This is a genomic window from Arthrobacter sp. BI5 (assembly GCF_056680065.1).
Genome location: NZ_CM155264.1, coordinates 2,440,834 through 2,901,156, shown reverse-complemented (window position 1 = coordinate 2,901,156; position 460,323 = coordinate 2,440,834). Strand labels below are relative to the sequence as shown.

404 protein-coding genes, 7 tRNA genes, 1 other RNA gene, 4 pseudogenes and 3 riboswitches are annotated in these 460,323 nt (G+C 68.1%); of the genes and pseudogenes, 276 read left to right on the top strand and 140 right to left on the bottom strand.

Features of this window, described 5'->3' with window-relative positions; translation table 11 throughout:
* Positions 1-28: 28 nt before the first annotated feature.
* Positions 29-1,153, top strand: a complete 1,125-nt coding sequence (gene dapE, locus AC1MED_RS13300) for a succinyl-diaminopimelate desuccinylase (protein WP_479783738.1) — start codon at positions 29-31, stop codon at positions 1,151-1,153.
* Between the two features lie 102 nt (positions 1,154-1,255).
* Here dapE and AC1MED_RS13295 read toward each other — a convergent pair whose 3' ends face one another.
* The 4 genes from AC1MED_RS13295 to AC1MED_RS13280 all read right to left on the bottom strand — a co-directional run bounded on the left by AC1MED_RS13295 (position 1,256) and on the right by AC1MED_RS13280 (position 4,562).
* On the bottom strand, positions 1,256-2,092 hold the full coding sequence (locus tag AC1MED_RS13295; protein WP_346959607.1) for an amino acid ABC transporter permease: 837 nt from the start codon (positions 2,090-2,092) through the stop codon (positions 1,256-1,258).
* Positions 2,089-2,739 (bottom strand): amino acid ABC transporter permease, encoded by a 651-nt coding sequence (locus tag AC1MED_RS13290; RefSeq protein ID WP_479781149.1) that lies wholly within the window; start codon positions 2,737-2,739, stop codon positions 2,089-2,091. Before AC1MED_RS13290 ends, AC1MED_RS13295 begins: the two co-directional genes overlap by 4 nt.
* 98 nt (positions 2,740-2,837) lie before the next feature.
* The gene (locus tag AC1MED_RS13285; RefSeq protein WP_479783737.1) at positions 2,838-3,719 is read right to left on the bottom strand and encodes a glutamate ABC transporter substrate-binding protein; all 882 of its coding nucleotides are present in this window, start codon (positions 3,717-3,719) and stop codon (positions 2,838-2,840) included.
* Between the two features lie 87 nt (positions 3,720-3,806).
* On the bottom strand, positions 3,807-4,562 hold the full coding sequence (locus tag AC1MED_RS13280) for an amino acid ABC transporter ATP-binding protein (protein WP_346959604.1): 756 nt from the start codon (positions 4,560-4,562) through the stop codon (positions 3,807-3,809).
* Between the two features lie 155 nt (positions 4,563-4,717).
* Here AC1MED_RS13280 and AC1MED_RS13275 point away from each other — a divergent pair, with 155 nt between their 5' ends.
* The 4 genes from AC1MED_RS13275 to AC1MED_RS13260 all read left to right on the top strand — a co-directional run bounded on the left by AC1MED_RS13275 (position 4,718) and on the right by AC1MED_RS13260 (position 7,752).
* The gene (locus tag AC1MED_RS13275; RefSeq protein ID WP_479783736.1) at positions 4,718-5,617 is read left to right on the top strand and encodes an LOG family protein; all 900 of its coding nucleotides are present in this window, start codon (positions 4,718-4,720) and stop codon (positions 5,615-5,617) included.
* Between the two features lie 35 nt (positions 5,618-5,652).
* Entirely contained in the window at positions 5,653-6,063 is a 411-nt protein-coding gene (locus AC1MED_RS13270) for a DivIVA domain-containing protein (protein ID WP_479783735.1), read from the top strand.
* A gap of 20 nt (positions 6,064-6,083) precedes the next feature.
* Positions 6,084-7,361 (top strand): hypothetical protein, encoded by a 1,278-nt coding sequence (locus AC1MED_RS13265; protein WP_479786682.1) that lies wholly within the window; start codon positions 6,084-6,086, stop codon positions 7,359-7,361.
* Between the two features lie 223 nt (positions 7,362-7,584).
* Complete coding sequence (locus AC1MED_RS13260; RefSeq protein WP_079550332.1) at positions 7,585-7,752, top strand: DUF3117 domain-containing protein; 168 nt, start codon at positions 7,585-7,587, stop codon at positions 7,750-7,752.
* A 65-nt stretch (positions 7,753-7,817) separates the two neighbouring features.
* Here the strand turns inward: AC1MED_RS13260 and AC1MED_RS13255 are convergent, their stop codons facing one another.
* Positions 7,818-8,450: an O-methyltransferase gene (locus AC1MED_RS13255; RefSeq protein WP_346959601.1), complete on the bottom strand. Its 633-nt coding sequence runs from the start codon at positions 8,448-8,450 to the stop codon at positions 7,818-7,820.
* Between the two features lie 235 nt (positions 8,451-8,685).
* On the opposite strand from AC1MED_RS13255, the gene sigE reads away from it, so the two are divergent.
* The 3 genes from sigE (at position 8,686) to AC1MED_RS13240 (ending at position 10,946) form a co-directional block, all read left to right on the top strand.
* Entirely contained in the window at positions 8,686-9,321 is a 636-nt protein-coding gene (sigE, locus tag AC1MED_RS13250) for an RNA polymerase sigma factor SigE (protein WP_346959600.1), read from the top strand.
* A gap of 8 nt (positions 9,322-9,329) precedes the next feature.
* Complete coding sequence (locus tag AC1MED_RS13245) at positions 9,330-10,466, top strand: hypothetical protein (protein WP_346959599.1); 1,137 nt, start codon at positions 9,330-9,332, stop codon at positions 10,464-10,466.
* A 102-nt stretch (positions 10,467-10,568) separates the two neighbouring features.
* The gene (locus AC1MED_RS13240; protein WP_346959598.1) at positions 10,569-10,946 is read left to right on the top strand and encodes a twin-arginine translocase TatA/TatE family subunit; all 378 of its coding nucleotides are present in this window, start codon (positions 10,569-10,571) and stop codon (positions 10,944-10,946) included.
* Between the two features lie 51 nt (positions 10,947-10,997).
* On the opposite strand, the gene AC1MED_RS13235 is transcribed toward AC1MED_RS13240, so the two are convergent.
* From AC1MED_RS13235 to AC1MED_RS13225, 3 genes are read right to left on the bottom strand one after another with little or no spacing between them, the layout of a single operon-like run.
* Positions 10,998-12,149, bottom strand: a complete 1,152-nt coding sequence (locus tag AC1MED_RS13235) for an Mrp/NBP35 family ATP-binding protein (RefSeq protein WP_479783734.1) — start codon at positions 12,147-12,149, stop codon at positions 10,998-11,000.
* A 13-nt stretch (positions 12,150-12,162) separates the two neighbouring features.
* On the bottom strand, positions 12,163-12,900 hold the full coding sequence (locus AC1MED_RS13230) for a DUF1003 domain-containing protein (protein ID WP_346959596.1): 738 nt from the start codon (positions 12,898-12,900) through the stop codon (positions 12,163-12,165).
* Complete coding sequence (locus AC1MED_RS13225) at positions 12,881-14,164, bottom strand: magnesium transporter MgtE N-terminal domain-containing protein (RefSeq protein ID WP_346959595.1); 1,284 nt, start codon at positions 14,162-14,164, stop codon at positions 12,881-12,883. Before AC1MED_RS13225 ends, AC1MED_RS13230 begins: the two co-directional genes overlap by 20 nt.
* 77 nt (positions 14,165-14,241) lie before the next feature.
* On the opposite strand from AC1MED_RS13225, the gene AC1MED_RS13220 reads away from it, so the two are divergent.
* The gene (locus AC1MED_RS13220; RefSeq protein WP_479783733.1) at positions 14,242-15,183 is read left to right on the top strand and encodes a YflT domain-containing protein; all 942 of its coding nucleotides are present in this window, start codon (positions 14,242-14,244) and stop codon (positions 15,181-15,183) included.
* A gap of 110 nt (positions 15,184-15,293) precedes the next feature.
* Here the strand turns inward: AC1MED_RS13220 and AC1MED_RS13215 are convergent, their stop codons facing one another.
* Positions 15,294-16,877 (bottom strand): aminopeptidase P family protein, encoded by a 1,584-nt coding sequence (locus AC1MED_RS13215; RefSeq protein ID WP_346959593.1) that lies wholly within the window; start codon positions 16,875-16,877, stop codon positions 15,294-15,296.
* A gap of 71 nt (positions 16,878-16,948) precedes the next feature.
* On the opposite strand from AC1MED_RS13215, the gene AC1MED_RS13210 reads away from it, so the two are divergent.
* Positions 16,949-17,794, top strand: coding sequence for a PHP domain-containing protein (locus AC1MED_RS13210; RefSeq protein WP_479783732.1), 846 nt, complete (start codon positions 16,949-16,951; stop codon positions 17,792-17,794).
* Positions 17,795-17,802: 8 nt separating this feature from the next.
* The gene (locus AC1MED_RS13205) at positions 17,803-18,411 is read left to right on the top strand and encodes a MarC family protein (protein ID WP_479786680.1); all 609 of its coding nucleotides are present in this window, start codon (positions 17,803-17,805) and stop codon (positions 18,409-18,411) included.
* Positions 18,412-18,476: 65 nt separating this feature from the next.
* Here AC1MED_RS13205 and AC1MED_RS13200 read toward each other — a convergent pair whose 3' ends face one another.
* The 3 genes from AC1MED_RS13200 to AC1MED_RS13190 form a co-directional block, all read right to left on the bottom strand.
* A complete protein-coding gene (locus AC1MED_RS13200; protein ID WP_479783731.1) occupies positions 18,477-19,370 on the bottom strand; it encodes a DNA-methyltransferase in 894 nt (297 codons plus the stop codon).
* An 8-nt stretch (positions 19,371-19,378) separates the two neighbouring features.
* Positions 19,379-21,097: a DEAD/DEAH box helicase gene (locus tag AC1MED_RS13195; RefSeq protein ID WP_479783730.1), complete on the bottom strand. Its 1,719-nt coding sequence runs from the start codon at positions 21,095-21,097 to the stop codon at positions 19,379-19,381.
* Positions 21,098-21,407: 310 nt separating this feature from the next.
* On the bottom strand, positions 21,408-22,913 hold the full coding sequence (locus AC1MED_RS13190; RefSeq protein WP_479783729.1) for an RNB domain-containing ribonuclease: 1,506 nt from the start codon (positions 22,911-22,913) through the stop codon (positions 21,408-21,410).
* Between the two features lie 40 nt (positions 22,914-22,953).
* On the opposite strand from AC1MED_RS13190, the gene AC1MED_RS13185 reads away from it, so the two are divergent.
* The gene (locus AC1MED_RS13185; protein ID WP_479783728.1) at positions 22,954-23,625 is read left to right on the top strand and encodes a ferritin-like fold-containing protein; all 672 of its coding nucleotides are present in this window, start codon (positions 22,954-22,956) and stop codon (positions 23,623-23,625) included.
* A 34-nt stretch (positions 23,626-23,659) separates the two neighbouring features.
* Here AC1MED_RS13185 and thiE read toward each other — a convergent pair whose 3' ends face one another.
* Positions 23,660-24,400: a thiamine phosphate synthase gene (gene thiE, locus AC1MED_RS13180; protein ID WP_346959587.1), complete on the bottom strand. Its 741-nt coding sequence runs from the start codon at positions 24,398-24,400 to the stop codon at positions 23,660-23,662.
* A 26-nt stretch (positions 24,401-24,426) separates the two neighbouring features.
* Positions 24,427-24,547, top strand: a riboswitch (TPP riboswitch).
* Here thiE and thiO point away from each other — a divergent pair.
* The 5 genes from thiO (at position 24,539) to AC1MED_RS13155 (ending at position 28,697) form a co-directional block, all read left to right on the top strand.
* The gene (gene thiO / locus AC1MED_RS13175; RefSeq protein ID WP_479783727.1) at positions 24,539-25,855 is read left to right on the top strand and encodes a glycine oxidase ThiO; all 1,317 of its coding nucleotides are present in this window, start codon (positions 24,539-24,541) and stop codon (positions 25,853-25,855) included. Its footprint overlaps the riboswitch before it by 9 nt.
* Positions 25,852-26,088: a sulfur carrier protein ThiS gene (thiS, locus tag AC1MED_RS13170; RefSeq protein ID WP_479783726.1), complete on the top strand. Its 237-nt coding sequence runs from the start codon at positions 25,852-25,854 to the stop codon at positions 26,086-26,088. Before thiO ends, thiS begins: the two co-directional genes overlap by 4 nt.
* Positions 26,089-26,093: 5 nt before the next feature.
* On the top strand, positions 26,094-26,903 hold the full coding sequence (locus AC1MED_RS13165) for a thiazole synthase (RefSeq protein WP_479783725.1): 810 nt from the start codon (positions 26,094-26,096) through the stop codon (positions 26,901-26,903).
* Positions 26,904-27,034: 131 nt separating this feature from the next.
* Entirely contained in the window at positions 27,035-27,358 is a 324-nt protein-coding gene (locus tag AC1MED_RS13160) for a YciI family protein (RefSeq protein ID WP_346959631.1), read from the top strand.
* A 43-nt stretch (positions 27,359-27,401) separates the two neighbouring features.
* Positions 27,402-28,697 carry an RNA polymerase sigma factor gene (locus tag AC1MED_RS13155; protein ID WP_479783723.1) on the top strand — a complete coding sequence of 432 codons (1,296 nt, stop codon included), beginning with the start codon at positions 27,402-27,404 and terminating at the stop codon, positions 28,695-28,697.
* On the opposite strand, the gene AC1MED_RS13150 is transcribed toward AC1MED_RS13155, so the two are convergent.
* From AC1MED_RS13150 to AC1MED_RS13140, 3 genes are all read right to left on the bottom strand, one after another.
* Positions 28,698-29,000, bottom strand: a complete 303-nt coding sequence (locus tag AC1MED_RS13150; RefSeq protein ID WP_346959582.1) for a cytochrome c-type biogenesis protein — start codon at positions 28,998-29,000, stop codon at positions 28,698-28,700.
* A 55-nt stretch (positions 29,001-29,055) separates the two neighbouring features.
* Positions 29,056-29,280, bottom strand: a complete 225-nt coding sequence (locus AC1MED_RS13145; RefSeq protein WP_307035058.1) for a DUF3107 domain-containing protein — start codon at positions 29,278-29,280, stop codon at positions 29,056-29,058.
* 88 nt (positions 29,281-29,368) lie between these two features.
* Positions 29,369-30,115 carry a TetR/AcrR family transcriptional regulator gene (locus AC1MED_RS13140; protein ID WP_346959581.1) on the bottom strand — a complete coding sequence of 249 codons (747 nt, stop codon included), beginning with the start codon at positions 30,113-30,115 and terminating at the stop codon, positions 29,369-29,371.
* A 6-nt stretch (positions 30,116-30,121) separates the two neighbouring features.
* Here AC1MED_RS13140 and moeB point away from each other — a divergent pair, with 6 nt between their 5' ends.
* Positions 30,122-31,333 (top strand): molybdopterin-synthase adenylyltransferase MoeB, encoded by a 1,212-nt coding sequence (gene moeB, locus AC1MED_RS13135; RefSeq protein WP_479783720.1) that lies wholly within the window; start codon positions 30,122-30,124, stop codon positions 31,331-31,333.
* A gap of 11 nt (positions 31,334-31,344) precedes the next feature.
* Positions 31,345-32,352 (top strand): SDR family NAD(P)-dependent oxidoreductase, encoded by a 1,008-nt coding sequence (locus AC1MED_RS13130; RefSeq protein ID WP_479783718.1) that lies wholly within the window; start codon positions 31,345-31,347, stop codon positions 32,350-32,352.
* Between the two features lie 21 nt (positions 32,353-32,373).
* Here AC1MED_RS13130 and AC1MED_RS13125 read toward each other — a convergent pair whose 3' ends face one another.
* A complete protein-coding gene (locus tag AC1MED_RS13125) occupies positions 32,374-33,723 on the bottom strand; it encodes a glutamyl-tRNA reductase (RefSeq protein ID WP_346959578.1) in 1,350 nt (449 codons plus the stop codon).
* Positions 33,724-33,881: 158 nt separating this feature from the next.
* On the opposite strand from AC1MED_RS13125, the gene hemE reads away from it, so the two are divergent.
* From hemE to hemL, 10 genes are all read left to right on the top strand, one after another.
* The gene (hemE, locus tag AC1MED_RS13120) at positions 33,882-35,030 is read left to right on the top strand and encodes a uroporphyrinogen decarboxylase (RefSeq protein WP_479783717.1); all 1,149 of its coding nucleotides are present in this window, start codon (positions 33,882-33,884) and stop codon (positions 35,028-35,030) included.
* A gap of 7 nt (positions 35,031-35,037) precedes the next feature.
* Positions 35,038-36,528: a protoporphyrinogen oxidase gene (hemG, locus tag AC1MED_RS13115; protein ID WP_479783716.1), complete on the top strand. Its 1,491-nt coding sequence runs from the start codon at positions 35,038-35,040 to the stop codon at positions 36,526-36,528.
* A gap of 215 nt (positions 36,529-36,743) precedes the next feature.
* Entirely contained in the window at positions 36,744-37,439 is a 696-nt protein-coding gene (locus AC1MED_RS13110; RefSeq protein ID WP_479783715.1) for a hypothetical protein, read from the top strand.
* Positions 37,440-37,537: 98 nt separating this feature from the next.
* Complete coding sequence (gene hemQ, locus AC1MED_RS13105; RefSeq protein WP_479783714.1) at positions 37,538-38,254, top strand: hydrogen peroxide-dependent heme synthase; 717 nt, start codon at positions 37,538-37,540, stop codon at positions 38,252-38,254.
* Positions 38,251-39,540, top strand: coding sequence for a ferrochelatase (locus tag AC1MED_RS13100; protein ID WP_479783713.1), 1,290 nt, complete (start codon positions 38,251-38,253; stop codon positions 39,538-39,540). Before hemQ ends, AC1MED_RS13100 begins: the two co-directional genes overlap by 4 nt.
* Entirely contained in the window at positions 39,537-40,535 is a 999-nt protein-coding gene (gene hemC / locus AC1MED_RS13095) for a hydroxymethylbilane synthase (protein WP_346959572.1), read from the top strand. The genes AC1MED_RS13100 and hemC overlap by 4 nt, the downstream gene beginning before the upstream one ends.
* Before the next feature lie 20 nt (positions 40,536-40,555).
* Positions 40,556-41,473, top strand: a complete 918-nt coding sequence (locus AC1MED_RS13090; protein ID WP_479783712.1) for a uroporphyrinogen-III synthase — start codon at positions 40,556-40,558, stop codon at positions 41,471-41,473.
* Positions 41,470-42,453 (top strand): porphobilinogen synthase, encoded by a 984-nt coding sequence (hemB, locus tag AC1MED_RS13085; protein WP_346959570.1) that lies wholly within the window; start codon positions 41,470-41,472, stop codon positions 42,451-42,453. The genes AC1MED_RS13090 and hemB overlap by 4 nt, the downstream gene beginning before the upstream one ends.
* Positions 42,450-43,571: an LLM class flavin-dependent oxidoreductase gene (locus AC1MED_RS13080; protein WP_346959569.1), complete on the top strand. Its 1,122-nt coding sequence runs from the start codon at positions 42,450-42,452 to the stop codon at positions 43,569-43,571. The genes hemB and AC1MED_RS13080 overlap by 4 nt, the downstream gene beginning before the upstream one ends.
* A 23-nt stretch (positions 43,572-43,594) precedes the next feature.
* On the top strand, positions 43,595-44,926 hold the full coding sequence (gene hemL / locus AC1MED_RS13075; RefSeq protein WP_346959568.1) for a glutamate-1-semialdehyde 2,1-aminomutase: 1,332 nt from the start codon (positions 43,595-43,597) through the stop codon (positions 44,924-44,926).
* A gap of 116 nt (positions 44,927-45,042) precedes the next feature.
* Here the strand turns inward: hemL and AC1MED_RS13070 are convergent, their stop codons facing one another.
* The 4 genes from AC1MED_RS13070 to AC1MED_RS13055 all read right to left on the bottom strand — a co-directional run bounded on the left by AC1MED_RS13070 (position 45,043) and on the right by AC1MED_RS13055 (position 48,694).
* Positions 45,043-45,885, bottom strand: a complete 843-nt coding sequence (locus AC1MED_RS13070) for a MetQ/NlpA family ABC transporter substrate-binding protein (RefSeq protein ID WP_479783710.1) — start codon at positions 45,883-45,885, stop codon at positions 45,043-45,045.
* A gap of 103 nt (positions 45,886-45,988) precedes the next feature.
* Positions 45,989-46,660, bottom strand: coding sequence for a methionine ABC transporter permease (locus tag AC1MED_RS13065; RefSeq protein WP_479783708.1), 672 nt, complete (start codon positions 46,658-46,660; stop codon positions 45,989-45,991).
* A complete protein-coding gene (locus AC1MED_RS13060) occupies positions 46,660-47,685 on the bottom strand; it encodes a methionine ABC transporter ATP-binding protein (RefSeq protein ID WP_479783707.1) in 1,026 nt (341 codons plus the stop codon). Before AC1MED_RS13060 ends, AC1MED_RS13065 begins: the two co-directional genes overlap by 1 nt.
* Before the next feature lie 298 nt (positions 47,686-47,983).
* Positions 47,984-48,694: a 3'-5' exonuclease gene (locus tag AC1MED_RS13055; RefSeq protein ID WP_346959564.1), complete on the bottom strand. Its 711-nt coding sequence runs from the start codon at positions 48,692-48,694 to the stop codon at positions 47,984-47,986.
* Between the two features lie 95 nt (positions 48,695-48,789).
* Here AC1MED_RS13055 and AC1MED_RS13050 point away from each other — a divergent pair, with 95 nt between their 5' ends.
* The 3 genes from AC1MED_RS13050 (at position 48,790) to AC1MED_RS13040 (ending at position 56,122) form a co-directional block, all read left to right on the top strand.
* The gene (locus AC1MED_RS13050; RefSeq protein ID WP_479783705.1) at positions 48,790-49,206 is read left to right on the top strand and encodes an MGMT family protein; all 417 of its coding nucleotides are present in this window, start codon (positions 48,790-48,792) and stop codon (positions 49,204-49,206) included.
* Between the two features lie 47 nt (positions 49,207-49,253).
* Entirely contained in the window at positions 49,254-52,508 is a 3,255-nt protein-coding gene (locus AC1MED_RS13045) for an ATP-dependent helicase (RefSeq protein ID WP_479786677.1), read from the top strand.
* A gap of 104 nt (positions 52,509-52,612) precedes the next feature.
* Positions 52,613-56,122, top strand: a complete 3,510-nt coding sequence (locus tag AC1MED_RS13040; protein WP_479786675.1) for an ATP-dependent helicase — start codon at positions 52,613-52,615, stop codon at positions 56,120-56,122.
* Here the strand turns inward: AC1MED_RS13040 and AC1MED_RS13035 are convergent.
* Positions 56,119-57,462: a macrolide 2'-phosphotransferase gene (locus AC1MED_RS13035; RefSeq protein ID WP_479783703.1), complete on the bottom strand. Its 1,344-nt coding sequence runs from the start codon at positions 57,460-57,462 to the stop codon at positions 56,119-56,121. The two genes, AC1MED_RS13040 and AC1MED_RS13035, sit on opposite strands and share 4 nt — an antisense overlap.
* 167 nt (positions 57,463-57,629) lie before the next feature.
* Between AC1MED_RS13035 and nudC the strand changes: the two genes are divergently transcribed.
* The 3 genes from nudC to AC1MED_RS13020 all read left to right on the top strand — a co-directional run bounded on the left by nudC (position 57,630) and on the right by AC1MED_RS13020 (position 61,619).
* The gene (nudC, locus tag AC1MED_RS13030) at positions 57,630-58,727 is read left to right on the top strand and encodes an NAD(+) diphosphatase (RefSeq protein WP_479783701.1); all 1,098 of its coding nucleotides are present in this window, start codon (positions 57,630-57,632) and stop codon (positions 58,725-58,727) included.
* 145 nt (positions 58,728-58,872) lie between these two features.
* Positions 58,873-61,014 carry an ATP-dependent DNA helicase UvrD2 gene (locus AC1MED_RS13025; RefSeq protein WP_479786673.1) on the top strand — a complete coding sequence of 714 codons (2,142 nt, stop codon included), beginning with the start codon at positions 58,873-58,875 and terminating at the stop codon, positions 61,012-61,014.
* Positions 61,014-61,619, top strand: coding sequence for a M48 metallopeptidase family protein (locus AC1MED_RS13020; protein WP_479783699.1), 606 nt, complete (start codon positions 61,014-61,016; stop codon positions 61,617-61,619). The genes AC1MED_RS13025 and AC1MED_RS13020 overlap by 1 nt, the downstream gene beginning before the upstream one ends.
* A 95-nt stretch (positions 61,620-61,714) precedes the next feature.
* On the opposite strand, the gene AC1MED_RS13015 is transcribed toward AC1MED_RS13020, so the two are convergent.
* Complete coding sequence (locus AC1MED_RS13015) at positions 61,715-63,169, bottom strand: zinc-dependent metalloprotease (RefSeq protein WP_346959559.1); 1,455 nt, start codon at positions 63,167-63,169, stop codon at positions 61,715-61,717.
* 235 nt (positions 63,170-63,404) lie between these two features.
* Between AC1MED_RS13015 and AC1MED_RS13010 the strand changes: the two genes are divergently transcribed.
* The 3 genes from AC1MED_RS13010 (at position 63,405) to AC1MED_RS13000 (ending at position 67,906) form a co-directional block, all read left to right on the top strand.
* Complete coding sequence (locus AC1MED_RS13010) at positions 63,405-64,511, top strand: YlbL family protein (RefSeq protein ID WP_479783696.1); 1,107 nt, start codon at positions 63,405-63,407, stop codon at positions 64,509-64,511.
* Between the two features lie 127 nt (positions 64,512-64,638).
* Complete coding sequence (locus tag AC1MED_RS13005; protein ID WP_346959558.1) at positions 64,639-67,641, top strand: UPF0182 family membrane protein; 3,003 nt, start codon at positions 64,639-64,641, stop codon at positions 67,639-67,641.
* 191 nt (positions 67,642-67,832) lie between these two features.
* Positions 67,833-67,906, top strand: a tRNA-Met gene (locus tag AC1MED_RS13000).
* A gap of 71 nt (positions 67,907-67,977) precedes the next feature.
* Here the strand turns inward: AC1MED_RS13000 and AC1MED_RS12995 are convergent.
* Entirely contained in the window at positions 67,978-69,612 is a 1,635-nt protein-coding gene (locus AC1MED_RS12995; RefSeq protein ID WP_479783694.1) for an acyltransferase family protein, read from the bottom strand.
* Positions 69,613-69,846: 234 nt separating this feature from the next.
* Between AC1MED_RS12995 and AC1MED_RS12990 the strand changes: the two genes are divergently transcribed.
* Positions 69,847-69,923, top strand: a tRNA-Met gene (locus AC1MED_RS12990).
* Positions 69,924-69,974: 51 nt separating this feature from the next.
* On the opposite strand, the gene AC1MED_RS12985 is transcribed toward AC1MED_RS12990, so the two are convergent.
* From AC1MED_RS12985 to AC1MED_RS12975, 3 genes are all read right to left on the bottom strand, one after another.
* Positions 69,975-71,399 carry a cryptochrome/photolyase family protein gene (locus tag AC1MED_RS12985; protein WP_479783693.1) on the bottom strand — a complete coding sequence of 475 codons (1,425 nt, stop codon included), beginning with the start codon at positions 71,397-71,399 and terminating at the stop codon, positions 69,975-69,977.
* A gap of 82 nt (positions 71,400-71,481) precedes the next feature.
* On the bottom strand, positions 71,482-72,270 hold the full coding sequence (locus AC1MED_RS12980) for a PspA/IM30 family protein (RefSeq protein ID WP_346959555.1): 789 nt from the start codon (positions 72,268-72,270) through the stop codon (positions 71,482-71,484).
* A 115-nt stretch (positions 72,271-72,385) separates the two neighbouring features.
* Positions 72,386-74,416: a TPM domain-containing protein gene (locus AC1MED_RS12975; RefSeq protein WP_479783691.1), complete on the bottom strand. Its 2,031-nt coding sequence runs from the start codon at positions 74,414-74,416 to the stop codon at positions 72,386-72,388.
* Positions 74,417-74,722: 306 nt separating this feature from the next.
* On the opposite strand from AC1MED_RS12975, the gene AC1MED_RS12970 reads away from it, so the two are divergent.
* The 6 genes from AC1MED_RS12970 to AC1MED_RS12945 all read left to right on the top strand — a co-directional run bounded on the left by AC1MED_RS12970 (position 74,723) and on the right by AC1MED_RS12945 (position 81,248).
* Complete coding sequence (locus tag AC1MED_RS12970; protein ID WP_479783689.1) at positions 74,723-76,321, top strand: S1C family serine protease; 1,599 nt, start codon at positions 74,723-74,725, stop codon at positions 76,319-76,321.
* Positions 76,322-76,599: 278 nt separating this feature from the next.
* Positions 76,600-77,400 carry an electron transfer flavoprotein subunit beta/FixA family protein gene (locus AC1MED_RS12965; RefSeq protein ID WP_346959626.1) on the top strand — a complete coding sequence of 267 codons (801 nt, stop codon included), beginning with the start codon at positions 76,600-76,602 and terminating at the stop codon, positions 77,398-77,400.
* Positions 77,401-77,414: 14 nt separating this feature from the next.
* Positions 77,415-78,368, top strand: coding sequence for an electron transfer flavoprotein subunit alpha/FixB family protein (locus AC1MED_RS12960; protein WP_479783687.1), 954 nt, complete (start codon positions 77,415-77,417; stop codon positions 78,366-78,368).
* Between the two features lie 3 nt (positions 78,369-78,371).
* Positions 78,372-79,151 carry a PIG-L deacetylase family protein gene (locus AC1MED_RS12955; protein ID WP_346959551.1) on the top strand — a complete coding sequence of 260 codons (780 nt, stop codon included), beginning with the start codon at positions 78,372-78,374 and terminating at the stop codon, positions 79,149-79,151.
* Positions 79,152-79,223: 72 nt separating this feature from the next.
* Positions 79,224-79,757: a gluconokinase gene (locus AC1MED_RS12950; protein ID WP_479783685.1), complete on the top strand. Its 534-nt coding sequence runs from the start codon at positions 79,224-79,226 to the stop codon at positions 79,755-79,757.
* 96 nt (positions 79,758-79,853) lie between these two features.
* Positions 79,854-81,248 (top strand): GntT/GntP/DsdX family permease, encoded by a 1,395-nt coding sequence (locus AC1MED_RS12945; protein WP_479786671.1) that lies wholly within the window; start codon positions 79,854-79,856, stop codon positions 81,246-81,248.
* Between the two features lie 72 nt (positions 81,249-81,320).
* Here AC1MED_RS12945 and AC1MED_RS12940 read toward each other — a convergent pair whose 3' ends face one another.
* The 4 genes from AC1MED_RS12940 to AC1MED_RS12925 form a co-directional block, all read right to left on the bottom strand.
* Entirely contained in the window at positions 81,321-82,193 is an 873-nt protein-coding gene (locus AC1MED_RS12940) for an anti-sigma factor (protein WP_479786669.1), read from the bottom strand.
* Between the two features lie 10 nt (positions 82,194-82,203).
* Positions 82,204-82,809 (bottom strand): ECF RNA polymerase sigma factor SigK, encoded by a 606-nt coding sequence (sigK, locus tag AC1MED_RS12935; RefSeq protein ID WP_479783683.1) that lies wholly within the window; start codon positions 82,807-82,809, stop codon positions 82,204-82,206.
* A gap of 255 nt (positions 82,810-83,064) precedes the next feature.
* Complete coding sequence (locus AC1MED_RS12930) at positions 83,065-83,532, bottom strand: tRNA (cytidine(34)-2'-O)-methyltransferase (protein ID WP_346959548.1); 468 nt, start codon at positions 83,530-83,532, stop codon at positions 83,065-83,067.
* Positions 83,533-83,573: 41 nt separating this feature from the next.
* Positions 83,574-84,545, bottom strand: a complete 972-nt coding sequence (locus tag AC1MED_RS12925; RefSeq protein WP_479783680.1) for a J domain-containing protein — start codon at positions 84,543-84,545, stop codon at positions 83,574-83,576.
* A gap of 125 nt (positions 84,546-84,670) precedes the next feature.
* Here AC1MED_RS12925 and AC1MED_RS12920 point away from each other — a divergent pair, with 125 nt between their 5' ends.
* Positions 84,671-85,573 (top strand): diacylglycerol/lipid kinase family protein, encoded by a 903-nt coding sequence (locus AC1MED_RS12920; protein ID WP_479783678.1) that lies wholly within the window; start codon positions 84,671-84,673, stop codon positions 85,571-85,573.
* A gap of 17 nt (positions 85,574-85,590) precedes the next feature.
* Positions 85,591-86,334: a hypothetical protein gene (locus tag AC1MED_RS12915; protein WP_479783676.1), complete on the top strand. Its 744-nt coding sequence runs from the start codon at positions 85,591-85,593 to the stop codon at positions 86,332-86,334.
* 54 nt (positions 86,335-86,388) lie between these two features.
* Here the strand turns inward: AC1MED_RS12915 and AC1MED_RS12910 are convergent, their stop codons facing one another.
* Positions 86,389-86,802, bottom strand: coding sequence for a DoxX family membrane protein (locus tag AC1MED_RS12910; RefSeq protein ID WP_479783675.1), 414 nt, complete (start codon positions 86,800-86,802; stop codon positions 86,389-86,391).
* Between the two features lie 94 nt (positions 86,803-86,896).
* Here AC1MED_RS12910 and AC1MED_RS12905 point away from each other — a divergent pair, with 94 nt between their 5' ends.
* Positions 86,897-87,595: a helix-turn-helix transcriptional regulator gene (locus tag AC1MED_RS12905; protein ID WP_479783673.1), complete on the top strand. Its 699-nt coding sequence runs from the start codon at positions 86,897-86,899 to the stop codon at positions 87,593-87,595.
* Here AC1MED_RS12905 and AC1MED_RS12900 read toward each other — a convergent pair.
* Entirely contained in the window at positions 87,582-88,457 is an 876-nt protein-coding gene (locus AC1MED_RS12900) for a DMT family transporter (protein ID WP_346959542.1), read from the bottom strand. The genes AC1MED_RS12905 and AC1MED_RS12900 overlap by 14 nt on opposite strands.
* 115 nt (positions 88,458-88,572) lie before the next feature.
* Between AC1MED_RS12900 and AC1MED_RS12895 the strand changes: the two genes are divergently transcribed.
* Positions 88,573-89,802, top strand: a complete 1,230-nt coding sequence (locus AC1MED_RS12895) for a cysteine desulfurase family protein (protein ID WP_479783671.1) — start codon at positions 88,573-88,575, stop codon at positions 89,800-89,802.
* Here AC1MED_RS12895 and AC1MED_RS12890 read toward each other — a convergent pair.
* A complete protein-coding gene (locus tag AC1MED_RS12890; protein WP_479783669.1) occupies positions 89,799-91,049 on the bottom strand; it encodes an NAD(P)/FAD-dependent oxidoreductase in 1,251 nt (416 codons plus the stop codon). The two genes, AC1MED_RS12895 and AC1MED_RS12890, sit on opposite strands and share 4 nt — an antisense overlap.
* Positions 91,050-91,224: 175 nt before the next feature.
* On the opposite strand from AC1MED_RS12890, the gene mnmA reads away from it, so the two are divergent.
* The 7 genes from mnmA to AC1MED_RS12855 all read left to right on the top strand — a co-directional run bounded on the left by mnmA (position 91,225) and on the right by AC1MED_RS12855 (position 100,363).
* Positions 91,225-92,349: a tRNA 2-thiouridine(34) synthase MnmA gene (gene mnmA, locus AC1MED_RS12885; protein WP_479783667.1), complete on the top strand. Its 1,125-nt coding sequence runs from the start codon at positions 91,225-91,227 to the stop codon at positions 92,347-92,349.
* Between the two features lie 776 nt (positions 92,350-93,125).
* The gene (locus AC1MED_RS12880) at positions 93,126-94,760 is read left to right on the top strand and encodes an ABC transporter substrate-binding protein (protein ID WP_479783665.1); all 1,635 of its coding nucleotides are present in this window, start codon (positions 93,126-93,128) and stop codon (positions 94,758-94,760) included.
* Positions 94,761-94,892: 132 nt separating this feature from the next.
* Positions 94,893-95,984 (top strand): ABC transporter permease, encoded by a 1,092-nt coding sequence (locus tag AC1MED_RS12875; protein ID WP_346959726.1) that lies wholly within the window; start codon positions 94,893-94,895, stop codon positions 95,982-95,984.
* A gap of 1 nt (position 95,985) precedes the next feature.
* Positions 95,986-97,020, top strand: coding sequence for an ABC transporter permease (locus AC1MED_RS12870; protein WP_346959725.1), 1,035 nt, complete (start codon positions 95,986-95,988; stop codon positions 97,018-97,020).
* Entirely contained in the window at positions 97,017-98,732 is a 1,716-nt protein-coding gene (locus AC1MED_RS12865) for an ABC transporter ATP-binding protein (protein ID WP_346959724.1), read from the top strand. Before AC1MED_RS12870 ends, AC1MED_RS12865 begins: the two co-directional genes overlap by 4 nt.
* A gap of 152 nt (positions 98,733-98,884) precedes the next feature.
* Complete coding sequence (locus tag AC1MED_RS12860) at positions 98,885-99,322, top strand: chorismate mutase (protein WP_346959723.1); 438 nt, start codon at positions 98,885-98,887, stop codon at positions 99,320-99,322.
* 9 nt (positions 99,323-99,331) lie between these two features.
* On the top strand, positions 99,332-100,363 hold the full coding sequence (locus AC1MED_RS12855; protein WP_346959722.1) for a uroporphyrinogen decarboxylase/cobalamine-independent methonine synthase family protein: 1,032 nt from the start codon (positions 99,332-99,334) through the stop codon (positions 100,361-100,363).
* A gap of 3 nt (positions 100,364-100,366) precedes the next feature.
* On the opposite strand, the gene AC1MED_RS12850 is transcribed toward AC1MED_RS12855, so the two are convergent.
* From AC1MED_RS12850 to AC1MED_RS12825, 6 genes are read right to left on the bottom strand one after another with little or no spacing between them, the layout of a single operon-like run.
* The gene (locus tag AC1MED_RS12850; RefSeq protein ID WP_346959721.1) at positions 100,367-101,077 is read right to left on the bottom strand and encodes a DUF4166 domain-containing protein; all 711 of its coding nucleotides are present in this window, start codon (positions 101,075-101,077) and stop codon (positions 100,367-100,369) included.
* A 16-nt stretch (positions 101,078-101,093) separates the two neighbouring features.
* Positions 101,094-102,386 (bottom strand): DUF58 domain-containing protein, encoded by a 1,293-nt coding sequence (locus AC1MED_RS12845; protein WP_346959720.1) that lies wholly within the window; start codon positions 102,384-102,386, stop codon positions 101,094-101,096.
* A gap of 3 nt (positions 102,387-102,389) precedes the next feature.
* Entirely contained in the window at positions 102,390-103,406 is a 1,017-nt protein-coding gene (locus AC1MED_RS12840) for an AAA family ATPase (RefSeq protein WP_479783661.1), read from the bottom strand.
* Entirely contained in the window at positions 103,403-104,560 is a 1,158-nt protein-coding gene (locus AC1MED_RS12835) for a DUF4350 domain-containing protein (protein ID WP_479783659.1), read from the bottom strand. Before AC1MED_RS12835 ends, AC1MED_RS12840 begins: the two co-directional genes overlap by 4 nt.
* Entirely contained in the window at positions 104,557-105,270 is a 714-nt protein-coding gene (locus AC1MED_RS12830; protein ID WP_479783657.1) for a DUF4129 domain-containing protein, read from the bottom strand. Before AC1MED_RS12830 ends, AC1MED_RS12835 begins: the two co-directional genes overlap by 4 nt.
* Positions 105,267-106,316, bottom strand: a complete 1,050-nt coding sequence (locus AC1MED_RS12825) for a DUF7847 domain-containing protein (protein WP_479783655.1) — start codon at positions 106,314-106,316, stop codon at positions 105,267-105,269. The genes AC1MED_RS12830 and AC1MED_RS12825 overlap by 4 nt, the downstream gene beginning before the upstream one ends.
* 550 nt (positions 106,317-106,866) lie before the next feature.
* On the opposite strand from AC1MED_RS12825, the gene mtrA reads away from it, so the two are divergent.
* From mtrA to secA, 7 genes are all read left to right on the top strand, one after another.
* Positions 106,867-107,541, top strand: a complete 675-nt coding sequence (mtrA, locus tag AC1MED_RS12820; protein WP_346959715.1) for an MtrAB system response regulator MtrA — start codon at positions 106,867-106,869, stop codon at positions 107,539-107,541.
* Positions 107,513-109,372, top strand: a complete 1,860-nt coding sequence (mtrB, locus tag AC1MED_RS12815; protein ID WP_479783653.1) for an MtrAB system histidine kinase MtrB — start codon at positions 107,513-107,515, stop codon at positions 109,370-109,372. Before mtrA ends, mtrB begins: the two co-directional genes overlap by 29 nt.
* Positions 109,369-111,087 carry an LpqB family beta-propeller domain-containing protein gene (locus AC1MED_RS12810; protein WP_479783651.1) on the top strand — a complete coding sequence of 573 codons (1,719 nt, stop codon included), beginning with the start codon at positions 109,369-109,371 and terminating at the stop codon, positions 111,085-111,087. The genes mtrB and AC1MED_RS12810 overlap by 4 nt, the downstream gene beginning before the upstream one ends.
* A 68-nt stretch (positions 111,088-111,155) precedes the next feature.
* On the top strand, positions 111,156-112,127 hold the full coding sequence (locus AC1MED_RS12805; protein WP_479783650.1) for a ComF family protein: 972 nt from the start codon (positions 111,156-111,158) through the stop codon (positions 112,125-112,127).
* Positions 112,128-112,270: 143 nt separating this feature from the next.
* The gene (gene hpf, locus AC1MED_RS12800) at positions 112,271-112,990 is read left to right on the top strand and encodes a ribosome hibernation-promoting factor, HPF/YfiA family (protein WP_346959711.1); all 720 of its coding nucleotides are present in this window, start codon (positions 112,271-112,273) and stop codon (positions 112,988-112,990) included.
* 29 nt (positions 112,991-113,019) lie between these two features.
* Positions 113,020-114,276 carry a winged helix-turn-helix domain-containing protein gene (locus tag AC1MED_RS12795; protein ID WP_479783649.1) on the top strand — a complete coding sequence of 419 codons (1,257 nt, stop codon included), beginning with the start codon at positions 113,020-113,022 and terminating at the stop codon, positions 114,274-114,276.
* 84 nt (positions 114,277-114,360) lie between these two features.
* Positions 114,361-117,099 carry a preprotein translocase subunit SecA gene (gene secA / locus AC1MED_RS12790; protein ID WP_346959709.1) on the top strand — a complete coding sequence of 913 codons (2,739 nt, stop codon included), beginning with the start codon at positions 114,361-114,363 and terminating at the stop codon, positions 117,097-117,099.
* Between the two features lie 96 nt (positions 117,100-117,195).
* Here secA and AC1MED_RS12785 read toward each other — a convergent pair whose 3' ends face one another.
* Positions 117,196-117,669 (bottom strand): Rv3235 family protein, encoded by a 474-nt coding sequence (locus tag AC1MED_RS12785; protein ID WP_479783647.1) that lies wholly within the window; start codon positions 117,667-117,669, stop codon positions 117,196-117,198.
* A gap of 46 nt (positions 117,670-117,715) precedes the next feature.
* Positions 117,716-118,570, bottom strand: a complete 855-nt coding sequence (locus AC1MED_RS12780) for a LysM peptidoglycan-binding domain-containing protein (RefSeq protein WP_479783646.1) — start codon at positions 118,568-118,570, stop codon at positions 117,716-117,718.
* A 144-nt stretch (positions 118,571-118,714) separates the two neighbouring features.
* Here AC1MED_RS12780 and AC1MED_RS12775 point away from each other — a divergent pair, with 144 nt between their 5' ends.
* Positions 118,715-119,329: a hypothetical protein gene (locus AC1MED_RS12775; RefSeq protein WP_479783644.1), complete on the top strand. Its 615-nt coding sequence runs from the start codon at positions 118,715-118,717 to the stop codon at positions 119,327-119,329.
* 10 nt (positions 119,330-119,339) lie between these two features.
* Here AC1MED_RS12775 and AC1MED_RS12770 read toward each other — a convergent pair whose 3' ends face one another.
* Positions 119,340-119,555 (bottom strand): helix-turn-helix domain-containing protein, encoded by a 216-nt coding sequence (locus tag AC1MED_RS12770; RefSeq protein ID WP_346959705.1) that lies wholly within the window; start codon positions 119,553-119,555, stop codon positions 119,340-119,342.
* Between the two features lie 153 nt (positions 119,556-119,708).
* Here AC1MED_RS12770 and AC1MED_RS12765 point away from each other — a divergent pair, with 153 nt between their 5' ends.
* From AC1MED_RS12765 to AC1MED_RS12750, 4 genes are read left to right on the top strand one after another with little or no spacing between them, the layout of a single operon-like run.
* Complete coding sequence (locus tag AC1MED_RS12765; protein WP_479783643.1) at positions 119,709-120,350, top strand: CpaB family protein; 642 nt, start codon at positions 119,709-119,711, stop codon at positions 120,348-120,350.
* On the top strand, positions 120,350-121,738 hold the full coding sequence (locus tag AC1MED_RS12760; RefSeq protein ID WP_479783642.1) for a CpaE/TadZ family protein: 1,389 nt from the start codon (positions 120,350-120,352) through the stop codon (positions 121,736-121,738). The genes AC1MED_RS12765 and AC1MED_RS12760 overlap by 1 nt, the downstream gene beginning before the upstream one ends.
* 58 nt (positions 121,739-121,796) lie before the next feature.
* Positions 121,797-126,692 carry an NAD-glutamate dehydrogenase gene (locus AC1MED_RS12755; RefSeq protein WP_479783640.1) on the top strand — a complete coding sequence of 1,632 codons (4,896 nt, stop codon included), beginning with the start codon at positions 121,797-121,799 and terminating at the stop codon, positions 126,690-126,692.
* Between the two features lie 35 nt (positions 126,693-126,727).
* Complete coding sequence (locus tag AC1MED_RS12750) at positions 126,728-128,197, top strand: sensor histidine kinase (protein ID WP_479783639.1); 1,470 nt, start codon at positions 126,728-126,730, stop codon at positions 128,195-128,197.
* A gap of 122 nt (positions 128,198-128,319) precedes the next feature.
* Here the strand turns inward: AC1MED_RS12750 and AC1MED_RS12745 are convergent, their stop codons facing one another.
* Positions 128,320-128,568, bottom strand: coding sequence for a WhiB family transcriptional regulator (locus AC1MED_RS12745; RefSeq protein WP_003804966.1), 249 nt, complete (start codon positions 128,566-128,568; stop codon positions 128,320-128,322).
* A 239-nt stretch (positions 128,569-128,807) separates the two neighbouring features.
* Between AC1MED_RS12745 and AC1MED_RS12740 the strand changes: the two genes are divergently transcribed.
* Positions 128,808-129,290, top strand: coding sequence for a hypothetical protein (locus AC1MED_RS12740; RefSeq protein WP_479783637.1), 483 nt, complete (start codon positions 128,808-128,810; stop codon positions 129,288-129,290).
* On the opposite strand, the gene AC1MED_RS12735 is transcribed toward AC1MED_RS12740, so the two are convergent.
* A complete protein-coding gene (locus AC1MED_RS12735) occupies positions 129,273-133,304 on the bottom strand; it encodes an FHA domain-containing protein (protein ID WP_479783636.1) in 4,032 nt (1,343 codons plus the stop codon). The genes AC1MED_RS12740 and AC1MED_RS12735 overlap by 18 nt on opposite strands.
* A gap of 269 nt (positions 133,305-133,573) precedes the next feature.
* Between AC1MED_RS12735 and glf the strand changes: the two genes are divergently transcribed.
* The 9 genes from glf (at position 133,574) to AC1MED_RS12690 (ending at position 143,661) form a co-directional block, all read left to right on the top strand.
* Positions 133,574-134,761: a UDP-galactopyranose mutase gene (glf, locus tag AC1MED_RS12730; RefSeq protein ID WP_479783634.1), complete on the top strand. Its 1,188-nt coding sequence runs from the start codon at positions 133,574-133,576 to the stop codon at positions 134,759-134,761.
* A 119-nt stretch (positions 134,762-134,880) separates the two neighbouring features.
* Positions 134,881-136,779 (top strand): glycosyltransferase, encoded by a 1,899-nt coding sequence (locus tag AC1MED_RS12725; protein ID WP_346959729.1) that lies wholly within the window; start codon positions 134,881-134,883, stop codon positions 136,777-136,779.
* Entirely contained in the window at positions 136,776-137,654 is an 879-nt protein-coding gene (locus AC1MED_RS12720) for an ABC transporter permease (RefSeq protein ID WP_346959698.1), read from the top strand. Before AC1MED_RS12725 ends, AC1MED_RS12720 begins: the two co-directional genes overlap by 4 nt.
* Positions 137,654-138,379, top strand: coding sequence for an ABC transporter ATP-binding protein (locus AC1MED_RS12715; protein ID WP_479783632.1), 726 nt, complete (start codon positions 137,654-137,656; stop codon positions 138,377-138,379). The genes AC1MED_RS12720 and AC1MED_RS12715 overlap by 1 nt, the downstream gene beginning before the upstream one ends.
* A 102-nt stretch (positions 138,380-138,481) precedes the next feature.
* The gene (locus AC1MED_RS12710) at positions 138,482-139,771 is read left to right on the top strand and encodes a nucleotide sugar dehydrogenase (RefSeq protein ID WP_479783630.1); all 1,290 of its coding nucleotides are present in this window, start codon (positions 138,482-138,484) and stop codon (positions 139,769-139,771) included.
* A 48-nt stretch (positions 139,772-139,819) separates the two neighbouring features.
* Positions 139,820-140,416 carry an acyltransferase gene (locus AC1MED_RS12705; RefSeq protein ID WP_346959695.1) on the top strand — a complete coding sequence of 199 codons (597 nt, stop codon included), beginning with the start codon at positions 139,820-139,822 and terminating at the stop codon, positions 140,414-140,416.
* Positions 140,413-141,504 carry a DegT/DnrJ/EryC1/StrS family aminotransferase gene (locus AC1MED_RS12700; protein WP_346959694.1) on the top strand — a complete coding sequence of 364 codons (1,092 nt, stop codon included), beginning with the start codon at positions 140,413-140,415 and terminating at the stop codon, positions 141,502-141,504. The genes AC1MED_RS12705 and AC1MED_RS12700 overlap by 4 nt, the downstream gene beginning before the upstream one ends.
* A 1-nt stretch (position 141,505) precedes the next feature.
* Positions 141,506-142,501 carry a Gfo/Idh/MocA family oxidoreductase gene (locus AC1MED_RS12695; protein WP_346959693.1) on the top strand — a complete coding sequence of 332 codons (996 nt, stop codon included), beginning with the start codon at positions 141,506-141,508 and terminating at the stop codon, positions 142,499-142,501.
* On the top strand, positions 142,498-143,661 hold the full coding sequence (locus tag AC1MED_RS12690; RefSeq protein ID WP_479783628.1) for a glycosyltransferase: 1,164 nt from the start codon (positions 142,498-142,500) through the stop codon (positions 143,659-143,661). The genes AC1MED_RS12695 and AC1MED_RS12690 overlap by 4 nt, the downstream gene beginning before the upstream one ends.
* Before the next feature lie 61 nt (positions 143,662-143,722).
* Here AC1MED_RS12690 and wecB (AC1MED_RS12685) read toward each other — a convergent pair whose 3' ends face one another.
* The 3 genes from wecB (AC1MED_RS12685) to AC1MED_RS12675 form a co-directional block, all read right to left on the bottom strand.
* Positions 143,723-144,799: a non-hydrolyzing UDP-N-acetylglucosamine 2-epimerase gene (gene wecB, locus AC1MED_RS12685; RefSeq protein WP_479783626.1), complete on the bottom strand. Its 1,077-nt coding sequence runs from the start codon at positions 144,797-144,799 to the stop codon at positions 143,723-143,725.
* Positions 144,800-144,875: 76 nt separating this feature from the next.
* The gene (locus AC1MED_RS12680; protein WP_479783625.1) at positions 144,876-146,882 is read right to left on the bottom strand and encodes a DUF6541 family protein; all 2,007 of its coding nucleotides are present in this window, start codon (positions 146,880-146,882) and stop codon (positions 144,876-144,878) included.
* A 120-nt stretch (positions 146,883-147,002) separates the two neighbouring features.
* On the bottom strand, positions 147,003-148,181 hold the full coding sequence (locus AC1MED_RS12675) for a glycosyltransferase family A protein (protein ID WP_479783623.1): 1,179 nt from the start codon (positions 148,179-148,181) through the stop codon (positions 147,003-147,005).
* Between the two features lie 53 nt (positions 148,182-148,234).
* Between AC1MED_RS12675 and AC1MED_RS12670 the strand changes: the two genes are divergently transcribed.
* The 3 genes from AC1MED_RS12670 to AC1MED_RS12660 all read left to right on the top strand — a co-directional run bounded on the left by AC1MED_RS12670 (position 148,235) and on the right by AC1MED_RS12660 (position 151,561).
* Positions 148,235-149,341, top strand: a complete 1,107-nt coding sequence (locus AC1MED_RS12670; protein WP_479783622.1) for a glycosyltransferase — start codon at positions 148,235-148,237, stop codon at positions 149,339-149,341.
* Positions 149,342-149,415: 74 nt separating this feature from the next.
* Positions 149,416-150,537 (top strand): glycosyltransferase, encoded by a 1,122-nt coding sequence (locus AC1MED_RS12665; protein ID WP_479783620.1) that lies wholly within the window; start codon positions 149,416-149,418, stop codon positions 150,535-150,537.
* Between the two features lie 16 nt (positions 150,538-150,553).
* Complete coding sequence (locus tag AC1MED_RS12660; RefSeq protein ID WP_479783619.1) at positions 150,554-151,561, top strand: glycosyltransferase; 1,008 nt, start codon at positions 150,554-150,556, stop codon at positions 151,559-151,561.
* A 6-nt stretch (positions 151,562-151,567) separates the two neighbouring features.
* On the opposite strand, the gene AC1MED_RS12655 is transcribed toward AC1MED_RS12660, so the two are convergent.
* Complete coding sequence (locus tag AC1MED_RS12655) at positions 151,568-153,424, bottom strand: ABC transporter ATP-binding protein (RefSeq protein WP_479783617.1); 1,857 nt, start codon at positions 153,422-153,424, stop codon at positions 151,568-151,570.
* A 144-nt stretch (positions 153,425-153,568) separates the two neighbouring features.
* Between AC1MED_RS12655 and AC1MED_RS12650 the strand changes: the two genes are divergently transcribed.
* The 7 genes from AC1MED_RS12650 (at position 153,569) to AC1MED_RS12620 (ending at position 159,793) form a co-directional block, all read left to right on the top strand.
* Positions 153,569-154,537 (top strand): glycosyltransferase family protein, encoded by a 969-nt coding sequence (locus AC1MED_RS12650; RefSeq protein ID WP_479783615.1) that lies wholly within the window; start codon positions 153,569-153,571, stop codon positions 154,535-154,537.
* Complete coding sequence (locus AC1MED_RS12645) at positions 154,534-155,877, top strand: glycosyltransferase (RefSeq protein WP_479783614.1); 1,344 nt, start codon at positions 154,534-154,536, stop codon at positions 155,875-155,877. Before AC1MED_RS12650 ends, AC1MED_RS12645 begins: the two co-directional genes overlap by 4 nt.
* Positions 155,874-156,368 (top strand): hypothetical protein, encoded by a 495-nt coding sequence (locus tag AC1MED_RS12640; RefSeq protein ID WP_479783613.1) that lies wholly within the window; start codon positions 155,874-155,876, stop codon positions 156,366-156,368. The genes AC1MED_RS12645 and AC1MED_RS12640 overlap by 4 nt, the downstream gene beginning before the upstream one ends.
* A 41-nt stretch (positions 156,369-156,409) precedes the next feature.
* Positions 156,410-157,075, top strand: a complete 666-nt coding sequence (locus AC1MED_RS12635) for a glycosyltransferase family 2 protein (RefSeq protein ID WP_479783612.1) — start codon at positions 156,410-156,412, stop codon at positions 157,073-157,075.
* Positions 157,076-157,079: 4 nt separating this feature from the next.
* Positions 157,080-157,478, top strand: a complete 399-nt coding sequence (locus AC1MED_RS12630; RefSeq protein WP_479783611.1) for a DUF2304 family protein — start codon at positions 157,080-157,082, stop codon at positions 157,476-157,478.
* Positions 157,475-158,566, top strand: coding sequence for an acyltransferase (locus AC1MED_RS12625; protein WP_479783609.1), 1,092 nt, complete (start codon positions 157,475-157,477; stop codon positions 158,564-158,566). Before AC1MED_RS12630 ends, AC1MED_RS12625 begins: the two co-directional genes overlap by 4 nt.
* Before the next feature lie 81 nt (positions 158,567-158,647).
* On the top strand, positions 158,648-159,793 hold the full coding sequence (locus AC1MED_RS12620; RefSeq protein ID WP_479783608.1) for a glycosyltransferase family protein: 1,146 nt from the start codon (positions 158,648-158,650) through the stop codon (positions 159,791-159,793).
* A gap of 43 nt (positions 159,794-159,836) precedes the next feature.
* Here the strand turns inward: AC1MED_RS12620 and AC1MED_RS12615 are convergent, their stop codons facing one another.
* Positions 159,837-162,533: a GH25 family lysozyme gene (locus AC1MED_RS12615; RefSeq protein ID WP_479783606.1), complete on the bottom strand. Its 2,697-nt coding sequence runs from the start codon at positions 162,531-162,533 to the stop codon at positions 159,837-159,839.
* A 236-nt stretch (positions 162,534-162,769) separates the two neighbouring features.
* Here AC1MED_RS12615 and galE point away from each other — a divergent pair, with 236 nt between their 5' ends.
* The 14 genes from galE (at position 162,770) to ssrA (ending at position 174,196) form a co-directional block, all read left to right on the top strand.
* Entirely contained in the window at positions 162,770-163,813 is a 1,044-nt protein-coding gene (gene galE, locus AC1MED_RS12610) for a UDP-glucose 4-epimerase GalE (RefSeq protein ID WP_346959677.1), read from the top strand.
* A 151-nt stretch (positions 163,814-163,964) separates the two neighbouring features.
* Positions 163,965-165,188 carry a TadA family conjugal transfer-associated ATPase gene (locus tag AC1MED_RS12605; protein ID WP_479783605.1) on the top strand — a complete coding sequence of 408 codons (1,224 nt, stop codon included), beginning with the start codon at positions 163,965-163,967 and terminating at the stop codon, positions 165,186-165,188.
* On the top strand, positions 165,188-166,042 hold the full coding sequence (locus AC1MED_RS12600) for a type II secretion system F family protein (RefSeq protein WP_479783604.1): 855 nt from the start codon (positions 165,188-165,190) through the stop codon (positions 166,040-166,042). Before AC1MED_RS12605 ends, AC1MED_RS12600 begins: the two co-directional genes overlap by 1 nt.
* 8 nt (positions 166,043-166,050) lie before the next feature.
* Positions 166,051-166,980, top strand: a complete 930-nt coding sequence (locus AC1MED_RS12595; protein ID WP_479783602.1) for a type II secretion system F family protein — start codon at positions 166,051-166,053, stop codon at positions 166,978-166,980.
* Between the two features lie 75 nt (positions 166,981-167,055).
* Positions 167,056-167,316, top strand: coding sequence for a hypothetical protein (locus AC1MED_RS12590; RefSeq protein ID WP_479783600.1), 261 nt, complete (start codon positions 167,056-167,058; stop codon positions 167,314-167,316).
* A gap of 90 nt (positions 167,317-167,406) precedes the next feature.
* Positions 167,407-167,751, top strand: coding sequence for a TadE family protein (locus tag AC1MED_RS12585; protein WP_479786668.1), 345 nt, complete (start codon positions 167,407-167,409; stop codon positions 167,749-167,751).
* Positions 167,732-168,196, top strand: a complete 465-nt coding sequence (locus tag AC1MED_RS12580) for a hypothetical protein (protein WP_479783598.1) — start codon at positions 167,732-167,734, stop codon at positions 168,194-168,196. The genes AC1MED_RS12585 and AC1MED_RS12580 overlap by 20 nt, the downstream gene beginning before the upstream one ends.
* A 56-nt stretch (positions 168,197-168,252) precedes the next feature.
* Positions 168,253-168,663 (top strand): pilus assembly protein TadG-related protein, encoded by a 411-nt coding sequence (locus AC1MED_RS12575; protein WP_479783596.1) that lies wholly within the window; start codon positions 168,253-168,255, stop codon positions 168,661-168,663.
* 97 nt (positions 168,664-168,760) lie between these two features.
* A complete protein-coding gene (gene prfB, locus AC1MED_RS12570) occupies positions 168,761-169,876 on the top strand; it encodes a peptide chain release factor 2 (protein ID WP_346959670.1) in 1,116 nt (371 codons plus the stop codon).
* Positions 169,877-170,045: 169 nt separating this feature from the next.
* On the top strand, positions 170,046-170,843 hold the full coding sequence (gene ftsE / locus AC1MED_RS12565; RefSeq protein WP_479783594.1) for a cell division ATP-binding protein FtsE: 798 nt from the start codon (positions 170,046-170,048) through the stop codon (positions 170,841-170,843).
* Positions 170,840-171,754 carry a permease-like cell division protein FtsX gene (ftsX, locus tag AC1MED_RS12560; protein WP_346959668.1) on the top strand — a complete coding sequence of 305 codons (915 nt, stop codon included), beginning with the start codon at positions 170,840-170,842 and terminating at the stop codon, positions 171,752-171,754. Before ftsE ends, ftsX begins: the two co-directional genes overlap by 4 nt.
* Positions 171,755-171,779: 25 nt before the next feature.
* On the top strand, positions 171,780-173,186 hold the full coding sequence (locus tag AC1MED_RS12555) for a peptidoglycan DD-metalloendopeptidase family protein (RefSeq protein ID WP_479783592.1): 1,407 nt from the start codon (positions 171,780-171,782) through the stop codon (positions 173,184-173,186).
* A gap of 39 nt (positions 173,187-173,225) precedes the next feature.
* Positions 173,226-173,696, top strand: coding sequence for an SsrA-binding protein SmpB (smpB, locus tag AC1MED_RS12550; RefSeq protein ID WP_175321881.1), 471 nt, complete (start codon positions 173,226-173,228; stop codon positions 173,694-173,696).
* 131 nt (positions 173,697-173,827) lie between these two features.
* Positions 173,828-174,196: a transfer-messenger RNA gene (gene ssrA / locus AC1MED_RS12545) on the top strand.
* 117 nt (positions 174,197-174,313) lie between these two features.
* On the opposite strand, the gene AC1MED_RS12540 is transcribed toward ssrA, so the two are convergent.
* Positions 174,314-174,448: a hypothetical protein gene (locus tag AC1MED_RS12540; protein ID WP_261375082.1), complete on the bottom strand. Its 135-nt coding sequence runs from the start codon at positions 174,446-174,448 to the stop codon at positions 174,314-174,316.
* Between the two features lie 49 nt (positions 174,449-174,497).
* Positions 174,498-174,869: a hypothetical protein gene (locus tag AC1MED_RS12535; protein ID WP_346959666.1), complete on the bottom strand. Its 372-nt coding sequence runs from the start codon at positions 174,867-174,869 to the stop codon at positions 174,498-174,500.
* Positions 174,870-174,981: 112 nt separating this feature from the next.
* Between AC1MED_RS12535 and AC1MED_RS12530 the strand changes: the two genes are divergently transcribed.
* Complete coding sequence (locus AC1MED_RS12530; RefSeq protein WP_479783591.1) at positions 174,982-176,445, top strand: MFS transporter; 1,464 nt, start codon at positions 174,982-174,984, stop codon at positions 176,443-176,445.
* A 38-nt stretch (positions 176,446-176,483) separates the two neighbouring features.
* On the opposite strand, the gene AC1MED_RS12525 is transcribed toward AC1MED_RS12530, so the two are convergent.
* From AC1MED_RS12525 to AC1MED_RS12485, 9 genes are all read right to left on the bottom strand, one after another.
* Positions 176,484-177,362, bottom strand: a complete 879-nt coding sequence (locus AC1MED_RS12525; protein ID WP_479783590.1) for an aldo/keto reductase — start codon at positions 177,360-177,362, stop codon at positions 176,484-176,486.
* Positions 177,355-178,086 (bottom strand): metal-dependent transcriptional regulator, encoded by a 732-nt coding sequence (locus AC1MED_RS12520; protein ID WP_479783588.1) that lies wholly within the window; start codon positions 178,084-178,086, stop codon positions 177,355-177,357. The genes AC1MED_RS12525 and AC1MED_RS12520 overlap by 8 nt, the downstream gene beginning before the upstream one ends.
* A gap of 9 nt (positions 178,087-178,095) precedes the next feature.
* Positions 178,096-179,403 carry an Nramp family divalent metal transporter gene (locus tag AC1MED_RS12515; RefSeq protein WP_479783586.1) on the bottom strand — a complete coding sequence of 436 codons (1,308 nt, stop codon included), beginning with the start codon at positions 179,401-179,403 and terminating at the stop codon, positions 178,096-178,098.
* Between the two features lie 81 nt (positions 179,404-179,484).
* Entirely contained in the window at positions 179,485-180,243 is a 759-nt protein-coding gene (locus AC1MED_RS12510) for a class I SAM-dependent methyltransferase (protein WP_479783584.1), read from the bottom strand.
* A 70-nt stretch (positions 180,244-180,313) separates the two neighbouring features.
* On the bottom strand, positions 180,314-181,738 hold the full coding sequence (locus AC1MED_RS12505) for an aminotransferase class V-fold PLP-dependent enzyme (RefSeq protein ID WP_479783582.1): 1,425 nt from the start codon (positions 181,736-181,738) through the stop codon (positions 180,314-180,316).
* 34 nt (positions 181,739-181,772) lie between these two features.
* Positions 181,773-181,886: riboswitch (SAM riboswitch) on the bottom strand.
* An 88-nt stretch (positions 181,887-181,974) separates the two neighbouring features.
* Positions 181,975-182,787 carry a histidinol-phosphatase gene (gene hisN / locus AC1MED_RS12500; protein ID WP_346959659.1) on the bottom strand — a complete coding sequence of 271 codons (813 nt, stop codon included), beginning with the start codon at positions 182,785-182,787 and terminating at the stop codon, positions 181,975-181,977.
* A gap of 81 nt (positions 182,788-182,868) precedes the next feature.
* Positions 182,869-183,984 (bottom strand): ribosome small subunit-dependent GTPase A, encoded by a 1,116-nt coding sequence (rsgA, locus tag AC1MED_RS12495; RefSeq protein ID WP_479781009.1) that lies wholly within the window; start codon positions 183,982-183,984, stop codon positions 182,869-182,871.
* Entirely contained in the window at positions 183,968-185,365 is a 1,398-nt protein-coding gene (aroA, locus tag AC1MED_RS12490) for a 3-phosphoshikimate 1-carboxyvinyltransferase (RefSeq protein WP_479783580.1), read from the bottom strand. The genes rsgA and aroA overlap by 17 nt, the downstream gene beginning before the upstream one ends.
* A gap of 7 nt (positions 185,366-185,372) precedes the next feature.
* A complete protein-coding gene (locus AC1MED_RS12485) occupies positions 185,373-185,921 on the bottom strand; it encodes a DoxX family protein (protein ID WP_479783578.1) in 549 nt (182 codons plus the stop codon).
* Positions 185,922-186,225: 304 nt separating this feature from the next.
* On the opposite strand from AC1MED_RS12485, the gene AC1MED_RS12480 reads away from it, so the two are divergent.
* Positions 186,226-187,029 (top strand): sigma-70 family RNA polymerase sigma factor, encoded by an 804-nt coding sequence (locus AC1MED_RS12480; RefSeq protein WP_479783576.1) that lies wholly within the window; start codon positions 186,226-186,228, stop codon positions 187,027-187,029.
* Positions 187,026-187,292, top strand: a complete 267-nt coding sequence (gene rsrA, locus AC1MED_RS12475) for a mycothiol system anti-sigma-R factor (protein WP_479783574.1) — start codon at positions 187,026-187,028, stop codon at positions 187,290-187,292. The genes AC1MED_RS12480 and rsrA overlap by 4 nt, the downstream gene beginning before the upstream one ends.
* Before the next feature lie 126 nt (positions 187,293-187,418).
* Here rsrA and AC1MED_RS12470 read toward each other — a convergent pair whose 3' ends face one another.
* The 5 genes from AC1MED_RS12470 to AC1MED_RS12450 all read right to left on the bottom strand — a co-directional run bounded on the left by AC1MED_RS12470 (position 187,419) and on the right by AC1MED_RS12450 (position 193,676).
* The gene (locus tag AC1MED_RS12470; protein WP_369299106.1) at positions 187,419-187,493 is read right to left on the bottom strand and encodes a 50S ribosomal protein bL37; all 75 of its coding nucleotides are present in this window, start codon (positions 187,491-187,493) and stop codon (positions 187,419-187,421) included.
* A 96-nt stretch (positions 187,494-187,589) separates the two neighbouring features.
* On the bottom strand, positions 187,590-188,201 hold the full coding sequence (locus tag AC1MED_RS12465) for a PadR family transcriptional regulator (RefSeq protein WP_346959653.1): 612 nt from the start codon (positions 188,199-188,201) through the stop codon (positions 187,590-187,592).
* A complete protein-coding gene (locus AC1MED_RS12460) occupies positions 188,201-189,028 on the bottom strand; it encodes a DUF4097 family beta strand repeat-containing protein (RefSeq protein ID WP_479783571.1) in 828 nt (275 codons plus the stop codon). Before AC1MED_RS12460 ends, AC1MED_RS12465 begins: the two co-directional genes overlap by 1 nt.
* A gap of 120 nt (positions 189,029-189,148) precedes the next feature.
* Entirely contained in the window at positions 189,149-189,748 is a 600-nt protein-coding gene (locus AC1MED_RS12455; protein WP_479783569.1) for a GDSL-type esterase/lipase family protein, read from the bottom strand.
* A gap of 94 nt (positions 189,749-189,842) precedes the next feature.
* Entirely contained in the window at positions 189,843-193,676 is a 3,834-nt protein-coding gene (locus AC1MED_RS12450; protein WP_479783567.1) for a multifunctional oxoglutarate decarboxylase/oxoglutarate dehydrogenase thiamine pyrophosphate-binding subunit/dihydrolipoyllysine-residue succinyltransferase subunit, read from the bottom strand.
* 278 nt (positions 193,677-193,954) lie between these two features.
* Here AC1MED_RS12450 and AC1MED_RS12445 point away from each other — a divergent pair, with 278 nt between their 5' ends.
* From AC1MED_RS12445 to AC1MED_RS12410, 8 genes are all read left to right on the top strand, one after another.
* Complete coding sequence (locus tag AC1MED_RS12445; protein WP_479783565.1) at positions 193,955-195,427, top strand: GuaB1 family IMP dehydrogenase-related protein; 1,473 nt, start codon at positions 193,955-193,957, stop codon at positions 195,425-195,427.
* Positions 195,428-195,741: 314 nt separating this feature from the next.
* A complete protein-coding gene (locus AC1MED_RS12440) occupies positions 195,742-197,103 on the top strand; it encodes a hemolysin family protein (protein ID WP_479783563.1) in 1,362 nt (453 codons plus the stop codon).
* Positions 197,100-198,161, top strand: coding sequence for a hemolysin family protein (locus AC1MED_RS12435; RefSeq protein ID WP_479783561.1), 1,062 nt, complete (start codon positions 197,100-197,102; stop codon positions 198,159-198,161). The genes AC1MED_RS12440 and AC1MED_RS12435 overlap by 4 nt, the downstream gene beginning before the upstream one ends.
* A 105-nt stretch (positions 198,162-198,266) precedes the next feature.
* Positions 198,267-199,244: a metal ABC transporter solute-binding protein, Zn/Mn family gene (locus AC1MED_RS12430; RefSeq protein ID WP_479783559.1), complete on the top strand. Its 978-nt coding sequence runs from the start codon at positions 198,267-198,269 to the stop codon at positions 199,242-199,244.
* 61 nt (positions 199,245-199,305) lie between these two features.
* Positions 199,306-200,121: a metal ABC transporter ATP-binding protein gene (locus AC1MED_RS12425; protein ID WP_479783557.1), complete on the top strand. Its 816-nt coding sequence runs from the start codon at positions 199,306-199,308 to the stop codon at positions 200,119-200,121.
* Positions 200,122-201,009, top strand: a complete 888-nt coding sequence (locus tag AC1MED_RS12420) for a metal ABC transporter permease (protein ID WP_479783555.1) — start codon at positions 200,122-200,124, stop codon at positions 201,007-201,009.
* 80 nt (positions 201,010-201,089) lie between these two features.
* Entirely contained in the window at positions 201,090-202,040 is a 951-nt protein-coding gene (locus tag AC1MED_RS12415; RefSeq protein ID WP_479783553.1) for a hypothetical protein, read from the top strand.
* A 4-nt stretch (positions 202,041-202,044) separates the two neighbouring features.
* Positions 202,045-202,566 carry an N-acetyltransferase family protein gene (locus AC1MED_RS12410; RefSeq protein ID WP_479783551.1) on the top strand — a complete coding sequence of 174 codons (522 nt, stop codon included), beginning with the start codon at positions 202,045-202,047 and terminating at the stop codon, positions 202,564-202,566.
* On the opposite strand, the gene AC1MED_RS12405 is transcribed toward AC1MED_RS12410, so the two are convergent.
* The gene (locus AC1MED_RS12405) at positions 202,567-203,430 is read right to left on the bottom strand and encodes a hypothetical protein (RefSeq protein WP_479783549.1); all 864 of its coding nucleotides are present in this window, start codon (positions 203,428-203,430) and stop codon (positions 202,567-202,569) included.
* Between the two features lie 91 nt (positions 203,431-203,521).
* Complete coding sequence (locus AC1MED_RS12400) at positions 203,522-203,998, bottom strand: Fur family transcriptional regulator (protein WP_479783547.1); 477 nt, start codon at positions 203,996-203,998, stop codon at positions 203,522-203,524.
* Positions 203,999-204,105: 107 nt separating this feature from the next.
* Here AC1MED_RS12400 and AC1MED_RS12395 point away from each other — a divergent pair, with 107 nt between their 5' ends.
* Positions 204,106-204,762: an MBL fold metallo-hydrolase gene (locus tag AC1MED_RS12395; RefSeq protein ID WP_479783545.1), complete on the top strand. Its 657-nt coding sequence runs from the start codon at positions 204,106-204,108 to the stop codon at positions 204,760-204,762.
* Positions 204,763-204,775: 13 nt separating this feature from the next.
* On the opposite strand, the gene cds1 is transcribed toward AC1MED_RS12395, so the two are convergent.
* Positions 204,776-205,870 (bottom strand): L-cysteine desulfhydrase Cds1, encoded by a 1,095-nt coding sequence (gene cds1, locus AC1MED_RS12390; RefSeq protein ID WP_479783543.1) that lies wholly within the window; start codon positions 205,868-205,870, stop codon positions 204,776-204,778.
* 48 nt (positions 205,871-205,918) lie between these two features.
* Here cds1 and AC1MED_RS12385 point away from each other — a divergent pair, with 48 nt between their 5' ends.
* Positions 205,919-206,851: a sulfurtransferase gene (locus AC1MED_RS12385; RefSeq protein WP_479783541.1), complete on the top strand. Its 933-nt coding sequence runs from the start codon at positions 205,919-205,921 to the stop codon at positions 206,849-206,851.
* Here the strand turns inward: AC1MED_RS12385 and AC1MED_RS12380 are convergent.
* Positions 206,848-208,368, bottom strand: coding sequence for an HNH endonuclease (locus AC1MED_RS12380; RefSeq protein ID WP_479783539.1), 1,521 nt, complete (start codon positions 208,366-208,368; stop codon positions 206,848-206,850). The genes AC1MED_RS12385 and AC1MED_RS12380 overlap by 4 nt on opposite strands.
* An 80-nt stretch (positions 208,369-208,448) precedes the next feature.
* Here AC1MED_RS12380 and AC1MED_RS12375 point away from each other — a divergent pair, with 80 nt between their 5' ends.
* Positions 208,449-208,706 carry a hypothetical protein gene (locus AC1MED_RS12375; protein WP_479783537.1) on the top strand — a complete coding sequence of 86 codons (258 nt, stop codon included), beginning with the start codon at positions 208,449-208,451 and terminating at the stop codon, positions 208,704-208,706.
* A gap of 54 nt (positions 208,707-208,760) precedes the next feature.
* On the opposite strand, the gene AC1MED_RS12370 is transcribed toward AC1MED_RS12375, so the two are convergent.
* On the bottom strand, positions 208,761-209,192 hold the full coding sequence (locus AC1MED_RS12370) for a hypothetical protein (protein ID WP_479783535.1): 432 nt from the start codon (positions 209,190-209,192) through the stop codon (positions 208,761-208,763).
* Positions 209,193-209,341: 149 nt separating this feature from the next.
* Here AC1MED_RS12370 and AC1MED_RS12365 point away from each other — a divergent pair, with 149 nt between their 5' ends.
* On the top strand, positions 209,342-210,502 hold the full coding sequence (locus AC1MED_RS12365; RefSeq protein WP_479783533.1) for an NAD(P)-dependent alcohol dehydrogenase: 1,161 nt from the start codon (positions 209,342-209,344) through the stop codon (positions 210,500-210,502).
* Positions 210,499-210,927: an HIT family protein gene (locus AC1MED_RS12360; RefSeq protein ID WP_479783532.1), complete on the top strand. Its 429-nt coding sequence runs from the start codon at positions 210,499-210,501 to the stop codon at positions 210,925-210,927. The genes AC1MED_RS12365 and AC1MED_RS12360 overlap by 4 nt, the downstream gene beginning before the upstream one ends.
* Before the next feature lie 39 nt (positions 210,928-210,966).
* Here the strand turns inward: AC1MED_RS12360 and hrpA are convergent, their stop codons facing one another.
* Positions 210,967-215,013, bottom strand: coding sequence for an ATP-dependent RNA helicase HrpA (gene hrpA, locus AC1MED_RS12355; RefSeq protein ID WP_479783530.1), 4,047 nt, complete (start codon positions 215,011-215,013; stop codon positions 210,967-210,969).
* Positions 215,014-215,114: 101 nt separating this feature from the next.
* Between hrpA and AC1MED_RS12350 the strand changes: the two genes are divergently transcribed.
* Positions 215,115-215,780, top strand: a complete 666-nt coding sequence (locus tag AC1MED_RS12350; protein WP_479783528.1) for an SDR family NAD(P)-dependent oxidoreductase — start codon at positions 215,115-215,117, stop codon at positions 215,778-215,780.
* Positions 215,781-215,887: 107 nt separating this feature from the next.
* Here the strand turns inward: AC1MED_RS12350 and AC1MED_RS12345 are convergent, their stop codons facing one another.
* Positions 215,888-216,055 (bottom strand): hypothetical protein, encoded by a 168-nt coding sequence (locus tag AC1MED_RS12345; RefSeq protein WP_479783526.1) that lies wholly within the window; start codon positions 216,053-216,055, stop codon positions 215,888-215,890.
* An 81-nt stretch (positions 216,056-216,136) separates the two neighbouring features.
* Here AC1MED_RS12345 and AC1MED_RS12340 point away from each other — a divergent pair, with 81 nt between their 5' ends.
* Positions 216,137-217,102 (top strand): GlxA family transcriptional regulator, encoded by a 966-nt coding sequence (locus AC1MED_RS12340; RefSeq protein WP_346959148.1) that lies wholly within the window; start codon positions 216,137-216,139, stop codon positions 217,100-217,102.
* Between the two features lie 5 nt (positions 217,103-217,107).
* Here AC1MED_RS12340 and AC1MED_RS12335 read toward each other — a convergent pair whose 3' ends face one another.
* Both AC1MED_RS12335 and AC1MED_RS12330 read right to left on the bottom strand, forming a co-directional pair.
* A complete protein-coding gene (locus tag AC1MED_RS12335; RefSeq protein WP_346959149.1) occupies positions 217,108-217,425 on the bottom strand; it encodes a protealysin inhibitor emfourin in 318 nt (105 codons plus the stop codon).
* Between the two features lie 25 nt (positions 217,426-217,450).
* Positions 217,451-218,497: a M4 family metallopeptidase gene (locus AC1MED_RS12330; protein WP_479783524.1), complete on the bottom strand. Its 1,047-nt coding sequence runs from the start codon at positions 218,495-218,497 to the stop codon at positions 217,451-217,453.
* Between the two features lie 111 nt (positions 218,498-218,608).
* Here AC1MED_RS12330 and AC1MED_RS12325 point away from each other — a divergent pair, with 111 nt between their 5' ends.
* Positions 218,609-219,586, top strand: a complete 978-nt coding sequence (locus AC1MED_RS12325; protein ID WP_479783523.1) for a cation diffusion facilitator family transporter — start codon at positions 218,609-218,611, stop codon at positions 219,584-219,586.
* A 50-nt stretch (positions 219,587-219,636) separates the two neighbouring features.
* Here AC1MED_RS12325 and AC1MED_RS12320 read toward each other — a convergent pair.
* Positions 219,637-219,712 (bottom strand) — tRNA-Arg (locus AC1MED_RS12320).
* A gap of 171 nt (positions 219,713-219,883) precedes the next feature.
* Here AC1MED_RS12320 and argS point away from each other — a divergent pair.
* The 26 genes from argS to AC1MED_RS12190 all read left to right on the top strand — a co-directional run bounded on the left by argS (position 219,884) and on the right by AC1MED_RS12190 (position 249,020).
* A complete protein-coding gene (gene argS / locus AC1MED_RS12315) occupies positions 219,884-221,548 on the top strand; it encodes an arginine--tRNA ligase (protein WP_479783522.1) in 1,665 nt (554 codons plus the stop codon).
* A 5-nt stretch (positions 221,549-221,553) separates the two neighbouring features.
* Positions 221,554-223,047 carry a diaminopimelate decarboxylase gene (gene lysA / locus AC1MED_RS12310; protein ID WP_479783520.1) on the top strand — a complete coding sequence of 498 codons (1,494 nt, stop codon included), beginning with the start codon at positions 221,554-221,556 and terminating at the stop codon, positions 223,045-223,047.
* Positions 223,048-224,364 carry a homoserine dehydrogenase gene (locus tag AC1MED_RS12305; protein ID WP_479783518.1) on the top strand — a complete coding sequence of 439 codons (1,317 nt, stop codon included), beginning with the start codon at positions 223,048-223,050 and terminating at the stop codon, positions 224,362-224,364.
* Entirely contained in the window at positions 224,365-225,471 is a 1,107-nt protein-coding gene (gene thrC, locus AC1MED_RS12300) for a threonine synthase (protein ID WP_479780975.1), read from the top strand.
* Between the two features lie 2 nt (positions 225,472-225,473).
* Positions 225,474-226,460: a homoserine kinase gene (thrB, locus tag AC1MED_RS12295; protein ID WP_479783516.1), complete on the top strand. Its 987-nt coding sequence runs from the start codon at positions 225,474-225,476 to the stop codon at positions 226,458-226,460.
* A gap of 307 nt (positions 226,461-226,767) precedes the next feature.
* Complete coding sequence (gene rho / locus AC1MED_RS12290; RefSeq protein ID WP_479783514.1) at positions 226,768-228,852, top strand: transcription termination factor Rho; 2,085 nt, start codon at positions 226,768-226,770, stop codon at positions 228,850-228,852.
* A 233-nt stretch (positions 228,853-229,085) separates the two neighbouring features.
* Positions 229,086-230,159 carry a peptide chain release factor 1 gene (gene prfA / locus AC1MED_RS12285; RefSeq protein ID WP_346959158.1) on the top strand — a complete coding sequence of 358 codons (1,074 nt, stop codon included), beginning with the start codon at positions 229,086-229,088 and terminating at the stop codon, positions 230,157-230,159.
* Positions 230,160-230,193: 34 nt separating this feature from the next.
* A complete protein-coding gene (prmC, locus tag AC1MED_RS12280; RefSeq protein WP_479783512.1) occupies positions 230,194-231,090 on the top strand; it encodes a peptide chain release factor N(5)-glutamine methyltransferase in 897 nt (298 codons plus the stop codon).
* Complete coding sequence (locus AC1MED_RS12275) at positions 231,087-231,845, top strand: L-threonylcarbamoyladenylate synthase (RefSeq protein ID WP_479783510.1); 759 nt, start codon at positions 231,087-231,089, stop codon at positions 231,843-231,845. The genes prmC and AC1MED_RS12275 overlap by 4 nt, the downstream gene beginning before the upstream one ends.
* 1 nt (position 231,846) lies before the next feature.
* Complete coding sequence (locus AC1MED_RS12270) at positions 231,847-232,755, top strand: glycosyltransferase (RefSeq protein ID WP_479783509.1); 909 nt, start codon at positions 231,847-231,849, stop codon at positions 232,753-232,755.
* Positions 232,756-232,761: 6 nt separating this feature from the next.
* The gene (locus AC1MED_RS12265; protein ID WP_479783508.1) at positions 232,762-233,736 is read left to right on the top strand and encodes a glycosyltransferase; all 975 of its coding nucleotides are present in this window, start codon (positions 232,762-232,764) and stop codon (positions 233,734-233,736) included.
* 101 nt (positions 233,737-233,837) lie between these two features.
* On the top strand, positions 233,838-235,706 hold the full coding sequence (locus tag AC1MED_RS12260; protein WP_346959163.1) for a polysaccharide biosynthesis protein: 1,869 nt from the start codon (positions 233,838-233,840) through the stop codon (positions 235,704-235,706).
* Positions 235,703-236,728 (top strand): MraY family glycosyltransferase, encoded by a 1,026-nt coding sequence (locus AC1MED_RS12255; RefSeq protein ID WP_479783507.1) that lies wholly within the window; start codon positions 235,703-235,705, stop codon positions 236,726-236,728. The genes AC1MED_RS12260 and AC1MED_RS12255 overlap by 4 nt, the downstream gene beginning before the upstream one ends.
* A gap of 80 nt (positions 236,729-236,808) precedes the next feature.
* Positions 236,809-237,294, top strand: a complete 486-nt coding sequence (locus AC1MED_RS12250) for a hypothetical protein (protein WP_479783506.1) — start codon at positions 236,809-236,811, stop codon at positions 237,292-237,294.
* Positions 237,287-237,628, top strand: coding sequence for a hypothetical protein (locus AC1MED_RS12245; RefSeq protein ID WP_346959166.1), 342 nt, complete (start codon positions 237,287-237,289; stop codon positions 237,626-237,628). Before AC1MED_RS12250 ends, AC1MED_RS12245 begins: the two co-directional genes overlap by 8 nt.
* A gap of 91 nt (positions 237,629-237,719) precedes the next feature.
* Entirely contained in the window at positions 237,720-238,520 is an 801-nt protein-coding gene (gene atpB, locus AC1MED_RS12240; protein WP_346959167.1) for a F0F1 ATP synthase subunit A, read from the top strand.
* A 77-nt stretch (positions 238,521-238,597) separates the two neighbouring features.
* Positions 238,598-238,801, top strand: coding sequence for an ATP synthase F0 subunit C (gene atpE / locus AC1MED_RS12235; RefSeq protein WP_009356484.1), 204 nt, complete (start codon positions 238,598-238,600; stop codon positions 238,799-238,801).
* A gap of 54 nt (positions 238,802-238,855) precedes the next feature.
* The gene (locus AC1MED_RS12230) at positions 238,856-239,404 is read left to right on the top strand and encodes a F0F1 ATP synthase subunit B (protein WP_479780964.1); all 549 of its coding nucleotides are present in this window, start codon (positions 238,856-238,858) and stop codon (positions 239,402-239,404) included.
* The gene (locus tag AC1MED_RS12225) at positions 239,404-240,228 is read left to right on the top strand and encodes a F0F1 ATP synthase subunit delta (RefSeq protein ID WP_346959169.1); all 825 of its coding nucleotides are present in this window, start codon (positions 239,404-239,406) and stop codon (positions 240,226-240,228) included. Before AC1MED_RS12230 ends, AC1MED_RS12225 begins: the two co-directional genes overlap by 1 nt.
* Before the next feature lie 87 nt (positions 240,229-240,315).
* Positions 240,316-241,953 carry a F0F1 ATP synthase subunit alpha gene (atpA, locus tag AC1MED_RS12220; protein ID WP_346959313.1) on the top strand — a complete coding sequence of 546 codons (1,638 nt, stop codon included), beginning with the start codon at positions 240,316-240,318 and terminating at the stop codon, positions 241,951-241,953.
* Between the two features lie 76 nt (positions 241,954-242,029).
* A complete protein-coding gene (locus tag AC1MED_RS12215; protein WP_346959170.1) occupies positions 242,030-242,923 on the top strand; it encodes a F0F1 ATP synthase subunit gamma in 894 nt (297 codons plus the stop codon).
* Between the two features lie 82 nt (positions 242,924-243,005).
* A complete protein-coding gene (gene atpD / locus AC1MED_RS12210; RefSeq protein ID WP_138768903.1) occupies positions 243,006-244,460 on the top strand; it encodes a F0F1 ATP synthase subunit beta in 1,455 nt (484 codons plus the stop codon).
* A 1-nt stretch (position 244,461) separates the two neighbouring features.
* A complete protein-coding gene (locus tag AC1MED_RS12205; protein WP_104172348.1) occupies positions 244,462-244,746 on the top strand; it encodes a F0F1 ATP synthase subunit epsilon in 285 nt (94 codons plus the stop codon).
* A gap of 10 nt (positions 244,747-244,756) precedes the next feature.
* Positions 244,757-245,188, top strand: a complete 432-nt coding sequence (locus AC1MED_RS12200) for a DUF2550 domain-containing protein (RefSeq protein WP_346959171.1) — start codon at positions 244,757-244,759, stop codon at positions 245,186-245,188.
* Between the two features lie 5 nt (positions 245,189-245,193).
* The gene (locus tag AC1MED_RS12195) at positions 245,194-246,534 is read left to right on the top strand and encodes an alpha/beta hydrolase (RefSeq protein WP_479783504.1); all 1,341 of its coding nucleotides are present in this window, start codon (positions 245,194-245,196) and stop codon (positions 246,532-246,534) included.
* A complete protein-coding gene (locus AC1MED_RS12190; RefSeq protein ID WP_479783502.1) occupies positions 246,531-249,020 on the top strand; it encodes a bifunctional lysylphosphatidylglycerol flippase/synthetase MprF in 2,490 nt (829 codons plus the stop codon). The genes AC1MED_RS12195 and AC1MED_RS12190 overlap by 4 nt, the downstream gene beginning before the upstream one ends.
* A 151-nt stretch (positions 249,021-249,171) precedes the next feature.
* Here the strand turns inward: AC1MED_RS12190 and AC1MED_RS12185 are convergent, their stop codons facing one another.
* The 3 genes from AC1MED_RS12185 to nucS form a co-directional block, all read right to left on the bottom strand.
* Positions 249,172-249,375, bottom strand: coding sequence for a cold-shock protein (locus tag AC1MED_RS12185; RefSeq protein WP_011692441.1), 204 nt, complete (start codon positions 249,373-249,375; stop codon positions 249,172-249,174).
* A gap of 321 nt (positions 249,376-249,696) precedes the next feature.
* Positions 249,697-250,956 (bottom strand): N-acetylglucosamine-6-phosphate deacetylase, encoded by a 1,260-nt coding sequence (locus AC1MED_RS12180; protein WP_479783500.1) that lies wholly within the window; start codon positions 250,954-250,956, stop codon positions 249,697-249,699.
* A 34-nt stretch (positions 250,957-250,990) separates the two neighbouring features.
* Positions 250,991-251,686, bottom strand: coding sequence for an endonuclease NucS (gene nucS / locus AC1MED_RS12175; protein WP_479780957.1), 696 nt, complete (start codon positions 251,684-251,686; stop codon positions 250,991-250,993).
* Positions 251,687-251,787: 101 nt separating this feature from the next.
* Between nucS and AC1MED_RS12170 the strand changes: the two genes are divergently transcribed.
* Positions 251,788-252,162 (top strand): ATP/GTP-binding protein, encoded by a 375-nt coding sequence (locus AC1MED_RS12170; protein ID WP_346959176.1) that lies wholly within the window; start codon positions 251,788-251,790, stop codon positions 252,160-252,162.
* A gap of 59 nt (positions 252,163-252,221) precedes the next feature.
* On the top strand, positions 252,222-253,019 hold the full coding sequence (locus AC1MED_RS12165) for an alpha/beta hydrolase (protein WP_479783498.1): 798 nt from the start codon (positions 252,222-252,224) through the stop codon (positions 253,017-253,019).
* 86 nt (positions 253,020-253,105) lie between these two features.
* Here the strand turns inward: AC1MED_RS12165 and AC1MED_RS12160 are convergent, their stop codons facing one another.
* Positions 253,106-254,428: an AI-2E family transporter gene (locus AC1MED_RS12160; protein ID WP_479783496.1), complete on the bottom strand. Its 1,323-nt coding sequence runs from the start codon at positions 254,426-254,428 to the stop codon at positions 253,106-253,108.
* Positions 254,429-254,630: 202 nt separating this feature from the next.
* Between AC1MED_RS12160 and AC1MED_RS12155 the strand changes: the two genes are divergently transcribed.
* The 8 genes from AC1MED_RS12155 (at position 254,631) to AC1MED_RS12120 (ending at position 264,251) form a co-directional block, all read left to right on the top strand.
* Complete coding sequence (locus tag AC1MED_RS12155) at positions 254,631-256,481, top strand: hypothetical protein (RefSeq protein ID WP_479783494.1); 1,851 nt, start codon at positions 254,631-254,633, stop codon at positions 256,479-256,481.
* Positions 256,482-256,608: 127 nt separating this feature from the next.
* A complete protein-coding gene (locus AC1MED_RS12150; protein ID WP_479783492.1) occupies positions 256,609-257,610 on the top strand; it encodes a co-chaperone YbbN in 1,002 nt (333 codons plus the stop codon).
* A complete protein-coding gene (locus AC1MED_RS12145) occupies positions 257,610-258,710 on the top strand; it encodes an NADH:flavin oxidoreductase/NADH oxidase (protein ID WP_479783491.1) in 1,101 nt (366 codons plus the stop codon). The genes AC1MED_RS12150 and AC1MED_RS12145 overlap by 1 nt, the downstream gene beginning before the upstream one ends.
* A 36-nt stretch (positions 258,711-258,746) precedes the next feature.
* Positions 258,747-259,532, top strand: coding sequence for an ABC transporter ATP-binding protein (locus AC1MED_RS12140; RefSeq protein ID WP_346959181.1), 786 nt, complete (start codon positions 258,747-258,749; stop codon positions 259,530-259,532).
* The gene (locus tag AC1MED_RS12135) at positions 259,514-261,085 is read left to right on the top strand and encodes a transporter (RefSeq protein ID WP_479783489.1); all 1,572 of its coding nucleotides are present in this window, start codon (positions 259,514-259,516) and stop codon (positions 261,083-261,085) included. The genes AC1MED_RS12140 and AC1MED_RS12135 overlap by 19 nt, the downstream gene beginning before the upstream one ends.
* A gap of 52 nt (positions 261,086-261,137) precedes the next feature.
* A complete protein-coding gene (gene nagB, locus AC1MED_RS12130) occupies positions 261,138-261,920 on the top strand; it encodes a glucosamine-6-phosphate deaminase (protein WP_479783488.1) in 783 nt (260 codons plus the stop codon).
* Positions 261,921-261,958: 38 nt separating this feature from the next.
* Complete coding sequence (locus tag AC1MED_RS12125; RefSeq protein WP_441417371.1) at positions 261,959-262,270, top strand: DUF3039 domain-containing protein; 312 nt, start codon at positions 261,959-261,961, stop codon at positions 262,268-262,270.
* Positions 262,271-262,463: 193 nt separating this feature from the next.
* On the top strand, positions 262,464-264,251 hold the full coding sequence (locus tag AC1MED_RS12120; protein WP_479783486.1) for a DEAD/DEAH box helicase: 1,788 nt from the start codon (positions 262,464-262,466) through the stop codon (positions 264,249-264,251).
* A gap of 84 nt (positions 264,252-264,335) precedes the next feature.
* On the opposite strand, the gene AC1MED_RS12115 is transcribed toward AC1MED_RS12120, so the two are convergent.
* The 3 genes from AC1MED_RS12115 to AC1MED_RS12105 all read right to left on the bottom strand — a co-directional run bounded on the left by AC1MED_RS12115 (position 264,336) and on the right by AC1MED_RS12105 (position 266,739).
* Entirely contained in the window at positions 264,336-264,680 is a 345-nt protein-coding gene (locus AC1MED_RS12115; RefSeq protein WP_346959186.1) for a hypothetical protein, read from the bottom strand.
* 76 nt (positions 264,681-264,756) lie between these two features.
* Complete coding sequence (locus tag AC1MED_RS12110; RefSeq protein WP_479783484.1) at positions 264,757-265,410, bottom strand: isochorismatase family protein; 654 nt, start codon at positions 265,408-265,410, stop codon at positions 264,757-264,759.
* On the bottom strand, positions 265,411-266,739 hold the full coding sequence (locus AC1MED_RS12105; RefSeq protein WP_479783482.1) for a nicotinate phosphoribosyltransferase: 1,329 nt from the start codon (positions 266,737-266,739) through the stop codon (positions 265,411-265,413). It lies immediately after the preceding gene.
* Between the two features lie 37 nt (positions 266,740-266,776).
* Between AC1MED_RS12105 and clpS the strand changes: the two genes are divergently transcribed.
* The 6 genes from clpS (at position 266,777) to rdgB (ending at position 271,286) form a co-directional block, all read left to right on the top strand.
* Entirely contained in the window at positions 266,777-267,145 is a 369-nt protein-coding gene (clpS, locus tag AC1MED_RS12100) for an ATP-dependent Clp protease adapter ClpS (protein ID WP_346959189.1), read from the top strand.
* Complete coding sequence (locus AC1MED_RS12095) at positions 267,138-267,698, top strand: DUF2017 domain-containing protein (protein WP_346959190.1); 561 nt, start codon at positions 267,138-267,140, stop codon at positions 267,696-267,698. Before clpS ends, AC1MED_RS12095 begins: the two co-directional genes overlap by 8 nt.
* Positions 267,699-267,766: 68 nt before the next feature.
* Positions 267,767-268,849 carry a glutamate racemase gene (gene murI, locus AC1MED_RS12090; RefSeq protein WP_479783481.1) on the top strand — a complete coding sequence of 361 codons (1,083 nt, stop codon included), beginning with the start codon at positions 267,767-267,769 and terminating at the stop codon, positions 268,847-268,849.
* Positions 268,846-269,643, top strand: a complete 798-nt coding sequence (locus tag AC1MED_RS12085) for an MBL fold metallo-hydrolase (RefSeq protein WP_479783480.1) — start codon at positions 268,846-268,848, stop codon at positions 269,641-269,643. Before murI ends, AC1MED_RS12085 begins: the two co-directional genes overlap by 4 nt.
* 222 nt (positions 269,644-269,865) lie before the next feature.
* On the top strand, positions 269,866-270,624 hold the full coding sequence (gene rph / locus AC1MED_RS12080; protein WP_346959193.1) for a ribonuclease PH: 759 nt from the start codon (positions 269,866-269,868) through the stop codon (positions 270,622-270,624).
* A complete protein-coding gene (rdgB, locus tag AC1MED_RS12075) occupies positions 270,621-271,286 on the top strand; it encodes an RdgB/HAM1 family non-canonical purine NTP pyrophosphatase (RefSeq protein WP_479783479.1) in 666 nt (221 codons plus the stop codon). The genes rph and rdgB overlap by 4 nt, the downstream gene beginning before the upstream one ends.
* Before the next feature lie 92 nt (positions 271,287-271,378).
* On the opposite strand, the gene AC1MED_RS12070 is transcribed toward rdgB, so the two are convergent.
* Positions 271,379-272,146 carry a VTT domain-containing protein gene (locus AC1MED_RS12070; RefSeq protein WP_479786667.1) on the bottom strand — a complete coding sequence of 256 codons (768 nt, stop codon included), beginning with the start codon at positions 272,144-272,146 and terminating at the stop codon, positions 271,379-271,381.
* A gap of 68 nt (positions 272,147-272,214) precedes the next feature.
* Here AC1MED_RS12070 and AC1MED_RS12065 point away from each other — a divergent pair, with 68 nt between their 5' ends.
* Positions 272,215-273,255, top strand: coding sequence for a 3'-5' exonuclease (locus AC1MED_RS12065; protein ID WP_479783477.1), 1,041 nt, complete (start codon positions 272,215-272,217; stop codon positions 273,253-273,255).
* Between the two features lie 132 nt (positions 273,256-273,387).
* Positions 273,388-273,939 (top strand): DUF4395 domain-containing protein, encoded by a 552-nt coding sequence (locus AC1MED_RS12060; RefSeq protein ID WP_346959196.1) that lies wholly within the window; start codon positions 273,388-273,390, stop codon positions 273,937-273,939.
* On the opposite strand, the gene AC1MED_RS12055 is transcribed toward AC1MED_RS12060, so the two are convergent.
* Positions 273,926-275,080: an ADP-ribosylglycohydrolase family protein gene (locus tag AC1MED_RS12055; RefSeq protein WP_479783476.1), complete on the bottom strand. Its 1,155-nt coding sequence runs from the start codon at positions 275,078-275,080 to the stop codon at positions 273,926-273,928. The genes AC1MED_RS12060 and AC1MED_RS12055 overlap by 14 nt on opposite strands.
* Before the next feature lie 156 nt (positions 275,081-275,236).
* Between AC1MED_RS12055 and AC1MED_RS12050 the strand changes: the two genes are divergently transcribed.
* The 6 genes from AC1MED_RS12050 (at position 275,237) to AC1MED_RS12025 (ending at position 282,745) form a co-directional block, all read left to right on the top strand.
* Positions 275,237-275,593 carry a YidH family protein gene (locus AC1MED_RS12050; protein ID WP_479783475.1) on the top strand — a complete coding sequence of 119 codons (357 nt, stop codon included), beginning with the start codon at positions 275,237-275,239 and terminating at the stop codon, positions 275,591-275,593.
* Positions 275,590-275,928 carry a DUF202 domain-containing protein gene (locus AC1MED_RS12045; RefSeq protein WP_479783474.1) on the top strand — a complete coding sequence of 113 codons (339 nt, stop codon included), beginning with the start codon at positions 275,590-275,592 and terminating at the stop codon, positions 275,926-275,928. The genes AC1MED_RS12050 and AC1MED_RS12045 overlap by 4 nt, the downstream gene beginning before the upstream one ends.
* 85 nt (positions 275,929-276,013) lie before the next feature.
* Positions 276,014-276,979 (top strand): aquaporin, encoded by a 966-nt coding sequence (locus AC1MED_RS12040; RefSeq protein ID WP_479783473.1) that lies wholly within the window; start codon positions 276,014-276,016, stop codon positions 276,977-276,979.
* Positions 276,980-277,044: 65 nt separating this feature from the next.
* Entirely contained in the window at positions 277,045-278,250 is a 1,206-nt protein-coding gene (locus AC1MED_RS12035) for an exonuclease SbcCD subunit D (RefSeq protein ID WP_479783472.1), read from the top strand.
* The gene (locus AC1MED_RS12030; RefSeq protein ID WP_479783471.1) at positions 278,247-281,312 is read left to right on the top strand and encodes an AAA family ATPase; all 3,066 of its coding nucleotides are present in this window, start codon (positions 278,247-278,249) and stop codon (positions 281,310-281,312) included. Before AC1MED_RS12035 ends, AC1MED_RS12030 begins: the two co-directional genes overlap by 4 nt.
* 89 nt (positions 281,313-281,401) lie before the next feature.
* Positions 281,402-282,745, top strand: coding sequence for an MFS transporter (locus AC1MED_RS12025; RefSeq protein WP_479783470.1), 1,344 nt, complete (start codon positions 281,402-281,404; stop codon positions 282,743-282,745).
* A gap of 80 nt (positions 282,746-282,825) precedes the next feature.
* Here the strand turns inward: AC1MED_RS12025 and AC1MED_RS12020 are convergent, their stop codons facing one another.
* The gene (locus tag AC1MED_RS12020) at positions 282,826-283,542 is read right to left on the bottom strand and encodes an IclR family transcriptional regulator (RefSeq protein ID WP_479783469.1); all 717 of its coding nucleotides are present in this window, start codon (positions 283,540-283,542) and stop codon (positions 282,826-282,828) included.
* 318 nt (positions 283,543-283,860) lie between these two features.
* Here AC1MED_RS12020 and AC1MED_RS12015 point away from each other — a divergent pair, with 318 nt between their 5' ends.
* Complete coding sequence (locus tag AC1MED_RS12015; protein WP_479783468.1) at positions 283,861-285,195, top strand: MFS transporter; 1,335 nt, start codon at positions 283,861-283,863, stop codon at positions 285,193-285,195.
* A 112-nt stretch (positions 285,196-285,307) separates the two neighbouring features.
* On the opposite strand, the gene AC1MED_RS12010 is transcribed toward AC1MED_RS12015, so the two are convergent.
* From AC1MED_RS12010 to AC1MED_RS11990, 5 genes are all read right to left on the bottom strand, one after another.
* The gene (locus tag AC1MED_RS12010; RefSeq protein WP_346959206.1) at positions 285,308-286,135 is read right to left on the bottom strand and encodes an alpha/beta fold hydrolase; all 828 of its coding nucleotides are present in this window, start codon (positions 286,133-286,135) and stop codon (positions 285,308-285,310) included.
* 4 nt (positions 286,136-286,139) lie between these two features.
* The gene (locus AC1MED_RS12005; protein WP_056426240.1) at positions 286,140-286,469 is read right to left on the bottom strand and encodes a biotin/lipoyl-containing protein; all 330 of its coding nucleotides are present in this window, start codon (positions 286,467-286,469) and stop codon (positions 286,140-286,142) included.
* Positions 286,462-287,490 (bottom strand): alpha-ketoacid dehydrogenase subunit beta, encoded by a 1,029-nt coding sequence (locus AC1MED_RS12000; RefSeq protein WP_479786666.1) that lies wholly within the window; start codon positions 287,488-287,490, stop codon positions 286,462-286,464. The genes AC1MED_RS12005 and AC1MED_RS12000 overlap by 8 nt, the downstream gene beginning before the upstream one ends.
* 22 nt (positions 287,491-287,512) lie before the next feature.
* Complete coding sequence (locus tag AC1MED_RS11995) at positions 287,513-288,550, bottom strand: thiamine pyrophosphate-dependent enzyme (protein WP_479783467.1); 1,038 nt, start codon at positions 288,548-288,550, stop codon at positions 287,513-287,515.
* A 134-nt stretch (positions 288,551-288,684) separates the two neighbouring features.
* Entirely contained in the window at positions 288,685-290,058 is a 1,374-nt protein-coding gene (locus tag AC1MED_RS11990; protein ID WP_479783466.1) for an amino acid permease, read from the bottom strand.
* Between the two features lie 173 nt (positions 290,059-290,231).
* Here AC1MED_RS11990 and AC1MED_RS11985 point away from each other — a divergent pair, with 173 nt between their 5' ends.
* The 6 genes from AC1MED_RS11985 to AC1MED_RS11960 all read left to right on the top strand — a co-directional run bounded on the left by AC1MED_RS11985 (position 290,232) and on the right by AC1MED_RS11960 (position 296,861).
* Entirely contained in the window at positions 290,232-290,705 is a 474-nt protein-coding gene (locus AC1MED_RS11985) for an Lrp/AsnC family transcriptional regulator (RefSeq protein WP_346959209.1), read from the top strand.
* Positions 290,706-290,874: 169 nt separating this feature from the next.
* Positions 290,875-291,591: an NUDIX hydrolase gene (locus AC1MED_RS11980; protein WP_346959317.1), complete on the top strand. Its 717-nt coding sequence runs from the start codon at positions 290,875-290,877 to the stop codon at positions 291,589-291,591.
* Positions 291,588-292,898: a quinolinate synthase NadA gene (gene nadA / locus AC1MED_RS11975; protein WP_479783465.1), complete on the top strand. Its 1,311-nt coding sequence runs from the start codon at positions 291,588-291,590 to the stop codon at positions 292,896-292,898. The genes AC1MED_RS11980 and nadA overlap by 4 nt, the downstream gene beginning before the upstream one ends.
* Positions 292,895-294,772 (top strand): L-aspartate oxidase, encoded by a 1,878-nt coding sequence (locus AC1MED_RS11970; RefSeq protein WP_479783464.1) that lies wholly within the window; start codon positions 292,895-292,897, stop codon positions 294,770-294,772. The genes nadA and AC1MED_RS11970 overlap by 4 nt, the downstream gene beginning before the upstream one ends.
* On the top strand, positions 294,769-295,701 hold the full coding sequence (nadC, locus tag AC1MED_RS11965) for a carboxylating nicotinate-nucleotide diphosphorylase (RefSeq protein ID WP_479783463.1): 933 nt from the start codon (positions 294,769-294,771) through the stop codon (positions 295,699-295,701). The genes AC1MED_RS11970 and nadC overlap by 4 nt, the downstream gene beginning before the upstream one ends.
* Positions 295,702-295,709: 8 nt before the next feature.
* Positions 295,710-296,861, top strand: a complete 1,152-nt coding sequence (locus AC1MED_RS11960; protein WP_479783462.1) for a cysteine desulfurase family protein — start codon at positions 295,710-295,712, stop codon at positions 296,859-296,861.
* An 18-nt stretch (positions 296,862-296,879) separates the two neighbouring features.
* On the opposite strand, the gene AC1MED_RS11955 is transcribed toward AC1MED_RS11960, so the two are convergent.
* Both AC1MED_RS11955 and AC1MED_RS11950 read right to left on the bottom strand, forming a co-directional pair.
* Positions 296,880-297,434 (bottom strand): GtrA family protein, encoded by a 555-nt coding sequence (locus tag AC1MED_RS11955; protein WP_479783461.1) that lies wholly within the window; start codon positions 297,432-297,434, stop codon positions 296,880-296,882.
* A gap of 4 nt (positions 297,435-297,438) precedes the next feature.
* Positions 297,439-298,113: a DUF1684 domain-containing protein gene (locus AC1MED_RS11950; RefSeq protein WP_479780899.1), complete on the bottom strand. Its 675-nt coding sequence runs from the start codon at positions 298,111-298,113 to the stop codon at positions 297,439-297,441.
* Between the two features lie 127 nt (positions 298,114-298,240).
* Here AC1MED_RS11950 and AC1MED_RS11945 point away from each other — a divergent pair, with 127 nt between their 5' ends.
* Positions 298,241-299,062, top strand: coding sequence for a hypothetical protein (locus AC1MED_RS11945; RefSeq protein WP_479783460.1), 822 nt, complete (start codon positions 298,241-298,243; stop codon positions 299,060-299,062).
* An 86-nt stretch (positions 299,063-299,148) separates the two neighbouring features.
* Positions 299,149-299,955 carry a transglutaminase-like domain-containing protein gene (locus tag AC1MED_RS11940; protein ID WP_479783459.1) on the top strand — a complete coding sequence of 269 codons (807 nt, stop codon included), beginning with the start codon at positions 299,149-299,151 and terminating at the stop codon, positions 299,953-299,955.
* A 30-nt stretch (positions 299,956-299,985) separates the two neighbouring features.
* Here the strand turns inward: AC1MED_RS11940 and AC1MED_RS11935 are convergent, their stop codons facing one another.
* Both AC1MED_RS11935 and AC1MED_RS11930 read right to left on the bottom strand, forming a co-directional pair.
* Positions 299,986-300,498: a MarR family winged helix-turn-helix transcriptional regulator gene (locus AC1MED_RS11935; RefSeq protein WP_479783458.1), complete on the bottom strand. Its 513-nt coding sequence runs from the start codon at positions 300,496-300,498 to the stop codon at positions 299,986-299,988.
* On the bottom strand, positions 300,498-301,601 hold the full coding sequence (locus tag AC1MED_RS11930; RefSeq protein ID WP_479783457.1) for an LLM class flavin-dependent oxidoreductase: 1,104 nt from the start codon (positions 301,599-301,601) through the stop codon (positions 300,498-300,500). The genes AC1MED_RS11935 and AC1MED_RS11930 overlap by 1 nt, the downstream gene beginning before the upstream one ends.
* A gap of 255 nt (positions 301,602-301,856) precedes the next feature.
* Here AC1MED_RS11930 and AC1MED_RS11925 point away from each other — a divergent pair, with 255 nt between their 5' ends.
* The 5 genes from AC1MED_RS11925 (at position 301,857) to AC1MED_RS11905 (ending at position 304,516) form a co-directional block, all read left to right on the top strand.
* Positions 301,857-302,105: a hypothetical protein gene (locus AC1MED_RS11925; protein WP_479783456.1), complete on the top strand. Its 249-nt coding sequence runs from the start codon at positions 301,857-301,859 to the stop codon at positions 302,103-302,105.
* A 65-nt stretch (positions 302,106-302,170) separates the two neighbouring features.
* Positions 302,171-302,614: an esterase/lipase family protein gene (locus tag AC1MED_RS11920; protein ID WP_479783455.1), complete on the top strand. Its 444-nt coding sequence runs from the start codon at positions 302,171-302,173 to the stop codon at positions 302,612-302,614.
* Positions 302,605-302,955, top strand: coding sequence for an alpha/beta fold hydrolase (locus AC1MED_RS11915; RefSeq protein WP_479783454.1), 351 nt, complete (start codon positions 302,605-302,607; stop codon positions 302,953-302,955). The genes AC1MED_RS11920 and AC1MED_RS11915 overlap by 10 nt, the downstream gene beginning before the upstream one ends.
* A gap of 453 nt (positions 302,956-303,408) precedes the next feature.
* Positions 303,409-304,032 carry a hypothetical protein gene (locus AC1MED_RS11910; protein ID WP_346959222.1) on the top strand — a complete coding sequence of 208 codons (624 nt, stop codon included), beginning with the start codon at positions 303,409-303,411 and terminating at the stop codon, positions 304,030-304,032.
* A 103-nt stretch (positions 304,033-304,135) separates the two neighbouring features.
* The gene (locus AC1MED_RS11905; protein ID WP_479783453.1) at positions 304,136-304,516 is read left to right on the top strand and encodes a hypothetical protein; all 381 of its coding nucleotides are present in this window, start codon (positions 304,136-304,138) and stop codon (positions 304,514-304,516) included.
* A gap of 81 nt (positions 304,517-304,597) precedes the next feature.
* On the opposite strand, the gene AC1MED_RS11900 is transcribed toward AC1MED_RS11905, so the two are convergent.
* Positions 304,598-305,650, bottom strand: coding sequence for a S66 family peptidase (locus AC1MED_RS11900; RefSeq protein ID WP_479783452.1), 1,053 nt, complete (start codon positions 305,648-305,650; stop codon positions 304,598-304,600).
* A gap of 236 nt (positions 305,651-305,886) precedes the next feature.
* A complete protein-coding gene (locus AC1MED_RS11895) occupies positions 305,887-306,183 on the bottom strand; it encodes a hypothetical protein (protein ID WP_479786753.1) in 297 nt (98 codons plus the stop codon).
* On the opposite strand from AC1MED_RS11895, the gene AC1MED_RS11890 reads away from it, so the two are divergent.
* Complete coding sequence (locus AC1MED_RS11890) at positions 306,079-306,468, top strand: RNA polymerase sigma factor (RefSeq protein ID WP_479786664.1); 390 nt, start codon at positions 306,079-306,081, stop codon at positions 306,466-306,468. The genes AC1MED_RS11895 and AC1MED_RS11890 overlap by 105 nt on opposite strands.
* Positions 306,465-307,670 (top strand): LysM peptidoglycan-binding domain-containing protein, encoded by a 1,206-nt coding sequence (locus AC1MED_RS11885; protein WP_479783451.1) that lies wholly within the window; start codon positions 306,465-306,467, stop codon positions 307,668-307,670. Before AC1MED_RS11890 ends, AC1MED_RS11885 begins: the two co-directional genes overlap by 4 nt.
* A 55-nt stretch (positions 307,671-307,725) precedes the next feature.
* On the opposite strand, the gene AC1MED_RS11880 is transcribed toward AC1MED_RS11885, so the two are convergent.
* The 6 genes from AC1MED_RS11880 to bcp all read right to left on the bottom strand — a co-directional run bounded on the left by AC1MED_RS11880 (position 307,726) and on the right by bcp (position 316,231).
* Entirely contained in the window at positions 307,726-311,001 is a 3,276-nt protein-coding gene (locus AC1MED_RS11880) for an efflux RND transporter permease subunit (RefSeq protein ID WP_479783450.1), read from the bottom strand.
* A gap of 81 nt (positions 311,002-311,082) precedes the next feature.
* Positions 311,083-312,585, bottom strand: coding sequence for a malate:quinone oxidoreductase (locus tag AC1MED_RS11875; RefSeq protein ID WP_479783449.1), 1,503 nt, complete (start codon positions 312,583-312,585; stop codon positions 311,083-311,085).
* Positions 312,586-312,664: 79 nt separating this feature from the next.
* Positions 312,665-314,281 carry an ABC transporter substrate-binding protein gene (locus AC1MED_RS11870; protein WP_479786663.1) on the bottom strand — a complete coding sequence of 539 codons (1,617 nt, stop codon included), beginning with the start codon at positions 314,279-314,281 and terminating at the stop codon, positions 312,665-312,667.
* Between the two features lie 305 nt (positions 314,282-314,586).
* Positions 314,587-315,273 (bottom strand): fasciclin domain-containing protein, encoded by a 687-nt coding sequence (locus AC1MED_RS11865; protein WP_479783448.1) that lies wholly within the window; start codon positions 315,271-315,273, stop codon positions 314,587-314,589.
* Between the two features lie 289 nt (positions 315,274-315,562).
* Positions 315,563-315,644, bottom strand: a tRNA-Leu gene (locus AC1MED_RS11860).
* 113 nt (positions 315,645-315,757) lie between these two features.
* Positions 315,758-316,231, bottom strand: coding sequence for a thioredoxin-dependent thiol peroxidase (gene bcp / locus AC1MED_RS11855; RefSeq protein ID WP_479783447.1), 474 nt, complete (start codon positions 316,229-316,231; stop codon positions 315,758-315,760).
* A gap of 94 nt (positions 316,232-316,325) precedes the next feature.
* On the opposite strand from bcp, the gene AC1MED_RS11850 reads away from it, so the two are divergent.
* Together AC1MED_RS11850 and AC1MED_RS11845 are read left to right on the top strand one after the other, a co-directional pair.
* Entirely contained in the window at positions 316,326-316,799 is a 474-nt protein-coding gene (locus AC1MED_RS11850; RefSeq protein WP_346960866.1) for a MarR family winged helix-turn-helix transcriptional regulator, read from the top strand.
* 409 nt (positions 316,800-317,208) lie between these two features.
* Positions 317,209-317,343 carry a hypothetical protein gene (locus AC1MED_RS11845; RefSeq protein WP_346960852.1) on the top strand — a complete coding sequence of 45 codons (135 nt, stop codon included), beginning with the start codon at positions 317,209-317,211 and terminating at the stop codon, positions 317,341-317,343.
* Between the two features lie 285 nt (positions 317,344-317,628).
* Here AC1MED_RS11845 and AC1MED_RS11840 read toward each other — a convergent pair.
* The 3 genes from AC1MED_RS11840 to AC1MED_RS11830 form a co-directional block, all read right to left on the bottom strand.
* Positions 317,629-317,704: transfer RNA gene (locus AC1MED_RS11840), tRNA-Lys, on the bottom strand.
* A gap of 118 nt (positions 317,705-317,822) precedes the next feature.
* A complete protein-coding gene (locus AC1MED_RS11835; protein WP_479783446.1) occupies positions 317,823-319,001 on the bottom strand; it encodes a PQQ-dependent sugar dehydrogenase in 1,179 nt (392 codons plus the stop codon).
* Positions 319,002-319,003: 2 nt separating this feature from the next.
* Entirely contained in the window at positions 319,004-320,080 is a 1,077-nt protein-coding gene (locus AC1MED_RS11830; protein WP_479783445.1) for a sunset domain-containing protein, read from the bottom strand.
* A 106-nt stretch (positions 320,081-320,186) separates the two neighbouring features.
* Between AC1MED_RS11830 and AC1MED_RS11825 the strand changes: the two genes are divergently transcribed.
* From AC1MED_RS11825 to AC1MED_RS11745, 17 genes are all read left to right on the top strand, one after another.
* Positions 320,187-321,155 (top strand): LysR family transcriptional regulator, encoded by a 969-nt coding sequence (locus AC1MED_RS11825; RefSeq protein ID WP_479783444.1) that lies wholly within the window; start codon positions 320,187-320,189, stop codon positions 321,153-321,155.
* Positions 321,156-321,253: 98 nt separating this feature from the next.
* Positions 321,254-322,975 carry a dihydroxy-acid dehydratase gene (gene ilvD, locus AC1MED_RS11820; RefSeq protein ID WP_479783443.1) on the top strand — a complete coding sequence of 574 codons (1,722 nt, stop codon included), beginning with the start codon at positions 321,254-321,256 and terminating at the stop codon, positions 322,973-322,975.
* Between the two features lie 344 nt (positions 322,976-323,319).
* A complete protein-coding gene (locus AC1MED_RS11815) occupies positions 323,320-325,218 on the top strand; it encodes an acetolactate synthase large subunit (RefSeq protein WP_346960858.1) in 1,899 nt (632 codons plus the stop codon).
* 2 nt (positions 325,219-325,220) lie between these two features.
* The gene (ilvN, locus tag AC1MED_RS11810) at positions 325,221-325,733 is read left to right on the top strand and encodes an acetolactate synthase small subunit (RefSeq protein WP_138768975.1); all 513 of its coding nucleotides are present in this window, start codon (positions 325,221-325,223) and stop codon (positions 325,731-325,733) included.
* A gap of 86 nt (positions 325,734-325,819) precedes the next feature.
* Entirely contained in the window at positions 325,820-326,845 is a 1,026-nt protein-coding gene (ilvC, locus tag AC1MED_RS11805) for a ketol-acid reductoisomerase (protein WP_346960859.1), read from the top strand.
* A 144-nt stretch (positions 326,846-326,989) separates the two neighbouring features.
* Entirely contained in the window at positions 326,990-328,585 is a 1,596-nt protein-coding gene (serA, locus tag AC1MED_RS11800; RefSeq protein ID WP_346960860.1) for a phosphoglycerate dehydrogenase, read from the top strand.
* A 202-nt stretch (positions 328,586-328,787) separates the two neighbouring features.
* The gene (locus AC1MED_RS11795; RefSeq protein WP_479783442.1) at positions 328,788-331,577 is read left to right on the top strand and encodes an ABC transporter permease; all 2,790 of its coding nucleotides are present in this window, start codon (positions 328,788-328,790) and stop codon (positions 331,575-331,577) included.
* Positions 331,574-332,341, top strand: a complete 768-nt coding sequence (locus AC1MED_RS11790) for an ABC transporter ATP-binding protein (RefSeq protein WP_346960862.1) — start codon at positions 331,574-331,576, stop codon at positions 332,339-332,341. Before AC1MED_RS11795 ends, AC1MED_RS11790 begins: the two co-directional genes overlap by 4 nt.
* 9 nt (positions 332,342-332,350) lie before the next feature.
* Positions 332,351-333,910, top strand: a complete 1,560-nt coding sequence (gene metG, locus AC1MED_RS11785) for a methionine--tRNA ligase (RefSeq protein ID WP_479783441.1) — start codon at positions 332,351-332,353, stop codon at positions 333,908-333,910.
* A gap of 152 nt (positions 333,911-334,062) precedes the next feature.
* The gene (locus AC1MED_RS11780) at positions 334,063-335,115 is read left to right on the top strand and encodes a 3-isopropylmalate dehydrogenase (protein ID WP_479783440.1); all 1,053 of its coding nucleotides are present in this window, start codon (positions 334,063-334,065) and stop codon (positions 335,113-335,115) included.
* Positions 335,116-335,231: 116 nt separating this feature from the next.
* Positions 335,232-336,344, top strand: a complete 1,113-nt coding sequence (locus AC1MED_RS11775; protein ID WP_346960865.1) for a branched-chain amino acid aminotransferase — start codon at positions 335,232-335,234, stop codon at positions 336,342-336,344.
* A gap of 145 nt (positions 336,345-336,489) precedes the next feature.
* Positions 336,490-336,864 carry a DUF1304 family protein gene (locus tag AC1MED_RS11770; RefSeq protein WP_346960932.1) on the top strand — a complete coding sequence of 125 codons (375 nt, stop codon included), beginning with the start codon at positions 336,490-336,492 and terminating at the stop codon, positions 336,862-336,864.
* A 25-nt stretch (positions 336,865-336,889) separates the two neighbouring features.
* On the top strand, positions 336,890-337,681 hold the full coding sequence (locus tag AC1MED_RS11765) for an MBL fold metallo-hydrolase (RefSeq protein WP_479783439.1): 792 nt from the start codon (positions 336,890-336,892) through the stop codon (positions 337,679-337,681).
* 85 nt (positions 337,682-337,766) lie between these two features.
* On the top strand, positions 337,767-338,543 hold the full coding sequence (locus AC1MED_RS11760) for a fumarylacetoacetate hydrolase family protein (protein ID WP_346960934.1): 777 nt from the start codon (positions 337,767-337,769) through the stop codon (positions 338,541-338,543).
* Between the two features lie 18 nt (positions 338,544-338,561).
* Positions 338,562-338,795 carry a hypothetical protein gene (locus tag AC1MED_RS11755; protein ID WP_479783438.1) on the top strand — a complete coding sequence of 78 codons (234 nt, stop codon included), beginning with the start codon at positions 338,562-338,564 and terminating at the stop codon, positions 338,793-338,795.
* A 36-nt stretch (positions 338,796-338,831) separates the two neighbouring features.
* Positions 338,832-340,367 (top strand): glutamate--tRNA ligase, encoded by a 1,536-nt coding sequence (gltX, locus tag AC1MED_RS11750; RefSeq protein ID WP_479783437.1) that lies wholly within the window; start codon positions 338,832-338,834, stop codon positions 340,365-340,367.
* Positions 340,367-341,104 (top strand): HAD family hydrolase, encoded by a 738-nt coding sequence (locus AC1MED_RS11745; protein WP_479783436.1) that lies wholly within the window; start codon positions 340,367-340,369, stop codon positions 341,102-341,104. The genes gltX and AC1MED_RS11745 overlap by 1 nt, the downstream gene beginning before the upstream one ends.
* Before the next feature lie 11 nt (positions 341,105-341,115).
* Here AC1MED_RS11745 and AC1MED_RS11740 read toward each other — a convergent pair whose 3' ends face one another.
* Positions 341,116-342,606: a hypothetical protein gene (locus AC1MED_RS11740; protein WP_479783435.1), complete on the bottom strand. Its 1,491-nt coding sequence runs from the start codon at positions 342,604-342,606 to the stop codon at positions 341,116-341,118.
* 347 nt (positions 342,607-342,953) lie between these two features.
* Here AC1MED_RS11740 and AC1MED_RS11735 point away from each other — a divergent pair.
* The 4 genes from AC1MED_RS11735 to AC1MED_RS11720 all read left to right on the top strand — a co-directional run bounded on the left by AC1MED_RS11735 (position 342,954) and on the right by AC1MED_RS11720 (position 346,789).
* Positions 342,954-343,025 (top strand) — tRNA-Gln (locus AC1MED_RS11735).
* A gap of 137 nt (positions 343,026-343,162) precedes the next feature.
* A tRNA-Glu gene (locus tag AC1MED_RS11730) sits at positions 343,163-343,238 on the top strand.
* A 141-nt stretch (positions 343,239-343,379) separates the two neighbouring features.
* On the top strand, positions 343,380-345,176 hold the full coding sequence (locus tag AC1MED_RS11725) for a dynamin family protein (RefSeq protein WP_479783434.1): 1,797 nt from the start codon (positions 343,380-343,382) through the stop codon (positions 345,174-345,176).
* Positions 345,173-346,789: a GTPase gene (locus AC1MED_RS11720; protein ID WP_479783433.1), complete on the top strand. Its 1,617-nt coding sequence runs from the start codon at positions 345,173-345,175 to the stop codon at positions 346,787-346,789. The genes AC1MED_RS11725 and AC1MED_RS11720 overlap by 4 nt, the downstream gene beginning before the upstream one ends.
* Before the next feature lie 20 nt (positions 346,790-346,809).
* Here AC1MED_RS11720 and AC1MED_RS11715 read toward each other — a convergent pair whose 3' ends face one another.
* Positions 346,810-347,355, bottom strand: coding sequence for a DUF1697 domain-containing protein (locus AC1MED_RS11715; RefSeq protein ID WP_479783432.1), 546 nt, complete (start codon positions 347,353-347,355; stop codon positions 346,810-346,812).
* A 69-nt stretch (positions 347,356-347,424) separates the two neighbouring features.
* On the bottom strand, positions 347,425-348,144 hold the full coding sequence (locus AC1MED_RS11710) for an IclR family transcriptional regulator (protein ID WP_479783431.1): 720 nt from the start codon (positions 348,142-348,144) through the stop codon (positions 347,425-347,427).
* Positions 348,145-348,292: 148 nt separating this feature from the next.
* On the opposite strand from AC1MED_RS11710, the gene leuC reads away from it, so the two are divergent.
* Together leuC and leuD are read left to right on the top strand one after the other, a co-directional pair.
* Positions 348,293-349,747 carry a 3-isopropylmalate dehydratase large subunit gene (gene leuC, locus AC1MED_RS11705; RefSeq protein WP_479783430.1) on the top strand — a complete coding sequence of 485 codons (1,455 nt, stop codon included), beginning with the start codon at positions 348,293-348,295 and terminating at the stop codon, positions 349,745-349,747.
* Between the two features lie 65 nt (positions 349,748-349,812).
* Positions 349,813-350,415, top strand: a complete 603-nt coding sequence (gene leuD, locus AC1MED_RS11700) for a 3-isopropylmalate dehydratase small subunit (RefSeq protein WP_479783429.1) — start codon at positions 349,813-349,815, stop codon at positions 350,413-350,415.
* Between the two features lie 70 nt (positions 350,416-350,485).
* On the opposite strand, the gene AC1MED_RS11695 is transcribed toward leuD, so the two are convergent.
* From AC1MED_RS11695 to AC1MED_RS11685, 3 genes are all read right to left on the bottom strand, one after another.
* Positions 350,486-350,860 (bottom strand): VOC family protein, encoded by a 375-nt coding sequence (locus AC1MED_RS11695; protein WP_479783428.1) that lies wholly within the window; start codon positions 350,858-350,860, stop codon positions 350,486-350,488.
* A 181-nt stretch (positions 350,861-351,041) separates the two neighbouring features.
* Complete coding sequence (locus tag AC1MED_RS11690; RefSeq protein WP_479783427.1) at positions 351,042-352,886, bottom strand: hypothetical protein; 1,845 nt, start codon at positions 352,884-352,886, stop codon at positions 351,042-351,044.
* A gap of 248 nt (positions 352,887-353,134) precedes the next feature.
* Positions 353,135-354,601 carry an HNH endonuclease gene (locus AC1MED_RS11685; RefSeq protein WP_479786662.1) on the bottom strand — a complete coding sequence of 489 codons (1,467 nt, stop codon included), beginning with the start codon at positions 354,599-354,601 and terminating at the stop codon, positions 353,135-353,137.
* Between the two features lie 389 nt (positions 354,602-354,990).
* Between AC1MED_RS11685 and AC1MED_RS11680 the strand changes: the two genes are divergently transcribed.
* Complete coding sequence (locus tag AC1MED_RS11680; protein ID WP_479783426.1) at positions 354,991-355,500, top strand: TspO/MBR family protein; 510 nt, start codon at positions 354,991-354,993, stop codon at positions 355,498-355,500.
* Between the two features lie 42 nt (positions 355,501-355,542).
* On the opposite strand, the gene AC1MED_RS11675 is transcribed toward AC1MED_RS11680, so the two are convergent.
* Positions 355,543-355,947 (bottom strand): VOC family protein, encoded by a 405-nt coding sequence (locus AC1MED_RS11675; RefSeq protein ID WP_479783425.1) that lies wholly within the window; start codon positions 355,945-355,947, stop codon positions 355,543-355,545.
* 95 nt (positions 355,948-356,042) lie between these two features.
* A complete protein-coding gene (locus AC1MED_RS11670; RefSeq protein WP_479783424.1) occupies positions 356,043-357,668 on the bottom strand; it encodes a N,N-dimethylformamidase beta subunit family domain-containing protein in 1,626 nt (541 codons plus the stop codon).
* Between the two features lie 340 nt (positions 357,669-358,008).
* Between AC1MED_RS11670 and murA the strand changes: the two genes are divergently transcribed.
* The 4 genes from murA to AC1MED_RS11650 are packed head-to-tail and all read left to right on the top strand — an operon-like array spanning position 358,009 to position 362,348.
* A complete protein-coding gene (gene murA, locus AC1MED_RS11665) occupies positions 358,009-359,334 on the top strand; it encodes a UDP-N-acetylglucosamine 1-carboxyvinyltransferase (RefSeq protein ID WP_346960019.1) in 1,326 nt (441 codons plus the stop codon).
* 10 nt (positions 359,335-359,344) lie between these two features.
* A complete protein-coding gene (locus tag AC1MED_RS11660) occupies positions 359,345-360,142 on the top strand; it encodes a lysophospholipid acyltransferase family protein (RefSeq protein ID WP_479783423.1) in 798 nt (265 codons plus the stop codon).
* On the top strand, positions 360,139-361,200 hold the full coding sequence (locus AC1MED_RS11655) for an NAD(P)H-dependent glycerol-3-phosphate dehydrogenase (protein WP_479783422.1): 1,062 nt from the start codon (positions 360,139-360,141) through the stop codon (positions 361,198-361,200). Before AC1MED_RS11660 ends, AC1MED_RS11655 begins: the two co-directional genes overlap by 4 nt.
* 2 nt (positions 361,201-361,202) lie before the next feature.
* Complete coding sequence (locus AC1MED_RS11650; protein WP_479783421.1) at positions 361,203-362,348, top strand: D-alanine--D-alanine ligase family protein; 1,146 nt, start codon at positions 361,203-361,205, stop codon at positions 362,346-362,348.
* 29 nt (positions 362,349-362,377) lie between these two features.
* Here the strand turns inward: AC1MED_RS11650 and AC1MED_RS11645 are convergent, their stop codons facing one another.
* Positions 362,378-362,881, bottom strand: coding sequence for a DUF3515 family protein (locus AC1MED_RS11645; RefSeq protein ID WP_479783420.1), 504 nt, complete (start codon positions 362,879-362,881; stop codon positions 362,378-362,380).
* Positions 362,882-363,007: 126 nt separating this feature from the next.
* Here AC1MED_RS11645 and AC1MED_RS11640 point away from each other — a divergent pair, with 126 nt between their 5' ends.
* The 15 genes from AC1MED_RS11640 (at position 363,008) to AC1MED_RS11570 (ending at position 383,319) form a co-directional block, all read left to right on the top strand.
* Positions 363,008-364,048 carry an LCP family protein gene (locus tag AC1MED_RS11640; RefSeq protein ID WP_479783419.1) on the top strand — a complete coding sequence of 347 codons (1,041 nt, stop codon included), beginning with the start codon at positions 363,008-363,010 and terminating at the stop codon, positions 364,046-364,048.
* A gap of 134 nt (positions 364,049-364,182) precedes the next feature.
* A complete protein-coding gene (locus AC1MED_RS11635; protein ID WP_479783418.1) occupies positions 364,183-364,857 on the top strand; it encodes a hypothetical protein in 675 nt (224 codons plus the stop codon).
* Between the two features lies 1 nt (position 364,858).
* Positions 364,859-366,124, top strand: coding sequence for a glycosyltransferase family 4 protein (locus tag AC1MED_RS11630; RefSeq protein WP_479783417.1), 1,266 nt, complete (start codon positions 364,859-364,861; stop codon positions 366,122-366,124).
* Complete coding sequence (locus AC1MED_RS11625) at positions 366,121-367,854, top strand: glycosyltransferase family 4 protein (RefSeq protein ID WP_479783416.1); 1,734 nt, start codon at positions 366,121-366,123, stop codon at positions 367,852-367,854. Before AC1MED_RS11630 ends, AC1MED_RS11625 begins: the two co-directional genes overlap by 4 nt.
* On the top strand, positions 367,854-368,732 hold the full coding sequence (locus AC1MED_RS11620) for an ABC transporter permease (RefSeq protein ID WP_479783415.1): 879 nt from the start codon (positions 367,854-367,856) through the stop codon (positions 368,730-368,732). The genes AC1MED_RS11625 and AC1MED_RS11620 overlap by 1 nt, the downstream gene beginning before the upstream one ends.
* Positions 368,725-369,618: an ABC transporter ATP-binding protein gene (locus AC1MED_RS11615; protein ID WP_479783414.1), complete on the top strand. Its 894-nt coding sequence runs from the start codon at positions 368,725-368,727 to the stop codon at positions 369,616-369,618. Before AC1MED_RS11620 ends, AC1MED_RS11615 begins: the two co-directional genes overlap by 8 nt.
* 249 nt (positions 369,619-369,867) lie before the next feature.
* Positions 369,868-371,544 (top strand): glycosyltransferase family protein, encoded by a 1,677-nt coding sequence (locus tag AC1MED_RS11610; protein ID WP_479783413.1) that lies wholly within the window; start codon positions 369,868-369,870, stop codon positions 371,542-371,544.
* A gap of 7 nt (positions 371,545-371,551) precedes the next feature.
* Positions 371,552-372,862: a UDP-N-acetyl-D-mannosamine dehydrogenase gene (gene wecC, locus AC1MED_RS11605; protein WP_479783412.1), complete on the top strand. Its 1,311-nt coding sequence runs from the start codon at positions 371,552-371,554 to the stop codon at positions 372,860-372,862.
* A complete protein-coding gene (locus AC1MED_RS11600) occupies positions 372,855-373,691 on the top strand; it encodes a hypothetical protein (RefSeq protein WP_479783411.1) in 837 nt (278 codons plus the stop codon). Before wecC ends, AC1MED_RS11600 begins: the two co-directional genes overlap by 8 nt.
* Before the next feature lie 4 nt (positions 373,692-373,695).
* Positions 373,696-375,624, top strand: a complete 1,929-nt coding sequence (locus AC1MED_RS11595; protein ID WP_479783410.1) for a glycosyltransferase family 2 protein — start codon at positions 373,696-373,698, stop codon at positions 375,622-375,624.
* Entirely contained in the window at positions 375,621-377,873 is a 2,253-nt protein-coding gene (locus tag AC1MED_RS11590; RefSeq protein ID WP_479783409.1) for a glycosyltransferase family 2 protein, read from the top strand. Before AC1MED_RS11595 ends, AC1MED_RS11590 begins: the two co-directional genes overlap by 4 nt.
* 10 nt (positions 377,874-377,883) lie before the next feature.
* Positions 377,884-378,798, top strand: coding sequence for a hypothetical protein (locus tag AC1MED_RS11585; RefSeq protein WP_479783408.1), 915 nt, complete (start codon positions 377,884-377,886; stop codon positions 378,796-378,798).
* A gap of 408 nt (positions 378,799-379,206) precedes the next feature.
* On the top strand, positions 379,207-379,701 hold the full coding sequence (locus AC1MED_RS11580; protein WP_479783407.1) for a hypothetical protein: 495 nt from the start codon (positions 379,207-379,209) through the stop codon (positions 379,699-379,701).
* Between the two features lie 52 nt (positions 379,702-379,753).
* Positions 379,754-381,151 carry a glycosyltransferase family 2 protein gene (locus AC1MED_RS11575; protein WP_479783406.1) on the top strand — a complete coding sequence of 466 codons (1,398 nt, stop codon included), beginning with the start codon at positions 379,754-379,756 and terminating at the stop codon, positions 381,149-381,151.
* A complete protein-coding gene (locus AC1MED_RS11570) occupies positions 381,148-383,319 on the top strand; it encodes a glycosyltransferase family 2 protein (protein ID WP_479783405.1) in 2,172 nt (723 codons plus the stop codon). Before AC1MED_RS11575 ends, AC1MED_RS11570 begins: the two co-directional genes overlap by 4 nt.
* 731 nt (positions 383,320-384,050) lie before the next feature.
* Here AC1MED_RS11570 and AC1MED_RS11565 read toward each other — a convergent pair.
* Positions 384,051-385,059 (bottom strand): annotated as a pseudogene (locus AC1MED_RS11565) (IS481 family transposase).
* A 382-nt stretch (positions 385,060-385,441) separates the two neighbouring features.
* Here AC1MED_RS11565 and AC1MED_RS11560 point away from each other — a divergent pair.
* From AC1MED_RS11560 to AC1MED_RS11540, 5 genes and pseudogenes are all read left to right on the top strand, one after another.
* Positions 385,442-386,705 (top strand): annotated as a pseudogene (locus AC1MED_RS11560) (Mu transposase domain-containing protein).
* Positions 386,702-387,493: pseudogene (istB, locus tag AC1MED_RS11555) on the top strand (IS21-like element helper ATPase IstB); the annotation flags it as partial. The pseudogenes AC1MED_RS11560 and istB (AC1MED_RS11555), both read left to right, overlap by 4 nt.
* Before the next feature lie 174 nt (positions 387,494-387,667).
* On the top strand, positions 387,668-388,075 hold the full coding sequence (mscL, locus tag AC1MED_RS11550; RefSeq protein WP_066435231.1) for a large conductance mechanosensitive channel protein MscL: 408 nt from the start codon (positions 387,668-387,670) through the stop codon (positions 388,073-388,075).
* A gap of 195 nt (positions 388,076-388,270) precedes the next feature.
* Positions 388,271-388,492 (top strand): hypothetical protein, encoded by a 222-nt coding sequence (locus AC1MED_RS11545; RefSeq protein ID WP_479783404.1) that lies wholly within the window; start codon positions 388,271-388,273, stop codon positions 388,490-388,492.
* Between the two features lie 568 nt (positions 388,493-389,060).
* Positions 389,061-390,191 carry a CatB-related O-acetyltransferase gene (locus AC1MED_RS11540; protein WP_479783403.1) on the top strand — a complete coding sequence of 377 codons (1,131 nt, stop codon included), beginning with the start codon at positions 389,061-389,063 and terminating at the stop codon, positions 390,189-390,191.
* A 104-nt stretch (positions 390,192-390,295) separates the two neighbouring features.
* Here AC1MED_RS11540 and AC1MED_RS11535 read toward each other — a convergent pair whose 3' ends face one another.
* From AC1MED_RS11535 to AC1MED_RS11515, 5 genes and pseudogenes are all read right to left on the bottom strand, one after another.
* Positions 390,296-390,841, bottom strand: coding sequence for a transposase (locus tag AC1MED_RS11535; protein WP_479783402.1), 546 nt, complete (start codon positions 390,839-390,841; stop codon positions 390,296-390,298).
* 132 nt (positions 390,842-390,973) lie between these two features.
* Positions 390,974-391,174, bottom strand: a complete 201-nt coding sequence (locus AC1MED_RS11530) for a hypothetical protein (RefSeq protein ID WP_479783401.1) — start codon at positions 391,172-391,174, stop codon at positions 390,974-390,976.
* A 410-nt stretch (positions 391,175-391,584) separates the two neighbouring features.
* A pseudogene (gene istB, locus AC1MED_RS11525) lies at positions 391,585-392,353 on the bottom strand (IS21-like element helper ATPase IstB).
* Entirely contained in the window at positions 392,350-392,739 is a 390-nt protein-coding gene (locus AC1MED_RS11520) for a Mu transposase domain-containing protein (RefSeq protein WP_479783400.1), read from the bottom strand. Before AC1MED_RS11520 ends, istB (AC1MED_RS11525) begins: the two are co-directional and overlap by 4 nt.
* 77 nt (positions 392,740-392,816) lie before the next feature.
* Positions 392,817-393,572, bottom strand: coding sequence for a transposase (locus tag AC1MED_RS11515; protein WP_479783399.1), 756 nt, complete (start codon positions 393,570-393,572; stop codon positions 392,817-392,819).
* A 1-nt stretch (position 393,573) separates the two neighbouring features.
* Here AC1MED_RS11515 and AC1MED_RS11510 point away from each other — a divergent pair, with 1 nt between their 5' ends.
* The gene (locus AC1MED_RS11510) at positions 393,574-394,281 is read left to right on the top strand and encodes an ISL3 family transposase (RefSeq protein WP_479783398.1); all 708 of its coding nucleotides are present in this window, start codon (positions 393,574-393,576) and stop codon (positions 394,279-394,281) included.
* Positions 394,282-394,624: 343 nt separating this feature from the next.
* Here the strand turns inward: AC1MED_RS11510 and AC1MED_RS11505 are convergent, their stop codons facing one another.
* From AC1MED_RS11505 to AC1MED_RS11495, 3 genes are all read right to left on the bottom strand, one after another.
* A complete protein-coding gene (locus AC1MED_RS11505) occupies positions 394,625-395,590 on the bottom strand; it encodes a glycosyltransferase family 61 protein (RefSeq protein WP_479783397.1) in 966 nt (321 codons plus the stop codon).
* A gap of 290 nt (positions 395,591-395,880) precedes the next feature.
* Positions 395,881-396,780 (bottom strand): DUF6492 family protein, encoded by a 900-nt coding sequence (locus AC1MED_RS11500; protein ID WP_479783396.1) that lies wholly within the window; start codon positions 396,778-396,780, stop codon positions 395,881-395,883.
* 100 nt (positions 396,781-396,880) lie between these two features.
* Positions 396,881-399,988 (bottom strand): glycosyltransferase, encoded by a 3,108-nt coding sequence (locus AC1MED_RS11495; RefSeq protein WP_479783395.1) that lies wholly within the window; start codon positions 399,986-399,988, stop codon positions 396,881-396,883.
* Between the two features lie 930 nt (positions 399,989-400,918).
* On the opposite strand from AC1MED_RS11495, the gene AC1MED_RS11490 reads away from it, so the two are divergent.
* Positions 400,919-402,205, top strand: a complete 1,287-nt coding sequence (locus AC1MED_RS11490) for a UDP-glucose dehydrogenase family protein (RefSeq protein WP_479783394.1) — start codon at positions 400,919-400,921, stop codon at positions 402,203-402,205.
* Between the two features lie 103 nt (positions 402,206-402,308).
* Here the strand turns inward: AC1MED_RS11490 and AC1MED_RS11485 are convergent, their stop codons facing one another.
* On the bottom strand, positions 402,309-403,169 hold the full coding sequence (locus AC1MED_RS11485; RefSeq protein ID WP_479783393.1) for a glycosyl hydrolase: 861 nt from the start codon (positions 403,167-403,169) through the stop codon (positions 402,309-402,311).
* A 196-nt stretch (positions 403,170-403,365) separates the two neighbouring features.
* Positions 403,366-404,265: a glycosyl hydrolase gene (locus tag AC1MED_RS11480; protein WP_479783392.1), complete on the bottom strand. Its 900-nt coding sequence runs from the start codon at positions 404,263-404,265 to the stop codon at positions 403,366-403,368.
* A 284-nt stretch (positions 404,266-404,549) separates the two neighbouring features.
* Between AC1MED_RS11480 and AC1MED_RS11475 the strand changes: the two genes are divergently transcribed.
* Positions 404,550-405,545: an ATP-grasp fold amidoligase family protein gene (locus AC1MED_RS11475; RefSeq protein WP_479783391.1), complete on the top strand. Its 996-nt coding sequence runs from the start codon at positions 404,550-404,552 to the stop codon at positions 405,543-405,545.
* Between the two features lie 29 nt (positions 405,546-405,574).
* Here the strand turns inward: AC1MED_RS11475 and wecB (AC1MED_RS11470) are convergent, their stop codons facing one another.
* A complete protein-coding gene (wecB, locus tag AC1MED_RS11470; protein WP_479783390.1) occupies positions 405,575-406,720 on the bottom strand; it encodes a non-hydrolyzing UDP-N-acetylglucosamine 2-epimerase in 1,146 nt (381 codons plus the stop codon).
* Between the two features lie 518 nt (positions 406,721-407,238).
* On the bottom strand, positions 407,239-408,126 hold the full coding sequence (gene rfbA, locus AC1MED_RS11465; RefSeq protein WP_479783389.1) for a glucose-1-phosphate thymidylyltransferase RfbA: 888 nt from the start codon (positions 408,124-408,126) through the stop codon (positions 407,239-407,241).
* A gap of 67 nt (positions 408,127-408,193) precedes the next feature.
* On the opposite strand from rfbA, the gene rfbB reads away from it, so the two are divergent.
* Complete coding sequence (gene rfbB, locus AC1MED_RS11460; protein ID WP_479783388.1) at positions 408,194-409,192, top strand: dTDP-glucose 4,6-dehydratase; 999 nt, start codon at positions 408,194-408,196, stop codon at positions 409,190-409,192.
* A gap of 3 nt (positions 409,193-409,195) precedes the next feature.
* Entirely contained in the window at positions 409,196-410,608 is a 1,413-nt protein-coding gene (locus tag AC1MED_RS11455) for a sugar nucleotide-binding protein (RefSeq protein WP_479783387.1), read from the top strand.
* Between the two features lie 57 nt (positions 410,609-410,665).
* Here AC1MED_RS11455 and AC1MED_RS11450 read toward each other — a convergent pair whose 3' ends face one another.
* Complete coding sequence (locus AC1MED_RS11450) at positions 410,666-411,247, bottom strand: YdcF family protein (protein WP_479783386.1); 582 nt, start codon at positions 411,245-411,247, stop codon at positions 410,666-410,668.
* A 201-nt stretch (positions 411,248-411,448) separates the two neighbouring features.
* Here AC1MED_RS11450 and AC1MED_RS11445 point away from each other — a divergent pair, with 201 nt between their 5' ends.
* From AC1MED_RS11445 to rsmD, 4 genes are read left to right on the top strand one after another with little or no spacing between them, the layout of a single operon-like run.
* Positions 411,449-412,453 carry a thiamine-phosphate kinase gene (locus AC1MED_RS11445; RefSeq protein ID WP_479786660.1) on the top strand — a complete coding sequence of 335 codons (1,005 nt, stop codon included), beginning with the start codon at positions 411,449-411,451 and terminating at the stop codon, positions 412,451-412,453.
* Between the two features lie 22 nt (positions 412,454-412,475).
* The gene (locus AC1MED_RS11440; protein WP_479786658.1) at positions 412,476-413,555 is read left to right on the top strand and encodes a DAK2 domain-containing protein; all 1,080 of its coding nucleotides are present in this window, start codon (positions 412,476-412,478) and stop codon (positions 413,553-413,555) included.
* Complete coding sequence (locus tag AC1MED_RS11435) at positions 413,545-415,755, top strand: ATP-dependent DNA helicase RecG (RefSeq protein ID WP_346959985.1); 2,211 nt, start codon at positions 413,545-413,547, stop codon at positions 415,753-415,755. The genes AC1MED_RS11440 and AC1MED_RS11435 overlap by 11 nt, the downstream gene beginning before the upstream one ends.
* 60 nt (positions 415,756-415,815) lie before the next feature.
* Positions 415,816-416,457 carry a 16S rRNA (guanine(966)-N(2))-methyltransferase RsmD gene (gene rsmD, locus AC1MED_RS11430; protein WP_479783385.1) on the top strand — a complete coding sequence of 214 codons (642 nt, stop codon included), beginning with the start codon at positions 415,816-415,818 and terminating at the stop codon, positions 416,455-416,457.
* A gap of 67 nt (positions 416,458-416,524) precedes the next feature.
* Here the strand turns inward: rsmD and AC1MED_RS11425 are convergent, their stop codons facing one another.
* Positions 416,525-417,502, bottom strand: coding sequence for an ABC transporter substrate-binding protein (locus AC1MED_RS11425; protein WP_479783384.1), 978 nt, complete (start codon positions 417,500-417,502; stop codon positions 416,525-416,527).
* A gap of 213 nt (positions 417,503-417,715) precedes the next feature.
* Here AC1MED_RS11425 and AC1MED_RS11420 point away from each other — a divergent pair, with 213 nt between their 5' ends.
* Positions 417,716-418,207, top strand: coding sequence for a MarR family winged helix-turn-helix transcriptional regulator (locus AC1MED_RS11420; protein ID WP_479783383.1), 492 nt, complete (start codon positions 417,716-417,718; stop codon positions 418,205-418,207).
* An 8-nt stretch (positions 418,208-418,215) separates the two neighbouring features.
* On the opposite strand, the gene AC1MED_RS11415 is transcribed toward AC1MED_RS11420, so the two are convergent.
* The 3 genes from AC1MED_RS11415 to AC1MED_RS11405 are packed head-to-tail and all read right to left on the bottom strand — an operon-like array spanning position 418,216 to position 421,108.
* Positions 418,216-419,004 (bottom strand): spermidine synthase, encoded by a 789-nt coding sequence (locus tag AC1MED_RS11415; RefSeq protein WP_479783382.1) that lies wholly within the window; start codon positions 419,002-419,004, stop codon positions 418,216-418,218.
* Positions 419,001-420,209 carry an aminotransferase class I/II-fold pyridoxal phosphate-dependent enzyme gene (locus AC1MED_RS11410; RefSeq protein ID WP_479783381.1) on the bottom strand — a complete coding sequence of 403 codons (1,209 nt, stop codon included), beginning with the start codon at positions 420,207-420,209 and terminating at the stop codon, positions 419,001-419,003. The genes AC1MED_RS11415 and AC1MED_RS11410 overlap by 4 nt, the downstream gene beginning before the upstream one ends.
* The gene (locus AC1MED_RS11405; protein WP_479783380.1) at positions 420,206-421,108 is read right to left on the bottom strand and encodes an SDR family NAD(P)-dependent oxidoreductase; all 903 of its coding nucleotides are present in this window, start codon (positions 421,106-421,108) and stop codon (positions 420,206-420,208) included. Before AC1MED_RS11405 ends, AC1MED_RS11410 begins: the two co-directional genes overlap by 4 nt.
* Before the next feature lie 48 nt (positions 421,109-421,156).
* On the opposite strand from AC1MED_RS11405, the gene coaD reads away from it, so the two are divergent.
* The 5 genes from coaD (at position 421,157) to mutM (ending at position 424,371) form a co-directional block, all read left to right on the top strand.
* The gene (gene coaD, locus AC1MED_RS11400; RefSeq protein WP_346959978.1) at positions 421,157-421,657 is read left to right on the top strand and encodes a pantetheine-phosphate adenylyltransferase; all 501 of its coding nucleotides are present in this window, start codon (positions 421,157-421,159) and stop codon (positions 421,655-421,657) included.
* Positions 421,658-421,831: 174 nt separating this feature from the next.
* A complete protein-coding gene (locus AC1MED_RS11395; protein ID WP_346959977.1) occupies positions 421,832-422,356 on the top strand; it encodes a YceD family protein in 525 nt (174 codons plus the stop codon).
* 36 nt (positions 422,357-422,392) lie between these two features.
* Positions 422,393-422,596, top strand: a complete 204-nt coding sequence (rpmF, locus tag AC1MED_RS11390; RefSeq protein ID WP_056738282.1) for a 50S ribosomal protein L32 — start codon at positions 422,393-422,395, stop codon at positions 422,594-422,596.
* A gap of 21 nt (positions 422,597-422,617) precedes the next feature.
* Positions 422,618-423,403: a ribonuclease III gene (gene rnc, locus AC1MED_RS11385; RefSeq protein WP_479783379.1), complete on the top strand. Its 786-nt coding sequence runs from the start codon at positions 422,618-422,620 to the stop codon at positions 423,401-423,403.
* Between the two features lie 8 nt (positions 423,404-423,411).
* Positions 423,412-424,371, top strand: a complete 960-nt coding sequence (gene mutM / locus AC1MED_RS11380; RefSeq protein ID WP_479783378.1) for a bifunctional DNA-formamidopyrimidine glycosylase/DNA-(apurinic or apyrimidinic site) lyase — start codon at positions 423,412-423,414, stop codon at positions 424,369-424,371.
* Positions 424,372-424,376: 5 nt separating this feature from the next.
* Here mutM and AC1MED_RS11375 read toward each other — a convergent pair whose 3' ends face one another.
* Genes AC1MED_RS11375 through AC1MED_RS11365 form a run of 3 tightly spaced genes read right to left on the bottom strand, consistent with a single transcriptional unit; the run spans position 424,377 to position 429,033 of the window.
* Entirely contained in the window at positions 424,377-425,348 is a 972-nt protein-coding gene (locus tag AC1MED_RS11375) for an NAD-dependent epimerase/dehydratase family protein (protein ID WP_479783377.1), read from the bottom strand.
* Entirely contained in the window at positions 425,345-428,017 is a 2,673-nt protein-coding gene (locus AC1MED_RS11370) for an alpha/beta fold hydrolase (RefSeq protein WP_479783376.1), read from the bottom strand. The genes AC1MED_RS11375 and AC1MED_RS11370 overlap by 4 nt, the downstream gene beginning before the upstream one ends.
* Positions 428,011-429,033, bottom strand: a complete 1,023-nt coding sequence (locus AC1MED_RS11365; protein ID WP_479783375.1) for a 3-oxoacyl-ACP synthase III — start codon at positions 429,031-429,033, stop codon at positions 428,011-428,013. Before AC1MED_RS11365 ends, AC1MED_RS11370 begins: the two co-directional genes overlap by 7 nt.
* Positions 429,034-429,366: 333 nt before the next feature.
* Between AC1MED_RS11365 and smc the strand changes: the two genes are divergently transcribed.
* Positions 429,367-432,960, top strand: coding sequence for a chromosome segregation protein SMC (gene smc, locus AC1MED_RS11360; RefSeq protein ID WP_479783374.1), 3,594 nt, complete (start codon positions 429,367-429,369; stop codon positions 432,958-432,960).
* Between the two features lie 79 nt (positions 432,961-433,039).
* Complete coding sequence (gene ftsY / locus AC1MED_RS11355; RefSeq protein ID WP_479783373.1) at positions 433,040-434,248, top strand: signal recognition particle-docking protein FtsY; 1,209 nt, start codon at positions 433,040-433,042, stop codon at positions 434,246-434,248.
* 99 nt (positions 434,249-434,347) lie between these two features.
* Here ftsY and AC1MED_RS11350 read toward each other — a convergent pair whose 3' ends face one another.
* Together AC1MED_RS11350 and AC1MED_RS11345 are read right to left on the bottom strand one after the other, a co-directional pair.
* A complete protein-coding gene (locus tag AC1MED_RS11350) occupies positions 434,348-436,042 on the bottom strand; it encodes a hypothetical protein (protein ID WP_479783372.1) in 1,695 nt (564 codons plus the stop codon).
* A 76-nt stretch (positions 436,043-436,118) separates the two neighbouring features.
* Positions 436,119-437,369: an MFS transporter gene (locus AC1MED_RS11345; protein WP_479783371.1), complete on the bottom strand. Its 1,251-nt coding sequence runs from the start codon at positions 437,367-437,369 to the stop codon at positions 436,119-436,121.
* A 250-nt stretch (positions 437,370-437,619) separates the two neighbouring features.
* Between AC1MED_RS11345 and AC1MED_RS11340 the strand changes: the two genes are divergently transcribed.
* Positions 437,620-438,993, top strand: coding sequence for an ammonium transporter (locus tag AC1MED_RS11340; RefSeq protein ID WP_479783370.1), 1,374 nt, complete (start codon positions 437,620-437,622; stop codon positions 438,991-438,993).
* A complete protein-coding gene (locus AC1MED_RS11335; RefSeq protein WP_136322366.1) occupies positions 438,990-439,328 on the top strand; it encodes a P-II family nitrogen regulator in 339 nt (112 codons plus the stop codon). The genes AC1MED_RS11340 and AC1MED_RS11335 overlap by 4 nt, the downstream gene beginning before the upstream one ends.
* Before the next feature lie 125 nt (positions 439,329-439,453).
* Here AC1MED_RS11335 and AC1MED_RS11330 read toward each other — a convergent pair whose 3' ends face one another.
* Positions 439,454-440,842 carry a glucose-6-phosphate dehydrogenase gene (locus tag AC1MED_RS11330; RefSeq protein ID WP_479783369.1) on the bottom strand — a complete coding sequence of 463 codons (1,389 nt, stop codon included), beginning with the start codon at positions 440,840-440,842 and terminating at the stop codon, positions 439,454-439,456.
* A gap of 150 nt (positions 440,843-440,992) precedes the next feature.
* Between AC1MED_RS11330 and ffh the strand changes: the two genes are divergently transcribed.
* Both ffh and AC1MED_RS11320 read left to right on the top strand, forming a co-directional pair.
* Positions 440,993-442,579: a signal recognition particle protein gene (ffh, locus tag AC1MED_RS11325; protein ID WP_479783368.1), complete on the top strand. Its 1,587-nt coding sequence runs from the start codon at positions 440,993-440,995 to the stop codon at positions 442,577-442,579.
* Between the two features lie 152 nt (positions 442,580-442,731).
* The gene (locus AC1MED_RS11320) at positions 442,732-443,481 is read left to right on the top strand and encodes an alpha/beta fold hydrolase (protein WP_346959965.1); all 750 of its coding nucleotides are present in this window, start codon (positions 442,732-442,734) and stop codon (positions 443,479-443,481) included.
* 41 nt (positions 443,482-443,522) lie between these two features.
* Here the strand turns inward: AC1MED_RS11320 and thiC are convergent, their stop codons facing one another.
* Positions 443,523-445,379 (bottom strand): phosphomethylpyrimidine synthase ThiC, encoded by a 1,857-nt coding sequence (thiC, locus tag AC1MED_RS11315; protein ID WP_479783367.1) that lies wholly within the window; start codon positions 445,377-445,379, stop codon positions 443,523-443,525.
* Positions 445,348-445,455, bottom strand: a riboswitch (TPP riboswitch). It overlaps the preceding gene by 32 nt.
* A 68-nt stretch (positions 445,456-445,523) precedes the next feature.
* Between thiC and AC1MED_RS11310 the strand changes: the two genes are divergently transcribed.
* The 18 genes from AC1MED_RS11310 (at position 445,524) to AC1MED_RS11225 (ending at position 460,278) form a co-directional block, all read left to right on the top strand.
* Positions 445,524-446,024, top strand: a complete 501-nt coding sequence (locus AC1MED_RS11310) for a GNAT family N-acetyltransferase (protein ID WP_479783366.1) — start codon at positions 445,524-445,526, stop codon at positions 446,022-446,024.
* A 3-nt stretch (positions 446,025-446,027) separates the two neighbouring features.
* Positions 446,028-447,128 carry an amidohydrolase family protein gene (locus AC1MED_RS11305; RefSeq protein WP_479783365.1) on the top strand — a complete coding sequence of 367 codons (1,101 nt, stop codon included), beginning with the start codon at positions 446,028-446,030 and terminating at the stop codon, positions 447,126-447,128.
* An 81-nt stretch (positions 447,129-447,209) separates the two neighbouring features.
* Complete coding sequence (locus AC1MED_RS11300) at positions 447,210-448,085, top strand: VOC family protein (RefSeq protein WP_479783364.1); 876 nt, start codon at positions 447,210-447,212, stop codon at positions 448,083-448,085.
* A 591-nt stretch (positions 448,086-448,676) separates the two neighbouring features.
* Positions 448,677-449,114: a hypothetical protein gene (locus AC1MED_RS11295; protein WP_479783363.1), complete on the top strand. Its 438-nt coding sequence runs from the start codon at positions 448,677-448,679 to the stop codon at positions 449,112-449,114.
* 219 nt (positions 449,115-449,333) lie between these two features.
* Positions 449,334-449,756 (top strand): 30S ribosomal protein S16, encoded by a 423-nt coding sequence (rpsP, locus tag AC1MED_RS11290; RefSeq protein ID WP_138769023.1) that lies wholly within the window; start codon positions 449,334-449,336, stop codon positions 449,754-449,756.
* Between the two features lies 1 nt (position 449,757).
* Positions 449,758-450,000: an RNA-binding protein gene (locus tag AC1MED_RS11285; RefSeq protein ID WP_056426755.1), complete on the top strand. Its 243-nt coding sequence runs from the start codon at positions 449,758-449,760 to the stop codon at positions 449,998-450,000.
* Between the two features lie 119 nt (positions 450,001-450,119).
* A complete protein-coding gene (gene rimM / locus AC1MED_RS11280) occupies positions 450,120-450,746 on the top strand; it encodes a ribosome maturation factor RimM (RefSeq protein ID WP_479783362.1) in 627 nt (208 codons plus the stop codon).
* 1 nt (position 450,747) lies between these two features.
* Entirely contained in the window at positions 450,748-451,563 is an 816-nt protein-coding gene (gene trmD, locus AC1MED_RS11275; protein ID WP_346960770.1) for a tRNA (guanosine(37)-N1)-methyltransferase TrmD, read from the top strand.
* A 248-nt stretch (positions 451,564-451,811) separates the two neighbouring features.
* Positions 451,812-452,171, top strand: coding sequence for a 50S ribosomal protein L19 (gene rplS, locus AC1MED_RS11270; protein WP_146337296.1), 360 nt, complete (start codon positions 451,812-451,814; stop codon positions 452,169-452,171).
* Positions 452,172-452,272: 101 nt separating this feature from the next.
* On the top strand, positions 452,273-452,950 hold the full coding sequence (gene lepB, locus AC1MED_RS11265) for a signal peptidase I (protein WP_479783361.1): 678 nt from the start codon (positions 452,273-452,275) through the stop codon (positions 452,948-452,950).
* A 54-nt stretch (positions 452,951-453,004) separates the two neighbouring features.
* A complete protein-coding gene (gene lepB / locus AC1MED_RS11260) occupies positions 453,005-453,916 on the top strand; it encodes a signal peptidase I (RefSeq protein ID WP_479783360.1) in 912 nt (303 codons plus the stop codon).
* A 10-nt stretch (positions 453,917-453,926) separates the two neighbouring features.
* Positions 453,927-454,598 carry a ribonuclease HII gene (locus AC1MED_RS11255; protein ID WP_346960767.1) on the top strand — a complete coding sequence of 224 codons (672 nt, stop codon included), beginning with the start codon at positions 453,927-453,929 and terminating at the stop codon, positions 454,596-454,598.
* A gap of 75 nt (positions 454,599-454,673) precedes the next feature.
* Complete coding sequence (locus AC1MED_RS11250; RefSeq protein WP_056426737.1) at positions 454,674-455,000, top strand: DUF2469 domain-containing protein; 327 nt, start codon at positions 454,674-454,676, stop codon at positions 454,998-455,000.
* 83 nt (positions 455,001-455,083) lie between these two features.
* Positions 455,084-455,440 (top strand): YraN family protein, encoded by a 357-nt coding sequence (locus tag AC1MED_RS11245; protein ID WP_346960765.1) that lies wholly within the window; start codon positions 455,084-455,086, stop codon positions 455,438-455,440.
* Positions 455,441-456,988 carry a YifB family Mg chelatase-like AAA ATPase gene (locus AC1MED_RS11240; RefSeq protein ID WP_479783359.1) on the top strand — a complete coding sequence of 516 codons (1,548 nt, stop codon included), beginning with the start codon at positions 455,441-455,443 and terminating at the stop codon, positions 456,986-456,988.
* Between the two features lie 57 nt (positions 456,989-457,045).
* Positions 457,046-458,233: a DNA-processing protein DprA gene (gene dprA, locus AC1MED_RS11235; protein ID WP_479783358.1), complete on the top strand. Its 1,188-nt coding sequence runs from the start codon at positions 457,046-457,048 to the stop codon at positions 458,231-458,233.
* Between the two features lie 250 nt (positions 458,234-458,483).
* Positions 458,484-459,410, top strand: a complete 927-nt coding sequence (locus AC1MED_RS11230; protein ID WP_479783357.1) for a tyrosine recombinase XerC — start codon at positions 458,484-458,486, stop codon at positions 459,408-459,410.
* Between the two features lie 364 nt (positions 459,411-459,774).
* A complete protein-coding gene (locus tag AC1MED_RS11225; RefSeq protein WP_136322385.1) occupies positions 459,775-460,278 on the top strand; it encodes a DUF3145 domain-containing protein in 504 nt (167 codons plus the stop codon).
* The last annotated feature ends 45 nt before the right edge of the window (positions 460,279-460,323 follow it).

The following is a 460,323-nucleotide window of genomic DNA, read 5'->3' as shown; positions in this document are numbered from 1 at the left end:
ACGGGCGGCCGGCATATACAGTGGAACGGTGACTGAGCATACTGCCCCTGCCCGCCTGGACCTGCGCCAGGACGTTGCCCTGCTGACCGCGGACATCATCGACATTTTCAGCGTCTCCGGAGACGAACGCCGGCTGGCCGACGCCGTCGAACATGCCCTGCGTGCCATCCCGCAGCTCGAGCTGACCCGCGACAGCGACGCGATGATCGCCCGTACCAACCTGGGCCGGGCGGAGCGGGTCATCCTCGCCGGGCACCTGGACACCGTTCCGCTGCCCACCACCGAGGGCGCGCTGGGCACCGTCCCCTCCTACTGGCCCTCCGGGGCGCCGGGGGAGGGCATCCTGTACGGGCGCGGTGCCACCGACATGAAGGGCGGCGTCGCGGTGCAGCTCGCGCTCGCGGCAGGAATGTTCGACGGCGGCGCGGAGCCGGACAAGGACGTCACGTTCGTCTTTTATGACCACGAGGAAGTCGAGGGGGTCAAGAGCGGCCTCGGCCGGCTGGTTCGGAACCATGGCGGCCTGCTCGAGGGTGACTTCGCGATCCTGCTCGAACCCACGGACGGGACCGTCGAGGGCGGCTGCAACGGCACCATCCGCTTTGAGGCCACCACGGTCGGCGAGGCGGCCCACTCGGCGCGGGCCTGGATGGGCAGCAACGCGATCCATGCCGCGGCGCCGATCCTCGCCAGGCTGGCCGCCTACGAGCCCCGGACGGTCACCGTCGACGGCCTGGACTACCGGGAGAGCCTCAACGCCGTGCGGGTCAACGGCGGCACCGCCGGCAACGTCATCCCGGACCGCTGCGTCGTGGAGATCAACTACCGCTTCGCACCGGACAAGTCCATGGAACAGGCCGAGGAGCACGTCCGCGAACTGCTCGCCGGCTTCGAGCTGGTCCGCACCGACGGGGCGAACGGGGCCCGGCCCGGCCTGAACCACCCCGCCGCCGCCTCCTTCGTCGCCGCCGTCGGCGCGGAGCCGAAGCCGAAGTACGGCTGGACCGACGTCGCGCGTTTCAGCGAGCTCGGCGTCCCGGCCGTGAACTTCGGGCCGGGGGATGCACTGCTGGCGCACAAGGACGATGAGCACGTCGACGCCGACGCGGTCCGGGAGTGCCTGCGGGCGCTACGCAGCTGGCTGGGCGTGTAGTTCGCTGGAACCCCGCCGGCCCAGCAAACTACTAACGCAAGAGGTCCGGAACCCCGACGGGGTTCCGGACCTCTTGAGTTGGCGCGTGGTGTCCGCTGCGGCCTACTTGGCCGGGGCGGTTCCGGCGACCGGGACGTGGGCCATGCCGCCGGCGGCCTTCTTGGATCCGCGCCGCTCGATCCAGATCGCGAGGCGGGAGACCGCCAGGTTGATCGCGATGTAGATGGCCGCGGCCACGAAGAACACCGGGAAGAGGTACTGCGGACCCAGGAAGTCGGCCATGACCTGGACCGCCCGGAGGAGCTCGCCGTAGGCCACGATGTAACCGAGCGAGGTGTCCTTGAGGAGCACCACCAGCTGTGCCACGAGCGAAGGGAGCATCCGGCGGATGGCCTGCGGCAGTTCGATGGTCAGCCGCGACTGGAAGCTGGTCAGGCCGATCGCCAGGCCGGCCTCACGCTGCCCCTTGGGCAGCGACTGGATGCCGGCGCGGATGATTTCGGCGAAGATGGCCGAGTTGTACAGCACCAGGCCCGCCACGACGGCGATGAAGGAGCTCGTGGCAAAGACCAGCAGCACGAACAGCATCATCAGGACCACCGGCATGCCGCGCAGGAATTCCAGCACAATGCGGGTGGGAACCCGGATCCAGGCCACGTCGGAAATCCGCATCAGACACAGCAGCAGGCCCAGCGGGAAGGCGATCACGGCTGCCACCGCGGCGGCACTGAGCGTGGCCCCGATGCCGTTGGCGATCAGTGTCCAGACGTCGGCCTGGCCGAAGATGGCCCAACGCTGGCCCTCGAAGATGCCTTGCTGGGCGAGGGTCATGACGGCCAGGACCAGCAGGGCGCCGATCACCAGCACGCCGATGACCGAGCCGATCAGGGAAACGCGGCGGGCCTTGGGACCCGGGACGTCGTAGAGAACTGAGCTCATCGTGCGATCGCCACCTTTCGTTCAACCACGTTGGCCAGGTAGCCAAGCGGGACGGTAATCAGCAGGTAGAAGAACGCGACTCCGACGAGGACCCACATCACGGCATCGCCGTGGTCGTTGGCCAGCTGCTTGCCGTAGCCGAAGAGTTCCAGCACATAGAACGCGCCAGCCACGGAGGAGTTCTTCACCAGGGCGATGAGGATATTGATCAACGGCGGGATCACCGTCCGCAGGGCCTGCGGCAGGATGATCAGGGAGAGCACCTGGCCGAACTGCATGCCGATGCTGCGGGCGGCCTCGGCCTGGCCCACGGGGACGCTGTTGACGCCGGAGCGGACGGCTTCGGCGATGAAGGCCGAGGTGTAGGCGCTCAGGGCGATGATGGCCGCGATTTCGAACTGCTGGAACGTGACACCCAGGCGGGGCAGCACCACAGCGGCGAAGAAGAACGCGATGGTCAGCGGGGTGTTCCGGACAATCTCCACGTAGGCCATGCTGAAGCCGCGCAGGGCGGCGATGGGGGAGACCCGGGCAGCCGCGAGCAGGGTGCCGAAAACGAGGGCGATAATTCCCGAGACCACTGCCAGGAAGAGGGTTCTGAGAAAGCCGTCCCAGTACTGGGGCAGGCTTTCAATGATGACGTCCATAAGTTCCTTCAGCTGCGTTGAGGGGGTTCAAGCGTTACCAGGACAGTGGCGGCCGACGGGCCGCAGGAGCTGCGGGGCCGGCGGCCGCCACACCCGGATTAGTAGCGGTCGATCGTGGGGAGCTTCGGAGCCGTCTTGATGACAGCGCCGGCGGTTGCTTCCCAAGCCTTCTTGTAGGAACCGTCCTTGTCGAAAGCCTCCAGCTGGTCGTTGATCCAGGTGCGGAAGACCTTGTCGTCCTTCTTCAGGCCGATGCCGTACGGCTCCTTGGTGAAGGTCTCGTCGGAGGCCAGCTTGAAGGCGTCCGGCTCCTTGTTGACGAAGCCGGCCAGGATGACGTTGTCGGTGGTGATGGCTTCGACCTGCTTGTTGCGCAGCGGCTCAAGGCAGGCGGAGTAGGTGGCGGCCGGAACCAGAACGGCGGCGTACTTTTCCACGATGGTGGAGGCAGGGGTGGAACCAGTCACGGAGCAGACCTTCTTGCCCTTGACGTCCTCGGGCTTGGTGATCGAGGTGTTGTCCTTGTTCACCATGAGCGCCTGGCCGGCCTCGTAGTACGGGCCGGCGAAGTCGACTTCGGTTTTGCGCTTGTCGTTGATCGTGTAGGTGGCGACGATGAGGTCAACCTTGCCCTGCTTGATGAACTGCTCGCGGTTGGCGGAAACCGTCTCGACCCACTCGATCTTGTCGGCGGAGATGCCCAGCTTCGCGGCGAGCAGCTTGCCGATTTCAACGTCGAAGCCGACCGGCTTGCCGTCGAGGCCCTTCTGGCCGAAGAGCGGCTGGTCAAACTTGGTGCCGATGGTGATCTTGCCGGCGGAGGAAAGCTTTGCCATGGTGCTGTCGGCGGCGAAGCTCGGCTTCTCGGCTACGGGCGGGTTGGTAGTGGAGGAGCTGCCGCCGCACGCGCTCAGGCTCAGGGCCAGAGCTGCCGATGCGGCAACCAGAAGGGATTTCCTTCGGGTCAAAAATGCCATCATGACATTCCTTTCATTGGTCGGCTGCCTCACGGCAGCCTGGGTGCGAACTCTGCGGAAAATCGGGAACGGGCTTCGGGCCGGGAGGGCTCAGTGGGTCAGGAGCTTGGACAGGAAGTCCTTGGCCCGGTCGCTCTTCGGGTTGGTGAAGAACTCCTCGGGCGTCGCGTCCTCAACGATCTGGCCGTCCGCCATAAACACCACGCGGTCGGCTGCCTTGCGGGCGAAGCCCATCTCGTGGGTGACCACGATCATCGTCATGCCTTCCTTGGCCAGCTGGATCATGACGTCGAGGACCTCGTTGATCATTTCCGGGTCCAGCGCGGAGGTGGGCTCGTCGAAGAGCATCACCTTCGGCTTCATGGCCAGGGCCCGGGCGATCGCGACGCGCTGCTGCTGCCCGCCGGAGAGCTGGGCCGGCAGCTTCGGCGCCTGGTGTCCGACGCCGACGCGCTCCAGCAGAGCCATGGCGTCCTTGTCGGCCTCAGACTTGGACACACCCTTGACCTTGATCGGGCCGAGCGTGACGTTTTCCAGGATCGTCTTGTGCGCGAACAGGTTGAAGGACTGGAAGACCATCCCGACGTCGGCGCGCAGCTTGGCCAGCTCCTTGCCTTCCTCGGGAAGTTCCTTGCCGTCAATCCTGATGACGCCGTCATCGATGGTTTCCAACCGGTTGATGGCGCGGCAGAGCGTTGACTTGCCGGAGCCCGAGGGGCCGATGACAACAACGACCTCTCCCTTGCGGACGTTCAGATTGATGTCCTTGAGGACGTGCAACTGGCCGTAATGCTTGTTCACGGCATTCAGGGAGACGAGGGCATCGCCGGGCACTTGAGTAGTCATAAGAAGAATCTAGCGAACATTAGCGGAATATGACCGCAATCACTCGGAGTTGGTCCACATCGTGACCCAAGAGATATCCGCAGGTCAGGGTCCTGCCGCACGGTCCGCCGGGCCCGACGTGCCGGGGCGCCGGGGCTGCCGATCCGCGCTAGCCTATGGGCATGAGTACCGAGCCGCAGCCCACCGAAGAGCAGAACCCCGCGCCGAAGGCAGGTTCCGGGCGGCGGGACGCGCCGCCGGCCAACGGTATCCGGCACAAGGGGCCGCTGGAATTGCGCCGCAAGGCGGCCAGGGTCACGATGTCCGACCAGACACTGCTGGACACCAAGGGCCCCGGGCAGTTTGTGCACACCGACCCGTGGCGGGTACTGCGGATCCAGAGCGAATTTGTGGAAGGCTTCGGCGCCCTCGCCGACCTCGGCCCGGCGGTCAGCGTGTTCGGCTCGGCCCGGACCGTGCCCGGCAGCCTCAACTACGAGCTGGGCGTCGAGGTGGGCCGCAGGTTGGCCGAGGCGGGGCTGGCCGTGATCACCGGCGGCGGTCCCGGCTCCATGGAAGCGGCCAACAAGGGCGCGGTCCAGGGCAACGGCGTATCGGTGGGCCTCGGGATCGAGCTGCCCTTCGAGCAGGGCATGAACCAGTGGGTGGACCTGGGCATCAACTTCCGGTACTTCTTCGCGCGGAAGACCATGTTCGTGAAGTACGCGCAGGGCTTCATCGTGCTGCCCGGCGGCCTCGGCACCCTGGATGAGCTCTTCGAAGCCATGGTCCTGGTCCAGACCCGCAAGGTGACTTCGTTCCCGATCGTGCTGATCGGGACCGCCTTCTGGAGCCCAATGCTGGAATGGATTCAGACCACCCTGGTCGCCGAGGGCATGATGTCGGAGGAAGACCTCGACCTGGTGCAGGTGGTCGACGATCCGGCGCTCGCCGTCGAGCTCATCGTCGAAGGTGCCGCCCGCCACCGCAACCCGAACGGGAACAACCCCAGCACCGGGAACGGCAGCGGCGGCAACAACGGCGCCGGCACCGGCGGCAACGGCCCGCGGGGCTGAGCAGCCGGCGCGTCCCCGTCTGGCACCATGGAGCTGTGAGTTTCTTCCTGGTCTTCGTGGCGATCGTGCTGGCCGCCGTCGTCATCCTCGTCGGCACCGACCTGGCGCCGCGGATCTTCCGCCGCCGCGCCGGAGAGCAGCCCTTCAACGACGGCTTCGACGAGCCGGTGGCCTCGCTGCCGGCCGTGCTGTTGCCCGCTGATGCGGCACCCGCGGACGTCGAGAAGATCCGGTTCGCCGTCGGCGTGCGCGGCTACCGGATGGACCAGGTGGACCAGGTGCTCGACGAGCTCCGGGACCAGATCGCCCGGAAGGACCGCGAAATCGCCGGCCTCCGCACGGAACTGGAACCCGCCCAGCGGGAACCCGCCCAGCCGAAACCCGCCCAGCCGGAAGCCGCCCAGCCGGAAGCTAACCCTGCCCCGGCGCCGGACCTGGCCCCGTGAACGCAACGGCACAGGACGGCCTGAACTCCGCCGTGTGGAGCCGGATCACGGCCGCCGGCACCCAGGCTGCCCGCTGGCCGTGGTGGCTGCAGGTCGGCGGCCTCTACCTCGCCGCCCGCCTGGTCAGCTCCTGCATTTTCATGGCGGCAGCCCTGCATCAGGGCGTGAATCCCTGGTTTCCGGCAAAACCGGACTACTGGAACTTCATCAACATCTGGGACGCCCGCTGGTACGGCGAGGCGCTGCGGAACGGCTATCCCACCGAACTGCCAACCGACGACGCCGGCAACGTCCAGGAAAACGCCTGGGCCTTCTACCCGCTGTTTCCGCTGCTGGGCCGCTCACTGACCGGGCTGACCGGGATCGCCCCCGCAGCCTCGCTGACTGTCATCGCCATGCTCTCGGGCCTGGCGGCCTCCCTGGTGGTCTACCGTCTCTTCCGGCTCAAGGCCACCCATCGCACCGCGCTCTGGGGCGCGTTGTTCTTCAGCACCTTTCCGGTCGCGGCGGTGCTGCAGGTGCCGTACGCGGAGTCGCTGAACCTGCTACTGCTGGCCGGAGCCCTGCTGCTGGTGGTGCGCCGGCACTACCTCGGGGTCATTCCGGTGGTGCTCTTGATGTGCCTGTCCAGGCCCACGGGCGTGCCCTTCGCCGCGATGGCCGGCCTGCTGTTCCTGTACCGCGTGTACCCGCACCTCGTCGCGCGGTTCCGCGCCCGGCCCGCTGGCGATGTCCAACACGGCCAACTCGGCCACTACGGCACGCCGGCCGGTGGGCGGCACAGCCCCCGCGAACTGTGGTCCCTGGCCGGGCTGGCCGCGGCCAGCGGCCTCGGCGCGCTGTTGTGGCCCGCCATCGCCTGGGTGCTCACCGGCGACCTGCAGGCCTACACCAAGACCGAAACCGTGTGGCGCGGGCACGACCTGGTGCCGTTCAAGCCGTGGTTCGATACCGGCGTCCAGCTGTTCGGACCCGTCCTCGGACTGCTGGCGCCGTTCGTCTTCGTCGCCGTCTTCGTCCTGCTGATGATGTCGCGGCCGGTCGCTGCGCTGGGCACGGAACTGCGGCTGTGGTGCGTTTGTTACGTGGGCTATCTGCTGGTGTTCCTGCACCCCCAGACCAGCACCTTCCGGATGCTCCTGCCGCTGTTCCCGCTGGCCCTCAGCGCGGCCCTGGTTTCACGTTCCCGCGCCTACCGCGGCACGGTTATTATCATGTTTTTTCTGCTGCAGATTGTGTGGATTGTGTGGCTGTGGGCCTGGGCCCAGCTGCCCGGCGGAGGCGACTATCCGCCGTGACGCCGAACACCTTTCCGGACCGGAAATGCGGCATTCCTTAGGGCCGGGGAAAGTCCATCGATTAGCTACAAGCGCGTAATTACGGGATAATAGGGCCCAAGCAAGGAAAACTGAGTGTTGAGCCACGGCGGCTGCTCCATCGCCGCCGGGCGGCTTGTTTGACCAAGCGGACGCAGCCCGGCCGGGCTGGTAAGTCACGGGACTACTGGAGGGGATATTCCTCATGGCGGCTATGAAACCACGCACCGGCGACGGCCCTATGGAAGTGACCAAAGAGGGCCGCAGCCTGATCATGCGGGTTCCGCTCGAAGGCGGGGGACGGCTTGTGGTCGAACTCAACGCTGCAGAAGCGACAAACCTCAAGGAATGCCTGGTCGGCGTTACCGAATAGCTTCTTCGTCGCGCTCGAAGGGGCCCGCAGCCTGACGGCGGCGGGCCCCTTCGGTGCGTCCGGGGCTACTTCTTGACGGCCACCAGCAGCCCGTCGCCGGTGGGCAGCATGGCCGAGGCGAGACGGTCGTCGTCGCGGATCGACTTGCCGATCTGGCGCAGCACCACGGTGGTTGCGTCGCGGGCCGCGGGGTTGGAAACCCGGTCCTTGTCCAAGGCGTCGTTGACGATCAGCAGGCCGCCGGACTTGAGCAGCCGGATGGCCTGCTCGACGTAGCTTGGGTAGTTGGGCTTATCCGCATCGATGAACACAAGGTCGTAGGCGCCGTCCGTCAGGCGCGGCAGCACGTCGCCGGCGCGGCCCGAAATGGTGCGGGTGCGGTTGGCCGGGCTGCCGGCCTCCTGGAAGGACTCCCGGGCGGCGCGCAGGTGTTCAACGTCGACGTCGATCGTGGTGAGGACGGCCTGCGGGCCGAGGCCCCGCAGGATGCAGACGCCGGAGACGCCGGCGCCGGTGCCGATTTCCACCGCGGTCTGCGCCTTCGAGGCGGCGGCGAGGACCGTCAGCACGGCGCCGACGCCGGGCCCGATCGGGGTGACGCCCAGTTCGAAAGACCGTTCGCGCGCGTGCAACAGAACCTCGTCCTCGGCAGGCAGATCTTCTGCGTAGGACCAGCTCGTGGACTTATCGGCGCTCATGGGTATCGCTTTCCGGGCAGGAGGGGAGTGTTTCATACAGCGTACTGTGTTCGGCAGGCTCTTCGGCGTTCCGCCGTGGGCGGAAGAACAGGGGGCGTCAGGAAATTCCCAGCTTATTTTGAAATGATGGTTATCCGCTCATCCGCGTGGTGATCGGCGCCGAATCTAGGGGTGTAGGAGCTTGCAACAGCAAGTGCCATCCAGGCGTAAGCACCATCCGCGAGGGGAGTGGACAATGTCGGTTCTGGCAGCTGTCCCTGTAACTGATGAGTCCCAGCCCACGGCCGAGGCCGAGTGGGTCAGGCCGACGTGGGAAGAGGTGGTGACCAACCACTCCGCCAAGGTTTACCGCCTGGCGTACCGCCTCACCGGCAACAAGTACGACGCCGAGGACCTCACCCAGGAAGTCTTCGTCCGCGTCTTCCGCTCGCTGGAGAACTTCAAGCCCGGCACCCTCGACGGCTGGCTGCACCGCATCACGACCAACCTCTTCCTGGACCAGGCCCGGCGCAAGAGCCGGATCCGCTTCGACGCGCTGGCCGAAGACGCGGAATCGCGCATTCCCGGCCGCGAGCCCGGCCCGGAACAAAGCTTTGAATTCAACAATCTGGACCTGGACGTGCAGGCCGCCCTGGAGGAGTTGCCGCCGGATTTCCGCGCCGCGGTGGTCCTGTGCGACCTGGAAGGCTTGTCCTACGATGAGGTCGCCGTGGCGCTGGACGTCAAGCTCGGCACCGTCAGGTCCCGGATCCACCGCGGGCGGACGATGCTGCGCGAGAAGCTTGCGCACCGCGACCCTCGGCCGCAGCCGGCGTCGAAGCAGTCCCTGAAGCCGCGGCTCAAGATGCCGCGCATCGCCGGCCTCCTCTGAACCGGGCAATGGGTCAACTGAAGCACTTCCTGGGTGGCCTTGCGTGCGAATACTTCGGCCGCAGGCCGCGGCGCACCCGGCGCACGGCGCAGCCGGGCAGCAGGGGCCAGCAGCGGCACCGCAAACACCTTGAGCGGTGCAGTGCGTGCCGTGAGCGGCAGCAGCGCGAACGCCAATACCTCGAACGGCTCCGCGGTGCCGCTGTGCCCGCTGCCAGCGAGGACCTGACCGCCCGCCTGCTGGCCCGCACCGGTGCGCTGGCCGCCGGACAGGAGAACGCTGCGGCCGACGAGGGAACTCCTGCGCCGCAGCAGCCATCGGCGGCCCGGCAGCTGGGCCTGCCGCGCCGGACGGGGCCAACGCGGGTCTCCATCCGGATCGCCGGCGCAGTCGCTGCGAGCGGGGTCCTGGTAGGCGGCGCCGCCTACCTGCTGGGCGGTGAGACGGCCCTGCCCGCCGATGAAGCGTTCACCTCGGCGTTCGCCGCCCGGAACGACGCCGGCCCGGCACTGTCCGCCGAGAGCGTCGCCGGGGCCGCGTGGAAACTCAGCAGCGGACCCGACGTCGCGCCCGCCGGGTCCCTGACCGCCGGGCAGCTCGCCCAACTGCGTGCCCGCGGCTGGGCGTGCCCGGAACTGCGGGAGCTGGGCTACCACCTCGTGTGGGCCCGTGGCGGCGTCGCCGACGGCTCCGAGGTCCTGGAGCTTCGGCTCACCGACGGCCGGCACTTCGCCACGGTCCTGGAACAGCATGCCGGCGGCGCCGCGGACCGTCCCGGCACGGCGGCCGCCCGGCACGGTGCGGGTCAGCCGGCCGCTGCGCCGCCGGTCAACGTGCTGACCGGACACCCTGCCACCGAGGACGGCTTCGTCGCCGCGCCGCTGGACACGGCCGCAGCGGGCGGCTCGGCCCTGCCGGCCGGGGACCTCTGGGTCAACCGGCAGGGTCCCTTCCGGGCCATCTACCGGACCCCGGCAGCCACCTTCACGTACATCTCCGAACTCCCGGCAGAACAAGCTGACGACGGCGTGGGCGCCTTGGTGCACGCGCGCCCCGCCAAGGCCGCGGCACTGCCGGACACCGAGGCGGTGCCCGTCCGGCTGGAGCGCGGCCTGGAGCGCATTCTGGAGCTGCTCGCCCGATGATGCGACGCGCCCTCCCGCCCCGTGGTGGGGTCCGCCGGTCTGGCCGCAGCGGGGTCCTGGCCGAATCGTGTCGCACCGGAGTGAGAGGGTAATCTTCCTAGAGTGCTTGGAATCAACGGACCGGAGTTCATACTTCTGCTGATCATCGGCCTTTTGGTGATCGGCCCCAGCAGACTGCCCGAATACACCCAGAAGCTGGCCAACATCGTCAAGGAAGTCCGGCGGATGGCGTCCGGCGCCCGGGAGCAGATCAAGGAAGAAGTCGGCATCGACATCGACGATGTGGACTGGAAGAAATACGATCCCCGGCAGTACGACCCGCGGCGGATCATCAAGGAAGCGCTCCTGGAGGACGACTCCAAGCCCGTGAGTGCCGGGGCGCCCGCGGCGGTCGCCACCGCCGAGGAGCACCGCCCCGCCAGGGTCGTGGAACGGCTGCCCGAGGGTGAGGCCGCGCCGTTCGACTCCGAGGCCACCTAGGCGGGAAGTCGGGCCGCAGCGGGCCGGCCGCAGCGGGCCGGCCGGCGCGCGTCAGCGCGGCTGCAGGCCCAGCGACATGCCCTTGAGGCCGCGCGGGCGGGAAGCCAGCTTGCCGGCAATGCCCGCCAGGGCTTGCGCTGCCGGCGTTTCGGGGCGGCCCAGCACCAGCGGGACCCCGCTGTCACCGCCTTCGCGCAGCAGGATGTCGAGCGGGATCTGGCCCAGCAACGGCACCTCGGCGCCGACCGTGGCGGTGAGCCGTTCGGCGAGTACGGCGCCCCCGCCGCTGCCGAAGAGATCCATCCGGCCGCCGTCGGGCATTTCCAGATAGGACATGTTTTCCACCACGCCGGCCACCGACTGGCCGGTCTGGACCGCGATCGCCCCGGCCCGCTCGGCCACGTCGGCGGCCGCGGCCTGCGGAGTGGTGACCACCAGGATCTGCGCCTTGGGCAGCAGCTGGGCCACGGAGATGGCGATGTCGCCGGTGCCGGGCGGCAGATCGAGGAAGAGGGCGTCCAGGTCGCCGAAGTAGACGTCCGTGAGGAACTGCTCCAGGGCGCGGTGCAGCATCGGCCCGCGCCAGGCCACCGGCTGGTTGCCCGTGACGAACATGCCGATGGAAATGACTTTAACGCCGTAGGCCACCGGCGGCAGGATCATGTCATCCACCCGGGTGGGAGCCTGGCTGATGCCCATCAGCGCCGGAACCGAGAAACCGTACACATCGGCGTCGACGATGCCCACCCGGAGCCCCTGCGCCGCAAGAGCGCAGGCCAGGTTCACGGTCACCGAGGATTTTCCCACCCCGCCCTTGCCGCTCGCCACGGCATACACCTTGGTCAGGGAGCCCGGCGCATTGAACGGGATCCCGCGCGCACCGCCGGGGCCGCGCAGCCGCTCCTTGAGCGCATCGCGCTGTTCCTGGCTCATGACCTTGAGCTCGACGTCGACGGCGGTGACACCCGGCACGGCGGCCAGCGCGGACTCGCAGTCCGCGGTGATGGTGCCGCGCAGCGGGCAGCCGGCGATGGTCAGGAGTACGGCGATTCGTACCCGGCCGCCGTCGGAGACGTCCACCGACTCAACCATGCCCAGTTCGGTGATGGGGCGGCGCAGTTCCGGGTCGATCACGGTGGTCAGTGCCGCGTGCACGGCCTGTTCCAGGGCGGAGTCCGGGGCTGATCCGTGCGGGGTGCTCATTGCGGGGGGAGGCTCAGCTTTCGGGGAGGGTGCGTGGGGCGGGCGGTTCCGGGTTGTCCGGCCTGCCCTCGGTCCTGGCGTCGCTGCGGACGCGGGGGATCTGCTGGGTGCGGGGACTGCGCTGTTTATCGCGGCGGTCCTTGAGTTTTTCCCTGACCTTCTCGCGCGGGGACTCGTGGACGTCGGCGGACGGGTCGTGGCTGCGCAGTTCCTCCTGTGCCTCCAGCATGTCCTCAAGCAGGCTGCGCAGCTCGGCGCGGACGTAGTCGCGGGTGGCGACTTCGCGCAGGGCGATGCGCAGCGAGGCCAGCTCCCGGGTCAGGTACTCCGTGTCGGAGAGGTTCCGTTCGGCGCGCTGGCGGTCCTGCTGCAGCGAGACGCGGTCCCGGTCGTCCTGCCGGTTTTGCGCGAGCAGCAGCAGCGGGGCGGCGTAGGAAGCCTGCAGCGACAGCATCAGGGTCAACAGTGTGAAGCCGAGGGCCCGCGAGTCGAACTGCCACTCCAGCGGCGCGAAGGTGTTCCATCCCAGCCAGACGACCACGAACACCGTCATGTATACGAGGAACTGCGGTGTGCCCATAAAGCGGGCAAAGCCTTCCGTGGCGTGGCCGAACGCGTCCGGGTTGGGGGAGAATTTCGGCAGGATCCGCTGCCGGCCGCTCAGCGGGGTGTCGAGGCTGCCGGTGGTCCGTGCTCCCGGACGGACGTTGGAGTTCCGTTGCGTGCTGATATCAGCCAATGCGGCCTCCAAGCTTCCTTATCGGGGCGTCGTCCTCGTGGGCGCGCCAGTCATCGGGCAACAGATGATCAAGCACGTCATCAACAGTCACCGCCCCGACGAGCCGGCCGTCGTCGTTGACCACGGGAAGTGAGTTGAGGTTGTACGTGGCGAGGGCGCGCGCGACCTCGCTGATGTGGGCCTGGTCCGAGACGGGTTCGAGGTTCTTGTCCACGAGGTTGCCCAGCGGTTCCGGCGGCGGATAGCGCAGCAGCTGCTGGATGTGCACGACGCCGAGGAACCGCCCTGTCGGCGTTTCGAGCGGCGGCCGGGCGATGAAGATCGAGGAGGCCAGCGCGGGGGAGAGCTCCTCGCGCCGGACGTGGGCGAGGGCTTCGGCGACGGTCGCTTCCGGGGGCAGGATGACCGGGACAGGGGTCATCAGGCCGCCGGCGGTGTCCTCGTCGTATTCGAGCAGGCGGCGCACGTCCTCGGCGCCTTCGGGTTCCATCAGCTGCAGCAGTTCCTCGGCCTGCGCGCTGGGCAGTTCGGCGAGGAGGTCGGCGGCGTCGTCGGGGTCCATCTCCTCCAGCACGTCGGCAGCGCGCTCGACGTCGAGGGCGGAGAGGATTTCCACCTGGTCGCCCTCCGGCATTTCCTGCAGCACGTCGGCGAGGCGTTCGTCCTGGAGTTCGCTGGCCACCTCGAAGCGGCGCTTGTCGCTCATCTCCTGCAGCGCCTCGGCAAAGTCGGCGGGCTTGAGGTCCTCGTGGGTGGCCACGAACGCGGTGGCGGCCTGGGGCTCCGTGCGGGCACCCTGCTGGGCATCGGCCCAGTCGATGATCATGGTCTCGTTGCGCCGCAGCCGGCTCAGGGGCGAGAGCGAGTGGCCGCGGCGGACGAAGAGCTTGCTGACGAACCAGTCGCCGGAGCGGTGCCGGTCCATCGCGATGTCCTCGATGGTGGCGTCCCCGCTGCCGTCGGCGAGGGTCACGCGGCGGTCGAACATCTCGGCGACCACGAGCATTTCCGCGCCGCGCTGTTCGAAGCGGCGCAGGTTTACCAGCCCGGTGCAGATGATCTGGGTCTGGTCGATCGAGGTGATGCGGGTCATCGGCACAAACACCCGCTTCTTGCCGGGGACCTCGACGACGATGCCGACCACGTGCGGGGCGCCGCGGTTGCCGCGGGAGAGCACGACGACGTCGCGCAGCCGGCCCAGACGGTCGCCCAGAGGGTCGAAGACGTCCAGTCCAAGGAGGCGCGCGACAAATACCCGCGAAAGAGTTGTGCTCACACCTACAGGCTACCGAGTCCGCTCTCTTTTAGCTGAATTTGCAGGCGCTGCCCAGCTGGATGGGTGAGAATGGGCGTATGTCAAACATTTTTGGTGGTCCAAAGGCCGGCGCTCCCGGCGGGGCGGACGAGTCCCGCGCTGTTCCCAAGGGGGACACCGTCGGTTCCTACAACTCCTACCTGGACGCCCAGAAGGCGGTGGACTACCTGGCGGACCAGCAGTTTCCCGTGCAGCTGGTCTCGATCGTCGGCAACGAACTGAAGATGGTCGAGCGTGTCACCGGCCGGCTCACCTATCCCCGCGTGGCGCTCTCCGGCGCGCTGAGCGGCATGTGGTTCGGCCTGTTCGTGGGCGTTATGCTCTCCTTCTTCTCCGAGTCCGGCGGTTACTTCTCGATTGTGACCTCGGTGCTGATGGGGGCGGCGTTCTTTATGCTGTTCGGCATCGTCACCTACGCGATGCAGCGGGGGAAGCGTGACTTCACCTCCACCAGCCAGGTGGTGGCGACGAACTATGACGTGGTGGTGGCCTTTGAGGCTGCCCATGAGGCCCGGCGCCTGCTGCACCAGCTGCCGATGACCCAGCACGATGCCTCCGCCCCGGGCTACCAGCAGCACGACCACCAGCACCAGCCGTTCCCGCAGGGACCCCAGCAGCCCGGCCCGCAACAGCAGGGCCAGCAGCAGCCCGGCCCGCAACAGCAGGGCCAGCAGCAGCCCGGCCAGCCGGGACAGGGACAGGGGCAGATGCCGCAGCGTCCGGCGGGTTGGAGCGACCCGTACGGGCAGCGGACCACCGACGCCGGCAAGCAGCCGGCCGCCGGCGGCGCCGCCGCTCAGGAACAGGAACCGGTCCGTCCCTCCGGTGTCAGCTACCCGGACCTGCCCGACGGCCGCCCGCAGTACGGCGTCCGGGTCACCGACACCGCCCCGCCCACCCGGCAGGGACCTTCGCAGCAGGACGCAACGCAGCAGGACGCAACGCAGCAGGACGAACAGCGCGGCGAAGAACGGCGCTAGGAGCACCGGCCGGAGAGTTTCGCCGCGGGCCGCAGCAAGAAAACAGTAAGTAAAAAGGGAGGGCCGCCGGATCAATCACCGGCGGCCCTCCCTTTCTCCTTGCCTGGTTGCTAAGGCAGCTGGGCTTCGATTTCCTGGTAGATGCCCGCCATCCAGGACTCGACGTCGTCGGCCTTGCGGGGCAGCGCGGCACTCAGGTTGACCGGCCCGTCCGCCGTCATCAGGATGTCGTCCTCGATCCGGACGCCGATCCCGCGGTATTCCGCCGGGATGCCGAGGTCTTCCTCCTTGAAGTACAGCCCGGGTTCGATCGTGAAGACCATGCCCGGTGCCAGGATTCCGTCCAGGTACAGTTCGCGCTTGGCCTGGGCGCAGTCGTGCACGTCCAGTCCCAGGTGATGGCTGGTGCCGTGCGGCATCCAGCGCCGGTGCTGCTGGCCCTCGGTGCTGATGGCTTCCTCGACGGACACCGGCAGCAGCCCCCAGTCGGCGAGGCGTTCGGCCAGCACGGTAGTGGCCGCGGTGTGGATGTCGCGGAACTTGGTGCCGGGCTGCGCCGCGGCAAAGCCGGCGTCGGCGGCGTCGAGCACAGCCTCATAGACCTTGCGCTGGATCTCGGAGAAGGTGCCGTTGGCCGGCAGGGTGCGGGTGATGTCCGCGGTGTACAGGGAGTCTGCCTCGACGCCGGCGTCCAGCAGCAGCAGCTCGCCGGCGTTGATCTTGCCGGTGTTGCGGGTCCAGTGCAGCACAGTGGCGTTGTTGCCGGAGGCGGCGATGGTGTCGTAGCCGAGCTCGTTGCCCTCCTCGCGGGCGCGGGCGAAGAAGGCGCCCTCCACCACGCGTTCGCCGCGGCGGTGCGTGAGCGCCCGCGGCAGGGCCTTGACCACCTCGGTGAAGCCCTCCACCGTGGCGGCCACGGCCGTCTTCATCTGCTCGACTTCCCATTCGTCCTTGATCAGGCGCAGCTCGGAGAGGGCCTCGCTGAGCTTCTCGTCGAGGGCGTCCAGCACGCCGAGGTCCAGGTTCTCCGGGTCCTTGGCGGTGTTGTAGCGGGCGGTGTCCACGAGCGCATCAATGTTCTCGTCCACCTTGCGCACCAGGCGGATGGAGATGCCGCCGATTTCCGGGGCGCCCACGTTCTTGGTGATGGCGAGCTCGAGTTCGCTCAGGTCGGCGGTGTCCAGGCCGAGCTTGGCCTGGAATTCGGCGAGGGTGGGGCGGGCACCGATCCAGAACTCGCCGGCGCGGGAATCGGCGTAGAACTGCTCGGTGTCCCGGCCGGCCAGCGGGCGGAAGTACAGGGTCGCGCGGTGGTGGCCGCCGTCGTCGCCTTTGCCCTCGTCCGCGGGCTCCAGGATCAGCACGGCGTCAGGCTCGTGGTCCAGGCCCAGGCCGGTGAGGTGGGCGAAGCCCGAGTGCGGACGGAAGCGGTAGTCGCAGTCGTTGGAGCGGACCTTCAGCGGGCCGGCCGGGATGACCAATCGTTCACCTTTGAACAACTCTGAGATGGCCCGGCGGCGGGCGGCGGCGTGGCCGGCGACGGCGTCGCGTTCGGGCAGCTGCTGCCGGGACGGGGCCCAGTTGCTGGCCATGAACGCCTTGAAGGCATCGGAGCTGGGCCGCTGCGAGCGGTTGTTGACGCGCTCGTCGAGGGGCTGGGAAGCGGAGACTTGGGTGTTATCTGCATCGTTCACCGTCCCATAGTCTCACCAGCGCCGCGGCTTAGGCCAACAAGCCGCGGCGGCGGATCTACTAGGCTGGGGAGGTGAGGATTGACCTGCATGCCCACTCGAATGTTTCCGACGGCACCCAAGCGCCCGCGGAGGTGATGGCGTCCGCTGCGGAAGCCGGGCTCGACGTCGTCGCCCTGACCGACCATGACTCCACCGACGGCTGGGCCGGGGCCGCCGCCGCCGCGCGGAAACTCGGCATCAGCCTGGTCCCCGGCATGGAAATCTCCTGCCGCACCAGCGAAGGCATCAGCGTCCACCTGCTCAGCTACCTCCACGACCCGGCCCACCCCGGCCTGCTGGAGGAGATCACCAAGGCGAAGGACGCCCGCTTCACCCGGGCCGAGCGGATGGTCAGCCTGCTCGCCGAGGATTACCCGCTGACCTGGGACGACGTCATCCATCACGTCGCGCCGGGCGCCACCCTGGGCCGGCCGCACATCGCCGACGCGCTCGTGGCCGCGGGTGTGGTCGAGGACCGCACCGAAGCCTTCGAATCGATCCTGACCTCCCGCTCCCGGTACTGGGTGCAGCACTACGCGCCGGACCCGGCCTACGCCGTCGAACTGGTCCGCGACGCCGGCGGCGTGCCGGTGTTCGCGCACCCGGTGGCGTCCTCCCGCGGACGGATTGTGGGGGACCGCACCTACCGGGAAATGATCGACGCCGGCCTGGCCGGGCTGGAGATCGACCACCGGGACAACCCGGAGGAGGGCCGCGCCTTCCTGCGCCGGCTCGCCGAACGGCACGGCCTCCTGGTCACCGGTTCCTCCGACTACCACGGGACCGGCAAACCGAACCTGCTGGGCGAGAACCTCACCGCGCCCGAGGTGTTTGCCCGGATCGAGGAACTGGGTACCGGAACGTCCGTGGTGCGCTGATGGAGTGGATCGACCTTCAGCTTCTGGCCTCCGTGATCGTCACGCTGTTTGTGATCATGGACCCTCCCGGGACAGTGCCGATCTTTATGTCGCTCACGGCCCAGATGGGCGCCAGGGACCGCAACCGCTCCGCGCTCCAGGCGCTGCTTGTGGCCACCGGCGTGATCGTGACCTTCGCGATTTTCGGACAGTCCATCCTGAACTACATGCACATCTCGCTCGCCGCACTCCAGGGTGCCGGCGGCCTGCTGCTCGTGCTGATCGCGCTGCAGCTGCTCACCGGCTCCACCGGCGGCGAGGAGAACGCGGCCAAATACAAAAACGTTGCCTTCGTGCCGCTGGGTACTCCGCTGATGGCGGGACCGGGCGCGATCGTCGCGGTCATGGTGTTTGTCCAGCGCTCCAACAGCATGGCGCAGTACCTCGCCGTCGGGCTGGGGATTGCCGTGACGCTCGCGTCCCTGTACCTGGCGATGCGCTTCGCCGGCGTCGTGCAGCGAGTCCTGGGTGAGAACGGCGTCGAGCTGGTCACCCGGATCGCCGGCCTGCTGCTGTCCGCGATTGCGGTGCAGATGATCGCCGACGCCGTGCACGCCTTCGTCAAGAGCTGGAGCTGACGGCGCCGCCCAGCTGACTTGCAGTGCCTGGCGGCTCGGCCCTCAAAAACCGGACCTACCGCGAGTCAGTGGGGGAGGGCCGGGGGCTGGGTTCCCGGCAGCGCCGTGAAGTGGGCGTGCGCGGCGAGCCGTTTGGCCATCACGTCGACGGCGGCCTGGTTCTGGTCCACGCAGACGAATTTCCGGTCGAGCTTCGCGGCCACGGCGCCGAGCGTGCCGGAACCGGCGAAGAAGTCCAGGCACCAGTCGCCGGGCCGGCTCGAGGCCGCGACCACCCGCCGGATCAGGCCCTCCGGCTTTTGCGTCGGGTAGCCGGTTTTCTCTTTGCCGGTGGGCGAGACGATGGTGTGCCACCAGACGTCGGTGGGCAGCTTGCCGAGCTCGCGCTTGGCCGGCGTGACCAGCCCGGGGGCCATGTACGGTTCCCGGTCCACCTCGGCGCTGTCGAAATGGTATTTCGTCGGGTTCTTCACGTACACGAGGATGTTGTCGTGTTTGGTCGGCCAGCGGAACTTGGCCCGGGCGCCGTAGTCGTAGGCCCAGATGATCTCGTTGAGGAAGCACTCGCGGCCGAAGATCGCGTCCAGCATGACCTTGGCGTAGTGCACCTCGCGGTAGTCCAGGTGCAGGTACAGGGTGCCGTCGTCGGCGAGCAGCCGCCAGGCCTCGACCAGCCGCGGCTCCAGAAAGGACCAGTAGTCGCTGAAGGCGTCGTCGTAGCTGTGCAGCGCGCCCTTGATCGTGTCGTAGGACCGGCCCTTGAAGCCGACCCGGTCGCCCTCGCCGCCGGTGTTGAGCACCATTTTGGTTTCCTGGCGCCGCTGGACCCGGCCGGTGTTGAAGGGCGGGTCCACATAGATGAGTGTGAAGGCGCCGTCCGGCAGCGTCGGGAGGTATTCCGCGTTGTCCGCGTGAACCACCAGGTTGCTGCCGTCCGGCGCCCAGACGGTGTCAGTCATAGAGAGGATTAGGCCTCGGCGCTGCGTGCCGGAGCGCCGCCCTGTGCCTCGCCGGCCACCACTTCGCCGTTGCGGCGGCGGGTGCGGGTCCGGCGGCGCGCGCGGGTGGCGCGGTCGACCTCGGTCGGCGCGCTTGCCGTTGCCGGGGCGTCTGCCTCGGCGGGTCCGGTGGCGGTCTCCTTCTCGGGCGAACGACGACGGCGCTCACCGGAGCGTCCGCCGTCGCGGGAGCCGGAGCGTCCGCCCTCGCGGCCGCCGTCGCGGGAGCCGGAGCGGCCGGAGTCGCGTCCGCTGCCCCGGGCGCCGTCCCGGGCACCTTCCCTTGCGCTGGGGCGGGTGTTCTTCTTGCCGGTCTCGCCCAGGTCTTCGAGGACTTCGGCGTCGACGCCGGCGAGTACCCGCTTGTCGCGGGGGAGCCGGCCCTTGGTGCCCTCGGGGATGTCCAGTTCCTCGTACAGGTGCGGCGAGGAGGAGTAGGTCTCCACCGGTTCGGGCACGCTCAGGCCCAGGGCCTTGTTGATCAGGCCCCAGCGCGGCATGTCGTCCCAGTCGACGAAGGTCACGGCGGTGCCCTTGTTGCCCGCACGGCCGGTGCGGCCGACGCGGTGCAGGTAGATCTTCTCGTCTTCGACGCACTGGTAGTTGATGACGTGCGTGACGTCGTCGACGTCGATGCCGCGCGCGGCGACGTCGGTGGCGACCAGGACGTCCACCTTGTTGTTGCGGAAGGCGCGCAGCGCCTGCTCGCGGGCGCCCTGGCCGAGGTCGCCGTGGATGGCGGCCGCAGCGAAGCCGCGGTCCACGAGCTCCTCGGCGACCTTCGCGGCGGTGCGCTTGGTCTTGGTGAAGATGATGGTCCGGCCGCGTCCGCGGGCCTGCAGGATGCGAGCCACCACCTCGATCTTGTCCATGCTGTGGGCACGGTAGATCAGCTGGCGGATGTCGCGCTTGGTGAGGCCCTCATCCTCGGGATCCGCGGCGCGGATGTGGGTGGGCTTGGTCATGTAGCGGCGTGCCATTGCGACGACCGGGCCGGGCATGGTGGCGGAGAACAGCAGGGTCTGGCGGACGGCCGGGGTACCGGCGATGAGGGTCTCCACGTCCGGCAGGAAGCCCAGGTCCAGCATCTCGTCGGCCTCGTCGAGGATGACCATCTTGACGTTCTTCAGGACGAGGTGCTTCTGCTTGTACAGGTCGATCAGTCGCCCGGGGGTGCCGACGACGATCTCGACGCCCTGCTGCAGGGACTCGACCTGCGGCTCGTAGGCACGGCCGCCGTAGATCGTGGTGATGCGGGCGTTGCGCTTGCGGGCCGCGTTCTGCAGGTCGCTGGCGACCTGGACGGCGAGTTCACGGGTCGGAACGATCACGAGGGCCTGCGGGGCGCCGGGGGCCGGGAGGTCGGCGAAGCCCGCGTCGTCGCGTCCGATGACGCGCTGCAGGGCCGGGATGCCGAAGCCGAGGGTCTTGCCGGTGCCGGTCTTGGCCTGGCCGATGATGTCGTGGCCGCCCAGGGCAACCGGCAGCGTCATGGCCTGGATCGGGAACGGGTGGGTAATGCCGGCGTCGGCCAGGGATTCAACGATGTCCGCGCGGACGTTGTAGTCGGCGAACGACTTTTCCGCGATTTCGTGCGGGGTTTCGTCCGAGATGATGGTTTCTTCCGGCTCGATCGTTTCCGTGCCGGATTCGTCAGTCAGAAGCTGGTGCGTGTGCAATTCACTCACAGGGGAGTTTCCTTATTCATTTGGGCTGCGCTGCTTGCTCAACGGGGCCGGCGCAGGGCCGTTCCGGAGCACGCTCAGGGGCGCAAGCAAGTCCAGTGGAAGCCGATCGCGGGCTATCTAAATGCTGGCACTGGGACCAGCGGGTGTGTCTCAAGATCGCGTAGGGGCGGGCTTGTTGAATTCGAAAAACATGGAAATCAACGACCGGGCATCCATTACTACCCTTCCAGTCTAGCTGTTCGCCGTTCGGAACCTCGACCGGGCCGGCGGTGTGGCGCGGCAGCGGCGCCGGAGCGGGGCGTGGCGATGATCAGCCGACGAGTTCCAGCCGGACTTCGCGCGTCACGATGTCCGAGGACAGGACCCGCACCCGGACCTGGGTGCCGGACTCCAGTTCGCCGGGGCACCGTGCGGTCACCGCGGGCTCGGCGATCTGCACGATCCCTGACGGGCCGTTCCCGTTGCCGTTGCCCTTACCGTTCCCGTTGCTGCCCTTCCCGTTACCGTTGGCGCTGCCGTTCTTGGCCGGTTTCGAACCGGAAATGACGACGGCGTCGAACTCCTGCCCGATGTGGTTGCTCAGCAGGGCCGCCTCCACGGTGTCCAGTGACAGCCGCTCCAGTTTGGCGGCCAGCTGGTCCGAGGCCGCCATGATGGCCGGCAGTGACGGGAGCGCGTCGCGGGCCCAGCCCGGTACCTCGGCGTCGTTGGACAGGGCCTCGCAGATGACCAGGACAAAACGGTCGATCAGGCGCCGCAGCGGGGCGGTGGAGTGGGCGTAGGCCGCGCCGATGGCGGATTGGATGGCGTCCTCGGGAACCGTCCCGTCGAACGGGGTGTAGCCGGCCCCGCGGAAGAGCATGCCGGCGGAGTGTACGATCGCGAGCTGGCGCGGGTCGGTGGGGTCCAGGGTGCGCAGGTATTCGCCGTAGCTGATCCGGCCGTCCCAGGGTTTGCCGAGTGCGCCGGTCTGGCGCCGGAAGTGCCGCAGCGAGCTCTCATCCGGGGCGGGCATGGTGCGCAGGATGCCGACTTTGCCCTGCAGCATCAGGTCCGCGGCGGCCATGCCGGTCATCAGGGATATCTGGGCATTCCAGTCCTCGACCGGCAGCGGCGGCGCGGCGACGATCCGGTAGCCGCCGTCGGGCAGTTGTTCGATTTCCTGCTCCGGCATGTTCAGGCTCGCCCCGCCGCGGAGCCGTTCCAGTTCCACCCGTTTGCTGCCGACTTCCTTGAGCAGTTGCAATACCGGGTCCGCGGTGCCGCCGTCGAGTGCGGCCTGCACGCCGTGGTAGCTGAGCTTGGCCCGGCTGCGGACCTGCGCCCGGCGCACCAGGACGGAGGCCACTTCGGCGGCGCCGTCGAGTTCGAACTCCCAGACGAAGGCCGCACAGAGCTGGCCCGCCAGCAGGCTGCCGGCCGCCTCGCTGATGACTTCGGGGTGCAGCGGGATGCGGCCCTCCGGAGTGTAGAACGTTTGGCCGCGGCGCCGGGTCTCGGCGTCGAGCGCACTGCCGGGCTGGACGAAAGAAGGGACATCCGCAATGGCGTAGAAGACCTTGTAGCCCTCGCCGTCGCGGTCAATGAACAGGGCCTGGTCCAGGTCCGTTGAGGACGCCGGGTCAATGGTCACGAACTCGACATGCGTCAGGTCCAGCTCGGGCAGTTCGTGGCCGGCTACAGCCGCCTCGGCGTCCCGGAGCGCCGCTTCCGGGAACGGACCGGGCAGTTCCAGGGTGGTGCGCAGTGCGTTGAGCGCCTGGGCAAGCTGGTTCTTCTGCTGGCGGACGCTCGGAGTCAGGCGATGATGAGACACGAAATCAGGGTAGCCCGATTTCCGCCACTAGTCTTGAAGCATGAGCACCTCCCCGGCCGAGCCCGCCCGCTACCAACGCTTCCTCAGGGACCTGCTGGGCGTGATGGCCTACGGGGAGCTCTCAGCCTTCGAACGGCTCTCCTCCGATGCCCGGTATTCGCCCACCCTGCACGACCGTGCGGTGCTGGGCCGGCTCGCGGTCATCGAGTTCCAGCACTTCGAACTGGTCTGCGCGCGGCTGGCCGAACGGGGCGCCGACGCGGAGGAAGCCATGCTGCCGTTCCAACCGTCGGTGGACCACTTCCATGAGCGCACCCGGCCCGCCGACTGGCATGAGTCACTGATGAAGGCCTATGTGATTGACACAGTCTCCGCCGACTTCTACCGCTCCATTTCCAGCTACGTCGACGCCGGCACCGCCGCGCTGATCGAACAGGTCCAGTCCGCAGGGGACGCGACGGCGGTGCTGCGGGACCGGCTCAAGGCGGCGCTTGCCGACGACCCGCGGCTGGCGTCCCGGCTGGCGCTGTGGGCCCGGCGGCTGCTCGGGGAGGCACTCACCCAGGCGCAGCGGGTCAGCGTGGAACACGCCTTCCTCGGCGGCCTGACCGGCGCGGACGAGGCCAGGGCCGGTGAACTCGCCCGCGCCCTGACCGCCGACCTCGCCGCCGGGCATTCCCGGCGGATGTCCCAGCTCGGACTCGCCGGCTAGGTCCCCGGGCCGTCTTCCCGGCTAGCTTGCCCGCCTAGTTTTCCCCGGCACCGCTGCGGACGCCGGTGTGGTTTTCGGCGTCGGCGTGGCTGCCGGCGTCAAGCGCGGCCAGCAGGGCCCGCGCCGCCCCGGCGGGATCGGCGGCCTCGGTAATCGCCCGGACCACCACGATCCGGCGCGCCCCGGCGTCGACGACCTGCTCCACGTTGGCCAGGTCGATGCCGCCGATGGCGAACCACGGCACCACGCCGGAGACCTTTCCGCCGTCCGCGGCCTCGGCCCGGCCGATCGCCGCGGCGGCGTAGCGCACCAGGTCCAGTCCGACGGCGGCGCGGCCCGGCTTCGTCGGGGTGGCCCAGACCGGCCCCACGCAGAAGTAGTCCAGACCGCTCCGGCCCGGGGCCGCGGCGATCGCGGCGTCCACCTGCTCCGGGGTGTGGGTGGACATGCCGATCACGGTGTCCTTGCCCAGGAATTCCCGGGCCGCGGTGAAGGGGATGTCCTTTTGCCCGATGTGGAAGACCGGCGCCCCGGCGAGGGAGGCGAGGTCAGCGCGGTCGTTCACGGCCCAGAGCCGGCCGTGCCGCCGCGCCACGGCGTGCAGGAGCTCCAGCAGCTCCAGCTCCTCGGCCGCCTCCAGGGACTTGTCCCGTAGCTGGATGATGTCAACACCGCCGGCGAAGGCGGCATCAACGAAGTCCTCGAAGTCGCCGCGCTCCTTCCGGGCGTCGGTGCACAGGTACAGGCGGGCGGTGGTGTGGACATCCTGGCTCATGCCATAAGCCTAGTTCCTCTACACTGGGCGCATACCGCGGGAGCCCGCGCAGGCCGTCATCCGGCCGCCGGGCTGAGAGGGCGTCAGAGCCGACCGCTTGACCTGATCCGGTTAGTACCGGCGTAGGGAAGGAAGCCTATGGACGTATCAGTCCCACCATCCGCCACACCCGCCACCGGCGCTGTGCCGCGCGCAGGCGCCGAATATTACGACGTCGCCGTGATCGGCGGGGGAGTGATCGGCCACGGCATCGCCTGGGAGGCCCGCCGCTCGGGCCGCACCGTCGCCCTGCTCGACGACGACCCCGGCTCCGGCGCCAGCTGGGCCGCTGCCGGAATGCTGGCGCCCGTGAGCGAACTGCATTACCAGGAGGAAGACCTCTTGGCCCTGATGCTGGAAGCGTCACGGCTGTGGCCGGAGTTCGCTGCCGCTCTGGCTGGCAACAGCACAGCCGGCGGCGTTGACGCGGGCGGCACCGGCTATCTCACGACGCCGACCCTCGCCGTCGGTGCCGACGCCGCCGACCGCCGGGCGCTCGCCGACCTGCGGGCCGTGCAGCAGGCCTGCGGGCTGGCCGTGGAGCCGCTGACGGTCCGCGAGGCGCGCAACCGCGAACCCCTGCTCAGCCCGGGCATCTCCTGCGCCTTCGACATCCCGGCCGACCACCAGGTGGACCCGCGCCGACTGCTGGCCCGGATCGGCTCGCTGCTGGCCGCCGACAGCCGGTACACGGCGGTGCGCCGCCGCGCGGCCGGGCTGCTCTGGGACGGCGGCCGCGTGGCGGGGGCCACGCTTGAGGGCGGCGGGGAAATCCGTGCCGGTGAGACGGTTGTGGCCAACGGCCTCGGGGCAGCCGACCTGCAGGGCCTGCCGGCCGGACTGTCCCTGCCGCTGCGGCCGGTCTACGGGGACATCCTCCGGCTCCGGGTGCCGCAACGGCTCCGGCCGCTGCTGCGCTCCACCGTGCGGGGGCTGGTCCGCGGAGTCCCGGTCTACATCGTTCCGCGGGCGGACGGCACGGTGGTGATCGGCGCAACCCAGCGGGAGGACGCGCCCTCCGCCGCCGCCGCCGTGTCCGCCGGCGGCGTCTACCAGCTCCTGCGCGATGCCCAGCAGCTGCTCCCGGCCGTCGCCGAACTGGAACTGCTCGAGGCCACGGCCCGGGCACGGCCGGGGACACCGGACAACGCCCCGCTGCTGGGCCGCGTGGCCGGCCCCGGCGCCGGGCCGGACATCGCGGGCCTGATCGTGGCCACCGGTTTCTTCCGGCACGGGGTGCTGCTCACCCCCGTGGCCGCCGCCATCTGCCGGGCGCTGCTGGACGGGCAGCCGGACCCGCGCTGGGCCCGGTTCCGACCGGACCGGTTCTCCGTCCGCCGCCCGGATTCCTCCGGCCACGACCCGGGCGACGTCTCACCCGCACATGCCCCAACGACAGACAGGACCACAGCATGAACATCAGGCTCAACGGAGCGCAGCACGCCCTCGCCGACGGCGCCACGGTCGGCGCGCTGGTCAGCGGGGTCACCGGCCGGACGCTGGCCGCCGACGGGCAGGCCACGGACGGCCGCAAGCTCGGCGTCGCCGTCGCCCGCAACGACGAGGTGGTGCCGCGCAGCCAGTGGCACTCGACGGCGCTCGCCGAGGGCGACGACGTCGAACTCGTCACCGCGGTACAGGGAGGATGAACGCCATGGCAGAAACAGCGCTGGACGCAACCCGGCAGGCACGCCGGGACCCGCTGACCTTCGACGGCGTGGAGCTGGGCTCGCGGCTGATCATGGGCACCGGCGGGGCACCGAGCCTGGACGGCCTGGGCGCCGCCCTGGTGGCCTCCGGCACGGAACTCACCACGGTGGCCATGCGCCGCTACTCGCCGGCCGAGAGCGGCTCGCTGTTCCAGCTGCTGGCGGACAACAACATCCGGGTGCTGCCCAACACCGCCGGCTGCTTCACCGCCCGGGATGCCGTTCTCACGGCCGAACTGGCCCGCGAAGCGCTGGAGACGGACTGGGTGAAGCTTGAGGTGATCGCGGACGAGCACACCCTGCTGCCGGACGCCCTGGAACTTGTGGAGGCCACCGAGCAGCTTGTGGCCCGCGGCTTCAAAGTCTTCGCCTACACGAACGACGACCCGGTGCTGGCCCTCCGGCTGGAAAACCTCGGCGCCACCGCCGTGATGCCGCTGGGCGCCCCGATCGGCACGGGCCTGGGCATCCTGAACCCGCACAACATCGAACTGATTGTCTCGAGGGCCTCCGTACCGGTGGTGCTTGACGCCGGCATCGGCACGGCCTCCGACGCCGCGCTCGCGATGGAACTGGGCTGCGATGCCGTGCTGCTCGCCACCGCCGTGACCCGCGCCCAGGACCCGGCGCTGATGGGGGAGGCGTTCCGGCACGCGGTCATCGCCGGCAGGCTGGCGCGCAGGGCAGGCCGGATCCCGCGCCGCGAGCATGCCCTGGCCTCGTCCGCCATGGAAGGCCGCGCCGAGTTCCTGTAGCGGTTGCGGCGGCGGGGAAACCGGCCGGAGTACCATTCCGGAAAAGAAACTTGGCGGCAGGTGTCCTTTTGGCGGCACCTTCTTCGTCGTACTGCTGTATCGACCTACTAGAAGGAGTCACCGTGGACTACATGCTTTTCATCTGCACCGATCCCACAGCGCCGGAATATGTGGCCGCCGAGGACAACATCGAGGAATGGGCGGCCGAGGTGGAAGCCAGGGGTATCGCCCGGCACGGTGACAGGCTGCGTCCGGTGGAAGACGCCACCACTGTCAGGGTGCGCGCCGGCGAGGTGGTCGTCACGGACGGTCCGTTTGCCGAGACGAAGGAGTGGATCGCGGGCTACGACATCATCGCCTGCGCCGATCTCGATGAGGCGATCGAGGTTGCCTCCAAGCATCCGATGGCAAAATTCGGCAAGATCGAAATCAGGCCTGTGTGGCCGTTCGGATAGCGGCCATCCGCCTGAAGCCCTCGATCCCGACGCAGGGGGTCGCGTGGCAGCGGAAGTGACGGACGTGCGGACCGCCGTCGAAGGCGCCTCCGCCGCCGAGACTGCACGCATCACCGCCACCCTCATCCGCGTGACCGGCGACTGGGGCCTGGCCGAGGACTGTGTCCAGGACGCGTTTGCACGCGCCCTGGCCGACTGGCCGGAGCGTGGCATCCCCGCCAACACCGGGGCGTGGCTGACAACCGTCGCCAAGAACAGGGCGATCGACCGGATGCGGAGCGCGGCCAGCGAAAAGCGGGCGGTCCAGGAACTCGCGGTCCTCACCGAGCTCGAAGGGCTCGCTGAGGCTGCCCCCGGTGATCCGGCTGCCGGGGACGACCGGCTGCGGCTGATTTACACCTGTTGCCATCCTGCCCTCCCGCTTGAGGCACGGGTGGCACTGACGTTGCGGACAGTGGCCGGCCTGACCACAGGCGAGATCGCACGCGCGTTCCTCGTCCCGGAGTCAACCATGTCGAAACGGCTGGTCCGCGCCCGCGCCAAGATACGGAATGCCGGGATTCCGTACCGGGTGCCGCCGCCGGAGCTGATCTCCGAACGCACGGCCGGCATCCTGTCCGTGCTCTACCTCATGTTCAACGAGGGATATGCGGCCGCCGGGGGTACCACGCTGATCCGCGAGCCCCTTGTCCTTGAGGCGATCCGCCTCAACCGTCTGCTGATCCGTTTGCTCGACGGCTCTTCCGAGGAGCCGGAGGCCATGGGCCTGCTGGCACTCATGCTGTTCCAGCACGGCCGCCGATTGACGCGGACCGACGCCGCAGGGGACCTGGTGACGCTGGAGGACCAGGACCGCGGGCAGTGGGACCAGGCAGCGACGGCGGAAGCCCTCGCGCTCCTGGCAGCCGCCGACCGGCTTGGGATTTCACGCGGTGCCCGGCCCGGGAGCTACCGGATCCAGGCAGCCATCGCCGCGTGCCACATGACCGCCCGCGATTTCGGCAGTACCGACTTCACCCGCGTGGCTCTGTTGTACGACCGTCTCGCCGAACTGGCACCGTCGCCGGTCGTCGACCTCAACCGCGCAGTCGCCGTCGCCATGTCCCAAGGACCGGAGGCAGGGCTGCACCTCATCGACCGACTGGACCTGGCGGGGTCACTGGAGCGGTATTACCTCCTGCCTGCCGCGAAGGCGGACCTCCTGCGGCGCCTTGGCAGGCTGCAGGAGGCCGGCCGCGAATACCTGAAGGCCCGGGCACTCGCACCAACCGAGGTGGAGCGCCGCTACCTCAGCAAACGCCTGGCGGAGACCGGCGCCGACGGAACCGGGGAACGGTGATTAGAGGCGCAGGATGGCGGTCATCCGTGCGGTGTCCTGCCGGGTGCGGGACCTGCCGAGGTAAAGCACCGCGCCGACCGCTGCGGCGCCGCCCAGCAGCAGGGGCGCGACCCACGGGATCCAGGTAAGGCCCGGCTGGTAGCCGAAGCCGGCCGCCATGAAAATGATCCAGCTCAGCATCCCCACGCCGAGGGCCACCCCAGCCGGCACGGCGATGCCGTACTTGGCGTGCCGCTTGTCATTGGCCCACACCACAAAACCCGCGGCCACGGCCACCATGGCCACCACAATCAGGGACAGCATTCAGACTCCTTGGGGAATTGCGGGTTGGGCAGCTGAGGGGAACGGGCCGGTCGGCCTAGAGGGCGCCGAAGCCCACCCGCCGGACCTCTTCGGCGCCGATTTCGACGTAGCCCAGGACGTTCGCCGGGATGATGATCTGGCGGCCCTTCTCATCGGTCAGGCGGAGCTCGGTGCCCTTGGAGAGTGCCTCTCCCACCAGCTTCGCCACCGCGTCGGCGTCCTGGTTCGATTCGAGGGCAATTTCGCGGCCGATGTTCTGAATGCCGATCTTTACTTCCACAGCAAGGCCTCCCAGCCAATCAAAGTGTTCAAGTTCGCTACGAGTTGTCTCTGCGAGCTTTCTCTACGAGTTGTTCTCTATTTGTAGTCTAGGACTCCTTGGGGAAGCGGGAGATTCCGCGCCAAGCTAAACGGTAGATCAGGTCGCTGGCCACATCGATGTCCAGGTTCCCGTCCGTTTCCAGCCAGTACCGGGCACTGACCTGCGCCATCCCGGACAGTCCCCGGCCCAGGAGTTGGGCTTCCAGGAGCGGCAGTTTGGTGTCCTCGGCGATGACCTTCGCGATCGCGTCAGCGAAGGTTTTGTTGAACGTCTCCAGCCGTGCGCTCACATCGGGGTCGTTGACCAGGTCCGACTCGAAAACGAGCCGGTGGGCCTGGTCATCGTTGGCGATGAAGTGGAAATAGGCGCGCATGACCGCCTGCACGCGCTCATCATTGTCAGTCGTCGAATTCAGGGCGCCCAGCAGCAGTTCGGTGAGGGTCGAGAGGTGGCTGTCCAGCAGCGCCAGGTACAGCTCGCGCTTGGACGGGAAGTGCTGGTAAAGCACCGGTTTGCTCACGTGGGCCGTCTCGGCGATCTCGTCCATCGCGGCGCCGTGGTAGCCGTTGGCGACAAAGACCTCCTGCGCGGCGGCCAGCAACTGTGCCCGCCGTTCATCGCGCGGCAGCCGTGCCGAGCGCTGCGTTCCGCTGCGCGTCTGGCCCGTCGACGACTTGCCGGTATGTCCCCGCTCAACCGGTGCCTGATGAACCACTGTCGGCCTACTTTCCCTCGCTGTTAGCTCCACTTTACGCGGGGGTAATATGACCTGGCGGCATCTTCGGGCATACATTGAAGTATGGCTTCCCAGATGACCGCAAACGGCACCCCCGCAACGCCGGCACCGGCACCCGGACCGCTGGTTGAACCGGCGGACGCGCTGACGCCGGAGGAGGTGGAACGCTACTCACGCCACCTGATCATTCCCGAGATCGGATCGCTCGGGCAGCGCCGGCTGAAAAACGCCAAGGTCCTGGTGATCGGCGCCGGCGGCCTCGGTTCACCGGCCCTGCTTTACCTCGCCGCCGCCGGGGTGGGAACCCTGGGCATCATCGACGACGACGACGTGGACCTGAGCAACCTGCAACGCCAGGTGATCCACGGCGTGGCGGACGTCGGCCGGCCCAAGACCGAGTCCGCGCGCGACGCGATCGCCGCGCTGAACCCCCTGGTTGATGTCCGGCTGCACAACGTCAGGCTGGATGCCGCCAATGCACTGGAGCTGTTCGCCGGCTACGACCTGATCGTCGACGGCGCCGACAACTTCGCGACCCGCTACCTGGTCAACGACGCCGCCGCCATCCTCGGCAAGCCCTACGTGTGGGGCTCGATTTTCCGCTTCGACGGACAGGTCAGCGTCTTCTGGGAGCAGCACGGCCCCACCTACCGGGACCTGTACCCGGAGGCGCCGCCCGCAGGTTCCGTGCCCTCGTGCGGGGAGGGCGGCGTGTTCGGCATGCTGTGCGCCGCCGTCGGATCCCTGATGGTGACCGAAGCGGTCAAACTGATCACCGGCGTCGGGCGTTCACTGCTGGGCCGGGTGGCGCTGTTCGATGCCCTCGGCGGCAGCTGGCGCGAAATCAAGGTCTCCCGGGACCCCGCGGCCCCGCGCATCAGCGAACTCACCGACTACGAGGCCTTCTGCGGGATCGCCCCCGCCGCGGACGCGGGCACCGAACACACCGTCACGGCCACCCAGCTCGCCACCATGCTGGCCTCGCGCAAGGCCGGGCTGAAGGATTTCCAGCTCGTGGACGTGCGCGAAAGCGGGGAATTCGACATTGTCCGCATCGACGGCGCCACGCTGATCCCGCAGGGCCGGATCCTCGCCGGCGACGCCTGGGCCGAACTGCCGCAGGACACGGACATTGTGTTCCACTGCAAGGCCGGCACGCGTTCGGCCGCAGTGCTGGCCGCAGCCCGGGCCGCCGGCTACCAGCGCGTCAGCCACCTCGAGGGCGGGATCCTGGCCTGGGTCCGCGAGGTGGAGCCCGGCAAACCGGTGTACTGAGAGGCACTGCCATGAACCACCACACCAACCTGACCCCGCAGCACAAGATCGGCTCGGGTTTCGGCCCGCGCTCGACGGCGGCGGAGGTGGTAGCGGGCCTGGACCTGGCCGGTAAGACCGCCGTCGTCACCGGCGGGTACTCCGGTCTCGGCCTCGAGACGGTGCGGGCACTCGCCTCCGCCGGGGCCCGGGTGATGGTTCCGGCGCGGCGCCCCGACCACGCCCGCAGGGTCCTGGACGACGCCGGCCTGGCCGGAGTCAGCGTCGCCGGCCTGGATCTGGCCGAGCTGGACAGCGTGAGGGAGTTCGCGGCCGGTTTCCTGGCCTCCGATTTCCTCGGCGACAGCGGCAGCCTGGACATCCTGATCAACAACGCCGCCATCATGGCCAGCCCGGAGCGACGCGTCGGCCCGGGCTGGGAATCCCAGTTCGCCACCAACCACCTGGGCCACTTCGCGCTCACCAACCTACTCTGGCCGGCCCTGTCCGCGGGGGAGGGCGCCCGGGTGGTGGCCCTGTCCTCCACCGGCCACAAGCTCTCGCCCATCCGGTTCGATGACCTCAATTTCGACTCCGGCTACGACAAGTGGAAGGCCTACGGGCAGGCCAAAACCGCGAACGCGCTGTTCGCTGTGCAGCTGGATGCGCTTGGGAAGGACGCCGGCGTCCGGGCCTTCGCCGTGCACCCGGGAGGCATCACGACGGAGCTGCAGCGCCACCTGCCCAGGGAAGAAATGATCGCCTCGGGCTGGATGGACGCCGACGGAAAGCTGAACGAGAGGTTCAAGACGCCCGCCCAGGGCGCGGCAACCTCGGTTTGGGCGGCCACCTCCCCGCTGCTCGCGGGCAAGGGCGGCGTCTACTGCGAGGACTGCGACATTGCCGAGCCGACGGAACCAGGGACGCCGGAGGCACGGATCAGGGGAGTGGACGCCCACGCCGTGGACCGGGCGGACGCCGCACGGTTGTGGCAGCTGTCCGCCGAACTGACGGGCGTCAACGCCTTCGCCGCGCCCTAGGAATCGCGCCGCCGGAGCGAGCTAGGCCGTGTCCCGCTGGCCGTTGACGGAGGGAAGCGCGCCGTGGTCCACCGGGCACTCGGCCTCGGTGCCGGAAACCGGGCGGCGGGCCGCGGGCTGTTCGACGGTGATGCCGTAGACGGCCTCGAGTCCGGCCACGTACTCATCCTGCTGCCCGTTCGCGGCCAGTTCCCGGGCGCGGACGGTGGGCACGTGCAGGAGCTGCTTGACCATCCGGCGCAGGGCAAACTCGACTTCCTCGGCCGCGGCGGTGCAGCCGTGACGGGCCCGCACCTTCTCCATCTCGGCGTCGAGCACATCCATGGTGTGCCGGCGCAGGGCGACGATGGCCGAATCGACCGAGCGCGCCTGGCGTTCCTGCTCGAAGGCGGTCGCGGCGCCGTCGACGATGCCGCTGGCCTGGTTCAGCGACTCCGCCTGCTCCTGCGGCGCGGCCAGCCGGACGGACTCCAGCGTGAGCAGTTCGACGCCGTCGAGCTCGGCGACGGCGGGATCGAAGTCGTGGGTAAGGGCCAGATCGATCGCGATCAGCGGCTGCGGCGACGCGGACCGGATCCGGGCGAGCTCCGGGGCCTCGACGCGGTTGTCGGAGCCGCTGCAGCCGATCATCACGTCGGCGGCGGCCACGGCGCCCGGCAGGGACTCGCTGTCCAGGGCGGTGCCGCCGCGGGTGGCGACAAAGCCGGCGGCGCGGCCCGAGGAGGAGAACACGGAAATGTCGGTGCAGCCGCGTTCGCGCAGCAGGGACATGGTGGCGCCGGCGTAGGCGCCGGTGCCGAAGACCACTGCTTTCTTGCTGGACCAGTCGGGGTTCTCGGACAGGTCGGTCGCGAGGTCCAGGGCGACGGAGACGATGGAGAGCCCGCGCGAGCCGAGCGCCGTCTGCGCGCCGACGTCCTTGGCGGTCTTGGAGGCGGCCTGGAAGAGGCGGACGAGGCCGGAACTGGCGGTGCCGTCGTGCTGTGCGGTGATCAGGGCGCGCCGGACCTGGCCGGCAATTTCGCGTTCCCCGACGACGGCGGAATCCAGTCCGGAGCTGACCGCGAACAGGTGCCGGCTGACGTCGGGGCCGGTGCGGGTGTTGAAGGCGCGGGAGACGAGCTGTTCGTTGAGTCCGCTGGCGCCGCTGATCTGCGAGACCAGCGCGGCGCGGGCCGCCTCGACGTCGTCCGGGTGCGGGGCCTCGCCGTAGATTTCGAAGCGGTTGCAGGTGGCGAGGACAACGGCACCCGCCACGGCCGGCGATCCGGCGAGGGCGGATGTGGCAAGCCCGGAAGCGCCGGTGCTCAGTTGAGCAACGGTCTCGAGGTCGATGTCGGCGTGTGTAGCCACCAATGAGAAAAGAACCACAGCACGACAATCATAGCTTTTTCGTGTCCCGGTAGAACAACGGGCGGGCGTGGGACTGCCCACCCGGGGCTGTGATTCCCGCCACGGCGGCGCCTGCCCGGGCGTTCCTGACAGGCTGTCGTTATCTTTTAGGGCCGATTTTCGGCACAATCAAAGGCATGACTCCTAGCGCTGCGGCCGTCAACGGCACTGCAATGAACAGCACTGCACTGAACGGCACTGCAAACGACGGCACGGCAAACAACAGCCTCGACGCCGGCCATCCCCTGATGGACGGCCGCACCGCCGGTTCCCCGCTGATCACCGCCTACCGCGGCGGCAAGCCCTCGCGGCGGCCGGTCTGGTTCATGCGCCAGGCGGGCCGCTCGCTGCCGGAATACCTCAAGGTGCGCGAAGGCGTGGCCATGCTGGACTCCTGCCTGCGCCCCGAACTCGCCTCCGAGATCACCCTGCAGCCGGTGCGCCGGCACGACGTCGACGCGGCGATCTTCTTCTCCGACATCGTCATCCCGCTCAAGCTGGCCGGCGTCGGAGTCGACATCGTACCCGGCGTCGGGCCCGTGCTGGACAAGCCGGTCCGGACCGCGGCCGACGTCGCCGCCCTGCCGCAGCTGACCTGGGAAGCCCTGGAACCGATCCGCGAAGCGGTGCGGCTCACCGTGGCCGAACTCGGCAGCACCCCGCTGATCGGCTTTGCCGGCGCCCCGTTCACCCTCGCCGCGTACATGGTGGAGGGCAAGCCGTCCCGCGACCACCTCGGCCCGCGCACCATGATGCATGCGGATCCGGAAACCTGGACCGCCCTGGCCAACTGGGCCGCCGACGCCTCCGGGATGTTCCTCCGCGCGCAGCTGGAGGCCGGCGCCTCCGCCGGGCAGCTCTTCGACTCCTGGGCCGGTTCCCTGGGCCTGGCCGACTACACCCGCTTCGTGGCACCGGCATCCGCCCGCGCGCTGGACCACGTCCGGCACCTCGGAGCACCCCTGATCCACTTCGGCACCGGCACCTCGGAGCTGCTCGTCGCGATGCGCGACGTCGGCGTCGACGTCGTGGGCGTCGACTACCGGCTGCCGCTGGACGAAGCCAACCGCCGGCTCGGCGGGACCGTGCCGCTGCAAGGCAACATTGACCCTGCGCTGCTCTCCGCACCGTGGGAAATCCTTGAGGCGCACGTGCGGGACGTCATTGCCGCCGGCGCGTCGGCACCGGGGCACGTGCTCAACCTGGGCCACGGCGTGCCGCCGGAAACCGACGCCGCGGTCCTGACCCGCGTCGTCGAACTGATCCACTCGATCGCGCCCGAGTAGGCCCCCGATGGCCACCGACGCGGACGCAGGTTCACCGGCGCCGACCGCCGTGGTGGTGGGCGGCGGCATCTCCGGCCTGCTCGCCGCACGGGAGCTGGCCCGGGCCGGCGTCCGGACCACCGTGCTGGAAGCCGCGGGGGACTGGGGCGGCTGCGTGGGCAGCCACGTGGTTGCCGGCCTGACGCTGGACAGCGGCGCCGAATCCTTCGCCACCCGGTCATCCGCGGTGGCTGACCTGGCCGAAGAACTGGGCCTCGGCCCGCAGATCGTTCCGCCGAACCCCGGCGGCGCGTGGGTCCAGCTGCCGGAGGGTCCGCGGGAACTGCCGAAGACCGGAGTCCTGGGCATCCCGGCCAACCCCTGGGACCCCGAAGTCCGGCGCTCCCTTGGCCTGTTCGGCTCCGTCCGGGCCTCCCTCGATGCCCTGCTGCCGGCCTCCGTGGGGACCGCTGCCGAGGCCACCAGTGTGGCCGCCCTGGTCCGTGCCCGGATGGGCAGGCGCGTGCTGGACCGGCTCGTCTCGCCGGTGGTCGGCGGCGTGCACTCGGCCGACCCTGCCCTGCTGGATGTGGACATGGTGGCCCCCGGGCTCCGCGCCGGGGTCCGCACGCATGGTTCGCTCGCCGCCGCCGTGGCCGCGCAGCGCCGCGGCGCTGCCGCCCGCCCGGCCGCGCCGGCGCCGGGAACCTCGGGCCCGCGCCCGCAGCAGCCCGGGCTGCAAAAGGCGGGCTCCGCCGTCGCCGGCCTCCGCGGCGGGATGCACACCCTCGTCGGCGCCCTCGTCGCGGAGCTGCGCGGGCTGGACGCCACCCTGCTCAGCGGGACCCGTGCCGACGCCGTGCAACGCCTTCCCGGCGGCTGGCGGGTCACTGCGGGCCGGGCCCGTTTCGACGCAGAACGGCTGGTGGTCGCCGTGGAAGGCCCCGCTGCCGTTGCCCTGCTCGCGGACACCCTGCCGGCACTGGCGGCCCTCCGCCCCGACGCGGGACCCGACGTACGGCTGGTCACCCTCGTGCTCGACCGCCCCGCCCTCGACGCCGCACCGCGCGGCACCGGCGTTCTGGTGGCCCCGCAAAGCCCCGGCATCCGCGCGAAGGCGCTCACCCACGCGACCGCCAAATGGGCGTGGCTGGCCGAACAGGCGGCGCCCGGCCGGCACGTGGTCCGGCTCTCCTACGGCCGCGGCGACATCGCCCCGGACAACGCGGCCAACCGTGAACCCCGCAGCGACGAGGAGTTGTTCGACGCCGCACTGGACGACGCCCCCGCGCTCCTCGGCGTCCCGCTGTCCCGGACCGACGTGGTCGGCTGGGACGTGGTGCGCTGGTCCGGCGCACTGCCATTCGCGGCGCTAGGCCACAAGCAGCGCGTCGAGCAGGTCCGGCAGCTGTGCGCGGCGGAGCGAAACCTCGCCGTCGTCGGGGGCTGGCTGTCCGGAAACGGCCTCGCGGCGATCGTCGCCGACACCCCCAAGCAGCTCGCGTCCCTGCTGCCCTGACGGCTGCCGCGGGGCCGGAAACCCGGGCCCACCGCGGCGCCCGGCAGGGACGCCCGTGAGCCCGTTTTCGGCCCGCCGCTAACCCGAAAACGCCCGTGCGGCAAATTTTCCCCGCCGGCGTTCTGCCGCTAGGGTCGATGACCATGGTTATGCACAGGTCCGAAGTTCCAGAAACGCCGGCCGGTCACCATGGGGGACTCCGACGCGGCACGGCAGTGGCGGCGCTCGGAGCGGTACTGGCTCTCACCGCAGGGGTTCCTGCCACCTACGCTGCCTCTCCGACACCCAGCCCGGACACCCCGTCCGCCTCGATTTCAGTCGGCATCGATGACCTGGTCGGCGGCCTCGTGGAGTCTCCGGAACCCACCCCCTCGCCGACGTCCGGCACCGGCAGCCCTGCGCCCACCGAAAATGCGGCCCCGCCCAAGTCAGCAGAACCGGACCCGTCCCGCGAGCCGGATCCCTGGGAAACGCCGGAGCAGCGGGCCTCCCGCAAGGCCAGCGCACCTCCGGCCGCGCCGGGCAACTCAGCGCCGGCGCCGGCCCCCACTGGCCCGGGCCCGGCAGCCGGCCAGCCGACCGGCGGCCAGCAGCCCCCGGCGCCCGCACCGGAGAGCCCGGCCGCCACGGCCGACGCCGTTCCCGGCACTGCGGCCCCCGGCAGTGCAGCCCCCGGCAGTGCAACCCCCGGTACCCCGTCGGCGACCCCGAGCGGCACGCCGCGGTCCGCGACCACGACGTCCGCCGCCACGGAAGCGTCCACGGCAGCCACCCCCCGGTCCGGCGGCAAGATGCAGGCTGCGTCCTCCGTGGAGCCGGCCGGCCCGTCCGCCCTGGTGGGCTGGGGAATCTGCCTGGTCGCGGTCTCCCTGGGGGCAGGCGCGATCGTCCTCCGGATGCGCCGGATCTAGGGCCGCCGGGACCGTCCCGTTGTGAAATTGAGCACTTCTACGCGTTGTAGAAGTGCTCTGTTTCGACTTAGCTCCGGGGAGGGGGCAGACTGGTATCCATGAGCCACACTTCTGCCGAATCTGTCACTAAAACCGGAAATACAGCAGCCGAAGAATCAGCCGAGCAGTTCTTCACGCTCTGGACGGTGTTCAAGCGCTCCGCCGACGTCCTGCGCAGCGGCGAAGCGGCCGAGGACTTCGAGGCGCTGATCGGGCGGCTGGCCGAGGACGGCGTCGTCCACCGCGGCAGCTACGACGTTTCCGCGATGCGGGCGGACGCGGACGTCATGGTCTGGCTGCACGGCCCCCGCGCCGAAGCGCTGCAACGCGCGGTGCGCGATATCCGCCGCAGCAAGCTGTTCACCGGCACCGAGATCGCGTGGTCCGCCATGGGCGTGCACCGCGAGGCGGAGTTCGCCAAGAACCACACCCCGGCGTTCTCCCGCGGCGTGGAACCGGCCGAGTGGCTCTGCGTCTACCCCTTCGTGCGCTCCTACGAGTGGTACCTGCTGCCGGACGCCGAGCGCGGTGCGATGCTCCGCCACCACGGCCTGCTGGGCCGGGACTTCCCGCAGGTCATCTCCAACACCGTCTCCTCGTTCGCGCTGGGTGACTGGGAATGGATCCTGGGCCTGGAAGCCCCGGAACTCGTGGACCTCGTGGACCTGATGCGCCACCTGCGCGCCACTGAGGCCCGCCACCACGTCCGGGAGGAAATCCCCTTCTACACCGGCCGCCGCGTCAGCGCCGCCGAGATTGCCGAGGTCCTCGCATGAGCCCGCTCGATCCGCAGGATCCCCAAGAGAAGACACTCACGGCCGTGAACCCCGTCACCGAAGCCGGCCGGATGGCCCCCAAGGACTACGACGCGGTGCTGCTCGCCTCCTTCGGCGGCCCGGAAGGCCAGGAAGACGTCATCCCGTTCCTGCGCAACGTGACCCGCGGCCGCGGCATCCCGGACGAACGGCTCGAAGAGGTCTCGCACCACTACCGCGCCAACGGCGGCATCAGCCCGATCAACCAGCAGAACCGCGAGCTCAAGGCCGCCATGGAGGCCGAGCTGGCCGCCCGCGGCATCGGCCTGCCGGTCTTCTGGGGCAACCGCAACTGGGACCCCTACATCCCGCAGACCCTGCAGGAGATCTACGACGCCGGGCACCGCAAGGTCCTGATGATCACCACCAGCGCCTACTCCTGCTACTCCAGCTGCCGGCAATACCGCGAGGACATCGGCATGGCGCTGACCGAAACCGGGCTGGACGGCAAACTCGAAGTGGACAAAGTCCGCCAGTACTTTGACCACCCTGGCTTCGTGGAGCCCTTCATCGAGGGCACGGCCGCCGGCCTCGCCGACGTCCGCGCCCAGCTGGCCGCCGCCGGCACCCCGGACGCGCCGGTGCACATCCTGTTCGCGACCCACTCCATCCCGACCCGCGACGCCGAAGCGGCCGGCCGCTCCGAGGGCGAACCGCGCCAGTTCGAGCAGGACTCCGCCTACGTGGCCCAGCACCTGGCCACCGGCACCGAGGTCATCCGCCGGGTCGAAGCCGAAACCGGTCTGACCGCCCCGTGGTCGCTCGTGTACCAGTCCCGTTCCGGCGCCCCGCACGTGCCGTGGCTCGAACCCGACATCAACGACGCCATCGAGGAGCTCGCCGGCCAGGGCGTGAAGGGTGTGGTGATCGTGCCGCTGGGCTTCGTCAGCGACCACATGGAAGTCGTCTGGGATCTTGACACCGAAGCGCTGGAAACCTGCGGCAAGCTGGGCCTGGCGGCCACCCGCGTCCCCACGCCCGGCACGCACCGCAAGTTCGTCGCCGGCATCGTGGACCTCATCAGCGAGCGGACCGCGGCGAACACCATTGCCGACCGGCCGCACCTGACCAAGCTCGGCCCCTGGTACGACGTCTGCCGGCCCGGCTGCTGCGCCAACTTCCGCGGCGAAAAGCCCACCATCGCGGGTGCGGACACGCGCATCGGAACGGGACACGACCCCTACCCGGCGGACGCTCCCGCAGCCGCGGATGCCTCGGCCCCGGCAGCAGGCCAGGCCACGCCGTGACCGTGCGGATCGGCACGCGGGCCAGCAAACTCGCCCTCACCCAGACCCAGCAGACCGCGGACCAGCTGGCCGCCGTCGGCGGGTTCCCGGTGGAACTGGTGCATATCCGCACCGACGGCGACGTCCTCACCGGCCCGCTCTCCCAGATGGGCGGCACCGGCGTCTTCGTCGCCGCGCTGCGCGACGCCCTGCTGCGCGACGCGTGCGACGTCGCGGTGCACTCGCTCAAGGACCTGCCCACCGGTGCGGCCCTGGGCCTGACGCTCGCGGCCACGCCCAAGCGGGTGGACGTCCGGGACGTGCTTTGCGCCCGCGACGGGCTCACCCTCGCCGAACTGCCGGCCGGCGCAAGCGTCGGCACCGGCTCTCCGCGGCGGGCCGCGCAGCTGCGCGCCGCCCGGCCGGACCTGGACATCCGGGACATCCGCGGCAACGTGGACACCCGCCTGGGCCGCGTTCCCGGACTGCCCGGCAACAGCACCGGCGCCGTCGTCGAAGGAAAGTCCGGCGACCTCGACGCCGTCGTGCTGGCCGCCGCCGGACTGCACCGCATCGGCCGGCTCGACGCGGTGAGCGAATACCTCGACACCGAGGTGATGCTTCCGGCCGCCGGGCAGGGCTCGCTCGCGATCGAATGCCGCAGTTCCGACGCGCCCCGCAAAGCCGGGTCCACCGAGGGTTCCCAGGGCGTACTCGCCCAGGCCCTCGCTGCCCTGGACGACCCGGACACCCGGCTGGCCGTCACCGCCGAGCGGGCACTCCTGGCCCGGCTGGAGGCAGGATGCGCCGCCCCGGTCGGCGCCTACGCCTACCGCAAAGGCAGCATGCTGCACCTCGAAGCCGTGGTCTGCGCCGTGGACGGCACCGCGACCGTCCGGGACAAGAAAGCCACCGACGGGCTGACCGAGGTAGGCGCCACACTGTTGGGAATCGAACTGGCCGAGGCGCTGCTGGCGGCCGGCGCGGCCGACATCGCCGACCTGGCCGCTTCCTGAGCCGGACGGATTCTCGCCTGATGGGACGCCGCAGCGCCAGCCGCCGGCCGGACGGGGACGCCGGGCCCAGGGTGCTCGAGGGCGCCCGGATCCTGGTCGCCCGCAGCCCGGACCGGGCCGGTGCGCTGGTGTCCGCGCTCCGTGACACCGGCGCCGAGCCGCTGCTGCTGCCGCTCATCGACTTCGAGCACGCCTCCGACCAGCACTCGCTGGACGTGGCCTTCGACGCGCTTGGCGCCGGTGCCTACACCTGGCTGGTGGTCAGCAGCGTCACCACCGTCCAGGTCCTGGAGGCCAAGGCCGCCGAACGGGGCGCTGCCCTCAGCGCGTGGCTGCCCGGCAGCCTGCAGGTCGCCGCCGTCGGCCCCGCCACCCGGCGCGTGCTGGAGGCCCTGGACATCCCGGTGGACCTCGCCCCCGCAGGCCAGCAGTCCGGGGCGGGGCTGCTCGACATCTGGCCCCGCGGCCACGGCAGCGTGCTGCTGCCGCAGGCCGATATAGCCGACCCGCGGCTCCGCCGGGGGCTTCAGGCGCGCGGAGCCTCGGTCCAGGCCGTCACCGCCTACCGGACCGTCGATTACCCCGCCGATCCGCGGCGCAGCCTGGGCACCCCCGCGCCCCGGACGGGCGACGCCGCTGTGCTCAGCCTTTCCGACGCCCAGGCCGCCATCGACGCCGGAACCCTGCACGCCGTCGTCGCCGCCTCACCCAGCGCCGCCCGCCGCCTGCACGCCGGGCTGTCGCCGCTGGGCGACTGCCTGCTCGTCGCGATCGGACGTTCGACGGCGGCCGAGGCCCGGGCCCTGGGGCTGCCGGTCGCCGCCGTCGCCGAGGAGCCCACCGCCTCCGGACTCGTCGCCGCCGTCATCCGGGCCCTGGATCCGGCGCCCCCCGCACCCCACCCCGACCCCGAGCAGACTGTGAAGGACCAGACATGAGCTTCCCGACCCACCGCCCCCGCCGGCTCCGCACCACCCCCGCGATGCGGCGGCTGACGGCCGAACACCGCCTCTCGGCGGCCGAACTCATCCTGCCGGCCTTCATCCGCGAGGGGCTGTCCGAGCCCAACCCGATCGCCTCGATGCCCGGCGTGCAGCAGCACACCACCGACTCACTCAAGCGCGCTGCCGCCGAGGCCGTGAAGCTGGGCGTCGGTGGCATCATGCTCTTCGGCATCCCGGCCGAACGGGACGCCTGCGGCACCGCCTCGCTGGACCCCGAGGGCGTGCTGAACAAAGCCATCCGCGATGTGAAAGCCGAGGTCGGCGACGAGCTGGTCATCATGAGCGACGTCTGCCTCGACGAATTCACCGACCACGGCCACTGCGGCGTCCTGGACAGCCACGGCTACGTCGACAACGACGCGACCCTGGAGATCTACGGGCAGATGGCGGTGGCGCAGGCCGAAGCCGGAGCGCACGTGCTTGGCCCCTCCGGCATGATGGACGGCCAGATCGCCGTGATCCGGCAGGCCCTGGAAGAAGCCGGGCACGCCAACACCGCCGTGGTGGCCTACGCCGCCAAATACGCTTCCGCCTTCTACGGCCCCTTCCGCGAAGCCGTCGACTCGCAGCTCACCGGGGACCGGCGCACCTACCAGATGGACGCCGCCAACCGCCGCGAAGCGATCCTCGAAGTGGAACTGGACCTCGAAGAGGGCGCCGACATGGTGATGGTGAAGCCCGCCATGAGCTACCTCGACATCCTGGCCGACGTCGCCGCGATGAGCCCGGTGCCCGTGGCCGCCTACCAGATCTCCGGCGAATACTCGATGATCGAGGCCGCCGCCGCGAACGGGTGGATCGACCGCCGCGCCGCCATCACCGAATCCGTGCTGGGGATCAAACGGGCCGGCGCCAACATGGTCCTGACCTACTGGGCGAGCGAACTCGCCGGCTGGCTGAAGGAGGCCCGATGAGCCCCGCGGAAGTGGCGGACCCGGCGTCGGGAGCGAACCCCACCGCGCCCGTGGGTCCGGAGACCATCCTGCTTGGCCTGAACACCTTCGGCGACGTCGGCGTGTTCCCCGACGGTCACCCCGTCCCGCATGCCCAGGTGCTGCGGCAGCTGCTGGAACAGGCTGAACTCGCGGACCAGGTGGGCCTGCACGCCTTCGGCGTGGGGGAGCACCACCGCCGCGACTTCGCCGTCTCCGCGCCGGAGGTGTTCCTCGCCGCCGCCGCGGCCCGGACCAAGAAGATTCGCCTCGGCTCCGCGGTCACCGTCCTCAGCTCCGATGACCCGATCCGCGTCTTCCAGCGGTTCGCCACCGTCGACGCGATCTCCAACGGCCGGGCCGAGGTGATGCTGGGCCGCGGATCGTTCGTGGAGTCGTTCCCGCTGTTCGGCCTGGACCTGGCCGACTACGAGGTCCTGTTCGAGGAAAAACTCGAACTCTTTGACAAGGTCCGCGCGCAGAAACCGGTGAAATGGGAGGGCCGGACACGTCGGGCCATCAACGGGCTTAGCGTCTACCCGCCGCTTGAGCACCACCTGCTGCCGGCCTGGATCGGCGTCGGCGGCACCCCGGAGTCGGTGCTGCGCTGCGCCGAGTACGGTTACCCGATCATCTTCGCCATCATCGGCGGCCAGCCACGGTCCTTCGGCCCGCTGGCCGGGCTCTACCGCGAGGCCATGGCCAAATACGGCCACCCGATGCAGCAGGTGGCCACGCATTCACCCGGCCACCTCGCCGCCACGGACGAAGAAGCACGGGAGGAGTTCTTCCCGCACTGGCTGGGCCAGCGCAACCAGATCGGCGCCGAGCGCGGCTGGGGGCCGGGCAACCGCGCCGAATTCGACTACCTGTGCAGCCCCGAGGGTGCGCTCTACGTCGGTTCACCGGAGACGGTCGCGGCGAAGATCGCCCTGCTCAAGCAGAACCTGGCCGTGGACCGCTTTGACCTCAAGTACAGCAACGGCACGCTCCCGCATGCGGCCATGATGCGATCCATCGAACTGTTCGGCACCGAGGTGGCGCCCCGCGTGTCCGCGCTGCTGGCCTCCGCGGCGCCCGCCGGCGACCGGCCCCTGTGAGAACCACTGAAAGAATAGGAACTATGACTTCCAGCCACCCTCGCAACGAGGAACTCTTCGACCGCGCCCGCCGGCTGATGCCGGGCGGCGTCAATTCGCCGGTCCGTGCCTTCGGCTCGGTGGGCGGTACCCCGCGCTTTATGGTCTCCGCCAAGGGCCCGTACCTGACCGACGCCGACGGCGCCGAGTACGTCGACCTGGTCTGCTCCTGGGGGCCGGCGCTGCTGGGCCACGCCCACCCGGCGGTCCTCGCGGCCGTGCACGCCGCCGTCGACCGCGGACTGTCCTTCGGCGCCTCGACCCCGGACGAGGCAAACCTCGCCGCGATCGTGCAGGAGCGCGTCCCGGCGGCCGAGCGGGTCCGGATGGTCTCTACTGGCACCGAGGCGACCATGACCGCCATCCGCCTGGCCCGCGGCTACACCGGCCGCAACCTGGTGATCAAGTTCGCCGGCTGCTACCACGGCCACCTTGACGGACTCCTCGCCGCCGCCGGTTCCGGCCTCGCCACGCTCGCGCTGCCGGGCTCGGCGGGGGTCACCGCCGCCACGGCCGCCGAGACCCTTGTGCTGCCCTACAACGACCTCGCTGCCGTCGAAGCCGCCTTCGCCAAGCACGGCGACAGCATCGCCGCCGTGATCACCGAGGCCGCCCCGGCCAACATGGGCGTCGTTACCCCGGCCGAGGGCTTCAACGCCGGACTGGCCCGGATCACTCGGGAGCACGGTGCCCTGCTGATCCTCGACGAGGTCCTCACTGGTTTCCGCACCGGCTACTCGGGCTACTGGGGTCTCACCGGCGGCGCGGCCGACGCCACGGAGCCCTGGGCCCCGGACCTGCTCACCTTCGGCAAGGTCATCGGCGGGGGCATGCCGACGGCGGCCCTCGGCGGCCGCGCCGAGGTCATGGACTACCTCGCCCCGGTGGGTCCGGTCTACCAGGCCGGCACCCTCTCCGGTAACCCGGTGGCGATGGCAGCCGGCGTCGCGACCCTCACCCACGCCACCAAGGACGTGTACTCCTTTGTCGATGCCCGTTCGCTGGAACTTTCCGGCGCGCTGTCCTCGGCGCTGGACGCGGCCGGCGTGGACCACTCCATCCAGCGCGCCGGGAACCTGTTCTCCGTGGCCTTCGGCACCTCGGCCCGCGGCGTCCACAACTATGACGACGCCCAGGGCCAGGAGGTCTTCCGCTACGCGCCGTTCTTCCACTCGATGCTGGACTCCGGGGTGTACCTGCCGCCGTCGGTGTTCGAGGCCTGGTTCCTCTCCGCAGCGCACGACGACGCCGCGATGAACCGGATCTTCGACGCCCTGCCGGCCGCCGCCAGGGCCGCCGCCGCGGCGCAAGCCTAGGAGCACGGCGCAGGCCTAGGGAGCCGGCGGCGGCTGCGGGCGTCGCCGTCTTCGCCCTTAAACACTTTCGGCACCCGCCGTGGCGGGTGCCGAAAGTCTTTTAATGCTGTCCGGGCCTAGAAAGCCGGGGTGACGTCGCCATTGGGCCATTCCTTCTCGATGAAGGCCTTGACCTCGGGGGAGTGCAGCAGCTCGTCGAGCTTCTTGATCCGCACGTCATCCTTGGAATCTTCACGCCAGGCCAGGAAGTTGGCGTACGGGTTGTTGTCCACCGACTCCACCGCCAGGGCGTTCTTGGTGCTCAGGCCCGCCTTGAGGATGAAGTTACCGTTGATCAGGGCCAGGTCCACGGACGGGTCCTTGAGGTCATTGATCAGCAGTTCCGGCTGGTTCTCGGAGAACTTCAGCTTTTTGGGGTTCTGCTCGTCGCTGAGCGTCAACACCGAGGTGTCGTCCTTGATGTCCTTGACCAGGCCGGCGACCTGGAGGACCTTGAGGGCGCGGACCTGGTTGGACGGGTCGTTGGTGATGGCAACCTTGGCGCCGTCCTGGATGTCCTTGATGTCCTTGACCTTCTCGGAGAACGCGGCGTACGGCTCGATGTGCACGCCTTCGCCGTGGCCGAACTTGTAACCCTTGGTCTTGACCTGGTCCTCGAACCAGGGCAGGTGCTGGTAATAGTTGGCGTCCAGCGAACCGTCGCTCAGCGCGGTGTTCGGCGTCTGGTAATCCTCGATCTCCTTGATGTCCAGCTTGAGGCCGGCCTTGGGGGCGAGTTCCTGGTTGACGAATTCAAGGATCTTGGCGTGCGGAACCGGGCTGGCGCCGACCTTGAGGGTGGCGGGCTTGGCCGGATCCAGGGTCGTGACCCGGGCGCTGGGGGTGGACGAACCACCGCAAGCCGTCAGCGCCAGGGCAGTGACGATGCCGGTGGCCAGGAGGGAGAGTGACTTACGCATCGGATGCGTTCCTTTCGAAAGAGGCGGAAACGACGGCGGCGCCGTGGTCCGCGCAGATGCAGGGGCGGCTACCCGCTGCAAGGCTGGGGTGGTGGTCCGTCGCTCAGCGGTGGTCGAGGCTGCGGGAAATCCGCTCGCCCACAAGCTGGATGACCTGGACGAGGACGACGATCAGGACGATGGTGACGATCATGACCGTGACGTCGAAGCGCTGGAAGCCGTAGTTGTAGGCCAGCTTTCCGAGGCCGCCGCCGCCGACGAGGCCGGCCATCGCGGAGTAGCCCACGAGGGTCACCACGGTGGTGGTGGCGGCCGCGACGAGGGCTGGCAGGGATTCGCGCAGCATCACCTTGCTGATGATCTGCATGTTGGTCGAGCCCATCACCTGGGCTGCGTCGATCTTGCCGTGGTGCACGTCGCGCAGGCTGGACTCCACCAGCCGCGCGAAGAAGGGGATCGTGCCGATGGACAGCGAGACGGAAGCGGCGATCGGGCCCAGGCTCGTGCCGGTCAGGGCGCGGGCCAGCGGAATGAGCGCCACCATCAGGATGGCGAACGGGATGGACCGGGTGATGTTGACGATCACGTCGCTGAGGATCCGGTTGATGACCGGCATCGGGCGCAGTCCGCCGGGAGCCGTGACGTGCAGGAAAACGCCCAGCGGCAGGCCGATCAGCACGGTGAAGAAAGCCGAGATGCCGACCATCTGCAGGGTCTCGACGATGGCTTCGGGGAGGGCCCTGGCCAACACGGGGTTGCTGAAAATGTCGTTCATTAGTTGGCTCCTTCTTCGGCCGGAGCAGCCTGGGCGGCCACGCGCTTGGCGCTGATGCCCCGCTCGTGCAAGTAGTGCAGGACGGCGTCGAAGTCGGCGTTTTCAGCGAGCTGGACCCGCAGGTGCCCGAATTGCTGGCCGCCGAGGGTCTCGACGCTGCCCGCGAGGACGTTGAGGTCCATGTCGAAGTGCCGGGCGACGCCGGTGAGCACGGGTTCCTTGGCGCTCTCGCCGGAGAAGAGGATCTCCAGGACCGGGCCGCGCTGCAGCGCGCCGTGCAGGGGTTCCGACGGCGGCAGCGGCAGCAGGGCGCGGGCCAGCTTGCTGTCCAGTTCGCCGGCCACGTCCTGCAGGGCGCCGTGTTCGATGATGCGGCCCCGGGACAGCAGGGACACCGAGTCGCAGACGCGCTTCACGACGTTCATTTCGTGGGTGATGATCAGCACGGTCAGCTGCAGCCGCCGGGTCAGGTCCTGGATCAGGTCCAGGATTTCCTCGGTGGTGGCAGGGTCCAGGGCCGACGTCGGCTCATCGCAGAGCAGCACCTCGGGGTCCGAGGCGAGGGCCCGGGCGATCCCGACACGCTGGCGCTGGCCGCCGGAGAGCTGGGACGGGTACGCATTCTCGAAGCCTTCCAGGCCCACGAGCTTCAGGAGCTCGGCCACCCGGGTCCGGATTTTGTCCTTGGGGGTCTTGACGAGTTCCAGCGGGTGCGCGACGTTGCCCGCCGCGGTCCGGGAGTCCATCAGGTTCGCGTGCTGGAACACCATTCCGATGCGGCGCCGGGCGGCGCGGATCTCCGAGTCCCGCACGGAACTGAGCTCGGTGCCGTCGATGCTGACGGAGCCGGACGTCGGGCGGTCCAGCAGGGTCAGGCAGCGCACCAGCGTCGACTTGCCAGCGCCGGAGTGACCGATGATCCCGTGGATCGAGCCTTTCGGCACGGACAGTGTGACGCCGTCGAGCGCCACCACCTCCTTTTTGCCCTGCCGGTAGACCTTGCGAAGGTCGGTAACTGTGATCATTTATCCCTTGGCGGTTGGGGTCCGGGCACGACATAACACACGCCCTGTTCTGAACTAAATTATGTCAGCGGCGCCAAAGGGCATCCAGTTGCGCATTTAGTTCGTCATAAAGCGCGGACAGGTGCAGATAATTCCGCTCAGGTGGTCACGGGGCGCGAGAGGAGGTTGGCAGCTGTCCCGGGGCCAAATCGCGGAAGCGTGCCGGCAGCCGCCGTCGGGGGGACCGCTGCTGTGATCTCTGTCCCAGCAACTCACGGGCATCTTGCCGGGGGCGCGCCGCCGCCGCTCCGCGGTCCGCCTAGAAGTCGCCCCGGCTGGCGTCTTCCGGCGGCAGTACCGGCCAGTCGCCCTCGATCACGGCAGCGGGCTTGGTCTTGCGCAGGTAGCTCTGGAAATCCGCGGCCTGGGCGGAGGCCCATTCGACCTGTAACTGGTGCAGGTGGCTGGCGGGCATCCGGAGCTTGGGGAACTTCCCGGCCATGGCGTCGAGCATCCGCAACGTGGCCAGCGCATCGGCCGCGGAGGTGTGCGCATTGTCCAGGCTGACGCCGTACTCCTCGCAAAGCGCGGTCAGGGTGCGTTTGCCCTTGCGGTACCGGTCCACCTGCTTGTTCATGATGTAGGGGTCCAGCACGGGGAAGCGGACCAGCTGGGGCACGCCGTAGCGGGCGGACTCCGCGGCGAGCACGGTGAAGTCGTAGCTGGCGTTGAAGGCAATCACCGGGACACCGGCGTCGAATAGGTCCTGCAGGACGGCCGCCAGCTCCCTGGTCACCTCTGCGGCAGGCCGGCCGTCACGGCGGGCCTGCTCGGTGGTGACGCCGTGGACGTCGCTGGCTTCGGTGGGGATCTCGACTCCGGGATCGGCCAGCCATTCGTGTTCCTTGATGACGGAGCCGTCGGCGTCCACCACGGTCACGGAAGCCGTCACGATCCTCGCGGCGCGGGAGTTCCGGCCGGTGGTTTCAAGGTCGAAGGCTGCGCGGGGGAGGGTGTGCCAGGTGCTCATACAGCAACGCTACCTGCTGCCGCCGACAGTTTTTCGCACTGCCGTGCCGTGCCCCGCGACGCCCGGCCGCCGCCGGGGAACGGTAACCTTGGACCATGCGGACGGAGTATGTGGTGGCGGTGCTGGAGCTCGCGGCGATGGTCCCGGCCGGCGCCGCCGTGGCCTACGGTGACGTGGCCGAACTCCTCGGCGCCGGCGGGCCCCGCCAGGTCGGCTCGGTGATGAGCCATCACGGCAGTTCCGTTCCCTGGTGGCGGATCCTGAAGGCGAACGGGGACGCCCCGCCCGGCCACGAACGTGAAGCCCTCGCCCGGTATCTCGCCGAAGGGACGCCGCTGCTGGGCAGCTACCTCGAGTACCAGGGCACCGGCGAGGGCAGGTGGCGGGTGGACCTGATGGCGGCACGCTGGGCGCCGTCCGAGCCTGATTTCGAGCGGATCGACGCCATCGCGGAGCGCCTCGAGCGGGAGCTTCATGAATTGTCGGTCCCCGATGATGAAATGTCTGTGTGAGTAGCCCCAGCCGGACCGCCCCGAACCATACCGCCCCCAGCAAGACCGTGCCGAGCAAGACCGGCCTGCGCCTGCTACCGCCCCGGACCCGGCACAGCGCCGTCCCGGTGCTGTCCCCGGACCAGCGGGACGCCGTCGACGTCGCCCACGGCTCCGGACCGGTGCTGGTCCCCGGTGCGCCGGGCACCGGCAAATCCACGGTCCTGGTGGAGGCGGCCGTCCGCCGGGCGCAGCGCGACGGCCTGGATCCGGAGCGGATGCTGATTCTGGCTCCCGGCCGGCTGGCCGCCGATGCGCTGCGCGACCGCTTCACCGCGCGCCTGGACCGCAGCCTGAGTACGACGCCGGCCCGCACCTGGGCGTCCTATGCCTTCGATCTGATCCGACGCGCCAAGGCGGAAGGCATCCTGCCGCTGCCGCGCGCGCCGAAACTCCTTTCCGGGCCCGAACAGGACCTGATCATCAAGGAACTGCTGGAAGGCCACGCCCAGCCCGGACTGGAGCTGCCCTGGCCGGAGGACCTGGGCGCCGCCCTGCAGACCCGCGGCTTCCGGCAGGAAGTCCGCCAGCTCTTTGACCGGATCATCGAATCCGGGCGCACCGCGGAGGACCTGGCGGCCCTGGCCCGGCGCTGCGGCCGGCCGGACTGGACCGCTGCGGCCGCCCTGTACGCCGAGTACCGCGACGTCCTGGACCTGCGGATGCCCGAATCCTTCGACCCGGCCGGCATCATCACCGCGGCGCGCCAGATTTTCCAGGACGCCCCGGAGTTCCTCGCCGCGGAGCGGGACCGGCTCCAGCTGATCCTGGTGGATGACATCCAGGAGGCCAACCCGGCCGTCTTCGAGCTGCTGGCGGACATCGCCGCCGGCAAGGACGCCCTCGTCACCTCCTCGCCGGACACTGTGGTGCAGGGATTCCGCGGGGCGCGGCCGGACCTGGTGGCCGAGCTGCCCCGGCTGCTCGCCCCGGCCGGCGGCACTGTGCTGGAACGGCCGCTGTGGACGGCGCACCGGCACACGCCGGCCGTCGCGGAGGCCTGGCAGGCCGTCGCGGAGCGGATCTCGCTGCGCTCCGGCGGGACGTCGGCGCGCAGGCTTGAACAGCCCGGCCCGCACCCGTCCGGGCCGGGCGACGGCGTCGTTGAGGCGCACCTGCTGCCGTCCCCTGTGCACGAGCTGCGCTACGTGGCGCAACGGATCCTTGAGGCCCAGCTGAAGGACGGCCGGGATCTGGGTGACATCGCCGTGATCGTGCGCAACGGCGGCCAGCTCAGCCAGCTGCAACGTCACCTGGCCGGCCAGGGCATTCCGGTCCGGATTCCGGTGGCCGAATCCGCGGTCCGGGACGAGGTGGCCGTGCGGCCGCTGCTGGACGCCTACGCCGTCGCCCTCGACCCTGCCGCGCTCACCGCCGAAGCTGCCGTCGCGCTGCTCACCTCAAGGATCGGCGGAGCCACGTCGATCGAGCTCCGCCGGCTCCGCCAGTCGCTGCGGCGCGAGGAACTGGCGGGCGGCGGCGGCCGCACCAGCGACGCGCTGCTCGTGGAGGCGCTCCTGGAGCCGGGTGCCCTGGCGACGCTCGGCATCGAAGGGCACTCGGCCCGCCGCGTCGCCCGGATGATCCGGGCCGGCCGGGAAGCCGCCGAAGCGCCGGGCGGCAACGCTGAAACCGTGCTGTGGGCGCTGTGGCACGCCACCGGACTGGCCGGCCGCTGGACCGAGGCCGCGCTGGCCGGCGGTGCGGCAGGAGCGCGTGCGGACCGGGACCTGGACGCCATGATGGCCTTGTTCCACACTGCCGAGCGGTACGTGGACCAGCTCCCGGGTTCCGGCCCGGAACAATTCCTCGAATACCTGCTCAGCCAGGAGTTGCCGATGGACACGCTGGCAGCCCGGGCGCAGCTTGAGGATGCGGTGGAACTGATGACCCCGGCCAGCGCCGCGGGACGCGAATGGCCGGTCGTGATCGTGCCCGGGCTCCAGGAAGGGGTGTGGCCCAACACCCGGCTCCGCGGCGAACTGCTCGGCAGCACCCTCTTCGCCGACGCCGTCGAACACGGCGTCGAGTACGCACTGCAGCTCGATCCGCTGAGCCGGCTCCGCGAGATCCGCTATGACGAGCTGCGCAGCTTCTCCACCGCCGTTTCGCGCGCCCGGGAGGTGCTGATCTGCTCGGCTGTCTCCTCGGAGGACGAGCAGCCCTCGTCGTTCCTGGATTACGTCTCGCCCCTGCAACCGGACCAGGACCGGCGCGGCTTCACCGCCGTGGAGCGGCCGCTGACCCTGCGCGCCCTCGTCGCGGAACTGCGCCAGTACGCCCAACTCGACGGCGGCAGCGCCGAAGCGGCCGAGGCCACCGCCGTCCTCGGCACCCTCGCCGCCGCCCAGCCGCCGGTACCCGGCGCCCACCCGGACAGCTGGTGGGGGCTCGCGCCGCTGTCCTCCACGGACCCCGTGGTGCCGCCGGGCAGCACCGTCTTCGTTTCTCCCTCCAAGGTCGAGACCGTCCAGAAATCGCCGCTCGACTGGTTCGTCCAGGCCGCCGGCGGAGAGGCGGCCACGGATTTCGCCCGCAGCCTCGGAACCCTGGTCCATGCGATTGCGCAGGACCTCCCGGACGCCTCGGGCGGCGAGTACGTGGCAGAGCTGGTGAAACGCTGGCCCGCGCTGGGGATGAAGGACAACTGGGAAGGAAAGCTCGACTTCCAGCGGGCCGAAACCATGGTCCGCAAGCTCGCCCAGTACGTGCTGGTCATGCGGAGCGAGGGCAGGAGCCTGCTCGGCGTCGAACAGGACTTCGAGGTGAAGCTTCCCGACGTGGCTTCCGGGGCCGCCCCCGGTGCTGAGGAGTCCTGGCCCGCGCGGCCCGCCGTGCTCCGCGGCCAGGTGGACCGGCTGGAGATCGACAGCGAGGGCCGCTTAGTGATCGTTGACCTCAAAACCGGCAAACGCCAGCCCGGCAAGGCCGAACTGGAACGCCATCCCCAGCTGGGTGCCTACCAGGCCGCGGTGCTCGCCGGCGGCTTCGCGGGCACCGACGACGGCCCGGCCCCGCGGCCCGGCGGCGCGGTGCTCGCCCAGCTCGGCACCGGCACCAAGAGCCCCGGCGTGCAGAGCCAGCCGCCGCTGGACCCGGACGCGAACTGGGCGCTGGAGATGGTCAGCGATGCCGCCAAGGTCATGTCCGGAAGTACCTTCGAAGCCCGCCACGACCCCGCCAAGGGCGGGCACGGCGGCCACGGCTGCAGGCTCCCCGAAGTCTGCCCGCTGTGCGCCCGTGGAAAGCAGGTCACCGAATGAGCAGCCAGGCAACGACGGCGGCCGCGCCGCAAACCGCCGGGCACTCCGGCGCGCTGCCGGAACCACTGCCCGAGCCACGGTTCAGCCCGGCGGAACTGTCCGCGATGCTGGGGGAGAAGAACAGCCCCACGGCCGAACAGTCAGCGATCATTTCTTCCCCGCTGGCGCCCCGGCTTGTCATTGCCGGGGCCGGTTCAGGCAAGACCGCCACCATGGCGGACCGGGTGGTATGGCTCGTCGCGAACGGCTGGGTCAGGCCGGAGGAAGTCCTTGGCGTGACGTTCACGCGCAAGGCCGCCGGCGAGCTCGCCACCCGGATCCGGGCCAAGCTCTCCGCCTTGGCGCGGATCGCCGCGGCCGATCCGGAACACAAGGTGTTCCCGGCCGGGCTGCTGAGCACCGACGCGCTGGAGCCCAAGGTCTCCACCTACCACTCCTACGCGAGCGGCATTGTTTCCGACTACGGGCTCCGGCTCGGCGTCGAACGGGACGTGGTGCTCCTCGGCGGTGCCCAGTCCTTCCAGCTCGCCAGCGAGGTGGTGGAAGCCTTCGACGGCGACTACCAGCACTTCCGCTCCGCCAAGTCCACGCTCGTCAAGGCTGTCATCCAGCTGGCCGGGGAATGCGCGGAGCACCTGCAGGACCCCGCACAGGTCCGCGGCTGGCTGCTGGACCGGGTGGCCGAATTCGAAGCCCTCCCGTATGTCGCCACAGCCAAGAAGAACCCGAGCCAGGCCGCGGGAGACCTCAGCGCCCTGCTCCGGACCCGCGCCAGCGTCGCGGACATGGTAGGCCGCTACGCGGAGGCCAAACGCGCCCGGGGCGCCCTGGACTTCGGTGACCTTGTGGCCCTCGCGGCCCGGGTGGCCAACGAGATCCCGGTGGCCGCGCAGACCGAACGCCAGCGTTACAAGGTGGTGCTGCTGGATGAATTCCAGGACACCTCCCACGCCCAGCTGGTCCTCTTCTCCCGGCTGTTCGGAGACGGGCATGCTGTTACCGCAGTGGGGGATCCCAACCAGTCCATCTACGGCTTCCGCGGCGCCTCCGCGGGCCAGCTCTTCCACTTCGTCCGCGAATTCCCGGTCCGGGTGGACGCCGGGGATTCCGGCGATTCCGGCGATTCCGGCGATTCCGGTGAGACCGGGGGCGCCGTCGGCGCCCCGCCAAAGTTTGCCGTGGCGCCGACGTCGTACCTGACCACCGCGTGGCGCAACGGACGGAACATTCTCGAAGCAGCCAACGTGATCTCCGCCCCGCTCAGCAAGGCGGCGGCCCATGCCGGCGCCGCCGGCGCCCGGGACACCGCCGACACCGTGGAGGTCCCCCCGCTGCAGCCCAGCCCCGCCGCGGTCCAGGGCCGCGTGGTGCTGGGCCGCTTCGGCACCGACGAGGACGAGGCGGCGGCCATCGCCGCCGACGTGCTGAAGTTCCGGCGGACCGACTTCGACGCCGGCGCGGCGGAGGACCCCGAGCCGCCGGCGATGGCCGTCCTGTGCCGCCGCCGCGCTCAGATGGAGTGCATCCGCCGCGAATTCGAGCTGCGCGGCATTCCCTACGAAATCGTGGGCCTCGGCGGGCTGCTGGACACCCCCGAAATCGTCGACCTCGTGGCGACGCTGCGGGTGCTGGCGGATCCGGGCCGCTCGGACTCGCTGATGCGGCTGCTGGCCGGCGCGCGCTGGCGGATTGGCCCCGCGGACCTGATGGCCTTCCGCGACTGGTCGAGCTTCCTGGCGCGGCGCCGCGGCCGCCCCGGCGATACTGACGCCATCGGTGACGGCGACGCCGGCACGGACACCGCCGAGACGGTCATCGAAGGGGACCTTACCGACGCGGCGAGCCTGGTCGAGGCCCTGGATTGGCTGCCTCGTCCCGACTGGACGTCCGCCCACGGCCGCCGGCTGAGCCCGGAGGGGCTGGAGCGGCTGCAGCGGCTCTCCGCCGAGCTGAGGCAACTGCGCAGCTTCATGGGGGACGATCTCAGCACGCTGCTGGGCGAGGTGGAGCGTGCCATGCTCCTGGACATCGAAGTTGCGGCCCGGCCGGGCATCAGCATCCACCAGGCCCGCCGCAACCTGGATGCGTTCCAGGACGCCGCCGCCGGGTTCCTGCACACCTCGCAGCGGGTCGACGTGCTCGCGTTCCTGGCCTGGCTGGAAGCGGCCGCTGCCGAGGAGAACGGCCTCGACGCCGCCGCGCCGGAAGTCAACCACGAAGCGGTCCAGCTGCTGACCGTCCACGCCTCCAAGGGGCTGGAATGGGACGTGGTGTTCGTCCCCGGCCTGAACGCGGGGGCCTTCCCGTCCAGCCGGGATTCGCGCTGGAGCAGCGGGTCCGCTGCGCTGCCGTGGCCGCTGCGCGGGGACCGCGCCGACCTGCCGCAGTGGGACCTGGACCAGCCGGACCAGAAAGGCTGGCTGGACGCGGAGAAGGACTTTAAGTCCGCGGTCCAGGTCCACGGTGAGGCCGAGGAGCGGCGGCTGGCCTATGTGGCCTACACCCGCGCCAAGCACGTGCTCTGGGTTTCCAGCGCGGCCTGGGTGGGCTCCCGGGCGGGCCTGGCCGAAATGTCGCCGTTCCTGGCCGAACTCGAAGTGCTGAGTGGGGCCGGGGCAGCCGAGATCCATCCGCTCTCCGTCGCCGAGGACGCCCTGCCGGAGGAAAGCCCGCTGACCTCCGAGCTGGAGCTGGCGCTGTGGCCCTACGATCCCCTGGAGGGGCCCGTGCATCCGCGCACCGGGGCCCGCTTGCGGCTTGTGCCCGGCCGCCGGGCCGGCATGGAGGCCGCTGCGGCGCACGTCCTTGAGCAGCTGGAACGGCCCGACGGCCGCCCGCTCCCGGCACCGGGCGGTGGTGGCGCGGCACCCGCAGCTTCGATCCCCGCAGGGCCCCCCTCTGCCGGGCCGCGCCGGCTGCGCGGGCCGGCGGCCGGCTGGGCGGAGGAAGCTGCCACCCTGCTGGACCGGCGCTCCCGGCGGTCCGCCCTCCAGGAGGTCCACCTGCCGGGCCACATTTCCGCGTCCACCCTGGTGGACCTGGATGAGGACCCGATCTCAGTGGTGGCCCGGCTGCGGCGGCCCGTTCCGCGCGAACCGGGGATGTCCGCCCGCAAGGGCACGGCCTTCCATGCCTGGGTCGAAGAGTACTTCGGCACCTCCGGGATGCTGGACCTCGGCGAGGCAGCCGGCTCGGACGACCACATCGACGAGGCTTACGGCCTGGACACCATGGTGGAGACGTTCCGCCAGTCCGAGTGGGCAAACCGGGCGCCGGCGCACGTCGAGGTTCCGGTGGAGACACGGATCGGCGACGTGGTGGTCCGCGGCCGCATCGATGCGGTCTTCCGCGACGCCGACGGCGGCTGGGACCTCGTGGACTGGAAAACCGGACGCCGTCCCTCGGCGGGCCAGCTCAAGACCAAGGCCGTGCAGCTCGCCGTCTACCGGCTGGCGTGGTCGCGGCTCAAGGGAGTCCCGCTGGAGGACGTCCGGGCAGCGTTCTACTACGTGGCCGACGACCAGGTGGTGCGCCCGCACGACATGGGTTCGGCGGAACGGCTGGAGGAGATTGTCGCCGCGGCCCTGGGAGGAAGGCCGGTCAGCCGACCCTAGGACCGCTCTGCCGGAACCACTGTCAGTGTCGTCGTGGAGGTGTCCTCCGCCGCGGACGGCTTCGGCGGGGCTGCGACGTCGTCTGCATTGTGGTCCGGGGCTGCGCCGTGGTCAGCGCTGCCGCCCGGAGTTGCGCTCGGGTCCGCATCGTCGTCGGCGCCGGCGCCGCCGTCTGCGGGGTCCTTCGCCGCAGGCTCGCTGCCGGCATCGTCCCGCGCGGCGTCGACCTGCGCGGGGCCGCTGCCGGCGTCGTCCTGGTCGGCGCGGGGATCCTCGTTGCGGGGGATCGGCGTGACATGGACAGCCGCCGACATCCCGGCGGCGGGCTGCGGATCCTGCCCCTGTGCGGAGCCGGGGGCGGCCGGTCCGATCGGCAGCACTGTCACGGACGGCTGCGGCAGCGGCTCCACGCTGATCGGCTGGCCGCCATGCTCCGCAACATCGTCTGCCAGCACCGCCAGCATCGATTCCGCCTCGCCGATCATCTCCGCGTCGTCCGCCGCGAGCCCCTTGACCAGGTACTGCGCCAGGGCGAATTCCGCGGACAGCGCGGCGCGGCGCAGCAGGTGGGCGTCGGGGGCGTCCCGGCGGCTGGTGGAGTAGTGCGCCAGGACAGCGTCCACAAAGTCCTGGTCGTTGGAGGCCACCAGCCAGGCCATGTCGTCCGCCGGATCCCCGATGCGCAGGTCCGTCCAGCCGGTCACGGCGGTGACCCGGTCGCCGTCGACCAGGATGTTGTCCTCGTGGAGGTCGCCGTGCACCACGCTTGGGTTGAAGCGCCACAGCGATACGTCCTCCAGCGCGTGTTCCCAACGGCGCAGCAGCAGCGGCGGGATTTTGCCCGTGGTCGCGGCCTGGTCCAGTTCATTGAGCCGCCGCTGGCGGAACTCGTTCGGCGTGTAACTCGGCAGGTCGGCGTTGCTGACCAGGGAATGCGGAAGATCGTGGATGGCGGCGAGGGCGGCGCCCAGTTCGCGGGCCAGCGCGGGGGTGCCGGCGCTGAGTTCCTCCACCGACTGCGTGGCGCCGGAGAGGTGCGAGTAGACGAAGGTGCTCAGCGCACCCTGCCGGACGGTGCCGGCAACGGTGGGCATCAGGAAGGGGAGCTCGGCACGGATGCCGGGGGTGAACGCCCGGAGCACCAGGAATTCGGTTTCGAGGCGCGCGCTTGCCTCGGCGTGCCGGGGCGAACGCACCCGCCAGCGTTTGCCTTCGGAGTCAAGGAGAAGGGCGGAATCGAAGTCTGCCGGATCGTCCGGCGCGGAACTCACGGCGGTCGGGGTCAGGCCGGGGACTGCCGCGGTTGCTACAGCTGCCAGTTCGATTGGTTTTCTTCTCACGCTTCCACGGTAGATTGAGCGGCGCCCAAGACGGCGATGCAGCACGGCGAGTCTGAAAGATCGGCCCGAAATCACGCGAACGGTGGCCCTCCCGCCGCAGCCCCGGACCGGGGCCGGAACCACCGGGGGAAATGTCAATTGTCGGCGGGGGTCGGTACGGTGGGTACATGAGTCTTGCGGAGTCACCGGAGTCCGGCACCGGGCAGAATACCGGGCCAAGTACGGAACACATTGATCGAGCCGCGGTGGTACCTGCCGCGGCCGACAGCCCGCAGGCCAACCAGCTGCGGGACACCGTCCTTCCGGTGCGCCCCGCGTTGATTGACCGCGGCTCCGCGGCCAGGTTAAAGCCCGGAATGCTGGAGGAACTGCTCCGCGCCGGCGGCGTGCGCGCTATGGTCCTGTCGCGGCGCCAGGCGCTGGTCAGCGGCGAGGGCCTGGTCTTCCTTGATGCAGCAGGCCTCGCCGACCGGCTCAGGGGGACCGCTTACGCCCCGGAACAGGTGATCTACCTCGGCAGCGCCCTGCCCGGGGCCAGCGCAGCGGCGGGGACCCAGTACGTGCTGTTCATCCTTCCGGAACAGTTCGAGGTCCGTGCCGAGCCGTTCGAACCGCACGTCGAAGGCATTCCGGCCGGCGCGCAGTGGGCCGGGTTCCGCGAGGTGGCCGCGCAGCTGGATCCCACCGACACAGCCCTGTTCATCGAAGCCAGCGCCATCGCCAACTGGCACGCCACCCATACGCATTGCCCGCGTTGCGGCGCGGCCACCGTGCCGGAGGCCGGCGGCTGGGTCCGGCGCTGCCCCTCGGACAAGTCCGAGCACTACCCCCGCACCGACCCGGCCATCATCGTCACGGTCGTGGGGCCGGACGACCGGCTGCTGCTGGGCGGCGGCGGCCCGCTCGACTCCCGGAACTACTCGACCCTGGCCGGCTTCGTCGAGCCCGGCGAATCCCTCGAGCAGGCCGTCATCCGTGAAATCGGCGAAGAGGTCGGCGTCCGGGTCACCGCATCCCAGTACCTTGGCTCCCAGTCCTGGCCCTTCCCGGCGTCGCTGATGCTCGGTTTCACCGCGACGACGGCGGACACCGAGGCCAGGCCCGACGGCGTCGAGGTCACCCGGGCGCGCTGGTTCAGCCGCCGCGAGCTGCAGGACGCCGTGCTGAGCGGCGAGATCGTCATCTCCAGCAGGCTCTCCATTGCGCGTGCCCTGATTGAGCACTGGTACGGGGGCGTCATCCAGGACCGCGCGGACAACGCATGAGGTCATCGTGACAGCACCCGGCGGCACTCCGGCGCTGACGACGCCTGGCCGCCACCACCGCACCCCCTCCAACGACTGAGCAGCAGACGTGAACACAGATATCTTCCAGTCCAGCGCCTTCCCGGCCGGACAACCGGAGCCCGGCATGCCGGCCGCCGAACCCCCCGCACCGGACAACCGCTCCCTCGAGGAGCGGATCCTCGGCGGACTCGACGCCGAACAACGCGAGGTGGCCAGCACCTTGAACGGGCCCATGTGCGTGCTCGCGGGAGCCGGCACCGGCAAGACCCGCGCCATCACGCACCGCATCGCCTACGGTGTGCACTCGGGCGTGTACAGCCCGCAGCGGCTGCTGGCCGTCACCTTCACCGCGCGGGCCGCCGCCGAAATGCGCAGCCGGCTCCGCGACCTCGGGGTCGGGAGCGTGCAGGCCCGCACCTTCCACGCCGCGGCGCTGCGCCAGCTCCAGTTCTTCTGGCCGATGGCCGTGGGAGGCGCCCTGCCGAACCTGCTGGACCACAAGGCGCAGATGATCGCGGAGGCGGCTCGCCGGCTGCGGCTCAGCACCGACCGGGCCTCCATCCGGGACCTTGCCTCCGAGATCGAGTGGGCCAAGGTGTCCATGCTCACCCCGGCCAACTACCTGGAAAAGGCCCAGGGCCGCGGCACGCCCGGTGGCTTCGACCTGACCGCCGTCGCGCGGGTCTTCCAGTCCTACGAGGACGTGAAGACGGACCGGAACGTGATCGACTTCGAGGACGTCCTGCTGATCACGGTGGGGATCCTGCAGGAGGACCCCAAGGTGGCCGCCACCGTCCGGGAGCAGTACCGGCACTTCGTGGTGGACGAATACCAGGACGTGTCGCCGCTGCAGCAGCGGCTCCTCGAGCTGTGGCTGGGCGGCCGGGACGACCTGTGCGTGGTTGGCGACGCCAGCCAGACCATTTACTCCTTTACCGGTGCCTCGCCGAAGCACCTGCTCGGCTTCAAGGCCCAGTACCCGGACGCCACCGTGGTCAAGCTGATCCGCGACTACCGGTCCACCCCGCAGGTGGTGAAGCTGGCCAACGATCTGCTGGCCGGCCGGCGCAGCGGCGGTCCGGTGGCAGACGCAGCCTGGGCCGCGCCGCTGCAGCTCGTGGCCCAGCGGCCGGCAGGCCCCGTGCCCCAGTTCACCGAATGCTCCGACGACGAGGCCGAGGCTGCCACGGTGGCCATCAAGATCCGGACGTTGCTGGACGCCGGGACGCCCGCGAGCCAGATCGCAGTGCTGTTCCGCACGAACGGCCAGTCGGAGGCCTACGAACAGGCCCTCGCCTCGGCCGGCATCGGCTACCAGCTCCGCGGCGGCGAGCGGTTCTTCGCCCGCAAGGAAGTCCGCGACGCGATCCTGCAGCTGCGGGCCGCCACCCGCGCCGTCGCCGAGACCGCGGCGCCGGAGCCCCTGGGCCAGCTGGTCCGCGACATCGTCTCCTCGCTCGGGTACACGGACGCGGCCCCGCACAGCGGCGGCGCGCTGAGGGAGCGCTGGGAATCGCTGGCTGCACTCGTGGCCCTGGCGGATGAGCTGGTGGTCAGCAGGGGAGCGCAGTTCAGCCTCGCGGACTTCGTGAACGAACTTCAGGAACGTTCGCTGGCGCAGCACGCCCCCACCGTCCAGGGGGTGACCCTGGCGTCCCTGCACGCCGCGAAGGGCCTGGAGTGGGAGGCCGTGTTCCTGGTCGGGTTGAGCGAAGGGCTGATGCCGATTTCCTTCGCGGACACTCCCGAGGCCGTGGACGAGGAGCGCCGCCTCCTCTACGTCGGCATCACCCGCGCCAAGGAGCACCTGAACCTGTCCTGGTCCACGGCCAGGACCCCGGGCGGCCGCGCCAACCGGAAGCCCTCGCGGTTCCTTGACGGGCTGCGGCCGGACTCGGTGGCGAGCTCCTCGGTCCGCGGCAAGGGAGCGGCGCCGCGGCGCAAGGCTGCCGTGCCGGCGTCGTGCCGGGTTTGCGGAAGCATGCTCTCGTCCGGCGCCGAACGCAAGGTGGGCCGGTGCAGCCAGTGCCCGCCGAGCTACGAGGAGCAGACCTTCGACGCGCTGCGGCAGTGGCGGAAGGAAACCGCGCTGGAAGCCGACGTCCCCGCCTTCGTAGTCTTCACCGACGCGACCCTGACCGCGATCGCCGAGGCGCGGCCGGAATCGCTCGAACAGCTCGCCAAGCTGCCCGGAGTCGGCGCGTCCAAACTGGAAAAATACGGCGAAGCGGTGCTGGCGGTCCTGGCGGAAAGCTCCAGCCTCTAATGGCCGGCGCCCGGACCACCAGCGGCATCCCGCTGACCACCGCCGACGGCGCACCCGTGGAGGTGCGCCGCTCGGCCCGCCGGCGCCGCACGGTGGCGGCGTTCTGGGAAAACGGCACCGCGGTCGTCGCCATCCCGGCGCACTTCAGCGGCGCCCAGGAACTCGAATGGGTCAACCGGATGCTGGAAAAGCTGCGGCTGCAGGGCAGCCGCGGCCGCAAGGCCGCCGGCAAGCGCCGGGCCGGCAGCGACGTCGAACTGGCAGCCCGGGCGGCCGAACTGTCCGCCAGCTACCTCGGCGGCCGGGCCGTCCCGGCATCCGTCCGCTGGGTGACCAACCAGAATTCGCGCTGGGGCTCGGCCACGCCGTCGGAGGGGACCATCCGGCTTTCGCACAAGCTGCAGCCCATGCCGCAATGGGTCATTGACTATGTGCTGCTGCATGAGCTGGCGCACCTTCTGGTGGCGGCCCACAACGCCGCGTTCTGGCGGCTGCTGGCGGCGTACCCGGACACTGAACGCGCCAAGGCGTTCCTGGAAGGCGTGTCGTTTGCCACTTCCCGCGGCCTTCCGCCGGACGGCACCGACGACGACGTCGACGACTGAGGCTCACCGCCCGCTGACGCCGGCTGGCACGGGAAAGCCCCGGCCCGAACCGAGGTTCGGGCCGGGGCTGCCGGAGTGGTTCGCTGACGCCGCGGCTAGGCCTTGGGGCTGCCGCTTCCGCCGCCGGGTCCATCGCCGGAATCCTTTGCGTCTCCTGGCTCATCGCCGGTCTCGTCGCCGGCCTGCTCCGCCCCGGGGGCCGCGGTGTCGAACCCGCCGCTCAGCAGCTTCTGCAGGGCATCGTCAACCTCGGTGTCGCTGGCCTCGGCCAGCTTGCGGCGCTCGCTGAAGCCCTTCGGGTCATCCAGGTCTTCGGGCGTGGGAAGCAGGTCGGGGTGCTGCCAGATGGCGTCCCGGCCCTCCACCCCGCGTTCTTCCTTGAGCTGGGCCCACAACGTGGCGGCCTCGCGCAGCCGGCGGGGCCGGAGCTCAAGCCCGACTAGGGAGGAGAACGCGTGTTCCGCGGGGCCGCCGGTGGCGCGGCGGCGCCGGACGGTCTCGCGCAGCGCCGCCGCCGAGGGCAGCAGCTTCTCCGTGGCGGCGGCGGTAAGCTCATCAACCCAGCCCTCCACCAGGGCCAGCGCGGTCTCCAGCTTTTCGAGGGCCTGCTCCTGGGCCGGGGTCCGCTGCGGCATAAAGACACCCTGCGACAAGGCTTCCTGGATGCCCTCGGGATTGCTGGGGTCCAGCTCGCGGGCCAGCTCCTCGATTTTGGACGTGTCAATGTGGATGCCGCGGGCGTAGGCCTCGATCGCGCCGAGGAGGTGCCCGCGCAGCCACGGCACCTGCACGAAAAGCCGCGCGTGGGCCGCCTCGCGCACCGCGAGGAAGAGCCGGATGTCGTTTTCCGGCAGGCCGAGGCCCTCGCCGAACTTCGCCACGTTGGCCGGCAGCAGCGCCATTTCCAGGTCGGCGAGGGGAACGCCGATGTCGGTGGAGCTCACCACCTCGGCGGAGAGGGCGCCGATTGCCTGGCCCAGCTGCATGCCGAAAATGGCGCCGCCCATGTTCTGCAGCATCGAGGAGGCGCCGCCCATCATGGACTTCATTTCCTCGGGCATCTGCTCGGTCATGGCGGAGGAGAGCGCGTTGGCGATGCTGTTGGCAACAGGCTCCGTCAGCCGCTTCCACGTGCCCAGCGTTTCCTCAACCCACTCGGCGCGGGACCAGGCCCGGCCGATCAGTCCGGTAGCGGGAAGCTCGGTGACCTGGTCCAGCCACAGCTCCGCGAGCCGGAGGGCCTCGTCCACTTCGCGGGACTGCGCGGCGGTGACGGAGGGGTCGGATCCGCTGGCGGCCACCCGGCGGGCGTTTTCGTGGGCCAACTGCCAGTTCACGGGCCCGTCAGAGGAAGCGCTCATCATGGCCTGGACCTGCGAAAACATCTGCGCCAGCAGGTTCGGATCGTCCGGCAGCCCGGCGGCCTTGGCGAGCTCCGCCGGATCGATGTCCCCCATGCCCTTGCCGCCCATCAGGTTCTGCAGCATTTCTGCCAGCGGATCCTTGGGTTCGTCGTCCCCGTTGGACGGATTGAGTGGGTTAGAGGTCATGATCCCGCCGATCGTCGGTGTGACTGGTGCTCACCTTCACGCTACCCGCCGCCCGCGCGGCTGTCTCCCGAAACCCGGCCACGTTCGCTGTCGGCAAAGAGCCCCGGCGGTGCCCGAGCGCGTAGTGTTAGAGACTGGAATAATTGCAGGCTGCCGAGCCGGTTTCGGCCGCAGCCGCAGCGCCCTGGGTCCCGTTCCCGAAGCGGTCCGGGCGCCGGCACGGAGAGGTCCTTCATTGACGTATACCCAGGGCGGACACGCCCCCGGCGAACCCGCGCCCCGCGACGGCGGCAAGGACAACCGCTCCTCGGCCATGCTCGTCTCCGGCCTGCTGGCGCTGGCACTCGGCCTCGCCGCCATGAGCCTGCCCGTTCCGTACGTGGTGGAGTCTCCCGGTCCCACCTTCAACACGATTGGTACGGACAACGGCAAACCGGTCATCACCGTCTCCGGCCACGAGACTTTCCCGGCCAAGGGCAGCCTGGACCTCACCACGGTGTATGTCGACGGCGGCCCGAACGGCCCGGTCACCGCGTTCGAAGCCCTCAGCGCCTGGCTGACCCCCACCAAGGCGGTCTACCCGGAGGAACTGATCTTCCCCAGCGGCGTCACCAAGGAGCAGTCGCAGCAGGAAAGCGCCGTCGCCATGACGACGTCGCAGGAGAACGCGGTGGCCTCCGCCCTCAAGGAACTCCGCATTCCGTTCGAGCAGAAGCTGCAGGTTGCCGGGATCCCGGACGACTCGGCGTCGAAGGGCAAAATCCGGGAAGGTGATGTGCTGGTCTCCATCGACGGCAAACCGATCACCGCCCTGAGCGTGGTCCAGGCGCAGCTCGCGGCGGGCGCGGGCAAACCGGCCACTGTCGTCGTCGACCGCAACGGCAGCCGGCAGCCGGTGACGGTGACCCCGAGCAAGTCCCAGACCGGCCGTTACCTGCTCGGCGTTGTGCTGCAGTACAAGTTCAAATTCCCCTTCGACGTCAAGATCTCGCTGGACAAGGTCGGCGGCCCCAGCGCGGGCATGATGTTTGCCCTCGGCATCGTGGACACCGTGACACCCGGTGACCTGACCGGAGGCAAGCACGTCGCCGGTACCGGAACCATCACGCCCGACGGCGCCGTGGGGGCCATCGGCGGGATCGGCCAGAAGATGGTCGGCGCCAGGTCCGGGGGCGCCACCATGTTCCTTGCCCCGGCGGCCAATTGCGACGACGTCGTGGGCCACGTCCCCAACGGGCTGCAGGTCGTCAAGGTGGAAAACCTGGCCGAGGCGCGGCACGCGGTCGAGCTCGCCGCCAAGGGCAGCGACACATCGGGACTTCCCACCTGCACCAGCAACTAGACTGAGCCCGGAACTAAGCTCCGGCGCCACTCGTGGCACTAAATAACGGCCCGTAAGCCGCAGCCAGCCACCAGCTATAGACAACTAAAAACCAGCAGCACCGACGACCAGCTATGAGGTACCGAGTTTGTCCCGTCCCAGCACCGTCCCACCCGGAAGGCCACCGCAACGGCGAGGAGCACTGACGCCGACGTTGATTGTGGTCGCCTTGATCGTGGTCGGCTTCATCTTCTTCGCCAATGTCTGGACGGACGTCCTCTGGTATCAGCAGTTGGGCTTCTTCGAAGTCTTCCTGACCGAGAACCTCGCACGGATCGCCATCTTCCTGGCCGGCTTCGCCATCATGTTCGCCGCCATGTTCTTCGCGATCCGGATCGCGTACACCTCGCGTCCGGTCTACGCGCCGGACTCGGACGTCCGGGACAACCTCAACCGCTACCAGGCCCAGCTTGAGCCGATCCGCCGCGTGGTCATGATCGGCCTGCCGGTGCTGTTCGGCCTCTTCGCCGGCAGCGCGGCCGCGAGCCAGTGGCAGAAGGTGCTGCTCTTCCTCAACCAGGAGCCCTTCGGCCGCAACGACCCGCAGTTCAACCTGGACATCAGCTTCTACCTCATGACGCTGCCGTTCCTGGGCTTCGTCACCGGCTTCCTGATCAGCGTCGCCGTCGTGGCCGGGATCGCCGGCATCCTCACCCACTACCTTTACGGCAGCATCCGGCTGCTGGAGCGCGGCATCTTCACCAGCCGCGCCGCCCAGATCCACCTCGCGGTCACGGGCGCGGCGTTCCTGCTGCTGCTCGGCGTCAACTTCTGGCTGGACCGCTACTCCGCCGTGCTGAACAACAGCGGCCGCTGGGCCGGCGCGCTCTACACCGATGTGAACGCGGTCATCCCCACCAAGGCCATTCTCGCCGTCGCCGCGGCGCTCGTGGCCGTGCTGTTCATCGTGGCCGCCGTCATCGGCAAGTGGCGGCTGCCGGTCATCGGCACCGCCATGCTGGTCATCACCTCAATCCTGGCCGGCGGCGTCTACCCCTGGGTGATCCAGCAGTTCCAGGTCCGCCCCTCGGAGCAGACCCTTGAGAACGAATACATCAAGCGGAACATCGCCATGACCCGCGCCGCCTACGGCCTGGACAAGATCCAGGAAAAGCGCTACGAGGCCACCACCAACGCCACCACCGGCGCCCTCGCCCCGGACGCCCAGACCACCGCCAACATCCGCCTGCTGGACCCGAACCTGATCTCGGACGCGTTCTCGCAGCTGGAACAATACCGGCCGTACTACCAGTTCCCGAGCACCCTGAACGTGGACCGCTATGAGGTGAACGGCAAGATCCAGGACACCGTCATCGCCGTGCGCGAGCTGAACCCGGACGGCCTGGCCACCAACCAGCAGTCCTGGCTCAACCGGCACGTGGTCTACACCCACGGCTACGGCGTGGTAGCGGCCAAGGGCAACAAATTCACCGCGGACGGCAAACCTGAATTCCTGCAGTCCGGCATCCCGTCCACAGGTGTTCTGGGGACCGACGCCAGCTACCAGCCGCGGATCTACTTCGGCGAGAACTCGCCGGACTACTCGATCGTCGGAGCCCCGGAGGGCGCTCCGCACCGCGAGCAGGACCGCCCGGCCGCCAAGGAAGGCGATGCCGGAACGCAGTACACCTTCACCGGTAACGGCGGTCCGAACGTGGGCAGCTTCTTCAACAAGATCCTCTACGCGATCAAGTTCCAGTCCTCGGACCTGATGCTTTCCGACGGGGTCAACGCCGAGTCGCAGATCCTCTATGACCGCAACCCCAAGGACCGCGTCCAGAAGGTTGCGCCCTACCTGACCGTGGACGGGAACGCCTACCCGGCCGTCGTCGACGGACGGGTCAAGTGGATCGTGGACGGTTACACCACGAGCCCGTACTTCCCCTACTCGCAGCAAGCGCAACTCTCGGATGCCACGCGCGACTCGCTGACCTCGTCCGGCCGCACCGCCGCGCTGCCGAGCAACTCCGTCAACTACATCCGCAACTCGGTCAAGGCCACCGTGGACGCCTACGACGGCTCCGTCACGCTCTACGCCTGGGATGACCAGGACCCGGTCCTGAAGGCCTGGCAGAACGTTTTCCCGACGTCGCTGAAGCCGTATTCGGAGATGTCCGGCGCCCTGATGAGCCATGTTCGCTACCCGGAGGACATGTTCAAGGTCCAGCGCGAGCTCCTGGGCCGCTACCACGTGACGAACCCGGAGAACTTCTACACCAACAACGACGCCTGGAGTGTGCCGAACGACCCGACCGTGAAGGACGACGTCAAGCAGCCGCCGTTCTACATGTCGCTGCAGATGCCCGACCAGGAGAAGCCGGCCTTCCAGCTCACCTCCTCGTTCATCCCGCAGGTGGTCAACAACAACGCCCGGAACGTCCTGTACGGTTTCCTGGCCGCGGACTCGGACGCCGGCAACCAGAAGGGCGTGAAGGCGGAGAGCTACGGCCAGCTGCGGCTGCTGCAGATCCCGCCGGAAACGCAGGTGCCCGGCCCCGGCCAGGCGCAGAACAAGTTCAACTCCGATCCCACGGTGTCGCAGGCCCTGAACCTGCTGCGCCAGGGCGCGTCCGCGGTGCTCAACGGCAACCTCCTGACGCTGCCGGTCGGCGGCGGGCTGCTGTACGTCCAGCCGGTCTACCTGAAGTCCACGGGTGAGACCTCCTATCCGACGCTGCAGCGCGTCCTGGTGGCCTTCGGTGACAAGATCGGCTTCGCACCGACCCTGGACGAGGCCCTGAACCAGCTGTTCGGCGGCAGGTCCGGTGCCACCGCCGGTGACGCCCCGAACAACGGCAAGACGCCGGCAACTCCCGCGCCGGGATCCACGCCGCCGTCCTCCGGGGCGGCGACGGACGGCAAAGCGGAGCTAAAGGCAGCACTGGATGAGGCCAACGCCGCCATCAAGGCAGGGCAGGAGGCGCTGGCCAAGGGTGACTTCGCTGCCTACGGCGAGCAGCAGAAGAAGCTCTCCGCGGCCCTGCAGCGGGCGATCGACGCGGAAGCCAAGATCACCACGACGACGCCGGTTCCGTCGCCGAGCAGCAGCGCCTCGCCGTCGGCCACGCCGTCACCGTCGCCGAGCAAGTAGACGCTCCCAGGGCGGCAGGCCGTTGAAGGCCGGGTTCCCTGCTCCGTCGGAGCAGGGAACTCGGCCTTTTCGCTGTGCGAATTTTGCGACGCCGGCCGGTGCCGGGCAGCTCCGGCGGGACGGAGTGGGACGCACATCACGCCGCCCCGATTTGGCCCCGCGTTCACCGGCAGGTAATGTTGTTCTTGCGACGCGGGGTGGAGCAGTTCGGTAGCTCGCTGGGCTCATAACCCAGAGGTCACAGGTTCAAATCCTGTCCCCGCAACTGGAAGGAAAGTCCGGAACACTGAATAGTGTTCCGGACTTTCCGCATTAAGCGTGCCCGCCAGCCCGGAATCAGGGTTGTCGTGACAGGCCGTCCGCCTGCGCGGGCTGGTCCCCGGGCAGGTGCGTTAGTTCACTGTGCCGCCCGAAGAAGCCGAGGAAGTCCACCGCTTCAGCCCCGGCGCGTCCGAACCAGTGCGGCACCCTCGGGTCGAAATCGGCGCTCTCGCCGGCGACCAGGATCCGTTCCTTTCCTCCGAGCAGTAGCCGCAGCCGCCCGTTCAAGACATGGATCGACTCGGCTCCCTCGTGTGCCAGCGGCTCCTGCGGCTCATCATCGGACCCGGCGGCGATCGTGCATCGGTAGGCACGGACCTGACCGGACTTCCGGGTCAGGGGCATAGCTGTCAACTTCCCCCGTGTGATGGGGACTCCGGTGACGAGCGGATCGGCCACGGCACCGGCAGATCCGCCCACCGCATCCGGGACCCGGGCCGGGTGCTCCGGCACGCCGCCGGCGGCCGAGGGCCGGCGCTTTTCCTGGGCCGGTTTCCTTGACCCGGTGGGCCAGAGTTGCGGAGGCTGTCTGGCGGCGACGTCTTCGACCCACCCGATCGTGAGGAACAGGACAGCCAGAAGGAACCAGACCGCGATGAACTGCGTCCACTCGGCATCCAGCAGCCACGGGACGGCTGCGGCAACGGCCTCGATGTCATAAAGCCGGTCGATGATCACCACCGTGATGACCAGCAGCAGGTTATGCCAGAGATAGATGGTCATGGCCCGGTTGTTCATCAACGTCACGGTTTTATCCAGGAAACGCAACGGTCCGGGAAACGATTGCCAGGACGGTGAAATCCGGAAGAGCATTGCACAAAAACCCAGCGACCACAGGGCCTGTGCAAGCGGAATGTTGTTCAGGTCCCAGTCCGGACCGTCCAGGTGGGTGAACGCCCAGAGCAGACCCAGCGCCATGAGGGCCGGGCCTACGGTGAAGAACGCCCGCCGGGGCATGGTGCGGAGGAGTCCCTGATGGTGGGCGAAGCCGAGGATCCAACAGGAGCCGTACGTGGCGAAGTCCGTGATGCCGCTTGCTCCCCAGTCCGGCAATGGGACGGCAGCCACGCTGATGACGGCCATCAGGCCCAGAGGGGCAACGAACGTGGGCCAGGGAAATCGGCGGAACGACGTGAGCAACAGCGGTGAGAGGAGCATGAACCAGAAGTAGGCCCGGATGTACCACAGGATTTCCTCGGCTTGTGCTGCCCAGGATGATTCGACAAGGCCCGCATCCGTTCCCACGACCTGCGGGAAGGGAGGGTCCCCGAGCGGGACAAACCACAGGACGATGTGGAGCCAGGATCCGCCGACTTCGTCATCGGGAGTCCAGCCTTCCCACAGCAAGAGCAGGAGGACAGTGGCGCTGTAAAGCGCCAGGGGAATCAGGAGCCGGCGGGACCGGCTGCGCAGCACTCCCAGGGCCGGCCGCTCCAATGAGCGGGCCATCAGGGACCCCGCAAGGGCAAACATCACGCCCATCGACGGGAAGACCATGCTCAGCCAGGCCGCGCTGGCGAAGGAGTGGTAGGCGACCACCCGGAACAAGGCGACGGCCCGCAGCAGGTCCAGGTACCGGTCCCTGACGGGGGCCTTCGCCGGCGCCGCGGGCACAGCAGGCGCTGGCGTGGCTCGTACAGGTCCGATCATGCTGTGTCCTCTTGAAGTTCCTGAGGATCGCCGCCCCCTGCGGCGGATTCCGTCCGGCCCGTTGGCGCGGACACTGAAGTAGATGGCCCGGTCTGAAGCTCTGGATGCGGAGCGGATCCGGCGGACGGTCGGTTCTTCGGAGCTTACCTTCACCCGGGCGGGGCGGTCTATGCTCAGCCGAAACCGGGCCGCGGTCGGGGCCGACCCCAAAGTACGGTAGAGTTGATCAAGCGACGCGGGGTGGAGCAGTTCGGTAGCTCGCTGGGCTCATAACCCAGAGGTCACAGGTTCAAATCCTGTCCCCGCAACCAATGGCAGGAACAGCTAAGGCCCGGATCAACAGATCCGGGCCTTAGCTGTTCCTACCCGTCCTTGAGCCGCTGGTAGGTCTCCAGCGCCCGTGCCCGGGACTCGGGCAGGCCCACCAGGGGCGCCGGGTAGCCCTCGCCGCCGTCGTCGGCCTTCCAGGGTTCGTGCACCGCCTTGTCGTCCAGTCCGGCAAGCTCCGGGATGAACTGGCGCAGGTAGCGGCCGGCCGAGTCGAACTTCTTGCTCTGCGTCACCGGGTTGAAGATGCGGAAGTAGGGGGAGGCATCGGCGCCGGAGCCGGCCACCCACTGCCAGTTGGCCGGGTTGCTCGCGGCGTCGGCGTCCACCAGGGTGTCCCAAAACCACGCCTCGCCCAGCCGCCAGTCGGCCAGCAGGTTCTTGACCAGGAACGAGGCCGCCGCCATCCGGACGCGGTTGTGCATCCAGCCGGTCTGCCAGAGCTGGCGCATGCCCGCGTCCACGAGGGGATAGCCCGTGCGGCCCTGCTGCCAGGCCTGCAGTTCGGCGTCCGACGGCGTCTGCCACTCGAAGCGGTCAAACTCGGGGCGGTAGTTCCGGGTGGCCAGTTGCGGGTTCTCGTAGAGCAGCTGCCAGCAAAATTCACGCCAGCCGAGTTCGGCGCGGAAGATCCCGACGTCGGCCGGTGCCCTGTGCGGGAAGCGTTCCCGGAGGGCGTGCCAGACCCGGAACGGGCTTATTTCGCCGAACCGCAGGTGCGGTGAGAGCCTGCTGGTGCCCTCGACGCCGGGGATGTTCCGGCCCGTGCCGTAGTCGGCGGCGGGGCCGTCCAGGAAGTCCTCCAGCCGGCCGTGCGCGCCGGCCTCGCCCGGCGTCCATTCCGCGGCGAGACCGGCGCTCCAGTCCGGGCTGTGGGGGAGCAGTCCCCAGCTGTGAAGCGGGTCGCTCGCCGGCAGCCCGCCGGAGCCTGACTTTGCCGGCTCCGGGAGCCGCTGCGGCGCCCCCAGCGGCTGCCGCGGCTCCGCTGCGTCGAGGCAGGCCTTCCAGAACGGGGTGAAGACCTTGTACGGCCCGCCCGAACCGGTCCGGACCGTCCACGGTTCGAACATCAGGCTGGCCTGGAAGCTCGAGGCGCTGAGCTCCCGGCCTGCGGCCCAGTCCTTGAGTCCGGCGTCGATGGCGCGTTCCGGGCCGCCGTAGCGGCGGTTCCAGAGCAGCCGGGTGGTACCGGTTTCGTCGGCGAGCCCCCGGATGACCCGGTCGGCCGGGCCCCGCCGCAAGAGCAGGCGGGATCCGGTTGCCTCGAGGTCAGCGGCGAGTGCCTCGAGCGAATGGTGCAGCCACCATTTCACGGCGCCGCCCAGGGGCCGCACGCCCGGGGACACCTCGTCCAGGACGTAGACCACGGTGAGCGGGCGGCCCAGCGCGGCCGCTTCCGCCAGGGCCGGGTTGTCATCAAGGCGGAGGTCATCGCGGAGCCAGACAAGGGTCGAAGACATGGCTCCACGCTACTGGATCAGCGGTGCCCCGGGGACACGGCAAGGGCCGGGCACGCGGTGGTGCCCGGCCCTGCTTCGCGGGTTAAAGCTTGTCGAAGTCGGCTTCCTCCACCGTGGAACGGGCGGCGGAACCGTTTCCGGCGCCGAGGGCCGGCGTGGCGCTGCCGGACTTCAGGGCGGCCAGGCGGGCCTCGATTTCGGTTTGTTCGCCGAGGTCCTCCAGGGAGTTGAACTGGGCGTCCAGGCTGGAGGCAGCGAGTTCCTGCTGGCCCCGGACCTTGGCCTCTTCGCGGCGGATCTTCTCTTCGAAGCGTCCCACCTCGGAGGTCGGGTCCATGATGTCGATGCTCCGCAGGGCGTCGTGCACCTGGGTCTGCGCTGCCGCCGTCTTGGACCGCGCGATCAGCTCATTGCGCTTGCTGGTCAGCTCGTTGAGCTTGCCCTTCATCTGGTCCAGGCCGTGCTTGAGCTTGTCCACCACCTCGGTCTGGGAGGCAATGCTCGGCTCGGCCGACTTTGCCTCGTTCTCCGAGGAGATCTGGCGCTGCAGCGCCACCTTGGCGAGGTTGTCGAACTTCTCGGCGTCGACCGTGTCGCCCTTGGCGCGGTACTCGTCGGCCTTGCGCGAGGCGGCGAGGGCCTTGTTGCCCCAGTCCTGGGCGTTCTTGACGTCCTCGTTGTAGTCGTCCTGGAGCATGCGCAGGTTGCCGATGGTCTGGGCGACCGCCGACTCAGCCTCGGCGATGTTGTTCGTGTAGTCGCGGACCATCTGGTCCAGCATCTTCTGCGGATCCTCCGCCTGGTCCAGCAAGGAATTGATGTTCGCCTTCGCCAGCTGCGCCATGCGGCCGAAAATGGACTGCTTAACCATGGTGTTACCTTTCGTCCTCTCCAGTGATGGCCACTGGATTCGGTGAACAGTGAATGTACCGCTTCTACCCGCCGGCCGGAACGAGTCCGCCGGCGCCTAGTCTGTAACCGGCCGGCTAGAAACTCCCGGAGTCCCCGCCGCCGAAATCGCCGCCGCCGCCGCCAAAGTCGCCGCCGCCCCAGCCCCCGCCGGAATCGCCGCCGCCCCAGCCGCCGCCACCGCCGCCGTGCAGGATGGAGTTGATCAGGATCCCGCCCAGGATGGCGCCGCCGAGGCCGCCGCCTCCGCCGCCGCCGAACATTCCGCCGCGGCCGTACCCCTGGTTGGCGTAGCCGCCGAACTGGTCCACATCCGCCTGGGCCAGCTGGGCGGCCTGGGCGGCGAGTGAGTGCGCCTGCTGGGCATACTGCAGGGCCGTGACCGGGTCGGTGCGCGAGATGGACAGCGCGTAGTCGAGGTTCCGCTGGGCCTCGGCGAGCCGGGTGCGCGCCTCGGTGCCCACCCCGCCGCGGCGGGCTGTGATGTAGTCCGAGGTGGCGCCGATCTGCGCTTGGGCGGACATGATGCTTTGCTGCAGCGAGGCCTGCGCCCGGCGGGCCTGCTCCTGCTGGTCGCGGATCCCGGTGAGGGCCGTATCGAGTGACTGGTGGGCGTTTTCCACCCGCTCCAGCGTGGCGATGGGGTCGATCTTGCCGCCCTGGATCTCCGCCTTTACCTGGGCCAGCGCCGCCTCCACCCCGGCCACCGGTCCGGCCAGTTCCGGGTGCGCGCCGGACTGGATCATGGCCCGCGCCTGGGCGAGGTCCTGCGCGGTGTCCACCACGGCGGACTCGAGCCCGTTGCGGGCCTCGTCAAGGTTGGCCGCCACTTTGGTGATGGCCCCGAGCAGCACGTTGGTCTGGTGCAGGCTCTCCTCGGCCGCACGAACGGCGACGGCGGCGAGGCTGCCCTCCCCGGCGTCGAGCTTTTCCCGTGCCGTTGCGGAGGCGTTCTGCACAAACGCCAGCCGCTCCTTGGCCTGGCTGATGTTGTCCGCGACCTGCACCAGCGCGCTCTCCGCGTACTTGGCGCGGAGCCCGGTCAGGGACTCCTCCGCTGCGGCGATCTTCGTCTCGGCTTCCGCGGCACCGGCGCCGACGGCGGCCAGCGCCTGCGGGGCGTTCTTCTCGAGTTCGCGCAGCGAATCGAAGTCCGCCTTCTGCTCCTGGAGGGAGGACAGGGCTGCCTCGGAGCGGCGGATGATTTCGCCGAGCCAGGTCCTCTGCTGCTCCTCGGTATCGGGGATGTGGTCATCGAGCTGCTGTTGCAGCTTGAACGACTCCGACATGTGGGCCTTGGCGTCCTGCAGGGCCTTGGTGAAGTTGCCGACCGCCGCGTCGCCGTACTGCGCCTGCGCGAAGCCGAGTTCCTGCTCGCTGGATTTGATGGCGTCGTCCGCTTCGATCAGCAGCGAGCCGCTCTTGCGGCGCAGTTCTTCGACGCTCAGCCCGGCCAGCGGGTCCAGCTCGGCGCCCTGCGGGCCGTAGCCGGCGCGGTCCGCGGCGGAGGCCTTCTTCCGGCGGTTGCGCAGGTACAGGTAGGTGCCGACGCCGCCGGCAGCGACGACGCCGACGCCGACCAGGACGCCGTTGCCGGCGCCCGCACCCGAGGGGACCGAGCCGCTGCCGCCGCCGGCGGCGTCGCCGACCGCAGCGGCGGTGTCAATAGCCGCCTGGGCAAAGTCGCGTTTTCCGCCTGCCAGGTTAGCGACGATCGCGTTCTGGCTGATGGTGCTGGTCTTTGAGGCGATGGCGCTGGCCGAGTTGGGCGAGAAGTAGTACTTGCCGTCGTCGGACATCGCGAGGATGACGTCGGCCCGGCCCATGCCCTTGTTCGTTGCTACGGCCTGGGACCACGCTTTGGGATCGGCAGGGTTCTCAAAAGTTTTCACGGTGACCACGTAAAGGTTGTACTTGTGGTCCTTCAGCAGCTTCTGGATGGCGTCCTGCACCTCACCCTTGCGGCTGCCCAGCACATTGCCGCTGTCGACGATGTTCTGTCCGGAAGGAATGGTCACCGGATCCTCCGCGAGGGCGGGAGCGGCAGGGAGCGCCAGCAGTCCCGCGACGCCTAGAACGGCGAGGAATCGTTTCATCATTGACCGCATGTGCAACCCTTCAGCACTTCTGTGACCGGATCGGGCCGAGCCGGTCGTCCCAGAACGCGACAGCGCCCCCACGCAGGTGCAAAGCCGCAGGTCGCTGAGGCAATTCCATTTGATTCTATGGTGCACCCCGGAGGGCGTCCACCACGGGGAATATGCCACCAGCGAAACGCGCTGAAGCCTGCGGGATGATGCTTGACCGGCCCTCGCGGCCGCCCGTAGGCGTTCAGGAACCTCCCAGCGAACGTCCGCTCTTGTTCCAGTCTGTGCGGCCATAATTGACTGCAGACGAGGATGAAAGGAAGTCCCATGACTGAGAACCCAATGCAGGGCGCGTCACCGGATCCATCAATGAAGAACCGGGAGCCGCTGGAGCCGGGGGAGCGCACCCCCGCAGCCCCGCACGCCCCCGGCGCGGGGGACTCGGCCCAGGAAAACCCGACCATGAGGCTGGACCGGCCGGCGGATGACGCGCCGCGGCCCGTCTACCCGCAGCGCCCGCCGGCGTACGGCCAGCACTCGGCCCCCGAAACCCAGCAGTTTGGCGCCCCGTCACCCCAGCCCGGGCACGGGGCGCCCGGCGCGTCCCAGGCCGGCCCGTATGCCCAGGGCGCGGGCCCCTACGCCGGTTACGGCAACCAGCCGCCGGCCGGCCCGGGATCCCCCAACAGCGCCTTCAACCACCCCAGCAATGCGCCCAAGCGCAAGGCCGCCTTCGGCGTACCGACGCTCGTGGCCAGCATTTTGGCAGCAGGCCTGGTGGGCGGCGGCGTCGTAGCCGGCAGCAACGCGCTGATCGGGAACCGTCCGCTGGCGTCGACCGGCGGCACCAGCCAGTCCGGCACCGTGATCGTCAACAACAAAGACGACGTCAACGCCATCACCGCCGCGGCCCTGAAGGCCTCGCCCAGCGTCGTAACCATCAAGGCCACGAGTGGAAGCGACGGAGGAACAGGCTCCGGCATCATCCTCGACGGCGAAGGCCACGTCCTCACCAACACCCACGTCGTCACGCTGGACGGCAAGACAGCCAACGCCGCCGTCGAGGTCCGCACCAGCGACGGCAAGGTCTTCAGCGCCAAAGTTGTCGGCACCGACCCCCTCTCCGACCTCGCCGTGATCAAGATCAACAACCCCGCCGGCCTGGTCCCTGCCACCCTCGGCGACTCGGGCAAACTCAACGTCGGGGACACCGCCGTCGCCATCGGCTCCCCGCTGGGCCTGACCGGAACCGTCACCGACGGCATCGTCTCCACGCTGAACCGGACCATCAGCGTGGCTTCCTCGGCCGCCCCTAAGGGCGGCGCCGACAATTCCCAGGGCGGGGACCAGGGCTTCCAGTTCGCGCCTCCCGGCGGCGGACAGGCGCCGAGCACCGCAGACCAGGGCAGCATCTCGATCAACGTCATCCAGACCGACGCGGCCATCAACCCCGGCAACTCCGGCGGCGCGCTGGTGAACAGCAAGGGTGAAATCATCGGCGTCAACGTCGCCATCGCCTCCGCCGGCGGGGACGCCACCGGCAGCAGCAGCGGCAACATCGGCGTCGGCTTCAGCATCCCGATCAACCACGCCAAGCGGGTGGCCCAGGAGATCATCAGCACGGGCAAGGCCACCCACGGCCAGCTTGGCGTGAGCGTCAAGTCCAAAGCCGCGGGCTCCTCGTCCTCCGGATTCTCTGTCGGCGCCGACGTGGCCACGGTTGAATCCGGTTCGGCCGCCGACAAGGCCGGCATCAAGGTGGGCGATGTCATCACCAAGTTCCAGGACCGGACCATCAGCGATCCCAACCAGCTGACGGCCGCCGTCCGCGAGCAGGCCGCCGGCGCCACCGTCAAGGTGACGGTCCTGCGTGGCGGCCAGGAGCAGGAAGTCGACGTGACCCTCGGAGCCGCAGCCGAGCAGTAGTAGAAGAGCAGTGCGAGGTAGAGCAGTACCCGGCCGGCCGGCACCCCCAGGGGGTGCCGGCCGGCTCTGCCTTTCCCGCCCCCCGGACAGGCTCCGTGTACCGCCGCCGGCTGCCTCCGTGAGGGCCCTGACACAGGCGTTAACCCAGGCCGCGGCGGGCCCGCGCTATATGGTTAGCTAGGAGCAACCCGGCACCTCCGGGCGTTCCCTGGCCACGACCCCACCCGGCTGGCTGCCCACCCGCATGGAAGGCTGCTGTAGACACAGTGGAAGAGACTTTGAAGATCATCGTGCTGGTCAAGCACGTACCCGACGCGCAGTTCGACCGCCACCTCAGCGGCGGGGACAAGACCACGGACCGGTCCGAAAGCATCCTGTCCGAGCTGGACGAGTACGCCCTCGAGGCGGCCCTGCAGCTGATTGAGGCCCGCGGCGGTGAGGCCGCCGGCAACAAGGTCATCGCCCTGAGCATGGGCCCGGCCGGCGCTGTCAACGCGGTCAAGAAATCACTGCAGATCGGCGCCACCGAAGGCGTGCACCTCAGCGACGACGCGCTCGCCGGCTCGGATGCCGCCGCCACCTCGCTCGCGCTGGCAGCCGCGATCAGGCACCTCGGAGCCGACGCCCCCGCGGACCTGATCCTGACCGGCATGGCCTCCACCGACGGCGAGACCTCCCTGGTCCCCGCCCAGCTCGCCGAGCGCCTCGGCCTGCCCCAGGTGACGTTTGCGTCCTCCCTCGACCTCGACGGCGGCAAGCTCACCGCCCGCCGCGACGGGGACTCCCACGCCGACACCGTCGAGGCCAGCCTGCCGGCAGTCGTCTCGGTCACGGACCAGATCAATGACCCGCGCTACCCGAATTTCAAGGGCATCATGGCGGCGAAGAAGAAGACCATCACCACCCTGACGCTCGCGGACATCGGCGTCGACCCGGGTCAGGTGGGGCTCGCCGGATCCTGGACCGTTGTCGAGACCGCGGAGGCCCGGCCGCCGCGGACGGCGGGCACCATCATCACCGACGAAGGCGACGCCGGCATCAAGCTGGTCGAGTTCCTGGCCGCGCAGAAGCTGCTCTAAGGGGAGATCCAGACATGGCAAAAGTTCTCGTATTCATCGACACCCCGGGCCCGGCGCTGAAGAAGTCCAGCCTGGAACTGCTAACCATCGCCCGCTCCCTGGGCGAGACCGCGGTCGCCTTCAACGGCGAATTGCGGGACGACGTCGCCGCGGCCCTCGGAGCCTACGGCGCGGGGGAACTCTACGTCCCCGCGGCCGCGGACCTCAATGACTACCTCGTCGGACCCAAGGCGGCGTTCCTCGCGGCCGCCGCGGGGGCGTCCGGGGCCACAGTCGTGCTGGCCGAGAACTCCGCCGAAGGCAAGGAAATCGCGGCCCGGCTGGGCATCAGGCTCGGCGCCGGCGTGATCACCGACGTCGTCGCGGTGGACCCGGACGGCACCGCGCACAAATCCGTGCTCGCCGGCTCGTACACCACCACGGCAAAGGCGACCACCCCGGTGGCCGTGCTCACCGTCAAGGCCAACAGCGTCGTCCCCGAGCCGGCCGCCACGGCCGCCGCCCCGCAGCCCGTCACCGTCGAACTGCCGGCCGACGCCACGGCCGGTGCGGCCCGGGTGACCGCCCGGAGCGAGAAGGCCGCCAGCGGGCGGCCCGAGCTTTCCGAGGCCCGGATCGTCGTGGCCGGCGGCCGCGGCGTGGACGGAAACTTCGGACCCCTGGAGGACCTCGCGGACGCCTTGGGCGCGGCCCTCGGCGCGTCCCGTGCCGCCACGGACGCCGGCTGGATCGGCCACGACGCGCAGATCGGCCAGACCGGTAAAACGGTTTCGCCGCAGCTCTACATCTCGGCCGGTATCTCCGGAGCCATCCAGCAGAAGGCCGGCATGCAGACCGCCAAGGTCATCGTCGCGGTGAACAAGGACGCCGAATCGCCGGTCTTCGAGATCGCCGACTTCGGCATCGTCGGCGACCTGTTCCAGGTGTTGCCGCAGGCGACCGAAGAAATCAAGAAACGCAAAGGCTGACCAGTGAGCACCAACGCCCCCGCGGCACAGAGCCCGTTCGATCCGGACCAGAACCGGATTGAGCGGGTGCTTTGTTTCACCGCGCACCCGGACGACATCGACTTCGGCGCGGCCGGCACCATTGCCGCCTGGACCGCCGCCGGGGTCCAGGTCAGTTACTGCATCATGACCGACGGAGACGCCGGCGGGTTCGACCCGGAGCAGCGGGATGAAATCGTCCGGCTGCGGACCGAGGAGCAGCAGCGCGCCGCTGCGCTCGTCGGCGTGACCGACATCCACTACCTGCACCAGCGGGACGGCTACCTTGAACCCTCGCACGAGGTTATCCGCGAAGTGGTGCGCCTGACCCGCCGGCTCCGGCCCGACGTCGTGCTGGCCATGCATCCCGAACGCAACTGGAAAAGGATCCAGAAGAGCCACCCGGACCACCTGGCGGTGGGGGAGGCGGTGACCCGGGCGGTCTACCCGGCGCTGGAGAACCCCTTCGCCTACCCGGAGCTGGCCGAGGCCGGGCTCGAAGCCTACAAGCTGCCCTGGCTCTGGCTCTTCGCCGGCCCGGAGGAACGCGAAAACCACTTCATCGACGTCAGCGGACACGTCGAGAACAAGCTGGCGGCCATCCACATCCACACCAGCCAGCATCCCGACGCCGGGGCGATGGAACGCACCGTCCGCGGCCTCATGCTCGCCACCGGTGAACGCGGCGGTCTCGCCCCGGGGCGCAGCGCCGAAGCGTTCCACGTTGTTGCCGTCAACGGACCGGGGACCATCGCCGGGTTCTAGTTGCCCGCGGGTGGCCGCTGCCATATGCTTGCCATTGTTTAAATCATATTTATTGATGGAAGGCAGACTTTAATGGCGAAGACTGCGCAGCACCCCGTTCTGGTCATCATGGGCGTCTCGGGTTCGGGCAAATCCACCGTGGCGGGCTTGCTGGCCGGGCGGCTGGGCTGGGACCTCGCGGAGGGAGATGACCTGCACCCCGCGTCCAACGTGGCCAAAATGCACGCCGGCCAGCCGCTGACCGACGAGGACCGCTGGCCCTGGCTGGACCGCATCGCCGCCTGGATCCGGGCGCACACCGCCGCCGGCACGCCCGGCGTCGTCACCTGCTCGGCCCTGAAAAAGCGGTACCGTGACGTGCTTCGCGGCGAGGGCGTGGTGTTTGTCTTCCTGGAGGGCAGCAAGGAGCGGATCTCCGACCGGCTGGCGTCCCGGCACGGCCATTTCATGCCGCCGGCCCTGCTGGAATCCCAGTTCGACGCCCTTGAAGCCCCCACCGGGGACGAAAACTTCATCACCCTCTCCGTCGGCGCAACCCCGGCCGACGAAGCCCAGGAAATCATCGACCGGCTCCATCTCGACGGCGCCGACGCCGCCGCACGCTGACCGCGTCCTGACCGGGTGCCGGCCGCGTACTGACCGGGTGCCGGTCACCATCCCCCTCATTCCCGCTAGGAACACGTTTTGAATTCTCTTGTCGCAATGCAGCTTCCCGCTGCCGTCGAGGCCTGGACCGGCCACGACACCCAGCTCCTGGTGGTCGCAGCCCTCGGCATCGCGCTGATCGTGGTGCTGATCGCCAAGTTCAAGCTCCACCCCTTCCTCGCCCTGGTGCTCGGCTCGGCCTTCGTCGGGCTGGCCTCGGGCGTGGAACTGGCCAAGATCATCACCAACTTCGAGGACGGAGTCGGCGGCGTCCTGAAGGAGGTGGGCCTGCTGATTGCCCTCGGCGCCATGCTGGGCAAGCTCCTGGCGGATTCCGGCGGCGCCAACCGGGTGGTGGACACCCTGCTTGCCAAGGCCGGCGGCAACCGGGTGGTCTGGTCCATCACGCTCGTTGCAGTGATCATCGGCCTGCCGATGTTCTTCGAGATCGGCCTGGTGCTGCTGCTCCCGGTGATCGTCCTGGTCACGCAGCGCTCCAAAATGCCGCTCATGCGCATTGCCATCCCCGCGCTGGCCGGGCTTTCCGTGCTGCACGGACTCGTGCCCCCGCACCCGGGACCCCTGATCGCAATCAGCGCCGTCAAGGCCGAACTGGGCACGACCCTGGCGCTGGGGCTCCTCGTTGCCATTCCCACCGTCATCATCTGCGGGCCGCTGTTTTCCCGGCTCGCCGCCAGATGGGTTCCGGTGGGTGCCCCCGCCGTGGCCGGCGGCATCGACACCCAGCACGGTGCCGACCTGGAGGGCGTCAAGCGCCAGCCCAGCTTCCCGGTAACGCTGCTGACCATCGTCTTCCCGGTGGTCCTGATGCTGCTCAAGGCCGTGGTGGACATCATCTGGCCGGACCCCGCCACGGCGCCGTGGATCAGGGTCTTCTTCGACTTCGTGGGCCAGCCGCTCGTGGCGATGACCCTGGCCGTGCTCCTCGCCATCGGCACCTTCGGCTACGCCGTCGGCTTCACCGGCAACAAGATCACCACCAAGATCGGTGCGAGCCTGGGGCCGATCGCCGCGATCCTGCTGATCGTGGGCGCCGGCGGCGGCTTCAAGCAGACCCTGATCGGCGCCGGCGTCGGCGACGCCGTGAAGAAGTGGGCCGAAGGCGCCAATATGTCCGTGCTGGTCCTGGGCTTCCTAGTGGCCGTGGCGCTCCGGCTCGCCACCGGTTCCGCAACCGTGGCCACCGTGACCGCGGCCGGCATCGTCGCGCCGCCGGCCAGCTCGCTCACCCCGACGCACGCGGCCCTGCTGGCCCTCGCGATCGGGGCCGGCTCGCTCTTCCTCTCGCACGTCAACGACGCCGGCTTCTGGCTGGTGAAGGAACTCTTCGGCTTAAGCGTCGGCCAGACCTTCAAGACCTGGTCCGTGATGGAAACCATGATCTCCGTGGTGGGGTTCGCCTTGGTGATGCTGCTCTCGCTGATCTTCTAGCACCGCCGGCCAGCACAAAGCCGCGCGGGCCCCGAATGTTCGGGACCCGCGCGGCTTTGTTGTTCCCAGCGGTCAGGCGCCCAGCGGGGCGGCGGCCACGGTCGGCAGGGTGGGCGACTTCGAGCCGCCGGCGGGCTCCACCGTGATGCCCAGGGAGGCGGCGGAACCGATGCCCGTGACGACGGCCGGCTTGGACAGCGCTTCCGCGTCCATCAGGCCCTTGGAGACCGGGGCGGAGCCGTCCTTGGGGATCAGCCACATCTGGTAGACCTTGCCGGTCGGCGGGGCGGGGACGCCGTTCATCTTCACGACCACGGCATCCTTCGACGAGGAGAGGGACAGCGAGGCAGTGCCGCCGCCGACGACGTCGACCGTTGCCTTCCGGACGTCGCCGGCCTGGAGTACCTGGTTGAGCGGGTCGTTCTGGTTGGCGACATAGGCGCCGACCCCGACGCCGCCCACGGCGATGGCGGCGGCCGCGGCAACGCCGATCAGCCAGTTGCGCATGCCCTGCGGACGTCGGCGCTCATCCCGGCGCTGGCGCGCGGCACCGAGTTCGTCCGTCACCGGAAGCCCGGGCTGCTCCCGGACGGGCCGGGCCACCACCGGCGGAGCGGCGGGAGCCGGTTGCCCAGTGACGACCGGGCCGGCAGACTGCGCCGGCAGGGCCGCGACAATACGGTCAAAGAGCCCGGCCGGGGGTTCCTCTTCGGCGCGGAAGCTCATGGTCAGGGTCTCGCGTGCCTGCCGGACCCGCTCCTCGAATTCGGCGCGTTCGGCGGGAGGCGCGTCGGCGAGGTAGCGGTCGACGGCGGTGCGTTCGGCGTCGTCGAGGGCGTGGAGCGCGTAGACCTCGGCGAGGTCGACGGCGCGGCCGGAGCTGAGGTCGCCGGCGATGTCGGCGGTAAAGCTGCCGGGCGCGCGCCCGCTGCCCTGTGGATTCATATCGTTCATCTCAACTCACCCCCAAGCAGGTTTTCAGGCGGATCAGTCCGTCGCGGATGCGGGACTTGATGGTGGGAACGGCCGCGTTGAGCTTCTCGGCGACTTCCCGGTAGGTGAGCCCGCCGTAGTAAGCGAGCCGGACGGATTCCTGTTGCGTTTCGGTCAACGTGTCCAGGCAGCGGACCACGGCTTCGGCCTCGAGCCGGCTGCCGACCTCGTCCGAGACGGAATCATGGTCGATTTCCTGGCTGCTGGCCCCATACCTGGCTTCCCGGTCGGTGGAGGACTGCGAGGACCGGACCTTGTCCACCGCGCGGCGGTGCGAGATGGTCATCAGCCAGGCGAGCGGGCTGCCGGCGTCGGCGTTGAACTTCGCCGCGTTCTGCCAGACCTGGAGGAAGACCTCCTGGGTGGTGTCCTCGCTGAGTTCAGCATCGATCAGGACCCGCCGCGCCATGCCGTAAACACGGCGCGAGGTCAGCTGGTAGAACTCGGCGAAGGCGGCCTGGTCCCCGACGGCGATCTGTCCGAGCAGCATTACCAGCCGGCGGTTCACGTCGGCTGAGGCGCTGGGGGGAGCGGTGGCCTCGCGGTTCGGGGCGTTCGGAGTTTCCATCACCTTCAAGCATAAGGTGCCTGCCGCCGATAGCGGGTCAGGCCGGGTTCGGACAGCACTGTGGTTGCCCGCAGCCCGACGGGCCGGGCGTCTATCCGCCTGTAGTGTGCTCACCTGCCGCTCCTCGCTCCTTCCGCCGCTCGCCGTGAATGCTCTCTCAGAAAGCATTCGGCGCAGCGGCGGGATCGGATGGGCGCAACTTCCGGGACCGTGCGGGCCCCGGCCCGGCGCGGCGTCCGGGGGCGGGCACCGGTGCTACAGCTTGGCGCCCGCGAAGCCCTGCTGGCGCCACGCCTCGTACACCGCGATCGAGGCTGCGTTCGCCAAGTTCAGCGAACGAAGTGCCGGCAGCATCGGCAGCCGGACGCGGGAGGTCACATGCGGGTCGTGTTTGACTTCCTCGGAAAGGCCCACGGACTCCCGGCCGAACATCAGCACGTCGCCGGGGCGGTAGCTGATGTCCGTGTAGGAGGTCTCGCCGTCGGAGGTGAACGCGAAGACCCGCTCCGGCTGCAATGCTTCCCACGCGGCGTCGATGTCCTTGTGCACGGTGACGACGGCGAGGTCGTGGTAATCCAGGCCGGCGCGGCGCAGCTTGGCATCGGAGAAATCGAAGCCCAGCGGCTCCACGAGGTGGAGTTCGGCCCCGGTGATGGCGGCCAGCCGGATGGCGTTGCCGGTATTGCCGGGGATTTCTGGGCTGTGGAAGAGGATGCGGAACACGGTCCCATCCTAGCGAGCCGACTGTCCGCTAGTGCATTCCGCTAGTGCATCCCGCGCAGCAGCCGGGCTAGCACGGGAACATTGACCGTATTCGGGGCCGGTCCGGAACTGAGGAACTGCTTGAGGCCGCGGGCCAGCCCGGCGGCGTTGACCACCTGCACGAGTTCGTGGCTGTCGCCGCGGTCCCGGGAGCGCCCGTGCCGGTCAATCACCGGTTCGTGCAGGTTCCCGTCGGTGCTGTGGACGACTGTCCAGCCGGTGACGTTCAGTTCGGGGAAAATGTCCTGCATCCGGCGCACCACGTGAGCCAGTTGCGGCGGGGCAATGGACCGTCCGCCGTGGTTCAGGGTGCTGCCGTTCCAGGCGTAGGCTCCCGGCGGCAGGAGCATGGAACCGATGATGGCCAGCCGGTAGCCGGAGACCAGCACGTGGTCGATGTGGCTGTTGTCGGCGGGGGACTGCAGTCCGTTGATCAGCCGGGCGGCCGGGATGGCGGGCAGGATCTGCCGGGTGATCAGCTGCACGGTGCGCATTTCTCGCTGGATGCGTGCCTCGGCGCCGAAGATTCCCCGCCGGCGCGGCATGCCGTGGACCTGCTGGCGGGCGACGGACTCCGGGATCAGCGGCACGCCGCCGCCGGCGGCCACCTCCTCGAAGGACGGGACGTAGACCGGGGCGTCCGCGGCGGTGTTGCGCGGCGTGTTGGGCCGGCGGACATGCGCGGAGGCCCGGCTGCCGGCGGCCGGCGCGTCGAAGTGGGCCCCTTCCTCGGCCGGGGCGGTGCGGCTGGAATAGGCGGTGCCGCTGCCGTAGGAGCGGTCGTAATCGGCGCGGCGCTTGGCGTCGATGAGGGTCTCGTACGCCAGGGTCACCCGGCGGAATGTGGCGGCGTCGCCCCCGTGGTCCGGGTGGGCCGTGCGGGCAGCCTTGCGGTAGGCCACCTTGATGTCCCTGTCCGTCGCCGTGACGGGGATCCTGAGGACCTGGTAATGCGAGCTGTTGCCCTGCGTCAAGCGCAATTCCTTTGCGTCGGTGGAGCCGGGCCGGCCTGGAGCTCCGGCGTGGCCAGTTTAACCGGCTGGGGGAATAACGAGTGCGCAACCGCGGATGGTTCCCGGCGGCTGGCATAATTCAGCGCATGAAGATCGCCCTCGCCGTCAACCCCCGCGCCTCCTTCGGCCGCGGGCAGCAGACCGGCCGGGAAGCCGCGGACTGTTTCCGCGCGGCCGGGGCGCAGGTCCAGCTGCTGTGCGAGGACAGCTACGAAACGCTGGCCCGCGCGGTGGACAAAGTGGTTGCGGACGGGGTGGACGCCTTGGTGGTGGCCGGCGGCGACGGCATGGTGCACCTCGGCGTCAACGCGCTCGCCGGCTCGGGGGCCACATTCGGCGAAACGCCGCTGGGGATCATTCCGGGCGGGACCGGAAACGACATGGCACGCGCCCTCGGCCTGCCGCGGCACGACATCCCGGCGGCTGCCGCACGCGTGCTGGCGGCACTGGAGTCGGGCGGGCGCCTGATCGACGCGGGCCGGGTCAGCTCGGGCGGCCGGACGCACTGGTTTGCCGGCGTGGTCTCCGCAGGCTTCGACGCCGCGGTCAACGAGCGCGCCAACGCCTGGCGCCGCCCGCGCGGACAGGCCCGGTACAACCTCGCCATGCTGCGCGAACTGGCCACCTTCCGCGCCATCGAGTACACCGTTACGGCCGACGGCGAGCGCTGGCAGCAGGGCGCCATGCTGATTTCGGTGGCCAACGGTCAATCCATCGGCGGCGGCATGAAGGTGGTGCCCGACGCCGTGCTCGACGACGGCTACCTGGACCTGTTCATCGTCCGGCCGCTGTCCCGCGCCGGCTTCCTCGCGGTGTTTCCGAAGGTGTTTTCCGGCCGGCACACAGGCCACCCGGCCGTGGAGATCCGCCGGGTCCGGCGGGTTGAGCTGGAGGCGCACGGAGTGGTTGCCTACGCGGACGGGGAGCGGATCGGCCCGCTGCCGCTGAGCATCGACGTGGTTCCCGGCGCGCTCCGGGTCCTGGCATAGGCGGGGTAACAGAGCACATGGAAGAACAGGAGAGCGGCGCGGTGCTGCGGGGCGCCGGCGCCCGTCCGGGGGCGTGCCGGGCGGCCGGACCGCAGCGGAGGGACTGGCTCCGGACGGCCGGTGCGCTGCTGGCGCTGCTTCCCCTGCTGGCCGCCTGCAGTGTCGGCGTTCCGGATCCCGCAGCGCCCAAACCGGCCAGCAGCGCCGCCGCCCTCGCCACCCCGACCGTTACGCCCGGGTACGACGCCGAAGCGGTCGCCGCCCGGAACCTGCCGCTGGCTGCGGGCGGCCGCCTCGCGGCCGGGGTTCCGGTGCGGGTTTCCGACGGGCTGCGGGACGCGCCGGGCTGGAAACCCGGCAAACAGGACCTCGCCGGTGCCAGCGAGTACCGAAAGGCCAACGGCTGCCTGGTCTCCGCCAAGGTCCGTGTGAACCAGTGGCCGCTGGTTGTCCCCGGTGATGACAGGGCATCCACCGAAGCCCTGTTCCGCTACCTGGACGCCAGCATCCTGCCGTCCTACCTGAAGACCGCGAGCCTGCGCTGGGGCGGCGAGCCGGACAAGCCGGGCCCTCGCGTCGAGGTGCTTGTGCTTGAGGGCGGCAAGCAGGCCGGGCGCCGGGTGACGGCCAGCTACGCCCGGCTCTTCGCCAAGACCGGCTCGTCCGTCTACGTCTCCGTCTCCTGCCCGGACGCTGGGGCGCTCGCCGGCGCGCGCGCCGACGTCGCCGCCCGGCTGGCCGTGCTGCCGCCGTCGTCCTGATCCCGCCGCAGCGGGCGGTGCTGCGGGGTCAGGACGACGGCCGCAGCGAAGGGGTCACCGGCTCTTTCCGGGCGAGAGCCTGTTCAGGGCCAGCGCCCCGACCAGGAGCCCTACGTCGCGCAGCGCCACATCGAAGAAGCTGCCCAGCACCAGCAGGTTGACGATGATGCCGAGCAGCCACACCGCGACCAGTAGCGAACCGAAACGCGGGCGGACCGCCACCGCGAGGCCCGCGATGATTTCGACGACGCCGACGAGGTACATGAACGTCTGTGCCGGCAGAGGAATGATCGAAGTGGCCGCCGGTGCCAGATACATCGTCCAGTCGGTGAGCAGGTTGGTGAACTTGTCCAGGCCGAAAATGACCGGCGCCACCGTGAAGACCGTGCGCAGCAGCAGGAAGGCCTGCCGTTGCGGACCGGCCGCAACCGCCGGGGCCTGGGCCGCAAGTGCTGTTGAAGATTTCATCTTCCGCTCCTAGCTTCTAAAAATAGATACTCTAATTTTAGAACGGTCCGGAGAGTTAAGCAATGGATCTTGTTTTTAGAGCTAGGCTGGTTTGATGACCCGTCTTACGTGGACCCGCAGGGTGTCCGCCGTCGCCTCCCTGGCCGATGACAACCGCCGCAGGCTCTTCGACTTCGTCGCCGCGGCGGATCGGGCGGTCGGCCGCGACGACGCCGCAGGGGCGCTGGGACTGGCCCGGAGCACGGCGTCGTTCCACCTGGACCGCCTGGTCCACGACGGGTTGCTGGCGGTGGAGTTCCGCAAGCTCGGCGGCAAGGAGGGGCCCGGTTCCGGCCGCCCGGCCAAGCTGTACCGCGCGGCCGTCCAGGAAGTCTCGGCGTCCGTCCCGGAGCGCAACTACGACCTCGCCGCCGAACTGCTGGTGACCGCCATTGAAGAATCAGCGACCGACGGCGGCTCCGCCCGGGACGCGCTGCTGCGGGGCGCCCGGTCCCGCGGCCGGGCCGCCGCCGCAACTGACGGCGGGGCCGGCCTCGCCGCGTTGCTTACCGCGGAGGGCTACCGGCCCACGGACGACGGCGCCGGCGGTTTACTGCTGCTCAACTGCCCGTTCCACCGGGTGGCCCAGGGCCATGCGGGCGTGGTGTGCGCCATGAACGGCGCCTTCCTGGCCGGGGCCGCAGAAGGTTGCGGGGAGGACCCGGGCCGGGTGGAAGCGCTCGACATCGAGGACCTCAGGGCCCAGGGAGCCGCCGCACCGGCCCAGTGCTGCGCCCGGATCAGGCCGCTGTGAGCCTCGGCTGGCCCTTGATGCCGGTCAGCAGGACCCCGGCGACGACCATGATCCCGCCCGCGACCTGGACGAACGTCAGCGGCGTGCCAAGCGCGACGGTGATGATTGCCGTGAAGACCACCATCAGGTTCAGGTAGTTGCCCGCGGTGCCCGGCGGGGTGGTCTTCAGCGCCAGGTTCCAGAACAGGTACGCGCCCAGCGAGGGGAAGACCGCAATATAGGCCAGCGACCAGCCTTCCGCCGGGGTATCCGGGAGCCGCACGTGCAGGGCGAGGGCCAACGGCGCCAGCGTCACGGTGGCCATGGCGACCTGCACCGCGGTGGCGGCGATGGCGGGCACGTCCAGCCGGCGGGCGATGATCGTGTAGCTGCCCCAGACCAGGATGGCGCCGATCATCATGAGTTCGCCGGTGTTGATGGAGAGGCTGGCTACCCGCTGCAATTCGCCGCGGGTCAGGACCAGCAGGACGCCCAGCAGCCCGAGTCCGATGCCGGTCCAGCCGAGCCGGGTGGTCTTCTCGCCGAGCAGGAAGATTGCCATCACCACAATCAGGGCAGGGTTGGCAGCCGTAATCAGGGAGGCGTTCATCGCTGACGTGTAGCCGAGCGCACCGTAGAGCAACAAGGTGTAGCCGCTCATCCCCAGCACGCTCAACAGCAACAGCACGGGCCAGCGGCGCAGCACCGCCCGCCAGTCCGGCTTTTCCACGAAGTGGGCCAGGGCGAGCAGCGGCAGTGCAGCCAGCGTCCAGCGCCAGAAGGTCAGGTCCAGCGGCGTCATCGAGGCGACAGCGGCCTGGCCGACGACGAAATTTCCGGACCAGAACAGGGTGGCCAGGACAAGGTACAGGGACGCTTTCACCGCTTGAATGTACACCAGCGCCCGCGCTGTCCGGACCTTCCAGCGGCGCCGTCCCCGGACCCCTCCGCGGTGCCGTCCTGCGGTGCCGGGCAAGCCGCCACGGTAGAATTGGGCTGTGCCCGTATACCTAGACCATGCCGCCACCACACCGCTAGCCGCGGAGGCGCTGGCTGCCCTGACGCGTGAGCTGGCCCGCACCGGCAACCCGTCCTCGCTGCACGGATCGGGCCGCCGGGCCCGCCGGGCCGTCGAGGATGCCCGCGAGACCCTGGCCGCCGCGGCCGGAGCACATCCCTCGGAAGTCATCTTCACCTCCGGCGGCACCGAGGCCGACAACCTGGCGGTCAAGGGCCTGTACTGGGCCCGCCGCGCCGAGGATCCGCGGCGGACCCGCATCCTGTGTTCCGCCGGCGAGCACCACGCGGTGTTGGACACCGTCGAATGGCTCGAGCGGCATGAAGGCGCCGATGTGCGCTGGCTGCCCGTCGATGCCGACGGCGTCCTGGATCTGGGCGCGCTGGCGTCGGAGCTGGCCGACGACCCCGCCTCGATCGCCCTGGTCACCGTCATGTGGGCCAACAACGAGGTGGGCAGCATCCAGCCCGTCGCGGAGATTGTCACGCTGGCGCACGCCGCCGGCGTACCCGTCCACTCCGACGCCGTGCAGGCGTTCGGCTCCGTGCCTGTCGATTTCCGTGCAACCGGCCTGGACGCCATGTCCATCTCGGCGCACAAGATCGGCGGCCCGGTGGGCGTCGGCGCCCTGCTGCTGGGGCGCGCTGTGACGCTGACGCCGGTCCAGCACGGCGGGGGACAGGAGCGCGACGTGCGCTCCGGCACCCTGGACACGGCCTCGATCGCGGCCTTCGCCGCCGCGGCGGAGGCCGTCACCGGCAAGCTTGCCGCCGAGTCCGCACGGATCGCCGCGCTGCGGGACCGGCTGATCGATGGCGTCCGCGCGGCCGTTCCGGAGGCCGTGCTGCGCGGAGCGCCCGGCCCCGGCCGGCTGCCGGGCAACGCGCACTTCACCTTCCCCGGCTGCGAGGGCGACTCGTTGCTGTTCCTGCTGGACCTCGCCGGGGTGGAATCCTCCACCGGCTCCGCCTGCACCGCCGGTGTGCCGCGACCCTCCCACGTGCTGCTCGCCATGGGCCTGGATGAGGACACCGCCCGGGGCGCCCAGCGCTTCACTCTCGGCCACGCCTCCACGGAGGCCGACGTCGATGCCCTGCTGGCGGCCCTGCCGGCCGCCTATGCGCGCGCCCGCCAGGCCGGCATGGCCGGACACGAGTCCAGCATCCAGACCGCGGGCACCGTCGCCCGCCAGGCCGCCGCCCGGGGCTAGGCCCCCTGCTCCGCGAGAAGCTGCGCCAGCGGAATATCCGGATCCGCCAAGGCCGCCGGGCTGACAGCGGCGCGTGCCGTGATCAGGGCCTTGATGGTCTGCTGCGGCTTTTCCGAGCGCGGCCAGTTGACGCTCATTCCGGCCACCACACGGCCCCCGCGCTGCCAGAAGGCGAGGAATTTCCGCTCCGGCAGTGAACCCCGGAGCACGGGCGGCCCTTCGATCAGGCCAGGGAAGCCGGAATACTCCATGCTGACGTCGTACTGGTCCGTGTAAAAGTAGGGAATGGTGTCCAGTACTGCGTCCCGGCCGAGCATCGCCCTGGCGGCAATTTTCCCGCCGTTGAGCGCATTGGACCAGTGTTCGCTGCGCTGGTGCCTGCCGGTGAAAGGGTGCAGGGCGTTGGCGACGTCGCCGGCGGCAAAGACGCCGGGAGCGGACGTCCGCAACGAGGCATCCGTGAGGATCCCGTTCTCCACTTCGATGCCGGCGGCCGCGGCGAGCGACGTCTCGGGGACAACGCCGACAGCGATGACCACCAGGTCGGCGGCCAGGACCTCGCCGGCATCGGTGCTGACGGCCGTGACCCGGCCGGCCTCGCCCCTAATCTCGGCAGCCGACGCCGGGAGGCGGAACCGCACGCCGCGGGACTCGTGCAGCGAGCGGAAGAAGGCTCCCAGTTCGGGACCGATTGCCGCGGCCAGCGGCACATGTTCGAGGCCCAGCAGGGTCACGGTGTTGCCATAGGAATTCGCCGTGGCCGCCAATTCCATCCCGATCCAGCCGGAGCCGACCAGCACGACGTTCCGGCCACCTCCTGCGAGAGCCTCCCGGAGCCGGCGGCTGTCCTCGAGGGTGCGGAACGTCATAACGCCGTCGAGCTCGCTGCCGGGCAGCGGAATCGTGCGCGGATACGCGCCGGTGGCCAGCAGGAGCGTGGAATAGGGCAGCCGCGCGCCGTCGGCGAGGGCCACCGTGCGGGCGTCCGTGTCCAGCGCGGTGACCCGGACGCCCAGCCGCAGGTCGACGTCGTGCTCCGCGTACCAGCTGGGCGGGACCACAGGCAGCGCCTCGTCGCCCTCTTTGCCCAGCAGGTATTCCTTGGACAGCGGTGGACGCAGGTAGGGGGCATGGGATTCGCCGGCGAGCAGTGTGACCGGTCCGGCGAAGCCTTCCGCCCGGAGGGTCTTGGCGGCGGTGGCTCCGGCCAGGCCGCCGCCCACGATCACGATGTTTTCGACAGCCATCTTTGCCCGTCCCGCCCGTGTCCACGACGCCTACGGAGTTCTAAAACCACTACTTTCGACTTTAGAAGCGGAGGGCCGGGCCGTCAAGGCTTTTGGGGAGGATTCGGCGTGGCGATAGAATGGGTTGGCGGGCAGCGTCTTCCCGCAAGCCCCCTAATTCCTAGAGAAAGCCAGCATGCGAGTTCTTGCAGCCATGAGTGGCGGCGTTGATTCCGCCGTCGCCGCAGCCCGCGCCGTCGAGGCCGGCCACGACGTCGTCGGGGTCCACCTGGCGCTCTCCCGCATGCCCGGAACGTTGCGTACCGGCAGCCGCGGCTGCTGCACCATCGAGGACTCACGTGATGCCTGGCGGGCGTGCGACGTGCTCGGCATCCCGTACTACGTGTGGGATTTCTCCGAGCGATTTAAGGAAGACGTCGTCCAGGACTTCATCGACGAATACGCTGCCGGCCGCACGCCCAACCCCTGCATGCGCTGCAACGAGCGGATTAAGTTCGCGGCCCTGCTGGAGAAGGCGATCGCGCTCGGATTCGACGCAGTGTGCACCGGCCACTATGCCAAGGTGATCACCGACGCCGAGGGCAACCCCGAGCTGCACCGTGCCGCGGACTGGGCCAAGGACCAGAGCTACGTGCTCGGCGTCCTCACCCACGAACAGCTCCGGCACTCGATGTTCCCGCTCGCGGACACCCCTTCCAAGGCCGAGGTCCGCGCCGAGGCCGAGCGCCGCGGGCTGTCCGTGGCCAACAAGCCCGACAGCCACGACATCTGCTTCATCCCCGACGGGGACACCGCCGGCTGGCTGGCCGAGAAGATCGAAATGACCTCCGGCGACATCGTGGACGAATCCGGCGCCAAGGTCGGCGAGCACCCCGGTGCCAACGCGTTCACCGTCGGCCAGCGGCGCGGCCTCAAGCTGGGCACCCCGGCCGCGGACGGCAAGCCGCGCTTTGTGCTGGAAATCCGGCCGAAGGAAAACAAGGTGGTGGTGGGTCCCGAGGCGCTGCTGGCGATCGACGAGATCCGCGGCATCAAGGTTTCCTGGGCCGGACTGCCGATCGCGGAGATCGCCACCGGCGAGGAGTTCGACTGCCACGCCCAGGTCCGCGCCCACGGCGACCCGGTGCCGGCAACTGCCCGGATGGAGCACGCCGGCGGGTCCGGCGACCTCGTGGTCACGCTGAAAGAACCGCTGCGCGGCGTCGCCCCCGGCCAGACCGTGGTGCTCTACCAGGGCAGCCGGGTGCTGGGGCAGGCCACCATCGACGCCGCCCGGTCGCTGCAGCGCGCCGCACTCTAACCGCCCGCTGGCCGTAACCGCCGCGAGCGTCCTGCGGCCCGTCAGGTGGCTTTCGGGCTCTCCGGCAACCCCGCGTCCGGGCCCACTCCCCAGCCCGGGCGAGGAGCATGCCCATTCCCCGGCCGGCGCTCGGGACATGCCCATCTGCAGGCACCCACCGCCGCGGGGCATGTCCATGTTCCGGGGGAGCGACTGGGCACGTTGCCATTCTGTTCACTCCGCGGCCTGCCGATGGGACATGTCCGCTGCCGTGCCTGGAGGAGGAGCATGTCCATTTTGCGGGGGAGCGGCTGGGCACGTTGCCATTCTGTTCACTCCACGGCCTGCCGATGGGACATGTCCGCTGCCGGGCCCGCAGGAGGAGCATGCCCATTTTCCGGAGCAGCGACTGGGCACGTTGCCATTCTGTTCACTCCGCGGCCTGCCGATGGGACATGTCCGCTGCCGGGCCGGGAGGAGGAGCATGTCCATTTTCCGGGGCAGCGTCTGGGCACGTTGCCATTCTGTCCACTCCGCGGCCTGCCGATGGGACATGTCCGCTGCCGTGCCTGGAGGAGGGGCATGTCCGGCGGCCGCGGGGTGCCGAGGATCGGGGCCTTTCGCTGAAGAAAACGATGAGTTCCGTGGAATCGTGTAAATTTTGTGTCTCAACTCACAAGATATTGCGATTCACGCCATGGTCTTCTGGTTGAATCTAGGAATCAGGACAGTGGGCGCCCCTCGAGTCAAGCTACTTCGGGCTGCGCACTAGTACTCATCGAACAGAAAGTTCACAGATGGCAATGAACAAAAAGGCCCTGCAGAGCGCCATCGCGCTCGCCGGGGTTTCCGCCTTTGCATTGACGGCCTGCACCGGCCCTTCCGGCGGCGGAACGGCCTCCGGCAGCGCCGCAGGCGGAGGCACCATTACGTACGGCACCACGGACAAAGTCGTCACCCTCGACCCGGCCGGCTCCTACGACGCCGGCTCATTCATGGTGATGAACCAGATCTACCCGTTCCTGATGAACTCCAAGCCCGGAACGGCTGACTCCACCCCGGACATCGCCGAGTCCGCCTCTTTCACGAGCCCGACGGAGTACACCGTCAAGCTCAAGCCGGGCCTCAAGTTCGCCAACGGCCACGCCCTGACGTCCTCCGACGTGAAGTTCTCGATCGACCGCGTCGTCAAGATCAATGACGACAACGGCCCGGCGTCGCTGCTGGGCAACCTCGCTTCGGTGGAAGTCAAAGACGACTCCACCGTCGTTTTCAAGCTCAAAGAAGGCAACGACCAGGTCTTCCCGGGCGTCCTCGCCGCGAACGCCGGCCCGATCGTCGACGAAGAGGTCTTCGCCGCCGACAAACTGATGAGCGACGACGACATCGTCAAGGGCAAGCCCTTCGCCGGACCGTACACGATCGAGAGCTACAAGAAGAACGAGCTCGTCAGCCTCAAGGCGAACCCGGACTACCAGGGCCTGCTCGGCAAGCCGGCGAACGACGGCGCCACGATCAAGTACTACGCGGACTCCAACAACCTCAAGCTCGATGTCCAGCAGGGCAACATCGACGTCGCCGGCCGCAGCCTGACCGCGACCGACGCCGCCGACCTCGAGAAGGACTCCAAGGTCAAGGTCCACAAGGGCCCGGGCGGCGAGCTGCGCTACATCGTCTTCAACTTCGACACCATGCCGTTCGGCGCCAAGTCCGCCGACGCCGACCCGGCCAAGGCCCTCGCCGTCCGCCAGGCGATGGCCAACGTCGTTGACCGCGACGCGATCGCCACCCAGGTCTACAAGGGCACCTACCTGCCGGCGTACTCCGTCGTTCCGGACGGCTTCGTCGGCGCCATCACCCCGCTCAAGGAAATGTACGGCGACGGCAGCGGCAAGCCCAGCCTCGACAAGGCCAAGAAGGCCTTCAGCGACGCCGGCGTCACCGCGCCGGTCACGCTGAAGCTGCAGTACAACCCGGACCACTACGGCAAGTCCTCCGGCGACGAGTACGCCATGATCAAGGAGCAGCTGGAGAAGTCCGGCCTGTTCAAGGTTGACCTGCAGTCCACCGAATGGGTTACCTACTCCAAGGACCGCACCAAGGACGTCTACCCGGTTTACCAGCTCGGCTGGTTCCCCGATTACTCCGACGCCGACAACTACCTGACCCCGTTCTTCATCCCGGGCAACTTCCTCAAGAACCACTACGAAAACCCCGCCGTCACCGAGCTGATCAAGAAGCAGCTCACGACCGTGGACAAGGGCGAGCGCGAGAAGCTGCTCGGCGAGGCGCAGACGGCCGTTGCCAAGGACCTCTCCACGCTGCCGCTGTTGCAGGGCGCCCAGCTGATGGTCGCCGGCAAGGACGTCCAGGGTGTCGAAAAGACCCTCGACGCGTCGTTCAAGACCCGTCTTGGCGTGATTTCCAAGTAGGTCCATTCCCCATCCGGTCCTGACCAGCCAAGGAGGCGGGGCGCCTGCGCGGCGTCCCGCCTTTCTTGCTGAGAGCAGGACAACCGATTCCGGAGGCCCACGAAGCCGATGGAAACACACATTTAGGTACCAATGACAACACTTATTGAGGCGCCGCCCAGCGACGCCGACGGCCTATTGCCGACAAAGAAGAAGGCGTCCGGTGGGGGACTGGGCCAATACATCCTGATCAGGTTCCTGCTGATCTTCCCGACGATCCTCATTCTCGTGACGATGGTGTTCTTCCTGATGCGAATCACCGGTGATCCCATCACCGCTGCCCTGGGCGGCCGGCTCCCGCCCGAACAGCTCGCAGAACGAATCGCCTCGGCCGGTTACGACCGGCCCATCTTCGTGCAGTACTTCGAGTACCTTGGCCAGCTCATGTCCGGGAACCTGGGCACCACGCTCTCGGATAACCGGCAGGTCGTGGAGGTATTGACTACCTACGGTGCCGCGACACTGGAACTGGCCGTCAACGCCGTTATCGTGGCCCTGCTCGTCGGCATTCCGCTGGGCATGATCGCCGCGCACCGCCGGGACAAGGCCCCCGACGCCGTGCTGCGGATCATGGCCATCCTCTTTTACGCAACGCCCGTGTTCTTCGCCGGCCTGTTGCTCAAGCTCACGTTCTCGGTCTGGCTCGGCTGGCTTCCGGTTGCCGGGCGGGCCAAGACCTCCACGGAACTTGCCCTCACCGCGCTCCAGGCGCCCACCGGCATCTACTGGCTCGACGCGCTCCGCAGCGGCAATTTCAATGCCCTCGGCGACGTCATCGCCCATGCGGTGCTGCCCGCCCTCGCGCTGGGCCTGCTGACCGCCGGAATCTTCCTGCGGCTGGTGCGCACCAACGTGATCGGCACGCTCGGCAAGGACTATGTGGAAGCCGGCCGTTCACGCGGCGTCAGCGAATTCCGCCTGGTGACCAAGCACGCCTACAAGCCTGCGCTCATCCCCATCATCACCGTGATGGGCCTGCAGATCGCGGTCCTGCTCGGCGGCGCCGTCCTGACCGAGACCACGTTCGAATGGAAAGGCCTCGGTTTCCAGCTCGCCAGCTATCTCACCGCGCGCGACTTCGTGGCCGTGCAGGGCATCGTCGTCCTGCTTGCCGTGATCGTGGCCGTCACCAACTTCATCGTGGACATCATCGCCGCGCTGATCGACCCCCGCGTGAGGTACTGACATGAGCATCGAACCCAATAGCGTCAACGACAACCGCCGGGAACCCTGGTTCGGGAAGCTGCCGGTCGTCTCCCACTTCAACAAGAGTGTCGGCCTGCAACGCGGCATGCTCGTCGCCGGGCTCATCCTGACGTCGCTGTTCCTGCTGACCGCAATTTTCGCTCCGCTGATCGCGCCGTTCGGCTTCTCCCAGATTTCCGACGCCGACGGCGGCTTCCCCGCGCAGCAGGCCCCCGGCGGCAAGCACCTCCTCGGCACCACCGTCGGCGGCTACGACGTGTTCTCCCGCGTCGTGTGGGGCGCGCAGACCGCCGCGCTGGTGATTGTGGTGGCCGTGATCATGTCCATCTTCATCGGCGTCATCCTGGGCCTGGTCAGCGGCTACATCGGCGGCTGGCTGGACCGGATCCTCGTGGTCATCGCCGACGCCGTGTACGCCTTCCCGTCCCTGTTGGTCGCGATCGTGATGGCGATCGTGATCAGCGGCGGCCGTTCCAGCCTGTGGGGCGGCATCCTGGCCGCGGCGATCTCCATCACCGTGGTCTTCATCCCGCAGTACTTCCGCGTGATCCGGGCCGAAACCATCCGGCTCAAGGCCGAACCTTTCGTTGAATCGGCCAAGGTGGTGGGCGCGTCCAATATCCGGATCATGACCCGCCACATCTACAGGAACGCCACCCGCACCCTGCCGCTGATCTTCACGCTGAACGCCTCCGAAGCCATCCTCACCCTCGCGGGGCTGGGCTTCCTGGGCTTCGGCATCGAACCGACCTCGGCCGCTGAATGGGGTTTCGACCTTAACAAGGCGCTTGCGGACACGACCTCCGGTATCTGGTGGACGGGTGTCTTCCCCGGCCTGGCCATCGTCCTCACCGTGCTGGGGCTCACCCTGGTCGGCGAGAGCATCAACGACCTCAACGACCCGCGCCTTCGGGGCCGCAAGAAGGCCGCTTCCGGCAAAGCCGGACCCGACACTGCCGGACCCGGTAGCTCCAGCGCACCGGCCGCGGACACAGCAGAAGTGAGAAGTTCATGAGCACCAATCTCGGCTCCGTTTCAGACCAGCACACCCGGGGCTCCGGACCGGTGCTGGACATCGACCACCTGAGGGTCACGTTCGCCACCGACGCCGGGGACGTCTACGCGGTGAAGGATGTCAGCCTTGAGGTCAACCCCGGCGAAGTCGTCGCGATCGTGGGCGAATCCGGCTCCGGCAAGACCGTCACCGCCAAAACCATCCTGGGGCTGCTGCCGGAGACGGCGATCAGCTCCGGCGCGGTCCTGATCAACGGCAACAACGTGATCAGCGTCAGCGCCGCGAAGCTGCGGGAAATCCGCGGCCGGGACGTGGCCATGGTGTTCCAGGAACCCTCGACGGCGCTCAACCCGGTCTTCACCGTGGGCTGGCAGATCGCCGAGGGCATCCGCGCCCACGCCGGACACGGGGGAGCCGGCCGGGTCAGCGCCAAGGAGGCCAGGTCACGGGCGATCGACGCCCTGCGCAAGGTGGGCATCCCGGATCCGGAAACCCGGGTCGATTACTATCCGCACCAGTTCTCCGGCGGCCAGAAGCAGCGCGTGGTGATCGCCGCCGCGCTGGCGCTGAACCCGGGCCTCATCGTCGCGGATGAGCCGACGACCGCGCTGGACGTCACGGTGCAGGCGGAAATCCTGGAACTTCTGCGCAACCTCCGGGACCAGTACGGCACCTCGATTGTGCTCATCACGCACAACATGGGCGTCGTCGCGGACCTCGCCGACCGCGTCGTTGTGATGTACCAGGGCGACGTCGTCGAAGAAGCCAGCGCACGGGTGCTCTTCGCGGAACCGAAGCAGGACTACACCAGGAAGCTCCTCGCCGCCGTCCCGCACCTGGGCCGGAACTCCGCCTCGGCCGGCATGACCGAGCGCGCCCACCAGGGCGGCAAGGTGCTGGTCGAGGCCAAGAACCTGACCATCGAATACCCCGGCCGGCTGGGCAGTCCGGCGTTCAAGGCCGTGGACGGGGTGAGCTTCACCCTGTCCGAGGGCGAGGTCTTCGGCCTCGTGGGCGAGTCGGGCTCCGGCAAGACGACGATCGGCCGCGCCATCGCGGGCCTGAACCGGACCACGGGCGGCAGCCTGAAGGTGCTGGACTACGAGATGCTCAATCTCAAGGAGCGCACCTTCAAGCCGCTGCGCAAGCAGATCGGCTTCGTCTTCCAGGACCCGGCGGCGTCGTTCAACCCGCAGCTCACCATCGGGGACTGCATCGCCGAGCCGCTGATCATCCACACCAAGCCGACGCCGGCGCAGGCCCGGCAGCGGACCCGCGAACTGCTCGAAGCCGTGCAGCTGCCCGCCGCGTACGCCGACCGGTACCCGCACGAGCTCTCCGGCGGCCAGCGCCAGCGCGCCTCGTTGGCGCGGGCGCTGATCCTGAACCCGAAGCTGCTGATCGCCGATGAGCCGACGTCGGCCCTGGACGTTTCGGTGCAGGCGAAGGTGCTGGAGCTGTTCAAGGAGATCCAGGCCGAATTCGGTTTCGCCTGCCTCTTCATCAGCCACGACCTCGCCGTGGTGGACATCCTCTCGCACTGGGTTGGTGTCCTCTACAAGGGCAAGATGGTGGAACAGGGCCTTGGAAACCAGGTGATGGGCCACCCGCAGCACGACTACACGAAGAAGCTCATCGCGTCTCTGCCGGTTCCTGACCCGGACGAGCAGGCCCGGCGCCGCGAGCAGTTCCGCGCGGTACTCGGGGCCTGACAGCCCGGCCGGGCATGCGGCGCCCTGAGGTGCGCTGCCGCGAAGGGGCCATGCCCGCCGTTCACGAACGGCGGGCATGGCCCCTTTTCGTTGCCTTGCCGCGGCCGCTTAACACCCGGAAGGATTTGTGCGCCAGCGCCTAGACTGGACGAATGACCGAGCAGAACCAGAACCTCCCCGACGCCGATAGCTACGACCCCGCCGCCAGCTCCCTGGCCGGGCAGGTGGACCCCGCGGTGATGGCGGAGCTGCTCTCGATCCGTTCGAGTATCGACAATATCGATGCCACGCTCGTCTTCCTGCTGGCCGAGCGGTTCAAGGCGACGCAGAAAGTCGGCTTCCTCAAGGCCGCGCACAAGCTTCCGGCCGGGGACCCGGGACGGGAGACGGCACAGATCGCGCGCCTGCGCCGGCTCGCCGCCGAAGCCCACCTGGATCCGGCGTTCGCGGAGAAGTTCCTGAACTTCATCATCGGCGAGGTGATCCGCCACCACGAGGCCATTGCGGAGGACCACCAGGCGGCGGCCCACCAGGCCGCTGCGCAGCGGTCCACGGCTGACGCGGACCCCGCCGTCGCCGCCGAAGCGTAGCAGTTGCCGGTGCCAGAGATCCCCGGCCAGGTCACGGCCACCGCCCTGGGGCCGTGGCCGGGCGAAGACCCGGTCGAGGCCGCCCGCATCATCCGCGGCGAGCTGGGCAGCCCGCACCTGCCCTTCCTCGCCGAGCTCCCCGACCGGGGCGTCGGTTCGGACGCCCTGGGCCGCACTGCGTCACTGCTGGAAGGCCTCGCCGTCGACGTCCAGCCCTACGGCTGGCGGCTCGTCGACCGGCCTGGCAAGGACCTCCTGCGCGCCCGGTCGGCCCTGTCCACTGATCTCAACGTCCTCGCCGACGTCGTTGGGGCCGAGGACACTCCGGCCGCGGAGCTCAAGCTCCAGCTGCGGGGCCCGGTCAGCCTCGCCGCCGGGCTGCACCTGCACAACGGGGAACGGGCCCTGATTGACCACGGCGCACGGCGGGACCTCGCGGCCTCGCTCGCCGCCGGTGTGGGCGCCTACCTGCGCCGGGCTGCCGCCGCGGCGCCGGGCGCGAGCCTGGTGGTGCAGCTCGACGAGCCGGACATCGCCGCCGTCATGGCCGGCACCATCCCCACTTCCAGCGGCTACCGCACCCTGCGCGCGGTCGCGGGGTCGGAGATCACCGAATCGTGGCGGCTCGTCATCGACGCCCTGCGGGCTGCCGGCGCGGCCGAGATCGTGGTCTCCGTGCCGGAAGTGGAGGCGCCCTTCGACCGGATCCTCGCCGCCGGCGCGGACGGGTTCGCGGTGCCCCTGCGGGCCCTGACCTCCCGCCAGTGGGAACACATCGCGGGCGCGGTGGAGTCCGGGAAACGCTTGTGGGCCGGGACCCTGCAGGTCGACGATCCCGCCGCGGCGCTGCCGCGTGTGCCCCAGGCTGTCGAAACGCTCTGGCGCCCGTGGCGCCAGCTCGGGCTCCCGGCCACCGCGCTGGGCTCGGTGCGGGTCACGCCGTCGGCAGGCCTCGCCGGCTACACGCCGCAGTCCGCGACGGCGGTGCTGACCCGGCTGACGCAGCTCGCGGACGGGCTGAACCAGCTCGCGCTCGGCTAGGACCTACACGCGGCTTTCCCAGCGGTCGGGCCGTGCGCGTTCGGGAAGATGGCCCGGCGCCGCGGCAGCGTCCGGGTAAGGCTCCAGCCGGTAGTCGAAGTGCCCGGCGTAGACCAGCACCAGGCCGATCTGCGGCTGGATCACCTTGACCTGGATCCGGTGCCGGCCCTCGTCCGGCTCCCACCACTGCTCGGCGTACGCTTTGGCGTCCAGGGCGTCCGGCAGCGGGATCCGCAGCGGGCCCAGGAACAGCCGGGAGGCCTCCGAGACGCCGCGCAGCCGGCCTTCCGGCGTGACGCTGAGGTTGAGGTCGGTGACCAGCCGGCGGTACCGGCCGACGTAATCCACCAGCCGCGGGGTGCCGGCGGAGGAGTCCAGGCTGGTGGTGTCATGGAAGATCCTGGTGGTCTGCGGAAAGAAAATTTCCCGCCGGGCGGTCAGGCTGGAACGTCCGAACGGGTCAAGATGGGCGTGGTTCTCGATCCGGAACCTGATGCCCTCGCCGTACTCCGGGAAGAACGCCTGCTCGCCGGTCGCCAGCCGCAGCAGCGGACGCAGCCAGCGCTGCCGGCACCCGACGACGTCGAAGACGCCTTCGCCGACGCCGTAATGGCCGGAACCCGGGGCGAGCGAGAAATAGTCCTGCAGTTCGGGTTGCAGCCGGGAAAAGTCCGGCCCGAGGCCGAGCCGGTAGATGGGGTCGTAACTGGTCACGGCATCCTCCTGGGGGTCACAGCCGTCCGGCGGCCTTCAAACGAATGTACGCGTCCGCGAGCGCCGGCGGCAGCTGCGCCGGTTCGGCGTCGACGACTTCGACGCCCGCGTGGCGCAGCTGGGCGCTGACCGCCTCGCGTTCCAGCAGGGCGCGTTCGGCCGCGGCGGCGCGGAAAACACCGGTGGCGGTCGAGCGCTCGCGCTGCATTTCGCCGAGCTGGGGGTCGCGGACCGAGGCGACCACCACCACGTGCTGCTGCGCGAGTTGTGCCGCCATCGGCAGGAGCCCCTCTTCGGGGGCGCCGCCGTCGAGCGCGGTGAGCAGCACCACGAGGGAGCGGTGCGCCGACACGGAGCGGACCCGGGCCGGTATCTGCGGCCAGTCGAGTTCAATGAGTTCAGCCTCCAGCGGGACCATGGCCTGGACCAGCTGTCCGAGCAGGTTTCCCTTGGCCGCGGAGCCGGCCTGCGCCCGGAGCCTGCGGTCGAAGGCGAGGAAGTCCACCCGGTCCCCGCCCCGTTCGGCCAGGACGGCCAGCAGCAGCGCCGCTTCGATGCCGGTGTCGAGCCGCGGCTCGTCGGCGATCCGGGCGGCGGCGGTGCGGGAGGTGTCCAGCAGGATGACGACGCGGCGGTCCCGTTCCGGCCGCCAGGTCCGGACCACGACGGCGGAGCGGCGCGCCGTGGCGCGCCAGTCGATGGAGCGGACGTCGTCGCCGCGCACGTAGTCGCGCAGGGAATCGAATTCGGTGCCGGCGCCGCGGATCTGCACTGCCGCCTTCCCGTCGAGCTCGCGCAGCTGGCGCAGCTTGGAGGGGAGGTGCCGCCGCGAGTGGAACGGCGGGAGCACCCGGAGCGTGCCCGGGCACGGGAAGGTGCGCTGCCGGGCGGCCAGGCCCAGCGGGCCGAAGGCGCGGACCGTGACGTGCGCGGCGGCCAGTTCACCGCGCCGCGTGGGCTGCAGCGTGACGGTCACCCGGCGGCGCTCGCCGGGCGGGACCAGCAGGGGCTGGACCGGGTTCCGCGCGCCGGCCGAGGGCTGCCAGGCGTCCCGGACCAGCCCCCGCAACATCCGGCGCCCGGCGTTGGCCACCGTGAGCACGGACTCGGCCTGCCCGGCCAGCGGGACGCTGCCAGCGTCGTTGCGCTGCACCGAGACCTGCCGCAGCGGTACCGCGAGCGCCAGGTCCAGCAGCACGGCGGCAAGCAGCAGCAGGCCCACCAAGGCAGCGGAGCCCCAGCCGGGCAAGAGCGCCACCGGGATCAGGCCCAGCAGCGCCAGCACCACGAAGCGTCCGGAAACTGCCATGGCTCAGCGCGGCACGGGGACGGAGGTGAGGATGCTGCCCAGCACGCCGTCGACCTGCACGCCGTCCATCTGCGCTTCGGGGCGCAGCGCCACCCGGTGCCGCAGGCAGGGCAGGGCGAGGGCCTTCACGTCGTCGGGGGTGACGAAGGTCCGGCCGGAGAGCCACGCCCAGGCGCGCGAGCCGTTCAGCAGGGCGGCGGCGCCGCGCGGCGAGACGCCCAGCTGGAAGGACGGCGCCGCGCGGGTGGCGCGGACCAGGTCCACGATGTAGGCGAGGACCTCAGGGCCGATCTCGACGGCGGCCACGGCGTGCCGTGCCTGCTCCAGCTCGGCGCGGCCGGCCACCGGGCGGACCCCGGCGGCGGCCAGGTTGCGCGGGTCGAAGCCGGCCGCATGCCGCCGGATCACCTCGATTTCGTCCTCCCGCCCGGGCAGCGGCATGGTCAGTTTGAGCAGGAAGCGGTCCAGCTGGGCCTCGGGCAGGGGGTAGGTGCCCTCGTACTCCACCGGGTTCTGCGTGGCCGCCACGATGAACGGCGTCGGCAGCTGGCGCGAGACGCCGTCCACCGACACCTGCCGCTCCTCCATCGCTTCCAGCAGCGACGCCTGGGTCTTGGGCGGCGTCCGGTTGATCTCGTCGGCCAGCAGGATATTGGTGAAGACCGGGCCTTCGCGGAAGCTGAACTCCGAGGTGTGCGAGTCGTAGACGAGCGAGCCGGTGACGTCGCCGGGCATCAGGTCCGGGGTGAACTGGATCCGCTTGGTGTCCAGGCTGAGGGCGGCCGAGAGGCTGCGCACCAGCAGGGTCTTCGCTACCCCCGGCACCCCCTCGAGCAGCACATGGCCGTGGCACAGCAAGGCGATCAGCATCCCGGTGACGGTGGCGTCCTGCCCGACGACGGCCCGGCCGACCTCGCGGCGCACGTCCAGCAGTGCCTGCCGGAGGGGGTCCCGGTCCCGGGAATCCCACAGCCCGGGGGCTTCCGGGGCGTGCGTGGAGACGCTTGGCTGATCATTCATCGGGCGTGTACCTCTTTCTCTAGTCGGTCCAGCTCCTGGGCCCAGCGCACGAGGTCGGCCTCGGCGCGGGGTGTGGCGTCGAGGACAGCGGCGACGGTTTCCGGTGCCCGGTCCAGGTGCCGGGCGGCCGCGTCAGAAACGGCTGCGGCCCCGGCGTCCGGTCCCAGCCGGAGCGTCCTGGCCAGCCGCACCAGGGTGCCGGCGCGGAGGACTTCGGCGGCATGGTCGACGGCGCGGGCGTCGTGGTAGAGGCGGGCCCGTCCTTCCGCCGTCTCCACCGCCTTGACCACCACGGGGAGCGGCTCGAAGACCAGGGGACCGAGCCTGCGGCCGCGCCAGAAGACTGCGAGCACCGCCACGAAGGCCAGCCAGGGCCCCAGGACGTGGGTCCAGGGCGCGGCGAGCTGATCGAGGGTCACCGGTTCCCTCGCGGCGGGAACGTCGGCGATCCCGGGCAGATACCAGACCAGCCGTGGCTCCGCTCCGAGGGTCCGCAGCACAAGAGCGGCGTTGCCCTGGTCGGCGAGGGCCCCGTTGCTGAGGATTTGGGTGCTGCCCAGGACCACGGTCCGGCCGTCCTCGCTGCCGGCGTAGAGGCCGCCCCCGCCGTCGCGCGGCGCGTAGCAGACCACTTCTCCGTCGTAAAGGTAGCCGTTCGCGGCCGAGACCGTGCCGGCGGCGGCAGGGTCCGAAAGACCGCAGGCCGGGGCGAGCGCCCCGGTGCCGTCCCGAACCACTCCGGCCTGCACGATCCCGCCGCCCACGCCCTGCAGCGTGTTCAGCCGGGGCGTCATCACCACCAGCCGGTCCGCGGCACCGCCCAGGTACTGCAGCTGGTCGCGGCCGAGGTAGCCGTTGCGGTCGTAGAGCAGGACGGTGGTGCGCTCGCCGGCGTGTCTGGCGGCCTCCAGCGCCTGGCTGGCCGCCTCCAAAGAGTCCTGCTGCTCCACGTTGACGCCGTGGCGGCGGAGGATTTCCGCGGCGGCCTGCGCTCCTTCCGGGGCAGGGTTGCGGGTGGACAGCGCCGTCCGGTCGCCGCGGGGCTGCAGTTGAAGGACCGCCGTGAGAACCAGCGCGGCGACAAAGACGACGCCGAGCACGGTCCAGGTGCGGTGCCGGCGCAGCCAGCGGCGCAGCGTCGACACGCCGGTCACAGCGGCCTGACAAGGGCGTCCGCGCCGGTGCCCTGATAGTCCGGAGTGGTGCCGGCCAGCGCCGCGTCGAGCTCGGCCAGTGCCGCATGCTCGTCCGGGCCGGCCGCCGCGCCGCCGTAGCGGACGGCGTCGAAGGTCAGTGCCGCGCCCTGCAGCCCCCCGGCGTGCGCACCGAAGGCACGGCCCAGTCGGGCGGCGGCCTCGCCGGCGGTCCGTCCGGGTTGCCGGTCCAGGACGGTGCGGTCTTCCGCCGCGCGGACCAGGGCCCGGAACTGTTCGACGACGGCAGCGGGCCAGTCCCCGCGGGCGGCCGCTTGCGCGGCGCGCTCACGGTGCGCCGCCGGGGTCAGGTCCGGGCCGGCGTCGAAGACGTCCTTGACCGCGGGGTTCCGGGCGTTGAGCCGGGGCCGCACCACCAGGACGGCGACGCCGATGACCACGGCGGCGATGATCAGCAGCAGCGGCACGGCATAACCGCCGTCGCCGCCCGGGGCGCCGTTGCCGGTCAGCGTCCGCAGCCAGCGGGCGAACTCGGCAAGCGCATCGTCGAGCCAGCTGGGCTCGGCGGCGCGGTACGGCGCCTTCGCGAGTTCTTCCGCGGCCCAGCGCCCGGCTTCGTCGCGTCCGGGAAGCACCGGTGGTTCCTGCTGGAACTGTGCGGACAGCGCCGCCCCGGCACGGTCCGCCGCGAGGGCGCAGATACCCGTCATCCGCGGAACGGGGGAGAGCCGTAGGGCGGCTGCTGCCAGGCGGAGGTGTCCCCGCGGACCACCGCCGGACCCCGTCCCGGGACCCCGTCCGGGTCGCTGCCGGTCTCCAGCTGCCGCAGCAGGCACAGGTCCAGCCCGTCCTTGCGCATCCGCAGGTCCAGGTAGACGAGGGCGACGGTCGAGGTCTGGAAGGCGAAGCCCAGGGCTGCGACCAGGGCGCCGACCACAGCCCCGATGACGGTGACCATGATCCGGACCCCCTGCGACTCACCCTCGCCGCCCTGGGCGAAGACCGTGGCCCCGATGCCGCTGCCGAGGAGGTTCACGGGAATCAGGATGATCTGGGTAAGGACGCCAACGAGCAGGCCGACCACCAGGGTCACGCCGAGGATGCGCCACCAGTTGCCGCGCGTCAGCTGCCAGGAGCGGCGCAGGCCGGCGGCCGCGCCGATCTCCTCGACCACGATCGCCGCGGGCGCGACGAGCAACCGTGCGGCGAGCCAGACCAGCCCAATCGTGAGGGCCAGAAACAGGAAAACCAGGGCCAGCGCGGCAGCGCGCTCCAGGACGCGCACGAGCGCCACCGTTCCCACCACCACGACGGCGGCGACGGCGGCCACCCCGAGGACCAGGAGGCCGGCGAACCCCAGCAGGGCACCGGTCCGGGAGCGTGACAGGGTCCACATCTGGCGGAAACCCGTCGACCTGTTCAGCAGCGAGCGGGCCACCGGAACCGCCATCGCGCCCTGCATAACGACCGACATCAGGACGGTCAAGAGCATCAACACCAGGCCGACGCCGGCGATGCCGAATACGAGGGCCGCCGCCTGCGAGGGGCCGGTGCCCTCCAGCCACGGAGCCGGCGACCACCCGGAGACGGCACCGGTCTGCGCGACGGCGGAGACGACAGAGCCGAGGCCCTGGGCGATCACGCCCGCGCCCAGCATGGCCGCGGGATTGCGCCTGACGGTCTGGAAGGCGCCGTCCAGGATTTCGCCCAGCATCAGGGGGCGCAGCGGCACAATGCCGGGCTTCGGCGGGGCCACGTAGCGGGGCTGGCCGTAGGGCGACAGGTGAGGGGAGCCCGGGCCGGGGAAACCCGGGCCCGGAAGCTGCCCGCCCCACTGCGGTTGCTGTCCCCACTGGGGTTGCTGTCCCCACTGCGGCCGGTTGTCCCACGGCGGCTGCTGGGCCGGAGGGGGCGGCGGCGGGGTTCCCCACTGCGGTTGCTGCCCCCACTGAGGCCGGCTGTCCCACTGCGGTTGCTGCGCGGGCGGGCCGTCCCACGGCTGCCGGCCGCGCTGCTGCGGCTCGTTAGGTTCCTGCTCAGACAAGCTTTTCCTCCCCAAGAAATTGCCCGCCGGACGCCCGCGGCCCGGGCACGGACGCCCTGCTGCCCGCAGGCCCCGGCGTGAGTCCGGGCCAGCTGTGCCCCCAGCCTATAGTTTCGGCGGCCGGCCGCAAGCCTTAGGCCGGTTCGCGGTGCGCGATTACCGGCGGACGCAGCCCGGCCGCCCCACGGCGGGCAACTCTCCGCGCCATGCCGGGGACCGCCCGAATACGACAAAGCCATTTCAATAGGGGAATATATAAGCTATGAAGGCACGGATTTTGGTAGTTGACGATGACGAGGCGCTGGCCGAGATGATCGGTATTGTGCTGCGCAACGACGGCTTCGACCCCGTCTTCTGCGCGGACGGCGGCCAGGCCCTGGAGGTTTTCCGCTCCTCCAAGCCGGACCTGGTGCTGCTGGACCTGATGCTTCCGGGGATGGACGGCATTGAAGTTTGCCGCCAGATCCGCGGCGAGTCCGATGTGCCGATCGTCATGCTGACGGCCAAGTCGGACACCTCGGATGTGGTCCGCGGGCTTGAGTCGGGTGCCGACGACTACGTGCCCAAACCCTTCAAGCCCGCAGAACTCGTGGCCCGCGTCCGGGCGCGCCTGCGTCCGGGCGACCAGAAGGCGCCCGAAACCCTGCGCATCGCTGACGTGACGATCGACGTCGCCGGCCACGTGGTGAGCCGCAACAGCGAACGGATCTCACTGACTCCGCTGGAATTTGACCTGCTCGTCGCCCTGGCGCGCAAACCCTGGCAGGTCTTCACCCGCGAGCTGCTGCTGGAGCAGGTCTGGGGCTACCGCCACGCGGCGGACACCCGGTTGGTCAACGTCCACGTCCAGCGGCTGCGCTCGAAGATCGAACGCGATCCGGAAGCCCCTGAAGTTGTATTGACGGTCCGTGGTGTCGGCTATAAAGCAGGCTCCTGAGCCGGCGGACGGCCACCCGCAGCCGGAACCCGGGCCCGCCGGGCCGCCGACGCCGCCCGCCGGGCAGAGTCCGCTTTTCCGCGCCCGCATCTGGGCACGTCGCGCCCGGATCGTCACCGCCCGCGTTCTTCGGCTGGTGCGCACCGGAGCGTCGCGCCTGCTGCCGGCAGCCAGGTACCTGTTGCGCGCCCTGCAGCGGCGCTGGCGCCGGTCCCTGCAGTTCCGCACCGTGCTGACCACCCTCATGCTCGCCATCGGTTCCTTCGCCGTGGTCGGCGCGTACCTGTCGAACCAGATCGCCAACAACCTCTTCCAGGAACGGCTGGCCCAGGCGGAGTCCGAGACCCGCTACAACGTCAAGCAGGTCCAGGACACGTTCGACGGCGCCCAGGTCACCGACCAGTCGAGCGTCATCACCCTGGTGTACGACACCTTGAACGCGGTCGAAGGCCGCGGCTCGGTGATCCAGCGCCGCTATGTCTTCGAAGCCATGCCCGAACAGACCAAACCCCGCAACCGGTGGGTAGAATCTCGGGCATCGGACCAGCTCACCATCAGTGTGATCCCTCCCGAGCTGCGCAAGGCGGTCCAGGACTCCGGCAAGGACCAGTTCTGGGCTTCCACGGAGTTCCCGGTGGGGACCGAGGACCGCCCCGGGATCGCCGTCGGTAACAAGGTGACCTTCAACGGAACCGTCTATGAGCTCTACCTCATCTATGACCTCAACACGGCGCAAAAGACCCTGGACGAGATCCAGAACGTCCTGCTGGCCGGTGCCGCAGCCCTGGCGCTCATGATCGGGGCCGTCGCCTGGTACGTCACCCGCAACGTGGTCAGCCCGGTCAGCCATGCCGCCGTCGTCTCCGAAAAGCTGGCCGCCGGCCAGCTGCAGGAGCGCATGGTGGTCAAGGGCGAGGACGAAGTGGCCCGCCTCGGCGCCTCGTTCAACCACATGGCCGCCAGCCTGCAGGAGCAGATCACCCAGCTGGCCACCCTGTCCCAGATGCAGCAGCGGTTCGTCTCCGACGTTTCGCACGAACTCCGGACCCCGCTCACCACGGTACGGATGGCCGCCGAGGTGCTGTACGACGCCCGCGACCAGTTCGACCCGATCAACAAGCGGTCCGCGGAACTGCTCTACAACCAGGTCGAACGTTTCCAGTCGCTGCTGGCGGACCTGCTGGAAATTTCCCGGTTCGACGCCGGCGTGGCCATGCTCGACGCCGAACCCACCGACATCGTCCAGCTCATCTCGCACGTGATCGAGGGGGTCGCCCCGGTAGCCGCCGAGTACGGCTCCGAGGTGACGCTCAATGCCCCCGCCGGCAGCATTATTGTCGAGATGGATGACCGGCGGATTGACCGGATCCTGCGCAACCTGGTCCTGAACGCCCTGGAGCACGGCGAGGGCCGGCCGGTGAACGTCTCGGTGGCGGCGAACGACACCGCGGTGGCCGTCGCCGTCCGGGACCACGGCATCGGCATGAGCGCCGCGGAAGCCGCCCGCGTGTTCGACCGGTTCTGGCGCGCCGACCCCGCCCGGGCACGGACCACCGGCGGCAGCGGCCTGGGACTCTCCATCGCCACCGAGGACACCAAGCTGCACAACGGCTGGCTGCAGGCCTGGGGCAACAAGGGACGCGGCTCCAACTTCCGCCTCACCCTGCCGCTGCGCCAGGGGGAAACCATCACCAGGTCACCGCTCCAACTGGAACCCGCCGACGTGGGCCCGGCCGGCGACCAGTCGGAACGGACGATGCTGCTGCTGGAGACGGCCGTCACCGATCCCCGTCCGGCCGCCGGCCGCGACGGGACGAAGGAGCAGTCATGAAAGGCACCGGGAAGTTCACCGGCCCCGCCGCGGCCCTGCTGGCGGTGATCCTGGTTCTGCTGACGTCCTGCGCCCAGATTCCGCGATCCGGGCCGGTGGGCAAGAGCACCGATGAGAGTGCCGGGAAGCCCAACAACGCCCCGGTCTTCTTCCCCGTGGCTCCTCGGGCCGGCGCAACCCCGGAAGCGGTGATCGAGGACTTCTATCTCGCGGGCAGCGGCTATGAGGACGACTACGCCGTCGCCCGGCAGTACCTCACCCAGGCCTCGTCGGTGCAGTGGAAGCCGGACCGCCGGGTGCTGGTGTTCCGCTCCGCCCGTGTCGTGCGCACCGCCGTCGAAAACGTCTTCAACTACGAACTGGACCTCGCCTACACCGTCGACGCCGACGGGGTCGCCACGGCGTTGCCGGAAGGGTCCAAGGAAAGCATTCCCGCGACGCTGACCAAGGTGGACGGTGAGTGGCGGATCGCGGAGATCCCGGACGGCACCGCCATCCCGGAACAGACGTTCAAGGTCATCTACGGCGCGTACCCCATCTACTTCTACGACCCCACGTTTACCTACGCGGTGCCGGATATGCGCTGGTTCATCAAGAAAAAGACCGTCAAGGCCATGGCCAGTGCGCTGCTCGGCGGTCCCGCCCCCTACCTCAAGGGCGCCGTGGTGAGCGCCTTCCCCTCGGGCATCAAGCTGGCCCGCGAGTCGGTTCCGGTGGTTTCCGGCGCCGCGCAGGTGGACCTTACGGCCAAGGACCTCGTGGAGGCCTCCAACAAGGACCGGCTGCGCATGCAGACCCAGCTCGCCTTGACCTTCCGCAGCCAGCCCGATGTCATCAACGTGGAACTGCGGGCCAACCAGGACCTGGTGCGGGTGGAAGATGACGGATCTGTGCTCCCGCCGGTGCGGGACGAGGACGTTCCGGCCCGCCAGATCGCCGTCAGCAACAACGACCTGGTCCGCTACGAGAACAACAAGCTGGGGCCGGTGCCGGACATCCAGTCCGTCCGGGCCCTGGCCCCGCGCCTGCCCGCCGAATCCCCGGTCTCCCAGGCCGTGGCGTTCCTGAACCGGGGCCACAGCACGCTGTACTCGATCATCCCTGGCCAGCCGGCACGCGCGCTCACCACGCGGGCCAGCCTTTCCCGGCCGTCCTTCGGCCGCTACGACTGGGTCTGGACCGCCGGACCCGGCGGCAACGGGACCACCGAGGTCCTGGCCTACCGACCCACCGGGGTCGCGGCGGGGGCATCCGTGCCCACCGTGACCCTGGCGCCGCCATGGCTGGCCGGCCGGAGCGTCAAGGAATTCAGGGTCTCGCGGGAGGGAACCCGGGCCCTCGTCATTTCAGAGCTGAACGGCAAGACCTCCGTCCAGATCACCGGAATCGTCCGGACCGCCGACGGCACCCCCCGGGACCTCACCGCGCCCATCACCCTGCTGACGGCCCGGGCCCCGGACCGCGGTGTCTGGGTCAACGACACGACCGTAGCGGTGATGAAGAGCTCAGCCAGCGGTAACGTCACTCCCGAGCTGCTCTCCCTGACGTCAACCGCTCCGCAGGAGCTGGCGCCCTGGCCGGGGCTGACCGCGCTCAGCGCGGGCAACGGGCCGGCGGAGATCTTCGGGCAATCCACGGAAGGGATCTTCCAGCGCCTGGGCAACGGTTGGTCGGCGCAGCTCAAGGGCGCCATCGACCCGTCCTTCCCGGGCTGACCGGCTGCCTGTCCACATAGCGCCGGTGACCCCTGCCGCGCCGGGCACGGCGCGCCCAGCCTTGGATGGTGACTAAACTCCGGCGCCGCGCCCTTGACCGGATCGCTGACCGGACCCCTGACCGAACCCCTGACCCGGACGTCGCCCCGCACCCAGGAACGGCGAAACACCGCGGCGGCTACTCCCGGTGGCCGGCGCGGGTCGCGGAGTGGGCCGCCGCTGCCGCCGCGGAGTTATTGGCGCTCGCCGTTCCGGTGGAATGCGTCTGCTGCGGAGCGGAGGACCGGACCCTCTGCGCCGCCTGTACCCGGCGCATCCGCCAGCTGACGCGCCGGCCGTTCCGGGCCGAGGGGAGGGCTCCCGCCTTGGTGGACATGGACGGCTCCCTCCTGCTGCCGGTGGTCGCGGCCGGCATCTACCGGGCGGAGCTGGCGCAGTCGGTGCTCTCCTTCAAGCGATACGGCCAGCGCCAGCTGGCCGAGGAACTGGCCGCGGCGCTCGTCAAGGCCGTCGGTGCCGCTGCCGGCCAAGCGGAGCGGATCGTGCTGGTGCCCGTCCCCACCAGCAGCGCGGCCTTTCGACGCCGGGGGTTCAGCCCGGTGCACCTGCTGCTCGCCAGGGCCCGGCGGAATCCGGCGCTGGACCGGGCCGACGTCGCCAATGTCCTCCGCCGGACCCGTCCCGCGGCGGCCGCTCCCGGCAGCCGCAGCACGGCGGCGCCCGGCTGGCCCGGCGGGCAGAAGGGCTTGGGCCGAGCGGCCAGGGTCCGGCAGGTCCGCGGTTCCATGCGGGTCAAGGGCGCAACGCGCCGGGCGCGGCTGGTCGGTGCGCCCTGCGTCCTGGTCGACGACGTGCTCACCACCGGTGCCACGCTGGCCGAAGCGGCCCGGGCGCTGCGCGCCGCAGGCGGCGTTGTCCGCGGCGCGGTGGTGCTCGCGGCGACACGCCCGCCGGACCAGTACGACTTTGCCGCGGCAATCCCCGCCGCTGGCGGGAACCACGGGCGGGAGGAAAAAAATAAACAAAAAAAAGATGAATAACAGGGGGCTATGAACTAACGTCGAAGATGGGTACCAAGAACAGATGTACCTGTCGATAGCGGCTCGGAAAGGGGCTCGACTGTCAGTCAGATCAGCCCCCGGAAGCGCCGCTGTCGTGTCACCGAAGTCATTTGGAGGGCACCATGGAGTTCATGATCAGCGGACGTAATTTGACGGTTTCCGACCGGTTTCGCGAATACGCCGACGAAAAGATCTCAAAGATCGCGTCCCTGGGGGACAAGGTCCAGAGGGTCGATGCGAAGGTCACTAAGGAGACCAAGGCCCGCCAGACCGCCGAACTGCTCACCGTAGAGCTCACAGTCCTCGGACGAGGTCCCGTGATCCGCGCCGAAGCCAGCGCGGCAGACAAATTTGCCGCCTTCGATCTCGCCTACAACAAGCTTCTTGAACGGTTGCGCCGGGCCAAGGACCGCAAGAAGGTCCACCACGGCCGGCACACGCCGAAGTCCGTCACCGAGGCGACGGCATCCCTGGAGCCCGCGAGCACCAGCGAGCCCATCTATGAGGAAGCCAGCCGTCCGCCGCAGTCCGCGCCGGCAGAGAAATCGCCGTACGAGCTGGAGAATGACATCCCGGCCGGGGACTCGCCGGTGCTGATCCGCCGGAAGGTTTTCCCTGCAGCGTCCCTCTCGCTCGACGACGCCGTCGACAATATGGAACTCGTGGGCCACGACTTCTACCTGTTCGTGGACAAGGAGACGAAGGCCCCCTCGGTCGTCTACCGCCGGGAAGGCTGGACCTACGGCGTCATCAGCCTGGACCAGACCTGCGAACCGGGCGAGGCTACGCTGGAAGAGAAGATCATCGCTTATCGTTCAGAGGATGAGCCTGCCAGCGCCTGAGCTGGTGACCATCCAACGAAGGGACTGACGTGCACGCATCGCTGAGCCTCAATCAGGCGCGGCGGATCGCACTGGCAGCCCAGGGATTGGACAAGGTCCGGCCCGCCGCACCCGTGAGCGCACGGGCGGTGGGCCGTACCTTTGCCCGCCTCCACCTGGTCCAGATCGATTCGGTCAACGTGCTCTCGCGGAGCCACTACCTGCCGTTCTTTTCCCGGCTGGGGAACTACGACCGCGCCATCCTGCACCGCATGGCGGAAAAGCACCCGCGGCGGATGATGGAGTACTGGGCCCACGAGGCCAGCTTCATCCGGCCCGAGCACTTCCCGGACCTCGTGCTGTGGCAAAAGCGCAAATGGGTCGGCGCCCACGCCATGGACCCGGAGCTGCGCGGCGAGGTGGCACAGCGCGTGCTGGAGGTTTTGGGCGCGGGCCGGCCGCTGACCGCCGCCGAACTCACCGCCAGGCTGGGCCACGTGGAGGACCGGCCAAAAGACAACTGGGGGTGGAACTGGAACGCGGTCAAACGGGTCCTCGAGCACCTCTTCGAGGAGGGCCTTGTCTCGGCCGCGTCACGGACCGGGTCCTTTGAACGCCGCTACACATTGACCGCCAGGGTCCTGGCGGCCTCGCTCCCGGACGGCCGGTCGGAGCCGGCGCAGGCGGACCCCGCCGCAGGCCGGGAACCGGACGCCGCGGCGGCCATGGTCCGGCTGATCTACGCCGCGGCGCAGGCCCACGGGATCGGCACCGTGCGGTGCTTCGCGGATTACTTCCGCACCCCGCTGCGCGCCGCCGCCACCGCGGTGGAGCAACTCGTGGAGGCCGGGCGGCTGGAGCCGGTAACGGTCACCGGCTGGAACAGGCCCCTTTACCTTCACGCGGACGCCGGGTTGCCCCGCGCGGCCCGCGGCCGTGCACTGCTCAGCCCCTTCGATTCCCTTGTCTTTGAACGACGCCGGCTGGAGGAACTGTTCGGCTTCCACTACCGGATCGAGATCTATACCCCGGAAGCCAAGCGCCGCTACGGCTACTACGTGCTGCCGTTTCTGCTGCGCGACGGGATCGTGGCGCGCGTGGACCTGAAAGCAGACCGGGCGACCGGCAGCCTGCTCGTCCGCGGCAGCCATGCAGAGCCCGGCGCGCCGGTGGACACCGCCGTCGAACTCGCCGAAGAACTGCAGCTCATGGCAGAGTGGTTGGAGCTGGACCGGATCGTTGTCGCCCCCGTGGGGGACCTGGCGCCGGCGCTTGGGCGGGCCGTGGCCGGCTTGCCTCCGCTCTGAGGGAACAGGCGCGTCCCGCCCTGCGTCTCTCCCGTAGACTAAACACGCCGGAATTCGGCAGCTTGAGACTGGGAGCAATTTCACGTGGCATCACTTATTGAAAAACTTCTCCGCACGGGTGACAAAAAGACCCTGCGGCAACTGCGGAACTATGCCGATTCCATCAATGCCCTGGAAAGCTCCTTTAAGACCTTCACCGACGCCGAACTGCGCGAAGAGACCGACCGTCTCCGTGCCCGCCACACCGACGGCGAGAAGCTCGACGACCTGCTGCCCGAGGCGTTTGCCGCCGTCCGCGAGGCATCGTCCCGCACCCTGGGGATGCGCCACTTCGACGTCCAGCTGATGGGCGGCGCCGCCCTGCACCTGGGCAACATCGCCGAAATGAAAACCGGTGAAGGTAAAACCCTGGTGGCCACCGCTCCGGCCTACCTCAACGCGCTCACCGGCAAAGGCGTGCATGTCATCACCGTCAATGACTACCTCGCCGAGTACCAGTCGGATTTGATGGGACGCGTCTACCGCTTCCTCGGCCTGACCAGCGGCTGCATCCTCTCCAACCAGGACCCCGCCGTCCGCCGCGAGCAGTACGCCTCGGACATCACCTACGGCACCAACAACGAATTCGGCTTCGACTACCTGCGCGACAACATGGCGTGGGACAAATCCGAACTGGTCCAGCGCGGCCACCACTTCGCCATCGTCGACGAAGTGGACTCCATCCTCATCGATGAAGCCCGCACCCCGCTCATCATTTCAGGACCCGCGCAGGGCGACACCAACCGCTGGTACAGCGAGTTCGCCAAGGTCGTGCTGCGGCTGCAGCCCGAGACCGACTACGAAGTCGACGAGAAGAAGCGCACCGTCGGCGTCCTCGAGGCCGGCATCGAGAAGGTCGAGGACTACCTCGGCATCCATAATCTCTACGAATCCGCGAACACCCCGCTGATCGGCTTCCTGAACAACGCCATCAAGGCCAAGGAACTCTTTAAGCGGGACAAAGACTACGTCATCCTCGACGGCGAAGTCCTGATCGTGGACGAGCACACCGGCCGTATCCTTGCCGGCCGGCGGTACAACGAGGGCATGCACCAGGCGATCGAAGCCAAAGAAGGCGTCGAGATCAAGGCCGAAAACCAGACCCTCGCCACGGTCACGCTGCAGAACTACTTCCGCATGTACGACAAGCTCGCGGGCATGACCGGTACCGCCGAAACCGAAGCCGCCGAGTTCATGAGCACCTACAAGCTCGGCGTTGTCGCCATTCCCACCAACCGGGACATGCAGCGCATCGACCAGCCGGACCTCGTCTACAAGAACGAGACGGTCAAGTTCGACGCCGTGGTCAAGGACATCGCCGAGCGGCACGAAAAGGGCCAGCCGGTCCTGGTCGGCACCACCAGCGTCGAGAAGAGCGAATACCTGTCCCGGCTGCTGGCCAAGGAAGGCATCCGCCACGAGGTTTTGAACGCCAAGAACCACGCCCGTGAGGCGTCCATCGTGGCGCAGGCCGGCCGCAAGGGCGCCGTCACGGTCGCGACCAACATGGCCGGCCGCGGTACCGACATCATGCTTGGCGGCAACGCCGAGTTCACCGCCGTCGCCGAGCTCGCCAAGCGCGGACTCGATCCGGAGGAGAATTCCGAGGAATACGAGGCCGCCTGGCCGGCTGCGTTCGAGGCCGCCAAGCAGTCGGTCAAGGACGAGCACGAGGAAGTCCTCAACCTCGGAGGCCTCTACGTGCTCGGCACCGAGCGGCACGAGTCCCGCCGGATCGACAACCAGCTCCGCGGCCGCTCCGGCCGCCAGGGCGACCCGGGCGAGTCCCGCTTCTACCTGTCGCTGACCGACGACCTGATGCGGCTGTTCAACTCCGGCGCAGCCGAGCGGCTCATGAACAGCTCCGTGCCGGACGACGTCGCGCTCGAATCCAAGCTCGTCTCGCGGGCCATCGCCTCGGCCCAGGGCCAGGTGGAGGGCCGCAACGCCGAACAGCGCAAGAACGTGCTGAAGTACGACGACGTCCTGAACCGCCAGCGCGAGGCAATCTACGGCGACCGCCGTCGGATCCTGGAAGGCGATGACCTGCACGAAAAGGTCCAGTACTTCCTCGAGGACACGATCACCGCGTTCATCGACGAGGCGACCGCCGAAGGCACCGGTGACGACTGGGACTTCAACCTGCTCTGGTCCAACCTGAAGACCCTGTACCCGGTCAGTTTCGCACCGCGCGATGTGATCGACGAGGCCGGCGGCAAGTCGCGGATCACGGCCGACTTCCTGAAGGAGGAGATCCTCTCCGATGCGCGCCTGGTCTACCAGGCCCGCGAGGAGCTGATCGGCTCCGAGAGCATGCGCGAACTTGAACGGCGCGTTGTCCTCTCCGTGATCGGCCGCAAATGGCAGGAACACCTCTACGAGATGGACTACCTCAAGGAAGGCATCGGCCTCCGGGCGATGGCCCAGCGCGATCCCCTGGTCGAGTACCAGCGCGAAGGGTTCATCATGTTCCAGGCCATGATGGAGGCCATCCGCGAGGAGAGCGTCGGCTTCCTGTTCAACCTGGAAGTCGAGGTGACCCCGGCGCAGGACGTTGTGGTGGCCGACGCCGCGGGCCAGCACACGGAGCACCTCGAGCCGCAGATCCACGCCGCCGGCCTGGAAGCACCGGAGCAGCCGGCCCAGCTGCAGTACACGGCGCCGGGCGAGGACGGGGCAGCCCAGACGCGGGTCGAGGCGAAGTCCTCCGGCCGTTCCGGCAACCCGGCGAAGGCCGCAGCCCAGGAGTCGCCGCGCCGCGCGAACAAGAAGAAGCGCCGCTAACTCCGACGCGCTGACAGCAAAAAAGCAGGGCCGGAACGACAGTTCCGGCCCTGCTTTTTGTATTGACCTCCTTTCCCTCGTTCCTGGCGCGAATCCTCAGCCGATCTCCAGGACGGTGACCCGCCAGACCAGCCTGCTGCGCTCCAGCCGCAGGGCGACGGCGCGGACGCGCAGTTCGTCGGCCACCACGGCGCTGGCCTCATAGACGTCCTCGGACACCCGGAAGGCGCGGACCGAGCGGACGGCCGGGTTCCGGTGCAGCCGGCCGGCTGTCGGGGAGGTGCCGGACGCAACACGGCGCGTCAGGGCGGCCCGGTGCTGCAGCGCGGCCAGGCAGCGCTCGTCCAGCCGGCGCGCGAGCTGCTGGGCGGGGCGCGTGCCGGCGAGGACCTCGATGGCGGCCTGCACGGTGGACCGGCAAATCGCGCATACCTCGCGGTCCTGGTCCACGACCCGCAGGGCCGGTGCCGGACCGCGCGGCCCGGAGGGCCCGGGGACCGGGCAGGGCCCCGGCGGCGCGGCCGGGAAAGGGACAGCGGCGCCTGCGCGGATGCCGGTTACGGAACTCATGGGTCTTCCTTTGCTGTCGTTCGATGGGGGTACGGGTGGGCGGGTTTCAGGGATTGGCCGGCAGCCGAAGGACCTGCCCGGGCAGCAGCAGGCCGGGATCGCTGCCGATGAGCTTCCGGTTGGCCTGATAGAGCCGCGGCCAGGCCAGGGCGATGTCGACGTCGGACGCCAGCGGGCCCAGCTCCGCCGCGCAGATGCTCCACAGTGAGTCCCCGGCCCGGACGGTGACCTCGCCCGCGCCCGCGGCCGGCTTTTGCTGACGCTGCGGGAGGGGCGCCAGCGCGCGGGGGTCCACCGGCGGCGGCCCCGGTGTCCAGTGCGGATCCGCGCCAAGGGTCCGGGACCTGGCGGAGGGGACGGGCATCGGTGCGGGCTGGGGTGAGGGGGCGGAAGCGGCCGCCGGACCAGGCGCCGGCACCGGCGCGCCGGCAGCCGGTACGGTACCGCCCACGGCGCCGCCCGTGGGGGTCCACGCCGCGGCAACGGCCGGCGGGGTGGGCGGTGCCGGCGCCCCTGAACCGGGACCGGCGTAGGCCAGCGGGGCCGTGGCGAGCTGCAGCCCGACGGCGGCCAGGGCCAGCCGGCGCATGAAGGCGGGGCTGAACCGGCCGGCGGCCACTGCGGCGCGGCGGCTGCCGCTGCGTTCGAGCAGCGCGGCCGTGACAGCGATCAGAAAGGACAGCACCCACCAGGCGACGATGATCAACCCGGTGGTGTTGGCGGCAATTGCCAGGTGGTCCTCGAAGGAGAGGGACTGGCGCCGCGCGGCCGAGGAGTGCAGGCGCTGGGTGAGCTGGGCGCCCGACCCGGCGAGGAAGGTTCCGAGCAGGAGGATGAGGAACGCCAGGGCGGCGTCGGTGCCGGGCCCGTGCCCGCCGCGGGAAAGTTCCGTGGTGTCCATGACTGCCTCCTCCTTGGGCCCGGCCGCCCGCCTGCACTGTGGCTGGGACTAAGTTTGATGTGTTTTGATGCGGTTTGATGCGCTTAGGGTGTTTTAAGCGAGTTTGGTCCCGTTAGGGTGGTTTGTCCAGAGCTGAACGAAAGAATGTGGATTGACCGCCGCCGGGACCACCCCTACGCTGTCGCCATGCGCTGGGACGATCTGTTTGCAGACCTGGAGGCACAGCTGGCTGCCGGCGAACGCACCGACCTCGACGTCGAAGTCGGTGAACGGGCGCGGGTGGAAGCCGCAACGGTCGAGCTGGCGGACCGGCTGCGGGGTTCGGTGGGCCTTCGGATCGGCGTGCACCTCGGCTCCGGGACGGTGTACGAAGGGACCCTGAGCCACGCGGGCAGCCAGTGGCTGGTCCTGGACGAGGAGCGGCACCAGTTGCTAATTCCCCACGCCGCTGCGGTTCGGTACGCGGGCCTGTCCGGGCTGGCGGTCGGCGCGGGTGCGGAAGTCCGGCAGCGGCTCGGACTGGCCAGCGCACTCCGGGGACTGGCCAGGGACCGCGCCAGCGTGGCCGTGATGGTGTCCCGCGGGGCAGCGGGGGAATCCGCTCTGCACGGGGTCATTGACCGGGTCGGGCTCGATTACCTGGACCTGGCCGTCACCGGTCCGGGCGAGGAACGGCGCCCGGCCAATGTCCGCGCGGTGGCAACGATTCCCTTTGGCGCCCTTGCCGGGGTGAGATCGGCACGCGGCGCCGACGGGTAGCCGGACGGACTCAGTTGCCCCTGGCCCGGGCCTCCTCGATCATCCGGCTGGCCTCGGCGTAGCGTTCCTGGATGTACTGCTCCAGCATGGTCTCCTCAACCCGCCACTGGCCGCGGCCCCCCACCTGGATGGCCTTGAGCTGGCCGCTGCGGACAAGGGCGTAGGCAGCGGGGGAGTTGATCTGGAGCTGCTCGGCAACGTCGGCGAGGGTCAGGAATCGGGGCATGGCACCATTTTGCCACCAGTGGCGGCGTTTGGGGCCGTTATCCACAATTTGTTGCTGTTTGCCTAGGTCTCTTCCCGCCGGGGCACCAATTCGTGACAATAGGGGTGTCCGGCGCCCGCAGCCCGGGCTGCAACTACAGGGGGAGCAGGACGCATGAGTGTGAGCACGGTTGCCGGCGGCGCCCGGTTGAAAAAGCCCTCGTGGAAGGACCCGCGGCTCCTCGTGGGGATCCTGCTGGTGCTGGCCTCGGTTGCCGGTGTCGTTTCGCTCGTGGCTGCGGCTGACCAGACCACGGAGGCCTTTGCGGCCAGCGAACCGATCGCAGTCGGCGAGAAGCTCACCCCGGACAAACTCCACCGGGTCAAGGTCCGGCTGGGTGACGTCGAAGGGCATTACTTCACGCCGGAGTCGGGCCTGGCTGACGGGTTGGTGGCGGTTCAGCGTGTCGGCAAGGACCAGCTCCTGCCGCGCGAGAGCTTCGGCCGGCAGGACGGGCTGGACCGCAAGCCCGTCGCCATCACCATCGATGAAGCCCTGCCGCCGCAGGCGGTAGCCGGCTCGCGGGTGGATGTCTGGGTAGCGCTTCCGGACACCAGAAACGGGTTCAGCGAGCCCACACTGCTGCTCCCGGGGGCCGAGATTGCGCAACTCACGCCGGGAAGCACAGCCCTGGGGTCGCAACGCTCCACCGTGGTGATGGTGCTGGTCCCGGACGGGCAGATGCCGAAACTGCTGGGGGCGCAGGCGAACAAGGCGAACATCTCCGTGGTCTGGAATCCGGGCGGTGCGCCCTGATGGGCATTCCGGTGGTGACGGTGGGGCGGACCCGTGACGACCTCGTCGGCGGGCTGGAGCGGCTTCATGGGCCGGTGTCCGTGGTGCGCCGCTGCGGCGAACTTGCCGAGCTGCTCGCCGCGTGCCAGACGGGGCTGGCCCGCGCCGCCGTCGTCGCGGAAGGCAGTGCGGAGCTCACTGCCTCCCTCGTGGACCGTCTCTCCGCCGTCGGGGTGGCCGTGGTAGCGCTGACCGACAGCCCCGAGGAAGCCGCCAGGTTGCGGGGGATCGGGGTGACGGCCGAGGTCTCCGGGGTCGAACCGGCCGCGCTCGCCATCCTGATTGCAGCTGCGGTGGCGCAGCTCGCGGGGGAGCGGCCCGGACCGCCGGCCACTGCCTTCGCCGACCATTCCGCGGCGCTTCGCAGATCCGCCGGCGCGGCGGACACGGTAGAGGGTAGTGCTGCAGCGGGTGGTACAGCAGCGCAGCGTGCCCGGGACCGCAGGCCGGATCCCGGGGCAGCCGGGGCAGCCGTCGGCGGCAAGCCCGCGACCGGCAGGATCATCGCCGTCTGGGGCCCGGCCGGCTCGCCCGGCCGGACGCTGCTGGCAGCCAACATCGCCGGTGAACTGGCCGCGGAAGGCAAATCCGTGCTGCTGGTCGACGCCGACAGCTACGGCGCCAGCGTCGCCGCGGTGCTGGGGCTGCTCGACGAGGCTGCCGGACTCGCGCAGGCCTGCCGGCTGGCGGACCAGGGGCTGCTCGACGGCGCCGCGTTGCTCCGGATCGCCGCACCGGTGGCCAGCCGTGCCGGGACCTTCCGGGTCCTCACCGGCATCACCCGCGCCGACCGCTGGACCGAACTGCGCGCCGCGGCGCTGACGCTGGTCTACGAACGGGCCCGGGAGGTCGCCGACGTCACGGTGATCGACGCCGGCTTCTGCCTCGAGGCCGACGAGGAGCTCAGCTTTGACTCGATGGCGCCGCGCCGCAACGCCGCCACGCTGCGCAGCCTGGAGCTGGCGGACACCGTCTTTGCCGTCGGCGCCGCCGACCCGGTGGGGGTGCCGAGGCTGGTGCGCGGCCTGGCTGAACTGGCGGCGGCCGTCCCGCAGGCATCCCCGCGGGTCATCCTGAACAAGGTGCGGGCCGCCGCCGTCGGACGCTCCCCGGAACGCCAGCTTCGCGAGGCGTGGGCGCGCTACGGCCCCGCGGTGCCGCTGGAGGCGTTCCTTCCGGCGGATCCGGCAGCGTGTGACGCAGCCCTGCTGGCCGGCTCGCTGCTGCTCGAGGCCGCGCCCGACTCGCCCCTGCGCAGGACCCTCGCCTCGCTGGTTTGTGCACCTGTCCAGCGAAATCGCAAAGCCTCTGTTCTTTCTTCCACAGCAAAGGCCGGCCTAAGGGGCTAGGCTCGCCATGAGGGCCGCAACGGTGCGGCAATGAACTTTTTGATGGAGGCGTTTGTCGATGTCGTCTGGGTCCAGCGTGGAGGATCAACCCGTTTCGATCGGTGCCGGTGAAGGGTACTTCGCGGACTACTACGAACATCTCGCCGAGGAGGACGCCCGCGCCTACGGCGAAGATGTCCTGACCGCCCGGTCCCAGACCCACTTGCAGGCGGCCGCCACCCGCCAGCCCGGCGTGGCGAACATTTCCATCTCCGACGAGGCCGAAGCCAGCGTCATCTACATCGTCACCGATGACATGCCCTTCCTGGTGGACTCCGTCAACGCCGAACTCGTCCGGCAGAAGTCCCCGATCCACCTCGTGATCCACCCCCTCTTCGTCGTCACCCGCAACCGCGCGACCGGCCAGCTGGTCAAGGTCGCCCGGGTGCCCTCGCACCTGGGGATCTCCAGCGGCGACACGGCGGCGATGCCCAACCTGTCGCACCTGATCGCCCAGGGCGACAACGCCTCGCACATGGAATCCTGGATCGCTGTCGAGATCGACCGGGTCAATGATGCGCAGCGCGCCGAGCTGATCGAAGGCCTGACCCGGGTGCTCGGCGACGTCCGGGCCGCGGTTGAGGACTGGCCGAAGATGCGCAACAAGGCGCACGAGATATCCGACGCCCTCGACAAGGTGGCCAACTCCGGCCAGATCGCCGAGCTCCGCCAGGCGCAGGAACTGCTCCGCTGGCTCGACGACGGAAACTTCACCTTCCTGGGCTACCGCGAATACGACCTGCTGAACGAATCCGGCGAGGACGTGCTGGAACTGCGGGAAGACAGCGGCCTCGGGTTGCTGCGCAACGGCGCCGACACCCGCCACCAGATCCAGCACCTGACCGAAACGGGCCGCAAGAAGGCGCGCGAGAAGCGGGCACTGGTGATCACCAAGGCCAACTCCCGCTCCACGGTGCACCGCTCCGCCTACCTCGACTACATCGGCGTCAAAAGCTTCGACGCCGCCGGCAACGTCAACGGCGAACGGCGCTTCATCGGCCTGTTCGCCACGACCGCCTACGCCGGCTCCGTCCGGGACATCCCGGTGGTCCGCGAGAAAGTCGACGCCGTGCTGCGCGATGCCGGGTTCCCGCCGGACTCGCACTCCGGCAAGGACCTGCTTGGCATCCTTGAGACCTACCCGCGCGATGAGCTCTTTCAGATCGAAATCCCCGACCTCGCCGCCATCACCACCGGCATCCAGCGGCTGCAGGAGCGCCGCCGGACCCGGCTGTTCCTCCGCCCGGACATCTACGGCCGGTTCATGTCCGCGCTGGTATACCTTCCCCGCGACCGGTACACCACCAATGTCCGGCTGCGCATCGAGCAGGAGCTGCGGGAGACTTTCGACGCAGTCTCGATCGACTATGAGGCGCGGATGACCGAATCCGCCCTCGCCCGGCTGTTCTTCCGGATCCGGCTTCCCAAGGATGCCGACGTCAGCCACGTCAACAGTGACGAACTGGAGAAGCGGCTGGTCCGTGCCGCGCGCTCCTGGAGCGAGGGCATCGCCGAGGTCTTGCGCGCCCGGGCCGGCGCCGACGGCGAGAACGGTGCCAAGGACCTCGCGGCGGTCTGGGCCGAGGCGTTCCCCGCCGGCTACCGCGTCGACTACGAGGTTGAGGACGCGCTGCAGGACATCGCCCGGTTCGAAAAATATGGTGCCGCCGCTCATGGTGCCGCCGCCCAGGGCGCCGCCTCCGAAGGCGCGGCCGAGCCCGCCGTCGAGCAGCCCGGCGTGCACGTCTACCTGCCCGAGGGCGCCGGCGCCACCCTCGAGGAGGACGCCCGGGTCAAGCTGTACATGCTCGAACCCAAGAGCCTGAGCCAGATTCTGCCGTACTTCCACAACCTTGGCCTCGAGGTCCTGGACGAACGCCCCTTCGAGATTGAGACGGCCGACCACCGCGACTTCTTCCTCTACGACCTCGGGCTGAAGTACCCGGCCGGGGTGGACCCGGAGCGCACCGGAGCCCTGCTGGGCGAGTCCTTCGGCGCGGCGGTGTCCGGCGCCGTGGAATCGGACAGCTTCGACCGCCTGGTGCTCCGCGAAGGCATGCACTGGCGCCAGGTGGTGGTGCTGCGCGCCTACGCCAAGTACATGCGCCAGATGGGCAACACCAATTCCTTCGAGTTTATGGCGGACACCCTGCTGGCCAACCCGGACGTGGCCCGGGGACTGAACGCCCTTTTCGCCGCGCGCTTCGACCCGGCGCTGGCCGCCGGCGACCGCGAACAGCGCCAGGACGAGGTCCGCGCCGGCCTGGACGCCGCCATCGAGCAGGTGGCCACGCTCGACGCCGACCGGGTGCTGCGCACCTTCAAGAACCTGATCCAGGCCACGCTCCGGACCAACTTCTACCAGGACAAGACCCACGTCAGCTTCAAGCTGGACCCCTCCGGCATTGACGGGCTGCCGTTCCCGCGGCCGATGTACGAGATCTGGGTCTACTCGCCCCGCGTCGAGGGCGTCCACCTGCGCTTCGGCAAGGTGGCCCGCGGCGGGCTGCGCTGGTCTGACCGCCGGGAGGATTTCCGCACCGAGATCCTGGGCCTGGTCAAGGCCCAGACGGTCAAGAACGCCGTGATCGTCCCCACCGGAGCCAAGGGCGGCTTCTACGCCAAGCAGCTTCCGGATCCCGCCGCGGACCGCGGCGCCTGGATGGCCGAGGGGATCGAAAGCTACAAGACCTTCATCCGCGGCCTGCTGGACATCACCGACAACCTGGTCACCACCCCGGAGGGCGAGACGCTGGTGCCGCCCGCCGACGTCGTCCGGCACGACGGCGACGATTCCTACCTCGTCGTCGCGGCGGACAAGGGAACCGCGTCATTCTCGGACATCGCCAACTCCCTCGCGGCCGAGTACGGCTTCTGGCTCGGCGACGCGTTCGCTTCCGGCGGCTCCGTCGGTTACGACCACAAGGCGATGGGCATCACCGCCCGCGGCGCCTGGGAATCGGTCAAGCGGCACTTCAGCGAGCTGGACCTGGACACCCAGGCCGAGCCGTTTACCGTCGTCGGCGTCGGCGACATGTCCGGTGACGTTTTCGGCAACGGCATGCTGCTCTCGCGGCACATCCGGCTGCTCGCTGCGTTCGACCACCGGCACATCTTCCTGGACCCCAACCCGGACGAGGCGGCCTCCTTCACGGAGCGGCAGCGGCTTTTCGAGTTGCCCCGCTCCTCCTGGGATGACTACGACAAGTCGCTGATCAGCGAAGGCGGCGGCGTCTTCGCCCGCCAGGCTAAATCCATTCCCGTCTCCGCGCAGGTGCGGGCGGCGCTGGGACTGCCGGAGGGCACCACCCGGCTCAGCCCGCCGGAACTGCTCCGTGCGATCCTGCTGGCCCCGGCCGACCTGCTCTACAACGGCGGCATCGGCACCTACGTGAAGGCGAGTACCGAGACCAACGCCGAGGTCGGGGACAAGGCCAACGACTCCATCCGCGTCGACGGCCGGGAGCTGCGCGTCAAGGTGGTCGGCGAAGGCGGCAACCTGGGCATGACCCAGCGCGGCCGGATCGAGGCCGCGCTGCAGGGCGTCATCCTGAACACGGACGCGATCGACAACTCGGCGGGCGTGGACTGCTCCGACCACGAGGTCAACATCAAGATCTTCGTGGACCGGATGGTGGCCGCCGGCAAGCTGGACCCGGCCGAGCGGGCAGAGTTCCTTGCCTCGATGACGGACGAAGTGGGCCGGCTGGTGCTCGAGGACAACATCGACCAGAACATCCTGCTGCTCAACGACCGCATGCGGGTGGCCGAATGGAGCCCCAGCTACGAGCGGCTGATGGACTGGCTGGAGAAATCCGCCGACCTCAAGCGTGAGCTGGAGGCGCTGCCCACCACCGAGACGCTGCGCGAGCGCCTCGAGCAGGGCCAGGGGCTGACCTCGCCGGAACTCTCCGTCCTGGCCGCCTACGCCAAAATCGAACTCGCGACGGCGCTGCGCGACGGCGACCTCGCGGAGGACCCGTGGTTCCGCGAGACGCTCCGCGCCTACTTCCCGAAGCAGCTGCGGGAACGGTTCGACGCCGAACTGGACACCCACCCGCTGCGCCGGGAGATCATCGCGACCGTCGTTGCGAACGACATGATCAACCTGGGCGGCATCACGTTCGCGTTCCGCGCCATGGAGGAAACCTCAGCCACCGAGTCCGCCGTCGCCAAGGCATTCGTCGCCCTCCGCGAAGTTTACGAGCTGGACATCATGGTGGCCGAGCTCAACGAGCTGCCGGCGTCCTTCCCGACCGAGCACTGGAGCACCGTCCACCTGGACATCCGCAGGCTGCTGGACCGCGCAGTCCGCTGGGTCCTGAGCCAGGGCAACGCGGCACGGCCTATCGCCGAGATCGTGGCCGAATTCAAGCCGCTGATGGATCCGATGCGGGCCCGGCTGCTGGACTACCTGCGCGGCGACGACCGCGAGCGGGTGTCGCAGTGGCTGGAGAAGGCCCGGAGCTGGGAACTCCCCGAGGACCTGGCGCATCGCTGGGCCGAGCTGTTCGAAAGCTTTGTGCTGCTGGACATCGCCAAGATCGTTCACGTCAGCTCCGAGCCGGTGGAGAACATCGCCCATGTCTACTACACGGTCTTCAACCGTTTCCACGCCGATTCGCTGCTGGAGCGCATCACCAAGCTGCCCCGGAAGGACCGCTGGCAGGCGCTGGCCCGGGCGGCCCTGCGCGATGACTTGTACTCGACCGTCTCGGACATGACGACGGCGGTCCTGGAGGCGACGTCGTCGGATCTCCCGGCGGAAGAGCGGCTGGCGGCCTGGGAAAGCCAGAATGTGGAGCAGCTGGGGCGGGCGAAGAGCATGTTCGACGAGGTGAACGCGCTCGAGGCCGATGACATGGCCTCACTCTCGGTAGCATTGAGGCTCTTGAGGTCAATCGTCCGACGCTAGGGTCTGCCGGCCCCCGCGTCGCAAATGGAGGTGCTGTGGCAATCTTTACGGACCCTATCAGGGAGCATGCTGATTTCGGGCCGGGGGATGCCGAGTGGCTGCACCTGCTCGTGGGGGACTGGCAGATGGTCGCCGATCTTGCCTTCGCCGACCTTGCCTTGTGGTTTCCGCACCCGGAGCTCGGCTATGTGGCGCTGGCCCACGTCCGCCCCTCCACCACGCACACGGTGTTCCACGCCGACTTCGTCGGGGAGGGGATCCGCTCAGACCTGTTGAGGCTCGTGGACAAGGCGTGGGAAAGCCGGACCATCGAACGCTCCAACGAGACCAACTGGAGCAGCGACATGGCGATGCGGGTCGAGGCCGTGCCGATGGTCCGCAACGGCCGGACGCTCGCGATCGTGACCTCGCACATGGACCTCTCCAGCTCGCGGATGCCGTCGCGGCTGGAGTTGACCTACCGGCAGTGCGCCTATGACCTGCTGCGGATGGGCACCCTCGGACTCTGGCCCGACTTTGCCTCGCCCACCGGATCGCGCCGCGGCGCCCCGCGCGTCGGCGACGGCCTGATCCGGCTCGATGCCGAGGGGATCGTGCAGTACGCAAGCCCCAACGGCGTCTCGGCGTTCCGCCGCCTCGGCGACGGCGAATCGCTGGAGGGCCGGTCGCTGGCCGAAGTCACGGCGGGCCTGCTGCGGGACCGCCGCATGGTGGACGAGACGCTGCCGCTGGTGGTCACCGGGCGCATGCCGTGGCGCAGCGAGATCGAATCCCGCGGCGTGAGCCTTTCGCTCCGGGCCATCCCGCTGCGGGACGAACAGCAGCGCTTCGGGGCGCTGGTGCTCTGCCGCGACGTCTCGGAGCTGCGCCGCCGGGAGATGGAGCTGGTCACCAAGGACGCCACCATCCGCGAGATCCACCACCGCGTGAAGAACAACCTGCAGACCGTGGCGGCGCTGCTGCGCATGCAGTCCCGCCGGATGGTCAGCGACGAGGCCAAGCAGGGGCTCGAACAGGCGATGCGCCGGGTCGCGACCATCGCCCTGGTCCACGAGACGCTCTCACAGGGTTTGACCCAGAGCGTGGACTTCGACGAGCTGATCGGACGCCAGTTCCGCCTGTCCGCCGAAGTCGCCTCCCCCTCCCAGCAAGTGAAGACGCAGCGCTCCGGATTGTTCGGCGAATTGCCCAGCGATTTCGCGACGCCGCTGGCCCTCGTCATCAACGAACTCGTGACCAACGCCGTCGAACACGGGCTCGAAGGCAGGGCGGGGACGGTCTGGCTGCTCGCCGACCGTTCCGAAAGTGAGGACGGGGACGAACTGCTCACCGTGACGGTGGCGGACGACGGCGTCGGGCTGCCGGCCGGGTCCTACACCGAAGGCCTGGGGCTGCAGATTGTGCGTACCCTGGTCACCAGCGAACTCGGCGGGAGCATCCAGTGGAGGCCGCGCGAGGGCGGCGGAACGGCTGTGCAGGTGGTCCTCAGCCTCGCCACCCGCTGAGCGCTCCCAGCGCAAAGCCAGCGGCAAAGGCAACGGGCACAGGCAAACGGCACAGGCAAACCAATGGCCCCGGACCAAGTGGTCCGGGGCCATTGTTGATGTCTCGCCCGAAGGCGGGGGGATCAGGAAGCGCGGCGGGCGCGGGCCGCGCGGCGCTTTAGGGCGCGGCGTTCGTCTTCGCTCATGCCGCCCCAGACGCCCGCGTCCTGGCCGGATTCGAGGGCCCACTGCAGGCAGGTGTCCACGACGGGGCAGCGCCGGCAGACGCTCTTAGCTTCCTCGATCTGCAGGAGGGCGGGGCCGGTGTTTCCGACGGGGAAAAACAGCTCCGGGTCCTTGTCAAGGCACGCTGCGCGGTTACGCCAATCCATGCTGATCAGTAACTCCATTCCTGGGAATTCGTTAAATGCCTCTTGTGAAATTATTCACTAGAGGCTTCATAAGAAAGGGGCCCTGTGGGCCCCCTCGGTCATCTGGATTAAGCGTGTCATGTTAACGCTGTGTAAACAAGGGGTATTTGCCGTACAAATGCCGCCAAATCGTGAGCGATGCATCACATTGGCTGGCGGTACCCCCACATCTGCTCGACTATGTCCGGTAGGGTGCCAGTGTGTCAAGACCCCCAGTAGACCCCGCCCAGCCCGCTGAGCCGCACCCGGGCGGTCCAGTACCCGGCGCACCGGGGCCCGCTCCCGTGGCGAGGCCTGCCGGAATCACCGTCATTGCCGTCATTACGGCGCTGGAGGCGACGGCGCTGCTGGTGGCCGCCGGTTGGTATGGTTTCCAGCTGCTGACCGGAGCCCCCGTCCTGTCCTTCTGGGGCGCGGTCTTCACCCTGGGGCTCCTGCTGGCATTCTCTGCGTGGCTTTTCGCCGTGGGCTACTTCCTCTTCCGCGGCTACCGCTGGCCCAGGGCCGGCGCGCTGGTGGCCCAGCTGTTTATGCTCACCATCGGCTTCCCGACGTTGACCGGCGGGTACCCCGCGGCCGGGCTGGCCATGCTGCTGCCTGCGGCCCTGGCGATCGTGCTGCTGTTCGACAAGCGGGTCATTGCCTTTGCATCCCGGCCGGGCGGCTCAAGCCGCGCCCTCTAGCGACTCCGGGCCCCCGGAACCGCGTTGCGCCGGCGGCACCTCGATCGCCAACTGCACGGCCGCGGGCCGGCCGTTGACCACAGCGACGGCCCGACCGGGCGGCGGGCTGTGCTCCGGCTCGAACCGGATGCCAAAAAGATCCGCATCGGCCGCGGCGCGGGGGGCGATCATGATCCCGCAGCCCTGGCCACGGACCTGGAGCGCCAGCGGCACCCGCTGCTGGAGCATCGGCCGGTAGCCTGCGGTCAGCACCACAGTCCAGCCCAGGCCGTTGAGCTCCACCAGCTGCATGTTGGTGTCCATGCCGGCGAGGTCCAGGTCATCGGCCAGCGCGATGGCGCCGCGGTCGAGCTGCCCGGCCCGCGCCCGCGCCAGGACGGCAGACCAGTAGTCCTCCGGCCGGGCTCCGGGCCCGGGCCGCAGCCACTCGACGGCAGGATTGAGGCCGGGCAGCGCACGAAGCAGGGAGGTTTTGCCGGCTCCGGGTCCGCCAAGCACGGCCAGGACGGTGCCCGGCGGCAGCGGGAGGCCGGCCGGGCCGGGTTCATCCCCGCCCAGCCCGACCCAGAGCCACCCGGGAGCCGGCGGAGCCGGGAGCTCCGGGCCGATCCGGGCCCGGACCTCGGAGACGGTCACTACCGCGGGAAGCGGCTCAACCCGGAACGGCCGCACCGTCAAGGGCCCGGAGGGGCAAGGCCGCGTCCCTGCCTCCGGCGGCTCGCACAGCTGCGCCGCGTGCGCGGTGGCCCCGGCGAACGCGCCGGCTGCGGCCACCCTGCCGGGCAGGGCCGGAACTTCCGGCAACCGCGGCCAGCCGTGCCGGCTTTCCTCCGTCGATCCGGCCGGAAAGAAGATGCGGTTGGGAAGCGCCGCAAAAAACCGTGCCACCACGAGTTCGCGCCCGCCGGAAACGATGGCGGTCACGCCCGCCCCCGGGCCGTCCCGGATGATGTCGTTCACGAGGTCCTCGGCCCACGCCAAGGGACCGGACCGGAACGCCGAGACCCACGACCCCCAGTGACTCAGCACGAGGACCAGCGGCGGGGCAGGTGCCGCTCCCGGAGCGGCCAGCCGGCTCCGGACTTCCCCGGCCACCCGCTCCAGCACCCGGACGGCGCGGCGCAGCTCATCAGCGCCCGCCCAAGCACCGACCCGGGACGAGCACGCCGTGCGGCGCAGCGAGCCGTCGGCGTCGAGGATGTACAGATGGGATTCGACGTCGTCGCCTAGCAGCTGTTCCACTGCCAGTTGGCAGGCCGCCGCGGGTCCGGCGGACGTGCCGCCGTGGACGTCGCCGATGAGGGCAAGATGGCCGTGCCCCCCTGCGTCCCAGCGAAGTTCGCGGAGTTGCTGCTGTTCCGGCACGTCCACCATCCCCAGCAGCACGCCGGGCGCGGCCGCAGTAGCGGCCGGTCCGGTTCCGCGCCGGGGAAAAGGCAACCGTACGGGCAGCGGCGGGGCAACAGGACGCCGGGGGAGCGCGCCGCCCCGCCCGGCCCACAGTCCTGACGTCAGCCGGACCAGCGCGGCAGCTGCTTCGGTGGTGGTGGCCGGAACGGGAGGCCCCGTCGCGTGTCGGAGCGGTGCGCGCTCCCGGTTCTTCAGCCGGGCCGCGGCCGTCAGGACGGTGACGGCCTGGCCGACTGCCTGCGGTGCGGCTGCCAGGACAGCGGTCTGGAATTCCTCGGGTGCCGCGCTGCCGCGCAACAGGTAGGCCCGCCCCGGGCTGTCCAGCGGAATGGCCGCGGCGAGCCGGGAAGCCATGACGTCGGCGGACTCCAGCTCCGACTGGACCCGCAGCACCACGCTGCTGGTGACATTGGCGCGGATGTCTGCTGAGAGTGCCCCCTGGGCGCGCTGGGTGGCCATGACGAGGTGGATCCCCAAGGACCGTCCGATTGCCGCGATCCGCATGAGTTCCCGCAGTGCGGCGGGCGCTTCCTCGACCAGCATCCTGAATTCGTCGATCACCAGGACCAGCCGGGGCAGCGCCGGCACCCCGGAGGTTTGTGCCGGGTAGGAGGCCAGGTCCGGGACGCCGGCCGCGGCCAGCAGTTCCTCCCGGTACCGGACTTCCGCGCGCAGCGACGCCAGGCTGCGTTCCACCTCGTGACTGGCCAGGTCGGTCAGCATGCCGACGCAATGCGGCAGACCGGTCAGCGGTCCGAGCCCGGAGCCGCCTTTGAAGTCCACAAAAAGCAGGTTGAGCAGGTCCGGCGGGTAGCTGGCCGCCAGCCCGGCCACGAGGGTGCGCAGGAACTCGGACTTTCCGGATCCGGTGGTCCCGGCCACCAGCAGGTGCGGCCCGTCCGACTCCAGGTCCAGGTAGAGCGGACCCGCTGCCGCCCGGCCGACCGGAACAGGCAGTCCCCGCCGGGGCTGGCCGCCGGCCGCGGACCAGCGCCGCTCGATCTCTCCGGCCGAGAGCGGCAGTAGCCCACCCAGCCGGCACTCGTCCGGGACGCGCCCCGAGCCTGCCTCCGGCGCGGGCTCCGTTCCGCCCGCCCTTCGGCAGAACCGGTCAAACACCTCGGCCGGCACAAGATCGGGAGTGAAGACGGTGCTGGTGGTGCCGGTGGTGAGCAAGGCCCCGCGCCCGCCCAGCACGACCGTCTGGCCGGGACCGGTGTGAGAGGCGGCAGCACAATCGAGCACCTGCCAGCCGCAGCCGGCCGCCGCAGCGCAGAGCGCCGCGGCGTGGTCCGTCCCGGGCAGCACGATCAGCACGCCCCGGTCCCAGCCCGGGCCGGGGCCGGCCGCAAGGTCCGCTGCGGTCAGTGACCCGCTGGCGGACAGGGACACCTGTGACAGGAAGCGGGCCGCGAGCGGCAGTGACCGGACGGGACCGTGCAGCAGGATCCGCGTCCGGCGCGCCCGGGGGTAGCTCGCCAGCTGCATGACCAGGAAACGGACCAGCCCCGCGAGGGCCTCTTCCGGGCCGCGAAAACCGGCCGGTGCCGCGGGGTCCAGGCACACCGGAACCGGTCCCACGGAAGGGGCCTGGAATGCGGGGTCGTGCGGAACCAGGCTGATGCGCGCAGATTCCCGGGCGAGGCCAAGCCGCAACCAGGCGGGACCGCCGTCGGGTCCGTCCCGGGCCCCGCCGGAGTCCGGGGCCCCGGCGTTGATCGCCAGGTCCGCTGCGGTTGGGGCGGCCCGCCGCCGCCGGTCGCGGTCCTCGTCGACGGCGGCGGCGATGGCGGCCTTCAGCTCGCGCCGCCGCCTCCGGCCGGACAGCGCCGGTACCAGGACCGACACCGCGGACAGGGCCGAGAACGCCAGGAACATCCACAGCCCCGTGCCCACGGCCAGCGCAACGCCCACGGCCAGCGGGACCACGGCGGTCAGCACCAGGGCCGCGCGGTTGCCGGCGGGACCCGGATTCGGGATCCGCAGCGGTTCCGAGGTGTCACGGCCGGCATCGGAGCCGCCGGGCCCCGCCGCCGGGCTTGGCCGGGCCGCGCGGCCGCCGCGGAACACCAGGCCCAGGGTGGACTGGCCGCAGCCGATGACGGAGTCGCTGGAAACCCGCACGCTGGTGACCGGTTTGCCATCGACCGTGGTGCCGTTCGCGCTGCCCAGATCGACAAGTGTGACTCCCGCATCGGTCACCTGCAGCAGCGCGTGTGCGCGGGACAGCTCCGGGTCCGGGAGGAGGAGATTCGTCCCGCCCCGGCCCACGCGGTAGCTGCCGCGGCGCAGCGGCAGCAGCGTCCCGGCCGCCGGTCCGCTGAGCACAGCCAGCAGGAGGGCGGCTCCGCCGTCGGACGCCGGGCCGGCAGTGGCGCCGTCCACCAGAACCGCACCGCTGACCAGCGGGGCGTCCCCGGCGGCCAGGGTGCCCAGCGGTACGCCGGCCACCGTCAGGCCGCTGGTGCCGTACTGCCGGGCCACTGCTGCCTCCAGTTCGCTGCCCGGGCAGCCGACCGGCAGCTCGACGGACAGCTCTACCGGGTCAGCTTGGATTCCTGGCGCGGCGCCCGGCCCGCGGACCAGGGTGCAGTGCAGTAACACCGGGAGGCCCCCTTCTGCTCAGACGTGTACTCAAAACAGGCTAGGGACCCGCCCGGCGCCGGTGGCAACACAATCCAGCCATGTGGATAACGCCCGGAGGTGGAAAAGTGCCGCCGTAGCGGGCAGGCCGGGCGCAGCAAGGGGCCGGGGGCCGCCGGCGGCGCAGCGCCCGGGGCGCCGCGATTCGTGGCTCCGGCGAAACGCTCGGTAGTCTAGAGCAGCAGACGATGCACAACGTTGCGCTGCCCGCATTCGAACCAGGAGATTTTGTGACCGCTGACCTCGTCATCGTAGGGTCGGGCTTTTTCGGCCTGACAATCGCAGAACAGGCCGCCACCGAGCTGGGCTTGAAGGTCGTCGTCATCGACCGCCGCCACCACATCGGCGGCAATGCCTACAGCGAAAAGGAGGAGCAGACCGGGATCGAAGTCCACCGGTACGGCGCGCACCTTTTCCACACCTCAAACGACCGCGTGTGGGAGTACGTCAACCGCTTCACCACGTTCACGAACTACGTGCACAAGGTCTACGGCGTCCACAAGGGCGAGGTCTACTCCCTGCCGATCAACCTGGCCACCATCAACCAGTTCTTCCGCGCGAACCTGACCCCGGGCCGGGCCCAGGACCTGATCAAGGAACAGGCCGGAGAACTGGCGGGCACCGACCCGCAGAACCTCAACGACAAAGGCATCCAGCTCATCGGCCGGCCGCTCTACGAGGCGTTCATCAAGCATTACACCGGCAAGCAGTGGCAGACGGATCCCAAGGACCTGCCCGCCGGCATCATCTCCCGCCTCCCGGTGCGCTACAACTACGACAACCGCTACTTCAACGACAAGTACGAGGGCCTGCCGACCAACGGCTACACCGCGTGGATCGAGAAGATGGCCGAGCACCCGAACATCGAAGTCCGGCTCAACACCGACTTCTTCGACGAGTCGCACGAGTACAGCAAGGACAAGGTCGTAGGCAACATCCCCGTCGTCTACACCGGACCGGTGGACCGCTACTTCGACTACGCCGAGGGCGACCTCTCCTGGCGCACCATCGACTTCGAGGAGGAAGTGCTCGACGTCGGGGACTTCCAAGGAACGTCGGTGGTCAACTACAACGACGCCGACGTCGCCTACACCCGCATCATCGAACCGCGCCACTTCCACCCCGAGCGCGACTACCAGACGGAGAAGACCGTCATCATGCGCGAGTTCTCCCGTGCGGCGGAAAAGGGCGACGAACCCTATTACCCGATCAACACCCCCGCGGACCGCGAACGCCTGCTCAAGTACCGCGACCTCGCGGCCGCGGAGCAGGATGTGCTGTTCGGCGGGCGCCTCGGCACCTACAAGTACCTGGACATGCACATGGCCATCGGCTCCGCCCTGACCATGTTCGAGAACAAGATCCGCCCGCATTTCGAGGGTGGCGCCAAGATTGAAAGCGGAGGGGTGGACGCGTGAGCGTAGGCCAGCAGGACAACCAGACCGTGACCGCCGGGCCGGGCAACGACGCCGCCTGGCAAACCATCCAGCGTGTGATCCTTCCGGGGGAGCGGGGACACGAGACCCTCCCGCTCTACATGGACTCCGGCGTGGTGAGCAGTGCCACCGACATCTCGGCGGAACTGTCCGGGTTCGGCCGTTCCAAGACGCCGGTCAAGCTCCTCGACCCGGCCCGGATGGCGCACGCGGATGACATCACCTCGCGGACCAGCGCCTCGGTGCGGGCCGGCGAGCGGATCTCCTTCGCCACCTATTTCAATGCCTTCGCGGCGAGTTACTGGCGCCGCTGGACCACGGTGGAAGAGGTCCGCCTCCAGGTCCGGACGTCCGGGCGGGGCACCGTCAGCATCTACCGCTCCAACGCCCGCGGCTCGCTGCAGCACGTCGAGACCACCAGGGTCGACGGCGAAGCGCAGACGGAGTTCGTCCTGTCCTTGGCCCCCTTCGGTGACGGCGGCTGGTACTGGTTCGACATCACCGCCGGAACCGACGACATGGAGTTCGTCGGCGCCGAATGGCAGACCCGGGCCGCGCGGCGGCAGACCGGATTGATCACCCTCGAAATCACGACGCTGAACAAGACCGCCTACTGCATCAACAACCTCCGTATCCTGGGGCAGCACCCGGAGGCCCTGGAGCACGTGAAGGAAGTCATCGTCGTCGACCAGGGCACCGACAAGGTGGCCGATGCCGAGGGCTTTGCCGAGGTTGAGAGTGCACTCGGCGGCAAGCTGCGCATCATTGACCAGAACAACCTGGGCGGTTCCGGCGGCTTCGCCCGCGGCATGTACGAGGCGGTGGAGAACGGCAGCGACTACGTCCTGCTGCTCGACGACGACGTCGTCATCGAGGCCGAGAGCCTCATCCGGCTGGGCACCTTCGCCGACTACTGCAAGAAGCCCACCCTCGTCGGCGGCCACATGTTCGACCTGCACGACCGCAACGTCCTGCACACCCTGGGCGAGGTCGTCAACCCGTACCTGATCGGCCCGGCCGAACCCAACCCCAACCAGGAAATGCGCCACAACTTCGCGCAGCGGAACCTGCGGGACACCCCGTGGATGCACCGCCGCGTCGACGTCGACTACAACGGTTGGTGGATGTGCCTGATCCCTACCGCGGTGATCCGTGAGATCGGCCTGTCGCTGCCCGTCTTCATCAAGTGGGACGATTCCGAATACGGCGTCCGCGCCAAGGCCGCCGGGTACAACACGGTGTCGCTGCCGGGGTCCGCTGTCTGGCATGTTTCCTGGATCGACAAGGACGACCTGGTCGGCTGGCAGGCCTATTTCCACACTCGGAACCGGTTCATCTACGCACTGCTGCACAGCCCCTACGATTTCGGCGGCGGCCTGGTGGAGAACTCGATCAAGCTGGACCTCAAGCACAACATTTCGATGCAGTACTACACGCTGCAGGGCCGCATCGAGGCCATGAAGGATCTGCTGCAGGGACCCGGGAGCCTGCACAAGATGCTTCCCACCAAGCTCCCCGAGATCCGTGCCATGGCCCAGGAGTTCTCGGAAGCCCAGTTCAAGCCGAGCTTTGACGACTACCCGTCGGTGTTGTCCACCAAGGTTCCGCGCCGCGGCAAGGGCGTCTCGGTGCCGTCCTACCTGGGGCTGCTGCCGTGGGTGGCAAAGACTGTGGTCCGGCACGTCGGTTTCCCGGTGTCGGACACGTCCAAGGCCCACCCTGAGACCATCGTGCCCCACCAGGACAACAAGTGGTGGCGGGTCTCCCAGTTCGACAGCGCACTGGTCTCCAACGCCGAGGGCAGCGCGGTGTCCTGGTACAAGCGCGATCCCCGCCGGGTGCGCGCCCTGCTCGCCGAAAGCGTCAAGGTTTACGGCGAGGTGCTGCGCCGGTGGCCGGCCCTCAAGCAGGAATACCGCGGCGCCCTCGCCGAGATCACCTCGATGGACGCGTGGAAGCAGACCTTCGACGCCAACAGCAAAGGTGACAGCACCCGATGACCGCCAGCACCCAGGAACTCGTTGAGCCCGGCCTGGGCCGCGGCCTGGCCGACGTGGCCCGTTCGCGGTTCCTGCTCAAGCTGCTGGTCCGAAAGGAACTCAAGATCCGCTACCGGGGATCGGTCCTGGGCCTGCTCTGGTCCTACGTCAAGCCGGGCGTCCAGTTCATCGTCTTCTACATCGCGCTCGGGGTCTTCCTCGGGCTGGAGCGGAGCCCCCGGAATCCGGAAGGGCTGACGAACTACGCGGTCTACCTGTTCTCCGGCATCGTCCTGATCAACTTCTTCACGGAGGCCCTGGGGAACGCTGCCCGGTCCATCGTGTACAACGGCAACCTGATCAAGAAGATCTACCTGCCCCGGGAGCTCTTCCCGGTCGCGTCGGTGTGGGTCTCGGCGGTGCACTTCTTCCCGCAGCTGGTGGTGCTGGTGACGGCGTGCCTGTTCACCGGCTGGAAGCCGGACCTTTTCCAGCTGCTCTCGGCCGTCGGCGGGTTCGCCATCGTCGCGCTGCTGGCCGCCGGACTCGGGTTGCTCTTCGGTGCCGCGAACGTTTATTTCAGGGACTCCGAGAACCTGGTCGACATGCTGCTGATGGTGGCGACCTGGGCGTCGCCGGTGATGTACGCGTGGTCCATGGTTGAGGCGAAACTCGGTGCGGCCGCCTTCGCGGTCTATCAGGCCAATCCGATCACGGTCGGCGTGGAGCTGTTCCATTACGCGTTCTGGTACCCCACCACCGACGGGTCTTCGCCCATGCCGCCGGACCTGCTGGGGCTCTGGTTCCCGGTCGGCCTCGTCGTGTCCGTCCTCGTCCTGGCGCTCGGCCAATTCACCTTTAGGCGGCTCGAGGGCCGTTTCGCCCAGGAGCTGTAGTGGTAAACGCAATTGAAGTCACCGATATCAGCAAGCAGTTCGTGCTCCGCCACACCCGCTCCATCAAGGAGGCGGTGGTGTGGCTGGCCAAGGGCAGGAAAGGCGACCTGACCAAGAAGTTCCACGCCCTGCGGAACGTCTCGCTGCATGTCCAGACCGGCGAAACCGTTGCACTGCTCGGGCTGAACGGCTCTGGCAAATCCACGCTGCTCAAGCACATCTCCGGTGTGATGCTCCCGGACAGCGGATCGGTGCGCACCCGGGGCCGGGTCGCCGGCCTGATCGAGGTCGGCGCCGGATTCCATCCCGACCTTTCCGGCCGCGACAACGTGTACCTGAACGGAGCCATCCTGGGGATGACCGAGCAGGAGGTGAACGACCGCTTCGAGTCGATCGTGGAATTCGCGGAAATCGGCGAATTCATCGACACCGAGGTGAAGTTCTACTCCTCCGGCATGTACCTGCGCCTGGCGTTCTCCGTAGCAGTCCACACCGATCCCGAGGTCTTCCTGATCGACGAGATCCTGGCCGTGGGCGATGAACCGTTCCAGCGCAAGTGCATCGACAAGATCCAGGAGCTGGCCGAGCGCGGCAAGACGCTCGTCGTCGTCAGCCACGACCTGGACCTGGTCTCCCGGATCTGCGCCCGCGGTGTCCTGCTTGAGCACGGAAATGTATTGTTTGATGGGCCGATCCACGAGGCGGTCAGCCGGCTCCGCAACTAGCCGTCCGGCCCCGCTACAACGCCGCCGCCGTGCGGCAGCCGCTAGGGTGGAGACAGGTCCTTTGGCCCCGCCACCAGGTATGAGAGAAAAGGCACGAGAATCGTGAAGATTGCTGTAATTGCGTTGGGAAAGATCGGCCTGCCCTTGGCCGTCCAGTTTGCGTCCAAGGGTCATGAGGTCGTCGGAGTCGACGTGAACCGGCAGGTTGTCGACCTCATCAACGCCGGAACGGAGCCGTTCCCCGGCGAAGCCCACCTGCAGGAAAAGCTTTCCGAGCTGGTGCCCGCCGGCAAGCTCCGGGCCACCACCGACTACGCGGACGCGGTGCCCGAGGCCGACGTCGTTGTGCTGGTCGTCCCGCTGTTTGTCGACGCCGACGCGAACCCTGACTTCGGCTGGATGGACGCGGCCACCGCGGACCTGGGCAAGCACCTGACGCCCGGTACCCTGGTCTCCTACGAGACCACCCTCCCGGTCGGCACCACCCGCAGCCGCTGGAAGCCGGCCCTGGAAGCCGCCTCCGGCCTGGTCGAGGGCCAGGACTTCCACCTCGTGTTCTCGCCGGAGCGGGTCCTGACCGGCCGGGTGTTCGAGGACCTGCGCAAGTACCCCAAACTGGTGGGCGGCCTCTCGCCGGCCGGCGCAGCCAAGGCCGTCGAGTTTTACGAGGCCGTGCTGGACTTCGACGAGCGGGCAGACCTGGTCCGCCCGAACGGCGTGTGGGACCTGGGGTCCGCCGAGGCCTCGGAGCTGGCCAAGCTTGCCGAAACCACCTACCGCGACGTCAACATCGGACTGGCCAACCAGTTCGCCCGCTTCGCCGCCACGGCCGGGATCGACATCTACCAGGTCATCGAGGCCGCCAACTCCCAGCCCTACAGCCACATCCACACGCCGGGAATCGCCGTCGGCGGGCACTGCATCCCCGTCTACCCGCGGCTGTACCTCTGGAACGATCCGGAAGCCACCGTGGTGCGCGCCGCCCGCGCGGCCAACGCCGACATGCCGGCCTACACCATCGGCCTGCTGGAGGGCGCCTACGGCGACCTGGCGGGAGCCCGGGTGGTGGTCCTGGGCGCCGCGTACCGCGGCGGCGTGAAGGAAACGGCGTTCTCCGGTGTCTTCGACGCCGTCAAGGCAATCGAATCCCGCGGCGCCACGGCACTTGTCCACGACCCGCTGTACACCGACGAGGAACTCCAGAAGCTGGGCTTCCAGCCCTACCACCTGGGGGAGCCGGCCGATGCGGCCGTGGTCCAGGCCGATCACGCCGAGTACCGGACCCTCGGGCCGCAGGACCTCCCGGGCGTCCGGGTGTTCATCGACGGCCGCCGCGTGAGCAGCGCCGAGGCCTGGGACGGCGTCCAGTACCGCGTCATCGGCAAGGCCTGACCCCGGCCCGCGCGCCGATCACTTCTTCCCTTTGACAGGAGATCCACGATGAATAACATTGCCCCGAGCGCTGATGTTTCAGACCGCGCGGTGCTGGGCGCCGGCACCAAGATCTGGCACCTGGCCCAGGTGCGTGAAGACGCCGTCCTGGGAGAAAATTGCATCGTCGGCCGCGGCGCCTATGTCGGCACCGGCGTCCAGATCGGCGACAACACCAAGATCCAGAACTACGCTCTGGTCTACGAGCCCGCCAAGCTGGGGAAGGGCGTCTTCATCGGACCCGCGGTGGTCCTGACGAACGACACCTACCCGCGCTCGGTCAGCCCGGACGGATCGTTGAAGAGCGCGCACGACTGGACCCCGGTAGGTGTCACCATCGAGGATGGAGCGTCCATCGGCGCCCGCGCCGTGTGCGTCGCGCCGGTGACGATCGGACGCTGGGCGACCATCGCCGCTGGCGCCGTCGTCACCAAGGATGTCCCGGCGTTCGCCCTGATGGCGGGCGTACCGGCCAAGCGCCTCGGGTGGGTCGGCAAGGCCGGTTTCCCGCTGCGTGAGGCGGACGGCTTCTGGGTGTGCCCCGAGACGGGCGCCAAATATGTTGAAGAAGAAAATTTCCTGAAAGAGGCAGAGGACAACGCATGAGCCTGGACTTTATCCCCGCAGCCAAGCCGATCATCGGCGATGAAGAGCGGGCGGCCGTTGATGCCGTCCTCGCCTCCGGAATGCTGGCCCAAGGCAAGCAGGTAGCGGAGTTCGAAACCGAGTTCTCCTCGGTGCTGGTTGACGGCCGCGCGGCCGTCGCCGTGAACTCCGGCACCTCCGGGCTCCACCTTGGCCTCCTCGCCGCCGGCGTCGGACCGGGGGACGAGGTCATCGTGCCCTCGTTCACCTTTGCCGCTACCGGCAACGCGGTGGCGCTGACCGGCGCCACTCCGGTGTTCGCCGACATTGAGCTGGACCACTACACCCTGGACACGGACCATGTCGCTTCGCTGATCACGGAGAAGACCAAGGGCATCATGCCGGTCCACCTCTACGGCCATCCGTTCGACGTCGAGGGCCTCGGCCGGCTTGCCGCGGAGCGGGGCATCGACCTGTACGAGGATGCCGCCCAGGCGCACGGCGCCAGCTTTAACGGCAAGAAGGTGGGCAGCTTCGGCACCTTCGCCATGTTCAGCCTGTACCCGACCAAGAACATGACCTCCGGGGAGGGCGGCATGGTCACGACGTCGGACCCCGCCGTCGAGCACAAGCTGCGGCTGCTGCGCAACCAGGGCATGGAGAAGCAGTACGAGAACGAAATCGTCGGCTTCAACGCCCGCATGACCGACCTGCACGCCGCCATTGGCCGCGTCCAGCTCACCAAGGTGCTGGCCTGGACCGCGCAGCGGCAGCAGAACGCGGCCTTCCTCGACGCTCACCTGGAGAACGTCGGGACCCCGGCCGTCAAGGCCGGCGCGGGCCACGTCTACCACCAGTACACCATCCGGGTCACCGAGGACCGCGACGGCCTGGCCAAGGCACTGCGGGAGGAATACAACATCGGAACCGGCGTGTACTACCCGGTCCCGAACCACCGGCTCCCGTCCTTCAACCGCACCGAAGACCTGCCCAACACGGAAACCGCGGCCAAGGAAGTGCTCTCGCTGCCGGTCCACCCGTCCCTGAGCCAGGACGACCTCGAGCGGATCGTCACGGCGGTCAACGCCGTCGCCAAGGCCGGTGCCTGAGATGGCGAACCTGCGTGTCGGCCTGATCGGGCTGGGAATGATGGGACGGCACCACGCCCGCGTCCTGCGCGAACTGCCCGGCGTCGACCTGGTGGCGGTCGCGGACGCCTACGGCGACCCGCACGGCGTCGCCGGCGGCCTCAAGGTGCTGTCCTCGGTGGAGGAACTGATCGCCCAGGGCCTCGACATGGCCGTCGCCGCTGTCCCGACCGGGATGCACGAGGAAGTCGGCCTGGCCCTGGCCGAAGCCGGCGTCCACACCCTCGTGGAGAAGCCGATCGCCGCCAGCGCCCCGGCAGGCCAGCGCCTCGTCGACGCCTTCGAGGCCAAGAACCTGGTCGGCGCCGTCGGGCACATCGAGCGCTTCAATCCGGCGCTGCAGTCCCTGCGGAAGCGGATCGAAGCGGGCGAACTCGGCGAGGTGTACCAGATTGCCACCCGCCGGCAGGGTCCTTTCCCCTCGCGCATCGCCGACGTCGGCGTCGTCAAGGACCTGGGCACGCACGATATCGACCTGACCGCCTGGCTCGCCCAGAGCCGCTTCGAGTCGATCTTCGCCCATGTCACCACCCGCAGCGGCCGTCCGCATGAAGACATGGTCGCCGCAACCGGCCAGCTGGAAAACGGTGTCATCACCAACCACCTGGTGAACTGGCTTTCCCCGATGAAGGAGCGCCTGACCATCGTCACCGGCGAAAAGGGCGCCTTCGTTGCCGACACGGTGACCGCGGACCTGACGTTCTTCGAGAACGGCACCGTGGCCACGGAGTGGGAGTCCATGGCGGCCTTCCGGGGTGTCTCCGAGGGCAACATGACGCGGCTGGCGATCGCCAAGCCGGAGCCGCTGCGTACCGAGCACGAAGCCTTCCGCGACGCCGTCCTGGGGCTGCGCAACGACGTCGTGACCATGCGCGAAGGGCTCGACACCCTGTCCGTCGCCGAGGCCGTGCTGGAGTCCGCGCGCAGCGGGCAGATGGTCAAAGTCGCCGCCTCGTGACGGCCGGTCCCCGATTGCGGGTCGCGGTCGCCACCCGGCTATTCACCCCCGAAGTGGGGGCCGCCGCATTCCGCCTCCAGGCGTTGGTGGACGGGCTGGTGGCGGCAGGAGCTGAGGTGCACGTCGTGACAACCCGTGCCCCCGGGGGTGCCTCCGCGGGCAGCGTCCCGTTCCGGATCAGCCGGTGGCCGGTGCTGCGGGACCCGGGCGGCAACGTCCGGGGGTACCTGCAGTACCTGAGCTTCGACATTCCGGCGTTCTTCCGCCTCCTGGCACTGGACGCGGATGTTGTCGTCTCCGAACCGCCCCCCACCACCGGCCTGGTGGTGGCCCTCAGCAGCTGGCTGCGCCGCCGTCCGTTCGTCTATTACGCGGCGGACGTGTGGAGTGAAGCGCTGTCCGCCATGGATGTGCCGGGCGTCGTCATCGGCCTGATGCGGCGGGTTGAAGGCTTTGTGTTGCGCCGCGCCTCCAGTGTCATCGCGATCTCCGAGGCGGTTGCCGAGCAGGTCGCGAAGTTCGGCGTGCCGGCCGAACGGCTCCGGGTGGTGGCCAACGGGGTCGACACTTCGGTCTTCAACCCCGACGGCGAGGCCGTCGCCGGCCGGCGGCCCTATTTCGCCTACACCGGGACCATCTCCGAATGGCAGGGAGCCGACGTCTTTGTCCGCGCCCTGCCGATCGTGCAGCAGAAGTTCCCGGACGCGGAGATCCGCTTTTTCGGGCAGGGAACGGACGAGCCGGCGCTCCGCGCGCTGGCCGCCGAGATCGCTCCGGGCGGTGTTGTTTTCGGCGGGGTCGTTCCGCCCCGGCAGGCTGCGTCCTGGCTGCGGGGAGCCGCGGCTGCACTTGTCAGTATTAAGCCGGGCCAGGGCTATGACTTCGCCAAGCCAACCAAGATCTACGCCGCCGCCGGGTGCGGCACCCGGGTGATCTTCGCCGGCGCCGGCGAGGGGGCCGCCGTGGTGGCCGGCAACGGACTCGGCGACGCCGTCGCCCACGACCCGCAGGCGGTGGCGGCCGCCATGGTCGCCGCGCTGGAAAACGCCGACTCCGGCCGGGGACTCCGCTCGCAGTGGGTGGCGGACAACGCCTCCCTCGCCGCAGCTGGCCAGGCCGCGGCGGCCATCGTCGCCGCAGCGGGGGATCCCCGGCGCTAAAAAGGCGGGAACGGGCGCCTGCTCTTGCCCGTTCCCGCCGCAGCCCGGCGCCTGTGTCGGGTTACTTCCGGCCGGACTCCGCGTTGAAGGCAAGGAGCGCGTCCACGATCTTCTCGGCAGCGTGTCCGTCGCCGTACGGGGCAGCGTCGGTGGGCTCCGGAGCGGGCCGCTTCACGGTGTCGGCAAGGATGGAGAGGTCTTCGCTCACGAGGACGTTCCACCGAGACTCGAGGGTCTCCACCCACTCCGTCTCGGGGCGGATCGTGGTGCACGGGACCCGCAGCAGGAAGGCTTCCTTCTGCAGTCCGCCCGAGTCGGTGATGACGCCCGCGCTGTTGACGACGGCGTTGACCAGCTGCGGGTAGGCCAGCGGCGGGCACACCCGGATGCTTCCCTGCTCAAGGTCGAGCCCGTGCCGTTCGGCGAAGCTCACCAGCCGCGGGTGGGCCAGTAGGAGCACGGGCCGGTCCAGCGAGGCCAGCGAGCCAAGGATGGACTTCAGCCGGGACGGGGAGTCCGTGTTATCCGGGCGGTGGATGGTGCTGACGTAGAAGCCCTGCGGGGACACGTCGAGGGGGAGGGGCTCGTTCCGGCTCTGCAGCAGGTCACGGACCTGGTACAGGACATCGGTCATGACGTCTCCGACGAGGACCGTCTTGGCCGCCAGGCCCTCATTGGCCAGGTGGTCGACGGCGACCTGCGTCGGGGCCAGCAGCAGGTCCGCGGCGTGGTCGGTCAGGACCCGGTTGTGCTCTTCCGGCATCCGCCGGTTGAAGGAGCGAAGGCCAGCCTCAAGGTGCGCCAGCGGAATGTGCAGTTTGACCGCGGCGATGGCGGCGGCGAGGGTGGAGTTCGTGTCCCCGTAAACCAGCACGCAGTCGGGCTTGGCCTCTTCCAGGATTTCCTCCAGTCCGGAGAGCATGGCCCCGGTCTGTGCCCCGTGCTTGCCGGACCCGACGCCGAGGTTGAAATCCGGTGCCGGGATGCCCAGGTCGCGGAAGAAGACATCGCTCATGAGTTCGTCATAGTGCTGGCCCGTGTGGGCAATGAGGTGCTCGGCCCGGCCGGACAGGGCCGAAGCGATCGGTGCGAGCTTTACAAACTGTGGTCTTGCGCCGACGACGCTGAGAATACGCATGGACCCAGCTTAGGCGATCGCGGGCCTCGGCTAGGGCGGTTGTGACCCCGGGCACGGGCCCCTCGGAGCGGCCGGCTCAGCAGGCGTCGACCTTGTACAGCTTGGCCGCGCCCTGCTGGTCCACGAGTTCGACCTTGGCGCCCGGGGTCGTCATGACGTCGACGAACGCGGGGTAGGCCCGGGCTTCCGCGAAGTTGAGCATGTAAAAGTTGCCGAAGTCGAGGATGTAGTCCACATGGTCTTTCGCAGCGAACTGGCAGGTATCCGATCCCGGCTGCGCCGTGGTGATGTCCTTCGCGATCTTGCGCAGCTCGGCGTCGGGCCCGGGCGAAATGTGGTACTGCGTCACGTGGCGGCCGGAAACGGCGTAGGCCAGCGGGCCGCCGTTGAACGGGTTGACGCCGATCACGGCGTCCTTCGGCACTGTCGACCCCAGCCGGGACATCAGGGCGAACTCATCATTGGATACCGCCCAGCCCGGGGAAAAGGAATAGGACTTGGTGATCTTCGCGGCGACGACGGTCAGGCCGGGGCCTTGGACGCTGTTCACCAGGTTGGAGAGCAGGACGGCCGTGATCGCAGCTGCTGCGACGGCGTACAGGCTGCCGGATCCCCTGAACTCGGGGAGTCCCAGCCGCCGGCCGGCGGATCGTTTCGCGGCGACGCGCTGAAGCAGTCCCCTGACCGCGGACACCAGGCCGTCGGCGCCCACGCCGGCCAGCACAATCATGAACAACGGCACCAGGCCGGCGAGCCGGTAGGGATCCTGGTACCAACTGCCGGTCGTGAAGTGCCGGAAGCGGCCCTGGTACATGTAGACGGCGACGATGTAGAGGGCGCCGGCAATGAGCGCGCAGGCAATCATCCACGCCCCCTTCCGCCGCAGCAGGATGGTGACGACGCCCAGCAGCGCCGCCCACGAGGCGACCATGGTCTCGCTGCCGCCAAGGAGGGTGCCGGTCGTGACGTCTCCTACCGCCTCGGCCAGGGTCCGGCTGGGCTTCCAGTTGTCATAGCTCAGGAGCAGGGCCTGCCAGATGACCAGGAATGCAGCTGCTGAGGCCACCCCCCACAGGACGACGACCGCGATGGGCTTGACGCCGGCCCTGGCCCGGATCCGGGCGCGCAACTGGGAAAACCACAAGCCGGCGATCAGCGGGACGGAGAACGCCATCAGTGCCGTGGCACCATTGGGTTGCGAGAGGAACAATGCCGCCAGCGCAACCAGCAAAAAAGTCCAGAGACTGATGTTGTCCAGGAACCTTTCCCGGCCTGCCTTGAACAACCCCACGAGGACCAGCAGCGCCAGCGGCAGCAGGCTGTAGGCAAGGGTGTTGGGGTACAGCGGGCCCCACTGGAGCAATTGGAAAGGGAAAATCCAGAAGCCACCGCTCAGGGTGCCGGCCACGACGAGCGGCAGGACACGGGGACCGACGATGCCCCGGACCAGCATGATGCAGGCGAAGGGCCACAACAGGGCGCTCACCGCGACGGTGACGGCGTTTTCGCTGACGAAGACGTCATTGTTGGTCAGCTGGGCCACGAGGGCGGCCAGGGAATGCCATACGGAAGGGTAGATGGCTATCCCGGCGTCAGGGGTGAGCATCCGGCCCAGCGTCAGTGACGATGCGTTGCCGGTCTCGAGGATGTAGCGGATCGCGTTGAGGTGAAAGACGTTGTCATAGACCTGGGCGAAGTTCCCGGGCTTGCCGATGGCCGGAAGCAGGCGGGTGGTGATGAGGGTGGCCCCTGCCACCAGGCCGCCCAGGATTGCAGCCCATTGGACGGCGGGTGCCGCCGAGGCCGGCGCGACGGGGGTGATCCGGTCCCTAAGGAACCGTCGCAGCAGGACCGCCAGGCCGGTGCAGACTGCGGTCACGAGCAGGTAGCTGGGGAGCCCCCAGCCCAGCCGGACCAGTCCCCCCACCACGCCGGCCAGGCCGATGAGTCCCGCGGAGGCCAAGGGGGCCATGGCTGCGGTGGCGTATCCTTTGGCGCCCAGTGCGCGCGCGAGCACCAACCCCGGGAGGAACAGCAGGAGTGCGGCCACGGCGATAGCGGGAAACGCCTGCCACCAGTTCATCAATGCTCCTGCCCGTCCGAATGATCGACTCGAGTCTAGCAAGCGCGGTGGGTCCCGCCGTGCCCGGAAGCCGCCGGCAACCGGCCGGGCCGGGGTTTACTCAGGGGCGTGCGGCTGCTGTCAACGCGCTACGGCGGCCGGTGCCCTGAAGACGCCGGTTCTGGCCCGCAGTCTCTCGCTGAGGTAGTGCCGGAGGGTTGAGTCGCGGGAGCAGGAGTCCCACAGCCGGGCAGTGAGCAGCTCCGCAGCCCGGCCGGCCCGCCGGTAATCGGCCACCACGGATTGCAGCCGGCGGAGATCAGCGGCCGAGCCCGCGGCCTGGATCAGGGTGGAGTCCCGCCGGCTCATGCCGGGAATGGAACCGCCGGCCAGGGCCAGGACCCGCCCGGTGATGTCTTGCCAGTACAGGCTCTCCTGCGCATCCCACACCGGGGTCCGGCCGGGGGAGCCAGGGCTGCCGGGGGAGCCGGGGGTGTCAGCGCGCCGCAGCAGGGCGCCGATGCCGTGCACCCTCAGGATCTTATGCGCGATGGCGCGCCTTTCCGGCGTCGTCGCCTGCCGCAGCCAGTCAACGTCCAGCAGCTTCTCCAGCCAGGCGAACTCCTGCCGCAGCGGCCGGATCGAGCTCGTCACGCGGGCCGGCCCTGAGTCGTCGGTCTGCCGGTACGCCGGGGCGCCGTAGGGATAGCAGATGGCCCCGGAGCGGAACCACAGGCGCAGCGTCGGTTCGAGGTCTTCACCGGTAAGGATGCCTTCGGTGTATGCGAACCCCACGGCCTGCAGGCTCCCGCGGCGCAGCAGGCCGTACGGCACGCTGCGGTACGCCAGCCCGTCCCGGAGCGGGTGCAGGACGCGCGGCTTTGACGGCCGGATCCGTGGCGCCGCGAGGATGTTTCCCTCGGGTGTCCGCAACGGTGCGATGACGGCGGCGGCATGGTGCTTCTCGGCCACCTCCCACCAGGACAGCAGCGACCCTGGTTCCAGGTAGTCGTCCGAGTCGAGGAAGCTCAGGTAATCAGCGGTGCTGCGGTTCAGGGCAAAGTTGCGCGGGCCGGCCGGTGACGGAACGCCGTCGGAATGGCTGAGATAGCTGACGCCGGCGGCCCCTGGCGGTCCAGCCGTGAACCCGGGACCGCGGGACAGGCTGTCCGCCGCCAGGTTGTGCAGCACCACCGTTACGCGCAGCTCGACGCCGCGGGCGGCCAGTTCGGAACGCTGCTCGAGGACGGAAGCGATTCCGCGCGCTACCGGCCGCGCCGGATCATGGACCGGGATGACGACCTCGATGCTCCGGTTCACAGGTTCATACTCCTCGTCGGGCTGCGTGCGGGGTTCCGCGATAACCTTACTGGGTGGACAACCAAAGCCAGGATTCCGTGCTGCTCGACGTCGTGATCGCTGTGCACACCCCGGACCGGCCCGTGGAACGCGCTGTAGCCTCGCTGGTTGCCGGCGGCCTGCCGACCGATCCGGGCGCACAGCAACGGCTGAGGATCACCGTCGTCTGCCACAACACCGAGGTGGAGCCCATCCGCGCCCGCGTGGCTGCCGGGCATCAGCCCCTGGTTCGGTTCCTGCAGTACGCCGACGGGATCAAGAGCCCCGCCGGTCCCTTTAACCACGGCATTGCCCACGCCACCGGAACCTGGGTGGCGATCATGGGAAGCGACGATTCGGTGGAGGCCGGCGCGCCGGCCCGCTGGGTCGAAAGGGCCGAAGCTGAGCGGGCCGACGTCCTCATCGCCCCGATGGCGCATGCCGGCGGCAGCACCATCCGCACGCCGGTGGTCCGTCCGGTCCGGCGCACGGGCCTGGACCCGGTGCGTGACCGCCTGGCGTACCGGACCGCCCCCTTGGGCCTGATGCGGCTGTCCCTGGTTCGCGACCTCGGCCTGGAATTTCCCACCGCCTATGCCACCGGAGAGGACCAGTCGTTCTCCGCGAAGCTGTGGTTCTCCGGCGCCAGGATCAGCTACGGGCGCGGCCTTCCGCGCTACCTTGTGCATGACGACGCCCAACTGCGGGTCACCCAGACGCCCCGCCCGGTGGTGGAGGACCTGGCCTTCGCGACCGACCTCGTGGGTACCGGCTGGTTCGGCGGGTTGCCGCCCCGGTCCCGTGCGGCGCTTGTGACCAAACTGATCCGCATCCACGTCTTCGGGCACGTGCTGCTGCGGGCGCAGGCCGGAACGTGGAACGCCACCGACGCCGCCGGAATGGCCGCGGTACTGCGCCGGCTGCTGTTCGAGGCGCCGCTTGCCGCCCGGCCGCTGTCCCTGGCCGACCGGCGGCTGCTGGACGCCGTCGCCCGCGAAGAGGCCGACGCCGAGACCATGGCGGGGCTCGCCGCTGCACGCCGCAGCTTCACCAGCCCGATGACCTGGATGCCCCGCGGTTTGTCCCATGTCCTGCACCCGGAAGCCCCGCTGCGTTTTATGAGTGCCTCGGCGCTCGTCTAATCCATCCGCCGAGAACGTTCTCGGCACCCGCCGCCGTGTCCGCGGTGCGCCCGTCCACGCCATAGAAGGAACCCATGAAGATTCTGGTCATCGCCACGTGGTATCCACACGACGAGAACCCCGCTGAAGCTCCGTTCAACGCGGACCACGTCGAGGCGATCCGGCGCCGCGGACATCAGGTGCGGGTGGTCCACGTCCGGCTCGGCAGCGGACTGGCGATGCCGGCCCGCACTTCGGGCGACTGGGAAGGGACGCCGGTGCGCCGTGTCCTGGCGGACCCGGCCCGGCCGCGCACCCTTCTGCAGGCGCTTCGGACCCTGCACCGTAACATGGCCTGGGCCGACGCCATCCACACGATGGCCTTCTCCAGCATCCTCGTCACCGCTCCCGTCTGGGCGCTGCGGGCCGCGACGGGGCGCGCTCCCGCGTGGGTCCATACCGAGCATTGGAACGGCGTCGTCAATCCCGGCAGCGTTTCGCCGCTGTGGGCCAGGCTCTCCTGGCTGCGTGCCGTGCTCCGGCTGCCGCACGTCGTTACCGGCGTCACCGGCCAGCTCGCCGCCGAGATGCAGAAGTTCGCGCGGCCGCACGCGGCCGTGACCATCCCCTGCGTCGTCAAAGGGCCGGCGGCCGTGACCGCCGCAGCGTTTGGACCCGTATTACGGCTGGTGGCGGTTGGCGGCCTGATCGCGCGGAAGCGGCCGAAGGAGGCCATCGAGGCCGTCGCCTGGCTCCGGGACCAAGGGACGGAGGCCTATCTGACGTGGGTCGGGGAGGGGCCGCTGCGGGCGGAGTGCGAGGACCTGGCCGCCCGGCTCGGCCTGCAGCACCAGGTGAGCCTGGTGGGATCGGTCAGGCCCGCCGACGTCGCCGGCTATCTCTCCGACGCGGACCTCTTTTTCCTGCCCACGGCCCAGGAAAACTTCTTCACCTCGGCTGCCGAGGCGCTCGCAGCCGGCCGCGCCGTCGTGGCGACCCGGGTGGGCGGTTTCAGCGACTACGCCGATGACGCCAACAGCCGCCTGGTGGACGACGCCGCCCCGGCGGTGCTGGGACGGGCAATCCTCGATGCGCAGGTCGCGTTCAAAAACGTCCCCGCGGAGGTCATCGCCGACCCCATCCGTGCGCGTTTCTCGCCCGACGCCGTCGGCGAACTGTTCGACCGTGCCTATCTGACGGCGGTGGCCCGTGCCTAGTGATCGGAGCGAAAGCGTGAGCAACCACCCGAGGGTCCTCCAGTTCAATGACTGTGCGTTTGTCGCCCGGTCCGTGGTCCGCGCCGCGGCGCGGGCCGGTATCACCTGGGACTACCTGCCGCCCGAACAGGTCCGCCCCCTGACGGCGGCACCGGCCAACCCCGTCCTTGCCAAGGCCCGCTTTGTTCCCTATGTTGCGCGCCGGGCCGCGAAGCTTCTGCGCGCCGACGTCGTCCACGTCCACTACGCCACCAGCGCACGCCTGCTGCGGGAACGGGGCATGCCGCGGCGGCCCTACGTGCTGACGCTGCATGGCACGGACATCCGGAAACAGTGGCGGGACCCGGCCTTCCACGACGAAATCCAACGGGCGATCGACGGCGCCGCCCACGTGTTTTTCGCCAACAACGACACGGCCGACAACGCCCACGCGGCGCGTCCCGACGCTGAATTCCTGCCGGCGCTCGTCGACGCCGCGGCACTGCCGGCGTGGGACCCGGCAGCTGACCCGACCATCCTCTTCGTCTCGCGCTGGGATGAGGACAAGGGAGTTGACGAGCAGTTGCGGCTGGCGCGCGCCCTGCGCGCGGCCGTCGGTCCGCAGACCCGCATGCTGGGGCTGAATTGGGGCCCGGGGGCGGGCTCCGCGGCGGACGCGGGGGTGGAACTGCTGGAACGGATGCCGCAGGCCGAGTTCCACCGGCTGGTCTCCCGCGCGCACGTGACCATCGGGCAGGCGACGAAGAACTTCGCCACCAGCGAATTTGAGGCCCTCTGCATGGGAGCGCCCATGGCCGCCCTTGGCCGGCGGCTTCCCCGGCCCGACGACGGCACGGTGCCGCCGGTGCTGGAAGGCTCCGAGGACGAGGTGGTCGAACAGGTCGCCGGGGCACTCCTGGACCCCCGGGCCACCGCCAGCCGGCTCGGGGGAGCGGCGTGGGCGCTGCCGCGCTATGACGCGGCGTCCTACGTGGCGCGGCTGGACTCGCTGTACCGCGAGGTCGCTAGCTCAAGCGGCAGCTGACCGGCGTCAGGAGGTCGCGTTCCTGCCGGCCAGCCGCGCGGCGTCGAAGCCGGCGCCTGAACCGCCGGCGCCTGAACCGTCCGGGGTGTACAGGCCGGCAAGGGCGGCCTGCTGGGCGAAGTCCGGATTGAGGCGGATGACCTCGTCGAACGTCCCCTGCGAAACGACGCTGCCCTCCTTCATGAAGCAGATCTGGTCGTTGTTCCGGATCGTGGAGAGACGGTGCGCGACGGAGATGACCGTGATCTCACCGTGCAGTTCGCTGATGGCGTTCGCCACCGCGGCTTCCGTCGACGTGTCCAGCGCGCTGGTGGCCTCGTCGAGCACCAGCACCAGGGGGTCCATGTACAGCGCGCGGGCGATGCCCAGGCGCTGGCGCTGCCCGCCCGAGAGAGCCAGGCCCCGTTCGCCCACCCGGCCGTGCACGCCGCCGGCGCGGGCATCGATGGTGTCCAGCAGCTGGGCGCGTTCCAGCGCGGTCCGCACCTTTTCCTCGTCGATGTCCCCGCCCCAGCTCAGGGCCACATTCTGCGCGACAGAGCCGTCGAAGATCGCCACGTCCTGGGGCACATAACCCACCCGCTTGCGCCAGTCCGAGAGCACCTGCTCCAGCGGCACGCCGTCGAGGGTCATGGTGCCCTTCGAAGGGGTCAGCAGGCCAAGGAAAATGTCGATCAGGGTCGATTTGCCGGCCCCGGACTGGCCGACGATGCCGACGGATGAGCCGATGGGCAGCCTGAGGTTGATATTGGTCACCGCCGGACTCTCGGCACCCGGGTAGGTGAACTCGACGTCCTTCAACTCGAGCATTTTCGGTTCGCTGGTGATCGGAGTCTTGCCAAGCTTTTCGGCGTTCTCGCGGAAGATCGCGGCGTCCTTGATGTCGCGCATCACCGTCTCGGTGTAGGGCAGCGTCGACTGGACCAGGGTCAGCTGGGCCTGGACCGTGGTGAGTGCCGGGACCAGCTTGAAGCCCGCCAGGCCGAAGATCGCCACCGAGGACATCGCCGTCTCCATGCCGCCGATCGCGTAGCCCACCGCGCCGATCAGCAGGAAACCGCCGATCAGCGCCATGTCGATGACGAACTTGGGGACCGAGCTCATGAACCTGATGTTCGACCGCGATCGGGCGGCGCGCTCCCGGCTGTGCAGGACGATGTTGCCCACTTCCTCAGCCTTGTCGCGGAGCGTGATTTCCTTCAGGGCAGCGAGCATTTCGGCGACCAGGGTGGACATGCGCATCGCGGCGTCGCGGTTCACCTTTCCGGCTTCATACGACTTCTTCGAGAGCCACAGGTACAGGAACGCCGCGATAATCCCGAGGTAAATGACGGTGGCTAGTGCGGTCTGCCACGACGCGGCCACCAGCACCACCAACACCGACGCGAACGTCAGCGCCTGGGCAGGCAGCGTCACGGCCGGGAACAGCACACCCGAGACGGTGTTGGCGATGCCGACGTCGATCATCCGGACCAATTCGGTGGTGGACCGTTTCATCCGCTCCGTCCACGGTGCCCGGATGTAGCTCTGGAACAGAATGGAGCCAATCTCCAGTTCGTAGTCGGCGAACTTGCGGGTGGATACCCACTGGAGCCAGATGTTGAGCATGGATTTCAGGATCATTACCAGGGCAGAGGAGACCAGGATCAGCAGGCTGAACTCCTGGGTGACTGTCCCGAGGACCGGCAGGGTCATCGCGCCGCCCTTGAGGATCTGGTTCAGGACCAGCGCAAAGACGCCCAGCGCCGCAGCATCAAGGAGCGAGAGCACCGCCGAGAGCACGCCGAAAAGCAGCAGGAACCGCCTGGCGTTGGCGGGCAGGAGAGGCAGCAGCTCGCGCATCGTGCGGCGCAGGTGTTTCAAGGAGTACTCCAGGACGGCGGGGGAAGAATCCTTCCCATACTACGCGGGGTGCCGGGCGGGCCCCTGCGTAGCGGCCCGGTCCGCTGTCCCCGCAGCGCCGGGCCGAGGGCATTCGCCCACTGCCGAAATGAGAAGATGGGCACCATGAGTCAGAAGATCCGAGTCACTCAACTGTTCGACTGCGCCGACGTCGGGAAAACGCTGGTGGCCGAGGGCCGCCGGCAGGGCCTGCCGTGGCGGCTCATCCAGGGTCCCTGGACCCGCGGCGGGGGCAAAGCGGCCTATTACCGCTTCCGGGCTGAACAGCTGCTGGCCTACCCGGCAACAAGCCTGTGGCACGTGAACATGGGCGGCCGGGCCCGCTGGGCGCGCGGTGCGCTGGCCCGGCCGTATGCCCTGACCCTGCACGGCACCGACATCCGCGAAAACTACTGGCAGGACCAGCACCACGCGGCCATGAAGGAGGACATCGACCGCGCCGGCCACGTTTGGTACACCACGCCGGACCTGCGCGAGAAGGCCGAACGTGCCCGTCCGGACGCGGAGTACCTCCCGGTTCCCGTGGATATGGGCGAGCTGCCGGCGTGGGCCCCCGCGACCCGGCCAAGGGTCATCTTCCCGTCCCGCTGGGACGCGTCCAAGGGAGGGGACGCACTCCTGCGGACCGCGGCCGAGGTGGTCGCCGCGGCCGGCGGCCCGGGCGGAGCGGACATCGTGGGCCTTGACTGGGGTGACCGGGCGGCGGAAGCAGCCGAACTGGGGGTCCGGCTCCTGCCCAGGATGCCGAAGAAGCAGTTCCTGGCGGAAATCGCCCAGGCCCATGTCGCCGTGGGCCAGGTAGCCGGAATCCTGGCCGCGAGCGAGTTGCAGGCCATCGGCATCGGGGTGCCGACGGTTTTCGCCGACCAGGTGGAGGGCTACAGCTCGGACCTGGCCACGATCAGTGTTAACCGCGCCGACGTCGGCCAGGCGGTGCGCGAGGCCCTGGCCGATCCCGTGACCGTGTCCGAAAAGCTGCAGGGACCGGAATACGTACGGCTCCGGCACGGGGCTGCCGGCTTGCTTCCGACGCTGGAAGCCGGCTACGCCAAGGTGCTGGGCAGGTCCGCATGAGCAAGCCGCACCTGCTGTACATAGCGTTCGCCTTTCCGCCGAGCACCGCCTCGTCCGTATACCGCTGCACGGCCGTGGCCAACGCCTTCGCCGAGGACGGCTGGGACGTGACGGTGCTGACCCTGGACCGGAACATCTGGTCCGAAATCTCCGGGGTCGACCAGAAGCTCGCGGACTCAGTGGACCCGCGGATCCGCGTCGTCCAGGTCGACGACGGCGGCTCCGAGGCACTTGCCCGCGGGGACCTCCGCCGGTTCTCCCGGTTGCGGATCGAGGCGCCCTACCTGTGGAAGGAGGTTGCCCGCCGTCGGGGACGGAAGGACTTCCCGGAGGACTTCCACGGCGCGTGGCTGGCGCCCGCCAGCGCGGCGGCCCGGGACATCCATGCCGACAAGCCGGTGGACCTCGTGATGGCGTCCGCCAGCCCCTACGTGGCGTTCGGCGTGGCCCGCTGCCTGGCGGGCGTGCCATACATCATGGACTACCGCGACGCCTGGGCCTTCAACACCATCACCGGCGCGGAGGACTTCAGCCCGGACAGCGCCCGGGGCCAACTGGAGGCCCGGTTCCTGGCGGAAGCTGCCGGATCATGGTTCGTCAATGACCGGATCCGGGACGAATACGCCGCCCGGTATCCCGCGTCGGCGGCAACGATGCGGGTGGTGGCCAACGGTTTCGACCCGCAGCCGGGACACGCCCCGCCCGCGCTCCGGCAGACCCGGCGCCCGCGTTTCGGCTATCTGGGCACCCTCCAGTACGTCAACATGCCGATGACGGAGTTCCTGCAGGGGTGGGGCCAAGCCTTCCCCGGCGCGGAAGGCGGCGCCGAGGCGGTGTTCCGTGGAAAACTCAGCGCCTCCGGCGCGGCCGGCGCGGAGATCCTTGAGACTTTCGGTTCCGGAACCAGGAACGGCCTCACGTATGAGGGGCCGATCTCAAAACGCGACGTCGCCGGCTTCTACGGCTCCGTGGACGCGCTCCTGCTGCTGCTCTCGACCGGAAAGTACGTCACCGGGGGCAAGACCGCCGAATACCTCGCAACCGGGCTGCCGATCGTTTCGGTGCACGATCTGGGCAACGCGGCCACCGAACTGCTCCGTGACTATCCGTTGTGGTTTCCGGCCAAAGACCTCACCCCCGAGAGCATCGCCGCTGCCCTGCAGGCCTGCGCCGATGCCCTGGCGCATCCGGACAGCGCCGCCTGGCAGGCGGCCTGGGAATACGGCCAGCAGTTCGCGCGGAGCGCCATCCTGGCGCCGGTCATTTCCGATTTGCGCCGGCTGGTGGGCCACCCGCTCCAGCAACCCGTCGCCGAAGACCAGAGGAGCCCCAAGCCATGAAATCAACCGGAACGCTCCGCCTCGGAATCGTCGTGGGCCGCAGCCCCAACCCCCAGGCGACGCTGAATGACCTGTGGCGCCGGGCCGAGGACGCCGTGGCTGCGACGGGCACCCGGCTGAGCGGCGAAGCCCTGGTGGTGGCCGGTCCCGGCTCTACGCCGGTGTCGCCGGCCGCCGGGCTGGACGTCGTCGCCCTCCCGCCGGCCGCGCCCGGACGCCTCGACGGAGTCATCGCCGCCGTCGCCGGCAAAGGCGGTCCGCTCGGCATCGCGGGACGGCTGGTCCGGGACAACCGCGAATCCCGTCAGCTCGCGAGGTCCGTGGCGGCCCGGGCAGAGCTGCAGGCGGCGCTGCTCACCGCCGATGTGGTCGTTGCTGCCGATGTCTCCGCCAACCGAACCGTCTGGCAGCTGAGGCGCCGCACCGCCGCCCCGCTCGTGCACGGTCCGATCGCCATGATGCATGCACTGCGCGGGAAGGCGGAACGCTGAACCGCCCAGCCCGGCCGTGCCGACTATGGAATACTTGACGGGTGAGTCGCACCTGGATAGTCATACCGATGTACAACGAGGCCTCCGTCGTTGGCGGGGTGATCGAGGGAATCCGCCAAGAGTTTCCGAACGTCGTATGCGTCGATGACGGAAGCACTGACGGGTCGCAGGACGTGGCAAGGCGTGCCGGCGCGGTCGTCGTCCAGCACCCGGTCAACCTGGGCCAGGGCGCTGCCCTTCAAACGGGATTCGAGTATGCACTCCAGGACCCGGAACTTGACTGCATCGTAACGTTCGACGCCGACGGCCAGCACCGGGTTGAGGACGCCAAAGCCATGGCCGAACGCGTACGCTCCGGCGAAGCCGACCTGGTCCTGGGCTCACGCTTCCTGGACGGCCGGACCAAATTGTCCCCGGCCAAGCGGCTGGTGCTGCGGACCGCCGCGGTCCAGTCCCGGCTGGCGACCGGGATGGCGCTGACCGACGCGCACAACGGGCTGCGCGCCATCGGCCCGGACGTTGCCCGCAAGATCCACCTCACCCAGAACCGGATGGCGCACGCCTCGGAGCTGATCCATCAGGTGTCCGAGATCAAGCCCCGCTGGGTGGAGCACCCCGTTGAGATCATCTACACCGATTACTCAAAGGCAAAAGGCCAGTCCCTGCTGAACTCCGTCAACATCCTCGCTGACCTCTTGTTTAGGTGAGAAATTGCAGATCATAGTCCAAATAGTCCTCGTCCTAGCCGTTATCGTCGTCTCGCTGGCGCTCATGCGGGGCGGTTCAAATGCCCGGCACCTGGCCATCCGCCGGATCATGCTGGTCATCTTCGCGGTAGTGGCCGCGCTCTCGATCTTCTTCCCGGAGCTGCTGACCATGCTCGCCCGCTTCCTGGGCATTGGCCGCGGGACGGACCTTGTCCTTTACGGGCTGGTCGTCAGCTTCATGGTCTTCATGGCCACCACCTACCAGCGCTTCCGGCACATGGAAACAACGCTCACCCAGCTTTCCCGCCGGATTGCCATTGACGAGACCCCCCGGCCGTGGCTCAAGGAAGCGCCGCAGGCCTCCTCGGCCGTGTTCTCAGAACGGATGCAGGAGACCGAGTGACGCGTCTGGGCACACGCCCGGCGGTCCGCGGGGCCGATGCCCCGGCCCGGGACTACTCGCTGGACATCCTGAGGATCCTCAGCATCTGCGGTGTGGTTGCCATCCACATCTTCGGCTACGTGGTGGGGCATGCCCGGCCCCAGTCCCGCAATTGGTGGCTGGCGGCGGCACTGGACATCCCGTTCATCTGGGTTGTCCCGGTTTTTGTGATGATTTCCGGCGCGCTGCTGCTGGCACCGCCGAACCGGGTGCCGGCGCCAGGGGCGTTTTACCGCAAGCGGGCGGTCCGGCTGCTGCCGGCGCTGATCGTGTGGCACCTGGTGTACCTGGTCGGCGTCCGCTGGCTGATGCGCGGAGAGGACCTGCCTCCGGCCAGGGTGGCCCAGCTGCTCTTCGACGGCTCCGTCTTCACACAGCTGTACTTTCTTTGGCTGATCCTGGGTCTCTACCTGGTTGCCCCGCTCATCACGGCGTTCCTGCACGACGGCGGTCCGCGGCGCGCGCAGATCCTGGCGGTCGTCCTGCTGGCCGCCACCGCGCTGGTTTTTATAGCACCCGGCATCACCGCGGCCCTGGGCTTCACCAGGCCGATCAGCCTGAACATCTTCACGCACTGGCTGCCCTACGTCGGCTACTTCGTGGCCGGCCGGGCGCTCAGGGACGTCAGGCTCAGCGGACGTTCCCTGGCCGCAGCCATTGGCGTCGCAGCCGGTTTGGCCGCGCTCCTGCTGTGGCAGTACGGACACCGGGGACAGGCCGGGGTGCTGAACGTGGTGTCGCCGGTCAGCTACCTCTCGCTGACCGTGATGATGCTGTCCGTGGCGGTCTTCCTGGCGGGCAGGTCGCTGTTCGGCCGGATCAGGCCTGCTGCCTCGGCCGGGCGGATGCTGGTCACCCTCTCCGGCGCGTCCTTCGGCGTTTTCCTCGTCCACCTGCTGGTCTTCGAGGCCATCAGGCTGAACGTGCCGGCGGTCCATGACGGCCGGTCGATCGTGGCGGCCCTCGCCGGTTACGCTGCCACCCTGGTGGCCAGTTTTGCCCTGGCTGTCCTCGCCTCCCGCATCCGCTTCCTGCGAAACATTTTTTAGCGGCCGGACTTCACCGCCGCCCCTCTTCCGGTTCCAGGCCGGCCGTGTGGGCGCGGCCCCGCCGTCTGGAATGATGGAAGCATGACTGCCTTGCCCCGAATGCTTATCATTTCCTTTTCACCGATCCGGTCAGACCCGCGTGTGCTCAAGCAGGTGGGCCTGTTCAGCGGGAAGTACCACCTCATCACGTGCGGGTACGGGGCCGCACCGGACGGCGTGGATGAGCACTTCGCCTTGTCGGCTGATGCGGTCGGGTGGCCTTCGGACAGGATCGGCCTGCTCGGCCGCCGCTACCGGCGCGCCTACGACAAGATGTCCGCGGTCCGGCAGGCCCGGGAGTTGCTGAAGGGGATCGCCGTCGATGTCATCCTTGCCAACGACCTGAACACCCTGCCGTTGGCCCTGGAGCTGGAGCCAAAGTACGGGGTCCATTCGGACCTGCACGAGTTTGCCCCGAAGGAAAAGGACGACGACGCCAAATGGCGCCTGTTCGTCGCACCGTTTATGCGGTGGCTCTGCCGCACCTACCTGCCCCGTGCCCGCTCCCTCACGACGGTCGCTCCCGGCATTGCCGCCCAGTACACCCTGGACTTCGGGGTCGCCGCCGAGGTGGTGACCAACGCGGCGCCCTTTGCAGCGGGAACGCCGCAGCCCGTCGGCGGGACCATCCGGCTGATCCATAGCGCCGCGGGCCAGCGCTACCGGAAGCTGGAGAACCTCATCGAGGCGATGCGCAGCGCGCCGCCGGGGGTTGAACTGGACATGATCGTGATGCCCAACGAGCCGGACTACGTCGCCGAATTGAAGAAGGCGGCCGCGGACGTTCCCGCGGTGAAGTTCCGCGAGCCCGTGCCGTACGCCGAACTCGTGAAAACCTTGAGCAGCTACGACGTCTCGTTGGTTTTCCTTCCACCGACTAACTTCAACATGGAAAACGCCCTGCCCAACAAGTTCTTCGAAGCGGTCCAGGCCCGTCTGGGCGTGATTGTGGGGCCCTCGCCTTCGATGGTGGAAATCGTCAAGCAGTACGGTTTTGGCACCGTCACTCCGGACTTCTCCCCGGCCGCCCTGGCCACGACGATCCAGTCGCTGGACCGCGGCCAGATTATGGAGTGGAAGCGGGCGGCTGACCGCGCCGCCGAACCGCTGGCAGCCGAGTCGCAGCTCAAGATCTGGGAAGCTGCGATCCGCGCCTTGCTGCCGGCCGCCGAGTCCGCAGCGTCCTGAGCCGCGGGCCCGGGCCGGGGCGGGCTGGCTGCCCCAAGGCTTCCTAGGGCAGCCAGCCCGCCGACGTCGCGGCCTTGTACCCGCTGTTGCGCGTGGGCGCCCCGGAATAGAACCACAGGGTGCCGTTCTGGTTGACAGCGGCCAGGTCCGGCAGGCGGTCGCCGTTGAGGTTTCCCGCGCCCAGCAGGATGCTGTAGGCGTTCCAGCCTGACGTGCCGATTTTCACTCCGGCATGGTAGCCCGGGCTGGCCGCCGAAACCGTGCCCGTGCCCGCGTAAAACCACAGGGTTCCATCCGGGCGGATGCCGGCGAGGTCGTTGAGCCCGTCTCCGTCGAAGTCCTGGACGCCGGCAACGGAGTGGAAGCCGGACCACCCGGACCGGCCGATCTTAACCGCCGGTGCGTATCCCTCGTCGGTCGAGGAGACGCGGCCGGTGCCGTGGTAGAACCAGAGGGAACCGTCAGGGCGGATGCCGGCCAGGTCGTTCCTGCCGTCTCCGTCCAGGTCATGTGTGGCGACGAGCCTGCTGTACACGTTCCAGCCCGAGCCCACTTTCCGGGCGGGGGAGTACCCTTCACGGCCGGCCGACAGGTCGCCTGTTCCCGCGTAGAACCAGAGGGTCCCGTCGGGCCGTACGGCCAGGAGGTCGCTCTTGCCGTCGCCGTTGATGTCGCCGGTGCCGACCAGCTTGGTATAGATCTGCCAGCCGGAGCCAATCTGGCGGCCCGTCGCGTAGCCGTTGTCGCCGGTGGAGGCGTAGAACCAGAGGGCGCCGTTTTTGGCCACGGCCAGGAGGTCGGGACGGCCGTCGCCGTTGAAGTCCTGGACGGACTCCACGATGGTGAAATTGTTCCAGCTCGATTTGCCGATGTTGACGGCGGGTTTGTAGCCGGCTTCGTTCATGCCCGTCCCGGCATAGAGCAGCAACGAGTTGTCACGGCGCCGGGTCAGCAGATCCGCCTTGCTGTCGCCGTCGAGGTCCCCGGTACCGAGCAGGTCAAGGACATCGTTCCAGCCCGAGGTGCCGATGCGGGTGCCCGGGGCATAGCCTTCGTTCGTTGTCGAAACGGTGCCTGTTCCGTCGTAGAACCACAAGCTGCCGTCGGCTTTCGTCGCGACCAGGTCGTTGCTCGGTTTGCCGCCGAAGTTCCGCACCCCGACGATGTTTGTGAACACATTCCAGCCGGATGAGCCGATTTTCCGGGCGGCCGCGTAACCGCTTTGGGTCGAGGATACGGTTCCGGTGCCGGCAAAGAACCAGAGGGTCCCGTCCTTGCGGGATGCGATCAGGTCGCTTTTCCCGTCCCCGTTGAAGTCCGTGGCCCCGGTGATCTGGCTGAAGGTGCCCCAGTCGGGACTGCCGATCTTGACGGCGGGAGCATAACCCTGGCTGCCGGAACCCACGCTGCCGGTTCCCGCGTAGAACCACATTGAGCCGTCGGGCCTGATGGCGACGAAGTCGTTCCTGCGGTCGCCGTTGAAATCTCCGACGCCGATGATGCGGATGTAGACCTTCCAGCCGGTGCCGATCCGGACCGGGCTCGCGAAGCCACCGCGCCCGTTGCCGGGGTAAAACCACAGGGCACCGTCGGCGCGGATGCTCAGCAGGTCATTCAGTCCGTCGCCGTTGAAGTCGTCCACGCCGGTGTTCAGGCTGGGCCCCGAGTTGAAAGCGAAGCGCCGCAGCCCCTCGTAGTCGCCGTTCCAGACGTTGGAGTCGCCGGCGAAGGGGCCGGACTCGCTGTACTGCCAGAAGGAGAAGGCGCTCCAGCTGGCGGGCAGCGGGCCGGCGTAGTTGCTGGCGGAGCTGGGCCAGTAGGCGGTCCACAGCGGGTAGTCGCCGAAGCCTGCCGCGTCGGCGGTGCACTGCTTCCACCAGGAGGTGTTGGTGTAGATCATCGGAAGCCGCCCGGTCAGCGACTTCATGGTGTTCCCAAAATCCCGCACCCAGCTGGCCAGCTGGCTGGGTGACCGGTCGTAGCAGCTGTTGCCCTGGTAGAAACCGTCGATCGTTTGCCCGGCGTAGGGGTTGGCCTCAAAGTCCAGCACGGGAGGAAGGGTGTAGCCGTCGGCGCTCCAGCCTCCGCCGTTCTGGACAAAGATCCTGGCCTGGTCCGCACCGGAGGAGGCCAGCGGGTTGGCGAAGTGGTAGGCGCCCCGGATCATTCCCACCTGCCGGGCGCCCTGGTACTGCGCGGCGAAGGAAGGGCTGGTGTAGTAGTTGCCTTCGGTGGCCTTTACATAGGCGAAGCGTGCGCCCAGATTCCACTGCGTCTGCCAGCTGACCCCCGACTGGTAGTAACTGACGTCCAGACCCTTGACGCCGAACGACGGCGACCAGGTACCCTCGGTGGCCGGAGACGATTCGGCCTGCGCCGCGTGCGATCCCTTGCTGCTCTGGCCCATCTCGGCGCCGCCCGGTCCCGCCGCCGCCGCCATGGCCTCGCGGAAAGTGGTGGCGGTCGATGGCGCAGTGGGCACCGGAGCCGCCGTCGCCGTTGGGGAGGCCGTCGGCGTCGGGCTCGCTGTCGCCGGCACCGCCGTCGGGGTCGCCGTTGCCGTGGCCGGCGCCGGCTCGGCCACCGTCCCCGTGACGCTCGCGGCTGGGGACGGCGCGGGGGCCGGCGTCGTGGCGTTCGCCGGCACCGGGAGTGCGCCCAGCGAGAGTGCAGCGGCGGCAAGGCCGGCAGCGAGGGGTTTGACAAACGGAGTGCGTCGTCTTGCCGGGTTCGGTTTCATGGGCGTCTCTCCGGAGCGATGGCGTGCTGTGCACAGCACGCCATCTGGTTCGCGATGACCGGTCGTCCGCATATTCGGGCACCGTTAAGTCAATTCGGTTGGGTCTTGACGCGGCCACGTTAGCACCGGGTTCCCGGTGAAACCAGAGTTGCCAGTGTTAGTCCTGTTACTTGTGACCATTCCGTTGTGCGGCCCGTCGCGTCTCGGCCGCCGCGGGGCAACTTAGACTGGAACCCATGAAGGTATTGGTTACCGGCGGCGCCGGCTACATCGGATCCCACACGACGCTCTCGCTCCTCGAGGAGGGGCACGAGGTGGTTGTCCTCGACAACCTGATGAACTCCAACGCGGAGTCCCTGCGCCGTGTGGAGCAGCTCACGGGCAAAAGCGTGGACTTCCGGGAGGTCGACCTGCTGGACGCCCCCGCCGTCGACGCCGTCTTCGCCGAGGGCGGCTTTGAGGCCGTCATCCACTTCGCCGGGCTCAAAGCCGTAGGGGAATCCGTCGAGAAGCCCCTGATGTACTACCAGAACAATGTGGTGGGCACCCTCAACCTGCTGCACAGCATGGACGCCGCCGGGGTACGCCGCCTGGTCTTCAGCTCCTCCGCCACCGTGTACGGCGCCTCGGAGGAGGTCCCGCTGATCGAAAAGGCGCCGCTGGATGCCACCAACCCGTACGGCCGCACCAAGGAACAGATCGAGGACATCCTCTCCGACCTGGGTGCCGCGGACCCGCGCTGGAGCATCGCGCTGCTGCGCTACTTCAACCCGGTGGGCGCCCACGAATCCGGCCTGATCGGCGAGGACCCCAGCGGCATCCCCAACAACCTGCTGCCGTTCGTGGCCCAAGTGGCCGTGGGGCGGCGCGAAAAGGTCATGGTCTTCGGCAACGACTACCCGACGCCGGACGGCACCGGGGTTCGCGACTACATCCACGTGATGGACCTCGCCGCCGGGCACCTGGCCGCGCTGGGCTACCTCGGCAACAGGGTGGGCGTGTACCGCTGGAACCTTGGCACCGGCCGCGGCTCCTCCGTGCTGGAAGTCATCGAGGCGTTCGGCAAGGCGGCCGGACACCCGGTGCCCTACGAATTCGCCCCCCGCCGCCCGGGCGACGCCGCCGTCAGCTACGCCGATCCCTCCGCCGCGCTCGCCGACCTGGGCTGGTCCGCGCACCGGAACCTGGCGCAGATGTGCGAGGACCACTGGCGCTGGCAGAGCAGGAATCCGCAGGGTTACGCCGCGGTCGCTGAGACCGCCGGAGTGGCCGCGGATTAGCGTCCCCGGCGGCCGCCCGTTCCAGGGCGGGGCCGCCGGGCACTTATCCACAGCTGCCGGCCGGGCTCTTGTCTGATTGCCGCACCTCCTCTAGTTTTAACCCCAGTTGGACTGCCCCAGGGGGATGGGTAGCGGCCATGTTGGGGGCACCGTGGAAGCCGTGCGCATCGTCGAAGGCGAAGTCCGTGAGTTGATCCGTCGCCGCGGGCTGGACCCGCTGCGGCAGAGCGGGGAAGTCCGCCGCCTGGTGGAGGAGGCGATCAGCGACTACGACGAGCGTGCGCTGCTGGCGCCGCTCCCGCCGATCGGTCCGCTGGAGCAGGCCCGCAGATTCGTCTTCGATGCAGTGGCTGGTTTCGGCGCGCTGCAGCCCTTGCTCGACGACCCGGCCATCGAAGAGATCTGGCTCAACGCCCCGGACGAAATCTTCGTGGCCCGCAACGGCGAATCCGAGCTGACCTCGATCGCCCTGACCGACCAGCAGGTCCGCAATCTCGTCGAACGCATGCTCAAGAGCTCCGGACGGCGGCTGGATATTTCCTCGCCGTTTGTGGATGCTGCCCTCCCGGACGGTTCGCGACTGCACGTGGTGATCCCGGACGTGACGCGGCGGCACTGGGCGGTCAATATCCGCAAGTTCGTGGTCAAGGCCAGCCGGCTCGAACACCTGGTGGAACTGGGCACCCTGACGCCGCAGGCGGCCCGCTTCCTGGGGGCCGCCGTCGCAAGCGGGCTCAACATCCTGGTCTCCGGGGCCACCCAGGCCGGCAAAACCACCATGCTCAACTGCCTGGCCGCCAGCATCGGCACCCGGGAGCGGGTGGTCACGGTGGAGGAAATCTTCGAACTCCAGTTCCCGCTGCGCGACGTCGTCGGACTGCAGTGCCGGCAGCCCAACCTGGAGGGGGAGGGCGAGATCCCCATGCGTCGGCTCGTCAAGGAAGCCCTGCGGATGAGGCCGGACCGGCTCGTGGTCGGCGAGGTCCGCGAAGCCGAAAGCCTGGACATGCTGATTGCCTTAAATTCAGGCCTTCCGGGAATGTGCACGATCCATGCCAACTCGGCCCACGACGCGGTCACCAAGATCTGCACGCTGCCGTTGCTGGCCGGGGACAACATTTCCAGCGCTTTCGTCGTCCCCACCGTCGCGTCCTGCATCGACCTGGTGGTCCACTGCAGCCGGCAGCCCGGCGGCCGGCGGCGGGTCACGGAAATCCTCTCGCTGGGACGCAGGGTGGAAAACGGCATCATCGAGTCGTCCATGGTGTTCGACCTGCACGACGGGCAACTCCACGCGGAGGCCAATTCCATGCCGGCGGCGGAGAAGTTCGCCCGCTCCGGGTACGACGTCGCGGCGCTTCTGGAGCAGCGCTGATGGCGCCGCTGCTGGGGGTGCTCGGCGGCACCGGACTGCTGCTGATCTGGTGGTCGGCCTGGGAACAGCCGCAGACGGCCAAACGCCGGCCGCGGGCCAGCCGGCTGGAAGACCTCCTGCGCGCCGCCGGCATTGAAAAAGTCAGCCGGCTGGGCCTGGTCGCGACGTGCGCCGGCGTCGGCGCCTCCGTTACCCTCGTGTTCTACGCGGGCACCAGGTCCTGGCCAATCTCCGGCTGCTTCGGCCTGTTCGGCGGCTGGCTGCCGCTGGGTGTGGTCAAATGGCGCGCCCGGAAGCGGACAGCCATGCTCCGGGAGCTGTGGCCCGACGTCGTCGATCACCTCCGCTCCGCCATCCGCGCGGGCTTGTCGCTGCCGGAGGCGCTGATCCAGCTCGGCGAGAAGGGTCCGTCGGAGCTTCGGCCGCTGTTCCGCGACTTCGGCGCGGACTACCGGGCGGGCGGTCAGTTTGATCCGGCCCTGGGACGGTTGAAGGAACGGCTCGCCGATCCGGTTGCTGACCGGATCATCGAGGCGCTCCGGTTGACCCGGGAGGTGGGCGGATCGGACCTCGGCCGGCTGCTGGGCACGCTGGCCGAGTTCCTGCGGGAGAATGCCCGGACCAGGAGCGAGCTGGAGGCCAGGCAATCCTGGACCGTCAATGCAGCCCGGCTCGCCGTGGCCGCGCCTTGGATTGTGTTGGTGCTGATGGCCAGCCGGCCGGAAGCAGTGGCAGCCTACAACTCGCCCGTGGGCGCAGCGGTCCTGATCGGTGGGCTGCTGGTCTCGATGTTCTCGTATGCCATGATGCTGCGCATCGGTGCCCTGCCGCAGGACGAGCGGGTGCTCCGGTGAACGGGCTGATGGCAAGCGCCGTGGTCTGTGGCGCAGTCCTGGGCGGCGGCCTGTGGCTGATGCTGGTGCGGCTGCCGTTCCTGCGGCCGGTCAGCTTCGCGGACCGCATCGCGCCGCAGCTCAAGTCCCACAGCCTGGAATCGCGGCTCCTGCACACGGCGCCCGGGAACGTCACGCCCTTCGGGCCGCTTGAACGGATCCTGCGGCCGGTGGTCCGCGATGGGGTGAGGGCGCTGGGCAGACTCAACCCGGGCTCGACGGCGCTCACCCGCCGCCTTGCCCGTGCCGGCAGCAGCAAATCCGCAGTGGATTTCCGTGCGGAGCAGCTGCTGTGGGCGGCCGGCGGCTTTGCGGCAGCCGCGGGGATCGTGTTGCTCGGAGGAGCCGCCGGGCGCTTTAATCCGCTGTTCGCCGTGCTGATCGTGCTGGGCGCGGGACTGGCCGGCTTCCTGTGCCGGGACTACGCGCTGGGGGCACAGGTCAGGAAACGGGAGGCCCGGATGATGGCGGAGTTCCCGAGCGTGGCCGAGCTGATGGCCCTGGCAGTCAGCGCGGGGGAGAGCGCCACCGGTGCCCTGGACCGCGTCGGCCGCAGGACGCAGGGGGAGCTGTCGAAGGAGTTTGCCCGGGTGCTGGCTGATACCCGGGCCGGCAAGCCGTTGGCTGAGGCCCTGCAGGAGTTTTCATCCCGGACGGAGCTGGGCCCGCTGGTCCGGTTCGTCGATGGGCTGATCGTGGCGGTGGAACGCGGCACGCCGCTCGCGGAGGTCCTGCGTGCCCAGGCCCAGGACGTGCGGGACACCGCGAAGCGGGAACTGATGGAGTCAGCCGGCAAGAAAGAAATAGGCATGATGGTGCCCCTCGTCTTCGGGGTCTTGCCGCTGACAGTGGTGTTCGCCGTGTTCCCGGGGCTGGCGGCCATCAGCCTGGGGCTCTGAGTGGGCAGAACAAGGCAGAGGAAGTATCCGCATTATTCACGAGCAGGAAGCGCAACCTTGGACGAAGGGGAAACAGTGAAGACTATCGGTATCCGCACGTTGTTACTGGTCCGGCTGGCGGGGATGCTGTTATGGCGTCCCACAGCAGGAGGCACGCAGCCGGGCACGCTGGCCCGGCGGCCGCGCGGGAGCCGGGGCGGCAGCGAACGCGGTGACGTTCCGGGCTGGGTGATGATCACCCTGATGTCGGCCGTCCTGGTCGCCGCCCTGCTGGCGCTCGCAGGCCCGGCGCTGGAGGGGCTCTTCAACCAGGCCATGCAAAAAGTCGGGCAGTAGGCGGTGGAGACGGCCGGCAGGCGCGGGCGCGCCGGCCGGGACGGGGAGGACGGAGCGCCTCAAACCGGCCGGGAACGGGGCTCCGCCGTGGTGGACTTCGTCCTCGTCGGCAGCCTGCTCACGGTGTTCTTTCTAGCCATCATCCAGCTCGCCCTGGTGTTGCACGTCCGGAACACGCTGGTCGACGCGGCAGCCTCCGGTGCCCGCTACGGAACCCTGGCCGACCGCAACGCCGCGGACGCCACCGACCGCACCACGCAGCTGATCGGGGTGGCCCTCACTCCGGACTTCGCCCGGAACGTCAGCGCCGCGGAGACCACATACGCGGGCATCCGCACGCTGGAGGTCACCGTCCGCGCCCCGCTGCCGGTCATCGGCCTGATCGGACCCCGCGATCTGCTGGAGGTGAAGGGGCATGCCGCAATTCAGCCGTAGCGGCGACGGCGCCGGGCCGGGTAGCCACGACGACGCCGAGCGGGGGAGCGCCGTCGTCGAATTCACCTTCCTGTCCCTGCTGCTGATGGTGCCGGTGGTGTACTTCATCATCACGATCGGGCAGCTGCAGGGCGGCTCCTTCGCGGTGGTCGGCGCGGCGGAGCAGGCAGCGAAGGTCTTTGTGGCGCAGCCGGACGCGGCGAGCGGCCGCGCCGCCGCCGAGCAGGCCGTGCAGCTGGCGCTCGCCGACTACGGCCAGTCGGCGAACAACGCCAGCCTCGAAACCAGCTGCGTCCCGGCCGACTGCACGGCTGCCGGCTCCGCCGTCACCGCCACCGTCCGGCTGACGGTGCCGCTGCCGTTCGTGCCCTTCAGCGACGCCCTGCGCCTCGACGCCGGCCACCTCAGTGCTTCGGCCACCCAGGTTGTCGGGCGGTTCCGGTGACCCTCCGCCCGCCCGTCCGGCCGGCGGGACGCCAAGACGGTCAGGACGGCCAGCTGATGGTCCTGATCATCGGCTACGTGTTGCTCGCCCTGCTGGTGGCCACCGTGGTCGCGGCCGCGTCCAGTGTCTACCTGGAACACAAGAAACTGCTGTCGCTGTCGGACGGGGCGTCGGTGGCCGCCGCGGACAGTTTCACCCTGGGGCAGCTGCAAAGCACCTCCGGAAGCCCCACCGCCATCCTCAGCGCCGGCCGGGTGCGCAGCACCGCCGTCGACTATCTGAACCGCAACGGAGCGTTCGCGCGGTTCAGCGGACTGGCCGTCGGCCAGGCAACGGGCAGCCCGGACGGCGCTACCGCCGTCGTGGTGCTCAGCGCCGCCGTCCACCCGCCGGTGGTCAACTTCCTGGTCCCGGATGGCATCCGGATCGAGGCGACGTCGACGGCGCGGTCCCGCCTGACGCGCTGACCGGCCCCCACCCGGGCAACCGAACAGACCCCGGCCAGGACAGGGGACGGTCACCGCGCGGGGGCGGCCACGGCGGATAGCGTAGGCTTGAAAAACCATGGCAAACATTGATTTTCCCGCAGAAATCCGCGCGCTGCGCGCCACCTACGCCTCGATCGAGAACGTTTCGAATGTCGAGGCGCTGAAGGAAGACATCGCCGAACTGAGCGAGCGCGCCGGCGAGCCGAACCTCTGGGACGACCCCGCGGCCGCCCAGGTCATCACCTCCAAGCTCTCGCACAAGCAGTCGGAGCTGGAGCGGCTGAACAAGCTCGCGGCCCGGATCGACGACCTGGAAGTCCTCGTGGAGCTGGGCCAGGACGAGGACGACGCCGCGTCGATGGGGGAGGCCGCCGCGGAACTCGAGTCGATCCGCAAGGCGCTGAAGGACCTCGAAGTCGTTACGCTGCTCTCCGGCGAGTTCGACGAGCGCGAAGCCGTCGTCACCATCCGGGCCGGCGCCGGCGGCGTGGACGCCGCGGACTTCGCCGAGATGCTGCTGCGGATGTACCTGCGCTGGGCCGAACGCCACGGCTACCCGACCACCATCATGGACACTTCATACGCCGAAGAAGCCGGGCTGAAGTCTGCCACCTTCGAAGTCAAGGCGCCCTACGCCTTCGGCACGCTGAGCGTCGAGGCGGGCACGCACCGGCTGGTCCGGATCAGCCCCTTCGATAACCAGGGCCGCCGGCAGACCTCCTTCGCCGCCGTCGAGGTCATCCCGCTGATCGAGCAGACCGACTCGATCGACATCCCGGACAACGAAATCCGCGTCGACGTCTTCCGCTCCTCCGGCCCGGGCGGCCAGTCGGTCAACACCACGGACTCCGCCGTGCGCCTGACCCACATCCCCACCGGCACCGTGGTGTCCATGCAGAACGAGAAGTCGCAGCTGCAAAACCGTGCGGCCGCCCTGCGCGTGCTGCAGTCCCGCCTGCTGCTGCTCAAGAAGGAGCAGGAAGACGCGGAGAAGAAGGCATTCGCCGGCGACGTGAAGGCCTCCTGGGGCGACCAGATGCGTTCCTACGTGCTGAACCCGTACCAGATGGTCAAGGACCTCCGCACCGAACATGAGGTGGGCAACACCTCCGCGGTGTTCGACGGCGAGATCGACGACTTCATCGACGCCGGCATCCGCTGGCGGACCGACAACCGCAACGCCGAGAAGTAAGCCTGGAGCAAGGGCCGAATCCCGCGACACACCCCCGCGCTCCGGCCGCTGCGCGGTTACCCGTGCGTATAGTCGAGGGGCCGGTGCCCTACTTCCCCCAAAAGAAAGCCCGCGCCCCGGCGGCAGAACTGGTCTGAAAGATGCCCGGCTCCTGCAGGGTACTAGGGTCATGATCCGTTTCGAAAATGTCACCAAGGTCTACGACCAGAAAGCGCGGCCGGCGCTGGACTCGATCAACCTTGAGATCGACCGCGGCGAGTTCGCCTTCCTTGTGGGGGCCTCCGGCTCCGGCAAATCGACCTTCCTGCGCCTGGTGTTGAAGGAAGACCGTGCCTCCTCGGGCGCCGTCTACGTCGCCGGCCAGAACGTCGCCAAAATTTCCAGCTGGCGGGTACCGCGGCTGCGTCGCGGGATCGGCGTCGTCTTCCAGGACTTCCGCCTGCTGCCGCAGAAAACCGTGTTCGCCAACGTCGCCTTCGCCATGCAGGTCATCGGCCGGAGCCGCAGCGTCATCCGCGAAACTGTGCCCGAAGTCCTCAAGACCGTGGGCTTGGAAGGCAAGGAAAACCGGCTGCCGCATGAGCTCTCCGGCGGCGAGCAGCAGCGCGTGGCGATCGCCCGCGCCGTCGTCAACCGTCCCGGCATCCTGCTGGCCGACGAGCCCACCGGCAACCTGGACCCGACCACGTCCATGGGCATCATGGGCGTCCTGGACAAAATCAACCAGAACGGCACCACCGTGGTGATGGCCACCCACGACGACGACATCGTCAATGAAATGCGTAAACGCGTGGTGGAACTGCGCAACGGCGTCATCATCCGTGACGAGGCCAAGGCCCTGTACACCTCGATGATCCCGGTGGTGGGGCAGTCCCGCCGGTTGCGGGATGCCAGCGGCCGCGGGCCGTCGGCTGCTGAGGCAGCCGGCCGCGGCGAGGCCCAGCCCGCCGGGGAGGGCGCACTGTGAGGCTCGCTTTTATCCTGGCCGAGATCGGCAGCGGCCTGCGCCGCAACCTGTCCATGGTGGTGTCCGTCATCCTGGTGACCTTTGTGTCCCTGACCTTCGTGGGCGCCGCCGGCATGCTGCAGCTGCAGATCAACCAGATGAAGGGTTACTGGTACGACAAGGTCCAGGTCGCCGTCTTCCTCTGCAGTGACGGTTCGACGGCGCCCGGCTGCGCCACCGGCCCGGCGACGCCGGAGCAGCAGGCCAACCTGCGCAAACTGCTGCAGTCCCCGTCCGTGGCCCAGTACGTCAACGATTTCCAGTTCGAATCCAAGGACGAGGCGTACAAGCACTTCAAGGAACAGTTCTCCAACTCGCCGATCGTCGACTCGGTCACCCCGGACCAGCTTCCGGCCTCCTTCCGGATCAACCTGAAGGACCCGGAGAAGTATGAGGTCATCAGCGAGAACTTCTCCTCCCAGGCCGGCGTGGAATCCGTCATCGACCAGCGGCAGCTGCTGGAACGGCTCTTCTCCGCAATGAACGCCGCCTCCCTGGTGGCGGTCAGTGTGGCCGGTGTGATGATTGTCTGCGCCATCCTGCTCATTGCCACCACCATCCGGCTCTCCGCCTTCAGCCGCCGCCGCGAAACCGGGATCATGCGCCTGGTGGGCGCGTCCAAGATGGTGATCCAGCTGCCCTTCATCCTGGAGGGCGTCATCGCGGCCGTGATTGGCGCGGCCCTGGCTTCCGGCACGCTGTGGGCCGTCGCCCACTTCTTCCTGGGCGGGGTCCTGTCCAAGCAGTATCCGGACACGGCCTTCATTTCCCCGGCCCAGACGCTGCTCCTGGCACCGGCCCTGGTAGGCCTTGGTGTGCTGCTGGCCGGCACCTCATCTCTCCTGACCCTCCGCCGTTACCTGCGGGTCTAGCTTTGCGCAACGAAGAGGAACGCTCATGAAACCGATGCTCCGACGCACCGATCCGGCCCGCCGTGCCCTCCGCCGCGGCCGCCTGGTCAGCGCCGCCGTGGTGCTGGTCCTGGCCGCCAACCTGGGCGCCTCGACCCCGGTGGCGTTTGCCGACACCCTTGAGGATCAGCAGGCTGCCCTGCGGGCCGAGGCCGAACGGGTCCAGCATTCGCTGGAGTTCGTGGACGCACGCATCGCCAAGGCCGCCGGCGACCTGGTGATCTACCAGGGCCAGCTGCCCGGCGCCCAGCAGGCGCTGCTTGACGCCCAGGGCCGTGTGGCCGGTGCGGTCAAGGAGGTCGAAGCCCTCGCCGCCCGGGTGGACCTGGCCCAGCAGAACAAGGCCAAAATCACCCAGCAGCTGGCGAATGACCAGAAGAAGATGACCGACACCCGCAAGCTGATCGGGCAGATCGCCACCCAGGCCTACAAATCCGGCGGCGTGCCCTCCAACCTCTCGCTCTTCTTCGGCTCGAACAACGGCAGCCTGACCGACACCATCGACCTGGCGGACCAGGCGCTGCGCAGCCAGAACTCCGCGATGGACAAGTTGAGCCAGCAGAACGCAACGAACGTCAACTCCCAGGCGCGCCTGCAGGCCGTGGAGGCCGAAATCGCGGACCTCAAGGCCAAGGCCGACGCCGCGCTGGTCCGCGAACAGGCAGCACGCGACGAGGCGGCGGCCAAAAAGGCCACGGTGGACAAGTTGATCGCCGACACCACCCGGCTTAACAGCCAGCTGCAGGCAGCCAAGCCAGCCATCCAGACCCAGCTCGCTCAGGTCAAGTCCCGGCAGGACGCAGTCGCAGCCGAAATCGTCGAACGCGACCGGAAACTGCGCGAGGCCTGGGAAGCCGAGCAACGCCGGATCGCGGCGGCCCGCGCCGCCGCGGCCGCCGCGGCAGCCCGGGCCCAGGGCCAGATTGCGCCCCGGCCGGCGCCTTACGTCCCGGCGCCGCCCGGGCCGGTATCGGCCTTCGGCCTGCGCAGCCCGTTCAACGGCGTCCCGATCACCTCGGGCTTCGGCTGGCGTGCGACGCCGCCGGGCACCATCGACTTCTACGGCCAGGGCGGCTACATGCACACCGGCATCGACTTCGGCGCCGCCTGCGGCACCCCGGTCTACGCCCCGGCGGCCGGCACCGTCTTCTCGGCGGGGTGGGGGAACGACGGCGGCGGCAACCACGTGAAGATCTCGCACGGCGTGGTGCAGGGCAACTCGCTGACTACGATCTTCTACCACAACTCCTCCGTGGTGGTCTCGTCAGGCCAGCAGGTCAGCCAGGGGCAGCTGATCGCCTACTCCGGAACCACCGGCAACTCCACCGGCTGCCACTCGCACTTCGAGACCTGGGTCAACGGCCAGGCAGTCGACCCGATGGGCCTGCTCTAAACTGGAATAGACCCGATCCATCGACTAAGGAGTTTTACCGTGCCCAAAGAAAGTGGCCGGAAGGTAGTGGCCACCAACCGCAAGGCCCGGCACGACTACCACATCATGGATACCTATGAGGCGGGAATCGCGCTTATGGGCACCGAAGTGAAGTCCCTCCGCGAGGGCCATGCCTCGATGGTTGACGGCTTCTGCACCTTCTATAACGACGAGTTGTGGATGGAGGGCATCCACATCCCCGAGTACCACCAAGGGAGCTGGACCAACCACGCCGCCCGCCGCCGTCGGAAACTGCTCCTGCACCGCGAGGAGCTGACCAAGATCTCGCACAAGATCCGCGAATCCGGTTTCACGATCGTGCCGCTGCAGCTGTACTTCGTCGACGGCCGCGCGAAGGTGGAGATCGGCGTCGCGCGCGGCAAGAAGGAATACGACAAGCGCCAGACGCTGCGCGAGCAGCAGGATAAGCGCGAGGCCCTGCGTGTCATGCGCGAGCGGAACCGGCGCTAGGTGAGGCCGCGCCGGAATCCGCGGGAATGAATCCGGTGGGCCTTGCGTTATGATTGGTAGTCCGGGAAGGAACCGGCTGAACCCGCGAAGGCGGATCGGCGGGGAACCTGATCGGTTTGATAAAAAAATACGGGGATGATCGGTTTCGACGATGTTAGTCGCGACAGGTGAAGCGGGCCGAGGATGCAGAATTATCTCGTAAACGCTGTCTGCAAACCAATAAGTGCCGAATCAAAACGCACTGACTTCGCTCTCGCTGCCTAAGCAGTAAGACAGTCCGTCAGCCCGAGGTTGCTATTGCCCCGGATCCTGGCGTCATTTAGATAGCCACTGCTGTTTACCTCCGTCATCGGGGTGAACGGGACTCTTTGATGACTGGGCCCGGATCAGCCACCTGTTTGCAGGATGGCTGGGGCCGAGAAAATCCGACGCAAACTGCGCCCGGAGAAGCCCTGACAACACGACATCGGACGGGGGTTCAATTCCCCCCATCTCCACATAGGGAGCGCCGGCGACGGAGCTCCACCCCGTAGCAAAAGGCCGGAAGCATCAGCTTCCGGCCTTTTTGTTGTGCCCGCGCATGTTCTGGGGCGGTGGTTCCTGCGTGCGGACGGCAGTCAGCGCTTCTTAATGTGCGCCACCGGATCGGTGTGCTCGTCCACGATGTGCTTGGCCTTCTTCTCGGCCCGTTTTTCCTTGATGGTTTTGACCGGCTTCTTCGTCAGGTGCCGGTGCGGCGACTTGTCAGGCATTGCGCGCTCCCTAGAGGTGGGGGCCCGGGATGAGCCCGTGCTTTTAAGGCTACGCCTCGGGTACCGCGACGTCCACGATGCCGATGAAGCGGCTCCCGACTCCCTCGTACTCGCTGCGGACTTCCCCGGCGCCGAGGGCGGGCAACTCGTACGGGGCGTGGTGGGCGCAGCAGACGTGGCTGAACTCCGGCCACCACTTCTTCGGCCGGGCCGCCTCGGAGAATCCGCAGACAGCGCAGGTCAGCTGGACCCAGACCGGGCGTTTGCCGGTCCGGTTCGCTTTCGACTGGACGAGCCAGGCCGGCGGAGCGTCCAGCAGTTCGCCCAGCTCGGCGTCGGTCAGGCGGGACGGAAGGCCGTGACGGTGTGCCATTTCCAGCGGAATATCAAGGATCTGGGCAGCTTCACGTCTTGTAACCATCCCTCAACTTTACGGGATCCGGGCACCCCGGCCGATCCGCAGGCGCCCGGTGCTAGGCTCATCCCAAACCCGGTGCCCCGCCGTCAGGCAGGCAGTGAGGAAGGCAGCAGCCATGTCCGGCACCCCCGCCGCAGCCTTGTCCACCCTTGAAAAGCGCGTGCTGTACGTGGCGATTATCGCGTCCTTTATGGCCTTTCTGGACGGTTCGGTGGTCAACCTTGCCCTCCCGGCGATCGACCGGGAACTCGGCGGCGGCCTGGTGGTCCAGCAATGGGTGGTAGACGCCTACCTGCTGACCCTGGGAGCGCTGATCCTGGTGGCCGGCTCCCTCTCGGACCAGTTCGGCAGGGTGCGGGTCCTGCAGTGGGGCCTGGCCGGTTTCACCGCCACCTCCGTGCTCTGCGGCCTCGCCTGGAGCGGTGAATCGCTGATCCTGGCGCGCGGCCTGCAGGGCGTCGCGGGTGCCCTCCTGGTGCCCAGTTCGCTGGCCCTGATTGTGACGGTGTTCAGCGGCCCGGCCCAGTCCGCCGCGATCGGCAAATGGTCGGCGTGGACCTCCGGCGCCATCGTCGCCGCCCCGGTGCTGGGCGGGATCTCCGTGGACGTGTTCACCTGGCGGCTGATCTTTTTCCTCAACATCGTCCCCGCGCTGGCTGTCTGGCCCGCGCTCCGCCGGCTGCGTGAACTGGACCTGGGACGGCCCCCCGGCAGCACGATCGACGTCACCGGGACCGTCCTGGCTATTGTCGGCCTGGGCGGCGTTGTCTACGCCTTCATTGAGCGCGGAAGCCTGGGCTGGGGCGCCACGCAGGTATGGCTGCCGCTGGTGCTGGGCGTGGCCGGCCTCGTCGGTTTCCTGCTGCACGAGCGGCGCACCCCGGCGCCGATGATGCCGCTGCGGCTGTTCGCGATCCGCAACTTCGGTTGGGGCAACATCGCCACCACGGTGATCTACGGCGCGCTGAACCTCGGATTTTTCGTCCTGGGGCTTTTCCTGCAGCAGGTTGCCGGCCTGGGTGCCACCGCGGCCGGCTTCGCCCTGCTGCCGTCCACCGTGATTTTGCTGCTCCTGTCGGCACGCATGGGGACACTTTCCGGCCGCTACGGCCCGCGCTGGTTCATGACGGCGGGGCCGTTGCTGTGCGCGGCGGGTTTCCTGATGCTGCTGGGCGTCGGCCTGCCGCTGGACTATTTCGCCGAGGTCTTCCCCGGGCTGGTGGTCTTCGGGATCGGCCTAGCCGTGACCGTGGCGCCGCTGACGGCAGCGATTTTGGGCGCCGTGGACCCCGCGGAAGCCGGCATCGGCTCGGCCGTGAACAACGCCGTCGCCCGCATCGCGGGGCTGGTGGCCATCGCCTTCGCCGGGCTGATCACCGGTCCGGTAATCACGACGGCGGGTCTGCACGGCACGGCGGCCGTCACCGCCGGACTCTTCATCGCCGGAGCGGCGGCGTCCGCCGTCGGGATCCGGAACTCGCCACGGGACGGTGGAGACAGTGGGGACAACCGGGACGACGGGGACGACGGGGACAACGGAAACGAGGGGGACACCCGGGGAGCGGAGGCTCCGGCGTAGCCGCCGCACAACCGCTGGCGGCTACGCGGCGCCGGCAGTCAGGTCGACGCCGGCCATCCGGAGCCCGCGGCGCGCCAGGCGCGGTCGATGCCGTCCAAGGCAACGGCCGGAAGCGGTCCGCGGCCGGCGGCCGCGATGTTCCGGCGCAGGTGGGCCAGTTTGGCTGTGCCAGCAATGGCGGTGTGCACCCCGGGTGCGTACACCGTGAAGCGCAAGGCGAACTCGGCCCAATCCAGGCCGTCCGGGTCCAGTCCCAGGGCCTGAAGCCGTTCCCAATAGAGTTCTGCATAGTTCCCGGTGGGCCGCTCCACGAAGCGCCACGGCGCGTTCGCAATCGGCCGTTTGGCGATCACCCCGAGGTCGGACCGCCGGCCGAGGACGTTCCGGAGATTCCACTGGTCGGCGATGTTGACGCTGGTTTCGATCGCCCCGAACCGGCCGGAATCGACGGCGTAGGCGAGCGGCTCATTGTCTCCGCTGTAGCCCGCGACGCCGATCTTGCCGGCGGCCACGGCCCGGTCCAGGGTGTCCTGCAGGTCACCGCGTTGCAGGATGTCCAGCGGGCAGGAGTGCAGGTAAAAGACGTCGATCCGCTCCGAGCGGGTCAAGCGCAGCGACTGCTCGATACTCCCAAGTACACTGCCCGGCGACCAGTCCGGTTGACCGTTGATCCCGGCCCCGCCCTTGGTTGAGAGCACGAACTCATCCCTGCGGTGGCCCAGGTGCCGGCCGATCCGCTCTTCGCTCAACCCGTAACTGGCGGCGGTGTCGATCAACGTGACGCCCAGATCCAACGCTCCGTTGAGCACCTCGGCGGCTTCGGCCTCGGTGACGTCGCTTTCGCCGATCTGGCCGGCCCCGAGGCCCACGATGGAGACCTCGATTCCAGTGTTTCCAAAGGCTCTTTGCTCAAGCATTCTTTCGCTCCTCCTGGCCGGAGACGCTGCAGCCGGAGTGGGCGGCGTCGCTGTGCACCCAGAGCGCGGAGGCCACCTCGTCGGCGAGGTCGATGTCGCGCAGCGCTGACCCTGCGCCGATCCGGACCACGAGCGGGCCGCCGAACGGTTTCCGGCCCAGGACCTCGACGTCGGCGTCGAGGTCGATCTGCTCGGCGGCGAGGTAGCGCAGCAAGTCGGGGTTCTCGTCGCTGATCCGGGTGATCCGGCCGGTATGGCCCTCGTCGAGCTCGCTCAGCCGGTAGGCCGGCGGCATCAGGACCGAGCCGTCGGCGGCGGGAATCGGGTCGCCGTGCGGGTCCCGGACCGGGTTGCCCAGTTTGGCGGCCATCCGCTCGATGAAGGTGTCGGAGACGGCGTGTTCCAGCAGCTCCGCCTCGTCGTGGACCTCGTCCCAGCGGTAGCCGAGCTCCTGCACCAGGAAGGTCTCAATCAGGCGGTGCCGTCGGACCATCGAGAGGGCCAGCCGCACGCCGTCCTCGGTCAGGGTGACGGCGCTGTACGGCTTGTGGTCCACCAGGCCCTGATCCTTGAGCTTGCGGACCATCTCAGAGACGGAGGAATTGGCGACCCCGAGCCGCTGGGCCAGCTGGGTGGAGGTGATCGGCTTGTCCTGCCACTCCGTGAAGGAGTAGATGACCTTGACGTAATCCTCTATCGAGGAGGAGGGCGGGCTGGTCTTCACAGCCCAAGCCTACCGTCCGGCGGCGCCGGTGAACGTGAGCCACAGCAGGACCAGGTTCAGTGCCACCACCAGGACCACGCTGACGATCGCGGCCACCCGCAGGATCACCCCGTCGGCGAAGCGGCCCATCAAAGACTTGCTGCTGGTCAGCACCACGAGCGGAACCAGAACGAACGGGATCCCGAAGCTGAGCACCACCTGGCTGAGCACGAGCCCCCAGGTGGGGTCGAAGCCCACTGCCAGCAGGACCACCGCGGGGATCAGGGTGAGCACCCGGCGCGTCATCAGCGGAATCCGGATCGTCAGCAGGCCCTGCATGATGGTGCCGCCGGCATAGCAGCCCACCGAGGTGGAGGCCAGGCCGGAAGCGAGCAGGCCGACGGCGAACACCACACCCACCACCGGGCCGAGGTTGGCCGTGATGGCGGCGTGGGCGCCCTCGATGGTGTCCGTTCCCTCCTCACCGCCGAGCGTGGACGCGGCCAGCAGCAGCATGCCGATGTTGACGATACCGGCCACGGCCAGGGCCGCGACGACGTCCCAGCGCGTGGCCTTGACCAGCCGCGCCATCGCGTGCGGCGGCACGTGGAGGTGGGGGTTCGGGCGGTGCCGGTCCCGGGAGAGTGCGGAGTGGACGTAGATGGCGTGCGGCATCACGGTCGCGCCGAGCATGCTCGCGGCCAGCAGCACCGTGTCCGGGCCCTGGAAGCCGGGCACAAGTCCGGCCACTACGCCGCCGGGATCGGGCGGGCTGATGAACAGTCCGGCCAGGAAGCCGACGGTGATGATGCCGAGCAGGAAGATAATGACGAACTCAAACGGCCGCTGCTGGTTCCGGCTCTGCACGGCGAGCAGTGCCATGGAAATGCCGCCGACGATCACGGCGCCGAGGGGCAGGGGGAGGCCGAACAACAGGTACAGGGCGACGGCGCCGCCCACCACCTCGGCGAGGTCGGTGGCCGCCGCCACGATTTCGGCCTGGACCCAGAAAGCACGGCGCCACACCGGCCGGAGCCGTTCGCCGAGGATCTCGGGAAGGCTTTTGCCGGTGACGATGCCGAGTTTGGCGGACTGGTACTGGACCAGCACCGCCATCACGTTGGCCGCGACGAGGACCCAGACGAGCAGGTAGCCGTACTGCGCCCCGGCCGTGAGGTTAGCGGCGACGTTGCCGGGATCCACGTAGGCGATGGCGGCCACGAACGCCGGGCCGAGCAGGCCGAGCAGGGCACGGCGGCGGCCCCGGACCCTGCGGGCGGGCGGCGGCCCCGCGGGGCGGGGTTCGTGTCCGGTGACGTCCAGCACTGCGGCTCCCATGAAGTTCCAGGGTGCCTACACACAAAAGTTAGGCACACCGAAATGATAGGTGCGGCATGCCCCCAGCGCAATGCGGGAACCTCAGGCCCGGGCGGCGCGCCAGGTTTGCGTCAGGTAGGGGAGCGGCAGGAGCTCGCCGGGAGTGTGCCCGAGGTGCTCGTGCAGGTACCAGTCGAGGTTGCCGAAGACCTTGGCCCGGGTGGTCTCGCCTGCCCGCAGGTAGTAGCTGCGGGACTTGGCCAGTTCCATGAGGTCCTGGCTGGTGACTGGGTCCTCCCAACGGGTGAGGTGGCTCTGCAACCCGGTGAATTCCGGTCCCAGCGGCGGTGTGAAGTCGGGCTTGTGGACGTCCCCGGCGTGCATGATCCGCGAGAGCCGGTGCACCCACGGGACCGAGGTGTCGAGTTGGTTCCAGATCAGGCCGAGGATGCCCTGCGGGCGCAGGATCCGGGCAGCCTCGGTGCTGGCCAGCAGGGGATCGCACCAGTGCCAGGCCTGGGCCACCGTGACCAGGTCGAACGCCCCGGACGCCAGTCCCGTGTGTTCGGCGGTGCCCTCGACGGCGGTGACGTCCGGCAACGTGCGGCGCAGCTGTTCCAGCATGTCCGGGGACGGGTCCACGGCCACCGTCTTCAGTCCCCGTTCGACCAGGAGAGCCGTGAATTTGCCCGTGCCGGCGCCCAGGTCGGCGGCGTCCCGGGCCCCGCCGGGGATCAGCCAGTCGGCCGAGTCCGCGGGGTAGCCCGGCCGGACCCGGTCGTAGTGCTCGCCGCCGTCCTGGAAGCTCTGGCCGAGCTCCTGTCGCCGGTGGTGGTGGAGTTTGGGGCCGCCGCGTGCCACGTGCGATCTCCTTCGGCAGCAATAGGTAAGTACCCTCCGAATTTACCGCACGCGGCCGGAGGCGGGGCCCCTAGTCGAGGGTGCAGGGGGCGGCTCCCGCGGTGCCCGGCGTGTTCGGCGCCCAGTGCGGGTAGCTGCGCGCGTCGTTGGCCGGCACCCAGCGGCCGGCGTCCACCACGTAGTCCCAGCCCAGGCCGCCCCGCCGCAGCTCCTGGAGACCGGCGAGCAGCCGCTGGGCGTCCTCGAGCCGGGAGCCGAGGCCGAAGCTGGCGCGCAGCGACCCGGCCGGCAGGCCAAGCCGCTTCAGCAGCGGATGGGCGCAGAACCGGCCGTCGCGCAGGCCGATGCCGTGTTCGGCGGAGAGGTAGGCGGCGACCAGTCCGGCGTCGTACCCGGCGACCGAGAAGTTCACGACGCCGATCGTCCCGGGCCCCTCCCCGCGGGCGGTGTCTTCGAAGATGTGGTGCACGCTCACACCCTCGATCCGCTGCAGGCCCTCCACCAGGAAGGAGCGGATGGCGTCCTCGTGGGCGTGCCACTGCTGTTCGTCAAGCGACTCGATCACCTGGCTGGCGCGGGCCAGCGCGGCGGCGCCGAGGACGTTCGGGGAGCCGCCCTCGTGGCGGGCCGGGCCGGTGGTCCAGCTGACGGTGTCGAGCCGCGCATCCCGCACGGCGCCGCCCCCGGCAAGGTGCGGGGTGCCGGCGTCGAGCCAGTCCGGCCGGCCCACCAGCACCCCGGCGCCGAACGGGGCGTAGAGCTTGTGGCCGGAGAAGGCGAGGTAATCGACGTCGTCGGCGGCGATGTTGATGCGGCGGTGCGGGGCCAGTTGGGCGGCGTCCACGGCGATCCGGGCGCCGAATTCGTGCGCCAGGGCGGCCAGCTCACGGATCGGCAGGATTTCGCCGGTGACGTTGGATGCGCCGGTCACGGCCAGCAGGCTCACGTCGCCGTGGGTGAGTTCCGTCCGGAGCCGTGCCAGGGTGCCGGCCAGGGTGGGCGCCGCGACGACGCTGCGGTGCGGGACGTTCTGCCAGGGCAGCAGGTTGGCGTGGTGCTCAATGTCGAGGTAAAGCACCTCGCCGGTGTGCTGGCCGCCGGCAACGGGCAGGCAGCCGGCCAGCAGGTTCAGCGAATCGGTGGTGTTCCGGGTGAAGATCACCGAGTCGTCCGGGCGTCCGCCGACGAACCCGCGGACGATGTTCCGGGCGTTTTCGTACACCGAGGTGCTGAGCTGGGAGGCGTAGCCGGCGCCGCGGTGCACGCTGGCGTAGTAGGGCAGGATCTCGTTCAAGTAGGCGGACACCACGGACAGCGCCGGGGCCGAGGCGCCGTAGTCGAGGTTGGCGTAGCGGACCTGGCCGCCCTGGATCAGCGGGGCCTGGATCTCGGCGCCGGAGACGGCGGACAGCGGCCGGCGCGCGGCGTCGAAGCGCGTCTCGGAAAGGGCCGCGCCGGCGCTGGTGGTGTGGGTGGGGATGGTGGCAGTCGTCATGGGACCTCGCTCAAAAAGGACCCCGCTCACAGGGGATCCGCGCTTGCCGGGTCCGCTCCGGACCGGCCAGGTCGTCACCCGGGGCACCCCGCCGCGAATGGAGGGTTGCCGGCCAGCAAACCGGGGTTTAGCGCTGGCACTCGTGACCTGTTTCGAGCCTAGGACATGGCCCGGCGGACGGAAAAGCGAGGCGGAAATATGAAGCGCTGTGTTACGAACTGCCGCGGGCGGGCCGGCTAGAGCAGGTCATCCAGGCCGGGGTTGAGGCGCTTGAGGACCTCCGAGTGCAGGATCGAGTTGGTGGCCAGGGCGTTGCCGCCGAAGGGACCGTCCTCACCCTCGAGCGAGGTGAAGCGGCCGCCGGCTTCCGTCACGATCGGGACCAGCGCCGCCATGTCGTAGAGGTTGAGTTCAGGCTCGCAGGCGATGTCGACGGCGCCTTCGGCCACCAGGCAGTAGGACCAGAAGTCGCCGTAGGCGCGGGTGCGCCAGACCTCCTCAGTGAGGCCAAGGAACTCATCGAGGTTGCCTCGCTGCTTCCAGCCGCCCAGGCTCGAGTAGGACAGCGAGGCGTCGGCCAGCCGGGAGACGTTCGAGACTTTCAGCCGGCTGGCGGCGGCCAGCGAGCGGCCCGTGTAGGCGCCGGCGCCCTTGGCCGCCCACCAGCGTTTGCCCAGGGCCGGGGCACTGACGACGCCGACCACGGGCTCGCCTTCATCGACCAGGGCGATCAGGGTGGCCCAGACTGGGACGCCGCGGACAAAGTTCTTGGTGCCGTCGATTGGGTCGATGATCCAGCGGCGGGAGCCGTGGCCGGAGCTGCCGAACTCCTCGCCGAGCACGGCGTCGCGGGGGCGGGAGCGGGACAGTTGCCCCCGGATGGCTTCCTCGGCGGCCTTGTCCGCGTCGGTGACGGGAGTGAGGTCCGGCTTCGTCTCGATCCGAAGGTCGAGCGCCTTGAAGCGGTTCATGGTCTGGGAATCTACGGAATCTGCCAGTACATGGGCAAGGCGCAGGTCATCGTTGTAGCTCGAAGCGGGTTGACTCATGCCTCCAAACTACCGCCAAAACGCGCCGCAGGCCGGGAGGCCACGTCGCCCGCTGCCGGGCGACCCGCTCGGCAGGCGCTGCTAGGAGACGCTGCCGAGTTCCTTGGTGTCCTGCGCTTCCAGCCGCGGGTCGGTGCCGAGCAGCCTGCGCAGCGAGGCGAGCCGGGCCGGGCCGGACGGGCCGGCGTGGCCGCCCTGCACCCAGGCGTCCACCCCACAGTTGACGGCGGAGGCGTCGTGCTTGCAGCCCCGTTCGCAGTCCTCGGTGCCGGGCGCCAGGTCCGGGAAGGAGCGCAGGATCCGGTCCGGGTCCACGTGGGCCAGGCCGAAGGAGCGGATGCCGGGGGTGTCGATGATCCAGCTGCCGGCGGGCGCATCGTTGACCTTCAGCGCCAGCGCGGAGGATGAGGTGTGGCGGCCGCGGCCGGTGACGGCGTTGACGCCGCCGGTGGCGCGTTCGGCGCCGGTGAGCGCGTTCACCATGGTGGATTTGCCGACGCCGGAGTGGCCCAGCATTACGGTGACTTTTCCGTCGAGGTACGCGCGCAGCTGCGAGACGGCGGTCTTGTCCAGCCGGGCGGAGAGGCCGTCATCGGAGCGGGCGTCGATGCCGGAGGCTGCCGAATCCGCGGTCTTGGAGATGATCACCGGGAAGTCGAGGTGCCGGTAGTTGTCGAGCAGTTCGGCAGGATCCTTGACGTCCGCCTTGGTGACCAGCAGCAGGGGCTCGATTCCGGCGTCGTAGGCGGCCACCAGGGCCCGGTCGATGAACCCGGTGCGCGGTTCCGGGTTCGCCGCGGCCACGACGACGACCAGCTGGTCGGCGTTGGCGACGACGGCGCGTTCGATCGGGTCCGTGTCGTCCGCGCTGCGCCGCAGCAGGGTGCGGCGGTCCTGGATCTTGACCAGCCGCGCCAGCGTGTCCGGCTCGCCGCTGACGTCCCCGACGAGGGAGACGAAGTCCCCGGCTACGACGGGGTTGCGGCGCAGTTCGCGGGCACGGGCCGCGATGATCTTGCGTTCCGTGCCGGTGCCTTCACCGACGACGGCGGTGTAACGTCCGCGGTCAACCGTGATGATGCGTCCGGTGACGGCGTCGTCGTGGCTGGGCCGGTCCTTGGTGCGGGGCCGGGTGCCCTTTTTATTCGGCCGGATCCGGACGTCGGATTCGTCCCAGGAGTCAGTGCTGCGGGCCACCGGCGGCGTCCTTCCCGGCGGAGGCTCCCGGGGCCAGCATGGCGTCCCAGAGCCGGGGGAAATCGGGCATGGTTTTGGACGTTGTGGCGATGTCCTCGACCTCCACGCCGGGCACGGCGAGGCCGAGGATGGCGCCGGCGGTGGCCATGCGGTGGTCGGCGTAGCTGTGCACGACGCCGCCGTGCAGTGAGGCCGGGCGGATGATGAGTCCGTCGGCGGTTTCTTCGGCGTCACCGCCGAGCCTTTTGATCTCGGCCACCAGGGCGGCGAGCCGGTCCGTCTCGTGTCCGCGCAGGTGCGCGATGCCGGTGAGCCGTGAGGGTCCGTTGGCCAGCGCGCAGAGCGCTGCGACGGTCGGCGCGAGCTCGCTGGTCTCGTCGAAGTCGCCGCCCTTGATTTCCGGGCCGCCGGTGACGGTCAGTGTGCCGTCGTCGAGACTGACGCTTGCCCCCATGGTGGCGAGGATGGTGCGCCAGAGGTCTCCCACCTGGGTGGTGTCGGCCGGCCAGTTGGGGATCCGGACGGTTCCGCGGGTGGCGAGGGCCGCGGCGAGGAAGGGCCCGGCGTTGGAGAGGTCCTGTTCGATCCGCTGGTCGAAGGCGCGGATCGGTCCGGGGGAGACAACCCAGTGGTTCGGCACGGAGTCATCGACCGCCACGCCGACGCCGCGCAGCACCGCGACCGTCATACTGATGTGGTCCAGGCTGGGCACCGGTTTTCCCACATGTTCCAGGTGGAGTCCCTCGGTGAAGCGCGCGCCGGCCAGCAGCAGGGCGGAGACGAACTGGGACGAGGCGCTGGCGTCGATGACGAGGTGGCCGCCGCGGACTTCCCCGGTGCCGTGGACGGTGAAGGGCAACGACGACGCCGGTCCGCCCTCGGGTGCGCTGACCGCCACCCCGAGTCCGGTCAGTGCCTCGATGATGGTGCCCATCGGGCGTTTGCGTGCGTGCGGATCGCCGTCGAAGCGGGACTCGCCGCGGCGCAGCGCGGCGACCGGAGGGACAAAGCGCATGACCGTGCCGGCCAGGCCGCAGTCAATTGCGGCGCCCGTTGCGGCATCACCGTCGGCAGCCAGGGGGATGGGCGTGATGTCCAGGTCCGGTCCGTAGGCGCCGTCGCCGGGCACCTCGGTGATGGTGGCCCCCAGCTGCCGCAGCGCCTCGATCATCAGGGCCGAGTCGCGGGAGTGCAACGGGGTGCGCAGCCGCGAAGGGCCGTCGGCGAGGGCGGCCAGGACGAGGTACCGGTTGGTCAGGGACTTCGACCCGGGCACCGTAACGGTGGCGTCGACCGGTCGCTCCGCGAACGGCGCACGCCAGTGCGGACCGCCGCCGGCCGGAAGGGAAGTGGCTGCTGCGGTGGGGGTGGTGCCAGTCATTGCCGTCTTAGGCTCCGACGGCGTGGTCCACGGCCTTGCGGACCGCCTTGTCAGCCTTCTTCAGCTTTTTGCCCGTGGTCTTGCGTGCGTCGGCGGCGAGGTGGGCCGTAGTCTTGCGCGCGTCCGCGGCGAGGTGCTCGGCACGCCAGGCCAGGCTCGGCTTGCCCGCGGTGTCCACGGATGCCAGCAGGACGCCGCCGGTCAGGGAAACGTTCTTCAGCAACTGCTTGCGCCGGGCGTCGCGGCCCTGCTTGGAGGAGATGTCCGCGCTGCGCCATTCCACGTAAGCGTTAAGGGCCGAGATAGCTGCCAGCACGGTGGCGGCCAGGCGGGAGGCCTTGCCGAGAGCCAGGCAGACGCCGGCACCCACCTGGGTGCCGCCGATGACGCGGGCCAGGACTTTCTCGTTGGTCTGGAAGGGGAGGGACTCAGCGGCGCGGCGCAGCAGGGGAGACAGCTGGGTCGCAGTGTCATCCGCATTCTTCAGCTTGTCCATGCCTGCGAGCACGAAACTGGAGGCGAGCATAGGGCGGGCGAGAAAGCGGACAAAGGACATGAATTTCCTCCTGGATGGACGAACCGCGGACGCTGTGCGGGAGAACCGGTTCTAGTCTTGCACTTTTGCGGAATATTTGCCCGTTGTGCGGGGTTGTGCCTGACAGGTTCCAGCCGAAATGGGGGCGGGAAAACCAATGCAATAACTAGCGGCACAGCCGGTCATTCGGCCAGTGCAGGAAGGCGGAGGTTTGGTTCTGGTTAAAGAATCCCGACTGCTGGATGAAGCCACCGCGGACCCGTGGTCCGCGGCCCGGACGGGAGCTTTAAGCACCCGCCGGAAGGTGACAGTAGACTTGAACGCAATGAGCACCATGGATCCGGCCGTTACGGCCATGCACGAGGTTGCCGGAAACGACGACGCCAAACCCACCAAGGCAACCGCCGCCGGTAGTACTGCGGAAACGCCAGCCGTGGACGACGCCATCGCAGAGCGTACAGCCGTGGAAACCGTAGCGGCGGACGGCACCGGCCAGCCGTTGGACACGGACGCCGAGAGCACGGACGAGCGCCGCGTCCGGTTTGAGCGTGATGCGATGCAGTATGTGGACCAGCTGTACTCCGCGGCGATGCGGATGGCGCGGAATCCCGCGGACGCCGAGGACCTGGTCCAGGAGGCGTACACGAAGGCGTTTTCCGCTTTCCACCAGTACAAGCCCGGAACCAACCTCAAGGCCTGGCTGTACCGGATCCTCACCAACACGTACATCAATCTGTACCGCAAGCGCCAGCGCGAACCGTTGCAGTCCAACTCGGACACCATCGAGGACTGGCAGCTGGCCCGTGCCGAGTCGCACACCTCGACGGGGTTGCGTTCGGCGGAGGCCGAAGCGCTGGACCACCTGCCGGATTCGGACGTGAAGCGTGCCCTGCAGTCGATCCCGGAGGAGTTCCGGCTGGCTGTCTACTTCGCCGACGTGGAGGGCTTCGCGTACAAGGAAATTTCAGACATCATGAACACCCCGATCGGGACCGTTATGTCCCGGCTGCACCGCGGCCGGAGAATGTTGCGGGACATGCTGGCCGACTATGCCGCCGAGCGGGGATTCAGGGCCGCGGGCGATCCCGCCGCAGCGGCAAAAAGCAACAATCAGGAGAACAGGAAATGAGCGACTGCCAGGGACTGGGCGACTGCGACGACTCCCGGATGCAGCGCATCTACGAGTACCTCGACGGCGCCCTGACGCACGACGACATTGCCGAGATCAAGAACCACCTGGACGAGTGCCCGGAGTGCCACGAGCAGTATGACCTTGAATGCGTCATCCGCGTTATGGTGAAGCGCTCCTGCACCGAGGCCGCGCCGGAGAACCTCAAGAACTCCATCCTGGACCGGATCCACTCGATCCGCCCGGCCGACGCCGACGCCTGAGCGCCCCCACACAGCAAGCCGCAGAACAGCAAGACGCAGCACAGCAAGACCCAGCACAGCGAAAGACCCCGGGAACCGTGAGGTTCCCGGGGTCTTTCACTTAAAGCTGTCAATCCAAGCCGTGGCTTAGGTGTTGGGGCGCTTACCGTGGTTCGCGCCGCCACGCTTACGGTCACGACGTTTACGTGCACGTTTGCTCATAGCTGGCCTCCTTAATCTTGGTACTCAAAAGAGCTGCCCTCAAGTCTCCCACATCGGCGGACCCGCCGCGAACCGGGACCCGGCCGTCGGGGCGCCTCATCCCTCTAGCGAGTTCCGGATGGAGATCCGCGCCTGGTCCAGGACCGTCTTGACGGTTTCGAGCGTGACCGGGGTGATGGGACTGGTCCCGGCGTGCCGGCGCAACTCGATCCGGACGTCGTCCCGGAAGGACTGCACCAGCATCTCCGCCTCCCGCAGCCTGCGGTCGCTGTCCTTGGAGTAGCGGGCCCCGGCCGGGGAGGCGGCGCTGCGGGCGGTGGAACGCGCCGCCTCGGCCGTGGCGGCCAGGTCCGCGCGCAACCCCTGCATGTTCACCCGGATGTCCTGCCGCAGCTTGTCGGCGAGCCGGCGGACCGAAGCGGAAATGTCGTTTTCCACATCCGCCAGCTCGTCCCGGCGCCGGTTGAGCTCCACCAGGCCGGCCGGCGTGATGCTGTAGTTGGTGCGCCGGCCCTCGGTGCGGGTAGCCACCAGCCCTTCCTCCTCGAGCTTGGCCAGCCGCGGATAGATGGTTCCGGCGCTGGGGGAGTACGTGCCGCCGAAGCGGTCGCTTAGCGCCTTGATCAGCTCGTAGCCGTGCTTGGGGCCGGACTCCAGCAAGGCGAGCAGGTACAGGCGCAGGGCGCCGTGGGCGAAGACCGGGGGCATCAGAGGCCCGCTTCGACGTCCGGGCCCGGCTGGCCGTGGAAAATGGAGGTTTTCCCCGACATCGAGTTGGTCCGGACCAGCATCAGTTTGGCGTCGGGTCCGGCGATCGTCTGCAGCGTCCCGCCCGGCAGGGCGTACTTCTGGTCATCGATCACCACCGCGCCGCTGGCCGACTTCGCGATGATGTCCACGCCGACGTCGTGCGGCAACCGGATGGTGACGTCCCCGGAGACCGAGTTGGCGCCGAAGTCCTGGGTAAAGCCGTGCAGGTCGAAGCTCAGGTCCCCGCTGACGGTGTTGGCGCGGATGTTGCTGAATTCGCCGGAGGCCGTAACCTCGCCGGAGACGCTCTTGGCCGTCAGCACACCGTGGTGGTTGCGGGCGATCACCTCGCCGCTGACGGTGCTCACGGCCAGCTCACCCGCGGTGCCGTCGGCCAGGACCGAGCCGGAGACGGTGTTCAGCCGGGTGTGGCCCGTGAGGCCGGACACCATACCGTCGCCGCTGACGGTGCCGGCTTCGACGTCGACGCCGGCCGGCAGCGCGATACTGATGACCACGGAATTGCTGGAGTTGTTGTTAACCGTGCCCATGAGGTTCTTGAACCATCCCTGCGGGCCGTGCAGCTGGTGCCGCACCTCAAGCCGGCCGTCGGTCAGGCTGACCGCGAGGGGGTCGCCGTCGATCTCGGAGATTTCAAGGCGGGCCACGGCCTCGTCGTGGGTGACGATGTCGAAGCGGCCGCGGACAATGCCGAGCTTCAGCGAGCGGACGCCGTCGACGTCGATGGTCTGGGGACCGGTAACGGTCCACGAGTTCTGTTCCATGGTTCCTCTTCAGCTTCGGAGGGTGCGACTCCGCCAGCGTCCCCGCTTACGATATATCGCGACTATGGAAACACGATATAACGCCTTTTGTGACCGGTCAAGATATATCGCGTTCGGCGTTTACTCCGGTGCGTCCAGCTTGAGCCACTGGAACCAGCCGCGGTGCAGCACCAGCCAGGCCATCAGGCCGTAGCCGGCCTGGCCGGGGGTGCCGCCGTTGGCGGCCAGATCCTGCCGCCACTGCTCATGGTTCAGCAGCGGGGAGAAGGTGTCCACGTACAGGTGTTTGCGGCGCGTTGTGACGTCGGCGAAAGCGGTGTTGAGCTCGCCGAGCCGGCGGTTCTGGGCCGGATCCAGCGTCGGCGGCGGCCCCACGACAAAGACCTCGATCTTGTTCTGCGAGGCGGAGTCCAGGATGTTGGCGAGGTTGAGCCGGCTACGGGCGGTGGAGAGCCCGAATTCGATGTCGCGGCCGGACAGGCCGATCACCAGGCGGTTCTCGTGGTGGGGGCCGAAACGGCGGCCGGCCTCCTCGAGCCAGCGTTCGGCGAGGCCCTCGGTGCCTTCCTGCGGGCACGGCAGCGGGTAGCTTTCCAGGCCCAGGCCCTCCTGCGGGGTGCGGGCGAGCACACGTCCCAGCCAGCCCAGCGCCCGGGGGTCGCCCAGGCCGGCCAGCAGCTCATCTCCAACGGCCGCGATCCGCAGCTTCCGATCTTCCACGACTACCTCTTCATTCCGAATACCGGTTCAAAGCCTTAAACAAAGCTGCCCGGCCGGAGTCGTGGTGTTCCACTTCCGGCCGGGCAGCCTGGCCCTACTTACGTGCGAATGCCTGCTTGAGCAGGGCGTCCTGCTCGGCTGCGTGGCGCTTCATCGACCCTGCCGCGGTGGATGCCGAGGCGGGCCGGGACACGAGGCGCACGCGGCGGTCCAGTGCGTCCGGCAGGTTCAGGCCGATGAACGGCCACGGTCCCTGGTTGGCGGGCTCGTCCTGGGCCCAGACAACCTCGGCGTTCGGGTACTTGGCCAGCTCGGCGGCGATTTCCGCGGCGGGCAGCGGGTAGAGCTGCTCGACCCGGACGATCGCCGTCGTGGTGTCGCCGGTCTTCTGCCGGGTGGACAGCAGGTCGTAGTACAGGCGGCCCGAGACCAGCAGGACGCGGTCGACGGCGTCAGCCTGCAGCTGCTCGTGCTCGGGGATAACCGGCCGGAAGGTGCCCGTGGTGAAGTCTTCCACCGAGGACGCCGCGGCCTTGAGGCGCAGGAGCTGCTTGGGGGTGAAGATGATCAGCGGCTTGCGCGGCCGGCTGTACGCCTGGCGGCGCAGCAGGTGGAAGTGGGATGCCGGCGTCGTGGGGTTGGCCACGATCATGTTCTCTTCGGCGCAGAGCTGCAGGAAACGCTCGATCCGTGCGGAGGAGTGGTCCGGGCCCTGGCCCTCGTAGCCGTGCGGCAGCATCAGCACCAGCGACGAGCGCTGGCCCCACTTCTGCTCAGCCGAGGAGATGAACTCGTCGATGATGGTCTGCGCGCCGTTGACGAAGTCGCCGAACTGCGCTTCCCAGAGCACCAGGGCATCCGGACGCTCCACCGAGTAGCCGTATTCGAAGCCCATGGCCGCGTATTCGGACAACAGCGAATCGTAGATCCACAGCTTGGCCTGGTCCTCAGACAGGTGGGCCAGGGGCATCCACTCGTCACCGTTGGCGCGGTCATGGAAGACGGCGTGGCGCTGCACGAAGGTGCCGCGGCGCGAGTCCTGGCCGGCCAGGCGGACCGGGATGCCTTCCATGCTGAGCGAACCGAAGGCCGCGAGTTCGCCGAAGCCCCAGTCGATGCCGCCTTCGCGGGACATCTGCTCACGCTTCTCGAGCAGCTGCTTGAGCTTGGCGTGGACCGTGAAGCCCTCCGGGAAGTCGACGTGGGCCTTTCCGATGCGGGCCAGCGTCTCGGCGGAGATCGCAGTGGACTCCGGGGCGCTGATGGCCGTGTCGCCCTGCTGGGCGGAGGGCCGTTCCAGGTCGGACACCGCTGCGGAATCCGCGGTGATGATCGGGATCGGGGAGGTCTGTGCGGCGTGGGTTTCCGCGAAGACGCGTTCGAGGCGTTCCTGGTAGTCGCGGAGCAGCTGCTCGGCTTCTTCCTCGGTGATGTCCCCGCGGCCGATCAGCGATTCGGTGTAGAGCTTCCGGACCGACCGCTTCGCCTCGATCAGGTTGTACATCAGCGGCTGCGTCATCGAGGGGTCATCGCCCTCGTTGTGGCCGCGGCGGCGGTAGCAGACCATGTCGATGACAACGTCCTTGTGGAAACGCTGGCGGAACTCGTAGGCGAGCTGGCCGATGCGGACCACGGCCTCCGGGTCGTCGCCGTTCACGTGGAACACCGGCGCCTGGATCATCTTGGCGACGTCCGTGGAGTAGGTGGAGGAGCGCGAGGACGACGGGGCAGTGGTGAAGCCGACCTGGTTGTTCACCACAACGTGGATGGTGCCGCCGGTGCGGTAGCCGCGCAGCTGGGAGAGGTTGAGCGTTTCCGCGACCACGCCCTGGCCGGCGAAGGCGGCGTCGCCGTGCACCATGATCGGCAGCACGGGGAACGACTCGCCCTGGTCCAGCCGGTCCTGCTTGGCGCGGACGATGCCTTCGAGGACGGAGTCCACGGCTTCGAGGTGCGAGGGGTTGGCGGCGAGGTAGACCTTGGTCTCCTTGCCGTTGTCGGAGGTGAAGGTGCCCTCGGTGCCGAGGTGGTACTTCACGTCGCCGGAGCCCTGCACGGAGCGCGGGTCCTGGGTGCCCTCGAATTCACGGAAGACCTGCGCGTACGTCTTGCCGGCAATGTTGGTGAGCACATTGAGCCGGCCGCGGTGGGCCATGCCGATGGCCACTTCGTCGAGTTCGTCGTCGGCGGCGTCGGAGATGATGGCGTCCAGCAGCGGGATCAGCGACTCTCCGCCCTCGAGCGAGAAGCGCTTCTGGCCGACGAACTTCGTCTGCAGGAAGGTCTCGAATGCCTCGGCCGCGTTGAGCTTGGAGACGATCCGGAGCTGTTCGTCCCGGCTCGGCTTGGAGTAGGGGTGCTCCAGCTGGTCCTGGAACCACTTGCGCTCGGCCGGGTCCTGGATGTGCATGTACTCGATGCCGGTGGTGCGGCAGTACGCGTCGCGGAGGACGCCGAGGATGTCGCGGAATTTCAGCATCGGCTTGCCGCCGAAACCGCCGGTGGGCCATTCGCGGTCCAGGTCCCACAGGGTCAGGCCGTAGGTCAGGACGTCGAGGTCCGGGTGCTTGCGCTGGACGTACTCGAGCGGATCGGTGTCCGCCATCAGGTGGCCGCGGACGCGGTAGGAGTGGATGAGCTGCTGGATCCGGGCGACCTTGTTAATCTCGTCCGCCGGGTCCACCTGCAGGTCCGGGCTCCAGCGCACGGGCTCGTACGGGATGCGCAGGGACTCGAAGATCTCGTCGTAGAAGTTCTGCGCGCCGAGCAGCAGCTGGTGGACCAGCTTGAGGAACTCGCCGCTGCCGGCACCCTGGATGACGCGGTGGTCGTAGGTGGAGGTCAGCGTGAGGACCTTGCTGATGGCGTTGTGCGCGATGATCTTCTCGCTCGCGCCCTGGAATTCGGCCGGGTAGTCGAGCGCGCCGACGCCGATGATGGCCGCCTGGCCCTTGGAAAGGCGGGGGACCGAGTGCACGGTGCCGATGCCGCCCGGGTTGGTCAGCGAGACGGTGGTGCCCGAGTGGTCGTCAGCGGTCAGCTTGCCGTTGCGGGCGCGCTTGATCAGGTCCTCGTAGGTGTGCCAGAACTCGGAGAAGTTGAGCGTCTCAGCCTTCTTGATGTTCGGGACCATCAGCAGGCGGGTGCCGTCCGGCTTGGGCATGTCGATGGCGATGCCGAAGTTCACGTGCGCGGGCTGGACGGCAACAGGCTTGCCGTCGACGACGTCGTAGTAAACGTTCATCGAGGGGAACTGGGCCAGCGCCCGGATGACGGCGTAGCCGATCAGGTGCGTGAAGGAAACCTTGCCGCCGCGGGCGCGGGCCAGGTTGGAGTTGATGACCACGCGGTTGTCGATCAGCAGCTTGGCGGGGATGGCCCGGACGCTGGTGGCGGTGGGCACCTCCAGGCTGGTCACCATGTTGGCGGCGATGGCCTTCGCCGGTCCGCGCAGTACGGAGACGACGTCTTCTTCCGGCGCGGTGGGGGCCTTGACGTTCTTGGGCAGCTGGGCCGGGATCGGCTGGGTGCCGGCGCCGGGCTCGGCAGTCTTGGAGCCGTCGCGGGCGACGGTGGCCGGTGCCTTCTGGGCTGCGGCGGGGGCCGGCGCAGGGGCAGGAGCCGCGGCTGCGGGTGCCGCCGGAGCGGGTTGGGCGGCGGGAGCCTTCGGGGCAGCGGGCGCGGCAGCCGCGGGGGCTGCGGCGGCCGGCGTCACCACCGGGAGTTCGCGGGTGGAGGGGTGCGCGGCGGCCGTTGCCGAGGCGCCGTTGGTTGAGGAACCGTCGCCAGCGTCGAAGGACTCGAACAGCGGCCACCACTTGGCGTCTACCGTGTTCTTGTCCTGCTGGTACCGCTCGTACAGTTCGTCAACGAGCCACTCGTTTCCGCCAAATTCCTCGGGTAGACGGTGGCTAGGCTGCTCTGGCACTTGAAATACGCCTCTTCCATGAGTTTGATTCCCGCTGGTTTCCACAGTGCCGCAGCACGTCAATCGAACCAGTTCTCCGCGTCCAGTGAACCCAGACCTTTGCCAGTCTAGTGAGCATTCCGGCCAAACCGCCAATAAGGGTGACTCAAATCATCCAGGAGCCGCAAAGGTGCCCCGCGGGGCCCGTCGCGCCCGCCGCCGGGCCGGAAGCGCGATGCCTGGCGGGTGCCTCTAGAATCACAACTGACACCGCTTAATGAGGTAATCGAGGAGCAGCCGTGCGTTTTTTGAGTGAGCCGACCACCGACCTGACCTATTCGGACATCTTCCTGGTGCCGTCCCGCTCCGACGTGACCTCCCGGCTTGACGTGGACCTGTCGGCGGACGACGGGACCGGTTCCACCATCCCGCTGGTCGTCGCGAACATGACCGCGGTGACCGGGAAGCGGATGGCGGAGACGATGGCGCGCCGCGGCGGCCTCGCGGTCCTGCCCCAGGACGTGCCGCTGGACGTGCTGCGGAGCGTCACGTCGTGGGTTAAGGCCCGCCACGCCGTGTTTGAGACGCCGGTGAGCCTGCGCGCCTCGAACACCGTGATCGATGCCCTGCACCTGATGGGCAAGCGCCCGCACGGCGCCGTCGTGGTCGTCGACGACGCCGGAGCCGTCGCCGGCGTGGTGCGGGCTGCCGATTTTGAAGGCCAGGACCGTTTCGCGTCGCTTGGCTCCGTGATGCGCCACCAGCCGCTGGTGCTGGACGCCGCGGAGTTCGACGGCGGCGCCGAAGCCGGGCCGGGCGCTCCGGCGTTGTCCCTGCGCCGGGCCTTCGACGCCATGGACGCCGCCGGGACCGACTTCGCGCCGGTCCAGCAGGACGGCGTCCTCGTCGGCGTGCTGACCCGCAAGGGCGCCCTGCGCTCCACCCTGTACCGTCCCTCGCTCGACGACGGCGGCGCGCTGAAGGTGGCTGCCGCCGTCGGCATTAACGGCGACGTCGCCGGCCGGGCGGCCGAGCTGCTCGCCGCCGGGGTCAACGTGCTGGTGCTGGACACCGCGCATGGCCATCAGCAGAAGATGTTCGACGCCCTTGCCGCGGTCCGGAGCCTGGATCCCGGGGTGCCGGTCGTTGCCGGCAACGTCGTCACCGCCGACGCCACCCGCGAGCTGATCCGGGCCGGGGCGGACATCGTCAAGGTCGGCGTCGGGCCCGGCGCGATGTGCACCACCCGGATGATGACGGCGGTCGGCCGTCCCCAGTTCTCTGCCGTGCTGGAGTGCTCGGCCGCGGCGCGCGACGCCGGCGGCAGGGTCTGGGCCGACGGCGGGGTCCGTCACCCCCGCGACGTGGCGCTGGCCCTCGCGGCCGGGGCCAGCCAGGTCATGATCGGCTCCTGGTTCGCCGGCACACACGAGAGCCCGGGCGACCTGCAGCTCGACGCGAACGGCCGCCAGTTCAAGGAGAGCTTCGGTATGGCCTCGGCCCGGGCGGTGCAGAACCGCAACCAGCGCGAGGGCGCCTTCGAAAAGGACCGCAAAGCCCTGTTCGAGGAGGGCATCTCCACCTCCCGGATGTACCTGGACGCCGCCCGTCCGGGCGTGGAGGACCTGCTGGACATGATCACCGCCGGGCTGCGTAGCTCCATGAGCTACGCCGGCGCGGCCGACCTGGCCGCGTTCCGGGAACGGGCCGTGGCCGGCATCCAGTCGGCGGCGGGCTATGAGGAAGGCCGCCCGGTCCCGCAAAGCTGGTGACCGGCCCCGCCGCCGGAGCGGCCGCCGCCGGGCACCACGGCGGCGGTCGGCGGCAGCTGCTCCTGTAGACTGAAATTCTTATGGACAGTAAATCTAGGTGCCGGCCTGGGGGCTGCCAGCGAGGAACCGAACCCGTTCCCGCCCAGTCCACCCGCAGAGCCGGCAAACCCCGTTCACGCGCCCATCACTCCTCCGCTGCGCAGTCTTTCCGCGGACGCAATGCCTTCCAGGAAACAGGGTCGGCCCCGGCTGACCACCCTCCGCCGGGACGTTTCCCCCGGCCATCCCTCCGGCCCTCCGAAGCGGGCCGCTAAATGGAGTGGCTACTGCTCGGAGCAGGACTGCTCCTCATTCTCGGCACCGGCTTCTTCGTCGCCGTCGAGTTCTCCCTGGTTGCGCTCGACCAGGCCACCGTCCAGCGGGCGGTGGACAACGGCGACGCCGCCGCCGCCCCGCTGCTCAAGTGCCTGAAATCCCTGTCCACCCAGCTCTCCAGCTGCCAGCTCGGCATCACCCTGACCACGCTGCTGACCGGCTACGTGATGGAGCCCTCGGTGGGCAAGCTGCTCGAAGGCCCGCTGGCCGCCCTCGGACTGCCGGAGGCCGCCGCGACGTCGGTCTCGCTGGTGCTCGCGATGGCGCTGGCAACCCTGCTGTCCATGCTGATCGGCGAACTGGTCCCGAAAAACATGGCGATCGCACTGTCGTTCCCGGTGGGCAAGGCCCTGGCCCGGCCGCAACTGGTCTTCACCGCCATCTTCAAGCCCGCGATCATTGTGCTCAACGGCTTCTCCAACAAGGTCCTGAACGTCTTTGGCCTCGAAGCCAAGGAAGAGATTTCGGGCGCCCGCACCCCGGCCGAGCTTGCCTCGCTGGTGCGCCGTTCGGCCGCGATGGGCACCCTGGACGAACGGACCGCCAACTTCATCTCCCGCACCCTGAAATTCAGCGGACGGACGGCCGCGGACGTGATGACGCCCCGGATCCGGGTGGAGACCATTGACGGCCACCAGCCGGTCTCGGACATCGTGGAGGCCGCCAAACGCACCGGCTATTCACGCTTCCCGGTGATCGGCGAGTCCTCGGACGATATCCGCGGCGTGGTGCACGTCAAGAAAGCCATCGCCGTCCCGGCGGACCGCCGCGCCAACCTGGAAGCCGGCGCGATCATGACCGAGGTGCTCCGCGTGCCCGAGACCATCCACCTCGACGGCCTGCTGGCCGAACTGCGCGAAGGCAACCTGCAGCTCGCCGTCGTCCTGGACGAATACGGCGGAACCGCCGGGATCGCCACCCTGGAGGACCTGGTGGAGGAAATCGTCGGGGAAGTGGCTGACGAGCACGACAAGGTCCGGCCCGGGCTGCTGCAAAGCGCGTCCGGGGACTGGTACTTCCCGGGCCTGCTGCGCCCCGACGAACTCTCCGAGCAGATCCCCGGCCTGACAGTGCCGGACGAGGCGGCTTACGAGACCGTCGGCGGCTACGTCATGAGCCAGCTGGGCCGCATCGCCGCCGTCGGCGACACCGTCGACGTCGTCGGCGGAAAACTCAGCGTGACGCGGATGGACGGACGCAGGATTGACCGCATCTGCTTCAAGCCGTCGCCGCCGGAACACGAACCGCACGCCGGATCCAACGGGCGCATTGACGCTGCCGGAAAAGCCGGTGCCGCATGAGCGACTGGCTGGGAATACTTTGGCTCGCTGTGCTGCTGGTGGGCAACGCGTTCTTCGTGGCGGCCGAATTTGCCGTGATGTCCGCGCGCCGCAGCCAGATCGAGCCCCTCGCCGAGGCCGGGTCCAAGCGGGCCCAGACCACGCTGCGCGCCATGGAGAACGTCTCGCTGATGCTGGCGTGCGCCCAGCTGGGCATTACCGTCTGCTCGCTGCTGATCCTGCAGGTGGCCGAACCGGCCATCCACCACCTGTTGGCGGTCCCGCTGGAGGCGCTCGGCGTCCCGCTGGAGCTGGCCGACGTCGTGGCGTTCGCCATCGCGCTGCTGGCCGTCACCTTCCTGCACGTCACCTTCGGCGAGATGGTGCCGAAGAACATTTCGGTCTCGGTCGCGGACAAGGCCGCGCTGCTGCTGGCCCCGCCGCTGATGTTCATCGCCCGGGCGGTCAAGCCGGCCATCGTGGCGCTCAACTGGTCCGCGAACCACATCCTGAAACTGATGCGGATCGAGCCGAAGGACGAGGTTACTTCCTCCTTCACGCTGGAGGAGGTCCAGTCGATCGTGCAGGAATCCACCCGGCACGGCCTCGTGGACGACGACGCGGGGCTGATCACCGGCGCGCTGGAGTTCTCTGAACATACGGCCTCCCAGGTCATGGTTCCGCTGGACAAGCTCGTGATGCTCAAGGCCGCCACAACTCCGGAGGAGTTCGAGAAGGCCGTGAGCCGGACCGGGTTCTCCCGCTTCCCGATGCTGGACGACGAGGGCATGCTCTCGGGCTATCTCCATATCAAGGACGTGCTGTCCATCCCGGAAGCCGGCTACCAGCACCCGATCGCGGAAAGCCGCATCCGCTCGCTGGCCAACCTGGCCATGGACGACGAGGTCGAGAAGGCGATGTCCGTCATGCAGCGCACGGGCTCCCACCTGGCCCGGGTGATCGGCCCGGACGGACATACCCAGGGCGTGCTGTTCCTGGAGGACGTGATCGAGCAGCTGGTCGGGGAGATCCGGGACGCCACGCAGGCCACCGGCTACCGCCGGCTCGGGCAGGACTAAGGACCGCAGGCAACACGGGTCTGGCCCTAAATAGGAATCATTCCTATTTAGGGTTAGACTCGCTGTATTGCTAATGCTTCTCAATAACAGATCCGAGGTCTTCCCGTGCGCCGTTCCGCTGCAGCTGTTCTCTTTGCCGGTCTCAGCAGCCTCCTACTGACGGCCTGCGGTCCCACCTCCGGCGGTGACCGGCCCGGTGCCGGCGACGGCGCGGTCGACGTCGTCGCGTCCACCAGCGTCTATGGCGATATCGCCCGCACTGTCGGCGGCGACAAGGTCAAGGTCACCTCGATCATCAACCGGACCAGCCAGGATCCGCACTCCTATGAGGCCACCACGCAGGACAAGCTCGCGGTCTCCAAGGCCGAGCTGGTGATCGAGAACGGCGGAGGCTACGACGACTTCCTGCACAAACTGGCCGAGGACACCGGGCTGGCCGAGAAGAACCTGCTCAACGCGGTGGAGGTCTCGGGCCTGGACTCCGGCGCAGCCGGCTCAGCCTCGCCCTCGGGCTCAGCCGCGACTGACGCCGACGGCCACAGCCACGCGGCCGGGGGATTCAACGAACACGTCTGGTACAGTCCGGCCGCGATGAGCCGGATGGCTGATGCGCTGGCGGAGAAGCTGGGCGCCCTGGAGCCTTCCTCAGCCGGGGACTTCCGGAACAACGCGGCGGCCTTGAAGAAGGAGCTGGGCGGCCTGGAGACGAAGCTGTCCGCGCTCAAGACGACGGCCGCCCACGGCGGCGTCGCCGTCACCGAACCGGTGCCGCTCTACCTGCTGGAAGCAGCAGGCCTGGAGAACCGGACGCCGGCCGAATACAGTGCCGCGATTGAAGCGGGTTCGGATGTGCCGCCCGCCGTGCTGCGCTCCGCGATCGACGTCGTGAAGTCCGGCGACATCCGGCTGCTGGCCTACAACCCGCAGACCGAGGGACCCCAGACGCGCGCGCTCAAGGACGCCGCCGGCGCCGCAGGCGTGCCCGTGGTGGACTTCAGCGAGACCCTGCCGGAAGGCGAGGGCTACCTGCAGTGGATGTCCGGCAACGTGGACAACCTGGCCAAGGCCCTCGCCCGGCGCTAGCGCCTAAGATGATCGCAACGGCGTGGCCACCTGGCCCAAGCAGAAATCGAGGAAAACCCAGTTGACACCCGTAGTGAGCCTGCGCGGAGCCGCCCTGACCTTCGGGAACCGGACGTTGTGGGAGAACCTGGATCTGGACATCCACCCCGGTGAATTCTTCGCCGTGCTGGGACCCAACGGCAGCGGCAAGACCACCCTGCTCAAGGTCCTGCTTGGTTTGCAGGACCTGACGGCCGGAACCGCCGTCCTGGACGGCCAGCCCATTTCCCGCGGCAGCCGGAGGATCGGTTACGTTCCGCAGCAGGAATCCTTCGATCCCGACACGCCGCTGCGCGCCAGGGACCTGGTGGGCCTCGGCGTCGACGGGCACCGCTGGGGGATCCGCCTCGGCGGCGCGAAGGTGAACCGCCGGATCGACGCGCTGCTCGCCGAAGTCGGCGCGCAGGACTACGCCAAGGTCCCGGTCGGAAAGCTCTCCGGCGGGGAACAGCAGCGGCTGCGGGTGGCGCAGGCCCTCGCCACCGAGCCGAGGGTGCTGCTGTGCGACGAACCGCTCCTGTCACTGGACCTGCATCACCAGCAGGCGGTCAGCGCGCTGATCAACAAGCAGTGCCACGAGCAGGACAGCGCGGTGATCTTCGTGACCCACGAGATCAACCCGATCATGGATTACGTGGACCGCGTCCTCTACCTGGCCGGCGGCCGTTTCCGGGTGGGCACGCCCGAGGAAGTCATGACCACAGAGGTCCTGTCGGATCTGTACGGCAGTCACGTCGAAGTGATCCGCGCCAACGGCCGGCTGATCGTGGTGGGGCTGCCCGACGCGACGACGCACCACCATGAAGACGCCCACTCGATCGCCGGAGAGGTGGGCTAGGTGGATCTGGACAGCCTGCTCCGTTCAATCTTCAACTTCGAGAACTACGGCGAACTGCTGGTGCTCGTGCAGAACTCCATCTGGGCCGGCGCGGTGCTGGGCCTGCTGGGCGGCCTGGTGGGCACCTTCGTCATGAAGCGCGACCTCGCGTTCGCGGTTCACGGCATCTCCGAACTTTCCTTCGCCGGCGCCGCCTTTGCCCTGCTGGTCGGGGCCGATGTGGTGCTCGGCTCGCTCGCCGGGTCGGTGGTGGCGGCGCTGCTGCTGGGTCTGATGGGGGTCCGGGCGCGGGACAAGAACTCGACCATCGGCGTGCTTATGCCCTTCGGCCTGGGCCTGGGCATTCTGTTCCTCTCGCTCTACGAGGGCCGGGCCGCTAACAAGTTCGGGCTGCTCACCGGCCAGATCGTGTCCGTCGGCACCGTGCAGCTGCAGGTGCTGGCCGGCGCCGCCGTCGTCGTGATGCTGGCACTGATCGCCATCTGGCGGCCGCTGACCTTCGCGAGCGTCGATCCCAGGGTGGCCGCGGCGCGGGGCGTTCCGGTGCGCAGGCTGGCGCTGGGCTTTATGCTGCTGCTGGGCGTGAGCGTGGCGCTGTCCATCCAGATCGTCGGCGCCCTGTTGGTGCTGGCGCTGCTGATCACGCCGGCCGCCGCCGCGCTGCGCGTGACCTCCTCGCCGCGGCTTGTGGTGCTCCTCAGCGTGGTCTTCGCGGTGACGGCAACGGTGGGCGGAATCCTGCTGGCGCTCGGCGGCCGGCTGCCAATCAGTCCCTATGTGACCACTTTGTCCTTCCTGATCTACGTGGTGTGCCGGGTCATTGGCGGCATCCGGGACCGGCGGGGCTATAACGGCCGGATCGTCGCGCCGGCGCCGGCGGAGGTATAGGTCAAGGGACCCGTTCCTTCCCCGCCGTGCCGTTCGCCCGGATGGTCGCTTCGGGCAGCGGCCGGAAGTACAGTGCAGGCATGGGGGATAAACAGAGAAAAACGCCGCGGCCGTTTCTGCGCGTAGTGCTGCTCATGCTGCTGCTCTCGACGGCGGTTTCCGGCTGCCTTGCGGAGCCGCGGCGGCCGGACCTGTCCGGCCGGAAGGACTTCGCCCGGAGCGTCATGTCCGCAGCCGTGTCCGGCTCCGTGGAGCGCGTCGAAGCTCTGGTCGACCCGGTCTTCAGCAACACCCGGCCCGAAGCCCAACAGCTGGTCGACTCCGCCCGGGGCTGGACCCCGGGCTCTTGGCAGCTCGGGATCAGCAACGATTTCCCGGAGATAGCCAACGTCACCGCCTCGCAGAACGGACAGGCTTCCGCCGTCCGCTTCGCGATCTCGTGGAGCGACGACCGCTGGGTCCTGGTGATGGGGGAGTCAACGGGCGGCCCGAGCGGCGGCGCAAGCGCCGGCGCGAAGCCCATAGGCCCGGGCGCCGATCCCAAGATTCTGCCGGGGGAGACTACCCCCTCGACGGGCGCTTCAAGCCAGCCGCCGCAGCCGACGCAGCCGGCCGGGCTGCCCGCGGCGTGCCCCGTCCGCACAGCCGGAACTGGCGCCGGTAATGGCGCCGACGCGCTGACCTGCCGGACGTTCACCTCGACGTCGGGCTACGCTCGCGGCCAAAACATGCACTGGCTGACATCGTCGCCGCTGCACCTGAGCTTTGACCGGATGAGCGGTGTGACCATGGTGGTCCGGATGCCGTGCGGCGTACTGAACGTCCCTGTTTCAGTGGACGATTTCGGACTGGTTCCCGACCCGGCCCGCATGGCGGAGTCGGCCGACGGCTGCGCCGGCCCGGACGCGGAAAACCGGGCCTGGACGAGCGCCTTTTTTAAGGCACCGCTGGTCTACCAGCTGGACTCCGCAGAGCTCGTGCTGACCAGTGAGCACGGCCAGCTCCGGTTCACGCAGGACGGAGGCAGCTAAGGACATGACACACCACGTTACTGTCCGGGACGCGCTGCCAAGCGACGCTCCTGCCTTCGCCAACTCCCAGATCGAGGCGTGGCGGGCCGTCTATGCAGGGATTCTCGACCCCGAGTACCTCGCCGGGCTGGACGCGGAGAGGCTGACCCAGGGCTGGACGCGAATCCTTGGCACGCCGGTGCCGAACGTCCGGCAACTGGCCATCACCGTCGACGGCATTGCCGTCGGCTGGGCCGGTTTCGGCGCCCCGCGGGACGACGTCGACGGGCAGACCGGCGAACTGCAGGGGCTGAACTTGTCGCCCGCCTTCTGGTCCCGGGGCCTCGGTTCCCAGTTGTTCCTGGCAGCCGTGGTGGGACTTCGTTCAATGCAATATTCGAGGGCCTACCTGTGGGTGGCGGACGGCAACTTGCGCGCCGTCGACTTTTACGAACGGCACGGCTGGGAACCGGATGGCGGAACGAAACAAGACACCCGATTCTCTCCGCCGCTGCTGGAACTCAGGATGTCCGCGCCGCTGGGCTGACTAGCATTTTCGGCGTGCGCGGTAGTGGCGGAGCTCCCTGAGGAATTCCTCGGCTGACAGTCCTTCAAGGGTGAGTCCAAAGACGTGCCCGCGTCCTACGAAGAGCTTCTGGACGAGTGTTTCATCCGACGGCGACTCAGTGAGGATCCAGCGGGCGAAATGGGGCGTCAGGTGTTGAAGGTGCTTGCACCGTTCATGCATCTCGTCCCCTGCGCTGTACCCGGTGCCGATCACCAGGTCGTGTTGCCGATGGCGCTGGACCCGTCGGAGAGCCTCTCCGATGAGCAGGACATCCTCGACCGCCCGAAGTGAATACTCCTCCGAGGCCAAATCCGTCAGGCCGACGGGCTCGGCCAGCCCGAGTGCACGGTAGGCGTCGAGGATAATTTCGTAGTTGTAGGGCTGAAACGTGAGGAAGTCCCGGATAAAACGCTCACCCGAGAACTCGCTCCGGAAGCGGCGTACAAAACTTTCGGTAGCCCCGTGTGGATACCGAGGACTGGGGTTCGGCGTGCCGTCATGAAGGCCGATGCGCATCGCCACGGCAAAAGGTCCGTTGGACTGCAGATCGTGATCGAGATCCATCAGCGTTTGAGTCGCAAACGTACCGAAAAAGTTGAGCCCTTCTGCGATTTGTGCGCGCTCATGGCCGCGCTCCTGGTCCTTCCACCGCGCTATCCACAGGGCGGCTTCGCGGCGGCGTTCCGCTGTCACTCCGAGAGCGGATAGCCGTTCCTCGGAAACCGCTGCCGAGCGTTCGGCGGCCAGCCGGTCCTCGGTCTCCGTCTTGAGCCGGTGGTCAGCCCACGCCCGTTCAGCCAACTCCGCCAGGATGCGGGCCCGCTCGCCGTTTAGCTCCGTCATGGACCTGATCCTAAGGGCCTGATCCATAATTCCGCCCGCATATACGCTCGGCACCGGTCAATCTGGACCGACAGCGCCAAACCGGGTTTCTTTAGCGGCCTGCCTGCAGGGCCGTGCAGTCGGGGCACAGCCCGAAGATCTCCACCGTGTGCTCCACGGCGGTGAAGCCGTGCTCACTTGCGATCCGTGCCGCCCAGGCCTCGACGGCTGGTGCTTCGACCTCGACGGCTTTGCCGCAGTTGCGGCACAGCAGATGGTGGTGGTGCCCGGTGACCGCGCACCGACGGTAGACGACTTCGCCCTCGGCGTTCCGCAGCACATCCACCAGGCCGTCGTCGGCGAGGGACTGCAGGATCCGGTACGAGGTGGCAAGCGAAACCGAAGTGCCCCGCTCTTGCAGGATGCGGTGCAGCTCCTGGGTGCTGACGAAGTCGGCCAAATCGTCCAGGGCGGCGCTGACGGCCAGCCGCTGCTTCGTGACGCGTTGCTCCTTGCCCGGCTCCTTGCCGGCCGGCGCCGCTGCCTGGGCCGGAGCCCGGCTGCCGCCGGTGGTGGCGCCCTGGGACATGGGGAAACTCGCTTCGCTGGGGATCATACTGCGGGAAAGGGGCAGGGTCCCAGATTACCAGCCGGGCATCGTGGACACCGCTTTGCGGGGCACCATAGGCTGGCCGGATGAAGCTGACGAAATTCACCCACGCCTGTGTCCGTCTCGAAAAGGAAGGCCGGGTGCTGGTGCTGGACCCTGGAACGTTCTCCGAGACGGACCAGGCCCTCGCCGGTGCGTCCGCCGTGCTGATCACGCACGAGCACCCGGACCATATCGACGTCGACGTCGTCACCGAGGCGTTGCTGGCGAACGCAGAACTGCAGCTCTTCGCCCCCGACGGCGTCGCGGCCCAGCTGCGCGGCAAGGCGCCCGCGGCGGAGGACCGGATCCACACGGTGGCCGCGGGCGGTACCTTCGAGGCGGCCGGCTTCGCCATCCGGAGCTACGGCGGACAGCATGCCCTCATCCATCCGCAGATTCCCGTGGTGGCCAACGTCGGCTTCCTGATTGATTCCAACGTCTACCACCCGGGGGATTCCTTCGCGATCCCGGACGGCATCGAGGTGCAGACCCTCCTGGTGCCCATCCACGCCCCGTGGAATAAGGTGGGCGAAGTGGTGGACTTCGTCATCGGCGTCCGCGCGCCGCGGGCTTTCCCGATCCACGACGCCCTGCTGAACGACACGGGACGCGGCCTGGTGGAAGGGCACGTGACCCGCATCGGCGCCCGGTACGGCACCGAATACCGGCACCTCTCCAGCGGCGAATCGGTGGAGGTCTAGGTTCCGCTGCCGGTCAGGCGGGCCAGGTTCCGCTGGCGAAGAAGTCGCGGATGGTGGCCTCGTGGGGTTCCGGATCCAGGCCCTGGGACTGCAGCCAGGCAGAGTCGTAGTAATTGCCGGAGTAGCGGTCCCCGCCGTCACACATCAATGAGACCACGCTGCCGCGGCGTCCCTCAGCGATCATCTCGGCGATGAGCTGCCACACGCCCCAGAGGTTCGTACCGGTGGACGGGCCGGCATGCAGCCCGGCGTGCTCGCGCAGATGGCGCATCGCCGCCACCGAGGCGGCGTCCGGCACCTGGATCATGTGGTCGATCACGGCCGGCACAAAGCTCGGCTCCAGCCTGGGCCGGCCGATTCCCTCGATCCGGGAGGGCAGGCCGGTCGCACCCGCCGCAGCGCCGCCGTCCCGGCTGGCCAGCCAGCCGGGGAAGAACGCGGAATTCTCCGGATCGACGACGGCGAGCCGGGTGGCGTGCCGCTGGTAGCGCAAGTAGCGGCCGATCGTGGCGCTCGTCCCGCCGGTGCCGGAGCCCACGACGACCCAGCGGGGGACCGGGTGCTCTTCGAGCGCAAGTTGGCCAAAGATCGACTCGGCAATGTTGTTGTTGCCCCGCCAGTCGGTGGCCCGCTCGGCATAGGTGAACTGGTCCATGTAATGGCCGCCGGTGCTGCGGGCCAGATCCTCGGCCGCCGCGTACACCTCCGAGGCATGGTCCACCAGGTGGCACGAGCCGCCGAACTGTTCAATCAGCGCGATCTTCTCGCGGCTGGTGGTCCGGGTCATCACCGCGATGAACGGCAGGCCCAGCAGTTGCGCGAAGTAGGCCTCGGAGACGGCAGTGCTGCCACTCGAGGCTTCCACAATGGTGGTGCCTTCGCGGATCCAGCCGTTGACCAGCCCGAAGAGGAACAGCGAACGGGCCAGCCGGTGCTTGAGGCTTCCGGTGCGGTGGGTGGATTCGTCCTTGAGGTACAACTGGACGCCCCAGTGCTCGGGCAGGGGCACCGAGTAGAGGTGGGTGTCGGCTGATCTGTTGTTCTCGGCATTGATCCGGCGGATGGCTTCGTCGGCCCAATCCCGGTCCTGCTGGCGCACATTTGTCACCGCCCCAGCCTACCCGCGGCGGCGTGCGCCCCCGGTTAGAGTGGGCGGATGGACACCCTCACGACTGCCGCGGAACTCAAAGACCGCTTGGACTCCGGCGCGCGGACCGTGCTGCTGGACGTCCGCTGGGCGCTGGGCGACCCGCACGGCCGGGAACACTACCTCGCGGCGCACCTCCCCGGTGCGGTCTTCGTAGACCTCGCCACCGAACTCGCCGGACCGGCCGATCCCAGCCGCGGACGTCATCCCTTGCCGCCGCTGGAGCAGTTCCAGGAGTCAGTGCGCAGCTGGGGTGTCCGGGACGGCGACGTGGTGGTGGCGTACGACGACACCGGCAACCTTGCCGCTGCCCGGGTGTGGTGGATGTTGCGCAACGCCGGCTTCCCCGCGGTCTGCCTGCTCGACGGCGGTTTGGCAGCCTGGCGCGCCGAGGGATTCGACGTCGAAAGCGGCGAACCGGCCGTAGAGGCCGGAAACGTGGTGTTGGCCGACGGGGCCATGCCGGTGATCGGCGCGGGTGAGGCAGCCGCGTGGTCCGGCCGGGGCCTGCTCCTGGATGCCCGTGCCGGCGAGCGGTACCGGGGCGAGATCGAACCCGTCGACCCCCGCGCGGGGCACATTCCCGGCGCGGTGAGTTCGCCCACCACCGAAAACCTGGCTGCCGACGGCCGCTTCCTCCCGGCAGCCGAGCTCCGCGAACGCTTCACCCGCCTGGGCGTGCAGGTGGACTTGCCGACGGCGGTGTACTGCGGTTCGGGCGTGACCGCTGCCCACGAGATCGCGGCACTGGAGATCGCAGGCTTTCCCGCGGCCCTATACCCGGGATCATTCTCGGAATGGTCCAACAACGCCGCCAACGAGGTGGTGACCGGTGCCGCTCCGGAGGGCGACGCATCCCAGGCCGACTCGGCAGCCGACCCGGCCTCCCAGGCCGACCCGGCCTCCCAGGCCGACCCGGCGCAGGGCGGCTGGCTCAACTAAGCGGCCGGCTGTACCGGCGGGCGGGTGCCCGCGATTACCTTCGCCCGGCGCTGTTTGGCGCGGTGCCGGAGCTCTCTGCTCTCGAGGGGCGCTGTTGGAAGGTCCGTGGCAGCTCTGTCCTCTGCGGTGCGCGGTTCTGGCCGGCGGGTGACGCTGGTTCCCGGTAGTGGCGGTGCGGTGGAGTGGTAGGTGTGGCCGGTGGGCGTCGTGAGTTCCAGCGTATGTCTGGGTCCGGGGCGTGGTTGTGCTTTCCAGCCGGGGGTTTCTTTGGTGTGGTTGCAGGCTTCGCAGAGTCCGGCGCCGTTGCTGAGGCTGGTGGTTCCACCGTTGCGCCAGGGGATGATGTGGTCCAGGTGGCGGATGGGCGCGTCGCAGTACGGGGTGCGGCAGGTGTCGTCCCGGGCCTGGATGAACCGGCGCAGCCCGGCGGGGAAGAGCCTGGCGCGGGAGTCCACGGCGATGAGTTCGCCGGAGCCGGGCGCGGTGTAGAGCCGGCGGAGCCAGATCGCAAAGGCGCGTTCGCCGCCGTCGCCGGCCGGGTCGCCGGTGCCCGAAGTCAGCTCACCGCCCGGGCCGCCTGCTGCACCAGTGGCGCCGGTGTCCGGGGCTGCGGTACCGAAGTCTTTGAGTAAACTTCTGGCCCACCCGGCGGGGACGGTGCCGTAGCCGGGGAGGCGGGCGGGTTCGCTGTCGGCCTGGAAGAGGGTGCGGTCGGTCATGACGAGCTGGATTTCGATCCCCGCTATCCCGCCGGGGGTTCCGGTGGTGCGTTCGACCAGTGTGTCGGCCATTAGTTGGCCGCGGGAGCGGGTGTCCCCGCCGGAGCGGGCAGCGTCCGCGGCCCGGGTGAGGGCGGCGTGCGCGGCGACGCCCTGGCTGACCGGCAGTAACGCGGTCAGGTAGCACATGGTGTCCGGGGCCGGACGGAGGCTGACATGGCGTTCGGTTTCGGCGTGGGCGGCGCGGTGGGTGATGGAGCGCGGATCCCGCCGGTAGGCGGCGGCGCGGGCCGCGGCGATGATGGCGCGGTCCCCGGCGCCGGCGAAGGTTCCGGCGTCGGGGGCGAGTTCCTCGTCCACGGCGGCCCGGTCCGCGGCGGAGAGGGCGGCGGTTTCGCGGACCAGCAGGGTGGCGCGCCATTCGTTGAGCTGGCCGGTTTCCAGGGCGGCGAGGGTGTGTGGCATTTCGGTGACGAGGGCTTTGGCGAGGCCCAGGAGCCGTCCGCCTTTGGCCGGGGATTCGCGCTGGGCGAGGGCGATCTGCGCAGCGACGCCGGTGCCGAGCTGGTCCGCCTGTATCCCGGCGTCGGCTTGTTCGCGGCGCTGGGACAGGTCGAAGGCGGCGGCGTCCCGGGCCTGGCGGGCGGCCAGGGCTGACTTCAGGTCTTCCAGTTCGCGTGTTTCGTCGATGAGTGCCGCGGCGCTGGCCGGGGCCGGGATTCTGGCCAGGATCCGCGCAAGGTCCGCGACCGTTACGCTGTCCGTCAGAGCCACGTCGGGCCCTTGCTTGCCGTCCATGGAAACACGGTATCGCGCAGCTGTGACAATTAAAGCGGCCGCAGCAAAGCCCAGCGAAGGGCCACCGAACCGGGAGAGTCATGAACCAGTCATCATCCCCGTCGCCGAAAGGGAGCCAGCTCCGTCGGCGGCTGCTGGCCGGGTTCGCGGGAGCTGTGGTCGGCTTCGCCGTTGCGTTCACGTGCTACCTGCTGATCACCCCGGTGCTGGAAGCCAGCACCGGGCTGATCCGGGAACTACAGGGCCTCACATGGAACCTTGTCCCGGCCCTGACTCTGCTCGGCGGGATCGCGGGCTGGCTCCTGTCCCGACCACGGAGCCATCGAAGGCCCCGCTGATGGATCCCGTGGCGGCCAGTTGCTGGAGCAGACATGAGAATTGAGTGGCGGCTTCTAGCTACGCCCCACCAGCAGGTTCTGGTGCAGCTTGCGCCACCCCTGAGCTTCAAGTTCTGTCGTCTCGAAGCCGTCCGTGACCAAGATGGCCGATTTACCGTCATGTCTGGAGACGGAAACTATCTGGCCGGTCGTCATCGAGCTGCCGCACCCGCCTACGAACCCGCCGGGGTCTGCCTTGGGAACAGCGATCAAGCAGGACAGCGTGCGGTGATCGCCCTGCGCGGCGTAGTAGCGCACTCCGTCGGCCTCTACGAGCAGTCGGCTATTTTCCAGCTTGGGGTTCTCCGTGATGGCGGCCTCTGCGGGCAGTTGGTCCCCGGCCACCGCTTCGCGCTGGAACACCGCGAGTCCTGCTGGTGGTGAGCACCCGCCCAGCAACACGGTGATGCAGGCGGCCCCGAAAACAGGAAGTGATACACGATGCATTGCGCTGCCCCCTTAGGCTGTCACTCGTTTGCCCCGAGGATACATCTGAGCGGCTGAACGTTCCGGCATGCGGCATGCGGCATACGCCTACCGCCGCCCCGGGCCACGCCAAGTGGCACGGAAACCGCTCCCGGGGGTAGCGTCAAACCATGACTCCAGGACGCCCCGTACCGCCGCCCCTCGCCAAACCGCTTCCCGATCTCAACGACCTCAACGCCAGCGAAACGGGCGGACCCACGCTCGCCGCGGCCTACGGTGCCACGGCCAGCGACAGCGGCCTCGTTCCGCTGACCGTGGCCCGGCGCGCCCCCAAGGAAGACGACGTCGAGATCGCCATCGAATTCTGCGGCCTCTGCCACTCGGACGTGCACGCCACCCGCGGCGAATGGGGCACGCAAAACTACCCCCTCATCCCCGGCCACGAAATCGTCGGACGCGTCACGCGGGTGGGCTCCGCCGTCGACGACTTCACCGTCGGGGAGCGCGTCGGTGTCGGCTGCATGGTCGATTCCTGCCGCGAATGCGACAGCTGCCTCGATGGCCTGGAGCAGTACTGCGAAAACGGGATGACCGGGACGTACGGCGCCAAGGATGCCCGCAACGGCGGCGCCACCACCCAGGGCGGCTACGCCACCGCGATCGTCGTGGACCGGAACTACGTCCTGCGGGTTCCGGAGGGCATGGACCCGGCCGCCGCGGCGCCCCTGCTGTGCGCCGGCATCACCACGTATTCGCCGCTGAACCACTTCGAGGTCGAGGAAGGCGACGTCGTCGGCGTCGTCGGGCTCGGCGGCCTCGGCCACATGGCGGTCAAGATCGCCAAGGCCATGGGCGCGGAAGTGACGGTTTTTACGACGTCGGAGGCGAAGTTCTCCGCGGCCCGGGACCTGGGAGCGGACCACGTCGTCCTCTCCACGGATCCGGCCGCCATGGAAGCCGCGGACCGCAGCATCGACGTCATCATCGACACCGTTGCCGCGCCGCACGACCTCAACCCGTACTTCCGCACCCTGCGGGTGGACGGCGCGCTGTTCCAGCTGGGCCTGCCCTCGGAAGCCATGCCGCCGGTCAACCCCGGCGCGCTGATCCGCCGCCGGATCGCCTACGCCGGCTCGTTGATCGGCGGCATCGCCGAGACCCAGGAGATGCTGGACTTCTGCGCCGAACACGGCGTGGTGTCCGACGTCGAGGTGGTCCGCGCGGCCCAGCTGAACGAGGCCTATGACCGCATGGTGGCCGGCGACGTGAAGTACCGTTTTGTTCTGGACGCCAGCACCCTGGGGTCCACGGCGGAAAAGGCGGACGTATGAGCACCCTGTTTACCAAGATCATCAACGGCGAGATCCCAGGCCGCTTCGTCTGGCGCGAGGACGACGTCGTGGCGTTCCTGACCGTGGGCCCGCTGGCCGACGGGCACACCCTGGTGGTCCCCACCGAGGAAGTGGACCGCTGGACCGATGCCCCGCCGGAGGTGCTGGGCCGCGTGATGGAAGTTGCGCGCAAGATCGGCGCGGTCCAGGTGGACGTGTTCAACGCCGCCCGGGCCGGCCTGATCGTGGCGGGCTACGAGATCAACCACCTGCACGTGCACGTGTGGCCGTCCAACTCGATGGCGGACTTTGACTTCGGCTCGGTCGACCAGCACCCGGACCCGGCCCGGCTTGACGCCAACGCGGAAAAACTGCGCGAGGGCCTCCGCAAGGCCGGCCACGCCGAGCACGTCCCGGACGCCTAACACTCGGGAACTGGCGCCGGCGCAGCACTCCAAAGGGGTTTACGCCGGCGCCAGCGCCTTGTTCAGCACAGCCCGGATCCGCTTTTCGGACACCGAATAAGCAGTCCCGAGTTCGACGGCGAAGAGGCTCACCCTCAGCTCCTCGATCATCCAGCGGACCTGGGTTAACTCCGCGCCGGCGCGCCGCCCGGGCAGCAGGGCCGACACGGCGTCGTCGTAGTCGTCCTCGAGACCCTGGATCACCGCCATGTGCTGCGCGTCGCGCTGGACATTGCCGGGGAGCTTCTCAAGGCGCTTCTCGATCGCCGCGAGGTAGCGCGGCAGCTGGCTGAGCTGGGCGTAGCCCGTGCGTGCCACGAAACCCGGGAAAACCAGCTGCTCCAGCTGGCTCTTGACGTCGTTCAGGGCGCTGATCAGGGCCAGGCTGGTGGTGCCCTTGAGCTGCTTCTCGATCCGGCGCGTGCTGGCGAGGATGCGTTCGACGACGGCGGTCACCGTAAAGACCGTATCGATCAGCTCGGCGCGTACCTGCTCGTACAGCGCCTTGAAAGATGCCTCGTCCCACGGCAGCGCCGCCGGGGTGAGCTTGTCGATCGCGGCCAGGGCGCAGTCCGCAATCAGGGCCGAGACGGAGCCGTGCGGGTTCTGGCTGAAGGTCAGCTTCTCGGTGTTGTTCAGGTGTTCCAGGACGTAGCGGTCCGGCGGCGGCACCTTCAGGGCGAGCAGCCGGATCACCCCGCCCCGCATGGCCTGTTCCTGTTCCGAGCCGGTCTGGAAGAGCCGCAGCGCCACCGAGGTGCCTTCGTCGACCAGGGCGGGATACCCGGTGACGGTGTGGCCCTTCACGGTGCCCTGGACCTGGCGTTGCACGGTGCCGAAGGTCCAGTCCTTCAGGCCGGACAGCTCGGCGAAGCCTGCCGGAGCCGCCGTGGCCTGCGCCGGACTTGCTGTTGCGGCGGCGGATCCGGCGGCCTTGCCGTCGGCGGTGCCGTTCGCCTTGCCCTTGCCGCGGCCGGCGGTTGCCGCCTTTGGCGCCGTCGTGGACGGCGTGGCCCCGAGGGATTCGGCGATGGCCCGCCGGGTGGCGGGTGCCAGCTTTTCCTGGAGCGCCGCGAGGTCCTTGCCCTCGTCCAGGACCTTGCCGCGGGAGTCGACCACGCGGAAGCTGACCCGCAGGTGCGGCGGGACGGCGTCCCAGTTCCAGGACCCCGGCGGAATGACCTGGCCGCGGAGCCGGCGCAGCACGAGTTCGAGCGAGGGCTCCAGCTCATCCGTGGCGGGATGAAAATCGGCGTCGAGCGCCGCCACGGCCTGGCGGGCGACGTCGGGAGCGGGAACGAAGTTCTTGCGCACCTGCTTGGGCAGGGACTTGATCAGGGCCGTGACCAGCTCCACCCGCTGGCCCGGGATCAGCCAGCGGAACGCGGCGTCGTCGAGTTGGTTCAGGAAGAGTACGGGGACCTCGGCGGTGACGCCGTCGGACGGGTTCGGCGGCGAGCCGGGCGCCACCGGGTGGAACTCGTAGCTCAGCGGCAGCTCGAAGCCCTTGTGCAGCCAGGTCTTTGGGTAGGCCGAATCGTCCAGGGCGTCGGCGTCGTCGCTGATCAGCAGCGACTGGTCGAAGTCCAGCAGCGTGGGGTCTTGCTGGCGCGCTTCCTTCCACCATTTGTCGAAGTGGCGTTCGGACACCACGTCCTTGCCGATCCGGGCGTCGTAGAACTCGAACAGGGTCTCGTCGTCGACCAGGATGTCGCGGCGCCGCATCCGGGCCTCGAGCTCCTCGATCTCCTGGAGCAGGGCACGGTTGCGGTGGAAGAACTTGTGGTGGGTTTGCCAGTCGCCCTCCACCAGGGCGTGCCGGATGAACAGCTCGCGGGACAGCTCGGGATCGACCCGTCCGTAGTTGACCCGCCGGTTGGGGATGATCGGCACGCCGTAGAGCGTGACCTTCTCATGCGCCATCACCGAGCCCATCTTTTTGGACCAGTGCGGTTCGCTGTAGCTGCGCTTAACCAGGTCCGGCGCCACCTGCTCGGCCCAGAGCGGATCGAATTTCGCCGCCACCCGCGCCCAGAGCCGGCTGGTTTCGACCAGCTCGGCAGCCATCACAAAGGTGGGGGACTTCTTGAACAATGCCGAGCCGGGGAAGATCGCGAACCGGCTGCCGCGGGCGCCGGCGTACTCGCGCTTGCGTTCGTCCAGGATGCCGATGTGGCTCAGCAGCCCGGACAGCAGGCTGATATGGATGCCCTCGTGGTTACCCACCGGGTCGGTGAGCCGCTTGTTGTCCAGGCTGATGCCCAGGGGCCGGGCGAGCTGGCGCAGCTGGGCGAAGAGGTCCTGCCATTCCCGGACGCGCAGATAGTTGATGAACTCGTTGCGGCACAGCCGGCGGAAGGCGGTGGAGGAGAGCTCCTGCTGCTTCTCCTGCAGGTAGTTCCAGAGGTTCAGGTAGCCGGTGAAGTCCGAGTTCTCGTCCCGGAAGCGGGCGTGTTTCTCGGCGGCCAACTGCTGCTTGTCCGTCGGGCGCTCGCGCGGGTCCTGGATGGTCAGGGCCGCGGCCAGGATCATCACTTCGCGGACGCAGCCGCGCTTGCCGGATTCGACGATCATGCGGCCCAGGCGGGGGTCCACCGGCAGTTGGGCAAGCTGCTGCCCGACGGCGGTGAGCCCGCCGCCGCGGCCGCCGTTCCTGCCGCCGCCCTGGCGGCCGGGACGTCCGTCACCGTCGCCCGCCTGCTCCTGCGGCCGGGCGGCACTCAGGGCGCCGAGTTCGCGGAGCAGGGTGACGCCGTCGTTGATGGCGCGGGAGTCCGGCGGTTCCACAAACGGGAAGTTCTCCACGTCCTTCGGTCCGCGGGCCACCCCCATGGCCGTCATCTGCAGGATGACGGCGGCAAGGTTGGTGCGCAGGATCTCCGGATCGGTGAACAGCGGCCGGGATTCGAAGTCCTCCTCGGAGTACAGCCGGATCGCGATGCCGTCGGAGACGCGGCCGCAGCGGCCGGAACGCTGGTTGGCCGAGGCCTGCGAGACCCGCTCGATCGGCAGGCGCTGGACCTTGGTTCGGTGCGAGTAACGCGAGATGCGCGCGGTGCCGGTGTCGATGACGTACTTGATCCCGGGCACCGTGAGCGAGGTTTCGGCCACGTTGGTGGCCAGCACGATCCGGCGTTTGCTGCCGGGGTGGAAGACCTTGTGCTGCTCCTGCAGGCTCAACCGGGCGAAGAGGGGGAGCACCTCGGTGCCGGCAAGCCGCCGGTTCGTCTGGATCCGTGCGTTGAGCGCCTCCGCGGCGTCGCGGATTTCGCGCTCGCCGGAGAAGAAGACCAGGATGTCGCCGGGGGCCTCGAGGGCGAGTTCGTCGACGGCGTCGCACACCGCGTCCAGCGGGTCGCGGTCCTCCTCAAGTTCGTCGTCGGAGGCAGTGCCTTCTCCGACGCCGTCGTCACCCGCGGCGCCGGGGCCGCCGGCGGGCGCCGACAGCGGCCGGTAGCGGATTTCCACCGGGTAGGTGCGGCCGGATACTTCGATGATGGGGGAGGGTTCGTCCTCGCTGCCGAAGTGCTTGGCGAAGCGCTCCGGATCGATGGTGGCCGAGGTGATGATGATCTTCAGGTCCGGGCGCTGCGGGAGGATCCGCTTGAGGTAGCCGAGGATGAAGTCGATGTTGAGGCTGCGTTCGTGCGCTTCGTCGATGATGATCGCGTTGTATTTGCGCAGCAGTTTGTCGCGCTGGATTTCGGCCAGCAGGATGCCGTCGGTCATCAGTTTGACCTTGGTGGAGCGGCTGACCTCGCCGGTGAAGCGGACCTGGAAGCCGACTTCCTGGCCGATCTCGACGCCGAGCTCCTCGGCGATGCGCTCCGCAACCGTGCGGGCGGCGAGCCGGCGCGGCTGGGTGTGGCCGATCAGGCCGTTTTCGCCCAGGCCAAGCTCCAGGCACATCTTGGGGATCTGGGTGGTCTTACCGGAACCGGTCTCGCCGGCGATGATGGTCACCTGGTTTGCGGCGATGGCGGCCATCAGGTCCTCGCGGCGCTCGGAGATCGGCAGCTCGGCGGGGTAGGAAATATGCAGTGTCATGGCTGGAAACAGTCTACTGGGAAGCGTCAGGGCCACCGCGTCCGGACAGAAAACTAAGGGTACTGAGGAATAGTTGCCCGCCCGCAGGCCTTGTAGCTCCTATGACTACTATCGCAATCATTGGTGCAGGATCCGGACTGGGCGCCGCCGTCGCGAGGCGCTTCGGCAAGGAAGGCTTCTCCGTCGCGCTGATTTCCCGCAACCAGGGCCGCGTCGACGCCCTGGCCGAAACGCTCGCGGCCGAAGGCATCGAAGCCAAGGGCTTCGCCGCGGATGTCCGCAACCCCGATTCCATCACCCGGGCACTGGAGCTTGCCACCGAGACCCTCGGACCGATCGAGGTGTTGCAGTACAGCCCGCTGCCGCAGAAGGACTTCATGCGGCCGGTGCTGGAGACCAGGCCGGCAGATCTGGTGGGCCCGGTGGAGTTCTCCATCTACGGCCCGGTCGCGGCGGTCCACCAGGTCCTTCCCGGCATGCGGTTCCTCGGCGAGAACAAGGGAACGATCCTGTTTGTCAACGGCGGCTCGGCCGTGAAGCCGGGGCGCAACGTCACAGGGACCTCGGTGGCGTTTGCCGGGCAGGCGGCCTATGCCCAGTTGCTCAACGAGGCCCTGGGCGAGGAAGGCATCCAGGTTTCCCAGCTCATTATTGGCGGCCGGATCATCGAGGGGGACCCTGAGAAGGACCCCGCCGTCCTGGCCGGCCATCTGTGGGACCTGCACACCAAGCGCGACCGGTTCCGCCTTCAAATCAGCGCCGACTAGGCGCCCACCACCAACGCCGCCCCGCGCACGGCGGACAGAACTGACATAGGGGAGGCCCCGGCTTCCGGTTGATCGAGCCGGAGGTCGGGGCCTTTTGGTGTCCGCGGTCAGAAGAACCGCAGCGTGTAGCTGGTGCTGGGGAGGTCGTGGGCCATCCAGTACTCTTCCGAGCGGACGGGCGGGTTGTGGCCACGGCCGTCCTTCCGGAGAGCCCGGAGGGTGGCGGCGACGCCGGCGAGGATCAGGACGATGAGGGCGATTCCGATGAGTTCCATACCTCCATGGTTCTCCGGTGCAGGGTGCAAAAAAAGTGGCAGAAATGCCCAAAAACCTATAATTTCTGCCACACTGAAAGCATGATCAATTCAGTGGCAATGATCGTGGTTCCCAACTTCTCGATCTTCGAGTTCGGGACCGCCTTCGAGGTGTTTGGCGTCGACCGGTCGGACCGCGGCACCGGGGTGCCGGCCTTTGATTTCCGGGTCTGCACGCCGGAACCCGGCGACGTCCCGATGAAGTCCGGGCTGTCGATGCACGTGGGGCTGGGGCTCGACGCCGCGGCCGACGCGGACCTGGTCATCATGACCCCGTTCGGCAACGACGCTGATGTTCCCGAGGCTGTCCTGGAAGCCCTGCGGGCGGCGCACGCGCGGGGAGCCTGGGTGATGTCGATCTGTTCCGGCGCCTTCGCCCTGGCCCGGGCCGGGCTGCTGGACGGCCGCCGCTGCACCACGCACTGGCACTACTCGCAGGAGCTCGCCAGCCGCTATCCGGCCGCGCTCGTCGATGAGAACGTGCTCTACGTTCAGGACGGCCGGATCATCACCAGCGCCGGCACCGCGGCCGGCATTGACGCCAGCCTGCACTTGGTCCGGGTGGAGCTGGGCGCCAACGTGGCAGCAAGCATCGCCCGGGACATGGTGGTTCCGCCGCACCGCGATGGCGGCCAGGCGCAGTACATCGACCGGCCGATGCCGCGGTGCGGCTCGCAGCCGATGGAAGAGCTGCTGCGCTGGATGGTTCGGAACCTGGACGAGGAGCACTCCGTCAACGAGCTGGCCGCCCGCGTGCACATGTCGCCGCGGACGTTTGCACGGCGGTTCCGGGCCGAGACAGGCGCCACCCCTGCGGCCTGGCTGAACTCCCAGCGGGTGCTGCGGGCGCAGGAGCTGCTGGAAACGACCGACCTGAACATCGACGAGATCGCCCGGGAGGCCGGCTTCGGCCACTCGGTGTTGCTGCGGCACCACTTCGCCAAGGTGCTGGACACCAGCCCGCAGTCCTACCGGCGGACCTTCCGCGGGCACCTGGCGGCGGTCTGACCTGACTAACCCGGCTGGTCGGGCGACTCAGCCGCGGCCCGCGTGCAGTCCACCAAAGTCCGCCAGGGGCCGACGAGGTCCCGCTCCGGCAGGGTGGCCCGGCGCTGCCCGGCCCGGATGCGGTAGACGAAGCGGTCCGGCTGGGGGATTTGCGCACCGGCGGCGCCGGCGGCGCTCGCCGCGCCCCGGCCGGGCAGCTCGTCCCAGGGGCAGGCCTCGACCAGGGGCTGCCACTGGTCCCGGTCATCCGCGGTTACCGCCTGCACGCTCCAGACGCGCTCCATCCCGGCGATGCCACCGCTGCGCTGGACGGTTATCTTCATGGGGTGATCCTTAGGCAGGTGCCGTTTACAGCCTCACCTTGACAGTTTCCCACGCCTGCCGCACGGCGTCATGTTCGGCCGATTCGGCTCCGAACAGCTCCTTGGCGGACGCCGCCGTGGCCTTCGCAAACGCGCTGAAGGTCGCGGCGGTGGGCAGCGAGCCCCCGGTCAGCGTGTCGTACCAGATACGCCCGGGGGTGTCCCACGCGTTCCCGCCCAGGGTCGTCGCGACCAAGCAGAAAGCACGGTTGGGGATGCCCGAATTCAGGTGTACCCCGCCGTTATCGGCACTCGTGTGGACGTAGGAGTCCATCGAATCAGGCTGCGGATCCTTGCCCAGCACGTCGTCGTCGTACGCGGTGCCCGGCGCCTTCATGGAGCGCAGCGCCGCTCCCTGCACCTGGTCGGTGAAGAGCCCCTCGCCGATCAGCCAGCTGGCCTCGGCCGCGGACTGCTGCTTCACATACTGCTCCACGAGGACGCCGAAGACGTCGGAGAGCGATTCATTCAGGGCGCCCGCCTGGTTCCGGTAGGCGAGCCCGGCGGTGTACTGGGTGACGCCGTGCGCGAGTTCATGACCGATCACGCTGAGCGAGGCGGTGAAGCGGTTGAAGACCTGGCCGTCGCCGTCGCCGAAGACCATCTGCTTGCCGTCCCAGAAGGCGTTGTCGTAGCGCTGGCCGAAGTGCACTGTGGCGTCCAGGGGCAGTCCGTTGCCGTCAATCGAGTTGCGTCCGAACGCCTCCGCGTAGAGCCGGTGCGTGTGGCCCAGGCCGTCGTACGCCTCATCCGCGGCCGGGTCCCCGGTGACCGGTTCGCCTTCCTTGCGCACCAGCACGCCCGGCAGGTTCTCCGAGGCTTTCGCGTCATACACGGTGCGCTGCGGCGGCCCGGGGGTCAGCTGCCGCAGCCCCGGGGGCGCTGCGGGCACCGGCGCCGCGCGGGAGGCCTGGAAGCTCTTGACGTGCTGCAGGGCTTCCTTCGCGGCCCGGGCTGCCACCAGCAGCCGTGGTTCATGATGCTGCGCTGCCAGCCGGCGCAACAGGTAGGGAGGGATGATGGAGCAGTACATGTGAGACCCCTTTGCTTCTGCCGATGCGAACAGCCTACGAGCGGGGACCGACATTTGGCAGGGGGGATCCGGGGGAGGGCGCCGGTAGCTCCGGTTGGATACGGTAGGCCAATGGCGCAAACCCAGAAGCAAAAGAAACCCGGCTCGACCCTGCTGACGGTCATCATCGCCTTCGTGGCGAACCTACTCGTGGCCGCGGCGAAATCGGTGGCCGCCGTCCTCACCGGGTCGGCCTCCATGACCGCAGAGGCGGCCCACTCCTGGGCGGACACCGGAAACCAGGTGTTCCTCTTCTTCGCGGAACGGCGGTCCGCCCGGCCGCGGGACAAGAGCCACCCCATGGGCTACGGCCGGGAAGCCTACGTCTGGTCGATGTTTGCGGCGTTCGGGCTGTTCACTGCGGGTGCGGTGGTGTCCATCATGCACGGGATCCAGCAGATCATCGCGCCGGAGCCGGCAGCCGACTTCGCGGTGGCCTATGTGGTCCTGGCCGTCGCCTTCGTCTTCGAGGGAATCTCCTTCATCCAGGCGTTCCGGCAGACCCGGAAGGCGGCACACCAGCTGGAACGGCACACCCTGGAGCAGGTCCTGATCAGCTCGGACCCCACCCTGCGGGCCGTCTTTGCGGAGGACGCTGCGGCACTGGTCGGCCTGGTCGTGGCCTTTGCGGGCGTGTTCCTGCACCAGGTCACGGGTTCGCCGCTGCCGGACGCGGTGGGTTCGATCATCGTCGGCGTGCTCCTCGCCGTCGTCGCCGTCGTACTGATCGACCGCAACCGGCGCTTCCTGGTGGGCCAGGGCGTCACCCCGGACATCGAGCAGTCCATGGCACGCCGGGTGCTGGAGCACCGGGATATCGCCCGGCTCACGTACCTGCACCTGGAGTTCGTTGGCCCGCGCCGGCTCTACCTGGTGGCGGCCGTTGATCTGCAGGGCGACCTCCCGGAACACGAGGTGGCGGTGGCCCTGCGCCGGATTGAACGCGAACTCGAGGACCACGAGACGGTGGAGGAGGCCGTGCTGACGCTGTCCACCCCGGACGAAGCCAGCCTGGACTTCAAAGCCGGGCAAAGCCGCGCCGGAGCCTGAGGACCACACGCAAAAACCCCGCCGTTTCGCTGAAACGGCGGGGTTTTTGTTGGTGCCCTCGATAGGATTCGAACCTACGACCTTCTGCTCCGGAGGCAGACGCTCTATCCCCTGAGCTACGAGGGCAATCAGGGTTCCTGCCGTGACCGGCGGGACGTCCTAGAGCTTAGCAGGAAGGTGGGCTCCAAAGGAAAATCGCCGCCCCGGGGGCCGCGGCGGACCTTCCCGGCGGGCCCTGGTGACAAGATGACGGCACGGAAATTCCGCGGGACTGCGGGCCCCCGGTAGGCTGGAACTGTGACCCCAGAAGAACTCTCCCTCGCCATATCCGCCTGCCTGAAGGACGCCGTCGCCGCCGGTGACATTGCCCTGGACGCCGCCGACATTCCGGAGGCGGTGCGCGTGGAGCGTCCCAAGAACAGGGACCACGGCGACTGGGCCACCAACATCGCGCTCCAGCTGGCCAAGCCCGCCGGCACCAGCCCGCGCCAGCTCGCCGGCCTGCTGAGCGACCGGCTGGCGTCGATCGCGGGCGTCTCCGCCGTGGACATCGCCGGACCCGGCTTCCTGAACATCACCGTTGACGCCGCCGCCGCCGGGGCCCTCGCCAAGGCAATCGTCGAGGCCGGCACCGCCTACGGCACCAACACGGCGCTCGCGGGCCGCACGGTCAACATGGAATTCGTCTCGGCCAACCCCACCGGACCGCTGCACATCGGCCACACCCGCTGGGCCGCCCTGGGCGACTCGATCGCCCGTGTCCTGCGGGCCTCCGGCGCGGACGTCACCGCGGAGTACTACATCAACGACGCCGGCTCGCAGATGGACGTCTTCGCCCACTCGGTGCTGTCCCGGCTTCACGGCCGCGGCGTGCCGGAGGGCGGCTACCCAGGCGAATACATCGCCGACCTCGGCCATGAGGTCCTGACCCAGCACCCCGGGATCCGCGAACTCACCGACGTCGCCGCGCTGCCGGTGATTCGCGGCGCCGCCTACAAGGCGCAGCTGCACGACATCAAGCAGACCCTTGCCGAGTTCGGCGTCGAATTCGATGTCTTTTTCTCCGAGCAGGAACTGCACGACGCCGGCGCCATCGCCGACGCCGTTGCCCGGCTCCGGGAACAAGGCCACGTCTACGACGACGGTGGCGCGGTCTGGCTGCGCACCACCGACTTCGGCGACGACAAGGACCGCGTGATGATCCGCGCCAACGGCGAGCCGACGTACTTCGCCGCCGACGCGGCGTACTACCTGTCCAAGAAGGACCGCGGCTTCACCGAGAAGATCTACCTGCTTGGCGCCGACCACCACGGCTACATCAACCGGCTCAAGGCGATCGCGGCCGCGGCCGGCGACGATCCCGAGGTCAACATCGAGGTGCTGATCGGCCAGCTGGTCTCCGTCAACGGCGCCAAGCTCTCCAAACGAGCCGGCAACATCATCGAGCTCAAGGACCTGATCTCCTGGCTGGGCAAGGACGCCGTCCGGTACTCCCTGGCGCGCTTCCCGGCCGACTCGCCGCTGACCCTGGACCCGGAACTGCTCAAGAAGCACAGCAACGAGAACCCGGTCTTCTACGTCCAGTACGCGCACGCCCGCTCCCGCGGCGCCGCGCGCAACGCCGTCGCCGCCGGTGTGGAGCGCCGGGTGGACGGCCACGACGCTTTCGACGCCGCGCTGCTGGACCATGCGACGGAAAACGAGCTGCTCTCGCACCTGGGCAGCTACCCCTCGATCGTGGCCAAGGCCGCCGAGCTGCGCGAGCCGCACCGCGTCGCCCGCCACCTCGAAGTCATTGCCGGGGCCTACCACCGCTGGTACGACGCCTGCCGCGTCGCGCCGCTGGGCGAGGAAGCCATCACGGACCTGAACCGCACCCGGCTGTGGCTCAACGATGCCACCAGCCAGGTGCTCGCCAACGGACTTCAACTGCTGGGCGTTTCGGCGCCGGAACGGATGTGAACGCCATGACCGCGAACCCGAACAACAGCACGGCGGCCTCGCCGCTGGCGCCGGACTGGCTGGCCGTCCCGGAGGACCTCAACGCCCTGCACGAACCCATGTGGGCCGCCGGGGTCGCGCGCACCGGCGGAGGTGAACTGGCCATTGACGGCGTCACCGTCAGCGAACTGCAGCGGCAGTTCGGCACGCCGCTGTTCGTGATGAGCGAGACTGACTTCCGGGCCCGCGCCCGGGCGTTCCAGGACGCTTTCAATGAGGCCTTCGCGGACATCTGCGGGGGAGTGGACGTCTACTACGCCGGCAAGTCGTTCCTGTGCACCGCCGTCGTCCGCTGGGTCGAGGAGGAGGGGCTGCGGCTGGACACTGCCTCCGGCGGGGAGCTCGCCGTCGCGGCCCGCGCCGGCATTCCCGGAGCCGCCGTTGCCCTGCATGGCAACAACAAGTCCGACGCCGAGATCCACCGCGCCCTGGACATGAAGCTGGGCCGGATCGTGGTCGACAGCCTCGACGAGCTGGAGCGGGTCGCCGCGATCGCCGGGAACCGCGGCGAAACGGCGAAGGTCATGCTGCGGCTGACCCCGGGCGTGCACGCGCACACCCACGAATTCATCGCCACCGCGCACGAAGACCAGAAGTTCGGGCTCTCGATGGCCGGCGACTCGACCGAGCAGGCCGGCCTGTCCGCCGCCGAGGAGGCTGTGGCAGCGGCCGCCGGCCATGACAGCATCGAGCTGCTGGGCCTGCACTGCCACATCGGCTCGCAGATCTTCGAGCCTGACGGCTTCGCCCTCGCCGCGGAAAAGCTGCTCGACTTCCTCGCCGCGATGCAGTCCAAGTACTCGATCGTGCTGCCCGAGCTGGACCTGGGCGGCGGCTACGGCATTGCCTACACCCCGGTGGACACCCCGCGGCCGCCGGCCGAGATCGCCCAGGCGATGGCCGCCGTCGTCCGCGCCAAGGTGGCCGAACTCGGCATCACCGCGCCGCGGATCTCGATCGAGCCGGGCCGCGCGATCGTGGGTACCAGCACCTTCACGCTCTATGAGGTGGGCACCCTCAAGACCGTCCGGGTGGACGCACCGGCTGCGGCCGGAAGCGGAGAAACCGGCGCATCGGCCGCCGAAAACGTTACGTACCCCCGCCGCTATGTGTCGGTGGACGGCGGCATGAGCGACAACGCCCGCCCGGTGCTGTACGACGCGGATTATTCGGCGATTCTCGCCTCCCGCAGCTCCGACGCGGCCCCGCAGCTGTCCCGAGTGGTGGGCAAACATTGCGAGAGCGGCGACATAGTTGTTAGAGATGTATATCTGCCCGAGGACGTGGCAGCCGGTGATCTGCTCGCTGTACCGGGGACCGGCGCCTACTGCTGGGCCCTGTCAAGCAACTACAACTATCTGGCCCGGCCGGGCGTTGTCGCGGTACGCGATGGATCAGTCCGGCTCATTGTCCGCGGCGAAACTGAACAAGACCTGCTGAACCGCGACATGGGAGTCTGAATGACGGAATTGCGAACCTTGAAAGTGGCCCTGCTGGGCTGTGGCAACGTCGGGGCCCAGGTTGCGCGGATTCTCATTGACGACGCCGAGACCCTGGCGTCCCGCACCGGGGCCCGCCTCGAACTGAGCGGCATCGCCGTGCGCAACCCGGACGCCCGTCGCGACGTCGAGCTGCCCGGCGAACTCTTCACCACCGACGCCGAGGCCCTGGTCAAGGACGCGGACCTGGTGATCGAGCTGATGGGCGGGATCGAGCCGGCGCGCAGCCTGATCCTCACCGCGATCCGGCACGGCGCGTCGGTCGTAACCGGCAACAAGGCACTGCTCGCCCAGGATGGTCCCACCCTCTACGAGGAGGCGGACAAGGCCGGTGTGCAGCTGTCCTACGAGGCCGCCGTCGCCGGGGCCATCCCGATCCTGCGCCCCATCCGGGACAGTCTTTCCGGCGACCGGATCACCCGGGTGCTGGGCATCGTCAACGGCACCACCAACTTCATCCTGGACCAGATGGACGCCACGGGTGCGCAGTTCGCCGACGCCCTCGCCGAGGCCCAGCGGCTGGGCTACGCCGAGGCGGACCCCACTGCCGACGTCGAAGGCCACGACGCCGCGGCCAAGGCCGCGATCCTCGCCTCGCTGTCCTTCCACACCCGGTTCGCCCTTGAGGACGTCTACTGCGAGGGCATCACCTCCGTCACGGCCGCGGACATCGCGGCGGCGAAGGACGCCGGCTTTGTGATCAAGCTGCTGGCGATCGCCGAAAAGCTCACCGATCCCGAGGGCAAGGAGGGTGTGTCCGTCCGCGTCCACCCGACCCTGCTGCCGCGCGAGCACCCCCTGGCCGCGGTGCACGGCGCGTTCAACGCCGTCTTCATCGAGGCCGAGAACGCCGGCGAGCTGATGTTCTACGGACAGGGCGCCGGCGGCACCCCGACGGCCTCCGCCGTGCTGGGCGACCTGGTCTCGGCCGCCCGCCGGATCGTCCTGGGCGGCCCGGGACGCACCGAAACCACCACCGGGCACGTCCCGGCGCTGCCCATCGACGCGGCCATCACCAGCTACTACATCGGCCTCGACGTCGCGGACCAGCCCGGCGTCCTGGCCCGGATCGCGCAGCTCTTCGCCGAGCACGGCGTCTCCATCGAAATCATGCGGCAGACCATCCACCGCGACTCCGCCTCCAAGTCGGAGTCGGCGGAGCTGCGGATCGTTACCCACCGTGCGAGCGAAGCCGCACTGGCAGCAACCGTCCAGGCCGTCAAGGGACTGGACGTCATCAATTCCGTCACATCCGTACTGCGGGTAGAAGGGGTCTAAGTGGCTCACCAATGGCGCGGAGTCATCCGCGAATACGCCGAACGCCTGCCGGTCACCGAGGCCACCAAGGTCATCACCCTGGGCGAGGGCGGCACCCCGCTCGTGCACGCGCAGAAGCTCTCCGAGCTCACCGGCTGCACCGTCTACCTCAAGGTCGAGGGCATGAACCCGACCGGATCCTTCAAGGACCGCGGCATGACCATGGCCATGACGGCGGCGGTCGCCTCCGGTGCCAAGGCCGTGGTGTGTGCCTCCACCGGCAACACCTCCGCCTCCGCGGCGGCCTACGCGACGTCGGCCGGGCTGCAGTGCGCCGTGCTGGTGCCCGAGGGCAAGATTTCGATGGGCAAGCTCAGCCAGGCGATCGCGCACGGGGCCACCCTGCTGCAGGTGGACGGCAACTTCGACGACTGCCTCGACATTGCCCGCAAGCTGGGGGAGTCGTACCCGGTCTTCCTCGTCAACTCGGTCAACCCGGCCCGGATCGAGGGCCAGAAGACCGGCGCGTTCGAGGTTGTCGACGCGCTCGGGGACGCCCCGGACATCCACGTCCTCCCGGTCGGCAACGCCGGCAATATCAGTGCCTACTGGAAGGGCTACAAGGAGTACGCGGCGCCCTACGAATCCGCCACCGCCGGGAACCTTCCCGCCGTCGCCACGAAGACGCCGGTGATGTGGGGCTTCCAGGCCGCCGGCGCCGCCCCGTTCGTCGCGGGCCACCCCATCACCGAGCCGGACACCATCGCCACCGCCATCCGGATCGGCAACCCGGCATCCTGGGACACCGCCGTCGCCGCCCGCGACGAATCCGGCGGTGTCATCGAGGCCGTCACCGACGAGGAAATCCTCTCCGCGCACCGTTGGCTTTCGGCCCGGGAAGGCGTGTTCGTCGAACCCGGCTCCGCCGCGGGCGTCGCCGGCCTGATCAAGAAGCACGCCGCGGGCGAGGTACCCACCGGCAAGACCATCGTCATCACGGTCACCGGCCACGGCCTCAAGGACCCGCAGTGGGCGCTGCGCACCGAGGACGGCAGCGACGTGCAGCCGGTCAAGGTCGCCAACGACGTCGTCACGGTCGCTGCCGAACTGGGACTGGAAGAAAAATAGCCGTGGAAACCACCCTCACCGTCCCGGCCGAGTCACCCGCCGACACCCCGGCGGTTCCGGCCGGGCAAGTCGTCACCGTCCGGGTCCCGGCCACCAGCGCCAACCTGGGCCCCGGCTACGACAGCCTGGGGCTGGCCCTCTCGCTGCACGACACGCTGACGGTGGAAACGCTGGAGACCGGTGAGCTTGAGTTCGAGCTCAGCGGTGAGGGTGCGGACACACTGCCCCGCGACGCGAGCCACCTGGTGGCCAAGGCCCTCACCGAGGCGCTGCACCTGCTGGGCTTCCGGCACGAGGGACTGCGGATCACCGCGGACAACGTCAACCCGCACGGCCGCGGCCTCGGGTCATCGGCGGCCGCCGTGGTAGCCGCCGCCAGTGCCGCAAACGCCCTGGTCCCGGCGGAATCCCGCCGCGGCAAGGACTGGATCCTGCAGTTCACCAGCCGGCTGGAGGGCCACCCGGACAACGTCGCACCCGCCATTTTCGGCGGACTGGCGCTTTCCTGGCAGGACAGTGACCAGTACAGCAGCACCTGCGCGGGCGTCGACGCCGGCATTGTCCCGGTTGTGGCGGTGCCGGACTTCGAGCTCTCCACCGAGGCCGCCCGGGCGCTGCTTCCGGCCTCCGTGGGGCACCACGCCGCCGCCATGAACTCCGGCCGGGCCGCCCTGCTGATCCACGCGCTGACGCAAAAGCCCGAATTCCTGCTGCCCGGCACCGAGGACTACCTGCACCAGAGCTACCGGGCGCAGGCCATGCGGCCCAGCGCGGAACTGATCGCCGCGCTCCGCGGCGCCGGCCATGCCGCCGTCGTGTCCGGCGCCGGACCCACGGTATTGGTCCTGGCGGCCGGCGACAAGGAGGCGTCCGACGTCGTCGACTTCATCGACGCGTTCACCAGGGACAACACGCCGGACGTGGCCTGGCGTGTGATGAAGCTGGCTGTGGACACTGAGGGTGCTAAAGTGGAAGTGCACCGGCGGTAATCACGCAAGCTTTTTATAAGACCGCGATGTTGGCCAAGTTGCCCTCTCTCATCTTTCAGCGCAATATTTTCCGGTGCCACCTGCTTTCGGTCTGACGCAGGAAGCTGCAGAATTCCTCTGTACCCCTGAAGTGTCAGCCGGCCGTTCCTCAATTCCGGGGCGTGTCTTGGTGTAGCAGTATCCGGCCCTGCTGGCCGAAATCCAACCGGCAAGGCCGAAATCCCGGCTGCAGATCTGAACTGCAGCCCAGATCAAATCACCGCGTCCAGCTCCTAGCCTGGACGCCGTCGAGGGGGAAGGATCCTTCGTGACCGAAACCACTGAGCTGTCTTCAGCTGTGGAAACATCATCTTCTGTTGCCGCATCGGCAGCACCCGCCAAGAGCAGCGGCCTCGCCGGCCTCAAGCTCGCCCAGCTCCAGGCCCTGGCCAGCCAGCTGGGAATCTCCGGGGGATCCCGGATGCGTAAGGGCGATCTGGTATCCGCCATTTCCGCCCACCGCGCCGGCACCCCGGTCAGCAAGGCACCCGAGCGCGCCGCCGAAAAGGCGAGCGACAACGGCACCGTCGCCCAGGCACCGGCCGCTGCACCCGCAGCCGCCGCCTCCGAGACTCCGGCCCAGGAAAACCCGCGGGCCCGGACCAGGGGCCGCAGCCGCCGTGCAGGCAGCGATGGCATCATCACCGCTCCCGCCGCCGAGGCTCCCGCAGCGGCACCGGTGGAGGCACAGTCCGCCCCCGCCGAAGCAGCTCCGGCCGAGTCCGCAGAGGGCAGCGACCGCACCCGCCAGCCGCGGACCCGCAACCGCCGCCGCGGCGAAGCCGCCGCGCAGGCCACCGGCCAGGGCGAAGCCAAGCCGGCCGCCGCCGTGGAAGCCCCGGCCGAGCAGGCCGCCGGCGAACAGCGCCAGGAACGCCAGTCCGAACAGGGCAGCGAGGACGGCCAGCGCCGCGAAAACACCCGCGGCCGCGGCAACCGTGAGGACAACCGTGACAACACGTCCGGTAACCGCGACAACGCCCGCGACAACCGCGACAACAGCCGCGACAACGACGATTCCGAGGGCGGCAGCCGCCGCAACCGGCGCAACCGCCGTGACCGCAACGACCGCTCCGGCGGCCAGGACCGCGACAACTCGCGCAACGACCGCTTCCGCGACCGCAACGAACGCCGCCGCGGCCGCTCGCAGGGACCCGACGTCGACGACGTCGAGGTCACCGAGGACGATGTCCTGCTGCCCGTCGCCGGCATCCTGGACGTGCTGGAGAACTACGCGTTCATCCGCACTTCCGGCTACCTGCCGGGCCCGAACGACGTTTACGTTTCCCTCGCCCAGGTCAAGAAGTACAACCTGCGCAAGGGCGACGCCGTCGTCGGCGCCATCCGCGCCCCGCGTGAAGGCGAGGACCGCAGCAACCAGCAGTCCGCCCGCCAGAAGTTCAACGCCCTGGTCCGCGTCACCTCCGTCAACGGCAAGACGCCCGAGGAGCTCAAGGACCGCGTCGAGTTCGCGAAGCTCGTCCCGCTGTACCCCTCCGAGCGCCTGCGCCTCGAGACGGACCCGAAGAAGATCGGCCCCCGCGTCATCGACCTGGTTGCTCCGATCGGCAAGGGCCAGCGCGGCTTGATCGTCTCGCCGCCGAAGGCCGGCAAGACGCTCATCCTGCAGTCCATCGCGAACGCCATCACCACCAACAATCCTGAGGTCCACCTCATGATGGTGCTCGTTGACGAACGTCCCGAAGAAGTCACCGACATGCAGCGCACGGTCAAGGGCGAGGTCATTGCCTCCACCTTCGACCGTCCGGCCGATGACCACACCACCGTGGCCGAACTCTCCATCGAGCGGGCCAAGCGCCTCGTGGAAATGGGCATGGACGTTGTGGTCCTGCTGGACTCGATGACCCGCCTGGGCCGTGCCTACAACCTGGCAGCACCGGCTTCCGGCCGCATCCTGTCCGGTGGCGTCGACTCCGCCGCGCTGTACCCGCCGAAGCGCTTCTTCGGCGCAGCGCGCAACATCGAAAACGGCGGCTCGCTCACCATCCTGGCAACCGCGCTCGTGGAGACCGGTTCCAAGATGGACGAGGTCATCTTCGAAGAGTTCAAGGGCACCGGCAACATGGAACTGCGCCTGTCCCGCCAGCTCGCGGACAAGCGCATCTTCCCGGCCGTGGACGTCAACGCGTCCGGAACCCGCCGCGAGGAGAACCTGCTCTCCCCGGAGGAAGTCAAGATCATGTGGAAGCTGCGCCGTGTCCTCTCCGGACTCGAAACGCAGCAGAGCCTTGAGCTGCTGACCAACAAGATCCGGGAGACCCAGAGCAACGTCGAGTTCCTCATGCAGGTGCAGAAGACGACGCTTGGTGCGAAGTCCGATAACGACAAATAGCTGCAATAACCGCTAGATTCTGGCGGTCCCGCGCGCTAACGCCGCACGGATTTTCCGCCCCCGCCCCTCCGCCGGGTGGCGTTCGATCTACGATCGCACGCCACCCGGCTCCGGCAGGCCCGAAGCCACTCCCGGGGCGGAAAAATCCGTGCGGCTTCGTCGTTAAGTCGCCAGCCGCGGTCCAGTTTTGTTGTCGTAACTAGACTTGGTTCCAAGTCGAAAGAGGTTTTGAAATGTTTGAGTCCGTACAGGGGCTGTTGGATGAGCATGCTGCTATCCAGGCCCAGCTTGGGGATCCTGCTGTTTATGCTGACCAGAGGCTCGCCCGGAAGCTGGGGCGGCGTTCGGCGCAGTTGAACGGCATTGTGGAGGCTTACCACCGCTGGGAGGGCATCCGCGATGACCTGGCGGCCGCGAAGGAAATGGCCGGCGAGGATCCGGAGTTTGCTGCGGAGGTGCCCGAGCTTGAGGCTGCCCTGGACACGGCGGCGGCCAAGCTGCGCCGGCTGCTCATCCCGCGCGATCCGGACGATGCGCGCAACGTGATCCTCGAGGTCAAGGGCGGCGAAGGTGGCGACGAGGCCGCCCTGTTCGCCGGCGACCTGCTGCGGATGTACACCCGCTACGCGGAATCCCGTGGCTGGAAGACCGAGCTGATCTCGGCCACCGAATCGGACCTGGGCGGCTACAAGGACGTCCAGATGGCCGTCAAGGGCAACTCCAACGACCCGGCCGAGGGCGTCTATGCCCGGCTCAAGTTCGAAGGCGGCGTGCACCGCGTGCAGCGCGTTCCGGTCACCGAGTCGCAGGGCCGCATCCACACCTCGGCCGCCGGCGTGCTGGTCCTCCCCGAAGTCGACGAGCCCGAGGAACTGGAAATCAACCAGAACGACCTCAAGATCGACGTCTACCGGTCCTCCGGGCCCGGCGGCCAGTCGGTCAACACCACCGACTCCGCAGTGCGCATCACGCACCTTCCCACCGGCATTGTGGTGGCGATGCAGAACGAGAAGTCCCAGCTGCAAAACCGCGAGGCCGGCATGCGTGTGCTGCGTGCCCGCATCCTGGCCCACCAGCAGGAGCAGATTGACGCCGAGAACTCGGCCCAGCGCAAGTCCCAGATCCGCACCATGGACCGCTCCGAGCGCATCCGCACCTACAACTACCCGGAAAACCGGATCGCGGACCACCGCACCGGCTACAAGGCGTACAACCTGGACCAGGTCATGAACGGCGACCTGGAACCGGTGATCCAGTCCGCCATTGAGATGGACGAGCAGGCCCGCCTCGACGCCATCGGCGACTAGTACGGACGCCGCGCGCTGATGACACCTGACCGTGATGACTCCTGAGCCTGCGCTGAGCCTCGCCGACGCCGTCCGCGAGGCCACAGCCGTGCTGGCTGCCGCCGGCGTGCCCAGCCCTAAAGTCGACGCCGAGCTGCTCGCCGGCCACTTGCTCGGGGTCGGCCCGGGCCGGCTCCGCGCCCTGGCGCTGGGGGACACGCCCGCGCCGGCCGGCTACGCCGAGCTCGTCGCCGAGCGCGCACAGCGGACCCCGCTGCAGCACATCACCGGTGTGGCGCACTTCCGCTACCTGGAACTGGCCGTCGGCCCCGGCGTGTTTATCCCGCGCCCGGAGACCGAGTCCGTGGTGCAGCTGGTGATCGACTGGCTCAAGGACAGGGCACCGTCGGCGCGGCCCAAAATCGTGGACCTGGGCACCGGTTCGGGGGCGATTGCCGGCTCGATCGCGCACGAGGTTCCGAACGCCGAGGTACACGCCGTGGAATTCAGCGACTTCGCGCACGCCTGGGCGGCCAAAAACCTGCTGCCCCTCGGCGTCCACCTGGTCCGCGGCGACCTGCGCGACGCGCTGCCCGAGCACAACGGCAGTTTCGACGTCGTCGTGTCCAACCCGCCCTACATTCCCGCCGAGGCGGTCCCCAACGAGCCCGAGGTGGCGCTGCACGATCCGCCGGAGGCACTCTATGGCGGGGGAGCGGACGGCATGGAACTGCCGACGGCGGCAGCGGCCTCCGCGGCCCGGCTGCTGGTGCCGGGCGGCTACTTCGTGATGGAACACGCCGAGGTGCAGGCCGGCTGGATCGCCGCGATGCTGGAGCGCTCCGGCCTCTGGTCGCAGGTGGCGACGCACCTGGACCTCAACGGCCGCGAACGCGCCACCAGCGCCGTCCGCAAACCCGACGCCCGCAGTGATGAAAGGATAGGCCAGTGACGACTAGCTACGATTGCGCAGACGCGGAGCAGCGCGCCGCAGGACTTGAACACGCCCAGCGGGCCATCCGGGAGCAAAAGTGTGTGGTCATGCCGACCGACACTGTCTACGGGATCGCCGCCGACGCGTTCTCGCCGCAGGCCGTAACGCTGCTGCTCGCCGCCAAGGGACGCAGCCGGCAGATGCCGCCGCCGGTGCTGATCGCCAGGCTGAATGCCCTGGACGGTCTCGCTACCGACGTCCCCGCCGAGGCCCGCCGCCTGGCCGAGGCGTTCTGGCCCGGGGGACTCACCCTGATCCTGCACGCGCAGCCCTCGCTCGACTGGGACCTTGGTGAGACCAAGGGCACCGTCGCCCTGCGCCTGCCGGACGATGAAGTGGCCCAGGACCTGCTCACCCTGACCGGCCCGCTGGCGGTCTCCTCCGCGAACCGTACCGGCCAGCCCGCCGCGCAGAGCGCCGCCGACGCCGAAGCGCAGCTGGCGGAGTCCGTGGAGGTTTACCTCGAAGGCGGCCGCCGGCCGGTCGACGGAGACGGAGCCGAGCCGTCCACGATTATCGACGCCACGGCCCTGCCGCTGCGTGTGGTCCGCCAGGGAGCCATCAGCCTTGAACGCCTGCGTGAAGTAGTGCCGGACGTGCTTGGAGCCGGCGAAGAGCCGGCCGCCCCCGCCGCCGCGGCGACCCCTGCCGCCGGGGCTATCCCCGACGGCAGCGGCCCCGCCACCGCCGCCGACGAGTCCCCGGAGAACTGACATGCAGCCCAAAGTCGCCGTCGCGGCAGTAACGTTTGACCGCCATGAGGAACTTGCCCTCCTCCTGAAGGGGCTGGCGGCCCAGACGGCCCCCATCCATTCGATTGCCCTGGTGGACTCCGGCACGGTTCCCGCCACCGACGTTGTCCGCGCCGGGGGAACGAACATCAACTACCTGCGCTCCGAGGCCAACCTCGGCGGCGCCGGCGGGTTCGCCTACGCGATCCTGGCCGCCATGGCCAGCGGCGCCGAGTGGATCTGGATGATGGACGACGACGGCCACCCCGAGGACGCCAGCTGCCTCGCCGAGCTGCTCAAAACGGCGGAGGAACACCAGCTGGACATTGTCAGCCCGCTCGTGGCCGCCACGGCCGACCCCAACCGGCTCTCCTTCAACTTCAGGATCAACGGGTTGCTGACCAACGACCGCTCCAGGCTCGCCCCGATGGGCTACCTGCCGGACATGGTGCACTTCTTCAACGGCGCCCTGATCCGCACCGAGGTCTTCTACAAGATCGGCATTCCGGATGTGAAGTTCTTCATCCGCGGCGACGAAGTCGACTTCCTCTCGCGCGTCAAGAAGGCCGGGCTGAAGTACGGGACCCTGGCCACCGTGGCCGTGCAGCACCCCGCCACCTGGACCGAGATGAAACCGGTCTTCGGCGGCTTCATCACCCCGGTCATCCCGGAGGGGGAGTTCAAGCGCTACTGCTACTTCCGCAACCGGGGCTACCTGACCCGCAAGTACCGGAACCTGCGCTGGTTCGGGGCAGACATCGTCGGCTTCCCGTACTACTTCCTCAAGTCCGGGGACGTCAAAGGCCTGGCCCGCTGGTTCAGCGCCTATTCCACCGGCTTCCGCGGCAAGGGCTTCGGCTCGCCCGCGCGACTGATGTCCACCAACACCTAGGCCGCCGTGGAGAACCTGTTCGCCGTCGTCGTCACCTACAACCGTGCCGATTTCCTGCAGAACCTGCTGGATTCCTTCGACCGCCTCAGCACCCGACCGGCGCGGATCCTGGTGGTGGACAACGCGAGTACCGACCACACCGCCGACGTCGTCGCCCGGGCCAGTGCCGCCGGCGGCACGCCCATCCAGTACGAGCGGCTGAGCGTCAACGCCGGCGGTGCCGGGGGTTTCTCCCGCGGCGTCGAGCTGGCGCTGGAATCCGGTGCCGAGTGGCTCTGGCTGATGGACGACGACGTCGAGGTGCTCCCCGGGGCGGTGGAAGCGCTGGGCAGGTTTACCCCGGAGTATTCCTGCCTGATCGGCCGCCGCTACGACGCCAAGGGCAAACCCTTCTTCTGGCAGCACCACTTCGTCGAGGCGCTGGGCATCTTCCTGCCGGTCTCGCGGGACGTGTTCCGGCATTCGGACGTCTTCCGCACCAATGTGGGAAATTTTGAAGGCATGCTGATCAAGGCATCCCTGGCCCGGACCATCGGGCTGCCGGACCCGCGCTTCTTCATCACGTGGGACGACCTGATCTACGGCTGGCTCGCCGCGCAGCAGACCCCGGTGGTCTATGTGAATGCCTTCGTCATCAAGAAGGTGCGCGTGCAGCGGCAGGTGGACCTGGGGTTGCGCCACCTCAACGATTCCAGTGACCTCAGCCGTCGCTACGTGATGCGCAACCGCGGGCACGTTGCGCAGTACCTGAGGGCGCACGGCAAGTTCAACAGGTTCGGGTTCGGGGCCGGAACGGCCCTGACGTACCTGAAGGAACTGGTCCGCCTGGTGGTGGTGGAACGAACCCTGAAGGGGATTGGCCTGCTCTGGCAGGGATGGCGGGAATCGCGCGCCATCCTCGCGGATACCGGCTGGAAACCCATGCCGCCGTTGCCGTCTCCGGCGGACGGGTACCCCGGCAGCGGAAGCGAAAGAGATTAGTATCGTTTTAGGCTCTGCCGCTGTCCGACAGTTGTGTGGCGGGGAAATTTTTGAAACAGGCGCATGGCCGCCGTGGTAGTGGAAGTCGGTTGCAATCTCTGTTGACTACGAAATCTGAAGCGAGCGAACCCGCCGCAGTACGGGACGAGAAGCCCGCCCTCTGGATTTGGATCCAGCTGTTCCTGGACTCCATGTCCTGGATCGTGGCAATCGCCCTGGCCCTGCTGCTGCGCTACGAGATGGGGATCCGCGCCGAACAGTTCCTGGGTGCTTTCTTCATTGCCGCCGTCGCCGTCATAGCCCAAATCCTGGCCGGCTACGCCCTGGCCCTGTACCGGGGCCGGTATCCCTTCGGCAGCTTCCAGGAGGCGAGGGCCCTCGTCTTTGTCACCGTGATCGTGGCCGCCTCCATCACCGTAACGCTGCTGGTGGTGTACGGAGCCATCAACATCGGCCGCAGCGTGGGCCTGATCGCCTTCCCGTTCGCCTGCCTCTTTATGGGCGCCGCCCGCTACGCCAAGCGGCTCTACGTCGAGGGCAAGACCCGGCCCGGCGACGGTGCACAGAACACCCTGATCTACGGCGCGGGGTTCCTGGGCAACTCGCTCCTGACCCGGATGCTGCAGGACCCCGATTCCCCGTACTTCCCGGTCGGCCTGATCGACGACGACCCCGCCAAGAAGCATCTCCGGCTTTCCGGCGTCCAGGTCCAGGGGCGCAGCGACGACCTCCCCGCGATCATCCGCCGGACCCGCGCCACGGTCCTGGTTCTGGCCTTTGCCAACGTCGAGGCCTCTGTGGTCCGGCGCATCTCGGACGCCGTGGCGGGCCTGAACATCCGGGTGCTTGTGCTGCCCCCGCTGCGGGACATGCTCGGCGGCGGCGCGCCCGAGGGATTCTCAGACTTCCGTGAGGTGGCGGTCGAAGACCTGATCGGCCGCCGGCCAGTGGACATCAAGGTCGACGAAATCGCGGGATACATCAAGGGCAAAAGGGTGCTGGTGACCGGGGCCGGTGGCTCCATCGGCTCGGAACTGTGCCGCCAGATCGTTCAGTTCTCCCCGGCCGAACTGATCATGCTCGACCACGACGAGACTGGGCTGCAGCAGACCCAGATCTCCATCACCGGCCGCGGGCTGCTGGCCGGCCGCGACACCGTGCTGGCCAACATCCGCGACGGCGAGGCCCTGCTGGACATCTTCGAGGACCGGCGGCCCGAAGTAGTTTTCCACGCCGCCGCACTCAAGCATGCGCCGTTGCTCCAGCAATACCCCGTCGAGGCGTGGAAGACCAATGTCTGTGGCACCCTGAACGTGCTGCGCGCCGCCCAGCGGGCCGGCGTCTCGCACTTTGTGAACATCTCCACCGACAAGGCCGCGAACCCCACCACCGCCCTGGGCCATTCCAAACGGGTCGCGGAGAAGCTGACCGCGTGGATGGCCGGCCAGACCGCCAGCACGTTTGTGTCCGTCCGCTTCGGCAACGTGATGGGCAGCCGCGGTTCAATGCTGCCCCTGTTCACCGAGCAGATCCGGGTCGGCGGCCCGGTCACGGTCACCGATCCCGAAGTCACGCGGTTCTTCATGACGATTCCGGAAGCCTGCCAGCTGGTGATCCAGGCCGGCGCGATCGGCTCGGGCGGCGACGTGATGATCCTCGACATGGGCGAGCCGGTGAAGATCCTGGACGTCGCCCAGCGGATGATCGCCATGTCCGGCAAGAAGGTCGACATCATCTACACCGGCCTGCGGCCGGGGGAGAAGCTGCACGAGGAACTGGTCGGCACCGGCGAACTGGACCAGCGCCCGCTGCATCCGAAAATTTCGCACACCCGTGCGTCCGAGCAGGACCCGGCGAAGCTGGACCTCAATGTCTGGCTGGCCCGCTGCGAGGCCGAGCAGGGCGCAAACATCGCCGACATCCCCGACGACGAAGCCGACGAGGCCGGGGCTGTGCGGGTGGCCTCGTGATCCCGTTGGCCGTCGTGGCCGCGACGACCCTGCTGGCCAGCCTGCTGCTGCCGTTCGCGGTGAAGCCGTGGCTGGTCCGGCTGGGCGTCGTCGACATTCCCTCCGCGCGTTCTTCCCATCACCAGGCCACCATCCGCGGCATGGGCATGGCTGCCGCCCTCGCCACCGCGATCGGGTACCTCACCGCGGTGCTCGTGGGCCTCGTCACGGTGGACCGCTCGGTCTTCGCCGTTGTGTTGGCCATCATCGCCACGAGTGCCGCGGTGGGATGGATCGAGGATCTCCGCGGCCTGTCCATCCGGGGACGCGCGGCCGCCCAGCTGGGGATCGGGGCAGCCGGCTCCGCCGCGCTGATCGTGCTGACGTCGCAGGCGCTCTGGTGGCTGCCGCTGGCGGCCGTGGCCATCGCGGCCTACGTCAACATCGCCAACTTCATGGACGGCATCAACGGGATTTCCGGCCTGCACGGTGTCACCGCCGGCGCTGCCTACGCGGTGGCCGGCCTGCTGGGGGGACAACCCTGGCTGACCGCCGGGGGCACGGTGCTGGCGATGGCCTTCCTCGGATTCCTGCCCTGGAACCTGGGCCGCGGCTCGGTCTTCCTGGGCGACGTCGGCAGTTACCTGCTGGGCGCCTCGATCGCGGCCCTCGCCGTGGCCGGCTTCCTCAGCGGCGTCTACGTAGAGTACGTCCTCTCGCCGATCCTGGTGTACGCCGCGGATACCGGATACACCCTGCTGCGCCGGATCAAGGCGGGGGAGCGCTGGTACGCGTCGCACCGCGAGCACGTCTACCAGCGGCTTACCGACGTCGGCTTCTCGCACCTGCAATCGGCCGCCGTCGTCACGGCCTGCACCATCGCCGTGATTGTGCTGGGCTTCACCGCGGCAACCGCCGCGCTGCCCGTCGTCGCCCTCTGCGTGGCCGCCAGCCTGCTGGTTCTGGTGCTGTACCTGGCTTCCCCGGACCTGATCCGCCGCTTCCGCCGCCGATCGAAGGTCACCCGCCTCCCGGTGGCCTAGGGATGTTCTATCTCGTGTAGAATTCAGGGGCGGCATATCGCCGCGTTCCTGCCCCCACCACCTGCGACGATTGGGATCCCATGACCTCCAACGCCGATTCCGGACGCACGTCCGGCAGCGGTTCCGTTGGCGGCTCCGGCCCCACCACCTCGCTCTGGTTGAAGCTGCTCGCCCTCAGTGCGGCGGCCGCGGGCACCGCCCTGCTGCTGGCCGGAGTCGCCGCGCTGTTCCTTGACGGACTCGAAGCGGCCCTGTCGGCCCTCTTCGGCGGCGTACTGGTGATGGTCTTCTTCGCCATCAGCCTGCTGGTCGGCCACTTCGGCGGCCGCAACCATTCCTCCGGGGCGATCGGGCTTTTCGTTGCCACCTACTTCATCAAAGTCGTGGGCTTCGCCGTGGTGCTGTTTGCCATTGGCGCGCCCGCCTGGCTGTCCGGCCGCTGGTTCCTGATCGGCGCCGTCGTCACGGTGGTCCTCTGGCAGGCGGCCGAGATCTATGGCTTCGGCAAGGCACGGCTGCAGATCTACAACGACCCCGAAATCCCGGAAGGCGGAACCGATGCGTAACCGCAAAAACAAGCGCAGCCACCTTCCCGCCAACACGCTACGGACCCCCAAAACAACCGACGGCGCTCCCGGTGTATCAAGCGACGGCGCCGACGGCGGATACAACGCCGGGATCGCCGTCTTCAGCTACATTGTTGGCGGAATCATCGTCTGGAGTTTGATAGGGTGGGGTCTGGATAATCTGTGGGGAACCCGCTGGATTGTGCTCGCAGGCGCCCTGCTTGGAGCTGCGGGCGGGTTCTATCTTTCTCATATGCATGGCCTCACCAGTTCGCGCACATCAACCGGTGAAGACAATCCTGCAGGTGGCCCGTCCCAGGACGAGGAACAGTAATGCCAAATAATTTCACAGGGGGAAAGGCCGACGTAATTGTCGCCGGTCCCCGACCGACGCCCAATGATGGACACTGCAGAGAGGAAACGCGTTGATCGCGCTTGCGCTCCCGGCCCAAGATTCAGGAACTTTCACGCCGCCTGGAATCGAAGAAATGCACCTGCCGGCTATCCTGCCCTGGGGTGCGGCCGAAGGATTCTCCAAGCAGATGCTGCTGGTGATCCTCTCGGTCGTCATTATCGCCACGTTCTTTGTGCTGGCTGCGCGTAAGCAGCAGCTCGTTCCCGGCAAGCTGCAGTTCGCGGGTGAAGCCGCCTACGGCTTCGTCCGCAACGGCATCGCCAAGGACATCATCGGCGGCAAAGACTTCATGAAGTACGTCCCGCTGCTGTTCAGCCTCTTCTTCTTCATCCTGGTGAACAACATCTACGGCGCCATCCCCGTGATCCAGCTGCCGAGCTTCTCGCACGTCGGCGGAGCCTATGTGCTCGCCGGCATCGTCTACGTCACCTGGATCGCGATCGGCATCAAGAAGAACGGCCTGCGCTACTTCAAGCTGGCCACCGTTCCGAGCGGCGTCCCGGTCTACATCCTTCCGATCGTTATCCCGATCGAGATCATCTCCAACTTCCTGGTCCGCCCGGTCACGCACAGCCTCCGTCTGTTCGCCACCATGCTGGCCGGCCACCTGATCGTGATGATTGCCGGCTCCGGCATCGAGTACCTGGTCATGCAGGAGAACGTGCTCCTGAAGGGCACCTCGGTCCTGGTCCTGGTCGGCGCGATCGCCATGTACATGCTGGAAGCGCTGATCATGGCGCTGCAGGCTTACGTCTTTACCCTGCTGACTGCCATCTACATCGAAGGCGCTCTGCACGCGGACAGCCACTAGGCTCCCAAATCTTCCCCTCGCGGGGATGAAGCAAACCAAACAACCTGCCACATAGATGGCATCTTGAAAGGAAAAAAATGGAAGGCAATCTCAACCTCGTAGGTTACGGTCTGTCCGCAATCGGCGGTGGTATCGGTGTTGGTCTCGTGTTCGCCGCTTACATCAACGGCGTGGCACGTCAGCCGGAAGCCCAGCGCGTCCTGCAGCCGATCGCATTCCTTGGCCTCGCGCTGACTGAAGCCCTCGCCATCCTGGGCCTGGTCTTCGCTTTCGTTCTCTAGTCTGAACTTCAGAACAAGCGAACATCCAGAACCTAGTAGATAAGGACGGGAATTATGAAGCAGCTGATTGTCTCAGCCGCCACAGAGGGCGCTAACCCCCTGGTCCCCAACATCTGGGAAATGCTCGTTGTCATCATCAGCTTTGCTGTCCTCATGGGCATCGTGATCAAGCTTGTGGTCCCGATGTTCGAGAAGACCTTCGCAGAGCGAGCCGAGGCCATCGAAGGCGGCATTGCCAAGGCCGAGCAGGCCCAGGCAGAGGCGTCCGCCGCCCTCGAAGAGTACAAGCAGCAGCTCACCGATGCCCGCACCGAGGCCAACCGCATTCGCGAGGAAGCCCGCGCCGAAGGCGCACAGATCCTTGCGGATCTGAAGGAGAAGGCAGCCGTAGAGTCTGCCCGCATCACCGCCCAGGCGCACGCGCAGATCGAGTCCGAGCGCCAGGCGGCCGTCGTGTCGCTCCGCTCGGAGGTTGGCACGCTGGCAACCACGCTGGCGAGCCGCATTGTTGGTGAGTCGCTCACTGACGACGCGCGTTCGGCCCGTGTGGTTGACCGTTTCCTGGCAGATCTGGAGAACCAGAACGCAGGTGCAGCTAAGTAATGGCAGGTGTATCGAGCGAATCGCTGACGGCGGCCTTGGTCGCGTTGGAAGCCAAGCTTCCCAACGCCTCGCTGCAGTTGGCAAAGGAACTCTTCGGAATCCTGGGAACGGTGGACAGCTCGGCTGGCTTGCGCCGTGCCCTGACCGACCCGTCCCGCAGCGGTGACGAAAAGTCGGCGCTGGTCAAGCAGCTCTTCGGCGGGAAAGTTTCCGCCGACGCTGCGGAGATCGCGGGCGGGCTGGCCAGCTCGCGCTGGGCGTCGGCCCGGGACATCGGCGATGCACTCGAGACTCTTGCCGCTTCGGTGGTAATTGCCGTTGCTGAAAACAAGTCGGCCGTCTCTGCCTCGGGAATCACCGGACTGGAAGAGCTGGAGAACGATCTGTTCTCCTTCAACCATGCCGTGGACTCCAGCCACGAGGTACAGCGTGCTCTGTCCGAGCCGCAAGCGAGCCCGGCGGCCAAGATTGCCCTCGCCGAAAAGCTCGTTCCCGGCGCAAGCGAGGAAGCGAAAGTCCTTATCGGACAGGCAGTTTCGCAGCCCCGCGGGCTCAAGGCCACCAAGCTCGTCAGCCGTTTTGCCGAGCTTGCAGCCAAGCGCCAGCAGCGCTGGATCGCTACGGTCAGCGTCACCCGTCCGTTGACGGCGGCGCAGGCTGACCGTCTGCAGGCGGGCCTGAACGCCCTCTACGGCCGCGAGCTGAAGATCAACATGAACGTTGACCCGGCACTGATCGGCGGTATCCGGATCCAGATCGGCGACGAAGTGGTTGACGCTTCGGTCCTCGCCCGTCTGGGCCAGCTCCAGCGTCAGCTTGCTTAGTTAGCCGGACAAGCACAACTTACCGACAAGAAACCCCGGTCATCGTGAGCAACGATGATCACGAAAACAGGAGAGCAGGGACTGCAGATGGCCGAATTGACCATCAACGCCGACGACGTCCGTAATGCGTTGAACGAGTTCGCGGCGTCCTACGAACCCGGAAACGCAGAGCGCGTAGAGGTTGGCCGCGTAACAACCGCAGGTGACGGCATCGCCCGTGTTGAGGGCCTTCCCTCGGTCATGGCGAACGAGCTGCTTCGCTTCGAAGACGGCACGCTGGGCCTGGCCCAGAACCTTGACGTCCGCGAAATCGGCGTCATCGTGCTCGGTGACTTCACCGGCATCGAAGAAGGCCAGGAAGTGCACCGCACCGGACAGGTTCTCTCTGTTCCGGTCGGCGACGCCTTCCTCGGCCGCGTGGTTGACCCCCTGGGCCAGCCCATCGACGACCTTGGCGATATCAAGGCCGAGACCACCCGCGCCCTGGAACTCCAGGCGCCCGGCGTGACCCAGCGCAAGTCGGTCCACGAGCCGATGCAGACCGGTCTGAAGGCTATCGACGCCATGATCCCGATCGGCCGCGGCCAGCGCCAGCTGATCATCGGTGACCGCCAGACCGGCAAGTCGGCGATCGCCATCGACACGATCATCAACCAGAAGGCCAACTGGGCTTCGGGCGACGTGAACAAGCAGGTCCGCTGCATCTACGTCGCCATCGGCCAGAAGGCATCCACGATTGCGGCCGTCCGCCAGACGCTGGAAGACAACGGCGCCCTGGAATACACCACCATCGTGGCTTCCCCGGCGTCCGACCCCGCCGGCTTCAAGTACCTGGCACCGTACGCCGGTTCGGCCATCGGCCAGCACTGGATGTACGGCGGCAAGCACGTCCTCATCGTCTTCGATGACCTCTCCAAGCAGGCCGAGGCCTACCGTGCGGTGTCGCTGCTGCTGCGCCGCCCGCCGGGACGCGAAGCCTACCCCGGCGACGTCTTCTACTTGCACTCCCGTCTGCTGGAGCGTTGTGCCAAGCTCTCCGACGAACTGGGCGCAGGCTCGATGACCGGACTGCCGCTGATCGAGACCAAGGCGAACGACGTGTCCGCCTACATCCCGACCAACGTCATCTCCATCACCGACGGCCAGATCTTCCTGCAGTCGGATCTCTTCAACGCCAACCAGCGTCCCGCCGTCGACGTGGGTGTCTCCGTGTCCCGCGTTGGTGGTGCCGCGCAGGTGAAGTCGATGAAGAAGGTCTCCGGTACCTTGAAGCTGGAACTGGCCCAGTACCGCGACATGCAGGCGTTCGCAATGTTCGCGTCGGACCTCGACGCGGCATCGCGCCAGCAGCTGACCCGCGGCGCACGCCTGATGGAACTGCTCAAGCAGGGCCAGTACTCGCCGTTCCCGGTCGAGAACCAGGTCGTCTCCATCTGGGCCGGCACCAACGGCTACCTCGACGACGTTCCGGTTGAAGACATCAACCGCTTCGAGACCGAGTTCCTGGAGCACCTCAAGCACAAGTCCTCCATCCTGACGACGCTGGCCCAGACCAACGTCATGGACGACGACACGGCAGAGGCGCTGAAGACCGCGATCGTGGACTTCAAGAAGGGTTTCTTCGGCGAGGGCGACAGCTACCTGGTCGGTGCGGGGCACGAGGAGTACGCCCCGATCGACGAGGACAAGGTCGACCAGGAAAAAATCGTCAAGCAGAAGCGCTAGTTTCGCTGGCAGGGACTGCCGGAACCCCACCGGGTTCCGGCAGTCCCGGCCACCGGGATCTTAGGAAAGGATAAGTATGGGAGCCCAGATCCGGGTCTACCGCCAGAAGATCAGCTCGACGACGTCGATGCGCAAGATCTTCAAGGCGATGGAACTGATCGCTACCTCGCGCATCGGCAAGGCCCGCGCACGCGTAGCGGCTTCACTGCCTTACGCAAACGCGATCACGCGTGCCGTTTCTGCTGTCGCAAGCCAGAGCGAAATCGACCACCCGCTGGTTACCGAGCCGGAGCAGATCCGCCGCGCCGCCGTCCTGGTCATCACCTCCGACCGCGGCCTTGCAGGATCCTACTCGGCCACCGTGCTCAAGCAGGCCGAAGGCCTCACCGAGCTGCTCCACGAGGAAGGCAAGGAAGTCAAGACGTACGTCATGGGCCGCAAGGCACAGGCTTACTTCGACTTCCGGAACCGCCCCTACGAGCGTGTGTGGACCGGCAACACGGACGCACCGCAGTTCGAGACGGCGCGGGAAGTCGGCGAAGCACTGCTGGAGGACTTCGCCACGGCCTACGAAGAGGGCGGCGTCGACGAGATCCACGTGGTGTACACCCGCTTCAAGTCCATGGTGACGCAGGAGCCGACGGTCATCCGCCTGCTCCCGCTTGAGGTCGTCGAAGAGCAGGCTGCCTCCGAATCGGAGCTCCTGCCGCTGTACGAATTCGAGCCGGAGGCGGAGCAGGTTCTCGATGCCCTGCTGCCGCGCTACATCGAGTCACGTATCTTCGCCGCCATGTTGCAGGCCGCAGCTTCCGAGCTCGCAGCCCGCCAGCGGGCAATGAAATCCGCCGGTGACAACGCTACGGAGCTCATCAAGAAGTACACGCGTCTGCGCAACACTGCCCGCCAGGCTGAAATTACGCAGGAGCTTTCCGAAATCGTGGCAGGCGCCGACGCGTTGAACGCGTCCTAGCCGGCCCGCTACGGACCCAGCTGTACCTGCACCAAAGAACAAACTTAACCGCCCACGCCATCTACTGAGTGAAGTGAGAGAGATGACTGCCACTGCTACCGAACACGTAGCCGCAACGTCCGGTGCCACCGGCCGTATTGCACGTGTTATTGGCCCGGTTGTCGACGTCGAATTCCCGGCTGACGCAATCCCCTCGATTTACAACGCACTCACCACGGAGATTACTCTCAACGGTGAGACCAAGACCATCACCTTCGAAGTTGCGCTGCACCTCGGCGACAACCTCATCCGCGCCATCTCGCTGCAGGCGACCGACGGCCTGGTCCGCGGCACCAACGTGGTGGACACCGGTGCCCCGATTTCCGTGCCCGTCGGCGACGGCGTCAAGGGCCACATCTTCAACGTGCTGGGCCAGCCCCTGGACGTGACCGAGTCCGAGCTGCAGATCAGCGAACGCTGGCCGATCCACCGCAAGGCTCCGGCCTTCGCAACGCTGGAAGGCTCGACCGAGATGCTGGAGACCGGCATCAAGGTGATCGACCTCCTCACCCCGTACATCAAGGGTGGCAAGATCGGTCTGTTCGGTGGTGCCGGCGTCGGCAAGACCGTGCTGATCCAGGAAATGATCACCCGTGTTGCCCGCAACTTCGGTGGCACCTCGGTGTTCGCCGGTGTTGGCGAGCGTACCCGTGAAGGCAACGACCTCTGGGTTGAAATGGAAGAGGCCGGCGTCCTCAAGGACACCGCCCTTGTCTTCGGCCAGATGGATGAGCCGCCGGGAACGCGTCTGCGCGTGGCCCTGTCCGCACTGACCATGGCGGAGTACTTCCGCGATGTGCAGAACCAGGACGTGCTGCTCTTCATCGACAACATCTTCCGCTTCACCCAGGCAGGCTCCGAGGTTTCCACCCTCCTCGGCCGCATGCCTTCGGCCGTGGGCTACCAGCCCAACCTGGCCGACGAGATGGGCCTCCTGCAGGAGCGCATCACGTCCACCAAGGGCCACTCCATCACCTCGATGCAGGCCATCTACGTTCCCGCAGATGACTACACCGACCCGGCTCCGGCCACGACCTTCGCACACCTCGACGCGACCACGGAACTTTCCCGTGAAATCGCCTCCCGTGGTCTGTACCCGGCCGTTGACCCGCTGACGTCGACCTCGCGCATCCTGGATCCGCAGTACATCGGCCACGACCACTACAACACGGCCGTCCGCGTCAAGCAGATCCTGCAGAAGAACAAGGAACTCCAGGACATCATCGCCATCCTCGGTGTCGATGAGCTCTCCGAAGAGGACAAGATCGTCGTGTCGCGTGCACGCCGTATTCAGCAGTTCCTCTCGCAGAACACCTACACGGCAAAGCAGTTCACCGGTGTCGAAGGCTCCACCGTGTCCATCAAGGACACCGTGGAAGGCTTCACCGCGATCTGCGACGGCGACCTCGACCACATCGCAGAGCAGGCGTTCTTCAACGTCGGCGGCCTGGATGACGTAGAGCGCCAGTGGGCCAAGATCCAGGAACAGACCAAGTAATATGGCTGAGCTTGAGGTTGAGATTGTCGCAGCGGACCACTTCGTGTGGTCCGGAGCGGCCAAGATGGTCAAGGCCCGCACCAGCGATGGTGAAATCGGAATCCTGCCCGGCCACTCGCCCCTGCTGGCGATTCTGGCCGAAGGTGAACTGGCGATTGAGCCGGTGTCCGGTGACCGCATTGCTGTAGTCGTCGACGGCGGGTTCTTCTCCGTGGACAACAACAGGGTCGTCATTGTTGCTGACAACGCCCAAATGGGCGACGCGGCTACTGCGGGGATCCGCTAGCCCGACCTTGATGAACGTTACTGGTTTTCCGTTCATCGTCCTGGCAACCGTGTTTGCGTTGCTGGTCTTTGCACTGTGCCTTTCCGGGGTGCGCCGCTTCAATCTGCGGCGCGCCCTGGGCACGGTGGACGCCTCCATCTGCGTGGCTGGAAACAGCTGGCAGATGGGGGTTTGTCGTTATCAGGACAACGACCTGGAGTGGTTCCGCCTCGCCTCGCTGAGCGTGCGGCCGAAGCACACCTTCCGCCGCAGCTCGCTCGAACTGCTGGGCCGGCGTGAACCGACCGAATCCGAACTGGTCAAGGTGCAGCCCGAGACCGTGATCGTGGAACTGCGCTATGAGGGCCGGGACGTCCTGCTGGCGATGCGGTTCGACGCCTACACCGGGCTGTCCTCCTGGCTTGAGGCCGGACCCGTCATCGGCGTCGGCACCTGGCGCTAGTCCCGGTGGGTTTCGCCGAGGACCTCCGGATCGTCGACGGCCCGGTGCTGTGGGCCGCGTGGGCCGCCGGAATCGCGGGCGCCCTGTACCTGCTTTGGCCGCGCGGCCGGCGGCGCACTCCGGCGCTCCACGCTGCTGCCGCCGCACTCGCCGCCCTGGTTCCCGCCGCAGCGCTTGTCCTGGGCGTGCACTGGTTCTTGGTCTACGCCGTGGCCGTCTTCCCGGACGTGCTTCCGTCCGAGGTCCTCGGCTGGTCCGTTCCTGCCGTCGCCGCCCTGCTGCTGGCGCTGCACCGCGCCTGGAGAAACTGGCGCGCCCGGCCGCGGCCCGCCCGCCCCGGCTTGCCCATGACGGCGGCCGCTGCCGCCTTCGCCGGCGTCCTGGCACTCTCCGCGGTGCAGATCAACGGGTATTTCGGCTTGAACCACACGGTCGGCGACCTCACCGGTTCCGCCGTCGCGCGGATCCAAAGCCTCGCCGACGAACACAAGCGGCGGCCGGGGGAGCGGGCCGCGAGCCTGGCCGGCTGGACGCCGTCGGGACCCCTGCCCGCGGCCGGACTGGTCCGCAAGACCTCCATCCCCGGCACCGAGTCCGGGTTCCGCAGCCGGGACGCCTACGTGTACCTACCGCCCGCCTACCAGGACTCCCCGCGGCCGGCGCTTCCGGTACTGGTGCTGTTCGCCGGCCAGCCCGGGGGACCCGCGGACTGGCTCACCGGAGGTGCCCTGCGGAGCCGGATGGACCGTTTCGCGGCGGCCCACCGGGGCGTGGCGCCCGTGGTGGTGGTGGTCGATCCCAACGGGAGCCCCAACGGCAATACGCTCTGCATGGACAGCAAGATCTCGCAGGCCGACACCTTCCTGGCCCGGGACGTGCCCGCCTGGATCCGCGGCACCCTCGACGTGGATCAGGATCCGCGCAAGTGGGCCGCCGGCGGCTTCTCCTTTGGGGCCACCTGTGCAGTCCAGATGGTGACTCGGCACCCCGGCATCTACAGCGCGGCGCTGGCTTTCTCAAGCGAGGAAGAACCGGCCCTCGCCAAGGAACGGCACAAAACGGTGGAGGCGTCGTTCGGCGCAGACACCGGCGCCTTCGAGCGGCAGACGCCGCTGCACCTGATGCAGCAACAGCGTTTTGACTCCAACGCCGCCTACTTCGCCGCCGGCGAGCGGGATACCCAGTTCGTCGGGTACCTGCACGTCCTCTCCGGCGCCGCACGCTCGGCAGGTTTTTCGGTCCGGGAACGGATTGTCCCCGGCACCGGACATTCCTGGGAGGTCGCCGCCAGGGGCCTGCGGGGCGGCCTTGATTTCCTGGCTCCGCGGTGGGGGATCACCCGGTGAGGCGGGGCTTTCGCCGCATCGGACGGCATCTGAAGACGGTCCCCTTCTCGCTGGCGTTCCTTGCGGCCTTCCTGGCCACCGGCGTGGTGTCCGGCAGCGTCCTTGCCGGCCCGCCGGAGTCCCTGCTGGAGGCCGCATCGGTCAGCGCCCCGGGGCTGCAGGGCGGACTCTGGTGGACCATGTTCAGCTCGCTGTTCTTCGCGACCAACCCGCTGGCCTACCTGGCGGCATCGCTGATGATTCTTGGATTGCTGGGCATTGCCGAACGCCGGCTCGGGTCGCTGCGCACCGCCGTCTTTTTCGCGGCCGGGCAATTCGCGGCCGTGACCCTGTTCCTGCTCGCCACGCAGCTGGCGCGGTTCGCCGGTGACGGCTGGCTCGGCGCCATGGTCGGGGCGCGGCTGATCGGCCCGTACGCGGCCATCCTCGCTGTGACGCTGGCAGCCTGTGCGCTGCTGCCTGCCTTGTGGCAGCGGCGGCTGCGCACCGCAGTGGTCTCTGCCGCCCTGCTGCTCGTGCTGTACGTCGGGCATCCTGAGACGGTGGTGGGCCTGGCCGGCGCCGTGGCCGGACTCATGGCCGGCTGGTGGATCCAGGATGACAGGGGCACGCTCCACCGCCACCGCTCCACCGGCCGGGAGACCCGTAACCTGCTGGCACTGACGGTGGCCATCTTCGCCGTGGGTCCGCTCATCACGGCGGCAGTGCGAAGCCCCACCGGACCGCTGGCGCTGCTGCGCGAGATGGTGCTCAACCCGCTGCCCACCTTGGGCCAGCTGGAACAGAACTGCGGCGCCGGCGCCGACATCGGCTGCCTCGGGGCCGGCCGGGAGGGGTACGCCGGCCCGCTGGGTCTGGCCCTTGCGGTGGTTCCCGTGGTGCTGCTGCTGATTTGCGCCGACGGCATGCGGCACGGACGGCGGCTGGCGCTGCGGATCGCCATCCTGGTCCAGCTGGGCGTCACTGCATTGGCCAGCGTGTACCTGACACTGTTCGCCCGGATCCCGCATAACCCCGCCCGGGCCCACACGGCCGTTATGGGTTCGGCCGTTGTGCACGTGCTGCCGCTGGTGGCCGTCCCGCTCGCGCTGGTGCTGCTGCTTGTTGCCAACCGGCGCCTGTTCCGGGTGGAAACTTCACGCAGGGCCCGCCGTATCCTGGCGCTGGCCGTCGCGGGGACCTTCCTGGTGCTTGCGGGCGGCTACACCGCGGCATGGTTCGCCGCCGGCGGCCTGGAGCGCGACGGCGGCTGGCTCGGCCTCGCCGCCGAGCTGGCCCGGCAGTACCTGCCGCTGCCCATCCCCGGCACCTACAGCCGCGTTTTCCAAAACCGCAATGCGGTCGAGGCCTTCCTCTTCGCCTGGTCCGGCATCATTTTCTGGGCCGTGGCGCTGGCCGGTGTCTGGTTGGTCCTGCTCCGCCGGCACCACGGCACCGACGCCGGGACCGGGGACCGTGAAGTGGCCCGGGCCCTGATCCGGCAGGGCGGTGACTCGCTGTCCTGGATGGCGCTCTGGGAGCCGAACAGCTACTGGTTCGCTCCGGAGGCCCGCGGGGGAGTGGCCTACCAGCGGCACGGCAACGTCGCGCTCACGGTAGGGGGACCTTTTGGACCGGCAGCGCACCGTGCGGACGCAGCCCTGCAGTTCCTGAACTACTGCAACGAGCATGCGCTGATTCCGGGCTTCTATTCGTGCACGGACGAGCTCTGGCCGCTGTTGGAGGCCCGCGGGTTCCGCCGCGTTGCCGTGGCACTGGAGACCCGGCTGGCGGTCCGTGAGCTGACTTTCAAGGGCAAGGAATGGCAAAACGTGCGTACGGCCCTGAACCGGGCGGCCAAGACCGGTGTCCGCGCCGTCTGGGGCCGCTACCGCGAGTTCCCGGCTCCGCTGCGGGCGCAGTTGAGCGAGGTGTCGGAGGAATGGGCTGCCGGCAAGTCCGTCCCGGAAATGGGATTCACCCTGGGCAGCCTGGACTCGCTCGAGGACGAGGAAGTGCTCTGCTGCCTCGCCGTGGACGCCGGGGGCCGTGTGCACGGAGTGACCAGCTGGCTGCCGGTCTTCGACGGCGGGCGGCTGGTGAGCTGGACGCTGGATGTGATGCGCCGGCGCGGAGATTCTTTTCCCGGTGCCATGGAGTTCCTGGTCGCCTCGGCCGTGCTGGAGCTCCGTGATTCGGTGGAGGTGATCTCCCTCTCCGGCTCCCCGCTGGCCAGGGAGGAGCCGCCGTCGGACGGCGCTGGCCCCCGCGACGGCGAGGGCCTCGCCGGAATACTCGATGTGGTGGGCCGGGCGCTGGAGCCGGTGTACGGATTCCGGTCCCTGGCCGCATTCAAATCACGGTTCAAACCGGAGTACCGCACCCTGTACCTGTATTACCAGGACCCATTGCAGCTGCCCGCGATAGGCCGTGCGCTGAGCCGGGCGTACCTTCCGGACCTTTCGGTCCGCCAGAGCGCCCGGCTGCTCCGCACCCTGGTGCGCTAATTCTGAGGCCGCTGCGATTTAGCGGACCGCCGGCATTACGCCACAAACAATGCGGCGGCGCGCGCCATTCAACAGCAAAAAAATGATCCCCGGCAATAATGCCGGGGATCATTATCCGAGCGGACTGCCGGCGGCAGTCCTGCCGGGGAGACTAGACCAGCGTGACGCCGGTAGCCTGGGGGCCCTTGGCGCCCTGGCCGATCTCGAACTGAACGCGCTGGTTCTCGTCGAGGGTCTTGAAGCCGCCGGTCTGGATTTCGGAGTAGTGAACGAAGACATCGCCGTCGGAGTCATCCGGGGTAATGAAGCCGAAGCCCTTTTCAGCGTTGAACCACTTGACGGTTCCCTGTGCCATTTAATTCTCCTCATTGTGGATCTTGAATAAGTCCGGCGCACTTTGCACCGGCCTTGGTCACTCTGCGAGAAGAACCGTGGCGTCCGCCCGGATTGACCGGGCCTTGGCGGCAGGAGCTTCACGCTCGCAACATGTCTTGCGAGCATGAAAAACACCTACACAAAGACTGGTACAAGAATTTCACGCCGCCTGCGTCAGGTCAACGGGCCCGGCGCATAAATGGCATAAATTTTATGTAAAGAGTTCATGAACGACTTCGCGGCCCTGGAAAGCCGCCGGCGAGGCCGGCCGCGGCCCCATAGGCGCCGGCCGAAAGACGCATTAGGAAAGCGCATCCAGCCATTCCCCCGAGCGCATTACCCGGAAAAGGTCCAGCCCGGAATTGACGACGACGGCGTCCGCGCGGAATCCGCGGCGCAGCGAGCCGAGTTCGGCGCCGAGCCCCAGGACGGCGGCGGGAACCGCGGTGGCCGAAAGGACGGCGTCGGTCAGCGGAACACCGGCCGCCACGGTGCGGCGCACCACGTCCAGCATCGTGGCGGTCCCGCCGGCGAGGGCGCCGCCGTCGTCGAGCCGTGCGACCCCGGCGGCGACGGTGACCGCGGAGCTGCCCAGGGCGTATGCGCCGTCGGGCAGACCGGCGGCTGCCATGGAATCGGTTACCAGCGCGATGTTGGCCGCGCCCGCGAGCTGGAACACCGTGGCTACGACGGCCGGGTCCAGGTGGGTGCCGTCGGCGATCAGTTCCAGTACCGCGGCCCCGCCGGCCGCGCTGCGCAGGCAGGCGGTGACGGGTCCCGGCGCCCGGTGGTGCAGGGGAGGCATGCCGTTGAAGAGGTGGGTCACCGTGGGCCGCGTGCCGCGCGTGGGCACCCCGGCCTGACGCGCCCCGGCCTGGCGCGCCCCGGCCTGTAAAGCCTCCCCGGCGGAGCCCAGGGCCGCCGCGGCCGTGGCATCGTCGCAGTCCGTGTGCCCCAGCGAGGGCACCACACCGTGGCGGGCCAGCTGCCGGGCCAGGGCTTCGGCGCCGGGCAGCTCGGGGGCGAAGCTCATCGTGGCGAGGGTGCCGCGTGCGGCGGCCACCAGCTCGGCGAGGAGTTCCGGATCGGGATCCCGGAGGAAGTCCGGGTCCTGCGCCCCGCAGCGGGCCGCGGCGAGGAAGGGTCCTTCCAAATGGATACCGGCGAGCAGGCCTTCACCGCTCAGCCGGGCGTGCAGGGCGATCCCGCGCAGCAGCGACTCCCGGGAGGCGGTGACCAGGCTGGCCAGCAGGGTGGTGGTTCCGGCACGGTGCAGGAAGTCGATGGCTTGCCGCGCCGGGGCCTCCTCCCCGCCGGGGAAGTCGCCGCCGTAGGCGCCGTGGCAGTGCAGGTCCACCAGGCCGGGAAGGATCAGGGCCCCCGGCGGCAGCTCCAGCGCCGGAACCCCGCCGAACCCTGCGGGCCCGGGTGTGAAGCCGGCAGCTGCTCCGGCGTAGGCGATCCGGCCGGCTTCCACGGCCACGACGGCGTCACGCTGCGCGGCCCCGTCGCTGACCACCGTGCCGTACAGGAGGTGCCGGCCGGCCGGCTCGAAGTTCATTCTCAGAGTCTAGGGCGCGGCCCCCGGCAGGGTCTCAGAAGAGCCGGGACTCGCTGTCGTCAACGCCGCGCATGGCGTCGTAGTCCAGGGTGACGCAGTCGATGCCGCGGTCGTTCGCCAGCACCTTGGCCTGCGGCTTGATCTGCTGCGCGGCGAAGATGCCGCGCACCGGCGCCAGCAGGGGATCGCGGTTCAACAACTCAAGGTAGCGGGTGAGCTGCTCGACGCCGTCGATGTCGCCGCGGCGCTTGAGTTCGATCGCCACGGTGGCGCCGTTGGCGTCGCGGGCGAGGATGTCGACCGGACCGATCGCGGTGAAGTACTCGCGGCGGATCAGCGAGAAGCCGGCACCGAGGGTCTCGATCTGCTCCGCGAGCAGCCGCTGCAGGTCCGCCTCGACCCCGTCCTTGATCAGCCCGGGATCCACGCCCAGCTCGTGCGAGGTGTCATGCAGCTGTTCGTGGATGTTGATGATGAGCCGGTCGTCGGTTTTGGTGGACTGCACCGTCCATTGCTCGATCACGCCGACTTCGACGTCCACCTCGTCCGGCGTGGAGACCCGGAGCCTCGCCGGCGGACTCATCCAGTTCAGCGGCTTGTAGGATCCGCCGTCCGAGTGGACCAGGACCGAACCGTCGGCTTTGACCAGCAGGAGCCGGGTGGCGAGCGGAAGATGGGCTTTGAGCCGGCCGACATAATCTACGGAGCAACGGGCTATGACTAAACGCACCCGGTCAACACTACCGCCTGGTGCGGCGCTTCCGGGAGCCGTGGCGGCCGGCCGGTGGCCCGCGGGGCGCGTGAGCAGCCGGGCTGGGGCAGAATGGAGGCATGCCGCGTTCCAACCGTCCCCGCCGCGCCGTGTCCGGCCACGCTCCCGCAGGGAAGGGCGGAGGGAAAGGGGCAGGGCGGGCCGCCGGCAAGCACGCCGCCGGCCCCGCACCGGAACTGGACCTGGAACGCGCCCGGACCGGGATTGCGCGGCGCGAGAGCGCGCCCGACGGCGAATGGGTCGTCCGCTCGATCTCCGCCAGCCGGGCCGGGAAGACATATATCTGCCCGGGATGCCACACCAGTGTGCCACCGGGGACCGCGCATCTGGTGGTCTGGTCCGAGGATCACATCTTTGGCGCGGCCGCAGGCCTGGCCGAGCGCCGGCACTGGCACTCCAACTGCTGGACCTCGCGCAGCTACCGGTACCGCTGACGGCCTTCGGTACGGCCCGCAAACGGCCAACCCTGCCCGGTTTCGCTAAGCTGGAGGGCATGACTTTCGACCCGGCGTCCTTCGAGTTCAGCCAGCCTTCCGCGCCCACCGCCATCCGTGCCTCCACCGTGCTGCCGGCCCGCCGCGAAAACGTGGAACTCCGCACCGCAGACGGACACCGGCTGGTCGGCGAACTGGCGGTTCCGGAATCCGGCGACATCAAGGCGACCCTGATCACGCTGCACCCGCTGCCCACCCACGGCGGATTCATGGACTCCCATGTCTACCGCAAGGCCTCCTACCGCCTTCCCGCCCTTGCCGGCATTGCGGTACTGCGCTTCAACACCCGGGGGACGTCCTCGCCGCGCGGCACCAGCCAGGGCTCCTTCGAGGAAGGCATCGGCGAACGGCTCGACGTCGAGGCGGCGGTGCGCTTCGCCGTCGAGCGCGGACTGCCCAACCGCTGGCTGGTCGGCTGGTCCTTTGGCACCGAACTCGCGCTGATGTACGGCGCCACCGAGCCGGTGGCCACCGAAATCGAAGGCGCCATCCTGCTCTCGCCGCCGCTGCACCGCGCCACGGACGTCCATCTCAAGGAATGGGCCGCGTCCGGCAAGCCGCTCAAGGTCCTGGTCCCGGAGCACGACGACTACCTCCAGCCCGCTGCCGCCGCGGAACGCTTCAGCCTGGTGCCGCACGCCGACGTCGTGGGCGTCGACGGTGCCAAGCACCTGTGGGTGGGGGAGAAGTACGCCGGCCGGGTGCTCAACGAGATCGTGGCCGAGGTGCTGCCGGGCGGGGCCGCCGCTGCGCTGCCCGAGGAATGGGACGGCCCGGTCGCCACCGCCCACGCCTGAACGCGCCGCCTGCGGAAATCCGCTACGCAAACGGACAGCCGCTACGCGGGCCCACGTAGCGGCTGTCCGTTGACGTAGCGAAAACGCTAGTGCTTGTCCTGGCGCACGATGAAGATTTCCTTGACCAGCAGCATGACCGCCGCGGCCGTGGGGATGGCGATCAGGGCCCCGAGCACCCCGAGCACGCTGCCGCCGGCGATGACCGAGATGACGGCGACCGCGCCCGGGACCGCCACGGCCTTCTGCATGATCCGCGGGGAGATGAAGTAGGCCTCGAACTGCAGGTAGGCGAAGTAGCAGATCGCGAAGACCACGGCCGTCTGCCAGCCCGCGGTGAGCGCGATCAGGGTGACCAGGACCCCGGCAATCATGCCGCCGACCAGGGGGATAAAGGCGAGCAGGGCCACGACAAAGCCGAGCAGCAGGGCAAACGGGACACCCACGACCGACATCACGATGAAGGCGAAGGTGGCGTTCAGCAGTGCGACGCAGACCTGGCCGATGACGTAGTTGCCCACCGAGCCGGTGATCTCCTCGGACAAGGCCTCGACCCGGGCGCGGCGCGAGCGCGGCGCCAGCCGGTAGCCCCACTTCTTCATGGCCGGCATGGCGGAGAGGAAGTAGAGGCTCAGGACCAGCACGATCAGGGCGCCGAACAGGCCGTTCGCCACGGTCGTGCCGAAGCCGACGACGCCGCCGAAGATGCCGCTCATGGCCTCCGGATTGTTGACGAACTTCTCCAGCTCCTGGCTGATCCGGTCGCGGACGCCGAACTGGCTGTCCACCGTGCGGAAGAAATCGGAGTCGATGAAGTCCTGGATCCAGTGCGGCGCCTCCTGCACGACCTGGGTCACCTGCTGGACGATCGTGGGGATCAGGGTGGCGAAGAACCCGGTGACGGCCAGCGCCAGGACGGCTACGGAGACCAGGATTCCCGCCGGCCGCGGCACCTTCTTGCTTTCGAGCCAGCGCACCACCGGGTCCAGGCCCAGGGCAATGAACAACGCGGTGACAATCCAGAGCAGCAGCTGGGTGGTGTTGGAGCCGATCCAGTACACCAGCAGGGCCGCGCCGACGCCGACCGTGCCCATAAAACCGACGTAGAGCGGGTGCTGGGACGACATCCGGGGCCCGGGGTTGCCGAACCGTGCGGTGCTCTCCGTGTCCGGACCGGCTTCGACCTCTTCGTCCTGCCCGGGCGGCAGCTCGGGCGGCATCTCGAAACGTAGCCGCGGCTGGGCGCCGGGCAACGGCTGGCGCAGCCGGCGTGCCATGGACATCAGGAAACCGGCAGCGGCTGCGCGCGGGGTGGAGAGCTGGGTGGCAGGCTCCTGCGGACCGTGTGGCTGGCTGCCGGATTCCTGGCTGGCGATTTGTCCTGCGGGGGACGAATCCGTGGGTTCAGTCACTGCGTCGAATGCCCTTTTTCTCTGTTAAATCCCTGCGAAACCGCGGTTGCGTGCCGGGTGTGATGATCACCGCAAACACTATCAGCCGCCTTGTCAACTGGCGGGTCAGCGGTGGTGGGCGGGGCCGGGGAGGGGCTTGACAACGTCCCCGATCTGACTCTCAGGTAACAAAACGGTTACTGTTAAAGCTACGTGTCCGCTGATGATAGGTATTATTTTGCGTTTCAAGACTGCAGTTGCACTAGTGCTGCTCGGCCTCCTGACACTGCTGGCAGGCATCGGCCAGAAGACCGTCTGGGCTCCGGCCGAGACCGTCACCGCCACCGCGCCCGCCGGCGGGACCGCTGCCCCGTTGACCGTCATTGACGAGAAACTGCGCACCCTGCACGGCGGCACGGTAAATATCCAGGTCAAGGGGGAGGGCAACTTCATCCTCGCCGCCGGCCGGCCCGACGACGTCGACGCGTGGGTGGGCAAGACCGCCCACAACACCGTCTCCGGCGTCTCGGAGGACGGCAAGTCGCTGCAGCTTGACCACGCCGACGGCGAAGCCACCGCGCCGTCACCGGCCGGGTCGGATCTGTGGGTGACCACGGAGAACGCCAGCGGCACCCTCGACTACTCGTGGACCGCGCCGGCCGACGGCGACTGGGCCCTCCTGCTCGCCTCCGACGGCAAGAAGGCCGCCCCGTCCTCGATTTCGATGACCTTCCCCAACGACACCTCCACACCGTGGGCTATTCCCCTGATGGTGCTGGGCGGACTGCTGATCCTGGCGGGAGCCGCACTGCTGCTGCTCAAGCCGGCGCGCGGTACCAAGGACCGGAACGGCTCCGACGGTTCCACCGGCGGCCCCGGCGGCCCTGCGAAGGGCAGCCTCTTTGCCCGCCGCGCCCAGGCGAAGGCCCAGGCGAAAGCCAAGGCCAAGTCCGCAGCCGGCAACGCAGCCCCTGCCGGCGGCGCCGCTGACGGCAACCCGGCCCGTAGCGGCAACGCAGCAGGCAGCGCTGTAGAGAACAAGCCGGCCCCGTTCGCCGTCCGCCGCCGCTCCGGCGCGGTGGCGCTGCTCACCGCCGTCGCGGTAGCGGGCACCGGCGTTGCGGCGCAGGCCAGCCAAAGCCCCGCGCCGTCGCCGAGCGGCTCGGCCTCTTCGGCCGCCGAGGACGCCGCCGCCCCGGTCCTGCTGGACGCTCAGTTCCGCCGCATCCTGGAACAGGTTTCCAGCGCCGTCGACGCCGGCGACGCGGCCAAGGACGCCGCCAAGCTGGCGCCCCGCGTGGGCGCGAGCGAGCTTGAGGTACGCAAGCAGAACTACAAGATCCGTTCCAAGGTGGGCAGCTACGAGCCCCGCATGCCGGTCCGCGCCACCAAGCTCCTGACCACCGTGGTCAGCAACAAGCGTGCATGGCCGCGGTCCGTGATGGCCGTGACCCAGGGTGACGGCAACGTAGTTCCGCAACTGCTGACCCTGGTGCAGGCTTCGCCGCGGGAGAACTACAAGCTGGTCGGGGCCACCCCGCTGCAGCCGGGCACCACCTTCCCGGGGATCAACCGCGGGGGCACCGAAACCCTGGCCGCCGCGGATAAGTCCGGCCTGCTGTACAGCGGCCAGGAAGCACTCTCCGGATTGGCCGACCGGCTGACCAAGGCCGACTCCACCTTCAAGGACAAGCTCATCGAAGGGAAGTCCTCGCCCTACATCGCGGACACCCTGGCCTACCAGAAGGACGTGGTGAAGTCCGGCGCCAACGGCAAGTTCGCCTTCACCCACAAGGTGGTCCCGGCGGACACCGTGGTGTTCCGCACGGCCGACGGCGGCGCGCTGGTCCTGGGCCGGCTGGATTTTGCCCTGGACGGCACGCCGAAGAACTCTGGCGACAAGCTGACGATCGGCAACGACGCGGCGGCCCTGGCCGGCGGCAAGGAAACGAGCACCGGCATGGTCCTGAACTTCGCCGAGTCCGTGGCCGTCTACGTGCCGCCGACCGGATCCAAGGACCCGATGAAACTGGTGGCCGCAACGCGCGGCCTGGTCGGGGCGAAATTCAAGTAGCCCGCGCAGGGCAGTAAACCCTAGGACAGTAACGCGCAGAGCAGTAAACCGCAGCGCACCAACAACGACCGGGCCGCCATTGCGGCCCGGTCGTTGCTGTGCGGGGCGTAGTGGATAGAGTGGAGCCATGACTTCGCCAGCTTCCCGTCCGGTCCCTCCAGCTGCGGCCAACCCGCTTAACCTGCGGGGCGCCGTCGATCTCTCCTCGCTGAAGCAGCGCCCTGCGCCGCCCGCGGGCGCGGGCCGGCCGCCGGCCCCCGGAGCTGGCGCGCCGGGTGCCGCTGCACCCGACGGCGGCTCCGCCGCGCCGCTGCGCGTGGACGTCACCGAGGCCAACTTCCAGGAGCTGGTGGATCTCTCCGCCCAGGTCCCCGTGGTGATTGCTTTGTGGGCCGGCTATTCGCCCGGCTCCGCCCAGCTGGTGGACGTGCTGGAGCAGATCGTGGAGAGCTACGGCGGCCAACTGGTCCTTGGCGCCGCCGACATCGAAGCGTTCCCCCAGCTCGCCCAGGCCTTCCAGGTGCAGGCCGTTCCGACCGCCGTCGCCGTCGTCAAGGGCCAGCCCGTGCCGCTGTTCCAGGGCGGCGCCGATGAGCAACAGGTGCGCAGCCTCTTCGACGAACTCCTCAAGGTGGCGGCAGCCAACGGCGTGACCGGCCGGATCGGTGCCGGCGGCCCCGGCGCGGCCGAGCCCGAGGCTCCGCCGCTGCCGCCGCTGCACCAGAAAGCCTTTGACGCGATTGAAGCCGGCGACTACGCCGGCGCGGCCGCGGCCTACCGGCAGGCGTTGACCGAGATGCCGGCCGATGCCGAGGCCAAGGCCGGACTGGCGCAGGTGGAGCTCATGGGCCGCCTGCAGGCCTTGTCCGCCGCGGAAACGGAGGCCCTCCGCGGCCGGGCCGCCGAGGAACCGGACAGCCTTGAGGCCCAGCTCGCCGTCGCCGACCTGGACATCGCCGGCGGCCACGTCGAGGACGGCCTCGGCCGGATCGTGGCCTTCATCGGCCGGAACTTCGGCCCGGAACGCGAAACCGCCCGGGTGCGCCTGCTGGAGCTGTTCGACGTCGTGGGCACGTCCGACGAGCGGGTCGCCAAGGCCCGGCAGAACCTCGCCCGGGTGCTGTTCTAATGGGGTCGGCACTGTTCACACCGCTGGAGCTGCGCTCGCTGCGGCTCGAGCACCGCGGCTGGGTTTCGCCGATGTGCCAGTACAGCTGCGAACCGGAGACCGGCGAGGGCGTGCCCACCGACTGGCACCTGATGCACCTGGGCTCCTTTGCCACAGGGGGAGCCGCCCTGATCCTGACCGAGGCGGCCGCCGTCAACGCCGCCGGACGGATCAGCCCGCGGGACGCGGGCCTCTACAACGATGCCCAGGCCGAGGCATGGCAGCGGATCGTCGACTTTGTGCACCGGCACGGCTCCGCCGGCGCCAAGATCGGCACCCAGTTGGCGCATGCCGGGCGCAAGGCGTCCTCCTACTGGCCGTTCTCCGGCAAGACCGGCACCGTCCCCGTCTCCGACGGCGGCTGGACCACGGTGGGACCGGGCACCGGCGCCTTTGACGGCTACGCGCCGCCGTCGGCGATGACCGTGGAGGAGATCGACGGCGTGATCGCCGACTTCGCCGCCGCCGCCGTCCGCGCGGTGGACGCCGGCTTCGACACGATCGAGATCCACGGCGCCCACGGCTACCTGCTGCACCAGTTCCAGAGCCCGCTAATCAACGACCGCACGGACAGCTGGGGCGGGAACGAACAGGGCCGCAACCGCCTGATGCTGGCTGTCATCGACGCCGTGCGGGATGTCATCCCCGAGTCCATGCCGCTGTTGCTGCGGATCTCTGCGTCCGACTGGGCCGAGGGCGGCATCGACGCCGAGGCCTCGGTGCGGCTGGCCCGCGCTGCGGGCGAACACGGGGTGGACCTCGTGGACGTCTCCAGCGGCGGGGCCGTCGCGCACCAGTCCATCCCGGTGGGCCCCGGCTATCAGACCGGTTTCAGCGCCCGGATCCGGCGCGAAGCCGGCGTCCGGACCGGCACCGTCGGTTTGCTGACCTCTGCAGGCCAGGCCGAGCACGCGGTCGCCACCGGGCAGGCGGACGGTGTCTTCATCGCCCGGGCCGCGCTTCGGGACCCGCACTGGTGGCTGCGCGCGGCGTTCGAGCTGGGCCACGAGCTGGCCTGGCCGCCGCAGTATGAGCGCGCCATTCCGCGGCATACGTTCTAGGCCGGCACACCGGCCGGCGGCAGTTAGTCTAACGACATGACTTTCGAACAACCGCACCCGCAACCGCCCGTCCCCGCGCTGGCGCTGCGCGGGCTGGCCAAGCGCTTCGGCACAAAGATCGCCGTCGACGGCATCAGCCTGGACGTTCCGGCCGGCTCCTTCTACGGGATCGTCGGCCCCAACGGCGCGGGCAAAACCACCACCCTGTCCATGGCCACCGGGCTCCTGCGGCCAGACTTCGGCACCGCACTGGTCCACGGTGTGGATGTCTGGCAGCACCCGCTGGAGGCCAAGAAGCTGATGGGCGTGCTGCCGGACGGCGTCCGGCTCTTCGACCGGCTGACCGGCGAGCAGCTGGTCAGCTATGCGGGCCTGCTGCGCGGCATGGACCGGGAGGTGGTGGCGGCGCGCGTGGCGGAACTGCTCGCGGCCCTGGACCTCAGCCAGGACGCCGGCACGCTGGTGGTGGACTATTCCGCGGGTATGACCAAAAAGATCGCCCTCGCCTCCGCACTGATCCACGCGCCCCGGCTGCTGGTGCTGGACGAACCGTTCGAATCGGTGGACCCGGTCTCCGCCGCCAACATCCGCGACATCCTGGACCGCTACGTCGCCTCCGGTGGCACGGTCATCGTCTCCAGCCACGTGATGGACCTCGTGCAGCGGATGTGCGACCACGTCGCAGTCGTGGCCGGGGGTCGGGTGCTCGCCGCCGGCAGCGTCGACGCGGTCCGCGCCGGCGAGTCACTGGAGGACCGCTTTGTCCAGCTGGTGGGCGGCCGCAGCCACACGGAAGGGCTGGAATGGTTGCGCACCTTCTGAGGCTCAAGCTCACCCTGCTGCGCAACAGCCTCCGGCGCAGCCCGTGGCAGCTGGTGGGCCTGGGCATCGGGGCGCTGTACGCCCTGGGGATTGTGGGGCTCGGCGTCGCCGGGCTGCTGCTCCTGCGCCAGGCCGACGTCGGGACGGCGCAGACAGTGGTGGTGCTGGGCGGTGCCGCCGCGGTCCTGGGCTGGGCCGTTATCCCCCTGGTGGCTTCCGCGGCGGACATGACGTTGGACCCGGCCCGCTTCACGACCTTCGCCGTGCCGATGCCGCAGCTGCTGGCCGGCCTGGCCCTCGCCGGCCTGATCGGCATTCCGGGGGCGGCGACGTCGCTGGTTGCCCTGGCCACCGTGGGCACCTGGTCCAGGGGCTTCCTTGCCGCGTCCGGTGCCCTGGCCGGCGCCGTCCTCGGGGTGCTCACCTGCGTTGTGCTCTCCCGGGTGGTCACCACCGGCACCGTGGGACTGGCCAACTCCCGGCGCTTCAAGGACGTCAGCGCGGTCGCCTTCCTGATCCCGCTGGTCCTGATGGGACCGATCGTGGCCGGGGTTGCCCGCGGGATCGCCGGGTCCGCCGGGTTGGTCGCAGAGCTGGCGCGGTTCGTGGCGTGGACGCCCGTCGGGGCGGCCTGGGCGCTCGGCGGCGACCTCGCCGCGGGCAGCTACGGACCGGCCGCGTTGAAGCTGCTCATCGCCCTCGCCACCCTGGCCGGCCTGGCCCTGTGCTGGAGGCTGCTGTTGCAGCGCGCCCTTGTCACCCCGCCATACGCCGGCACCGCCAAGAAAAAGACCTCCGGGCTGGGCTTGTTCGCGCTGGTTCCGGCAACCCCCACCGGGGCGATCGTGGCCCGTTCGCTGAGCTACTGGCTGCGCGATCCGCGCTACGCCGGCTCCCTCGTGGTGGTGCCGCTGCTGCCGGTGCTGCTCTGGTTCCAGGCCAGCCAGTCCGGGTACTACGGAATCCTGCAGTTCGTCGGGCCACTGACCGCCTTCCTGCTGGCGTGGTCCATCTCCTCCGACGTCTCTTACGACAGCACCGCCTTCGCGTTGCACGTCTCCGCCGGCGTGCGCGGCCGGCAGGACAGGCTGGGGCGGGCCCTGGCGTGCTTGGTCTTCGCGCTCCCCGTGGTGCTGGTCTTCAGCGTCGTGCCGATGTTCCTCACCGGCGACTGGCCGCTGCTGCCCGGGATCCTTGGCCTGGCCGTGGGCGTCCTGCTGACCGGGCTGGGCCTGTCCTCGGTGGTCTCGGCGCGCTACACCATGCCGGTGCCGCTGCCGGGTGACAGCCCGTTCAAGAAACCGCCGGGCAACGTGGCGCAGACCCTCGCCGTCCAGTTCGGCGGCATGGCGGTCCTGCTGCTGCTGGTGAGCCCGGAGGTGGCCCTCGTGGCGCTGCAGCTGGCCGGCGGCAGCACGGTGCCGGGCTGGATCGCCCTGGTGCTGGGCCCGGTCCTTGGCTCCGTCCTGTTCATTGCCGGGGTTCGGCTGGGCGGCCGATGGTTCGACTCGCGCACCCCGGAACTGCTCGCGCAGCTGGCCGTCAACCGCTGACCGGGTCCGACGGCCCGGGCCGGAACGGCGCCAGTGGGGTAGCCTGCGGTTCATGGAAGTTGTCATCCTTCCCGGCGGCAAGCCGATCGCCGCCCTCGCCGCCGACGCGATCGAGGCCCTGCTGCGGCGCAAGCCCGACGCGGTCCTGGGCCTGGCCACCGGATCCTCGCCGCTGCCGGTGTACGAGGAACTCGCGCAGCGGCATGAGCGCGCCGGCCTCGACTTCAGCCGCGTCCGCGCCTTCACGCTGGATGAGTATGTGGGGCTCCCCGCCGGGCACCCCGAGGCCTACCGCGAGGTGATCCGGCGCGAATTTACCGACCGGGTGAACATCAGCCCGGACAACGTCCGCGGACCCGACGGGCAGGCCGCCGACATTCCCGCGGCCTGCCGGACCTACGAGGATGCCATCCGCGACGCCGGGGGAGTGGACCTGCAGCTCCTCGGGCTGGGCACGGACGGCCACATCGGCTTCAACGAACCGGGGTCCTCGCTGGCCTCCCGGACACGGATCAAAACCCTGATCGAGCAGACGCGGCGGGACAATGCCCGCTTCTTTGGCAGCTTGGCGGAGGTGCCGCACCACGTCCTCACCCAGGGCCTTGGCACCATCCTGGAGGCCCGGCACGTCATCCTCATCGCCACCGGCGCGCAGAAGGCCCAGGCCGTCCGCGACCTCGCCGAGGGGCCGGTCGCCGCCATCTGCCCGGCCTCGGTCCTGCAGTTGCATCCGCACGCCACGGTCCTGCTGGACGAAGCGGCGGCCTCCTCGCTGCGACTCGCCGACTTCTACCGGCACAGTTACGACGGCAAACCGCGCTGGCAGGGTTTGTAACGACGGTGGTGTCTGTTCCAGCGGCTAAGATGGATGTCATGACCAGCATGACGGATCCCTTGGAAAACGACCCGATGCGTGAGCTTTCTGGAGCCGGGACGTCGACGGCCACGATTGAGCGCGAGGAACTGCGCCAGGAAGTGGAGCCGGGCGACCGGGAGCGCTTCTCGCACTACGTGCGCAAGGAAAAGATCATGGAGTCCGCCCTGTCAGGTGAACCCGTCATTGCCCTCTGCGGCAAGGTGTGGACGCCCGGCCGCGACCCGAAGAAATTTCCGGTCTGCCCGGAGTGCAAAGAGGTCTACGAGGGCCTGCGCCCGGGCGGCGACGGCGGAGACTCCGGTAAATAAGGCCGTTCAAACAGGCCACCCGCGCCGCGCGGCCTGATCCGCGGCGGCTGGCGGCGCTGTGCCGCCGCTGCCCTCCGACACTGCGGTATCCGCCGCGATTCTGCTGTCCGGTACATCCGAAAAGATTGGTGTTTTTGTGCTTATTTGGGCTTCTCCGGAACCGGTTGCCGTGTGCGGATCGGAGGCCTGCTAAGTGACAGAGACACTCTTTGGCGGACCCGTGCTGCCGCCCGCGTACCCGGAGCGGGCCGCCTGGGGCACCGCGCCGAAGCTGCGTGCCTGGCAGCAGGAAGCCCTGGACAGCTACTTCAGCACCCACCCCAGGGACTTCCTGGCGGTCGCAACGCCGGGCGCCGGCAAGACCACGTTCGCGCTGCGCGTGGCCTCGATGCTGATCGAGGCCGGCGTCGTGAACCGGGTGACTATCGTCGCCCCGACGGACCACCTGAAACGGCAGTGGGCCGACGCGGCAGCCAAGGTCGGCATCGCCATCGACCCGAACTTCAAGAACGCGGACGGCCAGCACGGCCGCGGCTTCATCGGCGTCGCGGTCACCTACGCCCAGGTGGCCAGCAAACCGATGCTGCACCGGGCCAAGACCGAGGCGGCGCGCACGCTGGTGATCCTGGACGAGATCCACCACGGCGGCGAAGCGCTCTCCTGGGGTGACGGGCTGCGCGAGGCCTTCGACCCCGCGGCCCGGCGCCTGTCGCTGACCGGTACGCCGTTCCGCTCGGACACCTCGCCGATCCCGTTCGTCGAATACGCCGAGGACCGCGATGGCATCCGCCGCTCCAAGGCCGACTACACGTACGGCTACGGCAAGGCCCTGCGCGACCACGTGGTCCGCCCGGTGATGTTTATGGCCTACTCCGGCCAGATGCGCTGGCGGACCAGCGCCGGGGACGAGATGGCCGCGTCCCTCGGCGAAGCCGCCGTCACCAAGGACATCACCTCCCAGGCCTGGCGGACCGCGCTGAACCCCGCCGGAGAGTGGATTCCGGCTGTGCTGGCCGGCGCGGACAAGCGCCTGAGCGAGGTGCGGCGCACCGTGCCCGACGCCGGCGGCCTGGTCATCGCCACCGACCACGAGGACGCCCGGGCCTACGCCGGGCAGTTGAAGAGGATCACCGGCGAATCACCCACCGTGATCCTCTCCGACGACGCGAAGGCCTCGTCCAAGATCGAGGAGTTCTCCGCCGGCGAGAAGCGCTGGATGGTCGCGGTCCGGATGGTGTCCGAAGGCGTCGACGTCCCGCGGCTGTCGGTCGGCGTCTACGCGACCTCCACCTCCACCCCGCTGTTTTTCGCCCAGGCTGTGGGCCGCTTCGTGCGCGCCCGCAAGCGCGGCGAGACGGCGTCGGTGTTCCTGCCCTCCGTGCCGCAGCTGATGGCACTGGCGAACTCCATGGAAGCCGAGCGCGACCACGCCCTGGACCGTCCGGAGAAGGAAGACGCCGACGGGCTCTTCAACCCGGAGGACTCGCTGATGGACGAGGCGAACCGCGAGGAGAAGGCCTCCGACACCCTGATGAAGGGCAAGTTCGAGGCGCTCGACTCGCAGGCCTCCTTCGACCGGGTGCTGTTCGACGGCGGCGAGTTCGGGACCGGCGGCGAGGTGGGCTCGGAGGACGAACTGGACTTCCTCGGGATCCCCGGCCTGCTCGACGCCGAACAGGTCGGCACCCTGCTGCGCCAGCGCCAGCACGAGCAGCTGAACCGCAAGAACAAGCGTTCCCCGCAGGGAGCAGCCGCGGCGGAGGCCGCGCCCGCCGTGCCGGACCACCGGATGCTGATGGACCTGCGCACCGAACTGGCGAAGAACGTGGCGGCCTGGTCCGCGCGGACCGGGACCCCGCACGGCGTCATCCACACCAAGCTGCGGACGGTCTGCGGCGGCCCTCCCGTGGCGCAGGCCAACGAGGAGCAGCTGCAGACGCGGCTGCGCAAGCTCCAGGACTGGTTCATCGGCCGGAAGTAGCCGCCGGCGGCAGCCCCGGCAGTCCGTGGGGCGCAAAAAAAGGGACCGGGGTCACCCGGTCCCTTTTTGTCTGCGGTGTTCCCGCTACTGGGCGGCGCCGCAGGTCTGCGAGAGCGACTGGCCGGCCGCGGTGTACTTGGCCTTGAGCTCGTCAAGCTTGGCGGCGTCCGAATCCTTCTTCGCGGACTCGTCCAGGTAGTCCAGGATCGACTGCAGCGGAGCCTGCAGCTCCTCGGAGGCGGTCGCCTCGATGGGCCGGATCTGGTTCGCCAGCCGGGTCATGCCGAACTTGTCCGAGCCGGACGTCGGCGACGCGGTGATGGTCTTGATGCGGGCGCAGGTTTCCTCGTTGGTCATCTTCGGGGCCGAGCAGGCGGCTGCGCCGAGCAGGGTCCCGGCAGCGATCAGGACGGTCAGGGTCTTCTTCATGGTGTACTCCGGGAATTTACGGGTCCGACGTTACTGGCAAGGGTTCCGAGTCTACTGTGGTTCGGGGGAGGCGGGCTCAGGCGAGGTCGACGCCGCCGAGCTCCATCTCCGCAAACGCGTCCTCGAGGTCCTCCGCGATCCCCACGGTGAGCCCGCGCGGGACGGTGACCGAGTAGCCGGCCTGGACGGCGTCCAGCGCGGTGGCCTTCACGCAATGGTCGGTGGCGATTCCCACCACCACGACCTCTTCGACGTCGTGGCTTTGCAGCCAGTCGTCCAGGCCGATGGCGTCCTCGTCCGCGGCGAAAGCATCAGCGGCGTCGCCGGCGCCGGTTCCGGCGACAGGAAGCGACCCGGGCTTGCGGTCGCCGGTGGGGACGGCGTCGTCCGGGGCGAGCAGCCCCTCAAACCCCGAGTACGCCGCGGTGAACTGGCCCTTGCGGAAGTAGGCCTGGATGTACTCGGTGTCCAGGTCCGGGTGCAGCTCCGCGCCGCGGGTGCCGGCGACGCAATGCGGCGGCCAGCTGTCGACGAAGTCCGGTTGCTCCGAGAAGTGCGCGCCCGGCTCGATGTGCCAGTCCTGCGTGGCCACGACGTGGTCGAACTGCCCGTGGTGGGCGTCAACGTATTCGCTGATCTCGGCGGCCAGGGCCGCCCCGCCCTCGACCGGGAGCGCCCCGCCCTCACAGAAATCGTTCTGCACGTCAACGATGATCAAGGCACGGGACATTCAGTCCTCCTCGTAGATGGTGGGGATGGCCGCTTCGCCGCGCTGGAGCCGGTTGACCACGGCCGGGAGCTCCTTCATGCTGTCCGCGTGCCGCTGCCGGGCCCGCACCACACCCTCCGGCCCGGTCCAGCCGGGCAGCAGCTCGCCGTTCTTGATGAACTGCTGCAGCAGTTGCCGGTCGTTGCCGTCGTCGTCCGGGCGGTGCCCGATCCCGACGATCTCCTGGCTGGCGGTGCCGCGCTCGTTGAGCTTGCGCAGTGCGTACTTCCGTCCGCCCTTGCTGGTCTTGTTCTTGGCCGCCTTGGCTACCGGAACGAAGTCGCCGGTGTCGTCGGTGCGGCTGACCAGCTTGTAGACCATGCTCGCCGTCGGCGCGCCGGAGCCGGTCACCAGCGAGGTGCCGACGCCGTAGGAGTCCACCGGGGCGGACTGCAGCGCGGCGATGGCGAATTCGTCGAGGTCCGAGGTGACGATGATCCGGGTGTTCTCATTGCCCAGCTGGTCCAGGAGCTGGCGCACCCACTGCGCCTGCGCCACGAGGTCGCCGGAATCCAGCCGCACCGCGCCCAGCTTGTCGCCGGCCAGTTCGACGGCGGTGCGGACGGCCGCCTCGACGTCGTACGTGTCCACCAGCAGGGCGGTGCCGGCGCCCATCGAGGCGATCTGCGCCTCGAAGGCCTCGCGCTCGGTGTCGTGCAGCAGGGTGAAGGAGTGGGCTGCCGTGCCCACCGTCTTGATCCCGTAGCGGCGGCCGGCCTCAAGGTTGGAGGTGCTGTCGAAACCGGCGATCACGGCGGCGCGGGCGGCGGCGACGGCGGATTCCTCCTGGGTCCGGCGGGAACCCATCTCGACGCAGGGCCGGGATCCGGCGGCGGTGATCATGCGGGAGGCCGCGGAGGCGATGGCGCTGTCGTGGTTGAGGATCGAAAGGATGTACGTCTCGAGGATGCAGGCCTCGGCGAAGGTGGATTCGACGATCAGGATGGGGGAGTTAGGGAAGTACGCCTCGCCCTCCGCGTAACCCCAGATGTCGCCGGAGAAGGAGAAGTTGGCCAGGTACTCCAAGGTCTCCTCGTTGACCACTTTGGTCCGGCGCAGGAAGTCGATCTCGGCGTCGCCGAAGCGGAAGTCGGCGATCCCTTCCAGCAGCCGGCCGGTGCCCGCCACGATGCCGTAGCGCCGGCCGTCCGGCAGCCGGCGCGCGAAGGCTTCGAACACCGACTTGCGGTGGGCGGCGCCGGAATGCAGCGCGGCCTGCAGCATGGTCAGCTCGTAGTGGTCGGTGTACAGGGACGTGCGGGGATGGTCCCAGCCAGCTGAGGTACTCACAAATTCACTCTAGTGCGAGTCCCCATAGAATGGACAGATGACCCTCAGCGTTGCGCTCGGCCCTGACACCCAGGAGAGCACCCAGACCGGAACAGCGTCGTCGACCGACGTCCTGACCGCCCCGGACATCCCTTGGAACCTTGTGATCTGGAATGACCCGGTGAACCTGATGAGCTATGTGAGCTACGTGTTCCGCAGCTACTTCGGCTACTCCGAGGCGAAGGCCAACAAACTCATGCTGGAGGTCCACAAGAAAGGCCGTTCCATCGTGGCGCACGGCAGCAAGGAGCAGGTGGAGCAGCACGCGGTGGCGATGCACGGCTACGGCCTGTGGGCCACGGTGGAGAAGGCCAGCGGCGGCCATGGCGGCAACGGATCAGGCAAGGGCAAGGGAAAACGTGGCTAAGGCGTTCAAGTACGGGCTCAAGGGCATCACCGGCTATCTGGAGCCGGCCGAGCGGGACCTGCTGCGCAGCCTCTTCGATGACGTCATTTCCATGCTGGCGCCGGAGGAACGTGCCAACCAGGATCCTCTGGCGGCGCTTGTCGGGCTGGACGCCGAAGCCCGTGAGCCGTCGGACCGCGCCCTGCGCCGGCTGCTGCCCAACGTAATGAAGGACGATGACCAGGCCTCCCTCGAGTTCCGCCGCTACACCGAGCGCTCGCTGCGGGAGAGCAAGATCGGCGCCTTGAAGGCCGCGGCCCTGGGCCTGGACAAGGACGAGCTAGTGCTGACGCCCGCGGACGCCCGGCACTGGTCCACCGCGCTCAACGACGTCCGGCTGGTGCTCGCCGAGCGGCTCGACATCCGGGACGACGCCGACGCCGAGCACGTCCACCGGATGCAGGACTGGTCCCAGGCCGAGGACGTGGAAAGTTACCTGGCCCTGGTCTACAACTTCACCACCTGGCTGCAGGAATCCCTGGTCCAGGCGATGCTGGCCTCGCTCGAGGCGTAGCGCCTGCAAGGTCGCGGCCGTCCCGGCCGCCTGTGACTTATCAGACACGAGTTGCTCGACACAATGTGATGGCTGCACCTGTAGCGAAGCCCTATCCTCGAATAATCATGACTTCAGCATCGAGCACGGATCCGGCAGCGCAAGCTGCGGCGGAGACCGCAGCGGGCAGCACCGGGGAGTCCCGGCCGGGGGAGCGTCCGATCGGCGTCTTCGATTCCGGCGTCGGCGGCCTGACGGTGGCACGGTCCATTATTGACCAGCTGCCCAACGAATCCATCCTGTACGTCGGCGACACCGCGCATGGGCCCTACGGTCCGCTGCCAATCGCCGAGGTCCGCGCCAACGCGCTCGGCGTGATGGACGAACTCGTCGACTCCGGCGTCAAGCTGCTCACCATCGCCTGCAATTCGGCGTCCGCGGCCGTGCTCCGCGACGCCCGGGAACGCTACACGGCCCGGTACGGCATCCCCGTGATCGAGGTGATCCAGCCCGCCGTCCGCCGCGCGGTCGCGGCCACCCGCACCGGCCGGATCGGCGTGATCGGCACCTCGGCCACCGTCGGCTCCCGGGCCTACGAGGACACCTTCGCGGCGGCCCCGGACCTGGAGATCACCTCGGCGGCGTGCCCGGCCTTCGTCTCCTACGTGGAGGCCGGCATCACCACCGGCCCGGAGCTGCTCGCCGTCGCCTGCGAATACCTCGCCCCGCTCAAGGCCGCCGGCGTGGACACCGTGGTGCTGGGCTGCACCCACTACCCGCTGCTCACCGGCGTGATTTCCTACGTCATGGGCGAGGACGTCACGCTGGTCTCCAGCGCGGAGGAAACTGCCAAGGACGTCTACCGCGCCCTGGCCTCGCGCGGCCTCGAACGCACCGGTACCACCGCCCCGGAACACCACTTCATCGCCACCGGCGACGCCGCGCAGTTCGAGCACCTGGCCCGCCGTTTCCTCGGCCCGGAGGTGCTCAGCGTCCGCCACGTGGACCACGTCGCCGCGCAGTACCCCACCGGCAGCCTGGCCCGGATCACGCCGGAGATGATTGCCGCCGCGCAGGCCTCCACCGGCCGGCCCCGGATCTCCAACTTCGTCTCCTCCGATGTTGACGCCCCGGCTTCCCCGCTGGCCGGCTTCGGGGGGTCCGGCCGGTGAAGCTGACCATCGTGGGCTGCACCGGATCCTTTCCGGGGCCCGGCTCGCCGGCGTCGTGCTACCTGCTGACCGCGCACGACGGCGAGCGGAGCTGGAAGATCGTGCTGGACCTGGGCAGCGGCGCCCTCGGCGCCATCCAGCGGTACACCGACCTGGAGGACATTGACGGGATCTTCCTGACCCACCTGCACCCGGACCACTGCATGGACCTGTGCGGCCTCCACGTCGCGGTGCGCTGGAAGCCGGGCGGCTGGGGCCGCGGCCGGATCCCGGTCTGGGGGCCCGCGGCGACCGCGGACCGGATGGCCACCGCGTACGGCTTGGACCTGGACCCGGGCATGCATGAGGAGTTCGACTTCAGCAACTGGTCCGAGCGCAAGCCCGTGGCGATGGGCCCGTTTACCGTCACCCCGTACGCGGTCAACCACCCCGTCGAGGAGGCGTATGCCCTGCGGGTGGAGGTCGCCGAACCGGACAAGGACGGCGGCCCGGTCACCCGGGTGCTGAGTTACTCGGGGGACACCGACTCCTGCAGCGGCCTCGAGGACGCCGCCCGGGATGCGGACCTGTTCCTGTGCGAGGCGGCATTCGAGGAGGGCCGCGACGACGGCATCAAGGACGTCCACCTGACGGGCAAACGTGCCGCCGAAGCGGCCGTGGCCGCCGGTGCGCGGCGGCTGCTGCTGACCCACATCCCGGTCTGGACGTCGCCGACGAAGGTGATGGGGGAGGCCAAGGAGGTCTTCGGCCAGCACGTGGCGGTCGCGGTCGCGGGAGTGCACTACACCGTCTGAGCCCCGGCCCCCACAGGACCCTCCCTCACGTTTGACCGGAAACCCACCGATCCTCCCTCACGTTTGACCGGAAACCCACCGATCCTCCCTCACGTTTGACCGGAAACCCACCGATCCTCCCTCACGTGATTTGCGGGAGGGTGGCGGCGGGGGCGGTGTGATTTGCGGGAGGGTGGCGGCGTCGGGGGCGGTGCGCGGCGCCGGGTCGATATGCTGGAAGGCATGACTTCCGAAGCTCTTACCGCCCCCGTCATCCGCGCCGATGGCCGCACCCCCGACCAGCTCCGCCCGATCAGCATCACCCGCGGCTGGTCCAAGCAGGCCGAAGGCTCGGCCCTGATCGAGTTCGGCAACACCCGGGTGCTCTGCACGGCTTCGCTCACCGAAGGCGTGCCGCGCTGGCTCAAGGGTGAGGGCCGCGGTTGGGTCACCGCTGAGTACGCGATGCTGCCGCGGGCCACTAACACCCGCTCCGCGCGCGAGTCCGTCAAGGGCAAGATCGGCGGCCGCACGCACGAGATTTCCCGGCTGATCGGACGCTCGCTGCGCTCCATCATCGATACTAAGGCCCTCGGCGAAAACACCATCGTGTTGGACTGCGATGTCCTGCAGGCCGACGGCGGCACCCGCACGGCCGCGATCACCGGCGCCTACGTCGCGCTGGCCGAAGCGATCCGCTACGCGCGGGAGAACAAGCTGATTGCCCGCAACGCCCAGCCCCTGGTAGACACCATCGCCGCGGTTTCGGTGGGCATCATCGACGGCGTGCCTATGCTGGACCTGCCGTACGTGGAGGACGTCCGGGCCGAGACCGACATGAACGTGGTGGTGACGGGCTCGGGCAAGTTCGTGGAGGTACAGGGTACGGCCGAGGGCGCGCCGTTCGACCGCGACGAACTCAACAAGCTGCTGGACCTGGCCCTGCTGGGCACGGAGCAGCTTGCCGCGATCCAGCGCGACACCCTGGCTGAGGCCCCGTGAGCGGCCTCCCCGCCGGCAGCGGTACGGACCGGCCGGTCCTGGTCCTCGCGACCCACAACCAGGGCAAGCTCCGGGAACTCCGCGAGATGCTGCGCGGGCAGCTGCCCGGACTCGACGTCGACACGCAGGTGGTGGACGCCGGCGCCGTCGGCGCTCCCGACGTCGCCGAGACGGGCGTGACCTTTGCCGAGAACTCGCTGCTTAAGGCGCGGGCGGTGGCGGCGGCCACCGGGCTGGTCGCCATCGCCGACGACTCCGGCCTGGCCGTGGACGTCCTGGGCGGCGCGCCCGGCATCTTCTCTGCCCGCTGGGCTGGCAGGCACGGCGACGACGCCGCGAACCTCCGGCTGCTGCTGGACCAGCTCTCCGACGTGCCGGATGACTACCGCGGCGCCGCGTTTGTCTGCGCCGCCGCCCTCGCGGTCCCGGCGTCGGCCGGCGGGGAAGCCCGTGAGGTGGTGGAATACGGCCAGCTGGAAGGCACCCTTTTGCGGGAGCCGCGCGGGGCCGGCGGCTTTGGCTACGACCCGGTGCTCCAGCCGAGCGGACTGGACCGCAGCTGCGCCGAGCTCAGCCCGGAGGAAAAGAATGCCATCAGCCACCGGGGGCATGCCTTCCGGGCGCTGCTGCCGGCGATCGTGGAGTCCCTGGCCGGGAGGTAGCGCCGGACTAAGACAACGTAAAAGGAGGGCGCCCCACACCGTGGGGCGCCCTCCTTTTGGGCCGTGTCCGGACTGCCTGCTCCCTACCGGCGCTACGGCGTCTTGCGCTCTTCCTCGGGCTCGTGCTCCTCGATGAATTCCTCGACCAGGCCCGTGCCGTACTTCTCGGCCTGACGCTTGGCGACGAAGCCGCGGATCACTTCAATGCCGATCGGGATGACCGAGAGGAGCACGATCGCGATGAAGATAATGTCCAGGTTGTCGCGGACCCACGGCACCTTGTCGCCCAGCAGGTAGCCCAGCAGGGTGACGCCGCCGCCCCAGAGCACGGCGCCGATCACGTTGTAGGTGAAGAACTTGCGCTTGCTCATCTGGGCCACGCCGACGATCACCGGCACGAAGGTCCGGATGATGGGGACGAAGCGGGCCAGGATCAGCGCCTTGCCGCCGTGCTTCTCGAAGAACGCATGCGCGCTTTCGACGTTCTCGCGCTTGAACAGCTTCGAGTCGGGCTTGTTAAAGATGGCCGGGCCGGCCTTGGAACCAATCAGGTAGCCGGCCTGGTTGCCGATGATCGCGGCAACCACGATCAGCGCCGCGAACGCCCAGATGTTGAACTTGATTGTGTCCGTCGCCACGAGCAGCCCGGCCGTGAACAACATCGAATCGCCCGGCAGGAAGAAGCCGATCAACAGTCCGGTCTCAGCGAAGATGATGCCGCACACCAGCACGACGACCCACGGCGCGAGCGCCGGGTCGGCCAGGAAGACCTGGGGGTTGAGCCAGTCGGGCAGGAACGAGGCCAGCTGCGGCTGGACCGGTCCGGCGCCTCCGAAAGTGGTCACGGCGAAGTCGTGCAGGGTGTAAGGGTTCACCTATCTAGGGTACTTGACGGGGCTCTGCCCGATCCGGCGGTAAAGTTTGGAGCGTGGGTTTGGACTTTACGGCGATCGACTTTGAGACCGCGAACGGCTTCCGCGGCTCGCCGTGCGCCGTCGGCCTCAGCAAGGTGCGCGGCGGCGTCGTCGTTGAGGAAGCCTCCTGGCTGATGCGGCCGCCGGCGAACCACGACGCTTTTGACCACCACAACGTGCGCATCCATGGCATCCGGCCCGAGCAGGTGGCCGGCCTGCCACGCTTCGGGGACCTGTTCCCCGAGATCGGCGCGTTCATCGGCGGCGACGTGCTGGCCGCCCACAACGCCGCCTTCGACCTGGGTGTGATCCGTTCCGGCCTGGAGGTTTCCGGCCTGCCCGGCCCGGCCTACGACTATGTCTGCACCGTCATGCTGTCCCGGCGCTGCTACTCGCTGGTGTCCAACTCGTTGCCGTACGCCGCCGAGGAGGCCGGCGTCCCGCTGCTGAACCACCACGACGCGGCCGAGGATGCCCGGGCCTGCGCCGGCATTCTGATCGACATCGCCGCCCGCAACGGCGCCAACAGCATCGCGGAACTCCACCTCTCGCTCGGGCTGACGGTGTCCCGCCAGTCGGCCTTCGACCCGCGCCGGGATCCGCTCTCCAAGGCCACCCGGTCCGCCCTCGAGGCACTGGCCGGCGGGCAGGGCACCGGGCAGGGCACCGCCCCCGCGGCCCGCCCGTTCCGGCCCGGCTGGCCGGAAGAGGGCGCCAACCCGGTGCCCAACGCCGGGGCCGAACCGGACCACCCCCTGTTCGGGCAGACCGTCGTGTTCACCGGCGAGCTGGCGATTCCGCGGCCCGAGGCAAAACTGCGCTCCGCCGAGCTGGGCGCCCGGCCCGAGAGCCGCGTTACTGCACGCACCACGGTCCTGGTGGTGGGGGACGGGTTTGTCGCGGCCGACCTTCGTTCGGGCCGGCTGACCGGCAAGGCGCGCCGGGTCCTGGAACTGCATGAACGCGGCCAGCGGATCGAGGTCCTCTCCGAGGGGGAGTTCCTGCAGATGGTCGGCGGCCACGTCGGCGCCGCAGCGGTGGCCCAGGCCGGTTAGGCCGGCGGTTCGATTGCGTCCGGGCGCCGTTCAGCGGTCCGAAGGCAGCGGCCCGCCCGTGCTGCTCCGCCTGCAGGTCATACTGCGCAACAAACATTTCGCCCGTGCCCGGGCCGCTCCTAGCCTTGAACGATGAGCAAACTGATCTCTGCACCGGCACGCCCACCGCAGACTCCCGCCGGTGACCCGCGGAGCGGAATCGACTGGGCCAAGGTGTTCGCCTTCCCCAATCCGGTGAATGAGTACTCGGCGCGGATCACTGCGGCGCTGGTGGTCCTGCTCTCCCTCGTGACGCTCCTGACCGGGTTCGGCTGGGGGCTGGCGGTCATCGCCGCCGGGTTCTGGCTGCGGGTGCTGTTCGGGCCCCGGATTTCGCCCTTCGGCGTGCTCTCGGTCAAGGTCCTGACGCCGCTGCTGGGCAAGAAGCGGCTGGTCCCCGGGCCGCCGAAGCGCTTCGCGCAGGGCATCGGCGCTGCCGTCTCCACGGCGGCCGCTGCGCTTTTCGCTGCGGGTCTGGCGCCTGCCGCCTGGATCCTGCTCGCAGTGCTCATCCTTGCCGCCTCGCTGGAGGCCTTCGCCGGCTTCTGCCTCGGCTGCGCGGTCTTCGGGCTGCTGCAGCGCCGCGGCCTCATCCCCGAGGATGTCTGCGAAGCCTGCAACAACATTTCGCTCAGGCGCCCGTAACTGCCGCCAGCCGCTCGGCCATGCCGCGGATCACCTCCGGGGCCTCAAGCGCCGCCAGCCAGTCCGCCGGCAGGCAGTCCTCACCGTAGTGCGCCCCGAGGATGTTGCCAGCGATCGAAGCGGTGGAGTCACTGTCACCGCTGTGGTTCACCGCCACCGCGATCGCGGCCCGGAAGTGCTCCGCCGGGCCCGCGGCGCCGGCCGCCGTCGGGTCCGGGGCTGTGGCCAGCACGGCGTAGAGCCCGACGGCGAGAGCCTCCTCGGCCACCCACCCCTCGCCCAGTTCCCGCACCAGTTCCTCGGCGTCGAGCAGGCCGCCGGCGCCGTCGGCCGCGCCGCCGGCCCCCGGTGCTGCCGCTGCGGCCAGGCGCAGTGCCGCCGCCAGGCGGTCCACCAGGGCCGGATCCGGATCTTCGCCCTTCGGCAGCCGGCCTTCCTGCAGTTGCGAGAGCGCGGCGCCGGCGGCTTCATGCAGGTCCTTGCCGCTGACCAGCGCATGGATCAGCAGGCTGAACACGCCCGCGCTCTGCCGGGCCGAGGGGTGCCCGTGGGTCAGGGACGCCGCATCTGCGCTCATCTTGTACACCGCGTCCGCCGCGACGTACGGGATCAAGCCGAACGGGGCCGACCGCATCACCGTGCCGCAGCCCTTGGACTCCGGGTTCACCGGCCGGTACACGGTTCCCATTTCCCCGGTGGCGAGGCCGCTGAGGCAGGCGTTGCCCGGGGCGCGGCGGTGCCGGAGCACGTCGTGGCTGTCGATCCAGCGCGGCGTCTGGAACGGCGCGGACTCCGGCAGCTTGACGCCCTGGCTGGCCAGCCAGCGCAGGTAGGCAAGCCAGAGGCACGCATTCGTGTCCGCCGCCACGCCCGAATTCGCCCACTCGAGCGCCTCCAGCAGGCCGTCCACGGTGTACAGCGTCATCTGGGTGTCGTCGGAGAAGTGGCTACCGCCGTCGAGCGCGGTGAAGTCCCGCAGCCCGGCGGGTCCGTACGTGGCGCGGATCGCGTCGATCTTCTCGAATTCCACGGCGTAGCCAAGCGAATCGCCCAGCGCCCCTCCCAGCAGGCAGGCGTGGATGCGGGACTTGTGGGACGGCGCAGGGGCTGCCGCCGGGATGCTGCCGGGCTCAGTGCTCATGCCTTCAAATTTACCCGGTGCGGGACCCGGAGAGGGCCCCGTACGTCACGGGTGCCCGCCATATCCCGGTAGGGTGCTGTTGGCGCCGTCTTGGTCCCGGCGCCTTCGCGGTCCCGGCGCCGCGGACCCAACCAGCGGACCCAGCAGGGGAGAGCGATGCGCGAACCAGCGAGGCGGAAGACAGGCAGCACGCCCGACTACAGGTTTACGCTGGCCAACGAGCGGACCTTCCTGGCCTGGCTGCGAACCTCACTGGCCCTGATCGCGGGTGCCCTGGCCATCGACCAGCTGGCGCCCAACATTGCCCCGGCTCCCTTGCGCATCGCCATCTGCGTCGTGCTGGCGCTCCTTGGCGCCGGACTGGCAGCGCTCGCGTACCACCGCTGGGGCCGGATGGAAGCCGCCATGCGCAACAACCGGGAACTGCCCTACTCCGGGCTGATGCTGGTCATGACCGTCGGGGTCGCCATCGCCGCGCTCACCATTGCAATCCTGATATTCATCGCCCGGTGACAGCGCCGCCGCGGGACCCCGGGCTGCAGCCGGAGCGCACCACCCTGTCCTGGGGCCGGACCCTGCTGGCCCTCGCCGTCGCCGACCTGTTTATCTGGCGCACCTGGGCACTGTCCGGACCGGGGACCGGCACCCCGGGCAGCTTTGACTTCCTCGGCCTGTGTGCCGCCGCGGCGCTCGGCTCAACTGCGGTCCTGTTGATCTGCGTGCGGTTGCGCTCCCGGCAGCTACGCTCGTCGTCCGGCGCTGCCCCGGCGCTGCTGATGTTCAGTGCGACCGCCGCCGTTCTGGCGCTCGCCGCGAGCACGGTGGCTGCGATCGCCCTTGGTCCGTAGCGGCCGGCGGGGCTCCAGCCAACGCCCAGACTCCGCTGGCAGACTCCAAGCAGACCCTGCCCCCAGCCAAAGGAACCCCTCGACCATGACCAAGCCCATGCCAGCCCCCGGACCGGGCGGAGCCCAGCCGGGTACCGTCCCCGACGACCGGCCGGGCCTGGCCGCCCGGCTCTCCGCCGAGGCCCTCGGATCCCTGTTCCTGGTGGTCGTGGGCCTGGGCGTGCCGCTGTTCGCCGTGCCGCAGTACAACCCGATGTCCGCGTCGCTGGCCGCGGGGCTGGCCCTCACCGCGGCCATGCTGGCCTTCGGGTACCTTTCCGGCGGCCACTTCAACCCCGCCGTGACGGTGGGCAACGCGATCGCCGGCCGGATCAGGCCGGTTGCCGCCGCCGCCTACGTTGGCGCGCAGCTAGCGGGCGCCCTGCTGGGGGCGCTGGCCTTGTTCGGCGTGCTGCGCACCGTCCCCAAGCTCAACGGAACCCGTACGGCGTTCGATACCGTGGCGGCCGGTTTCGACGCGCGCTCGGTCATCCAGGCACCGATGGCCGGGGTCCTGCTGGTCGAGGTGCTCGGCGCCGCCCTGCTGGTGGCGGTCTACCTCGGCACCGCGGCGGCCCGGAACCCGGCCAGGGCAGCGGCGCCGTTTGCCGTGGGCCTGAGCTGGGCGGCGCTGCTGCAGCTGGGCCAGAGCATCGGGAACACCCCCTTCAACCCGGCGCGCGCCACGGCGTCCGCGCTGTTCAGCAGCCCGGATGCCCTGGGCCAGCTGTGGCTCTTCTGGGTGGCACCGCTGGTCGGCGCCGCTGTTGCGGGACTGGTGTTCCGTGGTTTTGCCCACACCCCGGGCCGCGCGGTGCCGGTTTCCGCTGACCCGGGAGCGGCGCGTGAGGGCGGGTTTGGCGACGACGGCGACGGCGACGACGGCGACGGTCGCCATGACGCCGACGACGGCGACGGCGCGCCCGCCGCGCCCGTCGCGCCCGCCGCGCCTTCCGCGCCCGTCGCCCCGTCCGACGAGGCGCGGGACTTCTTCGATAAACGCACGCCGTAACGCCCGCCACCCCCGGCGCGGGGCCGGTGCGCAAGAGTGTCAGTGGCAGCCGATAGCGTAGTGGCATGCGGTTATTGCACACCTCGGACTGGCATCTGGGCCGGTCGTTCCACGGCGTCGGGATGCTCGACGCCCAGCGCGCCTTCATCGACCAGCTGGTCGGCGTCGTCCGCGAAGAGTCGGTCGACGTCGTCCTGATCGCGGGCGATGTGTACGACCGTGCGCTGCCCGGCGTCGACGTCGTGGGCCTGCTCGACGACGCCCTGGTGCGGCTGAGCGCCGCCGGGGCGAAGGTGGTGCTGACCAGCGGCAACCACGACTCGGCCATCAGGCTCGGCTTTGCCTCCCGGCTGCTGGAGCGCGGGGGAGTGCACCTGCGCACCCGGCTCGGGGAGCTGGACACGCCGCTGCTGTTGCCGCTCACGGACGACGCCGAAGCCACTGACGCTGTGCCCAATGATGCTGGCGCGGCTCCGGTGCTGGCGATCTACGGGATCCCGTGGCTGGAGCCGCGGCTGGTCGCCGCCCAGCTGGGCGTGGAGTCGGCCAGCCACTTCGAGGTAACGCGCGCCGCCACCGCGCTGGTCCGCGCGGACCTCGCCGCCCGGTCCAAGGACCGGACCGTCCATTCGGTGGTGCTGGCCCACACGTTCGCCAGCGGCGGGATCAGCTCGGACAGTGAACGGGACCTGAGCATCGGCGGGGTGGGCGCCGTGCCGCTGGATCTCTTCGACGGCTTCAGCTACACCGCGCTGGGCCACCTGCACGGCCGTCAGTCGCTCTCGCCCGCCGTCCGCTATTCCGGTTCGCCGCTGGCCTACTCGTTCTCCGAGGCAAAGCACCAGAAGGGCGGCTGGCTGATCGACGTCGACGCCAGCGGCATCACCGCCGTCACCGAAGTCCACTGGGACGCCCCGCGCCGCCTCGCCGTCTTGCGCGGCAAACTGGAGGACCTGCTCACCGATGAGGAGCACGCCTGGGCGGAGGGCGCGTACTGCCAGATCACGCTGACCGACGCGCAACGCCCGAACCAGGCCATGGAACGGCTCCGCGCACGCTTTCCCGACACTCTCGTCCTGGGCTTCGACCCCGAAGGCGCCGAGGCTTCCGCGAGGACCAGCTACAGCAGCAGGCTGGCCCAGGCCGGCGACGACCTCTCAATTTGCTGCGGGTTCCTCGAGCATGTCCGCGGCCGCAGTGCCGATGAGGCCGAATCCGCCATCCTGGCCGAAGCCCTTGAAGCCGTTCGACTGGAAGGGGTGTCCCGGTGAGGATCCACCGCCTGGAAATTTCCGCGTTCGGCCCGTTCGCCGGCACCGAACAGATCGACTTTGACCGGCTCAGCGCGCACGGGCTGTTCCTGCTCAACGGTGCCACCGGGGCCGGGAAAACCAGCGTCCTGGACGCCATCTGCTTTGCCCTTTACGGCTCGGTGCCAGGGGCCCGGCAAGAGGGCAAACGGCTGCGCAGCGACCACGCCGACCCCGCCGCGGAGCCGCGCGTCACCTGCGAGTTCTCCGCCCAGGGCCGGCATTTCGAAGTGTCCCGGACACCCGCATGGAACAAACCCAGCGCCCGGGGCAAAAACGGTTTCACCGAGCAAAAGGCCAACACCCTGCTGCGCGAGCGGGTTGACGGCGCATGGCTGGAAAAGTCCGGCCGCAACGACGAAGCGGGCGCCGAGATCACCGCCCTGCTGGGGATGGACCGGGAACAGTTCACCCGGGTTGTGATGCTGCCGCAGGGCGACTTCGCGGCCTTCCTGCGCTCCAAAGCCTCCGAGCGGCTGGTGCTGCTCCAAAGCCTCTTTGGCACACAGCGCTTCGAAGCGGTGGAACAGGAACTGGGACGACGCGCCGCCGCGGCGCGCAGTGCAGTGGAAAGCCTCAACAACAAGCTCGCGCTGCTGCTGGCCCAGGCCGAAGCGGAAACCGCGGGCCTCGGCCTTGATACTGACGGGGCACCCGAGCGGGAGAACGCCGAGGCGCTGCTGGCCTGGCTTGAGGACGGTGCCGCGACGGCCGCCGGGGAACGCCAGGCTGCGGCGGCCGCAGCAGACAGCGCCGGCGCCGCGCTGGCCGCCCGGCTGGAGGACACGGCGGCGCGCGCCGCACGGCAGGCAAAACTCGCCGCAGCCGAACAACGCCGGGCAGCGGCCGAGACAGCCGCCCCGGAGCTACAGGACAAGGCCGGACGGCTGGAGCAACACCGGAAAGCCGAAGTGCTCGGCGGCCAGCTGCACGCGGTCGACAGCGCCCAGGCCGCAGAGGAACGCGCTGCCGCTGCTGCCGCCGCCGCGGCCGCAGAGCTGCGGTCCGCGGCGCTCACCGACCCGGAACTGGCCGCGCTGGCCGCCGGGCTGCCGGATTCCGGCGGGGCTGAGGGCCCGCTCGTCGACGGCGGCGTGCTGCGGACCGAGCTCGGCCGGCTGCGCTCCCTCCGGGCGGTCCTGGAAGAGCGGCTGCCGGACGAGGAACGGCTCGCCGCCCTCCTCAAGCGCAGCACCGAACTGCAGACCACCCTGGCCGGACTCCGCACTGCCCACCTCGCCGGCGCCGCGGTCCTGGACACGCTGCGGGCCGAGTCCGCCGCTCTCCAGGCGGCGCTGGCCCCGCTTGAAGAACTTGCCGCCGAAGTCCAGCTGCGCACCAAGGAGTACGCCGCCGCCAACGAGCTTGTCGCCATTGTGGGCCGGCACGCCTCGGCCGCGGAAAACTGCGCCCGGATCACGGAACGCCACCGTCTGGCGCGCGACACGCACCAGGACCGCCGGCAGCACTGGCTCGACCTCCGGGAGGCGCGGCTCGCCAACGCCGCCGCGGAGCTGGCAGCACAGCTGGTCCCGGACCATCCGTGCCCGGTCTGCGGCAGCGCCGAACATCCCGCTCCGGCGCCGGCCGCGGCCTCCGCGCTGGCCATCGCCGAAGCCGAACAGGCCGCCCAGCAGGAAGCAGAGACGGCCGAAGCCGCGCTGTCGGTGCTGGAACGCGAGCTGGGCGAGGCCCGGCAGGGCCTCGCCGTGCTGGCCGCGCAGGGCGGGGACACCGCGCCCGACGTTGCCCGCAGCGACGCCGCGCAGGCGAAGGAACGGGTGGATGAAGCCACGCGCGCCGCCGCGGAGCTCGCAGCCAACCGGGCCCGGCGGTCCGCGCTGGAGGAAGAGATCCTGGCGGCGGAGCAAGCCCGGACGGAGGCCGCGGCGGGAATCGTGCAGACCGAGTCCACCCTCAGCGAGGTCCGCGGGCAGGCCGGGGACCTGGACGCCGCCCTGGCAGGCCTGCGCTCCGGCCACGCAACGCTCGGCGCCCGGCTCGCCGCAGTCCGCGGAACGACGGCCCTGCTGGAGCGGGCCGACGCGGCCGCGGGCAGCCTCGATCAGGCCCGGGAACGGACCACAGAGTCCCGCAGCCAGCTGGAGCGGGCCCTGCCGGCAGCCGGCTTCGAGTCCGCCGCCGCAGCCCGCGCTGTGCTGCTCCCGGCCCCGGAGGCGGCCGGGCTGGAAGCGGCTGTCCGGGCCGGCCAGGACGAGACCGCCCGGCTGGAGGAGCTCTTCGCCGGCGAGGAACTCGCCCAGGCCGCCCGGGAGCTGGCAGCGGACGGGCCGGTGGACCACGCCGTGCTCGCCCGGCTCCGGGAAGACGCCGAAGCGGCGGATCGATCGGCCCGGGAAGCCGCCCTGGCCGCCGGACTCGCCGCGAAGTCGGTGCGGACCCTGGCCCGGCTCACGGAACAGTACGCGGACCAGGCCGCCGCCGGGCGGGAGCCCCGGGAACGGGCGGCGCTGTGGAGCGCCGTGGCCGAGGCGGCGCGGGGCGGCGGCGACAACAACTACCGGATGAGCCTGAACAGCTACGTGCTCGCCGCCCGGCTGGAACAGGTGGCAGCCGCGGCCTCCGAGCGGCTGATCGGCATGAGCGACGGCCGGTACACCCTGCAGCACACCGACGCCAAGGCAGCCCGCGGGCAGAAATCCGGGCTGGGCCTGGAAGTGGTGGACCAGTGGACCGGCCAGCGCCGCGACACCGCCACGCTTTCCGGCGGGGAATCCTTTATGGCGTCGCTGGCCCTGGCGTTGGGGCTGGCGGACGTGGTGCAGATGGAATCCGGCGGGGTGGACATTGAGACGCTCTTCGTGGACGAGGGCTTTGGCAGCCTCGACGAACAGTCCCTGGAACAGGTCATGGACGCGCTCGAAGGGCTCCGCGACGGCGGCCGGGTGGTGGGCCTGGTGAGCCATGTGGCGGAAATGAAGCAGCGGATCACCACGCAGCAGCAGGTGGTCAAGGGCCGCAACGGTTCCACCCTGCATATCCTGGACGACGTCCAGGCCTGAGGCCTGCCGGCTCGGGTATAATCGCAGGGTTACCGGGTCGCGCGCATCGGGAGGAGGGACGATGCGCACGATCGAACGAACCCGGAAACATGACCCCTTCACCGTCTTCCACGACGTCCCCTTCCGCTGCGGTGTCCGCAGCACCCCGCAGCGGCGGCCGCTTCGCCCGGCTGCCCCTGCTGGCCGGCCGGACTTTCATCCCGCTGGGACTCTTCGCCCGACTTCCCCTCGCCATGCTGACCGTCGGCGCCCTCACCCTCGTCACCGCTGTCAGCGGCTCCTACGCGGTGGGCGGCGCCGCAGCCGGCGCCGTCGGCATCGGTTCGGCACTCGGCGCCCCGGTGCTGGGGGCCCTGGCCGACCGGCTCGGCCAACGCCCCGTCCTGCTCTTTTCCGCGGTCTTCAACACGCTGGCCGTGACCGCTTTGATCCTCGCCGCGTACCTGGTCCCGGGCGGTCCGGAGCTGGCTGCCGCCGTACCGGTGCTCGCCGCGGCGTTCGTCGCCGGCGCCAGCTGCCCCCAGGTCGGCCCGCTGGCACGGGTCCGTTGGATGGCCCTGAGCGCCCGCGGCGCCGGCGGCGGACACCCGCAAGACCTGGACACCGCGCTGTCCTATGAGAGCACCGCCGACGAGCTGACTTTTGTGCTGGGACCGGCCCTGGTGGGAATCCTTGCCAGCCTGGTCAGCCCCTGGCTGCCGCTCGCCCTCGCCGCCGCGCTCACCCTCACCCTGGTTCCCGCCTTCGCCGTGCACCCGACGCACCGCGCCGTGCCGCGTACCCCGGCGCGGAGCCGGGCGGCCTCGGATGCCGCCAGGGTGCAGCGGCAAGCCCTGACGCTGGGGCAGCGGGTGGCCGGCTACGCCGCCGTCGGGCTGCCGGTCCTGGCCATGGTCTGCATGGGCACCTTCTTCGGCTCCACCCAGACCTCGCTGAGTTCCTTCTCGGCCAGCTTCGCCACCTCCGAACTGGCGGGGCTGCTGTACGCCGTGATGGGGCTGAGCTCGGCCGCCGCGGCGCTGTCGGTCGCCTACTGGCCGCGGCGGTTCAGCGTCCGCGCCCGCTGGCTGGCCTGCGCGGCGCTAATGACCGGGCTCGCGGCGCTGCTGCTGCTGCCCTCGACCGCACTGCCGATGATCCTGGTGCTGCTGGTCCTGGGCCTGCCGGTCGGTCCGCTGATGGTCACCGTGTTCGCCATCGGCGGCGTCGTGGCCCCGGACGGGAAACTCGGCACGGTGATGACGGCACTGGCCAGCGGCATTGTCGCCGGAACCGCGGTGGGTTCGTCCGTCGCGGGGCAGCTGGCACAGAACGTCGGCTATTCGGCAGCGTTCCTGGTTCCGGTCTGCGCAGCGGCGGCGCTGTTCCTGCTCGGCGCGGCAGCCGCCGTCGTACTCCAGCGGCGGACAAAGACGACGACGGCTGCCGCCTAGCCAGCCGGTCGCGGCGTTGTCGTGCACGTCCCCGGTCACCGTGGGGTTGTCCGGATCGCCGGTGGAGCAGTCTTCGGGCGTCAGCCCAGCTGCGCCTCGATGCGCGCGGCGCTCGCCGTCAGGGCAACGGCAACCTCGTCCGGATCCTGCGCGGCGCGGATGTAAACCACCGCCAGGGCGGCCGGCCGGCCGCCGGGAACCCGGAGGGGCACGGCCAGCGAGGAGACGCCTGGGATGACCTCGTCGTGGCTGGACGCGTAACCGCGCCGGCGTGCCTCATCCGCTTCGGCCCGGTAGGGGATGCCCGGGGCGAGGCGGTGCCATTCCTGTTCCGAGAGCGCGGACTGGATCGCGATGCCCGGTGCTCCGGCGCTGACCGGGTGCCGCGATCCGGGGTGCTGGACCACGGCGGCGCCGGTGTGCCGCGGGTCGACCGTCACGAGGGTAACGCAGTCTTCGCGGTCCCAGACGGCCACGAACGCGCTCATGGTCAGGGCGTTGGCCAGCTGAGTGAGCTCCGGGAGGGCGGCGGTCTGCAGGCTGCGGGCCACCCCGCGGGCCAGGACGGCCAGTCCGGGGCCGGGCTGGACCCGGCCGCCGTCGTCCCGCACCAGCAGCGAGTGGTCCTCAAGCGTGCGCAGGATGCGGTAAGCGACCGAGCGGTGGACGCCCATGGCGTCGGCGAGTTCGGCGATGGTGAGCGGCTCCGGCGCATCGGCGAGGATCTCCAGGGCCCGGATGCCCCGGGACAGGGTCTGGGACGGCGGGGCCTGGGTGCTGCCGGCATTCGGGGTCATGGAGTCCATCCTATTGGCGGGCGGCGAGTCTTGTGCTCCGGCTCACAGTGCAGTACCGTTCTGGCACAACGTTCTATATAAGAACGCTGTGTTCGATTATAGAACTCCAGCAAGGAGCCAACAAGAGCCCGGCCTGCCGGCACTCCCAGCCGGGGGCGCCCCGCCAGACACGCACCAGTCGGAATGTGTGCTTTATCACAACTTTCGTAGTAAGATCACAGTTACTAACTGACCGTTCGATCAGTAATTCATGAGGCATTTAGTTTTTCACTTCGCACCCACCCGGGCAGTACCCCTGCCCCCAGCAACGGAGTTCCAATGACCGTAACTTCAACCGTCGATTCAGAGGCGGGCCCCAGCAGCAAGCATGAGGAACGCAAGGTCCTCGCCGGGACGCTGGTCGGTACCACGATCGAGTGGTACGACTTCTTCATCTTCGCCCAGCTGACAGCAACGCTGCTGTCCCCGCTCTTCCTCGCACCCCTGAACGCCTCCAACCCGGGCCTGGCGCAGATCCTCTCCTTCGCCCTGATTGGCATCAGCTTCTTGTTCCGCCCGCTCGGCGCCGTCATCGCAGGCCACCTCGGCGACCGCCTCGGCCGCAAGGCCATGCTGGTCTTCACCCTCGTGATGATGGGTGCCGCGACGGCGCTGATCGGCATGCTGCCCACCTACGCCCAGATCGGCGTGTGGGCCCCGATCCTGCTCATCACGCTCCGCGTGATCCAGGGCTTCTCCGCCGGCGGCGAATGGGGCGGTGCAGCCCTGATGGCCGTGGAGCACGCACCGATGAGCAAGCGCGGCCTGTTCGGCGCCTACCCGCAGATCGGCGTTCCGGTAGGCATGATCCTCGCCACCGGCCTGCTGTACTTCCTCAACACGTCCATGTCCAAGGACGACTTCGCCGCCTGGGGCTGGCGCATGCCGTTCCTGCTCTCGATCGTGCTGATTGTGGTCGGTTACCTGATCCGCCGCGCCGTGGCCGAGAGCCCGGTCTTCCAGGAGATGCAGGAGCGCAAGGAAGAAAGCAAGGCGCCGCTCGGCGAGCTGGTCCGCAAGCACAAGAAGGCCGTCCTCTACTCCACGATGATCTTCATCGGCAACAACGCCGCCGGCTACCTGCTGATCGCCTTCTTCATCTCCTACGCCACCAAATCGCTGAAGATGCCCACCCCGCAGATCCTGCTGGCCACCACGCTGGCATCCTTCGGCTGGCTGATTTTCACCCTGGTCGGCGGCTGGCTCTCTGACAAGATTGGCCGGGTCAAGACCTTCCTGATCGGCTACGGGATCGTGTTCGCCTGGATGATCCCGATGTTCGCCCTGATCGACACCAAGGACATCGTGCTCTACGGCGTGGCACTGTTTGTACTGACCATCGGCCTGGGCCTGTCCTACGGCCCGATGTCGGCGATGTACGCCGAGATGTTCCCGGCCAACGTCCGCTACTCGGGCATCTCCATCGGCTACGCGTTCGGTGCCATCCTCGGCGGCGCCTTCGCGGCGACCATCGCTGAGGCCCTGCTGCAGAGCACCAAGTGGACCGGTTCCATCGGCATCTACATCATGATCCTCTGCGTTATCTCCGCCGTCGGCGTCATCCTGGCCAAGGAAACCCGCGGCCGCGCGCTGGGCGTCAGCCGCCACCACTAAGGTTGCGATTCCGGTAGGGAACGCACAACACAAGAAACGCACAACACAAGAGAGGCACGGACCGCGGTCCGTGCCTCTCTTGTGTTCGCCTGTTGTAGAGCAGCCGCGCCGCTTAGACGCCCAGGAAGCTGATGGCGCCCTGTTTGAAGGCCCTGCTCGTGACGGCATTCGTGTGGTTCCGGGCCGGCAGGATGAGCTGTTCCACCATCGCCCCGGCCTTGGCGCCCAGGGCCGCGAGTTCAGGCATGGAGGCGGCCCGCTCGTCGTTTTCTCCGGCAACGAGCAGCACAGGCATCTGCGGGACGGCCTCGGCGGGGTCGAACGGTTCATCCTTGATCGCCTCGACCAGGGACAGCAGGGCGAATATGTTGTTGCTGGGCAGCAGCTGTGCCATCTTCAGCAGCCCGGCCGTGGAAGCGTCCGCGATGGGCGTGCCGTCGGCCAGGTAGCGCTGCGCGGCAACCAGGTCGAACTCCGCCAGCGGGTCCGCCACGTTGGGGCCGCCGAGCACCAGCCGGTGGACCAGTTCGTGCTGGGTGGCGCCGAATTCCCAGGCCAGCCGGGAGCCCAGCGAGTAGCCGATGACGTCCAGGCCGCTGGCCGGGTCGCCGTCGCGCAGGGGACGGGCGCCGGCGTCGAACGCGATCTGCAAAAGATCCGCCCGGATCCGGCTGGGGGAGTAGGAGTCCCGGTCCTCGGGGGCGCCGCTGCGGCCGTGGCCGGGCAGGTCCACGGTGATCACGCGGCGGCCGGCGTCGGTGAGGGCGGCGATCCAGCCGGTGTCCTCCCAGTTGAGCTTGGCGGAGGAGGAAAAGCCGTGCAGTAGCAGGACCGGACGCAGCCCGGCGTCGTGCTTGGGATCGTGCACCCCCACGTAAAGCTGCGGGTCGGTGCCCTCGACCGTGTGGGAATGCTGCTCGCCGGTGTGCCTGCCGCTCATGGTGTCAGTCCTCATCAAGTACGGCGCTCAGGCGGACCCGGCGCTTCGGTGCCTCTTCCTTCGGGACCGTGCCCACGATGCCGGCGGTGTTGTCCGGCACCTCGAACACGATCAGGGGCTCGCCGACGTTGATCTTGTCGCCGGGCCCGCCGTGGATACGCACTACCTTACCTGCCTGCGGGCTGGGCAATTCGACGGCCGACTTGGTGGTTTCGACCTCCACGAGCGGCTGGTTCCGCTCCACCTGGTCGCCGGGCGCGACCAGCCATTCCAGCACGGTCGCCTCGATCAGGCCCTCGCCCAGGTCCGGGAGCGGGAAGGAAATTTCAGCCACGTTTGTACTCCAATACTCGCTGGATGCCGAAGAGGATCCGGTCAATGTTCGGGATGTATTCATCTTCGAGGTCACCGGAGGGGTACGGGACGTCGAAGCCGGTCACACGCTCCACCGGCGCCTTGAGCGTGTCGAAGCAGCTCTGCGTGATCAGCTGCGCCACCTCGGCGCCCAGTCCGGAGGTTAGCGGCGCCTCATGGACGACGACGGCGCGGCGCGTCTTGCGCACCGACGCGGCCAGCGCCTCGGCGTCGATCGGCTTGAGCCAGCGCAGGTCCAGGACCTCGATGTCGATCCCGTCCTCGGCCGCGAGCTCGGCCACCTGGAGGCAGCGGGCCACCATGGCGCCCCAGGCCACGAGCGTGAGGTGCCGGCCTTCGCGCATGACCTTGGCGCCCTCCGGTGGGCCGCCGGCGGCATCGTGCGCGGCCAGGTCCACCTCGCCCTTTTGCCAGTAGCGGGACTTCGGCTCCATGAAGATCACCGGGTCCGGCCGCGTGGCGGCGTACTTGAGCAGGTGGTAGGCCTCGTGCGGGTTCGACGGCGAGACCACCTTGAGCCCGGGCACGTGGGCGAAGAGCGCCTCCAGGCTTTCGCCGTGGTGTTCGGGGGCGCGGATGCCGCCGAAGCTGGGAACCCGCAGGGTGATCGGCATCGGCAGGGTGCCGCGGCTGCGGTAGTTCATCCGCGCGATCTGGCAGACGATCTGGTTGATCGCCGGATAGGCGAAGCCGTCGAACTGGACCTCGGGGATGGGGTGGAAACCGGCCATCGCCAGCCCGACGGACATGCCGAGGATGCCGGATTCCGCCAGCGGGGTATCGAAGACCCGCTGCGCGCCGTGTTTGGCCTGCAGCCCGTTGGTGATCCGGAAGACGCCGCCGAGCCGGCCGCAGTCCTCCCCGAAGATCACGGCCTTGGGATTGTCCGCGAGCACCTCGTCCAGGGCCCGGTTGAGTGCCTGCTGCATGGACATCACGGTGGTGCTGGAGGCTGTGCTTTCTGCGTTGTCGCCTGCCATAGTTGCGCCTTCGAGAATCGAGTTAGACATGTTCGGACTCCTCGCGCCAGTTGGCGGCCTGGGCCTGCAGGGCAGGGGTAGTTTCCTGGAAGACCAGGTCAAACATTTCGGCGCCGGGTCGGGATCCGAGGGCCTGGATGCCGGTGCGGATCTGTTCCTCCTCGGCCTTGGCGGCGGCAAGGGCCTCTGCGAAGAAGGCTTCGTCGGCGATGCCCTCGGCCAGCAGCTGCTGCTTGAGGCGCTCCAGCGGGTCCTCGCCGGCGCCGTCGCGCTCCTCGTCGAGGGAGCGGTAGCGGCCGGGGTCGTCGGAGGTCGAGTGCGGCCCGCGGCGGTAGGTCATGGCCTCGATCAGCACGGGGCCGTTGCCGCCGCGCGCGTGCGCGAAGGCGCGGCGGGTCGCCTCGACGACGGCGACGACGTCGTTGCCGTCGATCTGCAGCGCCGGCATCCCGTAGCCGGCGGTGCGGGCGGCGACCGAGCCGCCGGCCACCTGGCGTTCGGTGGGCACGGAGATGGCCCAGCCGTTGTTCTGGACGAAGAAGACCACGGGGGCCTTCATCACCGCCGCGAAGTTCATCGCCTCATGGACGTCGCCCTGCGACGAGGCGCCGTCGCCGAAATAGGTCAGCGCGACGCCGTCTTTTTGGTCCAGGGTCTGGCCGTGGGCCCAGCCGACGGCGTGCAGCACGGACCCGGCCACGACGGCCTGGATCGGGGCCAGCCGGGACTCCGCCGGGTTGTACAGGCCGCCGTGCCAGGTGGCCTTGTGGGTGGACATGTAGCCCACCATGTCCACGCCCATGGTCCGGGCGACGCCCATCTCGCGGTAGGTGGGGAAGACGAAGTCGCGGGTGGTGTCCACGGCGTAGCCGCTGCCCACCTGGGCCGCCTCCTGGCCGAATTCGGGGGCGTAGCCGGGGATGATGCCCTGCCGCTGCCAGGCGATCGCCGAGGTGTCGAGGTGCCGGACGGCGACCATCAGCGAGTACAGCTCGCGGAGCTGGGCGGGAGTGAGCGGCCCGGCGTCGTCACCGGGTGCCGCGAGGGGGAGTGTGTCCATGCCTGTGACCCTAGTCACGTGGTGGGTGCTGGGCAATCAGCTCAGGAAATGCTGGCCAGTCTGCACAAACCCGCCCGCGCCGGCGCCGATGTGCTTAGCAATTTGTGCAGCCCTCTACGGTCCCGGCGACTCGGCTACCGGGCGGCGCGGCGGCTGAGCCGGGCGCCGACCCAGCACGCCGCGGCGATGCCGGCGATCAACGCCATCGTGCTGAAGAGCTGCCGGCTGCTGTCCGGGCTGCTGAAGCCGACGGCGAAGATCAGGGCCAGGAGTACCAGTCCGAATATGGTGATCCCTGGGAAGCCCTTCATCCGCAGCGGCAGCTCGGTGCCCGCACGGTCCGCGCGGCGCCGCAGGATCAGCTGGGACACCAGGGCCGAGCCCCACACCACGAGGCAGGTGGAGCCGACCAGCTGGAACAGTGCCGGCAGGATCTGTTCCGGGAACAGCAGTTCAAGCACGGCGGCCAGGAAGCCGAAGGCCACCGAGATGCTGACCGCGATGACCGGAACCCGGGCGTGGTTGAGCCGCGACAGGAACCGCGGGGCTTCGCCGCGCTCGGAGAGCGAGTAGGCCATCCGGGAAGCGCCGTACAGGTTCGCGTTGAGGGCGGAGAGCAGGGCGACGACGGCGACCAAGGTGATCGCGGCACCGGCGCCGGGGATACGGGCCAGGTCCAGGACGCCTGCGAACGGGGACTTGAGCGCCGTCGACGTCGACGGAAGCACGGCGGCAATGACGAAGACGGAGCCGATGTAGAAGACCAGAATCCGCCAGACCACGGTGCGGATCGCGTGGCCGACGCTGCGTTCGGGGTTCTCGGTCTCGGCCGCGGCAACGCTGACGATTTCCGTGCCGCCGAAGGCGAAGATCACCACAAAAAGTGCCGTGGCGATGCCGCCAAGGCCGGCCGGGGCGAAGTTGGACGTGATGTTGCTCAGACCCGGACTGGGCACGTCCGGCAGCCAGCCGAACAGCAGCGCGGCGCCGATGGCCAGGAACAGCAGGATGGCGGCGACCTTGAGGATCGCGAACCAGAACTCGAACTCGCCGAAGTTCTTCACCCCGGCGAGGTTGATGGCCGTGAAGACCGCCATGAAAATCAGCGCGAGCCCCCAGACCGGGACGGCCGGCCAGACCGTGAAGAGCAGCCCGGCCGCGCCGAGGGCCTCCGCAGCGATGACGACGACGAGCTGCAGCCACCAGAGCCAGCCCACGGTGGCGCCGGCGGTCTTCCCCATGGCCCTCTCGGCGTACACGGAGAACGCGCCGCTGTTCGGGTTGGCAGCGGCCATCTCGCCGAGGGCCCACATGACGATGATGATCAGGGTGCCCGCGACCAGGTAGGAGATCAGGACGGCCGGTCCGGCGGCCTGGATTCCGGCCCCCGATCCGAGGAACAGGCCGGCGCCGATGGCGCTGCCGAGTCCCATCATGGTGAGCTGGCGGGGCAACATGCTGTGGCCGAGTTTCAGGGCCGGGCGCTCCGCGGTGGACTTCGTTGTCATGCTGGCGAACCTTCTTACGGTGGTGGGTGCGTCCTTTTGGGACCATTCGAATTTACCGTCCCGGAGGGGCCCGCGGGCGCGCCGGGCGTGAGAGCATGGTTGCAGTTTGTTGAGGGGCTGGCCCTGATGCTGACGATTTGTGCTGTGAAATGCCCCGGGATAAGGAAACTGACGTGAACGTGGATCCGCTGGATGCCAAAATTGTCCGATTCTTCACGGACTCTCCTCGGGCCTCCGTGCTGGAGGCGTCCCGGGTGCTCAAGGTCGCCCGTGCCACCGTCCAGTCGCGGCTGGACCGGATGCAGGACAGCGGCGTCATCGGTTCCTGGGTGCCGCAGCCGGACCCGGCCCGCTTTGGCTATCCGGTGGTCGCGTTCTGCTCGCTGACCATCAACCAGGACCTTGGGCACGACGCCGTCGTAGAGGCCCTGGCGCGCATCCCCGAGCTGATCGAGATCCACACCGTGTCCGGCGGCTCGGACCTGATGGCCCGGATTGCCGCCCGCTCCAACTCCGACCTGCAGCGCGTGCTGGACGCGATGATCGCCACCCGGACCGTGCTGCGCTCTTCTTCGGTGATCGTGCTCAACACCCACTTCGAGGGCCGGACCCTGCCGCTGCTCGAAGCCGCCGCACGGGGCCAGTAGGCCGGAACCAGCCCGGGCCGCCGGGCCGGGGGCAGCAACATTTTGTACCGGGCGGCCGCCGTCGTAGAATTAGTTCTAGTCAACTTGACTATAACTACTCCGGCGGTAGGGCCGGAGCCGGCCGGGCGGTCCCCACAGGAGGGCCCGGGCCGAAGGATAGCGGGGGTCGATCACCGTTTACACCTCTCCAGCCAACGTCTCGGAGCGCCAGCTCGCGCCGCCGTCGCTGGCGATTTCCACGGTGATCTTCGCGCTCCGGCCGAGCGAACGTTCCGGCCGGCCCACGCTCTGGATCCCGCTGGTGCGCCGGATCCGCGAGCCTTTCAAGGGCCTTTGGGCGCTGCCCGGCGGTCCGCTGACGCACAACGAGTCGCTGCAGGATGCCGCTTCACGCAACCTGCGCGAGACCACCGGCCTGGCGCCGAGCTACCTTGAGCAGCTTTACGCCTTCGGCGGCCTGCACCGTTCGCCCACCCAGCGTGTGGTGTCGATCGTGTACTGGGCGCTGGTGCAGCCCACCGAGGCCGCGCTCGCCGACGAATCCGAAAACGTCCGCTGGTTCCGGGCCGACCGGCTGGGCGAGCTGGCGTTCGACCACAAGACGATCATCGACTACGCGCTCTGGCGGCTGCGGAACAAGATGGCCTACGGCTCGATCGCCTACCACCTGCTCGGCGAATACTTCACCCTCGCGCAGGTCCGGGAGGTCTACGAGGCAGTCCTGGACCGCGAGCTGGACCCGGCCAACTTCCGCCGCCAGATCAAGGCCACCCCGGAAATCGAAGAAACCGACGAATACCTGCAAGGCGGCAAGCACCGCCCGCCCCGCCTCTACCGCTTTACCGGCCGCCCCGGCCTCGATCCAGACAACAGGAGCACACCATGAGCAGCGTCAACACGGCGATCCAGCTGATCACGCGCGAACAGGCCGCCAGCGCCACGGGCATTGCAGCGGCGGGGTCCACCTGCAGCCCGGCGCTCGCCCGGGGCCCCTGGGACTACGACCTCGCCGAGGCCCTTGCCGGTGTGCCCGCCTACGGCCCCGGAGCTTCTGTGGCCGACGTCGCCCCGCCGTCCACCCCGCGGCAGGGCCAGCTCCCGGAGGAGTACCGCCTGGCCGGCGACGCCGAACTGGACGCCCGGATCAGGGCCGCCAAGGCGGCGCTGGGGGACCGGGCCGTCATCCTGGGCCACTTCTACCAGCGCGACGAGGTGGTCGAATACGCCGACTTTGTGGGCGACTCCTTCCAGCTGGCCAACGCGGCCCTGACCCGGCCGGACGCCGAGGCGATCATTTTTTGCGGCGTGCACTTCATGGCCGAAACCGCGGACATCCTGTCCCGGCCGGAGCAGGCCGTGATCCTGCCGAACCTCGCCGCGGGCTGTTCGATGGCGGACATGGCGGACATCGATTCGGTCACCGAGTGCTGGGAACAGCTGGAGGAGCTGTTCGGCACCGAGCCCGACGCCGACGGCCGGGTGCCCGTCATCCCCGTCACCTACATGAACTCCTCGGCGGCGCTCAAGGGCTTCTGCGGCGAGCACGGCGGCATTGTCTGCACCTCCTCGAACGCCGCCACGGTCCTGGAATGGGCGTTCGAGCGCGGCCAGCGGGTGCTGTTCTTCCCGGACCAGCACCTGGGCCGCAACACCGCCAAAGCCATGGGCGTGCCGCTGGAGCAGATGCCGATGTGGAATCCGCGCAAGGACCTCGGCGGCAACGGGGAGCAGGCCCTGCAGGACTCCCGCGTGATCCTGTGGCACGGTTTCTGCTCGGTCCACAAGCGCTTCAACGTGGCCCAGATCGAGAAGGCCCGCGCCGAGTTCCCGGGCGTGCAGGTCATCGTGCACCCGGAGTGCCCCATGGAGGTGGTCGATGCCGCGGACGCCGCCGGTTCCACCGACTTCATCCGCAAAGCCATTGCCGCCGCCACCGAGCCCACCGTCTTCGCCGTCGGCACCGAGATCAACCTGGTCAACCGGCTGGCCGCGGAGAACCCGCAGCACACCATCTTCTGCTTGGACCCGGTGATCTGCCCCTGCTCCACGATGTACCGCATCCACCCCGGCTACCTGGCCTGGGTCCTGGAATCCCTGGTCCGCGGCGAGGTGGTCAACCGCATCACGGTGGCCGACGACGTCGCCGCCCCCGCCCGCGTGGCCCTGGAACGTATGCTGGCGGCGCGGCCGTGACCAGGCGGCTCGTCGTTGTCGGCAGCGGGATCGCCGGGCTGTACGCGGCGCTGCTCGCCTCCGATCCGGGCTCCAATGCCTGGCCAACCGGGGCGCCGGCCGCCGAGGTGGTTCTCCTGACCAAGGGCGCGCTCGAGGAGAGCAACACCTTCTACGCCCAGGGCGGCATCTCCGCCGTGCTGGCACCGGGTGAGGCCGCCGCGGGTGACTCGGTGGCGGCGCACATTGCCGACACCCTCGCCGCCGGTGCCGGGCTGAACGATCCCGACGCCGTGCGGATCCTGTGCACCGAAGCCGTCCGGGATATCGCGGGGCTGCGCCGCTTCGGCGTGGACTTCGACGTCCGCGCCGACGGCGGCCCGGCGCTGGGACTCGAAGCCGCGCACTCCGCCGCCCGCATCCTGCACGCCGGCGGTGACGCGACCGGGGCCTGCATCGCCCGGGCGCTCGTGGCGGCCGTGCTCGACCGCGCCGTGCAGGGCAGGCTCCGGGTGGAGACCGGCGCCTTCGTCACCGAACTGCTGACCGGCGGCGGTGATCCGGCGGACGGCGCCGCGGAGGGAGCCGTCACGGGCGTCGCCTACCTGGCCGGCGGGGAGCTGAAGCGGCTCGACGCCGACGCGGTGCTGCTCGCCACCGGCGGCGCCGGGCGGCTGTTTGCCCGCACCAGCAATCCTTCGGTGGCCACCGCCGACGGCCTCGCCCTGGCCTGGCGCGCGGGTGCTGCCGTCCGCGACCTGGAGTTCTTCCAGTTCCACCCGACCACCCTGGCCGCGGCCGAGGTGCCCGGGGGGCCGCCCGCGCTGCTGATCTCCGAGGCGGTGCGCGGCGAGGGCGCGCTCCTGCTGGACGCCGCCGGCCACCGCTTTATGCCGGACTTCCACCCCGATGCCGAACTGGCACCGCGCGACGTCGTCTCCCGCAGCATCGCACTGCACCTGGCGGCCACCGGGCAGCCGGCGGACAGCCCGGTGTACCTGGATGCACGGGGCATTGAAGCCGCCCGCGGCTGCGGCTTCCTGGCCCGGCGGTTCCCCACCATCACCGCGGCCACCCGCGCTGCCGGCTACGATTGGACCGCCGAGCCGCTCCCCGTATCCCCGGCCGCGCACTACTGGATGGGCGGGGTCGCGACGGACCTGTCCGGACGCACCTCGGTACCGGGGCTGTACGCGGCGGGCGAGACCGCCTGCACGGGCGCGCAGGGTGCCAACAGGTTGGCCAGTAATTCGCTGCTCGAAGGGCTGGTGTTCGGGCGACGGGCCGTGGAGGACTTCCTCGCTGGCGAAACGGACTGGGCGTCAGTTGGGGCGTCGTGCGACGCCGTTCCTCCGCGTGCTGTCTCGGCCGCTGGCGGCCTCGCCTTGACGCACGCTTCCGGAACACCGTCGAACGACGGTGGGCAGCCGGCCCCGGGTGCCGCCCAGGAGTATCACCCGGCCAGCTTGCCCGATGGTCTTGTGGAGTCTGGGCCTGGTCCAGGGTCGTTTTCGCGGGAGGCTCTGGGGCGGTTGATGACTGGCGCTGCCGGGGTGTTGCGTTCGGGGGCTGAGCTCGATGCTGCTGCTGCCCAACTGGCTGCGTGGGCCTCGGTTGTCCGGCCTGAGAGGGTGGCGGACGCGGGGCTGGTTCAATCCGAGTACGAGGACCGGAACCTGTTGCTGGCCGCCCGGCTGCTGGTGGAGGCCGCCCGGGCCAGGACCGGCTCGGTCGGCGCCCACTTCCGCGCCGATGCAGCCGACGCCGCCAGTGACGCTGTTGCCCCCGGTCCGCCCGCGGTGCTCGCAGCCCCGGCCCGGTCCGCCCCGCCGGCCGGCCCGCACGGCCACCGGTATGCCGCCGTATCCCGCCCGAAACAAAGGATTCCGTCATGACAGCACCTGCCGCCGCCCTTCCCGCCGTCGTCCCTGCGGCCGCTCTCGCCGGCACCCTTCCGGCGGCCGCCGTCGGTGCCGTGCTGCGCGCCGCCCTGCAAGAGGACGCACCCTACGGCGACATCACCTCGCAGGCCCTGATCCCGGCAGGTGCCCGCGCCACCGCCGTGCTCGCGGCCCGGGTGCCCGGCGTCTTCAGCGGCGGGGAGGTGTTCGCCGCGGCGATGAAGCTGGCGGACCCGGCCGCCGTCGTCGAACTGCTCGTGGCGGACGGTGAGGCCTTCGACGCCGGCACCGCACTGGCCCGGGTGACCGGCAACGCCCGCGGTGTGCTGCTGGCCGAACGGGTGGCGCTGAACCTGGTGCAGCGGATGAGCGCGATCGCCACCCGGACCGCGGAATTCGTGGCGCTGGTGGCCGGCACGCGGGCGCGGATTACCGACACCCGGAAGACGACGCCGGGGCTGCGGGTGCTGGAACGCTACGCGGTGCGCTGCGGCGGGGGAGCGAACCACCGCTTCGGCCTCTCCGACGCGGTTCTGGCCAAGGACAACCACCTGGCCCTCCTGACCGGCGGGGACCCGGCGAAGCTCACCGAGGTGCTGCGCGACGCCAAGGCGCGGCTGGGGCACACCACGCATTTCGAGGTGGAGGTGGACAGCATGGAGCAGATTGAACCCGTGCTGGCCGCGGGCGTGGACACCATCATGCTGGACAACTTCTCGCTGATCGAACTCGCTGACGGGGTCGAGCTCATCGCCGGGCGGGCCCGCGTCGAGGCCAGCGGCAACGTCAGCCTCGCGACCGTGGCCGGCATCGCCGCCACCGGTGTGGATGTCATCTCGATCGGGGGGCTCACCCACAGCGTCACCGCCCTGGACCTCGGCCTGGATGTCGAGTTCGACGTCGAGCTGGAACCGGCGGGCTGAGGGTTGCCGTGATCTTCCTGGACGCCGCCGCCACCACACCGGTCCGCCGCGAGGTACTTGAGGCCATGTGGCCGTACCTCAGCGGCGACTTCGGCAACCCCTCAAGCCACCATTCGCTCGGCGACGCCGCCGCCACAGCGCTCGCCGGGGCCAGGGAGACCACGGCGAAAGCGTTGGGCTGCCGGCCCGGCGAGGTCGTCTTCACCTCCGGCGGCACGGAAGCGGACAATCTCGCCGTCAAGGGCATCGCCCTGGCCCGCCGCGCCGCGGACCCGCGCCTGGACCGGGTGGCGATCAGCGCCGTCGAACACCCGGCGGTGGAGGAATCCGCCCGGTACCTCGAACGCGTCCACGGCTTCGCCGTCGACGTGATTGACGTGGACCGCTACGGGCAGGTGAGCGAGGAGGCGCTCGCGGCCGTGCTCCGGCCCGAAACCGCGCTGGCCAGCGTCATGTACGCAAACAACGAGGTGGGCACGGTCCAGCCGGTGGCCCGGCTGGCGGCGCTGGCCCGCCGGCACGGTGTCCCGCTGCACAGTGATGGCGTGCAGGCCGCGGGCTGGCTGCCTCTGGACACGCGTGCCTTGGGGGTGGATGCCCTGAGCCTTTCCGGCCACAAGCTGGGCGCCCCGAAAGGCTGCGGGGCGTTGTTCGTGCGCAGCCGGACCCGGCTGGAGCCGCTGCTTCACGGCGGCGGCCAGGAACGCGGCCGCCGTTCGGGGACCGAGAACGTTGCCGGGGCGGTGGCGCTGGCAACGGCGCTGAGCCTCGCCGGGCCGTCGCAGCCGGAATCCGCCGCGCGCGTCGCTGCCCTGCGGGATGACTTCATTGGCGCGGTCCTGGCCGCGGTGCCGGGAGCCGTCCTGACCGGCCATCCGGTCGAGCGGCTGCCCTCGGTGGCGTCGTTTTGCTTCCCGGGAACCAGCGGCGAGTCCGTACTGCTGGAGCTGGAGCGGCAGGGCGTCATCTGCTCCAGCGGTTCGGCGTGTGCCGCGGGCTCCGACGAGCCCTCGCCGGTGCTGCTGGCGATGGGGATCAGCGCCGAGGTGGCCCAGACCGCCGTCCGCTTCAGCTTCGATTCCTCCATCACCGCGGCGCAGTTGCAGGAGGCGGCGGCCGCGGTGCGCACCGCCGTCGGCAGCGTCCGTTCCCTTGGGTAAGTGGCAGGCCGCTGAGGGCTAGCGGTGCCGGGCGCGGCGGAAGATCCAGTGCCGGAGCATCGTGAACCTCACGGCTGTCGCCAGGAAGCCGGACAGCGTGGTGGTCCAGAGTTCGGCGGCCACGGTCGCGTCCGGGTTGATCCAGTGCAGGATGCCGAGGCTGCCACCGGTGATCAGCAGCGCCACGAGGATGACGATCAGCCCGTTGAGGTGGTCGCGCTTCATCCGGTGCCGCTCGGTGATTTTGAACGTCAGCCGCCGGTTCAGCGCGGTGTTCATCAGCGAGGTGATGATCAGCGCGGCCGCGTTGGCCGGCTGGGGTCCGATCCACGGCCGCAGGAAGGCGTAGAGCGCCAGCGAGGTGATGGTGCAAACCACCCCGACGCCGGCGAAGCGCAGGAGTTGCCGGGCCACCGGGTACCGGAGCACACCCCGGTAGTGGCGGCGCGCCGAAGCCGACTGGGACGGAGCCGACGGGGAAAAAGCTGCCGGCGACGAAGCCGAGCGGACGGCTGCCGCGGTGCCCGGCGGAACGGGCGGGGCAGGCTGCGCCTGTTGTAGCTGCGAATCCATTCGGCTAGTACAGCTCGCCAACCGGGATGTCCACGGCGAGCCGGTTCGAGGGCCCGGCCAGGGGGCATGCCCAGGCCTCGTTGTACGCGCAGGAAGGGTTGTAGGCGAAATTGAAGTCCAGCACGAACTCGGCACCGGGCCCCGAACCGGTGACGCCGTGGAAGGCGCCCTTGATGGTGTCCAGCAGATAGCGGCCGGCGCCGTAGCTGCCCCCGGGCTGGCCCGCGGTGGCGTCGCGGAACGGCACAAAAATGCCGCCGCCGTAGCCGTTGAGCTTCCAGACGGCCAGCTGGCCCATCTCCGGCAGGTCGAAGGTGCCCAGCCGGACAAAGCGGACGACGCCGTCGGTTCCGGTTTCGACGTTCATCTCCCGCCCGGCGCCCTCCTTCGTGATGGGCACGTGGAAGCGGTAGATCGGGTCGTAGTCCGCGGTCTTCAGGCCGCCGAAACTTGCCTTGGCGTCGTCCGTCAGGGGTGAGGCGGGGTGCGTGCCGAACATCCGGTCCCGCTCCTGCCGCCAGTAGGAGTGCGCTTCGGCCGGGCTGTCCGCGGCGATCTTCCGCACGGTGGCGTAGAGCGCGAAGGTCCGGAGCCGCCAGTCTGCGATGTCGACGGCGGACATCCGCGCCACGCCGTCCGGGCCGCCAGATTCCGCTGCATCAAAGTGCTGTTCCGCCATCCCCCCAGCCTAGCCTTGTTTCGCTGCCGGACCTGCGGCGGGCCGTGCCGACGGCCGCGGCGTCCGCTTCTGCGAAACGCGGTTCCGGAAGCCCTGAACAGCCCCGGCCCGCGGTTACGCTGGCAGCATGACTGGCACGGCACTTCCCCGCGGACTCCGGCTAGCCGCTGCACTGGCGCTCACCGCGGCGGCGCTCGCCGGCTGCAGCAGCGAAGGCAAGGGCGCGCCGGCCTGGACGGCCGCACCTCCGGGCGGAAGCGCGACGTCGGGCCCCTCCGCAAGCGCAGCGTCGACGGCGGCTGGTCCGGGTGCCTCGGGGACGGCCACCGCTTCCGCCGGCGCAACTGCCGGCGCCACCGCGGGTGCGACGGCGGTGGCCTGGAAAACGTTCTACGATCCCGGCAAGACCGTGAGTTTCGATCTGCCGCAGGAGTGGATTGCGCAGTCGCTCACTCCGGCACCGGGCACCCTGCCGGGAGCGCTCAGGATCGAGGTCAAGGACGCGGAAGGCCGGTACCTGGCCACTCTGCAGACCGGGCTCCGGCCCCAGGCCGCCGCCTCCTGCAAGGCCCCGGCGGCGAAACCGTATGTGGTGGTCAGCAGCGTTCCGGTGGACCTGCCGCACCGCGGCGGGGAGGGAACCATCGACCCGCACGTGGTCTTCCGTGTGATCCAGGGCTACAAGTACTTCGGCTCCTACGGCATCACCAACGTGGTGGGCGGGGCGGGCGGGAAAGCCTGCACCCTGCGGAACATTGTCCGCGGCCCCGAGGGCAAGGGCGACTACTCCTTCGGCGATCTGGCTGAGTTCAAGGCGTTCGCTCCGGACCAGAAAGTCGCCCCGGCCAAGTCTTTTGACACGCTGGGCCAGGCGGACAAATACGTCAACGAGGGCTCGGAATTCGCCAATGTCCAGCGGATGCTAATGTCGCTGAAGATCAAAAACTAGTCCCGCCCCGCGCCCTCTACAACGGCCCGGGGCGACCGCCCGCCCGCTGACAAGCCAGCGGCTTCGCTCGCACCCTCCGGAGATTCATGGAACGCATCGTGTCCGCACGCCTGGCCTTCAAGACCGTGGCCGATACCAAGGTCGCGATGGCGGTGGCTGTTGCCCGCAACCCCGGCTACAGCGGATTCGAGGAGTCGTTGTCCGTGACGGCCGGCGGCGAGGACGTGCCCCTGACCGAGCTCTCGGACCACCACGGCGGGCGCTTCCACTACATGGAGTTCGCCGAGCCCACCGAGGTGCTGGTGGAGTACGGGGCTACCGTCACCGGTTTCGCCGCTCCGGAGGAACCCGGGCTGATGGAGCTTATCCGCTACGTGCGGCCCAGCCGCTACGCCGAGTCGGACCGGCTGCTCCCGACGGCGTACGCCGAGTTCGGCGGGCTGGACGGCGGGGAACTGCTGCACGCCGTGCGCAACTGGGTCTTCAGCGAATTGCGCTACGTCAGCGGCTCATCGCGCGGCACCGACGGCGCCGTCGAAACACTGCTGCACCGGCGCGGCGTCTGCCGGGACTTCGCCCACCTGGCTATCTCGCTGCTCCGGTCCAAGAACGTCCCGGCGCGGCTGGCCGCCGTCTACGCCCCGGGGCTGAGCCCGATGGACTTCCATGCCGTGGCTGAAGCCCATGTCAACGGGGCCTGGCACGTGATAGATCCGACCGGCCTCGCGCCCCGGGAGAGCATGCTCCGGATTACCGCAGGCCGGGACTCCTCGGACACCGCGTTCCTGTCCACCGTTGGCGGCAGCCTCTCGCTCCGGGAGCTCAAGGTCACCGCCACCGTCACCGGCGACCTGCCGGTCGAGGACCCGGCGGCGCTGGTCGCCATCCGCTGATACCCCCGGGCCCGCGGCGGAGCAGCACAGCTAGCGGCCCAGGACCGAGGCCCGCAGCTTCTCCGTCAGGCGCATCAGCTCACGCTGTTCCTCGGCGGTCAGTGCCGGGCCCACCAGATCCACGATGTCGCGGACATGCTCCCGCCCGATGGCCTTCTGCAGTTCCCGCCCAGCCTCGGTGAGCCGGACGAGCACGCCGCGGCCGTCGTCAGGCGCGGGTTGCCGCTCCACGAGGCCCCGCTTTTCCAACCGCTCCACCAAACGGCTCAAGCTCGACTGGCTCAGCAGCACGTGGTCGTTGAGCTCGTTCTGGCGCAGCCAACCGGAAGGGCAGCGGGAGAGGGTGAACAGCACGTCGTACTCGTTCAGGGCGAGGGACTTAAACGCCGGTCCGGCCTGCAGCCTGCGCATCACGGCGACCTGGGCCCGGAACAGCGACTCCCAGGTCTGCGCCGCGAGCCGCACCGGCGACGCCGGGCTGGTGCCCGATTCCGCCGGTGCTCCCGCCCGGCCGGTTTCCGCCGGTGCCGCTTCGGCGGACATCAGGCGTCCTGCGGCGCGGCCTCACGGGCCGCCACCGAGGCGGCCACGCGACCGGCGTGGGTCGGCGGTTCGGGCACGTGGGCCGGAGTCTTCTCGGCGTATTCCTTGCGGAGCACCGGCAGGACTTCCTCGCCGAACAGATCCAGCTGCTCCAGCACGGTCTTCAGCGGCAGGCCGGCGTGGTCGATCAGGAACAGCTGGCGCTGGTAGTCGCCGAAGTACTCGCGGAAGGTGAGGGTCTTTTCGATGACCTCCTGCGGGCTGCCGACCGTCAGCGGGGTCTGCGAGGTGAAGTCCTCGAGCGATGGGCCGTGGCCGTAGACCGGGGCGTTGTCGAAGTAGGGGCGGAACTCCTTCACCGCGTCCTGCGAGTTCTTCCGCATGAAGAACTGGCCGCCCAGGCCGACGATTGCCTGGTCCGCCTTGCCGTGGCCGTAGTGCTCGTAGCGTTCACGGTAGAGGCCGATCAGCTGCTGGTAGTGCTCCTTGGGCCAGAAGATGTTGTTGGCGAAGAATCCGTCGCCGTAGTACGCGGCCACTTCGGCGATCTGCGGGGTGCGGATGGAGCCGTGCCAGACGAAGGGGGCGACGCCGTCGAGCGGGCGCGGCGTGGAGGTGAAATTCTGCAGCGGGGTGCGGTGCTTGCCGGACCAGTTGACCGTGTCCTCGTCCCAGAGCCGGCGCAGCAGGGAGTAGTTCTCGATCGCGAGTTCGATCCCGTCCTGGATGTTCTTGCCGAACCAGGGGTAGACCGGGGCGGTGTTGCCGCGGCCCAGGACCAGGTCCACCCGGCCGTCGGCGAGGTGCTGGAGCATCGCAAAGTCCTCGGCGATCTTCACCGGGTCATTGGTGGTGATCAGCGTGGTGGCGGTGGAGAGGATGATCCGCTCGGTTTGTGCCGCGATGTAGGCCAGCGTGGTGGTGGGGGAGGAGGAGAAGAACGGGCGGTTGTGGTGCTCGCCGATGGCGTAGACGTCCATGCCGATTTCTTCGACCTTCTTGGCGATGGCAACCGAGGCTTTGATGCGCTCGTGTTCCGTGGGGGTGCGGCCCGTGGTGGGGTCGGTGGTGATGTCGCTGACGCTGAAGACGCCGATCTGCATGGTGTTCCTTTCCGGGGCCGGAGACTTCCGGTTGCTGCTTCTACTATACCCGATTTACATGCATTTGCATGTATCACCCTCTACAACGCCGTCTTTGTCGGATTATTCCTCGCCCTCCGGCCCGTGCCGTCCCCGGCCGCCGCCGGGCCCGGGTGCCGCATGCGTTGAGTCCCCGGAAGCGTCCGTATAGGGCACCCTCACCGGGGGCGACAGAGGGCAGGTCCGGTGAAGGAAGCCCGTCGGTAGGATCGACCTATGACCCGTAAGCCCTGGATGACTCTTGGTCCGCCTGCCCATATAGTCGAGCGTTTCTTCGAAAAGCACGGGCGGGCTGGCTTGGTGTTACCTGACGGTTGGTACGGGAGGCCTTTAAATTCCCTCTTCGCCCTCACCTCCGCCGTGGATCTTCCGAATGGACTCAAAATCGAGATTGAAGGTGGAAGGGAGCTGATTTTTGATCGGCAGACGTATGGCGAGCCAGGTGCGGTCGTCTTCGTTTCCTAGGTGGGGCAGTCACTTCTGGCGCTTGGCGTTCGGTGGCCCACCGGCTAGGCCTGTAGGCTCTGGTCGTGATTGCTCAAGTCTTAGGAGAAGGCCTTCCGCTAATCGTGATCCACGGATTCGGCGTTGATCATCGGATCATGCTGCCGCTAGAGGACGCCATTGAAGAATCCGGGTGGCAGCGCATCTATATCGACCTGCCGTGGGCCGAAGGAAATGCTGACAGCAACGCCATTAGCGCAGATCATGTCGCACACGGGGCCTTGGACGACATCCATGAGTGTCTTGGCGACCGGCCCTTCGCGGTGATAGGCAACTCCTTTGGGGGCATGATTGCCCGGTACGTCGCTCACGAGCGTCGAGATCAGATCCTTGGACTGGCTACTCTTGCGGGCGTGTACGAGCCGACCCATCAGGCGCGCATTCTCCCCGTCGGCAGGTTGTCCGAGAGGACCCCTCCGTTCTGGCTTTGGCTGGCCAGGCGAGGGATGACTACGAAGAGATGGCCGTAGTCCAGAGCGAGGCCACGCTCGACGCATTCAACACGTATGTACTTCCTGGACTCCGTGGCGCGAACCAAACCATTCTTGAACGGGTGGCAGAGCAGTATGCGCTCTCGGTCGATCCGGAGATCGCGCACCCTGCTCCGTTCGAAGCGCCCTCGTTGCACCTTTTCGGGCGTCAGGATCACGTGACGGGGTACGAGGACGGATGGAAACTACGCGACCACTATGTCCGAGGAACCTACGCGGTGCTGGATTCCGCCGGCCATAATGCCCATCTTGAACGCCCGGAACTCACCGCCGCCCTAGTGAAGGACTGGCTCGCACGGACCGGCACGGCTGCCCGGTAAAGGATCCTCTTACGGGACACCCGTGGGGCGGGGCCGCTATCCGTCGTATTCCACGTCAGCGAAGGCTTTGACTTCTGCGCGAAGTTGCTCGGCGATACGGGCGCCCTCAGCTTTCCAGGCCCGTTCGTTGGCGCATGAACTCCAACCTTTCTCATACAGGTTCTCGGTATCCCAGGCGTCGTACCAAGCGCGAAGCCGGCCAGTTAGGGTCTGTGAGAGTCCGAAATCTGCTGGCTTCATTGCGTAGTTGGTCGGGTGCTCGGCGGTGCTGTTCTCCCAAAGTGGCCACCGATGCCCGTAGTCAGGAAACAGGCGGATGACTGGACGGGTGGGGACCGGCTTACGGGCGGCCTCCTGAGGCTCCCGATAAGGATCGGCTTCCTCAGACCGGGAAACCGTGAAGGCGGCGTCCTCCCGTGGTTAGCTTTACCCCTACCGCGCGAAAGAAGCCTAATGAAAACGGACACGGAAGTACTGGCAGCCGACATGATGCGGTTTGCGTCCTTGCTAAGACACATGAACCTCACTGTCGTGGCGCTCAAATGCGAATCCCTTGCCAGAGCGCTTCAGAGCGAACCATCGGAAGATGCTGTGGAGGAGGTTCGACTGTGGCTCCGCTCGTCAATGAAGGGCGGCAGCGGAAGCCTCAGTGACCGGTACGTGCATACGGACGGAGAAGTGGATGAAGTCCTCAACGCCGACTACGAAGAACTTCTCCAGAAGTTCACGGATTTCGTCAATGCTGAGCCGGAATCAAAAGAGAGCGCGGCGGCTGCTGCCATGTTCGCCAATGAAGGCACTTACTTCCGTCTGATCGAAATTCCCGTCCGCAAGAGCTGGCTCTCCCTCAAAGGAACGATCACTTACGAAGTGGCGACTGCGCCGGGAGTCACGCGGCTGGTGACGTTGGATCAACTCGGTCAAGCTGTCGGTTATGGGCCGCAGGACTCCCGGAAAGATTGGCAGGAGTGCCAGATGGTTGCAGACCGCCTTTTCAGGGAGGGACGCAGGGACGATTGGGTTCATTACTCCAGCTCCTATGTCGTTCCCGACGAGACACTCCGAAAGGATTGGTAGCGATACGTTCGCAAAAGAGAGCGTCTACGTGAGGTAAATGACAATGGATGTGTCTCAGTGAGGGATCCCTCGACGGGACGCTCGTGGACGGTAGCGTTGGACTATGTCTCTGCTCGTCCGTCCTTCGGTTGGCCTGTATACGGCGTGGCGAGAAGCATACGAGGAGTGGGGCGACGGCCTCCACGAGGAGGGGTTCGGCCTGCTGGAGACCGACGATGTTCGTTCGTCGGAGGGATTCCTCGAGTTCGTCGATCGGCTCTCCGCCAAGGAATCCTCAGTAGACGACGGGGCCACGTTCCGTTGGATCGTCGAGGACGGCAAAGTCCTTGGGGGAATCGCTCTGCGTCACGAATCAGGCCGGGACGTGGACGTCCTGGGGCACGTTCCCTCGGTAAAGACCATAGAACGCTGCGGCGGAGTTTTGGACGGGATCGTGACGACGAGCCGAGGGGAAGTAGGACGCTACACAATAATGGCCCGATAGCGCCCCTGGATCGGCTAACGGGCGCCGCGTCAAACGCAGAGCGCCGGCCGGTCCCATTTCCGAATCCTCGACCGGGGCGCCTCAGCTGTAGTCAGCGGTAATTGTTTTGGTGATTCCGTCGAGCCGGATCAATCCTCCGTGGGGAAGGATCCATTGGGGTCGGGTGTGGCCGAAGGGAACTCCGACGCAGATGACCGCGTCCGGGTTGTACGCACTGACCTGCCCGATTATCACTTCGCTCTGCTCCTCGCGTAGTCGGGCTCGTTCGTCCGCTGCCGGCACAGGTGCGCCTAGCCGGCTGACTGGTGGCCGGGCGACCAGTACGCCGGCGGCGGCTTCGAGGATCCCTCTCTTTCCCAGGGCCCGCACCCATCGCCGCACTTCGTCTGCGGCGGGCAGCTCCTCGCTAGTCTCGAATAGCAGGATCGCCCCTTCGAGGTCGCGCACAGCCGGCATCCGGTCAGCCATCGCGATCTGATCGATCACCTCGAGACAACCGCCCCACGAGCGTCCTTCCACGACCGTCGTTGGACCGGACCAGGCCCACGGTTCCGTCGCCTCGCGGATACCGAAGTGGGTCAGGGCGCGGGGGTCTGTCCAGGTGATGCCGAAGTCTTCTGACTCTCCAGGATCGGTGAGTTCGATGGATCCGCCCTCGATCAACGCGGCGCGAAGTGAGGCGAGGTGCTCGCCATCCACACGTGGTCCTGCTCCTAGATGCACCTGCGTGGAACCGCCGTAGTAGCTGGGGATCCCGAGACCCCACAGGAAGTTGTGCAGGTTCGTGTTGTCGCTGTAGCCGAGGAATGGCTTCGGGTTGTCGGTAATGACCTCGGCGTCGATGTGCTTGATGACGGTGATCTGGTCGTTGCCACCGATCGTCGCAAGTACAGCCCGGATAGAGGGGTCAGCGAACGCGGCATTAATGTCGGCTGCCCTAGCCTGCGCGCTTGCGCCCAGTTGCCTTGTAGTTGCGTACTCGACTGGTATCAGCCCGGTCGTTTCCGTCAGCCGCCTCATAGCCTGCTCGTGAACAGCCTCCGAGACGGCAGGTGCCGCAAATGCTGGAGACAGTATCGCAACCCGATCGCCAGCGCCAGCCTTCGCGGGGGCAGCAAATACTCTTGGCTTCACCTCATCATTAGATCAGTCAAGGAAGTCATCCCAGGACTTCCACGCCGCCCCGTTCGGCGAGCCCGGAAGAAGATTTTGAGGCAACTTTGGTCGAACACTAAAGCTCGTGAGTTCCGCTCCTCAGTAGAGCGCGCCTAGCTTGGAACGCACCCCGGAAGGGGGATCGTCTTGCGGGCCGGGGCGTGGGCATCTGCCGCGGTGCAAGGCGGTCAGTAAGGAACGACGGCGACGTCGTCCTAAGAGTTTTTCAAAATTCTCGTTACAGTTTGTTGGCTGCCGGACATTAACAGGGCATGGGCTTGAAAACAATGGGGGAACGTGTGGATCTGGAGAGGGAACAACGGTTTCTGGCCGCTCACGCGGCGGCCCACGACCGTATCTACCGCTATTTCCGGCGAAGGACGGACGGTGCCGCCACCGCGGAGGACCTGTGCGCTGAGGTTTTCAGAATTCTCTGGGAGAAGTCCGGACATGGCGATGACCTCCCCATAGTTGTCCTTTTCGGCGTCGCCCGGAATGTACTCCGAAACCATGACAGGTCCTTGTCCCGGTCTGCCGCGCTCGTCGGAGCTTTGCGGTTGGAGCGCATCCACGGGGCACCCGCCGAGGAATCCGCCGTCCGGGATGGCATCGACCGCTTGGCCCCGAAGGAGCGGGAGGTGCTACTGCTGACGTACTGGGACGGACTCACCGCCGTCGAGTTGTCCCACCTCCTCGACACATCAGCGGCTGCCGTGCGAATGCGCCTCCACCGGGCACGCAAGGAACTAAGCCGAATACTTCAGCAGCAGACAGTGACAGAAGGAGCGACAGAATGAGCCCGGACAAGACCGCCGCCGACCTGCTTTCAGCCGCCGACCCTGCGCTCACGATCACCGAGGAGGAACTGATCCTCAGCCGCCAGCGGTCGCTGTCGTTCATGAATTCCGACGTCACTCAGATCGCCGTCGGCGGATCCGTTGACGACTTCCACCGCGTGCCGGCCAAACGTCATTGGGGGCGTTTCGCCGCCGCGGGGCTTGCGGTCGCCGCGGTCGCGGCCTGCATAGTCATCGTCTCGAACCCAGGAACACGTCCGGACATCACGGCAGCGGCTCCGACCGCCGCAGAGGCCACCGCGACGGCGACACCGGCCGGCACCGGGACGTCTTCCCTGGCGGGGCCCATTGTCACCGATTCTTTTGGGAACGTGGATTACTACACCACCGTCGCCGGTGAAGCGCCTGCAGCAGTGGCTGCATCCTTCGGCATCTCCGAGGCAAAACTTGCCGAGTTCAATGGCCTCGACCAAGGCGCAGCCCTGCTGGCGGGCACGAAGCTGCGTCTGATCCCCGCCCCGGGTCCGATCGTCGGGGCGAAGGGTGCAGCCGTCGTCGACGCCAGCGGCATCCCCATCAGCTACGTGATTGAACCCAATGACACCCTCGACGGGATCACATACAGGTTCGGGCTCACCGGCGAACAGTTAGCGGAAGCGAACAAGGTCCCGTACGTGTACGAGAAGGGCAACGTCTACTTTGTCCGTGCCGGGAAGCGCATCCAACTGCAGAAAAATCCCGTCGACGGTCGATCCGGTCGAGGCACAAGCGTCAACAATTCATTCGGTCAGACCATCTTCTACACCACCGTCGACGGCGACTCTTTCGACAGCCTCGGCTACAAATTCCGATGCACCACGGAGCAGTTGCTGCAGTACAACCCGTTCCTGATCGCAGACCGGCCTATCCCCGCGGGGACCAGGGTGAGGCTCATGCCCGGAGAGCTCAAGATTGACGGCGCCCAAGGCGCCTTCACCGCCGACGCCGCCGGGATTCCCCAGACCTACACCACAGCACCCGGGGACACCGAACGCCAGATCTCCTTCCGGTTCGGAATATCGGAGCTAGCGAATCTGGATGCGGCGAACCGCCCGCTCACCGGCACCGACCGCGTCTGGTTCACCTTCGCCGACCTGCCCGCCGGGGAGTTGGCCCCGGGCCAGACCATCAGCCTCGACCTGACCAAACCCATCCATAAGTAGAAACCGGGGAAGCTGCCCAACGGCTGTACCCCGGAGTGATCAGCGGGGGAGAGGGTCAGTGCCGGAGGGCGGGCGCCTCGTCCGGTTCGTCGTCGCGCTCGTCATCGTCCCTGCTGCCTGTCGCCGGGCGGGCATCGCCGGCGCGGCCCGGGGTCCCGGCCCCGGCGCCGGACCCCGCGGCCTCCGACGGCGCGGGCTGGGCCCGGCGGCCGTGGGCGGCCCTGCCGCCGTTGGCCTTCTGCAGGGCCTTGCGTTCGCGCCGGCCCTCCACCAGCCGGTACAGCACCGGCACCAGGATCAACGTCAGGAGGGTCGAGGAAATCAGGCCGCCAATCACCACGATGGCCAGCGGCTGCGAGATGAAACCGCCGCCGCCGGTCAGGCCCAGCGCCATCGGGGTCAGCGCGAACACGGTGGCCAGCGCGGTCATCAGGATCGGCCGGAGCCGCTGCCGGGCGCCGTGCGTGATGGCGTCCGCCACGCTCATGCCGGGTTCGCCGTTGCGGGGCTGCCGGTACTGGTTGATCAGGTCGATCAGCACAATCGCGTTGGTCACCACAATGCCCACCAGCATCAGCATGCCGATCAGCGACGGCAGCCCTAGCGGGACGCCGGTCACGAGCAGCAGCGCGATCGCGCCGGTGGCGGCGAAGGGGATCGAGACCAGCAGGATCAGCGGCTGCACGAGCGACTTGAAGGCGGCCACCATGATCACGTAGACAATGGCGATCGCGGCCAGCAGTGCCAGTCCCAGCTGGCCAAAGGACTCGGCCTGCTGCGTGGTGGCGCCGCCAATCTCCGCGGTGACGCCCGGCGGCAGCTGGACGGACTTGAGCCGGGCCTGCACCTCGGTGCTCACCGCGCCGAGGTTGCCGCCCGACGGCGTGACGGACACGCGCGCGGTCCGCTGGCCGTTGCTGGCCGTAATCGAGACCGGGACGTCGACCTGTTCCACGGAGGCGATCGAGGACAGCGGAACCGGGCCCCGCGCCGTCGGCAGCGGGAGGTCCCGGACAGCGCCGATGCTGGTAAAGCGGGTGCCCTCGCCGATCCGGACCGGGTAGTCGTTGGTGCCGATCCGGACGGTGCCGGCCGGGACCGGGCTGATCGTGGCGGCCAGCACGCCGGCGACCTGCTGCTCGTTCAGGCCGGCCGCGACGGCCTTGGCGCGGTCCACCTTGACCTGGACCACGGGCTGGCTCGCGGCCAGGTTGGTGCTGACCTCGGAGGAGCCGGGGACGCCGTCCATCGCCTTGACCATGGCATCGCTGGCGGTCTTGAGGTCCGCGGAACTGGCGGCCTTGAGCGTGATGTCAACCGTCGACGTCGTACCGAATCCGCCCTGCTGGGAGCCGACGGTGATCTTGCCGGCGCCGGAGATCTTGGCGAGCTCACTGCGGACGGTGTCCTGCAGTTGGCCCTGTTTGGCGGACTCGTCAGTGACGACGGTGAAGCTGGAATTCGCCGCCCCGGTGGACTGCAGCGCGGAGAAACCGGACTGGGCGTTGCCGGTGGTGACCTGCACGTCCTTGATCCCGTCGATGCCGCGCAGCACCTTCTCGACCTTGACGGCGGCGGCGCTGCCCTCGGACAGGCTGGTGCCGGCGGGCAGGGCCTGCTTTACGGTCATGCTGTTTTCGCCGGAGCGGCCCAGCAGGTCGGTGGCGAGCAGCGGGGACATCGCCACCGTGCCGCCCAGGACCAGGACGGCCGCGACCAAGGTGATGACGGGATGCCGCTGGGTCTTGGTCAGGACCGGGAGGTAGCCGCGCTGCAGGAAGCTGCGCTGCTCGGCCTCGTGGGCTTTGGCGGCGGTCTCGCGGGCGGAGGCCTCGGAGACGGCGGTGCCCGCCTTGTCCGCAGGGGTCCGCAGGAACCAGTACGCCAGCACCGGGACGATGGTCAGCGAGACCAGCAGCGAGGACACCAGAGCGATCGTGACGGTGAGCGCGAAGGGCCGGAACAGTTCCCCGGCGAGTCCGGCCACGAAGGCGATCGGCAGGAAGACCGCCACGGTGGTGAGCGTGGACGCGGTGATCGCGCCGGCAACTTCGCGGATGGAGGTGAGGATGGCGGTAATCTTCTGCTCGCCGTAGCTCAGGTGCCGCTTGATGTTCTCGATCACCACGATCGAGTCGTCCACCACCCGGCCGATCGCGATGGTCAGCGCGCCAAGGGTCAGGATGTTCAGCGAATACCCGGTCGCCGAGAGCCCGATGAAGGTGATCAGCAGGGACAGCGGGATGGAGACGGCCGTGACCAGCGTGGAGCGCACCGAGAGCAGGAACAGCAGGATGACGGCGACGGCGAAGCCCAGGCCCAGGAGCCCCTCGGTGGTGAGGTCCTTGATGGACTTCTCGATGAAGGGAGCCTGGTCGAAGACGGGGGTGAACTTGGCGTTGGACCCCAGCTCGGCCTCAAGCTGCGGGATGGTGTCCTTCACCGCATGGGAGATGCCCACCGTGTCACCCTCGGGCTTCTTGGTGACCGAGACGGCGAGGGTTTCCTTGCCGTTGGTGCGGGTGATCGAGGTGCGGGCGTCCTCGGTGATGCTCACGTCCGCCACACTGCCGATCGTCGCGGCGCTGCGGGCGCCGCCCAGCGGCAGGGATTTGACCGCTTCGAGGGAGTCCACCGGGCTGCCGACCTGCAGCGAGAGCGTCTTGCCCTGCTCCTCGATACTGCCGGCCGGAACCAGGCTGCCGTTGTTCTTCAGCGCCTCGGATATGGACGCGATGGTGACGCCGGAGGCGGCCATGGCCGCCGGCCGCGGCATGATCTTGATGTGCTGGGTGGCACCGCCGGTCACCTCGGCGCCGCGCACGCCGTCGAGCTTCTGCAGCCGGGGCACGCTCAGGCGGGCCAGGTCCGTGTTGAGTTCGCTCAACGGCTTGTCGGAGGAGACCGCGAGGTAGACGATCGGGAAGTCGCTGATGCTGCCGGCGATCGCCTGCGGCTGGACGTCCTTGGGCAGTGCCTGCTTGGCGTTGGAGATGGCGCGGTCGATCTGGTTCCGGGCGCGGTCCAGGTTGGAGCCGTAGGTGAAGGCCAGGGTGATCTGCGAGACGCCGTTGCGCGACGTCGACGTCGTCGACTCCAGCCCCTCGACGCCGTTCAGCGCCGTCTCCAGCGGCCCGCTGACCTGCTTGTCCACCACTTCCGGCGAGGCCCCGGGCATCGAGGTGATGACCGTGATCTGCGGGAACTCGATGGACGGGATGAGCTCCTGCTTAAGCGAGGTCATCGTGATCACCCCGAAGACCGACGCGAAGACGGTGATCAGCGCGATCAGCGCCCGGTTTGCTAGCGAGAGCTGGGCCAGCCGAAACATCTTATGGTCTCCTGGTGGGTCTACGGGCAGGCGTCAACGCATGACGTCAAGGGGTACAACGTGCCGCAACCCGGAAGGGTTTCAGCGGGTGGCGCTGACCGGCTCCAGCTGCAGTGCCGCGGCCGTCTCGGCCTCGAGCTTGGCGGCGAGGTCCGGGTTCTCGTTGAGCTTGACGCCGTAGCCGGGCATCATCTCCTTGAGCTTGGCCTGCCAGCCCTTGAAGTTCTTCGGGAAGGACTTCTGGAGCAGCTCGATCATGATCGGCACGGCGGTGGAGGCGCCCGGGGAAGCGCCGAGCAGGGCGCCGATGGTGCCGTCGCGTCCGGCGATGACCTCGGTGCCGAACTGCAGCACGCCGCCCTTCTTCGGATCCTTCTTGATGATCTGGACCCGCTGGCCGGCCGTGATGAGTTCCCAGTCGCCGTCCTTGGCCTCCGGGTAGTACTCCCGCAGGGCCTCGACCTTGGCGCCGTGCCGCTTGGCGACTTCCTTGACCAGGTAGGCGGTCAGATCCATGTTGTCCTTGGCCACGGCCAGCATCGGGATGATGTTGGAGGGGCGGATGGACAGCGGCAGGTCCAGGTAGGAGCCGTTCTTCAGGAAGTTCGTGGAGAAGCCGGCGTACGGGCCGAACAGCAGGGAGCGCTTGCCGTTGACGAATCGGGTGTCCAGGTGCGGGACGGACATGGGCGGGGCGCCCACGGAGGCCTGGCCGTAGACCTTGGCGCTGTGCTGGGCGGCGAGGGTCTCGTCCGTGCAGCGGAAGAACTGGCCGGAGACCGGGAAGCCGCCGAAGCCCTTGCTTTCCGGGATGCCGGAAGCCTGCAGCAGGTGCAGGGCGCCGCCGCCGGCGCCGACAAAGACGAACTTTGCGTGGATGGAGCCGTGCTCACCGGAACGCGGGTGCTTGAGCGCAAGGTCCCAGCCGCCGTCGGAGGCCCGGCTGATACCTGTGACGTCGTGGCCGTAGTTGATCTCCACGCCGTTGTTGCCGAGATAGCCGGTCAGCTCCCGGGTCAGGGCACCGAAGTCGACGTCGGTGCCCTCCGCGGCGCGGGTGGCGGCGATGTGCTGCTTCGGGTCGCGGCCCTTGACGATCAGCGGCGCCCACTTGGCAATCTGGGCGTGCTCCTCGGAGTACTCCATGGAGCGGAACAGCGGGTTCGGCTTGAGCGCCTCGTAGCGGGTGCGCAGGAACTTGGCATTGGCGTCGCCGACCACGAAACTCATGTGCGGCACGGTGTTGATGAAGCCTTTGGGGGAGCCGATCAGGGAGTTGGTGACCAGGTGGGACCAGAACTGGCGGGAGAGCTGGAACTGCTCGTTGATCTGCAGGGCCTTCGAGGGGTCCACCGAGCCGTCCTTGGCCGCGGGGGAGTAGTTAAGTTCACACAGGGCGGCGTGGCCGGTGCCGGCGTTGTTCCACGGGTCGGAGCTTTCCAGCCCCGGCTGGTCCAGCCGCTCGAACAGGGAGATGGTCCAGTTCGGCTCCAGCTGCTTGAGGAAAGCGCCCAGCGTGGCGCTCATGATGCCGCCGCCAATCAGGACGACGTCGGCATGTTGGGTCTTGGAAATGAAAGTCACAATCAGTCTCCGATAGCAGCGGCTCTGGCTGTCACAGAATATCCCCGCACGGCCCACTAACTGAAATTGGGCCCTGCCGTCAAGGCTTTAACTCGACGTTGGTGAAAACTTCGTTCAGGACCGGCGACGCCGGGTACTTCAGGACCCGGTCGGACAGCGCCAGCGCCGAGATCGGGAACGCAATCGGCACCGCAGGCACCGTCGCGGCGATCTGGGCGTTGATGGTCTGGTACTGCTCGGTCCGCTCCTTGCCGTCCGGCAGGCCGCGGGCGCGGGAAATCTTGGAGAACACCTGCGGATCCTGGTAGTCGAACTCGCCGGTGTTCTCACCGAACAGCGGGCCCACGAAGTTGTCCGGATCCGCGTAGGAACCGTTCCAGCCGAGCAGGTGCAGGGCGTGGTCCCCGGGGGAGGTGACCTTCTGGAGGTAGCCGTCGGACCATTCGACCGGAACAGGCTTGATGTTGAGCCCGACGGCGGTGAGCTGCCGGCTGATCTCGGCGTAGACCTTCTCCGGGGTCGGAAGGTAGGGGCGTGCGACGTTGAGCGGGTAGTAGAACTTCAGTTCCTCGCCCTTGTAGCCGGCGTCGGCGAGCAGTTCCTTGGCCTTGTTCTGGTCGTACCCCAGCGAGGGTGCGTTGTTGTTGAAGCCGCTCAGCTTCGGCGGAACGAACTGGGAGGCCGCCGCGGTGTTGTCAATGAAGAACTTCCGGATCAGGGTGTCCTTGTCCAGGGCCATTTCGATCGCCTGGCGGACCTTGAGGTTCCGCAGCACCGGAACCTGCTGGTTCATGCCCAGGTACATGACGGAGAACGGGTCGCGCTGGATGATCTGCTTGCCGCGCTTGACCAGCTGGTCGAAGTTTCCCACGGTCACCGAATCGTAGGCGTCGATCTTGCCGTCCAGCAGCGCCTGCATCCGGGTCTGCGGGTGGTCGTAGCTGACGAAGTGGACGGTGCCGATCTGGCCTTTGTCGCCCCAGTAGCCCTTGTTGCTGTCCAGGGTGACGGTGTTGTTGTCCCAGGAGCTGAAAACGAACGGTCCGGTCCCCACCGGGTGCAGGGCGTAGGCGGAGACCGGCTGGCCCTCGCGGCTCTGGTTGAGCACGTCGGCGGAGTGCGCGGCCATGGCCTTCGGCGAGGAGATCGCAAAGGCGGGCAGGGTGAGCGCCTGCAGGAAGCCGGTGAATGGCTGGGTGAGGTCGATCCGGACGCTGTCCGCCGACAGCGCGGTGCAGCCCTTGTAGATGGACAGCGACGCCTGGTCCGCGTGCGCCATAAAGACGCCCTTGAACGTGGTGCCGGGCGCCTGCTTCCGCAGGGCCGGGGAGAAGTTGAACCAGCGCTTGAAGTTGGTGCACACGGCCGCCGCGTTGAAGGCTGTGCCGTCCTGGAACGTCACCTTCTCCCGGAGCTTGAAGGTGTAGGCGCGGCCGTCGCCGCTGGTGGTCCACTCCGTGGCCAGCAGCGGGGTGGGCTTGCCGCTGGTCTGGTCGACGCCGACCAGGCCCTCGAGGATCTGGCGGGTGATGCGGTACGAGTCGACGTCGGACACGAGGGCCGGATCCAAACCGAGCGGGCGCGAGGCGGTGCCAAAGGTAAAGGTGGCGGTGGGGGCGGCGGCCGAAGCGCTGGCAGAGGACGACGGCGGCGGCGTCGGGCCCGATGTTCCGGTGCACGACGCCAGCGGCAACATGAGCAGGACCGCGCCCAAACCGGCAGCGACGCGGCGCAACCGCCTGCGGGGTCCGGTACTGGTGGGCAGGGTACTGCTGGGCACTGTAGGAATCACCTCTGGGGTACGGGAAGGCCGCCGGCTGCGGAACAGCCCCAGTCTAGTTGACCGGTGCGGCGGATTCCCGTCAGGGCCACCGCCCCGGTGGGCCGGCATAGCTGGCCCAGCAACAGGCGAAGGCCCGCACCATCCGGTGCGGGCCTTCGTTTCTCCAGGTGGATCCAGGGAGTCAGGCTGGATCCGGGTCAGGAGGGCTTGGGTGTTGCCTACTTCGGCATCAGGACCGAGTCGACCATGTAGACCGTGGCGTTGGCAGTCTTGACGCCGCCGCAGACCACGTTGGCGCCGTCAACCTTCAGCGCATCCTTGCTGCCGGTGACAGTCACGGAACCGCCCTGGACGGTCTTGTGGGTGCCCACGATCTCGGCCGGGCTGATCTTGCCCGGGACTACGTGGTAGGTCAGGATCTTGCTCAGCAGGGCATCGTCCGTCTTGAGCTTGTCGATGGTGGCGGCGTCGATCTTCTTGAACGCGTCATCCGTCGGAGCGAAGACAGTGAATTCGCTGCCGTTCAGGGTGTCCACCAGGTTGACCTTGGGGTTGAGCTTGCCGGAAACGGCGGCGGTCAGGGTGGTCAGGATCGGGTTGTTGGAGGCGGCGGTGGCCACCGGGTCCAGGGCCATGCCGGAGACCGAACCCTTGCCGTCGGGAACCTGGGCGGCGTAAGCGGCGCAGCCGGAGCCGACGAGGTCAGCGGCCGGATCCATCGCCGCGGCGGAGGAGCTCATGGACGGCGACGGCGCCATGCTGGATTCCATGGCGGAGCCCGACGGCGAGGAAGCCGGGGCCGAGGAAGCGGATCCCGTGCTGGAACCGCCACAGGCAGTGAGGCTGAGCATGGCTGCGGCAGCGATACCTGCAACGGCGAAAGTCGTGCGCTTGATGGTCTGCATTTCGATTCTCCTTTGTTGTGCCGATTTCATTGCCTGCAGCGAACATCTTTGCCGCTGTGGCTTTTCTCCGACTGGTGGGCACCGACCCTTGGTTGGTGTCTCAATGGGTATTCGGGCGCTCAGCGGAAAGGGATGGGTGGGGAATCAAAATTCTTTTCCGGAGGGCCGTCCGGGCAGCAGATGTTGCCCTCTTTCAGCCCGTAGTTCCGGGGTTTGATGACCGGAGGGGTGAGGCCGGCTCGGCGGTTAAACGCCAAGACCCCGGTCCGAGGACCGGGGTCTTGTTCAGTGCGCAAGGGGGGACTTGAACCCCCACGCCCGAAGGCACAGGAACCTAAATCCTGCGTGTCTGCCAATTTCACCACTCGCGCGCGGCGCCGTCGTCCGCGGGGCCCGTGAAGGCCCTCGACGGCGGATGCCAGGAACCAGTCTACATTTCGGTTCCGCGGTCCGCCGCCGGGCCGGCCGGACGGGCGGGTGCTGGCTAGACCTCGAGCTTGAGGTCGCGCAGCAGCTTGGCGACATGGCCGGTGGCGCGTACGTTGTACTGCGCCAGGGCGACTTTGCCGTCGGGGCCGACCACCACGGTGGAACGAATGAGCCCGTCGTAGGTGCGGCCGTAGTTTTTCTTTTCACCCCACGCCGCGTAGGCCTCGGCCACCGCATGATCCGGATCGGAGAGCAGCGGGAAGCTGAGCCGTTCAGCCGCCGCGAAGTCGGCGAGCTTTTCGACCGGGTCGGGGGAGATGCCGACGACGTCGTAGCCTGCCCGTTGCAGGGCTGCAAGCGAGTCGCGGAAGTCGCAGGCCTGCTTGGTGCATCCAGGAGTGGCCGCCGCGGGGTAGAAGTAGACCACGGTGTTCCGGCCGTGGAAGTCCCGCAGGCTGACCTCGCGTCCTGTTGAGTCCAACAGCTGGAAGTCCGGTGCGTCGTCTCCGGGAACGAGTCGTTCGGGCATTATTCCTCCTTGACAAATGTGCGAAATTCCAGCCTAGTGAGCGCAGGAGCGGCCGACGAATCCGACAATCGTTATACTCTTGGGTATGCCTGATATGGATCGCTGGCCCACGGGCCGCCTATTGTCAACGGCAGCACGCCTTGTGGAACACTCCTGGAACGAGAAGCTGGGGGCCATTGGCCTTACCCATGCCGGGGTCATTGCCATGGAAGTGCTCTCCGCCAACGGACCCATGACGCAAGCGCAATTGGCGCAGCTGGTCCGCGTCCAAGCCCAGACCATGGGTAAGACGCTGAGCCGGCTCGAGGCGCATGGCCACATCTCCCGTGAGCGCAGCGCCTCTGACCGCCGGAGCCACGTCGTGACCCTGACCGATCGCGGCCGCGATGCCGTCGTCGCGGCCGCAGACATGGAGCGCTCGGTCCTTGCTGCTGCCTCGATCGACCCCGACTCGCTCCGGCACGAGCTGCAGTCCGTGGTCCGGGAGCTGGCAAACCGGATGTCCACCACGGAGGCGAAAGCCATTGTCACCGCCGTGGAACCGGGCGTATCCGCCGACGCCAACTAGGCTGCCGGCGCCCGTCAGCGTCAATTAGCTTGCGCTACCTGGGCCTGTACCGGACCCGGCGGTTGCCGCTACGTACCGGGACCCGCCCGTTGGGGCCCGGGAAACGAGTACACGCTACTGGGGTCAAGCCTGCCCCGCTGGGCGAGCATGGGGCCATGACTAGGTACGTCCTCGAACCCAGGTCCTTGGAGCATCATTGCCAGTGCTGCGGCGAATCTGCCGTAGCCGTCTTCTGTGAAGACTGCGACCCCCACACGGAATCACCGGCGGAACGCTAGGGGCAATTACCCGGGCTGTGCCCGAAACCCTGCCAGCCCCCTATCCCGGGCGTCTGGTACGGCTTCTCCGTGACGCGGCGCGGCCCGTGTCCATCACCGGGCCGCGCGCAGGCCGGACATAGGATCAAAGCATGGAAGCGCACCTGACCGCGGAGCTCGAAGGGCAGACCTCGATCAACGAACTGCTCGACGAGCCGGTCGGCGCATCCCCGATCCAGCTCGCGCTGCCGATCCACTTCCACTTCGCGTCGGCCGAGCGCAGGTAGTGCCGGCTGAACCCCACTAGCCTGCTGCGGGACACTTGCAGCCCGCGCCCGACGTTCCCGCCCAGTTGTTCACCGTCGCGGCCCCGCGGGCAGCCCAGCGGCCCGCGGATTGCTGCAAAGTTGCGTGGGATCCCTGCGGATGAACTGGGCAGGAGCGCCGGCGGACCGGGGCGCGCGAAGCTGAAACGCGGTACCCAGGCAGTCCGCGGCACGGTGAACGGCTTGGGGCAAAAAAGAAAACCCCGTCCGGCAAGCTTTTCAGCCTGCCGGACGGGGTTTCTTCGGTGGTGCACCCCCCGGGACTCGAACCCGGAACCCATTGATTAAGAGTCAATTGCTCTGCCAGTTGAGCTAGAGGTGCAGCTGTTGTTTTCGTTCCCCGCGGGCTTTTTATTTCCCGCGGTGTTCTCCGCAACGACATGAAACTCTACACGAGTTTTGGTGCAGTGTGAAATCGGGCTGCAGGCGGTGCCTGCCGGCTAGTGGGGGACCTCCAAAACCAGCACGAAATCAGGGTTTTGGCCGTTGCTCAGGGCCCAGAGCCGCCCGTCCGGAGCCAGTGCAACGTCGCGGATCCGGCCGTACTCGCGTGTGAAATAGGCCACAGGGTCGCCCGCGAACTCCCCACGCAGCGGAACCTTCCAGATCCGTTCGCCGCGGAGCGCGCCCATGTAGGCCGTGTCGCCGATGATTTCGAGCCCGCTGGGCGAGGAGTCCGCCGTCGAAGGCCACACCACCTTGGCGTCGCGGAACCCCGTGCGGTGCGGGGCGCCGGTCACCTCCGGCCAGCCGTAGTTGCCGCCGGGCACAATCAGGTTCAGTTCATCGTTGACGTCCGGGCCGAATTCGCTGGCCCATAGCCGTCCGGCGCTGTCCCAGTCGAGCCCCTGGACGTTGCGGTGCCCCAGGCTGAACACGGGGTTATCGCCGAATGGATTGCCGGGTGCAGGCTTCCCCCCGGGGGTCAGGCGGAGGATCTTGCCGCCCAGGGCGTTGCGGTCCTGGGGATCGCCGCTGCGCCTGGCATCGCCGGTTCCGACGTACAGATAGCCGTCCGGTCCGAACCGGATGCGGCCCCCGTTGTGCGTTCCCGCCTTGGGGATCCCGGAAAAGACCAACTCGGGAGCGTCGAGGTCCGGGCGGCCGTCGGCGCCGAGCCGGAAGCGGGCGATCCGGTTGTCCGATTCGGCGGTGAAGTAGGCGTAGAGATACCGGACCGTCCCGGCGTCGGGGGACAGGGCCAGCCCCAGCAGGCCGCCTTCGCCGCCGGGGACGACGCCGGGCACCTTGCCCATTGTGGCGGCGGGGCCGTTTCCGCCCGGCGGCAATGACTTCAGCAGTGCGCTGTCCCGCTCCGAAATGAGGGCAGTGCCATCCGGCAGGAACACCGTTGACCAGGGCAGCGTCAGCCCCGCATTGATCCGGGCGGCGACCCGCGGCGGTCCCGGAGCGGACGGGCTACTGCCGACTGTGCTGCCTGCCGGGCTGGTGGCGGCCCCGCCGGTCGCCCCCGGAGCGGACTGGCTGCCGGCGGTGCCGCCGGACGGGCTGCCGGACGGCGGGGGAGCGGCCGGGGTGCCGGTGCAGCCTGCCGCCGCCAGGGACACCAACGCCACCGCCGCCGCCAGGACGGAGCGCCGTGACGGCCACGGGGACATGGCTAGAGCCGTGAACGGCGCGGCGGCCGGAAACCCGCCGCTTCGGCGTGGGCCGCGGAAAGGAACCAGACCTCGGCACGGGTTTCCTCGTACGAGGGGCTGGTCTCGTCGTGGTAGATCATCGACGAGGCGTTCCCCTTGACGGTGAATCCCTCCGGGCCGCTGCCGTCCGGGGCCGGCGCCGCAGACCCCTCACCGTACGGCTGCTCCACGGCCAGGTGCCCGGCGGGTGCCGCAGCGTGTTCGGCGGGTGCCGCGGCGTGGCTGGCCGCGCCCTCGGTGAGGGCTGCCGAGGAGGCCGCCTGCGCCGTTTCGATGTCGGCGGCCTCGGCGGCCGCGGATTCCGCGCCGGGAAGGGTGGGGGCGTGCGGCTCGGTGTATTCGGCGTGGTGTACGCGGGGAGTCTCGGCCGGTTGCTGCTCTGGTGCGGCTGCGGCTGCGGCTGCCGTGGCACCCGCTCCGCCCGCTCCGGCGGCGGGGCTTTCCGCGGTCCCGGACGCCTCGCCATGGGCATGGTGGTCGTGGGCTACATGTGCGCCGTGGGCGCCATGGGAAAGGTCGTGGTGCGAGGCGTGCTCCTCGGCAGGCGGTGTCTCCGACCACTGGGTTTCCCACTCGGCACCGCCGTCGGCTGCCCCCGCGGGGGCGGAACCGGCAGCGGCGCCCCCGACCTCGGTAACCCCTGCAGGCGCGCCCCCGACGTCGGCGCCGCCGACGTCGGTGCGGTCGGCGTCGGCGGCCTCTGCAGCTCTGCCCTCTGCATCGGCGGCGTGGGCCGGCGGGCTCGCGGCCGCGGCGTCGTCGTCGGCGGTGGTAGGCGGCACCGGCTCGGCGTTGCCGAATCCGGCGGCGGACGGCATCCCCGTGGTGGCGGCAGCGGCGGCCGATGCGGCGGCGGTCCCGCCGGACAGGGCGCCGTCGTGGCTTTCCCGGTTGTCCGGAGCGTGGCGGGAGGCGTCGGTTCCGGCCCCCGTGGATGGCGAGGTCCCAGCGCCACTGCGGGCATTGTTGCGGTTCAGCAGCCACCAAACGACGCCGACAATCACCACGATGACGATGAGCCAGATAATCCAATCCATAGCCGAATCCTTCTGTCCAGGCGGCAGGGTTGCCGTTGCTTGACGTTACGTCCGGCCCGACGCGGCTGTCCAGCGTTCCCGCCGCCGCCCCGTGTAGCCTCGCTGGATGGATTTCAAGCGACTGCGGATTCTCCGCGAGCTGGCCGACCGCGGCACCGTGGGCGCTACGGCGGAGGCGATGCGGGTGACACCGTCGGCCGTCTCGCAGCAGCTCAAGACCCTGCAGGACGAACTCGGCGTGGTCCTGGTCGAGAAGTCGGGCAGGGGAGTGCGGCTGACCGAAGCGGGGCTGGCCATGGCCGGTGCGGCGGCGGAGGTGTCCACCGCGATGGCCCGCGCCGAGGCCACCATCGACACCTACCGGCTCGGCTGGCAGACCCGGATCAAGGCGGCCTTCTTTCCGAGTGCCGCGGAGATGTTCCTGCCGGGACTGCTGCACCGGGTGAAGGAGATCGACGGCCTCCGGTTCGAGGCGCACTTCGAGGATCCCGGGGTCGCCGGGTTCGCCGCCCTGGCCGCGGACTATGACATTGTGCTGGCCCACAGCGTCGACGGGCCCGAAGTCTTCGCCCGCCAGGGACTTCAGGTGATTCCGCTCCTGGACGAACCGCTGGACGTGGCCGTGCCGGCCCGCCATGCGCTGGCCGGCAAGGCGACGCTCAGCGCCCAGGACGTCGTCGGATTCCCCTGGATGGGGGTGCCCGACGGTTTCCCTTTCGACACCGTGCTGCGCCAGATTGAGATGCAGGCTGATTCCCCGGCACTGCGGGCGCAGCTCTTCCCGGACCTGCGAGTGCTGGAAGCCCTGGTCAGCGCCGGCCACGGGCTCAGCCTGCTGCCGCGCTACACCGCCCTGAAAAACCAAGGGAAAGGGTTCGTGCTGCGCCCGCTCACCGGCGTCAAAGCCAGCCGCAGCATCGTGGCGCTCGCCCGGCCCGAGGTCGCGGCCCGGACCACCATCCAGCGGGTGCTCTCGATGCTCAAAACGGAGGCCCAGGCAGTGGCCGAGGCGCCGGAACTGCGTGAGGCGGCTCACGGAAATGCAGTTCAAGCCGGCTACATGTCCAAAGAATGAGACGAATGTCCACTATTTGGGCGAAATATTCCCGGTTTTAGGCTTAATGAGCCTGTCCGGCTCGTTGCTGCCGACGGCGGAGCCCTAGACTTTGAGCCATGAGTGACGACACCCAAACAGCGACAGAAACCACGCCGGACATCAAACCCCGCAGCCGGGTCGTTACCGACGGAATCCACGCGGCGCCCGCGCGCGGCATGTTCCGGGCGGTCGGCATGGGCGACGACGACTTCGCCAAGCCCCAGGTGGGCGTGGCGAGTTCCTGGAATGAAATCACTCCCTGCAACCTTTCGCTGAACCGGCTGGCCCAGGGCGCCAAGGAAGGCGTGTTCGCCGGCGGCGGGTTCCCGATGCAGTTCGGCACCATCTCCGTTTCCGACGGCATCTCCATGGGCCACGAGGGCATGCACTTCTCCCTGGTCTCCCGCGAAGTCATTGCGGACTCGGTGGAGACCGTGATGCAGGCGGAACGGATCGACGGCTCCGTGCTGCTGGCCGGCTGTGACAAGTCCCTGCCCGGCATGCTGATGGCAGCCGCCCGCCTGGACCTCTCCAGCGTCTTCCTCTACGCCGGCTCCATCATGCCCGGCTGGGTCAAGCTCGAGGACGGCTCGGAGAAGGAAGTCACGCTGATCGACGCCTTCGAGGCCGTGGGCGCCTGCGCCGCCGGCAAGATGAGCCGCGAGGACCTGGACCGCATCGAAAAAGCCATCTGCCCGGGCGAAGGCGCCTGCGGCGGCATGTACACCGCCAACACCATGGCCTGCATCGGCGAGGCCCTGGGCATGTCCCTCCCGGGCTCCGCTGCCCCGCCCTCGGCCGACCGGCGCCGTGATGTGTTCGCGCACAAGTCCGGCGAGGCCGTCGTCAACCTGCTGCGCCTGGGCATCACCGCCCGGGACATCATGACCAAGAAGGCCTTCGAGAACGCGATCGCCGTGACCATGGCCTTCGGCGGCTCCACCAACGCGGTGCTGCACCTGCTCGCCATCGCCCGCGAGGCCGAGGTGGAGCTCACCCTGAACGACTTCAACCGGATCGGCGACCGGATCCCGCACCTCGGCGACCTCAAGCCGTTCGGCCGCTACGTGATGACCGACGTCGACAAGATCGGCGGTGTTCCGGTCATCATGAAGGCACTGCTCGACGCCGGACTGCTGCACGGCGACTGCCTCACCGTCACCGGCAAGACCGTGGCCGAGAACCTGGCCTCGATCAACCCGCCGGACCCGGACGGCAAGGTACTCCGCGCCATGGACAACCCGATCCACAAGACCGGCGGCATCACAATCCTGCACGGCTCGATGGCTCCGGAAGGCGCCGTCGTCAAGAGTGCCGGCTTCGACGCCGACGTCTTCGAGGGCACCGCCCGCGTCTTCGAACGCGAACAGGGCGCGCTGGACGCACTGGATAAGGGCCAGATCAAGGCCGGCGACGTCGTCGTCATCCGTTACGAAGGCCCCAAGGGCGGTCCGGGCATGCGCGAAATGCTCGCGATCACCGGCGCCATCAAGGGTGCGGGCCTGGGCAAGGATGTGCTGCTGCTCACGGACGGCCGCTTCTCCGGCGGGACCACCGGCCTGTGCATCGGCCACGTCGCACCTGAAGCGGTCGACGGCGGCCCCATCGCCTTCGTCAAGGACGGCGACCGGATCCGCGTCGACATCGCAGCCCGCACCTTCGACCTGCTGGTCGACGAGGCCGAGCTCGAAGCGCGCAAGGTGGGCTGGGAGCCGCTGCCGGCCAAGTTCACCAAGGGTGTGCTGGCCAAGTACGCCAAGCTCGTGCACAGCGCCTCCACGGGCGCCTACTGCGGGTAATGCCGGAACCGGGAGGCGGCCTGGGCCGCCTCCCGGTTCCCAACTAGTGGACAGTGCTGTCCATATACTGAGACAGGGCGCAGGCTCGTTGACACCTGTCTCAGTAAGAGGGAAAACTGAACGCATGATCGAGATCGTTACCGCCGGCGGCGTCGTCGTACTTACCAAGCGCGTGGCTCCATAGCCTCCACTGGTAACGAACCGTCACGCGCAAACCCCTCGAAGAGCCGCCAGGCTGAGGGGTTTTTTTATTTCCGTACCACCAGCACCACCAGCAATATGTATGTCCCGCAGTACCCAGATCGCCGAAGATCCACCCGCAGATCCACCAAAGGAAGAGTCCGATGAGCAAAGGATCGCCGATCAGCCCCTCGCTGATGGCCACAAAGTCCGCTGGAGCCCACAAGGCTCCGGAACGCCTCGAACGCCCGGCCGACGCCGGCGTCGAGCATGCTGCTGCCTCTCCCGTCCTTGGGCCGAACAACGTCGTACCCCCGACGGTGATGACCGGCTCGCAAGCAATCGTCCGCGCGCTCGAAGAACTCGGCGTCCAGGACATTTTTGGTCTTCCCGGTGGCGCAATCCTGCCCACCTATGACCCCTTGATGGCCTCCAAACTGAACCACATTCTGGTCCGCCACGAACAGGGAGCCGGCCACGCCGCGCAAGGCTATGCCATGGTCACCGGACGGGTTGGCGTCTGCATCGCCACCTCGGGCCCCGGTGCCACCAACCTCGTTACCGCCATCATGGACGCCCACATGGACTCCGTGCCGATGGTGGCCATCACAGGCCAGGTCTCCAGCGGAGTCATTGGCACCGACGCGTTCCAGGAAGCGGACATCGTCGGCATCACCATGCCGATCACCAAGCATTCCTTCCTGGTCACCGACCCCAACGACATCCCGCACGTGATGGCCGAGGCGTTCCACCTTGCCTCGACCGGGCGCCCCGGCCCCGTCCTGGTGGACGTCGCCAAGGATGCCCAGCAGGGCCAGATGACGTTCTCCTGGCCGCCCAAGATCGACCTGCCCGGCTACCGGCCGGTGGTCCGCGGCCACAGCAAGCAGGTCCGTGAGGCCGCCCGGCTGATCGCGGCCGCCAGCAAGCCGGTGCTGTACGTCGGCGGCGGCGTGGTCAAGGCCCACGCGTCCGCGGAACTGCGGGAACTGGCCGAACTCTCCGGCGCACCCGTGGTCACCACGCTGATGGCCCGGGGCGTTTTCCCGGACTCGCACCCGCAGCACGTCGGCATGCCGGGCATGCACGGGGCGGTGTCCGCCGTGACCGCGCTGCAGCAGTCCGACCTGCTGATCACCCTCGGTGCACGCTTCGACGACCGGGTCACCGGCATCCTGAAGTCCTTCGCCCCGAACGCCAAGGTCATCCACGCGGACATCGACCCGGCGGAAATCTCGAAGAACCGCACCGCGGACGTTCCGATCGTGGGCTCGGTCAAGGAGATCATCCCGGAACTGACCGACGCGCTGCGCCTGCAGTTCGAAGCCTCCGGAACCCCGGACCTCACCAACTGGTGGGCCTTCCTGAACAACCTCAAGGAGACCTACCCGCTGGGCTGGACCGAACCTGAGGACGGCCTCAGCGCGCCGCAGCGCGTGATCGAACGGATCGGTGCGCTCACCGGACCCGAGGGCGTCTACGTCGCCGGCGTCGGCCAGCACCAGATGTGGGCCTCGCAGTTCATCAAGTACGAACGCCCGCACGCCTGGCTCAACTCCGGCGGGGCCGGCACCATGGGCTACGCCGTTCCCGCCGCCATGGGTGCCAAGGTGGGGGAGCCGGACCGGGTGGTCTGGGCGATCGACGGCGACGGCTGCTTCCAGATGACGAACCAGGAACTGGCCACCTGCGCGATCAACAAGATCCCGATCAAGGTCGCCGTGATCAACAATTCCTCCCTCGGCATGGTGCGGCAGTGGCAGACCCTCTTCTACGAGGGCCGCTACTCCAACACCGACCTCAACACCGGCCATGACACCGTCCGGATCCCGGACTTCGTCAAGCTGGCGGACGCCTACGGCTGCGCGTCCTTCCGCTGTGAACGCGACGAGGACATTGACGCCACCATCCAGCAGGCCCTGGCAATCAACGACCGCCCCGTCGTGATCGACTTCGTTGTCAGCCCCAACTCCATGGTGTGGCCGATGGTTCCCGCCGGAGTCAGCAACGACCAGATCCAGGTTGCCCGCAACATGACCCCGGACTGGGAAGAAGAGGACTGAACATGACCCGCCACACACTCTCCGTTCTGGTCGAAGACAAGCCCGGTGTGCTGACCCGCGTCGCCAGCCTCTTCGCCCGCCGCGCCTTCAACATCAACTCCCTGGCCGTCGGCCCGACCGAGGTTCCGGGCATCTCCCGGATGACGGTCGTCGTCGACGCCGACGGCGAGCTGATCGAACAGGTCACCAAGCAGCTGAACAAGCTGATCAACGTGATCAAGATCGTCGAGCTCACCCCCGAATCTTCCGTACAGCGCGACCACATCCTGGTCAAGGTACGTGCGGATGCCGCAACCCGGCTGCAGGTCACCCAGGCGGCCGACCTGTTCCGCGCCTCAGTGGTCGACGTCTCCACCGAGTCGGTCGTCATTGAGGCCACGGGCCACCCCGACAAGCTCACGGCGCTGCTTTCCGTGCTGGAGCCCTTCGGCGTCCGCGAAATCGTGCAGTCCGGCACCCTGGCCGTCGGCCGGGGGTCCCGCTCCATGAGCGACCGGGCCCTGCGCTCCGCCTAAAAGGCGCGCCGGGCCCGCAGCACCACCAGCATCATTTTCGATTTTCCCCAGACAACACCAAAGAATCCATCAAAGGAGACACCCCAGTGACTGAAATGTTCTACGACGACGACGCCGACCTGTCGATCATCCAGGGCCGCACCGTCGCCGTCATCGGTTACGGATCCCAGGGCCACGCCCACGCCCTCAGCCTGCGCGATTCCGGTGTTGACGTCCGCGTCGGCCTGAAGGAAGACTCCAAGTCCCGCGCCAAGGCCGAGGCCGAGGGCCTGCGTGTCCTCAACGTCGCCGACGCCACCGCCGAAGCCGACCTGATCATGATCCTCACCCCGGACCAGGTCCAGCGCCACGTCTACGCCGAGGACATTGCCCCGAACCTGCAGGCCGGCGACGCCCTGTTCTTCGGCCACGGCTTCAACATCCGCTACGGCTACATCCAGCCGCCGGCCGACGTCGACGTCGCCCTGGTCGCCCCGAAGGGCCCGGGCCACATTGTGCGCCGCGAGTTCGAGGCCGGCCGCGGCGTGCCGGACCTGATCGCCGTCGAGCAGAACGCGTCCGGCAAGGCCAAGGAACTGGCCCTGTCCTACGCCAAGGCGATCGGCGGCACCCGCGCCGGCGTCATTGAGACCACCTTCACCGAAGAGACCGAAACCGACCTCTTCGGCGAGCAGGCAGTCCTCTGCGGCGGCGCCTCGCAGCTGATCATGTACGGCTTCGAGACCCTGACCGAAGCCGGCTACAAGCCCGAGGTGGCCTACTTCGAGGTGCTGCACGAGCTCAAGCTGATCGTGGACCTGATGGTCGAGGGCGGCATCGCCAAGCAGCGCTGGAGCGTCTCCGACACCGCGGAATACGGCGACTACGTCTCCGGCCCGCGGGTCATCACCCCCGAGGTGAAGGAAAACATGAAGGCAGTCCTGAAGGACATCCAGGACGGCACCTTCGCCAAGCGCTTTATCGACGACCAGGACGCCGGCGCCCCCGAGTTCAAGGCCCTGCGCAAGAAGGGCGAGGACCACCCGATCGAGGCCACCGGCCGCGAACTGCGCAAGCTCTTCTCCTGGATCAAGAACGAAGACGACTACACCGAAGGATCAGTAGCCCGCTAGATCCCGGTGGTGGTGGGCGGCGGTGTCCTTGAAGGCTGCGTTGTTGCGTGAGGAACGAGCGCAGCAGCCGAAAGGACACCACCGTTCGCCACCCAACGTTCCAAAATCCCCACCTGATATACAAGAGAGCTAAAGAGGTCACCGGTGACAAGCACCAAACCTGTCGTACTCCTCGCTGAGGAACTTTCGCCCGCCACGATCGAGGCCCTCGGCCCGGACTTCGAAATCCGCCAGACCGACGGCGCCGACCGTTCCCAGCTGCTCTCCGCGATCGCCGACGTCGACGCGATCCTGATCCGCTCCGCCACCCAGGTGGACGCCGAGGCCATCGCCGCGGCCAAGAACCTCAAGGTGATCGCCCGCGCCGGGGTCGGCCTGGACAACGTTGACATCAAATCCGCCACGCAGGCCGGCGTGATGGTGGTCAACGCCCCGACGTCGAACATCGTCTCCGCCGCCGAACTCACCGTCGGCCACATCCTCAGCCTCGCCCGCCACATCCCGCAGGCCTCGGCCGCGCTCAAGGACGGCGAGTGGAAGCGCTCCAAGTACACCGGTACCGAGCTGTTCGAGAAGAAGATCGGCATCATCGGCCTCGGCCGGATCGGCGCCCTCGTCGCTGCCCGCCTGAAGGGCTTCGACACCAAGATCCTCGCGTACGACCCCTACATCACCTCCGCCCGCGCCGCCCAGCTCGGTGTGCAGCTGGTGACCCTGGACGAACTGCTGGCCCAGTCGGACTTCATCACCATCCACATGCCCAAGACGCCCGAGACCGTCGGCATGCTCGGCGCCGAGGCGTTCAAGAAAATGAAGAGCACCGCCTACGTCGTCAACGTCGCCCGCGGCGGCCTGGTGGACGAGGAAGCCCTGTACACCGCGCTGCAGTCCGGCGAGATCGCCGGCGCCGGCGTCGACGTGTTCGTCAAGGAGCCCAGCACCGACCTGCCGTTCTTCAAGCTGGACAACGTCGTGGTGACCCCGCACCTGGGCGCCTCCACCGACGAGGCGCAGGAAAAGGCCGGCGTCTCCGTCGCCAGGTCCGTCCGCCAGGCCCTGGCCGGCGAACTCGTGCCCGACGCCGTGAACGTCGCCGGCGGCGTCATCGCCCCGGACGTGCGCCCCGGCATCGCGCTGATCGAGAAGCTGGGCCGGATCTTCACCGCGATGACCCACGCCTCGCTGACGCAGTTCGACGTGGAGGTGGCCGGCGAGATCTCCTCGCTGGACGTCAAGGTGCTCGAACTCGCCGCCCTCAAGGGCATCTTCGCCGACGTCGTGACCGAGCAGGTCTCCTACGTCAACGCCCCGGTGATCGCCGAGCAGCGCGGCATCAACGTCCGGCTCATCACCACCCCGGACACGGAGTCCTACCGCAACGTCCTGACCCTGCGCGGGGCCCTGAGCGACGGCTCCCAGATCTCGGTGGCCGGAACCCTGACCGGGCCCAAGCAGATCCAGAAGCTGGTCGGGATCAACGGCTTCGAGGTCGAAATCCCGATCAGCGAGCACCTCGTGGTGGTGGCCTACTCGGACCGACCCGGCGTGATCGGCACCATCGGCCACATCCTGGGCATGAACAACATCAACATCGCCGGCATGCAGGTGGCCCGCCAGGCCGAGGGCGGCCAGGTGCTCGCGCTGCTGACCATCGACAGCTCCGTGCCCCAGCAGGTCCTCGAAGCGATCAAGGCCGGAATCGGCGCCGAAATGGTCCGCGAAGTGGACCTCGAAGACTAAGTCCCCGGCGTGGCAGCCTGTGGCGGCAACACCGCCGCAGGCGGCCATGAATGGGCGGCCGGTCTGCGTACAATGGCTAGGTCCGAAATTTCGGATTTGGCCGGCAGACCGGCCTTTACTTTTGCACGCCCGGCCGGGACGCCTTCATTTCCGCGCGGAATGAACTGCGGCGTGCGCACGCAATCCAGCTTTCAGGAGCCCAATGAACGCCGTCCAGAGGTTCATCAGAAGCAGAGTGCTTTTGCTGACCGCGTCCATTTTGATCGTGGCCATGTGCCTGTCCGTCCTGGTCCAGGGCCAGTCGCAGGCCGCGCTGAACCGCACCGTCGACCAGAACTCCCGCGGGCTCTATGACATCCTCGTCCAGGCCAAGGCGGAGGACAACGGCGGCTTGATGCAGCCCGAGATCGCCACCGGCCAGGGCGGTGTCAGCTTCGACCAGCTGGATTCCATCCGCAAGCTTTCCGGCACCTCGGTCGCTGCCCCGATCAGCCTGGTTTCCCGCGTCTCGCAGAACCTCGAGTCGCCGCGCCTGGACGCCACCGACTACCTCGGCTACAACGCCGGGCTCGCCGGCACCGCCGGTGACCCCAGCGCCACAGACCCCGCCAAATGGCCCGCCGCCGAGTCCGTCCTGAGCGACACGGCCAAGAAGTACCGCCTCACCGCCAGCGCCATGAGCTCGGACGGCAAATCCGAACAGACCCTCTTCAAAACCAGCGCCGAAGGCTCCGTCGGCAAGGCCAAGCTCGTCGAAGAGGAAGTCGCCGGCGGCAAGAACGTCCGGATCGCGGGCCCGGACGGGGAAACCGGGATCAAGTTCCCCGCCCCCGCCGGGGGCTCCGAGCACAACCTCTTCAACCTCTCCGTGTCGCTGCCGCTGGCCCCGCAGGTGACCGAGTCCGTCGTCGCCGTCGACCCGGTCTCCGAACGCGCGCTCCTGGGCGGCGCCGGCGACTTCCTCGCACCGCTGGAGAAGGCGCCGCCGGCCGACGCCCGCAACACCGGCGCGATCGGCCGCCACTTCGAGAGCCTCTTCACCAACGGCATCAGCATGGAACAGCTCAAGGAGGGCCCCGACTTCCTGGGCGTCAAGCTCAAGTACTGGGCGCCGCTGATGACCCAGTACCAGCAGGCCAAGCGCGCCGGGCAGCTGACCGCGGATTCGCAGGCGATCCCGCTGATCGTCCGCTCCGGCACGTCCCTGGACCTCAAGTACTCCGTCAAGATCGAGGAAATTGACGACGCCGGCAACGTCACCAAGGACGTCGGCACCGTGACCCGCTCACTGGACAAGGACTACCTGCCCTTCGTCTCCAAATCCCCGTTCGCCCTCGCCTGGCCCGGGTCCAAGGACCTCTCCAAGCTGCTGGGGGACACCGGCACCTTCGGCCAGGGCCTCTACAACCCCGCAACCTGGAGCACCGACTTCGCCGCCGCCCCCAAGTACAAGGACGGCAAAACCGCAGGCAACGGCGCCGTCGACAAGTCCGCGGTCCCGGGTGACTGGGTCACCGTGAACCGGCTGCCGGAAAAGGGCGCCAACGACGCCCCGGTGGACCAGACCCAGCGCACCCCGGTGGACGAGCGGTCCTACCGGGACAACCTCGCCACCGGCAAGAAGCCTGCCACGCCGCTCGCCATGGTCTACGGTACGTTCGACCCCGCCAAGGTCCAGGAAGCCGCCGGTGACGTCAACCGCCTGCCGCTCGGCGGCTACGACCCGACGCCGATGACCCTCACCAAGGATGCAGACGGCAAGGACGTCGAGCCCGCCACGCTCAAGCCCTCGCTCAGCGGCACCGGCCTGGTCAGCCAGTCGGCCGGCGCCATCACCGATTACTACGGCCTGGCCGCCGCCCGCGGCTACGAGAAGAACGCCTCCGTGATTGACGCCGTGCGCGTCCGCGCCAACGTCGAGGGCAGCTGGAAGCAGGCCCAGCCCGAGGTCGAGAAGCTCGCCAACGAGATCCGCGACATGGGCCTGCAGGCCACCGTGGTGGCCGGCTCCGCCCGCGAGGACGCCAGCATCTTTGTGCCCGGCTACTCCAAGGACGACGCCGGCAAGGAGTCGCCGCTGGGCACCGTGCAGCAGTCGTGGGTCCGCCAGGACGCCGCCGACGCGGTCTCCGGCTCCCTGACCGGCACCAACCTGACCCTGCTCTTCCTGACCCTGTGCGGGGCGGCCCTGCTCACCGGCGCCTCCACGGTCAGCTACGTCCGCAAGCGCCGCCGCGAAGCCGGAACGCTGCGGGCGATGGGCTGGACGCAGCGCAAGATCCGGTCCTGGGTGCTCGCCGAGTTCGGCGTCGGCGCGGCCTTGCTTGCCGTCGCCGGCATCGCCCTGAGCCTGATCAGCTGGAACCCGGCCACCGCGGTGGTCTCCGCCTCGGTGCTGGTCCTGTACTGCGGCGCAGCATTCTTCGCGGCCCAGCAGCTGCGGCACCGCGAGGTCATCGACCAGGAACCGCAGCACGATGAGCGGCTCATCCCGGTCGACTCGCCGCTGACCTTCGCCAGCCGGCAGCTGAGCACGAACAAGTTCAACACCGGCTCCCTGGCCGTCGCCGTCGGCGTCTTCGGCGCCGCGGTGGGCGGTCTCGCCGCCCTGCTGATCGACATCCCCCGCGCCGCCGGCGCCAGCGCCCTCAGCGGCGTCGCAGCGGCCAGCATCGCGCTGCCGAGCATCATCCTGGGCGTCTCCGGGGTGGCCGTGGGCCTGCTGCTGACCATGGTCACCGGCCGCTTCGAGCTGGGCGCCAAACGCCAGTACCTCGGCATCCTGCAGGCCATGGGCTGGAACCCGGACATGCTGGGCCAGGTCCGCTTCTTCGAAAACGCCATGGTGGGAGCCATCGCACTGCCGCTGGGTGTCATTGGTGCCCTGGGCATTGGTTTGCTCCTCGCCCCCTATGCCGCACTCTGGGCCGGAATCGCCGGACTGGTGGCTGTACTTTGCTGGATTCCGATTGCAACGAAAGTGGTCCAATGACTAACGAGCTGAACCTGACCAGGGCGGCCCGGAACCGGATGCCGGAGAGCACCGGGAACGGCGGCCACCAGACCCGCGCCAACACGATCGTGAAGGCCACGGACCACGCCACGCCGCTGGAACTGAGCAACATCACCATCCATTACGGCGGCGGCAAGGGCGGCGCCGAGGCGGTCAACGTCGTCGACGACTTCAACATGACGCTGCACGCCGGCGAAATGCACTGCGTCGCCGGCCGCTCCGGCTCGGGCAAGACCAGCATCCTGACCGTCGGCGCGGGCCTGACCCTGCCGACGTCGGGCCGGGTGTTCTGGGAAGGCGACTCGCTCGAAACCATGGGCGACGACGAAATCGCGGACCGCCGCCGGGCGCTGATCGGCTACGTCGACCAGGGCGGTGCCCTGATCGACGGAATGAGCGCACTTGAGAACGTGCTGCTCCCGGCCGTGCCCGACGGCGAGGTCGAACAGCGCCGCGACATGGCCAAGGACCTGCTGGACCTCGTGGGCCTGGGCCGGCGCATGCGGCACCGTCCCGCCCAGCTCTCCGGCGGCGAACGCCAGCGCGTCGCGATCGCCCGGGCCCTGATCCTCGGCACCCGCGTGCTGGTGGTCGACGAGCCCACCGCGAGCCTGGACCGCACCTCGGCCAACCGCATCATCAGCATCCTCAAGGACACGACGTCGGACGGCATCGCCGTCCTGGTCGCTTCACACGACCACGAACTCGTCCGCCAGAGCGATACCCTGACCGAACTGATCTAGGTTAATAACGTGACGCTTTCCGAAAAAACCCCGTTCTACATCACCACGGCCATCAGCTACCCCAACGGCGTGCCGCACATCGGGCACGCCTACGAGGTCATCGCCACCGACGCCATGGCGCGGTTCAAGCGGCTGGACGGCTACGACGTCTTCTTTATGACCGGCACCGACGAGCACGGCCTGAAGATGCAGCAGACGGCGGAAAAGGAAGGCATCCCGGTCAAGGAGCTCGCCGACCGCAACTCGGCCGCGTTCCGGCAGATGAGCGATGACCTGGGCATCTCGCTCAGCCGCTTCATCCGCACCACGGACCCGGACCACTACGAGGCCGCCAAGGCGCTCTGGCAGCGGATGGAAGCCAACGGGGACATCTACCTGTCCAAGTACGCCGGCTGGTACTCGGTCCGCGACGAGCGCTACTTCGTCGAGGACGAGACCGAGGTCCGCGAGGACGGGATCCGCTACGCCTCCGAAACCGGCACCGAGGTGACCTGGACGGAGGAGGAGAGCTACTTCTTCAAGCTCTCGGCCTACCAGGACCGGCTGCTGGCCCTGTATGCGGACCAGCCCGACTTCGGCGCCCCGCACAGCCGCTTCAACGAGGTCATCAGCTTCGTCAAGGGCGGCCTCGAGGACCTCTCGATCAGCCGGACCTCCTTCAACTGGGGAGTGCCGGTCCCGGGCAACCCGGAGCACGTGATGTACGTCTGGGTGGACGCGCTGACTAACTACCTGACCGGCGTCGGCTTCCCGGACACGGACTCGGAGAGCTTCCGGAAGTACTGGCCCGCGGACGTCCACGTGATCGGCAAGGACATCTCCCGGTTCCACGCGGTGTACTGGCCGGCGTTCCTGATGTCCGCCGGGTTGGAACTGCCCAAGCGCGTGATGATCCACGGCCACCTGCACAACCAGGGCATCAAGATGTCCAAGTCGCTGGGCAATGTGGTGGCGCCGGCGGACTGGGTGGCGCAGTACGGCCTGGACCAGGTCCGGTTCTTCCTGCTCCGCGAGGTCCCCTTCGGCGCCGACGGCAACTACAGCCACGACGCGATTGTCGGCCGGATGAACTCGGACCTGGCGAACAACTTCGGCAACCTCGCGCAGCGGTCGCTGTCCATGGTCGCTAAGAACTGCGAGGGCCGCGTGCCCGTCCCGGCCGGCTTCAGCGCCGAGGACGCCGCGCTGCTGGGCCAGGCCAAGGGCCTGCTGGACATCGCCCGGGCCGCGTTCGAGAAGCAGGAGTTCAGCCGCGCGCTGGAGGCGATCTGGAACGTCCTCGGCGACACCAACGCCTACTTCGCCGAGCAGGCGCCGTGGGTACTGCGGAAGACCGACGTCGAGCGCATGAACACCGTCCTGTACGTCACCCTCGAGGTGCTGCGGATCGTCGCCATCCTCGCCCAGCCGGTGATGCCGGCGGCGACGGCGGCCATCCTCGACACCCTGGGCCAGGCCGACGGCGACGCCCGCGACTTCGCGGCCCTGGACACGCCCATCGAGGCCGGCACGCCGCTGCCCGCCCCGGCCCCGGTGTTCCCCAAGTACGAGGAGCCCGCCGAGGCGTAGGGCCTTTTATTCCACCGCCGAGGTGGCATTTCGTGCCAATGTTCCCGCCGGACATTGCCGCGAAATGCCACCTCGCGGTTGTTAAGGGGAGCGGGCGTTCGAATAATGAGACAAGTTGACCAGCATGTGGATTCCTTGGCTACGCTGAATCCATGAGCGCATCCACCATTGATCTGGCAGTTATCCCCGGCGACGGCATTGGCCCGGAAGTCACCGCCGAGGCGCTAAAGGTCCTGGAGAAGGCCGCCGCCGCCGAAGGCATCGACCTGCAGCAGACGCACTACCAGCTCGGCGCCCAGCACTGGCTGGAAACGGGGGAGACCCTGCCGGAGGAAACCCTGGCGGACCTGCGCACGCGCGACGCCATTCTCTTCGGTGCGGTGGGCGCGGCCCCCGGCGACACCCGGATCCCCTCCGGCATCATCGAACGCGAGCTCCTGCTCAAACTGCGCTTCAGCCTGGACCACTATGTGAACCTGCGCCCCTCCCGGCTCTACCCCGGCGTCGGCAGCCCGCTCGCGAACCCCGGGAACGTTGACTTCATCGTGGTCCGCGAAGGCACCGAGGGCCCCTACGTCGGCAACGGCGGCACACTCCGGGCCGGCACCCCGCACGAGGTGGCCACCGAGGTCTCGCTGAACACCGCCCACGGCGTGGAGCGAGTGGTCCGCGATGCCTTCCGCCGCGCCAACGAACGGCCGCGCAAAAAGCTCACCTTGGTGCACAAGCACAACGTCCTGGTCTTCGCCGGGCACCTCTGGAAGCGGACCGTGGAGGCCGTGGCGCAGGAGTTCCCGGAGGTCAGCCACGACTACCTGCACGTGGACGCCGCCACCATCTTTATGGTCACCGACCCTGCGCGCTTCGACGTGATCGTCACGGACAACCTCTTCGGCGACATCCTCACCGACCTCGCCGCCGCCATCACCGGCGGAATCGGCCTGGCAGCCTCGGGCAACATCAACATGGACCGCACCGCGCCGTCCATGTTCGAACCGGTCCACGGCTCGGCCCCGGACATTGCTGGCCAGCAGAAGGCCGACCCGAGCGCCGCCATTCTGTCCGCCGCACTGCTGCTGGACCACCTGGGCCACGCCGCAGCGGCCCGCAAGATCGAGGCGGCCGTCGCCGCCGACGTCGAAGGCCGGGACGGCAGCTTCCGGAGCACCGCCGCGATCGGCGACGCGATCGCCGCCGCCCTCTAGCCACAGCCGCTAGCGGCCGTGGTATCGGGCGTAAGCTTGTTTCGAATCACCAACATGCTGCCGTGGTCCGAGGTTGAACCACGTTCACACACCAGGCAGCCGACCGTGGAGGAACCATGACCCAGACTGCCCATGGCGTCGAATTCAGCCAGCGGCTCTCGGCGACCCCGAAGTCCGCGCAAGAGCGTGCAGCCATCCTGGCCAACCCGGGATTCGGCGACTATTTCACCGACCACACCGCGATCGTCGACTACAGCGTCGACGCCGAGGGCAAGGGCGGCTGGCACGATCCACGAATCGAACCCTACGGTCCCATCACTCTGGATCCTTCCGCCGCGGTGCTGCACTACGGCCAGGAAATCTTCGAGGGGCTCAAGGCCTACCGCCACGCCGACGGTTCCATCTGGACGTTCCGCCCCGAGGCCAACGCCGCCCGGCTGAACAAGTCCGCGCGCCGGCTCGCCCTCCCGGAGCTTCCGGAGGAATACTTCCTGACGGCCATCCGCGAACTCGTCTCCGTGGACCGCGAGTGGGTCCCCTCCGGCGACGGCGAAGCCCTCTACCTGCGCCCCTTTATGATCGCCACGGAGGCGTTCCTGGGTGTCCGCGCCGCCCGCGAAGTGTCCTTCCGGGTTATCGCCTCGCCGGCCGGCAACTACTTCGGCGGCGAGCTGAAGCCGGTGTCGATCTGGATCTCCCGCGAGTACGCGCGCGCCGGCCGCGGCGGCACCGGCGCGGCGAAGTGCGGAGGCAACTACGCCGCGTCGCTGATTGCCCAGCAGGAGGCCGAGGCCCACGGCTGCAAGCAGGTCCTGTTCCTGGACCAGTTCAATGACAACGCCGTCGAGGAACTGGGCGGCATGAACGTCTTCTTCGTGATGAAAGACGGCTCGCTGGTCACCCCGGCGCTGTCCGGCACCATCCTCGAGGGCGTGACCCGCTCCTCCGTGATTCAGGTGGCCCGGGACATGGGCCGCGAGGTCACCGAGCGCAAGATCACCCTGGATGAGTGGCGCGACGGCGTTGCCTCCGGCGAGATCACCGAGGTGTTCGCCTGCGGCACCGCGGCCGTGATCACCCCGATCGGCGTGCTCAAGGACGAGACCGAGTTCATCGGCTCCGAGGACGCCAAGGCCGGCGAGACCACCATGGCCATCCGCGAACAGCTGCTCGGCATCCAGACCGGCACCGTCGAGGACACCCACGGCTGGCTGACCCGCCTGGCCTAGCCCGCAGCGATAAGTACGACGGCGGCCCGCACCTTCCGGTGCGGGCCGCCGTCGCCGTTTGCGGGACGCCGTCACTCCCCGCCACCTCACCCTTGGGGTCCGGAAGTCCCTGTTGCCCTGCCCGCCATGGCGCCACACTGGTGCCATGACTGGACTGATACAGGTTCTGGGCATCATTTTTGGGATCTTGCTGATTGCCGTCGGCATCCTTGAGTCTTTTTTCTTCCGTGACCAGCGGTTTTACCGGCTGTTCCTGATCCAACCGGAAGACGTTGCGGCGGTGCGCATGTGGACGTTCAACCTCGGCTTCTACAACATGATCTGGGGTGTGGGGGCGATCATCGGTGCGCTTATGCTGACCGGCGCGGAGCCGGCGGCCGGCCGTACCCTCCTGTTGTTCACCGCCGTCGGCCACGTCCTGCTGGGCATCATCCTGGTCCTGTCCGAGCGTAGGCTCTGGGCCAGCGCGATCGCCGAGGCGCTGCTGCCCGCGGTGATTGTCATCCTGCTGCTCCTTTGACCGCCCCCGGTGGGAAGATGGAAGGGTGATTCCCGATGACGCCCGCGCCCTGATCCGCAGCACCGAGCTGACGCGGTTCCGCCTCGCCCCGAATCCGGGCCCGATGAGCCTGCATGGCACGAACTCCTACGTGGTGTCCGCCCCGGGCTCGGCCGGCGTCGTAGTCGTGGATCCGGGACCCCTCGACGAGGAGCACCTCCGCGAACTGACCCAGTACGGCGCCGTCGAACTGATCCTCATTACCCACCGCCACGCGGACCACACCGCGGCCGCGGCACGCTTCGCCGAACTCACCGGCGCCCCCGTCCGCGCTGTAGATCCCGCACACTGCCACGGGGGAGAGCCGCTCCGGGAGGGCGAGGTGCTGCACGCCGCCGGGGTGGAAATCCGGGTACTGGCGACGCCGGGCCACACCTCCGACTCGGTCTGCTTCCACCTCCCCGGCGACGGCGCCCACGGCGCCGTGCTCACCGGCGACACGATCTTAGGTCTAGGCACCACCGTCCTGGACTACCCGGACGGCCGGCTGGGGGACTACCTCGCTTCCCTGGACCGGCTCGAAACGCTGGGCCCGGCCACCGTCCTGCCCGCCCACGGCCCCATGCTGCCGGCGCTGGACAGCATCGTCCGCGCCTACCGGGACCACCGGCAGGACCGCCTCGCGCAGATCCGCACCGCCCTCGCAGACCTCGGCGCGGAAGCCGGTGTCGCGGAAGTGGCCGACGCCGTCTACGCCGCCGTCGACCCGACCGTCCGGCCCGCCGCGGAACTGTCCGTCGCCGCACAGCTGGACTACCTGCGCGGCTCACCCACCTGACCCCCAGCGGCTCACCCAACCGCGGCAGGCACCAGGGTCCGCTGCCGCGTCCGGGACGCCCGAGCGAGACGGTACGCTAGGAACCATGCGTATCGCCCGGTTTGTAGTCGATTCTGATCCCATGTACGGCATTGTTGAGGGCCAGCCCGGCAGTGAGGAAGTCACTGTCATCAACGGCGACCCCTTCTTCCACGGTGTGGAGCGGACCGCCGTCAAGCACAAGCTCGAGGACGTCCGCCTGCTGGCGCCGATCATCCCGCGCAGCAAGGTCATCGGCGTCGGCCGCAACTTCGTCGAACACGCCCACGAGCTCGGCAACGAGGTCCCGGCGCAGCCGCTGCTCTTCCTCAAGCCCAACACCTCGGTGATCGGGCCCAACGACCCGATCATCCTGCCGGAATTCTCCGAGGAGGTCTCCTTCGAGGCCGAGCTGTGCGTCGTGATCGGCCGGATCTGCAAGGACGTCCCGGAGGAGCGGGTCGACGACGTCGTCTTCGGCTACACCTGCGGCAACGACCTCACCGCCCGCGACGTCCAGAAGACGGACCTCCAGTGGGCGCGGGCCAAGGGCTTCGACACCTCGGCGCCGCTGGGGCCGTGGATCGAGACCGAACTGGACACCGAGGACCTGCAGATCCAGGGCCGGCTGAACGGCGAACTCCGCCAGGACGGCAGCACCAGCCAGATGATCCGCGGCGTGCGTGAACTTGTTTCCATCGTCTCGCGGGCCTTCACCCTGCTGCCCGGCGACGTCATCATGACGGGCACCCCGGCCGGCGTCGGCCTGGTCCAGGCCGGCGACCGCTTCGAGGTTGAGATCGAGGGCATCGGCCGGCTGTCCAACCCGGTGGTCCGCCGCTAACCGGAACCCGAACTGAACATGCACGACGGCGGGTGGCGCGGCGCCCTTTCGGGCTCCCGGCGCCGCCGCTCGTTCCTGCTCTACGCGCTGGGCTCGGTCGGCACGTTCGCGATGGCGGCCCGCGCCGTCAACTGGTTCGACGGGCCGCCGTGGCTTGCTCTTGCCTTCCTCGGGGTGGGACTGGCCCTGGCCGGGTATTACCTGGTGAGGATCCTGTCCCGGCCCGGGCCGCCGCGTGGCCGGAGGCGCTAAAGCGGCCGGCGGGCACGCGGTAAAGTTGGTACCACTATGACTACTCCTTCTGCGCCCGACGCCGTCTCCAGCACCGCCACCACGGAAATGACCCGTGAAGTCACCGCCGAAACCCCGGTCCGCGTCCGGTTCTGCCCGTCACCGACCGGCACTCCGCACGTCGGCCTGATCCGCACCGCCCTCTTCAACTGGGCCCACGCGAAGCACACGAAGGGCACCTTCGTGTTCCGCATCGAGGACACGGACGCGGCGCGCGACTCGGAGGAGAGCTACCAGCAGCTGCTGGAGGCGCTCAAGTGGCTCGGCATCAGCTGGGAAGAAGGCGTGGAAGTGGGCGGCCCGCACGAGCCGTACCGCCAGTCCCAGCGCCTGGACCTCTACAAGGACGTTGTCGCCAAGCTTTTGGAGGCCGGCTACGCGTACGAGTGCTACTCGTCCCCTGAGGAAGTGGAGGCCCGCCACCGCGCCGCAGGCCGCGACCCCAAGCTGGGCTACGACAACTTCGACCGCAACCTGTCCGAACAACAGCTCGCCGCGTTCAAGGCCGAGGGCCGCAAGCCCGTTCTTCGCGTGCGGATGCCGGACGAGGACGTCACCTTCACGGACATGGTCCGCGGCGACATCACCTTCAAGGCCGGCAGTATCCCCGACTACGTGATCGTCCGCGCGGACGGCTCGCCGCTCTACACCCTGGTCAACCCGGTGGACGACGCCCTGATGGGCATCACCCACGTGCTGCGCGGCGAGGACCTGCTCTCCTCCACGCCCCGCCAGGTGGTGCTGATCCGGGCGCTGATGGAGATCGGCGTCGCCAGCTACCTTCCGGTCTTCGGCCACCTGCCGTACGTGATGGGGGAGGGCAACAAAAAGCTCTCCAAGCGTGACCCGCAGTCCAACCTCTTCCTGCTCCGGGACCGCGGCTTCATCCCCGAGGGCCTGCTGAACTACCTGTCCCTGCTGGGCTGGAGCCTCTCCGCGGACGAGGACATCTTCACCGTGGAGCAGCTGATCGAGAACTTCGACGTCAACGACGTGCTGGCCAACCCGGCCCGCTTCGACATCAAGAAGGCCGAGGCGATCAACGGCACCCACATCCGGATGCTGGACCCGGAGGACTTCCGCGGCCGCCTGGTGCCCTACCTGCAGTCCGCCGGCCTGGTCGGCGAGCAGCTGAGCGCCCGCGAGGAGGAGATCCTCGCCGAGGCCGCACCGCTGATCCAGGAGCGCATCTCGCTGCTCGGCGAAGCCCCGGAGATGCTGGCCTTCCTGTTCAAGGCCGACGACGCAATCGACGTCGCTGACGACGCCCGCAAGGGCCTGCCGGAGAACCTCACCGAAGTCCTCGACGCCGCCCTCGCCGCCCTGGAGCCGGTGGCCGACTGGACCGCGGAGAACATCCAGGCCGCGCTCAAGGAGGCCCTCGTGGAGGGCCTGGGCGTCAAGCCGCGCCTGGCTTTCGGACCGGTCCGCACGGCCGTCTCCGGCCGCCGGATCTCCCCGCCGCTGTTCGAGTCCATGGTCATCCTCGGCAAGGATTCGTCCCTGGCCCGCCTGCGCGCGTTCCGCGGCTGATGAACCGCGGTTCCGGCTCCGGCAGCGGGGTCCTCGCCGCCGGGCTGGAGGGCATCCGCGGCGTGCTGTTCGACATCGACGACACGCTCGTGGACCTGGAGTTCGCGATGACGACGGCGCTGCGCGGCGTCAGCGAACATCTCCTGCCCGGCCTCGACGAGGCCGGGTGGGAGCGGTTCGGACGGATCTTTACCCGCGAAACCACCCATTACTACGACCGCTACCTGGCCGGTGAGCTGAGTTTTAACGAGCAGCGGCTGCTGCGCGGCCGGGCGGCGCTGGGGCACTTCGGCGTCGAACTCGAGGAAGGCGAACAGGCCCACCACTGGGTCAGCTCCTACGCCAGCCTCCAGCACAGCTACATCCGCGCCTTTGAGGACGTGGCACCGCTGCTGGACGCGCTCGACGCCGCCGGGGTGCCGTACGGGGCGGTCAGCAACAATGTGCACGACTACCAGCGCGTGAAGCTCGACGCCGCCGGCCTGGAGCGCATCGGGGTGCTCGTGGGCACCGATACGGTCGGCGTGCCCAAACCGGATCCCGCGATCTACCTCGAGGGCGTGCGCCGGCTGGGCACCGGCCCCGGCGAGACGCTGTACGTCGGCGACAACCGACTCCTCGACGCGGAAGGCTCGACGGCGGCGGGCCTGCTGGGCGTCTGGCTGAACCGCGGCGGGGAGCCTGCGCCGGGCTTCTCCGGCCGCGAGGTCGCATCCCTGCTGGAACTGCTGGCCTGACCCGCCTGCGGCTACGCCGTTTCCTGGGCCAGGCGCCTCTCCTGGGCCAGGCGCCGGTTCCGCAGCGCCAGGAACGCGCCGACCGAGCCCAGAGCCAGCAGGGCCACCAAGCCGAGGGCCACCGCCACGTCCGCTTTGATCAGGTTCGACGGCGAGACCGCGGCGGCGCTTGAGTACAAGGTTCCGGTGCCCTCGGCGATCCGCGCGTTCCCGTCGGCGAGCTTGGCGGCGCCGGTTGATAGCTGGGTGGAGCCCGAGGCCAGCTTGGTGTTGCCGTCGGAAAGCGCCGAGGCGCCGCTGGCGAGGGCCGTGGAGCCCTTGAGCAACCCGGGGTTGGTGGGATCCGCGGGGTCCCCGTCGATGCCGGCATTCAGCGCCAGCGTGCCGTCGGCCAGCCGCGAGGTTCCGTCCGTCATTTTGGCGGCGGCCTTCAGCAGGCCCGGGTGCTCGGGGTCCCCGGGAACGCCGTCCATACCGACGCGGATCTTGGCGGTACCGGCTGCCAGCAGTTCGGTGCCCATCACGACGCCGGGGCTGTTGGGATCCCGGCTGTTGAGCTTGCCGGCCAGGGTGGCGAACCCGGCGGTGAGCTTGCCGGTACCGGCGTGCAGCTGGCCGGCGCCCGTGTTGAGCTCGGCGGCACCGGACTGCAGCCGCGCGGCGCCGGACTGGAGCTGGGCCGCCCCGGCCTGAAGCTGCGAAGCACCGCCATCCAGCTTGTGCGCGCCGGCTAGGATCTTGGCAATTTTGTCCTTGACCACGGCCAGCGGGACAAGACCCTGGACGGGATCGTTGGCGGCGGCCTGCAGCAACTCCAGTGCCTGTGCCAGAGCCGCTGTTCCGGTGCCGGCCTCGGGGTTGTTGTTTGCCCCGCGGTAGCCCTTCAGCTGGTCGGTCCCCGCCTTCAACTGGGCGGTACCGGCCTTCAGCTGGTCGGTGCCGGCCTGCAGGCGGCCGGTTCCGTCGGCCAGCCGGGCCGCGCCGGCATCCAGCTGCGTGGCGCCGTCGGCCAGGTTGTTTGGGGCGTTGCCGGATGCGGTGGGGGTCAGCGCGGCGGAGAGCTGCACAGCGCCGGCGGCGAGTTTCTGCGCGCCGTCGTCCACCTTGTACACACCCGGTGCCAGCTTGTTGGTGACGTCCGTCTGGATCTTGACGGCCCCCGTGGCCAGCTGGCTGGCTCCGGCCTCCAGCTTCTCCGCGCCGGGGGCAAGTTTGTCCGCGATCCCGGCCTGGATTTTCGCGGCCCCTTCCGAGAGCTTGCCCGCGCCGGCGTCGGCCTGGCCTGCACCGGTGGCGAGCTTGCCCGCGCCGGTCTTCAACTGCTGAGCCCCCGCCGAGACCTGTCCGGCCCCGTCGTTGAGCCGCGCTGATCCGTCGGTGATGCGTCCGGTAACCAGGGTATAGAACCCCAGCAGGGCGATCAGCAGCAGCGCCAGGATGGCGATGGCGATTTGTTGCGCCCTGGTGCGGGGTGGGGTGGTGGCGGCACGACTCTGTGGCACGGATGGTTCCTCTCGACGGTCTCGCCGGCAGCGGCTCTGCTGCCAGCCCCCCGCAACTGTGATGCAGCTAACATCCGAAAATGGACGTTGCTCTGCCCGCAGCTGAGTGGGGGAGGGGGTTGTTACTCGCTGGTAACTTACCGAGCGTAAACTTGTCCGGGCCGGATTGGCAAGGGTTTTCCACGGAAGTGCGTCAAAACTGCGGTGGCAGGGAGGCCATATGGGGACGCGCCTGCGCCGCCGCTGGCCCGATTTGTGCCGGACAAAAGTCTCGGGTAAAGTAATTACTCGTGCTGAGGCGCTGGGAGCGCGGGTTTGGACCTGCGGAACCGGCCCGAAAGTTCCATTGGGATATGGTGTAATTGGCAACACTACGGTTTCTGGTACCGTCATTCTAGGTTCGAGTCCTGGTATCCCAGCTCTGAAGAAACCGCGGATTTCCGCGGCAAATCAGGGGTTCCGAAGCGGCCGGGCCGATTTGGAACACACGCTGAGTCTGTGAAATACTGACTTGGCCCGAATGGCAGAAATGCTGTTTGGAAGTTGGAAAGTATAGGGCCCCATCGTATAGCGGCCTAGTACGCTGCCCTCTCACGGCGGTAACGCGGGTTCGAATCCCGCTGGGGTCACCAATGAAACGGTCCCGGGCATCAGCCCGGGGCCGTTTTTCGTTGCCACCGCGGTGCCGGTGCTGCGGGCCGCTGCTCGGAACCTCCCGCCGCCGCGGACCGGGACCGCCCTGCATCGGCCCGCTCAACTGGCATGATGATGCTGTGAGTTCCAACGAAAGACCCGGCAACGGACCACAGGACCCCGCCGGGCACCAGACACCCGCCGCACGCCAGGGCGCCGCCGTCGAGCTGCTCGAAGCGGTCCGGCGGGACCTGTCAGCGGTGTCGCTGCCCCTGGCCCTGCCCGGGGCCGATACCGCGCGGCTGGACATCCGCCAGGCCCTCGCCCAGTTGGACGACTACATCCTGCCCCGCTACCGCAGCCTGGACGCGCCGCTGCTCGCCGTCGTCGGCGGTTCCACCGGCGCCGGCAAGTCCACCCTGGTCAACGGCCTCGTCGGCCACCCGGTGACTCGGGCCGGCGCGATCCGCCCCACCACCCGCCAGCCCATCCTGCTGCACCACCCGGCCGACGCTGAATGGTTCGAGGACCAGCGGGTGCTGCCGAGCCTGAGCCGGATCCGCGGGACCGTCGTCGCATCGCCCTTGCCCGCCCACCAGGCCGGCCCCACCCCGGACGCCGCCGCCATCACCTCGCTTGTCCTCGCGGCAGACCCGGCCGTCCCGCAGGGCATCGCGCTGCTGGATGCGCCCGACGTCGACTCCATCTCCGATGACAACCGCCGGCTCGCCGGCCAGCTCCTCGCCGCCGCCGACCTGTGGGTGTTCGTCACCACCGCCAACCGCTACGCCGACGCCGTGCCCTGGCGCCTGCTGCTGGACGCCGCCAGCCGCGACATCATGGTCGCCGTGGTGCTGGACCGCGTGCCGCCGGCCGCCGAGGAGGAAGTCAGCGCCGACCTGCAGGCCATGCTCAGCCGCGAAGGCCTGGGTTCCGCCCGGCTCTTCGTCGTACCCGAGGTGGCGCTGGACGCGATGGGAATGCTGCCCGCCGACGCCGTCGCGCCGCTGCGCGGCTGGCTCGCGGAACTCGCCGCCGACGCCGCCGGGCGCGCTGCGATCGCCCGCCGGACGCTCAACGGCACGGTAAAGGCGCTGGGTGGCCGGGTCGACGCCGTTGCCGCCGCCGTCGCCGCCCAGGACAGCGCCGCCGGACTGCTGGCCCGGGACGCCCGCGGCGCCTACGCGGACGCCGTCGGCCGGATCCTCGACGCCACCCGCGACGGCGCCCTGCTGCGCGGTGAAGTCCTGGCCCGCTGGCAGGACTTCGTGGGGACCGGGGAGTTCTTCCGCGTCATGGAGCAGAACATCGGGCGGCTGCGGGACCGGATGGGCGCCTTCTTCCGCGGCGAACCCACCCCGGCCGTGCGGGTGGAGACCGCCATCGAGACCGGCCTGCAGGCGGTCATTGTGGACGAGGCCGCCAACGCCGCCGAAGAGGCGGACCAGCGCTGGCGGTCCGACCCGGCCGGCCGGCAGTTGCTTGGCACCGACGACCTGTCCGGCACCAGCGAGGGCTTCCCCGACGCGGTGGCCGCCGAGATCCGCGCCTGGCAGGGCAGCCTGATGGAACTGATCCGGACCGAGGGCCAGGGCAAACGCACTCAGGCCCGCTGGCTCTCCTTTGGCATCAACGGCCTTGGCGCTGCGCTGATGATCGTGGTCTTCTCGATGACCGCAGGCCTCACCGGCCTTGAAATCGGCGTCGCCGGTGGCACCGCCGTCGTGGGCCAGCGCGTGCTGGAAGCCGTCTTTGGTGAAGATGCCGTGCGCCGGCTGGCCAAGACCGCGCGCGAGGACCTGCAGGCCCGCTGCGAGCGGCTGCTGCAGGCGGAACAACAGCGGTTCCTGGCCCGGCTCGACCTGCCTGACGGGGTGCCGCCGGACGACCTCGCGGAACAGGCTGCGGCGCTCGGCCGGCTGGCGGCCTCCGCATGACCCGCCACGCGGCCGCCAAGCAGGCCTCGCAACTGCACCGCCGGCTGGAAGCACTGAACCAGGCCCGGGAGCTGGCAGCGGGTGCCCTGCCCGACGAGACCCTGGACGAGGTGCTGGAGGTCCTGGACCGGGCGAGTTCCCGGCGTTCACTCTCCGCCGACCACACCGTGGTGGGCTTCTTCGGCGCGACCGGCAGCGGCAAATCATCGCTCTTCAACGCCGTCAGCGGCGAGGAAATCGCCACCGCGGCCGCCCGGCGCCCCACCACGTCCGAACCGCTCGCCGGCATCTGGGGCGCGGAGGGCAGCGACGGGCTGCTCGACTGGCTGGAAGTCCGCAACCGGCACCACGCCGCCGCGGTCCCCGGATTCGCCGACGACACCACCGGGCTGATCCTGCTGGACCTGCCGGACTTCGACTCCACCCGCGCGGAAAACCGCGAAATCGTGCAGCGCATGGTGGGCCTCGTCGACGTGCTGGTCTGGGTGCTGGATCCGCAAAAGTACGCCGACGCCGCCGTGCACAATGACTTCCTCACGCCGCTCGCCCCGCACGCGGCCGTCACGCTCGTGGTGCTCAACCAGGTGGACCGGCTGCCGGAGCACGAGATCCGGCCCGTGCTGGAGTCCCTGAAAGGCATCCTCGCGCGGGACGGGCTGGGCAAGGTTCAGGTGCTGGGCGCCTCGGCCGTCGTCGGCACCGGCGTGGACAAGGTCCGGGCGGCCATCCGCCAGGTCGCCATGCAGCGGCAGGCGATCTCGCAGCGGCTCGCCGCGGATGTCGACCGGGCCGCCGCTCGGCTGGCCGAGGCATCCGGGACGGGCGAGGCCGCCGGCGTCAAGGGCGGCACCCGGGACCGGCTGGCCGCCGAGCTGGCCGTGGCCGCGAATGTCCCGCTGGTGGTAGACGCCGTGGCGCGCTCCTACCGGCAGGAGGCCACCCGCCGGACCGGCTGGCCGGTGACGCGCTGGCTGGTCCGTTTCCGGCCGGACCCGCTGCGGCGGCTGAACCTGCGCCGGACCGAGGCGCGGCCGGAGTTGAACCGGACCTCGCTGCCCCCGGCAGGGGCACCCGAGCGGGCCCGCACCGACGCCGCCGTGCGCGAGTTTGCCGATGCCGCGTCCGACGGCGCCCCGGGCCCCTGGCGCGCGGTCATCCGCGGCGCCGCCCGCGAGGGCCGGGAACAGCTGCCCGACGCGCTGGACCAGGCCATCGCCGGCACCGACCTCAAGGCCGGACGCAGCTCCTGGTGGTGGACTGCTTTCAACGTCGTCCAGTGGCTGGGCCTGCTGATTGCGCTTGGTGGTTTGGGCTGGCTGGGGGTGCTGGCCGCGCTGGGGTACTTCCAGCTGCCCGTTCCGGAGGTTCCCCGGGTGGAAGGCTGGCCGGTCCCCACCGTCATGGTGGCCGGGGGAGTGCTGCTGGGCATCGTGCTGGCCATTGCGGCCAGGTTCATTGCGGGTGCCGCGGCGCGGGCCCGCGCCCGGGCTGCCCGGAGGCGCCTCGAAGCCGCCGTCGCCGCCGTCGCGGAGGAACTCGTGGTGGACCCGGTGGAACTGGAGATCAGCCGGCTCAAGTCGTTCACCACCGCCCTTCGGTCTGCCGCGGGCTGAGCGTCCGGCGAGGCCTGCGCCTAGTCGGCGGCCGCCTTTTCCGCGGCGTCGCGGACCTTGACCAGGGTCCGCAGGTTCCTGGTGGTGGTGCTGGCTTTGTACTTGGCCTTGGCAGTGAGCTTGCTGAAGGGGCTGTCCAGGGTGCCGCCGGCGGGAGCCAGCCAGGCCACCGCTTCGGGTCCCAGCCGGGTCAGCTCAACGCCCTCAAGCCCCCGGCCGGCGTCGTACAGTTCGGTGAGTATCCCGGTGTCCGAGGACAGCGTGACGTAGCTGTGCGTGGCCGTGTCATCCGCGGGGTAGGGGCAGGCGTCGACGAGGGCGGGAACCCGGTCCGCTTCCAGCACCACCACCCAGGCGTCGTAGCCGAAGGTCTCCCGCAGGCAGGCTTCGAACTCTGCCTTCACGCCGGCAGGCGGCAGTTCGCTGGCCAGCACCACGTTGCCGCTGGCCAGGAGCGTCTTCACGGCGGAGAACGGGCGCGACTTCAGGGCCTCTTTGAGCTCGGCCATCTTGATGTTGATCCCGCCCACGTTGACGCCGCGCAGGAAGACCGCATAGCTGTTCATACGCACAGCCTAACGCCGTAGTACAGGGGTGCTGTTGTGCCGGTGCCCTGTTGTGGTGGTGCCGCGGGTTCAGTCGTTGGTTTTGCGCAGCGCCTCGGTCAGGACGCGGGCGGCGTTGCAGACCACTTCGGCGTGCAGCCGGCCGGGCTGGCGGGTGAGGCGCTCGATCGGGCCGGAAATGGACACGGCCGCGATCACCCGGCCGGACGGCCCGCGGACGGGCGCCGAAACGGAGGCGACCCCCGGCTCGCGTTCGCCGAGGCTCTGGGCCCAGCCCCGGCGTCGTACTCCGGCCAGGACGGTGGGCGTGAAGCGGGCGGCCTGGAGGCCTTCCAGCAGCCGGTCGTGGTCTTCCCAAGCGAGCAGCACCTGGGCGGCGGAGCCGGCCTTCATGGACAACTGGGTGCCGACCGGGATGGTGTCCCGGAGGCCGATGGGCCGCTCGGCGGAGGCGACGCAGACGCGCCAGTCGCCCTGGCGGCGGAAGATCTGGGCGCTTTCGCCGGTGGCGTCGCGCAGCTGCATCAGTACCGCGCCCGCCGAAGCGATGAGCCGGTCCTCGCCCGCGGCGGAGGCGAGCTCAACCAGGCGGCTCCCGAGCACGAAGCGGCCCTGGATGTCGCGGCTCACTAGGCGGTGGTGGACGAGCGCCAGTGCGAGGCGGTGCACCGTGGGACGGGCCAGCCCGGTGGCCGCCACGAGCTGCGCCAGGGTGGTGGGGCCGGCCTCAAGTGCGTCGAGCACATGGGCCGCTTTATCGATGACGCCGACGCCACTAGAATTGTCCATGTAATGATATTGCCGTCTCAATATCTGAGATGCAAATCATTGCGCTGGCGCTTCGGCGGCAGTGCTGGTTCAGTGGAGAAGATCAACGCGCCGGTCCAGTATCAGGCGCGGACACACGCAGCGAAAACAGCAGTGAAGGGAGCAGGCCGTGGCAAAGACATTGGCCGAGAAAGTCTGGGACGCACATGTGGTGCGCAAGGGGGACGGCGAAGGCGCCAACGCCCAGCCGGACCTCCTCTTCATCGACCTCCACCTGGTGCACGAGGTGACGTCGCCGCAGGCTTTCGAGGGCCTGCGCCTCGCCGGCCGCAAGCTGCGCCGGCCGGACCTCACCATCGCCACCGAGGACCACAACACTCCCACGCTGGCCATCGACAAGCCAATCGCGGACCTCACCAGCCGGACCCAAATCCAGACCCTGCGCAACAACTGCAAGGAATTCGGCGTCCGCCTGCACTCCCTCGGCGACGCCGAACAGGGCATCGTGCACGTGGTCGGCCCGCAGCTGGGCCTGACCCAACCGGGCATGACCGTGGTCTGCGGCGACTCCCACACATCCACGCACGGCGCCTTCGGCGCGCTGGCCATGGGCATCGGCACCTCCGAGGTGGAGCACGTCATGGCCACCCAGACGCTCTCGCTGAAGCCCTTCAAGACCATGGCGATTAACGTCGAGGGCACGCTGCGCCCCGGCGTGAGCGCCAAGGACATCATCCTGGCCGTGATCGCCAAGATCGGCACCGGCGGCGGCCAGGGCTACGTGCTGGAGTACCGTGGCTCCGCCATCCGCGCGCTGTCCATGGAAGCGCGGATGACCATCTGCAACATGTCCATCGAAGCCGGCGCCCGCGCCGGCCTGGTCGCACCGGACCAGACCACCTACGACTACATGCACGGACGCCCGCACGCGCCCCAGGGCGCGGACTGGGACGCCGCCGTCGAGTACTGGAACACGCTGCGCACCGACGACGACGCGACGTTCGACGCCGAGGTGGACCTCGACGCCGACACCCTGGAGCCGTTCGTGACGTGGGGGACCAACCCGGGCCAGGGCGTGTCCCTGTCCGCCAAGGTTCCCTCCCCGGCGGACTTCGGCGACGAGAACGCGAAGGCCGCCGCCGAGCGGGCGCTGCAGTACATGGGCCTCGAGGCCGGCACGCCGATGAAGGACATCCGGGTCGACACCGTCTTCCTGGGCTCGTGCACCAATTCCCGGATGGAGGACCTACGGGCCGCGGCGGACATCATCCGCGGCCGCACCAAGGATCCCAACATCCGGATGCTGGTGGTGCCGGGCTCTGCCCGCGTCCGGCTCGAGGCCGAGGCCGAGGGTCTGGACAAGGTCTTCATCAACTTCGGCGCGGAGTGGCGCTTTGCCGGCTGCTCGATGTGCCTGGGCATGAACCCGGACCAGCTGGAGGTGGGGGAGCGCTGCGCTTCCACGTCCAACCGCAACTTCGAGGGACGCCAGGGCAAGGGTGGCCGCACCCACCTCGTCTCGCCCGTCGTGGCGGCGGCGACGGCGGTGCGCGGCACCCTGAGCTCGCCGTCGGACCTGGAGCCGGCATCCGTCTCCGCCGGAAGCCGCGTCGGCGTGGCGTAAGGCTCGCTCGCCACGCCTGCCCCGGTCCACCTGCACCGATCCACACAGCCCACGAAGGATCCGCCATGGAAAAGTTCACCACCCACACCGGAATCGGTGTCCCGCTGCGCCAGAGCAACGTCGACACTGACCAGATCATCCCCGCCGTCTACCTCAAGCGGATCACGCGGACGGGCTTCGAGGACGCGCTCTTCTCGGCCTGGCGCACGGATCCGTCGTTCATCCTGAACCAGGAACCCTTCAGCGCGGGCTCCGTGCTGGTCGCCGGGCCGGACTTCGGCACCGGGTCCTCGCGCGAGCACGCCGTCTGGGCGCTGAAGGACTACGGCTTCAAGGCCGTGCTGTCCTCCCGCTTCGCGGACATTTTCAGGGGGAACTCCGGCAAGCAAGGCCTGCTGGCGGCCGAACTGGCCCAGGACGACATCGAGCTGATCTGGAAGGTGCTGGAAAACGCCCCCGGCACCGAGGTCAAGGTTGACCTGGTTTCCAAGACGGTCGAGTGCGGCAACGTGGTGGCGCCGTTCGAGATTGACGACTACACCCGCTGGCGCCTGCTGGAGGGCCTGGACGACATTGGCCTGACCCTGCAGCACGAGGAAGACATCACCGCGTACGAGGCCACCCGGCCTGCGTTCAAGCCGACGACGCTGCCGGCCAAGCTGTCCTAGGGCTGAGCCTCTGGCTACAAAAGTGCCGCCGTCGAGTTGGAAGACTCGACGGCGGCACTTTCTGTTGGGGCTACTCCTGGACGTCCTGAACGGATCGGGACAACAGACAGAACTCGTTGCCCTCGGGATCAGCCAGTACCACCCAACTCACGTCCGGCCCCTGGCCCACATCTGTGCGCCGGGCGCCAAGGGTGAGTAGGCGCTCCAGCTCCTCGGCGGTGGAGACACCGTCAGCCCGCAGATCGAAATGCAGCCGGTTCTTGACTGTCTTGCCCTCGGGCACGGCGATGACATCGATGGTTGGCCCGGTCTTGTCCCGGGGCGCGATGCTGATGACCTCCCTGTCCTCTTCGACAATGTGCCAGTCGAGGACGGCGCACCAGAAGTCGGCCACCACCTTGGGACGGACGGCGTCGATGGCAACGGTAGCTAATTGGCTTGGCATGGCCCCACGATAGCCCAGGATGATGTCCGGGGTTCGGCCCCGGCGGCCGAGCAGGAAAAAGATGATGCCGGGCGTCGCAGGGCTTGCCGTGCAAAAGAGTGCCGCCGTCGACATTTGAGACTCGACGGCGGCACTTTTGTTTAGCTGCCTGCCCGAACCGCGGGCGCAGCCTACCGATGGCCTAACGGACGACAGTTGGAGTGGACAGTGAAGTCCTGCGAACTGAAAGGTAGCCGGCCTTGCTGCCGGTGACGCGGACAGTGAGCTTCTTGCCCAGGCTAGCGGTGGTGAGTTTGTAGCTGGGGAGGGTGGCGCCCGTGATGGGGACGCCGGAGCGGTACCACTGGTATTTGAGGATCACAGGGGAAGGCGACCAGGTGCCGGGTGCGGCAGTGAGGACCTTGCCGACCCTGGTGGTGCCGGAGACCTTGGGGGTCGGCGTGGCTGAAAGGGTCCCTGCCGTGACGGTCGTTGAAGGCCCGGATGTCTTGGACACCGTGGTGTACCCGGCCTTGCTGCCGGTGACGCGGACAGTGAGCTTCTTGCCCAGGCTAGCGCTGGTGAGTTTGTAGCTGGGGAGGCTTGCGCCGGTGATGGGGACGCCGGAGCGGTACCACTGGTACTTGAGGGTCACAGGGGAAGGCGACCAGGTGCCGGGCGCGGCAGTGAGGACCTTGCCGACCTTGGCGGTGCCGGAGACCTTGGGGATGGGCGTGGCGGTGAGTGCCCCTGCAGACACGGTCGCCGAGGGCACAGAAGTCTTGGACGTGGTGGTGTAGCCCGGCTTGCTACCGGTTACCTGGACCGTAAGTTTCTGCCCAAGGTCATCGGTAGTGGCTCTGTAGCTGGGCAGGGTGGCGCCGCTAATGGGCACGCCCGAGCGGTACCACTGGTATTTGAGCGTCACGGGGGAGGGTGCCCAAGTGCCAGGCGCGGCGGTCAAGGACTGGCCGACCTTGGCCGTTCCCGAAAGCAAGGGGACGGGCGAGGCAGCGAGTGGAAACACGGGCGTCGGCGCGGTGATGTTGAGTGTTGCGAGGTCGCGGAATCCTGTGGAGGAGTTTCCGAGGGTGTCGTCGAGGGGGAACAGGGTGACGGTCCAGGTTCCGGTGGCGGAGCCTTGGGGGATAGTCATGGTGCGTTCCCAGGTTCCGTCCTGGGTGGTGCCGGAGGTCAGCGTCATGTTGCCGAAGCCTTGGCTCTGGCCGGTGGCGTCGTGGCTGAGGACGAGTGTGGGCGCGTTTGCGCCGGTCTGGTCGGTGAGTCGCAGGGTGACCTTGACGGTGGCCGGGCCGTTGGCGATGTTCAGGGAAGTTGATGTCACCACCGGATTGAGGAGGACAGGGCCCGCCATGTCGGAGACCGCGCCGGTGATGTTGAGTGTTGCGAGGTCGCGGAATCCTGTGGAGGAGTTTCCGAGGGTGTCGTCGAGGGGGAACAGGGTGACGGTCCAGGTTCCGGTGGCGGAGCCTTGGGGGATTGTCATGGTGCGTTCCCAGGTTCCGTCCTGGGTGGTGCCGGAGGTCAGCGTCATGCTGCCGAAGCCTTGGCTCTGGCCGGTGGCGTCGTGGCTGAGGACGAGTGTGGGCGCGTTTGCGCCGGTCTGGTCGGTGAGTCGCAGGGTGACCTTGACGGTGGCCGGGCCGTTGGCGATGTTCAGGGAAGTTGATGTCACCACGGGACTGAGGAGGACAGGGCCCGCCATGTCGGAGACTGCGCCGGTGATGTTGAGTGTTGCGAGGTCGCGGAATCCTATGGAGGAGTTTCCGAGGGTGTCGTCGAGGGGGAACAGGGTGACGGTCCAGGTTCCGGTGGCGGAGCCTTGGGGGATTGTCATGGTGCGTTCCCAGGTTCCGTCCTGGGTGGTGCCGGAGGTCAGCGTCATGCTGCCGAAGCCTTGGCTCTGGCCGGTGGCGTCGTGGCTGAGGACGAGTGTGGGCGCGTTTGCGCCGGTCTGGTCGGTCAGTCGCAGGGTGACCTTGACGGTGGCCGGGCCGTTGGCGATGTTCAGGGAAGTTGATGTCACCACGGGATTGAGGAGGACAGGGCCTGCCATGTCTGGCTCAGCGGAGGCGGCTGGTGCACCAGCCAGCGAGCTGCACATGGCCACGGCCAGGCCCGCTGCCGTCAAGGCGAGTCGTGACTTAAATCTTGGATTCGGAATGCTCAACGGGCCCCAATCGTGGAACGGTCACTCGGACCGGATTATGCGGCCGCAGGCTACGGCCTTCGTGATTGTACAGATAGATACAACGGCGCGGCCGAGCGGCTCGGTTATGCCGCCGGTCGCGTCACCAAGCGGCCGACTTTGGTGGCCTTGGCCTGGTGCCTGAGCTTTCGGCTCTGGAGCGGCGGTTTTGGAGTGTCCGTGGCAGATCTGTCCTCTTCGGAGCGCGGTTGTGGCCGGCGGATGACGCTGGTTCCCGGCAACGGCGGTGCGGTGGAGTGGTAAGTGTGGCCGGTCGGTGTCGTGAATTTCAGCGTATGTCTGGGGCCGGGGCGGGGCTTGGCGGTCCAGCCGGGGGTTTCTTTGGTGTGGTTGCAGGCTTCGCAGAGTCCGGCGCCGTTGCTGAGGCTGGTGGTTCCACCGTCATGCCAGGGGATGATGTGGTCCATGTGGCGGATGGGGGCGTCGCAGTAGGGTGTCCGGCAGGTGTCGTCCCGGGCCTGGATGAACCGGCGGAGCCCGGCGGGGAAGAGCCTGGCGCGGGAGTCCATGGCGATGAGTTCTCCGGTGGCGGGGGCGGTGTAGAGCCGGCGGATCCAGGTCGTGAAGGCGCGTTCGTCGGACGGGCCGCCTAGGTCGCCGGTGCCCGAATTCGGCTCACCGCCCGCGGGGGCGGAAGTGGCGTTGTTGCCCGGGCCGCCTGCTGCACCTGCGGCGCCGGTGTCCGGGGCTGCGGTACCGAAGTCTTTGAGTAAACTTCTGGCCCACCCGGCAGGGACGATGCCGTAGCCGGGGAGGCGGGCGGGTTCGCTGTCGGCCTGGAAGAGGGTGCGGTCGGTCATGACGAGCTGGATTTCGATCCCCGCTATCCCGCCGGGGGTTCCGGTGGTGCGTTCGACCAGTGTGTCGGCCATCAGCTGGCCCCGGGAGCGGGTGTCCCCGCCGGAGCGGGCAGCGTCCGCGGCCCGGGTGAGGGCGGCGTGCACGGCGACGCCCTGGCTGACCGGCAACAAGGCGGTCAGGTAGCACATGGTGTCCGGGGCCGGACGGAGGCTGACGTGGCGTTCGGTTTCGGTGTGGGCGGCGCGCTGGGTGATGGAGCGCGGGTCGCGCCGGTAGGCGGCGGCGCGGGCCGCGGCGATGATGGCTCGGTCCCCGGCGCCGGCGAAGGTTCCGGCGTCGGGGGCGAGTTCTTCGTCCACGGCGGCCCGGTCCGCGGCGGAGAGGGCGGCGGTTTCGCGGACCAGCAGGGTGGCGCGCCATTCGTTGAGCTGGCCGGTTTCCAGGGCGGCGAGGGTGCGCGGCATTTCGGTGACGAGGGCTTTGGCGAGGCCCAGGAGCCGTCCGCCCTTGGCCGGGGATTCGCGCCGGGCGAGGGCGATCTGCGCAGCGACGCCGGTGCCGAGCTGGTCGGCGGGAACGCCGGCGTCGGCTTGTTCGCGGCGCTGGGACAAGTCGAAGGCGACGGCGTCCCAGGCCTGCCGGGCGGCCAGGGCTGACTTCAGGTCCTCCAGTTCGCGTGTTTCGTCGATGAGGGCCGCGGCGCTGGCCGGGGCAGGGATTCCGGCCAGCATCCGCGCAAGGTCCGCGACCGTTACGCTGTCCGTCAGGGCCACGTCGGGCCCTTGCTTGCCGTCCATGGAAACACGCTATCGGGCACCTCCGACACTTAAAGTGCAGAGCAGCCGGAACATCCGGCGGGATAAGGAGATGCTCGGCCAGCAGCACGGGCGGGGTCCGTTGGGAGCCGACGGCCCGGGTCCAGTGTGCGGGCCGCGGCATGCAGGCAAGCTCTCTACTAATAAGCCCCGGCGGCCAAGCCAGCGGCGGCTGCAACGGACGTATCATCGGGCATACGGCGGAACGGCCGCCCGTTACCCGAGCAGGTGACCCACCCGGGCAAGCGACCACCCGGCCGCCCGCCACTCGGGCAAGTGACCAAGTTGGAGCCAAAGGAGCAGTTATGAGACTCATGACCGTGGTGTGGACGGCAGCCGCGACAGCCGCGACGGCGGTGGCTGGCGGAGTGGCGACGGACCCGGACGGTGCCTGGTACCGGCTGCTCCGCAAACCTGATTGGCAGCCGCCCGCCATCGCCTTTCCGGTGGTCTGGACGGCGCTGTACGCGGACCTCGCGGTGAGCTCCGCCGTCGCACTGGACAGCAGCGATGGGGAAGAGGCCGCCGTCAGCACGGCCAGGCAGCAGGAATTAACTGCCTACCGCTCCGCTTTGGCGGCCAACCTGCTGCTCAATGCGGCGTGGAGCTGGCTGTTCTGGCGCGCCCGCCGGCCGTGGGTGGCTGCTGCGGAATGCGCCGTGCTGACCGCCAGCAGCGCCGATCTGGTGCGGCGGACCTACAAACTGAACCGGGGCGCCGGAGTGGCGCTTGCCCCCTATGCGGCGTGGTGCGGCTTTGCCACCGCGTTGTCGACGGCGGTCGCGCGCCTCAATCCAGGATCGGCGGCGGACTGAGCGGCCGACTGGCCGCTTCGGCCCGGTGCCTGCGGGGGCCGGCTACGCCCCGGACCCCTCCGGGCGGCCTTCTGCGGCGCCGGGACCAATTGCTCCCTGGATAACCCAGCGGTTGCCATCCGGATCGGCGAAGTAGGCAAACTGCACTCCGCCCAGGTCCTGGACCTCGCTGATCTCGGCGCCCCGGCCCAGGAGCTCCGCGCGGGCAGTGTCCATGTCGGGCACAACCAGCTGCAGGCCTTCGAGGCTGCCAGGCGCCATGCTGGTCATCCCGGTACCAATGACGATCGAGGCAGCCGAGCCCGGCGGCGTCAGTTGCACCACCCGCATCCCGGGGATGTACTCGACGTCGTGATCGAGGACGAAGCCCAGCTTTTCCGTATAGAAGGACTTTGACCGTTCGACGTCGGACACCGGCACCTGCACGACTTCTAGACGCATCTCCATGCGGCCCACATTACTGCGGCCCTGCGACACGGACGACGGCGTGGCTCGCGCCAAAGCGCGAGGCTCACCCTGTGTGACGCCTGAGCAGGCGCCACTCAAATAAGAATCCGACGCCGCTGTCCATCGCGGGGGAGCCCGGTGGGGTTCGGACGGGTCCGGCGGTCGCGGTGCCCCAGGGGTCCGCGTGCCGCCTCGCGGATGATGTTCTGGGTCACCTGCAGGGCGAACTTCCGGGAACGGGCCGGGACGGCACGATCGGCCTGCGCCTGGAGCCAGGCCATGGTGCCCATGGTCAAGACCCCGGCCCCCGAGGGGGCAACGTAAAACGTCGAGTCCGACCAGCCACGGGAGTCGTGTTTGCCGGAGGCCGGGGAATGGGCAAAGATGTGGAGCTTTTTGGCGTAGGTGAAGGCACGGCGCACTGCCTTGGGGTAGACGCGGTCGGTTTCGCCGGCGGTGAGGCCGCGGTATTTGGCCCCGCGGCCAGCGCCGGTGCCGGCGAAGGCGAAAAAGCCAGGGTCCGTGACAGTGAATGTCCCCGTAACCCCCAGGTCGCCGTACACCGAGCCCGTGAGCGTCGACTCCGGATTCGCGGCGGGACCCTCGCGCCACTGCGTGGTCACGGCCTCCGGGTGGCGGCGGCGGTACGGATCCAGCCGGGCCTTCCGGTAGCAGACCAGGACCCGGTTCGTCCCGGTGAAGGAGGACTCCAATCGGGTACGCCAGTACACGTTGTTCGCTCCGAAGAAGACGATGTTGGTGCCCTTGTCCCGCGCCCCCTCCACAGTCCGGCGCAGTGCCGGGGACCAGTATTCCGAGTGGCCTGCGAAGATTACGGCCGCGGCGCCATGGACCAGCCCGGGGTTCCGGCTGATCCGGGCCTCGGTGGTGTACGCGAGCCTGACCCCGGGGTCGTCGATGGCTTCCGCGGCGCGGACCAGCGGGGCGTTACGAAGTTCCACCTCGTCGAAGTTCCGGTAGGGCCGGTCAAAGGAGACCTTGTAGGACCGGGTGGCCGTCGAATGGTTCGGCCCGGTGTAGAGCGAATAGCCGCCCCACTTGTTGTACGCCTGCATCGTGCAGTCGTTGAAGACCAGCACGGCCTTGCCGAGCACCGAGGCGGACTCGACGACCAGCGGGATCCGGTGGGTCCGCCCGGACGCGCCGGCCAAGACCAGGTAGTAGAGCCCGTCCGGCCATCCTGTCGTGTCGACCCTCGTGCTGACACGCCACGGGCAGGACACCATTCGTGTTTTGCTCCCGACGGCGAAGCGCCGCTGCCGCTGGACCCGTACCGGCCCGGACGTCCAGACCAATCGCTGGCCCTCCCCGTTGTAGTGCCCGATCCGGTAGGCCTTGATCCGGATACTGCCCAGCGTGGAATTGATGTAGACATCAACCTTGCGCTGCTGCGGGGTGGAGGCGTGCTGGCCCAGGAAGCCTTCCAGCTTCGGGGTGGTCCACCGCTTGGAGGCGACGTCGCCCCCCGTGACGCCGGGACGCTTGGCCGACACCCGCACCGGTCTCTGGTTGGAAGACCCGGCAACCGGCGACGCCGTGCTCCGCACCTCCCGCGCCGCGGCGGCCTGCAGCAGTAGGTTCGGTGGGCGGGTCCCGCCCGCTGCGGCCCCCGACGCCGCCTCGGCGGCGGCCCACGAAAGTGCCGCGATCGCGGCGCCGAGCACGGCTCTGCGTCCAGGAGCGGAGTCATTCGCGCCCATTGCCGCCTCGATTCCCACCCGCCGTCGTGGTTCCGGTGGGCGGCACTAGCTGCCGTGGAGAGTCGTATGCACGACCTCTCCCAAGGTTAGGGGCGCCGGCTGATTACTACAGGCGTGGGGATTACGCGCATAATCCGGGCTGAACGCGCCGGGACGTCCGAAAACTACTTGAGTACTTACGCGCGAAACGCGCCCGGAACAGACCGGAGCGCAGGGACCTGACCGGACGCTTCAAGCCGGCCCGGAGCGCGCCGTATTTCAGATCGGTAACGCTAGCTCCTATGCTTAGCTGGAGCCTTTGTAAGGATTTGGGGGCGAGTAGTCGTGAGGAAACTGGTAAATGAGTAGTGTTCTGACAATCCGCGGAGGCGTCCCGCTGACCGGCCGCGTCGTCGTGCGTGGGGCCAAGAATCTTGTCCCCAAGGCGATGGTTGCCGCCCTGCTGGGCAATGAGCCGTCCGTGCTGCGCAACGTCCCTGAGATCAAGGACGTTGAGGTTGTCACCAGCCTGCTCCAGCTCCACGGCGTCACGGTGGACAAGGACCCGGTCACCGGGGACCTCACGCTGGATCCCACCAACGCCAAGACGGCCTCGCACACGGCCATCGACGCGCACGCCGGCGACTCCCGCATTCCGATCCTGCTCTGCGGACCCCTGATCCACGCCATTGGCGAGGCCTTCATCCCGGACCTCGGCGGCTGCAAAATCGGCGACCGCCCCATTGACTACCACCTCAACGTGCTGCGCCAGTTCGGCGCCGTCGTGGAGAAGCGCCCGGGCGGCATCCACATCTCCGCGCCCAACGGCCTCAAGGGTGCCAAAATCGCCCTGCCCTACCCGTCAGTCGGGGCCACCGAGCAGGTCCTGCTGAGCGCCACCCGCGCTGAAGGCATCACCGAACTCTCCGGCGCGGCCACCGAACCGGAAATCGTGGACCTCATTGCCGTGCTGCAGAAGATGGGCGCCATCATCAGCGTCCAGACGGACCGCACCATCCGGATCGAGGGAGTGCAGGACCTGGGCGGCTACAACCACCGGGCCCTGTCCGACCGCAACGAATCCGCGTCCTGGGCCTCCGCCGCCCTCGTGACCCGCGGCGACATCTTCGTCGAAGGCGCTACGCAGCGGGACATGATGACGTTCCTGAACACCTACCGCAAGGTGGGCGGCGGCATGGACATCGGCGAGGACGGCATCCGCTTCTACCACCCGGGCGGAAAGCTCAACCCGCTGGTCCTGGAAACCGACGTGCACCCCGGCTTCATGACCGACTGGCAGCAGCCGCTGGTGGTGGCCCTGACCCAGGCCGAGGGCGTCTCGATCGTGCATGAGACCGTGTATGAAAACCGCTTCGGGTTCACGGACGCCCTGATCCGGATGGGCGCAAATATCCAGGTCCACCGCGAATGCCTCGGCAGCGTCCCGTGCCGCTTCGGCCAGCGGAACTTCCTGCACTCCGCCGTTATCTCCGGACCCACGCAGCTCAAGGGCGCCGATATTGACGTGCCGGACCTGCGCGGCGGCTTCAGCCACCTCATCGCGGCGCTCGCTGCCACCGGCACCTCCCGCGTCACCGGCATCGACATCATCAACCGCGGCTACGAGCGCTTCACCGAAAAGCTCGCCGGCCTGGGCGCCGATTTCGACATCACCTCGACCCGGTAGCGGGGACTTCGTGAAAGAAACGGCCAAGAGCCACATCACCTTTGTCATCGTGGCCGGGATCGTCCGGCCCGTCATGAACCTGCTGATGAACAAGAAGTGGGAGGGGCTGGAGAAGCTTCCCGCCGGCGGCTTCATTGCCGCGCCCAACCACTGCACCGAGATCGATCCGCTGGTGATCGGGCACATGCTCTACAACCAGAAGCGGATGCCGCACTTCCTTGCCAAGGGCAGCCTGTTCAAGGTTCCGGTGCTGGGTTCGGTGCTGCGCAACACCAAGCAGGTGCCGGTGGAACGCTCGACGGCGGGGGCCAACCGTTCGCTGCAGGTCGCCAAGGAAGTCGTGGACGAAGGCGGCGCCATCATCATCTACCCGGAGGGCACGCTGACGCGTGATCCGGAGCTGTGGCCGATGCGGGGCCACACCGGGGCCGCCCGGATGGCGCTGGAAAGCGGGATCCCCGTGGTCCCGATGGCCCACTGGGGCGCGCACGAAGTTTTCCCGCGTTACGCCAAACGTTTCCATGTTTTCCCCCGGAAGACTTCCCGTGTGCTGGTGGGCGACCCGGTGGACCTGAGTGCCTTCGCCGGACGCCCGCTGGACAAGGCGACGCTGACCGAGGCGACGAACGTGATCATGGACGCCATCACCGAGCTGCTGGCCACCCTGCGCGGCGGACAGCCTCCGCTGGTCCGTTGGGACCCTTCGGCGCACAACCAGTCCACGCACGGCCGCTTCATCGAGCGCGGCGGGAAGCCCGGCGGATCAGCAGCACCGGACAGCGGCAGCGCCGCGGACGGTGCGAAGTGACCGTGGAGCTCCCCGCCCTGGACGCGACGGACGCGGCCGCCCGTGTCGCCGTCCTTGGCGCCGGATCATGGGGGACCACGTTCGCGAAGATCCTCGCCGATGCCGCCACCGCGTCCGGCGTTGAGCGCACCATCCGGCTGTGGGGCCGTCGCGCCGCCGTCGTGGAGCAGATCAACACCGAGCACCGCAACGAGCAGTACCTCAAGGGCATACCGCTGCCCGCCAGCATCACCGCCTCCACCGACGTCGCCGAGGTCCTCCGCGGCGCGGACCTCGTGGTTCTGGCCGTCCCTGCTCAGACCCTCCGCCCGCAGCTGCGCGAGTGGAAGGACCTGATTGGTCCGGACGCCCTCGTCGTCTCGCTGATGAAGGGCCTGGAACTGCACTCCGACGCCCGGATGAGCGAAGTGATCTGCGAGGAGCTCGCCATCCCGGCAGAGCGGGTGGCCGTGGTTTCCGGTCCCAACCTGGCCATGGAGATCGCCCGTGAAGAGCCAACGGCGTCCGTCGTCGCGTGCGCTGACTCTGCGGCGGCGGGCTGGATGGCCCGCAGCTGCACGGCCCCCTACTTCCGGCCGTACACGACGTCGGACGTGGTCGGCGTCGAAATCGGCGGCATCGTCAAGAACATCATTGCCCTCGCCGTCGGGATCTGCGAAGGCAAGCAAATGGGCGACAACACCAAGGCCTCCGTGATCACCCGCGGACTCGCCGAGACTTCCCGGCTGACGCTGGCCCTGGGCGGCGAAGCCCGCACCATGGCAGGGCTTGCGGGCCTGGGCGACCTCGTCGCCACCTGTTCCTCAGCGCTCTCGCGGAACCACACTGCCGGACGGCTGCTGGGAACCGGGCTGAGCCTGGAGCAGGTCACCGCGGAGATGACGCAGACCGCCGAGGGCATCAAGTCAGCGCAGGCCGTGCATGAACTGGCCGGCAAGCTGGGCGTTGAGATGCCCATCACCGCCGCCGTCGTCGCCGTGCTGGCCGGAAAACTGTCCGTAGACGAACTGGGACCGCTGCTGCTGTCCCGGGACCTGAAATCCGAAGGCGATTACTAAGAGTGTCGGAAAAGAATTTGACTACAGAAACGCCGTCCGGCCGGACCAGGCCCCGGGTGGCGGTGCTGTTCGGCGGCCGCTCCAGCGAACATGCGGTCAGCTGCGTCACGGCGGCCGGGGTCCTCGGCGCGATCGACCAGGCCAAGTATGAGGTGATCCCGATCGGGATCGCCAAGACCGGCCAGTGGGTGCTGGCATCCGGGGACACCGCGCAGTGGTCGCTGTCCGCTGCCGCGCTGCCGGAAGTGGCGCCGTCGGACCAGACGGTCACACTGGCCGAGATCGGCGGGGAACACCAGCTGATCGTTGCCGCGCCCAACCAGGTGCCGCAGGAGCTGGGCTCCGTGGACGTAGTTTTCCCGCTGCTGCACGGCCCGTTCGGCGAGGACGGCACCATCCAGGGCCTGCTGGAACTTTCCGACACCCGCTACGTCGGCGCCGGTGTCCTGGCGTCGGCCGTCGGCATGGACAAGCACTTCATGAAGGTGGTCTTCGAGTCCGCCGGGCTGCGCGTGGGACCGTACATCGCGGTGACGGACCGGCAGTGGCTCACCGATCCGGAACTGGTGCGCAAGCGCGTGGACCAGCTCGGCTTCCCGGTTTTCGTCAAGCCGGCGCGCGCCGGTTCCTCGATGGGCATCTCCAAGGTGGACTCGCTCGAGGACCTCGACGCCGCGATCGAGGCGGCCCGGGAACACGACCCCAAGCTCGTGATCGAAGCCGGCATCGTCGGACGCGAGATCGAATGCGCCGTGCTGGAAGGCCGGGGGACCGATGCCCCGCGGACGTCCATGCCCGGCGAGATCTCGGTTGCCGGCGGCGGGCATGACTTCTATGACTTCAACGCCAAATACGTCGACGACGCCGCGGCGCTCAGCTGCCCCGCCGACCTCCCCGATGAAGCCATCGCCCGGGTCCGGGAACTGGCAGCGGTCGCCTTCGATGCCGTCGGCGCCGAGGGACTCAGCCGCGTGGACTTCTTCTACACGCCGGAGGGTGAGCTGATCATCAACGAGATCAACACCATGCCCGGGTTCACGCCGAAGAGCATGTACCCGCAGATGTGGAAAGCCTCCGGGCTGGGCTACGCGGAGCTGATCGACGAGCTCATCCACCTCGCCCTGCACCGCAAGACCGGCCTGCGCTAGAAGCCGGGTTGAGGTACCTGCCTGCCGGCCTACTTGCCGGCGGGCAGGTTCTGCAGGTCCTCCTGACCCACGCAGTTCCGGACCGCCTTGATCTTCGAGACAGGGGACGCGAGCTCCGCCAGCACCGTTGCCGAGCTGATCTTGTTAGGGTCCATCAGGATCTCCGTGGCGGGCTCACGCCCGAAAGTGGTCAACGTCCAGACGGGGTTGCCCTCTTTGATCACCCAGTCGACGTCGTTGACGCTCACGCAGCGGTCCGTGGTGGGGCCAGGAACGTTGACGCCGCAGCGGAGAACCACTAGGGAGGGATCGCCCCACGCCGCCGTTCCCTGGCTGTTGGTCTTGCGGAGCTTTGCCTCGCCAACGCTGTCCGGCAGCGCCAGCATCATGGGCGCGCAGGCGGCGTTCGCCGCGTCCTTGGCCGGGGCGACGTCGACGACGGGGGAGCAGGCAGTGAGCACCAGCCCGGCTGCCGCCGCGGCGGCCAGAAAGCGGAGCGGACGTGCGGACGCCGGGAAAGGGGGCTGAGGCATAGTTCAAGCCTATCCCGGCGCAGGTGACCGCTTCGAGCCGGAACCAGCAAGCTGTCCGTGGCACAATAAGCCGAGCTGTTTCTGTCCAGCGTTACCAAAAATCGTTTCAAGAGTGGGGACTCACTGATGCCCGTTGACACCGCAGACCAGGCTCCGTACGAGGACGCCCAGCGGTCCCGGACGAAAAGGAAGAAGACTGCACGCAACGTCCTCCTCGGCGTCGCGGCTTTCTTTCTTGTCATCGCCGTCGGTGCAGGGATTTTCGCGTTCAACCTGGCGAACAGCTTCAACTCCAAATCCCAAAAGATCGAACAGTCGTTCCCCGAGGAATCTGCACGACCGGCCGAAACGAAAACCGGCGCCATGAACCTGTTGTTGCTCGGAAGTGACAGCCGCGCCGCGGCGCTGGGTGAGGCGGAGGCCGGCGGCGCCTCGGACCAGCGTTCCGACACCATGATGTGGGTCCACATCCCCGCGGACCGCAAGAACATCTACATGATGTCCGTGATGCGCGACACCTGGGTGCAAATTCCCGGCCATGGCGAGGCCAAGATGAATGCCGCCATGGCACTGGGCGGCATCCCGCTGGTGGTCCACACGCTGGAAGGGATGTTCAAGAGCCGGATCGACCACGTCGCCGTCGTGGATTTTGAAGGCTTCAAGGCGATGACCGACGCCTTGGGCGGCGTTACAGTCAACGTCCCGCAGGCTTTCAACACCCAGGGCTTCTCCTTCGAAGCCGGCAAGCAGCAGCTCAGTGGCGAAGAAGCCCTCGCCTTTGTCCGTGAGCGCAAAGCATTCACCGACGGCGACTACCAGCGGGTTCAGAATCAGCAACTATTTCTGAAGGCCCTCATGTCCAAGTTCCTCACGGCGGAAACACTGACCAACCCGGTCAGGATCAGCAGCCTGGTGGACACCGTCTCGCCGTACGTCAGCGTGGACAAGTCCCTGGACGCGGCAGCGGTGGCCTCACTGGCGGTGGGGCTGCGCGATGTCCGGGCTGCAGATGTGGTCAGCTTTACCCTGCCGACCTCGGGAATCGGAACCTCTGCGGACGGACAATCCATCGTCTTGCGGGACGATGCCGCCATCTCCAAAGTTGCCGAGGCACTGCGCAGCGACACCCTCGCAAAGCTCGTCGCGTCAATTGGTTCCGGCTCATAAAACCGTGGCAATATTCGATGAAGTGTCTGTGAACCGGTAGGATGCTCTCGGCGCCGTCTCAATATTGCGGCCCCGACGTAAAGTGCGACGAAGAACCTTACGACGTACCGAACAGGATTTTGCTTGGGGGAACATTGAACTCATCACGCTGCGGTGGTCGCCGGACCGCCCTCAGGACCACGACGGCGGCGCTCGGCGCAGCCGCCGCCCTCGCCCTTAGCCTTGGTGTGGCCCCCGCCCAGGCCGAAGATGTCATCCCCAGTACCGGTCCGTTCGTCATTGTGGAACCGGCGCCTTCCGATCCCGCTCCGGCGCCGGTTGAGCCGGCTCCTGCTCCCGCTCCGGCCGACCCCACCCCGGCCGATCCCGTCCCGGCACCAGCGCCTGCGCCGTCTACGCAGGCGCCCGCCCCGGCGGTGCCGGTACTTCCGCCCGCCAGCCCAGCCCCGGCAGCACCCGTCGTCCTGCCGCCGGTACCGGCGGTCCAGGTGCCCGTTCCGGAGGCTCCGGTTGTTCCAGCAGTTGAGCCCGCGCCGACCGTCGAAGAAAGCACGCCGACGGCGACTCCCTCGGCTAAGGCCTCGGCCGCGCCGGCGTCTGCTGCACCAACTAAAACTCCTGCGCCGCAGCCGGCCAAGGAAGACCCGGTGATCCAGTCCTCCCCGGTAATCCAGGCGGCAGTGACGGCGGCAACCGGCAGCCCGTTCGCTGTGCAACTGGCTACCGTCATGGTGCTGCTGGCGGCAGGCTTCGCCTACTTCCGCATTCTGGGCGCCAAAGGCCGCGTGACCTCCAAGGGCGGTCGCTAGCGTGGCCAGCGGAGTCCGCCCAACTGTTTCCACATCTCCGGAGGCAAACAGCCGGCCCGTAAAGGTCAGCCTGCTGGTGCACTCCTATTGGCCCGAGAGCAGCCCGCCCCAGCGCCGCTGGACAGCGCTGCTCAAGGAATTCTGTGCCACTGGCTGGGACGTCAACGTGATTACGCCCGTGGCCCACGCGCCGTCCGGCCGTCGAGAACTGCCCGTTGAGCAGGCGGGCCAGGCTTTCCGGCTGCAAAAAGGACAGTTCACCGAGCTGATCCGCCGGGTCCCGTACCTGCCGCACGGTAATTCACAGCTGGCCCGTTTCATCGATCACTGTTTCTCAGCCGCCATGTCGGTGCCGGTCGGGCTCTTCACGCCCCGGCCCGACGTCGTGATCGCCACTGCGCCGAGCCTGCCCATCCTTGCCGCCGGGTACCTGCTGGCCCGTCTCCGCCGCGTTCCGTTGATCGTGGAAATGCGGGACGCCTGGCCGGACCTTGCCCGTGACTCGCGCATGGTGAAGGGGCGCGTCAAGAGCGTCGTAGAGATCGCCGTCGATTTCATCCAGCACCGCGCAGACCTGGTAGTCACCGTCACCGAAGGATTTGCCCAGACGCTGCGTTCGCGCGGGATAAAGAACGTCGCAACGGTCAGCAACGGCCTGCACGTGGACACGATTCCGGTCTTGAGACCGCCGGAACCGGAGCGCGATACCTTCGAGGCGCTTTACCTTGGCAACCACGGTGCCAGCCAGCGGTTGGAGGTCGTGATCCGTGCCAGTGCGCTGGTGGGGGACGCCATGCATCTGCACTTGGTGGGCGACGGCACCCGAAAGCCGGCGCTGCAGAAGCTGGCGCGTGAGCTTAACGCCCCGGTGACCTTTCACCCGTCCCTGCACGGACCTGCTGTGCTGGAGCGTTATGCTTCGGCGGACACCTGCATCGTCTCGCTACGAGACGACTGGAAGTCGTTCGAAACGACCGTTCCGTCCAAAACCTACGAGGTCTTGTCCCTGGGCCGCCACGTCACGGCTATCGTGATTGGCGAAGCCGCCCGCATCATCAATGATGCCCAGGCGGGCGACATTGTGGTCAGCGGGCCGGACGCCGTGGCCGAGCTGTGGCGCGAGCTGGCAGCGGACCGCTCGCGGCTGGTGCGGGACGAAACCAGCCGCCAGTGGGTCAAGGAGCACGCAGAGTACTCCCTGCTTGCGGAGCAGTACATGGGGCTGATCGCGAAGCTGCTGAACCGGGAGCCGGTCTCTTCCCGATGACCCAGCTCTTCCGCAATATCCGGCTTGCCGCGGGCGTGGCTGGCGCCCACCTGAGCGACGATCCGTTCTTGCTTCTGATGCAGCTCAGCCGGCGGCTTCCAGCCCGCCTGGTGGGGCCCCTCGCGGCGGCAGTGACGCGCCTCGCCCCCGGGGACTCGGCTGCAATTCCCGTCCTGCTCGCCTCGCTGGTAAAAGGAGACGATGCCGAGGTTGAGCGACGGCTCCTGCTGGCCCCCGCTGCCACAGGGGAGCCCGCCCGGCGCCTCGCCGAGGTGGCACTCGCCGCCCAGCTGCCTGCCCTGGCCGATGATTTCCTCGGCCGTGCGGAAGGCGCATCGGGTCTGAACAGTGCCTACGCCCGCCGATTCTGGTACGACGGCGCCGTCAGCGCCGCTGTCGCGGTCTTGGCGGGAGACGGTAGCGCACGCCGTGGCCAGCGGGCCCGGCTGGCAGCCGAGCTGAGCGTCCTCACCGGCGCGGCACCGGTACTGGACCGCGTGGACTACAGCGGCGTCCCGGGCCGCGTGCTGCATCTGCTCACCAACTCGCTGCCGCACACCTCAAGCGGCTATGCGCAGCGCTCCCACTCCATCCTCGCCGCTCAGCAGGCTGCCGGCTGGGACGTCCAGGCGGTGACCAGGTTGGGCTACCCCGTCCAAGTGGGCAAGCTCTTCGCCAAGCCGCTCGATGAGGTGGACGGCGTCCGCTACCGGCGGCTCCTTCCGGGAAAGCTGGCGGCAACGGTGGATGCACGGCTGCAGCAACAGGCCGCGGAACTGCTGGGCGTCGTACTGGAGTTCCGGCCCAGCGTGTTGCACACCACCACGCACTACGTGAACGCCTTGGTGGTCCGTGCAGTGGCCCAGGCCGTGGGTATTCCGTGGGTGTATGAGGTGCGGGGGCAACTGGCCGACACCTGGGCGTCGACGCGCGGACTGGCAGCCAAGGAAAGCGAACGCTACCGGCTGTTCCAGAAACGTGAGGCTGAGGTCATGCGGGACGCTGACCTGGTGGTGACGTTGGGAGGTGCCATGAAGGCCAACATTGTCGCCGCCGGCATTCCGGAAAGCAAAGTCCTCATTGCCCCGAACGCCGTGGGTGGCGATTTTCTTGAGGAACCATTGGACCCCGCCACCGCACGCCGTGAGCTTGGGCTCAACGAAGCTGGACAGTACATCGGGACCGTGAGCAGTTTGGTAGCCTATGAAGGCCTCGATGACCTTATCGAGGCATTTGTCCTCCTCGCCCCGCGCCTGCCGGACTTGAAGCTGCTGATTGTGGGCGACGGCGTCTCCCGCCCCGCACTGGAGGTTCAAGCCCGCCAGTCAGGCTATGCCGACCGGATAATCTTCACCGGGCGGGTACCGCGCGAGCAGGCGGTGCGCTATCACCAGGCTTTGGACATTTTTGTGGTGCCACGCAAGGATCTTGAAGTAACGCGGTCCGTGACGCCACTCAAGCCAGTGGAAGCACTTGCCTGCCGCCGCCCGGTGGTGGCGAGCAAGCTGCCGGCCCTGGCGGAAATCGTCGAGGATGGGGTGACCGGACGCCTGGCCACAGCTGATGATCCGGTGGCGTTGTCTGAAGCGATTAGAGAATTGCTGTCGAACCCTGAGCTTGCGGAGCAAATGGGGGCGGCAGGCCGGTCCCGGGTATTGCGGGAAAGAACATGGGCTGCCAACGTGGCGGCCTTGGCAGCAGAGCTGGGAAAGCTGGGAGTGACCATCTGATGAGCATCAAGGAACAGGCCGAGGCTCCCACCGTCTCTGTACCAGTCAACCTCGCCCGGCTGAGTAAGGTGGGCCAGCGCCCCGACCTGCTCGACTACCTGGTGCAGCTTTGGGACCGGCGGAGCTTCATCTACTTCGACGCCCGGGCCCGGATTCAGAGCGGTCACGACAAGACCAACCTAGGCGTGGCGTGGATGGTGCTGACTCCGCTGCTCAATGGTCTGAGCTTTTATTTGATCTTTGGTTTGCTCTTAGGCACCAGCAAGGGCATCGATAATTTCATTGGCTACCTGCTGATCGGGACGTTTACGTTCCAGATGACCACTCGGTCCGTAATGGGCGGGGCGAAATCGCTGACCAGCAACACCTCGATGATCCGGGCCTTCAAGTTCCCCCGGGCCGCACTGCCGATCTCCCTCAATGTGCGGGAACTCTTGTCCAACATCCCCGTGACCATCGTCATGCTCCTTTTCATCATCTTCACGGCCCCAGCCGAGGTGATTTCCTGGCGGTGGTTCCTAATCGTGCCGGCAATTTTGCTGCAGTTTCTCTTTAACCTGGGGATTGGCATGTTGCTTGCTCCACTGATCTTAAAAATTCCGGACCTTGGGATGCTGCTCTCGTTCGTGATTCGCCTCTGGATGTACGCCTCAGCCGTCTTTTTCTCGGAGGACCGCTTCGACAATCATCCAGTGCTGCGCACCATCATGGACGTTAACCCGGTCTACCAAGTCATCAAAATCATTCGCGATTCTGTCCTTTATGACACCACGCCGTCTTGGCGCAGTTGGGTTGTGCTGTCTCTTTGGGCGCTTGCCTCGGTGGCGGCAGGGCTCCTCATATTCTGGCGTGGAGAGGAACGGTACGGACGTGTCTGAGATTTCTGAAATTTCTGGGGGACCGTTGACGGATCCCACCGTGGTGGTGGACGACATCTCAGTGGTTTACCGAACTAAGAACCAGTCTGGGGGCCGGACAAATGCCCGCACCTCGGCGCTGGCAGCCCTGCGGGGAGCCGGGCGGGCCGACGCGGAGGTACGGACGACTGCGCTGAATAAGGTCTCCTTCGTGGCCGGCCAGGGCGATTCCATCGGCATTATTGGCCGCAACGGCTCCGGCAAGAGCACCCTCATGAAGGTGCTGGCCGGCCTGATCATTCCGGACGAGGGCAGCGTCTACGCCTCGAGCACCCCCATCCTGCTCGGAGTCAATGCAGCCCTGATCAGCTCCATTTCGGGCGCGCAGAACATCCGGCTCGGCTGCCTGGCAATGGGCATGAGTCACGCGGAGGTCGATGCCAAGTTCGATGACATCGTAGAGATGTCCGGTCTGGAGCATGAGATTTACCACCCGATGAACTCCTATTCCTCGGGCATGGGCGCGCGCCTCCGCTTCGCGATTGCCGCGGCCGTGGATCCTGAAATCCTTCTCGTTGACGAAGCGCTCAACACCGGAGATGCGCAATTCAAGGACCGCTCTAAAAAGCGGATGGAGCAGGTGACCAACCAAGCCGGGACCGTGTTTGTGGTCAGCCACAGCCTTGGGACGATTACCGACATGTGCAACCGTGCCATCTGGATCGACAAGGGCGATTTCATTATGGATGGAACACCCGAAGAAGTGGCCAAGGAATATAGGAACTTCATCTGGCGGATGAACGAGGGAAATGCCGATTACGGCCGGCAGATCCGTGCCGAATTGATGGCGAGTTTGCCGGAAATGCGGACCACGCTCCTCCCAAACGGCTGGAAGCGGTCCCGGTAAGCCATGGGATTTCGAGACAAAACGGCCTACTGGCGGCGCGCGGTTTGGCATGCCCGCCACGGCGGGATGACCCAAATGAGGAGCTACCTCCACCGCAGCGGGACCGAACGCGACGAGGCCAGCCTGGCTGGCGTCCGCGGCGCGGAGGGCGCGTGGCGCGGGCTAGGACGTGGCCGCCGCCTTCTCTTTAGGGAAGCGTCTATCGGTGTTGGGCAACCTCGCAACCCCCAGTTGCGCGTCGGCATCATCATGGATGACTTTTCCGCGGCGGCGTTCGCCGCCGAGTGGACCGTCGTCGCGCTCAGGCCCGACAGCTGGGAGTTCCAGCTCCGTGAAGAGGCGCTAGACTTCGTCGTTGTCGAGTCCGCTTGGGCCGGGAATGCCGGGCTGTGGCGGGGCAAAATTGCTGGTCCCGCGGGCCCATCGGCCGCTTTCCGGGAACTGATCGCAGGCTGCCGGGCGGCCGGACTGCCGGCGGTTTTCTGGAACAAGGAGGATCCGCCGCATTACGAGGACTTCCTCCCCGCCGCCAGACTGTTCGACCACGTCTTCACCACCGACGCGAACATGCTACCGCGCTACCGCTCGGACCTGGGCCACAGCAGGGTATCCGTGCTCCCCTTCGCAGCACAGCCGCGGATTCACAACCCGGCGAGGCCCCGGCACGGTTGGCACGCCCGGGAGATCGCCTTCGCCGGGATGTATTTCGCCCACAAGTACGAGGACCGCCGGCGGCAGATGGACTATCTGTTAGGGGCGGCCGTGGACGCGACGGTGGGTAAGCGTCCGGGGTTCGAGATCTTTTCGCGGCAGCTGGGCGGGGAGCCGCAGTACCAGTTCCCCGGAATTCTCAAGAAGCATGTGGTGGGGTCGCTGTCCTATAAACAGATGCTCACCGCCTACAAGGCGTACAAGGTGTTCCTTAACGTGAACTCCGTGACGGACTCGCCATCGATGTGCGCCCGGAGGATTTTTGAGATCACGGCGGCCGGGACGTGCGTAGTGTCAACTCCCAGCGTGGCCATCACAGAGTTTTTCCCGGAGGGAGAGATTCCCACGGCGGAGACCCGCGAGGCCGCCACCCACCTGCTGAAAGCCCTCACCGGCAACCCGGACTATGCACAGCGTCTCGTCCACAAGGCCCAGCGCAGGATCTGGGCCGAGCACACATACAGCCATCGGGTGCAGGCCATCGCGGAGGCTGCACTGCCAGCGTCGGCAGCCCCGGCATCCCGGCCCCAGGTTTCCGTCCTGGTATCGAGTTTCCGGCCGCAGCAGCTGGACCATGTCCTTCGTGGCGTGGCCGCCCAGCAGGGCGTCGATGTCCAGCTGGTCTACCTCGCCCATGGTTTCCAGTTGGACGACGACGCGTTCCGGCGGCAGTGCCTGGCAGCCGGGCTTGCCGACGTCGTCGTCCTCCAGGAACCGCAGCAGACGACGCTCGGTGAGTGCCTCAATGCCCTGGTGGCGCGCGCGGACGGCAGGTTCGCCACCAAATGGGACGACGACGACGTCTACAGCCCGCTCTACCTGGGCGACCAGGTCCACGCCTTGATGTACTCCGAAGCCGAGGTGGTGGGTAAGCGGGCGCACTACATGCACCTTGCCGGCGCCCGGGCGACCATCCTGCGCAATCCGCAGCTGGAGCACCGGTACGTCGAAGCAGTCTCCGGTCCCACGATTTTCGCCGCCACGGACACGTTCCGACGTTTTCCGTTCGAACCGCTGCAACGCGGAGAAGATTCGCGCTTCCTCAGCGACGTGATCGAGGCGGGCGGACGCATCTATTCGGCGGACCGGTTCAATTACTGCCAGATGCGCAGCGCTGACGTGTCGTCGCACACCTGGCCCATTACCAATGAAGAGCTCCTGGCTTCTTCAAAGATTCAATTCTTCGGTTCGCCCGAAGACCACATTTCTGTTTAGGGGAAACATGGACGAGACGATTTTTGATGTTGCGGTCATCGGACTCGGCTACATCGGCCTGCCCACGGCGGCCAGTTTTGCCGCCAAGGGCAAGCACGTGGCCGGCATCGACGTGAAGCAGGCGACCGTTGACGCCGTCAACCGCGGCGAAGTGCCCTTCGTCGAGCCCGACATGGCTGTGGTGGTCTCCGGCGCGGTCAACCTGGGGTACCTGGTGGCCATGACCACGGTGCCGGCCGCAGATGCGTACATCATCGCCGTGCCCACCCCGCTGGCCGAGGGCAAAGGCGCTGACCTTTCCTACCTCCGCAGCGCCGTTGAGGCGCTGGCACCGAAGCTGCGGGGCGGCGAGCTGGTGGTCCTGGAATCGACCTCCCCTCCGGGGACCACGGAGCGCCTGGGTGCCTACCTCATGGAGCTCCGCCCGGACCTGTCCCTTGACGCCACCGGCGGCCACGGCCAGGTGCACGTCGTGCACTCCCCGGAACGTGTGCTGCCCGGACGCATCATGATTGAGATCGTCACGAACGACCGCGTCATTGGCGGCCTCACGGAGGAAGGCGCGCAGCTGGCCAAGCGGCTCTACGAAGTCATCTGTCAGGGCCAAATCCTGCTGACGGATGCCACAACCGCCGAAATGACGAAGCTGGTGGAAAACACTTTCCGTGACGTCAACATCGCCTTCGCAAATGAACTGTCAATCATCTGCGACAAGCTGGGCATCGACGTGTGGAAGCTGATCGAAATGGCGAACCACCACCCGCGCGTCAACGTGCTGCGGCCCGGTCCCGGCGTCGGCGGGCACTGTATTGCCGTGGACCCATGGTTCATTGTGGACGCCGTCCCTGAGCATTCCGGCTTGATCCGGACCGCCCGGGAGGTCAATGATTCCAAGCCGTACCACGTGGTCCGGCATGCAGTGGAAGCACTCGCCGATAAACCGGGCGCCACCGTCGCGGTCCTGGGCCTGGCCTTCAAAGCCAATATCGACGACGTCCGCGAGTCGCCGTCGGTGACGATTGTGCAGGAACTCGTGAAGCAGTTGCCGGCGAGCACCATCCTGGTTGTCGACCCCAACGTCGAGGAACTGCCCGCTGCGCTGGCAGGGTCCGGCCTCTCCCGGCTTCACGGCCAGAACGAAGCGATAGCCGCCGCAGACCTCGTCATGCTCCTGGTGGACCACGATGACTTCCTGACCGTTGACCCGGCGTCCCTGGAAGGCAAGCAGATCATCGATACCAAAGGCATCTGGAACCAGCCTGACGTTGCGGAAGCGAGCCTCCAGCACCTTCCCGTGGGAGCCGGCGTCGGTGGATAGGGGAGTCCAGAGCGTTTCAGCGCCGATTGAAGAACAACTGCGCCAGACTGGTTTTCCCCTTAAAGCACTGCACACCCCGCGACGCGAAACGCCCCTTGTACGAATCCTGGTCCGGGCCTCAAAGGCGTCGGACCTGGAGATTGCGGGGACCGTCGCATCGCTTTTAGGCTCCGCCAGCCAGGATTTCGCCGTCGACATCCTTGCGGAGGCCGGCACCCGGCCCCAGTTGGAGCAATGGCTCGCCACCGACCGGCGTTTTTCCTTCGTCGGCACTAACCGGACGGATCTTGTCGAGGCCGGCTTCACCTTGGTGCTCGGCGCCGGAACGGCCTTGGGCCTGCATTCGCTCGAGGCATTGATTGAGAGCCTGAGGCAGTCGGAGGCTCTGGTCCTTCGCGCGCTGGTGGATGGTCAGCCCGGTGCGATCGAATTTTGGGAGACGGGCACCCTCCGGAGGCTGTCGAAGCAAGGTGACCCGGAGAAGGCCGCGCGCAAAGCCGGTGGCGAGCGTTGGGTATCCGGCAATGCACTTGGCCTGCACGACTTCCGGCGGCCCAAACCCAAACTGCATTTGCGCAAGGGAGCCGCGGCAAGCCTGGACCTCAACATCGTGGTGAGGGACCTGTCGGACAGCTCCACCCGGCAGGATTACGAGGAGCGGATCCGGCTGCTGGAGGGAAAGCTGAGGAAGTCGGAGGTGGAGCGCCGCCGCTTGGAGCAGGGTTTGGCGCCGAACCGCGGGCTTTCACGGGCCCGGGCGATTGCCCGCAAGGGTCCTGCGTACATCCTGGTCCGGCTCAAGGCCCGCACCGGCCGGGCCGGGAGCTAACAGCATGCAGATCAAGAGCGTGGCGGTGGGCTGTGCGGCCTACCCCATGGCGAAGCTGGCGGTGGACCTGGGTTTGGACTATGCCCGCACGGACTGGGAGCACCGCGATCCCGCGGCAGCTACCGACTGGGAGCACGGCGTTCCGGCGGAACAGTTGTGGTGGGACAGCTATGTTGTGCAGGCGGAATCGCTGGCCGAGGCCCGGGGCCTGCTGCCGTTATTCCGCAGTGAGGGGCGGGCGCATCGCTTTGTGCTGGTCATCCGTGGACTATTCCCGGCGGACGAAGTGCCGGCCTGGACTCCGCGCAGCCTCCAAGCCAAGGCTGGCACCGCCGGGCTGACCGTGCCGGGGCTCGGCCTCGCGGTTGTAGTCGAAGGGGGCAAATGGGTGAATGTCCATGCCGCCGCCCTCGCGGCACTGCGCTGCGCGTCGCCTGACAACCGTCCGCCTGTGCTGGGGGGACTGCGCGTGGGCTTCACGGAGCCTGCTGAGCTCGCCTGGCTGGCCGGGGACACGCTGGGCAGTTTTATGACCGAGGCGCTGCTGCAGCCCGAGCCGGATGACATCTATCCTGTAGACGTACTGGTGGGGGACAGCAAGCTCACGCAGCAGCTGGGCAAGCACATCCCGGCCCACCCTGGGCGGGTAACTCCGCCGGTCTGGACTCCGACGGAGACGGTGCTGCCGCCCGTTGACACCGCAGTTGTTTCCCCGATGGGTTTCCTGCCGTACCCGGAAAAGCCTGCGCGGCCGCTCGAGCCGTTCGAGCTGGCCGGGGGAGTCCTGCACGAATCGGACCTCGCCGCCCTGCGGCCGCACGACTACCTTGTGGTGGACGGCTCCCGCTTCGGCGGCCTGGACGGTGAGCTGGCCCGGCGTCTGAGCCAGCTGGCTGTCGCCGGAGTACCCCTTCTGGCGCGGCATTTGGCTGCCCCGGTCCGGACCCTGCTGGGTGATCAGCTCCTGAAACACCTTGACGCTTTCGACGCCGCCGACCCGCCGGTAGTGAGGGAATCAAAGTCGATCGGGCTTCGGCGCACAGCATTGGATCTTTACAGCCCGAAGGCCGTCTGGAACACCGTACTGGGCGAGCTGGGCAAACCACTACTCCCGTTGCCCTCCGTGAGTGTGGTGCTTGCTACCCGCCGGCCCGAGAAGCTGGCGTCCGCCCTGGAACAGCTGGCAGGCCAGAGCTGGAAATCCGTGGAGGTGGTGGTGGTGCTGCACGGCTTCGACGCGGAACATCCGGAGGTCCGGCGTGCCGTCCAGACGTACCCGGGCGAGCTGTTGGTGCGCTCCGTCCCGGCCGACATGATTTTTGGCGAGGTCCTTAATGCCGGCGTCAACGCCGCCAGCGGCGATCTGGTCTGCAAGATGGACGACGACGACTGGTACGGCCCGCACCACCTGCGCGACCTCGTTCACGCGAAGGACTACAGCGGCGCCACCCTGGTGGGTTCGCAGGTTGAGTTCGTGTATCTGGAAAGTCTGGATATCACCACCCGCAGGCCTCCGCTCGGCGAGCAGTACTCGGACCACGTGGCCGGCGGCACCATGATGCTGGGCCGGGACGAGCTTCGCCAACTTGGCGGATGGAGGCCGGTGCACCGCGCCGTTGACCGATGCCTCCTCCAAGCTGTCCAGGCCGCTGGCGGACTCATCTACCGCTCGCACGGTCAGAACTACATGATGCACCGCCACTCCGGCGCGGATTCGCACGGCGGCCATACCTGGAATCCGGAAGACAGCACTTTCCTTCAGAGTGTTGCAGAGCAGTGGGACGGCTTCCGGCCGCCGCCGCAGATTGGTCCCGGCCAGGGCACTGCGGCGGGAGCAAGGCTGGAGGGCCTGCGCAGCCATTTCGCCGGAGTCCCAGCGACCGTCCAGCACAGTTTAGCTCCGCTACCGGTCCGCAAATTTAGGTCAAAATGAACTTTCTCCAATCCCTCCGCAGGTATGCCCGACTCTCGCCGAAAAAGAAGTTGGCAGCCGTTGGCTTTGTTTTCCTTTTGGCGATGGTGGTTGCTGCGGCCTATGCACGGAATCTTTGGCTGCTCGGATTGCTCCTGGCGGTCTTCGTCGTGAGCGCGCTTTATACGGCCGTGCGCCTGGACCGTCGACTGAGGGCGGCCCAGCGGGCGGGCGGATCAGCCGTACAGGTGCGCGGTCTGCTGACGCAGCAGCGACCTGGTGCGCTCGCGTCGTGGGGCAGACAGTCCACTATGTCTAAGCCCATGCTCGTTCAGCGGCTGACGAAACTCCGATCCGTGGACGGCCGCGATATTTTGGTCAGCTCAGCCACCTCCGGCAGTTGGAGCTGGTCGGATATGGCTGCAGGCCTGGAGATGTACAGGATCGGAGGAATTCCGCGCGAACGAGTTGAGGGTGTCCTGAACTCAGCTCGTCCCTCGGCGCTGCTTCACTTGGCGGATCTGTGCTTCAGGCAGAACATCCTCAAAGACGACATTCTCAATGCTTCGACGCTATACACCCTTGTCTTTCAAGCTTTAGGCTCGGAACCCTTCCTGAAGAAGCGTCGGGGTGAGTTCTTCCTTGATGCCCTCGCGCAAACCGGCCAGGGTGCCGAGGTAATTCGACTGCAGTCTCTATACGATACGAGCTCGGCCAACGCCAACGATCTGCACCTTTTCCGCGCAAACGCCGCTAATCCCTTCAAAGACGATTCTGTAAGCGTGGCGGCTTGGCTCAGTGAGATCAACGCGGTCTACGAGAACGCCGGGCTCGCGCGGCTGGCGCTGGGAACGGGATCCGAAGCTGGTTTCCTGCGACTTGAGGCTGAGGGAACGAAACCGGTCACAGCCGGGCCGCTTGTCACGGTGGTCATGCCGGTTTATCGGCCGGACGAATTCACTGACCTTGCCATCCGGTCAGCCATCAACCAGAGTTACCGGAACCTTGAAATCATCATCGTTGACGACGGTTCCGGCGGTGACGCCGCTGAACGGCTAAACAATTGGGCCGACGCGGACAAGCGCATCAAGGTGGTGCTGAACGCGGAGAACTCCGGCGCTTACACGTCGCGCAATTTAGGCTATACGATGGCGTCGGGCGAGTTTCTGACGATTTTCGATGGGGACGATTGGCAGCATCCGCAGAAGATCGAATTACTGGTCCGCGCAGCCGAGCAGCAGGCCCACCGGAGGTTAGTCTCCGCACCCTGGACCCGGGTGGATGAAGACTTGTTCTTCCACTACCGGGGATGGAGGGGAGCATTTATTACCCCGTCGCACGTCTCAACGATGTTCCATATCGACACCATCAGGGAACGCCTGGGCCACTGGGACTCGGTTCGCAAGGCCGCTGATACCGAGTTCATCCTCCGCTACCGGGCGCTCGTACAGGCTGACGAGCCCTTGGAAGTGAGTGAGGCGCCACTGACCCTTTCCTTGGTCAGTAACTCAAATCTCTCCATCGACGACTTCCGGTTGGGTTACCGCTCACCGGACAGGGTGGCTTACCGGGATGCTTACGAAAATTGGCACAGGGAGATCCGCTCGGGACGGCACAGGGGCCACCTGCCTTTCCCTCACACGCAGCGTGCATTTCCCGCGCCCCTACGTTTTCTTCCGGACGCTCAACAAAGGCTGGAACTGGATATCCTGATCGTAGGAGACTTCGGTGATGAGTCAGACGCATCCCGACTCATGCTGGATCATTTGGATTCGGCCCGGGAACAGGGTTTGAAGATCGGCCTCATGCACTTCCCCAGCCTTCTCCATGCAGAAGCCATCGACAAGTCATTTTCGACTGATATCTTGGACGCCTTCGCTGCCGGACTTCTTCACCGCGTGGAGGTCACCGACATGGTTAGCTCTAAGACCGTCAACGTCTACGATCCGACAGCGTTCCAATACAATCGGGAGCTTTTTGGCAACCATGTCGCGGGCCAGGTGAGCGTCTGGGCCGGTGAACCACCGTACAGGGCCGAGACCGATGAACATAAGTACGACGTAGGAACTGTCGAGCGAAACGCGATGGCTGTGTTTCGCGCCCGGGTTCGCTGGAACGCGAAGGATCCTACGATTGCAAGAGTCATACTGCAATCTCGCCAAGTTCGGCCGTCAACCGGAGAAGAGGCTGACGAATGGGGAATAGTCGACAGCGACAGACACGATCCTTCCCTCAGGCCAGCCGGCTCAAACTCACTCACCTCGAATTAGGAGAAAAACCGTGACCGTGCCATCGAGTCCGCCCGCCAACGGTTGGGACGAGCGAAATGGGGTCGAAATTCGTCGGTACGAATCGGCGCGTGAAATCGACCATCAAGCATCTGAGGCCTACGAGTTCGTCGTTGCGCCTACTTCCGGCGGACCCTTGGACATTACCGCCTTGTATGTCCCCAAGCCATCGAAGACGCTGATCGTGACTTTCCACGGCTCGCTGCAACGGTCGAAATATCAGCTGCCCCGGTTTGAATGGAGGAATTCGCTTGCCCCTTTCGACGCCGCCCAACTCTTCGTTGCCGACTCAACCCTGAACCTTAACGGCGCTATGGCGTTAGCTTGGTACGTAGGGAACGCAGAGCAGGATTTCAGCTCGGACGTCGCCTGCCTGATCCAAGAAGTTGCAGCGGCCGCAGGGTACGAGAGGATTTTACTGACGGGTTCGAGCGGGGGAGGATACGCCTCACTGGCGATTTCTCGAAAGATCGATGGTTCGGTTGCCGTCTGTTTCTCACCACAAACCCGCGTAGGGGATTATCACGGTTCCGTAGTAGAAAAGTTCCGCAGCGTCGTATTTCCGGATTTGGGAGGATACGAGGAGGCAGAGAGAGTGCACCGCGATCGGCTCGATCTGCGCTTTCTTTACGGAACGACGCCGGATAGCAATTTCGTACGGTTTGTCCAGAACACGCGCGATGTAAAGCACTTCCTCAGGCACTACACGCCGTTCGCTCAAACGTACGGGGTCGATCCCTCAATCGGGGGCTTCGATGCATTGGGCAAGATCGAATTCGTTCCTCAGAGACTTCAAGAAGGTCACCAGCCCCCGTCCCGCGGGCGCTTTCGGGGACACATCCTGGATGCCCACAGGAACTTCTTCGGAGAAGATCTGAACTACACCGGCGATGACTCGAAGCGCTAACCCGCGTTACAGGGAAGGGTATGCCCGGCCATTGGCAACTAGGACCCACCTAGGAAGAGGCGTGAGTTTGGTTTCGTGGGCTGTTGTAAGCTGGGAATGGGATGTATTCGGGGGAATGACGACGCTGAACACCCTTCCGTTCAATGAACGCTATGTGTCACGACCCGTCGTGCGGGAGATTCCGTCAACGAGTGGAGTGGGCTGGCCTTTCTCGGCTTTCCTGCTTTCGTGGCGCAAGCACTTCATGATAGTTCGCGCCGCAGAGCGGCCTTGGGTGACAACCACTGGAAAATATCACCGACGATTGATGCGCGTGCTGTCACGCCTGGAATCGTCGAGATCAGTGCCATTCTTTCAGTTAGATGTACCAAAAATTCGAACGCTAACCGTTCAAGTGAAGGATGAAGGATGAAAGTCTTGGGAGAACGTAAGAAATCTACAGCTGTGATGGCCGCTCTCCTAAAAAACCGTTTAAGTGCCGCAGCGCTGGGTTTTTATTTTCTACTCGCTGTAGTTTGTTTTGCTTCGGCGATGATGGGATGGTTGATCGGAGTCACAATCGCCGCGGTGGCTTCCGGTGCCGTCGTGCTTATTGTCCTCTTGGACATCAGGATGCGTCTCATCAAGAACTCGTCGGTTCTCACTCGGGGAATGCAAGAGGGCCAGCGAAGGGCTGTAGGTTCTCATGACTATTTGGTTCGGATTGAGGGTCGAGCAAAGTTCAGATACGAGAGACTGTCGCGAGCACTAGCGAAGGCCGATTCCGAAAGACAGAGTCGCAGGCAGCTGCACGAATCTGAGATTGAAGACATTCGCAACGTTGTTGCTGCCGCCTTGGCTGTTCAGCGTGTCGAGCACACCCTGCTTGTGGAGCGCCTGATGAAAGAGCTCCCGCGCGTCTAGTTTGTCACGACCTATAGATAATCTAGAGGTTTTGAAAACAGTTAGGTCTGGCATGGAAACAGTTAAGTGGAATGAATGGGGGCAGCTGGAGTTGCCGCCTCAAATAGAAACACATGGCCGCACAGTCAGTGTCATAATTCCAGCGAGAACTAGTCAAAATCAGCTGGATATTTGTTTGGCGGCTCTGTCGGGTCAGGACTACCCAGCTCACCTGATCGAAGTAATCGTCGTAGACCACAGGTCGTCCCCAGTGCTTCGCCGCCCAGCGTGGGCGAGCCAGAACGTCCGAATTGTCAGGCATGAGCTCGGGGATGGCCCTGGGGCCGCACGCGCTGCAGGGGCAGAGCATGCCCAAGGCGAGATTTTGATGTTCATGGATTCGGACATTGTTGCTAGTCGGTCAATGATTGCCGACTACGTTAAGTGGCCAGCCGTACTGGAAGAATCCGTAGTTCTCGGGTTCCGCGATTTCATTGACCCGGTCGGTTTGACTGCAGATGCAGTAAGAACTTACGCACGGGCTGGGAACCTCGAGAATCTCCTTCTTCCCCGACTAGGTCAGGAGGGGCAGGACTGGATTGACAACTTCCTCCAGGTGTCGCGGGATAATCAAGCAAACCGCGAAGACCTGTGGAACATCGTTGTTGGCGCTGGGGTGGCGATAAGCCGTAGATTCTATGACTATATCGGAGGCTTCCGTGATTTTAGGGTGCATGGAGTTGAAGATACCGAATTCGGGTTCCGGGCATTTCAGGGTGGCGGTGTAATCATTCCCGATCGGGCATGCCATGGGTATCATTTGGGACTCCGAGCCATGAGCGTTAACGGTGAGAAGATCAAGCGCGACCGTCGTGGTCTTCTTGCCAACTACGTTGCGCATGACCGCGCCCGCCCGCGCCTGGCCAACGCCATCTGGCAGGTGCCGAAAATTCGAACACAGATCATTGCACTTGATGGGGAGAGTTTCGAGGCTATACAGGCGACCGCGGATGGCCTTCTCGCATCGACCTTTACTGATCTCGGAATTGAAGTTTATTCGCTAGACCCCGCGGTAAAAAGGGAAGTTTCGGAGTTTTACTCGGCGAACTCCCGGATCTCGCTTTCGGAGGGCACACCAGTGTCCGGATTTCCCTCTCCATTCACGTTAAGGGTTGCTGCAGGGGTAGTTCTCGAAGAAGGCAGCGTTGAGCGAATTTTGAAGAATGCGATGGATGATCCGAAGGGTCTTGTCTCGTACGTTATTGGGAATGATGGGGTCTCTCTTGAATTCTGGCGCACACGTGCCCTGAGCCGCGCTGGTTTTTCTTCCACAGTGTCGAGTGGCGACGATAGCCGACAGTATGTCCGGGACAATTTCGGAGAGATGTGGAGGTCAGGGGAGGAAGTGGGGATCAGCCGGCCTCTTGGAGACTTCCTCGCCATGGGCGTTGGTTCCCGGAGGGCGTCATGACCAACACACTCAGAATCGACTGCCGTGTGTCAGGGCGCGATGAGGAACTTACTTCAGTTCTGCCCCAGTCCAAGTTTGCCGTAGTCACGGATGGCCCACCAGTTGTCGCGATCGCAGACAATAAGTATACGCGCGCGGTGATGGACGAGATTGTGGTTGTTGCCTCGTCTGTAGCAGACTTGAAGGCACTGCAGCTGACGGCTGAATCTTTTGGCAGCACCAAGGCACTTAGGCTCGTGGTTGGGGGAAAAGTGCCAGGCAATATGTTGTCCGTGCCCTCCGGAATGGTCGAAGGCCACCACGCCCTCGAGATGAGCCGTAATTTCCGGCGGGACCCTATCGAGCATACTCAGTTGTACGTTAGGCTCGCGGGGCGCGCGGCACTGAAGAGAATTATTGCGGCGACCCTGAGCGGCAGCCTCCCATCACATCGTCGGGTCACGCCGTCGATTCGGATTGGCTTGGCTCCTGACGTGGATTCGCGGTGGGGTTTCAGCGACGCTGTGGCTAAGCGGCTCGCAACTTCCACGTTGAGGGCGGACGATCTCGGCAATAACCCAGGACCTAAACCTGAGGTTGATCTTCTTATGACGACGCAAGTCCTCAACCCGCTCCCCTTGGATCATCCGCCAGTCATCCAAGTAGCAGAGACGTCCGGGTACTCATGGGAGAGGATCGCCACTGCCGCGCCCCGTGACTTTGCCGGCCACTTCGCGCCTGGAGCGGTTTCAGAAATGAGCCTTTCGATCCCCCCAGTTGATACAGAAGTCATAAACCCTATTGGGTTTGATCCTTTCCCTACCTCAGGTAGCTGCAGTATTCGTCGGGAGGGCCGGCATAATCAAAGCCTTATTGGGGACGCAGGGTCGGTCGTTCTTGGCCAATTGGACCGCTCGCGCCTCAGCGATAGGCTCTTGGGGCCGCTGCGGAGTTTTACATTTGTGCATGATTATGCGGACTCTCACCTTGGTCCGGCTCAACGGGCATCGTTCTTGATTGACGCCGCCGCAGCTGGCGTTCCGGTGGTTCCCCACGACTTGGATCCCCTCACCGCCCGTTACTTATCAAGTGATCTCCTCAATGTCTACATGGGTGCGGCTGAGGATGTATTCGAGGAACGGCTGCTTCGGGAGTCGTTTGTCGCTTCAGCCCACAGGGCCGCATACAGGGGGCACGGCCACAGAAACCTACTGAATCCGATCTTGAGTGCAGGAGGGCTTGGATCTATTTGTTCGTCCCGGCCGACGGTCAGTGTTCTGATTCCCTCCAAGCGTCCTGACTTTATATCCAACGCAGTGGAACAGCTCAGGCGGCAAAGCTGGACCCCCATCCAACCAATATTCGGCTTTCATGGATTCACCCTGAGCGACATTTCCAAGAGGGACCGCGAGTCACTAAATTCGATGTCTGCACTGATTCACGAAGCCGCGCCTGATGCAGTTTTTGGGGACGTCATGAATGCCATGTCGCAAATGGCGGATGGTGCACTAGTTGCCAAGATGGACGACGATGATTGGTATGGAGAACACCATCTTGAAGACTTGGTCCATTCGCATGAGTATTCTCGCGCCATCTTGGTTGGCAGTGGCGTGCAGTTTGTTTATCTTACGAAGTCGGACATGACCGTTCGACGGGGTCTTACGCAGGCTTACAAATATGGAGGCCATCCTGGAGGTCCTACCATCTTGCTTGGCCGGGAAGATCTCAAATCGGTTGGGAATTGGGCAAGGGTTAATAGGGCCATCGATACCGCACTGGCCGACGCAATTGCGGCAGCGGGCGGATCGGTTTATCAGGGAAACCCTCTCAATTTTCTGTTTAATAAGCGCGCCAGCGGACATACATGGAACGCATCCCAGGAGTATTTCCTTCGCGGAAGAATCGACCAGTGGGTCGGCGTCCAGCCTCCTCCTGGGTTTACGGATGAGGCGGCTAATCAGGTTCGGAAACGGTGGCGAGGGCGTCCATCGTCCCTCGTGGATAGTTCCAGTTTTCCTGGCTCTTATCGGCCTTCGACGTGGGATCCCCACCACACCGATCGCGGGGCCACGACGGCCCGGCACGGAAGTCTGTTTCAGCGCCAAGTGCGTGTAGATCCGTGGATGTCGAGTTTCAGCGCCGATCACCGAGCGTCAGCACTGGATGGCTTTGGCTCCGAGGGTCCGTGACAGGCAACGTGGCTCTTCGTGGTTCGTAGGGAATTGATTCCGTGTCGTAGATAAAAGAGAGGCCCGGTGTCCTGCTGGGATAAGTGTGTCTAAGCATTCAACCGGAACACTACCAACGAGGTTTGACTGAGCCTATCGTTGTTGCGTCCGACGCTACCAAAAGTGTCGTCAATCTGCCTGACTACCGTGTCATCTCCGCGACCGTCATGGACGGCGGTAGACGTTGGATCATTGTCGAACGGATCAGGGACATTCCCGTCGCCGGCGCCCTCGAAAGGCTATGGGCCAAGTACCGCTCGAACTAAGCAGGCCTCGTTGGGTTTGATCGGCAGGGGTTGAAAACGCCTAGATTCTGCGGTTTTGAGGTTGTAGAACGTCGTCCGAAATTGTTCCACGCGGGGCTTGCTGCAGACTTTTTGCGGACTGTGTGCAACCACCCTGCGTCAAGGTTGCGTCGCAACGTCTCGGCGTAGGACTTATGCCCGTAGCCCGAGAGCGTCTTGATGGCCTATACCACCAAGCCGCGCAGCCGCTCCGGCTCCTATTGCGCTTCGAGTGCCGCATCGCGGAGTGAGAGGCTTTGTTCCTCGACCCACCTGCGCCGAAGCGCAAAGGACTGTTGTCGCTCCTCCCGTCTGTCTTCCCATTGCTTCCCAGGGCCGGACCTCGGGTTGCGCAAACGCCAGTCTTCTTCTTCTTCTTCTTCTTCTTCCTCAGCGAGTTCTCGTTCTTCACGTTCCACCCGGCGCCGTACGTTCGCAGGGTCCGGTGTAATTCCCACGGACGTTGTGAACGCGGCTGATGGGGGTTTTGCCTCCGATGCCGGTATGGGTTCTGTGCTGATTGTAGTGGTGTAGCCAGCTCTGTTAAGTGGCAGCGCGTCCGTGTTCTGAAGCGTATGGGCGGGCGTATGCCCACTCGTGGCGAGGGTTCGGTTGAAGCGTTCCACCTTGCCGTTGGTCTGGGGTCGGTAGGGGCGGGTCCTGCGGTGTCTGACCTGCGGTCCCAGGGCCGCGGCGAAGGCCCGGGAGCGGTAGCAGGCTCCGTTATCGGTCAGCACGGCCTTGACCCTGATGCCGTGGGCGGCGAAGAACGCGATGGCGCGCAGCCAGAAGGCGGCGGCGGTTTCCTTTTTCTCGTCGTTGAGGATTTCCGAGCAGGCCAGGCGTGAGTGGTCATCGACGGCGTGGTGCAGGTAGGCCTAGCCGGTTCCTGTCCGTTTGTTCCGTCGTCCTTTGGCCCGGCCGAGGGCGCGGTGTCCGCCGCCGCTCGGGATGCGTCCGAGCTTCTTGATGTCCACGTGGATCAGGTCCCCGGGCTGGTCGTGTTCGTATCTTTGGGGTGGGGCTTGCGCACGGGCAGGCCGGTGCTCTGGTCCAGGCAGGTCAACCGGGGCATCCGGTACCGGGCCAGTACCTTGCCGACGGTGGAGCGGGCCAGGTGCAGGTGGGCTGCGATGCGGTGCGGGCCCCAGCGGCGGGTGAACCGCAGCGCCACGATCCGCGGCTCGGTCCGGACGCCGGTCCGGTTCGGGCTCCGGCGCGGGCGTGAGGACACATCGGCCATGCCGGCGTCCCCGCAGGTACGGTAACGGTCTGTCCATTTCTTCGCCGTCGCCGGTGAGCATTGGAAGCGTTCCGCGGCCCGGCGCAGCGTCCAGCCCTCCTCAAGGACCAGACGCACGAGCTTTCCTCGTGCCTTGGGTGTGAGGTCGGCGTTGCCATGGGTAACGTAGGGCACGAGGGCTTCCTGGCGTCGAGATGAGTGGTAACCCAAATCGATACCGGAGGCCCTCGGCTTTGACATCACGCCACGCTGTTCACAACGTCCGTGGGAATTACACCTGGGCGGCCAACCTTTCGGCGACGCTATGTGCGGTACGCAGCGGCACGACCCAGCCTCCCTCGTAAGCGAAGGTGGACGGCTCGTCCCCAAGTACTTCCACCGACAATCCAGTCAGCTCGGAGAGAGCCCGGTGGCTGTGACAGGTTTATATGGCCCCGGCAGGACGGTTATTTCCGGCCCCACTTCATGACTCGCCGGGCACCTGTGGCGGTTATTTGTGGCCCCACCTTCAACGTTGGATTCATCACTGGATGGATGCGGCGGAAGGCTGGTCTGGATGGAGTCGAGAGTGGAGTTGTTCGCGCGGATTCGAAGGGACGCCCGGGTTGAGGGCCTGTCGGTTCGTGCGTTGGCGGTTCGGTACGGGGTTCACAGGCGAACGGTAAGGCAGGCACTGGATTCAGCTGCCCCTCCGGAGCGTAAACAGAGACAAGGCGTGTCCTGGAGGCTGGAGCCCTTCAAGGGCGCGATCGATGCGATGCTGACCGAGGACACGACGGCGCCGCGGAAGGGGCCGGCAGCGCCGGGAGAACGACAGATGGGTGTTGTTCCGTTCCCACTACGGCTTCGACCCCTTCTATTGCCAGCCCGGCATCGCCGGGGCCCACGAAAAGGGCGGGGTTGAAGGTGAGGTGGGCTGGTTCCGCCGCAACCGGCTTTCACCGATGCCGGTTGCTGACTCCCTGGACGAGCTCAACGACCGGATCCGCAAATGGGAAGCCCAGGACGAGGACAGGAGGATCAATGACAGGATCCGCACCATAGGCCAGGACTTCGAGATCGAACGGCCGTTCCTGGCCCCGTTGCCGGCAGAGGAATTTGATCCGGGTCTGGCGCTGAACCCGAGGGTCGACAGGTCCTCGATGGTCACCGTCCGGATGGTGAAGTATTCCGTCCCGGCCCGGTTCATCGGCCGGAGGGTCCGGGTGTCATTGCGGGCGTCCGAGGTCGTGGTGTTCGATGGCCGCACCGTGGTCGCCAGGCATCAGCGGCTCGCCGCCCGGTCCGGGCAGTCGGTCCAGCTGGACCACTATCTCGAGGTCCTCAAAACCAAGCCCGGCGCCCTTCCAGGCTCCACCGCTTTGGCCCGGGCGCGAGAGTCCGGGACGTTCAGCAGCGCGCACGAGGCATTCTGGGCCGCCTCCCGCCGGGTCAACGGCGACGCCGACGGGACCCGTGAACTCATCGACGTCCTGCTCCTCCACCGGTCCATGGACGCCTGCGACATCCACGCAGGCATCACCGCGGCCCTCGTAGTGGGCGCGGTCAGCGCCGACGTCGTCGCGGTCGAAGCCCGCAGACACGCCACGACATCTTGCCGGGGCGGGGCCAGTTCGGACCGTCATCCCCGTGTTCATGCTGAAGAGAAGGTGCAACGAGTTGTCAGTCTCACCCAGCGCCGCCTCATGGACCCCGTCGCCGTCATCGCCGGGCTGCCACCTGATAGCCGGCCCCTGCCATCGGTCCGCGCCTATGACGAGCTGCTGGCCAAACGTTCGGAACACCCCGCAGGAACCGCGTCAAAGGAGAACATCTCATGAGCCCCACCGCACCGGCGACCACCATCACCCCGGCCCTGCGCCGGCGGCGAGGCCTGACCGAACAGGCAGCGGTTGCCGCCGTGGACCAGGCCTGCCGCCGACTGCGCCTGCCCACCATCCGGGCAGTCCTCGATGAAGGCCTCGCCGTCGCGGGGAAGGAACAACTCTCCTACCAAGGCTTCCTGGCCGAACTGCTGCTGGCCGAGTGCGACGACAGGGACCGGCGCTCCTCGATCCGGCGCGTGAAAGCCGCGAACTTTCCCCGGGACAAGTGGCTCGGGGACTTTGACTTCGACGCGAACCCGAACATCAATTCCGCCACCATCCACACCCTGGCCACCGGAGAATGGATCCGCAAAGGACAACCCCTCTGCCTGATTGGGGACTCCGGAACCGGCAAATCCCACCTGCTCATCGGACTCGGCACCGCCGCCGCGGAGAAGGGCTACCGAGTCAAATACACCCTCGCCACCCGACTCGTGAACGAACTCATCGAAGCCGCAGACGAGAAGGTCCTGGCCAAGACCATAGCCCGCTACGGCCGCGTGGACCTGCTCTGCATCGACGAGCTTGGCTACATGGAACTTGACCGTCGAGGCGCCGAACTCCTCTTCCAGGTCCTCAGCGACCGTGAGGAGAAAAACTCCATCGCCATCGCCTCCAACGAATCGTTCTCCGGCTGGACCAAAACCTTCACCGACCCGCGCCTCTGCGCCGCCATCGTGGACCGGCTGACCTTCAACGGCACCATCATCGAAACCGGCACCGACTCCTATCGCCTGGCCCATGGCATCGCGCGTAGAAGTTCGGAACAGGTGAACAACCCCGCTGCAGGAACCCAAGGTCCCCACGGAGGTGAATCCGACCTCATGCCACGGGCGCCGGCAGGCACTCGGTGACTCCCCTCGAAACTTTCCCCAAAAGTAACCGATACGGCATCCGCGTGGGGTAGTTTGATCGCTATGTTGACCGGATTCAAGAATTTCATCATGAAGGGCAACGTCGTAGACCTTGCCGTCGCCGTCGTGATTGGTGCCGCCTTCGGTGCCGTAGTCACGGCCCTAGTCCAAAGCGTTCTCATGCCGTTCATTGCGGCCCTGGTCGGATCTCCGAACTTCGATAGTTTCGCCGTCGTGACCCTCAACGGAAACGACATCAAATTCGGTGTCCTGCTCACGGCAATTGTTAACTTCGTGCTCGTGGCGGCAGCCATTTACTTCGTCATCGTCGTGCCCATGAACCACATGGTCGAGCGCCGCAACCGGCGCCTCGGCATCAACCCGGACGTCAAGGAAGAAGCGGCCGAAGACCCCCAGATTGCCCTGCTTACGGAAATCCGGGATTCCCTCCGGCAAGACCGCAGGCCCTAATCAAGCCGGCGTACCCGAACCCCGCCAAAATCCGCTGTCAGCGCTGAACCGCGGCGCAATTGCTTCGGCACGCTCACGTTCCACAGACCGACGCTGCGATAGCGTGTCTCTCAGCGGCGCAGGGATAAATCCGGGCGTTCGTGCAGCCGCAGGCTGGCTGGGCTTGTTTTCCGTCATCGATGAAAGGACATGAAAATGGCTGTTCCGATTGAATTGGGCAAGGCATTGGACAAGGGCTACGAGAACTCGACTCTGGACGAGGTCCTTTCGGCCCCGCCCTCGGCTCTTGCCGGACTGACCGAAAAGCACGACGAACTGCTTGCCGGTATGGGAATCAAAACCATCCGCGATCTGGGAAGCAACAAATACTTCGCTACGGCAGGGGTACTGGTCGCACTCTCCGGCAAGGTTGGGTAGTCGGTCTGGACTGTTAGCGCGTCTAACTGAAAGGGTCCGGCCCGGCGCACGCCGGGTCGGACCTTTTCCATTCCAGAATGGATTTCTCCCACTCAAGAGATCTGACATGCTAGCAACGACGGCGCCCCGACTCCATACCCCCGACCGGCATCTGCCGTTCCCCCGGGCGATACAGGAACCCTTAGCCAACCGGTGCGAAAACCGTCCCGCGAGCCCGAGACCCACAACAACGTTCCGTGAACCTGGGGCCACTTTCAATCGCCCCTCTGGGGCCAAAAATACTTGACACAATCAGCCCGGAGATTACGAAGCCCGTAGATGCCTTCGTATTCGCTGTGTGACCCTGGACGGGAGGCATTACTCCACATGTCATCAGGGAGAAGATCGAAAATGACCGCATCAACGGCCATTACCACGCCGGGGGCATCGCGCCACGCCTCTAGGACGGCAGCCCAGCGCAGTTTATTTTCACGAAAGGGTTCTGCGTCCACCCAAAGCATATGAGCCGACCGGTTGGTACCCAGAGTTCCAAGCCATCCGCATCCGGCCCCTCGAAACGAATTAACGAGTGAGCGTTTCTCTTGTTGGTCCCTCGGCGGTGGCGAATGAAACGCACCGGAACGAGGGGATGATTACCGGTCTCGCGGTAGGCCAGAATTCGCCGACGTCCATGCTCATATCCTGCATCACTCCGGCAGGAATCCTGGCAGACGGCTTCACCGACGGATCAACCGCAGGTTCTCGGGGCATCGTCGGTACTCCTCGATATCCCAGTCCGCACTCCTGTAGGGTTTTCAGCATGCCCACATCACGAGTGAAAGAACTAGCGCCACTGACGAGAGACGTGGTGACCGAACTTACCCGCGGGATTTGGGAATTTCGTGCCGGGGAGCGAGTACTCAGCAGCGCCCTTCGCTTCCGACCAGACGGCACTCTTACGGGTTACCAAAACCCGAACGAGAGTAGTTGGCGTGAAGAGAATGGCGCGCTTCTCCTCGTCAGTACGAGGGGTCGCGTCACCAGCCGACTGAGCTACACAGTGACGGCGGAGAGCGTCATATTCGAAGGTAAGTCGCTCGTAAACGGGAGCATTACCTTCACGCTTACTCGCGTCGACTGGGACGACCGTGGGCGCCTGCCGCAACTAACTAGAACGCTTCAAGCCGAAAACATAGCGAGATTCGGCTGGGACATTGGTGATCACACCTACGGCAGTCCTATGGTCTTCGAACGCAACGCCCATCTTGAAATTGGGAAATTCTGCTCGATGGCATCAGGAGTTCAAATCGCTCTGGGAAATCACAGGATCGACTCAGTTTCCACTTATCCCTTTGCGACGCTTAACACATGGTGGCCGTCAGCTACCGGTCTGCCTGACCACGATTCCCGCGGCGCGGTGACCATCGGTAGCGATGTGTGGATCGGAGGGGGCGCGTTCATTGCATCGGGCGTAACAATCGGTCACGGGGCTGTGATCGGTGCTCACGCCGTGGTCACGAAGGACGTACCACCCTACGCAATCGTGGGGGGTAACCCAGCCAAGGTCATCAGATATCGATTCCCACCAGACGCCGTCGAGCGACTCCTCGAGGTTGCTTGGTGGAACTGGCCAGACGAACTCATCGATGAGCATCTTCCCTTGATGATGCTTCCCGACATCGAAGACTTTTTGACGGCAGCAAAGAGTATCCAGATTTAGCGGTCTCAGCGTTGACTTGTGGCTTGGCTAACGGACTAAACCTGTTCGGCGGCGGCCTGTTGGAGCTTCTCACGATCTGCGCCGGATACCTGAAACGGAACTTGTCAACCTCTTTGAGACAGAGCTGCTAGTTCGCGCTTTCGTTTCCTGGGGTCGTTGAACCAGCTTTCGGCGTGGACGGTTTGTGCCCTCGGGCGTTGGTGGTGCCTGTGGGGGTTGGCTGCCCACGAAGCGTCCAGGGCCCTCTGGGGGCGTTGTTGGCTTTCGGGCCAGGTCCCGTCATGGACGGAGTCCGGGGTGTAGTACCCGAACCCGGAATGGCGGTGCTCGGTGTTGTAGATGTGGATGAAGCGGTCCGCCCAGTCCCTGGCGCGCTCGATATCGGCAAAGTGCCGCGGGTAGCCCAGGTCGTACTTCATGGTCTTGAACTGCGCCTCCGAGAACGGGTTGTCATTGGAGACCCGGGGCCGGGAGCGGGATTCGATGACGCCGAGCCTGGCCAGAAACTGGCCCATGTCGGTGCTGGTCATTACCGAGCCCCTGTCGGCGTGGAGGACCTCGGGTTTGGCCTGCTCACGGGACAGGGCGCCGGTGATCATGTTGAGCGCTTCCAGCGTCCCTTCGGAGGGCTCCAGCCGCCATCCCACCACGTAACGTCGAAGACATTCAAGATGACATACAGGCGGTAGTTGCGGCCCCGGTCCACTGACCGCAGGACGGTGATATCCCAGGACCACACCTGGTTCGGGCGGGACGCGCAGAGCTCCGGAATCACCGACGCCTTATGGGTGGCCATGATCCTGCAGTCGCCGTTGAGTTTCTTGTCCTTGCCACCCGGTGCCATAGGATTCCGAGGCAATATAGATGCCCTGGTTAAGGGTTCGGTAGAACACCTGGGAGACGCTCAGATCTGCGGACTCCTCATCGGTCAGGAACGCCTCGATGCGGGCGCGTTCCTGACCGGTGAGCGTCGCCGATTGCACGCGTTCTTTCTGCGGTACCGGCGCCGCTTTGCCGGCCCGCGGGGCGCGGTGGCGGTACCAGGTAAGTCGGGCAACACCCATCACCTGGCACGCGGCCACCACGGTCAGCCCGTCGGAGACGAGGCCTGTGACGGCCTCTTCCCGGATTGCGTCTGCAGCGGGACCGGCTCCGCGCTCTCGGCAAGTTTCTCCAAGAGCGCGTGCGCTTTTCCCGCGGACTCCAACGCCGTCAGGACTTCCTGATCCGCCTGTGCCTTTGCCAGTTCCCGGCGCAACCGAACGATCTCGGCGCTGCCGCTTCGGTGTCATGGCCCGTGGGAGTTGCACCAAACTCATCATGATTCCGAGCGTAGGCCCAATTCCTAACCGCGTGCCCGGAAATCCCGTACTCACGCAGGACCGCACCCTTTTCACCATGCGGGGCAGCCTCGTACTTGGGTTCTTGTCTTATTTCGGAGCCGGTAGCTGCTGCCGGTGAGGTTCAGGACTTCTGCGTGGTGAACGATCCGGTCGATCATTGCCGAGGCCACTGTCGCGTCGCTGAAGACTTCGTCCCACCTGCTGAGGGCGAGGTTGCTGGTGAGTACCACGGAGGCGTGTTCGTAGCGGGATGAGACCAGCTGGAAGAAAGGGTTGGCGGAGTCCTGGTCGAAGAGGACGTACCAGACTTCGTCAACGATGAGCAGCTTGTAGCGGCGGAGCTTAGCCAGTTCCTGGGGCAGGCGTCCGCGGTCGTGGGCTTCGACCAGTCTCGATACCCACCCGGTCGCTGTGTCGAACAGGACGCGGTGCCCGGCGCGTGCGGCCCGGGTCCCGATCCCGACAGCAAGATGGGTCTTGCCGGTGCCGGGCGGGCCGAGCAGGACCACGTTCTTGGCTTCCTCCAGGAAGACCCCGGTGCCCAGATGCGCGACGAGGTTCCGGTCCGCGGCGGGCTGGTGGTCGAAGTTGAACTCCTCCAGCAGCTTGTGTCCGGGGAACCTCGCGGCCCTGATCCGGAGTGCGGCCCCGGAGGCTTCGCGTTCGGCGACCTCGCGGGAGAGGACAGCGGCGAGGTTATTCCTCGTGTGACCAGCCTGCTTCCCATGCCCGGTCTCCGAGGGTCCGGTAGCCGTCGGCGATCCGTGGGGCACGCAGCACGCGGGCGTAGTAATCGATGTCCTTCACTGCCCCGTTCACCGGCCGGCTCCGGAGAGTTCGCGGGCATCGTCGGGGATGGCGACGCCGAACAGTTCGTCATAGATCGACAGGTCCCGTTCCTCCACGACCGTGGACCGTCCGGCCTTGACGCTGCGGTGGATCCGCCGGAGGGAGGCGGCCTTGTCGATGTGCGCGGGGTCGGTGAAGATCTGCTGCCGGGCCCACCGCCGTTCGTGTCTGGCCAGCAGCCGGCCGTCGGCGCTAACGGTCACCTTTTCCAGGTCTGCTTCGACGTCCACGATCCGCCCGATCGCACCCGGGTCCACGGAATAGTCGTTGGAGAAGATCCGCACGTAGGAGTCCCGTGGCAGCCGGACGCTGCTGCGGAAGGCGAACTCGGGCGCCACCGGCGTCAACGGCCGCATCGCGTCCCGGTCCCGGGGGGCCGTGCCGGTTCCGGGAGTAGCGGGCGTTGGCTCGCGGCAGCCAGCCCGCGAGCTGGTCATTGAAATTCGGTGGGGACGAGAAGGTCCGGCCGGGCATGAAGCCCTGGCGGAAGTAACGGTTCATCCGCTCCACGATGCCCTTGGATTCCGGACCCCGTGGCGGTAACTGCCGGATCTCGCAGCCCAGCATGCGGCAAACGCCGCTGCGGCTCGGTCAGCCGGCCCTGGCCGATCCCTGATTCGTTGTCCCAGACCAGCTGCTTGGGCACTGCACCGGATTCCTGCAGCAGCGACCACATCCCGCCCAGCAGATCAAAGGTCGTGCGGGTCGGCAGCATCCTGGCCTGGATGTGTCCGGAGAACGCGCTCGTCATCACCAGCACCGGAGGCTTGCCCTCCTGCCCGTGACCCAGCGGCAGCGGCTCATGCGGGAACCATAATTCGCCCTGCATCGCCTGTCCCGGTTCATGGACCAGGCGGTCCACGGGATCCGCCGGCACATACTCGGGCCGGAGTCCACGGACCTCGTCCTGGAACAACGATGCAGCGCCCGCCCAGCCAACGCGTTCGGCCAGTACCGAGGCAGGCATCGTCGGCGTCTGCACTAACAAGGCCCGCACCTGCGGCGCGTAACCATCGAAGCTCGAACCGGCCGGCTTCCGCTCATGCTTCGGCGGCCGCTCCGCCTCCAACGCCCGGTCCACCGTCCCCCGGGAAACCCCGAGCTGTTTAGCCAGCTCCCTCTTGGAGATCTTCTCCGTCGCGTATCGGTGGCGAATCTGCGCCCAACATCTAATGTGATCACCTTCCATAATGGTCAGTGGCCTCGTTTTCAGTTGGCGTTTTTGGCCCTATTTTCGATTGGCGTCAACAGACTGTCGGGACCACGGGGGCGTCGGGGACTGGCTCTTCGCCCGCACGCTCGCGTGGCGGCTGGGAGTGCAGGTCGTCGCGATCGACCCGTCGGCTGCGTTCCGCAAAGTGTTGAGGATGTGGCTGCCCCGTACCGCTGTCGCGGTTGATCACCTCCATTTGGTCTCCCTCGGCAACCAGGCCATGACCGAGCCCCCGTCAGAACCTGTCCTAGCAGGTCAAGGGGCGCCGTGGCCGCGCCGTCGACAAGGCCTGGGCCCACCGGACGCTGCTCCTGCGTACCGGCGACACGCTGTCCGAGACGGCGCCCACCGGCTGGAGGAGGTCCTCACCGCCGATGACGAGGCCGGCAAATTGCAGGCGGTATGGAAGGTCGAAGACCAGCTCAGGGCGCTCCTGCGTACCGACTCCCTGGCCGACGCGGCAGCCGCGAAAGAGGAACTCAAGTTGCTCGTGGACGCCGCCGGACGGCCGGAAACGAGCAAGCTCTACCGCACCGTCTGGCGTTGGTGGATTGAGATCGAGGTCCTCATCGTCACCTACGCCACCACCGCCAAGGTCGAGGCAAACAGCACCGGCATCAAGAACATCAAACGCACCGCCCGGGGCGACCGGAACGCCGGGAACTACAAATCGATATCCTCATGAGCAGTGCCGCCCGGACGGCGGCATGACACTCATTCGGAAACCACTCCGCCACGAACCTTGAAGAGCCGGTAACGTCTGACAGTTCGCTAAGTCGCGAACATCGGCACGACGGTGACATTAGCGCCAGGCCGTCGCGGACGAGAATTCACCCGGCTCAATCGTTGTCATTGTGCGGTACGTCACTTCCAGTACAAGTAGTTTTATGCGCGCCGGGTTGACGAGTGCTAGGCCTCATACGTCCATGAGCTTCCGCTCTCAGGCCGGGAGCTGATGCCCTATCCGGCCAGCGTAGATCAGCACTTTGGGTGTCTGCAGGTCATGAGGCCTCTAATAGGCAAACCCTCTAACCGCTGAGCAGTGCTGCCAAAGACATCTCGGTTTCGGGAATCAGCCTTCGACCCTCTGCGCTGATGAATGGGACGTACCCCGATGTTCGACCTGCAGCGTCGTCAATCACCTTTTGATTCGGTAGCGCCCGGTGTGGCGATCTGGCGTCACCAATCTCTATCACCTTCGCCCCAGGATGCGAGAACGCGGAAAGGTGCAGCGCCGATCCAGACACGCCGGCGAGTACGCTCGCCCCGGCCACGGCATCCAACTGGTCATTTAGGGACATGTTCTGGGGATGGAGCACGTCGAACCCCTGTGAAGCCATCAGGGCGTCCAGCCGCTCGTCGCCGGGAACGCGACGCGGATCCTCGGCCAGCCCCGATCGAGAAAGAAAGACCTTACGCGATGGAGCCCATGGGGACGCCACCCGGCTCCAAACATGAGGCGCCTCGGGGCCAGCTGACTCGTTGAGGATAAACGGCCGCCCAGGAATCACCAATTCTTCCACCACAGCTCCGTGCCGGGCAATTACAATCGGAACACGCCAGCCCAAACGTCGCACCATCGTGAGCTGCCAAGTATCGATGTTTCCGCCAAAAATGAAGGGGTGGAAGATCAGGCCATCCACTTCGTCGATTTGCGGCCACAGCGTAGTCAGGGTCTCGGTGATGAAGTGTCCAAACTGTGCCATCCAGTGCCCGCCGTAGAGCCACCGTCCACTAAACCGGTCATGTCCGGCTCCGCGTGAAGCGATTTCCGGATCAACTGACCCTACGAGGTCACCGCCACGCTCGCCGATACGTTGTGACGATGGGACGAGATGGCCGTCCGCATAAACCGCCCCTGTCACGGTTCGTTTGCGCTCGTCGACCCTCTCTACCCGAAACGGAGTGAGTAAAGCGTCGTTCGCGAGAATGCAGGAGACTCGGTCTGGAGGCGAAGGGGCGGCAGCAGCGGCAGTGGGGATGGCAATGGGCATGCCACCCACTGTAATCCAGGTGCAGCCGAGGCTTCGGCTTCGGCGGTGAGTCACTAGAGAAAGAACGAGAGCTGCGCCGGGTCGTGTTGGTGGCGGCCATGCTTTCTTCGCCGGCGGAAGTGGTCAATTTATGGCGCAGATATCAATGGGATCGGGCGAATGGACAAGTATAGAGGGCGGTCATGGCATTAATGTAGGACGCCCCGTTTGCCTCGATAGGAACAAGTCATCTATTGTCCAGATGGCGCTTGCCATAGGCATCTGGGATCACCTCATGCTGAGCTTTATCCCTAATAAGCAAAAAACCAATCGGGATTTTCCCAGTCCTTCAATAGGTACTTTCCCCACATGTCCTTGATTGCATCCATTTGGTACCGCGAAAGCTGGGGGAGCCGGTTTCGATGAAGACCGAACATCGGGACGTTTTGTTCAACCGCCTCGGAGATCATGTCTATCACCTTGCCGTGGTCTTGGGGCCACTGGGTAAATAAGGTGCGAGTGAGGCTGGGGCGATTGGAATAGGGAATGTTATCGAATGCCGAGACTAAGTGGGCGTAGTAGAGGAAAAATTCGGTCGCACCCCCGGTTTTCCGGATCGCTTTATCAAGAGGTAACCCGAACTTTTGCTCTAATCTGCGCGCTGTACTGGCGACCTCTTTGGTGAGCATCAGGTATGGGGTTACGGTCGGCATCATTTGCGAGAGTCTGTCCTCCGTGAACACGTCCAAGGCTGTAAGCGAGGCACGCACGTACTTGGTCCAGTTGGGAGTTGTGGGGGTCAGTTGTGTTATGGGCTTCCCGTCATAAAAAAAATCTTCGATCCGAGAGGGGCGAATGAAATGGTTCTTCGCATCTAACATGAGATAGGCATCGGTCTGGACCAGGTCGCAGAGCGCGAGCTTGAGGGTCTGCTGCCCGTACCAACCACGGCCGTCCCCGCCCCGAGGAAGATCCGGAGTGGAGATGAGCCGCAGCTTATCTCGCAAATTGGTGCTGATTCTTCCTTTCAGGTGTCTCTGAAATTCGGTACCAAGTAATTCATTGTCGGATCCATTGAGGACGACCAGGTACTCTTGGACGCCCTCCACGTCGAAAAGCCTGTCGATGGACAGTGCTTGAAGTACGGTCAGCCGAAGATCCCCTTCAAAGGTTATGGTGGCTATAGTTGTTGGAGGCAAAGTCGTGGTCATCGGAGTCCGATTTCAAAATGGCAGTCTGAATTACAGGTACGGGGCAGAAGCAAGCCTGCGGTGTCGGCGGTAGCTACCGCTGGATCAAGCCAATGCACTCTCAACGGACTGCGTACGAGAGATCTGGAGCTCCATCGGCCAGACGGGCCGGTGCTCGGGTGGTCTGCCATTCCTCAACATCCGTGACAAGCGTCTTCGCGCGAGCATCAAAGGAGTGTTGCTGCATAACCTCTCGGGCCTGGAAGGCACGTTCCTCGGCACTGCCGAATGCGGAGAGCCCCTGAACGCTGCACAGCCACCGGAGTTCATCCACAGATTCGTATACTTGCACCATGCTGCCGAAGACGTCACTTAGCCCGGTTACGGCGTCACTTACCACGGGTGTTCCACAAGCTACGGCGTCGAAGATTCGGTTTTGAATGAAGCCCATTTCCGCCATGTCGGACCAGTGATCTGCCAGCACACGTTTTGAGGACCGGTAAAAATCACCTAGGTCTTCATTCCTAATCCTGTCCGACTCATACATGCGTGGTTCGACCACGTCTTCCCAGCCGTGCCCGACGATAGTCAGATCAATTCCAGCCCGTAGCGCGTCGGCGATGACGGGGCGATCGCGGTTTGGGGTGTTACCGCCTACAAACGTAGTTGGACGCCACCGGTCGTCCGACGAAGCTGGCGGGAGATGGAATCGGGAGACGTCCGTCGCTTGGAGTAGCGGTCTGACTTCGCGGCCGCTCAACAGGGACATCTTTGATGACCATGAAAGAGAAGAGGCGTAGACGAGGTCGAACGCTCGCAGCTCGTCCACGGTTACTTCCTCGGGGTGACTAATGACCCACAGCACATTAGTTGCGCCTGGAATAGGGTGGACCCTATCGAGGCCTCGCACGACGAGATTTACATCATCAAATGCCTGACTTCGGTCCGTGTTGTGCCCATGTCGGTATCCGACAACCTCGCGGTCGAGCCGTCGCAGCGAATCCGCGAGGGATCCGACATAGTACGTATCGCCCCAACGGTCCCCATTGTGGCCGCCAGTTGACGCATAGCGGATCCCCCAACGTTGCTGCTTTGCCTCGGGCGAACGAATGACGACTGGCCGGGGAGCGGGAACTAGGTTGTTGTCTCCGCCCACATGCGCGAGAACGAAACCCGCGCGAGCATATTTATCGGACTCGGGCGCTGGCAATTGCCTATTCCACCGCTTGATGAACTCTAGGCGGTTTCTGCTTATGTTCAGCCCACGGCCGGGAGTTTTGCTCTCGTAGTGCGTTACTTGGGACGTGGGCTCAACAGCGAAGTGCCCACCCAGTTCTCTGATCGCCCTGAGACATAGGTCGATGTCCTCCATCCCGTTCACAAAAAATGGATCGAATCCCCGGAGCCGAACGACGTCGCTCGTCCTCCAAAGCATGCAAGCCCCCGTGATCGCGGAGAATTGCTCCTTGGCCACGTTGCGCGCGTCCTCGGGCGGATGATTCGCGAGGAAATGACCTGGCAAGGAGTTGTCGGCCATGAAGACTGTCCCCGCAGTCTGGATTGAGTCGTCGGGATACTGAAGCAGCGGTTGAACAGCTACGACCGTCGGATCCTGCAGACGGTTGATCATCGGCCGCAGCCAGCCCTCGCGTACCACTGTGTCGTTGTTGAGGAAACAGGTGTATTCGCCTGTTCCTAGGAATGCTCCGAAGTTGGATCCAATGCTGTAATTCAGATTTCTGGGCAATCGCACGTACCGAACTCGCGGATCGCCGTGAAAGAGTTGCCCCAAGGGTGCGCTGTAGAAGTAGGCAGAGCCGTTGTCGACAATTATGACCTCAACATCGACATCTCCCGAGTTGTCTAGAACGCTCCTAACTGCACGTGCAGTCATCGCCCAGTCCTGGTAGACGGGCATCGACACCGATACTCGTCCGCTAACTCGTTCTCCGGCTTCCATACTTGCCCAATCAACGAGGTTGTTGCCCAGCACCACCCACTGCCAGGAATCAGACTCGGTAGTCGTGATGCGGTTGCCTTCCTCCCGGTCGTCCCAGTACTTGCAGCCGATGAACGGCAGAAGCTGAGGCTCCGAAATTTTGGCGATCCGAATAGCGAAATCGTGGTCCACCCAGCGTTTCAGACTCTCGTCAAATCCACCGGCCTCTTGGGCCAGTTCGCGGTCCACCGTGAGTACATTGAGATCAATATGGTTGAGCACCATCAGGTCTTCTACGCCGCCCTTGTAGGCCCTGTAGGAGACTTGGTCGCCCTTATGGAGTTCTAGCCCCGCATAGACCGCCCGCGCCCCTGCGGCGACCGCTCCCTTCAATGAGAGTTCAAGGTAGTCGACCGGCCAAAGGTTGTCAGTGTCCAGGAAAGAAATCCACCTGCCCTCTGCACTCCCTATGCCAGCATTGCGGGCAGCGCACACGCCGCCGTGCTCCGCTTCTATCAGATGGATCCGGGGATCTGTTTCGGCCATGAGCCGCACAACGTCGCGAGTCGAGTCCGTCGACCCGTCGTCTACGACAATCAGTTCCCAGTACGGGATCGACTGTCGTTGGACGGACCGAATCGCACGCGCGATGACTTCAGAGCGGTTCCATGCAGGCATGATCACGCTTACTAGAGGCTGCCCCTCGGTAACGGCGGGAAGATCAACTGAGGCGATGCCTCGGCGCCAAGAGTCCTCTGCTCCTCTGTCCCAGGTGCTCCGCCCGCGGGGACGGGACCGAAACGTTTGAATCTTGATCGTATCGACGACGCTCGGCCACGAATTCCGGACGTCGCCCCAGGTCCAACTCCCGTTAGCTAGGTCAACGACGTAGTCGTCGGGGGCATTCTCGATCAACCACCCCAGCGTCCCTCCCACATGACCTTGCACGTCGCTCGACGTGATTATTCGAGATTGCGTATTTAGGAGCTTTGGGTCAAGTAGGGGGCCGATTGCCGGCTGTGACTCTAGCGGCCTCCGAAACCAACTCATCACGGCCTTCAGTTTGCCCTGCTTCCACGCCTGACGGAGATGGTCTGGCCATGACCGGGAGTCCATAAGTGGGTGAGGGGACATTTCCTTCGTCATACCGTTGATGAGGAAATCCTCGCCGGCTGCTTCCGGTGAAGAAAAGTATCGATCGCTCTGCGCTGAATACCAATATCTGTTAAACAGCCCGCTCTCAAGGAGAAGGTCGAGGTCGGACAGGTGGTCGAAGTCAGTGGAGGTCAACGGATACCTTTGGGTGCTTGTGCCGGCCGTGTGCGTCGGCCGGCAGTCATAGTCAGATTAGTAGTCAGACTACCCGAAGCGACTCCCAGCCAGCGTGCGACCGAATCAGGTGCGATGATCGAGTTCCGACGGCGACTAGCTGTTGCGGGAAGGGGGACTCCGTTGGAGATTGGTCCCGCTGCGTCGGACAGCGACGTCTCGACAAGACCCTCTCCTATCCAAGAAACATTTGCACATCGTAGTCGCGGCGTGCATAAGCAGCGACTCCGAGAGTTGTTGACTCCGGTTGTTCCATTTCGCCGTGGGATTCCAGGGACCCTCGTCCGGCAAAGTCCCAACTGTAGTTCTACTTGGGGCGTTGGTTCCTCATCCAGCGGACGTCGCATCCTAAATCCACTGCGAACGAGAATCGTCGTTTTTGATGGACGGCCGTAGGCCATCCACTCGGGAATGCCAAACGAGTGTTGTCGCTAATGAACACCGGGTCGGCTATAGCAACGCCCGCTTCCACCCTCGGCAGATGAAGACGGTAGCCCGCGGCGTCATGCCCATGATCACGTCCGCATTGGGCATAGTTACGCAGTGCGCTGATTCCGGGTCTTGAGAGTCGCGCCAAACCGAGAGCCTACGCCACGGGCCATCCGGACCAGTTGGAGGTGCATTCGAGTCGATGTCAGCGTCGCGGTTGCCTTGGATGCAAACGTCGGTTGTGGACGCCGGCTGAACACTTTGGCCCGAGGCGACGGCAGTTGACCCATCCGCGGACCCTCACAAAAGCCGGAGTCTCGATTCGAACGATATATAGTAGACCCGTTTGGTCGCGCCATCTGCGCCCACGCAACGAACTTACTTGCAGCTACTGGGGGACTAGTGACACTTCGTCTAACCGTAATCGGTACGGGATATCTCGGCGCAACCCATGCGGCATGCATGGCGGAACTGGGCTTCGAAGTCCTGGGCGTCGACGTCGATAAGGAAAAGATCGACAGCCTCAGCAGGGGAGAGTTGCCCATCCACGAGCCGGGCCTGCCCGAGCTGTTGCGCAAGCACACCGAATCGGGCCGCCTGCGCTTCACCACTTCGTTCGAGGAGGCGGGCGCTTTCGGGGACGTCCACTTCATCGCCGTCGGCACCCCGCAGCGCGCCGGCGAACACGCAGCGGACATGACGTATGTGGACGCCTCTGTGGCAGCGATCGCCCAGGCGGCCACCAAAGACTCCCTCATCGTCGGGAAGTCCACGGTTCCGGTGGGCTCCGCCCGCCGCCTGAAGGGCCTCGTGGCCGACGAAGCACGCGACGGTGTGACGGTCAACTTCGCTTGGAACCCAGAGTTCCTTCGCGAGGGTTTCGCCGTGGAGGACACCCTGCGTCCAGACCGTTTGGTGATCGGCGTGGATTCCGCGGCTGCGGAGGCCACCCTGCGTGAGGTCTACGCGGACGCCATCAGCCGCGACACCCCGTTCATCACCACCGACTTTGAAACGGCTGAACTGGTCAAGGTGGCGGCCAACGCCTTTCTCGCGACCAAGATCTCCTTCATCAACGCTTTCTCCGAAGTCACCGAGACCGTTGGCGGTAACATCCGGACGCTGGCCGACGCAATCGGCCTCGACGCCCGGATCGGCCGCCGCTTCCTCAACGCCGGCATCGGCTTCGGCGGCGGCTGCCTTCCCAAGGACATCCGGGCCCTTCAGGCGCGCGTCTCCGAACTGGGCCTGGACAGCACCATGCGCTTCCTCAACGAGGTGGATGAAGTGAACCTCCGCCGCCGCGATCGTGCGGTCCACGTTGCCGAAACGCTGCTCGGCGAGGTGGAGGGCAAGCGCGTCGCCGTCCTCGGCGTCGCCTTCAAGCCCAATAGCGACGATGTCCGTGATTCGCCGGCGCTGGACGTGGCTGCGAGGTTGTATAACAGCGGTGCTGACGTCAGCGTCTACGATCCCGCCGCCAACGCTAACGCCGCCAAGCGATACCCGCGGCTGAACTATGTTGACTCACTGGACACGGCCGTGGCCGATGCCGACCTGGTCATGCTGCTGACGGAATGGTCTGAATTCGTCATTACGGATCCAACCGAGTTGGGGGCAGCTGTCGCGCATAAGCGGATGTTTGACGGGCGCAACGTTCTGGATCACGAGAAATGGAATGCGGCTGGCTGGGACATCGTCTCCTTGGGCCACAAGAGCGAACTGTTGGAGCTCGCTGCCGCCAGATAAGCCCGGCCGCTGATGCAGCGGACCCAAGAGAAAGGATCCCACCAGGTTTAGAGCTCTGGTGGGATCCTTTCTGTGTTGGGGGTCGTTTGTCGACAGCGGGGCCCTACAGCGAAGCGTAGAGCCTGCCCGTGCTGGTGAGGCTGCCGTTCGTATGGAACAGGGCCGAGCATCCCATCTTGATGTCTTTTGCTGAGCGCGTCTTCCACGCAAAGCGCTCCACGAACGGCATCGCGCGCAGTCCCGCTACCGTGGCCCGCATAAAGTCCTCGGTCTGGGCGCGGCTGTACCGGCAGGGGTTGGATGAGGTGGCGTTCCAATCGGCCACTGCGTACTCCGTCACCCAGATCGGCTTGCCGTATTTTTCGTGGAGCATGGTGATCTTGTTCAGGAAGTCGTCAGCGTTCGGCCACGCGTAGACGTGCGTCGTCACAAAATCGACGCGAAGGCCTTTCCGCTTGGCCTTAGCCATGAAGTCGGCCAGCCAGGGGCTGGCAGGGTTCTTGCATGCGGGAGAACCCAGGCGCAGGCCCGTCGCCTGGAGCTTGGGCCAAAGGCTGATGGCCTGATCCACCGTCATGTTGGCCTGAGCCGTCACGTCGGGTTCGTTGAACCCCAGAAGGTGTTTCGTTTTAGTCTGGGATAGCTGGCGCATCACGTATCCCAAGGCGTCCTGCTCCAGCATTGTCCTGGCGCTCTTCACCATGGGAATGAACGGCGGGGTGGTTGTGACGTTGGGGTGCGAACCCCAGGTGTAATGCCAGTCCAGTTTGAGGCTCTTGATCTGTTGGAGCGCCAGGGCGTCTTTACCCCCGTGTCCGAATCCTTTGAGGGTATTCGCCGGGGTTGTGATCGCAGGGACCGACATGGTGCCAGCGGCTTGGGCCGGGACTGCGTTGGCCGCCAGTAGGGCGCCCGGGGCGGCCATGGCCGCCAATGGCATGGTCAAGAACGTACGGCGTTCCACGGTTACCTTTCGGTTGGATCCAGGCTGCCCGTTGATCAGGCGGCGGCGGAGTTCAGTCGGCCGCACGGCAGTGAGGCTCGAGCAAATTTAGCACGCAAGAACTCAGGAGATCTCCAGCAAAAGCGCAGGAATTGCCAAGGGTTGTCCTTCCGCACCGGATGCCTCTGGGACTGCCGTTGCTTCCCCTTGACCTCGTTTAGAGGGACCGATAGAGCTGGCCGGTGCGCGTCAGGGAACCGTCCTTACGGAACAGGGCCGAGGCACCCATGACCGGGTCCCCTTCTTCCCTCGTCTTCCAAGCGAAACGCTCCACAAAGGGCATCCGGCGCAGTCCGGCGACCGTCTCGCGCATGAACGCCATGATCTGCCTTTCCGAGTAGCGGCTGGGGGACCCCGGCCTCGCCTTCCAGTCCGCGACGGCGTATTCAGTAATCCAGATGGGTTTACGGTAGCGGTCGTGGAGTCTCTGGACATTGTTCAGGAAGGCCCGGGAGTTCGGGGACGAGTAGGAGTGCATGGTGATGAAGTCCACCCGCAGCTTCTTCGAGGCCGCTTGATCCATGAACTGTTTGAGCCAGACACCCTGAGGGTGAACTGATGCCGGCGAGCCCAGCCGCATCCCGGAGGCCTGCAATTCGGGCCAGTAGCTGATGGCCTCGGCCACGCTCATGGCCGCCTGCTCGGGATGATCGGGCTCATTGAAGCCGAGCAGTTCCCTTGCCCGGGTGGTGCCACGTTCCGAGACGACTTCGTCGACGTCGCCACGCTCGATGCCTCCGCGCCCCCAGATCATCGGGACGAATCCCGGGGTCATTCGGACGTCGGGATACGTGGCGCCCCACGTGTAAAACCAGTTCACGTTTAAAGCGTCCAGTTGGCTGATGCTGTATTTGTCACCGACGCCGAGGCCGATGCCTTTGCGTGCCCCGCGCGGGATGGCCTGGACAGTTTCACGTACGGGGCCGTACAGGCCGGCGGCGACCCTCCGCTGATCGATAGGGCCCGGATTGGCCGCGGCAGCTTTAGCCGAGGAGGCTGCCACGGCGGCACCGGCAGATGCCGCCAAGGACAGGCGGAGGAAATCCCTGCGGTCCATGCTCACTTCAACTCACTTCGCTCGGCTGCGGCCAAGTTAAGCGCTCTCCCCCCCGGCTAACACTTCATGTTCCCACGATTTGGCGCGCTTGGCAGCTTTCTCTAGACTGTTGATTTATTGGCGGGATCTGAGAGTCAACTTTCTCATATCCACGTCATCAAGCACTAATTGGGGGTAGGGCTTAAATGGATCCGTCTGGATTTGATCGCGCCAATTCGGAGTCGCCTTTTCTGGCGTTTGTAGCCGCTGAATTCGAGCGACGTGGGACCAGTCGCCGTAAGGAATTGGCTCAGAAAATCATTTCACATCCCTTCGTGGAGGACCTGGGGATGAGGGTCCCCAAGAGGATCGCCATCCTGGACAGCTTGGACTGCCTTCATGGAGAGAGCCTGCCCGACATGTTTGTGTTGAAGCTAGCCAACGGGTGGTCCTCCCGCGGGGTCATGATCCTGGAGCGCACCGGTCCGGACGAGTACTTCGACCATATGAATCTCCAGACCTTGGACGTCGCATCCATAGTGCGGATTCAATTGGAGAAAGCCGCCTCCTTCTCACAGAAGGAGGCACGCTGGATTGTCGAGGAGCTCGTGGTCCACACACTGGGTGTTGGGGCTATTCCTTTCGATTACAAGTTTTACTGCTTCCAAGGTGAAGTCGGTCTTGTGGTCCAGGTTGACCGAAACTCCGGTCCTGTTCGAATCGTTCTATTCGATGGGGACTTCCGGCCACTCAGGCTCGGCACGGATTATTTGCTGAGCGATTCCGCGAAGCCTGGGGTGCCGGTGGTTCCGCTCAACGCCCCGGAAATGCTCTGGTGGGCGCAAAGGCTTTCCCTCGAGGCAGATTCACCGTTCGTGAGCATTGACATGTTTGACAGTCCCACAGGGCCGGTATTTGGCGAGTTCACTTATTCGCCAGGGGGCACGCATCGAAGAATGTTTGTGTTCTCACACAGGCTCTTGGACCGGTTCGACGAACTCATCACACAACCCGGACGGTCCGTGGATTCGCTGGCCGGAACCTCATTGGAACTGAGGAAGTCCCTCGCTCATCCCGGGGCTCTGGCTTATCGGGCATGGGCGGGCTACGCCTACGGGGGCGGACCCCGGGGCGCGGAGCGGCTGCACCTGCACTACAGGCAACTCGCCGCCAATTGTGGGCCCGGCGATCCCCTCCATGGCTGGTATCGGCGCTTAAGCGCGATATGGGCCGCCATTAGGGACCGACTCCGGGTAGCCAACCGGAAACGGCTGCTGACGGCTTCGCGGACCGTGGCGTAGCCGCGGCACTCTCGCCGAAGGTGACCTGTTTAAGCCCCGTCGAAGTCCGCGATCCGGTAGCCGACGCCGAGCAGTTCCTGTATGGCGGCTAAGGTGCGGGCGGCGGCTTTGCCATCGCCGTACGGGTTTACCGCGTTGGCCATCGTCTCGAAGTGCGCCGGGTCGTGCAGGAGCCGCGTCACCTCGGCGACGATCTTTTCCTCGTCCGTGCCGATCAGCTTCACGGTGCCGGCCTCGAGAGCCTCGGGCCGCTCGGTGTTGTCCCGCATGACCAGGACGGGTTTGCCCAGGCTGGGCGCTTCTTCTTGCACGCCGCCCGAGTCGGTCAGGACAACGTGGGCCAGGGAGAGCATTCGGGTGAACTCGCCATAGGGGAGCGGCTCTGTCACCACGACGTTGGACTTGCCCTCCAGCGCTGGTAGGACGGCCTCCCTGACGGCGGGGTTCTTGTGCACCGGCAGGACGATTGCCAGATCAGGTTCGGAATCTGCGAGCCGGGCGAGGGCCCGGCCGACCCCGCGCATGGCGTCGCCCTGGTTCTCCCGCCGGTGGGTGGTCACCAGCAGGATCCGCCGTCCGGAGGCTGCGAGTTCTTCGAGCTGCGGGTCGGTGAAGGGGATTTCCTTGCCGACAGTTGTTAATAAGGCATCGATGACGGAATTCCCGGTGACCACCACGTCGTCGGCGCTGATACCCTCGGCCAGCAGGTTTGCCTTACTTACCGGCGTGGGTGCGAGGTGCAGGCTGGCGATCTGGCTGGTGATCTTCCGGTTGGCCTCCTCCGGGAACGGGGAGAAGAGATCGCCGCTGCGAAGCCCGGCCTCGACATGAACCACCGGGATGCCGTGGTAGAAAGCGGCGATCGCGCCCGCCGTCGACGTCGTGGTGTCGCCCTGAACGATCACGGCGTCCGGTTTGTCAGCCGTGAAGAGCCTGTCCAGGCCGTCGATGGTGCGCGTCATGATGGCGGAGAGGGACTGGCGCTGCTGCAGGATGTCGAGGTCATGGTCCGGCACAATGCCGAAAAGCTCGTTGACCTGGTCCAGCATTTCGCGGTGCTGGCCGGTGACGGTGACAACGCAGTCAAAGAGCGGGGATTCCTGCAGCTCGGCGACGATGGGGGCCATCTTGATGGCTTCAGGCCGGGTTCCGAAGATCGGCATGATCTTGAGCATGGAAAATTCCCCCAAAGTTATGTGTTGACGTCGGCAACGATGCTACGGGAATGCGCGCAATTCGCGGAATCGACGGCACACATGGCCGCGTAGGATCGCTGCGCTAAGGGCTGTTGGTGCTAGCCGGCAAGCAAGAGTGCTGCAACGAGGGCAGGCACAGCCAGGCACACAACAATCACCGCAACAAGGGCGACAAGCCGCTTGCGCTGGTAGGCGGTCCTGCGTGCGGACGTCGGCCCCCGCTGTGGCTTGGGGCGTGGAGCTGACTCGGGCGCCGCTGGGAAAGGAGCGGCACCAGTGACCAACAGTTCATCAGGGATGTCAGCACGAAATCGTTTCCGGCGGAGGTGCCTGGGCGCGGCAACCAGCGGCGGAGTTTGTGCGGCGTCATGCTCCAACGTCGGTCCTCCTCGCATGCTCGGTCGTCGCCCTGGTCGACGACGTCTACCGGGCCATCCTCAATTCTTACATCACCACGCGTTGGATCTGCATTCGAACCGAATCCCGGATTCTGCGGTCTACCGCGCCGCTGCCACGCCAGCGGGCTCTTCGAGCAGGCCCATGAGGTAGGAGCCGTAGCCGCTCTTGACCAGCGGCGCAGCGCGCTCGTAGAGTTCGCCGTCGCTGAGGAATCCCAAGCGCCACGCGATTTCTTCCGGAGCGCCGATCTTGAGGCCCTGGCGGTGCTCCACCGTGCGGATGAAGTTCGAGGCGTCGTTCAGCGAATCGAACGTGCCGGTATCAAGCCAGGCAGTGCCGCGGGGCAGTATCTCCACGTGGAGTTCGCCGCGGTCCAGGTAGACCCGGTTAACGTCCGTGATTTCGAGCTCACCGCGGGGAGATGGCTTGAGGTTCTTGGCGATCTCTATGACGTTGTTGTCGTAAAAGTACAGGCCGGGAACTGCGTAGTTGCTGCGGGGTTGGAGCGGCTTTTCCTCCAGCGATATGGCCTTGCCGTTCTCATCGAATTCAACGACGCCGTATGCCCCCGGGTCTGAGACCCAGTAGCCGAACACCGCGCCGCCTTTGATGTTCTCGAAGCGACGGAGCTGGGTGCCCATGCCCTGGCCGTAGAAAATGTTGTCCCCGAGGACCAGTGCCACCGGCTCGTTGCCGATATGCTCCTGGCCCAGGATGAAGGCCTGGGCCAGCCCGTCGGGACTGGGCTGTTGCTTGTAGTTGATGTTCACCCCGAACTTGCTGCCGTCGCCAAGCAGCCGCTGGAACTGGTCGGCGTCGTGCGGGGTGGTGATGATGAGGATGTCGCGGATGCCGGCCAGGATCAGCGTGGAGAGCGGGTAATAAATCATCGGCTTGTCATAGACCGGCACCAGCTGTTTGCTTGAGCCAAGAGTGATTGGGTGCAGTCGGGAGCCGGTACCGCCGGCCAGGATTATTCCACGCATGGGCTTTATCATTGCCTGCAATTTGTCCGCCAGCAAACCGGCTCTTCCCGCGCGTTAGGCTGTACGGATGCAGAAACTCCTTGTCACCGGCGGCGCCGGCTTCATTGGCTCGAACTTTGTCCATTACGTCATGGAAAACACCGACGACCATGTCACGGTCCTGGACAAGCTCAGCTACGCCGGCAACCTGGAATCCCTCAAAGGCCTGCCGGATGAGCGCTTCCGTTTCGTGCAGGGCGACATTTGCGACGCCGCCGTGGTGGACGCCCTGGTCGCAGACGCCGACGTCGTGGTTCATTACGCCGCCGAATCGCACAATGACAACTCGCTGCACGACCCTCGCCCGTTCCTGGACACGAACATCATCGGCACCTACACCCTGATCGAAGCGGCACGCAAGCACAACAAGCGCTTCCACCACATCTCCACCGATGAGGTGTACGGCGACCTGGAACTCGACGACCCTGAGCGGTTTACCGAGGACACCCCGTACAACCCCTCCAGCCCGTATTCCTCCACAAAGGCCGGTTCGGACTTGCTGGTCAGGGCCTGGGTGCGGTCCTTCGGCCTGCAGGCGACCATCAGCAACTGCTCCAACAACTACGGTCCGTACCAGCACGTGGAGAAGTTCATCCCGCGGCAGATCACCAACGTGATCGACGGCATCCGCCCCAAGCTGTACGGCAAGGGCGAAAACGTCCGCGACTGGATCCACGCCAACGACCACTCGTCCGCCGTCCTGGCGATCATCGCCAAGGGCCGCATTGGCGAAACGTACCTGATTGGCGCCGACGGCGAGAAGAACAACAAGGACGTCGTCGAGCTGATCCTCAAGCACATGGGGGAGACCCCGGACGCCTACGACCACGTGGTGGACCGGCCCGGCCACGACCTGCGGTACGCGATCGATTCCGCCAAGCTGCGCGACGAACTCGGCTGGGAGCCGCAGTTCTCCAACTTCGAGGCGGGCATCGAGGACACCATCGCCTGGTACCGGAACAACGAGGACTGGTGGCGTCCGCAGAAGGCCGCCACCGAAGCCAAATACAAGGAACAGGGCCAGTAGGACATGTCGATCGAGTTCTCGAAAAAGCTCACCGCCCACGAAACGCCGATTCCCGGCGTCGTCCTCTACGACCTTCCCGTCCACGGTGACAACCGGGGCTGGTTCAAAGAGAACTGGCAGCGGGAAAAGATGGTGGCGCTGGGACTGCCGGACTTCCGTCCCGTGCAGAACAACATCTCGTTCAACGAGTCCGCCGGCACCACCCGCGGCATCCACGCCGAACCATGGGACAAGTTCGTTTCCGTGGCCACCGGGCGGATCTTCGGCGCCTGGGTGGACCTGCGCGAGGGACCGACCTTCGGCGCCGTCTTCACCGCCGAGCTGGATCCCAGCCAGGCCATTTTCATTCCCCGGGGGGTGGGAAACGCCTTCCAGACACTCGAAGACAACACCGCCTACGCCTACCTGGTCAACGACCACTGGTCCGCCGACGCGCAGGGCCAGTACACGTTCCTGAACCTTGCCGACGAGACCGCGGCCATCAGCTGGCCGGTCCCGCTGGAGCAGGCCGAGCTCTCAGACAAGGACAAGGCGCACCCGCGGCTGGCGGACGTCACGCCGATGCCGCCAAAGAAGGTCCTGGTTCTCGGCGCCGACGGCCAGCTCGGCAAAGCCCTGCGCAGCGCCTACGACGGCGACGCGTCTGTGGAATTCGCCGGCCGCGCCGACTTTGATCTCGGCAGCGAGGACTCGTTCACCGGGCGCAACTGGAAGAACTATTCCGCCATCATCAACGCCGCGGCCTACACCGCGGTGGACACCGCCGAGTCGGCGGAAGGCCGCGCCGCCGCCTGGGCCATCAACGTCACCGCCGTCGCCAGGCTGGCCCGGACCGCTGTTGAGCACGACCTCACGCTGGTCCACGTGTCCTCCGACTACGTCTTCGACGGTACCCGCGCCGCCCACGACGAGTCCGAGCTGGTCTCCCCGCTGGGTGTGTACGGCCAGACCAAAGCTGCGGGCGACGCCGTCGTCAGTGTGGTGCCCCGGCACTACATTGTGCGCACCAGCTGGGTCATTGGCGACGGCAACAACTTTGTCCGCACCATGGCCTCCCTCGCGGCCCGCGGCATCGAACCCTCGGTGGTCAACGACCAGATTGGGCGGCTGAGCTTCACCCAGGACATCGCCGCGGGGATCCGGCACCTGCTCGAGACGGGCTCGCCCTTCGGCACCTACAACCTCAGCAACGCCGGGGAACCGCAGTCCTGGGCGGACATCGCCGCCGACGTGTACGAACTGGTGGGCAAGCCGCGGGACGCCGTCACCGGCGTCAGCACCGAAGAGTACTTTCGTGGGAAAACTGTTTCACCGCGGCCGGAGAACAGCGTGCTGGACCTGAGCCGGATCACGGCCGCGGGCTTCGAGCCGGCACCGGCCCACGAGAGGCTCCGCGAGTACAGCAAGGGGCTGTAATATCGGCCGCGCCGGGCGAGGCCTAGCCTCGGCCGGCGGTCGGCCCGGATTCCCGTCTCAGCCGTTGCCTGAGGGGCATTCGGGCCGCAGTGACACATCGATCAGGCCGCCCGTTTCGATGACAAAGCGCCGCAGCCACTGTGCCGGTGAGAAGTCCGGGTGCGAGGGCACCATCTGGACGTCCGCCGTCGTGCACTGCTCCATCAGCCGCCCGGCGCGGGTGACGTGGTAACTGGAGGTCACGACCGTAATGGACTTCCACCCGTTGAGCTTGACGAGTTTGCCGATCGCCTGCGCCTCGCCGCGGGTGTCGTATTCACCGGGCTGGAAGCAGACCAGGCTCGAGTTGGGGAACTGTGCCGTATTGCATTTTTCGTCCGCCACCTTGTTTCCGGGCGTGTCCGTGTGGGAGAGCACCAGGACCGGGGCGCCGAGTTCCTGCTGGACCCGCTGGGCCACGGGCAGGCGTTCGGAGCTGGCCCCGCCCAGCATGATGACGGCGTCCGTGCGGTGCACGCTCAAGGGGTCCACATTGACAAACAGCTGGATGGCGATGATCAGCCACAGCACAGCCGCCCCGGCGGTGAACGCCAGGCCCTGGGCCGCCGCAGGCGGCAACGAGGGCATCGGTCGGGGCATGCCTAAGAGTTTCGCACGTGCCCTGCCAACCACGAAATGCCGGGCCGGCGTGCCGTTCTGCGCACTACCGGGGCCAACCGCGGCGGCCGCCCGGCCCCCGTTGTCGCACCCGCGCGATAGCGTAGGGCTGTGCCTGAAGCCCTGACCCCCGAAAGCCAACCCCCTGAACCCCGCAGCCCTGAACCCCCCAGCCCTGACCCCCTGACCGTGGCTGAACTCTCCGAGTCGGAGCTCCTCGCCCGGATCTTCCCGCGGCTGCACGGCGGGAGCAACCGCTCCCTGCTGCTGGGACCCGGCGACGACGCGGCGATTGTGGCCGCACCGGATGGCCGCACCGTGGTCAGCATCGACACCCAGGTGGCGGACCAGGACTTCCGGCTGCAGTGGAACAACGGCTACCGCACGTCCGGCTACGACGTCGGCTGGAAGGCCGCCGCCCAGAACCTCAGTGACATCAATGCCATGGGCGCCCGCGCCACCTCCATGGTGGTCAGCCTGACCATGCCCCCGGAAACCCTCGTCTCCTGGGTGGAGGACTTCGCCGACGGGATGAGCGCCGGGATCCGCGGGCTGGGCGCGGAAGACTGCGCCGTGGCCGGCGGGGACCTGGGCCGCGGGCGCGAACTCTCCGTCAGCGTCGCCATCCTGGGCACCCTCGACGGGCAGGCCCCGGTGCTGCGCTCCGGCGCCCGGCCGGGGGACACCCTGGCGCTCGCCGGCACCGTGGGACGCGCCGCCGCCGGCCTGGCCCTGCTGGAATCCGGCAACCCCGTGAACGCACTGAGCCCGGAGCAGCGTTCGCTGATGGACACCCAGTGCCGGCCCCTGCCCCCGCTTGACGCCGGTCCGCTGGCCCGGGACGCCGGCGCCACGGCCCTGATGGACATCTCCGACGGACTGGTCCGGGACGGCGCGCGGATGGCCGCGGCCAGCCACGCCGTGCTGGACCTGGACCCGGCCGCGCTCAAGGAACTCGCCGCGCCGCTGCAGCCGGCCGCGGCCCTGCTGGGTGCGGACCCGCTTGCCTGGGTGCTGGGCGGCGGCGAGGACCACGGCCTGCTGGCCGCCTTCCCGCCGGGCGTTCAGCTGCCGCACGGGTTCACTGCGATAGGCTCGGTAGAGGCCTCTGCATCAACAAACAGCACAGGCGTCACCATAGCGGGCAGGCCCGCTGACACTGTGGGATGGGATCACTTTGCAGACTAAGATTGCCGCCAACGCGCAAGCGATGAAGCGGTGGTTGGACAAGGCGGAAACAACGCTGGGGAACCACAGCGATCGCCTGAACGCCATCAACATCTTTCCCGTGGCCGACGGCGACACCGGGACCAACCTCTACCTCACCGTGCGCGCCGCCGCCCGGGCGCTCCAGGATGTCGCCACCGACACCGCCGCCCTGCCGCAGCTGACTGCCGATGCGCAGCTGCACGTGGTGGGCCCGCCGGACCCGGCGCAGAACGACGTCGGTGCGGTCCTGGCCCGGGCCGGGCAAGCCGCTATCGAGCAGGCGCGGGGCAACTCGGGCACGCTTTTCGCCGTGTTCCTGTGCGCGGCCGCCGAACCGCTGGCCGGCCACCCCCGGCTCAGCTCGCCGCTGCTCGCGGCCGCCCTCAACCGCGCCCAGATCCGGGCCTGGTCCGCGCTGAGCGACCCGGTCCCCGGCACCATGCTCTCCGTCATGGAAGCGGCAGCCCGTGCCGCCGCCGCCGTCGACGCCGAGCACGACGGCGACGACAGCAACCACACCCTGGGCCTGGCGCTGGACGCCGCGGTGGAAGCGGCGCTGGCCGCCGTAGTGCACACCGAGGACCAGCTCGAGGCCCTGCACACCGCCCACGTGGTGGACGCCGGCGGCGTCGGGATGCTCCTGATCCTGGACTGCCTGCGCTCCGCCGTCCTGGGCGAGGAGCTCCAGGACCAGCTGCTGGACGGCCTGCACGGCTACGACGTCCAGGACCCGCACATCCACGCGGACATGCCGCGCGATGACGGTGTGGAGGTTATGTGCACCATCACGCTCTCGCCGCTGGACGCGGCCACCATGCGGCAGCGGCTCGACGAGATGGGCGAGTCCGTGATCATGAGCCAGGTGGGCGGCGACGCCGACGCTGACGGCGCCTACCGGTGGCGGGTGCACGTCCACGTGCCCGACCCTGCCCCCGCCGTCGCACTGATCCGCTCCCTCGGCGAACCCTCGGACATCAGCGTCAGCGACCTTGCCCTCCCGCGCGATCCCGACGCTCTCCCCGGGGAAACAGTTCCCGGCGCCCGGCCCCGCAGCACGGACCTCGACGGACATGAACGCTGAACTTGAACTGGGCCTGGACCGCCGGATCGGCAAGCGCTCCGCGGCCGTCATTGAAAAGCACCTGGGCATCACCACCGTCGGCGGGCTGCTGAACTATTTCCCGCGCCGCTACCTGAACCGCGGCGAGCTGACCCCCATCAGCGAGGTCCCGCTGGACGAGGAAGTGACCCTGATCGCGCGGGTGGTCTCCAGCAGCACCCGGTCCATGCGCGCCCGCAAGGGTACGCTGACCGACGTCGTGATCACCGACGACGCCGGCACCCTCAAGGTCAGCTTCTTCAACGCCTACCGCGCCAAGGCCGAGCTGCTGCCGGGCCGACGCGCCCTGTTCTCCGGCAAGGTGACCCGCTACGGCGGCTCCCTGGGCCTGACCAACCCGCAGTACCAGCTGCTCGACGAAGACCCGGACATCCCCGGCATGGACCCGGAGAAGCTCGCGGCGATGCCCGTCCCGGTGTACCCGGCCACCGCGAAGCTGACCAGCTGGTCCATCCAGAAGGTGATCGCCACCCTGCTGGAGACCGCCGAACTGGAGGGCCTGGACGACCCGCTGCCCGCCGCGATCGCCGCCCGGGAAAAGTTCCTGCCGGTCGCGGACGCCTACCGGCTGATCCACATCCCGCACACCCAGCCCGACTGGCAGCGGGCCCGGGACCGGTTCCGCTACCAGGAAGCCCTGGTGCTGCAGTCGGCCCTGGCCCGGCGCCGCGCCCAGCTCGCGGCCGAGGAGGCGACGGCACGCCGTCCCGTACCCAACGCGCTGCTGACGGCGTTCGACCGGCAGCTGCCCTTCACCCTGACCGCCGGCCAGGCCGCCGTCGGGAAAACCCTCGCCGAGGAACTGGCCCTGGACTCGCCGATGAACCGGCTGCTGCAGGGCGAGGTGGGCTCGGGCAAGACGATCGTGGCCCTGCGCGCCATGCTGCAGGTGGTCGACGCCGGGGGACAGGCGGCGCTGCTGGCCCCCACCGAGGTGCTCGCCGCGCAGCACTACGACTCCATCCGCCGCACCCTGGGACCGCTCTCCCGGGACGGGCTGCTGGGCGGCCTCGGCCCCGATTCGGTCCAGGTCACACTGCTGACCGGCTCCATGCCCACCGCCGCCCGGAAACAGGCCATGCTGGACGCCGCCTCCGGGACCGCCGGGATCGTGATCGGCACCCACGCCCTGCTCAGCGAGAACGTCTCCTTCTACGACCTCGGCCTGATCGTGGTGGACGAACAGCACCGCTTCGGCGTCGAACAGCGCGACGCGCTCCGGGCCAAGGCCAGCAAGCCGCCGCACCTGCTGGTCATGACCGCCACCCCCATCCCGCGGACCGTGGCCATGACCGTGTTCGGCGACCTGGAGACCTCCGTGCTGGACGAACTGCCGGCCGGCCGCGCCCCGATCTCCACGCACGTGGTGGGCCTCGCCGAACACCCGGCCTGGGCCACCCGGATCTGGTCCCGCTCGCGCGAGGAGATCGACGCCGGCCACCAGGTCTACGTCGTCTGCCCCAAGATCGGCACCGACGACGACGGCGACTTCAGCCCCGGCGAGGCCGAACCCACCGACGCCGACCTGGCCGAGACCGGCTCCCGGGAGCTCGCCTCGGTCACCGGCGTCGTCGAACTCCTGCGCGACGAACCGGCGCTGGCCGGAGTCCCCGTGGCGCCGCTGCACGGCCGGCAGGACCCGGTCCTCAAATCCGAGACCATGGCCTCCTTCACCGCCAACCAGACCAAACTGCTGGTCTCCACCACCGTGATCGAGGTCGGCGTGGACGTGCACAACGCCACGCTTATGGTCATCCTGGACGCGGACCGGTTCGGCATCTCCCAGCTGCACCAGCTCCGCGGCCGGGTGGGCCGCGGCGGGCTGCCGGGCACCTGCCTGCTGGTCACCACCCTGGAACCGGGGCACCCCAGCCGGCGCAGGCTGGACGCGGTGGCGGCCACCACGGACGGCTTCGAGCTCTCCCAGGAGGACCTCAAGCTGCGCCGCGAAGGCGACATCCTGGGCGCCTCCCAGTCCGGCGGCCGCTCCACGCTGAAGCTGCTGCGGGTCCTGGAACACGAGGACATCATCGCCCGGGCCCGGCAGGACGCCCAGGCGATCGTCGGCGCTGACCCGGACCTGGCGCGCCACGCCGGCCTGGCCGCGGCGATTGACGACTACCTCAACCCCGAGAAGGAGGCGTTCCTTGAACGCGGCTAGCCCACCAAGCGCAGCGAGCAACACCACGGCGCCGGCCACGGCCGGACAGGAGCGGCAGCGATGAGCCGCATCATCGCCGGCGCCGCCGGCGGCACACCCCTGGTCAGCGTGCCCGGATCCCTGACCCGGCCCACCACGGACCGGGTCAAGGAGGCGCTGTTTTCCCGGCTGGACGCCTTCGAGGTCATCGCCGACGCCCGGGTGCTGGACCTCTACGCCGGCTCCGGGTCGCTTGGCGTGGAAAGCGCCAGCCGCGGCGCCCTCACCGTTGACCTGGTCGAATTCGACGGCAAGGCCAGCGAGGTCTGCCAGCGCAACGCGGACCTGGTCAACACCGTGGCCCGGCGCAAGGTCGTTTCCGTGCACCGTTCCAAGGTCGAGTCCTTCCTGGACCGCACCGCCGAGGCGACCCGTTGGGACCTCGTGTTCCTGGACCCGCCCTACCCGCTGGATGAGGCGGCGCTGGCCGCCGTGCTGGCCAAGCTGCTCCCGCACCTGGCCGAGGGCGCCGTCGTCGTGGTGGAACGCTCCGCCCGCACCCCGGAGCCCACCTGGCCGGAGGGCCTGGAGCGGTTCGCGGAGAAGAAATACGGCGAAACCCGGCTCTGGTTCGCCGAACCCGGCGTGGACACCGGGGACGGTGTGGACGCTGAGGACGGGGCGGACGACGTGGAGGACGCGGCGGGCGGCGCCGCTAACTGACCCCGCACATGGCAAGGGACGACGGCGGAACCTCCCGCCGTCGTCCCTTCTCTATCCCCGGGAACCGCTATTTCAGGATGGTGCCTGACACGTCCGGCGTCGAGGGCACAATGCCGTACTTGGCCATCAGCTCGCCGAGCTTGCCCAGGACGGGTTCGTTCAGCTTCCCGTCGAAGTCCTCCAGCCGCAGCTTCGAGGCCACCGCCTCGGGCATCTTCATGAACTCCGGGAGCAGGGCCCGGACCTTGTCCGGGTTGCTCTGCGCCAGGGCCAGGGTTTCCGTCATGGCCGCCTTGAAGTCGGCAACCACCTGCGGGTTCTGCTGGGCATAGCTGCCGCTGGTGAAGGTCACCATGGTGGGCAGGCCCGGCAGCGCCTCCTGGTTGTTGTAGGTCACCAGCTTGTTGCCTTCGCCCAGGAGCTTGGACAGGAACGGCTCGGGGACCCAGACGGCGTCGACGTTGCCCTGGGCCAGCTGTGCCCCCATGTCCTGGAACGGCAGCTCAAGGAACTTGACCGCGTTCGGATCGCCGCCCTGCTTGGAGACGACCTCCTTGATGGTCAGGTCTCCCTGCGCGTTGATGGTGTTCACCGCCACCTTCTTGCCGGCAAGGTCCTTGGCCGAGGTGATGCCGGAGTCCGCCTTGGCGACGACGCCGTTGATGTCCTTGCCGGTGGCGAGCGAGTTCGAATAGCCGGAGACGATCCGCATGTCCAGGCCCTTGTTCTTGGCCAGGAGCACGGACAGCGGATTCCCCACGGCGAAGTTCATCGTTCCGGTGGAGACGGCGGGAAGCATCGCCGCCCCGCCCTGGCCGCTCTGCAGCTCCACCTTCAGCTTGTGCTTGGCGAAGACGCCCTCATCGATGCCCAGCTTCACGGCAGCGGACGGGGCAATCGAGATCACACCGATGCTGATGTTGCGCATGCCGTCGCTTCCCGCGGCCGGGGCGGACGAGGTGGATCCGGACGGCGACCCGCTGCCGCAGCCGGTGAGCAGCAGTGCCGCGGCCACGCCGACGGCGGCAAAGGTGAGTCTCTTCATAACAGTCCACTTCCTTGGGGTGAGTTATCAGACGATCGGGGCACCTTGCCGGGCAAACAACTTGACGGCAACCCCGAAGGTATGTACATGACAACCCATATAGTTGAGATTGTCAATGATAATTTTTTCAACTATTCACGGCGGGCCGGCGGCCGGCGGTATCGTTGAGGCTGTCAAGCGCTCTGCGGAGCCAACCGGAAGCTGCGAGGACCTGTGGCCGAATCAACCCAGCACGTCGGGAACCCCTGGGAGGGCGCCGCCGTTGCGGCTGTCCCGGACCGTCTTCTCGCCGGCGACCTGGTGGACGAAATTGAGTTCCTGGCCGCGCGGGCCCGGGCCCTGGGCAGCGCCCACGCGAACGCCATGCTGGCCCCGCTGGATCTGAAGGTGCGCTCCTACTCGGTCCTGGCAGTGGTCTGCGGCGGCTCGGAGCCATCCCAGCGCGAGCTCGCCGACTTCCTGCGGCTGGATCCCAGCCAGATTGTGGCCCTGGTTGATGCGCTGGAACAGCGCGGGCTGGTGTCCCGCGCTGCCGATTCCCGCGACCGACGCTCCAAGGTCATCCGCCCGACGGCGGCCGGGATGGAGCTGTACCAGCGGGCCGCGGCAGCTGTCCGGACTGCCGAAAACAGGTCCCTGGCAGCGCTGGACGGCCCCGAACGGGATCAGCTCCGCGTCCTGCTGCGCAAGATCGCCTTCGGCTGAGCGCCTGATCAGGCAGAGAGCACATCCAGCTCGACGCCGGAGAGCACTTTCGCCGGGTGCGGGCCGCGGGCCGTCAGCGCCGCCGTCCAGGCCTCGGGCCACGGGCCCTGCGTACCAGCCAGGATGATGTTGCCGGGGTGCCGGCCGGCGAACATGCCGGTCTCGGCGAACGCGGCCACATCGGCCATCGCCCGGCGCAGCGCAGCCACCTGGCTGCGGACCAGGGTCAGGCCCGGTTCGTCGCCGACGTTGATGACCAGGACGCCGCGCGGGGTCAGCCGGGCCGCGGCCTCCTGGTAGAACTCGGTGCAGGCAAGATGCTCCGGCGCCTCCGGCCCGGAGAAAATGTCCAGGATCACGACGTCGAAACGCAGCTCCGCCGGCAGCGCGGCCAGCGACTCGCGGGCGTCGCCGATCACCGTGTGCAGCTGGGTCCCCTCCGGCATCGGCAGCTGCTGCAGCACGAAGTCCAGCAATTCCCGCTCCAGCTCCACCGCATACTGCACCGAGCCGGGCCGGGTGGCCTGGATGTACCGCGCCAGGGTCAGTGCGCCGGCGCCCAGGTGCAGGGCGGTGATGGGTTCGCCCCACGGCGCCGCGAGGTCCACCACGTGGCCGATCCGGCGCAGGTACTCGTAGAAGATGTCATCCGGCTCGGCCAGGTTGACGTGGGACTGCTCGGCCCCGCCGATGCTCAGAACGAACCCGCCCTCGGTGAACGCGTCCGGCTCGATCACGGCGTGCTGGCCGGTGGTCCGCAGGAAGCGGGTGGCCGCCGCGGCGCCGTCGGTACTCACAGGACGTACCGCAGGGTGGCGAGCCGTTCGGCGGCTTCCTCCAGGACGTGGGTCCGCTTGCAGAACGCGAACCGGAGCAGGCTGCGGGTCCGCTCGGCTCCCTCCGGATGGCAGAAGACCGGGACCGGGATGGCGGCGACGCCCACCAGAGCGGGCAGCCGGCGGGCCAGGTCCACCGCATCGGAGATGCCCAGCGGGGCGGTGTCCACGTTCACGAAGTAGGTGCCCTGCGGGGTGAAGACCTCCAGCCCCGCCGCGCGGAGCCCCTCGCTGAGGATGTCGCGTTTGAGCCGCAGCGTGTCCGCGATGCCGGCGTAGAACTCGTCCGGCAGCCCCAGCCCCACCGCAATGGCGCTCTGGAACGGGGTTCCGGAACTGTAGCTGAGGAACTGTTTAACCGTCCGGGCCGCGGCCACGAGGTGCTCCGGGCCGCTGAGCCAGCCGACCTTCCACCCGGTAAAGGAAAAGGTCTTTCCGGCGGACGAAATGGTCAGGGTGCGCCCGGCCGCTCCGGGCAGCGTCGCGATCGGCAGGTGCCTGGCGCCGAACGTGAGGTGTTCGTAGACCTCGTCGGTGATGATCACAGCGTCGTGCTCGGTGGCGAGCTCGACGATGCGTTCCAGGACCTCGCGCGGGAACACCGCACCGGTGGGGTTGTGCGGGTTGTTCACCAGCACCACCTTGGTGCGGTCGCTGAACGCCGCCGCCAGCGCGTCGAGGTCCGGCATGAAGTCCGGAGCCAGCAGCGGCGCGGTGACGTGCCGGGCGCCGGAGAGTCCGATGATGGCGCCGTAGGAGTCGTAGAACGGCTCGAAGGTGAGGACCTCGTCGCCGGGCCCCACCAGGGCCAGCAGTGCAGCCGCGATGGCCTCGGTGGCGCCGGTGGTGACGATGATTTCGGTCTGCGGATCCGGGGTCAGCCCGTAAAACCGTTCCTGGTGAAGGGAAATGGCCTCCCGCAGCTCCAGGATGCCCTTGCCGGGGGCGTACTGGTTGGCGCCGGCGGCGATGGCGGCCTGCGCGGCGTCCTTGATCTCCGCCGGGCCGTCCTCATCCGGGAAGCCCTGGCCGAGGTTAATGGCGCCGGTGCTGAGCGCCAGCGTGGTCATCTCCTCGAAAATGGTGACGCCCAGGTCCCCGGTGGGGGAGAGCAGGTTGGCCCCGAGGGCCGCGCGCTGCCACGGGGCCAGCGGCTGCCCGGTCACCGGGTTTCCGCCTTGCCGGATTCTTCTGCTGCGGCTCCGCTGCGGCCGGTGAACTTGTCCATGGTGGTGTAGATGCCGAAGATCTTCCCGCCCACGAAGTCCCACGCCCTGACCGGCAGCAGCCCGCGCAGCACCTTGCCCAGCTGCGCCGTCGCCGGGGCAATCAGCTGCGGCTGGCCGGCAGCCGTGGCGCGCCAGGCGCGGTTGACGGCGTCGTCCGGGGTCATCAGGGGAGTGAAGAGGGGGCCCCGGGCGCCGGCGAACATGCCGGTGGAGATGTAGCTGGGGCAGAACGTGGTGACCTTGAGGTGGCCGTAGCCCTGCTGTTCGAGTTCCAGCCGCAGCGAGTCGCTCCAGCCGATGACCGCCCACTTGGAGGCGGCGTAGACGCTCATCCGCGGGTTGGAGACGGTGCCCGCGGCGGAGGCGATGTTCAGGATCCGGCGCGGCCGCCCGCCGTCGGCCATCATGGCCGGCAGGAAGGCGTGCGTGACGTACATCGGGGCGAGGGCGTTAATGTCCATGGTCAGCGCGATGTCCCGCGCCGGCTCGTGCTCCCAGAACAGGGCGCCGCGCACGATCCCGGCGTTATTGATCAGCAGGGTCAGCGGACCCTCGGACGCCGCCTCCCGGGCGGCCTCCGCGATCGCCTCCCGGCTGGCCAGATCCACCCGGCGGACGACGGCGCGCGCCCCGAGCGCGGTGACCTCGCCGGCCGTCCGGGCCAGGCCGTCGGCGTCGACGTCCCAGAGGATCACGACGGCGGCTCCCTCGCGCGCCGCGCGCAGCGCATACAGCCGGCCCATGCCCATGGCGGCGCCGGTGACAAGGACGGTGCCGCCGGAGACGGTGAACGGCGCGGGCGCTGACGCGGCAGTAGAACTGTTAGATGCTGACATTCCGCCATGCTATCCCGGAGCGCAAGGCCGATGGGGTAGGTTCGGAGCATGAGACGCGCCGTATGCCCTGGCTCCTTTGACCCTATTCACAACGGCCACCTGGAAGTCATTGCCCGGGCGGCCGGCCTCTTCGACGAGGTCATCGTGGCAGTGTCCACCAACTATGCCAAGAAGTACCGCTTCGGGCTTGAGGAACGCCTGGACATGGCCCGGGAAACCCTGGCGTCGCTGCGCGGCATTGTGGTGGAACCCGTGGGCGAGGGCCTGCTGGCCGAGTACTGCCGGCAGCGCGGGGCCAACGCTATTGTGAAGGGCCTGCGCTCCTCCTCGGACTTTGACTACGAGCTGCCGATGGCCACCATGAACCGGCAGCTGACCGGCGTCGAAACGGTGTTCATTCCCGCCGAGGGCCATTACCTGCACCTGTCGTCCACTTTGATCAAGGAAGTGTTCACCCTTGGCGGGGACGTCTCGGACTTTGTGCCGAAGTCCGTGCTGAAACGGCTGGGCTCCGGCGAGCCGGTCCAGGATCAGCCCCGCAGAGGGTAAGCTTGATCGGTACTCGGCGGCCTGCTGCCGGTTGCGCGGGCCCTACCGGGCCGGCGCACGGCGCTGAACCGTGCGCTGCCGTCCGGTTTGAGTCCGTTGGTAAGTTCAGGCTAAGATGGTACGTCGGTCATATGTTCAACAGGAGTTCTCATTAAACGAGATGCTAGTTCGCCCCTGGCGTTCGACGTCAAGGACCTCGGACGCAGTCCGGGAAGCATGCGGACACTGACGGAACATGTACCCGCGCCAAGTGATCTTGGTGTGGCGCTCATTGGTGTGCAGGAAGGCTCGGATGTTGAGCTGGATCTGCGCCTGGAGGCCGTACACGAAGGAATTCTGGTATCAGGTACCGCGGTCGTTGAAGTAACCGGCGAATGCGGTCGATGCCTGGATCCCCTTGCGTATGACCTCGAGGTCAATGTGCAAGAACTTTTCTTCTACGGGGATGCTGAATTCCCGGATGAGGAAGATGAACAAGAGCAACGTCGAGTCGAGCACGATCTAATCGATCTTGAACCGGTGTTGCGGGACGCAGTTGTCACTATGCTGCCGTTCCAGCCGGTGTGCCGGGAAGACTGCCAGGGCCTTTGCTCCGAATGCGGAGTTCGCCTGGAAGACGAGCCGGGGCACCACCACGAGGTCGTAGATCCTCGGTGGGCTGCCCTAGCTGATCTGGCTAAGCCTGACCGGCAAAACTGATTTGTAAGTGTTGGACTAGAGAGAAATGAGTTAGCCGTGGCTGTCCCGAAGCGGAAAATGTCTCGCTCGAATACCCGCGCCCGCCGCTCCCAGTGGAAGGCAACCGCCCCCCACCTGGTGAAGACCGTGGAAAACGGACAGGTTGTTTACAGCCTGCCGCACCAGGCAAAGGTCGTTACCGACTCGGCTGGCACCGCGCTGTTCCTTGAGTACAAGGGCCGCAAGGTCGCAGACGTCTAATCCGCCAACAGGCTGACTAAGATGTCTTCAACTGAAGAGCTTCTGAAGCGTCTCGGTGTCTCTATTGACGCCGGGACGCTTCGTCTTGCTCTCACACACCGTTCCTACGCCTACGAAAACGGCGGCATCCCCACCAACGAGCGGCTCGAGTTCCTGGGCGACTCCATCCTGGGCTTCTCCGTCACCGACGCGCTGTACCGCGACAACCCCGAGCTGCCCGAAGGGGACCTGGCCAAGCGCCGCTCCGCGGTCGTTAGCACCCGGGCGCTGGCCGGAATCGGCCGCAGCATCGGGCTGGGGGAGTACATCTACCTCGGCCAGGGCGAAAAGCTCACCGAGGGCAAGAACAAGGCCTCCATCCTGGCGGACACCATGGAAGCGCTGATCGGCGCGACCTACCTGTCAAACGACCTGGAAACCGCACGCCGGCTGGTCATGCGCCTGGTCGGCCCGCTGCTCCAGGACGCGGCCGCGCTCGGCGCCGGCACCGACTGGAAGACTTCCATCCAGGAGCTCGCCGCCAGCCGCCAGCTCGGCACCATCAACTACGCCGTGGAGGGCTCTGGCCCGGACCACGCGCGGACATTCGAAGCCGTACTGCGGATCGGCGGCAACGACTACGGCACCGGCTCGGGCAACTCCAAGAAGGAAGCCGAGCAGGAAGCGGCCGCCGACGCTTGGCGCCGGCTCTCCGCGCCCGCCTCGGCCGCTGCCGGTGACGCGCCGGCTGCTTCGGGTCACGCGCCGGCCGACGCCGCTGCGGCGCCGGCTGCTGCCGCGCCGCTCAAGACCCAGACCGGCAGCTAGGCGCTTCCTTGCCCGAACTGCCCGAGGTGGAAGTTGTCCGGCGCGGCCTGGTGAACTGGGTGCGCGGCCGGACGATCACCGCCGTGGACGTGCTGGATCCGCGGTCCATCCGCCGGCACGCGCTCGGGGCCGAGGACTTCGCCGGCAACCTGGAAGGCGCCCGGGTCCTCGACGTCGTGCGCCGCGGCAAATTCCTCTGGCTCCCGCTGGCAGATACGCCCGCCGGACCGGGCAGCGCTGCGCCGGCCCCCGCCGTCGCGCTGATGGCACACCTGGGGATGTCCGGTCAGCTGCTAATGCAGGACGCCGCCGTGGCGGACGAGAAGCACCTGAAAATCCGGTTGCGGCTGAGCCCCGCCGCGGGCATGCCCGAACAGCTGCGGTTCGTGGACCAGCGGATCTTCGGCGGCCTGTTCCTCACCGCGCTGGTCCCCACCCTGGACGGCCAGGCCGGCGGCCTCGCAGAGACGCCGCTGCCGCTGATCGCCGAAGAAGCCGCACACATTGCCCGGGACCCGCTGGACCCGCATTTTTCCTTTGACCTGTTCTACCAGCGGCTCCGGGCGCGCAAGACCGGCCTCAAGCGGGCACTGCTGGACCAGGCCCTGGTCTCCGGGATCGGGAACATCTACGCCGATGAGGCGCTCTGGCTGGCCAAGCTCCACTACGCCCGGCCCACGGACACCCTGCGCCGGTCCGAGGCCCTGCGGGTGCTCGACGCCGCCCGGCAGGTCATGACGGATGCCCTCGCCGCCGGGGGAACCAGCTTCGATTCCCTCTACGTCAACGTCAACGGCGCGTCCGGCTACTTCGAGCGGTCCCTGAATGCCTACGGCCGCGTGGGCCAGGAATGCCGGCGCTGCGCCGCGGCGGGCATCGTGAGCGTGATGAAGCGCGAACAGTTCATGAACCGCTCCTCCTACACCTGCCCGGTCTGCCAGCCGCGGCCCCGGAACGGGCGCTGGTAACGAAGCTAGGCCGAGCCGTAGTGCCTGGCCAGCCGTGCCAGGCCCTCGTCCAGCGGCACCGCGGGGGTCCAGTCGAGGAGTTCGCGGGTCTCGCGCTGGTCGAACCAGTGGGCGGTGGAAAGCTGCTCGGCGAGGAAGCGGGTCATGGGCGGCTCGTCCGCCCGGCCGGCCCGGGACCAGAGCCTCTCCACCACCGATCCTGCCGCCCGTGCGAGTTTGCCCGGGACGTTCCAGGACGGTGCGGGGACGCCGCCGGCGGCGCAGATACCCGCCAGCAGCTCGCCGACCGGGCGGGGTTCACCGTTGCTGACCACCAGCGCGCGGCCGTGGATGTGCTCCATGCGGTGCAGCGCGGCAACGATCGCGGACGCGGCGTTGTCCACGTAGGTGGTGTCGATCAGGGCCGCCCCCGCGTCGAGCAGCGGCAGGCGGCGCCGGCCGGCGCGGTCCAGCACCCGTTCCACCAGCTGCGTGTCGCCCGGGCCCCAGACGATGTGCGGGCGCACCGCCGCGGCCCTGAAGTCCGGCGAATCGGCGGCCAGCGCCAGCAGTTCGGCCGCGGCTTTGGTACGGGAGTAGTCCCCGTGGGCGCGCACCGGGTCCGCCGGCTCGGCGCCCAGGCCTGCGATCGCGGCCCCGGAGTTGGCCACGGACGGGGACGAGACGAACACCAGGTCCCGTACGCCGGCGCCGCGGGCGGCCGCCAGCAACCGGCGGGTGCCCTCGACGTTGACCTCGTCGAACTCCGCGGCGCGGCCGGTGAAGGAGACCTTCGCGGCCAGGTGGATGACGCCCTCGGCGCCGGCCACGGCGCGGCGGACGGCGTCGTCGTCCGTGACGGACCCGGCGGCGTCGGCGGCGCCGTCGATGCCGGACGGCCGGCGCTGGAAGGTGGTGACGGTGTGGCCCTGCCGGACCAGCAACCGGGCGACTTCGCCGCCGAGCAGGCCGCTGGCGCCGGTGACGAGGACCCTCACGGCGTGCCCGGCCGGCCGCCGGCCAGCGCGGAGGACGCCCACCGCGCCAGGCGCGTCCGGTCGATCTTGGCGTTGTGCCGGATGTCGGTCGGCTGGGAAGGGACGGCGAGCACCGCGGAGATGCTGACGCCGGCCTGGCGCGCCGCATCCCGGACTTGTCCGGCGAGCTGCGGCGCCGCGGGGCCGGCCCGGCGTACCGGCGGGACGGTTTCGACGACGGCGACGACCGCCTGCGTCCCGGCCGGACCGACCCCGACGACGGCGGCCAGTCCGACGTCGTCCAGGCGTTCGATGGCCTGCTCGGCACCGACGGGCGTCACCACCGCGCCCGGCGCGGTCACGACGTGCACGAGGCGTCCCTCCACCCAGAGCCGGCCGGCGGCGTCGAAGTGCCCGACGTCTCCGGTGCGGTGCCAGCCGGGGGTCCGGACGCTCTCGCGCTGGGTCAGCCAAAGCCTGTCGTAGGCATCCTTCACGTGCGGGGCGCTGACCAGGATCTCGCCGGTCACTCCCGCGTCCGTGACAGGCTCGTTCCCCGGGGCCGTGCCGTCCGCGGCGAGCGGGATGACGGCCGTGCGGGCGCCGTGCACCGGCCGCCCCACGCAGACGCCGTTGCCGGCCCCCGCCACCGTGCCCGCGGCGGCGTCCGCCTCCGCGGCGCGGATCTGTTCGAGGCTGATGTCCGTCACCGGCAGCGCCTCCGTCATCCCGTACGGGGTGTGCAGCGAGGCCGCCGGCAGCAGCTCCTGCACTTGGGCCAGGAGGGGTTCGGGGACCGGCGCGCCCGCGGACAGCAGCAGCTCCACGCGGGCCAGGGCCTCGTGCCCGGCGCGGCCCAGATCGGCCCGGGTCGCGACGACGTTGCGCAGCGCCGCGGGGGAGGCGAAGACCACCGTGGCGTCGATTGCTGCGGCGGCGTCCGCCAGCGCGCGGGCCGTCAGGGTGCGGGGCACGGTGACGTCCATGGCGGGCGTCACCGAGACCGCCCCGAGCGCCGGACCCAGCAGGGCGAACGGCGCGAAGCCGGCCACCAGGCGGGCGCCCGGACGGATGCCCAGCGTCGCGGCGACGGTGTCCCGCATCGCGGCCAGCTGCCGGTGCGTGTACAGCACGCCCTTGGCCGGGCCGGTGGAGCCGGAGGTGAAGAGCACCGCGGCGGGGGCGTCCGGCTCCGGCTCGGGAACCGGTGCAGCGGCTGCCGGGGCGGTGGCTGCCGGGCCCAGGGCGGCACCGCGGCGGGCGAGGGCGGCGAGGGACGTTTCAACGCCGAGGAGGCGGCGTTGTGCGGCCGGGAGATCCCGCACGCTGATGCGCCGCCCCGACCAGCCGAGGGCCGCGGCTGCCGCCAGCGCCTTGTCGATGCCGATCAGGAAATCCGGGGTGGCGCCCTTCACCGCGCGGCTCAGGCCGCGGGTGCCCAGGCCGGCATCGGCCACGACCACCACCGCGCCGAGCCGCAGGCAGGCGTAGAGCACCACAGTGAGGTCTACGCCCGGCGGCACCATCAGGCTCACCCGGCTGCCGTTCGCCACACCGGCTTCCTGCAGGCCCGCCGCGAGGGCGGCGACGTCCTGTTCCAGCTGCTGCCAGCTGAGCGTGCGGGCGACATTGCCGTCAGCGGCCATTTCCGCGACGGCGGTGTCCGCGCCGGCTGGTCCGGCAGCGAGTTCGGTCAGGGGCGCCCACAGCGGCGGAACCCGCTCGCCGGGCGCCGGCGGCTGCACGCCCGGCCCATTGTCCCGGCCCTGACCGGCAAGCCAGTCGAAGACGGGGGCGCCGATGTCCCGGTCTTCCGCGACCAGGTGGCCGGCACCCTCGAAGCGGTGCACTTTGGCCGCCGGCAACCGGCTGATGAGGTCCTTGAGGTACCGGTCGGAAAAGATCGGGTCCCGCGGTCCCCACAGCATCAGCGCCGGAACCTCCAGCCCGCGCAGCCCTTCGGCGACGCGGTTGAGCGCCGGGAAGCTGGGGTGGGACGCGTCGGCCGGAATGTCCGCGACGAAGTTCCCCACGCCGGCGCGGCGGGCGGCGCCGCGGTAGGGGGCCATAAAGGCCCGGCGGACGTCCGCGGCCAGCGGCGGGTGGGCCAGGGCGTGGGTCACCCGCAGGAACGCATCCGACGTCGTGGTTCCCCAGCCGTGCACCGCGGGGTGCAGGGCCAACCGCAGCGCCGGCGGGATGGGGGAGCCGGCCGGCTGGTGGACGGCGGTGTTGGTGAGCACCACGCCGGCGAGCTGCTGCGGATGGGCCAGGGCCCAGCCGAGGCTGATCACGCCGCCCCAGTCATGGCCGACGGTGACCACCGGGCCCTCCAGCCCCAGCGCCTTGGTGAGGTCGGCCAGGTCGTTGATCCGGTCCGCCAGGCGCCGGAACGTGCCGGTGCGCTCGGAGAAGCCCATGTCCAGCTGATCCACGGCCACCACGCGCCACGGATGGTCGGGGCTGGATCCGGCGGCCAGCAGGGTCCGCCACAGGTAGGACCAGGTGGGGTTGCCGTGCACGCACAGCAGCGTGCCGGCGGGGGTCAGGCCCCGGCGGGCGAGCTGGGCCCCGTTGTCGAGCAGGTGCCAGCGGCGCACGGTGCCGGGCGCGTCCGCGGCGGAGGTGGACCCGACGTCGACCTCGCGCGACCACTCGGGGTCCACGCCGGGCCAGCCGGCGGCTACCAAACGATTTCCATCATGGCAGTGTTCAAACCGGAACCGACGCCCATGCACAGCACGCGGTCCCCGGCTTCGAGAGTCTGCGCCTCGGCGGCCAGGGTCATGGGCAGGGACGCCGGACCCACATTGCCCCAGTGCGGGAACGTGATGGGCACCTTGTCCGGATCCAGGTCAATCGCATCGATGATGGCCCGGGTGTAGGCATTGCTGACCTGGTGCGTGACGTAGCGGTCCATCGAGGCCCAATCCCACTCCGGCTGCGCCTCCTGCCAGGCGTCCACCACAAGCTGCAGGCCGCCGTCGAGCAGACCCTTGGTGTCGGTGGCCATGCCGTCGACGCCGCCGACGCACAACTCGTGGTGCTCGGTGCCGGCGCGCATCACGCCGCCGAGGATCCGGTGCGCCCCCGGGTGCTGGTCCGCCGGGCCCAGGACGGCCGCTGCGGCGCCGGAGCCGAGGGTCAGCGTGGCGAACTCGCGGTTGAAGTCCTCGCGGGTGGTCTCCGGCCGCTGCAGCCGGGCCAGGGTGGCTTCCTGGGTTGCCTGCGCGTCCTCGCCGTTGACGATCATGGCGTACCGGATCTGGCCGGAGTCGATCATGTTCGCGGCCAGGGTCATGCCGTTGACGAAGCCGAGGCAGGCATTGGCCAGGTCAAAGTTCATGGCCGAGGAGGGCAGGTCCAGCCCATGGTGGATCTTCACCGCGACCGACGGTTCAAGGTTGCGGCGCGTGACGGAGGTGTTGATCAGCAGGCCGACCTCGGATGCTTCGATGCCGGACTCGGCCAGTGCCTTCGCACCCGCCTCGATGGCGGCGTCGTCGAACGAGGTCCCGGGCGCCCACCAGCGCCGGTGCGTAATACCGGCGACCCGTTCGAGCAGTTTCGGCGGGACCCTCAGCCGCCGCAGCGTCGACGCCAGCCGCCGGTCGAACTCCGTGGAACTAACCACGGTCGGAGCTTCGACGCTGCTCACCGACAGCAAGGCGGTGTTGCGGTGCCTGAATGTTGCGTTCCCTACCAAGATCAAGCCCCTGTTCGTGTCCGTCCCGCGCTCCGGGACGTTAGCTGCATCGCCGGGCACAAGCCCAAGAGCTTAACTATGCCCCGAGCCATTCCATTCCCGCACACGGAACCCGCGCAGCCTGGGGCTCCTGCGGCGGCTGAGGCTCCTGTGGCTGTCCCGGCGGGGTTCTGCCGGGGTTCCGCAGAGGGTTCCGCGCGGAATTGGCACAAAAGTGACGGTGCTCCGCAGTAGATTGTTAGTACCGGCGCCGAACCCCGCCACCGCGCCCGTTAGAAGCACGCCTTCGTCCAGCAGCGCCTCGTCCGCACCGAGCAGGAGACCCGGAACACCTTGCACCTCAAAAGCCTGACCGTCCGCGGATTCAAGTCGTTCGCTTCCGCGACGACGTTTGAATTCGAACCCGGCGTCACTGCCGTGGTGGGCCCCAACGGCTCGGGCAAGTCCAACGTGGTGGACGCGTTGTCCTGGGTGATGGGCGAACAGGGCGCCAAGACCCTGCGCGGCGGCAAGATGGAAGACGTCATCTTCGCCGGAACCTCCGGCCGGCCGCCGCTGGGCCGCGCCCACGTCTCGCTGACGATCGACAACAGCGACGGCGCGCTCCCGATCGACTACAGCGAAGTGACCATCTCCCGCACGCTGTTCCGCACCGGCGGCTCCGAATACGCCATCAACGGCGCCAGCTGCCGGCTGCTGGACATCCAGGAGCTGCTTTCCGACTCCGGCCTGGGCCGGGAAATGCACGTGATTGTCGGCCAGGGGCAGCTGGACAAGGTGCTGCACGCCACCCCGGAGGACCGGCGCGGCTTCATTGAGGAGGCCGCCGGCATCCTCAAACACCGCCGCCGCAAGGAAAAGACGGTCCGCAAACTCGAAGCCATGCAGGCCAACCTTGCCCGGCTCAGCGACCTGACCGGGGAAATCCGGCGCCAGCTCACCCCGCTGGGCAAGCAGGCCGAGGTGGCCCGCCGCGCCCAGACCGTCCAGTTCGAGGTCCGTGACGCGCGCTGCCGCCTGCTGGCCGATGACCTCGTCCAGCTGCAGTCCGTGCTGGAGCAGGACGTCGCCGACGAGACCGCGCTGAAGGCGCGCCGCGCCGTCGTCGAACGCGACCTTGAAACCGGCCGCCGGCGCCAGGCCGCCCTGGAACAGCTCGCCGCCGAGGCGACCCCTAAGCTCAACGCCGCACGGGACAACTGGTACCAGCTCTCCGCTGCGCGCGAACGGCTGCGCTCGCTGGGCTCGCTCGCGGAAGAACGCCGCCGCCTGCTCGGCGCCGCCGACGCGGCCCCGGACGCCGGCCGGGACCCCGAGCAGCTCGAAAAGCAGGCAGCCCGGGTCCGCGCGGAACAGTCCGGGCTCGAAGCCCGGATCCTCGAGCGGCGCACCGCGCTGGATGCCGCCACCGCCGCCAAGCAGGACGCTGAGAGCGCGGCGGCGGCCGAGGACAAACGCCTCGCCGCCCTGCTCCGGGCCGCCGCGGACCGCCGTGAGGGCCTTGCCCGGCTCGCCGGCCAGGTGGGCGCAGCGCGGTCCCGGGTCGAATCCGGCCAGGCTGAGCTGGGCCGGCTCAGGGAGTCGCAGAAGGCCGGCGAGGAACGGCGCCGCCTCGCGCAGAGCGAGTTCACCGCCCTCGAGTCGCAGGTGGCCGGCGTCGAGGACGGCGAGGAAACCCTCGACGCCGAATACGAGGCCGCGAGCGTTGCCCTCGACGCCATCGTGGCGGACATCGACGCCCTCACGGCGGCCGAACGCGACGCCGAGCGGGAACGCGATGCCCTCGTGGCCCGCCGCGATGCCCTGCAGCTGGGCCTGAACCGCAAGGACGGCTCCGGGCACGTGCTGGGCGCGGAGCTGCCCGGCGTGCTCGGCCCCCTGGCCGGCATGCTGAGCGTTGAAACCGGCTACGAAGCCGCCATCGCCGCCGCCCTCGGCAACAGCTCCGACGCCGTCGTCGTCCGTGATGCCGCGTCCGCCGCCGCGGCGGTGCAGCTGCTGAAGGACGACGACGCCGGCCGCGCGTCGCTGCTGCTGGCCGGCACACCCGGGACGGCCACCCCCGGCCAGGACGGCGGGCTTCCCGCGGGCGCCCGCTGGGCTGCCGCGCTCGTCACCCCGGCCGAAGACAAAGCCCGCGCTAGTGTGCCGCTGGCGCAGCTGCTGGCCGGCACCGCCGTCGTCGAGGACCTCGACGCCGCGGCTCGCCTCATCGCCGCCCGCCCGGAGCTGACCGCCGTGACCCGGGCCGGGGACGTGTTCACCGCGCTCACCGTCACCGGCGGCTCCGCCACGGCGCCCTCGCTGCTGGAAGTCCAGGCCGCCGTGGACGACGCCGCCGCCCGGCTCGCCGCCGTCGGTGCGGAGCTGGAGCGCAACCGCTTCGCCCGGTCCGCCGCTGAATCCCGCCGCGCCGCCGCCCAGGAACGGGCCGACGCCGCCCTGGACAAGCTGCACGATTCGGACGCCCGGCTGGCTGCCGTGGCCGAACGGCTGGGCCACTTGAACTCGGTGCTGCGCAGCGCCGTCGGGGAAAGCGAACGCCTCGCCGCGTCGCTGGCCCGCGCGGAGGCGAACATCCAGGCGGACCAGGAGGCGCTGGAGGCCGTCGCTGCCCGGCTGGCCGCGGCCCAGGAGGCGCCCGCCGAGGAAGAACCCTCGCCCGAGCACCGCGACGCCCTCGCCCTTGCGGCGGCGGCAGCACGCTCGGCCGAGATGGAGGCCCGGCTCTCGCTCCGCAGCGCCGAGGAGCAGCTGACTGCCATCCGCAACAGGGCCTCGTCGCTGGAACGTGCCGCCGCAACCGAACGCCGCGCGCGGGAAGAAGCTGCCGAACGGGCCCGCCGCCGCCAGCTGCAGGCGCGCCGCGCCGCCGCCGTGTCCGCCGCCGTCGAACAGGTCATCGGTTTCATTGACGTGTCCGTGGAACTGGCCCGCCGCGAACGCGACCTCGCGGAGGAGCGCCGCGAGCAGATGGAGCGCGAGCTGGCCGGGGTGCGCACCGGTAACGACGCCCTTGCCCGCGAACTGGCCGAGCTGACCGACTCCGTGCACCGCGACGAACTGGCCCGGGCGCAGCAGCGCCTCCGGATCGAAGCCCTCGAGCTGCGCAGCGTCGAGGAACTCGGACTCACCGCGGACCAGCTCGTCGCCGACTTCGGCCCCGACCGGCCGGTACCCGTGCCGGCGGGCGAAACCGGCGACAAATGGGCGGCCCTCCGCGCCCCCGTGGATGAGGACGGCCGCGAAATGGTCGCAGGCAAACCCTTCGTCCGCGAAGAGCAGGAGAAGCGGCTGAAGAAGGCCGAGCGTGATCTCTCCGCCCTGGGCCGGGTCAACCCGCTGGCGCTGGAGGAGTTCGCGGCCCTCGAGGAGCGCCACCAATTCCTGAGCACCCAGCTGGAAGACCTCAAGTCCAGCCGCAAGGACCTGCTGGACATCATCAAGGAAGTCGACGAGCGGGTGCAGAAGGTATTCGCCGAGGCCTTTGAGGACACCGCGGCGCAGTTCGTCCGGGTCTTCGCCCGGCTGTTCCCGGGCGGCGAGGGCCGGCTGGTCCTGACCGACCCCTCGGACATGCTCACCACCGGCATTGAGGTGGAGGCCCGGCCCGCCGGGAAGAAGATCAAGCGGCTGTCTTTGCTCTCCGGCGGGGAGCGGTCGTTGACGGCGGTGGCGCTGCTCGTGGCGATCTTCAAGGCCCGGCCCTCGCCGTTCTACGTTATGGACGAGGTGGAGGCCGCCCTGGACGACACCAACCTGGGCCGGCTCATCACGATCTTCGAGGAGCTGCGCGAGTCCAGCCAGCTGATCGTTATCACGCACCAGAAACGCACCATGGAGGTCGCGGACGCGCTCTACGGCGTCACCATGCGCGGCGACGGCGTCTCCACCGTGATCAGCCAGCGGCTGGGCGCCGACGTCTGAGGTCCGGGCCCGACGCCGCGGCTGCGGGCACCCGCGGCGCCGCCCGCGGCGCGTTTAAGGATTATGAGAAGCTAGGGGAGTGAACGACATCCTCCCCATTATCCTGCCCATCCTCGTTGCCCTCGTGGTCCTCGGTGCGCTGATTCCGGTGCTTATGAAGACCCGGAAGAACATCACCAACTACCCGTCGCAGCGCGACGCGAATGACCCCGTGCAGGGCTCCGGCGGCGGCACGCTGCTGGAGGACCGGCCGGCCCCGCCGCGCGGGACCGCGGGGACGGACGCCGTCGACCTTGAAGGCCTCGAAACCGTGGAGGTGCCGGACAACGTCGCGGGCCTCGAGACCGTGCCGGTCGAGACGCCGCTGCCGGTGGCCGGCCGCCTGACCCGGCTGCGCGAACGCCTGGTCAAGTCCAACAACATCCTCGGCAAGGGCCTGCTCGCCCTGCTCTCCGCCGACAAAATCGATGAGAACGTCTGGGACGAAGTCGAAGAGACCCTGCTGCTGGCGGACCTGGGCACCGAACCGACCATGCAGCTGGTGGACGCCCTCCGCGAACGGGTCAAGGTGCTGGGGACCCGTTCGCCCGAGCAGGTCAAGGCCCTGTTGCGCGAGGAACTCATCAAGCTCGTGGACCCCACCATGGACCGCAGCCTGAACGTCGAACGCCACGCGGACAAGCCCGCGGTGATGATGGTGGTCGGCGTCAACGGCGTCGGCAAGACCACCACGGTGGGCAAGCTGGCCCGCGTCCTGGTCGCCGAGGACAAAGACGTGCTGCTCGGCGCCGCGGACACCTTCCGCGCCGCCGCGGCCGAGCAGCTGGCCACCTGGGGCCAGCGCGTCGGCGTTCCAACGGTCAAGTCCGACATTGACGGCGCGGACCCGGCGTCGGTCGCGTACGAGGCGGTCAAGGCCGGCATCGACCAGGAAGTCGACGTCGTGATGATCGACACCGCGGGACGGCTGCAGAACAAGGTCGGCCTGATGGACGAGCTCGGCAAGGTCAAGCGCGTGATTGAAAAGCTCGCCGAAGTGGACGAGGTGCTCCTGGTCCTGGATGCGACCACCGGCCAGAACGGCCTGAACCAGGCCCGGGTCTTCGCCGAGGTCGTGAACATCACCGGCATCGTGCTGACCAAGCTGGACGGCACCGCCAAGGGCGGCATCGTCGTCGCAATCCAGAAGTCCCTCGGAGTGCCGGTCAAACTGGTGGGCCTCGGCGAGGGCGCGGACGACCTGGCGCCCTTCGACGCCGAAACCTTCGTGGACGCGCTGCTGAACTAACGCCGCCCGCCGCAAACAAACCAGCCCGCACGGGTTGTCGTTTCAGCCCTCGAAACGACAACAGGTGCGGGCTGGTTTGGGTTTAACCCCCGGGGCGGGTCAGTAGCTGAAGTTCAGCACCGTCACGGTACCGGCCGTCAGCTTGAACTTCTGCGTATCGGAACCGTACGCGAAGCCCGGCACGGTGGGACGCTTGGCGGCCGGGACCGGCGCGTCCTTGGCCCCGTCGATCACCGTGCTGTCCTCAGCCTTGAGGCTGGGGCCGCTCAGCTGGGTCATCGTTCCGCGCAGGGCACGGCCGGGCAGCTTCAGCGAGACCTCGGTCTGGGCGGCCTTCTCGGGGTCGTTTTCGTTGACAATGACTACCGTGGTGCTGCCGTCGGCGTTCTTGAGCGCGTAGCTGTTGCCCATGCCGCCGCCCTTTTTGTCGAGATTCAGGAACTTGCCCGGTGCCAGGTCAGCGACCATCGCCATGCCGAAGTAGTTCGCGCGGGGGGCCATCTCGCCGTTCGGCTTCAGGTACGCGCCGCCGCTGCAGATCACCGACATCGGCGGGCCGCCCTTGCAGGTGGCCATCGAGCTGTGGAAGCCCAGCCGGGTGATGCCAAGGCGGGCGGCGTTCAAGGCATAGTCTGCCGCCCACAGGGCCGTCGCGTGCGTCTTGGTGGTCTGGTTCGAGCCCGGGCAGGCGGACATGCCGGTCTCCGCGAGCCAGGTTTCCAGCCCGGCGGACTTCGCCGCGTCAAGGGCGTGCTGCTGGTAGTTGGCGGCGCGCTGGCGGGTTCCCTCGCCCAACAGGTTGGGGATCGTGGGGAAGCCCGGCGACTTCGTGTCCTTGCAGCTGAAGAGCGGGTAGTTGTGGAACGACAGCACCTTCTTCTGCGGCACCTCGGCGTCGATGAACGGCTTCCACCACTTCTGGTCATACACCCCGGGCCCGGAAATGACGACGTCGGGGGCGGCAGCGTGGATGGCGTTGGCGTAGGCCTTGAGTTCCACGATGTACTCGTCGGTGCCGTAGGTGGCCGGACGCAGCTTCGTGTAGGCGAACCCGTTCGGCTCATTCCCGACCGTGAAGCTCAGCAGCCGCTTTCCGAAGATCCGGGAGGCGTTCTTGATCATGTCCGCCGCCCGCGCCGGGTCGTAGTGCCCGAGGTCCACGGTGAGGCTGATCTTGGCGTTCGCGGCGTTCAGGAGGGTCGCAACGCGCTCCAGGTCCGCGGGGGTGACCACGCGGGCCGGGTGGGCCTTATCTCCCTTGTAGCCGGCGGGCAGCGCTTCCCCGGAGGACGTCCAGAAGAATCGGCGGTCGACGGCGTTGCCTCCGAAGCGGAGCACCGTGTCGTCGGAGTCCTTGAGCAGCTTCACCATCGTGGCGTTGTCCGCGCTCAGGGTGGGATCCGCCAGATCGGTCGCTTCCAGCGAAATTCCGACGGTGCCCTTGTTTAGGCTCGTTCCGACAGGTTCGTTCTTGACGGTCAGCTCCAGCGGGTCCACCTTCTCCAGCGGGGACCCGGCTGGCGGCGGAGCCTGCTTGTAGTACGTGACGGCGGGGGCCTTGCCCGTGGGGGCAGGCTGCGTCGGCGTTTCCTCGGCGGTGGGTTCGGCGTTCCCGGCAGCCTGGTTCGAGTTCGAGCCCGGGTTCAACGTCACCGTCAGGATGACGGCGATCAACGCAATGACGGCCACGGCGGCGATAGCCGCGATCAGGCGCAGGCGGGTGATTTTTCCGGCCGGGCGGGAACTGCTGGAGCCAGGCTCCGTGCCGTGCGGCGGGTGGTCGGTATCGGGCATGGCGATTTCTCCAGCGGTCGGGGTTGGTTTGCCCCTAGCCTAGCCAATTCCGCTCCGCCCGCGGGCGACCCGGCGCCTACGTGACTTGGTTGGGTTGGCGCTGGAACGTTTCCCGGGCCAGCAGCCAGCCCACGGCCGCCGCGAGGAGCACCCCGCCGGTCACGCCGAAGGCCCAGCCGTAGCCCAACCGGTCGGCCAGCAGCCCGGCGATGACCGGCCCCACAATCGCGCCGCTGTCCGAGGTCATCTGGAACACGGCCAGCACCCGCCCGCCGGAGCGTTCATTGCCGACGACGTCGGCGATCGCCGCCTGCTGCGCCGGCCCCAGCAGCCCGGACCCGATGCCCGCGATGGTGGAGGCCAGCAGGAACCAGGGCAGTTCGTGCGTGAGTCCGATGGCGGCGGTGGCGAGGCCGGTGACGGCCAGCCCGGCCAGCATCAGCGGCTTCCGGCCCAGGTTGTCCGCGAGCCGCCCGGAGAACGTCAGCGCCGCGGCATTGCCCCCCGCGAACACCGCCAGCGCCCAGCCGGCGGACGACGGGCCCGCGCCGAGCGCCGCGACGGCAAAGAGCGGCACCGTCGCCATCCGGACGCCGAAGGTAGCCCAGCCGTTGGCGAAGCTGGAGGCCAGCCCGGCCCGGTAGGCGCTGTCGCGCAGCGCGTCCCGCAACTGCATCGCCGGCGCCGCCGCGCCCGCCTCACGGGACCCCGCGGGGACGTGGCTGAGCTGGGTCTGCACGACGGCGGCGGCCAGCACCAGCGCTGCCGCGTAGGCAAGGAACGGCACCCGCAGCCCGAAGCTGGCCAGCAGCCCGCCCACGATCGGCCCGCACACGTTGCCGATCAGGAAGGCGGAGGCGTAGGCCCCGGAGACCCTGCCGCGGCTTTCCGGCGGGGCGAGCCGCACCACCAGGGCCATCGAGGCCACGGTGAACATCACGGAGCCGGCCCCGCCCAGGCCGCGGAAGACCAGCAATTGCCAGTAGTCCTTGGCGAACGCGCAGGCCGCGGTGGATGCCGCCACGATCAGCAGCCCTGCCACGTAGACGGGCCGTTCGCCCAGCTTCACGATCAGCGCCCCGCCCGCCGGGGCGAAGATGAGCCGCATGAAAGCGAAGATGCTGACGATCACCGCCGCCGCGGTCGCGCCGACGTCGAAGGTGGTGGCGAACTGGGGGAGGACCGGCGCGACGAGGCCGAACCCCAGCGCGATCAGGAAGGCAGCGACCAGCATCACCTTGATGTCCCGGGGCAGGCGGGGGCCGCCGGGGCGGCGGAGGCCGGCCAACGGGCGGGATCCGCTGGCGGAACGGGTTGCTTTGCTCATGGTGCTGCTTTCGGTGCTGCTTTCGGTGCTGCTGCTGGTGCCCAGGGGCAGGCGGGGGCGTGATTGAACGCGTGAAACATAACCGTAACAAGCGCGAGACGCACCATTTACTTCCGGGAGGTTCTTGTAACAACCCGGCAATGTAAATCCTCTGCCGGTGAAACACTGCGCCAGCAAACTCTTCTTAGAACGCAAAACGCGTTGGACCGGCGGACAAGTCCGCACCTAAGAGCAAGAGAGGACGCAGACCATGGAACTCACCGCAGGTCTCGTTTGGCTCCTGGTCGCGTCAGCCCTTGTGCTGTTCATGACCCCGGGCCTGGCATTCTTCTACGGCGGCATGACCCGTGCCAAGTCGGCATTGAACATGATGATGATGAGCTTCGTCGCCATCGGAACCGTCGGCATCATGTGGGTCCTCTGGGGCGCTTCGATGGCCACCAGCAACGAAGACAACTTCTTCCAGATCTTCGCGAACCCCACCAGCCACTTCGGGCTGCACAACTTCACCGAACCGGCCGACCTGCTCAAGGTAGGGTACGCGGCAACCTTCGCCATCATCACCGTCGCGCTGATCTCCGGCGCCGTAGCAGACCGGGCCAAGTTCTCCGCCTGGGTCATCTTCACGCCCATCTGGGCCACGCTGGTCTACGCGCCGCTGGCCTACATGGTCTGGGGCGGAGGCTTGTTCTCCGCGGACGGCTGGTTCGGCCAGACCTTCGCTCCGGTCATCGACTTCGCCGGCGGCACCGTGGTCCACATCAACGCCGGCGTCGCGGGCCTCATCCTGGTGCTGATCATCGGCAACCGCCGCGGCTTCGGCAAGGACCCCAACCACCGCCCGCACAACGTCCCGTTTGTCATGGTGGGCGCAGCGATCCTCTGGTTCGGCTGGTTCGGCTTCAACGCCGGCGCCGCCGCCACGGTTGAGCAGGCCGGTTTGATCTGGATCAACACGCTGGCCGCTCCGGCCGCAGCGATGCTTGGCTGGCTGGCCGTCGAACGCTTCCGTGACGGACACCCGACGTCCCTCGGCGCCGCTTCCGGCGTCGTGGCAGGGCTGGTCGCCATCACCCCGGCCTGCGCCAACGTCTCACCGCTCGGGGCGATCGCCCTCGGCGTCGTTGCCGGTGTGGCGTCCGCGCTCGCCGTCGGCCTGAAGTTCAAGTTCGGCTACGACGACTCGCTCGACGTCGTCGGTGTGCACCTTGTCTCCGGCGTGGTCGGCACCGTGGCGATCGGTTTCCTCGCCACCCCGGCCCAGGGCACCGCGGGCCTGTTCTACGGCGGCGGCACCACGCAGCTCGTCGCCCAGGTCCTGGCAGCACTGATCGCCATGGCGTTCACGGCGATCATGACGTTCATCATCGCCTTCCCGATCCACAAGCTCATGGGCTTCCGGGTCTCCCACGAACAGGAAGTTGTGGGTGTGGACCTGAGCCTGCACGCCGAGACGGCCTACGAGTTCGGTGTCAGCGGCCGCGGCGGAAGCTTCCAGCCGCTGCACGAACTCATCACCGGTAAGCAGCTGGACGAGGGCGTGGAAGTACCGGCCACCGAGTCCGTGGACGTCACGTCGAACGGCAAGAAGACCGCCGCAGGCAAGGAAAGTGTGGAAGCATGAAACTGATCACCGCAATCGTCCGTCCGGAAAAGCTCGACGCAATCAGGGAAGGCCTTGAAGCCTACGGTGTGCAGGGCCTGACGGTCAGCGCGGCCAGTGGCTACGGCCGGCAGCGCGGCTACACGGAGGTGTACCGAGGCGCCGAGTACAACGTGGACCTGCTGCCGAAGATCCGGGTCGAGGTGCTGGCCACCGACGAACAGGCGGACGACATCCTGGACGTCATCATTGCCAGCTCGAACACCGGCCGGGCCGGTGACGGGAAGGTCTGGACGATGGATGTGTTCGAGGCAGTACGCGTCCGCACCGGGGAGCGCGGCGCAGCAGCCATCTAGGGCCGCGGCCCTCCAGCCGTAGCCGCGCAAGCGGACCGCGATCGGGGGTTGCGACAGCGGGCCGGGTACCTGAAAAGGTGTCCGGCCCGCTTTTTGTTGCCTGCGTTGGGGCGGCGGCGCGTCGCTTACGTCGGCCAGCCCTCCGGGCCGGCGGAACCTGCGGCGTATTCCTCCAGCGGCACACTGTCCCGGGACCAGGCCTTGAGCACGGGTTCGAGGATGCGCCAGCAGTCTTCCGCGGTGTCGCCGCGCACGGACAGCAGCGGGTCCCCGTTCAGCACCCCTTCGAGGACTTCGCCGTAAGGGAGCAGCTCGGAGGCGCTGAGTTCGGCCTTCAGGGTGGCCCGGTCCAGGCTAAGCACGTTGCCGGGGCCGTTCACATCGACGTCGAACTGCAGCGTGTCCGGGCCGAAGCCGATCCGCAGCTGGTTGGGGGCGTCCACCCCGGTGAAGCCCCGGGGCAGGTGCGGCACCGGCCGGAAGGTGACCACGGCCTCCTTGCGCATGGAGCCCAGTGCCTTGCCCGAGCGGAGGTTGAACGGCACGCCCTGCCAGCGCCAGTTGTCGATGTCCACCCGCACCTCGGCGAGGGTTTCGGTGTTCCGGGAGGCGTCCACGCCCTCTTCCTTGGCGTAGTCCGGGACCTTCCGGCCGTCGATTGATCCCGCCGTGTAGCGTGCCCGGCGGGTGTTCTTGGCATACGGGGCCTTGATGCTGCTGGCCCGCAGGAGGGTGGCGACGGCGTCGCGCAGGTCCCGTTCGTCCACCGAGGCGGGCGGTTCGATCGCCAGCAGCGCCATGATCTGCAGCAGGTGGCTCTGGATCATGTCGCGGAGGGCGCCGGCGCCGTCGTAGTAGCGGGCACGGCCCTCGAGCGCGAGGTCCTCATCGAAGATGATCTCCACCTTCTCGACGTAGTCCCGGTTCCACACCGGCTCCAGGAAGGTGTTCGCGAAGCGCAGGCCCAGGATGTTCAGTACCGTGGCCTTGCCCAGGAAGTGGTCCACCCGGTGGATGTGGTCCTCCGGGACCAGCGCGGCCAGGGTCTTGTTGAGCTCCCGCGCCGATTCCTCGCTGGACCCGAACGGTTTCTCCATCACCAGCCGGGTTCCCTCGGGGACCTGCTCCGGGGTCAGGGCCTCGCAGGCCAGCTGGCTGATCTTCGGCGGCAGCGCGAAGTAGACGGCCACGGGTCCGTCCAGCGTGGCCAGCAGCCCGGACAGTTGCCCCTCGGCGGTGACGTCCAGCCGGTGGTAGCTGGTGGTTTCGCGGATCCGCTTCAGCTCGCGCTTGCCGGTGGTGTTGGCCTGCGAGTTGGCGTCGGCGAAGGAGGTCTCAAGGCGCTCCAGCCAGTGTTCCGGGGCCCAGTCGTCCGAGCCCGCACCCACCAGGGTGAGGCCCGTCGCGTGGCCCTTCGCCACCAGCCGGGCCAGGCCCGGCAGCAGCAGCCGGCCGGTCAGGTCGCCCGAGGCACCGAGGATGAGCAGGGTTTTTACAGTTGGTTGACTGGTCACCTAAGCCAGCATGCCATCTTGAAGGCGCGTCTTGGTACCCTAGATAGTCGAGTCCCGTTGTCGAGGCAGTTCGTTCCGGCGAAACAGTCACGACTCTGGCGTGCCGCACTGGCCGCCAGCTGTAGATCCACTGAAAGAAGTGCACGGCGCGTGTTCAATTCACTCTCTGACCGGTTGACAGCAACCTTCAAGAACCTCCGTGGCAAGGGCCGCCTGACCGAGGCGGACGTTGACGCCACGGTCCGCGAAATCCGGCGTGCCCTGCTGGACGCCGACGTTGCCGTGCCGGTGGTCCGGGAGTTCACCGGCCGCGTGCGCGAGCGGGCCCTCGGCGCCGAGGTCTCCGGTGCGCTGAACCCGAGTCAGCAGATCGTGAAGATCGTCAACGAGGAACTCGTCGAGATCCTCGGCGGCGAGACCCGCCGCATCCGGCTGGCCAAGACCGGCCCCACCATCATCATGCTCGCCGGCCTCCAGGGCGCCGGTAAGACCACGCTCGCCGGCAAGCTCTCCAGGTTCCTCAAGGCGCAGGGCCACAGCCCCATGCTGGTGGCCTGCGACCTGCAGCGCCCCAATGCCGTGACCCAGCTGCAGGTGGTCGGCCAGCGCGCCGGCGTTCCCGTCTTCGCCCCGCACCCGGGTGCCACCTCCACCGAGCTGGACCACCCCGCCGGTGACCCGGTCGCCGTCGCGCGTGCCGGCGTCGAGGAAGCCAAGCGCACCCTGCACGACGTCGTGATCGTGGACACCGCCGGCCGGCTCGGCGTCGACGCCGAAATGATGGAACAGGCCCGCCAGATCCGCCGCGCGATCGTCCCCAACGAAGTCCTCTTCGTGATCGACTCGATGATCGGCCAGGACGCCGTCAACACGGCGATGGCTTTCGATGAAGGCGTCAACTTCACCGGCATCGTGCTTTCCAAGCTCGACGGCGACGCCCGCGGCGGTGCCGCGCTGTCCGTCGCGTCGGTCACCGGCAAGCCGGTCATGTTCGCGTCCACCGGCGAAGGCCTGGACGACTTCGAGCTCTTCCACCCGGACCGGATGGCCTCGCGCATCCTCGACATGGGCGACGTGCTGACCCTGATCGAACAGGCGGAAAAGTCCTGGGACAAGGACGAAGCGGCCCGGATGGCGAAGAAGTTCGCCGACCAGGAGGACTTCACCCTCGAGGACTTCCTGGCCCAGATGCAGCAGATCCGCAACATGGGCTCCATGAAGAAGATGCTCATGATGATGCCCGGTGCGCAGAACATCCGGCAGCAGCTGGAGCAGTTTGACGAGCGCGAAATCGACCGGGTCGAGGCGATCGTCCGGTCCATGACCCCGCACGAGCGGGTGGCCCCCAAGATCATCAACGGCTCCCGCCGCGCCCGCATCGCCCGCGGCTCCGGCGTGCACGTCTCCGAGGTCAACGGCCTGCTGGAACGTTTTGCCCAGGCGCAGAAGATGATGAAGAAGATGGCGGCCGGCGGCGGCATGCCCGGTATGCCGGGAATGCCCGGGATGGGCGGCGGCGGTGCCCGCAAGGGAGCCAAGAGCACGCCGAAGAAGAAGGCCCGCTCCGGCAATCCGGCCAAGGCTGCGCAGGAACTCAAGGACGCGGAGGCACGGCGCGCCGCCGGCCCCAAGACCGTACCCACCGGGGCAGCCTTCGGCCAGCAGGGCGGGGAGTTCGATCCCTCCCAGCTGAACCTGCCCAAAGGCTTCGACAAGTTTCTCGGCGGCAGCAAGTAGCTGAAGCCGGGTTGCCTTCGACGGGACCATTCGACAGGACGGCGGCGGCAGGACCCTTCGACCGGACGGCGGCGGCAGCATGCCGGCAGTAGCATGCCGGCAGCCAGTATGTCGTCGGCCCCGTTGACGGGGCGGTGCCATAGGCTTAGGGCATGTTCAAGCAGCGCGTAGTCTTCGTCCACGGGGCCGGCAGTTTTGGTGCCGCGGCGTGGCCGAAACAGCACGGCATGGCGCTCAGCTACGACGCCCTGTTCCTGCGGCGGCACGGCTTCGACCCCGTGGCCGAACCGCGGGAAACGGACTTCGCCGCCGATGCCGGCATCGTGTTGCGGGCCCTGGCGGACGACGGCCGCGGCGAGGCCGGCGGCCATGTCGTGGCCCATTCGCAGGGCGCAATCGCCGCGATGATGGCCGCCGTCGAACGCCCCGACCTGGTGCAGTCCCTCACCCTGGTGGAACCGGCCTGCCTCTCGCTCACGGCCGAACTGCCGGCGACTGCCGCGCACCGGGCCCTGATGCAGCCGCTCTTTGACGTCCGGCACAACCTTGGCGACGAGGATTTCCACCGCGAGTTCGTGCGCCGCGTGTTCGCCGCCCACGCCCCGGTCCGCGGCAGTGTGGGCGAACCCGCGGTGGAGGACGGACGCGCCGCGCGCCGGCTCCGCCTGCAGGCGCCGCCGTGGGAAGCCCCGCTGCAGATCGTTCCCGGTGTGCCGACGCTGGTGCTGACCGGCGGCTGGGAACCGCTCTATGAGGAAATTGCCGGCTACCTGCGGGAGACGGGCGCCCTGCACCGCACCGCCCCGGGCGGGCACCGGCCGCAGGATTCCAAGGAAGGCGACCGGGCCATCCGCTCCTTCATCGCGGACGTCAACCGCAGCCGGCACGCCCACGCCTCCTGACGTGCCGGTCCCGCGCATCAGGCCGGCGCCCGGACCCCAGGCTAGGAGGGTGCGCCTAGGGAGGGCGCGGGCAGGTAGACCTTGCCGCCGGCTGCCAGGAATTCGTGGCTTTTCGCGCGCATTCCGGCTGCCGTCTGTGCCAACGCAGCCTGGGAATCGGCGGAACCGTATTCGTCCCGGATGTCCTGGCTGATCCGCATGGAGCAGAACTTCGGCCCGCACATGGAACAGAAGTGGGCTGTCTTGGCCGGTTCGGCCGGCAGAGTCTCGTCGTGGAAGGCCTCCGCGGTCACCGGGTCCAGGGACAGTGCGAACTGGTCCCGCCAACGGAATTCGAACCGGGCCTTGGACAGGGCATCGTCGCGTTCGTGTGCACCGGGATGCCCCTTGGCCAGGTCGGCGGCGTGGGCGGCGATCTTGTAGGTGATGACGCCGGTCTTCACATCGTCCTTGTTGGGCAGGCCCAGGTGCTCCTTTGGCGTGACGTAGCACAGCATGGCCGTGCCGTACCGGGCGATCTCCGTGGCGCCGATCGCCGAGGTGATGTGGTCATAGCCCGGTGCGATGTCCGTGACCAGCGGCCCCAGTGTGTAGAACGGCGCGCCCTTGCAGAGTTCTTGCTGGCGCGCCACGTTCTCCCTGACGAGGTGGAACGGCACATGTCCCGGGCCTTCCACCATGACCTGGACATCGAACTCCCAGGCCCGCTGCGTGAGCTCGGCCAGCGTGTCCAGTTCGGCGAACTGGGCAGCGTCGTTGGCGTCCGCCGTCGACCCCGGCCGCAGCCCGTCGCCGAGTGAGAAGGCGACATCGTAGCGTGCGAAAATTTCGCACAGCTCGTCGAAGTGTGTGTAAAGGAAGTTCTCCTGATGGTGCGCCAGGCACCACCCGGCCATGATGGAACCGCCGCGGGACACGATTCCGGTGACCCGGTTGGCGGTCAACGGGACGTACCGCAGCAGCACTCCCGCGTGGATGGTCATATAGTCGACGCCCTGCTCGCACTGTTCGATCACGGTGTCACGGAAGATTTCCCAGGTCAGGGCGTTCGCTTCGCCGTTGACCTTTTCCAGGGCCTGGTAAATCGGTACCGTGCCGATCGGGACGGGGGAGTTGCGGATTATCCATTCGCGGGTGGTGTGGATGTCGTCCCCGGTCGACAGGTCCATTACCGTGTCTGCGCCCCATTGCGTGGCCCACTGGAGCTTGTCGACCTCCTCGGCGATGGAGCTGGTGACCGCGGAGTTGCCGATGTTCGCGTTGATCTTGACCAGGAACGCCTTCCCGATGATCATCGGCTCGGACTCCGGGTGGTTGATGTTGCTGGGGATGATGGCCCGGCCGGCGGCGACTTCGCTGCGGACGAGCTCGACGTCGCAGTTCTCCCGCAGAGCGACGAAGCGCATTTCCGGTGTCACGATGCCCTGTCGTGCGTAATGCATCTGTGTGACCGTTCGGCCTTCGACGGCGCGGCGGGGCTCCGGCGGCGCGCCCCGCCATTCCGCCGAGGCGGCACCGCGCCGGACCGCGGACTTGCCGTCGTCGAGCAGGTTGCGTTCCCGGCCGCTGTAGGGTTCCGTGTCCCCGCGTCCGGCGATCCATTCACTGCGGAAGCCGGCGAGCCCTACTACCGGGTCGCTGCCCGGTCCCGCGGTGCGGTACACCCGGAAGGGAGGATTCCCGACGCCGCCAGGGGATGGATCCAAGGCAATTTCCGTCACCGGGACGCGGATCCCGCCGTCTTCGACATACGCGAGGGCATGAGACTTAAGGGACTGCGTCACGGGAGTTGCGTCGCTGACGGGATTCTCCGCTGGTGCGGCGTCGTTTCCGTTCCGGGCAGGGCTGTGCTGTGGATTTGTTGCGCTCAAAGAACTACTCACTTCCTTCGCCGGCATTACCCGGACAGGTTCAACGGTCGCAGGCTGCACCAGCCTGATCTCAGCCCCTGCAGGGGCACCCGTGTGGTCGTAAACGAAGCTACCACAGGGCGCCGGGAAGCCGTCGCGGGAGCCCGGTCGTCCCCGTGTTAGCGTGGCATCGTGATTCAGCGCAGGGCCTTGCCCGGCATCAGGGCCGCGACCATTGAAGACCTCCCGGGCCTACCGGCCCTCGAAGCAGCGGCCGACCGCCTGCTCGAAGTGGAACTTGGGTGCCCGCCGTTCCCGGCTCCGGAGCAGGCGGGCCCGGATGATCGTCTCTTTGTTTTGGTCGCCGGAAGCCCTCCGGTCGGATTCGCCCGGGTCGACGAAGTCTGCGGCCAGGCCCATCTTGAACAACTCTCGGTGCATCCCGACTTTGCCGGGCGCGGCATCGGAAGGGCCCTGGTGCAGGCAGCCCTCGGCGAGGCCCGCCGTCGTGGTTATGAGTCCATGACGCTGTGCACCTTTGCGGGCGTTCCGTTCAATGGACCCTTTTACGCGAGCTGCGGCTTCGAGCTGGTCGCCGGGCCTTCGGGTGCCCTGGCCGCCGCGCGGGAACGCGAAGCCCAATGCGGGCTGGATGAGCTGGGCCGGCGGATTGCGATGCGGATTAAGCTTTAGGCCATGAGCAGCATCATCGAATTCAGCGGCCCCGTCCTCACGGCAGCCGACCAGGAGCGGCGCGGACTGTGGGCCGTCGACGGCAGGCTGACCTTCACCCGCCCCGCGGCCGCGCCGGATCTGGTCCTGGACGGCTGGGTCATCCCGGGCCTGGTCGACGCGCACTGCCACATCGGGCTCGGCCCCGGCGGCGACGTCCCGGACGAGGTCGCGGAGCGGCAGGCCCTGACCGACCGCGACGCCGGGACCCTGCTGGTCCGCGATGCCGGCGCGGTCCATGACACCCGGTGGATCCAGCAGCGGCGCGACCTGCCGCGCATCATCCGCTCCGGCCGGCACATCGCGAGGACGCGCCGGTACCTGCGGGGCTTCGCCATCGAGGTTGAACCCGGGGGCCTGGTGGAGGCCGTGCGCAAGCAGGCCCGCGCGGGGGACGGCTGGGTCAAGCTGGTGGGGGACTGGATCGACCGCGACGCCGGCGACCTCGCCGCCAGCTTCCCGGCCGGGGCCGTCAAAGACGCCGTCCGGGCGGCGCACGACGAGGGCGCCCGCGTCACGGCGCACTGCTTCGCGGAAGACACCCTTGATGACATGCTCGACGCCGGGATTGACTGCATCGAACACGGCACCGGGCTGCTGCCCCGGCACCTGCCCCGTTTCGTCGAACAGGGCGTGCCGATCGTGCCCACGCTGATCAACATTGCCACCTTCCCGGACATCGCGGCCCAGGCCGAAGGCAAGTTCCCGCGCTACGCCGCGCACATGCGCTCACTCTGGGAACGCCGGGCCGAGCGGATCCTGGAAGCGTACGAAGCCGGCGTGGCCATCTACGCCGGGACGGACGCGGGCAGCGTCATCAAACACGGCCGGATCGTCGATGAAGTCGAGGCCCTGCACGCCGCCGGACTCCCGGCCGCTGCCGCCCTCGACGCCGGAACCTGGGCCGCCCGGGGCTGGCTCGGCGCCGAGTCGATCGCCGAAGGAGCCAGCGCGGACGTGCTCGTCTGCGCCGAGGACCCCCGCCGGAACCTTGCGACCCTGCGCGAGCCCCGGGGCATCGTGCTGCGCGGGGAACTGGTCGGTCGAGGGCATGTCCCGCATTAGGAATAAATTGAAGCTTCAAGTAATTTAAGTCTATGCAAGGTCACCGAAGGTCGGTGGCCACAGGACCACCGGAGCGTTTCGATGACCGCAGAAGCCAGCACCCAGGATCTCCTTCCCGCCGAACTCACCATGGGCACCGTGATGCTCAAGGTCGGGGACATGTCGGTCATGACCGATTACTACCAGCGCGCCCTCGGCCTGGACATCGTCGCCGAGCAGGACGGCGGCCTCTACCTCGGGCGCAAGCGCAAGCCCCTGGTCCACCTGGCCCCCGCCCCCGGGCTGAACCTGCCCTCCCGCGGCGAGGCCGGCCTTTTCCACACCGCCCTGCTGTTCGAGGACCAGCCCTCACTGGCCGCCACCGTCGCCTCCGCCGCGCAGTACGAGCCGCAGTCCTTCACCGGCAGCGCCGACCACCTCGTCAGTGAAGCCTTCTACTTCAACGACCCGGAGGGCAACGGCATCGAGCTGTACTGGGACCGGCCCCGCGACGCCTGGTCCTGGGACGGCAAGAACGTGGTGATGGACAGCCTCGCCCTGCCGCCGCAGCGCTACCTCGAGCAGCACCTCACCGAAGCGTCGGTGGCCGGACAGCGCGAGGCCGATGCCGGCGTCGGGCACGTCCACCTGCAGGTCGGCGACGTGCAGTCCGCCCACGACTTCTACGTCGGGACGCTCGGCTTCGAGAAGACGGCGGGCTGGCACGGCCAGGCCCTGTTCGTCTCCGCCGGCGGCTACCACCACCACATGGCCATGAACGTCTGGAACAGCCGCGGCGCCGGGCCCCGCCACGACACCCTGGGCCTGGGCGAAGTGCTCATCGAGGTTCCCTCCGGAGACGACGTCGGCGCCCTCGCCGACCGGCTCAAGACCGCCGGCGTGAAGTCCCACCACACCGGGGCCGAGCTGCGCTTCGATGATCCGTGGCGCAACCGGATCCGCGTCGCCGTTCGCTAAGGTCCGCTGCCTGGCCGCGATGCGGGGCGGGGTGCGATCCGGTCCGCTTCCTCACGGCCCGCGGGACATGCCCATCCTTCGCGGACGTGGAGCGAGGGGCATGTCCATCCTTCGCGGCAGGGAGTGGGCATAGCGGCATTCTGCCCATTGCTCGTGGCTGAGGGAGGGCATGCTCATCCTCGGGCGGCCAAGAGCGAGGAGCATGTGCATTCTTCGCGGCACGGAGCGAGGAGCATGCTCATCCTTCGCAGCACGGAGTGGGCATAGCGGCATTCTGCTCATTGCTCGTGGCTAAGGGAGGGCATGTCCGTTCTCGCGGGACGAGGGGCGAGGAGCGTTCCATCCTCCGCCGACCTCGAGCGAGGAACAAGCTCATCCTTCGCAGATGTGGAGCGAGGAGCATGTCCATTCTTCGCGGCCGGGAATGGGCATAGCGGCATTCTGCTCATTGCTCACTGCTGGGGGAGGGCATGTCCGGTCGGGCCGCCGCCCCGTCTGGGCTAGGCTGAAACCGGATGGCCGCCGCAGCTTCCTGCCTGCAGTGCGGCCGCCGGCACCACGTCACACCTACCCTTGATGAGGAGCACTTCCTTGGGATTTACTGAAATCTTCGTCGCCACCCATGACGCTGCCCTGAAGCGCGCGTCGGCCCTCGACGGCGGCGCCGCGGCTGCCCCGGGCGCCGTCCGGATTCCCGACATCAGCGACTTCGAGGTCGAGCGTCTGGGCGACCTGGCCGGCACCGCCGTGCACGCCGCGGGCGCCGAATACGAGCTGGCGATGGTGGACGTTGCCAGCGACTCGCTGCTGGGCGTTCCGGCAGCGATGGTCAGGGCCCTCGCGGAGTTGCTCAGCTACGAGACCGAGGGCGAGGGTGACGTCCTGGCCGAGGTCGCGGAGAGCTGGGCGGCCGAGGAGGACATGCCCTTCGGTGCCGAGCAGGCCGCCCGTTACGTCCGGCAGCTCGCTGAGCTGGCGGCCGGCGTCGACCCCGCCACGAAGGCCGGACTGTACGTTTGGACCTCCTGACGCGACGCCCGCCCGGACCAAAAACCGGCCGTAAGTGACCCGCTGCGGGTGTCAAGTCGAAATCCGCGCGGTGATCTGGCACAATAAACAGGTACTCGATCTGCGTGGCCCCTCTCTCCGCGTCCGGATCCTGTCCTTTAGAACCCCCTAGTACGGCCCGCCCCACGGGTGCAGAACGCCGGGCTCGACCCCGTTTCAGAAACAGGAGTGACCACAAAAGTGGCCGTAAAGATTCGCCTTAAGCGCTTCGGCAAGATGCGCGCACCGTACTACCGCATCGTCGTCATGGACGCACGCTCCAAGCGTGACGGCCGTGCCATCGAAGAGATCGGCAAGTACCACCCGACCGAAGAGCCCTCGTACATCGAGGTCGACACGGACCGTGCCCAGTACTGGCTCGGCGTCGGCGCACAGCCGTCCGAGCAGGTCGCCGCGATCCTGAAGATCACCGGCGACTGGCAGAAGTTCAAGGGTCTCCCGGGCCAGGAGGGCACCTTGAAGACCAAGGCTCCCAAGGAAGCCTTCGTCACGCCGGAAAAGGGTTCCGTGATCATCCCGGAAGCCATCACCAAGAAGGCCAAGAAGGACGACGCAGCCGAGGCTCCCGCCGACGCCGAAGCAGAGACCACCGAGGCTGAGTAAATTGCTGGCAGAAGCGCTCGAACACCTGGTCCGAGGGATTGTTGACAGTCCCGAGGACGTCAAGGTCAGTGCGAAGAACAACCGCCGCGGGGACACCCTCGAAGTGCGCGTTCATCAGGACGACCTCGGACGGGTGATCGGACGTCAGGGCCGCACCGCACGCGCACTGCGCACTGTGGTGGCGGCGCTGGCCGACGGCGAGCCGGTCAGGGTCGACGTCGTCGACACCGACCGCCGCCGGTAGCGCGATCAGCAGTATTTGTCTTTAGTCCGGCCCCTCCACCAGCTTATGGTGGAGGGGCCGGACTGTTTTGCGCAGTAAACACCCCCAATTTCTTAAAAAGAACCCGAACAGAGGAACAGATGCAGCTTCAGGTGGCACGAATCGGCAAGCCCCACGGCATCCGCGGCGAAGTGACCGTCCAGGTGCTAACGGACGCCCCCGGTGACCGCTTTGTTCCCGGCACGCAGTTCGTGGTGGAACCGGCGTCGGCCGGGCCGCTGACCGTGGAGAGCGCCCGCTGGAACAAGGACATCCTGCTGCTGGCCTTCGAAGAGGTGGAGACCCGCAACGATGCGGAAGCCCTCCGCGGCGCGAAGCTCTACATCGAAACCGAGGAACTGGACGAGGACGACGACGAGGGCTGGTACGAGCACGAGCTCGTCGGCCTTGACGTCCGCGTCGGCGACACGGTGGTCGGCAAGGTGTCCGGGCTGCACACCATGCCGGTCCAGGATCTGCTGGTGGTGACCGACCAGGACGGCAAGGAAATCCTGATCCCATTCGTGGAGCAGATCGTGCCCGAGGTCAACGTCGGCGAAAAGTACGTCCTCGTTACCCCGCCGGCCGGCCTTTTTGAGGTCAACACCGAGGCCGGCGCTACCCCCGACGACGGCGACGCCGACACCGACACCGACGCCGACGCTGACGCCGACGCCGCCGCTGACGCCCGCGGGAAGTCCGAGCGCGGCGCAGGGGACAACGCCTAAGATGCGGATCGACGTCGTCAGCATCTTTCCCGAGTACCTCGCACCGCTGGAACTGTCCCTGATCGGGAAGGCGCGGCAGGACGGCCTGCTGGAGCTGAACGTCCACGACCTCCGCGACTTCACCACGGACCGGCACCGCACCGTCGATGACACCCCGTACGGCGGCGGCGCCGGCATGGTGATGAAGCCCGAACCCTGGGCCCAGGCCCTGACCGCCGTGGCCCGCGCGGTGCCGGAATCCGGTGCGTCCGCCGCGGAGGGCGTCCGGAAGCCCGTGCTGATTGTCCCGTCACCGGCGGGGGAGCGCTTCAGCCAGGCGATTGCGCACGAACTCGCGGAGGAGGACCAGCTGGTCTTCGCCTGCGGACGCTACGAGGGCATCGACGAACGCGTGCTGGAATGGGCTGCGGAGCACTTCACGGTCCGGCCCATGAGCCTCGGTGACTACGTGCTCAACGGCGGCGAGGTGGCCGTGCTGGCCATGGTCGAGGCCGTCGGGAGGCTGCTGCCCGGCGTCGTCGGGAACCCCGAATCACTCGTGGAGGAGTCCCACTCCGACGGCCTGCTCGAATACCCGGTGTACACCAAGCCCTCCAGCTGGCGGGAACGAGAGGTTCCGGCCGTGCTGCTGAGCGGCAACCACGGCAAGATCGCGCAGTGGCGGCGCCACGAACAGTACCGGCGCACCGCCGAGCGCCGCCCGGACCTGTTGGACGCCTTCGACGCCGGCAAACTGCCCCGCGCGGACCGGACGGCTTTCGGGGAACTCGGCTACGACGTCGTCGAGGGCCGGCTGCAGCGCCGCCCCGACGCCTAGACCCGGCGGATCCTGCCCGGCCAATTCACCAAAACACGGCGGAATGTGGCAAAATTAGTCCTTGTGCCTGCTGGGTGCGAACCTGCCACAGGGGGAGCGTCACCAACAGCGCGGCACCCCGGCCCCGTCAATTCCTGACGGAGCCGGAACGACAAAACTTTCGGCGGGAATTTCCAGTGCGCAAGCACCCGGGCTTGGCCGCCGTGACCCAACGTGAATGACCTGTGGCGTTCACCAGGAGTGGATCAATGCATATCCTCGATTCCGTAGACGCAGCCTCGCTGCGCACCGATGTTCCCGAGTTCCGCGCGGGTGACACCATCAAGGTGCACGTGAACATCATCGAAGGCAAGAACTCCCGTGTCCAGGTCTTCCAGGGCTTCGTCCTGGGCCGCCAGGGCGACGGCGTCCGTGAAACCTTCACCGTCCGCAAGGTCTCCTTCGGCGTCGGCGTGGAGCGTACCTTCCCGGTACACTCCCCGATCATCGACAAGATCGAGCTCGTCTCCAAGGGTGACGTGCGCCGCGCCAAGCTTTACTACATGCGTGCACTGCGCGGTAAGGCTGCGAAGATCAAGGAAAAGCGCGACTTCCAGACCGCCAAGTAAGTCCTCCGGACTTCACAGCGGATCCAGGACGGTCCGGTCAACTCCCGGGCCCGTCCGCCACTGCGCCGTTCAACTGAGAAAAGCGTAAGAGGACACGGATCATGGAACAAGCAAAACGCCGGCCCAGGAAACTGGGCTGGCGTTTTGTGCTTCTAGGCCTGGTCCTGGCCGTGGCCATCAGCGGCCTGATCCGGTCGCTGTGGCTGGACGTGTACTTCATCCCGTCCGCGTCGATGGAGCCGCTGCTCCGCGACGGGGACAGGATTGTGGTGTCCCGCACGGACTTCGCCTTCGACCCGGTCCGCCGCGGCGACATCGTGGTCTTTGACGGCCGCGGCTCCTTCGCCCCGCTGGGCAGCGGCCGGGGTCCGGCGGCCGACTTACTCGCCGGCGTGGGCCACTGGCTTGGCCTCACCGGCAGCGACACCACCTACGTGAAGCGTGTCATCGGGATGCCTGGCGACCACGTGGTCTGCTGTGGTGCCGACGGCCGGCTCACAGTCAACGGCCAGAAACTTGAGGAACCCTATTTGTATGCCGGCGACGCCCCCAGCGAGCTGAAGTTCAGCGTAATTGTCCCGGACGGACGGCTCTGGCTGATGGGTGACCACCGCTCCAAGTCGGCCGATTCCCGCAGCCTGCTGGGTGCGCCGGGCGGCGGGATGGTGCCGCTGGAACGCGTGATCGGCCGGCCGGTCCAGATCATCTGGCCGCTTGATAGATTTGCAGCAATACCGCGGCCCGTCGAGGCCGCCACGACGATAAAGAACGGACAGTAGATGCCCGAGACCGGACCCCGGACTCCTGATCCGCGGGGGCACGACGAGCCCCGAGTGACCTCCTCGCCCATCCCGGGCACCGACCACCCGACCACGCAGCTGCCGGCCGCGCCCCGGCCCACACACGCGCCGGAACCGGCGCACGCTCCGGCGGCCGTGCCGGTGCAGGCAGAAGCGGCGCACGCGGTGTCGGCCACGCAGCCCGAGCGCGCCGAGGGCACCCCGCACGACGGTCCCTCGCACGCCGGACCGTCGTCCGCGCGCGCCCGCAAGGCGAAGGCCCGCGAGGGCCGCAGCCCCGTGCTCTCCTGGCTCAAGGAGATCGCGACGGTGGTGGCGATCGCCGTCGTGCTGTCCTTCCTGATCAAAACCTTCCTGTTCCGGGCCTTCTACATCCCGTCCGAATCCATGATGAACACCCTGGACGTCAACGACCGCATCTTCGTTAACCTGCTGGTGCCGGAACCGATCGCCCTGGAGCGCGGCGACGTCGTCGTCTTCCGGGACACTAAGGGCTGGCTGGTGCCCACCCCGGAGAAGCCGGCCGGACCGCTCACCGGCGTCCAGGACGTGCTGACGTTCGTCGGCCTGCTCCCGGACAACTCCGAACAGCACCTCGTCAAGCGCGTCATCGGCCTGCCGGGGGACCACGTCATCTGCTGCGACGGCAGCGGCCGGCTCACCGTCAACGGCGCGCCGCTGGACGAGAAGTACGTCAACAGCGCCGAGGTCCCGCAGGTGCGCGACTTCGACGTCGTGGTGCCCGCCGGCAAGGTCTGGGTCATGGGCGACAACCGGAACCACTCCGCCGACTCCCGCGCGCACCGGGAAAGCAACGGCGGCTTCATCGACCTGGCCGACATCGAAGGCAAAGCGGCCGTGATCGCGTGGCCGCTGAACCGGATCACTGCCCTGGACAACTATCCGGACGTCTTCCGCGCCGTCCCCGCCCCGGCAGGGAAGTAGGACAGCAGCCGTGTCCGAAGCACCCACCCTCGACTACGAGCGCCGCTTCCGTGGCTCCGGCGCCCGGCTCCTCGCCGGGATCGACGAAGTGGGCCGCGGCGCCCTGGCCGGCCCCGTCAGCGTCGGCATCGCCGTCGTGGACCTGCACAAGCAACGGCTGCTCGCCGACGTGCGGGACAGCAAGCTGCTCAAGGTGACGGAGCGGGAACGGCTGGAGCCGCTGGTCCGCAGCTGGAGTGTCGCGTCCGCCGTGGGGCACGCGTCCGCGGCGGAGATCGACGCGCTCGGCATCATCGCCGCGCTGCGGCTCGCCGGCAACCGGGCCTGGTTCTCGGTGCTGGCCGCCGGGGTGACGCCGGACGTAGTGCTGCTGGACGGCAGCCACAACTGGCTCTCACCGGCGGCGCAGGCCTCGCTGTTCGACGAAGTGCCGGAGGAGCCCGGCTGCGACGCGCCGGTCCACACCCTGGTCAAGGCCGACATGCAGTGCCTCAGCGTCGCGGCGGCGTCCGTGCTGGCCAAGGTCGAACGCGACCGCCAGATGGCAGCCCTGCACACTGAATACCCGGACTTCGGCTGGAACGAGAATAAGGGCTACGGCACGGCCGCGCACAAGGATGCGCTCCGCGCCAAGGGTCCCACCCCATACCACCGCGTCAGCTGGCAGCTGCTCGGCGACTGAGCCGTGGCGCGCGCCCGTCTCCCGGCCGGCGGGCACGTGGCGCGCGCCCGTCTCCCGATGGTGCAAGATGGAAGCATGAGTGCCGAGGACCTTGAAAACTATGAAACCGACATGGAGCTGCAGCTCTACCGCGAATACCGCGACGTCGTCGGGCTGTTCAGCTACGTGGTCGAGACCGAGCGGCGATTCTACCTGGCCAACCACGTCGACCTGCAGGCGCGCAGCGCCGACGGCGAGGTCTACTTCGACCTGACGCTGCAGGACGCCTGGGTGTGGGACGTTTACCGCTCCGCCCGGTTCGTCAAGAGCGTCCGCGTCATCACCTTCAAAGACGTCAACGTCGAGGAGCTGCCGCGCAGCGAGGAGCTTGCCCTGCCCAAGGTGGAGGGCCTGGGGAACTGAGTCCGGGCGCCGGTTCACTGAAGTTTCCCACATAGCCGAACGGGCCCCTGTGGCGTGGATCCTGCAGGTCCCACGCTGGAGGTATGAGAGCTAAGGACGTGCTGGGCCGGCGCGGTGAAGAACTCGCCGCCGGCTTCCTCGAAGCCCAGGGAATGCGGGTTGTGGACCGCAACTGGCGCTGCCCCGAGGGCGAGATCGATATTGTGGCGCTCGACGGCGACGCCCTGGTGATCGCCGAGGTCAAAACCCGCAAATCACTCGCCTACGGGCACCCCTTCGAAGCCGTCGGCGTGGACAAGCTCGCCCGGCTGCATCGGCTGGCCTCAGCGTGGTGCCGAGACCATGAGCTGCGGATGCCGCTGCGCCGTGTGGACGTCGTTGCCGTGCTCGACGACGGCACCGGCGCCCCGGCCATCGAACACCTCAAAGGGGTGGGGTAGATGGCGCTCGGCCGGACCTATTCCATCGCGCTGGTGGGGCTGAACGGCTACATCGTCGAGGTCGAGGCTGACATCGGCCAAACACTGCCCGCCTTTGTGATCCTCGGCCTGCCGGACGCCTCACTCAACGAGGCGAAGGAACGGATCCGCTCCGCCGCACAGAACTCCGGCATCCCGCTCAGCCGACGGAAGATCACCGCGAACCTTATCCCGGCGTCCCTGCCCAAGCGCGGCTCCGGATTCGATCTCTCCATCGCCATGGCGGTGCTGATCGCCGCGAACGACGTGCGCCCCACCGGGCGGAACGTCTTTGTCGCGGAGCTTGGCCTGGACGGGCGGCTGCGCCCCGTGCGCGGCATCCTCCCGGCCGTGATGGCCGCCGTCCAGGCCGGGTACCCGGACGTCGTCGTTGCGCAGGCCAACGCCGCCGAGGCCGAACTGGTGCCCGGGGCCAGGGTCCGCGGTTACCGGACCCTGGCCCGGCTGGCGTTCGATTTCGGCGCCGACCCGCAGGACCTGGCTCTCGATTTCGAGCCGGTCGAAGAGGAACCGGATGACCCCGGTGGAGGCGCCGCGCCCGGACTGGCCCCGGACATGTGCGACGTGTCCGGCCAGGCCGAGGGCCGCCGCGCCCTGGAAGTGGCTGCCGCCGGAGCGCACCACGTGCTGCTGACCGGTCCGCCCGGCGCCGGCAAGACCATGCTGGCCGAGCGCCTGCCGGGCCTGCTCCCGGACCTCGGCGACAGGGAAGCCATGGAAGTGACGGCCATCCATTCGCTCAGCTCGCTCACGTCCGCGTCCGTCACCCTGCTGCGCCGGCCACCCTACGAGAACCCGCACCACACCGCCACCGCCGCCGCCATCATCGGCGGCGGATCCGGGCTGCCGCGGCCCGGTGCGGCTTCCCGGGCGCACCGCGGAGTGCTGTTCCTGGACGAGGCTCCGGAATACGAACGGCGCGTCCTCGACGCCCTCCGGCAGCCGCTGGAGAGCGGCGAACTGGTCATCCACCGCTCGGCAGGAACAGCAGCGTACCCGGCCCGGTTCCAGCTGGTCCTCGCCGCCAACCCCTGCCCCTGCGGCAAGGCGTCCGGCAAAGGTGTGGAGTGCACCTGCACGCCGATGATGCGGCGCCGCTATCTGGCCCGCTTGTCCGGCCCGCTGCTGGACCGGGTCGATATCCAGCTGGAGGTCGAACGCGTGGCGCTGGCCGACTTCGGCCAACCCCGCGCCGAGGAAGGTACAGCGGAGATCGCGGCGCGGGTGTGTGCCGCCCGGGAGCGCCAACGCGTTAGGCTCCGGCCGCTCGGACTGGAAACCAACGCGCAGGTACCCGGGCGGGTGCTCCGCGGACCGCTGCGGCTGCCCGGACCTGCCACCCGCATCCTTGACCACGCGCTGGAACGCGGCGCACTGACCGCCCGTGGCTACGACCGTGTGCTGCGCCTGGCCTGGACGCTGGCGGATCTCGATGGGCGTGAAGCCCCCGGTGCGGATGACATTGGCCAGGCGCTCGGCCTTCGGCAGACCACCGCGGCAGCCGCCTGATGGTGCCGAGGATTCCTTCCGTGAAGAGTCCTACAGCATGAGGAGAGCAGCAGGACCATGACAGAGAACGACAGGACCGCCCGCGCCGCGCTGTCCAGGCTCCTGGAGCCGCAGGACGCCGCCGGCCTGGCCCTTGTCCGGGTCGTTGGCGGCGAGGACGCGCTGCGGATTGCGACCCGGCAACTGGCGGCCGGCGCCGGGCTGGAACAGGAACTCTCACAGCTGCTGGAGGAACACGGCGCGGGAGGCGGCTGGAGCGGCCTGGGCATGGCCCTCAAGCGCTGGGCGCCGCGGGTGCCCGACCTGGCCCCGGAACGTGACCTGGCGACCATGCAACGCCTGGGCGGCCGCATGCTCATCCCTACGGATGAGCTGTGGCCCCGCCAACTTGCGGACCTGGGACTGCAGGAGCCGCTGTGCCTCTGGTGGCGGGGTGTGGAACAGGAACTGCCGCCGGTCAATAAGGCAATCGCCCTGGTGGGCTCCCGGGACAGTACCTCCTATGGATCGGCGGTGACGGGCGACCTCGCCTATGCCTTAGCCCAGCGGGGTTTCACGATCATCTCCGGCGGAGCCTACGGCATCGATGCCCATGCCCATCGGGCTGCCCTGGCCGGCGCCGCCGGGGGTCTGCCCACCATCGCCGTCATGGCCGGGGGAGTCGACCGCTTCTACCCCGCCGGCAACGAGGACCTGCTCCGCGCGGTCGCCAACCAGGGGGCCGTGCTGGCCGAGGTCCCGCCGGGTTCGGCGCCCACACGCTACCGTTTCCTGCAACGGAACAGGCTGATCGCGGCGCTGGCTTCCGTGACGGTAGTGGTCGAGGCACGGTGGAGGTCCGGGGCGCTCAATACCGCCCACCACGCCGAAACTCTCGGCCGGGCCGTCGGCGCGGTCCCCGGGTCGGTGCACAGTGCCAACTCGGCCGGCTGCCACCGGCTGCTCCGCGAGGGCGGGGCGGTGTGCGTCACGGACGCCGGCGAGATCGCTGAACTGGCCTCGCCGAGCGGCGACTCGCTGCCCGAGGCGAAGTCCGGCCGGGTGGAGGCCCACGACGGGCTGACCCTGGAAGACCTGATCCTGCTGGATGCCCTTCCGCTGCGCGTCACGAGCTCGGTCGAGAAATTGGCCGCGGTCGCCGGGCTGAGTCCGGAATCAGTCAGGGCAGGCCTCGGACGGCTCGGACTGATGGGCCTGGCGGAGTCCCGCCACGGCGGCTGGAAACGCTCCGCCACGGCGGGCTGAGCGTTGCACCGGCACGGTCGCGCGGACCCGCCGAGCTGTGGCACGTCGCCACACCGCACCCCGCACTCTGGTGTCCGGCCACCGGCCTCTGCCGGCACGCCGCCCGCCGCGCCCCGCCCTCCGGCCACCGGCCTCTGCCGCCACGCCGCCCGCCGCACCCCGGTGTCCGGAATGGCGGCGCGAACCCGGGCGGTGACGGCGCACCGTCGGGCTGCGCCGCTGACGGTGCCCTTGCTGGGACACTGGGACAGTGTCAACACAGCAACTGCCCGGAGCGCTCGCCGAAGCCGCCCACCGCTTCGGCCGTTACCTGGAGGCCGAGCGGGGCCGCTCCGCCCACACCGTGCGCGCCTACCTCTCCGATGTCGGGAGCCTGCTGGAGCATGCTGCCATCGAAGGCGCCATGGAGCTGGCCGACCTGGAACTGGGCACCCTGCGCCGCTGGCTCGGAGCCCAGAGCGAAGCGGGGATGTCCCGCGCGACGCTGGCCCGGCGCGCCGCCACCGCGCGGGCCTTCACCGCCTGGGCAGTCCGCGAGGAGCTCATTGCCGTCGACCCCGCCCTGAGGCTGAAGGCACCCAAACGGGAAAAGTCCCTGCCCGGCGTGCTGCAACAGGGACAGGTGCAGCGGCTGGTGGCCGGAGCCGAGTCGGACGCCGCTGACGGAGAACCGCTGGCCCTGCGCAACCGCGCCATGCTTGAGCTGCTTTACGCCACCGGCGTCCGCGTCGGCGAGCTGTCCGGCCTCGACATCGATGACCTCGATCCGGACCGAAGGACCCTGCGGGTACTCGGCAAAGGCAACAAAGAACGGACAGTGCCCTACGGCCTCCCAGCAGCTATCGCCGTCGACGACTGGCTGCGCCGCGGCCGCCCGGCCCTGGCGGCGGACGGCTCGGGTCCGGCCCTTTTCCTCGGCGTGCGCGGCAAACGGGTGGACCAGCGCCAGGTCCGCAGCGTCGTCAAGGATTTGCTGGACGGACTGGGGGACACCTCGGCGACCGGCCCGCACGCCCTGCGGCATTCGGCGGCGACCCATTTGTTGGACGGCGGGGCGGACCTGCGGGCCGTGCAGGAGATCCTCGGCCATAGCAGCCTGGCCACCACCCAGATCTACACCCACGTCTCGGTCGATCGGCTGCGGAAAAGCTACCAGCAGGCGCACCCGCGCGCCTGACCGTTATCCGCCCGGCACGGTGCCAAAGAGGCCTGGCATAGGCCTCCTTCCGGCGCCGCAACGCGGGGATCCCGCCGGCCCGGAAGCCGCCGCGACTCGCCGGCAGCGACGCGCCGAATTGCACTGGCGTAATTAGGCGGGGTACGGCACAATGAGACTCACGCCCGGCAACTTTCAAGTGGTGCTTGAACCGTTAAAGCATCGATTTACCAACTGAGGTCCGGACCTATTTTTTGCATAATGTTGTTTTGAAGAAACTGAATAGTCTGGCAGGGGCAACCGCCCCGCACGCGGATTGACGCGGCAGACAGGCATCCAGGCAGAGGTCGTTGGGGAAGACGTACCTATAGCTATGGAGGATGGAATGTCTGTTGCACTAACCCGCGGTGTCCTGTTCGTACACTCGGCCCCGACAGCCCTGTGCCCCCACGTTGAGTGGGCCATTGGCTCTGTCGTGGACAAGCGCACGGACCTCGAGTGGACTGCCCAGCCTGCTGCGCCCGGAATGTTCCGGGCCGAGCTGTCGTGGACCGGAACGCCGGGCACGGGGGCTCAATTGGCGTCTGCGCTTCGCGGCTGGGCGCACCTGCGCTACGAGGTCACCGAGGAGCCCAGCCAGGGCGTCGACGGCGGCCGCTGGTCGCACACCCCCGAGCTGGGTATCTTCCACGCCGTCACGGACGTGCACGGCAACATCATGGTCTCCGAGGACCGGATCCGCTACGCCTACGAATCCGGCGCCGGCGATCCCTCCGCGGTCTACCACGAACTCTCCCTGGCCCTCGGCGAGGCCTGGGACGAGGAACTCGAACCCTTCCGCCACGCCGCCGAAGGCGCCCCCGTGCGCTGGCTGCACCAGGTCGGCTAAGCACCGCCGAGCCTTCGAAGACCCAGGGCCCACCGCAACACACTC

Excerpts from the sequence above, each read along its gene's own strand:
- AC1MED_RS11770 (WP_346960932.1), top strand. The coding sequence starts at position 336,490 with ATGACTGGACTGATACAGGTTCTGGGCATCATTTTTGGGATCTTGCTG.
- AC1MED_RS12665 (WP_479783620.1), top strand. The coding sequence starts at position 149,416 with ATGAAGATTCTGGTCATCGCCACGTGGTATCCACACGACGAGAACCCC.
- AC1MED_RS11935 (WP_479783458.1), bottom strand. The coding sequence starts at position 300,498 with ATGTCCGCCGAAGCGGCACCGGCGGAAACCGGCCGGGCGGGAGCACCG.
- AC1MED_RS12410 (WP_479783551.1), top strand. The coding sequence starts at position 202,045 with ATGACACACCACGTTACTGTCCGGGACGCGCTGCCAAGCGACGCTCCT.
- rplS (WP_146337296.1), top strand. The coding sequence starts at position 451,812 with ATGCATATCCTCGATTCCGTAGACGCAGCCTCGCTGCGCACCGATGTT.
- AC1MED_RS13260 (WP_079550332.1), top strand. The coding sequence starts at position 7,585 with ATGGCGGCTATGAAACCACGCACCGGCGACGGCCCTATGGAAGTGACC.
- AC1MED_RS12940 (WP_479786669.1), bottom strand. The coding sequence starts at position 82,193 with ATGAATCCACAGGGCAGCGGGCGCGCGCCCGGCAGCTTTACCGCCGAC.
- AC1MED_RS11425 (WP_479783384.1), bottom strand. The coding sequence starts at position 417,502 with ATGAAGAGACTCACCTTTGCCGCCGTCGGCGTGGCCGCGGCACTGCTG.
- AC1MED_RS12775 (WP_479783644.1), top strand. The coding sequence starts at position 118,715 with ATGTGGATTGACCGCCGCCGGGACCACCCCTACGCTGTCGCCATGCGC.
- AC1MED_RS13070 (WP_479783710.1), bottom strand. The coding sequence starts at position 45,885 with ATGCGTAAGTCACTCTCCCTCCTGGCCACCGGCATCGTCACTGCCCTG.
- ilvD (WP_479783443.1), top strand. The coding sequence starts at position 321,254 with ATGAGTGACGACACCCAAACAGCGACAGAAACCACGCCGGACATCAAA.
- AC1MED_RS11340 (WP_479783370.1), top strand. The coding sequence starts at position 437,620 with ATGGAACTCACCGCAGGTCTCGTTTGGCTCCTGGTCGCGTCAGCCCTT.
- bcp (WP_479783447.1), bottom strand. The coding sequence starts at position 316,231 with ATGCCCGAACGACTCGTTCCCGGAGACGACGCACCGGACTTCCAGCTG.
- murI (WP_479783481.1), top strand. The coding sequence starts at position 267,767 with ATGGCTGCACCTGTAGCGAAGCCCTATCCTCGAATAATCATGACTTCA.
- AC1MED_RS12530 (WP_479783591.1), top strand. The coding sequence starts at position 174,982 with ATGTCCGGCACCCCCGCCGCAGCCTTGTCCACCCTTGAAAAGCGCGTG.
- lepB (WP_479783361.1), top strand. The coding sequence starts at position 452,273 with ATGGAACAAGCAAAACGCCGGCCCAGGAAACTGGGCTGGCGTTTTGTG.
- hemL (WP_346959568.1), top strand. The coding sequence starts at position 43,595 with ATGACTTCCAGCCACCCTCGCAACGAGGAACTCTTCGACCGCGCCCGC.
- AC1MED_RS11350 (WP_479783372.1), bottom strand. The coding sequence starts at position 436,042 with ATGCCCGATACCGACCACCCGCCGCACGGCACGGAGCCTGGCTCCAGC.
- AC1MED_RS12125 (WP_441417371.1), top strand. The coding sequence starts at position 261,959 with ATGACCAGCATGACGGATCCCTTGGAAAACGACCCGATGCGTGAGCTT.
- AC1MED_RS13020 (WP_479783699.1), top strand. The coding sequence starts at position 61,014 with ATGGCCGGCGCCCGGACCACCAGCGGCATCCCGCTGACCACCGCCGAC.
- AC1MED_RS12555 (WP_479783592.1), top strand. The coding sequence starts at position 171,780 with ATGAAACCGATGCTCCGACGCACCGATCCGGCCCGCCGTGCCCTCCGC.
- AC1MED_RS12830 (WP_479783657.1), bottom strand. The coding sequence starts at position 105,270 with ATGACGGGTATCTGCGCCCTCGCGGCGGACCGTGCCGGGGCGGCGCTG.
- AC1MED_RS13040 (WP_479786675.1), top strand. The coding sequence starts at position 52,613 with ATGCTGGGGGAGAAGAACAGCCCCACGGCCGAACAGTCAGCGATCATT.
- AC1MED_RS12645 (WP_479783614.1), top strand. The coding sequence starts at position 154,534 with ATGAGCAAGCCGCACCTGCTGTACATAGCGTTCGCCTTTCCGCCGAGC.
- AC1MED_RS12945 (WP_479786671.1), top strand. The coding sequence starts at position 79,854 with ATGCAGCTTCCCGCTGCCGTCGAGGCCTGGACCGGCCACGACACCCAG.
- leuD (WP_479783429.1), top strand. The coding sequence starts at position 349,813 with ATGGAAAAGTTCACCACCCACACCGGAATCGGTGTCCCGCTGCGCCAG.
- AC1MED_RS13050 (WP_479783705.1), top strand. The coding sequence starts at position 48,790 with ATGCGGACGGAGTATGTGGTGGCGGTGCTGGAGCTCGCGGCGATGGTC.
- AC1MED_RS12595 (WP_479783602.1), top strand. The coding sequence starts at position 166,051 with ATGGCAAGCGCCGTGGTCTGTGGCGCAGTCCTGGGCGGCGGCCTGTGG.
- prfB (WP_346959670.1), top strand. The coding sequence starts at position 168,761 with ATGGCAAACATTGATTTTCCCGCAGAAATCCGCGCGCTGCGCGCCACC.
- AC1MED_RS12060 (WP_346959196.1), top strand. The coding sequence starts at position 273,388 with ATGAGCAAACTGATCTCTGCACCGGCACGCCCACCGCAGACTCCCGCC.
- AC1MED_RS11300 (WP_479783364.1), top strand. The coding sequence starts at position 447,210 with ATGACCGCAGAAGCCAGCACCCAGGATCTCCTTCCCGCCGAACTCACC.
- AC1MED_RS11790 (WP_346960862.1), top strand. The coding sequence starts at position 331,574 with ATGACTAACGAGCTGAACCTGACCAGGGCGGCCCGGAACCGGATGCCG.
- rsmD (WP_479783385.1), top strand. The coding sequence starts at position 415,816 with ATGAGCCGCATCATCGCCGGCGCCGCCGGCGGCACACCCCTGGTCAGC.
- AC1MED_RS12145 (WP_479783491.1), top strand. The coding sequence starts at position 257,610 with ATGGGGTCGGCACTGTTCACACCGCTGGAGCTGCGCTCGCTGCGGCTC.
- thiO (WP_479783727.1), top strand. The coding sequence starts at position 24,539 with ATGGACGTATCAGTCCCACCATCCGCCACACCCGCCACCGGCGCTGTG.
- AC1MED_RS11775 (WP_346960865.1), top strand. The coding sequence starts at position 335,232 with ATGACCCAGACTGCCCATGGCGTCGAATTCAGCCAGCGGCTCTCGGCG.
- AC1MED_RS11345 (WP_479783371.1), bottom strand. The coding sequence starts at position 437,369 with ATGAGCAAAGCAACCCGTTCCGCCAGCGGATCCCGCCCGTTGGCCGGC.
- AC1MED_RS12905 (WP_479783673.1), top strand. The coding sequence starts at position 86,897 with ATGACCCGTCTTACGTGGACCCGCAGGGTGTCCGCCGTCGCCTCCCTG.
- AC1MED_RS12860 (WP_346959723.1), top strand. The coding sequence starts at position 98,885 with ATGACCGAGCAGAACCAGAACCTCCCCGACGCCGATAGCTACGACCCC.
- AC1MED_RS12170 (WP_346959176.1), top strand. The coding sequence starts at position 251,788 with ATGCCGCGTTCCAACCGTCCCCGCCGCGCCGTGTCCGGCCACGCTCCC.
- prmC (WP_479783512.1), top strand. The coding sequence starts at position 230,194 with ATGACTCCTGAGCCTGCGCTGAGCCTCGCCGACGCCGTCCGCGAGGCC.
- AC1MED_RS13255 (WP_346959601.1), bottom strand. The coding sequence starts at position 8,450 with ATGAGCGCCGATAAGTCCACGAGCTGGTCCTACGCAGAAGATCTGCCT.
- AC1MED_RS12505 (WP_479783582.1), bottom strand. The coding sequence starts at position 181,738 with ATGACGACTGCCACCATCCCCACCCACACCACCAGCGCCGGCGCGGCC.
- AC1MED_RS11940 (WP_479783459.1), top strand. The coding sequence starts at position 299,149 with ATGGAACGCATCGTGTCCGCACGCCTGGCCTTCAAGACCGTGGCCGAT.
- AC1MED_RS11245 (WP_346960765.1), top strand. The coding sequence starts at position 455,084 with ATGAGAGCTAAGGACGTGCTGGGCCGGCGCGGTGAAGAACTCGCCGCC.
- gltX (WP_479783437.1), top strand. The coding sequence starts at position 338,832 with ATGACTACTCCTTCTGCGCCCGACGCCGTCTCCAGCACCGCCACCACG.
- AC1MED_RS11715 (WP_479783432.1), bottom strand. The coding sequence starts at position 347,355 with ATGAACAGCTATGCGGTCTTCCTGCGCGGCGTCAACGTGGGCGGGATC.
- AC1MED_RS11685 (WP_479786662.1), bottom strand. The coding sequence starts at position 354,601 with ATGCTGGCCGGAATCCCTGCCCCGGCCAGCGCCGCGGCCCTCATCGAC.
- AC1MED_RS12985 (WP_479783693.1), bottom strand. The coding sequence starts at position 71,399 with ATGTCTTCGACCCTTGTCTGGCTCCGCGATGACCTCCGCCTTGATGAC.
- AC1MED_RS12205 (WP_104172348.1), top strand. The coding sequence starts at position 244,462 with ATGGCTGAGCTTGAGGTTGAGATTGTCGCAGCGGACCACTTCGTGTGG.
- AC1MED_RS12035 (WP_479783472.1), top strand. The coding sequence starts at position 277,045 with ATGCGGTTATTGCACACCTCGGACTGGCATCTGGGCCGGTCGTTCCAC.
- AC1MED_RS13015 (WP_346959559.1), bottom strand. The coding sequence starts at position 63,169 with ATGACCTCTAACCCACTCAATCCGTCCAACGGGGACGACGAACCCAAG.
- AC1MED_RS12770 (WP_346959705.1), bottom strand. The coding sequence starts at position 119,555 with ATGCCCCGATTCCTGACCCTCGCCGACGTTGCCGAGCAGCTCCAGATC.
- AC1MED_RS11795 (WP_479783442.1), top strand. The coding sequence starts at position 328,788 with ATGAACGCCGTCCAGAGGTTCATCAGAAGCAGAGTGCTTTTGCTGACC.
- AC1MED_RS11995 (WP_479783467.1), bottom strand. The coding sequence starts at position 288,550 with ATGGACACACTCCCCCTCGCGGCACCCGGTGACGACGCCGGGCCGCTC.
- AC1MED_RS12995 (WP_479783694.1), bottom strand. The coding sequence starts at position 69,612 with ATGATCGGACCTGTACGAGCCACGCCAGCGCCTGCTGTGCCCGCGGCG.
- atpA (WP_346959313.1), top strand. The coding sequence starts at position 240,316 with ATGGCCGAATTGACCATCAACGCCGACGACGTCCGTAATGCGTTGAAC.
- thiS (WP_479783726.1), top strand. The coding sequence starts at position 25,852 with ATGAACATCAGGCTCAACGGAGCGCAGCACGCCCTCGCCGACGGCGCC.
- AC1MED_RS11335 (WP_136322366.1), top strand. The coding sequence starts at position 438,990 with ATGAAACTGATCACCGCAATCGTCCGTCCGGAAAAGCTCGACGCAATC.
- AC1MED_RS12460 (WP_479783571.1), bottom strand. The coding sequence starts at position 189,028 with ATGGAACAGAACTCGTGGACCGTTACCGGTCCCCAGACCATCGACGTC.
- AC1MED_RS12380 (WP_479783539.1), bottom strand. The coding sequence starts at position 208,368 with ATGGACGGCAAGCAAGGGCCCGACGTGGCTCTGACGGACAGCGTAACG.
- AC1MED_RS12140 (WP_346959181.1), top strand. The coding sequence starts at position 258,747 with ATGACTTTCGAACAACCGCACCCGCAACCGCCCGTCCCCGCGCTGGCG.
- AC1MED_RS12600 (WP_479783604.1), top strand. The coding sequence starts at position 165,188 with ATGGCGCCGCTGCTGGGGGTGCTCGGCGGCACCGGACTGCTGCTGATC.
- coaD (WP_346959978.1), top strand. The coding sequence starts at position 421,157 with ATGAGACGCGCCGTATGCCCTGGCTCCTTTGACCCTATTCACAACGGC.
- AC1MED_RS11405 (WP_479783380.1), bottom strand. The coding sequence starts at position 421,108 with ATGTCAGCATCTAACAGTTCTACTGCCGCGTCAGCGCCCGCGCCGTTC.
- AC1MED_RS12810 (WP_479783651.1), top strand. The coding sequence starts at position 109,369 with ATGAAAGGCACCGGGAAGTTCACCGGCCCCGCCGCGGCCCTGCTGGCG.
- AC1MED_RS12110 (WP_479783484.1), bottom strand. The coding sequence starts at position 265,410 with ATGTCCCGTGCCTTGATCATCGTTGACGTGCAGAACGATTTCTGTGAG.
- moeB (WP_479783720.1), top strand. The coding sequence starts at position 30,122 with ATGGCTTCCCAGATGACCGCAAACGGCACCCCCGCAACGCCGGCACCG.
- AC1MED_RS12040 (WP_479783473.1), top strand. The coding sequence starts at position 276,014 with ATGACCAAGCCCATGCCAGCCCCCGGACCGGGCGGAGCCCAGCCGGGT.
- AC1MED_RS12155 (WP_479783494.1), top strand. The coding sequence starts at position 254,631 with ATGATAGGTATTATTTTGCGTTTCAAGACTGCAGTTGCACTAGTGCTG.
- AC1MED_RS12890 (WP_479783669.1), bottom strand. The coding sequence starts at position 91,049 with ATGGCTGTCGAAAACATCGTGATCGTGGGCGGCGGCCTGGCCGGAGCC.
- AC1MED_RS12020 (WP_479783469.1), bottom strand. The coding sequence starts at position 283,542 with ATGACCCCGAATGCCGGCAGCACCCAGGCCCCGCCGTCCCAGACCCTG.
- AC1MED_RS12180 (WP_479783500.1), bottom strand. The coding sequence starts at position 250,956 with ATGAACTTCGAGCCGGCCGGCCGGCACCTCCTGTACGGCACGGTGGTC.
- AC1MED_RS11870 (WP_479786663.1), bottom strand. The coding sequence starts at position 314,281 with ATGTTGCCGCTGGCGTCGTGCACCGGAACATCGGGCCCGACGCCGCCG.
- AC1MED_RS11610 (WP_479783413.1), top strand. The coding sequence starts at position 369,868 with ATGGATGACTTTTCCGCGGCGGCGTTCGCCGCCGAGTGGACCGTCGTC.
- AC1MED_RS13150 (WP_346959582.1), bottom strand. The coding sequence starts at position 29,000 with ATGCTGTCCCTGATTGTGGTGGCCATGGTGGCCGTGGCCGCGGGTTTT.
- AC1MED_RS12395 (WP_479783545.1), top strand. The coding sequence starts at position 204,106 with ATGAAGCTGACGAAATTCACCCACGCCTGTGTCCGTCTCGAAAAGGAA.
- AC1MED_RS12000 (WP_479786666.1), bottom strand. The coding sequence starts at position 287,490 with ATGGCAGGCGACAACGCAGAAAGCACAGCCTCCAGCACCACCGTGATG.
- AC1MED_RS12415 (WP_479783553.1), top strand. The coding sequence starts at position 201,090 with ATGGGGGATAAACAGAGAAAAACGCCGCGGCCGTTTCTGCGCGTAGTG.
- AC1MED_RS12650 (WP_479783615.1), top strand. The coding sequence starts at position 153,569 with ATGAGTCAGAAGATCCGAGTCACTCAACTGTTCGACTGCGCCGACGTC.
- AC1MED_RS12350 (WP_479783528.1), top strand. The coding sequence starts at position 215,115 with ATGACTACTATCGCAATCATTGGTGCAGGATCCGGACTGGGCGCCGCC.
- AC1MED_RS12745 (WP_003804966.1), bottom strand. The coding sequence starts at position 128,568 with ATGGATTGGCGTAACCGCGCAGCGTGCCTTGACAAGGACCCGGAGCTG.
- AC1MED_RS12910 (WP_479783675.1), bottom strand. The coding sequence starts at position 86,802 with ATGAAATCTTCAACAGCACTTGCGGCCCAGGCCCCGGCGGTTGCGGCC.
- AC1MED_RS11645 (WP_479783420.1), bottom strand. The coding sequence starts at position 362,881 with ATGCCTCAGCCCCCTTTCCCGGCGTCCGCACGTCCGCTCCGCTTTCTG.
- AC1MED_RS12950 (WP_479783685.1), top strand. The coding sequence starts at position 79,224 with ATGGCGAAGACTGCGCAGCACCCCGTTCTGGTCATCATGGGCGTCTCG.
- AC1MED_RS13090 (WP_479783712.1), top strand. The coding sequence starts at position 40,556 with ATGGGACGCCGCAGCGCCAGCCGCCGGCCGGACGGGGACGCCGGGCCC.
- AC1MED_RS13080 (WP_346959569.1), top strand. The coding sequence starts at position 42,450 with ATGAGCCCCGCGGAAGTGGCGGACCCGGCGTCGGGAGCGAACCCCACC.
- AC1MED_RS12705 (WP_346959695.1), top strand. The coding sequence starts at position 139,820 with ATGAATAACATTGCCCCGAGCGCTGATGTTTCAGACCGCGCGGTGCTG.
- AC1MED_RS12915 (WP_479783676.1), top strand. The coding sequence starts at position 85,591 with ATGGAAGAACAGGAGAGCGGCGCGGTGCTGCGGGGCGCCGGCGCCCGT.
- thiC (WP_479783367.1), bottom strand. The coding sequence starts at position 445,379 with ATGCCGGCGAAGGAAGTGAGTAGTTCTTTGAGCGCAACAAATCCACAG.
- galE (WP_346959677.1), top strand. The coding sequence starts at position 162,770 with ATGAAGGTATTGGTTACCGGCGGCGCCGGCTACATCGGATCCCACACG.
- AC1MED_RS12975 (WP_479783691.1), bottom strand. The coding sequence starts at position 74,416 with ATGCGGTCAATGATGAAACGATTCCTCGCCGTTCTAGGCGTCGCGGGA.
- lysA (WP_479783520.1), top strand. The coding sequence starts at position 221,554 with ATGACCGCGAACCCGAACAACAGCACGGCGGCCTCGCCGCTGGCGCCG.
- nadC (WP_479783463.1), top strand. The coding sequence starts at position 294,769 with ATGACAGCACCTGCCGCCGCCCTTCCCGCCGTCGTCCCTGCGGCCGCT.
- mnmA (WP_479783667.1), top strand. The coding sequence starts at position 91,225 with ATGCGAGTTCTTGCAGCCATGAGTGGCGGCGTTGATTCCGCCGTCGCC.
- AC1MED_RS11720 (WP_479783433.1), top strand. The coding sequence starts at position 345,173 with ATGACCCGCCACGCGGCCGCCAAGCAGGCCTCGCAACTGCACCGCCGG.
- AC1MED_RS12920 (WP_479783678.1), top strand. The coding sequence starts at position 84,671 with ATGAAGATCGCCCTCGCCGTCAACCCCCGCGCCTCCTTCGGCCGCGGG.
- AC1MED_RS11640 (WP_479783419.1), top strand. The coding sequence starts at position 363,008 with ATGCCCGTTGACACCGCAGACCAGGCTCCGTACGAGGACGCCCAGCGG.
- mscL (WP_066435231.1), top strand. The coding sequence starts at position 387,668 with ATGTTGACCGGATTCAAGAATTTCATCATGAAGGGCAACGTCGTAGAC.
- AC1MED_RS11850 (WP_346960866.1), top strand. The coding sequence starts at position 316,326 with ATGGATCGCTGGCCCACGGGCCGCCTATTGTCAACGGCAGCACGCCTT.
- AC1MED_RS11865 (WP_479783448.1), bottom strand. The coding sequence starts at position 315,273 with ATGCAGACCATCAAGCGCACGACTTTCGCCGTTGCAGGTATCGCTGCC.
- rnc (WP_479783379.1), top strand. The coding sequence starts at position 422,618 with ATGTCTTCAACTGAAGAGCTTCTGAAGCGTCTCGGTGTCTCTATTGAC.
- AC1MED_RS11930 (WP_479783457.1), bottom strand. The coding sequence starts at position 301,601 with ATGCAGATCGGCGTCTTCAGCGTCAGCGACATCACCACCGACCCCACC.
- prfA (WP_346959158.1), top strand. The coding sequence starts at position 229,086 with ATGTTTGAGTCCGTACAGGGGCTGTTGGATGAGCATGCTGCTATCCAG.
- AC1MED_RS11320 (WP_346959965.1), top strand. The coding sequence starts at position 442,732 with ATGTTCAAGCAGCGCGTAGTCTTCGTCCACGGGGCCGGCAGTTTTGGT.
- rsrA (WP_479783574.1), top strand. The coding sequence starts at position 187,026 with ATGAGCGACTGCCAGGGACTGGGCGACTGCGACGACTCCCGGATGCAG.
- AC1MED_RS12115 (WP_346959186.1), bottom strand. The coding sequence starts at position 264,680 with ATGAAGAAGACCCTGACCGTCCTGATCGCTGCCGGGACCCTGCTCGGC.
- AC1MED_RS13290 (WP_479781149.1), bottom strand. The coding sequence starts at position 2,739 with ATGGACGTCATCATTGAAAGCCTGCCCCAGTACTGGGACGGCTTTCTC.
- AC1MED_RS12535 (WP_346959666.1), bottom strand. The coding sequence starts at position 174,869 with ATGGTTACAAGACGTGAAGCTGCCCAGATCCTTGATATTCCGCTGGAA.
- AC1MED_RS11815 (WP_346960858.1), top strand. The coding sequence starts at position 323,320 with ATGAGCAAAGGATCGCCGATCAGCCCCTCGCTGATGGCCACAAAGTCC.
- AC1MED_RS12270 (WP_479783509.1), top strand. The coding sequence starts at position 231,847 with ATGCAGCCCAAAGTCGCCGTCGCGGCAGTAACGTTTGACCGCCATGAG.
- AC1MED_RS12050 (WP_479783475.1), top strand. The coding sequence starts at position 275,237 with ATGCGCGAACCAGCGAGGCGGAAGACAGGCAGCACGCCCGACTACAGG.
- AC1MED_RS12400 (WP_479783547.1), bottom strand. The coding sequence starts at position 203,998 with ATGTCCCAGGGCGCCACCACCGGCGGCAGCCGGGCTCCGGCCCAGGCA.
- AC1MED_RS13140 (WP_346959581.1), bottom strand. The coding sequence starts at position 30,115 with ATGTATGCCCGAAGATGCCGCCAGGTCATATTACCCCCGCGTAAAGTG.
- AC1MED_RS11480 (WP_479783392.1), bottom strand. The coding sequence starts at position 404,265 with ATGGACCGCAGGGATTTCCTCCGCCTGTCCTTGGCGGCATCTGCCGGT.
- AC1MED_RS12720 (WP_346959698.1), top strand. The coding sequence starts at position 136,776 with ATGACCGCCAGCACCCAGGAACTCGTTGAGCCCGGCCTGGGCCGCGGC.
- AC1MED_RS12760 (WP_479783642.1), top strand. The coding sequence starts at position 120,350 with ATGGGCATTCCGGTGGTGACGGTGGGGCGGACCCGTGACGACCTCGTC.
- mtrA (WP_346959715.1), top strand. The coding sequence starts at position 106,867 with ATGAAGGCACGGATTTTGGTAGTTGACGATGACGAGGCGCTGGCCGAG.
- AC1MED_RS12230 (WP_479780964.1), top strand. The coding sequence starts at position 238,856 with ATGAAGCAGCTGATTGTCTCAGCCGCCACAGAGGGCGCTAACCCCCTG.
- sigE (WP_346959600.1), top strand. The coding sequence starts at position 8,686 with ATGTCGGTTCTGGCAGCTGTCCCTGTAACTGATGAGTCCCAGCCCACG.
- AC1MED_RS12405 (WP_479783549.1), bottom strand. The coding sequence starts at position 203,430 with ATGACGGAGCTAAACGGCGAGCGGGCCCGCATCCTGGCGGAGTTGGCT.
- hemQ (WP_479783714.1), top strand. The coding sequence starts at position 37,538 with ATGAGCCACACTTCTGCCGAATCTGTCACTAAAACCGGAAATACAGCA.
- AC1MED_RS11675 (WP_479783425.1), bottom strand. The coding sequence starts at position 355,947 with ATGGAGATGCGTCTAGAAGTCGTGCAGGTGCCGGTGTCCGACGTCGAA.
- AC1MED_RS11620 (WP_479783415.1), top strand. The coding sequence starts at position 367,854 with ATGAGCATCAAGGAACAGGCCGAGGCTCCCACCGTCTCTGTACCAGTC.
- AC1MED_RS12345 (WP_479783526.1), bottom strand. The coding sequence starts at position 216,055 with ATGGAACTCATCGGAATCGCCCTCATCGTCCTGATCCTCGCCGGCGTC.
- AC1MED_RS12575 (WP_479783596.1), top strand. The coding sequence starts at position 168,253 with ATGGTCCTGATCATCGGCTACGTGTTGCTCGCCCTGCTGGTGGCCACC.
- hemG (WP_479783716.1), top strand. The coding sequence starts at position 35,038 with ATGGCCACCGACGCGGACGCAGGTTCACCGGCGCCGACCGCCGTGGTG.
- AC1MED_RS12365 (WP_479783533.1), top strand. The coding sequence starts at position 209,342 with ATGACTCCAGGACGCCCCGTACCGCCGCCCCTCGCCAAACCGCTTCCC.
- AC1MED_RS12780 (WP_479783646.1), bottom strand. The coding sequence starts at position 118,570 with ATGGACACCACGGAACTTTCCCGCGGCGGGCACGGGCCCGGCACCGAC.
- AC1MED_RS13130 (WP_479783718.1), top strand. The coding sequence starts at position 31,345 with ATGAACCACCACACCAACCTGACCCCGCAGCACAAGATCGGCTCGGGT.
- AC1MED_RS11450 (WP_479783386.1), bottom strand. The coding sequence starts at position 411,247 with ATGCCCCGACCGATGCCCTCGTTGCCGCCTGCGGCGGCCCAGGGCCTG.
- AC1MED_RS12540 (WP_261375082.1), bottom strand. The coding sequence starts at position 174,448 with ATGCCTGACAAGTCGCCGCACCGGCACCTGACGAAGAAGCCGGTCAAA.
- AC1MED_RS11945 (WP_479783460.1), top strand. The coding sequence starts at position 298,241 with ATGACTGGCACGGCACTTCCCCGCGGACTCCGGCTAGCCGCTGCACTG.
- AC1MED_RS13280 (WP_346959604.1), bottom strand. The coding sequence starts at position 4,562 with ATGACTACTCAAGTGCCCGGCGATGCCCTCGTCTCCCTGAATGCCGTG.
- AC1MED_RS11625 (WP_479783416.1), top strand. The coding sequence starts at position 366,121 with ATGACCCAGCTCTTCCGCAATATCCGGCTTGCCGCGGGCGTGGCTGGC.
- AC1MED_RS12980 (WP_346959555.1), bottom strand. The coding sequence starts at position 72,270 with ATGGTTAAGCAGTCCATTTTCGGCCGCATGGCGCAGCTGGCGAAGGCG.
- AC1MED_RS12755 (WP_479783640.1), top strand. The coding sequence starts at position 121,797 with ATGTCGTCTGGGTCCAGCGTGGAGGATCAACCCGTTTCGATCGGTGCC.
- AC1MED_RS11885 (WP_479783451.1), top strand. The coding sequence starts at position 306,465 with ATGAGCCCGGACAAGACCGCCGCCGACCTGCTTTCAGCCGCCGACCCT.
- AC1MED_RS13295 (WP_346959607.1), bottom strand. The coding sequence starts at position 2,092 with ATGAGCTCAGTTCTCTACGACGTCCCGGGTCCCAAGGCCCGCCGCGTT.
- AC1MED_RS11990 (WP_479783466.1), bottom strand. The coding sequence starts at position 290,058 with ATGACAACGAAGTCCACCGCGGAGCGCCCGGCCCTGAAACTCGGCCAC.
- AC1MED_RS12435 (WP_479783561.1), top strand. The coding sequence starts at position 197,100 with ATGAGCGACTGGCTGGGAATACTTTGGCTCGCTGTGCTGCTGGTGGGC.
- AC1MED_RS12250 (WP_479783506.1), top strand. The coding sequence starts at position 236,809 with ATGACCTCCAACGCCGATTCCGGACGCACGTCCGGCAGCGGTTCCGTT.
- AC1MED_RS12865 (WP_346959724.1), top strand. The coding sequence starts at position 97,017 with ATGAGCACCAATCTCGGCTCCGTTTCAGACCAGCACACCCGGGGCTCC.
- AC1MED_RS13185 (WP_479783728.1), top strand. The coding sequence starts at position 22,954 with ATGAGCACCTCCCCGGCCGAGCCCGCCCGCTACCAACGCTTCCTCAGG.
- nudC (WP_479783701.1), top strand. The coding sequence starts at position 57,630 with ATGAGTCTTGCGGAGTCACCGGAGTCCGGCACCGGGCAGAATACCGGG.
- AC1MED_RS11955 (WP_479783461.1), bottom strand. The coding sequence starts at position 297,434 with ATGGATTCGCAGCTACAACAGGCGCAGCCTGCCCCGCCCGTTCCGCCG.
- AC1MED_RS11505 (WP_479783397.1), bottom strand. The coding sequence starts at position 395,590 with ATGCCCATTGCCATCCCCACTGCCGCTGCTGCCGCCCCTTCGCCTCCA.
- AC1MED_RS12870 (WP_346959725.1), top strand. The coding sequence starts at position 95,986 with ATGAGCATCGAACCCAATAGCGTCAACGACAACCGCCGGGAACCCTGG.
- AC1MED_RS13165 (WP_479783725.1), top strand. The coding sequence starts at position 26,094 with ATGGCAGAAACAGCGCTGGACGCAACCCGGCAGGCACGCCGGGACCCG.
- AC1MED_RS11435 (WP_346959985.1), top strand. The coding sequence starts at position 413,545 with ATGAACGCTGAACTTGAACTGGGCCTGGACCGCCGGATCGGCAAGCGC.
- AC1MED_RS12335 (WP_346959149.1), bottom strand. The coding sequence starts at position 217,425 with ATGAAGATAACCGTCCAGCGCAGCGGTGGCATCGCCGGGATGGAGCGC.
- wecB (WP_479783626.1), bottom strand. The coding sequence starts at position 144,799 with ATGCGTATTCTCAGCGTCGTCGGCGCAAGACCACAGTTTGTAAAGCTC.
- AC1MED_RS11545 (WP_479783404.1), top strand. The coding sequence starts at position 388,271 with ATGGCTGTTCCGATTGAATTGGGCAAGGCATTGGACAAGGGCTACGAG.
- AC1MED_RS13220 (WP_479783733.1), top strand. The coding sequence starts at position 14,242 with ATGTCAAACATTTTTGGTGGTCCAAAGGCCGGCGCTCCCGGCGGGGCG.
- AC1MED_RS12465 (WP_346959653.1), bottom strand. The coding sequence starts at position 188,201 with ATGCCCCCGGTCTTCGCCCACGGCGCCCTGCGCCTGTACCTGCTCGCC.
- AC1MED_RS12695 (WP_346959693.1), top strand. The coding sequence starts at position 141,506 with ATGGCGAACCTGCGTGTCGGCCTGATCGGGCTGGGAATGATGGGACGG.
- AC1MED_RS11915 (WP_479783454.1), top strand. The coding sequence starts at position 302,605 with ATGGCCGTAGTCCAGAGCGAGGCCACGCTCGACGCATTCAACACGTAT.
- hrpA (WP_479783530.1), bottom strand. The coding sequence starts at position 215,013 with ATGACACTGCATATTTCCTACCCCGCCGAGCTGCCGATCTCCGAGCGC.
- AC1MED_RS11895 (WP_479786753.1), bottom strand. The coding sequence starts at position 306,183 with ATGGTTTCGGAGTACATTCCGGGCGACGCCGAAAAGGACAACTATGGG.
- hisN (WP_346959659.1), bottom strand. The coding sequence starts at position 182,787 with ATGAGTCAACCCGCTTCGAGCTACAACGATGACCTGCGCCTTGCCCAT.
- AC1MED_RS11910 (WP_346959222.1), top strand. The coding sequence starts at position 303,409 with ATGAAAACGGACACGGAAGTACTGGCAGCCGACATGATGCGGTTTGCG.
- AC1MED_RS13245 (WP_346959599.1), top strand. The coding sequence starts at position 9,330 with ATGGGTCAACTGAAGCACTTCCTGGGTGGCCTTGCGTGCGAATACTTC.
- AC1MED_RS12385 (WP_479783541.1), top strand. The coding sequence starts at position 205,919 with ATGGACACCCTCACGACTGCCGCGGAACTCAAAGACCGCTTGGACTCC.
- AC1MED_RS12010 (WP_346959206.1), bottom strand. The coding sequence starts at position 286,135 with ATGAGCGGCAGGCACACCGGCGAGCAGCATTCCCACACGGTCGAGGGC.
- AC1MED_RS12025 (WP_479783470.1), top strand. The coding sequence starts at position 281,402 with ATGACCCCTTCACCGTCTTCCACGACGTCCCCTTCCGCTGCGGTGTCC.
- AC1MED_RS12680 (WP_479783625.1), bottom strand. The coding sequence starts at position 146,882 with ATGAACTGGTGGCAGGCGTTTCCCGCTATCGCCGTGGCCGCACTCCTG.
- AC1MED_RS12615 (WP_479783606.1), bottom strand. The coding sequence starts at position 162,533 with ATGAAACCGAACCCGGCAAGACGACGCACTCCGTTTGTCAAACCCCTC.
- AC1MED_RS12135 (WP_479783489.1), top strand. The coding sequence starts at position 259,514 with ATGGTTGCGCACCTTCTGAGGCTCAAGCTCACCCTGCTGCGCAACAGC.
- AC1MED_RS12640 (WP_479783613.1), top strand. The coding sequence starts at position 155,874 with ATGAAATCAACCGGAACGCTCCGCCTCGGAATCGTCGTGGGCCGCAGC.
- trmD (WP_346960770.1), top strand. The coding sequence starts at position 450,748 with ATGCGGATCGACGTCGTCAGCATCTTTCCCGAGTACCTCGCACCGCTG.
- AC1MED_RS12440 (WP_479783563.1), top strand. The coding sequence starts at position 195,742 with ATGGAGTGGCTACTGCTCGGAGCAGGACTGCTCCTCATTCTCGGCACC.
- AC1MED_RS13160 (WP_346959631.1), top strand. The coding sequence starts at position 27,035 with ATGCTTTTCATCTGCACCGATCCCACAGCGCCGGAATATGTGGCCGCC.
- AC1MED_RS12015 (WP_479783468.1), top strand. The coding sequence starts at position 283,861 with ATGACCGTAACTTCAACCGTCGATTCAGAGGCGGGCCCCAGCAGCAAG.
- wecC (WP_479783412.1), top strand. The coding sequence starts at position 371,552 with ATGGACGAGACGATTTTTGATGTTGCGGTCATCGGACTCGGCTACATC.
- AC1MED_RS13275 (WP_479783736.1), top strand. The coding sequence starts at position 4,718 with ATGGGCATGAGTACCGAGCCGCAGCCCACCGAAGAGCAGAACCCCGCG.
- AC1MED_RS12525 (WP_479783590.1), bottom strand. The coding sequence starts at position 177,362 with ATGCTTGAGCAAAGAGCCTTTGGAAACACTGGAATCGAGGTCTCCATC.
- AC1MED_RS12055 (WP_479783476.1), bottom strand. The coding sequence starts at position 275,080 with ATGAGCACTGAGCCCGGCAGCATCCCGGCGGCAGCCCCTGCGCCGTCC.
- nadA (WP_479783465.1), top strand. The coding sequence starts at position 291,588 with ATGAGCAGCGTCAACACGGCGATCCAGCTGATCACGCGCGAACAGGCC.
- AC1MED_RS11250 (WP_056426737.1), top strand. The coding sequence starts at position 454,674 with ATGAGTGCCGAGGACCTTGAAAACTATGAAACCGACATGGAGCTGCAG.
- AC1MED_RS13200 (WP_479783731.1), bottom strand. The coding sequence starts at position 19,370 with ATGACTGACACCGTCTGGGCGCCGGACGGCAGCAACCTGGTGGTTCAC.
- AC1MED_RS11240 (WP_479783359.1), top strand. The coding sequence starts at position 455,441 with ATGGCGCTCGGCCGGACCTATTCCATCGCGCTGGTGGGGCTGAACGGC.
- AC1MED_RS11440 (WP_479786658.1), top strand. The coding sequence starts at position 412,476 with ATGAAGCGGTGGTTGGACAAGGCGGAAACAACGCTGGGGAACCACAGC.
- AC1MED_RS11680 (WP_479783426.1), top strand. The coding sequence starts at position 354,991 with ATGAGACTCATGACCGTGGTGTGGACGGCAGCCGCGACAGCCGCGACG.
- AC1MED_RS11590 (WP_479783409.1), top strand. The coding sequence starts at position 375,621 with ATGAACTTTCTCCAATCCCTCCGCAGGTATGCCCGACTCTCGCCGAAA.
- AC1MED_RS12305 (WP_479783518.1), top strand. The coding sequence starts at position 223,048 with ATGACGGAATTGCGAACCTTGAAAGTGGCCCTGCTGGGCTGTGGCAAC.
- AC1MED_RS11905 (WP_479783453.1), top strand. The coding sequence starts at position 304,136 with ATGTCTCTGCTCGTCCGTCCTTCGGTTGGCCTGTATACGGCGTGGCGA.
- AC1MED_RS11925 (WP_479783456.1), top strand. The coding sequence starts at position 301,857 with ATGACCCGTAAGCCCTGGATGACTCTTGGTCCGCCTGCCCATATAGTC.
- AC1MED_RS11695 (WP_479783428.1), bottom strand. The coding sequence starts at position 350,860 with ATGCCAAGCCAATTAGCTACCGTTGCCATCGACGCCGTCCGTCCCAAG.
- AC1MED_RS11305 (WP_479783365.1), top strand. The coding sequence starts at position 446,028 with ATGAGCAGCATCATCGAATTCAGCGGCCCCGTCCTCACGGCAGCCGAC.
- AC1MED_RS13100 (WP_479783713.1), top strand. The coding sequence starts at position 38,251 with ATGAGCCCGCTCGATCCGCAGGATCCCCAAGAGAAGACACTCACGGCC.
- AC1MED_RS11825 (WP_479783444.1), top strand. The coding sequence starts at position 320,187 with ATGGATTTCAAGCGACTGCGGATTCTCCGCGAGCTGGCCGACCGCGGC.
- AC1MED_RS12875 (WP_346959726.1), top strand. The coding sequence starts at position 94,893 with ATGACAACACTTATTGAGGCGCCGCCCAGCGACGCCGACGGCCTATTG.
- rfbA (WP_479783389.1), bottom strand. The coding sequence starts at position 408,126 with ATGCGTGGAATAATCCTGGCCGGCGGTACCGGCTCCCGACTGCACCCA.
- AC1MED_RS11745 (WP_479783436.1), top strand. The coding sequence starts at position 340,367 with ATGAACCGCGGTTCCGGCTCCGGCAGCGGGGTCCTCGCCGCCGGGCTG.
- AC1MED_RS13060 (WP_479783707.1), bottom strand. The coding sequence starts at position 47,685 with ATGATCACAGTTACCGACCTTCGCAAGGTCTACCGGCAGGGCAAAAAG.
- AC1MED_RS11520 (WP_479783400.1), bottom strand. The coding sequence starts at position 392,739 with ATGCGGCCGTTGACGCCGGTGGCGCCCGAGTTCGCCTTCCGCAGCAGC.
- AC1MED_RS11515 (WP_479783399.1), bottom strand. The coding sequence starts at position 393,572 with ATGGAAGGTGATCACATTAGATGTTGGGCGCAGATTCGCCACCGATAC.
- AC1MED_RS11455 (WP_479783387.1), top strand. The coding sequence starts at position 409,196 with ATGTCGATCGAGTTCTCGAAAAAGCTCACCGCCCACGAAACGCCGATT.
- AC1MED_RS12765 (WP_479783643.1), top strand. The coding sequence starts at position 119,709 with ATGAGTGTGAGCACGGTTGCCGGCGGCGCCCGGTTGAAAAAGCCCTCG.
- AC1MED_RS12340 (WP_346959148.1), top strand. The coding sequence starts at position 216,137 with ATGATCAATTCAGTGGCAATGATCGTGGTTCCCAACTTCTCGATCTTC.
- AC1MED_RS12485 (WP_479783578.1), bottom strand. The coding sequence starts at position 185,921 with ATGTCCTTTGTCCGCTTTCTCGCCCGCCCTATGCTCGCCTCCAGTTTC.
- nagB (WP_479783488.1), top strand. The coding sequence starts at position 261,138 with ATGGAAGTTGTCATCCTTCCCGGCGGCAAGCCGATCGCCGCCCTCGCC.
- atpE (WP_009356484.1), top strand. The coding sequence starts at position 238,598 with ATGGAAGGCAATCTCAACCTCGTAGGTTACGGTCTGTCCGCAATCGGC.
- AC1MED_RS12165 (WP_479783498.1), top strand. The coding sequence starts at position 252,222 with ATGACTTTCGACCCGGCGTCCTTCGAGTTCAGCCAGCCTTCCGCGCCC.
- AC1MED_RS11950 (WP_479780899.1), bottom strand. The coding sequence starts at position 298,113 with ATGGCGGAACAGCACTTTGATGCAGCGGAATCTGGCGGCCCGGACGGC.
- AC1MED_RS12330 (WP_479783524.1), bottom strand. The coding sequence starts at position 218,497 with ATGTACTGCTCCATCATCCCTCCCTACCTGTTGCGCCGGCTGGCAGCG.
- atpD (WP_138768903.1), top strand. The coding sequence starts at position 243,006 with ATGACTGCCACTGCTACCGAACACGTAGCCGCAACGTCCGGTGCCACC.
- murA (WP_346960019.1), top strand. The coding sequence starts at position 358,009 with ATGAGTAGTGTTCTGACAATCCGCGGAGGCGTCCCGCTGACCGGCCGC.
- AC1MED_RS11575 (WP_479783406.1), top strand. The coding sequence starts at position 379,754 with ATGGAAACAGTTAAGTGGAATGAATGGGGGCAGCTGGAGTTGCCGCCT.
- AC1MED_RS12225 (WP_346959169.1), top strand. The coding sequence starts at position 239,404 with ATGGCAGGTGTATCGAGCGAATCGCTGACGGCGGCCTTGGTCGCGTTG.
- AC1MED_RS12515 (WP_479783586.1), bottom strand. The coding sequence starts at position 179,403 with ATGGGAGCCGCAGTGCTGGACGTCACCGGACACGAACCCCGCCCCGCG.
- clpS (WP_346959189.1), top strand. The coding sequence starts at position 266,777 with ATGACCCTCAGCGTTGCGCTCGGCCCTGACACCCAGGAGAGCACCCAG.
- AC1MED_RS11510 (WP_479783398.1), top strand. The coding sequence starts at position 393,574 with ATGGTCAGTGGCCTCGTTTTCAGTTGGCGTTTTTGGCCCTATTTTCGA.
- AC1MED_RS12360 (WP_479783532.1), top strand. The coding sequence starts at position 210,499 with ATGAGCACCCTGTTTACCAAGATCATCAACGGCGAGATCCCAGGCCGC.
- AC1MED_RS11835 (WP_479783446.1), bottom strand. The coding sequence starts at position 319,001 with ATGTCCCCGTGGCCGTCACGGCGCTCCGTCCTGGCGGCGGCGGTGGCG.
- hemE (WP_479783717.1), top strand. The coding sequence starts at position 33,882 with ATGACTCCTAGCGCTGCGGCCGTCAACGGCACTGCAATGAACAGCACT.
- AC1MED_RS12370 (WP_479783535.1), bottom strand. The coding sequence starts at position 209,192 with ATGCATCGTGTATCACTTCCTGTTTTCGGGGCCGCCTGCATCACCGTG.
- rph (WP_346959193.1), top strand. The coding sequence starts at position 269,866 with ATGACTTCCGAAGCTCTTACCGCCCCCGTCATCCGCGCCGATGGCCGC.
- AC1MED_RS12200 (WP_346959171.1), top strand. The coding sequence starts at position 244,757 with ATGAACGTTACTGGTTTTCCGTTCATCGTCCTGGCAACCGTGTTTGCG.
- AC1MED_RS13065 (WP_479783708.1), bottom strand. The coding sequence starts at position 46,660 with ATGAACGACATTTTCAGCAACCCCGTGTTGGCCAGGGCCCTCCCCGAA.
- aroA (WP_479783580.1), bottom strand. The coding sequence starts at position 185,365 with ATGACTGGCACCACCCCCACCGCAGCAGCCACTTCCCTTCCGGCCGGC.
- AC1MED_RS13025 (WP_479786673.1), top strand. The coding sequence starts at position 58,873 with ATGCCGGCCGCCGAACCCCCCGCACCGGACAACCGCTCCCTCGAGGAG.
- AC1MED_RS11580 (WP_479783407.1), top strand. The coding sequence starts at position 379,207 with ATGAAAGTCTTGGGAGAACGTAAGAAATCTACAGCTGTGATGGCCGCT.
- AC1MED_RS11710 (WP_479783431.1), bottom strand. The coding sequence starts at position 348,144 with ATGGACAATTCTAGTGGCGTCGGCGTCATCGATAAAGCGGCCCATGTG.
- AC1MED_RS12150 (WP_479783492.1), top strand. The coding sequence starts at position 256,609 with ATGACTTCGCCAGCTTCCCGTCCGGTCCCTCCAGCTGCGGCCAACCCG.
- AC1MED_RS11845 (WP_346960852.1), top strand. The coding sequence starts at position 317,209 with ATGGAAGCGCACCTGACCGCGGAGCTCGAAGGGCAGACCTCGATCAAC.
- AC1MED_RS11760 (WP_346960934.1), top strand. The coding sequence starts at position 337,767 with ATGCGTATCGCCCGGTTTGTAGTCGATTCTGATCCCATGTACGGCATT.
- AC1MED_RS11880 (WP_479783450.1), bottom strand. The coding sequence starts at position 311,001 with ATGTTTCGGCTGGCCCAGCTCTCGCTAGCAAACCGGGCGCTGATCGCG.
- AC1MED_RS12845 (WP_346959720.1), bottom strand. The coding sequence starts at position 102,386 with ATGGCAGTTTCCGGACGCTTCGTGGTGCTGGCGCTGCTGGGCCTGATC.
- AC1MED_RS12245 (WP_346959166.1), top strand. The coding sequence starts at position 237,287 with ATGCGTAACCGCAAAAACAAGCGCAGCCACCTTCCCGCCAACACGCTA.
- AC1MED_RS12700 (WP_346959694.1), top strand. The coding sequence starts at position 140,413 with ATGAGCCTGGACTTTATCCCCGCAGCCAAGCCGATCATCGGCGATGAA.
- rfbB (WP_479783388.1), top strand. The coding sequence starts at position 408,194 with ATGCAGAAACTCCTTGTCACCGGCGGCGCCGGCTTCATTGGCTCGAAC.
- AC1MED_RS13285 (WP_479783737.1), bottom strand. The coding sequence starts at position 3,719 with ATGATGGCATTTTTGACCCGAAGGAAATCCCTTCTGGTTGCCGCATCG.
- AC1MED_RS12215 (WP_346959170.1), top strand. The coding sequence starts at position 242,030 with ATGGGAGCCCAGATCCGGGTCTACCGCCAGAAGATCAGCTCGACGACG.
- hemB (WP_346959570.1), top strand. The coding sequence starts at position 41,470 with ATGAGCTTCCCGACCCACCGCCCCCGCCGGCTCCGCACCACCCCCGCG.
- thiE (WP_346959587.1), bottom strand. The coding sequence starts at position 24,400 with ATGAGCCAGGATGTCCACACCACCGCCCGCCTGTACCTGTGCACCGAC.
- AC1MED_RS13055 (WP_346959564.1), bottom strand. The coding sequence starts at position 48,694 with ATGAGCACCTGGCACACCCTCCCCCGCGCAGCCTTCGACCTTGAAACC.
- AC1MED_RS12725 (WP_346959729.1), top strand. The coding sequence starts at position 134,881 with ATGGACTCCGGCGTGGTGAGCAGTGCCACCGACATCTCGGCGGAACTG.
- dprA (WP_479783358.1), top strand. The coding sequence starts at position 457,046 with ATGACAGAGAACGACAGGACCGCCCGCGCCGCGCTGTCCAGGCTCCTG.
- AC1MED_RS12480 (WP_479783576.1), top strand. The coding sequence starts at position 186,226 with ATGAGCACCATGGATCCGGCCGTTACGGCCATGCACGAGGTTGCCGGA.
- AC1MED_RS11780 (WP_479783440.1), top strand. The coding sequence starts at position 334,063 with ATGAGCGCATCCACCATTGATCTGGCAGTTATCCCCGGCGACGGCATT.
- AC1MED_RS12185 (WP_011692441.1), bottom strand. The coding sequence starts at position 249,375 with ATGGCACAGGGAACCGTCAAGTGGTTCAACGCTGAAAAGGGCTTCGGC.
- hpf (WP_346959711.1), top strand. The coding sequence starts at position 112,271 with ATGGAGTTCATGATCAGCGGACGTAATTTGACGGTTTCCGACCGGTTT.
- AC1MED_RS11830 (WP_479783445.1), bottom strand. The coding sequence starts at position 320,080 with ATGGATTGGATTATCTGGCTCATCGTCATCGTGGTGATTGTCGGCGTC.
- sigK (WP_479783683.1), bottom strand. The coding sequence starts at position 82,809 with ATGGAAACTCCGAACGCCCCGAACCGCGAGGCCACCGCTCCCCCCAGC.
- AC1MED_RS11225 (WP_136322385.1), top strand. The coding sequence starts at position 459,775 with ATGTCTGTTGCACTAACCCGCGGTGTCCTGTTCGTACACTCGGCCCCG.
- ftsE (WP_479783594.1), top strand. The coding sequence starts at position 170,046 with ATGATCCGTTTCGAAAATGTCACCAAGGTCTACGACCAGAAAGCGCGG.
- AC1MED_RS12970 (WP_479783689.1), top strand. The coding sequence starts at position 74,723 with ATGACTGAGAACCCAATGCAGGGCGCGTCACCGGATCCATCAATGAAG.
- AC1MED_RS12785 (WP_479783647.1), bottom strand. The coding sequence starts at position 117,669 with ATGAGTTCCGTAACCGGCATCCGCGCAGGCGCCGCTGTCCCTTTCCCG.
- rimM (WP_479783362.1), top strand. The coding sequence starts at position 450,120 with ATGCAGCTTCAGGTGGCACGAATCGGCAAGCCCCACGGCATCCGCGGC.
- AC1MED_RS11595 (WP_479783410.1), top strand. The coding sequence starts at position 373,696 with ATGCAGATCAAGAGCGTGGCGGTGGGCTGTGCGGCCTACCCCATGGCG.
- AC1MED_RS12325 (WP_479783523.1), top strand. The coding sequence starts at position 218,609 with ATGGCGCAAACCCAGAAGCAAAAGAAACCCGGCTCGACCCTGCTGACG.
- AC1MED_RS11500 (WP_479783396.1), bottom strand. The coding sequence starts at position 396,780 with ATGACCACGACTTTGCCTCCAACAACTATAGCCACCATAACCTTTGAA.
- AC1MED_RS12580 (WP_479783598.1), top strand. The coding sequence starts at position 167,732 with ATGCCGCAATTCAGCCGTAGCGGCGACGGCGCCGGGCCGGGTAGCCAC.
- AC1MED_RS12375 (WP_479783537.1), top strand. The coding sequence starts at position 208,449 with ATGAACCAGTCATCATCCCCGTCGCCGAAAGGGAGCCAGCTCCGTCGG.
- wecB (WP_479783390.1), bottom strand. The coding sequence starts at position 406,720 with ATGCTCAAGATCATGCCGATCTTCGGAACCCGGCCTGAAGCCATCAAG.
- AC1MED_RS12840 (WP_479783661.1), bottom strand. The coding sequence starts at position 103,406 with ATGAATGATCAGCCAAGCGTCTCCACGCACGCCCCGGAAGCCCCCGGG.
- AC1MED_RS11755 (WP_479783438.1), top strand. The coding sequence starts at position 338,562 with ATGCACGACGGCGGGTGGCGCGGCGCCCTTTCGGGCTCCCGGCGCCGC.
- AC1MED_RS13235 (WP_479783734.1), bottom strand. The coding sequence starts at position 12,149 with ATGAGCACCCCGCACGGATCAGCCCCGGACTCCGCCCTGGAACAGGCC.
- AC1MED_RS11490 (WP_479783394.1), top strand. The coding sequence starts at position 400,919 with ATGGCGGAACTGGGCTTCGAAGTCCTGGGCGTCGACGTCGATAAGGAA.
- AC1MED_RS11570 (WP_479783405.1), top strand. The coding sequence starts at position 381,148 with ATGACCAACACACTCAGAATCGACTGCCGTGTGTCAGGGCGCGATGAG.
- AC1MED_RS12960 (WP_479783687.1), top strand. The coding sequence starts at position 77,415 with ATGGCAAAAGTTCTCGTATTCATCGACACCCCGGGCCCGGCGCTGAAG.
- AC1MED_RS12880 (WP_479783665.1), top strand. The coding sequence starts at position 93,126 with ATGGCAATGAACAAAAAGGCCCTGCAGAGCGCCATCGCGCTCGCCGGG.
- ilvN (WP_138768975.1), top strand. The coding sequence starts at position 325,221 with ATGACCCGCCACACACTCTCCGTTCTGGTCGAAGACAAGCCCGGTGTG.
- AC1MED_RS12620 (WP_479783608.1), top strand. The coding sequence starts at position 158,648 with ATGACTGCCTTGCCCCGAATGCTTATCATTTCCTTTTCACCGATCCGG.
- AC1MED_RS11670 (WP_479783424.1), bottom strand. The coding sequence starts at position 357,668 with ATGGGCGCGAATGACTCCGCTCCTGGACGCAGAGCCGTGCTCGGCGCC.